General features: G+C 32.4%; 450 protein-coding genes, 3 tRNA genes, 1 other RNA gene, 6 pseudogenes and 2 riboswitches (2 of these 462 running past the window's edge). Of the genes and pseudogenes, 321 read left to right on the top strand and 139 right to left on the bottom strand.

The features are described from left to right. The 4 genes from ISP02_RS10320 to ISP02_RS10305 form a co-directional block, all read left to right on the top strand. Positions 1 to 819 carry the 3' portion of a sugar kinase gene (locus tag ISP02_RS10320; RefSeq protein ID WP_195721484.1) on the top strand. The gene continues 153 nt to the left of window position 1, outside the view, so the window shows 819 of its 972 coding nt (coding positions 154–972); its start codon lies off the left edge, out of view; the stop codon is at positions 817 to 819. A 70-nt stretch (positions 820 to 889) separates the two neighbouring features. Next, positions 890 to 2,296 carry a glucuronate isomerase gene (gene uxaC / locus ISP02_RS10315; protein ID WP_195721483.1) on the top strand — a complete coding sequence of 469 codons (1,407 nt, stop codon included), beginning with the start codon at positions 890 to 892 and terminating at the stop codon, positions 2,294 to 2,296. Positions 2,297 to 2,301: 5 nt separating this feature from the next. After that, a complete protein-coding gene (locus tag ISP02_RS10310) occupies positions 2,302 to 3,333 on the top strand; it encodes a mannonate dehydratase (RefSeq protein WP_195721482.1) in 1,032 nt (343 codons plus the stop codon). 1 nt (position 3,334) lies between these two features. Beyond that, positions 3,335 to 4,153, top strand: coding sequence for an SDR family oxidoreductase (locus tag ISP02_RS10305; RefSeq protein ID WP_195721481.1), 819 nt, complete (start codon positions 3,335 to 3,337; stop codon positions 4,151 to 4,153). A 66-nt stretch (positions 4,154 to 4,219) separates the two neighbouring features. Here the strand turns inward: ISP02_RS10305 and ISP02_RS10300 are convergent, their stop codons facing one another. Further along, positions 4,220 to 4,609: a winged helix-turn-helix transcriptional regulator gene (locus ISP02_RS10300; RefSeq protein WP_195721480.1), complete on the bottom strand. Its 390-nt coding sequence runs from the start codon at positions 4,607 to 4,609 to the stop codon at positions 4,220 to 4,222. Between the two features lie 143 nt (positions 4,610 to 4,752). Here ISP02_RS10300 and ISP02_RS10295 point away from each other — a divergent pair, with 143 nt between their 5' ends. Next, positions 4,753 to 5,934, top strand: coding sequence for an MFS transporter (locus ISP02_RS10295; protein WP_195721479.1), 1,182 nt, complete (start codon positions 4,753 to 4,755; stop codon positions 5,932 to 5,934). Between the two features lie 18 nt (positions 5,935 to 5,952). Continuing rightward, positions 5,953 to 6,786: an aldo/keto reductase gene (locus ISP02_RS10290; protein WP_195721864.1), complete on the top strand. Its 834-nt coding sequence runs from the start codon at positions 5,953 to 5,955 to the stop codon at positions 6,784 to 6,786. 57 nt (positions 6,787 to 6,843) lie between these two features. Here the strand turns inward: ISP02_RS10290 and ISP02_RS10285 are convergent, their stop codons facing one another. Together ISP02_RS10285 and ISP02_RS10280 are read right to left on the bottom strand one after the other, a co-directional pair. Continuing rightward, positions 6,844 to 7,626 (bottom strand): DeoR/GlpR family DNA-binding transcription regulator, encoded by a 783-nt coding sequence (locus ISP02_RS10285; protein ID WP_195721478.1) that lies wholly within the window; start codon positions 7,624 to 7,626, stop codon positions 6,844 to 6,846. A gap of 53 nt (positions 7,627 to 7,679) precedes the next feature. Further along, positions 7,680 to 8,906 carry an MFS transporter gene (locus ISP02_RS10280; RefSeq protein ID WP_195721477.1) on the bottom strand — a complete coding sequence of 409 codons (1,227 nt, stop codon included), beginning with the start codon at positions 8,904 to 8,906 and terminating at the stop codon, positions 7,680 to 7,682. A 334-nt stretch (positions 8,907 to 9,240) separates the two neighbouring features. Between ISP02_RS10280 and ISP02_RS10275 the strand changes: the two genes are divergently transcribed. Beyond that, entirely contained in the window at positions 9,241 to 10,887 is a 1,647-nt protein-coding gene (locus ISP02_RS10275) for a ribulokinase (protein WP_195721476.1), read from the top strand. 155 nt (positions 10,888 to 11,042) lie between these two features. Here the strand turns inward: ISP02_RS10275 and ISP02_RS10270 are convergent, their stop codons facing one another. Together ISP02_RS10270 and ISP02_RS10265 are read right to left on the bottom strand one after the other, a co-directional pair. Beyond that, positions 11,043 to 12,269 carry an Nramp family divalent metal transporter gene (locus ISP02_RS10270; RefSeq protein ID WP_195721475.1) on the bottom strand — a complete coding sequence of 409 codons (1,227 nt, stop codon included), beginning with the start codon at positions 12,267 to 12,269 and terminating at the stop codon, positions 11,043 to 11,045. 15 nt (positions 12,270 to 12,284) lie between these two features. Further along, on the bottom strand, positions 12,285 to 13,226 hold the full coding sequence (locus ISP02_RS10265) for an agmatinase family protein (RefSeq protein WP_195721474.1): 942 nt from the start codon (positions 13,224 to 13,226) through the stop codon (positions 12,285 to 12,287). 312 nt (positions 13,227 to 13,538) lie between these two features. Here ISP02_RS10265 and ISP02_RS10260 point away from each other — a divergent pair, with 312 nt between their 5' ends. Continuing rightward, positions 13,539 to 14,924 (top strand): amino acid permease, encoded by a 1,386-nt coding sequence (locus tag ISP02_RS10260; protein WP_195721473.1) that lies wholly within the window; start codon positions 13,539 to 13,541, stop codon positions 14,922 to 14,924. Between the two features lie 37 nt (positions 14,925 to 14,961). After that, the gene (locus ISP02_RS10255) at positions 14,962 to 15,444 is read left to right on the top strand and encodes an SRPBCC domain-containing protein (RefSeq protein ID WP_195721472.1); all 483 of its coding nucleotides are present in this window, start codon (positions 14,962 to 14,964) and stop codon (positions 15,442 to 15,444) included. Positions 15,445 to 15,500: 56 nt separating this feature from the next. Here the strand turns inward: ISP02_RS10255 and ISP02_RS10250 are convergent, their stop codons facing one another. Then, positions 15,501 to 16,682, bottom strand: a complete 1,182-nt coding sequence (locus ISP02_RS10250; RefSeq protein ID WP_195721471.1) for an MFS transporter — start codon at positions 16,680 to 16,682, stop codon at positions 15,501 to 15,503. Between the two features lie 131 nt (positions 16,683 to 16,813). On the opposite strand from ISP02_RS10250, the gene ISP02_RS10245 reads away from it, so the two are divergent. Beyond that, the gene (locus tag ISP02_RS10245) at positions 16,814 to 17,704 is read left to right on the top strand and encodes a LysR family transcriptional regulator (protein WP_195721470.1); all 891 of its coding nucleotides are present in this window, start codon (positions 16,814 to 16,816) and stop codon (positions 17,702 to 17,704) included. A 77-nt stretch (positions 17,705 to 17,781) separates the two neighbouring features. Here the strand turns inward: ISP02_RS10245 and ISP02_RS10240 are convergent, their stop codons facing one another. Continuing rightward, entirely contained in the window at positions 17,782 to 18,426 is a 645-nt protein-coding gene (locus tag ISP02_RS10240; protein WP_195721469.1) for a FusB/FusC family EF-G-binding protein, read from the bottom strand. 458 nt (positions 18,427 to 18,884) lie between these two features. Between ISP02_RS10240 and ISP02_RS10235 the strand changes: the two genes are divergently transcribed. Further along, complete coding sequence (locus ISP02_RS10235; RefSeq protein ID WP_195721468.1) at positions 18,885 to 20,276, top strand: MDR family MFS transporter; 1,392 nt, start codon at positions 18,885 to 18,887, stop codon at positions 20,274 to 20,276. 122 nt (positions 20,277 to 20,398) lie between these two features. Then, on the top strand, positions 20,399 to 20,530 hold the full coding sequence (locus ISP02_RS13135) for a hypothetical protein (protein WP_268933178.1): 132 nt from the start codon (positions 20,399 to 20,401) through the stop codon (positions 20,528 to 20,530). A gap of 323 nt (positions 20,531 to 20,853) precedes the next feature. Here the strand turns inward: ISP02_RS13135 and ISP02_RS10230 are convergent, their stop codons facing one another. Beyond that, positions 20,854 to 21,933, bottom strand: a complete 1,080-nt coding sequence (locus ISP02_RS10230) for an aldo/keto reductase (RefSeq protein WP_195721467.1) — start codon at positions 21,931 to 21,933, stop codon at positions 20,854 to 20,856. A 243-nt stretch (positions 21,934 to 22,176) separates the two neighbouring features. Here ISP02_RS10230 and ISP02_RS10225 point away from each other — a divergent pair, with 243 nt between their 5' ends. From ISP02_RS10225 to ISP02_RS10205, 5 genes are all read left to right on the top strand, one after another. Then, positions 22,177 to 23,136, top strand: coding sequence for an NAD-dependent epimerase/dehydratase family protein (locus ISP02_RS10225; RefSeq protein ID WP_195721466.1), 960 nt, complete (start codon positions 22,177 to 22,179; stop codon positions 23,134 to 23,136). Between the two features lie 138 nt (positions 23,137 to 23,274). Beyond that, complete coding sequence (locus tag ISP02_RS10220) at positions 23,275 to 23,664, top strand: tautomerase family protein (protein WP_195721465.1); 390 nt, start codon at positions 23,275 to 23,277, stop codon at positions 23,662 to 23,664. A gap of 279 nt (positions 23,665 to 23,943) precedes the next feature. Next, positions 23,944 to 25,020 (top strand): branched-chain amino acid aminotransferase, encoded by a 1,077-nt coding sequence (locus tag ISP02_RS10215; protein WP_195721464.1) that lies wholly within the window; start codon positions 23,944 to 23,946, stop codon positions 25,018 to 25,020. Between the two features lie 178 nt (positions 25,021 to 25,198). Then, on the top strand, positions 25,199 to 25,891 hold the full coding sequence (locus ISP02_RS10210) for an HAD family hydrolase (protein WP_195721463.1): 693 nt from the start codon (positions 25,199 to 25,201) through the stop codon (positions 25,889 to 25,891). A gap of 68 nt (positions 25,892 to 25,959) precedes the next feature. Then, on the top strand, positions 25,960 to 26,349 hold the full coding sequence (locus ISP02_RS10205) for a hypothetical protein (RefSeq protein WP_195721462.1): 390 nt from the start codon (positions 25,960 to 25,962) through the stop codon (positions 26,347 to 26,349). A 54-nt stretch (positions 26,350 to 26,403) separates the two neighbouring features. On the opposite strand, the gene ISP02_RS10200 is transcribed toward ISP02_RS10205, so the two are convergent. Together ISP02_RS10200 and ISP02_RS10195 are read right to left on the bottom strand one after the other, a co-directional pair. Beyond that, on the bottom strand, positions 26,404 to 27,066 hold the full coding sequence (locus ISP02_RS10200) for a deoxynucleoside kinase (RefSeq protein ID WP_195721461.1): 663 nt from the start codon (positions 27,064 to 27,066) through the stop codon (positions 26,404 to 26,406). Beyond that, positions 27,059 to 27,676 carry a deoxynucleoside kinase gene (locus tag ISP02_RS10195; RefSeq protein WP_195721460.1) on the bottom strand — a complete coding sequence of 206 codons (618 nt, stop codon included), beginning with the start codon at positions 27,674 to 27,676 and terminating at the stop codon, positions 27,059 to 27,061. Before ISP02_RS10195 ends, ISP02_RS10200 begins: the two co-directional genes overlap by 8 nt. A gap of 63 nt (positions 27,677 to 27,739) precedes the next feature. On the opposite strand from ISP02_RS10195, the gene tadA reads away from it, so the two are divergent. From tadA to ISP02_RS10180, 3 genes are all read left to right on the top strand, one after another. After that, on the top strand, positions 27,740 to 28,231 hold the full coding sequence (gene tadA, locus ISP02_RS10190) for a tRNA adenosine(34) deaminase TadA (protein ID WP_195721459.1): 492 nt from the start codon (positions 27,740 to 27,742) through the stop codon (positions 28,229 to 28,231). Between the two features lie 100 nt (positions 28,232 to 28,331). Next, positions 28,332 to 29,201: a Cof-type HAD-IIB family hydrolase gene (locus tag ISP02_RS10185; RefSeq protein WP_195721458.1), complete on the top strand. Its 870-nt coding sequence runs from the start codon at positions 28,332 to 28,334 to the stop codon at positions 29,199 to 29,201. 19 nt (positions 29,202 to 29,220) lie between these two features. Continuing rightward, positions 29,221 to 29,787, top strand: a complete 567-nt coding sequence (locus tag ISP02_RS10180) for an NADPH-dependent FMN reductase (protein WP_195721457.1) — start codon at positions 29,221 to 29,223, stop codon at positions 29,785 to 29,787. Positions 29,788 to 29,865: 78 nt separating this feature from the next. Here ISP02_RS10180 and ISP02_RS10175 read toward each other — a convergent pair whose 3' ends face one another. The 5 genes from ISP02_RS10175 to ISP02_RS10155 all read right to left on the bottom strand — a co-directional run bounded on the left by ISP02_RS10175 (position 29,866) and on the right by ISP02_RS10155 (position 33,249). Beyond that, positions 29,866 to 30,204 (bottom strand): transcriptional regulator, SarA/Rot family, encoded by a 339-nt coding sequence (locus tag ISP02_RS10175; RefSeq protein WP_195721456.1) that lies wholly within the window; start codon positions 30,202 to 30,204, stop codon positions 29,866 to 29,868. A gap of 22 nt (positions 30,205 to 30,226) precedes the next feature. After that, a complete protein-coding gene (locus tag ISP02_RS10170; protein ID WP_195721455.1) occupies positions 30,227 to 31,039 on the bottom strand; it encodes a helix-turn-helix transcriptional regulator in 813 nt (270 codons plus the stop codon). 277 nt (positions 31,040 to 31,316) lie between these two features. After that, the gene (folE2, locus tag ISP02_RS10165; protein ID WP_195721454.1) at positions 31,317 to 32,195 is read right to left on the bottom strand and encodes a GTP cyclohydrolase FolE2; all 879 of its coding nucleotides are present in this window, start codon (positions 32,193 to 32,195) and stop codon (positions 31,317 to 31,319) included. Positions 32,196 to 32,209: 14 nt separating this feature from the next. Beyond that, the gene (gene bshB2 / locus ISP02_RS10160) at positions 32,210 to 32,875 is read right to left on the bottom strand and encodes a bacillithiol biosynthesis deacetylase BshB2 (protein WP_195721453.1); all 666 of its coding nucleotides are present in this window, start codon (positions 32,873 to 32,875) and stop codon (positions 32,210 to 32,212) included. Positions 32,876 to 32,889: 14 nt separating this feature from the next. Then, the gene (locus tag ISP02_RS10155; protein WP_408020134.1) at positions 32,890 to 33,249 is read right to left on the bottom strand and encodes a YojF family protein; all 360 of its coding nucleotides are present in this window, start codon (positions 33,247 to 33,249) and stop codon (positions 32,890 to 32,892) included. Positions 33,250 to 33,686: 437 nt separating this feature from the next. On the opposite strand from ISP02_RS10155, the gene hxlA reads away from it, so the two are divergent. The 8 genes from hxlA to ISP02_RS10115 all read left to right on the top strand — a co-directional run bounded on the left by hxlA (position 33,687) and on the right by ISP02_RS10115 (position 41,451). Continuing rightward, positions 33,687 to 34,319 (top strand): 3-hexulose-6-phosphate synthase, encoded by a 633-nt coding sequence (gene hxlA, locus ISP02_RS10150; RefSeq protein ID WP_195721451.1) that lies wholly within the window; start codon positions 33,687 to 33,689, stop codon positions 34,317 to 34,319. A gap of 2 nt (positions 34,320 to 34,321) precedes the next feature. Next, positions 34,322 to 34,870: a 6-phospho-3-hexuloisomerase gene (hxlB, locus tag ISP02_RS10145; protein ID WP_195721450.1), complete on the top strand. Its 549-nt coding sequence runs from the start codon at positions 34,322 to 34,324 to the stop codon at positions 34,868 to 34,870. A 582-nt stretch (positions 34,871 to 35,452) separates the two neighbouring features. Next, complete coding sequence (locus ISP02_RS10140) at positions 35,453 to 36,814, top strand: AMP-binding protein (protein ID WP_195721449.1); 1,362 nt, start codon at positions 35,453 to 35,455, stop codon at positions 36,812 to 36,814. After that, positions 36,811 to 37,959: a thiolase family protein gene (locus ISP02_RS10135; protein ID WP_195721448.1), complete on the top strand. Its 1,149-nt coding sequence runs from the start codon at positions 36,811 to 36,813 to the stop codon at positions 37,957 to 37,959. Before ISP02_RS10140 ends, ISP02_RS10135 begins: the two co-directional genes overlap by 4 nt. Then, positions 37,925 to 38,311, top strand: coding sequence for a protein vraC (locus ISP02_RS10130; protein ID WP_195721447.1), 387 nt, complete (start codon positions 37,925 to 37,927; stop codon positions 38,309 to 38,311). The genes ISP02_RS10135 and ISP02_RS10130 overlap by 35 nt, the downstream gene beginning before the upstream one ends. After that, positions 38,295 to 38,564 (top strand): hotdog family protein, encoded by a 270-nt coding sequence (locus tag ISP02_RS10125; RefSeq protein ID WP_195721446.1) that lies wholly within the window; start codon positions 38,295 to 38,297, stop codon positions 38,562 to 38,564. The genes ISP02_RS10130 and ISP02_RS10125 overlap by 17 nt, the downstream gene beginning before the upstream one ends. 173 nt (positions 38,565 to 38,737) lie before the next feature. Continuing rightward, entirely contained in the window at positions 38,738 to 40,138 is a 1,401-nt protein-coding gene (locus ISP02_RS10120; protein WP_195721445.1) for an MFS transporter, read from the top strand. Positions 40,139 to 40,263: 125 nt separating this feature from the next. Continuing rightward, a complete protein-coding gene (locus tag ISP02_RS10115; protein ID WP_195721444.1) occupies positions 40,264 to 41,451 on the top strand; it encodes an MFS transporter in 1,188 nt (395 codons plus the stop codon). A 256-nt stretch (positions 41,452 to 41,707) separates the two neighbouring features. On the opposite strand, the gene vraX is transcribed toward ISP02_RS10115, so the two are convergent. Continuing rightward, positions 41,708 to 41,878: a C1q-binding complement inhibitor VraX gene (gene vraX, locus ISP02_RS10110; RefSeq protein ID WP_195721443.1), complete on the bottom strand. Its 171-nt coding sequence runs from the start codon at positions 41,876 to 41,878 to the stop codon at positions 41,708 to 41,710. Between the two features lie 415 nt (positions 41,879 to 42,293). Here vraX and ISP02_RS10105 point away from each other — a divergent pair, with 415 nt between their 5' ends. Further along, the gene (locus ISP02_RS10105) at positions 42,294 to 43,229 is read left to right on the top strand and encodes a lactate/malate family dehydrogenase (protein WP_195721442.1); all 936 of its coding nucleotides are present in this window, start codon (positions 42,294 to 42,296) and stop codon (positions 43,227 to 43,229) included. 51 nt (positions 43,230 to 43,280) lie between these two features. On the opposite strand, the gene thiD is transcribed toward ISP02_RS10105, so the two are convergent. Both thiD and ISP02_RS10095 read right to left on the bottom strand, forming a co-directional pair. Continuing rightward, the gene (gene thiD, locus ISP02_RS10100; protein WP_195721441.1) at positions 43,281 to 44,111 is read right to left on the bottom strand and encodes a bifunctional hydroxymethylpyrimidine kinase/phosphomethylpyrimidine kinase; all 831 of its coding nucleotides are present in this window, start codon (positions 44,109 to 44,111) and stop codon (positions 43,281 to 43,283) included. A gap of 93 nt (positions 44,112 to 44,204) precedes the next feature. After that, positions 44,205 to 45,188, bottom strand: coding sequence for a choloylglycine hydrolase family protein (locus ISP02_RS10095; protein ID WP_195721440.1), 984 nt, complete (start codon positions 45,186 to 45,188; stop codon positions 44,205 to 44,207). 239 nt (positions 45,189 to 45,427) lie between these two features. Here ISP02_RS10095 and ISP02_RS10090 point away from each other — a divergent pair, with 239 nt between their 5' ends. The 6 genes from ISP02_RS10090 to ISP02_RS10065 all read left to right on the top strand — a co-directional run bounded on the left by ISP02_RS10090 (position 45,428) and on the right by ISP02_RS10065 (position 50,563). Continuing rightward, positions 45,428 to 46,096 (top strand): uracil-DNA glycosylase, encoded by a 669-nt coding sequence (locus ISP02_RS10090; protein WP_195721439.1) that lies wholly within the window; start codon positions 45,428 to 45,430, stop codon positions 46,094 to 46,096. Beyond that, positions 46,089 to 46,460, top strand: a complete 372-nt coding sequence (locus ISP02_RS10085) for a DUF5327 family protein (RefSeq protein WP_195721438.1) — start codon at positions 46,089 to 46,091, stop codon at positions 46,458 to 46,460. The genes ISP02_RS10090 and ISP02_RS10085 overlap by 8 nt, the downstream gene beginning before the upstream one ends. 21 nt (positions 46,461 to 46,481) lie before the next feature. Beyond that, a complete protein-coding gene (locus tag ISP02_RS10080) occupies positions 46,482 to 46,844 on the top strand; it encodes a DUF423 domain-containing protein (RefSeq protein WP_195721437.1) in 363 nt (120 codons plus the stop codon). A gap of 63 nt (positions 46,845 to 46,907) precedes the next feature. Next, on the top strand, positions 46,908 to 48,383 hold the full coding sequence (locus ISP02_RS10075; RefSeq protein ID WP_195721436.1) for an APC family permease: 1,476 nt from the start codon (positions 46,908 to 46,910) through the stop codon (positions 48,381 to 48,383). Between the two features lie 127 nt (positions 48,384 to 48,510). Further along, positions 48,511 to 48,978 carry a MarR family winged helix-turn-helix transcriptional regulator gene (locus ISP02_RS10070; RefSeq protein ID WP_195721435.1) on the top strand — a complete coding sequence of 156 codons (468 nt, stop codon included), beginning with the start codon at positions 48,511 to 48,513 and terminating at the stop codon, positions 48,976 to 48,978. A gap of 181 nt (positions 48,979 to 49,159) precedes the next feature. Beyond that, the gene (locus ISP02_RS10065) at positions 49,160 to 50,563 is read left to right on the top strand and encodes an MDR family MFS transporter (RefSeq protein WP_195721434.1); all 1,404 of its coding nucleotides are present in this window, start codon (positions 49,160 to 49,162) and stop codon (positions 50,561 to 50,563) included. Positions 50,564 to 50,689: 126 nt separating this feature from the next. Here the strand turns inward: ISP02_RS10065 and ISP02_RS10060 are convergent, their stop codons facing one another. From ISP02_RS10060 to hemQ, 3 genes are all read right to left on the bottom strand, one after another. After that, positions 50,690 to 51,142: a threonine/serine exporter family protein gene (locus tag ISP02_RS10060; RefSeq protein WP_195721433.1), complete on the bottom strand. Its 453-nt coding sequence runs from the start codon at positions 51,140 to 51,142 to the stop codon at positions 50,690 to 50,692. 11 nt (positions 51,143 to 51,153) lie between these two features. Continuing rightward, positions 51,154 to 51,927 (bottom strand): threonine/serine exporter family protein, encoded by a 774-nt coding sequence (locus ISP02_RS10055; RefSeq protein WP_195721432.1) that lies wholly within the window; start codon positions 51,925 to 51,927, stop codon positions 51,154 to 51,156. Positions 51,928 to 52,253: 326 nt separating this feature from the next. Beyond that, positions 52,254 to 53,003, bottom strand: coding sequence for a hydrogen peroxide-dependent heme synthase (gene hemQ / locus ISP02_RS10050; protein ID WP_195721431.1), 750 nt, complete (start codon positions 53,001 to 53,003; stop codon positions 52,254 to 52,256). A gap of 166 nt (positions 53,004 to 53,169) precedes the next feature. Between hemQ and pta the strand changes: the two genes are divergently transcribed. The 5 genes from pta to ISP02_RS10025 all read left to right on the top strand — a co-directional run bounded on the left by pta (position 53,170) and on the right by ISP02_RS10025 (position 58,443). Further along, on the top strand, positions 53,170 to 54,159 hold the full coding sequence (gene pta, locus ISP02_RS10045; protein ID WP_195721863.1) for a phosphate acetyltransferase: 990 nt from the start codon (positions 53,170 to 53,172) through the stop codon (positions 54,157 to 54,159). Then, positions 54,159 to 54,998: a lipoate--protein ligase family protein gene (locus tag ISP02_RS10040; protein WP_195721430.1), complete on the top strand. Its 840-nt coding sequence runs from the start codon at positions 54,159 to 54,161 to the stop codon at positions 54,996 to 54,998. The genes pta and ISP02_RS10040 overlap by 1 nt, the downstream gene beginning before the upstream one ends. A gap of 443 nt (positions 54,999 to 55,441) precedes the next feature. Next, on the top strand, positions 55,442 to 56,365 hold the full coding sequence (gene mvk / locus ISP02_RS10035) for a mevalonate kinase (RefSeq protein ID WP_195721429.1): 924 nt from the start codon (positions 55,442 to 55,444) through the stop codon (positions 56,363 to 56,365). A 5-nt stretch (positions 56,366 to 56,370) separates the two neighbouring features. Then, a complete protein-coding gene (gene mvaD / locus ISP02_RS10030) occupies positions 56,371 to 57,354 on the top strand; it encodes a diphosphomevalonate decarboxylase (protein ID WP_195721428.1) in 984 nt (327 codons plus the stop codon). A 12-nt stretch (positions 57,355 to 57,366) separates the two neighbouring features. Continuing rightward, the gene (locus tag ISP02_RS10025; protein ID WP_195721427.1) at positions 57,367 to 58,443 is read left to right on the top strand and encodes a phosphomevalonate kinase; all 1,077 of its coding nucleotides are present in this window, start codon (positions 57,367 to 57,369) and stop codon (positions 58,441 to 58,443) included. A 73-nt stretch (positions 58,444 to 58,516) separates the two neighbouring features. Here ISP02_RS10025 and ISP02_RS10020 read toward each other — a convergent pair whose 3' ends face one another. Further along, a complete protein-coding gene (locus ISP02_RS10020) occupies positions 58,517 to 59,278 on the bottom strand; it encodes a MurR/RpiR family transcriptional regulator (protein ID WP_195721426.1) in 762 nt (253 codons plus the stop codon). A gap of 229 nt (positions 59,279 to 59,507) precedes the next feature. Between ISP02_RS10020 and ISP02_RS10015 the strand changes: the two genes are divergently transcribed. From ISP02_RS10015 to ISP02_RS09915, 21 genes are all read left to right on the top strand, one after another. Beyond that, positions 59,508 to 60,584 carry a Gfo/Idh/MocA family protein gene (locus ISP02_RS10015; RefSeq protein WP_195721425.1) on the top strand — a complete coding sequence of 359 codons (1,077 nt, stop codon included), beginning with the start codon at positions 59,508 to 59,510 and terminating at the stop codon, positions 60,582 to 60,584. A gap of 21 nt (positions 60,585 to 60,605) precedes the next feature. After that, on the top strand, positions 60,606 to 61,337 hold the full coding sequence (locus ISP02_RS10010; protein ID WP_195721424.1) for a ThuA domain-containing protein: 732 nt from the start codon (positions 60,606 to 60,608) through the stop codon (positions 61,335 to 61,337). After that, entirely contained in the window at positions 61,334 to 62,377 is a 1,044-nt protein-coding gene (locus ISP02_RS10005) for a Gfo/Idh/MocA family protein (RefSeq protein WP_195721423.1), read from the top strand. The genes ISP02_RS10010 and ISP02_RS10005 overlap by 4 nt, the downstream gene beginning before the upstream one ends. 20 nt (positions 62,378 to 62,397) lie before the next feature. Further along, on the top strand, positions 62,398 to 63,366 hold the full coding sequence (locus ISP02_RS10000; RefSeq protein WP_195721422.1) for a sugar phosphate isomerase/epimerase family protein: 969 nt from the start codon (positions 62,398 to 62,400) through the stop codon (positions 63,364 to 63,366). Between the two features lie 197 nt (positions 63,367 to 63,563). Then, the gene (locus ISP02_RS09995; RefSeq protein WP_195721421.1) at positions 63,564 to 63,896 is read left to right on the top strand and encodes a DUF1450 domain-containing protein; all 333 of its coding nucleotides are present in this window, start codon (positions 63,564 to 63,566) and stop codon (positions 63,894 to 63,896) included. A gap of 133 nt (positions 63,897 to 64,029) precedes the next feature. Next, positions 64,030 to 64,968 (top strand): aldo/keto reductase, encoded by a 939-nt coding sequence (locus tag ISP02_RS09990; RefSeq protein ID WP_195721420.1) that lies wholly within the window; start codon positions 64,030 to 64,032, stop codon positions 64,966 to 64,968. A 17-nt stretch (positions 64,969 to 64,985) separates the two neighbouring features. Then, complete coding sequence (locus tag ISP02_RS09985; RefSeq protein WP_195721419.1) at positions 64,986 to 65,522, top strand: flavodoxin family protein; 537 nt, start codon at positions 64,986 to 64,988, stop codon at positions 65,520 to 65,522. A gap of 298 nt (positions 65,523 to 65,820) precedes the next feature. After that, on the top strand, positions 65,821 to 66,300 hold the full coding sequence (locus ISP02_RS09980) for a GNAT family N-acetyltransferase (RefSeq protein WP_195721418.1): 480 nt from the start codon (positions 65,821 to 65,823) through the stop codon (positions 66,298 to 66,300). 26 nt (positions 66,301 to 66,326) lie between these two features. After that, positions 66,327 to 67,625, top strand: a complete 1,299-nt coding sequence (locus ISP02_RS09975) for an HD domain-containing protein (protein WP_195721417.1) — start codon at positions 66,327 to 66,329, stop codon at positions 67,623 to 67,625. 74 nt (positions 67,626 to 67,699) lie between these two features. Then, the gene (locus tag ISP02_RS09970; protein WP_195721416.1) at positions 67,700 to 68,212 is read left to right on the top strand and encodes a YwhD family protein; all 513 of its coding nucleotides are present in this window, start codon (positions 67,700 to 67,702) and stop codon (positions 68,210 to 68,212) included. 218 nt (positions 68,213 to 68,430) lie between these two features. Further along, entirely contained in the window at positions 68,431 to 68,859 is a 429-nt protein-coding gene (locus ISP02_RS09965) for a DUF1934 domain-containing protein (protein ID WP_195721415.1), read from the top strand. Beyond that, positions 68,846 to 70,513, top strand: coding sequence for an arginine--tRNA ligase (argS, locus tag ISP02_RS09960; RefSeq protein ID WP_195721414.1), 1,668 nt, complete (start codon positions 68,846 to 68,848; stop codon positions 70,511 to 70,513). The genes ISP02_RS09965 and argS overlap by 14 nt, the downstream gene beginning before the upstream one ends. A gap of 74 nt (positions 70,514 to 70,587) precedes the next feature. Next, the gene (locus tag ISP02_RS09955; protein WP_195721862.1) at positions 70,588 to 71,223 is read left to right on the top strand and encodes an endonuclease III domain-containing protein; all 636 of its coding nucleotides are present in this window, start codon (positions 70,588 to 70,590) and stop codon (positions 71,221 to 71,223) included. A 59-nt stretch (positions 71,224 to 71,282) separates the two neighbouring features. Beyond that, entirely contained in the window at positions 71,283 to 71,564 is a 282-nt protein-coding gene (locus tag ISP02_RS09950) for a MerR family transcriptional regulator (protein WP_195721413.1), read from the top strand. 104 nt (positions 71,565 to 71,668) lie between these two features. After that, positions 71,669 to 72,544 carry an ABC transporter substrate-binding protein gene (locus ISP02_RS09945; RefSeq protein ID WP_328806042.1) on the top strand — a complete coding sequence of 292 codons (876 nt, stop codon included), beginning with the start codon at positions 71,669 to 71,671 and terminating at the stop codon, positions 72,542 to 72,544. 184 nt (positions 72,545 to 72,728) lie between these two features. After that, a complete protein-coding gene (locus ISP02_RS09940) occupies positions 72,729 to 73,679 on the top strand; it encodes a FecCD family ABC transporter permease (RefSeq protein WP_195721861.1) in 951 nt (316 codons plus the stop codon). 37 nt (positions 73,680 to 73,716) lie between these two features. Beyond that, complete coding sequence (locus ISP02_RS09935) at positions 73,717 to 74,412, top strand: HAD family hydrolase (protein WP_195721411.1); 696 nt, start codon at positions 73,717 to 73,719, stop codon at positions 74,410 to 74,412. Positions 74,413 to 74,416: 4 nt separating this feature from the next. Next, positions 74,417 to 75,202, top strand: a complete 786-nt coding sequence (locus ISP02_RS09930; RefSeq protein WP_195721410.1) for an alpha/beta fold hydrolase — start codon at positions 74,417 to 74,419, stop codon at positions 75,200 to 75,202. A gap of 142 nt (positions 75,203 to 75,344) precedes the next feature. After that, positions 75,345 to 75,848 carry an SA0570 family protein gene (locus ISP02_RS09925; protein ID WP_195721409.1) on the top strand — a complete coding sequence of 168 codons (504 nt, stop codon included), beginning with the start codon at positions 75,345 to 75,347 and terminating at the stop codon, positions 75,846 to 75,848. 185 nt (positions 75,849 to 76,033) lie between these two features. Further along, on the top strand, positions 76,034 to 76,744 hold the full coding sequence (locus tag ISP02_RS09920) for a hypothetical protein (RefSeq protein ID WP_195721408.1): 711 nt from the start codon (positions 76,034 to 76,036) through the stop codon (positions 76,742 to 76,744). A 327-nt stretch (positions 76,745 to 77,071) separates the two neighbouring features. Beyond that, entirely contained in the window at positions 77,072 to 77,875 is an 804-nt protein-coding gene (locus tag ISP02_RS09915) for an alpha/beta fold hydrolase (protein ID WP_195721407.1), read from the top strand. Positions 77,876 to 78,008: 133 nt separating this feature from the next. On the opposite strand, the gene sarA is transcribed toward ISP02_RS09915, so the two are convergent. The 5 genes from sarA to sroA all read right to left on the bottom strand — a co-directional run bounded on the left by sarA (position 78,009) and on the right by sroA (position 81,396). Continuing rightward, positions 78,009 to 78,383, bottom strand: coding sequence for a global transcriptional regulator SarA (gene sarA / locus ISP02_RS09910; RefSeq protein WP_195721406.1), 375 nt, complete (start codon positions 78,381 to 78,383; stop codon positions 78,009 to 78,011). Positions 78,384 to 78,715: 332 nt separating this feature from the next. Further along, positions 78,716 to 79,651, bottom strand: a complete 936-nt coding sequence (locus ISP02_RS09905) for an efflux RND transporter periplasmic adaptor subunit (RefSeq protein ID WP_195721405.1) — start codon at positions 79,649 to 79,651, stop codon at positions 78,716 to 78,718. 116 nt (positions 79,652 to 79,767) lie between these two features. After that, positions 79,768 to 80,697 (bottom strand): DMT family transporter, encoded by a 930-nt coding sequence (locus ISP02_RS09900; RefSeq protein WP_195721404.1) that lies wholly within the window; start codon positions 80,695 to 80,697, stop codon positions 79,768 to 79,770. A gap of 246 nt (positions 80,698 to 80,943) precedes the next feature. Continuing rightward, positions 80,944 to 81,177, bottom strand: coding sequence for a DUF2922 domain-containing protein (locus ISP02_RS09895; RefSeq protein ID WP_195721403.1), 234 nt, complete (start codon positions 81,175 to 81,177; stop codon positions 80,944 to 80,946). A gap of 12 nt (positions 81,178 to 81,189) precedes the next feature. Further along, on the bottom strand, positions 81,190 to 81,396 hold the full coding sequence (gene sroA / locus ISP02_RS09890) for a sigS mRNA-stabilizing protein SroA (RefSeq protein WP_195721402.1): 207 nt from the start codon (positions 81,394 to 81,396) through the stop codon (positions 81,190 to 81,192). A 148-nt stretch (positions 81,397 to 81,544) separates the two neighbouring features. On the opposite strand from sroA, the gene ISP02_RS09885 reads away from it, so the two are divergent. The 9 genes from ISP02_RS09885 to ISP02_RS09845 all read left to right on the top strand — a co-directional run bounded on the left by ISP02_RS09885 (position 81,545) and on the right by ISP02_RS09845 (position 90,256). Then, a complete protein-coding gene (locus tag ISP02_RS09885; RefSeq protein WP_195721401.1) occupies positions 81,545 to 82,096 on the top strand; it encodes a tyrosine-type recombinase/integrase in 552 nt (183 codons plus the stop codon). 18 nt (positions 82,097 to 82,114) lie between these two features. Then, complete coding sequence (locus ISP02_RS09880; protein WP_195721400.1) at positions 82,115 to 84,511, top strand: DUF4040 family protein; 2,397 nt, start codon at positions 82,115 to 82,117, stop codon at positions 84,509 to 84,511. Next, positions 84,498 to 84,923 (top strand): Na+/H+ antiporter Mnh2 subunit B, encoded by a 426-nt coding sequence (gene mnhB2 / locus ISP02_RS09875; protein WP_195721399.1) that lies wholly within the window; start codon positions 84,498 to 84,500, stop codon positions 84,921 to 84,923. The genes ISP02_RS09880 and mnhB2 overlap by 14 nt, the downstream gene beginning before the upstream one ends. Continuing rightward, on the top strand, positions 84,920 to 85,267 hold the full coding sequence (gene mnhC2, locus ISP02_RS09870; protein WP_195721398.1) for a Na+/H+ antiporter Mnh2 subunit C: 348 nt from the start codon (positions 84,920 to 84,922) through the stop codon (positions 85,265 to 85,267). Before mnhB2 ends, mnhC2 begins: the two co-directional genes overlap by 4 nt. Beyond that, a complete protein-coding gene (mnhD2, locus tag ISP02_RS09865; protein WP_195721397.1) occupies positions 85,260 to 86,759 on the top strand; it encodes a Na+/H+ antiporter Mnh2 subunit D in 1,500 nt (499 codons plus the stop codon). The genes mnhC2 and mnhD2 overlap by 8 nt, the downstream gene beginning before the upstream one ends. Continuing rightward, positions 86,759 to 87,241: a Na+/H+ antiporter Mnh2 subunit E gene (gene mnhE2, locus ISP02_RS09860; protein ID WP_195721396.1), complete on the top strand. Its 483-nt coding sequence runs from the start codon at positions 86,759 to 86,761 to the stop codon at positions 87,239 to 87,241. Before mnhD2 ends, mnhE2 begins: the two co-directional genes overlap by 1 nt. Continuing rightward, positions 87,238 to 87,540, top strand: coding sequence for a Na+/H+ antiporter Mnh2 subunit F (mnhF2, locus tag ISP02_RS09855; protein ID WP_195721395.1), 303 nt, complete (start codon positions 87,238 to 87,240; stop codon positions 87,538 to 87,540). The genes mnhE2 and mnhF2 overlap by 4 nt, the downstream gene beginning before the upstream one ends. Then, positions 87,515 to 87,961 carry a Na+/H+ antiporter subunit G gene (locus tag ISP02_RS09850; RefSeq protein ID WP_195721394.1) on the top strand — a complete coding sequence of 149 codons (447 nt, stop codon included), beginning with the start codon at positions 87,515 to 87,517 and terminating at the stop codon, positions 87,959 to 87,961. The genes mnhF2 and ISP02_RS09850 overlap by 26 nt, the downstream gene beginning before the upstream one ends. Positions 87,962 to 88,207: 246 nt before the next feature. Next, the gene (locus tag ISP02_RS09845; protein ID WP_195721393.1) at positions 88,208 to 90,256 is read left to right on the top strand and encodes a cation:proton antiporter; all 2,049 of its coding nucleotides are present in this window, start codon (positions 88,208 to 88,210) and stop codon (positions 90,254 to 90,256) included. A gap of 236 nt (positions 90,257 to 90,492) precedes the next feature. On the opposite strand, the gene mntC is transcribed toward ISP02_RS09845, so the two are convergent. The 3 genes from mntC to ISP02_RS09830 are packed head-to-tail and all read right to left on the bottom strand — an operon-like array spanning position 90,493 to position 92,992. Then, positions 90,493 to 91,422: a manganese ABC transporter substrate-binding lipoprotein MntC gene (mntC, locus tag ISP02_RS09840; protein WP_195721392.1), complete on the bottom strand. Its 930-nt coding sequence runs from the start codon at positions 91,420 to 91,422 to the stop codon at positions 90,493 to 90,495. Further along, on the bottom strand, positions 91,419 to 92,249 hold the full coding sequence (locus ISP02_RS09835) for a metal ABC transporter permease (RefSeq protein WP_195721391.1): 831 nt from the start codon (positions 92,247 to 92,249) through the stop codon (positions 91,419 to 91,421). The genes mntC and ISP02_RS09835 overlap by 4 nt, the downstream gene beginning before the upstream one ends. Further along, positions 92,246 to 92,992: a metal ABC transporter ATP-binding protein gene (locus tag ISP02_RS09830; RefSeq protein WP_195721390.1), complete on the bottom strand. Its 747-nt coding sequence runs from the start codon at positions 92,990 to 92,992 to the stop codon at positions 92,246 to 92,248. The genes ISP02_RS09835 and ISP02_RS09830 overlap by 4 nt, the downstream gene beginning before the upstream one ends. Positions 92,993 to 93,114: 122 nt before the next feature. On the opposite strand from ISP02_RS09830, the gene ISP02_RS09825 reads away from it, so the two are divergent. Further along, positions 93,115 to 93,759 carry a metal-dependent transcriptional regulator gene (locus ISP02_RS09825; protein ID WP_195721389.1) on the top strand — a complete coding sequence of 215 codons (645 nt, stop codon included), beginning with the start codon at positions 93,115 to 93,117 and terminating at the stop codon, positions 93,757 to 93,759. Positions 93,760 to 94,140: 381 nt separating this feature from the next. On the opposite strand, the gene ISP02_RS09820 is transcribed toward ISP02_RS09825, so the two are convergent. Continuing rightward, positions 94,141 to 94,884, bottom strand: a complete 744-nt coding sequence (locus tag ISP02_RS09820; RefSeq protein ID WP_195721388.1) for a M50 family metallopeptidase — start codon at positions 94,882 to 94,884, stop codon at positions 94,141 to 94,143. A 183-nt stretch (positions 94,885 to 95,067) separates the two neighbouring features. On the opposite strand from ISP02_RS09820, the gene tarA reads away from it, so the two are divergent. Beyond that, complete coding sequence (tarA, locus tag ISP02_RS09815) at positions 95,068 to 95,817, top strand: N-acetylglucosaminyldiphosphoundecaprenol N-acetyl-beta-D-mannosaminyltransferase TarA (RefSeq protein WP_195721387.1); 750 nt, start codon at positions 95,068 to 95,070, stop codon at positions 95,815 to 95,817. Between the two features lie 75 nt (positions 95,818 to 95,892). Next, positions 95,893 to 96,693 carry an ABC transporter permease gene (locus tag ISP02_RS09810; RefSeq protein WP_195721386.1) on the top strand — a complete coding sequence of 267 codons (801 nt, stop codon included), beginning with the start codon at positions 95,893 to 95,895 and terminating at the stop codon, positions 96,691 to 96,693. Positions 96,694 to 97,014: 321 nt separating this feature from the next. Here the strand turns inward: ISP02_RS09810 and tagH are convergent, their stop codons facing one another. Beyond that, entirely contained in the window at positions 97,015 to 97,809 is a 795-nt protein-coding gene (gene tagH, locus ISP02_RS09805) for a teichoic acids export ABC transporter ATP-binding subunit TagH (RefSeq protein WP_195721385.1), read from the bottom strand. A 392-nt stretch (positions 97,810 to 98,201) separates the two neighbouring features. On the opposite strand from tagH, the gene ISP02_RS09800 reads away from it, so the two are divergent. The 4 genes from ISP02_RS09800 to tagD all read left to right on the top strand — a co-directional run bounded on the left by ISP02_RS09800 (position 98,202) and on the right by tagD (position 101,772). Then, positions 98,202 to 99,002, top strand: a complete 801-nt coding sequence (locus ISP02_RS09800; protein WP_195721384.1) for an ABC transporter permease — start codon at positions 98,202 to 98,204, stop codon at positions 99,000 to 99,002. A 127-nt stretch (positions 99,003 to 99,129) separates the two neighbouring features. Continuing rightward, complete coding sequence (gene tarB / locus ISP02_RS09795; protein ID WP_195721383.1) at positions 99,130 to 100,221, top strand: teichoic acid glycerol-phosphate primase TarB; 1,092 nt, start codon at positions 99,130 to 99,132, stop codon at positions 100,219 to 100,221. Beyond that, positions 100,218 to 101,276 (top strand): glycosyltransferase family 2 protein, encoded by a 1,059-nt coding sequence (locus tag ISP02_RS09790; protein WP_195721382.1) that lies wholly within the window; start codon positions 100,218 to 100,220, stop codon positions 101,274 to 101,276. Before tarB ends, ISP02_RS09790 begins: the two co-directional genes overlap by 4 nt. A gap of 97 nt (positions 101,277 to 101,373) precedes the next feature. Further along, complete coding sequence (gene tagD / locus ISP02_RS09785) at positions 101,374 to 101,772, top strand: glycerol-3-phosphate cytidylyltransferase (protein WP_195721381.1); 399 nt, start codon at positions 101,374 to 101,376, stop codon at positions 101,770 to 101,772. 470 nt (positions 101,773 to 102,242) lie between these two features. Here tagD and pbp4 read toward each other — a convergent pair whose 3' ends face one another. Beyond that, positions 102,243 to 103,538 (bottom strand): penicillin-binding protein PBP4, encoded by a 1,296-nt coding sequence (pbp4, locus tag ISP02_RS09780; protein ID WP_195721380.1) that lies wholly within the window; start codon positions 103,536 to 103,538, stop codon positions 102,243 to 102,245. A gap of 232 nt (positions 103,539 to 103,770) precedes the next feature. Between pbp4 and ISP02_RS09775 the strand changes: the two genes are divergently transcribed. The 11 genes from ISP02_RS09775 (at position 103,771) to ISP02_RS09725 (ending at position 115,356) form a co-directional block, all read left to right on the top strand. Beyond that, positions 103,771 to 105,489: an ABC transporter ATP-binding protein gene (locus ISP02_RS09775; RefSeq protein ID WP_195721860.1), complete on the top strand. Its 1,719-nt coding sequence runs from the start codon at positions 103,771 to 103,773 to the stop codon at positions 105,487 to 105,489. Positions 105,490 to 105,777: 288 nt separating this feature from the next. After that, positions 105,778 to 107,007, top strand: a complete 1,230-nt coding sequence (locus ISP02_RS09770; RefSeq protein ID WP_195721379.1) for a NupC/NupG family nucleoside CNT transporter — start codon at positions 105,778 to 105,780, stop codon at positions 107,005 to 107,007. A 407-nt stretch (positions 107,008 to 107,414) separates the two neighbouring features. After that, positions 107,415 to 108,251, top strand: a complete 837-nt coding sequence (locus ISP02_RS09765) for a YitT family protein (protein WP_195721378.1) — start codon at positions 107,415 to 107,417, stop codon at positions 108,249 to 108,251. A gap of 257 nt (positions 108,252 to 108,508) precedes the next feature. Next, positions 108,509 to 109,312 carry an ABC transporter ATP-binding protein gene (locus tag ISP02_RS09760; protein WP_195721377.1) on the top strand — a complete coding sequence of 268 codons (804 nt, stop codon included), beginning with the start codon at positions 108,509 to 108,511 and terminating at the stop codon, positions 109,310 to 109,312. Between the two features lie 10 nt (positions 109,313 to 109,322). Further along, positions 109,323 to 110,324, top strand: coding sequence for a FecCD family ABC transporter permease (locus ISP02_RS09755; RefSeq protein ID WP_195721376.1), 1,002 nt, complete (start codon positions 109,323 to 109,325; stop codon positions 110,322 to 110,324). After that, positions 110,321 to 111,337, top strand: coding sequence for a FecCD family ABC transporter permease (locus tag ISP02_RS09750; protein WP_195721375.1), 1,017 nt, complete (start codon positions 110,321 to 110,323; stop codon positions 111,335 to 111,337). Before ISP02_RS09755 ends, ISP02_RS09750 begins: the two co-directional genes overlap by 4 nt. Positions 111,338 to 111,456: 119 nt before the next feature. Then, positions 111,457 to 112,422, top strand: coding sequence for a dihydroxyacetone kinase subunit DhaK (dhaK, locus tag ISP02_RS09745; RefSeq protein WP_195721374.1), 966 nt, complete (start codon positions 111,457 to 111,459; stop codon positions 112,420 to 112,422). 21 nt (positions 112,423 to 112,443) lie between these two features. After that, positions 112,444 to 113,019, top strand: a complete 576-nt coding sequence (gene dhaL / locus ISP02_RS09740) for a dihydroxyacetone kinase subunit DhaL (RefSeq protein ID WP_195721859.1) — start codon at positions 112,444 to 112,446, stop codon at positions 113,017 to 113,019. A gap of 1 nt (position 113,020) precedes the next feature. Beyond that, positions 113,021 to 113,386 carry a dihydroxyacetone kinase phosphoryl donor subunit DhaM gene (gene dhaM / locus ISP02_RS09735; RefSeq protein WP_195721373.1) on the top strand — a complete coding sequence of 122 codons (366 nt, stop codon included), beginning with the start codon at positions 113,021 to 113,023 and terminating at the stop codon, positions 113,384 to 113,386. Between the two features lie 154 nt (positions 113,387 to 113,540). Continuing rightward, entirely contained in the window at positions 113,541 to 114,041 is a 501-nt protein-coding gene (locus ISP02_RS09730) for a hypothetical protein (RefSeq protein ID WP_195721372.1), read from the top strand. A 283-nt stretch (positions 114,042 to 114,324) separates the two neighbouring features. After that, positions 114,325 to 115,356, top strand: coding sequence for an alpha/beta hydrolase (locus ISP02_RS09725; RefSeq protein WP_195721371.1), 1,032 nt, complete (start codon positions 114,325 to 114,327; stop codon positions 115,354 to 115,356). 52 nt (positions 115,357 to 115,408) lie between these two features. On the opposite strand, the gene ISP02_RS09720 is transcribed toward ISP02_RS09725, so the two are convergent. After that, positions 115,409 to 115,915, bottom strand: a complete 507-nt coding sequence (locus ISP02_RS09720; protein ID WP_195721370.1) for a GNAT family N-acetyltransferase — start codon at positions 115,913 to 115,915, stop codon at positions 115,409 to 115,411. A gap of 113 nt (positions 115,916 to 116,028) precedes the next feature. Here ISP02_RS09720 and ISP02_RS09715 point away from each other — a divergent pair, with 113 nt between their 5' ends. The 5 genes from ISP02_RS09715 (at position 116,029) to ISP02_RS09695 (ending at position 120,655) form a co-directional block, all read left to right on the top strand. Further along, positions 116,029 to 116,946 carry a Rossmann-fold NAD(P)-binding domain-containing protein gene (locus ISP02_RS09715; RefSeq protein ID WP_195721369.1) on the top strand — a complete coding sequence of 306 codons (918 nt, stop codon included), beginning with the start codon at positions 116,029 to 116,031 and terminating at the stop codon, positions 116,944 to 116,946. Between the two features lie 18 nt (positions 116,947 to 116,964). Continuing rightward, a complete protein-coding gene (locus ISP02_RS09710) occupies positions 116,965 to 117,639 on the top strand; it encodes a response regulator transcription factor (protein ID WP_195721368.1) in 675 nt (224 codons plus the stop codon). Then, positions 117,632 to 118,666 carry a sensor histidine kinase gene (locus tag ISP02_RS09705; protein WP_195721367.1) on the top strand — a complete coding sequence of 345 codons (1,035 nt, stop codon included), beginning with the start codon at positions 117,632 to 117,634 and terminating at the stop codon, positions 118,664 to 118,666. Before ISP02_RS09710 ends, ISP02_RS09705 begins: the two co-directional genes overlap by 8 nt. Positions 118,667 to 119,016: 350 nt before the next feature. Continuing rightward, positions 119,017 to 119,634, top strand: a complete 618-nt coding sequence (locus ISP02_RS09700) for a DUF47 domain-containing protein (RefSeq protein WP_195721366.1) — start codon at positions 119,017 to 119,019, stop codon at positions 119,632 to 119,634. Positions 119,635 to 119,647: 13 nt separating this feature from the next. After that, on the top strand, positions 119,648 to 120,655 hold the full coding sequence (locus tag ISP02_RS09695; protein WP_195721365.1) for an inorganic phosphate transporter: 1,008 nt from the start codon (positions 119,648 to 119,650) through the stop codon (positions 120,653 to 120,655). A 910-nt stretch (positions 120,656 to 121,565) separates the two neighbouring features. On the opposite strand, the gene ISP02_RS09690 is transcribed toward ISP02_RS09695, so the two are convergent. Then, positions 121,566 to 122,384, bottom strand: coding sequence for a LysM peptidoglycan-binding domain-containing protein (locus tag ISP02_RS09690; protein ID WP_195721364.1), 819 nt, complete (start codon positions 122,382 to 122,384; stop codon positions 121,566 to 121,568). Positions 122,385 to 122,734: 350 nt separating this feature from the next. Between ISP02_RS09690 and ISP02_RS09685 the strand changes: the two genes are divergently transcribed. The 3 genes from ISP02_RS09685 (at position 122,735) to ISP02_RS09675 (ending at position 124,791) form a co-directional block, all read left to right on the top strand. Next, positions 122,735 to 123,394 (top strand): Bax inhibitor-1/YccA family protein, encoded by a 660-nt coding sequence (locus ISP02_RS09685; RefSeq protein ID WP_195721363.1) that lies wholly within the window; start codon positions 122,735 to 122,737, stop codon positions 123,392 to 123,394. A gap of 198 nt (positions 123,395 to 123,592) precedes the next feature. Next, positions 123,593 to 124,309: a YebC/PmpR family DNA-binding transcriptional regulator gene (locus tag ISP02_RS09680; RefSeq protein WP_195721362.1), complete on the top strand. Its 717-nt coding sequence runs from the start codon at positions 123,593 to 123,595 to the stop codon at positions 124,307 to 124,309. Then, the gene (locus ISP02_RS09675) at positions 124,309 to 124,791 is read left to right on the top strand and encodes a cupin domain-containing protein (protein WP_195721361.1); all 483 of its coding nucleotides are present in this window, start codon (positions 124,309 to 124,311) and stop codon (positions 124,789 to 124,791) included. Before ISP02_RS09680 ends, ISP02_RS09675 begins: the two co-directional genes overlap by 1 nt. Before the next feature lie 80 nt (positions 124,792 to 124,871). Here ISP02_RS09675 and ISP02_RS09670 read toward each other — a convergent pair whose 3' ends face one another. Then, the gene (locus ISP02_RS09670; RefSeq protein ID WP_195721360.1) at positions 124,872 to 125,981 is read right to left on the bottom strand and encodes a 5-methyltetrahydropteroyltriglutamate--homocysteine S-methyltransferase; all 1,110 of its coding nucleotides are present in this window, start codon (positions 125,979 to 125,981) and stop codon (positions 124,872 to 124,874) included. 198 nt (positions 125,982 to 126,179) lie between these two features. Between ISP02_RS09670 and ISP02_RS09665 the strand changes: the two genes are divergently transcribed. The 5 genes from ISP02_RS09665 to ISP02_RS09645 all read left to right on the top strand — a co-directional run bounded on the left by ISP02_RS09665 (position 126,180) and on the right by ISP02_RS09645 (position 130,968). Next, entirely contained in the window at positions 126,180 to 126,809 is a 630-nt protein-coding gene (locus ISP02_RS09665) for a DUF402 domain-containing protein (protein WP_195721858.1), read from the top strand. Between the two features lie 217 nt (positions 126,810 to 127,026). Then, positions 127,027 to 127,881, top strand: coding sequence for a LysR family transcriptional regulator (locus tag ISP02_RS09660; protein ID WP_195721359.1), 855 nt, complete (start codon positions 127,027 to 127,029; stop codon positions 127,879 to 127,881). Between the two features lie 26 nt (positions 127,882 to 127,907). Continuing rightward, positions 127,908 to 129,116, top strand: a complete 1,209-nt coding sequence (locus ISP02_RS09655; RefSeq protein WP_195721358.1) for a sugar efflux transporter — start codon at positions 127,908 to 127,910, stop codon at positions 129,114 to 129,116. Positions 129,117 to 129,121: 5 nt separating this feature from the next. Beyond that, the gene (locus ISP02_RS09650; protein ID WP_195721357.1) at positions 129,122 to 129,604 is read left to right on the top strand and encodes a DUF456 domain-containing protein; all 483 of its coding nucleotides are present in this window, start codon (positions 129,122 to 129,124) and stop codon (positions 129,602 to 129,604) included. A 203-nt stretch (positions 129,605 to 129,807) separates the two neighbouring features. Next, entirely contained in the window at positions 129,808 to 130,968 is a 1,161-nt protein-coding gene (locus ISP02_RS09645; RefSeq protein ID WP_195721356.1) for an MFS transporter, read from the top strand. A gap of 424 nt (positions 130,969 to 131,392) precedes the next feature. Here the strand turns inward: ISP02_RS09645 and ISP02_RS09640 are convergent, their stop codons facing one another. Further along, the gene (locus ISP02_RS09640; RefSeq protein ID WP_195721355.1) at positions 131,393 to 132,076 is read right to left on the bottom strand and encodes a DUF1129 family protein; all 684 of its coding nucleotides are present in this window, start codon (positions 132,074 to 132,076) and stop codon (positions 131,393 to 131,395) included. Positions 132,077 to 132,167: 91 nt separating this feature from the next. Here ISP02_RS09640 and ISP02_RS09635 point away from each other — a divergent pair, with 91 nt between their 5' ends. From ISP02_RS09635 to ISP02_RS09620, 4 genes are all read left to right on the top strand, one after another. Then, the gene (locus ISP02_RS09635) at positions 132,168 to 132,635 is read left to right on the top strand and encodes a GNAT family N-acetyltransferase (RefSeq protein ID WP_195721354.1); all 468 of its coding nucleotides are present in this window, start codon (positions 132,168 to 132,170) and stop codon (positions 132,633 to 132,635) included. Between the two features lie 43 nt (positions 132,636 to 132,678). Next, a complete protein-coding gene (locus ISP02_RS09630) occupies positions 132,679 to 132,945 on the top strand; it encodes an SA0632 family lipoprotein (RefSeq protein ID WP_195721353.1) in 267 nt (88 codons plus the stop codon). A 286-nt stretch (positions 132,946 to 133,231) separates the two neighbouring features. Next, positions 133,232 to 133,528, top strand: coding sequence for a hypothetical protein (locus tag ISP02_RS09625; RefSeq protein WP_195721352.1), 297 nt, complete (start codon positions 133,232 to 133,234; stop codon positions 133,526 to 133,528). A 111-nt stretch (positions 133,529 to 133,639) separates the two neighbouring features. Further along, positions 133,640 to 134,185 (top strand): GNAT family N-acetyltransferase, encoded by a 546-nt coding sequence (locus tag ISP02_RS09620; RefSeq protein WP_195721351.1) that lies wholly within the window; start codon positions 133,640 to 133,642, stop codon positions 134,183 to 134,185. Between the two features lie 48 nt (positions 134,186 to 134,233). Here ISP02_RS09620 and ISP02_RS09615 read toward each other — a convergent pair whose 3' ends face one another. The 4 genes from ISP02_RS09615 to ISP02_RS09600 all read right to left on the bottom strand — a co-directional run bounded on the left by ISP02_RS09615 (position 134,234) and on the right by ISP02_RS09600 (position 137,018). Then, positions 134,234 to 134,800 (bottom strand): LOG family protein, encoded by a 567-nt coding sequence (locus tag ISP02_RS09615; protein WP_195721350.1) that lies wholly within the window; start codon positions 134,798 to 134,800, stop codon positions 134,234 to 134,236. 2 nt (positions 134,801 to 134,802) lie between these two features. Further along, the gene (locus ISP02_RS09610; RefSeq protein WP_195721349.1) at positions 134,803 to 135,264 is read right to left on the bottom strand and encodes a YaiI/YqxD family protein; all 462 of its coding nucleotides are present in this window, start codon (positions 135,262 to 135,264) and stop codon (positions 134,803 to 134,805) included. Between the two features lie 7 nt (positions 135,265 to 135,271). After that, entirely contained in the window at positions 135,272 to 135,970 is a 699-nt protein-coding gene (locus tag ISP02_RS09605; RefSeq protein WP_195721348.1) for a hypothetical protein, read from the bottom strand. Positions 135,971 to 136,142: 172 nt separating this feature from the next. Further along, positions 136,143 to 137,018, bottom strand: coding sequence for an undecaprenyl-diphosphate phosphatase (locus ISP02_RS09600; RefSeq protein ID WP_195721347.1), 876 nt, complete (start codon positions 137,016 to 137,018; stop codon positions 136,143 to 136,145). Positions 137,019 to 137,286: 268 nt separating this feature from the next. Between ISP02_RS09600 and ISP02_RS09595 the strand changes: the two genes are divergently transcribed. Beyond that, positions 137,287 to 138,918 carry an ABC transporter ATP-binding protein/permease gene (locus ISP02_RS09595; RefSeq protein ID WP_195721346.1) on the top strand — a complete coding sequence of 544 codons (1,632 nt, stop codon included), beginning with the start codon at positions 137,287 to 137,289 and terminating at the stop codon, positions 138,916 to 138,918. After that, a complete protein-coding gene (cydC, locus tag ISP02_RS09590) occupies positions 138,915 to 140,594 on the top strand; it encodes a thiol reductant ABC exporter subunit CydC (RefSeq protein ID WP_195721345.1) in 1,680 nt (559 codons plus the stop codon). The genes ISP02_RS09595 and cydC overlap by 4 nt, the downstream gene beginning before the upstream one ends. 113 nt (positions 140,595 to 140,707) lie before the next feature. On the opposite strand, the gene ISP02_RS09585 is transcribed toward cydC, so the two are convergent. Then, positions 140,708 to 141,151, bottom strand: a complete 444-nt coding sequence (locus tag ISP02_RS09585; RefSeq protein ID WP_195721344.1) for a MarR family winged helix-turn-helix transcriptional regulator — start codon at positions 141,149 to 141,151, stop codon at positions 140,708 to 140,710. A gap of 227 nt (positions 141,152 to 141,378) precedes the next feature. Between ISP02_RS09585 and ISP02_RS09580 the strand changes: the two genes are divergently transcribed. The 4 genes from ISP02_RS09580 to ISP02_RS09565 are packed head-to-tail and all read left to right on the top strand — an operon-like array spanning position 141,379 to position 144,195. After that, complete coding sequence (locus ISP02_RS09580) at positions 141,379 to 142,302, top strand: CobW family GTP-binding protein (protein ID WP_195721343.1); 924 nt, start codon at positions 141,379 to 141,381, stop codon at positions 142,300 to 142,302. A 31-nt stretch (positions 142,303 to 142,333) separates the two neighbouring features. Further along, a complete protein-coding gene (locus ISP02_RS09575; protein ID WP_195721342.1) occupies positions 142,334 to 143,242 on the top strand; it encodes an aldo/keto reductase in 909 nt (302 codons plus the stop codon). Between the two features lie 19 nt (positions 143,243 to 143,261). Next, positions 143,262 to 143,561 (top strand): hypothetical protein, encoded by a 300-nt coding sequence (locus ISP02_RS09570; protein WP_195721341.1) that lies wholly within the window; start codon positions 143,262 to 143,264, stop codon positions 143,559 to 143,561. Positions 143,562 to 143,586: 25 nt separating this feature from the next. Beyond that, positions 143,587 to 144,195, top strand: coding sequence for a DedA family protein (locus tag ISP02_RS09565; RefSeq protein ID WP_195721340.1), 609 nt, complete (start codon positions 143,587 to 143,589; stop codon positions 144,193 to 144,195). Between the two features lie 370 nt (positions 144,196 to 144,565). Here ISP02_RS09565 and ISP02_RS09560 read toward each other — a convergent pair whose 3' ends face one another. The 3 genes from ISP02_RS09560 to ISP02_RS09550 all read right to left on the bottom strand — a co-directional run bounded on the left by ISP02_RS09560 (position 144,566) and on the right by ISP02_RS09550 (position 146,213). Beyond that, complete coding sequence (locus ISP02_RS09560) at positions 144,566 to 144,835, bottom strand: hypothetical protein (protein ID WP_195721339.1); 270 nt, start codon at positions 144,833 to 144,835, stop codon at positions 144,566 to 144,568. Continuing rightward, entirely contained in the window at positions 144,832 to 145,464 is a 633-nt protein-coding gene (locus ISP02_RS09555; RefSeq protein ID WP_195721338.1) for a DUF1361 domain-containing protein, read from the bottom strand. The genes ISP02_RS09560 and ISP02_RS09555 overlap by 4 nt, the downstream gene beginning before the upstream one ends. Positions 145,465 to 145,784: 320 nt before the next feature. Beyond that, the gene (locus ISP02_RS09550) at positions 145,785 to 146,213 is read right to left on the bottom strand and encodes a PPC domain-containing DNA-binding protein (protein WP_195721337.1); all 429 of its coding nucleotides are present in this window, start codon (positions 146,211 to 146,213) and stop codon (positions 145,785 to 145,787) included. A 208-nt stretch (positions 146,214 to 146,421) separates the two neighbouring features. Here ISP02_RS09550 and norA point away from each other — a divergent pair, with 208 nt between their 5' ends. From norA to ISP02_RS09500, 10 genes are all read left to right on the top strand, one after another. Then, complete coding sequence (norA, locus tag ISP02_RS09545) at positions 146,422 to 147,582, top strand: multidrug efflux MFS transporter NorA (protein WP_195721336.1); 1,161 nt, start codon at positions 146,422 to 146,424, stop codon at positions 147,580 to 147,582. A gap of 250 nt (positions 147,583 to 147,832) precedes the next feature. Then, positions 147,833 to 148,570: a hypothetical protein gene (locus tag ISP02_RS09540; protein WP_195721335.1), complete on the top strand. Its 738-nt coding sequence runs from the start codon at positions 147,833 to 147,835 to the stop codon at positions 148,568 to 148,570. Between the two features lie 133 nt (positions 148,571 to 148,703). Next, positions 148,704 to 149,573, top strand: a complete 870-nt coding sequence (gene galU, locus ISP02_RS09535; protein ID WP_195721334.1) for a UTP--glucose-1-phosphate uridylyltransferase GalU — start codon at positions 148,704 to 148,706, stop codon at positions 149,571 to 149,573. A gap of 84 nt (positions 149,574 to 149,657) precedes the next feature. Further along, on the top strand, positions 149,658 to 150,134 hold the full coding sequence (gene ybaK, locus ISP02_RS09530; protein WP_195721333.1) for a Cys-tRNA(Pro) deacylase: 477 nt from the start codon (positions 149,658 to 149,660) through the stop codon (positions 150,132 to 150,134). A gap of 173 nt (positions 150,135 to 150,307) precedes the next feature. Then, positions 150,308 to 151,066, top strand: a complete 759-nt coding sequence (locus tag ISP02_RS09525) for a DeoR/GlpR family DNA-binding transcription regulator (protein ID WP_195721332.1) — start codon at positions 150,308 to 150,310, stop codon at positions 151,064 to 151,066. Further along, positions 151,063 to 151,986, top strand: coding sequence for a 1-phosphofructokinase (gene pfkB / locus ISP02_RS09520; protein WP_195721331.1), 924 nt, complete (start codon positions 151,063 to 151,065; stop codon positions 151,984 to 151,986). The genes ISP02_RS09525 and pfkB overlap by 4 nt, the downstream gene beginning before the upstream one ends. Position 151,987: 1 nt before the next feature. Further along, entirely contained in the window at positions 151,988 to 153,934 is a 1,947-nt protein-coding gene (locus ISP02_RS09515; protein WP_195721330.1) for a PTS fructose transporter subunit IIABC, read from the top strand. Positions 153,935 to 154,319: 385 nt separating this feature from the next. Beyond that, positions 154,320 to 155,651 carry a hemolysin family protein gene (locus tag ISP02_RS09510; RefSeq protein ID WP_408020133.1) on the top strand — a complete coding sequence of 444 codons (1,332 nt, stop codon included), beginning with the start codon at positions 154,320 to 154,322 and terminating at the stop codon, positions 155,649 to 155,651. A 260-nt stretch (positions 155,652 to 155,911) separates the two neighbouring features. Then, positions 155,912 to 156,751, top strand: a complete 840-nt coding sequence (locus ISP02_RS09505; protein ID WP_195721328.1) for an aldo/keto reductase — start codon at positions 155,912 to 155,914, stop codon at positions 156,749 to 156,751. A 229-nt stretch (positions 156,752 to 156,980) separates the two neighbouring features. Further along, positions 156,981 to 158,015 (top strand): glycosyltransferase family 2 protein, encoded by a 1,035-nt coding sequence (locus ISP02_RS09500; RefSeq protein ID WP_195721327.1) that lies wholly within the window; start codon positions 156,981 to 156,983, stop codon positions 158,013 to 158,015. Positions 158,016 to 158,733: 718 nt separating this feature from the next. Here the strand turns inward: ISP02_RS09500 and ISP02_RS09495 are convergent. The 5 genes from ISP02_RS09495 to queC all read right to left on the bottom strand — a co-directional run bounded on the left by ISP02_RS09495 (position 158,734) and on the right by queC (position 161,765). After that, positions 158,734 to 158,985, bottom strand: coding sequence for a GlsB/YeaQ/YmgE family stress response membrane protein (locus ISP02_RS09495; RefSeq protein ID WP_195721326.1), 252 nt, complete (start codon positions 158,983 to 158,985; stop codon positions 158,734 to 158,736). A gap of 70 nt (positions 158,986 to 159,055) precedes the next feature. Continuing rightward, the gene (locus ISP02_RS09490; RefSeq protein ID WP_195721325.1) at positions 159,056 to 159,643 is read right to left on the bottom strand and encodes a hypothetical protein; all 588 of its coding nucleotides are present in this window, start codon (positions 159,641 to 159,643) and stop codon (positions 159,056 to 159,058) included. Between the two features lie 313 nt (positions 159,644 to 159,956). Then, the gene (queE, locus tag ISP02_RS09485; RefSeq protein WP_195721324.1) at positions 159,957 to 160,673 is read right to left on the bottom strand and encodes a 7-carboxy-7-deazaguanine synthase QueE; all 717 of its coding nucleotides are present in this window, start codon (positions 160,671 to 160,673) and stop codon (positions 159,957 to 159,959) included. After that, complete coding sequence (gene queD, locus ISP02_RS09480) at positions 160,666 to 161,091, bottom strand: 6-carboxytetrahydropterin synthase QueD (RefSeq protein ID WP_195721323.1); 426 nt, start codon at positions 161,089 to 161,091, stop codon at positions 160,666 to 160,668. The genes queE and queD overlap by 8 nt, the downstream gene beginning before the upstream one ends. Further along, a complete protein-coding gene (queC, locus tag ISP02_RS09475; RefSeq protein ID WP_195721322.1) occupies positions 161,091 to 161,765 on the bottom strand; it encodes a 7-cyano-7-deazaguanine synthase QueC in 675 nt (224 codons plus the stop codon). The genes queD and queC overlap by 1 nt, the downstream gene beginning before the upstream one ends. A 237-nt stretch (positions 161,766 to 162,002) precedes the next feature. On the opposite strand from queC, the gene ISP02_RS09470 reads away from it, so the two are divergent. From ISP02_RS09470 to ISP02_RS09410, 13 genes are all read left to right on the top strand, one after another. Then, positions 162,003 to 162,596, top strand: a complete 594-nt coding sequence (locus ISP02_RS09470; RefSeq protein WP_195721321.1) for an anthranilate synthase component II — start codon at positions 162,003 to 162,005, stop codon at positions 162,594 to 162,596. Beyond that, positions 162,580 to 163,719, top strand: a complete 1,140-nt coding sequence (locus ISP02_RS09465) for a chorismate-binding protein (RefSeq protein WP_195721320.1) — start codon at positions 162,580 to 162,582, stop codon at positions 163,717 to 163,719. Before ISP02_RS09470 ends, ISP02_RS09465 begins: the two co-directional genes overlap by 17 nt. Beyond that, on the top strand, positions 163,719 to 164,327 hold the full coding sequence (locus tag ISP02_RS09460) for an aminotransferase class IV (RefSeq protein ID WP_195721319.1): 609 nt from the start codon (positions 163,719 to 163,721) through the stop codon (positions 164,325 to 164,327). Before ISP02_RS09465 ends, ISP02_RS09460 begins: the two co-directional genes overlap by 1 nt. Before the next feature lie 93 nt (positions 164,328 to 164,420). Beyond that, the gene (locus tag ISP02_RS09455; protein ID WP_195721318.1) at positions 164,421 to 164,624 is read left to right on the top strand and encodes a hypothetical protein; all 204 of its coding nucleotides are present in this window, start codon (positions 164,421 to 164,423) and stop codon (positions 164,622 to 164,624) included. A gap of 22 nt (positions 164,625 to 164,646) precedes the next feature. Continuing rightward, positions 164,647 to 165,354 carry a 5-oxoprolinase subunit B family protein gene (locus ISP02_RS09450; protein ID WP_195721317.1) on the top strand — a complete coding sequence of 236 codons (708 nt, stop codon included), beginning with the start codon at positions 164,647 to 164,649 and terminating at the stop codon, positions 165,352 to 165,354. Further along, positions 165,342 to 166,346: a 5-oxoprolinase subunit C family protein gene (locus tag ISP02_RS09445; RefSeq protein WP_195721316.1), complete on the top strand. Its 1,005-nt coding sequence runs from the start codon at positions 165,342 to 165,344 to the stop codon at positions 166,344 to 166,346. Before ISP02_RS09450 ends, ISP02_RS09445 begins: the two co-directional genes overlap by 13 nt. A 779-nt stretch (positions 166,347 to 167,125) precedes the next feature. Continuing rightward, on the top strand, positions 167,126 to 169,066 hold the full coding sequence (gene ltaS / locus ISP02_RS09440; protein WP_195721315.1) for a polyglycerol-phosphate lipoteichoic acid synthase LtaS: 1,941 nt from the start codon (positions 167,126 to 167,128) through the stop codon (positions 169,064 to 169,066). A gap of 233 nt (positions 169,067 to 169,299) precedes the next feature. Then, a complete protein-coding gene (locus ISP02_RS09435; protein ID WP_195721314.1) occupies positions 169,300 to 171,183 on the top strand; it encodes an ABC-F family ATP-binding cassette domain-containing protein in 1,884 nt (627 codons plus the stop codon). A 13-nt stretch (positions 171,184 to 171,196) separates the two neighbouring features. Beyond that, the gene (gene recQ, locus ISP02_RS09430) at positions 171,197 to 172,975 is read left to right on the top strand and encodes a DNA helicase RecQ (protein ID WP_195721313.1); all 1,779 of its coding nucleotides are present in this window, start codon (positions 171,197 to 171,199) and stop codon (positions 172,973 to 172,975) included. A gap of 217 nt (positions 172,976 to 173,192) precedes the next feature. Beyond that, positions 173,193 to 174,152: an ABC transporter ATP-binding protein gene (locus tag ISP02_RS09425; protein WP_195721312.1), complete on the top strand. Its 960-nt coding sequence runs from the start codon at positions 173,193 to 173,195 to the stop codon at positions 174,150 to 174,152. Continuing rightward, complete coding sequence (locus ISP02_RS09420; RefSeq protein WP_195721311.1) at positions 174,152 to 175,666, top strand: ABC transporter permease/substrate-binding protein; 1,515 nt, start codon at positions 174,152 to 174,154, stop codon at positions 175,664 to 175,666. Before ISP02_RS09425 ends, ISP02_RS09420 begins: the two co-directional genes overlap by 1 nt. Before the next feature lie 147 nt (positions 175,667 to 175,813). Then, the gene (gene hisC, locus ISP02_RS09415; protein ID WP_195721310.1) at positions 175,814 to 176,869 is read left to right on the top strand and encodes a histidinol-phosphate transaminase; all 1,056 of its coding nucleotides are present in this window, start codon (positions 175,814 to 175,816) and stop codon (positions 176,867 to 176,869) included. A gap of 64 nt (positions 176,870 to 176,933) precedes the next feature. After that, the gene (locus ISP02_RS09410; protein ID WP_195721309.1) at positions 176,934 to 177,470 is read left to right on the top strand and encodes a 5' nucleotidase, NT5C type; all 537 of its coding nucleotides are present in this window, start codon (positions 176,934 to 176,936) and stop codon (positions 177,468 to 177,470) included. A gap of 40 nt (positions 177,471 to 177,510) precedes the next feature. Here the strand turns inward: ISP02_RS09410 and ISP02_RS09405 are convergent, their stop codons facing one another. The 5 genes from ISP02_RS09405 to ISP02_RS09385 form a co-directional block, all read right to left on the bottom strand. Further along, positions 177,511 to 178,440: a diacylglycerol/lipid kinase family protein gene (locus ISP02_RS09405; RefSeq protein ID WP_195721308.1), complete on the bottom strand. Its 930-nt coding sequence runs from the start codon at positions 178,438 to 178,440 to the stop codon at positions 177,511 to 177,513. Between the two features lie 124 nt (positions 178,441 to 178,564). Further along, complete coding sequence (locus ISP02_RS09400; protein ID WP_195721307.1) at positions 178,565 to 180,070, bottom strand: peptide MFS transporter; 1,506 nt, start codon at positions 180,068 to 180,070, stop codon at positions 178,565 to 178,567. A 204-nt stretch (positions 180,071 to 180,274) separates the two neighbouring features. After that, the gene (locus ISP02_RS09395; protein ID WP_195721306.1) at positions 180,275 to 181,789 is read right to left on the bottom strand and encodes a peptide MFS transporter; all 1,515 of its coding nucleotides are present in this window, start codon (positions 181,787 to 181,789) and stop codon (positions 180,275 to 180,277) included. Between the two features lie 158 nt (positions 181,790 to 181,947). Beyond that, complete coding sequence (queF, locus tag ISP02_RS09390; protein WP_195721305.1) at positions 181,948 to 182,448, bottom strand: preQ(1) synthase; 501 nt, start codon at positions 182,446 to 182,448, stop codon at positions 181,948 to 181,950. A 24-nt stretch (positions 182,449 to 182,472) separates the two neighbouring features. Further along, a complete protein-coding gene (locus tag ISP02_RS09385; protein WP_195721304.1) occupies positions 182,473 to 183,354 on the bottom strand; it encodes a DMT family transporter in 882 nt (293 codons plus the stop codon). Positions 183,355 to 184,018: 664 nt separating this feature from the next. Here ISP02_RS09385 and nrdI point away from each other — a divergent pair. From nrdI to nrdF, 3 genes are all read left to right on the top strand, one after another. Further along, the gene (gene nrdI / locus ISP02_RS09380) at positions 184,019 to 184,417 is read left to right on the top strand and encodes a class Ib ribonucleoside-diphosphate reductase assembly flavoprotein NrdI (protein ID WP_195721303.1); all 399 of its coding nucleotides are present in this window, start codon (positions 184,019 to 184,021) and stop codon (positions 184,415 to 184,417) included. Continuing rightward, positions 184,380 to 186,485 (top strand): class 1b ribonucleoside-diphosphate reductase subunit alpha, encoded by a 2,106-nt coding sequence (gene nrdE, locus ISP02_RS09375; RefSeq protein ID WP_195721302.1) that lies wholly within the window; start codon positions 184,380 to 184,382, stop codon positions 186,483 to 186,485. The genes nrdI and nrdE overlap by 38 nt, the downstream gene beginning before the upstream one ends. Before the next feature lie 103 nt (positions 186,486 to 186,588). Beyond that, positions 186,589 to 187,557 carry a class 1b ribonucleoside-diphosphate reductase subunit beta gene (gene nrdF, locus ISP02_RS09370; protein ID WP_195721301.1) on the top strand — a complete coding sequence of 323 codons (969 nt, stop codon included), beginning with the start codon at positions 186,589 to 186,591 and terminating at the stop codon, positions 187,555 to 187,557. Positions 187,558 to 187,711: 154 nt separating this feature from the next. On the opposite strand, the gene ISP02_RS09365 is transcribed toward nrdF, so the two are convergent. The 3 genes and pseudogenes from ISP02_RS09365 to ISP02_RS13275 form a co-directional block, all read right to left on the bottom strand. Next, positions 187,712 to 188,026 (bottom strand): CHY zinc finger protein, encoded by a 315-nt coding sequence (locus ISP02_RS09365; protein WP_195721300.1) that lies wholly within the window; start codon positions 188,024 to 188,026, stop codon positions 187,712 to 187,714. A gap of 13 nt (positions 188,027 to 188,039) precedes the next feature. Beyond that, positions 188,040 to 188,990, bottom strand: a complete 951-nt coding sequence (gene murB / locus ISP02_RS09360; protein WP_195721299.1) for a UDP-N-acetylmuramate dehydrogenase — start codon at positions 188,988 to 188,990, stop codon at positions 188,040 to 188,042. A 126-nt stretch (positions 188,991 to 189,116) separates the two neighbouring features. Further along, a pseudogene (locus tag ISP02_RS13275) lies at positions 189,117 to 189,610 on the bottom strand (GrpB family protein). A gap of 119 nt (positions 189,611 to 189,729) precedes the next feature. On the opposite strand from ISP02_RS13275, the gene ISP02_RS09350 reads away from it, so the two are divergent. The 3 genes from ISP02_RS09350 (at position 189,730) to ISP02_RS09340 (ending at position 192,447) form a co-directional block, all read left to right on the top strand. Continuing rightward, the gene (locus ISP02_RS09350) at positions 189,730 to 190,623 is read left to right on the top strand and encodes an EMYY motif lipoprotein (RefSeq protein WP_195721298.1); all 894 of its coding nucleotides are present in this window, start codon (positions 189,730 to 189,732) and stop codon (positions 190,621 to 190,623) included. Between the two features lie 132 nt (positions 190,624 to 190,755). Further along, on the top strand, positions 190,756 to 191,076 hold the full coding sequence (ytxJ, locus tag ISP02_RS09345; RefSeq protein ID WP_195721297.1) for a bacillithiol system redox-active protein YtxJ: 321 nt from the start codon (positions 190,756 to 190,758) through the stop codon (positions 191,074 to 191,076). Positions 191,077 to 191,325: 249 nt separating this feature from the next. Continuing rightward, the gene (locus tag ISP02_RS09340) at positions 191,326 to 192,447 is read left to right on the top strand and encodes a glycerate kinase (protein ID WP_195721296.1); all 1,122 of its coding nucleotides are present in this window, start codon (positions 191,326 to 191,328) and stop codon (positions 192,445 to 192,447) included. A 72-nt stretch (positions 192,448 to 192,519) separates the two neighbouring features. Here ISP02_RS09340 and pepT read toward each other — a convergent pair whose 3' ends face one another. The 4 genes from pepT to gdpS all read right to left on the bottom strand — a co-directional run bounded on the left by pepT (position 192,520) and on the right by gdpS (position 196,294). Beyond that, positions 192,520 to 193,755, bottom strand: a complete 1,236-nt coding sequence (pepT, locus tag ISP02_RS09335; RefSeq protein ID WP_195721295.1) for a peptidase T — start codon at positions 193,753 to 193,755, stop codon at positions 192,520 to 192,522. A gap of 12 nt (positions 193,756 to 193,767) precedes the next feature. After that, positions 193,768 to 194,268 carry a threonine/serine exporter family protein gene (locus ISP02_RS09330; protein WP_408020132.1) on the bottom strand — a complete coding sequence of 167 codons (501 nt, stop codon included), beginning with the start codon at positions 194,266 to 194,268 and terminating at the stop codon, positions 193,768 to 193,770. Between the two features lie 13 nt (positions 194,269 to 194,281). Then, positions 194,282 to 195,043, bottom strand: coding sequence for a threonine/serine exporter family protein (locus ISP02_RS09325; protein WP_195721294.1), 762 nt, complete (start codon positions 195,041 to 195,043; stop codon positions 194,282 to 194,284). A 180-nt stretch (positions 195,044 to 195,223) separates the two neighbouring features. Then, on the bottom strand, positions 195,224 to 196,294 hold the full coding sequence (gene gdpS / locus ISP02_RS09320; RefSeq protein ID WP_195721293.1) for a GGDEF domain-containing protein GdpS: 1,071 nt from the start codon (positions 196,292 to 196,294) through the stop codon (positions 195,224 to 195,226). Between the two features lie 385 nt (positions 196,295 to 196,679). On the opposite strand from gdpS, the gene ISP02_RS09315 reads away from it, so the two are divergent. After that, positions 196,680 to 197,729: a glycosyltransferase family 4 protein gene (locus ISP02_RS09315; RefSeq protein WP_195721292.1), complete on the top strand. Its 1,050-nt coding sequence runs from the start codon at positions 196,680 to 196,682 to the stop codon at positions 197,727 to 197,729. Between the two features lie 84 nt (positions 197,730 to 197,813). On the opposite strand, the gene ISP02_RS09310 is transcribed toward ISP02_RS09315, so the two are convergent. Next, entirely contained in the window at positions 197,814 to 198,458 is a 645-nt protein-coding gene (locus tag ISP02_RS09310) for a YigZ family protein (protein WP_195721291.1), read from the bottom strand. Positions 198,459 to 198,692: 234 nt separating this feature from the next. Between ISP02_RS09310 and fakB1 the strand changes: the two genes are divergently transcribed. The 23 genes from fakB1 (at position 198,693) to ISP02_RS09195 (ending at position 225,995) form a co-directional block, all read left to right on the top strand. Continuing rightward, a complete protein-coding gene (gene fakB1 / locus ISP02_RS09305) occupies positions 198,693 to 199,556 on the top strand; it encodes a fatty acid kinase binding subunit FakB1 (protein ID WP_195721290.1) in 864 nt (287 codons plus the stop codon). Between the two features lie 81 nt (positions 199,557 to 199,637). Further along, entirely contained in the window at positions 199,638 to 200,936 is a 1,299-nt protein-coding gene (locus ISP02_RS09300) for a DEAD/DEAH box helicase family protein (protein WP_328806039.1), read from the top strand. Further along, positions 200,929 to 201,600, top strand: a complete 672-nt coding sequence (locus ISP02_RS09295) for a ComF family protein (protein WP_195721289.1) — start codon at positions 200,929 to 200,931, stop codon at positions 201,598 to 201,600. The genes ISP02_RS09300 and ISP02_RS09295 overlap by 8 nt, the downstream gene beginning before the upstream one ends. A gap of 66 nt (positions 201,601 to 201,666) precedes the next feature. Beyond that, a complete protein-coding gene (gene hpf, locus ISP02_RS09290; protein ID WP_195721288.1) occupies positions 201,667 to 202,233 on the top strand; it encodes a ribosome hibernation-promoting factor, HPF/YfiA family in 567 nt (188 codons plus the stop codon). Positions 202,234 to 202,496: 263 nt separating this feature from the next. After that, positions 202,497 to 205,028 carry a preprotein translocase subunit SecA gene (secA, locus tag ISP02_RS09285; protein WP_195721287.1) on the top strand — a complete coding sequence of 844 codons (2,532 nt, stop codon included), beginning with the start codon at positions 202,497 to 202,499 and terminating at the stop codon, positions 205,026 to 205,028. 165 nt (positions 205,029 to 205,193) lie between these two features. Continuing rightward, positions 205,194 to 206,310 (top strand): peptide chain release factor 2 gene (gene prfB / locus ISP02_RS09280; protein WP_195721286.1). Its coding sequence is split into 2 segments (ribosomal slippage): positions 205,194 to 205,265 and positions 205,267 to 206,310, totalling 1,116 coding nucleotides; the frame shifts between segments, so codons are not numbered across the junction. A gap of 363 nt (positions 206,311 to 206,673) precedes the next feature. Then, positions 206,674 to 207,612 carry a CHAP domain-containing protein gene (locus ISP02_RS09275; RefSeq protein WP_195721285.1) on the top strand — a complete coding sequence of 313 codons (939 nt, stop codon included), beginning with the start codon at positions 206,674 to 206,676 and terminating at the stop codon, positions 207,610 to 207,612. 253 nt (positions 207,613 to 207,865) lie between these two features. Then, positions 207,866 to 208,507, top strand: a complete 642-nt coding sequence (locus ISP02_RS09270) for a YfbR-like 5'-deoxynucleotidase (protein WP_195721284.1) — start codon at positions 207,866 to 207,868, stop codon at positions 208,505 to 208,507. Positions 208,508 to 208,512: 5 nt separating this feature from the next. Then, positions 208,513 to 208,749 (top strand): CsbA family protein, encoded by a 237-nt coding sequence (locus ISP02_RS09265; RefSeq protein ID WP_195721283.1) that lies wholly within the window; start codon positions 208,513 to 208,515, stop codon positions 208,747 to 208,749. Positions 208,750 to 209,021: 272 nt separating this feature from the next. Further along, positions 209,022 to 211,004 carry an excinuclease ABC subunit UvrB gene (uvrB, locus tag ISP02_RS09260; protein ID WP_195721282.1) on the top strand — a complete coding sequence of 661 codons (1,983 nt, stop codon included), beginning with the start codon at positions 209,022 to 209,024 and terminating at the stop codon, positions 211,002 to 211,004. 9 nt (positions 211,005 to 211,013) lie between these two features. Then, a complete protein-coding gene (gene uvrA, locus ISP02_RS09255; protein WP_195721281.1) occupies positions 211,014 to 213,851 on the top strand; it encodes an excinuclease ABC subunit UvrA in 2,838 nt (945 codons plus the stop codon). Between the two features lie 605 nt (positions 213,852 to 214,456). Further along, positions 214,457 to 215,404 carry an HPr(Ser) kinase/phosphatase gene (gene hprK / locus ISP02_RS09250; RefSeq protein WP_195721280.1) on the top strand — a complete coding sequence of 316 codons (948 nt, stop codon included), beginning with the start codon at positions 214,457 to 214,459 and terminating at the stop codon, positions 215,402 to 215,404. Further along, entirely contained in the window at positions 215,401 to 216,234 is an 834-nt protein-coding gene (gene lgt, locus ISP02_RS09245; protein ID WP_195721279.1) for a prolipoprotein diacylglyceryl transferase, read from the top strand. The genes hprK and lgt overlap by 4 nt, the downstream gene beginning before the upstream one ends. Before the next feature lie 5 nt (positions 216,235 to 216,239). Further along, positions 216,240 to 216,728 (top strand): acyltransferase, encoded by a 489-nt coding sequence (locus ISP02_RS09240; protein WP_328806064.1) that lies wholly within the window; start codon positions 216,240 to 216,242, stop codon positions 216,726 to 216,728. Between the two features lie 17 nt (positions 216,729 to 216,745). Beyond that, positions 216,746 to 218,182 (top strand): tetratricopeptide repeat protein, encoded by a 1,437-nt coding sequence (locus tag ISP02_RS09235; RefSeq protein WP_195721278.1) that lies wholly within the window; start codon positions 216,746 to 216,748, stop codon positions 218,180 to 218,182. A 64-nt stretch (positions 218,183 to 218,246) separates the two neighbouring features. Continuing rightward, the gene (trxB, locus tag ISP02_RS09230) at positions 218,247 to 219,191 is read left to right on the top strand and encodes a thioredoxin-disulfide reductase (RefSeq protein ID WP_195721277.1); all 945 of its coding nucleotides are present in this window, start codon (positions 218,247 to 218,249) and stop codon (positions 219,189 to 219,191) included. A 207-nt stretch (positions 219,192 to 219,398) separates the two neighbouring features. Next, complete coding sequence (rapZ, locus tag ISP02_RS09225; RefSeq protein WP_195721276.1) at positions 219,399 to 220,319, top strand: RNase adapter RapZ; 921 nt, start codon at positions 219,399 to 219,401, stop codon at positions 220,317 to 220,319. Then, positions 220,306 to 221,289 (top strand): gluconeogenesis factor YvcK family protein, encoded by a 984-nt coding sequence (locus ISP02_RS09220; RefSeq protein ID WP_195721275.1) that lies wholly within the window; start codon positions 220,306 to 220,308, stop codon positions 221,287 to 221,289. The genes rapZ and ISP02_RS09220 overlap by 14 nt, the downstream gene beginning before the upstream one ends. 48 nt (positions 221,290 to 221,337) lie before the next feature. Beyond that, entirely contained in the window at positions 221,338 to 222,285 is a 948-nt protein-coding gene (whiA, locus tag ISP02_RS09215) for a DNA-binding protein WhiA (RefSeq protein ID WP_195721274.1), read from the top strand. A 191-nt stretch (positions 222,286 to 222,476) separates the two neighbouring features. Beyond that, positions 222,477 to 222,695, top strand: a complete 219-nt coding sequence (locus tag ISP02_RS09210; protein ID WP_195721273.1) for a hypothetical protein — start codon at positions 222,477 to 222,479, stop codon at positions 222,693 to 222,695. A gap of 211 nt (positions 222,696 to 222,906) precedes the next feature. Beyond that, a complete protein-coding gene (locus tag ISP02_RS09205; protein WP_195721272.1) occupies positions 222,907 to 223,293 on the top strand; it encodes a lactococcin 972 family bacteriocin in 387 nt (128 codons plus the stop codon). A gap of 34 nt (positions 223,294 to 223,327) precedes the next feature. Then, positions 223,328 to 225,370, top strand: a complete 2,043-nt coding sequence (locus ISP02_RS09200; protein ID WP_195721271.1) for a DUF1430 domain-containing protein — start codon at positions 223,328 to 223,330, stop codon at positions 225,368 to 225,370. Next, positions 225,363 to 225,995, top strand: a complete 633-nt coding sequence (locus tag ISP02_RS09195) for a cell division ATP-binding protein FtsE (RefSeq protein WP_195721270.1) — start codon at positions 225,363 to 225,365, stop codon at positions 225,993 to 225,995. Before ISP02_RS09200 ends, ISP02_RS09195 begins: the two co-directional genes overlap by 8 nt. Positions 225,996 to 226,549: 554 nt before the next feature. Here ISP02_RS09195 and ISP02_RS13270 read toward each other — a convergent pair. After that, a complete protein-coding gene (locus tag ISP02_RS13270) occupies positions 226,550 to 226,732 on the bottom strand; it encodes an IS3 family transposase (protein ID WP_408020148.1) in 183 nt (60 codons plus the stop codon). A gap of 6 nt (positions 226,733 to 226,738) precedes the next feature. Further along, positions 226,739 to 226,810 (bottom strand) — tRNA-Arg (locus tag ISP02_RS09185). A gap of 151 nt (positions 226,811 to 226,961) precedes the next feature. Here ISP02_RS09185 and clpP point away from each other — a divergent pair. Then, on the top strand, positions 226,962 to 227,546 hold the full coding sequence (clpP, locus tag ISP02_RS09180) for an ATP-dependent Clp endopeptidase proteolytic subunit ClpP (RefSeq protein ID WP_195721268.1): 585 nt from the start codon (positions 226,962 to 226,964) through the stop codon (positions 227,544 to 227,546). A gap of 33 nt (positions 227,547 to 227,579) precedes the next feature. Here the strand turns inward: clpP and ISP02_RS09175 are convergent, their stop codons facing one another. Together ISP02_RS09175 and ISP02_RS09170 are read right to left on the bottom strand one after the other, a co-directional pair. Beyond that, complete coding sequence (locus tag ISP02_RS09175; RefSeq protein WP_195721267.1) at positions 227,580 to 228,476, bottom strand: TIGR01777 family oxidoreductase; 897 nt, start codon at positions 228,474 to 228,476, stop codon at positions 227,580 to 227,582. Between the two features lie 137 nt (positions 228,477 to 228,613). Continuing rightward, the gene (locus ISP02_RS09170; protein WP_195721266.1) at positions 228,614 to 228,796 is read right to left on the bottom strand and encodes a hypothetical protein; all 183 of its coding nucleotides are present in this window, start codon (positions 228,794 to 228,796) and stop codon (positions 228,614 to 228,616) included. A gap of 261 nt (positions 228,797 to 229,057) precedes the next feature. Here ISP02_RS09170 and ISP02_RS09165 point away from each other — a divergent pair, with 261 nt between their 5' ends. Next, entirely contained in the window at positions 229,058 to 229,732 is a 675-nt protein-coding gene (locus tag ISP02_RS09165; protein ID WP_195721265.1) for a DUF4887 domain-containing protein, read from the top strand. A gap of 191 nt (positions 229,733 to 229,923) precedes the next feature. Here the strand turns inward: ISP02_RS09165 and ISP02_RS09160 are convergent, their stop codons facing one another. Next, entirely contained in the window at positions 229,924 to 230,142 is a 219-nt protein-coding gene (locus tag ISP02_RS09160) for a hypothetical protein (RefSeq protein ID WP_195721264.1), read from the bottom strand. Between the two features lie 314 nt (positions 230,143 to 230,456). On the opposite strand from ISP02_RS09160, the gene ISP02_RS09155 reads away from it, so the two are divergent. The 12 genes from ISP02_RS09155 to ssrA all read left to right on the top strand — a co-directional run bounded on the left by ISP02_RS09155 (position 230,457) and on the right by ssrA (position 242,879). Further along, the gene (locus ISP02_RS09155) at positions 230,457 to 231,485 is read left to right on the top strand and encodes a sugar-binding transcriptional regulator (RefSeq protein ID WP_195721263.1); all 1,029 of its coding nucleotides are present in this window, start codon (positions 230,457 to 230,459) and stop codon (positions 231,483 to 231,485) included. Positions 231,486 to 231,525: 40 nt separating this feature from the next. Then, entirely contained in the window at positions 231,526 to 232,533 is a 1,008-nt protein-coding gene (gap, locus tag ISP02_RS09150; RefSeq protein WP_195721262.1) for a type I glyceraldehyde-3-phosphate dehydrogenase, read from the top strand. A gap of 132 nt (positions 232,534 to 232,665) precedes the next feature. Then, the gene (locus ISP02_RS09145) at positions 232,666 to 233,856 is read left to right on the top strand and encodes a phosphoglycerate kinase (RefSeq protein ID WP_195721261.1); all 1,191 of its coding nucleotides are present in this window, start codon (positions 232,666 to 232,668) and stop codon (positions 233,854 to 233,856) included. 70 nt (positions 233,857 to 233,926) lie between these two features. Next, on the top strand, positions 233,927 to 234,688 hold the full coding sequence (gene tpiA, locus ISP02_RS09140) for a triose-phosphate isomerase (protein ID WP_195721260.1): 762 nt from the start codon (positions 233,927 to 233,929) through the stop codon (positions 234,686 to 234,688). A 1-nt stretch (position 234,689) separates the two neighbouring features. Then, entirely contained in the window at positions 234,690 to 236,207 is a 1,518-nt protein-coding gene (gpmI, locus tag ISP02_RS09135) for a 2,3-bisphosphoglycerate-independent phosphoglycerate mutase (RefSeq protein WP_195721259.1), read from the top strand. A gap of 193 nt (positions 236,208 to 236,400) precedes the next feature. Next, the gene (gene eno, locus ISP02_RS09130) at positions 236,401 to 237,705 is read left to right on the top strand and encodes a surface-displayed alpha-enolase (protein ID WP_195721258.1); all 1,305 of its coding nucleotides are present in this window, start codon (positions 236,401 to 236,403) and stop codon (positions 237,703 to 237,705) included. Between the two features lie 176 nt (positions 237,706 to 237,881). Beyond that, positions 237,882 to 238,343 carry a hypothetical protein gene (locus ISP02_RS09125; protein WP_195721257.1) on the top strand — a complete coding sequence of 154 codons (462 nt, stop codon included), beginning with the start codon at positions 237,882 to 237,884 and terminating at the stop codon, positions 238,341 to 238,343. Positions 238,344 to 238,411: 68 nt separating this feature from the next. Further along, complete coding sequence (secG, locus tag ISP02_RS09120; protein WP_195721256.1) at positions 238,412 to 238,645, top strand: preprotein translocase subunit SecG; 234 nt, start codon at positions 238,412 to 238,414, stop codon at positions 238,643 to 238,645. Between the two features lie 126 nt (positions 238,646 to 238,771). After that, a complete protein-coding gene (locus ISP02_RS09115; RefSeq protein ID WP_195721255.1) occupies positions 238,772 to 239,512 on the top strand; it encodes an alpha/beta hydrolase in 741 nt (246 codons plus the stop codon). 37 nt (positions 239,513 to 239,549) lie between these two features. Further along, positions 239,550 to 241,931, top strand: coding sequence for a ribonuclease R (rnr, locus tag ISP02_RS09110; protein ID WP_195721854.1), 2,382 nt, complete (start codon positions 239,550 to 239,552; stop codon positions 241,929 to 241,931). A 22-nt stretch (positions 241,932 to 241,953) separates the two neighbouring features. Further along, positions 241,954 to 242,418, top strand: coding sequence for an SsrA-binding protein SmpB (gene smpB, locus ISP02_RS09105; RefSeq protein ID WP_195721254.1), 465 nt, complete (start codon positions 241,954 to 241,956; stop codon positions 242,416 to 242,418). A gap of 101 nt (positions 242,419 to 242,519) precedes the next feature. Continuing rightward, positions 242,520 to 242,879, top strand: a transfer-messenger RNA (tmRNA) gene (gene ssrA / locus ISP02_RS09100). Positions 242,880 to 243,138: 259 nt separating this feature from the next. On the opposite strand, the gene ISP02_RS09095 is transcribed toward ssrA, so the two are convergent. Then, a complete protein-coding gene (locus ISP02_RS09095; RefSeq protein WP_195721253.1) occupies positions 243,139 to 243,459 on the bottom strand; it encodes a nucleoside triphosphate pyrophosphohydrolase family protein in 321 nt (106 codons plus the stop codon). A 155-nt stretch (positions 243,460 to 243,614) separates the two neighbouring features. Between ISP02_RS09095 and ISP02_RS09090 the strand changes: the two are divergent. Continuing rightward, positions 243,615 to 244,009, top strand: a pseudogene (locus ISP02_RS09090) (YolD-like family protein). Between the two features lie 302 nt (positions 244,010 to 244,311). On the opposite strand, the gene ISP02_RS09085 reads toward ISP02_RS09090, so the two are convergent. Continuing rightward, entirely contained in the window at positions 244,312 to 245,325 is a 1,014-nt protein-coding gene (locus ISP02_RS09085) for a fatty acid desaturase (RefSeq protein ID WP_195721252.1), read from the bottom strand. A 305-nt stretch (positions 245,326 to 245,630) separates the two neighbouring features. Here ISP02_RS09085 and ISP02_RS09080 point away from each other — a divergent pair, with 305 nt between their 5' ends. Together ISP02_RS09080 and ISP02_RS09075 are read left to right on the top strand one after the other, a co-directional pair. After that, positions 245,631 to 246,095 (top strand): DinB family protein, encoded by a 465-nt coding sequence (locus ISP02_RS09080; protein ID WP_195721251.1) that lies wholly within the window; start codon positions 245,631 to 245,633, stop codon positions 246,093 to 246,095. 269 nt (positions 246,096 to 246,364) lie between these two features. Further along, positions 246,365 to 247,267 carry an ABC transporter substrate-binding protein gene (locus ISP02_RS09075; RefSeq protein WP_195721250.1) on the top strand — a complete coding sequence of 301 codons (903 nt, stop codon included), beginning with the start codon at positions 246,365 to 246,367 and terminating at the stop codon, positions 247,265 to 247,267. Positions 247,268 to 247,595: 328 nt separating this feature from the next. Here the strand turns inward: ISP02_RS09075 and ISP02_RS09070 are convergent, their stop codons facing one another. Beyond that, complete coding sequence (locus ISP02_RS09070) at positions 247,596 to 248,342, bottom strand: sulfite exporter TauE/SafE family protein (protein WP_195721249.1); 747 nt, start codon at positions 248,340 to 248,342, stop codon at positions 247,596 to 247,598. 735 nt (positions 248,343 to 249,077) lie between these two features. On the opposite strand from ISP02_RS09070, the gene ISP02_RS09065 reads away from it, so the two are divergent. Both ISP02_RS09065 and ISP02_RS09060 read left to right on the top strand, forming a co-directional pair. Then, positions 249,078 to 249,269: a hypothetical protein gene (locus ISP02_RS09065; protein ID WP_195721248.1), complete on the top strand. Its 192-nt coding sequence runs from the start codon at positions 249,078 to 249,080 to the stop codon at positions 249,267 to 249,269. Positions 249,270 to 250,247: 978 nt separating this feature from the next. Continuing rightward, the gene (locus tag ISP02_RS09060) at positions 250,248 to 250,496 is read left to right on the top strand and encodes a GlsB/YeaQ/YmgE family stress response membrane protein (protein ID WP_195721247.1); all 249 of its coding nucleotides are present in this window, start codon (positions 250,248 to 250,250) and stop codon (positions 250,494 to 250,496) included. Between the two features lie 197 nt (positions 250,497 to 250,693). Here ISP02_RS09060 and ISP02_RS09055 read toward each other — a convergent pair whose 3' ends face one another. From ISP02_RS09055 to tsaT, 5 genes are all read right to left on the bottom strand, one after another. After that, entirely contained in the window at positions 250,694 to 250,846 is a 153-nt protein-coding gene (locus ISP02_RS09055) for a hypothetical protein (protein WP_195721246.1), read from the bottom strand. A gap of 981 nt (positions 250,847 to 251,827) precedes the next feature. Then, the gene (locus ISP02_RS09050) at positions 251,828 to 252,787 is read right to left on the bottom strand and encodes an arsenic resistance protein (RefSeq protein WP_195721245.1); all 960 of its coding nucleotides are present in this window, start codon (positions 252,785 to 252,787) and stop codon (positions 251,828 to 251,830) included. Between the two features lie 60 nt (positions 252,788 to 252,847). Beyond that, positions 252,848 to 252,976: a hypothetical protein gene (locus tag ISP02_RS13130; RefSeq protein WP_268933177.1), complete on the bottom strand. Its 129-nt coding sequence runs from the start codon at positions 252,974 to 252,976 to the stop codon at positions 252,848 to 252,850. A gap of 531 nt (positions 252,977 to 253,507) precedes the next feature. Next, positions 253,508 to 253,759, bottom strand: coding sequence for a hypothetical protein (locus ISP02_RS09045; RefSeq protein ID WP_195721244.1), 252 nt, complete (start codon positions 253,757 to 253,759; stop codon positions 253,508 to 253,510). Positions 253,760 to 253,803: 44 nt separating this feature from the next. Then, a complete protein-coding gene (gene tsaT / locus ISP02_RS09040) occupies positions 253,804 to 253,986 on the bottom strand; it encodes a type II toxin-antitoxin system toxin TsaT (RefSeq protein ID WP_195721243.1) in 183 nt (60 codons plus the stop codon). A gap of 361 nt (positions 253,987 to 254,347) precedes the next feature. Here tsaT and ISP02_RS09035 point away from each other — a divergent pair, with 361 nt between their 5' ends. Both ISP02_RS09035 and ISP02_RS09030 read left to right on the top strand, forming a co-directional pair. Continuing rightward, positions 254,348 to 254,554 carry a TM2 domain-containing protein gene (locus tag ISP02_RS09035; RefSeq protein WP_195721242.1) on the top strand — a complete coding sequence of 69 codons (207 nt, stop codon included), beginning with the start codon at positions 254,348 to 254,350 and terminating at the stop codon, positions 254,552 to 254,554. Between the two features lie 248 nt (positions 254,555 to 254,802). After that, the gene (locus tag ISP02_RS09030; RefSeq protein ID WP_195721241.1) at positions 254,803 to 255,012 is read left to right on the top strand and encodes a YozE family protein; all 210 of its coding nucleotides are present in this window, start codon (positions 254,803 to 254,805) and stop codon (positions 255,010 to 255,012) included. 2 nt (positions 255,013 to 255,014) lie between these two features. Here the strand turns inward: ISP02_RS09030 and ISP02_RS09025 are convergent, their stop codons facing one another. Together ISP02_RS09025 and ISP02_RS09020 are read right to left on the bottom strand one after the other, a co-directional pair. After that, positions 255,015 to 255,248: a hypothetical protein gene (locus tag ISP02_RS09025; RefSeq protein ID WP_195721240.1), complete on the bottom strand. Its 234-nt coding sequence runs from the start codon at positions 255,246 to 255,248 to the stop codon at positions 255,015 to 255,017. A gap of 409 nt (positions 255,249 to 255,657) precedes the next feature. Then, positions 255,658 to 256,953: a CitMHS family transporter gene (locus ISP02_RS09020; protein WP_195721239.1), complete on the bottom strand. Its 1,296-nt coding sequence runs from the start codon at positions 256,951 to 256,953 to the stop codon at positions 255,658 to 255,660. Between the two features lie 209 nt (positions 256,954 to 257,162). On the opposite strand from ISP02_RS09020, the gene ISP02_RS09015 reads away from it, so the two are divergent. Further along, positions 257,163 to 257,396, top strand: a complete 234-nt coding sequence (locus tag ISP02_RS09015) for a hypothetical protein (RefSeq protein ID WP_195721238.1) — start codon at positions 257,163 to 257,165, stop codon at positions 257,394 to 257,396. 175 nt (positions 257,397 to 257,571) lie between these two features. Here the strand turns inward: ISP02_RS09015 and ISP02_RS09010 are convergent, their stop codons facing one another. Both ISP02_RS09010 and ISP02_RS09005 read right to left on the bottom strand, forming a co-directional pair. Beyond that, a complete protein-coding gene (locus tag ISP02_RS09010) occupies positions 257,572 to 258,096 on the bottom strand; it encodes a GNAT family N-acetyltransferase (protein ID WP_195721237.1) in 525 nt (174 codons plus the stop codon). A gap of 275 nt (positions 258,097 to 258,371) precedes the next feature. Further along, positions 258,372 to 258,797: an organic hydroperoxide resistance protein gene (locus ISP02_RS09005; RefSeq protein WP_195721236.1), complete on the bottom strand. Its 426-nt coding sequence runs from the start codon at positions 258,795 to 258,797 to the stop codon at positions 258,372 to 258,374. Between the two features lie 180 nt (positions 258,798 to 258,977). Between ISP02_RS09005 and aroD the strand changes: the two genes are divergently transcribed. The 3 genes from aroD (at position 258,978) to ISP02_RS08990 (ending at position 261,581) form a co-directional block, all read left to right on the top strand. Next, the gene (gene aroD, locus ISP02_RS09000; protein ID WP_195721235.1) at positions 258,978 to 259,691 is read left to right on the top strand and encodes a type I 3-dehydroquinate dehydratase; all 714 of its coding nucleotides are present in this window, start codon (positions 258,978 to 258,980) and stop codon (positions 259,689 to 259,691) included. Between the two features lie 66 nt (positions 259,692 to 259,757). Next, entirely contained in the window at positions 259,758 to 260,297 is a 540-nt protein-coding gene (locus tag ISP02_RS08995; RefSeq protein WP_195721234.1) for a nitroreductase family protein, read from the top strand. A gap of 375 nt (positions 260,298 to 260,672) precedes the next feature. Further along, positions 260,673 to 261,581 (top strand): ABC transporter substrate-binding protein, encoded by a 909-nt coding sequence (locus ISP02_RS08990; protein WP_195721233.1) that lies wholly within the window; start codon positions 260,673 to 260,675, stop codon positions 261,579 to 261,581. 269 nt (positions 261,582 to 261,850) lie between these two features. Here the strand turns inward: ISP02_RS08990 and ISP02_RS08985 are convergent, their stop codons facing one another. Next, positions 261,851 to 262,171, bottom strand: coding sequence for a thioredoxin family protein (locus ISP02_RS08985; protein WP_195721232.1), 321 nt, complete (start codon positions 262,169 to 262,171; stop codon positions 261,851 to 261,853). Positions 262,172 to 262,312: 141 nt separating this feature from the next. Between ISP02_RS08985 and ISP02_RS08980 the strand changes: the two genes are divergently transcribed. From ISP02_RS08980 to ISP02_RS08895, 18 genes are all read left to right on the top strand, one after another. Then, the gene (locus ISP02_RS08980; RefSeq protein WP_195721231.1) at positions 262,313 to 262,666 is read left to right on the top strand and encodes an arsenate reductase family protein; all 354 of its coding nucleotides are present in this window, start codon (positions 262,313 to 262,315) and stop codon (positions 262,664 to 262,666) included. 153 nt (positions 262,667 to 262,819) lie between these two features. Beyond that, positions 262,820 to 263,200, top strand: coding sequence for a glycine cleavage system protein GcvH (gene gcvH / locus ISP02_RS08975; protein ID WP_195721230.1), 381 nt, complete (start codon positions 262,820 to 262,822; stop codon positions 263,198 to 263,200). Between the two features lie 175 nt (positions 263,201 to 263,375). Continuing rightward, a complete protein-coding gene (locus tag ISP02_RS08970) occupies positions 263,376 to 263,768 on the top strand; it encodes a toprim domain-containing protein (protein WP_195721229.1) in 393 nt (130 codons plus the stop codon). Further along, complete coding sequence (locus ISP02_RS08965) at positions 263,765 to 264,064, top strand: thioredoxin family protein (protein ID WP_195721228.1); 300 nt, start codon at positions 263,765 to 263,767, stop codon at positions 264,062 to 264,064. Before ISP02_RS08970 ends, ISP02_RS08965 begins: the two co-directional genes overlap by 4 nt. A 54-nt stretch (positions 264,065 to 264,118) precedes the next feature. Continuing rightward, a riboswitch (SAM riboswitch) is annotated at positions 264,119 to 264,227 on the top strand. Positions 264,228 to 264,310: 83 nt separating this feature from the next. Further along, entirely contained in the window at positions 264,311 to 265,336 is a 1,026-nt protein-coding gene (locus ISP02_RS08960; RefSeq protein WP_195721227.1) for a methionine ABC transporter ATP-binding protein, read from the top strand. Continuing rightward, positions 265,329 to 266,024, top strand: a complete 696-nt coding sequence (locus ISP02_RS08955) for a methionine ABC transporter permease (RefSeq protein ID WP_195721226.1) — start codon at positions 265,329 to 265,331, stop codon at positions 266,022 to 266,024. The genes ISP02_RS08960 and ISP02_RS08955 overlap by 8 nt, the downstream gene beginning before the upstream one ends. 18 nt (positions 266,025 to 266,042) lie before the next feature. Continuing rightward, positions 266,043 to 266,852, top strand: a complete 810-nt coding sequence (locus ISP02_RS08950) for a MetQ/NlpA family ABC transporter substrate-binding protein (protein ID WP_195721225.1) — start codon at positions 266,043 to 266,045, stop codon at positions 266,850 to 266,852. 384 nt (positions 266,853 to 267,236) lie between these two features. Then, complete coding sequence (sufC, locus tag ISP02_RS08945; protein WP_195721224.1) at positions 267,237 to 267,998, top strand: Fe-S cluster assembly ATPase SufC; 762 nt, start codon at positions 267,237 to 267,239, stop codon at positions 267,996 to 267,998. Between the two features lie 96 nt (positions 267,999 to 268,094). Continuing rightward, positions 268,095 to 269,402, top strand: coding sequence for a Fe-S cluster assembly protein SufD (sufD, locus tag ISP02_RS08940; RefSeq protein ID WP_195721223.1), 1,308 nt, complete (start codon positions 268,095 to 268,097; stop codon positions 269,400 to 269,402). A gap of 119 nt (positions 269,403 to 269,521) precedes the next feature. Continuing rightward, entirely contained in the window at positions 269,522 to 270,760 is a 1,239-nt protein-coding gene (locus tag ISP02_RS08935) for a cysteine desulfurase (RefSeq protein ID WP_195721222.1), read from the top strand. Further along, entirely contained in the window at positions 270,750 to 271,199 is a 450-nt protein-coding gene (sufU, locus tag ISP02_RS08930) for a Fe-S cluster assembly sulfur transfer protein SufU (protein WP_195721221.1), read from the top strand. The genes ISP02_RS08935 and sufU overlap by 11 nt, the downstream gene beginning before the upstream one ends. 198 nt (positions 271,200 to 271,397) lie before the next feature. Further along, on the top strand, positions 271,398 to 272,795 hold the full coding sequence (gene sufB, locus ISP02_RS08925; protein ID WP_195721220.1) for a Fe-S cluster assembly protein SufB: 1,398 nt from the start codon (positions 271,398 to 271,400) through the stop codon (positions 272,793 to 272,795). A 301-nt stretch (positions 272,796 to 273,096) separates the two neighbouring features. Further along, complete coding sequence (locus ISP02_RS08920) at positions 273,097 to 274,104, top strand: hemolysin family protein (protein WP_195721219.1); 1,008 nt, start codon at positions 273,097 to 273,099, stop codon at positions 274,102 to 274,104. Between the two features lie 30 nt (positions 274,105 to 274,134). Next, entirely contained in the window at positions 274,135 to 275,199 is a 1,065-nt protein-coding gene (locus ISP02_RS08915) for an NAD(P)H-dependent flavin oxidoreductase (RefSeq protein ID WP_195721218.1), read from the top strand. Between the two features lie 157 nt (positions 275,200 to 275,356). Continuing rightward, positions 275,357 to 276,205 carry a DUF72 domain-containing protein gene (locus tag ISP02_RS08910; RefSeq protein ID WP_195721217.1) on the top strand — a complete coding sequence of 283 codons (849 nt, stop codon included), beginning with the start codon at positions 275,357 to 275,359 and terminating at the stop codon, positions 276,203 to 276,205. Positions 276,206 to 276,275: 70 nt separating this feature from the next. Further along, positions 276,276 to 277,595, top strand: coding sequence for a bifunctional metallophosphatase/5'-nucleotidase (locus ISP02_RS08905; protein WP_195721216.1), 1,320 nt, complete (start codon positions 276,276 to 276,278; stop codon positions 277,593 to 277,595). Positions 277,596 to 277,677: 82 nt separating this feature from the next. After that, on the top strand, positions 277,678 to 278,601 hold the full coding sequence (gene lipA, locus ISP02_RS08900) for a lipoyl synthase (protein WP_195721215.1): 924 nt from the start codon (positions 277,678 to 277,680) through the stop codon (positions 278,599 to 278,601). A gap of 266 nt (positions 278,602 to 278,867) precedes the next feature. After that, complete coding sequence (locus ISP02_RS08895; protein WP_195721214.1) at positions 278,868 to 279,248, top strand: YutD family protein; 381 nt, start codon at positions 278,868 to 278,870, stop codon at positions 279,246 to 279,248. Between the two features lie 80 nt (positions 279,249 to 279,328). Here ISP02_RS08895 and ISP02_RS08890 read toward each other — a convergent pair whose 3' ends face one another. Further along, a complete protein-coding gene (locus ISP02_RS08890; protein ID WP_195721213.1) occupies positions 279,329 to 279,595 on the bottom strand; it encodes a DUF3055 domain-containing protein in 267 nt (88 codons plus the stop codon). 133 nt (positions 279,596 to 279,728) lie between these two features. Between ISP02_RS08890 and ISP02_RS08885 the strand changes: the two genes are divergently transcribed. From ISP02_RS08885 to dltD, 8 genes and pseudogenes are all read left to right on the top strand, one after another. Further along, positions 279,729 to 280,160, top strand: a complete 432-nt coding sequence (locus tag ISP02_RS08885; RefSeq protein ID WP_195721212.1) for a DUF86 domain-containing protein — start codon at positions 279,729 to 279,731, stop codon at positions 280,158 to 280,160. A gap of 5 nt (positions 280,161 to 280,165) precedes the next feature. Continuing rightward, the gene (locus ISP02_RS08880) at positions 280,166 to 280,945 is read left to right on the top strand and encodes a TIGR01457 family HAD-type hydrolase (RefSeq protein ID WP_195721211.1); all 780 of its coding nucleotides are present in this window, start codon (positions 280,166 to 280,168) and stop codon (positions 280,943 to 280,945) included. Between the two features lie 10 nt (positions 280,946 to 280,955). Then, positions 280,956 to 281,918: a 2-hydroxyacid dehydrogenase gene (locus tag ISP02_RS08875; RefSeq protein ID WP_195721210.1), complete on the top strand. Its 963-nt coding sequence runs from the start codon at positions 280,956 to 280,958 to the stop codon at positions 281,916 to 281,918. A gap of 911 nt (positions 281,919 to 282,829) precedes the next feature. Then, positions 282,830 to 282,952, top strand: a complete 123-nt coding sequence (locus tag ISP02_RS08870; protein WP_235980540.1) for a teichoic acid D-Ala incorporation-associated protein DltX — start codon at positions 282,830 to 282,832, stop codon at positions 282,950 to 282,952. A gap of 15 nt (positions 282,953 to 282,967) precedes the next feature. Continuing rightward, positions 282,968 to 284,428, top strand: a complete 1,461-nt coding sequence (dltA, locus tag ISP02_RS08865; RefSeq protein WP_195721208.1) for a D-alanine--poly(phosphoribitol) ligase subunit DltA — start codon at positions 282,968 to 282,970, stop codon at positions 284,426 to 284,428. Beyond that, positions 284,425 to 285,640 (top strand): annotated as a pseudogene (dltB, locus tag ISP02_RS08860) (D-alanyl-lipoteichoic acid biosynthesis protein DltB). The gene dltA and the pseudogene dltB overlap by 4 nt, the downstream one beginning before the upstream one ends. A gap of 18 nt (positions 285,641 to 285,658) precedes the next feature. Next, the gene (gene dltC / locus ISP02_RS08855; RefSeq protein WP_195721206.1) at positions 285,659 to 285,895 is read left to right on the top strand and encodes a D-alanine--poly(phosphoribitol) ligase subunit 2; all 237 of its coding nucleotides are present in this window, start codon (positions 285,659 to 285,661) and stop codon (positions 285,893 to 285,895) included. After that, on the top strand, positions 285,892 to 287,070 hold the full coding sequence (gene dltD, locus ISP02_RS08850) for a D-alanyl-lipoteichoic acid biosynthesis protein DltD (protein WP_195721205.1): 1,179 nt from the start codon (positions 285,892 to 285,894) through the stop codon (positions 287,068 to 287,070). The genes dltC and dltD overlap by 4 nt, the downstream gene beginning before the upstream one ends. A 29-nt stretch (positions 287,071 to 287,099) precedes the next feature. On the opposite strand, the gene ISP02_RS08845 is transcribed toward dltD, so the two are convergent. Then, positions 287,100 to 287,342 carry a NifU family protein gene (locus tag ISP02_RS08845; RefSeq protein ID WP_002464399.1) on the bottom strand — a complete coding sequence of 81 codons (243 nt, stop codon included), beginning with the start codon at positions 287,340 to 287,342 and terminating at the stop codon, positions 287,100 to 287,102. A gap of 104 nt (positions 287,343 to 287,446) precedes the next feature. Between ISP02_RS08845 and ISP02_RS08840 the strand changes: the two genes are divergently transcribed. Then, positions 287,447 to 287,767, top strand: coding sequence for a YuzD family protein (locus ISP02_RS08840; RefSeq protein ID WP_195721204.1), 321 nt, complete (start codon positions 287,447 to 287,449; stop codon positions 287,765 to 287,767). Positions 287,768 to 287,797: 30 nt separating this feature from the next. Here ISP02_RS08840 and ISP02_RS08835 read toward each other — a convergent pair whose 3' ends face one another. Further along, entirely contained in the window at positions 287,798 to 288,862 is a 1,065-nt protein-coding gene (locus ISP02_RS08835; protein ID WP_195721203.1) for an NAD(P)/FAD-dependent oxidoreductase, read from the bottom strand. Positions 288,863 to 289,311: 449 nt separating this feature from the next. Here ISP02_RS08835 and ISP02_RS08830 point away from each other — a divergent pair, with 449 nt between their 5' ends. The 6 genes from ISP02_RS08830 (at position 289,312) to ISP02_RS08805 (ending at position 294,956) form a co-directional block, all read left to right on the top strand. Then, positions 289,312 to 289,548 (top strand): YuzB family protein, encoded by a 237-nt coding sequence (locus ISP02_RS08830; RefSeq protein ID WP_048792666.1) that lies wholly within the window; start codon positions 289,312 to 289,314, stop codon positions 289,546 to 289,548. Between the two features lie 12 nt (positions 289,549 to 289,560). Continuing rightward, a complete protein-coding gene (locus ISP02_RS08825) occupies positions 289,561 to 289,920 on the top strand; it encodes a HesB/IscA family protein (RefSeq protein WP_195721202.1) in 360 nt (119 codons plus the stop codon). Between the two features lie 288 nt (positions 289,921 to 290,208). Next, on the top strand, positions 290,209 to 291,417 hold the full coding sequence (locus tag ISP02_RS08820) for an NAD(P)/FAD-dependent oxidoreductase (RefSeq protein ID WP_195721201.1): 1,209 nt from the start codon (positions 290,209 to 290,211) through the stop codon (positions 291,415 to 291,417). A 111-nt stretch (positions 291,418 to 291,528) separates the two neighbouring features. Further along, positions 291,529 to 293,007: a M17 family metallopeptidase gene (locus ISP02_RS08815; RefSeq protein ID WP_195721200.1), complete on the top strand. Its 1,479-nt coding sequence runs from the start codon at positions 291,529 to 291,531 to the stop codon at positions 293,005 to 293,007. 224 nt (positions 293,008 to 293,231) lie between these two features. Further along, positions 293,232 to 294,548, top strand: a complete 1,317-nt coding sequence (locus tag ISP02_RS08810; RefSeq protein WP_195721199.1) for a Na+/H+ antiporter family protein — start codon at positions 293,232 to 293,234, stop codon at positions 294,546 to 294,548. Positions 294,549 to 294,578: 30 nt separating this feature from the next. After that, complete coding sequence (locus tag ISP02_RS08805; protein WP_195721198.1) at positions 294,579 to 294,956, top strand: hotdog fold thioesterase; 378 nt, start codon at positions 294,579 to 294,581, stop codon at positions 294,954 to 294,956. Positions 294,957 to 295,063: 107 nt separating this feature from the next. Here ISP02_RS08805 and ISP02_RS08800 read toward each other — a convergent pair. The 9 genes and pseudogenes from ISP02_RS08800 to kapB all read right to left on the bottom strand — a co-directional run bounded on the left by ISP02_RS08800 (position 295,064) and on the right by kapB (position 302,611). Next, a pseudogene (locus ISP02_RS08800) lies at positions 295,064 to 296,212 on the bottom strand (FAD/NAD(P)-binding protein). A gap of 127 nt (positions 296,213 to 296,339) precedes the next feature. Beyond that, positions 296,340 to 296,696, bottom strand: coding sequence for a Na+/H+ antiporter subunit G1 (locus ISP02_RS08795; RefSeq protein WP_195721197.1), 357 nt, complete (start codon positions 296,694 to 296,696; stop codon positions 296,340 to 296,342). Further along, on the bottom strand, positions 296,674 to 296,967 hold the full coding sequence (gene mnhF1, locus ISP02_RS08790) for a Na+/H+ antiporter Mnh1 subunit F (protein WP_195721196.1): 294 nt from the start codon (positions 296,965 to 296,967) through the stop codon (positions 296,674 to 296,676). The genes ISP02_RS08795 and mnhF1 overlap by 23 nt, the downstream gene beginning before the upstream one ends. Further along, positions 296,964 to 297,446, bottom strand: coding sequence for a Na+/H+ antiporter subunit E (locus ISP02_RS08785; protein ID WP_195721195.1), 483 nt, complete (start codon positions 297,444 to 297,446; stop codon positions 296,964 to 296,966). Before ISP02_RS08785 ends, mnhF1 begins: the two co-directional genes overlap by 4 nt. A 1-nt stretch (position 297,447) precedes the next feature. Next, positions 297,448 to 298,944 (bottom strand): Na+/H+ antiporter subunit D, encoded by a 1,497-nt coding sequence (locus ISP02_RS08780; protein ID WP_195721194.1) that lies wholly within the window; start codon positions 298,942 to 298,944, stop codon positions 297,448 to 297,450. Beyond that, positions 298,931 to 299,278 carry a Na+/H+ antiporter Mnh1 subunit C gene (gene mnhC1, locus ISP02_RS08775; RefSeq protein ID WP_195721193.1) on the bottom strand — a complete coding sequence of 116 codons (348 nt, stop codon included), beginning with the start codon at positions 299,276 to 299,278 and terminating at the stop codon, positions 298,931 to 298,933. Before mnhC1 ends, ISP02_RS08780 begins: the two co-directional genes overlap by 14 nt. Further along, positions 299,278 to 299,706, bottom strand: a complete 429-nt coding sequence (locus tag ISP02_RS08770; RefSeq protein WP_195721192.1) for a Na(+)/H(+) antiporter subunit B — start codon at positions 299,704 to 299,706, stop codon at positions 299,278 to 299,280. Before ISP02_RS08770 ends, mnhC1 begins: the two co-directional genes overlap by 1 nt. After that, positions 299,687 to 302,104 carry a Na+/H+ antiporter subunit A gene (locus ISP02_RS08765; RefSeq protein ID WP_195721191.1) on the bottom strand — a complete coding sequence of 806 codons (2,418 nt, stop codon included), beginning with the start codon at positions 302,102 to 302,104 and terminating at the stop codon, positions 299,687 to 299,689. Before ISP02_RS08765 ends, ISP02_RS08770 begins: the two co-directional genes overlap by 20 nt. A 126-nt stretch (positions 302,105 to 302,230) precedes the next feature. Next, the gene (gene kapB, locus ISP02_RS08760) at positions 302,231 to 302,611 is read right to left on the bottom strand and encodes a sporulation phosphorelay system protein KapB (RefSeq protein ID WP_195721190.1); all 381 of its coding nucleotides are present in this window, start codon (positions 302,609 to 302,611) and stop codon (positions 302,231 to 302,233) included. A 66-nt stretch (positions 302,612 to 302,677) separates the two neighbouring features. Here kapB and ISP02_RS08755 point away from each other — a divergent pair, with 66 nt between their 5' ends. The 6 genes from ISP02_RS08755 to ISP02_RS08730 all read left to right on the top strand — a co-directional run bounded on the left by ISP02_RS08755 (position 302,678) and on the right by ISP02_RS08730 (position 308,348). Next, the gene (locus ISP02_RS08755; RefSeq protein WP_195721189.1) at positions 302,678 to 303,274 is read left to right on the top strand and encodes a peptidylprolyl isomerase; all 597 of its coding nucleotides are present in this window, start codon (positions 302,678 to 302,680) and stop codon (positions 303,272 to 303,274) included. A 17-nt stretch (positions 303,275 to 303,291) separates the two neighbouring features. Next, entirely contained in the window at positions 303,292 to 303,435 is a 144-nt protein-coding gene (locus tag ISP02_RS08750; protein WP_195721188.1) for a hypothetical protein, read from the top strand. 281 nt (positions 303,436 to 303,716) lie between these two features. Further along, positions 303,717 to 304,088: a S1 domain-containing post-transcriptional regulator Ygs gene (gene ygs, locus ISP02_RS08745; protein WP_195721187.1), complete on the top strand. Its 372-nt coding sequence runs from the start codon at positions 303,717 to 303,719 to the stop codon at positions 304,086 to 304,088. Positions 304,089 to 304,272: 184 nt separating this feature from the next. Then, positions 304,273 to 305,406, top strand: coding sequence for an NADH-dependent flavin oxidoreductase (locus ISP02_RS08740; RefSeq protein ID WP_195721186.1), 1,134 nt, complete (start codon positions 304,273 to 304,275; stop codon positions 305,404 to 305,406). Between the two features lie 395 nt (positions 305,407 to 305,801). Beyond that, positions 305,802 to 306,992 (top strand): ornithine--oxo-acid transaminase, encoded by a 1,191-nt coding sequence (locus ISP02_RS08735; protein WP_195721185.1) that lies wholly within the window; start codon positions 305,802 to 305,804, stop codon positions 306,990 to 306,992. Between the two features lie 111 nt (positions 306,993 to 307,103). Next, on the top strand, positions 307,104 to 308,348 hold the full coding sequence (locus ISP02_RS08730) for a Glu/Leu/Phe/Val family dehydrogenase (RefSeq protein WP_195721184.1): 1,245 nt from the start codon (positions 307,104 to 307,106) through the stop codon (positions 308,346 to 308,348). Positions 308,349 to 308,428: 80 nt separating this feature from the next. Here ISP02_RS08730 and argH read toward each other — a convergent pair whose 3' ends face one another. Then, a complete protein-coding gene (argH, locus tag ISP02_RS08725; RefSeq protein ID WP_195721183.1) occupies positions 308,429 to 309,805 on the bottom strand; it encodes an argininosuccinate lyase in 1,377 nt (458 codons plus the stop codon). Next, on the bottom strand, positions 309,798 to 311,000 hold the full coding sequence (locus tag ISP02_RS08720; RefSeq protein WP_195721182.1) for an argininosuccinate synthase: 1,203 nt from the start codon (positions 310,998 to 311,000) through the stop codon (positions 309,798 to 309,800). The genes argH and ISP02_RS08720 overlap by 8 nt, the downstream gene beginning before the upstream one ends. A 335-nt stretch (positions 311,001 to 311,335) precedes the next feature. Between ISP02_RS08720 and ISP02_RS08715 the strand changes: the two genes are divergently transcribed. From ISP02_RS08715 to ISP02_RS08680, 8 genes are all read left to right on the top strand, one after another. Beyond that, positions 311,336 to 312,667 carry a glucose-6-phosphate isomerase gene (locus ISP02_RS08715; protein WP_195721181.1) on the top strand — a complete coding sequence of 444 codons (1,332 nt, stop codon included), beginning with the start codon at positions 311,336 to 311,338 and terminating at the stop codon, positions 312,665 to 312,667. A gap of 236 nt (positions 312,668 to 312,903) precedes the next feature. Next, complete coding sequence (locus ISP02_RS08710) at positions 312,904 to 313,479, top strand: TVP38/TMEM64 family protein (protein ID WP_195721180.1); 576 nt, start codon at positions 312,904 to 312,906, stop codon at positions 313,477 to 313,479. Positions 313,480 to 313,483: 4 nt separating this feature from the next. After that, positions 313,484 to 314,005 (top strand): signal peptidase I, encoded by a 522-nt coding sequence (gene lepB / locus ISP02_RS08705; RefSeq protein ID WP_195721179.1) that lies wholly within the window; start codon positions 313,484 to 313,486, stop codon positions 314,003 to 314,005. Positions 314,006 to 314,023: 18 nt separating this feature from the next. Further along, positions 314,024 to 314,599 carry a signal peptidase I gene (lepB, locus tag ISP02_RS08700; RefSeq protein ID WP_195721178.1) on the top strand — a complete coding sequence of 192 codons (576 nt, stop codon included), beginning with the start codon at positions 314,024 to 314,026 and terminating at the stop codon, positions 314,597 to 314,599. Positions 314,600 to 314,718: 119 nt separating this feature from the next. Next, positions 314,719 to 318,192 carry a helicase-exonuclease AddAB subunit AddB gene (gene addB / locus ISP02_RS08695; RefSeq protein ID WP_195721177.1) on the top strand — a complete coding sequence of 1,158 codons (3,474 nt, stop codon included), beginning with the start codon at positions 314,719 to 314,721 and terminating at the stop codon, positions 318,190 to 318,192. Further along, entirely contained in the window at positions 318,185 to 321,841 is a 3,657-nt protein-coding gene (gene addA, locus ISP02_RS08690; protein ID WP_195721176.1) for a helicase-exonuclease AddAB subunit AddA, read from the top strand. The genes addB and addA overlap by 8 nt, the downstream gene beginning before the upstream one ends. 266 nt (positions 321,842 to 322,107) lie before the next feature. Continuing rightward, positions 322,108 to 323,016, top strand: a complete 909-nt coding sequence (locus tag ISP02_RS08685) for a fumarylacetoacetate hydrolase family protein (protein WP_195721175.1) — start codon at positions 322,108 to 322,110, stop codon at positions 323,014 to 323,016. 142 nt (positions 323,017 to 323,158) lie between these two features. Then, the gene (locus ISP02_RS08680) at positions 323,159 to 323,551 is read left to right on the top strand and encodes a YisL family protein (protein WP_195721174.1); all 393 of its coding nucleotides are present in this window, start codon (positions 323,159 to 323,161) and stop codon (positions 323,549 to 323,551) included. Between the two features lie 316 nt (positions 323,552 to 323,867). Here the strand turns inward: ISP02_RS08680 and ISP02_RS08675 are convergent, their stop codons facing one another. Further along, positions 323,868 to 325,190, bottom strand: a complete 1,323-nt coding sequence (locus ISP02_RS08675) for a CoA-disulfide reductase (RefSeq protein WP_195721173.1) — start codon at positions 325,188 to 325,190, stop codon at positions 323,868 to 323,870. Between the two features lie 61 nt (positions 325,191 to 325,251). Next, positions 325,252 to 326,094: a Cof-type HAD-IIB family hydrolase gene (locus ISP02_RS08670; protein ID WP_195721172.1), complete on the bottom strand. Its 843-nt coding sequence runs from the start codon at positions 326,092 to 326,094 to the stop codon at positions 325,252 to 325,254. A gap of 116 nt (positions 326,095 to 326,210) precedes the next feature. Between ISP02_RS08670 and ISP02_RS08665 the strand changes: the two genes are divergently transcribed. From ISP02_RS08665 to clpB, 3 genes are all read left to right on the top strand, one after another. Then, positions 326,211 to 326,519, top strand: a complete 309-nt coding sequence (locus ISP02_RS08665) for a metal-sulfur cluster assembly factor (RefSeq protein WP_195721171.1) — start codon at positions 326,211 to 326,213, stop codon at positions 326,517 to 326,519. 193 nt (positions 326,520 to 326,712) lie between these two features. Next, positions 326,713 to 328,521: an acyltransferase family protein gene (locus ISP02_RS08660; protein WP_195721170.1), complete on the top strand. Its 1,809-nt coding sequence runs from the start codon at positions 326,713 to 326,715 to the stop codon at positions 328,519 to 328,521. A 201-nt stretch (positions 328,522 to 328,722) separates the two neighbouring features. Then, positions 328,723 to 331,338, top strand: coding sequence for an ATP-dependent chaperone ClpB (gene clpB, locus ISP02_RS08655; RefSeq protein ID WP_195721169.1), 2,616 nt, complete (start codon positions 328,723 to 328,725; stop codon positions 331,336 to 331,338). Between the two features lie 45 nt (positions 331,339 to 331,383). On the opposite strand, the gene ISP02_RS08650 is transcribed toward clpB, so the two are convergent. Continuing rightward, entirely contained in the window at positions 331,384 to 331,575 is a 192-nt protein-coding gene (locus tag ISP02_RS08650) for a YjzD family protein (RefSeq protein ID WP_195721168.1), read from the bottom strand. Positions 331,576 to 331,804: 229 nt separating this feature from the next. Here ISP02_RS08650 and ISP02_RS08645 point away from each other — a divergent pair, with 229 nt between their 5' ends. The 3 genes from ISP02_RS08645 to ISP02_RS08635 all read left to right on the top strand — a co-directional run bounded on the left by ISP02_RS08645 (position 331,805) and on the right by ISP02_RS08635 (position 335,410). Beyond that, positions 331,805 to 332,746 carry a beta-ketoacyl-ACP synthase III gene (locus ISP02_RS08645; RefSeq protein WP_195721167.1) on the top strand — a complete coding sequence of 314 codons (942 nt, stop codon included), beginning with the start codon at positions 331,805 to 331,807 and terminating at the stop codon, positions 332,744 to 332,746. Between the two features lie 11 nt (positions 332,747 to 332,757). Further along, positions 332,758 to 334,002 (top strand): beta-ketoacyl-ACP synthase II, encoded by a 1,245-nt coding sequence (gene fabF / locus ISP02_RS08640; RefSeq protein ID WP_195721166.1) that lies wholly within the window; start codon positions 332,758 to 332,760, stop codon positions 334,000 to 334,002. A 172-nt stretch (positions 334,003 to 334,174) separates the two neighbouring features. Continuing rightward, complete coding sequence (locus ISP02_RS08635) at positions 334,175 to 335,410, top strand: MFS transporter (RefSeq protein WP_195721165.1); 1,236 nt, start codon at positions 334,175 to 334,177, stop codon at positions 335,408 to 335,410. 71 nt (positions 335,411 to 335,481) lie between these two features. On the opposite strand, the gene ISP02_RS08630 is transcribed toward ISP02_RS08635, so the two are convergent. Beyond that, positions 335,482 to 335,856, bottom strand: a complete 375-nt coding sequence (locus ISP02_RS08630; protein ID WP_195721164.1) for a DUF3899 domain-containing protein — start codon at positions 335,854 to 335,856, stop codon at positions 335,482 to 335,484. Between the two features lie 244 nt (positions 335,857 to 336,100). On the opposite strand from ISP02_RS08630, the gene opp3b reads away from it, so the two are divergent. From opp3b to ISP02_RS08605, 5 genes are read left to right on the top strand one after another with little or no spacing between them, the layout of a single operon-like run. Continuing rightward, positions 336,101 to 337,027, top strand: coding sequence for an oligopeptide ABC transporter permease (opp3b, locus tag ISP02_RS08625; protein ID WP_195721163.1), 927 nt, complete (start codon positions 336,101 to 336,103; stop codon positions 337,025 to 337,027). Continuing rightward, a complete protein-coding gene (opp3C, locus tag ISP02_RS08620) occupies positions 337,027 to 338,094 on the top strand; it encodes an oligopeptide ABC transporter permease (protein WP_195721162.1) in 1,068 nt (355 codons plus the stop codon). Before opp3b ends, opp3C begins: the two co-directional genes overlap by 1 nt. 17 nt (positions 338,095 to 338,111) lie before the next feature. Beyond that, the gene (locus tag ISP02_RS08615; RefSeq protein WP_195721161.1) at positions 338,112 to 339,194 is read left to right on the top strand and encodes an ABC transporter ATP-binding protein; all 1,083 of its coding nucleotides are present in this window, start codon (positions 338,112 to 338,114) and stop codon (positions 339,192 to 339,194) included. Further along, entirely contained in the window at positions 339,184 to 340,128 is a 945-nt protein-coding gene (locus ISP02_RS08610; RefSeq protein WP_195721160.1) for an ABC transporter ATP-binding protein, read from the top strand. The genes ISP02_RS08615 and ISP02_RS08610 overlap by 11 nt, the downstream gene beginning before the upstream one ends. An 18-nt stretch (positions 340,129 to 340,146) precedes the next feature. Then, positions 340,147 to 341,814 carry a peptide ABC transporter substrate-binding protein gene (locus ISP02_RS08605; RefSeq protein ID WP_408020131.1) on the top strand — a complete coding sequence of 556 codons (1,668 nt, stop codon included), beginning with the start codon at positions 340,147 to 340,149 and terminating at the stop codon, positions 341,812 to 341,814. A gap of 86 nt (positions 341,815 to 341,900) precedes the next feature. Here ISP02_RS08605 and trpS read toward each other — a convergent pair whose 3' ends face one another. Beyond that, on the bottom strand, positions 341,901 to 342,890 hold the full coding sequence (gene trpS, locus ISP02_RS08600) for a tryptophan--tRNA ligase (protein WP_195721158.1): 990 nt from the start codon (positions 342,888 to 342,890) through the stop codon (positions 341,901 to 341,903). Positions 342,891 to 343,192: 302 nt separating this feature from the next. Here trpS and spxA point away from each other — a divergent pair, with 302 nt between their 5' ends. The 4 genes from spxA to pepF all read left to right on the top strand — a co-directional run bounded on the left by spxA (position 343,193) and on the right by pepF (position 347,523). Continuing rightward, positions 343,193 to 343,588 carry a transcriptional regulator SpxA gene (spxA, locus tag ISP02_RS08595; protein ID WP_048792712.1) on the top strand — a complete coding sequence of 132 codons (396 nt, stop codon included), beginning with the start codon at positions 343,193 to 343,195 and terminating at the stop codon, positions 343,586 to 343,588. Between the two features lie 289 nt (positions 343,589 to 343,877). After that, positions 343,878 to 344,594, top strand: coding sequence for an adaptor protein MecA (mecA, locus tag ISP02_RS08590; protein WP_195721157.1), 717 nt, complete (start codon positions 343,878 to 343,880; stop codon positions 344,592 to 344,594). A 100-nt stretch (positions 344,595 to 344,694) separates the two neighbouring features. Then, entirely contained in the window at positions 344,695 to 345,666 is a 972-nt protein-coding gene (locus ISP02_RS08585; protein WP_195721156.1) for a competence protein CoiA, read from the top strand. Between the two features lie 48 nt (positions 345,667 to 345,714). Continuing rightward, the gene (pepF, locus tag ISP02_RS08580) at positions 345,715 to 347,523 is read left to right on the top strand and encodes an oligoendopeptidase F (protein WP_195721155.1); all 1,809 of its coding nucleotides are present in this window, start codon (positions 345,715 to 345,717) and stop codon (positions 347,521 to 347,523) included. Between the two features lie 273 nt (positions 347,524 to 347,796). Here the strand turns inward: pepF and yjbH are convergent, their stop codons facing one another. From yjbH to ISP02_RS08565, 3 genes are all read right to left on the bottom strand, one after another. Continuing rightward, complete coding sequence (gene yjbH / locus ISP02_RS08575) at positions 347,797 to 348,585, bottom strand: protease adaptor protein YjbH (RefSeq protein ID WP_195721154.1); 789 nt, start codon at positions 348,583 to 348,585, stop codon at positions 347,797 to 347,799. A gap of 16 nt (positions 348,586 to 348,601) precedes the next feature. After that, positions 348,602 to 348,973, bottom strand: a complete 372-nt coding sequence (locus tag ISP02_RS08570; RefSeq protein ID WP_195721153.1) for a truncated hemoglobin YjbI — start codon at positions 348,971 to 348,973, stop codon at positions 348,602 to 348,604. Between the two features lie 90 nt (positions 348,974 to 349,063). Next, positions 349,064 to 349,645 (bottom strand): CYTH domain-containing protein, encoded by a 582-nt coding sequence (locus tag ISP02_RS08565; RefSeq protein ID WP_195721152.1) that lies wholly within the window; start codon positions 349,643 to 349,645, stop codon positions 349,064 to 349,066. A 181-nt stretch (positions 349,646 to 349,826) separates the two neighbouring features. On the opposite strand from ISP02_RS08565, the gene ISP02_RS08560 reads away from it, so the two are divergent. The 7 genes from ISP02_RS08560 (at position 349,827) to fabI (ending at position 356,762) form a co-directional block, all read left to right on the top strand. Then, positions 349,827 to 350,171, top strand: coding sequence for a UPF0738 family protein (locus tag ISP02_RS08560; RefSeq protein WP_195721151.1), 345 nt, complete (start codon positions 349,827 to 349,829; stop codon positions 350,169 to 350,171). A gap of 19 nt (positions 350,172 to 350,190) precedes the next feature. After that, positions 350,191 to 350,826 (top strand): GTP pyrophosphokinase, encoded by a 636-nt coding sequence (locus ISP02_RS08555; RefSeq protein ID WP_195721150.1) that lies wholly within the window; start codon positions 350,191 to 350,193, stop codon positions 350,824 to 350,826. A 12-nt stretch (positions 350,827 to 350,838) separates the two neighbouring features. Further along, the gene (locus ISP02_RS08550; protein WP_195721149.1) at positions 350,839 to 351,648 is read left to right on the top strand and encodes an NAD kinase; all 810 of its coding nucleotides are present in this window, start codon (positions 350,839 to 350,841) and stop codon (positions 351,646 to 351,648) included. Beyond that, positions 351,648 to 352,499 carry an RluA family pseudouridine synthase gene (locus tag ISP02_RS08545; protein WP_195721148.1) on the top strand — a complete coding sequence of 284 codons (852 nt, stop codon included), beginning with the start codon at positions 351,648 to 351,650 and terminating at the stop codon, positions 352,497 to 352,499. Before ISP02_RS08550 ends, ISP02_RS08545 begins: the two co-directional genes overlap by 1 nt. Before the next feature lie 29 nt (positions 352,500 to 352,528). Continuing rightward, a complete protein-coding gene (gene mgtE / locus ISP02_RS08540; protein WP_195721147.1) occupies positions 352,529 to 353,914 on the top strand; it encodes a magnesium transporter in 1,386 nt (461 codons plus the stop codon). A 9-nt stretch (positions 353,915 to 353,923) separates the two neighbouring features. After that, complete coding sequence (locus ISP02_RS08535; protein ID WP_195721146.1) at positions 353,924 to 355,768, top strand: monovalent cation:proton antiporter family protein; 1,845 nt, start codon at positions 353,924 to 353,926, stop codon at positions 355,766 to 355,768. Positions 355,769 to 355,991: 223 nt separating this feature from the next. Beyond that, positions 355,992 to 356,762: an enoyl-ACP reductase FabI gene (gene fabI, locus ISP02_RS08530; protein ID WP_195721145.1), complete on the top strand. Its 771-nt coding sequence runs from the start codon at positions 355,992 to 355,994 to the stop codon at positions 356,760 to 356,762. Between the two features lie 389 nt (positions 356,763 to 357,151). On the opposite strand, the gene cozEa is transcribed toward fabI, so the two are convergent. Then, on the bottom strand, positions 357,152 to 358,237 hold the full coding sequence (gene cozEa, locus ISP02_RS08525) for a lipoteichoic acid biosynthesis protein CozEa (protein WP_195721144.1): 1,086 nt from the start codon (positions 358,235 to 358,237) through the stop codon (positions 357,152 to 357,154). Positions 358,238 to 358,625: 388 nt separating this feature from the next. Here cozEa and ISP02_RS08520 point away from each other — a divergent pair, with 388 nt between their 5' ends. From ISP02_RS08520 to ISP02_RS08510, 3 genes are all read left to right on the top strand, one after another. Beyond that, complete coding sequence (locus tag ISP02_RS08520; protein WP_195721143.1) at positions 358,626 to 360,197, top strand: alanine/glycine:cation symporter family protein; 1,572 nt, start codon at positions 358,626 to 358,628, stop codon at positions 360,195 to 360,197. Between the two features lie 64 nt (positions 360,198 to 360,261). After that, on the top strand, positions 360,262 to 361,008 hold the full coding sequence (locus ISP02_RS08515) for an esterase family protein (RefSeq protein ID WP_195721142.1): 747 nt from the start codon (positions 360,262 to 360,264) through the stop codon (positions 361,006 to 361,008). 95 nt (positions 361,009 to 361,103) lie between these two features. Continuing rightward, positions 361,104 to 361,613 carry a YjcG family protein gene (locus ISP02_RS08510; protein WP_195721141.1) on the top strand — a complete coding sequence of 170 codons (510 nt, stop codon included), beginning with the start codon at positions 361,104 to 361,106 and terminating at the stop codon, positions 361,611 to 361,613. Positions 361,614 to 361,986: 373 nt separating this feature from the next. Here ISP02_RS08510 and ltaA read toward each other — a convergent pair whose 3' ends face one another. Further along, a complete protein-coding gene (gene ltaA / locus ISP02_RS08505) occupies positions 361,987 to 363,180 on the bottom strand; it encodes a lipoteichoic acid biosynthesis MFS flippase LtaA (RefSeq protein WP_195721140.1) in 1,194 nt (397 codons plus the stop codon). Then, positions 363,158 to 364,333, bottom strand: a complete 1,176-nt coding sequence (locus ISP02_RS08500; protein WP_195721139.1) for a diglucosyl diacylglycerol synthase — start codon at positions 364,331 to 364,333, stop codon at positions 363,158 to 363,160. The genes ltaA and ISP02_RS08500 overlap by 23 nt, the downstream gene beginning before the upstream one ends. A 386-nt stretch (positions 364,334 to 364,719) precedes the next feature. Here ISP02_RS08500 and ISP02_RS08495 point away from each other — a divergent pair, with 386 nt between their 5' ends. The 8 genes and pseudogenes from ISP02_RS08495 to ISP02_RS08460 all read left to right on the top strand — a co-directional run. Then, positions 364,720 to 366,204, top strand: coding sequence for a UDP-N-acetylmuramoyl-L-alanyl-D-glutamate--L-lysine ligase (locus ISP02_RS08495; protein ID WP_195721853.1), 1,485 nt, complete (start codon positions 364,720 to 364,722; stop codon positions 366,202 to 366,204). Continuing rightward, positions 366,194 to 366,445 (top strand): YueH family protein, encoded by a 252-nt coding sequence (locus ISP02_RS08490; protein ID WP_195721138.1) that lies wholly within the window; start codon positions 366,194 to 366,196, stop codon positions 366,443 to 366,445. The genes ISP02_RS08495 and ISP02_RS08490 overlap by 11 nt, the downstream gene beginning before the upstream one ends. Beyond that, positions 366,435 to 367,997: a peptide chain release factor 3 gene (locus ISP02_RS08485; RefSeq protein WP_195721137.1), complete on the top strand. Its 1,563-nt coding sequence runs from the start codon at positions 366,435 to 366,437 to the stop codon at positions 367,995 to 367,997. Before ISP02_RS08490 ends, ISP02_RS08485 begins: the two co-directional genes overlap by 11 nt. 282 nt (positions 367,998 to 368,279) lie before the next feature. Then, positions 368,280 to 369,077 carry a TerC family protein gene (locus tag ISP02_RS08480; protein ID WP_195721136.1) on the top strand — a complete coding sequence of 266 codons (798 nt, stop codon included), beginning with the start codon at positions 368,280 to 368,282 and terminating at the stop codon, positions 369,075 to 369,077. Positions 369,078 to 369,291: 214 nt separating this feature from the next. Then, complete coding sequence (locus ISP02_RS08475; protein ID WP_195721852.1) at positions 369,292 to 371,160, top strand: trypsin-like peptidase domain-containing protein; 1,869 nt, start codon at positions 369,292 to 369,294, stop codon at positions 371,158 to 371,160. Between the two features lie 20 nt (positions 371,161 to 371,180). Next, a complete protein-coding gene (locus ISP02_RS08470) occupies positions 371,181 to 372,539 on the top strand; it encodes a TrkH family potassium uptake protein (protein ID WP_195721135.1) in 1,359 nt (452 codons plus the stop codon). A 419-nt stretch (positions 372,540 to 372,958) separates the two neighbouring features. Then, entirely contained in the window at positions 372,959 to 374,467 is a 1,509-nt protein-coding gene (locus tag ISP02_RS08465) for a bifunctional metallophosphatase/5'-nucleotidase (RefSeq protein WP_195721134.1), read from the top strand. A 6-nt stretch (positions 374,468 to 374,473) separates the two neighbouring features. Further along, positions 374,474 to 374,581: pseudogene (locus ISP02_RS08460) on the top strand (DUF2179 domain-containing protein); the annotation flags it as partial. Between the two features lie 68 nt (positions 374,582 to 374,649). Here ISP02_RS08460 and ISP02_RS08455 read toward each other — a convergent pair. Both ISP02_RS08455 and ISP02_RS08450 read right to left on the bottom strand, forming a co-directional pair. After that, on the bottom strand, positions 374,650 to 375,252 hold the full coding sequence (locus tag ISP02_RS08455) for a CPBP family glutamic-type intramembrane protease (protein ID WP_195721133.1): 603 nt from the start codon (positions 375,250 to 375,252) through the stop codon (positions 374,650 to 374,652). 5 nt (positions 375,253 to 375,257) lie between these two features. After that, a complete protein-coding gene (locus ISP02_RS08450; protein WP_048792739.1) occupies positions 375,258 to 375,443 on the bottom strand; it encodes a YkvS family protein in 186 nt (61 codons plus the stop codon). Positions 375,444 to 375,644: 201 nt separating this feature from the next. Between ISP02_RS08450 and ISP02_RS08445 the strand changes: the two genes are divergently transcribed. Further along, positions 375,645 to 376,634 (top strand): lipoate--protein ligase, encoded by a 990-nt coding sequence (locus ISP02_RS08445; protein ID WP_195721132.1) that lies wholly within the window; start codon positions 375,645 to 375,647, stop codon positions 376,632 to 376,634. Positions 376,635 to 376,713: 79 nt separating this feature from the next. Here the strand turns inward: ISP02_RS08445 and ISP02_RS08440 are convergent, their stop codons facing one another. Continuing rightward, positions 376,714 to 376,932 (bottom strand): IDEAL domain-containing protein, encoded by a 219-nt coding sequence (locus ISP02_RS08440; protein ID WP_195721131.1) that lies wholly within the window; start codon positions 376,930 to 376,932, stop codon positions 376,714 to 376,716. A 243-nt stretch (positions 376,933 to 377,175) separates the two neighbouring features. Between ISP02_RS08440 and ISP02_RS08435 the strand changes: the two genes are divergently transcribed. From ISP02_RS08435 to ISP02_RS08425, 3 genes are all read left to right on the top strand, one after another. After that, a complete protein-coding gene (locus ISP02_RS08435) occupies positions 377,176 to 377,739 on the top strand; it encodes a competence protein ComK (protein ID WP_195721851.1) in 564 nt (187 codons plus the stop codon). Positions 377,740 to 377,888: 149 nt separating this feature from the next. Next, a tRNA-Asn gene (locus ISP02_RS08430) sits at positions 377,889 to 377,960 on the top strand. A gap of 5 nt (positions 377,961 to 377,965) precedes the next feature. After that, positions 377,966 to 378,054: transfer RNA gene (locus tag ISP02_RS08425), tRNA-Ser, on the top strand. A gap of 505 nt (positions 378,055 to 378,559) precedes the next feature. Here the strand turns inward: ISP02_RS08425 and ISP02_RS08420 are convergent. Beyond that, positions 378,560 to 378,703 carry a hypothetical protein gene (locus ISP02_RS08420; protein ID WP_195721130.1) on the bottom strand — a complete coding sequence of 48 codons (144 nt, stop codon included), beginning with the start codon at positions 378,701 to 378,703 and terminating at the stop codon, positions 378,560 to 378,562. A 95-nt stretch (positions 378,704 to 378,798) separates the two neighbouring features. Further along, positions 378,799 to 379,008: a TM2 domain-containing protein gene (locus ISP02_RS08415; protein ID WP_195721129.1), complete on the bottom strand. Its 210-nt coding sequence runs from the start codon at positions 379,006 to 379,008 to the stop codon at positions 378,799 to 378,801. 175 nt (positions 379,009 to 379,183) lie between these two features. On the opposite strand from ISP02_RS08415, the gene ISP02_RS08410 reads away from it, so the two are divergent. Further along, entirely contained in the window at positions 379,184 to 379,756 is a 573-nt protein-coding gene (locus ISP02_RS08410) for a GNAT family N-acetyltransferase (protein WP_195721128.1), read from the top strand. A 39-nt stretch (positions 379,757 to 379,795) separates the two neighbouring features. Here the strand turns inward: ISP02_RS08410 and ISP02_RS08405 are convergent, their stop codons facing one another. Beyond that, positions 379,796 to 380,734 (bottom strand): 1,4-dihydroxy-2-naphthoate polyprenyltransferase, encoded by a 939-nt coding sequence (locus tag ISP02_RS08405; protein WP_195721127.1) that lies wholly within the window; start codon positions 380,732 to 380,734, stop codon positions 379,796 to 379,798. Positions 380,735 to 380,917: 183 nt separating this feature from the next. Between ISP02_RS08405 and ISP02_RS08400 the strand changes: the two genes are divergently transcribed. The 4 genes from ISP02_RS08400 to menB are packed head-to-tail and all read left to right on the top strand — an operon-like array spanning position 380,918 to position 385,549. Next, positions 380,918 to 382,276 (top strand): isochorismate synthase, encoded by a 1,359-nt coding sequence (locus ISP02_RS08400; protein ID WP_195721850.1) that lies wholly within the window; start codon positions 380,918 to 380,920, stop codon positions 382,274 to 382,276. Further along, a complete protein-coding gene (menD, locus tag ISP02_RS08395) occupies positions 382,263 to 383,945 on the top strand; it encodes a 2-succinyl-5-enolpyruvyl-6-hydroxy-3-cyclohexene-1-carboxylic-acid synthase (RefSeq protein WP_195721126.1) in 1,683 nt (560 codons plus the stop codon). Before ISP02_RS08400 ends, menD begins: the two co-directional genes overlap by 14 nt. Next, a complete protein-coding gene (gene menH, locus ISP02_RS08390; protein WP_195721125.1) occupies positions 383,932 to 384,738 on the top strand; it encodes a 2-succinyl-6-hydroxy-2,4-cyclohexadiene-1-carboxylate synthase in 807 nt (268 codons plus the stop codon). Before menD ends, menH begins: the two co-directional genes overlap by 14 nt. Continuing rightward, a complete protein-coding gene (menB, locus tag ISP02_RS08385; RefSeq protein WP_195721124.1) occupies positions 384,731 to 385,549 on the top strand; it encodes a 1,4-dihydroxy-2-naphthoyl-CoA synthase in 819 nt (272 codons plus the stop codon). The genes menH and menB overlap by 8 nt, the downstream gene beginning before the upstream one ends. A 173-nt stretch (positions 385,550 to 385,722) precedes the next feature. Here the strand turns inward: menB and ISP02_RS08380 are convergent, their stop codons facing one another. Further along, positions 385,723 to 386,883: an aminotransferase class I/II-fold pyridoxal phosphate-dependent enzyme gene (locus tag ISP02_RS08380; RefSeq protein ID WP_195721123.1), complete on the bottom strand. Its 1,161-nt coding sequence runs from the start codon at positions 386,881 to 386,883 to the stop codon at positions 385,723 to 385,725. Positions 386,884 to 387,004: 121 nt separating this feature from the next. After that, positions 387,005 to 388,009, bottom strand: a complete 1,005-nt coding sequence (locus ISP02_RS08375) for an acyltransferase family protein (RefSeq protein ID WP_195721122.1) — start codon at positions 388,007 to 388,009, stop codon at positions 387,005 to 387,007. A 154-nt stretch (positions 388,010 to 388,163) separates the two neighbouring features. On the opposite strand from ISP02_RS08375, the gene ISP02_RS08370 reads away from it, so the two are divergent. Further along, positions 388,164 to 388,583 (top strand): MarR family transcriptional regulator, encoded by a 420-nt coding sequence (locus ISP02_RS08370; RefSeq protein ID WP_195721121.1) that lies wholly within the window; start codon positions 388,164 to 388,166, stop codon positions 388,581 to 388,583. A 148-nt stretch (positions 388,584 to 388,731) separates the two neighbouring features. Here the strand turns inward: ISP02_RS08370 and ISP02_RS08365 are convergent, their stop codons facing one another. The 4 genes from ISP02_RS08365 to ISP02_RS08350 form a co-directional block, all read right to left on the bottom strand. Further along, entirely contained in the window at positions 388,732 to 392,748 is a 4,017-nt protein-coding gene (locus ISP02_RS08365) for a glucosaminidase domain-containing protein (RefSeq protein ID WP_195721120.1), read from the bottom strand. Positions 392,749 to 392,963: 215 nt separating this feature from the next. Continuing rightward, on the bottom strand, positions 392,964 to 393,386 hold the full coding sequence (locus tag ISP02_RS08360; RefSeq protein WP_195721119.1) for a GNAT family N-acetyltransferase: 423 nt from the start codon (positions 393,384 to 393,386) through the stop codon (positions 392,964 to 392,966). A 77-nt stretch (positions 393,387 to 393,463) separates the two neighbouring features. Continuing rightward, positions 393,464 to 393,934 (bottom strand): DUF2538 family protein, encoded by a 471-nt coding sequence (locus ISP02_RS08355; protein WP_195721118.1) that lies wholly within the window; start codon positions 393,932 to 393,934, stop codon positions 393,464 to 393,466. 23 nt (positions 393,935 to 393,957) lie between these two features. Continuing rightward, the gene (locus ISP02_RS08350) at positions 393,958 to 395,316 is read right to left on the bottom strand and encodes an LCP family protein (RefSeq protein ID WP_195721117.1); all 1,359 of its coding nucleotides are present in this window, start codon (positions 395,314 to 395,316) and stop codon (positions 393,958 to 393,960) included. Between the two features lie 398 nt (positions 395,317 to 395,714). Here ISP02_RS08350 and ISP02_RS08345 point away from each other — a divergent pair, with 398 nt between their 5' ends. Further along, positions 395,715 to 397,367, top strand: a complete 1,653-nt coding sequence (locus ISP02_RS08345; RefSeq protein ID WP_195721116.1) for a phospho-sugar mutase — start codon at positions 395,715 to 395,717, stop codon at positions 397,365 to 397,367. Between the two features lie 114 nt (positions 397,368 to 397,481). Continuing rightward, positions 397,482 to 398,521, top strand: a pseudogene (locus tag ISP02_RS08340) (serine hydrolase domain-containing protein). Between the two features lie 61 nt (positions 398,522 to 398,582). On the opposite strand, the gene rihC reads toward ISP02_RS08340, so the two are convergent. The 7 genes from rihC to folD form a co-directional block, all read right to left on the bottom strand. After that, positions 398,583 to 399,491, bottom strand: a complete 909-nt coding sequence (rihC, locus tag ISP02_RS08335; protein WP_195721115.1) for a ribonucleoside hydrolase RihC — start codon at positions 399,489 to 399,491, stop codon at positions 398,583 to 398,585. 126 nt (positions 399,492 to 399,617) lie between these two features. Continuing rightward, positions 399,618 to 399,908, bottom strand: coding sequence for a cytochrome aa3 quinol oxidase subunit IV (gene qoxD, locus ISP02_RS08330; RefSeq protein ID WP_195721114.1), 291 nt, complete (start codon positions 399,906 to 399,908; stop codon positions 399,618 to 399,620). Then, positions 399,905 to 400,510, bottom strand: a complete 606-nt coding sequence (gene qoxC / locus ISP02_RS08325) for a cytochrome aa3 quinol oxidase subunit III (RefSeq protein ID WP_195721113.1) — start codon at positions 400,508 to 400,510, stop codon at positions 399,905 to 399,907. The genes qoxD and qoxC overlap by 4 nt, the downstream gene beginning before the upstream one ends. Next, positions 400,500 to 402,488, bottom strand: coding sequence for a cytochrome aa3 quinol oxidase subunit I (qoxB, locus tag ISP02_RS08320; protein ID WP_195721112.1), 1,989 nt, complete (start codon positions 402,486 to 402,488; stop codon positions 400,500 to 400,502). Before qoxB ends, qoxC begins: the two co-directional genes overlap by 11 nt. After that, complete coding sequence (gene qoxA / locus ISP02_RS08315) at positions 402,488 to 403,609, bottom strand: cytochrome aa3 quinol oxidase subunit II (protein ID WP_195721111.1); 1,122 nt, start codon at positions 403,607 to 403,609, stop codon at positions 402,488 to 402,490. The genes qoxB and qoxA overlap by 1 nt, the downstream gene beginning before the upstream one ends. Positions 403,610 to 403,872: 263 nt before the next feature. After that, complete coding sequence (locus ISP02_RS08310) at positions 403,873 to 404,190, bottom strand: immunoglobulin-like domain-containing protein (RefSeq protein WP_195721110.1); 318 nt, start codon at positions 404,188 to 404,190, stop codon at positions 403,873 to 403,875. A 630-nt stretch (positions 404,191 to 404,820) separates the two neighbouring features. Then, complete coding sequence (folD, locus tag ISP02_RS08305; RefSeq protein ID WP_195721109.1) at positions 404,821 to 405,678, bottom strand: bifunctional methylenetetrahydrofolate dehydrogenase/methenyltetrahydrofolate cyclohydrolase FolD; 858 nt, start codon at positions 405,676 to 405,678, stop codon at positions 404,821 to 404,823. Between the two features lie 206 nt (positions 405,679 to 405,884). On the opposite strand from folD, the gene purE reads away from it, so the two are divergent. From purE to purD, 11 genes are read left to right on the top strand one after another with little or no spacing between them, the layout of a single operon-like run. Further along, entirely contained in the window at positions 405,885 to 406,367 is a 483-nt protein-coding gene (gene purE, locus ISP02_RS08300; RefSeq protein WP_195721108.1) for a 5-(carboxyamino)imidazole ribonucleotide mutase, read from the top strand. Further along, positions 406,354 to 407,481 carry a 5-(carboxyamino)imidazole ribonucleotide synthase gene (purK, locus tag ISP02_RS08295; protein ID WP_195721107.1) on the top strand — a complete coding sequence of 376 codons (1,128 nt, stop codon included), beginning with the start codon at positions 406,354 to 406,356 and terminating at the stop codon, positions 407,479 to 407,481. Before purE ends, purK begins: the two co-directional genes overlap by 14 nt. Further along, a complete protein-coding gene (gene purC / locus ISP02_RS08290) occupies positions 407,481 to 408,182 on the top strand; it encodes a phosphoribosylaminoimidazolesuccinocarboxamide synthase (protein WP_195721106.1) in 702 nt (233 codons plus the stop codon). The genes purK and purC overlap by 1 nt, the downstream gene beginning before the upstream one ends. Before the next feature lie 2 nt (positions 408,183 to 408,184). Beyond that, positions 408,185 to 408,445, top strand: a complete 261-nt coding sequence (gene purS / locus ISP02_RS08285; RefSeq protein ID WP_195721105.1) for a phosphoribosylformylglycinamidine synthase subunit PurS — start codon at positions 408,185 to 408,187, stop codon at positions 408,443 to 408,445. Beyond that, complete coding sequence (gene purQ / locus ISP02_RS08280) at positions 408,445 to 409,116, top strand: phosphoribosylformylglycinamidine synthase subunit PurQ (protein ID WP_195721104.1); 672 nt, start codon at positions 408,445 to 408,447, stop codon at positions 409,114 to 409,116. The genes purS and purQ overlap by 1 nt, the downstream gene beginning before the upstream one ends. Beyond that, positions 409,109 to 411,298: a phosphoribosylformylglycinamidine synthase subunit PurL gene (purL, locus tag ISP02_RS08275; RefSeq protein WP_195721103.1), complete on the top strand. Its 2,190-nt coding sequence runs from the start codon at positions 409,109 to 409,111 to the stop codon at positions 411,296 to 411,298. Before purQ ends, purL begins: the two co-directional genes overlap by 8 nt. Next, positions 411,277 to 412,764, top strand: coding sequence for an amidophosphoribosyltransferase (purF, locus tag ISP02_RS08270; RefSeq protein WP_195721102.1), 1,488 nt, complete (start codon positions 411,277 to 411,279; stop codon positions 412,762 to 412,764). The genes purL and purF overlap by 22 nt, the downstream gene beginning before the upstream one ends. Beyond that, complete coding sequence (gene purM, locus ISP02_RS08265) at positions 412,757 to 413,791, top strand: phosphoribosylformylglycinamidine cyclo-ligase (RefSeq protein WP_195721101.1); 1,035 nt, start codon at positions 412,757 to 412,759, stop codon at positions 413,789 to 413,791. Before purF ends, purM begins: the two co-directional genes overlap by 8 nt. Next, positions 413,788 to 414,354 (top strand): phosphoribosylglycinamide formyltransferase, encoded by a 567-nt coding sequence (gene purN, locus ISP02_RS08260; RefSeq protein WP_195721100.1) that lies wholly within the window; start codon positions 413,788 to 413,790, stop codon positions 414,352 to 414,354. Before purM ends, purN begins: the two co-directional genes overlap by 4 nt. 12 nt (positions 414,355 to 414,366) lie before the next feature. Continuing rightward, a complete protein-coding gene (purH, locus tag ISP02_RS08255; protein WP_195721099.1) occupies positions 414,367 to 415,845 on the top strand; it encodes a bifunctional phosphoribosylaminoimidazolecarboxamide formyltransferase/IMP cyclohydrolase in 1,479 nt (492 codons plus the stop codon). Between the two features lie 21 nt (positions 415,846 to 415,866). Next, entirely contained in the window at positions 415,867 to 417,105 is a 1,239-nt protein-coding gene (purD, locus tag ISP02_RS08250; protein WP_195721098.1) for a phosphoribosylamine--glycine ligase, read from the top strand. 52 nt (positions 417,106 to 417,157) lie between these two features. On the opposite strand, the gene ISP02_RS08245 is transcribed toward purD, so the two are convergent. The 4 genes from ISP02_RS08245 to graF form a co-directional block, all read right to left on the bottom strand. After that, entirely contained in the window at positions 417,158 to 417,964 is an 807-nt protein-coding gene (locus ISP02_RS08245) for an energy-coupling factor transporter transmembrane component T family protein (RefSeq protein WP_195721097.1), read from the bottom strand. Further along, positions 417,957 to 419,366 carry an ABC transporter ATP-binding protein gene (locus ISP02_RS08240; protein WP_195721096.1) on the bottom strand — a complete coding sequence of 470 codons (1,410 nt, stop codon included), beginning with the start codon at positions 419,364 to 419,366 and terminating at the stop codon, positions 417,957 to 417,959. The genes ISP02_RS08245 and ISP02_RS08240 overlap by 8 nt, the downstream gene beginning before the upstream one ends. A gap of 12 nt (positions 419,367 to 419,378) precedes the next feature. Beyond that, the gene (locus ISP02_RS08235) at positions 419,379 to 419,954 is read right to left on the bottom strand and encodes an ECF transporter S component (RefSeq protein ID WP_195721095.1); all 576 of its coding nucleotides are present in this window, start codon (positions 419,952 to 419,954) and stop codon (positions 419,379 to 419,381) included. Between the two features lie 88 nt (positions 419,955 to 420,042). Continuing rightward, positions 420,043 to 420,142: riboswitch (TPP riboswitch) on the bottom strand. Positions 420,143 to 420,223: 81 nt separating this feature from the next. After that, complete coding sequence (graF, locus tag ISP02_RS08230; protein ID WP_195721094.1) at positions 420,224 to 420,358, bottom strand: glycopeptide resistance-associated protein GraF; 135 nt, start codon at positions 420,356 to 420,358, stop codon at positions 420,224 to 420,226. 273 nt (positions 420,359 to 420,631) lie between these two features. Here graF and auxA point away from each other — a divergent pair, with 273 nt between their 5' ends. The 5 genes from auxA to ptsP all read left to right on the top strand — a co-directional run bounded on the left by auxA (position 420,632) and on the right by ptsP (position 426,073). After that, positions 420,632 to 421,921: a lipoteichoic acid stability factor AuxA gene (gene auxA, locus ISP02_RS08225; RefSeq protein WP_195721093.1), complete on the top strand. Its 1,290-nt coding sequence runs from the start codon at positions 420,632 to 420,634 to the stop codon at positions 421,919 to 421,921. A gap of 221 nt (positions 421,922 to 422,142) precedes the next feature. Continuing rightward, positions 422,143 to 423,312, top strand: coding sequence for a class I SAM-dependent rRNA methyltransferase (locus tag ISP02_RS08220; RefSeq protein WP_195721092.1), 1,170 nt, complete (start codon positions 422,143 to 422,145; stop codon positions 423,310 to 423,312). A 57-nt stretch (positions 423,313 to 423,369) separates the two neighbouring features. Further along, complete coding sequence (locus ISP02_RS08215; RefSeq protein ID WP_195721091.1) at positions 423,370 to 423,912, top strand: DUF697 domain-containing protein; 543 nt, start codon at positions 423,370 to 423,372, stop codon at positions 423,910 to 423,912. Between the two features lie 176 nt (positions 423,913 to 424,088). Then, entirely contained in the window at positions 424,089 to 424,355 is a 267-nt protein-coding gene (locus ISP02_RS08210) for a phosphocarrier protein HPr (protein WP_195721090.1), read from the top strand. Positions 424,356 to 424,357: 2 nt separating this feature from the next. Continuing rightward, on the top strand, positions 424,358 to 426,073 hold the full coding sequence (gene ptsP, locus ISP02_RS08205) for a phosphoenolpyruvate--protein phosphotransferase (protein ID WP_195721089.1): 1,716 nt from the start codon (positions 424,358 to 424,360) through the stop codon (positions 426,071 to 426,073). Between the two features lie 48 nt (positions 426,074 to 426,121). On the opposite strand, the gene ISP02_RS08200 is transcribed toward ptsP, so the two are convergent. Beyond that, on the bottom strand, positions 426,122 to 426,355 hold the full coding sequence (locus tag ISP02_RS08200; RefSeq protein WP_195721088.1) for a glutaredoxin family protein: 234 nt from the start codon (positions 426,353 to 426,355) through the stop codon (positions 426,122 to 426,124). A 203-nt stretch (positions 426,356 to 426,558) separates the two neighbouring features. On the opposite strand from ISP02_RS08200, the gene ISP02_RS08195 reads away from it, so the two are divergent. From ISP02_RS08195 to ISP02_RS08185, 3 genes are all read left to right on the top strand, one after another. After that, positions 426,559 to 427,911, top strand: coding sequence for a cytochrome ubiquinol oxidase subunit I (locus ISP02_RS08195; protein ID WP_195721087.1), 1,353 nt, complete (start codon positions 426,559 to 426,561; stop codon positions 427,909 to 427,911). Then, entirely contained in the window at positions 427,911 to 428,936 is a 1,026-nt protein-coding gene (locus tag ISP02_RS08190) for a cytochrome d ubiquinol oxidase subunit II (RefSeq protein ID WP_195721086.1), read from the top strand. The genes ISP02_RS08195 and ISP02_RS08190 overlap by 1 nt, the downstream gene beginning before the upstream one ends. 78 nt (positions 428,937 to 429,014) lie before the next feature. Beyond that, the gene (locus tag ISP02_RS08185) at positions 429,015 to 429,674 is read left to right on the top strand and encodes a potassium channel family protein (protein ID WP_048794209.1); all 660 of its coding nucleotides are present in this window, start codon (positions 429,015 to 429,017) and stop codon (positions 429,672 to 429,674) included. Positions 429,675 to 429,781: 107 nt separating this feature from the next. On the opposite strand, the gene rnjA is transcribed toward ISP02_RS08185, so the two are convergent. Together rnjA and ISP02_RS08175 are read right to left on the bottom strand one after the other, a co-directional pair. Further along, the gene (gene rnjA, locus ISP02_RS08180; protein ID WP_195721085.1) at positions 429,782 to 431,584 is read right to left on the bottom strand and encodes a ribonuclease J1; all 1,803 of its coding nucleotides are present in this window, start codon (positions 431,582 to 431,584) and stop codon (positions 429,782 to 429,784) included. Continuing rightward, on the bottom strand, positions 431,584 to 431,799 hold the full coding sequence (locus tag ISP02_RS08175; RefSeq protein WP_195721084.1) for a DNA-dependent RNA polymerase subunit epsilon: 216 nt from the start codon (positions 431,797 to 431,799) through the stop codon (positions 431,584 to 431,586). The genes rnjA and ISP02_RS08175 overlap by 1 nt, the downstream gene beginning before the upstream one ends. A 474-nt stretch (positions 431,800 to 432,273) precedes the next feature. Between ISP02_RS08175 and ISP02_RS08170 the strand changes: the two genes are divergently transcribed. After that, positions 432,274 to 432,546 (top strand): hypothetical protein, encoded by a 273-nt coding sequence (locus tag ISP02_RS08170; protein ID WP_195721083.1) that lies wholly within the window; start codon positions 432,274 to 432,276, stop codon positions 432,544 to 432,546. Positions 432,547 to 432,649: 103 nt separating this feature from the next. Here the strand turns inward: ISP02_RS08170 and def are convergent, their stop codons facing one another. Next, the gene (gene def / locus ISP02_RS08165) at positions 432,650 to 433,201 is read right to left on the bottom strand and encodes a peptide deformylase (RefSeq protein ID WP_195721082.1); all 552 of its coding nucleotides are present in this window, start codon (positions 433,199 to 433,201) and stop codon (positions 432,650 to 432,652) included. Between the two features lie 123 nt (positions 433,202 to 433,324). On the opposite strand from def, the gene ISP02_RS08160 reads away from it, so the two are divergent. The 12 genes from ISP02_RS08160 (at position 433,325) to auxB (ending at position 445,234) form a co-directional block, all read left to right on the top strand. Then, a complete protein-coding gene (locus tag ISP02_RS08160) occupies positions 433,325 to 433,951 on the top strand; it encodes a YkyA family protein (RefSeq protein ID WP_195721081.1) in 627 nt (208 codons plus the stop codon). A 240-nt stretch (positions 433,952 to 434,191) separates the two neighbouring features. After that, positions 434,192 to 435,304 (top strand): pyruvate dehydrogenase (acetyl-transferring) E1 component subunit alpha, encoded by a 1,113-nt coding sequence (gene pdhA / locus ISP02_RS08155; RefSeq protein ID WP_195721080.1) that lies wholly within the window; start codon positions 434,192 to 434,194, stop codon positions 435,302 to 435,304. A 3-nt stretch (positions 435,305 to 435,307) separates the two neighbouring features. Beyond that, positions 435,308 to 436,285 (top strand): alpha-ketoacid dehydrogenase subunit beta, encoded by a 978-nt coding sequence (locus ISP02_RS08150; RefSeq protein ID WP_195721079.1) that lies wholly within the window; start codon positions 435,308 to 435,310, stop codon positions 436,283 to 436,285. A 142-nt stretch (positions 436,286 to 436,427) separates the two neighbouring features. Beyond that, on the top strand, positions 436,428 to 437,726 hold the full coding sequence (locus tag ISP02_RS08145) for a dihydrolipoamide acetyltransferase family protein (RefSeq protein ID WP_195721078.1): 1,299 nt from the start codon (positions 436,428 to 436,430) through the stop codon (positions 437,724 to 437,726). A 3-nt stretch (positions 437,727 to 437,729) separates the two neighbouring features. Further along, positions 437,730 to 439,136: a dihydrolipoyl dehydrogenase gene (gene lpdA / locus ISP02_RS08140; RefSeq protein ID WP_195721077.1), complete on the top strand. Its 1,407-nt coding sequence runs from the start codon at positions 437,730 to 437,732 to the stop codon at positions 439,134 to 439,136. A 77-nt stretch (positions 439,137 to 439,213) separates the two neighbouring features. Further along, positions 439,214 to 439,492: a UPF0223 family protein gene (locus ISP02_RS08135; RefSeq protein WP_195721076.1), complete on the top strand. Its 279-nt coding sequence runs from the start codon at positions 439,214 to 439,216 to the stop codon at positions 439,490 to 439,492. Positions 439,493 to 439,625: 133 nt separating this feature from the next. Next, positions 439,626 to 440,165, top strand: a complete 540-nt coding sequence (locus ISP02_RS08130) for a helix-turn-helix domain-containing protein (RefSeq protein WP_195721075.1) — start codon at positions 439,626 to 439,628, stop codon at positions 440,163 to 440,165. Between the two features lie 11 nt (positions 440,166 to 440,176). Further along, positions 440,177 to 441,271 (top strand): ABC transporter ATP-binding protein, encoded by a 1,095-nt coding sequence (locus ISP02_RS08125; RefSeq protein ID WP_195721074.1) that lies wholly within the window; start codon positions 440,177 to 440,179, stop codon positions 441,269 to 441,271. After that, entirely contained in the window at positions 441,264 to 442,067 is an 804-nt protein-coding gene (locus tag ISP02_RS08120; RefSeq protein ID WP_195721073.1) for an ABC transporter permease, read from the top strand. Before ISP02_RS08125 ends, ISP02_RS08120 begins: the two co-directional genes overlap by 8 nt. 5 nt (positions 442,068 to 442,072) lie before the next feature. Beyond that, a complete protein-coding gene (locus ISP02_RS08115; protein WP_195721072.1) occupies positions 442,073 to 442,882 on the top strand; it encodes an ABC transporter permease in 810 nt (269 codons plus the stop codon). Then, the gene (locus tag ISP02_RS08110) at positions 442,882 to 443,955 is read left to right on the top strand and encodes an ABC transporter substrate-binding protein (protein WP_195721071.1); all 1,074 of its coding nucleotides are present in this window, start codon (positions 442,882 to 442,884) and stop codon (positions 443,953 to 443,955) included. The genes ISP02_RS08115 and ISP02_RS08110 overlap by 1 nt, the downstream gene beginning before the upstream one ends. A 73-nt stretch (positions 443,956 to 444,028) precedes the next feature. After that, complete coding sequence (auxB, locus tag ISP02_RS08105) at positions 444,029 to 445,234, top strand: lipoteichoic acid stability factor AuxB (RefSeq protein WP_195721070.1); 1,206 nt, start codon at positions 444,029 to 444,031, stop codon at positions 445,232 to 445,234. 294 nt (positions 445,235 to 445,528) lie between these two features. Here auxB and ISP02_RS08100 read toward each other — a convergent pair whose 3' ends face one another. Further along, the gene (locus tag ISP02_RS08100; protein WP_195721069.1) at positions 445,529 to 446,863 is read right to left on the bottom strand and encodes an Nramp family divalent metal transporter; all 1,335 of its coding nucleotides are present in this window, start codon (positions 446,861 to 446,863) and stop codon (positions 445,529 to 445,531) included. Positions 446,864 to 447,029: 166 nt separating this feature from the next. On the opposite strand from ISP02_RS08100, the gene ISP02_RS08095 reads away from it, so the two are divergent. Continuing rightward, a complete protein-coding gene (locus tag ISP02_RS08095; protein WP_195721068.1) occupies positions 447,030 to 447,509 on the top strand; it encodes a DUF4064 domain-containing protein in 480 nt (159 codons plus the stop codon). Positions 447,510 to 447,773: 264 nt separating this feature from the next. On the opposite strand, the gene ISP02_RS08090 is transcribed toward ISP02_RS08095, so the two are convergent. Further along, complete coding sequence (locus tag ISP02_RS08090) at positions 447,774 to 448,385, bottom strand: YktB family protein (RefSeq protein ID WP_195721067.1); 612 nt, start codon at positions 448,383 to 448,385, stop codon at positions 447,774 to 447,776. A 201-nt stretch (positions 448,386 to 448,586) separates the two neighbouring features. On the opposite strand from ISP02_RS08090, the gene ISP02_RS08085 reads away from it, so the two are divergent. Continuing rightward, a complete protein-coding gene (locus tag ISP02_RS08085) occupies positions 448,587 to 449,399 on the top strand; it encodes an inositol monophosphatase family protein (RefSeq protein WP_195721066.1) in 813 nt (270 codons plus the stop codon). 210 nt (positions 449,400 to 449,609) lie between these two features. On the opposite strand, the gene ISP02_RS08080 is transcribed toward ISP02_RS08085, so the two are convergent. Beyond that, a complete protein-coding gene (locus ISP02_RS08080; RefSeq protein WP_195721065.1) occupies positions 449,610 to 449,801 on the bottom strand; it encodes a DUF5325 family protein in 192 nt (63 codons plus the stop codon). A gap of 97 nt (positions 449,802 to 449,898) precedes the next feature. Here ISP02_RS08080 and typA point away from each other — a divergent pair, with 97 nt between their 5' ends. Then, on the top strand, positions 449,899 to 451,746 hold the full coding sequence (gene typA, locus ISP02_RS08075) for a translational GTPase TypA (RefSeq protein WP_195721064.1): 1,848 nt from the start codon (positions 449,899 to 449,901) through the stop codon (positions 451,744 to 451,746). A 376-nt stretch (positions 451,747 to 452,122) separates the two neighbouring features. Here typA and ISP02_RS08070 read toward each other — a convergent pair whose 3' ends face one another. After that, entirely contained in the window at positions 452,123 to 452,284 is a 162-nt protein-coding gene (locus tag ISP02_RS08070) for a DUF2197 domain-containing protein (protein ID WP_195721063.1), read from the bottom strand. 2 nt (positions 452,285 to 452,286) lie between these two features. Further along, positions 452,287 to 452,769, bottom strand: a complete 483-nt coding sequence (locus ISP02_RS08065; RefSeq protein WP_195721062.1) for a hypothetical protein — start codon at positions 452,767 to 452,769, stop codon at positions 452,287 to 452,289. Between the two features lie 331 nt (positions 452,770 to 453,100). Between ISP02_RS08065 and ISP02_RS08060 the strand changes: the two genes are divergently transcribed. The 3 genes from ISP02_RS08060 to ISP02_RS08050 all read left to right on the top strand — a co-directional run bounded on the left by ISP02_RS08060 (position 453,101) and on the right by ISP02_RS08050 (position 458,686). Then, entirely contained in the window at positions 453,101 to 453,376 is a 276-nt protein-coding gene (locus ISP02_RS08060) for a YlaN family protein (protein ID WP_061854951.1), read from the top strand. A gap of 282 nt (positions 453,377 to 453,658) precedes the next feature. Then, positions 453,659 to 454,891, top strand: a complete 1,233-nt coding sequence (gene ftsW / locus ISP02_RS08055; RefSeq protein WP_195721061.1) for a cell division peptidoglycan polymerase FtsW — start codon at positions 453,659 to 453,661, stop codon at positions 454,889 to 454,891. A gap of 339 nt (positions 454,892 to 455,230) precedes the next feature. After that, positions 455,231 to 458,686, top strand: a complete 3,456-nt coding sequence (locus ISP02_RS08050) for a pyruvate carboxylase (RefSeq protein WP_195721060.1) — start codon at positions 455,231 to 455,233, stop codon at positions 458,684 to 458,686. A gap of 330 nt (positions 458,687 to 459,016) precedes the next feature. Here the strand turns inward: ISP02_RS08050 and ISP02_RS08045 are convergent, their stop codons facing one another. Further along, a complete protein-coding gene (locus tag ISP02_RS08045) occupies positions 459,017 to 459,925 on the bottom strand; it encodes a COX15/CtaA family protein (RefSeq protein ID WP_195721059.1) in 909 nt (302 codons plus the stop codon). 267 nt (positions 459,926 to 460,192) lie between these two features. Here ISP02_RS08045 and cyoE point away from each other — a divergent pair, with 267 nt between their 5' ends. Together cyoE and ISP02_RS08035 are read left to right on the top strand one after the other, a co-directional pair. Beyond that, positions 460,193 to 461,104 (top strand): heme o synthase, encoded by a 912-nt coding sequence (gene cyoE, locus ISP02_RS08040; protein WP_195721058.1) that lies wholly within the window; start codon positions 460,193 to 460,195, stop codon positions 461,102 to 461,104. Between the two features lie 24 nt (positions 461,105 to 461,128). Then, on the top strand, positions 461,129 to 461,373 hold the 5' portion of the coding sequence (locus tag ISP02_RS08035; protein ID WP_195721057.1) for a DUF420 domain-containing protein. The gene runs 217 nt beyond the window's last position; the window shows 245 of its 462 coding nt (coding positions 1–245); its start codon is at positions 461,129 to 461,131; its stop codon lies off the right edge, out of view.

The raw sequence follows: 461,373 nt of genomic DNA, 5'->3' as shown, positions 1-461,373 counted from the left end.
TTAACAACATTACCACAAGATAATTTAAAAGATTTAGTAGAACAAACGATGCGCAGTGCAAATGTGAGCACCAAATTTATCGACCATACTGAAGGTCGTTTAAGTACTTACTATATGGAAGAAGGTTTTGGTTATAGAAGCGGTCAAGTTATTTATGATCGTGACCATTCAGCATTTGCTATAAACGGCTATGAACAGATACAACAAATTGACTTTAGTGATCAAGACTATTTGATATTGACAGGTATTACACTTGCAGTAAATACCCAGATAAGAGATAACATTGTAGATATATTAACCAAACTTAAAGAACAAGGTGTTAAATTAGTATTTGATATAAATTATAGAAATAATTTATGGTCTAAAGACGAAGCGATACCTGTAATTAAATCAGTATTACCTTTTGTAAATATATTACTTTTTGGGAAAAAGGACGCTACACATTTATTATCAACAAATCAAGAAGATGAAGATATTGAAGCATGTGCCAGAACGATACAAGCTCAGTACAATATACCGGTTATAGCTTCCAGCAACAGAGATATAGAACAAAGTACATTGCAAGGTATCATGCTAATTCAAGATAACTTTATAACAAGTCCGAAATATCAATATACCGTACTCAATCGTATCGGTGCTGGCGATGCATTTACGGCAGGCATTATCCATGGGTTGCTTCAACAATGGGACTTAGCAGAAGTTATCGATTTTGCAACAAAATGTTCCGTACTTCAACATACAACCAATGAAGATTCATTAAGCATTGAAGAACAAGATATTTTAAATTTATCCTCCAATGTTGGCGAATTAAAACGATAGTAAACATAATTTTGAAAGCGCATTCAAAATATATTTGAAAAGAACAATATAGAAATAAAGGAGAGATACTATGACACTCATTAATGATAATTTTTTACTTAATAATAAAACAGCTGAGAAACTTTACCAAAAGGTTAAAAATATACCTATTATCGATTTTCATTGTCATATAGATGCTAAAGAGATTTATGACAATAAAAACTATGACAATATAACGCAATTATGGTTAGCTGGAGACCATTATAAATGGAGACTTATGCGTGCTGATGGCATAAACGAATCATTTATTACTGGTAGTGCAACGGACTTTGATAAATTTAAAGCATTTATGCATATGTTGCCTTATTCAATTATGAATCCTATGTATCACTGGTGCGCATTAGAATTAAAACGTTATTTTAATGAGACGACTAATTTTGATGATGTCGATATTAAAAAATTATATGATGCGTTAAACAAAAAATTAAATAAACCATCTCATACACCACAAGCATTAATTGAAAAAAGCAATGTATCAGTAGTGTGCACAACCGATGATCCGTGTGACGACTTAAAATATCATCGATTATTAAATGAGGACAAAAAAGTTAACTTTAAAGTATGCCCAACGTTTAGACCAGATAGTTATGTGTTCCTAAGTAAAGACACAGTCACTGCAAAAGTTGAGCAGTTAAAAAAGAATGTCGATTGTAATATTAATGATCTAACAAGCTATATTTCAGCATTGAAAGAACGTATATATTATTTTGACAGAAATGGTGCTTTAAGTTCGGATCAAAGTTTTGAAAAGACACCATGTGTCAATGTTGATGCAGAGGAAGCGGCCAAATTATTTGAAAAAGTGTTAAATGGTGGCGTTATCGAAGAAGCAGAACAATACGAGTTAGCTGGTTTTATTATGAATGAATTATCAAAAGTTTATAAAGAATTAAGTTGGGTCGTGCAATTCCACTTAGGTCCAACACGTAACAACAATGCAAAAATGCACCAACAAGTTGGAGCCGATAGCGGTTTCGATAGTGTAGGCGATCAATTGAGTGCAAAACGCTTAAACGCATTTCTTAATCATTTAGAATTAAATAATGCATTATCAGACACTATTATTTATCCAAATAATGGTCAAGATCATTTAATGGTGCAAGCCACTGCTGGTAACTTTACGAATAGTGAACATCGCGTTCAATTAGGGGCAGCATGGTGGTTTAACGATACTAAAGAAGGCATGGAACAACACTTAATAGATTATGCGAACGTCGGTCTATTACCAAACTTTGTAGGTATGTTAACAGATTCAAGAAGCATGACTTCCTACACTAGACATGAATACTTCAGACGTATTTTATGTAATTTATTAGGCGACAGAATTGAAAAAGGTGAAATTGCCTTAAGTAATAAAACAATTGAACAAATACTGAAAGATATTTGTTTCAATAATGCATTAAAACTATTCAAAATCGATGGGATTAAGGAGGTCTAAACGTTATGGAATTATCTTTTAGATGGTACGGCAAAGACGATCCAGTAACATTACAACAAATTAAACAAATTCCTGATATGAAACATATTGTTTCGGCCATTTATGATGTGCCGGTAGGTGAAGTTTGGACGAGTGAACGTATTGCTGACTTAAAAGCTACCATTGAAGCTGAAGGGCTAAAGTTTGAAGTAGTAGAAAGTTTACCCGTACATGAAAATATTAAATTAGGAGTAAGTAATAGAGATGAAGTTATCGAAAATTACAAAACGTCACTTATTAATTTAGCTAACAATGGTATTAAAACTGTAACTTATAATTTTATGCCGGTATTTGATTGGACACGTTCACAATTAGATTATGAACTTGAAGACGGCTCTAATACTTTGATTTATAAACACGATCAAATTAAAGATATCGATCCTTTAACAACTGATTTAAATTTGCCAGGGTGGGACGAGAGTTACTCTCGTGAAGAAATGAATCAATTAATTTTAGACTATCGTGAGACTTCAGAAGAACAATTATGGGAAAACTTAGAGTACTTTTTAGAACGTGTGTTACCGACGGCAATTGAACATGACGTTGATCTTGCGATACATCCGGATGATCCGCCTTGGCCAATTTTTGGTATTCCAAGAATTATTAAGAATAAAGATAGTTATGAACGTTTATTATCTATCAATAATAGTAAAAATAACGGCATATGTTTCTGTACAGGTTCGTTAGGGTCACTAGCTGAAAATGACTTGCCGGCAATAATCAGAACTTTTGGAGACCATATTCACTTTATGCATATGCGTAACGTTAAACGTATCGGTGAGTATTCGTTTTTAGAAACTGGACACTTATCTAAAAATGGTTCGGTGGACATGAAAGCCGTAGTGGAAGCATTAGTAGACATTGATTTTAAAGGCACAATCAGACCCGATCATGGACGTATGATTTGGGGAGAAACAGGTAAGGCAGGATATGGCTTATATGACCGTGCCTTAGGTGCAACTTATATTAATGGCTTAATCGAAGGGGTGCGCAAATAAAATGAAACAATTTGAAAATTTAAACATAGTGATAACCGGTGCTACAGGCGTTATTGGTTCAACATTTGTCAAAGCATTAGTAGAACAAGGCGCTAATGTAGGTATATTAGGACGTTCTGAGGACAAAATTGTTAACTTGCAACAACAAATAGACGCAGACCATAAACAAAGTGTTGGCTTAGTAGCGGATGTATTAAATAAAAAAGCTTTAGAACAAGCTAAAAAGACATTTAATCAAACATTTGGTCAAATTGATGTCTTGATTAATGGGGCAGGCGGTAACAATCCAAATGCTACAACTGATGACGAAATGTATGATGAAAACAGTGAAAAATCTTTCTTTGATTTAACTGAAGACGGTGTTGATCAAGTATTCAAGTTAAATTACACAGGTACATTTTTACCTTCACAAGTCTTTGGTCAAGATGTCGTGACGTCTGAACAAGGTACAATTATTAATATTTCATCAATGAATGCATTTACTCCATTAACTAAAATACCAGCATATAGTGGTGCAAAAGCTTCTGTAAGTAACTTTACACAATGGTTAAGTACTTACTTTGCAGGTCAAATCCGAGTAAATGCAATAGCGCCAGGCTTTTTTGAAACTGCACAAAATAAAGGTTTATTAAGAAATGACGACGGTTCTTATTCTGAAAGAGCGAATAAAATTTTATCACAAACGCCTATGCAACGCTTTGGCGAGCCAGAAGAATTATTAGGTACTTTATATTGGTTAATGGATAATAAACAAAGTGGTTTTGTAACAGGTGTTGTTGTGCCAGTTGATGGTGGATTTAATGCTTATTCAGGTGTTTAATCATAAACAACTAAAAATAACCTCGCTGTTAATGATAACAGCGAGGTTATTTTTTATGCTTATCAGTTATTCAGAACTTACTAAATCTGGAATATTAATAAAGTCTTGTTTTTCTAAAGACACTGGACGGCCTTCATCGTGCATTTTAGCAATATGAAACTCCCCCCATTGACATAAAGAAGATAAAATTTCACTTAATGTCTGTCCATAATCAGATAGTTTGTATTCGACTTTCGGTGGCACTTGTTGATAAACAATGCGTTCGATAATGCTATCTTCTTCTAACTCTCGTAATTGTTGCGTTAACATTTTTTGAGTGATACTAGGTATAGCACGTTTGAGTTCGGAAGTTCGCATCGTGCCATTATCCTTCAAATGACACAGCACTACAGGTTTCCATTTGCCGCCTAACACATCAATCGTTGCTTCTACGCCAATATTATAATGATTTTTCATCTGAATTCTTCACCTCCATAGGTACTAAAAAGTGCCTATAGTACATTTAAGTACCTATATGACTTTAAAGTGCGTACTTACTTCTTTTGATTATTGGAATTATAATAACATACATATTAATAAAAGAGGAAGGAAAGAAGTGAATGAAACAACAAAAATTAGCAATTATTGCTTTAGCCGTCTCAGCCTTTGCGATTGGTATGACAGAATTTATTAGCGTCGGATTATTACCACTTATTAAAAATGCATTTAATATTACAATTCCTATGGCTGGATTAACAGTATCTTTATACGCCATTGGAGTTACTGTAGGGGCCCCAGTACTTACGCCACTTACAAATAAAATGAAAAGAAAACACTTATTAATTACAATTATGGTTATCTTTATTGTGGCTAATTTATTAGCAGCATTTTCACCGTCATTTACGATGTTACTAGCAATGCGTGTGTTATCTGCATTAATGCATGGCGTGTTTATGTCTATTGCTACAGCTATAGCGAGCGATCTTGTGTCTCCAGATAAACGTTCTAGTGCAATTGCTATGATGTTTACTGGTTTAACTGTTGCAACAATTACAGGTGTGCCATTTGGAACTTGGATTGGACAAAATTTCGGTTGGGAAATCTCCTTTATAACAATAGCAGTCATCGGATTCATTAGTTTGATTGCCAATGTGATTTTCGTACCAAGTAATTTAAACGAATTTGAACAATCACCAATTATTCAACAATTAAAAGTATTTAAAAATAAATCACTTATGCTGGTCTACCTAATTACTGCCTTAGGTTATGGTGGTACGTTTGTCGTATATACGTATCTGACATCTATGTTGACACATCAATTAGGTTATAGCGATAGCACAGTCGTTGTATTACTTATCGTATATGGTGTGATGGTAGCGATAGGAAATACTTTAGGGGGTAAATTCACGAATAAAATGCCTACCAAAGCTTTAAGTATAATCTTTTTAATTCAAGCCATCGTACTTTTATTTGTAGGTGTTACAACAGATCATCCAATTATAGGACTTATCGCTATCTTATTCATGGGGTTATTTGCCTTTATGAATGTACCAGGATTACAACTTATCGTTGTGTTATTTGCAGAACGTGAAAACAAAGCGACTGTAAATTTTGCATCAAGTTTAAATATTTCGGCATTTAATATTGGTATTACATTAGGATCAGTTATTGGTGGTTATGTGTTAAATGAATTTTCAGTAGCAATGACACCGTACTTTGGTTTCGTAATGGTTATAGCCGCAAGTGCAATGATGTACACATTATACAGTAGAGAAAAACAACATAACTTAGCGCAATGCTAATAAAAGGAGTAAATAATGATGAATCAACTAACATTCAATAATGGAAATAAGATGCCACAATTAGGGTTAGGTGTCTTTCGAGTTGCTAATGATGATACTGCAAAATTAGCAGTAAAACATGCAATTATAAATGGTTATAGAAGTATCGACGCAGCTTTAGTTTATGAAAATGAAGAAATGGTAGGACAAGGTATTAAGGAAGGAATAGCAGCAGCCGGCATTTCTCGGGAAGATTTATTTATTACTTCTAAATTATGGTTCGATGATTTTGGAAAGAATAATGTTGTTAGAGGATATGAACGTTCACTCAATAATTTAGGGCTTAATTATTTAGATTTATATTTAGTTCATTGGCCAGGTATAGATGAAGCATTAATGATAGATACATGGCTAGGTATGGAAAAATTATATAAGGATGGCAAAGTTAAAAATATTGGCGTGAGTAATTTTAATATTAATCATTTAGAAACATTGAAAAAACATGCACAAATTAAACCAGTTATTAACCAAGTAGAATTTCATCCTTATTTTAACCAATTGTTATTACGTAATTATTTAGCAGATGAAGATGTTCAAATGGAATCATGGTCGCCATTAATGAATGCAGAAATATTAGTGGATGAGACCATTAACGAAATAGCACAAACAATAAATAAATCATCGGCGCAAGTCGTGCTACGTTGGAATATACAACATGGGGTAATAACGATTCCTAAATCTATTACACCATCACGTATTGAACAAAATATTGATGTTTTTGGATTTGAACTTTCTGAAACACAAATGACAAAGATAGATAAATTAAATAAAGATCAACGTGTCGGGCCGGATCCTGCACAATTTAATGGATAAAAAAAACAGAGGTCATTTCCTAAATATGGGGATGACCTCTGTTAGATTATATAGAAATTAATTATTGTTATGACGTACATCGACACGAGTTAAATGTTTGAATTGATTACGATATGAATTCAAATTTACATTTGAATTTGAAGTGTCGGTTATTAACATGTCTATATTGTTTGGAGCGCACACATTATATAAAGAAACTTTGTCTAGTTTAGAACTATCTGCTAAGACATAAACTTCTTGCGCTTGTTCTACCATTTGCGCTTTCGTATATGCCAAAGTTTCACTAAAGTGTGTCACACCTTTTACTGCGTCTATAGCGGGTGTGCTTAAAAATAATTTTAAAGGATTAAAAGATTTTAAAGCGTTGTTAGCAAGCTGACCATCTAAGACATAATTGTCTTTATGCAAAGCACCACCAGTAACGATAACCTGATGGTTCGTCGATTTTAAAGTAGATGCAATATAAATATCATTGGTGATAAGCGTTAAGTTGCGTTTGTGTTGTAAAGCTAAGGCTAATTGTAGCCCCGTAGAACCTGAATCAATAATAATTGTATCATTATCTTGAATAAAGTCAGCTGCCTTGTTGCCTATAGCAACTTTTTCTTCATAATTGCTCGTTTGTCTATCAGCGAAACTAAGTTCATCCCATACTTCAGCTTTATTTAACACTACGCCACCATGTGTGCGTTTAATTTGATCGAATTGTTCTAATTTATTTAAATCACGACGAATTGTGGCTTCGTGAACATTAAACTGCTTTGATAACGTGTGTATCGTTGCATGCTTATGTTTTAACAAAAAGGCGATTATATTTTCTTCACGTTCGGCTGGTAACATTATTCACACTCCAATTTAGACATAAAGTATAACAAAATTAATAATATCTTCAATTATTCATATTGTGCGCTTCTAGGTAGCTTGATGAAATAAGTAAGAATCGTACTAATAAAGTAAAGTATACCTAAAATCCAAATGATCCCAATGTCATGCACGATATCGATAAATAAATTTACAATCATTGGACCGACAAAGACTGGTAAACCAGCACCTAAATTAAGTACGGAAAGTGCTGCACCTTTATCTTGTTTAACTAGTGTAGGGATTAATGCTGATAAAGGAACGTAGGCTGCGATAAATGCGCCCCAACAAAATCCTACGATAGTTAATAATACCAAATTACCATCTGTCCACATTGGGATATAACCAATCAGTAATACAGAAATGCCGCTACCAATGCCTCCGAAGTACATAACCGTGTTACGCCAACCAATTTTATCTCCTACAATTCCAAAGATTAAGTTGAAAATAATATTGCCGACAAAGATAGTTGACCATACGGCTAACCATTTCGATGTAGGTATGCCGAAACTTGATAAATAAATAGGTAAGAACACAGGAAAGGCAAACTGTGCCGTCGTATTAATTACACGGACGATACCACCGAGTAATACTTTAGGTTCTTCTTTCATAATCGTGATACCTTTAAGTATTTCTTTTAATTTTTCTTTAGAACTTCCTTGATTTGAAGGTAATTTATCTCTATTAATAATAATCGCGAACACTGCACCTAAAATAACCCAGAATAATGAACTCCATAACGTGTTAATGTGTCCTAAATATTTAATTGCCCAAATAGAATATAGTGCGCCTAACACATTTAAACCACCAGTAAAGACAAACCAAAACCATCCAACTGCTGCGCCCAACGTTTTTTGCTCTGAACGGTAAGAAATCCACACTAAAAATGAATAAGCAAATAACGGGTAGCCCAAACCACGTAGTGCATACGCAGGTAACATCAAATATAAATTATTTGAAGGAATGGCAAAACCAACAAAGCAAATTGTTCCTATAATATAGAAGAACAACCCTAGAATCATTGTCTTTTTGCCACCTAATGCTTCGGCAAACACACCGCTAAACCAACTTGCTAAGGCAACGGTGACACCATAACATGAAAATAGTGCGCTTGTTTCTTTGACAGAGAAACCATTTCCGTGTAGCCAAGGACTTAACCATCCTATTTCTAAGCCATCGCCCATCATGAAAATAATAATACCTATATAACCCCATACTATTTGTCGAGGCATACCTAAAACTGAACTTGAATTTTTCATATATAATACTCCTTTAATCACTCATAGTGACGGTGTAGTTATGTTTTTTAGTTATAGGTCTACGATGTTTTAAATTTATAATGTAAATAAAATGCAATCTTAAAAAAACATAATTAAAGTAAATTGCACATTTGTGTTTGTAAAAACAATAGTAATCGCTTTCATTTATAAATGTCAATCATAAAACTACAATAAATATGTTTTTATGTGCTTGAAATTACTAATTTAATGTTTATTTTTGTTCGTTTATTTAAGTTTTGTGCGTTGCTTTTTGCTACTAAGTTGCTTATTATTTAATAAAGCGTTTTCTATTGTGCGTATATGGAGGGTTATTATGAATTACAGTATAGGTATTGATTTTGGCACTGGTTCTGGGAGAGTATTTTTAGTCAATACAGCTAATGGCGAAATTATTTCACAATATATTAAGGAATATTCTCATGGAACAATTGAACAGCAATTAAATGGTCAAAAGATACCACAAAGTTTTGCATTACAAAATGCTAATGATTATATGGAAGTCATCGAAGAAGGTATTCCATACATAATAAAAAATGCCAACATTGATGTTAACAAAATAGTAGGAATAGGCATTGATTTTACTTCATCGACCGTAATATTTGTAGACGAACATATGGAACCGATGCATAACTATGAATCTTTCAAAGATGATCCACATGCTTACGTAAAATTGTGGAAACATCACGGTGCTCAAGCTGAAGCTGATAAATTATTCCAAACTGCACTACAACAAAAGAATCGATGGTTAGGTTACTATGGTTTTAATGTTAGTAGTGAATGGATGATTCCAAAAATAATGGAAGTACAACACAAGGCGCCAGATATCATGGCGGCAACTGCCAATATAATGGAAGCAGGAGATTGGATTGTTAATAAACTAACTGGAAAAAATGTGCGTTCTAATTGTGGGCTAGGATTTAAATCTTTCTGGCAAGAAGAGACGGGGTTTCATTATGACTTATTTGATCAAATAGATGATGAATTATCTGATATAGTGAGAACAAAAGTCGATGCACCTATCGTAAATATTGGTGACACAGTAGGTACATTAAGTAAAGAAATGGCTGATAAATTAGGACTTCCAGACACAATAGCAGTAAGTCCATTTATGATTGATGCACATGCAAGTTTATTAGGTATAGGTTCAGAAAAAGATAAAGAAATGACGATGGTAATGGGAACGAGTACATGTCATTTAATGTTAAACAAAGAGCAACATAAAGTGCCAGGCATCTCTGGCTCGGTTAAAGGGGCAATCATTCCTGACCTTTATGCATATGAAGCGGGGCAATCTGCAGTAGGTGATCTATTTGAATATATCGCCAAACAAACACCGTACGAATACGTTGTCGAAGCTGAAAAACGTAATATTTCAATTTTTGAATTACTCAATGAAATGGCACAAAAATTGGCGCCAGGGGAAAGTGGTCTAGTAGCACTTGATTGGCATAATGGTAATCGAAGTGTGTTAAGTGATAGCACACTAACTGGAAGTCTATTTGGCATGACGTTACAAACAAAACATGAAGAGATTTACCGCGCATATATGGAAGCTACGGCATTTGGTACGAAAATGATTATGCAACAATATCAAGGTTGGCAAATGGAAGTTGATAACGTATATGCATGTGGTGGCATACCGAAGAAAAACCCATTATTAATGGAAATATATGCTAATGTATTGAACAAGACGATAACAATTATGGATAGTGAATATGCACCAGCAATTGGTGCGGCAATTTTAGGCGCGATAAGTGGTGAAGCGCATCAATCATTTGAGCAAGCTATCGAAGCTATGAAAGAACCGATACTTTATCAAGTGGAGCCTGAACAAGAGAAAGTAGCAACTTATAAAAAATTGTTTCAAGCTTACAAAGCGTTACATGATTTACATGGTTATAAAAAAGCAAGCGTCATGAAAAATGTAAAAGCAATTGCCGATGAAAACTATAATAAATAGCAACAGTATTGTTTTTACTAAGGGAACAAAAGTAAAATTTGAAACTTATATAAAAACACTTGCGTTAAATTCATAGTAAAAATGAATTCAACGCAAGTGTTTTTATTTTATTCCTATAAATTTGTACCAGTACATTAATATGCGTAATGGTGTTTTTAGCTAAAAATACTCGTAACTGCATCAATTAAACTATAGACACCTAAAAATGACACGATAAGAACGACAATAAAGCCGATAATATTAAGCCATATGTTATTAGCATATTTTCCCATAAGTTGTTTTTTATTAATAACGATAAAGATTAATATAGCGACTATCGGTAAAATGATACCATTCAATGCTTGAGCAACAAGTAATACTTGGATTGGCTCGAAACCTAATGCTGATGTGGTGATACCTATAAGTATAATAGCGGTAAATACAGCCTTGTATTTTTTACTTCTCATACCTTTTTCCCAACCAAGTAGACTACTAATTGTAGCAGCAGCACCTGTTGGCGATGCGATTGCAGAAGATAATCCAGCTGCGAATAACCCTATACTAATAATGATAGGGGCAAATTCACCAAAAATAGGTTTAAGTGGATCAGCCAATTGAATAATGCTAGAAACCTCTTTGCCTTTAATTAATGTTGCGGCTGAAATCAAAATGGCTGCCGAGATAATACCACCTACAGTAATCGAAATAATAGTATCCCAGCGTGCAAATTTTAATTCGGTTAAATCTTTGAAACGTTCATGTACGGCAGTAGAATGAATGAAAAAGTTATAAGGTACTACTGTCGTACCTATTAAAGCGATGACGGTAATAATAGAACCATGTGGTATCGTCGGTACGAAAATACCTTTTAATATAGCGATTACGTCTGGTTTAATTACTATCATTGTGGTGATAAATATAATACCCATGATGACCATTAAGAAAATCATTAATTTTTCTAAAAATCGATAGTTACCAAACAAACCAATCAATAAAATAATTATACCAATGACTGGTGCTACAGTATGAGGGGGTAAATGTAATAAATATGCAGCGCCTAAGGAAGTTCCTAATAAGTCACCACTTATGTAAGCGGCACAGCCTAAAGTTACCGCTATTAATGTAAACCAGACTAATATAAATTTACCTAATTTGTGAGCAAATAGTTCTTGTACGGCTTCACCTAATCCTTCTCTAGTGACTAGGGATAAACGAATAATCATTTCTTGTAAGACGATTGTTGCAATAATAGAGAACACTACTGACCACAGCAGGCTATAACCAAAGCCTGCACCCCCTTGGGTCATTGTAGTAACAGTACCTGGACCAATAAATGAAGCGGTAATGATCATTCCCGGTCCAATCGATTTAAATACCTTACTAAAGTTCTTAAGCACAACCATCACATCCCCATGTTATTAGGCTTTGCCTAAATATTTCGCGTGGCCTGCAAGTACGTATAGTACTGCAGTAGAGACAAAGTGAGCAGAATTTTGGTTAGCGTCTTGCATTGGATAAACCTCTACATAATCCATACCACAAAGACCTAATTTACCAAATTCATGTATTAATGTTAGTAACTCGTAAGATGTAATACCATTGCCGTCCACTGGGCCGCCTGGATTAAAAGCAAAATCAAGAACGTCACTACAAATTGTTAAATAGACAACATCTACATCTTTACTTGCTTGTGCATAAATATCACGCGCTAGTTGTGTTAAATTTGTAGATGATCTAATGTCGTTAATTGTTAAAGTGACTGCACCCGCTTCTTCGGCATATTTACCAGTTTCAGGTTTGTTACGCGGACCATGAATGCCTGTATGTATAATGCTTTCATTTCTTATACCATCCGTTTCATATAATCGCATAAATGGCGTGTTACGTGCATAAAGTTCACCATTATAGTCAGGCATATTATCATAATGTGCATCTAAATGAATAATGCCTACACGTTTATTTGTTTTAGTTAGTGCTTTTAGAATAGGGTAAGTAACGCCGTGTTCACCACCAAAGCCCACTAAAAATTTATCTTGTTGCCATAAATTATATGCAAAATTCTCAATATTCTCATAACTTTGTGCGTTATCATGCGCGACAAAAGGAACATCTCCTACATCGCCCATAGATAAATACTTACTAACATCAATATGGTTAAGTTCTGGTAAATAGTGACTATAACGCGCTGAACACACACGTATTTGTTTCGGACCTAATTCAACGCCTGTATAGTCACCCCAAGTACTTTCGCCTTCAAAAGGCACGCCGTACACAATAATATCAGTATCTAAATTTTGTGACTTCGATAAATTCTTACTATTTAAAAAGCACGGTGTATTTCCATAAATGTTATCTTTCATAAAATATACAGCCCCCTTTGTTAATTAACAATTATATAGAGTATCAATTTTGTTTTCAAATATATACATAAAATATATAGTTTATTACATAAATTTATTAGCACATTATTTATTAATATGTATTATATTGTTTAAATAAACAAAAATATTATTAAATAGAAAAATAATTGAAATTTCTGAAGAAAAAGAATATCATACAATCAAGCATTAATTACATAAGTTCATAGAAAAATATTAGTTCATTAAAAAGGGGAATGAGCTAACTTTTATTTGAACCTAATGCTAAATTACATAAACAAATGGGGAAATTTTATGTCCAATCAGTTAAATAGAGAGTTGAGTAATAGACATATCCAACTTATAGCCATTGGTGGAGCGATAGGAACGGGTTTGTTCCTAGGTGCCGGCCAATCTATAAGTTTAACTGGACCGTCTATTTTAATAACATATATTATTGTTGGTTTTGTGCTATTTATGTTTATGAGAGCAATGGGCGAGATGCTTGTAGCGAATACTGAATACAAAACATTTGCGGATATAGCACACGATCAATCTGGCCCGTTAGCAGGATTTCTAACAGGTTGGACTTATTGGTTAACTTGGATTACATCAGGTATGGCTGAAATTACGGCTGTAGCTAAATATGTAGAGTATTGGTTGCCAGATATACCAAACTGGTTAACATCACTCTCATGTATATTAATATTAATGATTTTAAATTTAACTAGCACTAAAGTTTTCGGTGAGTTAGAATTTTGGTTTTCTATAATTAAAGTTGTAACAATTATAGCCTTAATCGTAGTGGGTATTATTATGATGGTTTTTGCATTCCATACTCATTATGGTTATACAGGGTTAGATAATATATATAAACATGATGGCATTTTCCCACATGGTGCATCAGGATTCTTAATGTCATTCCAAATGGTAGTATTTTCATTCACTGGTATTGAAATAGTAGGCATAACAGCTGGTGAAACGAAAAATCCAGAAAATACAATTCCTAAAGCTATAAATAATGTACCGATTAGAATTTTAATTTTCTATGTGGGTGCGTTGGCAGTTATTATGTCAATTATTCCTTGGAATCACATTAGTCCAGATGACAGTCCATTCGTTAGTCTATTCGCTTTAATTGGGATACCATTTGCTGGTGGGATAATTAATTTTGTTGTCTTAACGGCAGCTTCATCTTCATGTAATAGTGGTATTTTCGCTAATAGTAGAATTCTGTTTGGTTTAGCAGATAAGAAACAAGTGCATCCGTTATTGTTATTAAAAAATAAGCAAGGTGTACCTTTCGTAGCTATTTTAGTTACATGTATATTATTAGGCGTAACGGTTATTTTAAATTATTTTATTCCTAATGCGACACAAGTCTTTTTCTATGTAACTTCATTATCTACAGTGTTATTAATTATCAACTGGATGTTTATCATGCATGCTTATGTTAAATACACTAAAAATCAACCAGAAGATCATAAGAAAAATAGTTTCAAATTACCTGGTGGTAAACTTATGGCATATTTCGTTCAAGTATTCTTTATCTTTGTGCTAATCATTTTAACTGTTACACCTGATACAAGAAGTGGTGTACTATTAACGCCGTTATGGTTTATTTTCTTGATTTTGGTGTATTATAAAATGAAAAACAAATCTGTAAAAGATACGGTAACGGGCAAATTAACTAAAAATTAAATGATCAATGCTCGTATCGATAATTGAGGATGTATATATGGAAATTAATTACAGTAAAAATGACCATGGTGTAAAGCAATCAATAAGTACGGTAATTAATGCGGACGTACCGACAGTTTTTCGTTATTTAAGTACGACGGAAGGTGTGCAACAATGGTTTCCACAACTTGTTATTGTAGAACGTAAACCACAAGGTACTATGTTATTTGTAAGAGATGAAATTACAAACAATGAGAAGATGACGATAACGGATTTTGAAGAAAATAAAATGATAGGCTTTACATGGGATACCGGTAATATCTGGTTTGAATTACAACAACAAAATGATTTAACGATAGTATCATTTACTGAATATTTACCATTTGAGTTTCCACATATTGTGTTGGATTTTACTGGATGGCAATTTCAAATTGATAATGTAACTCAACTTATAGAAAATGGGGCTACGTTAGATCAACAACAAATCGATTTTAAAGCAAGACAGCAACAAATTGCTACTGCTTTAGAATTTGAAACATAATACAAAAAAGCCTTCGATCTATCATAATCGAAGGCTTTTTGTATTAGTAGTAATGCTTAATATTCTCTGATATTTTTAGCTGATTTGCCATGTAAAAAGAAGTATCCAATTGTTGCAATTACGACTAATAAACCCATTAATATATATAAATAACGATAACCGAAAAACGGAATAAGCATACCTAATATAAATGGTCCAATACCTGCACCAAAATCTGTGAACATATAGAATGTAGAAGTAGCTAAACCAATTTTGTCCTTTGGTGATTGTTGAATAGCAATTGCTTGAGCACTAGGAATAATTGTGCCGTAACCTACACCGATAAAAATTGCTGAAATAAGTAATAATATACTACCATGCGATAATCCTAGTAATACTAAACCGACGATAAAGCTAAAGAGTACTGGATACATAATTTTATTTTCGCCATATGCGTCATAAATTTTACCTGTAAATGGTCTTGTCACAAAAGTACTAACTGCATAAACTATAAAGAAGAAACTTGATGCTGTAGCCAAATTAATGTGTGCTGTATATACGGTTAAGAATGATAAGATACTTGAGTAAGCTACACCTACTAAAACAGTGACCATTGAAATAGGCAATGCCTCTTTTTGAATATAAGCACTGAGCCCTTTATTTGATGCCACCTCAATATCTTTACTTACGTTAATATTAGGAAGTTTATTAATTGCTATAGCAAATAGGAATGACACAATTATGACAACCAAGCATACAAAGAAATTAGCTTGGAACCCTAAATGTTGGTTAATTAATATTCCGAAAAATGGACCAAATGCTGAAGCGGTAGTTACACTTAAAGCATAATATCCTATACCTTCACCTTTACGTTCTTCAGGTATTATTCTTGAAGAAATAGTACCCGTTGCTGTTGAAGTAAAACCGAATGCCAAACCGTGTAGTAGTCGTACTAACATTAATATAGCAAGACTATGAATTGAGAAATACAATGCTACTGTAATAATGGAAAATATTATGCCGCCAAGTAATACTTTTTTAGGTTGTAAACTATCAATGATACGGCCAGACACTAAACGACCAAACAGCATTCCGATAATAAAAATACCAGCGGCGAGTCCGCCCATACTTTCAGATGCGTGATATTTATCTATGGTGAATTGTGTGATAGTAACGATTAATGTGTAATGAATTAAATACATTAAAAAGTTAACTATAGTTATGAAGATAAAATCCTTAGTCCAGAGTTTATCGTACATTTTTAAGACCATCCTTTATATTTATATTGTTTTTTCAAACCAATAACTATTATAATAGTTAAAATATATTAATGTATAATTAGAATTTCTGATATTTATATAAGTAAAACTGATGTGAAAGGGGTGGCATTATGAATTTTGAACAATTAAGTTATATCAAAAAGATATATGAAACAGAATCTATTATTTATGCAGCTAAAGCAATGCATATAAGCCAATCTGCGATGAGTCAATCCATTGCTAATTTAGAAACAGAATTAGGGTGTAAATTGTTTAATAGGTCGAGGAAAGGCACATTACCTACTCAAGACGGTAAACATTTAATACCTTATATAATAGAGATTTTAGAAGCACAACATAATTTGTTAGATAAAGTAGATGCGATGAAAGCGCAAATCGATGGTTCGCTAACGATTGCGACGATACCAACATTGTTTAATAAAGTAGTACCTAAAGCTTTATCTAAATTTAATAAAGATTATCCGCACATTAATGTGAAGATTTTCGAAAGTGATAAGGATGAAATCATAAGGCTCGTGCAAAAAAACGATGTAGATATTGGCTTAATAGGTATAAGAGACAATGAAACAGTAAATCAAGGTCTACAATTACATGCTTTGAATAGATCAAGTGGTTTCAAATTAATAGTACCAAAAAAATCAAAGCTAGCTCTTAAAGAAGAGGTTAATTTAGAAGCAATTCAGCAATATCCTTTTGTTTTATATGATCGCAGTTTTTATCAAAATAATTTGAAAGTCTTTGAAGAAGAAAATGGGCCTTTAAAAATTGTATTTAGAACGAATAATCCAAGTGTACTTATTAGAACTGTTTCTGAAGGATTAGGGATTAGTATTGTTTCGAACTTAATTATTGAAGATGACCCCTTTATTATGAATGGTACGATTGAGACTGTGCCAATTGGAAAACCTTTTGATTACTATATTTATTTTACTGCCCTAACGAAGTTGAAAGATAATAATAATGCGGCAATGAATAAATTTATCTCTTATTTACGAAACTAATTAAATGGGAAAGCCCCAAACCAATAGAAGAAAAGATCGATTGATTTGGGGCTTTTTATAAATGGTTTATATTGTTTTTAAGATTTAATTTTATCCCAAAACTTATAAAAATGAGTTAAATCTGTAATTTGGCGGTTACATTGTGTGCTATCAAAACATATATAGTCACCTTTTTTTGTATAGCGACCGTCACTTGACGAATGCGTTTTGCGCATAAATAAAGCTACATTTGATTCTTTGTTACAAATTGAGCAGAACCCTTTGAAAGTTTGGTTTGAAATATCACCATAAAAACCATTCAATTTATTATATTCATCATAATAAATTATATATTTTCTACCTGAAGATATGTCGTTCCACCCTACATAAGTGCTCTCTATTAATACTTCATCACTGATTAATGGTGTTTTTAATTTTTTAACCTTTTTGAAAACTTTTTCTACTTGTTTATTACTTGGGTGTTCAAATGGAGTGACATAAGATTTCAAAGTTTCTAATATTTTTTCTGTTTGTCGACTTGACAATTGAACATCCATTAAGGTATCGATGGCATTTGTAATTGTAGCATCTATTTTAGGAAAAGTTTGTAAAATATCTTCTTTTGTAGTTTGTTGGATAGCGGTAACAGTATGTTTGTCATTGACTGAATTGTATACATTTAACAATCGTGCAACATTGTTTTTTATATAGTTAAATTGATATGGATAAATTTTATTTTCCATGTTGTTCTTCCTTTCACAAAACGTATTTAATACCGGTAAAGAAAATGCCTTGTGAAATTAGGAATGATTTACAAAGCATTATCACTGTTGCTTTGTATTAAAGATGTAGCATTGGTAAGCGACATGTCATCATCTCCAATTATTATAATATACTTTTTTATAGCAAGGAATTATTGAATTGTCAACTTAACTCAACTTTTGGAATTTTAGATTGAATTAAAATTTTGATAATTATACTTTTGTAATAATAGTAAACAACTAAGTGGACTTAGTATAACAAAAGTGTTAAATTATAATAATTGTAACAAAAATTGAACGCTATCGAGTTAGTGTATTGATAATAGATCGTGCGTATTTACTTTATATTAAGTAAGATGAACGGTCTTATTTATTTTTGTCGTACATTAAAGTAACGTTTTTACAAAAATTAATTTAACTAATTGAAGGAAGGGATTATTTTGGCTGAATCAGAAAAGTTTGACTTGCGGAAGAACATTCCATTGTTCATTGTTTTATTATCAGGTGCCTTTATAACAATTTTAAACCAAACTTTGCTAGGAACAGCGTTACCACCTATAATGAAAGATTTACATCTGAACAATAGTACTGTTCAATGGTTGCAATCAATTTTTATGCTTGTTAATGGTATTATGATTCCAGTTACAGCATTTTTAATAGAACGTTTTACTTCTCGTCAATTATTCCTATCTGCTATGGGCGTATTCACAATTGGTACTTTAGTTTGTGCTTTTGGACCTGATTTCTTCACATTATTAATAGGAAGAATTCTTCAAGCGGCTGGTGCAGGTATCATGATGCCACTAATGCAAACAATTCTATTTTTATTATTCCCAAAAGATAAAAGAGGAACGGCAATGGGCTTGTTTGGATTAGTTATTGCATTTGCTCCGGCCATTGGACCTACATTATCAGGAATATTAGTTGAATACTTTACATGGAGAAGTGTCTTCTATGTTATTATTCCTATTGCAGTGATTAATATCGTGACAGCATACTTCTTATTAAAAAATGTAACAGAATTAACGCATCCAAAACTTGATAAACTTTCGGTAGTACTATCTACGCTTGGTTTTGGCGGAATATTATATGGCTTTAGTACAGTAAGCGAGGCAGGATTTACAAGCTGGCAAGTAATTGCTTCTTTAATCATAGGTTGCATTGCTTTAGTTATATTTATTAAACGTCAATTAAAACTTAAGGAACCGATGCTAGAATTTAGAGTATTTACGTATAATATTTACACAATAGGTACCGTGCTTGGTATGTTTGTATTTGCGGTAATGATTTCTACAAATATTATATTACCGTTGTATATGCAAAATATGTTGAAATTAACGCCTTTACAATCTGGTTTAGTATTGTTACCGGGTGCAATTGTTATGGGTCTCTTTAACCCGTTAACAGGGTATTTATTTGATAAATTTGGAGGTAAATGGTTAGCGCGTGGAGGATTGTTATTATTAGCATTATCAACGTTACCATTTACATTCTTAACTGCTCATACGAGTATAACTTACTTAACTGTAATGAATGCAGTTAGAATGATTTCAATTGCAATGGTAATGATGCCAATGACAACATTAGCAATAAATCAGTTACCACAACATCTTATATCTCACGGTACAGCGATGAATAACACTTTTAGACAAATGTCAGGTGCTTTAGGCACGGCATTATTTATAACGGTTATGTCACTTGCAGTTGATCCTACCAAAGGTCAAGAAGGTGTCGTGCACGGTGTCAATATCTCATTTATTGTGGCTACATGTGTAACTGTTATTGGTTTCTTGTTGTCATTTAAATTAAAAGAAACTAGAAAACAACGATAATATTGTTTGGATATATTAAAAAATAATAATCTATAACTTAGGTAAAAATTATTGAACAAAAATGTTTATCAATGATTTAAGGTGGTAAAACCTTATATACAAACTTTTAGGAGGGTTTTATAATGAGCAAATTTGACGAATTTAAAGACCAAGCAAAAGATAAAGTTGATGAAGTGAAAAACGATAAAGATAAGCAAAAAGAAGCTAAAGATCAAGCGAAAGATAAGGCTAATGATTTAAAAGACAAATTTTAATAGATAACTCATAATAGTATTGAGGAGTTTGGGATATTAGCCCTAAACTAAATAAAGAGTCAATCGACGTGTTTGCAATTCAATGGCGTTGATTGGCTTTTTTTATTGGTTATATCTTATTATATGACTTGCTTTCCTGCGGTATGGGCTCAGCCTACAGTCTTCAGCTCGTCTGTATCTTCAGAATGACTTAACTATTTTATTAGTTTCCTTATGATAGGTATGATGACAAAAAGAATTTTATTCAAAAGAAATGGCAATAACTATCATTTTTAGATAGTTATTGCCATTTTTTATTCTGAGTTTATTATTTCGATTATAATTTACAACATAGAATCTTTATTATTCATTAAATTGTTATAGTTATCAAGGTAAACTTTTTCTGCAGTTGAAGCTTTATCATAAGAATTCATGGCTCTGTGCCATAAGGGATATATGGGTTCTGGGTTAGTTAAATCAGTTATGGTCTTAATTTCATTATCAGTTAGCTGTAAATTATATGAAGCGATATTTTCTTTAAGTTGATTTTGCGTTCTAGCGGCGAGAACGAGTGAATCAACATTAGGTCTATCGCGTAACCATGCTAAAGTTACTTGAGCAACTGAAACATTGTGTTTAACTGCAATTTCAGTAAGCACGTCTACTAAATCATAAAACAATTCATGATTTTTAATGTAAGGTTCTGCCCAACCATCACCTTGACGTGTGCCGGTTTCTCCAGATTTGTTTCGTGAAATTTTACCTGTTAAAAGACCTTCTCCTAATGGTGACCATATGCTATTACCTATTCCAAGCTCTTTTCCTGCGGGTAATAGTTCATATTCGGCTTCGCGTGCTTCTGGCGTGTAATAAATTTGCTGTGCAATAGGTGGAGCCATATTATGAGCGACGGCAAGGGTATGCGTTTTAGCCAAAGCCCAACCACTATAATTTGAAACCCCCCAATAACGAATTTTGCCTTGCTGAATTAAATCATTCATCACTTGTATTGTTTCCATTGGAGGTACCTGGCCGTCCCATAAATGTGTGTAATACAAATCAATATAATCTGTATTTAACCTTTGTAAAGACGCATTAATTGAACGTTCTATGTTAATTCTACTTGCACCACCATCATTTCGATTATCAGTTAATTGGAACCCTGTCTTACTGCTAATAACCATTTCATGTCTTTTGTCTCGAATTGCTTTACCTAATGCAATTTCTGAATCACCTTTTGAATAGAGGTTTGCTGTATCAAACTGGTTGATACCTTGATCTAGAGCGTAGTCAATCATTTTATTGGCTTGTTGCTGTGTCATGCCCCCGGCGTTTTCAAAACCATTAGTGCCTGTAAAAGGTATAGTACCAAGAGCGTATTTAGAAACAGATAACCCTGAATTACCTAATAAATTATACTCCATTTATTTCACTCCTTATACATATATATTGTAGTAATTCCCTGAGATAAACAATTTAAATCTTTAATCTATAGAAGGTAGTTTTTAATTGCTATAAATATATTGTGCAACTCAATAAATAAATTACATATTGTTCACTCAGAGTATACAATTTCGTGAATATGTAGTATAATTCGAAGTGAAATAGGCTATTTGTGTACATGGGGAATACATTGCTTTTTGGCAATAGACAAAGGAGAGACAGAAATGAAAAAAATTATGATTACAGGAGCCTTAGGTCAAATCGGGACCGAGTTAGTAGTAAAATGTAGAACAATTTACGGAAATGAAAATGTTTTAGCTACGGATATTAGAAAACCAGAAGAAGGTTCTCCAATTTTAGATGGACCTTTTGAAATTTTAGACGTAACCAATAAAGAGCGTATGTTTGAACTAGTAGAAACATTTAAAGCGGATACATTAATGCATATGGCTGCGTTATTGTCTGCTACAGCAGAAAAAAATCCGATTTTTGCATGGGACTTAAATATGGGCGGTTTAATGAACGCTTTAGAAACAGCACGTGAGTATGATTTGAAATTCTTCACGCCAAGCTCAATTGGTGCGTTTGGACCATCGACACCAAAAGTTAATACGCCACAAGTTACGATACAACGACCTACTTCCATGTATGGTGTCAATAAAGTTGCAGGCGAATTATTATGCCAATATTACTTTGAAAAATTTGGTATCGACACAAGAAGTGTTAGGTTTCCAGGGTTAATTTCACATGTTAAAGAACCAGGCGGTGGTACAACAGATTACGCTGTGGAAATTTATTTCAAAGCTGTTAGAGAAGGAAAATATACAAGCTATATTGCAAAAGACACATTTATGGATATGATGTTTATGGATGATGCTGTTGAGGCGATTATTAAATTAATGGAAGCAGACGGCGTTAAACTTATTAATAGAAACGCATATAATTTAAGTGCTATGAGCATTGAGCCAGAAATGGTTAAAGAAGCTATTTTAGAACATTATCCCAACTTTGAGTTAGAATATAGTGTAGACCCTGATAGACAAGCAATTGCTGATAGTTGGCCAGACAATATTGACGTTAGCTGTGCAAGAGCGGAATGGGGTTTTGATCCTCAATATGACTTACAAGCTATGACGAAAATCATGTTAGAAGCTATTGAAGCTCAAAACTATGTAAATAATTAGTTAAAAAGCACTTAAAAGTCTTTGTACTTTTAAGTGTTTTTTTGAATAATAAATATATAGAAAACAGATGAGTTGTAAACATTAATAGATGCGCTAAAATAAAACTTAAGATTGAACAAATGCAAAGGGTGTGATGTTATGCCAATTATTAAAATTGATATGATTAAAGGTCGTACGGAGGAACAAATAAAAGCTATTTTGGATGTGTCATATGAAGTTATGTTAGAAGCTTTTGAAGCACCAGTGGGGGACCGTTACCAAATCGTCACTCAACATGAATACTATGAAATGGCAATTTTGGATACAGGCTTAGGTGTAGAAAGAACAAATGATATTTTGGTCTTTACTTTAATTTCTCGACCACGTACGAAAGATCAAAAACTAAAGCTTTATAACAATTTAGCAACGCGTTTACATGATGAGCTCAATATACGTAAAGAAGACATCATGGTTAGTTTAATAGAAAACACTGATGAAAATTGGAGTTTCTTTAATGGAGAAGCACAGTTTTTAAATGGCGAATTATAAACTAACTCAACAGCAGTAAAGTTAATTATATAATTTAACTAAGAAATAATTTTACATTATAACTGTATGCATAGTAATATATAGGTCAAGATGGATGACTTATTATTGTCTATAACTTTGTGGTCAATCACCTTGTTTTGGAAGAAATTAATAATTTTTAATTTTAAGTAACAGACATCATATAAGATTTTAAATTTTTTGAAAATTATTGAACGCGCTTCATACGATTGGTATAATTGACTTTAAAGAAAATTTTAGAACTTACTGGAGGAATAAATCATGTCAGAAAAAATTGAATTTGTACAACGTGAAAACTTAAAAGAAAAACCAGATCCAAGTGATTTAGGTTTTGGTAAATATTTTACTGACTATATGCTAAGCTTCGACTATGATTTGGATAAAGGGTGGCATGACCTAAAGATTGTGCCTTATGGACCAATTGAAATTTCTCCAGCAGCACAGGCATTGCATTATGGACAAGCAGTCTTTGAAGGTTTAAAAGCTTACAAGCATAATGATGAAGTCGTATTATTTAGACCAGATGAAAACTTTAAACGTATTAATGACTCTTTAAATAGACTAGATATGCCAGAAGTAGATGAAGGTGTTTTACTAGAAGGTCTTAAACAATTAGTCGATGTAGAACGTGACTGGGTACCTGAAGGTGAAGGACAATCTTTATATATACGACCTTACGTTTTCGCTACTGAAGGTATGCTAGGTGTTAGACCATCTTATTCTTATAAATTACTTATTATTTTATCGCCATCAGGTTCATACTATGGTGGAGAATCATTAAGACCGACTAAGATTTATGTAGAAGATGAATATGTGCGAGCTGTTCGTGGTGGTGTAGGGCATGCGAAGGTTGCAGGTAACTATGCAGCAAGTCTAAAAGCGCAAACGAATGCGTCTAAACTAGGCTATGATCAAGTGTTATGGTTAGATGGTGTTGAACAAAAATATATAGAAGAAGTAGGTAGCATGAATATCTTCTTCGTTGAAAATGGCACAATTGTAACACCAAAATTAAATGGTAGTATTTTACCGGGGATTACACGAAAAACTGTTATCGAATTATCAAAACAATTAGGTTATGATGTTGAAGAACGTCGTGTCTCTATTGATGAATTAATTGAATCTCAACGTAAAGGTAAACTATCAGAAGTATTTGGTACAGGAACTGCAGCGGTAATATCTCCTGTTGGACAGCTGAAATATGGTGAAAAAGAAATCGTTATTAATAACAATGAAACAGGCGAAATCACACAAAAACTTTACGATAATTATGTTGGCATTCAAAGTGGTAAACTTAATGATCCGCAGAATTGGAGAGTAGTTGTACCTAAATATTAATGATTAATTTAGCTTAAAGGCAATGTCAAAACTATTGAATCTTTAAATATATAATGCTGTTATTAACTTATGCTCATTATGTTTAAAGAAATGTTTTGATATATGTCTTTTTTAATCTTAAGAGTAAAGTAACAAATTATTTTAAAAGCAATGACAATTTCATAGGAGTTGTAATTTGATGAAATGGATTTTATTTGATAAAGACGGTACCTTAATATATTTTGATCGCAGTTGGATGACTATTGGTTTACAATTAGTTGACGATTTTATTGAACGCTACCAAGAAAGAATTACTGATGTGAACGCTGCTTATGCACGATTAGGTATCGTAGATGGAGAAATTCAACAGGGAACTATTATGGCATCTGGTGCACTAGATAATATGGTAGAGGCATTTAATGATATTGCTCAACAAGATGTTACTAAATGGGTGCAGAAACGTAGTCAAACTTTAGTAGATAATCGCGTACCTGACAATGAATGGGTAGAAGGAGCATATCAAACATTAGCAACCTTACAACAACAAGGTTATAAAATGGGGATTGTTACGAGTGATTCGAAAAAAGGCGTAGAACAATTTTTAGAAGTTACACAAAGTAAGCAGTTTTTTGATGTGATTATCTCTACTGAAGCCAATGCAGTAGAAAAACCTAATCCAGAAGTGTTGAACCCTTTATTTGATAACTATGATGTCAATCCTAAAGAGGTGGCAATTGTTGGCGATACTGCAAATGATATTAAAACAGGTAAAAATGCTAAATTAGGGTTATCTATCGCCGTGTTAACTGGTGTAGATGTGGAAGAAAGTTTTTTAGACGCGGACTATATCATACCGACTATAAATGAAGTAATCGATATAATAAATCAATAGGATTAATGATGTAGTTATGTCATAATATACAAAACATATATTATGAGTTTCTTAAAGAGGTGGTTGCAATGATTGATGGCAAGTATGCGATTTATAACAATGTTACATACAAAGTTGTTAGTATACATGGCAATGATGTGTTGTTAGTTACCGAACAAGAGAATGCCGAGGAACAAGGATTTATTGCTCAAACTAAAGCTCATACTTCTCATACATTATATTATAAACACGTAGCTAGGGATGAATTAGAAGAGTTATATGAGTTGTTTCAAGAGGCTCGGTATGAAGGTGTAATTTTTGATTATTATCAAGATAGTGATGGCAATCAATATATTGGAACTAATGATAAAGAAAAGGCAAATACGTTTGGTCTAGAGCAAGTAGATGATAGTTACTTTAACAAAAAAGTTTATGATGATGAAATTGATAAAATCATTAACCGTAACCATATTGAATAATATAAAAGGTTGAAACAAAGAGCTAGTGCTAACATTGTTTCAACCTTTTTAGTATTATCGTTGATCAACTTTTCTATAGGTGTCGATTACAGATTTAATTTTATTAATAACCACGTCGAGTGAATCTGGATCAGCATGTAGGTCATATTCATTAATGTTTACACGCACGACAGGGCATACATTAAATTGACTAATCCAATTTTCATAACGTTGGAATAATTTTTGCCAATATTGAGGGTCAGTTTCGATTTCCATTTGACGACCACGTTGTTTTATACGATCGATAACTTCATCATAATCGCATTCCAAATATATAAGGACGTCTGGTTTTGGGAAATAAGGTGTCATCACCATTGCATTAAATAGCTCAGAATAAGTATTAAAGTCTTCTTGTGTCATTGTACCTTGTGCTTCGTGCATTTTTGCAAAAATATCTACGTCTTCATAGATTGAGCGATCTTGGACAAATCCACCACCATACTCAAACATACGTTTCTGTTCTTTAAAGCGCTCTGCTAAAAAATAGATTTGTAAATGAAAGCTCCAACGTTGGAAGTCATGGTAAAATTTATCTAAATAAGGATTATGATCGACATTTTCAAATGAAGTACGGAAATTTAAACGATCTGCTAAAGCTTGAGTTAAAGTAGATTTTCCGACACCAACAGTACCAGCGATAGTAATAACTGCATCCTGTGGAATACCATAGTTATTCATATTTTGTTCCTCCTATTAATGGTCGTACAAGTTCTAATATATAATTATAATCAGCATCATTAGCTACAAAATCTAATGAAGTCGTATCGATTTTTACGACATTTTGGCCATCTGCTTTTAATGAATTGTAAAAATGAGTATAATCTTCTTTTAGAGCAAGTAAATAATCATCTGAAATTTGATGCTCGAAACTACGGTTTCTTTGAGCAATGCGTTCTTGTAGTACCGTTAAATCAGCATCTAAAAAAATTATAATATTAGGCATCTCTAAATCTTCAGTCAAAATATCATAGATGCGAGAGAATTTTTCATATTCAGTTGAGGTAAGTGTATTATGTGCGAATATTTTATTTTTATGAATATGGTAGTCACTGACAATGCCTTTGTGAATATGTGCTAAATCTTGAAATTGTTTATATCGATTACATAAAAAAAACATTTCAGTTTGGAAGCTCCATTTTGATATATCATCGTAGAAGTCGGAAAGAAATGGGTTTTCATCGATAATTTCGTTTTCTTCATAATAATTTAAATCTTGGCTTAATTTATGCGTTAAGGAAGATTTTCCAACGCCAATAGGGCCTTCAATTGCTATAAATGGTTTATTCATGATTAACGCTCCAAATGTTAAAATAGACAATAAGTATTGTACCATATGTGAGGTGTCAGACACATGACAAGTGATGAAAAATATATGAAAGTTGCACTAAGTGAAGCGTTGAAAGCCCAGCATATCGGCGAGGTTCCCATAGGTGCTATTGTTGTAAAAAATAATAAAATTATTGCGCGCGCACATAATTTGAGAGAAACACTACAAGATCCAACAGCACATGCAGAGTATTTAGCGATACAAAAAGCCGCAAAAATTGTAGGAAGCTGGCGCTTAGAAGAATGCACATTATATGTGACTTTAGAACCATGTGTCATGTGTGCAGGTGCAATCGTTATGGGCAGAATTCCTAGGCTCGTATATGGTGCTAGTGACCCTAAGGGAGGTTGTAGTGGAAGTTTGATGGATTTAACCCAAGAACCTCGTTTTAACCATAGGGCTGAAGTTGAATCCAATGTCTTGTCAGATGAATGTGGAGCATTATTGCGTTTGTTTTTTCAAAATCTCAGAAAAAATAAAAAAATCAGCCAAACAGACGATAATACAAACACCTAAAGTTTTGTTAAACTATATAATGAGTTACAAGATGTGCGAGTAATTAAAGGTTAGCGGGTTAGTGTGTGTAACTTAATGCGGAAAGGGACGAAAATATACAATGATAAAGTTAATTGCAACAGATATGGATGGCACATTATTAAATGCTGCGCATGAAGTTTCCGAGGAAAATGTTCAAGCTATTAAATATGCTCAATCCCAAGGAATTACAGTAGTTATTGCCACAGGTCGAGCATTTTATGAAGCTAGTACACCTATCGCACAAACAGATTTAAAATTACCTTATATCTGTTTGAATGGTGCGGAAGTTAGAGATGAATCATTCAATATTAGTAGCACTTCAAATTTAAATAGAGAGTTAATCGATAGAATAACACATGTACTAAAAAGAGAGGAAATTTACTACCAAATATATACCAATATTGGAATTTATACGGAAAATCCTCAACGCGATCTAGAAATTTACATTGATATTGCAGAACGTGCTGGTCAACAAGCTGACGTTGAAAAAATCAAATCAGGAATACAAAAACGAATTGATAATGGCACATTAAAAGTTGTCGAAAATTATGACAAAATTAAAGATACCCCTGGAGAAATCGTGATGAAAATTCTTGCCTTTGATAGCGATCTAGATAAAATTGACCGCGTTAGTGAAGAATTAGCACAATCAGGTAGTTTGGCGGTATCTTCATCTTCTAGAGGCAATATCGAAATTACACATGCAGATGCGCAAAAAGGCATCGCATTACAAACAATTGCTGATAGATTAAGGATTGATATGTCCGATGTTATGGCAATAGGAGATAATTTAAATGATATCTCTATGCTTGAACGTGCAGACTATTCTGTTGCAATGGCGAATGCTACACCAGAAGTTAAAACAATTGCTAAGTTTGAAACTGAATCCAATGAAGAGAGTGGTGTCGGCAAGGCCATTATGAAATTACTTAAAACATATAACAATTAATACATGAGGTGACTTAATAATGAAAGGATTAATCATAGTAGGAAGTGCTAAGTTAGGCTCCCATACGACAGCTTTATCACAATACTTAAAAGGAAATTTTGAAGAGCATGACTTTGAAACTGAAATATTTGATTTAGCTGAAAAACCAATACATCAATTAGATGTTTCTGGTGCTTCAACGCCTATGGAAACTTATAAAAATAATCTTGTTGAATTACAATCTAAAGCAAGAGAAGCTGACTTTTTCGTCTTAGGTAGTCCAAATTATCATGGCTCTTATTCAGGTATATTGAAAAATGCTTTAGACCATTTAACGATGGATGATTTTAAAATGAAACCAGTTGGCTTAATTGGCAATAGTGGCGGTATCGTAAGCGCAGAACCATTATCCCATCTGCGTTTAATAGTACGTACATTACTAGGTATAGCGATACCTACACAAATTGCTACACATGATTCAGATTATAATAAACTTGAAGATGGTACATTATATCTAGCAAACGAAGAGTTCCAATTACGAGCTAAATTGTTTGTAGATCAAATTATTTCTTTTGTTAAAAACAGTCCGTACGAACATTTAAAATAACATAACAATAAGCTACTTAAAATTAAAATCATAAGCGAAACTGGCTATGTCATTTAACGATTTAAGTAGCTTTTTTTATTATAATGAAGTATTAATTAATTTTCTGACTATGGAATGGTACTGCTGTAAAATTTTATTAATACTTACTAAGTCTATGTCGTATAGATAAATACGTCTTTCATCATGTGAATCACGTTCTTTTTTTAATAAGTTAAGACTAATTAAATTACTTAATTGTGATGAAATAGGCGTGTTTTTATTATATAGTGATTTTTTTAGCTCAGAAGCTTCAATAGTCGTCTTATTAATTTCAGCAATTTTATCTAATATTACAATTTCCACCAAAGTAATATTTAAGTTTTGTTTTACTACTTTTTTTATTAAGGTTCTTTTTTCTTCATATTTGATAATATCCATTTTTTCACCATCTTTACATATTTTATTTAATTTTACTTATTTGAGACATTATATTCTTATTGAGCTTGTGCTTAACAAGCTTTATATCTGTGATCTTTTTTTCTGCCCATTTATCAGGTGGGCAGTGATAAACGTGTTGAAAGCGTGTCACGTAATCAGAATAAGTATGAAAGCCATAATCATGCCACGCATGGGCATCATTAGATTGTTCAAGTAATTGTTTGGCATTATGAGTAATTTTTGCTATAGCAATATAATCTGATAAAGTAGTATGCATATATTTTGAAAATTCACGAGATAGAAAAGAATGATTAACATAGTAAGTTTGAGCTATGTTTTTGCATAGTAAAGTATCTATGCAATGCGTATTAATATAATGAATTACGCTTTTAATTAATGTGAATCCATAGGAACTATTCGATGATTGATGCTCGGCTAAATCAACGTTCACTGTATTAAATATATGTTGGAAATATAAGTTGATTGTATGTTTGAAGCGCGAAAATTCACTTTGATGTAAAGCATACAGTGCATTTATTAATAATTGATTGCTTGGATAATTTAAACAATTGATAGGTTGATTTGAAGGTTGAAACAACTCATAAAAATAATGTTGATTTATTGATAATTTTAACAGGGAAGCATGATGAGGAAAAATAACAGTTTGGTCAAAATCAAAAATGTGAAAAACATCACCTACATGGTAATGCTGCAATTCGTTATTTTTTAAGAGAGAGATATTCCCATTAATAATTAAATAAACATTAATACGACTTAAATTAGTAAGATGTTGTAATACATGTTCGTTATTGAAAATTGTTAATGAAAAATCCACACTTAATCACCACACAATGATAAATAATTATATATGAAGAGAAGAAATTGCTAAATACACATATCATATAGTAATTATTTTAATATGATTTTCATTTAATGGGGGTATTATTTTTTTACTCTTTATGTTTATTTATTTACATTATTTTTGGTAATTTTATTTTAAGCTAAAAAATTTAAAGCTAAAACCTAATAATTTAGTTTTAAATAAAAAACTGGAATAATCACATGTAAACAGAGTTACATAAAATGGATTATTCCAGTAAAAGTAAAATTTATTATTTTCTATATTTAATTTTTGCGAAAGCGTCATGTTGGTGGATGGATTCTTCATTACGACATTCTATATCGAACCCTTCAATCCAATCAAATTCCACTAAATCGGCAGCAATAAGACGAATAAGGTCTTCTACAAATCGTGGATTCTCATAGGCGCGCTCAGTGACACTTTTTTCGTCAGGGCGCTTTAAGATTGGATATAAAATTGAGCTAGCATTAGCTTCCATAGCGTCTAAAATAATTTCTTTATAGTTATCACTTAAAGGTGTCTCTTTGTTCAAATAAGCCTTTACAGTAACATAGCCACGTTGGTTATGTGCTGAATATTCGCTTATTTCTTTAGAACAAGGACATAGTGTTGTAACGGCGACATTGACAGTTAATTCTTTACGTGTGACAGCATCGCCGTCAATTGCTAAACCAAATGTAACGTCAGCATTACCTATCGCTTTAATGTTAGTTACTGGACTTAAACGATTGAAAAACCATTTTCCCGAAACATCCACACCAGCAGCACTTTGGTTCATACTATGTTGTAAAGTACCCAACACTTCATTAAGTGAAGTGAAATTAAGTTGGATTCCGTTATCATAATGTTTCTCAACGCTTTCAAGAATACGACTCATGTTAATACCTTTTTCATCTTGATTCAAACTTGTGGAAAAGCTAAACGTTCCAGCTGTTTGATAATCATCAATTCGTACAGGGTAAACCAAGTTTTTAATGCCTACTTCTTCTATATCGAATAAAAAGTTTTTGTTTGTACTTTGTAAGTCGGTCATTTCTTCTTTGACGACAGGTTTAGTGCCTTCGATAGGATCGACAGAACCAAAATGTTTCCATCTTCCTTCTCTTGTAGATAAGTCTAATTCAGTCATGCTAATGCCTCCACTTAAGATTCAAAGTTATAAGTCCAATACGGTTCAACTTCTAAGAAGCCGTTTGCTTCACCAGCTACATCAGAAGTTGCTAATTGCTGTAAAAAAGGACCTGTTTGTGATGCATGTGCTTCAAAAGCACGTAATTTAACATCTTTATAATCACTGATCTTGTTTAAAATATCAGGCTCACCAAGCTTTTCGTGCGCATCGTTACTAAAAGCTACTAACTGCAATCTAGGTCTTGCTTCTTTTGGCATTTTACCAACAGTCCTTACCACTGCTTCTGCAGTTGCTTCGTGATCTGGATGTACTGCAAAATTAGGATAAAATGAAATAATTACTGACGGTTGTAATTCGTCAATTAAAGATTTTACCATATAATCCATTTCATCGTGTGGTTCGAATTCAACTGTTTTGTCTCTTAATCCCATTTTACGTAAATCTTTAATCCCAATTGCTTCAGCAGCTGCTTCGAGTTCTCGTTCGCGAATGTAGGGTAATGATTCTCTCGTCGCAAATGGTGGGTTGCCTAAGTTTCTCCCCATTTGTCCGAGGGTTAGACAAGCGTAAGTAACCGGTACACCATTGTCGATATAACGAGCTAACGTTCCAGCTGATGAGAACGTTTCGTCATCCGGGTGTGGAAAAATTACGAGTACGTGACTTTCTTCTGACATGATTTCGTCCTCCTTTATATGTTAAATGGTTGTGTACTGATTTCTAACGTTGCAGCCAATTGACCTTCATAATTAAAACCAGCTATCAGAAATTCATTATTATCGTTAATTTCAAAGTGAGTTAATCCTTGTACATAAACCCAACCACTGTTCACTAGTTTTAAACCTACACGGTAAGGATCTTTTTCTCCACCTTTAAGTTGTGCATGTTCAAAAGTTATATTAATGTTTCTTAAAAATGTGCCAGCGTTAAATACACGTTGATCAAAATGATTAGCATAAGCCCCGTTAGTAGTTTCTACGTGAATATATACAGGCTTATTCGCGTAAGAATCAAGCAAAGACTGTACTTTGTCATATTCTATTAATTCCAACAAATTCACTCCCTATTATAATAAACGCTAAAATATTCTTTATAAAGTTTCGCGCTAATATTCTTATTATTAATAATGACAATAAAGTATATAAATGAACAACACTCATTTTTCACAAATGTCTATTATATTATTGCTTATATTTTGTGGTAAAAATTGATTATCTTTATATTTTACTAAAAACGAATACAGAAATGTACATCTATGCTCAATTAATTATAAATTTAAATTTCCATGATAAATGATTTTAACCAGAATAACTAGTATGTAAGAAGAAAAATATATATTCTTGCCATTTTAGAGATTTGTTTATAAGTTTAATAAGGATTGTGACGGGTAAACCCCTAATGGACTTAAAATGAGCAATTTATAAGTATAGTGTAGATAACACACTTATAATAAAATTAGAATTGATAACTTTGAAAGGATGAATGTTAATGGAACTACAATTAGCAATTGACTTATTAAATAAAGAAGAAGCGGCTCAATTAGCAAATAAAGTTAAAGATTACGTAGATATCGTAGAGATTGGTACGCCTATCGTTATTAATGAAGGTTTACCTTCAGTTCAACATTTAAACGAAAATATCGACGGTGTAAAAGTATTAGCTGACCTTAAAATCATGGATGCTGCAGGATATGAGGTAAGTCAGGCTGTTAAATATGGTGCCGATGTTGTTACTATTTTAGGCGTGGCAGAAGATGCGTCAATTAAAGGTGCAGTCGAAGAAGCGCATAAAAACAATAAAGAACTTTTAGTAGATATGATTGCTGTTCAAGATCTAGAACAACGTGCTAAAGAATTAGATGCTTTAGGTGCAGACTACATCATGGTGCATACTGGTTATGACTTACAAGCTGAAGGCGTGTCACCATTAGATAGTTTACGTAAAGTTAAAGCAGTAATAAAAAATTCAAAACTTGCGGTAGCTGGTGGTGTTAAACCAGATACAATTGAAGAAGTAGCTAAAGAAGAACCTGATTTAATCGTCGTTGGTGGCGGTATTGCTAATGCTGACGATCCAGTTGCAGCAGCCCAACAATGTCGAAACGCGATTGATGGTAGATAGTTATGGCGGAAATTACTAACTATAGACTAATGTTGGATGAACTTGATCGTACGTTATCTAATATTAAAGAAAATGAGGCAAAAACTTTCTTGGAACAAGTTGTTGCTGCCAATAGCGTTTTTGTCTCAGGTAAAGGAAGATCTGGGTATGTTGCTAATAGCTTTGCCATGAGATTAAATCAGCTTGGCAAACGTGCGCATGTCGTCGGAGAATCCACTACACCTTCTATCACAGAAGACGATTTATTTATTATTGTGTCTGGTTCAGGTTCTACTGAGCATTTAAAAATTTTAGCAGAAAAAGCTAAAGATGCTCATGCGCAAGTTGTCTTGCTAACAACTAAGCCTGAATCATCAATTGGTAAGCTAGCTAATTCAGTAATAGAGTTGCCGGCAGGGACAAAATATGATGCTGAAGGTTCAGCTCAACCGTTAGGTACTTTATTCGAGCAAGCGACACAAATTTTCTTTGATAGTATCGTTTTAGATTTAATGGAAGTATTAAATGTAGACGAAAACACAATGCAACAAAATCATGCGAATTTAGAATAATAATTCATGGTTAGAGATAAATAGTATCTCTAATGTAATGTAAAAAAGGCAAGTGCTATTTTATTTCGATAGCACTTGCCTTTTATTTATAACTTGTTAGTATAATTGCTTGTTTTAAACTATGTTTTGTACACAGTACTTTTAAAATATATAAAAGTATTATTGATGGTGACACGTTTGAGAGAATAGACGTAACGAAGCAATCTTCTGGATAAACGAAACAAACAATCTAGATTATATAAAAAAGACAATAACGTTGCTTGAATTTCACGGATGCTTTTTGGTGTTTTGTTTGAGATGTAATTTTTAGATGCATTTTTAAGAGTTGGGATAAGTCACCACTTATTAAATGTATTTGTTTTTAAAATGAAATTTTACAGCTTGAATCATATAATTTATTAGCTGAATATGCGTTTGATATGTCTTCAGGCACCACATTTAGTTTCTTTAATATGTATCTAGCAATTTAAAACTTAAACATACGCTTCTTACCACTCTTAGATATGAAAATGTGACTTTAATCGCTAACAAAGTAACATTATATTATAATAAGCACTATTAACTAAAATGTGAGTGTGATTTATGGAATTATTAACAAATATCGAACATTTTGCACAAGAATACGGTGGATTTATGGCGATTAAGATTGATAACCAAAGCTTAACTTATCAATCTTTAAATCGTAAAATAAACGAAAAATGTTCTGAACTTAAACATATTGAACAACAAGCTACTGTAGCATTAAATATAGAGAATCCACTAAAATTGGTCATTTATTATTTAGCTGTTATACAACACGGGGCAGTCCCTTGTGTAATAGATTACCGTTGGCCAAAAGAAACAAAAAATAAAATATATAAGCAGTATGGTATAAATTATGAAATTAACAATGATGAAACAATCACACAGTTACATTATTATATTATGGAACAAAATTTAGAAGATATTTTACATATTGGTTTTACATCAGGTACCACTGGTTTGCCTAAAGCATACTTTCGTAATGAGCAATCGTGGTTAGTTTCTTATGACCAAAATGATTTAATGATGAAAGAAGTGCCTACTTACATTATTTCACCTGGACCTATAGCACATTCATTGGCATTATTTGCGTGTGTTTATGCTTTGTACATAGGTAAAACTTTTGTTGGCCAACAACAATTTGATGCTACAAAACTATTAAAAGATATGTGTGTGATGAAAAGCGACATTGCATTTTTTGGTGTCCCAACAATGATTCAACAACTCGCACATCAAAATATTAAAGTACCTCAACTAAGTCATTTGTTTAGCACGGGAGATAAATTTAACCATAATTTACGTACAAGTATTGCACAACAATTTGAAAATGCCATCGTCATAGAATTCTTTGGCTCTTCTGAAGCTAGCTATATTAGCTACAATTATAATAATGGAGCACCTAATCACTCGGTAGGTAAGCTGTTTCCTAATGTGGCAACATCAATAATCGATAAAGATAAACGGGGAATCGGTTTGTTATCTATAAAAAGTAATATGACATTCAGTGGATATGTGCCTCAAAGAATTAATAGCAATGAATGGATTGCTATTGGTGATTACGCTTCTATCGATAAAGATAATTATTTATATCTTCATGGAAGGGAACATGATCGCATAATCATTGGTGGGGAAAATGTTTATCCCATAGAAATAGAGAGAGTTATGGCATTAAATAAAGCTGTAGATGAAGTATTAGTCATTGGTCAAAAGCACTATAAATTTGGTGAATTAGCTATTTTATTATATACGGGTGACAGACATATAGATTATAAAGAGATGCGTGAATTTTTATCAACAAAACTTTCCCGTTATCAAATTCCATCCAAAATAGTAAAAGTACCTAAAATGGTTTATACGAGTAGTGGTAAGATTGCTAGAAAAGAAATGCAAAGACAGTATGAGGAAGGGACATTTAATATATGAAACAACCCATTATAGTAGCAGCTAAAAGGACTGCTTTTGGTAAATATGGTGGAACTTTAAAACATCTTGAACCTGAGCAATTATTATTACCTTTATTTGAAAATTTCAAATCACAATACCCGGATATTATGACAGAAATTGACGATGTTATATTAGGAAATATCGTTGGTAATGGAGGGAATATTGCACGTAAATCGTTATTAGAAGCTGGTTTGGATAATAGTATTCCAGGCCTTACAATAGATCGACAATGTGGCTCAGGTCTAGAAGCTGTTATTCAAGCTTGTCGTATGATTCAGGCAGAAGCGGGGCAAGTGTTCATTACTGGTGGCGTTGAAAGTTCAAGCAGAGCGCCATGGAAAATTAAACGACCTCAATCAGTTTATGATAATGAACTACCTATGTTTTATGAACGCGCTTCATTTGCGCCTGAAAATCAAGACCCTTCAATGATTGAAGCGGCAGAAAATGTAGCACAGCAATTTAATATTACGAAAGAAGAGCAAGATAAATTTGCCTATGAAAGTCATCAAAAAACTATAAAAGCTTATGATAAACAACAAATTACCCAGGAAATATTACCAATAACAGTAAAAGGTAAGTCATTTGCTATAGATGAAAGTGTTAAACCAAGCTTATCATACGAAAGAATACGTCGGTTTAAACCGTTATTAGCTAATGGTAGCGTTAGTGTTGCCAATTGTTGTATGAAGAATGATGGCGCAGTGTTATTACTCATTATGGAGGCAGAATTAGCACAAACATTAGGGTTTAAAGAAGGATTGCAATTTATAGATAGCTCGATTAAAGGGGTAGATCCTAAATTATTAGGCATTGGTCCAGTTCCTACTGTGACTCAATTGTTAAACAAACATAAAATAGCTATGCAAGATATTGATGCCGTAGAATTAAATGAAGCATTTGCATCACAAGTGTTAGCAAGTAAGCAACAACTTAATATTACAGATCAGCAACTCAATCGGTGGGGTGGTGCGATTGCATCAGGGCATCCATATGGTGCAAGTGGTGCAGCACTGGTCACAAGGCTGTTTTATATGAAAAAAGTAGAAAAAAGTATAGCAACTATGGGAATAGGAGGAGGCATGGGTAATGCAATACTCTTCAATAGATGGCATGGAAAATAAAATAATAAAATTTGATAAAGTGCAAGTATCGCAATACAAACAATTATTTGATTTGACTTATTATCGAGATGAAGAAGTACCACCCTTATATTGTGCAAAGTTATGGGGACAGTTTGAGTTGTTTCGTCAATTTCGACAAAGTACTATTAAATTAGTTAGAACAACTATAAATCAAGTAAATAAGTTGGAAGTTGGGAAAGATTATTGTGGCCAAATGACAATGTTAAGTTGCAAGACCTTTAAGCGATATAAACGCTATGAATTTCTACTTGAAATTAATAAAAATAATGCTAAATGTATTTCTATTAAGCAAACATTTATAGAAAGGATAGAAAATGACACAAATAACTAAGCAGTTCGTCGAGAAATATTTAGCTCTTGTCGATGACCAAAACCCTATACACGACTGTATTGTACCAGGACAATTAGTGCTGGAAGTTATATTTTCAAAGTTAGAATTAGACTGGAAATATTATGAAGTGAAGTACATGAGTCCTATTAGTATTAACGAAGAAATAACTATTGAAAATTGTCATGATGGTAAAATAAATGTTTTAGATGAAGATGATGTGGTAAAAACAGTTATTCTTAATAAAGATAATTAATCGTATTTGTTGTTTGTTATTGTTTTTATCAAGAATAAATTATTTTAAAGTTCTATTAATTTTTAGGAAATGTATAAAAAATTAATTTTTCTAAAAGAATAGTTTATTAGCAATTTGACAAAATAATTTAATTGCGTATAATACTATAACATGCTAAGGGAGTGACATGTTCAATGGATTTTGATAAAAGCAATATAAACATGGTTGAAACAAAAAAAGCGAAAAAAACAGTATTCGCGACAGGTATTGGAAATGCCATGGAATGGTTTGATTTTGGTCTTTATTCCTATTTGGCAGTCATCATAAGTCAAAACTTTTTCAGTTCAGTTGAGAATGACCAATTGAAACTAATATTTACTTTTGCTACTTTCGCAATTGCCTTCCTACTTAGACCTGTGGGAGGTATTATCTTCGGTATTATTGGAGATAAATACGGTAGGAAAGTAGTACTAACAACAACAATTATAATGATGGCATTTTCTACATTATTGATTGGTTTGTTGCCTACATATGATCAAATCGGAGTATGGGCACCTATTCTATTATTATTAGGTCGTGTTTTACAAGGTTTTTCAACAGGTGGAGAATATGCAGGAGCAATGGTCTATGTTGCTGAATCTTCCCCAGATAAAAAACGTAATACATTAGGTTGTGGACTTGAAATAGGAACATTATCAGGTTATATCGCAGCCTCAGTGTTAAGTGGTATATTATTTTTTGTGTTAAGTTCTGAGCAAATGGCTAGTTGGGGATGGAGAATTCCATTCATATTAGGTTTATTCTTAGGAATTTTTGGATTCTATTTACGTAGAAAATTAGAAGAATCACCAGTGTTTGAAAATGATATAGAAGCTACACCTAAAAGAGATAATATACATTTCTTCACGATTTTAAGATATTACTATAAAGATATTATTGTTTGTTTCGTAGCAGTTGCATTCTTTAACTGTACCAACTACATGGTAACCTCATACTTACCATCATATTTACAAGGTGTGGTTAAATTAGACGGTACGATGGTATCAGTATTAATTACAATAGTAATGGCTGTTATGATTCCATTAGCACTAATGTTTGGTAGAATAGCAGATAAAATTGGTGAGAAAAAAGTATTCCTAATTGGTTTGATTGGCACAGCTGTATTAAGTATTGTGTCATTCTCATTATTCCAAACTAATTCATTAATCTTTATTATTATTGGTATTTTTATCCTAGGTTTCTTTTTGTCAACATATGAAGCAACAATGCCGGGTTCATTACCAACAATGTTCTATACACATATTCGTTACAGAACATTAGCAGTAACATTTAATGTATCTGTATCTATTTTTGGAGGCACAACACCATTAATTTCTTCTTCATTAGTAGCTAAAACAGGTGATCCATTGTCTCCAGCATACTACTTAACTGCTGTAAGTATCGTAGGTATAATTGTAGTAGGCTTGCTTCATGTAAGTACTGCAGGTAAATCTTTAAAAGGATCTTACCCGAACGTATCTAGTGAAAAAGAATTTGATTATTATGCAGAGCATCCTAAAGAAGCTTTATGGTGGATTAAAGATAAACATGTATAATTTCAAAATATATTTAAAACACTTAGTAACATTTCTTGTTACTAAGTGTTTTTTTATTCGTGTCAGCGAATAGTAATTATGATATGATGACAATTAAATAAAAATAGAATAGTAAGGGGAATTAGATGCTCAAATTATCGCCACCTATATATGCTTTGCTCATCGCTACTTTTTTGCAAAAGTTTACTGAATTTTTAGTCATTCCGTTTTTGTCTATTTATTTAGTATCACAATATCATTATAGCGGTTTTACGGTAGGTACTATTTTAGCAGTTGTAGCCATTACAAAAATGATTATGAGCTTTATTGCAGCACCATTTTTAGACAAATACGATAAGAAAGTAATTATTTATATTGGCTTATTAATTTGTGTAATTAGCTTTGCTAGTTTTCCTCTTATACATAATTATATTGGTTTTATCGCATTTTCAATTTTTTCAAGTGTAGGTACCTCATTAGCCGTGCCATTATATAAAGCTTTAATCTCTATCTTATCTCCAGAAGATAAGAAGAAATTAGTCTTTAATTTGCGTTATTACTTGATTAACTTAGCAGCTGCTTTTGCGCCGTTATTATCAACACATTGGCAATCTATCGGTTATGCAAATTTGTTCTACGCTGTAGCTCTAGCTTATAGCATTAATGTTTTAGTATTTGTATATACTTTTACTAAATATAATGTTGATTTATCTCATTTTAAACAAACAACTTCATTATCATTTAAGCGCTCCTTTAATATATTTAAAAATAACATAAGTTTTGTATATCTGATTGCAGGCGCTATATTTTTTGTGTTTGGCTACAATCAAATGACTGTTTTATTACCTCAGTATTTTACTCATGAACATGGTGCCAATTCTGCTTCAAGTTTATATGCACAGTTAGTTTTAGTGAACGGTATTACGGTGTTAACTTGCCAGTATTTTATTTATAAAATTGGCAATAAAGTACCTACAAAAAATGCTGTTATGATTGGTGGGACATTTTTACCTATTGGACTATTTCTACTTGGTACGATGACGCATATTGTTATGCTTGTTTTGGCGATGTTTATATTTACCATCGGAGAAATGTTTGTATTTACAATGCTTGATATACGAATAGATGAAATTTCACAAGATGGTTTAAAAGGTTCGTATTACTCTTTAGCAGGCTTGCAAAACTTTGGCGGACTAGTAGCACCTCTGTTAGGCGGTTATTTGCTTGATATTACGCAACATGGTTTTATACTTTTCGGGATTTTAGCTATTATTACATTTATTAGTGTATGGATGTTTAGCTTAAGTAAGAAGAAAGAGATTTATTCTGCATAAAAAGAAGCGACGTTGTAGTTAGTAAACTTCGAGTATTCTCTCCAAGTTATCAAAGGGGACAATCTTTGACTAACATAACGCCGCTCTATTATAGGTGAGTTAATTAGGGTTGTAACGAAAAGTATCATTTGTAAGGGGACAACTTATAAATATACTTTAATACAAATCATTCTTAAGGGGAGTTAATTTCATGTTCAAATGTTTAAGGTTGTACTTATGGGTATAACTTATGTGTGCTCTATAGATGCCGCTTTTGTTAATAACTAAGATTCATGTTATCAACGTCTCTTTCTAGTAGAGAGAGTAACCTATACAGTTCTGAATTACTAAAATTTTCATCAAACTTCACAGTTATTGTTTTAAAAGTTTTAGTAATTATCTCACAAATAGGGTTACCATTTTCAAAAGCTTGTTTGTAGATAATCATGTTGCGTTCCTCCTTTGCTCTCTACATGTATTATAATAACTTAATTACTTTATAAATACATGAGTCTGGGGTATCAAATTGATATCAGACTTTCGACCGGTATTTTATCTCTTGCGCATAGAGCTATTTTGTAACAAGTGTTAAATGGTTTAAACAATAGGATATTGAGATAAATTAATAACTATTGAAACATTCCCTTCTTTGTTGCTCTATGTTAAATATAATAAAGCATGTTTAATGAAAATACATGAGTCTGGGGTATCAACTTTTATTCGGTCTTAAGGATATATAACTTCTATATCGCGAGACCTATATAGTGGTGGAAAAGATATACGGTTTAATTTTTTGAGCGTAGTACAATAATTAATGTAAGGTAAATATATAAAATGAAAATATTAAGACAAGGGGCGATAATATGAAATTAGGTATCATTGGCATTGGTAAGGTAGGAAGTCAATTTTTAACAGATATTCAATATATGAATCAATTTTCTGAAATAACGGTTATTGATACCAATGAAAATTTACTTAAAGGCGAGGTGCTAGATCATCAACATATGCAAGGTTTAGCTTCAACAAATAGTATTGATGTACATGTTGGAGATTATAAAGATTTAGCAGATGCTAATCTCATCGTTATAACGGCAAGTACGCCAATGGACGCGTCGATTGTAGATCGTACAAGCTTGGCACGTAATAATAAAATAATTGTGAAAGATATTATGTCACGGATCGAACAAGTTACACATGATGCAATCATTATTTTTATTACTAACCCCGTAGATGCTATGACATATGTCGCAACTACAACTTCAAATTATCCTAAGCATAAAATCCTAGGCACGGGTACACTGTTAGAAAGTGCTCGCTTTAGAAAATTAATTGCTAATCATTATAATATCGATCCTAAAAGCGTGGAAGCTTTCGTAATGGGTGAACATGGTAAGCACGCCGTACCTATATGGAGCCGAGTACGTATTGGCGGTATGACTATCGAAGAGTTTGAAGAACTTTATGATTGTGAACCTATAGATAAAGAAGCGATAAGTAGTATTATCGACAAAGTAGCTTTTGATGTTTTACATAATAAAGGCTGGACAAATACGGCCATTTCACGTGCCACAGTCGAATTAGTTAATACTATTGTGTTAAATCAACGCGCTATTTTACCGGTAACTTCAATGTTAGAAGGTGAATATAATAAGCACAATGTAGGATTAGGTATTCCTACATTAATAAGTAATCAAGGTGTTGAAAAACGTTTTGATATGAAGTTAGACGAGATAGAACTTCAACGTCTTGCAGATGCGGAAGCTTATATTAAAGAAGCAATAGCAGTAGAAGAAGCATAAAAAAAGTCCCTTCATTAATGCATCAATGAAGGGACTTTTTTATTGAATATTTTAAACTTCTGTTACTTCTACGTCTATTTGTTCTACGCGATTAAATGCACCATGATCCACTGGACCAACAAAGTCATTCATTTTCCAACCATTTTTAATAGCTGAAGCAACGAACGCTTTGGCAGCAATAACAGCTTCTTTAGGTGATTTGCCATTAGCTAAATAAGCAGTAGTAGCCGCAGCGAAAGTACAGCCCGCACCATGGTTGTAACTTTGTTGGAACATGTCTGTAGTTAATTGATAGTAATTTTGACCATCGAAATATAAATCGTATGATTTTTCTTGATCTAATGCTTTACCGCCTTTAATAATTACATGACTAGCACCTTGTTCATGAATGATTTTAGCAGCTTTTTTCATATCTTCTATCGTAGTTAATTTACCCAAATTAGATAATTGACCTGCTTCAAATAAATTTGGTGTTACAACAGTTGCTTTCGGTAAAAGATATTTAATCATTGCATCTGTATTACCTGGGTTTAATACTTCATCTTCCCCTTTACAAACCATAACAGGGTCTACGACAAAATAATCTGCACCTGACTCTTCAAATGCTTCCCCGGCACGTTTGATAACTTCTTCAGTACCTAGCATACCTGTTTTGACTGCATCAGGCCCGATAGAAATTGCTGTTTCCAATTGTTTTTCAAAAACGTCAAATGGAATTGGCGTTACATCGTGAGACCACGTTGCTTTATCCATCGTTACAATTGAAGTTAAAGCTACAATGCCATAAGTTTGTAACTCTTGAAAAGTTTTTAAGTCAGCTTGCATTCCAGCGCCAGCACTAGTGTCAGAACCGGCAATCGTTAAAGTTTTTTTTAATGCCATAAATAATCCACTCCCACAAAATTCTTTTAAATATATCATATCATTTTTGTTGGATATGCAAAGTATAACGTGCTAAATAGCACTATATTTAGACTATGAATTTAAATGGACAGTTGAAAATTTATTGTTAAGTGAAAAATAAGTTAAATCATCAGCATTTAATAATTTATCATTTAAAGTCACTTGAAATATATCGCTACTATAATAAGGCTTAATATAGTAAGAACGTGTTTTGCTTTCCATAATTAATTGATATTGTGTGTAATGCGTTTCTCCTGAATCTAATACGGCACCTTTAGGAATACTAACGGCATCGAGAATTTTAAAGCAATTCGTTAGATTTAATGTTTCGTCATTAGCATCAACCATATGATTACGTAAATAAGCTGCACGAACAAACCGTTCGGAAGAAGTATATCCACCTGGCAAACCATTGGTACCTGCTTCGACGCCTAAAGGTCGTATAAGTACTTTGCCCATGATTTTCTGAGTGCTTTTTTCAGGTGTTAAAAAGGCATAATTACGTAAGTTCTCAATTTGCCACTCTAAGTTTGGCATGTTCGTCATTACATTTACATGATTGTCTTTTACTACGAGCAAACCATCATGCGGTTCAACAGTAACGGTATTACCTTGATTATCAGTAATGAGAAAATGTAGGGGAGGAACGACGTTTAAAGTTGGATTTTTAATATTAACTATATTTAGTCGTTTCATTTTATATTTTAAATCAGCAATATCTTTTACATAAGCAAGTACCCATACGATAAATTCTTCAGGTGCTAAATTAAAATATCCTTCTCTTTTGTCAACTGAATATGTAGCTTCTCCGGTAAAATAATGATTGGATACGGCAAGGCCATGTTCATTAATACCGTCACCAAAACGATATCTACCTACTTTTACACCTGTACCTAAAAAGCCATAACTTAGTTTTGAAACGGGTTCTAAGTCAAACTGATAATTATAATTACGGGGGACACTTATAGGTATCCCATTAAATTCAAAAGCGAAGTCCATTGTTCGCGCTAAATAATGATAGTTGTTATTGCTAAAGAATGAAAGCCCTGTACACATGTTGTATCACTCCAATTTTGACGTTGAAAATCTTAATACAAGCATAAAACAAATATCTGGTGAATTGCAATTATATTGTTAACTAAAATACAGTTAATGTTTACATTTTATAAAGGATTAAGTTTTTAAACTTAATCCTTTCCATTATAATAGATGCAATAAAATCGACATATTTATAAGAAATATTCATGGTAACTTTAAGGTAGTGATATGTTATGATATTTGGTGAGGTGAAGTCTATGGAATGGTCAGAAGTGTTCCACGATATAACTAATCGTCATGATTTCAAAGAAATGCACGACTTTTTAGAACAAGAATATTCAACTAAAATTGTTTATCCCGATAAAGAAAATATTTATCAAGCTTTTGATTTAACGCCTTTTGATAATGTTAAGGTAGTAATATTGGGTCAGGATCCATATCATGGTCCAAATCAAGCCCATGGATTGGCGTTTTCAGTACAACCAAATGCAAAATTCCCACCTTCTTTAAGAAATATGTATCAAGAATTAGAAGATGATATTGGTTGTGTAAGAACTTCTCCACATTTACAAGATTGGGCTCGAGAAGGTGTGCTATTGTTAAACACTGTACTTACGGTACGGCAAGGGGAAGCACATTCTCATAAAGAGATAGGTTGGGAAACTTTTACTGATGAAGTTATACAAACTGTATCTCAAAATTTATCTAATGTTGTGTTTATTTTATGGGGAAAACCTGCGCAACAAAAAATAAAATTAATAGATACTAGTAAACATTTCATCATTAAAGCACCGCATCCAAGCCCACTATCTGCTTATAGAGGCTTCTTTGGTTCGAAGCCATACTCTAAAGCCAATGACTATTTGAAATCTAAAGGAATTCAACCGATAAACTGGTGTGAAGGTGAGCGAAAAGACAATGGATAAAGATAAAATTATCGAATTAATCGAACATGAACTTGTACAAGCTGATGAAGCACAAAGTGATGCTGATTTTGAAAAACACATGTATGCCATTCATACATTAACTTCACTTTATACTAATGGTTCAAGTAATACTAGAAAAACAAGAGACAATACATATAATGTAGCGTCTTCATTTAAGAAAACAGTTCATAATTCAAATAGTAGCGATAAATCAACGGATATAAGTGCGGAAGAGCTTCAAGCAATGGGGGCAAAAGTGCCTTCATCATTGCAACAACAATCATCTGTTCAAAATAGCACGCAAAGTTCTAAATTAACAACAGATGATAATATAGGTAATGGCGATTCAATTTTTGATTTTTAAATATAGAAGGGACTTAATAAAATGAAGCTATTTATAATTTTAGGTGCTTTAAATGCACTAATGTCAGTAGCAACAGGTGCTTTTGGAGCACATGGTTTAGAGGGCAAGTTATCAGATAAATATATGTCAGTTTGGGAAAAAGCAACAACTTATCAAATGTATCATGGTTTAGGCCTTATTGCCCTAGGTATCATTAGCGGTACGACGTCAATCAATGTTAATTGGGCAGGATGGTTACTTTTTGGAGGTATCGTTCTCTTTAGTGGATCATTGTATATATTAGCGTTAACACAAATTAAAATATTAGGTGCAATCACGCCAATTGGTGGCTTGATGTTTTTAGCAGGATGGTTGTTGTTAGTCATCGCAACAATCAAATTGTAAAATTACCTATGTTACAAAAGCTTATCTTATGGGTATAATACACTCCATGAGGTGAGTTTTTTTATGAGTAATAAAAATGTAAATGTGGATAGGGGAGATTTGAAACAAAATCTCTCTGAAAAATTTGTTTGGGCCATTGCATATGGTTCATGTATAGGTTGGGGTGCGTTTATTTTACCCGGCGATTGGATTGGACAATCTGGACCGATTGCAGCAGCAATTGGTATTACAATAGGCGCACTATTAATGATTTTGATCGCCATTAGTTATGGTGCTTTAGTAGAACGTTTTCCGGTTTCTGGTGGTGCTTTCGCATTCAGTTTCTTAGGATTTGGGAGGTATGTGAGCTTTTTCTCATCATGGTTTTTAACATTTGGATATATTTGTGTTGTAGCTTTAAACGCTACGGCATTTAGTTTACTAATAAAGTTCTTAATGCCTAACATCTTAGAAACTGGTAAGTTATATACGATTGCTGGTTGGGATGTTTACATTACAGAAATAATTATCGCGTCAGTATTGCTTTTAGTATTTATGTTTATAGCAATTAAGGGTGCTAGCGTGTCTGGCTCATTACAATATTATTTCTGTGTGGCAATGGTTATAACAATATTACTATTATTTTTCGGTTCATTTTTCGGTCATAACTTTGCTTTTGATAACCTTCAACCTATAGCAAGTAAATCTAAGGGATGGTTTACATCTATTATTATGATTGTAGCCGTAGCACCATGGGCATATGTCGGGTTTGATAACATTCCTCAAACTGCGGAAGAATTTGATTTTTCACCAAATAAAACTTTTAAACTTATTGTTTATAGTTTATTAGCTTCTGCTTTTACGTATGTCATTATGATATTATATACAGGTTGGTTAAGTACAAGTTCTAAAAGTTTAAATGGTAACTTGTGGTTAACTGGTGCTGAAACACAAGAAGCTTTTGGTTATATAGGCTTGGCAGTATTAGCCATCGCAATTATGATGGGGATATTCACTGGCTTAAACGGCTTTTTAATGAGCTCAAGCAGATTGCTATTTTCAATGGGCCGTTCAGGTATTATGCCTTCAATTTTTAGTAAATTGCATAAAAAATATAAGACACCGTATGTGGCGATTATATTTTTAGTCTCAATTACTTTAATAGCACCTTGGTTAGGCCGTACTGCATTAACATGGATCGTCGATATGTCTTCGACAGGCGTATCAATCGCATATTTAATAACATGTTTATCAGCTGTTAAGCTTTTTAGTTACAAAAAAAGTAGTAATACTTATGGCCCTATATACAAAACCTTTGCTATATTAGGTACTATCGTAGCATTTATATTTTTACTATTATTATTGGTGCCAGGTTCACCAGCAACTCTATCATTGCCTTCATATATCGCATTAGGTGGTTGGACTATAATTGGATTAATTTTCTTTATCGTTCGTTATCCTAAATTGAAACGTATGAATAATGATTATTTAAGTCAAATGATATTAAATCGTACAGATGCTGAAGTTGAAACAATATTGCATGAAGATGATAAAAAATAATAAATAGCGAGAGTCTGGGATCTTTTTATCTCGGACTCTTTTTGTGTTCTAATAGTATGGAATTACTTTAAAATTTAATGTTATAATTATATTGTGATAATGCGAATCGTAATTATGAGGTGTAACAATGAATAAAGAAGAAAAGCTCATGAGTGAAATGAGAAGACTTTATCAAAAAATAGAGTGGTTGAATAAACCACAAATGCAAAGAGAACTTGCTGGTTATACTGCGACCGAGGTTCACTGTGTACAAGCTATACAAAAAATTGATGATCCCAATGTACAAAAGCTATCACAAGAATTATATATGACACGTGGTGCAATAAGTAAATTAATGAAGAAGTTACTTGCGAAAAGTTTGATTGCAAGTTATCAACGAGATGATAATAAAAAGGAAATTTATTACAAGTTGACGGACAAAGGGTATAAGATATTTGCTACCCATGAACGATTGCATGCCCAGTTTCAAGAAAGGGATCATAAGGTGTTTGAAAATATCAAAGATGAACATTATGACGCCATGTTGTCATTTATTGAACAATATTCGGAGCATCTTGAAGAAGAAATATTAAAGCAAAAAACTTCCGATAAATAAAATTCATTTTAAAAGTTAACTACCAATTAAACTTAAATTTTGCAACAACTTAAGTTTAATTGGTAGTTTTTTGCGCGTGAATAACTCTTTTCATTAAAGATTCTTTTTTTATTGTTGACAAGGAAACAATATTGATTTAATATTTTGTTTCTGAAGAAACAATAATGTAAAGGATGTATATATGAAACAAGAGAATCAAAATAAAATACCACAACATATACTAATTGCAGCGTGGTCTATAGCATTAGGTGCAATAGCACCTATGTTAGACTCAACAATGGTTAACATTGCGATAAAACAATTATCAGCAACATTTCATACGACTTTAAGCGTTTTACAGTGGGCAATTACAGGATACATATTGGCCTTAACTTTAGCAGTACCCATATCTGGTTGGCTGATGAATAAATTTAATGGTAAACGTGTTTTTATCAATGCTGTAATTACTTTTGGAGTTATATCGTTATGCGTTGGTTTGAGCAATTCTGTAACCATGTTTATAGTTTTTAGAATTATTCAAGGATTTAGTGCAGGTATTATCACTACCTTAATGTCCACGTTACTAGTTAAAGTTGCTGGGGAAGCTTATTTAGGACGGGTGATTGCTATTGTGACTACGCCAATGATTTTAGGGCCAATTTTAGGCCCTGTATTAGGAGGCGTATTAATACAATTAGCGACGTGGCAATGGTTATTTTTTATTAACGTCATAGTGACCCTTATTGCGCTGCCTTTGATGATGAAAAATTTACCTGAATTTGAACCTTTTAAGAAACACCGTGAATTAGACATTGTGGGATTAATCATTTTAGCTATACTGACAGTCACAATTATTTACGGTGTTACATGTGCTGCCCAATATAATACATTTAGTAATAACAGCACTGAACGCTTTGTAACGATAGGAATTATAATGTTTATTATTTATGTTTTCTATGATCGCTTTAGTAAGAGGTCTACCGTATTACCAATAGAATTATTTAAGACGAGAAATTTTGCCGCTTCTAGTGCGGGGTTATTGTTAGCTAACATGGCAATTTTAGGGCCGATGATCATATTGCCATTATTCTTTCAAACGTTTAAACACTATACAGAAATACAAGCTGCTATTGCCCTTATACCTCAAGGTGTAGGGATGTTAATTACAAGACCATTTATAGGGAAAGCGACTGATAAATATGGAGCTAAATGTGTACTTATCATTAGTATTCTATTGTCGTTAATCGGTTCAGTACCACTAATATTTATTTCTAATCACACGCCTATGATTTGGATATTATTGACGCTCTTTATACGTGGCTTATGCGTTGGTGGAATAATGCTTCCTTTTACAAGTAATGCCTATAAAGGTCTTAAAGAAGAACAACTACCTGAAGCAGGTGTAGGTGTGAATATTATTGAACAATTAGGTACGACGTTTGGAACGGCAATTATTGCGACAATTGTAGCTAGCCAAGCTAATCATATCCATACGACAACAAACCATTCAATAATAGGTTATCATTGGAGCTTTTTGCTATCAGCTATATTGGTGTTTTGTTTAATTATTCCAAGCATTTTTATTAAAACTTCTGCTAATAACTAAATTGATACTACGGCAATACCATATCTTGGATGTTGCAGTAAGTACAAAAGACTATCGACAAAGCATTTAGCAATGTCGATAGTCTAGTTCAGAGCGCTTCTTAAATTATTTTAAGGATAGCTCTATTTATATTTTACGACGGGTACGTTCAGTACCAGAGATTATTAACTTTGATAATTGATCGGCGAATAATAGTCCTAGAGCAATAGCGCCGGCTATTAAAGTAACTTCTAACATCGTATTGATAGCTTTACTAAATTGTACTAAAACTAAATTTTTCGTAGCATCAAAAGCTAAACCTCCGGGTACTAAAGGAATAATACCAGGAATCATAAAAATAATTACAGGTTCTTTTTTTAAGCGTGCCATAATATGACTGAGTAAGCCTAAAGCTAAACTACCGAAAAAACTACAATATATTTTATGAATTTCTAGTCCTTCTGAGAAAAAAATGTAAACCATCCAACCGCTTGCTCCTACGATGCCTGCAGTATTATAGAGGCGTTTTGGAACATCAAAAATAACGCCGAAAAACAAGGACGCAGCATAACTAAATATTAAATTTAATATCCAAAACATAAGCATGCCTCCTAAAGTATGATTAAAATAGTTCCAACACCAGCACCTATGCCAAAAGCAGTTACGAGTGCTTCAAGAGATTTGGTAGTGAACATTAACATATGTCCACCAAATAAGTCTTGAATAGCATTTGTTATTAATACGCCTGGCACAATAGGCATGACAGAAGCGATAATAATGGTTTCTATAGAGCCGCCAGGAAATAAATAGTTACCTAAGACGGCAAATAAAGCAATCACGATCGCACCGAGAAACTCAGGGATAAAATGTGTATGTAATTTGCGATCTAATATTTCTACAACGATATAACCAAATGCACCCGCAAATAATGCTGTGAAAATATCTACTAAATGTCCCCCCTGTAAATATAAAAAGCTCACAGATATGACACTAGCTGCAATGAATTTATAAATTAAATCATGGTTAATACTTTGTTCATGATAAATTTTTTCTAATTCTTTGTATGCTTCTTCTAGAGGTATTTCATTTTTAGTAATTTTTCTAGACACATCATTTGTACGAGAAATACGAAACAAATTTGTATCGCGTGATTTAATTCTAAAGATTCTTGGATTAGATTCATTATGTAACATAAAATTGATAACGGTATTAGTTACGAAACTATTACTTTCTAAGTAACCAAGGGAGTTAGCTATACGCGTCATAGTGTCTTCTACTCTCGTACCTTCTGCACCTGACTCTAGTAGAATACGGCCAGCTAACACAATAACATCTTTAATTAATTTTTCATTGGAATCTTCAGTTGATTGATTTATTGTTGTCATGTCATCACCAATTATTATTTGATTTCACTAATTTTTTTAATTGTAACATGGAATACAATTTTTGTTTTTACAATATCAAAATTAACCCTCAAAAAGATTTATATTGAGAAAGTTTGTTTTAAAACACAAAAAAGTTTGCAACAACTTATAATTTTTATGTATAATATTGTTGACCGTTAATTTAAAATGGTTAAAAAATGATGCAATATTGAGTAGCGACAATATTGACTGAATTTGTTGCAATGAATTAAGTTCTCTCAAACACACAAAAAAGCGTCTGAACTCAATAGTTTAGACGCTTTTCATTATTACTATTGCAATAATTATTAAAATGCAAAGAATGATGGTAATTGTTCTCCATGTATAATTTGGCCTACATAGAAACTACCAAAATCACCATATCGTGCAGTAGTTTCATCGAATCTCATTTCGTAAACTATTTTTTTGAATTGTAATGGGTCATCAGCAAATAGTGTAACGCCCCATTCATAATCGTCTAAACCGACAGAACCAGTAATAAATTGCTTGATTTTACCTGCATACTTACGTCCGATTTTACCGTGGTTATACATTAATTCTTGGCGTTTTTCAAGAGGCAACATATACCAGTTATAAGTTTCATTACGACGTTTATCCATAGGATAGAAACAAATATATTCTGAAGTTGGTAATTCTGGGAATAGTCTAGGCTTGATATGCGGGTTTTCGTATGGGTCTTCGTCTGATTTACCTGCTAAATAATTTCCGAGTTCAATAATTGAAACGTATGAATAAGTTGGAATTAAATAATCCGTAATTTTTAATTTGTTAAATTCGTTTTCAACCGCATTTAAGTCTTTTAATTCAGGTCTCAAAACCCAAAGTAAAATATCTGCTTTTTGACCTGTTATATTATAAAATGCATGGTCTCCAACGTTATTTTGACGCGCAGATTCATGCTTAGTTAAAAATGATTGAAGTTCCTCAACCAAAGTTTGACGTTCAGATTCTGGTACTAAACGTAAAGTTGTCCAATCTATAGCATAGAATAAATGTAAGCTATACCAACCATCTAAAGTTTCTGGTGCTTGTGGCATTATTATCGCTCCTTTGTATTATTTAATTATATCTCATTAAAAATTTTATCATAAAGGAAACGTCATAACATAAGTAAATGATTACAAATTCGTGACATGGAATTATAAGAAAAAATAGCGTATAATAGCATTGGAAAATAATTAAACATAAATAATCAAGGAGGCTATTATGTCTTTATTAGATGTATTACAACAAAAACTTTCAGGGAAAAATGTAAGGATCGTCTTACCTGAAGGTGAAGATGAAAGAGTGTTAGCAGCGGCTGTTCAATTACAAGAAAGTGATTTAGTTTCACCCGTATTACTAGGAAATGAAACTAACGTAAAAGCTTTAGCAAATGACAAAAACTTAGACATTACAAACTTAGAAATTATCGATCCTGCTACAAGCGAATTACGTAGCGAATTAGTAACTGCTTTCGTAGAACGCCGTAAAGGTAAGGCTACTGAAGAACAAGCACAAGAAATGTTAAACGATGTAAACTACTTCGGTACGATGCTTGTTTATACTGGTAAAGCTGAAGGACTTGTCAGTGGTGCTGCACATTCAACAGGTGACACTGTACGTCCAGCCTTACAAATTATTAAAACAAAACCTGGCGTATCTAAAACTTCAGGTATTTTCTTTATGATTAAAGACGACAAACAATATATTTTCGGAGACTGCGCAATCAATCCTACACTAGAGGCTCAGGACTTAGCAGAAATTGCTGTCGAAAGTGCGAAATCTGCACAATCATTTGGCATGTCTCCTCGTGTAGCAATGTTAAGTTTTTCTACAAAGGGTTCGGCTAAATCAGATGATGTAGAAAAAGTTTCAACAGCTGTAGAATTAGCGCAACAAAAAATTAAAGAAGATAACCTAACAAACGTAATAGTTGATGGAGAGTTTCAATTTGACGCGGCCATTGTACCAGATGTAGCTAAGAAAAAAGCACCAGATGCACAAATACAAGGTGACGCAAACGTATTCGTATTCCCAAGTTTAGAAGCAGGTAATATTGGTTATAAAATTGCACAACGTTTAGGTGGTTATGATGCAGTAGGGCCAGTACTTCAAGGGCTTAACTCACCGGTAAATGACTTATCACGTGGTTGTTCAACAGAAGACGTTTATAACCTTTCAATTATTACTGCGGCTCAATCATTACAATAATGGATTTAGCTAACAAATATTTCAATGGCATAGACTGGCGTTATATTGATCATTCTTCAGGTTTAGAACCAATGCAATCATTCGCTTTTGATGATACATTTTGTGAAGGTGTAGGAAGAGAAGAATCAAATAACGTCGTGCGTACTTGGATACATCAACACGTTGTTATTTTAGGTATCCATGATTCCCGATTGCCTTTTTTAAGAGATGGCATACGCTATTTAACGGATGAGCAGGGTTATAATGCCATAGTGAGAAACTCTGGTGGTCTTGGCGTCGTTTTAGATCAAGGTATTCTAAATATTTCTTTAATATTTAAAGGGAAGACGGAAACTGCGATCGATGAGGCTTTTTCTGTCATGTACTTACTCGTCGCTAAAATGTTTGAAGATGAAGATGTTGAAATTGAAACGCATGAAATTGAACGTTCATACTGCCCGGGTAAGTTTGATTTAAGTATCAACGGCAAAAAATTTGCTGGTATATCTCAAAGACGTGTGCGAGGTGGCATAGCAGTTCAAGTATATTTATGTGTTGAAGGTTCTGGTGCTGAACGTGCTCAAATGATGAAATCTTTTTATGATAGAGCTAAACAAGGTCAAGAAACTAAATTTGCGTATCCTGATATTGAACCTAGTTGCATGGCTTCTTTAGCAACATTGTTAGGTAGAGAAATAACGGTACAAGATGTTATGTTTCAGCTTTTATATGCGTTAAAAGATTTAGGTGGTCGTTTAAATATGGAACCTATAACACACCTTGAGTGGTCACGTTATGAAGGTTATTTTGAAAAGATGATTGCACGAAATGAAAAAATTAATAATTCAATGAAAAAATAATATAGTATCTAATGAATTAAAATGTTTAATAGTTATAATAGGCGAGTGTGCTGAATTTTTATTCGCGTGCCGCCTATTTATTATTGAATTATAAAATTAGACAAAGTAATATAGTTAAAGTGTGTATATTGTACCTTACATAAAATAAATACTACTCAGTTTTTGAATATATTGCTAATGAGTTCTATAATGAAGTAGTATGATATTAAATTAGTAGCAGGTATTAATTTTAATTACTATAAATATATGACTATAGACGGATAACAATAATATATATTTGTGAGAATATAGACTTTAATGTGTGAAATTTTTAGTACCTGGTATATAAAATGAAAATGAACTAAGATTTAATAAATTTTTCGGAACAATTTTAAGGTATGTCTGTAATTAAGACACGATAATTCAAAATATAAATTATAGAAAAGTCTAAAGGTGATTGATAAATGACACATTATGGTTATGGTGAAGCAAATGGAAAAGTAATATTGATTGGAGAACATGCAGTCACGTTTGGACAGCCTGCTATTGCTATTCCGTTCACCTCTGGAATAGTTCGTGCGACAATTACATCAAGAGACACTAATGAACAATCTTTTATTGCAAGTGATGTTTACACGGGTAGCTTAGCAACTGCACCAGAACACTTAAAAGCAGTTACTACGCGTTTCAGAGAAAAACATAATATTAAAGAACCAATAAAAGTAACGATTGAAACAAACTTACCTCCTTCTCGCGGTTTAGGTTCGAGTGCGGCATTTGCTGTTGCGTTTATAAGAGCGAGTTATGATTATATTGACCAACCATTATCTGATGAGCTATTAATTGAAGAAGCAAACTGGTCAGAAAGAATTGCACATGGCAAACCTAGTGGCATTGATACACAAACCATAGTTTCAAATAAGCCAGTTTGGTTTAAACAAGGAAACGTAGAGAATTTAACAGCACTAGCTTTGAATGGCTATATGGTTATTGTAGATACAGGCATTCAAGGTTCAACAAAAGAGTCTGTTGAAGATGTTCATAAATTATGTGCATCTGATGATAAATATCTGCAATATATAGAACATATTGGTAAAATGGTTTATGATGCCAGTGAAGCAATTAAGGAATCGAATTTTAATAAATTAGCGACTATTTTCAATTCTTGTCAGGAATGTTTGAAAAACTTAACGGTAAGTCATGAAAAAATTGAACTTATATTAGGTGAAAGTATGAAACAAGGTGCTAAAGCTGGTAAATTAACGGGTAGTGGTAGAGGTGGAAGCATGATTATTCTTGCGGAAAACTTTGAAATTGCTCAAAAAATACAACAAAGTGCCCATAATCTTGGTGCGCATCATACATGGATTGAATATTTAGGAGGTTAAACAATTTGGTTAAAAGTGGTAAAGCGCGCGCGCACACAAATATTGCATTAATTAAATATTGGGGCAAAGCTAATGAAGAATTAATTCTACCGATGAATAATAGCTTGTCGGTATCTTTAGAGCGTTTTTATACTGAAACGAGAGTTACTTTTGATGAAACTTATACTGAAGATAAGCTAGTATTAAACGGCGTTGAAGTTGACGCTAAAGAAAGTGCTAAAATTCGTAATTATATGGATATAGTTAGAGCTAAAACTAATACCTCAATGTTTGCTTATATAGAAAGCGATAATTATGTACCAACTGCAGCGGGGTTAGCGTCTTCTGCTAGTGCGTACGCTGCCTTAGCAGCTGCCTGTAATGAAGCTCTACAATTAAATTATAGTAAACAAGAGTTATCTAAACTGGCGCGTAGAGGATCAGGCTCTGCTTCTCGTAGTATTTTTGGTGGATTTGTTGAATGGGAAAAAGGTTATGACGATGATTCGTCGTACAGTTTTCCGATTGATGCCGACAAATGGGAAGAAGACTTAGCTATGGTTTTTGTAGTTATTAATAATAAATCTAAGAAAGTATCGAGCCGGGCAGGTATGTCTTTAACAAGAGAGACCTCACGTTTTTACCAATATTGGTTAGACCACGTTGATGAAGATATTGCCAACGTTAAGGCTGCAATTGTAAAAAAAGATTTTGTGGCTATGGGTGAAGTTATAGAAGCAAATGGCTTACGTATGCATGCAACGAATTTAGGTGCACAACCACCATTTTCATATTTGGTTGCCGATAGTTATCAAGTGATGAAAATTGTAAACCAATGTCGAGAGGCTGGACATCCATGTTATTTCACGATGGATGCAGGTCCCAATGTTAAAATATTGGTTGAAAAAATACATAAGCAATATGTTATAGAGCAGCTAAGCAATTATTTTGAGCAAGGACAAATTATAGCAAGTGACATTACACGTTCTGGAGTAGAAATTATACAATAAGGAAGAGATAAAATGATTCAAGTCAAAGCACCCGGTAAATTATATATCGCTGGCGAATACGCAGTGACCGAACCAGGATATAAATCGGTTTTAATTGCAGTAGATCGTTTCGTAACAGCAACGATAGAGGAAGCAGATGTAACGCAAAGTTCAATACATTCAAAAACATTACATCACGAGCCAATCAGCTTCCAAAGAAGACAAGATAATATTGTACTATCTGATTTAAATGCGGCAAAACAATTAAAATACGTTATTACTGCGATAGAAGTATTTGAACAATACGTTCGTAGTAATAATATCAAATTGAAACATTTTCATTTGACGATTGATAGTAATTTGGACGATGCTTCTGGTCACAAGTATGGACTAGGCTCTAGTGCAGCGGTACTAGTTTCAATAGTTAAAGCGTTAAATGAGTTTTATGACATGCAACTATCAAATCTGTATATTTATAAGTTAGCCGTCATTGCTAACATGAAATTGCAAAGTTTAAGTTCTTGTGGAGATATTGCAGTAAGCGTTTATACTGGGTGGCTCGCTTATAGTACATTCGACCACGAATGGGTTATGCAACAAATTGAAGATACATCCGTAAACGAAGTATTAAAGAAAAACTGGCCAGGTCTACACATAGAACCTCTTCAAGCGCCAGAAAATATGGAAGTCTTAATTGGATGGACTGGTTCTCCAGCTTCTTCACATCATTTGGTTAGTGAAGTTAAAAGACTGAAATCTGATCCCACTTTTTATGGTAAATTTTTAGAACAATCTCATGATTGTGTAGAAAAACTAATTCATGCATTTAAAACAAACCACATTAAAGGTGTTCAAAAAATGATTCGTCTTAATCGTTCTATTATTCAGCAGATGGATCGTGAAGCTACGATAGACATTGAAACACCACATTTAAAAACGTTATGTGATATAGCGGAAACACATGGTGGTGCAGCAAAAACATCTGGTGCAGGTGGAGGAGATTGTGGTATTACGATAATTCGCAGTGATGTGAATAAAGATGCTATATATGATGAATGGCAACAAAATAACGTGCAACCGTTAGAATTTAATATACATCATGGACAATAATAAGGATAAAACCAAAGCATATATGTCTTAACTCAATACATACTGAATGTTGAGTTGAGACAGCGCGTATGGTTTAGTCCTTATTTTTTTGTGCAATCTTATAGTTGTGGTATGTTCGAACAATATAATCAAAGATAACATAGTACGGCGTAAAGCTATGATATTGGATGTTATTAAAAAATTGAAGCGGTGTACTGCTTACGTAAATATTAAACTTAGCGTTTTGAGCTATAAAATTATCATGTAAAGTAGTGATAGAAACGTAATTTAACTGACGTGATTTTAAAATGTGTATAGGTTGTGAAATATGTTGTGTTTCACCTGAAAGAGATATAATAAATAATAAATCATCTCTAGTCATTTGGTCGATTGCCATTATTAATTCATTTTCGTCATTTAGTAAAATGACCTTTTTAGAAATTGATAACAAATGTCTTTGGGCGTCACGGGCCACGTTTTGTTGTGCCATACCGGTTCCGAAAATATAAATTAATGGCGCATTATCAATTAGAGCGTTTAGTACGTCGTAATCGAGCATATCTAGATGTTCGATAGTACGTTCAACATCTTCGATAATTGAGTGTGCCTGTACAACTTGATTCGAGTTATCTTGAGATTTTAATTTGGTATAAAATTTGAAATCACTATAGCCTTCGAACCCCAGCTTTTTAACTAATCTATGGATAGTAGAAATGGAAGTATGTGTAAGTAGGCTTAAATCTTGAATTTTCATGTTAGGTAATTTAGAGACGTTGTTATGCATGATGTTTATAATATGTAAATCATTGTCGTTCAAGTCATCATAATATTGATTAATTAAGTGGTCTAATAACATTTATTTTGTCACACCTAGCCGTAGAAATTTTTTCATGCATTGGAAATATATTCTAATATTAATACATAAATTCTAAATACGTCAAAATTATTGGTGAGATGAAATAATTGTATTACGATATAGATATTAAAAACTTAATAATAAATTAAGCATAAAAGAAAATCTTTTATGCTTTTAATTGGCAACATATGTAAACGCTTTCTAATATTGTTTGAGAGGATGAAGCATAATGACATTGAACATAGGGATAATTGGTTGTGGAGGAATAGCAAATGGTAAACACTTACCGAGCTTACAAAAAGTTGAAGCAGTGAATTTAGTAGGCTTTTGTGATATTGATATAGACAAAGCACATTTGGCTGCGACAGAGTATGGCGTAGAAAGTTGTGAAGTCTATAAAGATTACAAGCAACTACTTGCTAATGAAGCAATTGACGTCGTGCATGTTTGTACACCTAATATATCTCATAAAGAAATTACTGTGGCTGCATTAGATGCAGGGAAACATGTGATGTGTGAAAAACCGATGGCTAAATCTACAGAAGAAGCACAAGCAATGATTGATGCGGCTAAGCGTAATAACAAAAAATTAACTATAGGGTACCAAAATAGATTTAGACCAGATAGTCAATACTTACGTAAAGTTACTCAACGTGGGGATTTAGGAGATATTTATTTTGGGAAAGCGCATGCTATACGTAGAAGAGCAGTACCTACGTGGGGAGTCTTTCTAGACGAAGAAAAACAAGGTGGCGGGCCACTTATAGATATTGGTACGCATGCGCTAGATTTAACGTTGTGGATGATGAATAATTACCAACCAGCATCCGTGATGGGCTCAACATTCCATAAGTTAGGGAAGAAAGAAGACGCAGCTAATGCATGGGGATCATGGAATCCTGAAGATTTTACAGTCGAAGACTCAGCTTTTGGTTACATTAAAATGTCTAATGGAGCAACGATTATGCTGGAATCCAGTTGGGCTTTAAATACATTAGATGAAGATGAAGCCAAGTGTACATTATCTGGTACTGATGGTGGTGCTGATATGAAAGAAGGTTTACGTCTTAATGGTGAAGACTTTAGTAAATTATATACGACAAATGTTGAATTGGATAACAAGGGTGTGGCATTTTACGATGGCGAAGAAGATGATGAAGCGGAAATAGAAGCGCAATGTTGGATTGATAGCATAATGAATGATACTGAGCCAGTTGTTAAACCACAAGAGGCATTAGTTGTCACACAAATTCTAGAAGCAATTTATGAGTCAGCACGTACAGGTAAGGCGGTTTATTTTAATTAATTAGCAAAGGGGTTGTTTAGTATGAATATTACTGTGTGGAATGAATATAGACATGAACAAGAAAATGAACAAGTAAAAGCAGTTTATCCTCAAGGGATACACGAAGTAATCGCTAGCTTTTTATCTACGGAACACAATGTTACTACAGCGACATTAGATGAACCGGAACATGGTTTAACGGAGCGTGTTCTAGGACAAACTGATGTCTTAATTTGGTGGGGGCACAAAGCACATGAAGAAGTTGACGATGACATAGTTGCACGCGTTCAACAACATGTTTTAGATGGCATGGGGTTAATTGTATTGCATTCTGGTCATTTTTCGAAAATATTTAAAAGTTTAATGGGCACTTCTTGTGATCTGAAATGGAGAGAGGCGGATGAAAAGGAAAGGCTTTGGGTAGTAGACCCAACACATCCTATCACTACAAATTTACCATCTTATATTGAATTGGATAAAGAGGAAATGTACGGTGAGCATTTTGACATTCCTACCCCTGATGAAACGGTATTTATTAGTTGGTTTGAAGGTGGCGAAGTGTTTAGAAGTGGCGCCACATTTAAACGTGGTAATGGAAGAATATTTTATTTCAGACCAGGCCATGAATCTTATCCCACTTACTATAATGAACAAGTTCAACAAGTTATTCATAACGCGGTAAAATGGGCGCAAAATACGCATACACCTAAACATCATTATGGCAATGCTCAACCATTAGAAATTATTAAACCTAAGAATGATGATAGTCAATGAAGAAGTTAAAAATGGGCATTATAGGCGCAGGTGGTATTGCACAAGGGAGACATATTCCAACTTATAAGGAATTAGATAAACAAGTAGAAATAATAGCAGTACAAGACATTAACTATGAGTTGGCTCAATCGGTAGCTAGTAAATTTGATATACCCTATGTATATAAAAACTATGAACAATTATTTGAACGAGTTGATGCTGTAACAATTTGTACGCCAAATAAGTTTCATGCTGAAATTAGTATCAATGCATTAAAAGCAGGGGTCCACGTATTTTGTGAAAAACCAATGGCGATGGGCGTGGATGAATGCCAACAAATGTTATCGGTTGCGAAACAAGCTAATAAGTTATTAGCAATTGGTTATCACTATCGGTTTACTGATGCGGCTATTAAGTCTAAATTAGCAATCGAAGCTAATACCGTTGGTGAACCATTAGTAATAAGAGTACAAGCGTTACGACGGAGAAAAGTTCCAGGTTGGGGCGTTTTTACAAATAAATCATTGCAAGGTGGCGGTAGTCTAATCGATTACGGCTGTCATTTTCTAGATTTAGCGTTGTGGTTATTAGGGGAAGTAAATCCGGTAAATGTATTAGGCAAAACATATAACAAACTAAGCAAAACACCTAATCAATTGAATGAATGGGGTGAAATTGATTACCAAACATTTGATGTGGATGACCATGTAACAAGCTTTATAACTTTTGATAATGGCTCATCTATGCAGTTTGAATGCTCGTGGTCTGCAAATATTAAAGAAGATAAAATGCATATTAGCATTTCCGGTGTCGCTGGTGGTTTAAACGTCTATCCATTTGAAACTTATGCGCCTAAATATGGCACGATTGTAACTGAAACTGCAGAAGCAGAACATAATGAAATGATGGCAGCGCAAAGGCAAGCACTGAATTTTGTCAATAGCTGTCTAGGAAGAGAAAGATTAATCGTACAGCCGGACGAAGCATTAAAAGTCAATGCTATCATTCAAGCGATTTACCAAAGTGATGAAAATGGCGAGGCTGTACGATTAAATAATTAGGCTTTCAAGGAGGAATAATAATGAAAATAGGTGTATTTAGTGTATTGTTTCAAGATAAACAATTCGAAGAAATGCTAGACCACGTAGCTAAAGCCGGTGTTAAAGCGGTCGAAATAGGTACAGGTGGTAATCCAGGTAATGATTTTTGTGATGTCGATGCATTATTAAAAGACGAAAAGCTACGACAACAATTTATCAACACAATACATCAACGAGGACTAATGATAAGTGCTTTTAGTTGTCATGATAATCCAATTTCACCTGATAAAGAGCAGGCAACACGAGCACATGAAACATTCAAAAAGACAGTTCAATTAGCTTCATTATTAGATGTTCCAGTCGTCAACACATTTTCAGGTGTTGCTGGTTCAGACGAGAATGCACAATACCCAAATTGGCCTGTAACGCCATGGCCAACTGAGTATTCTAAGATTTTAAAATGGCAATGGGAAGAAAAATTAATTCCTTATTGGAAGGAAGCAGCTCAATTCGCTAAAAACCATGATGTCAAAATTGGCATTGAATTGCATGCTGGATTTTTAGTGCATACACCTTATACGCTTTTAAAACTTAGAGAAGCTACTAATGATGCATTAGGAGCCAATCTTGACCCTAGTCATTTATGGTGGCAAGGTATCGACCCAATAGCAGCTATTAAAATTTTAGGCGAAGCAAACGCTATTCATCATTTCCATGCTAAAGATACTTATATAGATCAAGAAAATGTGAATATGTATGGCTTAACTGATATGCAACCATATAGTGAAGTTAAAACACGTGCATGGACTTTCAGAACAGTAGGTTATGGACATGCTCCGAGTTTGTGGGGAAATATTATTAGTGCATTGCGTATGTATGGTTATGATTATGTTGTTAGTATTGAACATGAAGACCCAATCATGTCTATTGACGAGGGATTCCAAAAAGCTGTAACCAATTTAAATAGTGTTAATATCGAAGAACCTGCACCAGATTTATGGTGGACTTAATATTAATAACACCCCTTCAATAAATCGACCGTGTTAATTACATCGGTCGATTTAATTATATTTCCAATAAGAAAAAAACTAATTATAACTTGAAATTATGAGCAATTAGAGTACAATAAATAAAGTTAAATTGGTTAATCAAATAAAGCTACACTATACATATATAAACAATTAACGCTTGATGGGAGGTACTGAAGGTGCAAAATAAGTTTTTAATTTGTGATGATTGCCAAGCGGTCAATTGTAAGTCATTAACTAAGAAATTGGCTAAACTAGATGAAAATGCCGAAATTGAAATAGGCTGTCAATCATATTGTGGACCAGGTCGTCGCAAAACTTTCACCTTCGTAAACAATCGGCCTATCGCTGCATTAACAGAAGAAGAACTTATTGATAAAATTCAAAAACAATTAGAAAAGCCTAGAGATCCTGAAGAAGAGGAAAGGCTAAGAAAACGTAACGAGGAACGTAAAAGACGTAAAGAAGAACAAGATCGTAAGCTCAAAGAAAAATTTGCACGAAGAAAATAACACAATAAATAAAAAATGGTTTCGACATTATCAAGTGTTGAAATCATTTTTTTAAATATGGGCATCTTATTATTGTTCTTGGTTAGATTTAGTTAAAATAGGTAATAATACTTTAAAAAGGAGATGTTTATATATGGTCAACAAAGTCACATTAGGTAAGTCTGACGTAAAGGTATTCCCTATAGCCCTTGGAACGAATGCTGTAGGTGGTCACAATTTATATAAAGATTTGGATGAAGAACAGGGAAAAGAAGTCGTACGTACTGCTATTAGAAATGGTATGGATTTATTAGACACTGCTTATATTTATGGACCTGGTCGTTCCGAAGAATTAGTAGGAGAAGCGGTTAAAGAATTTCCAAGAGAGGCATTTGCGATTGCGACAAAAGGCGCGCATTATTTTGATGATGATAATAATGTACACTTTTCAAATAAACCTGAATTTTTAAAAGAACAAGTATTAAATAGTCTTCAGCGCTTGCAATTAGACTACATTGATTTATATTATATTCATTTTCCAGACGAGAATACGCCTAAAGATGAAGCCGTTGCCGCTTTAAAAGAATTAAAAGATGAAGGTAAAATTAAAGCAATAGGTGTTTCAAATTTCACTTTAGAACAATTAAAAGAAGCTAATAAAAATAATGACGTAGATGTTGTGCAACTTGAATATAATTTACTAAATAGAGAGAATGAAGACATATTAAAATATACTGCAGAGAATAATATAACTTTCATTCCATATTTCCCGCTTGTTTCAGGATTGTTGGCAGGTAAATATAACGAAAATTCACAATTTGATGATTTGCGTGCTGAGAATCCAGAGTTCCAAGGAGAAAAGTTTAAAGAAAACTTAGCAAAAGTAGATAAATTAAGAGGCATAGCAGATAATCACAACGTTGATGTAGCACACGTAATCTTGTCATATTATTTAACTAAGCCGTCATTAGATGTTGTTATACCAGGTGCGAAAAAACCTTATCAAGTTGTAGATAATTTAACAGCTGTAGATGTAAAATTAACTCAAGCTGAAATTGAACAAATTGAAGAATTATTCCCTGTAAATAAATAAAAACAAAGGAGTATATTATGATTACAGTTTTGTTTGGAGGTAGTAGATCAGAAGGCAACACTGCTCAATTAGCTCAATTTGCATTAGAAGGACATGAGTACGACTGGATTGATTTAACACAATATCAACTAAATCCAGTAAGAGACATGCGCCATGAAGAAGGTTCAATTGAAAGTTATCAAGACGATTATCAAAGTATTATTGATAAAGTGTTAGCAAGTGATACTGTAATTTTCGCGTCACCCGTATATTGGTATAGTGTCTCAGCGTCGATGAAAGCATTTATCGACCACTGGTCTGAAACGCTAATAGATAAGCGCTATTCAGATTTTAAAGAACAAATGTCTAGGAAAGATTTTAGAATGATTTTGGTAGGTGGAGATTTTCCTAAAGTGAAAGCTAAACCGTGCATTTCTCAAATGAAATACAGTTTAGAATTTTTAGGTGGTCAACTTAAAGGATATATTATTGGTACAGCTGAGAAACCGGGAGATATTGTCAAAGATTCATATGCATTAAATCGTGCCAAAGAATGGCAAGAAACTTTAAAGTAAGCTAATAAATTTAATAGATTATATATTTTATACACACTCGGTTCAATTAATGATTCAAGGAATAGTTGAGCCGGGTTTTTATATTAATCACGTATTTTTAATCGTAAACTAAGCTCGTTAAATAACAAGATCAAACAATATATCCACATGTTTTATATTGAATTTGATAATAACGTGACACACATTTTAGTGTAATTGACTTTTACAACAATAGTTTAATTGAATATTATATTTTGAATATTAGAGTTATGTTATAATAAATACATTATTAGCCTATATCTTATAGGGGGACAACAACATGTATACAGTTAGAGAAGCAACGCCAAATGATGTTTTAGGCATCAGAGATGTCGCAACAAAGGCTTGGTATAACACATATTTAAATATTTATGCGGCTACAACAGTTAATGAACTGCTAGCTGCTTCATATAATGAGCAACACTTAATTAAAAGAATGCAAGAACAACTTTTCCTAGTTGTCGAAGCGGATAATGAAATTATTGGCTTTGCAAATTTTATTTATGGAAAAGAACTTTATTTATCAGCACATTACGTTACGCCAGTTTCACAACATCATGGTTATGGTTCTGAGTTATTAGACCAAGGTTTAGCACAATTCAAAGGTAAGTATAACGAAGTTTATCTTGAAGTCGATAATCAAAATGAAGAAGCTGTAAATTTCTATAAAAATAAAGGGTTTGAAATTTTACGTTCTTATAAACATGTTATGTATGGCGAGACCATGAATTTAGCGTTAATGTATAAGACTTTTAATTAGTATTGTGAGTGAACAGGAGGACAATTTTGACATATTCAACATATGCTTCACAGCAATTACCAGAAGAAAAAGTATTTAAAGATCCTATTCATAGATATGTTCATGTCAAAAATCAAATAGTTTGGGACTTGATTAAAACAAAAGAGTTTCAGCGCTTAAGAAGAATTAAACAATTGGGAACACTATATCTATCATTTCATACAGCAGAACATAGCCGCTTTGGCCATTCGCTAGGTGTATATGAAATTGTACGTCGACTCATAGATGAATCATTTTCTGGTAGTGAGGCGTGGGACGATAAAGATGCGCCTTTAGCTTTATGTGCAGCATTGTTACATGATTTAGGCCACGGTCCTTTTTCTCATAGCTTTGAAAAGATATTTAATACAGATCATGAGGCTTTTACACAGGCTATTATTACGGGGGCGACAGAGGTGAATGAAGTATTGTCTCGCGTGTCGCCTTCATTTCCTCAAGAAGTAGCTGATGTAATTAATAAAACACATGATAATAAATTAGTAATTTCTATGATTTCTTCACAAATTGATGCTGACAGAATGGATTATTTGCAAAGGGATGCTTATTTTACAGGTGTTTCTTATGGCCAATTTGATATGGAACGTATTTTAAGATTAATGCGCCCATCCAAAGATGAGGTGTTGATTAAAGAGAGCGGTATGCATGCTGTAGAGAATTTCATCATGAGCCGCTATCAAATGTATTGGCAAATTTATTTCCACCCAGTTAGTAGAGGCGGAGAGGTATTATTAAATAATTGCTTGAAAAGAGCTAAGCAATTATACAATGAAGGCTATAAATTTAAAATGCATCCGACTGATTTCATACCATTTTTTGAAGAAACGATTACTATCGAGCAATATGTTGATTTAGATGAAATTGTAGTGCAATATTATTTAAAAGCATGGGTTAATGAAGATGATGCTATATTAAGTGATTTAGCCCGTCGATTTATCAATAGGGACCTATTTAAATACATGCCGTTTGATGGTTCGATTATTACTATTACAGAATTGACTGATCTTTTCTTGCAAGCAGGTATAGACCCTAATTATTATTTCGTCAGCGAATCATTTACAGATTTACCATATGATTATGACCGACCGGGTTCTAATCGCCAACCAATACATTTGCTTAGAAGAAACGGCACTATAAGGGAAATAAGTAATGAATCATTAGTTATTTCTAGCATTACTGGTATAAATAGAGAAGATTATAAGCTTTATTATCCTAAAGAATTAATTAGTGATGTTACAGATGATAATATACGTAATGCTATTATTAGTATTTTAAACGAATTAAATTAATATATTGTCATGGAAGTTGATATATTTTAATATTGCTGTAAGTTATAAAGATAAATATTGGAGGTGCACACCTAGTGGCTGAAAATAAAGGATTTAAATTTAATATTATAAAAAATGACCCGCTTGATGGTCATAAAGGAACAAATATAGGTTCTATTAGTTTAGATAATATAGCGCCAGTGTTTATAGATGTAGAAAACAAGGAAGCATTTATTGATATTGGTGGTATGCACGCGCGAGCTAGCGTAGAAAAAGGCGTTAAATGGATTAAGGACAAGGATACAGTAAATGTAGAGGGTGCTAAAGAATATTGGCTATGCTGGGTTACTACGGAACGTGGTGAACATGGTCCATATTACGCTGGCGTAACTGCTTGTTATTTAATGGTTAATAAAAAGATAAGACGTGGTTATAAAAGTATGCCGGAACATGTTAATATGATGGACAAATCGATGAAGCGTCAAATTGTTGTTGACCAAATCGGCGACGACAATAAAAAAGTTTTAAAAGAATTTTTAGAACAACACAATGCTGAAATGTGGCATAACTCTACCGAGGAATTACATCAAGCATTAACAACTAAATAAATTATATGAAGCTAAGTAACATATTAGAAAATGTGTATTTTTTAATATAGATTTACTATATAGAGGTTCAACTGACTAATAATTTTGGTTGAGCCTTTAAGTATAGTAATTTATACTTAGCTTCTTTTTATTGCTAAACAATATCACAACTGTATTGCATATATAAATTATGCTATAATTGTGTGTATTATTTTAATGAGATTAGGGTGAAACGAGCATTGGACTACAATGTGGACATACAAACAAAACAAGTGGTTAAACAATTAGATGAAAAGAATAAGTTTTCATTTAAAACGCATGGAACTTGGTCAAAACGTAATGCTGAATTTATACGTTATCAAGAAGTTATCGATGACGCCACAGTGAAAGTTACAATTAAAATTGAACAATCGGGCGTAAAAATTATACGTAAAGGTGATATTAATATGAATCTTCATTTTGTTGAAGGTGAAGATACTTTTACGTTATATGAAGTAGGTGGCGGACGTATACCATTGACAGTACGCACACACTCTATTTTACATTTTGTAACGGACAATGGTGGAAAATTAAAAGTACATTATGATCTATGGCAAGAGGAAGAAAAAATGGGCACATACCAATTTGAAATTACTTATAAGGAGCAAAGTGAAAATGAACATAATTGATCAAGTGAAACAGACACTTATTGATGAAATTAAAAATAGCATCGAACAGGCTCAACTTATTGATGCGAGTGAGATGCCTGAAGTTAAAATTGAAACGCCAAAAGATAATAAAAATGGAGATTATGCTTCAAATATAGCAATGGTTTTAACTAAATTAGCTAAACGTAATCCACGTGAAATTGCACAAGCTATCGTCGATAATTTAGATACAACGAAAGCGCATGTTAAAGAAGTGGCAATCGCAGGCCCCGGTTTTATAAACTTTTATTTAGATAATTCATATTTAACAGAAGTTATTCCTGAAGCAATTAATAAAGGAAACGACTTTGGTCATGTAACGCCTAATAGTAAAGAAAGTGTACTGGTTGAGTTCGTGTCAGCTAACCCCACAGGTGATTTACATATTGGGCATGCGCGTAATGCAGCAGTCGGTGATACTTTATGTAATTTATTAGATGCTGCAGGTTATAACGTAACTAGAGAATATTATATTAATGATGCAGGTAACCAAATTACTAATTTAGCTCTTTCAATAGAAGCACGTTATTTTGAAGCATTAGGCGATACAAGTCACGAAATGCCAAAAGATGGTTATCATGGTAAAGACATCATTAATATTGGTAAAGATTTGGCAGAGAAACAACCAGAACTTAAAGACTTACCAGAAGATGAGCGTATTAAAACGTTTAGACAGCTTGGTGTTTCTTATGAAATGGAAAAATTAAAAAAAGACTTAGTTGATTTTAATATTCACTATGATAGTTGGTTTAGTGAAACCTCTCTTTATGAACAAAACGAAATTACTGAAGTATTAAATAAAATGGCTGATTTAGGTTACACTTATGAAAAAGATGGAGCAACTTGGTTAAGAACTACCGATTTTAAAGATGATAAAGATAGAGTGCTAATTAAAAAAGATGGCACTTACACATACTTTCTACCAGATATTGCTTATCATTTTGACAAAATTCAACGTGGCAACGATATCTTAATAGACTTATTTGGTGCAGACCATCATGGTTATATTAATCGTATTAAATCGGCAATGGAAACATTTGGTGTAGATAGTGACCGTTTAGAAATACAAATTATGCAAGTTGTACGTTTAATGCAAGATGGCCAAGAAGTTAAAATGAGTAAGCGTACAGGTAATGCTATTACGTTGCGTGAAATTATGGACGAAGTGGGCGTAGATTCAGCACGTTACTTCTTAACAATGCGTAGTTCTGATACTCATTTTGATTTTGATATGGAATTGGCTAAACAAGAATCACAAGATAATCCGGTTTATTATGCGCAATATGCACATGCTCGTATTTGTTCAATTTTAAAACAAGCGGCTGAAAGAGGTATCAAACCTTCAGCAGATGCAGATTTATCATTGATTACCAACGATAAAGCAATAGAATTGTTGAAAAAAGTAGCTGACTTTGAACCTACTATTGAGAGTGCAGCAAGCCATAGAGCGCCGCATCGTATTACAAATTATATTCAAGATTTAGCTTCACACTTCCATAAATTTTACAATGATGAAAAAGTGTTAACTGATGATGAAGCTAAAACTACAGCGCTTGTTGCTTTAATAGAAGCTGTAAAAATAACGTTACACAATTCATTACATTTAGTTGGCGTTCAAGCACCAGAATCAATGTAAGTAATATGATAATATAGGCTAAGACATCAAAGTATGTCTTAGTCTTTTTATTTTTTACAAAGTGAGGGCAAATGATGTTAAATGTAACAGAGTTATATCACATATTATATAAACATATGGGCGCTCAACAATGGTGGCCGGCTAGAACTAAGATAGAAATCGTTTTAGGGGCAATATTAGTACAAAATACAAATTGGAGAAACGCGGCGCTTGCTATAGAAAAATTAGAACAGCACACGCAATTAGCGCCAGATAGTATATTGCAATTATCTGATGAAGCATTACAAGAGATAATTAAATCAAGTGGGTTTTTTAGAGCTAAGGCACAAACTATAAAATCTGTGCTGACATGGATGGCACAATTTGACTTTGAATATGAAAAAATTAAAACATATTATCAAGATGAATTGAGAACTAACTTGTTAGCCATAAAAGGCATTGGTAATGAAACGACGGATGTATTACTCGTTTATATTTTTGAAGTGCCAGTCTTTATTCCAGATAGTTACACACGCAGGATTTTTTATAAATTAGGCTATAATGTCACGAATAATTATGAACAATTAGGTAAACAAGTATCATTACCAGCAAATTTCACTGCTCAAGACGCTAATGAGTTTCACGCTTTATTAGATAATTTTGGTAAGCAATATTTTAATAAAAAAGAACAACAAAAACTGCAATTTTTAGAAAGTTATTTTATTAGATGAAAGATATTGACTGTAACGTTACGTAATAGTGCATGGTTTTAAGTAAGAGGTGAACTTACTTGAAAAAATTATTTACGATTAAAGAAGTGGCAGATGTCGTGCAAATAAGCAAACGAACATTACATTATTATCATGATATCGAGCTCGTTATACCTAACCATATCGAAAACAATGGTCACCGCTTATATGATTCAGCTAATATTTGCAAATTACAGTCGATTATATTTTTGAAAGAACTGGGGTTGTCGTTAGCACAAAGCGAAAGATATTTCGGAGCGGACGTACAGATCAAAAATAATATGCTAAAAGCAAGCTATAATAATGTGAAACAACAAGGGTAATAATTTTATATTTTTTATATAGTTAATTTAATTAAAAAATAGCAATGAAATCGTTTGAATTGTTTGATATTATTAAATTAATATCAAAAATAGGAGAATACAAAGTGAAAACAACAAAAAGTTTATTATTTTTAATAGTTGCAGTTGTAGTGTTGCTGAGCGCATGTAGTGGCGGAAGTAATGATAAACAAAGTGATAAATCGAACAAATCATACGATAGAATTATTTCATTAATGCCAAGTAACACTGAAATTTTATACAAACTCGGATTAGGTAAAAAAATTGTTGGTGTGTCAACGGTAGATGATTACCCTAAAGACGTCAAAAATAAAAAGAAATTTAACGCTATGAAATTAAATAAAGAAGCTTTACTCAAAGCGAAACCAGATTTAATTTTAGCGCATGAAAGTCAAAAATCTACTGATGGCAAAGTGCTTAAGTCATTGAAAAAAAGTGGCGTAAAAGTCGTTTATATTAAAGATGCACAATCTTTAAAAGAAACTTATGCGTCGTTTGAACAAATAGGTAAAGTCGTACATAAAGAAAAAGAAGCACATAAATTAGTTAAAGAAACACGTCACAATGTTGATAAAGTTATAAAATCAGTACCTAAAGATAAACCTAAGAAAAAAGTGTTTATGGAAGTTTCTTCAGAACCTGAAATTTATACTGCGGGTAAAAATACGTTCTTTAATGATATGTTAACAAAATTACATGCAAAAAATGAGTTTGCATCCGAAGAAGGATGGAAAAAAGTAAGTAAGGAAAACATTATTAAAAAGAACCCTGATGTGATGATTTCGACAATGGGTATGAGCGAAGCAGATTACAAAAAAATGGTAAAACAACGTGGTGGTTTTGAAAAAACAAATGCAGTTAAAGATAATGAAATTAAAGCTGTAAATGGCGACCAAATATCGCGCCCAGGACCTCGAATTGATGATGGTTTAAAATCTTTACGTGATGCGCTATATAAATAATAATATTGAATAAAGAAAAGCATCCGAACGTTAATTAGCCAAGGCTAACGTTACGGATGCTTTTATGCATAATATATGTTGAAAATGTATATGAGTATAATTTATTGCTATGGTGTAAATGCACGTCACGTGATATTGTAATAAGGAGAAATAGTAGAGATAATAATGAAAGTGTGGAAAAATGATGCAGCATTACAAGGCGTTATATTTTTGGATAATCATATTAATAATTACTTTCATTTTAAGTATTGCATGGGGGCTTTGGGGGCTTAACTATGCAATGGCACAAACAATATTATTAGAAGTTAGATTACCTAGAGTGATTGAAGCATTTTTGGCTGGCATTGGTTTAACATTAGCGGGACAGATGTTTCAAACTTTACTTAACAATCCTTTAGCAGATAGCTTTACGTTAGGATTAGCTAGTGGGGCTACTTTTGGCTCTGGTTTAGCCGTTATTTTAGGTTTGGGGTTCTTTTTTATACCACTATTATCTATGGTGTTTAGTTTGCTTACATTAATATTAGTTATATTAATTACGACAATAATGTCTAGAGGATATCCAACAAGATCTCTAATTTTAGCGGGAATCATGATAGGTGCATTATTCAATGCATTACTATATGTATTAATCATCTTCAATGAGCGGAAGATGAATAACATAGTGAATTATATGTTCGGTGGATTTTCTTCAGCGGAATATAAAGAAATATACTATATAGGTCTTGTATTAATTCTGTGCATTATAATATTATATAGTTTAATACCTCGTATAAAACTATTGCAGTTAGGTGAAATGCATGCTCAGTCATTGGGAGTTAAATCTAGAAATCTGACGTATAGCGTATTATTTATTTCCTCGGTGCTTACCGCCACTATCGTTTCATTTGTTGGCGTAATTGGATTTATCGGTATGGTGATACCCCAATTGATTAGAAGATATTACATAGGGCATCCTTTAGGTGTGCAAATGACGCTTAACATTATTATTGGGGGTACGGTGATGGTTATCGCAGATTGGTTTGGTGGCATAATCTTGCAAACCTATCAAATTCCTGCCAGCATTGTACTGGCGTTAATCGGTATTCCAGTATTATTTTATTTAATGGTAACACAAACGAAAACAGTAGATTAATGCGTAGTAGATAAATTAATTACAAAGAAGGTAGACTATGGATTTATCAAATATAAAAGCGGTCGTATTTGATTTGGAAGGTACGTTATTAGATAGAAAAAAATCTAGAGATAAGTTCATTGAAGAGCAATATGAACGGTTCCATGACTATTTAGTCAGTATTCAACTTGCAGATTTTAAAAATAAATTTATTGAGCTTGACGATGATGAAGATCATGACAAGCCAGAACTATATAAAGCAATCATTAAAGATTTTCATGTAGATAGATTAACATGGAAAGATTTATTCCATGATTTTGAAATGCATTTTTATCGTTATGTATTTCCGTATTATGATACGTTGTATACGTTAGAACGTTTAACTAAAAATGATTATTTAACAGGCGTCATTGTTAATGGGAAATCAAAAATTAAACAATACCGGTTACATGCATTAGGCATAGAACATGTAATAAATTACATGTCTACATCACAAACAGTCGGCTATAGAAAACCGCATCCTAAGATTTTTGAAAATATATTAGAAAAACTTGATACTAAACCCGAAGAAACAATATACGTAGGTGACGATCCATTAAACGATGTGGCCCCAGCTCGAGCGATGGGCATGGTAAGTGTGTGGTTTAAAGAAGAAGATGCAGACATTGAGCCTCTTCCAGAAGAAGTAGATTATACGATATCGACATTGGAAGAATTATTAACTATTTTACCGATTGGACAGAAGGGAAATTAATGATATGAATTTATTTACAACAAACGATGGGATAATATTAAATTATAAAACAATGGGCGAAGGATATGCGATAGTACTTATCCATACCGCTTTTGATAATTACACTGTATTTCATAACATAGTTGACGAGTTATCAGAGCACAATCAAGTAGTATTATTAGATTTGCGTGGTCACGGGTATTCTGACAAACCGAATAATATTCAATTTATTGATTATGCAAATGATGTGAAAGAGTTGTTGGATTATCTTTACATAGATAAATGTGCTGTTATTGGACATGAGATGGGGGCATCTGTAGCTGCGGAATTTAGCGCTACAAATCCTCAATATGTATCGTCTTTAACGATGATTAATCCTACAATGATAGAAGACTCTACGCCAGAAGAACGCATTTACAGAAGATATTCTGAAACTATTCGTACATGGGATAACGAAAAACAGCATAAATTCCTTGCAGATAAAATGTATTATGATAAAAAAAAGGTTCACAAGTATTTAAAACATGTCGAAAATACTAACGGCATTGCGACGAGTGAAGAGATGGATTCTATTAAAGCTTCATTTAAATGTAATAATATTAGACAATATCTTGGCAAAGTAACGTCGCCTACGCAAATTATTGTGGGTCAACAGGGAGAAAGAACGACAATTGTCGAAGCAAAAGAAGTAGCGGATTACATTACAGACAGTGAATTTGAAGTATTTCAATCTTCGGGATTATATCCATTCGTTGAACAAAAAGCAGAATTTTTAAGTTCAGTAAAAAAATTCATTAAACGTTTTAAATAACTATTAATTAAATTAATAATGGTGTATAAAGAAAAATAAAGCTATATATGAAATATTTCTGTAATATTACTGTTATTTTTGTAATATTTATATTATACTGTACATGAGCACAATTAGTTTGTTGTTAAAGGAGCGAGTGCTTATGAAAAAATTATTTTCAGCGGTTTTAATAGCAGGTATCACTTTGTCAGGTGTTAGTGCAACGAATGCAGATGCTGCAACTGGTAACACTATTCAAAACGTGAAACAGCTACAACAAGGTGACACTTCATTAGAAGGTGCGAAAATAGGTGCTTCAATTCAAACGTTATTAAAAACTAACAAAAAGCCACTTTATTCTTATAGACCAGATCATAAAGAGCATTATTATGAATTTAAGCAGCCTAAAGGCACGTTAGTCGTTACAGCAGATGGTAAAAAAGATCAAGGTAAAATTACTAGAGTATCTATGTCATATAATGAACCAGTGGGACCTTCGTTTAATGCAGTGAAAAATGAAGCGAGTTCTAAAGCTACTGTACGTAAGCATTATAATAATGTCACTGGAAATATTGGTTATATTCAAGATAAAAATTTATCTTATCAATTTACTTCGTCATCACCAAAAGATAAAAACATTAAACTATATCGTATTGACTTACAATAATTAAAGTTATCTTAATGATTATCTTAATGATTATCTTAATGATTATCTTTAATAAAACAACCGGCATGTATATACTTGTCGGTTGTTTTACTGTTACAATAACTATTAAGTTATACTTAAGAAATGAATTTCAGCGGTAAGATATAATATTAAATTGTTACAAATTTAACGAAAAGGAGATTATAATGCGAGTTAACGATAAAGTGTTAGTGGAAAATATAAATGACTATTTTACTCATAAAGGACTTTCTCCTAATTTAATTGATGATATCAAAAATAAATTAAAAAAAGATTTTAAAAAATCTGAAGAACAAGATCAAGATTATATTGAGTATAGAAGTAAGTCGCCTGCAGAGATTATCTTAACAATTCAACGAAATTTATTTACATTGCAATTAAATCCTATTGTGTTTTTTATTTTAAATTTCGTCTTGATTTCATATTTATATGATAAACAGTATGTGCCATTTCAAGCTATTTCAGGCTTAGCTATTGTATATTGTTTGATTATATTACCGATTTCAATTGTTATTTATTTAAGGATTGCAAGAAAAAATTACCTGTATAGTAATAAAGTTGAGATGTATATCGGGTTAGGCATAGCTGTAGTGTCGCTTATATTAGTTGTGATTCACGCATTTAATGTCAATTTTAGTATAGTTGCAGTAACGATTTACGCCCATCAATTTATCTTTTTTGTTGGCATTATATTTAGTATTTCTGGCATTTATTTTAGGCGCTTAGAATTTACCGGTATAGGATTATTATTTTGCCAAAAAACAATTGACGCTATGATTACTAATTCAGGTGTTGCGCAGATTGCATCTATAACGATATGGGTATTATTATTAATCGTTATTATTTATTATACGATTAGAATATCTTCGAGAAGCTAATCGCTTTAGAGAACTTATATCACATCAGTTTTATTAAACTGCCGATACAGTCTTTGACTTTGTTGGCAGTTTTTTTATGCCAATTTTGCCTAAGTCTTGTCTATGCTACGAGGGGCTTATATGACTTCAACTCTCTTTCTATTATAATAGCTAATTTTTAATAATAATAACAGAAAATAATTATAGAGAAATAAGACCTCCTTCGTGAAAGCTATTTAAAAGAAAAATAGTAAAATAAATTAAGTTTTAAGTAGTGATTAGTTATTATGAACTGGGATAAAGTTTCATAAATATGGGTATATTATTTTGTAAGGGGAGGTGACCCAAATGAATAAAATTTTGGTAGATAGTGACGACGAGATTGCATATACAAGAGAGGGTCAAGGTATTCCTATAATATTAATTCATGCTTTAGATGGTAATATGGCTGCTTTTATAAATCTAAAACAAGAACTAAAGCAACACTATGAAGTTATCACTTATGATGTGCGTGGTCATGGTTATTCTTCCAAACCAGTGTCCTATGATTTAAGCGATCACATTAATGACTTAGCTAAAATCCTTGAAAAATTAAATATTGTTCAGACACATATTATTGGCCATGAAATGGGGAGCGTTATTGCAAAAACATTTGCCGAATTTTTTGAAGAAAAAGTATTGTCATTAACACTAATTTCTTATGATTTTACAAATGGCTCGCATGGCATAAATAAATTAATGTTTGAACATCAAGATGAAATAGTAGGATTTGATAAAGCCGAAGCTTTAATAGTATTGTTTCCGTATATTTATAGGGCGCAAGAAAGTGCGCGTAAGTGGTTACAAGAACAACGAATATATGCGAGACAAAAAGACGAGTATAGTGCCATTGCTAATAGAGCATTAATGTCCTTCCCCACATATCGAGACGAGAAAGATATTAAAAGAGGGAATGTACCAATATTAATAGTAAATGGGAAGTGTGATCCTTTAGTCAATCACGAAAATGTTAAAGCGATTTTAAAAACACATGGAGATATTAATTTGAATATATTTAAAGAATCAGGCCATGCACCACATATTGAAGAGCCTATGCATTTTGAAAACGCTTTTAATAATTTTATAAATGCAACAAAACTAAAACATATTTAACGTAAGCGAAGCAATGTTAAGTGAAAGCAACATGTATTATTATCTGAATTTAATATAAAAACAAACCTGCTAGTTACACCTTAAAAGGTAACTAGCAGGTTTTGTCAGCGTTATAATTAGTTAATTTTTAGAATTAAACTTCTTTACTATCGTTAGCTTGTTTGATTCTGTCATTAACACGACCTAATAATTCGTTTATTTTGTCACGTTGCTTTTTATTAACTAAAATTAAAACAGTTCTTTCATCATGTTCATTACGTTTTTTATCGAAGTAGTCTTCTTGTGATAAATTTTTCACTGCTTTAACTACTTGTGGTTGTTTGTAGTTTAAATGATTAATGATGTCTTTTAAGTAGTATTCTTCACTTTCGTGTTCACTGATGTAAGTTAGCACTGCAAATTCTTCAAAACTTACAGAAAACTCCTTTTTAATAATGCCTTTTAGTTTGTCTGCGTAAGTTACCATAGCTAGTAATTCGAAACAGTCATTTATTTTTGAAATAGCCATACTTTTATTCCTCCCGTGTTATAAGCCCGTTCAAGTTGTATTATTAGCAAAAATTTTTATAATTATTTGTCAAAATTCAAATTTTATAGAAAAGTTATTCTTAATATAAGTCAGAATATATTTGTATAAAATATATTAAAACCAGTATTATTTAGTTAATTATATCTAAATTAAAATAAAAAGTAAACTAAAAACTGTTTAAGAATGAGCTTGATGTTTTTCTATTGTAATTGAATAAAAAACAAGCAAAATTTCAAAAATAATAATTACTTAATAATTAAAGTTTATCCCTACTGTTTTGTATATAACTTATATTGTATTAAAAAGTAAAATTATTTTAAGTGATTTATCGATTTTGCATTTTGTACAATTACTTCTCCTGGAGATAAACCTGATTTGACAGTGATACGATTATAATTACCCGATTCTCTAAATTTAATGACTCTTTTCACAAATTTATTAGATTTTTTTAATAAAACGAATTTATTATCTATCAATGCTGTTTTGGGAATAACAATAGTCTTAGAAGGTAATTCTAGTTCAAAATGTTGCCCTAAGCGCGCATTGGTAGAGGATGTTAGATTTATTTCATATCTCGAAAGTTTATCTGAACTGTAATAATTAGTAGGGAATGAAGAAATTTTAGTTATTTTTTCAACTGTAGTCGCATTGCTATTTGCTGAGCGTATTTTGAGTATCTGACCTATTTTTAATGATGAGATATATGTTTCTGGAATTGAGGCAGTAATATGATATTTTGGTTGATATAAAGTGGCGCAGGGTGCATTTGCCGTTGAAGGAGTATTTGACTTAATAACGAGAATGCCGGCGAACGGAGCAGTTATTTTAGTACGTAAATTTTGTTGTAATGTGGCAATCTCATTTTTAAGGTTAATGACCCGGGTGTCATCAGAAGGGATATCCTCTTTGTGAGATAACAACGCTAACATTTGTTGTTTGTGTGCAATCTTTTTTTCGATGATGGGATTATAATATTCGAAAATAGGCTGAGTCTTATGAACCTTTGAATCATCTTGTACGAACCAATTAGCGATGTAACCGTGTTTAGTATCTAAATAAAAGTCGAAGCTTGATTGTGGTTCATGTCTTCCAATAATAATTTCTGGTTGCTCATATTGAATCTTAATTGTTTTAATAGGGGGGTGCTTTGGCTGCTTTGCTATATAATGCTTATATATAAAGTAAGTAGACGTTAATATAATGATGCTGAATAAAGTAATAGATGGTATTAAAATGTATTTGTTCATTGAAGTCACCTCATGGATGTTAATTATTTTGATTATACTATGAAATCTTGGTAATAACGTCGAATTAAAAAAGACATTTACTAAAAGTTAAAAGTAAATGTCTTGAAGATGCATTATTAAAAGAAGCGTAATAAAATAATGCCAATCATAATAGCAACTATCCCTATAATTTTGCGAGGCGTTATTTTATTTACAGTAGTACCTAGTAAACCAAAGTGATCAATGATAACACCCATTAGCATTTGACCTAACATGGCCACGATAGTCGTAACGGCTGCGCCTAAATGTGGCATTAAAATGATATTACTTGTTACAAAAATCACTCCAAGTATCCCACCAATGAAATACCAAGGTTTTATTTTCCCCTGATATTCATTGTAACTCGCCATTTTGAGAGATCTATTGAAGATAAGCGTTAAAATGAATAACAAAATAGTTCCTATTGTAAATGATACAAGTGCAGCCATGACTGAAGAATGTATTTGTTGACCCAAAGCACTATTAATAGCCGTTTGAATAGGTGGTGCAAATCCAAAAACAAAACCTATAAAAATCCACAAATAAAACTTGTTAGTTGTTTTGTTGTTACTCGCTGCATTTCGGGTATAATTCATTAGTAGTATGCCAATAAACAAAATAACGATGCCGATGACTTTAATGATTGAAAAAGGCTCATGTTGAGCACCGAACCAACCCAAAGTATCTATTGTAACGCCCATGATTATTTGACCCGCAATCGTCATCACAACTGTTAGAGATGCACCGAGTCTAGGTAATAATAATAAATTACCTGTTAAAAAGATAACGCCCAAAGCACCACCGACAAACCATACATAACTTAACGCTTGCCCGTTATAAAAGTTTGGTGTAAAAGCTTGAGGATTTATAATAGCATTAATAAGTATTAAAAATATTGTCCCTGTAGCAAAAGAAATAGTAGAAGCATAAAATGAAGATTTGGTGTATAAACTAAGTCTAGAATTGATAGAAGTTTGAAAGGGTACTACCATACCTGCAACGATACCCACAATAAATAAAAGTAACATATAATCCCGCTTTCTAAGTAAAGTACATAATTGATTACAATCTATGTATTATCTGTTTGTTTGATAATATGATTATAAAGGATATTAATTGATAATTCATTGTATTAATTTAAAAAAATAATAAATATGTGATATTACTATAAAATTAGACATTGGTATGAGCAATAAAATACGAAATAATAAAAGCCCCGTTCTATGAAGAAAATCCCAAAAAACGGAGCTTTACGTTATGCCATGTTAACTAAATTAATTAGATGATTTAGAAACATCAAAAAGTGTTCTTACAGTTTTATCAATAAGATGAGCAGAATGCACTTTAGTTGGATTACTCTTAGCGATTCTTAATATATCTAAATCGATTAATGCAGCCATACTAGTTCTGACATTTGTTGCATCGACGTCATTTTCAATCTTAGATAGTTGTAATTTTAAAGGTTTTTTTAAATCATCTGTGAATGTAAGTTCTAATGTTTGAGTCATTAGTAAACCTCCTTAATGTAATTGTATTGTTTTGACAACTTCAAATGTATCGAAAGTTTCGTGAATCAACTGTTCGATAATAGATTTGAATTGTCTTAATTGATCGTTCGTGGCTTGTGGATTGATATTAGCAAAGCGCCGCGTAACTGTTGTAGCTTTACCACTATCATTAGGAACGACGCGTGAAAGTACAACGACTAATTGACTAACTTCATTCATAATAGTTTAAACCTCCTTTCACTATATATATCGTTGATAATTACTAAATGAGACAGAAAAGTTTAAAAAATTGGTGCAAAACGCTTTAATGTTACTTAAATATCATTTACTATTGAATAAGAAACATTTAAGCGTGAGAGGTGAAAATATGAATCAAGTTGATCCAATACGTGATCTTGAAGAAATTAAATCAATGTATAAAGTTTTACAGTCAAAATCGCAAAGGGATTACTTATTATTTAAGTTTGCTATACATACTGGCGTAAAACTTACTGAATTACTAAATTTAACAGTGGTCGATGTTTTAGCGTCAAATAAGTTAATTAAATCATTTTGGGTAGAGGAACATGCGACAAATATTAATATTATGATTCCAGAGAGCTTACAGTATGAATTAAAGGAATTTATCTCGAATGAATCTTTAACAACACATGATTTGCTGTTCCAATCAAATCGAACTCATAAAGGTTTATCCAGGCAACAAGCATATCGTATTATCCATGCAGCAGCAGAAGAGCTAGGTATGATACATATTGGTTTAACTACATTAAGAAAAACATTCGCTTATCACGCTTATCAATCGGGTATTTCTATATCTATCATCCAAAAATATTTAGGGCATCAGACAACATACGAAACCATGAAATTTATAGGCATTTCAAGAAATTCAAGTAAAACAACGATTGCTTTAAATTTATAACAGTAAAGGGGGACAACGATGAGTCTGATATACCTATTCAGTGTTTTAATCATCATTATGGTGCTCTTAGTTATTACTTTTTCAAATGAAAAGTTAAGTCTTTATGCAGGACACATAGCTATAATCGCGCCAATTATTTCGACAATTTACTTCATTTGGCAACTACCTCAAGTGCTTCACGGAACATTCATTAATATTAATATTCCATGGCTTAGTGCCTTAGATATTAATTTAGCTTTTCGCTTAGACGGCTTAAGCATATTTTTTTCAATTTTAATTTCAATCATAGGCTTAGCTGTGTTTTTCTATGCTACGCAATATCTTTCTAAACAACATGACAATTTACCTCGTTTTTATGTATACTTAATACTTTTTATGTTGAGCATGTTAGGTATTGTAACTGCTAATAATACAATTATTCTATATGTATTCTGGGAGTTAACAAGCGTATCCTCATTTTTACTTATTTCTTATTGGTATGATAATAGAGAAAGCCAGTTCGGAGCGATACAATCTTTTGTAATTACAGTCCTCGGTGGACTAGCGCTATTAATTGCCTTCATTATGATTTATACAATAACAGGCACTAATACGATTACAGAGATTATTGCAAATAGTGATAAAATAGCTCAAAGTCCTTTGTTCCTTGCTATTGTCATATTAATGCTTATTGGAGCATTTACTAAGTCAGCTCAGTTTCCTTTCCATGTATGGTTACCTAAAGCTATGGCGGCACCAACACCGGTAAGCGCTTATTTGCACTCGGCTACGATGGTAAAAGCAGGCATCTTTTTACTATTTAGATTTACGCTTTTACTTGGTCTAAGTCAATTTTATATTTATGCTGTTACATTTATAGGGTTAATTACTATGATCTTCGGGGCATTAAATGCTGTTAGACAATATGATTTAAAAGGTATCTTAGCTTATTCAACAATAAGCCAGTTAGGTATGATTATGTCTATGGTAGGTCTTGGTGGCGGTATAGCTGGCCATACAAAAGGCGAACTTACCGAGGTTTATGCCATGATTTTATTTGCGGCATTATTTCATTTAGCGAATCATGCATTGTTTAAAGGTGCATTGTTTATGGGAGTAGGAATTATTGATCATGAGACTGGAACACGTGACATACGTTTATTATCTGGTATGCGTAAAGTATTACCTATTACACATATAGTGATGTTACTATCGGCGCTATCAATGGCAGGCATGCCTTTATTAAATGGTTTTTTAAGTAAAGAGATGTTTTTCAATGGTTTAGTAAATGCCCACCAACTTAAAGGGTTTGGTATTTTTCTTACTATAATAATAGTGGCTATTGGTGTCGTTGCTAGTATTTTCACTATGATATATGCAATGTTTATGATTAAAAAAGTATTCTGGGGTAAATACGAAGCGTCAAATTTAGCTCATGACAATATACATGAACCATTCTTGCTTATATTACCTTCTCTAGTAATGGTGATTATGTTACCAATTATCTTTTTCATACCTAACGTTATCGGTAATCATTTAATTTTACCTGCGCTAAGAAGTATCACTATAGGCGAAAAAATAGACGGAATCGCACCACACATTTCACAGTGGCACGGCATTAATCTGCCATTAATCTTCAGTATTATAGTTATCATCGTAGGTTTGACTGCAGCGTTGAAGGTTGATTGGACTAGGATAGCTGGAAAATATAAATTGTTCTCTCTATCTAGTTTGTATAACGATTCATATAAACAATTCGAAGTGTATTCAGGTTATAGCATTCGCAATTTGATGAATAACAGATTAAATCAATATATAAACATGACGTTATTAATTTTTACGCTTATTATCATTTATTCAATTATTCAAGTTGGTTTTCCAAAAGTGCATCAAATACATGTCAGTGAATTTGGGCCACTGGAAGTTATAACCGTCATTGTAGTGTTCGTGCTCGGTGTAGCGTTAATCTTTATTCGTCAGCGTCTAACGATGGTTATTTTAAATGGTATCGTAGGCTATTGTGTAACGATATTCTTTATATTAATGAAAGCGCCGGATTTAGCGTTAACACAACTTGTTGTAGAAACAATTACTACAATATTATTTATTGTAAGTTTTTCACGCTTACCAAACGTACCTCGAGGAAAAGTACATAAAAAGCGGGAGTTATTTAAAATTATAGTCTCGCTTATTATGGCTGCAACTGTAATGACATTGGTATTTATTGTCCAACAAGGTGAGACTATTAGTTCGATTTCGACATACTATCACAATGCTTATAAGTTAACTGGCGGTAAAAATATCGTTAATTCAATATTAGGTGATTTCAGGGCCTTTGATACATTGTTTGAAGGTGTCGTACTGATAATAGTCGGTTTAGGTATTTATACGTTACTTAACTTTAGAGATCGGAGGGGACAAGATGAAAGAGAATGATGTAGTACTACGCACCATAACAAAAATTGTAGTGTTTATTTTATTAACATTTGGCTTTTATTTATTTTTAGCCGGTCATAACAATCCTGGCGGTGGTTTTATTGGTGGATTAGTTTTTAGTTCAGCATTCTTACTTATGTTTTTAGCCTTCGATGTTAAACAAGTATTAGTATCTGTACCCGTAGATTTTAAAATATTAATCGTATTAGGTTCATTAGTGTCTATGGCATCAGCCATTATACCGATGTTTTTCGGTAAACCATTTTTATATCAAACTGATGCACATGTTCATCTACCATTATTAGGTGATATGCATCTAACGACAGTAACTTTATTTGAATTAGGTGTAGTATTAACTGTTGTAGGTGTTATTGTGACGGTTATGTTATCGATAAGTGGTGGTCGCTCATGAATTTAATATTATTATTAGTTATCGGTTTCTTAATATTTATTGGTACATACATGATTCTTTCAATTAATTTAATTCGTATCGTTATAGGTATATCCATTTATACTCATGCTGGTAATTTAATCATTATGAGCATGGGGGACTATGGTAAAAATATGTCTGAACCGTTAATTGGTACGGGGAGTAATAATTTTGTCGACCCGCTATTGCAAGCGATTGTCTTAACAGCTATCGTTATTGGCTTCGCGATGACTGCTTTCTTACTCGTATTAGTTTATAGAACTTATCGCGTGACGAAAGAAGATGAAATTGACGTGTTAAGAGGAGAGGAGGATAACGATGAGTAATTTATTAATATTACCTTTTATTCTCCCTGCATTATGTGCCTTTATATTAGTATTTATACGTGAACGTAGTTTGCTATCAAGAATATTTGCAATAGGGACGATGGCTGTCACTACAATTATCTCTTTAATGTTATTAATTTATGTGCTGAATCATAAACCGATTACACTCGACTTTGGAGGGTGGAAAGCCCCTTATGGTATTCAATTTGTAGGTGATTCACTTAGTTTACTTATGGTGACAACATCTAGTTTTGTTGTGACATTGATTATTTCATATGGGTTTGGTCGTGCAGAAAAAAGGGCTATCCGATTTTATTTACCTAGTTTTATTTTATTCCTAACAGTAGGTGTGATTGGATCGTTTTTAACTGCTGATTTATTTAATTTATATGTCATGTTTGAAGTAATGCTGTTAGCCTCATTTGTGTTAATAACATTAGGGCAGTCAGTTGAACAATTACGTGCTGCAATTATATTCGTTGTATTGAATATTATCGGTTCATGGTTATTATTGCTAGGCATTGGTTTATTATATAAATTGACGGGAACATTAAACTTTGCACATGTGGCTCAAAGATTAAAAGAGTTAGACAACCACAATGCAATTGTCATTGTCTCGATGGTGTTTTTAGTAGCGTTTGGTTCGAAAGCTGCATTGGTTTTATTTATGTGGCTACCTAAGGCGTATGCTGTATTAAACACTGAACTCGCCGCATTATTTGCTGCGTTGATGACTAAAGTAGGTGCATATGCGCTTATTAGATTTTTCACCTTAATGTTTAATGGACATGACCATATTACACACTCACTATTAGTATTTTTAGCTTGTATTACAATGTTTATCGGGGCGTTCGGTGTCATTGCGTATAAAGATATTAAGAAAATAGCTGCATATCAAGTTATTTTATCGATAGGCTTTATTATTTTAGGATTAGGATCGCACACATTTGCTGGTGTAAATGGTGCAATATTTTATCTAGCTAACGACATTATAGTAAAAACATTATTATTTTTTGTAATAGGTAGTCTCGTCTATATAACAGGATATAGACAATATCGCTATTTAAGTGGTTTAGCGAAACGAGAACCAGTGCTAGGTATTGCCTTAGTAGTGACGACGCTAGCTATAGGTGGGGTTCCTCCATTTAGTGGGTTTCCTGGGAAATTATTAATTTTCCAAGGGGCTATCGAAAATGGTAACTATATCGGGTTAACTTTAATGGTTATTACGAGTGTTATAGCAATGGTTAGCTTATTTAGAATTTATTTCACTATGTATTTAGGTAGTGGTACAACTGGGAAACAACTAGAATACAACAAAATGCCTCGGTACCGAAGTGCTTTAATCGGTGTCTTGGTCGCAGTCGTTATCATTATCGGATTAACTGCTCCTATACTTTTAAAAGTCACAGATAATGCTACACATTTAAATATGGATGAAGGTAAATATCAGCAACAAGTGAATCCACATTTATTGAAGGAGGAGAAATAATGAGACAAGTTGTATTGAACGTCATCATTGCCTTTTTATGGGTGCTTTTCCAAGATGAAGATGCCTTTAAAGTAACCACTTTCTTCTCCGGATATTTAGTTGGTTTGATAGTTATATATATACTCCATCGATTTTTCGGACAAGAATTCTATCTTAAAAAGGTTTGGGTAGCCATAAAATTTTTAGCAGTTTATTTGTATCAACTAATAACTTCTAGTATGACTACTATTAATTATATTTTGTTTAAGACGCAAGACATGAATCCTGGTTTAGTGACTTATGAAACAAAATTAACGAGTGATTGGAGCGTTTCATTTTTAACAATATTAATTATCATTACGCCAGGGTCTACAGTTATTCGTATTTCTAAGGAGAAAAAGAAATTTTTTATTCATGCTATAGATATTTCAGAAAAAGAACGACAAAAGTTGTTGAAAAGTATTAGACAATACGAAGGACTCATATTGGAGGTGGCAGAATGATAGCATCGGTAACAAACTTTTTTATAACAAGTTCGATCATAGTTTTTGGCATAGCGTTATTGCTTAGTTTATTCAGGCTTATAAAAGGTCCGACGACTGCAGATAGAGTAGTAGCTTTCGATGCCTCGAGTGCAATATTGATGTCTATCGTTGGTGTAATGAGTGTTGTATTTGGTACATTCTCATTTCTAGATTCTATTTTATTAATTGCCATTATTTCATTTGTTAGTTCTGTGTCTATATCGCGGTTTATTGAAGGGGGGCACGTTTTCAATGCCAACAATAAGCGAAATCGTTAACCTAATAGCGGCGTTAATGATGTTTTTAGGGAGCATTATAGCTTTAATAAGTGCTATTGGCTTAATCAAATTTCAAGACGTATTTTTGCGAAGCCATGCAGCTACAAAAAGTTCTACATTATCAGTGTTACTTACATTATTAGGCGTTATTGTCTATTTTGTTTCTGCACAAAGTTATCTAAGTGTTAGATTGATATTAGCATTAGTATTTATCAATCTAACTTCTCCAGTAGGGGGACATTTAATATCGAGAGCTGCATACCGTACAGGAGCATATATGTATCGTAAAAGTGACAATGTTGGGAACACAAATATTTTATTAAGTGCGAATGAAAAAAGTAGTTTTGAACAACTAAAAGAACGTGCACAAAAGCGTGAAGAATTGAGACAAAAAAAATATCAAGAAGATCATGATTATTAAATTTTATTGATATTAAATCTTGGTGTAAAAGTGCTTAAAATTTAATAAGTGACAAAAAAGTGATAAAATAATGTATATTTGTAATTGTATGAATTTAGAAAAAATTTCTTTGTAGTTATTTTGGGGAAACTTTGAATTTTGAAATCATAACGTGTATTTATCTTGTTTATACAAGAGAAATTCACGACTGTTTGTTTCAACCTCAGCAATTACGATGCACATATTGAATCGAAAAGAGGTGAAACTATGGAAATATTTGAAACACTATTGATTTTTATAGCGGTAGTTATTGTTAGTTCTTTTGTACATACATTTCTGTCTAGAATGCCATTGGCGTTTATACAAATATTTTTAGGTATGTTGCTTTATGTAACTCCCGTTCCGGTACAGTTCCAATTTGATAGTGAATTATTTATGGTAGCCTTAATTGCACCTTTACTATTCGTTGAAGGCGTACAAGTATCTCGAGTGCACTTAAGACGGTATATTAAGCCTGTTTTAATGATGGCGCTAGGATTAGTTGTTACAACAGTTATCGTCGTTGGGTTATTTGTCCACTGGATTTGGCCCGAATTGCCTATGGCTGCAGCATTTGCTCTAGCTGCAATCTTATGTCCTACCGATGCTGTTGCTGTAAAAGCTATAACTAATGGTAAAATTTTGCCTAAAGGTTCTATGACTATTTTAGAGGGTGAATCGTTACTTAATGATGCAGCTGGTATCATATCTTTTAAAATAGCCGTAGCTGCCTTAATTACCGGTACGTTCTCTATCGTGAACGCGATAGAACAATTTTTAATATCCTCTATTGGCGGTTTTATCGTTGGTTTGATTATCGGATTAGTTTTCGTCAGAATAAGAGTAACGCTAACGCGTAGAGGTATAGAAAATGTAAATATGTTTACATTTATTCAATTAATTACGCCATTTATTACTTATTTAGTGGCGGAAATGTTCCATGCATCTGGTATTATTGCTGCTGTAGTTGCAGGGTTAGTACATGGATTTGAACGTGATCGTATAGCTCAAGCGCGAACAAGGTTGCAAATGAGTTACAATCATACTTGGAATACTTTAGGTTATGTATTAAATGGTTTTGTGTTTTCTATTTTGGGTTATTTAATTCCAGAAGTTGTGGGTCGTATCATTAAAAATGAACCACACAATTTAGCCTTTTTAATAGTAGTAACATTTTTAGTTGCTTTAGCTATTTATGTATTTAGATTTTTATGGGTCCTCGTATTATATCCTTATTTTTATTTACCAATCAGTCCCTTCCAAAAAATGATTACGCATAACGAAGAGGATTCTATGAGCTCAGAAGCACCTCCTAAAAGAGGAACTTATGCCTTTATCATGTCAATTTGTGGTGTGCACGGAACCATTTCTCTTGCCATTGCCTTGACGTTGCCTTACATGCTGGCAAATCACCATTCCTTCTCCTTTAGAGATGATTTGTTATTTATTTCCTCAGGCATGGTTATAATTAGTTTAGTAGTAGCACAATTTATCGTACCACTCGTTACACCTGCTGCAACTCAACCTAAACAAAAAGGCATGAATTATAAACAAGCACGAATTTATATTCTAGAAAAAGTTATAGATAGCTTAAATCAGATGTCAACGATAGAATCTAGCTTTAGATACGGCAGTGTTATAAAAGACTATCATGATAAACTTGCATTCTTAAAATCTGTAGAAAATGAAGATGAGGATGCGAAGGAACTACAAAGATTACAAAAGATAGCTTTCGATGCCGAAAATAATACGCTAAATACTTTAGTTGAAAATGGTGATATTACGACCAGTGTACTCGATAACTATATGCGTTATGCAGAGCGAACTCAAATCTATAAGCAAGCTTCACTTATTCAACGTCTAAAAGTAGAATTTCGTGCCTTTATTTTAAAAAGAAGAATTAAAACCCGCATGAAAACAAATGCAGCTTCATCGTTATCTATTGTTGATAATTTAGTAGAAATCTCTAATGTAATGAGAACAGTGCATTATCGTGTTGTAAGTAGATTAAGTAAAGAAACCACAGAAGAAAATAAACTAGAAGTAGGCATGATTTGTGATGGATACTTACTTAGAATCGAAAACTTAACACCGAAAAACTTCTTTGATCAAAAAAATGAAACATCTATTACTAAAGTGAAATTAACTGCGCTCAAAGAGCAACGCAGAATTTTAAATCAATTAGTAGAGGATGAAGATATTACAGAAGCGACAGCACTTAAAATTAGAGAATCCATTAATTACGATGAAATGGTGCTCGTTGATAGTTTAACTTAATATAAATATTTAGAAGTTAGCGTTTAACCTCGTTTGATATATGATATAGGGGTTAGATTGCTAACTTTTTTATAGAAAAACCATCAACAGGGGGAGGATTACAACCTGTTGATGGTTTAAGGAGTTTATTTAAGGCTTTGAATACCACCATACCGTACTATTATGATTGCAGTATTAATATTAAGTACGGTATGGGACTATTCACCTTGTAAGGTAGAATAGCCTTAATTTATTATTTATTTCATACTGCCGTGAATGGTTTCAATATTATATTTCATCATTTTGTAGTAAGAGTCACCCTCACTGCCTTGTTTACCAATTGAATCGGTATATATTTCACCGTAGATATCTTTTTTAGTTTCTTCACTTAAACCTTCCATAATCTTACGATCAACACTTGTTTCAACAAGTAAATGTTTAACATTATTGTCTTTCACAAATTTAATTGCTGCTTTCATTTGATCAGGTGTACCTTGCTTTTCAGTGTTGATTTCCCAAATATAGCCAGGTTTAATTTCATATTGTCTAGCAAAATATTTAAACGCGCCTTCACTTGTAACAATTGTACGTTCATTCTTAGGAATGTCCTTGAATTTATTATGACTTTCATCGTTTAAATCCTTAAGTTGAGTCAGATATGTGTTACTCATTTTTTCAATTGCATCTTTATGTTTTTTAGTTTTATTTAATAAAGTTTCTTGAATTGTCTCAGTATATTTAATACCGTTTTCCAAGCTTAACCAAGCATGTGGGTCTAATTTATCTTTGTCTCCTTTAGCACCTTCTAGATATATTGGGTCAACTTTTTTCGATACGGCTACTACGTTGTCATCTTTCATAGACTTTCCTGCTTGTTTTAAAGCTTTTTCGAACCAACCATTTCCAGTTTCTAAATTTAAACCATTATATAGTACTACGTCAGCATCTGTCAGTGCTTTAATATCTTTTGGTTTAACTTCATATTCGTGTGGGTCTTGACCGATTGGAACGATACTATGTAATTCAATATTATCTCCGGCTACATTTTTGGCCATATCATAAATAATGGAATTTGTGGCAACCACTTTTAGTTTGTCTTCGTTGCCAGATGTGGATGTTTTTTTATCATTACCGCAAGCGGCAATAAATAAAACACAAAGTAGTATTATTGGAAGTATTTTTTTCATGTTGCTAATCCTTTCTTATTATGAATTTTGACAAAAACAAATATAATAATATAGAGAATAAAGGCACATAAAACGATGGTAGCGCCACTAGGTATGTTATATATGTAACTGAAATACATACCAATGATTGAACTAATGATGCTAATAGTGCTGGCAATTATCATCATTAAAGGTAAACTTTTTGCGATTAAATATGCTGCACTGGCAGGCGTAATTAATAATGCTACAACTAAAATAATGCCTACTGTTTGAATACTCGCTATTGTTACCATAGAAAGCATGAGCATTACAAAATAATGAATTAAAGTTGTATTTAAACCGCTCATTTTACTAAATGTTTCATCAAATGTAGAAATCATTAAAGGTCTGAAGAAGATGATTATAAGTAATACGACTGTGATGCTTACTACGATTGTCGTCCAAAATGAAGACGATGTAATCGCTAAAATATTCCCAAATAAAATGTGATATAAATCTGTCGTACTGTGTATTAGGCTAATAATGATAATTCCTATTGAAAGAAATGCAGTGAAACATATACCTATTGCTGCGTCAGGCTTAGTTTTGCTTCCCGTTGTGATAAAGCCTATAAGTACACTTGCAATCATACTTGTAAGTAGGGCGCCAACGTAAAGAGGGATGCCGAAGACAAAGGATAAGGCTACACCAGGTAATACGGCGTGGCTCATCGCATCGCTCATTAGTGCTAAACCTCTTAAAACGATTAAACTACCAACAGTGCCACAAACAATACCAACTACAATAGCGATAATAAGCGCACGATTTAGGAATTGGTAGCTAAATAAATGTTGGAAAAACTCAATCATGTTATCACCTCAGCGGTAACATTCTCTGACGTAAAAGTAGATTGATGGTTTAAAAATGCATCATTTAAATTTTTAGGCTGCATGGCGATGTCACTTGGCCCAAAAAATCTAACATTGCGATTAAGCAAAATTATACGATCAAAATAATCTGTGGCTTTTGACAGGTCATGATGTACTATCATAACAAGCTTATTATTAGCCTTTAATTGGTTAATTAATTCTATGATGAGTTGCTCACTATGAAAGTCTATACCTACAAAGGGTTCATCTAATAAGTAAAGATCACTATCATTCATTAAAGCGCGTGCAACAAGTACACGTTGTAGTTGCCCACCACTTAATTGGGAAATTTGACGAGATTTTAAATCTTGCAACTCCAGTATGTCTAAGAGTTGATTTAAACGAGCTTTGTGGTTTTTATCTACGCTTTTAAACCAGCCTATGTTTTTATAGGCACCAGATATTACGACATCTGATACATTGATGGGAAAATCTAGGTCGATATTAGATTTTTGAGGTATGTAAGTTATATATTTGAATGATGAGGTCAGTGGTTTATGTAATAATAACTTATCTCCAGTAGCTTTAAATTCACCTATCAGAGATTTTAATAATGAACTTTTACCTGCACCATTTGGCCCCATAATACCTATTATTTCTCCCGCTACAGGTATAGATAAATTGATGTCCTCCAGTACATGTTTATTATTAATATATAGGTTTAGATTCTTTATTTCTAACATGATTCACCTTCTTTAATAAAAAATTTAGGCTAGCCTAATTAAATTTATAATATACTACAAACTTTTAGCGTGTCAAGAAATTTCGTGATACAATATAGACACTGATTATGAGGAGTGAAAATATGCTGACAGAGGAAAAAGAGGACTATTTGAAGGCGATATTGACACACGAAGGCGACGTAACATTCGTTTCAAATAAGAAGTTATCTCAATATCTTAATATAAAACCACCTTCAGTTAGCGAAATGATTAATAGATTAGAGAAATCAAATTATGTTGAAACCAAGCCTTATAAAGGTGTTATGTTATCTGGAGAAGGTTTGTCATATACATTAGATATTATTAAACGTCACCGTTTAATAGAATTATTTTTAATACAAATATTAGAATATAATTGGGAAGAAGTGCATCAAGAAGCAGAAGTGTTAGAACATCGCGTTTCTCATTTGTTTATGGAAAGATTAGATAAATTACTAAATTATCCAACTACATGTCCTCATGGAGGCGTAATTCCAAGAAATAAGCAGTATAAAGAAATTTATACTGACAACTTGTTATCTTTTGAAGCGGGAGATATAGTAAGCATTAAAAGAGTAAGAGATAGAACAGAGTTGCTTATTTATCTCTCAAGCAAAGAAATTTCTATTGGTGACGAAGTTAAGATTATTAATAAAGATGAAACAAATAAAGTAGTTATGGTTCAAAAAGATGATAATATTACGATTCTGAGCTATGACAATGCTGAACACATTTATGCTGAAAAGTAATATTTTTAATTAAAGATAGTTGTTCATATGAAAATGTAGAATCTAGTATATAGATCTCAAGTGAATAGCCAATCAACGTATTTAAAATGCTAACACGTTGATTGGCTTCTTTTATTATATAAGTAGTATTTTAAAGGGGTAGTTTTAACGTGTCCTATGCTTTTAGGCTTCGCAGTAGTGTAGTTTTAAAAATGTGTCGCAGAAATTACGTAGTGAATATATGATTAGCACAATTATTAATTTACTTTATGGTTATTGTGCGAGGCATTGCTTAAATATTATGGGAAATGGTAACTTCTATTAAAACAAAATAGAAATTACCATTTTTGGTTAATCTGAAATATTTGAAACTTAAATTTCTTGTGGCAATAGTAAACAAAATTATATGAAAAGAGTCGCTGATTTATATAAAATAAATAAGTTTATGATAATCCAAAAAAGACTAAATATGAGTGTAGGAATATTAGTAAGTTTGCTCAATGTTGAGCCGTCCCATTCAGTTACATGTCTACTCAGAGTTAATTTGGAAATTGTCCAAGAAGATTGTAATATTTCACCGAATAAAACACCTAAAATAAAGTGATAACTAATTGAAATAAGATAAAACATCATTAATTGGTAGTTGTTATGCACTGTAAAATAGAGTAACAGACACAAAAGTATCACAATAATAATTGGCAATAATTTACGTGAAGTGAGTACGACAAAGTAACAAAATATAAATACATATAACGTTATGAATATGCTCGGATATTGCCAATGAATGGCTAAAAAGCCTAAATATAACATGATAGGGGGCATAACATAACCACCTAATGTTGTAATAATTTGTCCTAAACGATTTCTTGATTGAGTTATCGCATAACCTTGCTGGGATGTATGCATGCGCTCATTAGGTGAAGCAACAATAACAAAATCTCGTGCTTTACCGCCACTAATTTTATTAAAAATAATATGACCGAATTCATGAGTTAGTACTGGTATATAATTGAAATAAATATCTAATATACGATTAAGAGGTTTGTGTCTATACTGATGAATGACGATATACAGTAATCCTAAAAAAATAACCCAACTAATATGTAATTGTATTGTCGAACTGAAAAATGCATGTATTTTGTCCATAACTGAACCTCGTCTAATATTATTGAAAGTATTATATATAATTATATAGTAAATGACTTACAATTACATTTAGACTTTTGACCTAGGATAAATACGCGACTTACGCTTAATATAATGTTAAATTATAATGTGTTAAAATTACTTTAAAATACTAAGAAGATATTAGATTGGAGCCTACTACAGATGGTGGAAAAAGAACATAATCAAAAAATAAATGTCTTATCTGTTTATTTTGACAATGTCTCTATGGTTGATATGAGATTGGATATAAAAAAATATTTTGAACAACAACAACAAAAAAATTTATTTATCGTTACTGCAAATCCAGAAATAGTTGATTTCGCATCAAGTAACAAAGCTTATCGTAATCTTATTAATAGTGCAGATTATGTTATTGCAGATGGTACAGGTGTCGTCAAAGCTTCGAAACTTTTGAAAACACCACTACAAGAAAGAGTCCCAGGTATTGAATTAATGGAAGAATGCTTGAAAATTGCACACACAAATAAACAACGTGTATTTTTATTAGGATCAAAAAATGATGTTGTTGATCAAGCTCGTGAAAATTTAGTTGCAAAGTATCCTAACATTACATTTGGACATCATCATGGATATATTGATGTAGATGATATGGATGTTTTAGAGATAATTAAAAATTTTAATCCGGATTATGTGTTTGTAGCCATGGGATACCCGAAACAAGAACAATGGATTGACAAACATAGAGAGCAATTTAAGCGCACTGTGCTTATGGGTGTAGGTGGATCATTAGAAGTTTTTGGTGGCGTAAAAAAGAGGGCACCCCAAATAATACGTAGCTTAAACTTAGAATGGGTTTACCGTTTGATTATTGACTGGAAACGATTAGGTAGAATTAAAAGTATTCCGATATTTTTATATAAAGTAGGGAAACAAATGAGAGCAAAAAAATAATGTAGTAAGATCAGGCGCATCACATTTTGAAAGATAGTAATCTAACCTTAGAAGATAGAAAGTAGGTACCCTAAAGTGAATTCGGTATATATAGTATTAAAAGAACATATTAAAAATATATATTTAATAAAAAGATTAGCCGACTTCCAATTAAGGATATCTAACCATAATAACTATTTAGGTTTAGGTTGGGAACTTATTAATCCAACATTTCAAATACTAATTTATTGGTTTGTTTTTGGTTTAGGTGTACGTCAAAATAGTTCTGTAGAAGGCATTCCTTTTATTTTTTGGTTACTAGTAGGAATTAGCATGTGGTTCTTCGTTAACCAAGGTGTATTAGATGGCACAAAAGCTATAACTTCTAAATATCGACAAGTTTCAAAAATGAAATTTCCACTGTCTATATTACCTAGTTATATAGTCTTTAGTAAATTTTATGCACATATTTTGTTGCTAGTCATCGTGATGTTAATTTGTGTAACAGGCGGTTATCATCCAACTATTTATACATTGCAGTTACTCATTTATATTCCTTATGCATTGATCTTGACTATTTCAATCGCACTTTTAACTTCAACTTTAAGTTTGTTAATTAGAGATTTACAAGTGGCTATGCAAGCATTTATGAGGATTATATTTTTTGTATCTTCTATTTTGTATCCTGCTAAGACAGCTACTGTTTTATTTGTGATGAAATTAAATCCGATTTATTTTTTAGCGGAATCTTATAGGGCTGCTATATTTCATCATGAATGGTATTTTATTACCCATTGGCATATAGCCGTCTATAACCTTGTACTTGTAATTGTTTTATTTATAGTTGGTTCGATATTGCATATGCGTTATAGAGATACATTTGATGATTACTTATAAATAAAAATGTTTGCATATTAATCTCAAACTAATAGCCCTTACACGAATTCATATTTAGCAATCGTTTAAGGGTTACTTTTATAATCTATACTGGGACGTCTTAATCCTGTATTCTTCAGCTTGTTCGGTTTCCTCTATTGTTGCTATGAATAAATACAAATATAAAATTGGCTATGACTTGATGGCATTACACAAAAAATATCAGTGCAATGCGTAATAAAATTTCATAAAAAATAAAAACGTCAATTGCTATCAAAATAACATAGCAATTGACGTTTATTTATTAACTAGAGATATTTATAGCACCGTCATTTTTCCTGATTATTTAACTACGAATCGAGAACTATCCAAATCTGTTCTGAATTTTTTCTGTTCTTGAGCTGAACGTTTCTTAAAGTCATTCAAGAACTTTTCGTATTGGGGTAGGATTGCATCTATTTCGCCGAATTCTTTTAGTTTACCGCCTTCAATCCAAGCGATTTTACTACAAAAATCTTTAACTTGTTTCATATTATGACTCACAAAGAAAATTGTTTTTTTCTGTTCCTTATATTCATAAATTTTGTCTAAACATTTTTGAGCGAAAGTTTGGTCGCCGACAGATAATGCTTCATCAATTACTAAAATATCAGGATTAGTAGTAATATTAATTGAAAATCCTAATTTGGCGCGCATACCACTTGAGTATTTTTTTACGGGTTGGTAAATGAACTCTCCAAGCTCACTGAATTCAACAATTTGCGGCGTATGTTCTTTAATTTCTTTTTTGTTGAAGCCCATGCACAGCATTTTGAATTCGATATTTTCCATACCTGTTAATTGACCATTTAATCCTGCGTTAATTGCGATAACACTTACTTCACCGTTACGTGAAATGTTACCAGCACTTGGAGCAAGTGATCCGCCTATCATGTTACTTAACGTAGATTTACCCGAACCATTGATACCTACTAGTCCAATAACATCACCTTCGTGGGCAGTTAATGATAAATCATTTAGTGCATAAAACGTTTTGTTTTTATGGAATGGGACTAAAACATCTTTAATACGTTCTTTATTGTTGCGATAAATACGGTATTCTTTCGATACGTTTTCAATGTTTACCGATACAGTCATAATTTTACCTTCCTTATTTCCAATTACCTAGAATTATATTATATATTAAATGAGTTGTTAAATTTACAAACCTATTGTAAAGTAGGTGAGAACGATGGTTACAAATATAAGTTTCAATTGTTAAATTTTACTGAATTTATATGGTTAAATCAACTTTAAAGATAATAAATATTGTAAAATACAATTAAATGTATGGTTTAAATATTCGAAAATCATTATAACATTAAGTTATGAATTAAACTCAACTTTGTTTTATTATATAGTAAGTTTACATATATTTCTAAAATAATGTATAATCGATTATTGTGCAAACAATGTAGCTAATAGCTTATAATATAAAATAATTCAGGTGCAAAATAAGAGTAAATCGTTTGAAAGCGTGGTTTATATAGATGAATGCAGTATGGTTAGTATTTAAAGAGCATTTTAAAAATTTCTATTTAATTAAAAGATTAGCAGAATTTCAACTTAGATTATCAAACCATAGTAACTATTTAGGAATGGCCTGGGAACTTTTAAATCCTGGCTTACAAATAGCAGTTTATTGGTTTGTATTTGGTCTAGGGATGAGAAGTAACGCACCACATGATGGCGTCCCTTTTATTTATTGGTTAATCGTGGGTATTAGTATGTGGTTCTTTGTAAACCAAGGTGTATTAGAAGGAACAAAAGCGATCGCCAGTAAGTATAATCATGTGGCGAAAATGAAATTTCCGTTATCTATCATACCAACCTATATCGTATTTAGTAGGTTTTATGGGCATATAGGATTACTAGCGATTGTTATGGTTATATGTTATTTTGCTGGTTACCATCCTTCTATTTATACAGTACAATTGTTGTTATACGTGCCTTATGCTTTTATTTTAACAGCAGCAATTTCATTAGTGACTTCAACATTAGGGGTGCTAATTCGAGATACACAAATGGCAATGCAAGCCTTCATGAGAATTGTGTTCTTCGTATCATCAATTTTAATCGTACCACCTAAAGGAATTGTCACTGATGTAATGCAACTTAATCCAGTTTATTATTTAGCAGAAAGCTATAGAGCGGCTATTTTATATAAAGATTGGTACTTTATCAGTCATTGGGAATTGACAGTATATAATATCGCTATTGTTATCGTGCTATTTGTTGTTGGTTCGATTTTACATGTGAGATATAGAGATCATTTTGCTGACTTTATGTAATTAAAAAATAAATAAAATTTTTGTAATCCTTTAGTCTAAGTCAGATTGGACTAAAGGATTTTTTGTATAAATTTTTAGCTAAGATAGATATAATAAGGGAAGATACAATAAAGTGGTGGTGGAACATATGAGGCAAGTAATAAAGAAGATATATATGTTGATAGTTGGCATATTAAATATTTTATTTTCAAAAAGTAAAGTTAACAAGAATCATATTGTAGTAATGATGACATTTTCTGAAGATGTTATACCAATTATAAATTCTTTGAATGATAAAAATTACCAATTAACAGTAATAGCTAAAGCAGAACTTAAAGATACTGTTAAAGAATTTAAGGGTATTAATTTTATTCCAGCAGGGAATAAGCAAATATTTAAACATATACGTGCACTAAGCAGTGCCAAAGTTATTGTTATAGATACGTATTACTTAATGTTAGGTGGATATAAGAAAAAACGCCAACAAACCATTATACAAACATGGCATGCAGCAGGAGCTTTAAAGAATTTTGGATTAACAGATCATCAAGTAGATTTATCTAGTACTTCACAAGTAAAACAATATCAAAGTGTATACCAAGCTACGGATTACTATTTAGTTGGCGGAGAACCTATGGCGGAGTGTTTTAAACATTCTTTTGAAGCACGTGAGGACCAAATCTTACCAACGGGCTTGCCGAGACTTAGTGTCTATAAAAAAATGGATATAAAAGAGCAACAGCAGAAATTAAAGCAACAACATCATATAGACGGCAAGGTAGCCGTTTATTTACCAACTTATAGAGAGAAACAAAAGGCTAACCGTCATATTAACAAGCAAAATTTCGAACACAAGCTTGCTGATTATACTTTATTAAATAAGTTACATCCTGCAGTTGCAAGTGCTTCACAGACGATGTTAGACATACAATCATTAATGATAATGGCCGATATAATTATTACTGATTACAGTTCTTTAGCTATTGAAGCAAGTCTATTAAATAAACCTACAATCTTTTATGTTTATGATGAAACTGATTATGACAATGATAGAGGTTTAAATCAATTTTTTAAAAATATTCCAGAAACTTATAAAGCATACAGTGAAGATGCATTAATTCGACTGATTCAAAATGGTGAATCGCAATTTAAACCATTGTTTAAAGAATGGCATAAATATAATACACAAAATAGTACTGAAGATGTCATTCATTTTATTGAGAAGGAGACTAAAAAATGAAAATAGCCTTCATTATTCCAGTTTTTAACGCTGAAAATACAATTCGACGAGCCGTAGCTTCTATTGATACTAAACATGATTATGAAATTATTTGTGTTAATGATGGCTCGACAGATACTACACAAGCAGTATTAGCACAATTAGAGAAAGAATTTAAAAATATTAAAATTATTAATCAAGACAACAAAGGGGCAGCTATTAGTCGTAATATAGGATTAACACATGTAACAAGCGACGTCTTTATGTTTTTAGATGCTGATGATCAATTTTTACCTAGTAGAATTGATTATATGGCAGATTATTACATTAAAGATGAAGCGGTCGATATTGTGTTAGGTCAAATTGGTAGAGGAAAAGATGGAGAATGGCAAAGTATCCCTACCCATAAAGGGTTAAATAAATTTGAAAAAGTAAATCTTGCACAGTGTCCTGAAGTTTTACAATCAATTGGCCCAGGCGCAAAAATGTTTAATGCTAAATTCGCTAACTTACGTTTTGATGAAGATGTTGTTTTTTGTGAAGAACATACATTCATAACAAAAGCTTTTAAAAAAGCAAGCGACATTCAATTATTGCCTAATATTGTCTATGCATATAATGAGGTAGAAGGCTCTGTTACTGAGCAACGTGCTGAACGCTTTTTAGCATATATGGCTGATGCCATGAAGGTCAGACAACGTGTAATGGAAGAATTATTATTAGAACATGTTAGACGATATTATAGTTATCGAATGGATGAACTTATTGTTAGTTATTTGATTCAAGCATATATAACGACACATAAAAATGTTACGCAAGCGCTTATTAATAATGTTACTAACTATATTAAAGCGATGCAAAGTACTGATTATGAAGGTAAGTCATTGTTTAGAATAGTCAAGGTTATTGAACAAGGTTGCAGTGGATGGACTAAAGATTTATATGAAGAATGGCGCACGACTTTGCATTATGTTGGTATAGGCCGTCCTAATTATTATAGATTTAAAATGGAAATACTACCTCATAAAGCAAAATTTAGAGGCAAGTTGAAATTAAAGAAAATATTAAAAAGATAAAAATTATATACTTTTATATATTAGTATTAGTAAAAATTGTATGCTATAATTTTTACTAATATGGCTAGACATATAATAATTTTAGGGAGTATTTATAATGAAAAGAGTAATTACTTATGGTACTTATGATTTATTACATTACGGGCATATAGAATTATTAAGAAGAGCTCGAGAAATGGGTGATTATCTAATTGTTGCGTTGTCTTCAGATGAATTCAACCGTATCAAAGATAAGAAATCATATTATAACTTTGAACAACGAAAAGTTATGCTTGAAGCTATTCGCTATGTTGATCTCGTAATTGCTGAAGAAGACTGGGGACAAAAAGAAAAAGATGTAGAACGATTTGAAGTAGATACTTTTGTAATGGGTCATGATTGGGAAGGCGAGTTTGACTTCCTAACAGATAAGTGTGAAGTCGTATATTTAAAACGTACAGAAGGTATTTCAACTACTCAAATTAAAAAAGAATTATATGGTGACGAAGCAAATTAAAATGAATTCTGGGGTGTTCATCTCAGTAAAGAAGTCATTCGATTAAAATTATTGAATGGCTTCTTTTATTTTATGATTAGTATTGTTCTGCTTTATGTTAAAGCATGTCTTGAGACTAAATGCTTAAGCTAGCTTATTTTTTATGGCGGATTTTTATTCTATTGTCGTGTTATATCATTTGATTAAAAGGTAACTTGAATTTATAGTCTTCAACTTTTCTCAATTTCTTAAAAGTTTGTCGAATATAATACCTAAAAATTTATATTTACTTTTAAGTCGATTAAAAATTGCTGTCCATAATTTAATGAATATCACTAAATCATAGTAACTAAAATTATAGAGATATATGTGTATGAAACGTAACAAGCATCATAGATTTTAAGATATAAAAAATGACAATTTCTATTGAATAAGATAGAAATTGTCATTTTGCATTTAATGGAGATAATAATGTCTCGGAAATTTAGATGTTATTTGGATTTATTTGATTTGCGTCTAATAAAGTCGATTAATAAATAAATGAGTATAGCGCAAGCTGCAATGATAAGTATAAGACCTAATAATGTTAATACAGGATGACCGTCCCATGTAGTTTTAACGATTGTCGTAGCCTGATGTACTAATGGTTTCTTAACTTTGACCGAAGGAGGTCCATACTTGTCAGAAATAAATTGACGATTATACTCAATATGAACTTTTTTATCTTTAACTACAAATTTATAATCTTTAGTCGTAGCATTTTTAGGTAATACATCATACAAATCCTTTTCTACAAAGTATTTTTTGCCATTAATTTTATGTTCGCCTTTGCTCAATATTTTTACATATTTATATTGGTCAAATGACTTGTTCATCATAGCATTACCCATCATATTACGTTGTTTTTCGCCACCAAATTTATTGTAATTACCAGCACCCATGATTGTTTGTGTAATTCTAAAGTCGTTTCTTTTCGTAGTTATCGTGTGATTGTAATTGGCTAAATCACTTGAACCAGTTTTTAAACCATCAGTACCTTGTAAGCTCATATCGGCGCCTTCTAACGAATGGTTGTATGTGTAATATGTAACACCGTGTTGTGTTGGAGCGATTTTTTTAGTGAAATCAATAATAGATGGTGTATCTTGAATCGCACGTTGAGATAATATTTCAAAATCTCTAGTAGTAGACATCGTACTATCTTCATTTTTATAACGTTTAGGAACGAAGTCTTTAAGTTGTTTATTTTCGGCCCCAGTTGGATTTACAAAGTGTGTATGCGTCATACCAATTTCTTTAGCTTTTTTATTCATTAAATCTGTGAAGTCTGAAGTATTGCCAGAAACTTTATCGGCTAAAATTAATGCTGCCGCATTACTCGACGCAGACACCGTAATTTGAAGTAACTCTTTAATTGTGTATGTTTCGCCAGGATATAATTTTGTATTACTTAATTCTGGTAATGTAGACATTCTATAATGATCATTAGTTATTTTAACTTTGTCATTTAATGATAAATCACCTTTTTTAATTTTTAATAATGTTAAATACATTGTCATTTCTTTAGCCATTGAAGCTGTATACCATTTTTGGTCTATATTATATTGATATAAGATTTGACCAGTTTGTGCAATATTTGCAGCCCCTTTAGGTTGATAAGCATCAGAAACTTTGTAGCCGTATTGATTAGCTATATTTGTCGGCGTTTCACTTTCGGCATTAGCAAATGGTGATGTTATTGTAGATATAAAGAATAGCATTACCATCATTAGAATTAACTTTCTCATAAATTACAAACCCTCTTAACATATTCTCTTTTTTTGATAATAGAAGTATTTTAGCATATTGCATAGAATTAATAAACGAATATAGGTAAAGACAACGACAAAGTTTAGAACATAAATATTGTTGGCAATATTTAATATTTTTCTAATAAAAAATGTTATCATGAAATTAAATGGAGTTAATTATTTAAGTCCTAGCATAAAATTAATACTAGAAAAAGAGGTACAAATCGTTATGCAAGCTAATCCATTGTTCTATTTATTTAAAAAAATTAACTGGCCAACATTGTTAATAATCGTTGCCGTTATTATTTCTTCTTTAGGTAGTATTACAGGCTTGGTTGTCCCAGCGTTTACAGGAAAATTAGTAGATAATTTTTCTTTTGACAGTATGAATTGGAATTTCATTATGTTGTTTATTGGTGTGTTTATACTTAACGCAATTTTAAGTGGGGTTGGTCTTTACCTATTAAGCAAAATTGGCGAAAAAATAATTTATGCCATTCGTTCACTGTTATGGCAACATATTATTCATTTGAAAATGCCATTTTTTGATCAAAATGAAAGTGGTCAATTAATGAGCCGTTTAACGGATGACACCAAAGTAATTAATGAATTTATTTCTCAAAAATTACCTAACCTGTTACCCTCAGCAATTACGATTATCGGTTCTTTTATTATGTTATTTATTATGGATTGGAAGATGACATTGTTGACGTTTATAACAATTCCAGTATTTGTCATAATTATGATTCCATTAGGTAAAGTAATGCAAAATGTTTCCAAAAAAACACAAACAGAGATTGCCAATTTTAGTGGGTTACTAGGACGTGTGTTGACTGAGATGCGTTTAGTTAAAGTTTCAAATACTGAAGAGGCTGAATTAGATAATGCACATCGAAATCTAAATAGAATTTATGATTTAGGTTTGAAGCAGGCAAAAATTACTGCGATTATCCAACCATTATCTGGGCTAATCATGCTATTGACGATTGCGATTATTTTAGGTTTTGGTGCCTTACGTATTGCTTCAGGTGCTATATCGGCTGGTACATTGATCGCGATGATATTTTACGTCGTTCAGCTATCCTCGCCATTAGTGAATTTATCTACATTAGTTACTGATTACAAAAAGGCGGTCGGTGCGAGTGCCAGAATATATGAAATCATGCAAGAGCCACTAGAAGTTATGCATGTCGAAAATGCTAACATTATTGCAGGTAGTACATTGGAATTTAATCAGGTTGATTTTAAGTATGATGTTAAATCTATTTTAGATGATGTAAATTTTGAAATTCCATCAGGCAAAGTTACAGCTTTTGTTGGTCCTTCAGGTTCGGGGAAAAGTACGATTTTTAATATTATAGAACGTATGTATGATATTGATTCAGGTAGAGTTGCATATGGAGATGACTCAATTTATGATATGCCATTGGCTGAATGGCGCAATAAAATTGGTTATGTAATGCAATCTAATGCGATGATGAATGGTACTATTAAAGACAATATATTATATGGAATTAATCGTGAAGTCTCTACAGCAGAATTAGTTAAATATGCCAAATTAGCCAACTGTGATGATTTTATTATGAATTTAGAGCAAGGGTATGACACGTTGGTAGGAGAACGGGGCGTGAAACTTTCAGGTGGTCAACGACAAAGGATAGATATTGCACGAAGTTTTGTTAAAAATCCGGATATCTTATTGTTAGATGAAGCGACCGCGAACTTGGATAGTGAAAGTGAAAGTAAGATTCAAGAGGCATTAGAAGAATTAATGACTAATAGAACTACCGTTGTTATTGCACACCGCCTTTCTACTATAAGAAAAGCTGATCAAATTGTTTTTATAGATAAGGGGCGCGTGACAGGTGTAGGTAACCATGAAACATTAATTAATACCCATGAAAAATACCAGCAATTTGTAACGACTCAAAATCTAAATAGTAATTAAAAACAAAAGTGAATCGTTATATTAAGGTTATAAATATCATAAAATATTTATTTTAACGCAAGTATTAGCATGCTATAATTAACTTGCTATCAAAGATGACGATTAAGTAAGTGAAACGTTTAATGGTGACTTTGTAAGCGAATACATATAAAGTGGCAAGGTGTTTGATTTTAGAAGGATTTGGTCACATTGTCACATATTTTCTTAAATATTAGCATGATAATAAGTTAGTCAAATTATTGGGAGTTTAGTAACTAAAAGACAGACAAATGAAACGGTGGGGGTTCAATGTTTTTAGTAATTAATATAATTGGATTGCTAGTATTTTTAGCAATTGCAGTAATTTTTTCTAGAAATCGTAAAGATATACAGTGGAAATCAATTATTATTTTAGTTATCGTCAATGTCATTTTGGCATGGTTCTTTATTTATTTCCCGTGGGGGAAGGCGGTCGTCCAAAGTTTAGCTAATGCCATTGCTTGGGTTATACAATCCGCTCATGCGGGAACAGGTTTTGCTTTTGCAAGCTGGGTGGGTCAAAAAAATATGGATATGGCAGTAAGTGCTTTATTCCCTATTTTACTTATAGTACCACTATTTGATGTTCTAATGTATTTTAATATCTTACCACGTGTGATTGGTTGGATAGGTTGGCTATTGGCTAAAATTACTAGACAGCCTAAATTTGAATCATTCTTCGGTATCGAAATGATGTTTTTAGGTAACACAGAAGCCTTAGCGGTTTCTAGTGAACAATTGAAAAGAATGAACGAGGCGCGTGTACTTACAGTAGCCATGATGTCTATGAGTTCAGTATCTGGTGCTATCGTAGGGGCGTATGTAGCGATGGTACCCGGAGATTTAGTGCTTACGGCTATACCGCTAAATATAATAAATGCGATTATAGTGTCAGCCATATTAAATCCGGTACGTATTGAGGAACAAAATGACGTCATTTATAGTATTAAAAATAATGAGCTTGAAAAACAACCATTTTTCTCATTCTTAGGTGATTCCGTTTTAAATGCAGGTAAATTGATTTTAATCATAATTGCATTCGTAATTAGTTTTGTGGCATTGTCAGATTTAATCGACCGTTTAATTAACGCGTTGACAGGCGTTATCAGTACATGGGTAGGATTGAAGGGTAGTTTTGGTCTGGATCAGATATTAGGCGTCTTCATGTATCCATTTGCCTTACTACTTGGCTTGCCTTTTGATGAAGCATGGATTGTAGCACAACAAATGGCTAAGAAAATTGTGACAAATGAGTTCGTAGTTATGGGACAAATTAAAGATGTTATCGGTTCTTACTCGCCACATAGACGTGCAGTGATTACGACTTTCTTAATATCATTTGCCAACTTCTCAACAATTGGTATGATTGTTGGTACGTTAAAAGGCATTGTAGACAAAAAGACTTCAGACTTTGTCTCTCAATACGTACCAATGTTACTGTTAGCAGGTATTTTAGTATCGCTAATGACAGCAGGATTTGTCGGATTATTTGCTTGGTAATTAACATATAAAAACTCGCCGTTAAATTTAAAAACGGCGAGTTTTTGTATGTTAAATTATAAATAAAGAACGGCATAATAAAAGCCAAGTAATCTGATAATGTTACTTGGCTTTTACGGGAAATGAATTAAACGTATGTTAAAAGCAAGGACTAGGTACTTATAACATACTTCGAGCAAAAATTTGTTTTTGTTTGTTACTATAAACAACACAAAGGAGATGGCTTCTTATTGGGTTTCAATAAGAAGATAAATAACATTATAGCAAGATATAAAAGATAAGTAAATAGAAAATTCAGAATTTTTAAAATTATAAATGCTTTATAGTATTAGTTAGCGTTGTTGAGGTATTAAGTTTAATTTGCTACTATTTTATTGATAGGAATATTAATTCGGGAGGATGAAAATGTGAACAAAACTTTAAGAGATATTAGTTTAGTTGTCATAGGATCATTTATATTTGCTGCGGGTGTAAATACTTTTATTATCTCTGCAAACCTTGGTGAGGGTGGCGTAACTGGTTTGGCCATTGTATTGTATTATGGTTTCCATATATCGCCTGGACTTACAAACTTTGTACTTAATGCCATCTTGATAGGTTTAGGTTATAAATTTCTAAGTAAACGTAGTATGTATCTCACTATTATAGCTACGGTATTAATTTCAATATTTTTATCATTAACTCATAGTTGGCGTGTAGAAACTGACAACATATTAGTTAATGCTATATTTGGTGGTACATGTGTTGGTATTGGTATTGGTGTAATCGTTCTTGCTGGAGGTACAACTGCAGGTACTACGATACTTGCTAAAATAGCGACTAAGTATTTAGATGTAAGTACGCCATACGCGTTACTATTCTTTGATTTACTTGTCGTATTAATTTCATTAACTCAAATTGCATTATCTAGTGCCTTAGTAACAGTGATTTCATTATATATAGGAACGAAAGTGATGGAATTTGTAATTGAGGGTCTCAATACGAAAAAAGCAATGACTATTATCTCAAGTCATCCCGATGAAGTTGCCAAAGTTATTGATGAAAAGGTAGGCAGAGGATTAACTATTTTAAATGGTAGAGGTTATTTCTCGAAAGAAGAAAAAGATGTTTTATACGTTGTAATTTCTAAAACACAAGTTACAAGAGCGAAACGTTTAATTCGTAAAATAGATGAAAATGCCTTCCTCGTAATACATGACGTACGTGACGTATATGGAAATGGTTTTTTAATAGATGAACATTAAACGATAATATAAAGGATTATGCCAGTTAACAGGTAATTGGCATAATCCTTTTTTGTTAATATTAAGAGCATTATGCTTAAAATTGTTGTTGTTCTGTAATAGTCAATGTATCTAAAAGATGGTATAATGTTTAACATGATAATGATTATCATTTACTACTAAACGAATAAAAATTACGATTTTAGTTTTTATATATAAAGTTCTGATATAGAAATACCGAATTTATTTATGCTTATTATTTAGGAAGAAGGGTATGTATGACGCGTTTAAATGGAAATCAAGTTACCATTAGTTACGGCGAAAATGTTATTGTCGATAATTTAGATGTTACTATACCAGATGGTCAAATTACTTCTATTATTGGACCTAATGGTTGTGGGAAATCAACGTTACTTAAAGCACTATCAAGATTATTAGCTATCTCGAACGGAGATATTATTTTAGACGGTAAAAGTATTCATTCTCAATCTACAAAAGATATTGCGAAAAAGATTGCTATTTTACCTCAATCTCCCGAAGTTGCAGACGGACTTACTGTAGGTGAGCTTGTTTCATATGGTCGTTTTCCTCATCAAAAAGGCTTTGGACGTTTATCCGCAGAAGATAAAAAAGAAATAGATTGGGCATTAAATGTTACTGGCACATACGATTTTAAAGATCGTTCGATTAATGATTTAAGTGGTGGTCAAAGACAACGTGTATGGATAGCTATGGCATTAGCACAAAGAACAGACATAATCTTTTTAGACGAACCAACTACTTATTTAGATATTTCACATCAATTAGAAATTTTAGAACTTATAACTCAATTAAATCAAGAGCAAGGCTGTACGATTGTGATGGTATTACATGATATTAATCAAGCCGTACGTTTTTCAGATCATCTTATTACTATGAAGGATGGAGACATCGTAGCAGATGGCACAACTGAGAACGTTTTAACTAAAGATATACTAGAAAAAGTATTCAATATCGATGTAGAGATTAGTGAAGATCCACGTACTGGTAAACCAATGCTAGTCACATACGATTTATGTCGTCGTAGCTATTCTCAAGTATAGGGGTATAATCATGACTACACATAACAGAAAAAAATATAGTTTTACGACAACGTTTGTGATTGCCATAATATTGTTAGTGGTTATGTTATTCGTATCCATTTTACTAGGGGAAGCTAAAATTAATATCGGAACGATTTTTCAAGCAGTTTTCAATTATGACTCAAGTAATCAACAACATAATATTATTAGTGAAATACGTATACCTCGAGATGTAGGCGCTGTATTAGTAGGTATGGCACTTGCTACTGCTGGTGCAGTTATTCAAGGTGTGACGAAAAACGGCTTAGCAGATCCGAGTTTAATCGGTTTAAATTCAGGTGCATCTTTCATGTTGGCTTTAACTTACGCCATAGTACCGAAAGCACCGTTTTTACTATTAATGGTTGCCGGTTTTGTTGGAGCTTTACTAGGTGGTTTTATCGTATTAATGATTGGTCGTTCACGAAGTGACGGTTTCAATCCGATGCGTATTATTTTGGCAGGAGCTGCAGTAAGCGCTTTATTAACGGCGCTAAGTCAAGGTATCGCTTTGATGTTTAGATTAAATCAAAGTTTAACTTTTTGGAGCGCCGGTGGTGTTTCAGGGACGACGTGGCCACAATTATTTTGGGCTGCGCCATTTATCTTGGTATCACTTGTTATACTAATTTCTATTAGTAAGCAATTAACTATTTTGAACTTAGGAGAGACTTTGGCAAAAGGTTTAGGACAAAATGTTACCGCAATCCGTGGTACTACTTTAGTGCTTTCAATGATTTTAGCAGGTATAGCAGTTGCTATGGTAGGACAAATCGCATTTGTAGGATTGATGGTGCCACATATTGTTCGCTATATAGTGGGAACGGATTATGCGCGTGTCATCCCTTTAACGGCAGTAATTGGCGGTTTACTCGTCTTAGGTGCCGACACTTTAGCGAGAATGCTTGGTGAAGCGCCTGTAGGTTCAATAATTTCTTTCATTGGTGTACCTTACTTTTTATATTTAGTTAAAAAAGGAGGTCGCTTTTCATGATTAATCCTAAATTAAGACATAAGCAGTGGCTGACAATGATTATATTATTAATATTATTATTGTTAGCATGTGCTTGGAGCATGACCTCTGGCGAATATAAAATGACGATGGCAGAATTCTTTAAAACTCTATTTGGGCAAGGGAACTATACAGACTCATTAATATTACTTGATTTCAGATTACCAAGAATGCTAATTACAATATTGGCTGGTGTTGCCTTAGCAATAAGCGGTGGAGTTATTCAAAGTGTTACACGCAATCCATTAGCTGAGCCAGGGATTTTAGGTATCAATGCTGGCAGTGGTTTCGCTATTGCTTTATTTATTGTTATAGGGCAAGTTAGCGCAGATAATTTTGTCTACGTATTACCAATTATTAGTATGATTGGTGGAGTTGTTACTGCATTATTAATCTTCAGCTTTAGTTACAACAAAGGAGAAGGGATTACACCTGCCAGTATGGTACTTGTCGGTGTAGGACTTGCTACTGCTCTAAGTGGTGGTTCGTTGACACTAATGTCTAAGTTTGATAAAGATCAGTCGGAGTTTATAGCGTCTTGGTTAGCTGGGAATATATGGGGAGATGAATGGTCTTTCGTTATAGCCTTTGTACCATGGTTAATCATTATAATTCCTTATTTATTGATGAAATCTAATGTATTAAATTTACTAAATGTACATGAAAACATTGCACAAGGTGTAGGAGTCACAGTAAGTAGAGAACGTATTGTATTGTTAGTATTAGCAGTAATTTTATCTTCTGCGGCAGTATCGGTCGCAGGTGCTATAGGTTTTATTGGATTGATGGGACCACATATTGCTAAATCTATTGTTGGTCCACGGCATCAATTATTTTTACCTATATCAATTGTTATCGGTGCATTGTTATTAGTAGTTTCAGACACTGTAGGGCAAGTAATACTACAACCAAGCGGTATACCGGCCGGCATAATTGTCGCAATTATTGGTGCACCTTATTTCTTATACTTAATGTACAAATCAAAAACAGTATAATTTGAATCGAATTAAGTCTTTGTTACTTAATTCGATTTTTAATTTACAAATGATAGCGTTTGCAAATGATAGTTGGGTATACTATAAAGTGAGTAATGATATTTAGGGAGGTTACAAAAATGAAAAAGTTAGTGAAAGACAAAACACAATATTTACAAGATATGCTAGCAGGTTTACAAGTATCTTCAAAGAATATCGAAATTATATCGGATACAGTCGTAGTTAAAAAAGAAAAAAAACGACAAGGTCCAACTTTGATATCAGGCGGAGGAAGTGGTCATGAACCGGCTCACGCAGGTTTCGTTGCCAATGGTATGTTAGATGCTGCGGTTTGTGGTGAAATTTTCACTTCACCTACGCCAGATAAAATTTTAAATGCCATTAAAGCAGTTGATAATGGGGATGGTGTATTACTAATAGTAAAAAACTATGCCGGAGATGTAATGAACTTTGAAATGGCACAAGATATGGCGAAAATGGAAGATATAAATGTCGCTATGGTGGTAGTCAAAGATGATATATCCGTTGATGACGTTGCGCAAAGACGCGGTGTAGCTGGTACAGTATTGGTGCACAAATATGCTGGGTACCTAGCTGAACAAGGTGACAATCTTGAGAGCATTGCACAAAAAGTGCAACAGTTTGTAGATGGTATTAAAACAATAGGCATGGCTTTGACAGCGCCGTTAGTTCCAACTACTGGTAAATATGGGTTCGATATCGACGATGATGAAATTGAAATTGGTATTGGTATCCATGGCGAAAGAGGTATATCAAAAGAAAAAATAGCACCAGTTGATGAGATTGTAGATAGATTAATAAGCGAATTAGATAAAGAAATCAAGGAAAAAGAAGTAATTGTTATGGTAAATGGTATGGGAGGCACACCACTTTCTGAATTAGACATTGTTACGAAATATGTATGTGAAAATCTAGCCAACCGTGATTTAAACGTCAAACATTGGTTAGTCGGTGAGTATATGACTTCATTAGATATGCAAGGATTTTCAATCACAGTAGTGCCACATACTGATGAACTTGAAACAGCATTAGAGGCTCATACAGATAGTCGTTATTTTGGATAGATAATTAAAGGAGGAACAATGATGGACGTACAAACTTTAGCGCAAAATTTATTGAATTTAGTCGATACATTTACACAGCAAGAAGATAACTTAACAGAATTAGATAGAGCAATCGGTGATGGTGATCATGGTGTAAACATGTTGCGAGGATTCAAAGCATTACCGGATAAAATTGATACACAATCTGTAGGTTCAATACTAAAATCAACAGGTATGACATTGATGTCTAATATTGGTGGCGCATCAGGACCATTATATGGATTTAGTTTTGTTAAAATGTCTCAAGTAGCTGAAGAAGAAATAACTTCTGAAAATTTAAAACAATTACTGATTGCTTTTTCAGATGCTATTGCTGAAAGAGGTAAAGTGACTTTAAACGAAAAAACTATGTTCGATGTGATTGAACGTACAAGACAGGCCGTTGAAAATGAAGAAGCAGTCACATTGGAAATGTTACAAGGTTTTGCTGACGATACAAGAGATATGGTTGCTACTAAAGGAAGAGCAGCTTATTTTAAAGAAGAATCAAAAGGACACATCGATCCAGGTGCACAAAGCAGTGTGTATATTTTAAATGCTTTAATAGGAGATGAATAATATGACAGCAATTGTAATAGTTAGTCATAGTGAAGATATTGCACAAGGTACCAAAGCATTGTTAGCTCAAATGGCGCAAAGTGTAACTGTAATCGCTCAAGGAGGTACTAACGGAGGTATTGGTACATCTTTTGACGATATCGAACAAACGCTAAATTCATTAGAAGAAGACGCCATTTGTTTTTATGATATTGGTTCAGCAGAAATGAACTTAGATATGGCAATTGAAATGTATGAAGGGGGGTATAGACTAGAAAAAGCAACTGCGCCTATAGTTGAAGGTAGCTTTACTGCGGCAGTTAAATTATCAATTGATGGTTCAATTGATGAAACGTTAGAAGAATTAAAAAATAATTTCACTAAATAAATCATTTCGCTAAATAAAACAATAATTCGTTCGATATATAAAATTATTTACTAAAATTAACATAAATTAAAGTATTACAAATGATTAAATTTTAAAAATGTGCTAAAATATAGACTAAATGCACAAGGAATCTGGACTATAGGAGGACATTGCCATGCAAGATTTAATAAAGAAACATGTCTTAAACGGCGAATTTGAGTCAGTTAAAAGTTTAATGTCCGAAGCAGATTTTATGGAATTTGAAGAAGCTTATATTTCTAGCGCACACGAAGTCGAAAGTATGATGTTTTACACATGTATATTGGATATGCTCAAAAAAGAAGAAACATCTGAAATGCATGACTTAGCATTTTTACTTTTAGTTTATCCTTTGAGTGATACACAAGGCGCTTTAGACTCTGCTTACTATCATGCTGAATCATCCATAAAGCTCACTGACGGTAAAGAAGTTAAAAGTTTGTTACAGATGTTATTATTACATGCTGTGCCAGAACCAGTAATTTCAGATAAAAAAGCCTTTGATATATCTAGACAAATATTAAAGCTAGACCCATCTAATAGTGTCGCACGTAATGTGTTGAAAGAGACAGCTAAACGTATGGATGATGTAGTCGTAGACTTTAATGAACTTAATCGTGGTAAAACTGCTGATTAATTGTTATTTACATGCATTTCGGTATTTATAATTTAATAAATGTGAAAATTTGAAAGTAACTATTGTGTTTTAAAAATACAATAGTTACTTTTTTGATTTAATATGTACATTAGTGGGCGAAATATTCTTTGATTGTAATAAAAAGTTATTTGCGATTTAAATATAACTTTTCTAAGGTGAAAAATACTCGTTAATTTAAAAAATTGATTAATAATAATTCCTTATAAATTGTACATTAGAATTTACAAATATGGTACAATGCTCCCGAAAGGAAAGGTAAGTCATGAATAAAAAAAAGAAATGGATTATTATTACAATCGTAGTAATTGTAGTCGTTGCCACCGTGGTTGGCTTATTGTTAAAGAGGCATTTTGACCAACAACATACACAACAAGTGAAGGAAAGAGTTCAAATCAACAACAAAAATGTTAATGCCTTTACTAACATTACATATAGTAAAGGTTGGACGAATAGTCGTTTAGATATTTTAACACCTACGGACCTTGATAAGGACAATAAATTACCTGTTATTTTTTGGATGCATGGCGGTGGTTATATTGCAGGAGATAAACAGTATAAAAACCCGCTATTAGCTAAAATTGCAGAACAAGGCTATATCGTTGTTAATATCAATTATGCCTTAGCACCTGATTTTAAATATCCAAGTCAATTACATCAAATTGATCAAGCCGTGCAATTTATTAAACAAAATAAGCATGAGTTACCGATTGATTTTGACCAAGTTATTTTCGGTGGAGATTCTGCTGGAGCCCAAATGTCGAGTCAATACACAGCAATACAGACTAATCAATCTTTACGAGATGAGATGAACTTTAAACAACGATTTGATAATAATCAAATTAAAGCGGCGATATTTTTCGGTGGCTTTTATGATATGAAAACGGTAAGACAAACAGAATTTCCAAGGATACAAATGTTCATGCAAAGTTATACAGGTGAAAGAAATTGGGAGCAACAATTTAAAAATATCTCGCAAATGTCGACTATAAATCAGGTGAATAATCATTATCCACCGACCTATCTATCGGTAGGAGATGCGGACCCATTTTATAGTCAAAATATTGCATTTAAGAAAAAGTTAGAAGAAGAGGATGTGCCGGTAGATGACCTTTTCTATGACGGGACTCATCGTTTAAGGCATCAATATCAATTCCATTTAGAATTACCTGAATCAAAGCAAAACATGAAAGATGTTTTAAGATTCTTAAGTCGTAATACAAGTTCTTCTGGTGTGGAAACAAAAGTGAATAACGAAGACAGTAATCCTAATGGTGTAGATTTAAATCCATATTAATCTGAAAGGGCATAAAAACCGTGAGTTTTTATGCCCTTTCAACATGTTATAATTAGGTTAATAATTTAGACATTACATATTCATTATAATATTTATTGTCTATAAATAGTTTGTCTCTAAGCTCTCCTTCGATTTGGTAGCCTGAAGCTTTGAACATATCAACTGCTGCTATGTTTTCAGTGACTACGGTTACTTCGATGCGTCGGATTGTATGGTTTAAACACCAAGCTTCAATTGAGTTAATAAGTGATTGTCCAAGACCTTTTTCTCTATAAAATTTAACGACACCCATTGAAAATTTTGCTTCGTGTTTTGCGCGTTCATAGTCTTTAGTAGTGACTGTAGCAAAACCTACGAGTTCATTATTATATTCTGCTACATAGATAGCATTTGTAGGAGAAGTAATAAAATGTTCTAATTTATTTAAAGCAACAGTGATTGATGGTGCATATTCACCCGGATTATATATCATAAAATCAGACTCATCATAAATAGCTTTTAATAATTTTATGAAAGACTGTACGTCATTTATACCAATTTCACGTATTTGATGGACCATGGTTTTAAACACCTCGTTTCTGAGCAATTTATATTAAGTATAATATAAATTGCAAATATAATCTTTAGTTTTCGTAAAACAATATAAATTATTAACAAAAAGGAGTGGCGTTAATGAAGCCTAAAGTTCTGCTTGCCGGTGTTACAGGATATATAGGTAAAAATTTAATTGCTTCTATCAAGACTGAAGCACAGCTATATACATTGTCTAAATATCCAAAAGAGAAAGAAGTGCAAGAAGTCGTATGGTTGAAGAAAGATATTTATAATTATCAAGAGGTCGTTAGCGCAATGGAAGGAATGGACATTGCTATTTATTATCTAGACCCTACTAAACACTCAGCCAAACTTACAGATGCAACGGCGAGAGATTTAAATATTATTGCTGCGGATAATTTTGGGCGTGCCGCTGCGATTAACAAGGTAGCTAAAATTATTTATATAGGTGGAAGTCGTTTTGATCGTGAAACAGTAGAAAGATTATCGGCATATGATGTTAAAGTAGAAGAAACTGAAAATAAAATATTCCGTCCTAATGTATCTGTTGAATTACAAGTTTCTAAATATGATGATGTACGTACCGCAATGAATATGCAATTGCCAGTTAATTGGTCATTGGAACACATGATAAATGAATATATGTCATGGTTAAATGAAACGAAAGGTACGGTGATCCATAGTTACATCCAAGGAGATAATTTTTTAATATATCTAAAGCGTAAAGAAAAACCATTATTAGTATTACATAAAGTACAAACTACCGACGATATTATAACTATGCATTTAGTAGGTGGTAGCTTGACGAAGCCTAATATCCAAAAGCAAGGTAAGTTAGAATTTAGATTGTTGAAAGGTACTTCGAAAGTAATGGTGCATCTCTATGATTACATTCCGAAAGTGATATGGCCTATTTACTATATGTCACAAGCACCATTCCAAAAATTAATGCTACGTGGCTTTGACGTCAATTGTCGCATTAAAAACTTTCAAGAACATATACGTTTAGGAGAAAATATGAAATACACTAAATAATTATTGGAGGCATGTAGTGTGAAGATATTATTAGTAGAAGATGATAAAACGTTATTCAATGAATTGAGTAAAGAGCTAGAACAATGGGATTTTGAAGTTGAAGGTGTGGAAGATTTTTCAGATGTAGTGGCATCATTTAACAATGTTATGCCTAAAATTATCATAATGGATATCCAATTACCTAAATATGATGGCTTTCATTGGACAAGAAAAATCCGACAATCATCCAATGTTCCTATATTATTCTTATCTTCCAGAGATAGCCCAATGGACCAAGTGATGGGGATGGAACTTGGTGCGGATGACTATGTTCAAAAACCATTCAATACAAATGTGCTTATTGCTAAGTTACAAGCTATTTATCGTAGAGTTTACGAATTTAATACGGAAGAAAAAAGAAATTTAGACTGGCAAGCAGCCACTTTGGACCTAACGAAAGATGTTATTAGTAAAGATAATCAAGATATAATGTTATCTAAAACAGAAATGATTATTTTGGAAATGCTTGTACGAAAACAAAATCAAATAGTAACGAGAGATACAATTATTACAGCATTATGGGACGATGAAGCGTTTGTAAGTGATAATACATTAACCGTCAATGTAAATCGTTTACGCAAGAAATTAAAAGATATAAACATGGATAATGAAATAGAAACTAAAGTTGGTCGAGGATATTTAGCGCATGGGTAATGTGAAGCTATTTTGGATGTATCTTATTACTCGACTTCGTTGGATTTTATGGATCATTTTTATTAATGTCATTATTCTTGTTATAGCAGGCTTAGATTATGATATAGATGTCGGCAGTGTGCTATATATCGTAATCTTAAATTTAGGCTTAACGGCTGTATATATCATTTTTTCATTTATTAAAGAAACACAATTTATACGACATCTTATTAATAATAAAGAAATAGAAGAAATTAAACATAAAAATTTAGCTGACACTCCTTTTCAAAGGGAGGTTGTAACTTTTCTTTATAATAATATTGCTAATCAAAAAGCTATTTTAAATCAACAGCGGCAACAAATTAATTCATATGAGCAATCACTAACAGCTTTTGTACATGATATAAAAACGCCTGTTACATCATTAAAATTATTAATAGATAAAGAGGAAGATAGTAAGCGCAAAAAGTCCTTAATGTATGAATGGTCACGAATTAACGAGATGTTAGATATGCAATTATATTTAACGCGTATGCAATCTCAAAATAAAGATTTATATTTCGAGTATGTTTCTTTAAGAAAGTTAGTAATAGAAGAAATTCAGTTAACTCGCTTCCTCAGTCAAGATAGAGGCATAGGCTTTGATTTATTAGTTGGTAAAGAAGCCCAAATTTATACAGATACAAAACTATGTCGTATGATGATTAGGCAAGCATTATCAAATGCCGTGAAATATAGCGAGAATAGTACAATTGTTGTAGAGTCATTGCTAGTAGACAATCATGTTACTTTGAATATTAAAGACGAAGGTAGAGGGATCAGTGCGAAAGATTTACCACGTATCTTTGATCGAGGTTTTACATCTACTTCATTCCACAATGATTCTGCCTCATCGGGTATTGGGTTGTATTTAGTTAATGAATTGAAAAATGCATTAAGAGTAACAGTGAATATCCAATCAAAAATAGGTGAAGGCACGGCTGTTACTTTCACCTTTCCTAAACAAAATGATGTTATAAAACGGTTATCACATCAAACTGATGAGTAGAAGATGCCTTATAGTAATAGCAAAATCATAAAAGTAGATACTTTTAAGTTGAATTAAAATAAATGTAATAGAGTATCATCGTTTTATTTAAGTTGCATATTAAATTAATAATATGAATGTTAAGAATTTGTAAATTCAATTGTAGTATTGTAAATTTTGTGCTATTTTCAAATAAGGCAAAACTAGTTCTATAAGTTAGTTGTGGTAGGAAGTGAGCAATATTTATCATTTATTGTATTAATTTTTATTAAAAATTAATTAAGAACTTATGTTTAGCTATTATCGTTTTAAATTATTAAATTTATTGATGGTGATTATTAACAATCGCTGTAAATGGAGGATTTTATTGAATGTTTAATAAGAAAAAAGACAAATTCATGGTACAACTAGAGGAAATGGTATTTAACCTAGACCGCGCTGCTATTGAATTTGGAAAAATGGATTTTAATACACACTTGGATTTAAAAGCTTATTCAGACAATATTAAGACATATGAATCACATGGTGATGAATTGATGCATCAAGTGATATCAGATTTGAATCAAACATTCATTACACCGATTGAACGTGAAGATATATTGTCTTTATGTAACGCAATTGATGATGTGCTTGATGCAATCGAAGAAACATCTGGCATGTTTGAAATGTACTCAATAGAATATACTGATGAGTATATGGCAGAGTTTGTTGATAATATCCAAAAAGCAGTGGCTGAGATGAAATTAGCTGTGGGATTACTTGTAGACAAAAAATTATCTCATATGCGTATTCATTCTATAAACATTAAAGAATTTGAAACTAACTGTGATGGTGTTTTACGTCAATCAATTAAACATATTTTTAACAGTGAAACAGACCCTATTACATTAATTAAAATTAAGGAAATATATGAAAGTTTAGAAGATATTGCCGATAAATGCCAGGTAGTGGCAAATAATTTTGAAACAATTATTATGAAAAATAGCTAAGGAGTCCTAATTTATGGAATATATTTTAATCGTCACTATAGCTATTGTAATATTTTCACTGTTATTTGACTTTATCAATGGCTTTCATGATACTGCCAATGCTGTAGCGACTGCCGTTTCTACTAGAGCACTAACGCCAAAAACTGCAATATTTTTAGCCGCAATTATGAACTTTGTTGGTGCATTGACCTTTACAGGTGTTGCAGGTACTATCACTAAAGATATCGTAGACCCATTCAAACTTGAAAATGGGCTTGTCGTTGTGTTATCTGCTATTATAGCTGCAATTATATGGAACTTAGTAACATGGCTTTATGGTATTCCAAGTTCCTCATCACATGCTTTAATTGGTTCTATAGCAGGTGCGGCTATCGCATCCCAAGGATCTTTTGCGGTGTTGCACTACGAAGGATTCACTAAAATTATCGTGGTTTTATTACTATCACCAGTTATTGCATTTATAGTTGGGTTTGTTATTTATTCAATGGTTAAAATTATTTTTAAAAATGCAAATTTAACAAAAACAAATCGTAACTTCAGATTTTTCCAAATATTTACTGCGTCATTACAATCATTTTCACATGGTACAAACGATGCTCAGAAATCTATGGGGATTATTACGTTAGCACTTATCGTTGCAAATATTCAAAATGGTTCTAGCGTAGAGCCACATTTATGGGTGAAGATTGCCTGTGCGACTGCAATGGGATTAGGTACAGCAGTAGGTGGTTGGAAAATCATCAAAACCGTTGGTGGTAATATTATGAAAATTCGCCCAGCAAACGGGGCGGCAGCAGATTTATCTTCTGCTTTAACTATATTTGTAGCTTCATCATTACATTTCCCACTATCAACTACACACGTTGTATCATCTTCAATACTAGGTGTTGGTTCATCTAATCGTATTAAAGGTGTAAAATGGAAAACTGCACAGCGTATGATTATAACTTGGGTTATAACATTGCCAATTTCTGCAATATTAGCAGCACTTATTTTCTACGTTGTTAATTTTATTATATAATTAATAAACATCAATACACATATAAAAAATATGAGTTTGGGAAATAATTCCTAACTCAAGAAATAACATCTCATTCCACTGATTTATTCAGTTAGAAATGAGATGTTATTTTTTATGGTATAAAAAGGTATCAGTAATTAATTATATAATCATTATAAAGAAAAAAGGTTAGTTTCGTTAAATTCCTAATAATAGTAATTATAAATTTTTATAGCGGATCAGATAATGAATTTTGTTTTATGATTAAAAATTTCACATCCATAGTGAGTAAATGATGAACGATGGAGATTGTTATAACCTTTTTAAAAAATTAGATTGGAATGCCCTAAAAACTATTTCAAACTACTATACAGTATTTTTCATGCAGAATGAATATATCAAAGAATTTGGTATTAAAGATTTGTATCTAGCAATAACAGTAAATAAAATGGTGGATTTATTTAAAGACAATCCAGATATAATAGTGGCAATTTATGAGTGAAAAGCATTAGCACATTCAATAGCGGTTGGATTGCTACTTTCTTAGTTCAATATAGGTTTGTTATCGTATTTGTTCAGGTATGTTTTGTGGTCATAGTCACTCACATTTTATATATAGGCATCGGTAATTTACAATGATGGTTATGAATATCGATTTTATACAAAAAGATTTGTGTATAATTTAATTTTAAAAAAAAAACTAAAATTAACAAGGTACTTTAAGTATAAAAATTACAACTTATACTAAATAACACAGTCACTATCAACTGAAGTATAAATTTTTGAAAATAACGTTGCTTATTTTGTAGAAATATAAAATCGGAGGATATAAAAGTACAGGAATATTATATACTGATCATTTTTAATAAAAATACTCAAGCACAATTATTAAATGATGTGCTTGAGTATTTAAATATAAAATATTTACGATTTAGTGAATGTAGTTATAGCTTGAAACTTGAGAAGCTGGAATAGTGCGGTATCCAACTGTACCAGGTGGCGTGTTGTAATTCATTTCTGAAACCATAATGCTACCATCTGGATTAACACGTTCAACATAAGCTACGTGACCTACAGGTCCTTCGTAACTTTGTAAAATAGAACCAACACTTGGGCTGTTATTTACCGTGTAACCATCGTTAGAAGCGTTGTTAACCCAATCTTGTGCGTTGTACCAATATGTACTGATTGGTTTACCTGCTTCTGCACGACGATTAAATACGTGCCAAGTACATTGTCCCCAGTCATATAAGTTTGAACTGTTTGCAGATTGACTTGGTGCCGGGCTTGTAGATGTATCTCCACCGCCTGCACCGCCGCCAGCAGTACCAGCGCCAGGGATTTTTAAAGTTTGATTAGGTTGAATAATATAATTGTTTAAGTTATTTGCTGACATTAGTTCATCAACAGACACACCATACTTATTAGCGATTACTGCTAATGTTTCTCCTGATTGAACAGTATGTGTTGAACCATTAGATGCCTCAGAAGTAGTATTTGAAGTAGTGTTAGAGCTTGAGTCTTGTGATCCACTTCCACCAATTTCAATGACTTGCCCAGGGAATACAATATTATTACTAATATTATTATTTTTTTTGATTTCATCTACTGATGTGTTATATTTTTGAGCGATTGACCAAAGTGACTCACCTGATTTTACAGTGTGTTGCGTAGATGCTTGTGCATCATGATTTGCTAAAATAGCGGCTGTCCCCGATGCAGCAGTAACTGCAAATGCTAACTTTTTCAAAATTACTCCTCCTCAATGTGCTATGAATAGTAGTTTAGCTAAAATAATTCATAGAACGTTCATATATTGTTAATTCACAATCCATACTAACAGAAAAGTAGTTATTTTTGTTTGTTGTTATAAACTTGTAATATTAGCAATATTTAATTATAAAATTACACTTTTGTTTGATTGCGCCTATTAACGCCTTTTATGTAACATTTATTATTGTATTGTATTTGTTAATTTTAAAATTTGTAACATTAAGTAATACAAATTTTGTTAATTCAAAGTACACATATATCATTATGTGTTATTTTATATATATGTTAACTTGAAAATAATAATAAATTAAAAAGGTAGGGAAGAACATGGCAGAAGCTTCACAACAATCAAAGAATTATAATTTGAAGCAAAATAAAGACCAAGCTAAAGCATACGGTAAAGTATGGTTATTCTTTGTTTATTATTGGATAATCTTTGGTATAGGTTGTTATTTTGGACAATTTTTACCTATGTCATGGCGTAAACCATTATCCTTTGCTTTATTAGCGTTAGTACTATTTACTCTATTCACTAATCGTGCGCGTAAATCTGGATTGATAATATCTCATATCTATACTGTGGTAGTTGGTTTACTAGCATATGCAACTTTTACCATCTACTTACAAAATTTAGGTGAGGAAGTATTTTACAAAAACATTATTTTGGCAATAGCCGCATTTATTGTATTCGGTTTAATAGGTTACTTCTTAATTGGTGATGCCTCTAGTATGGGGAAATATTTGTTTGTAACGTTAATAGCTTTAGTTATAGCTGGTATGGTAGGTATGTTTATCCATAATCCAATATTTCATACAATTATTACGGTTGTAGGTTTATTGCTGTTCTTATTATATACATTATATGATTTTAACCGCATGAAACGTGGCAAATTCTCGCCTAGAGAAATGGGTTTTAACTTATTTATAAACTTACTGCATATTATCAAATATGTTTTAAATCTAGCAATGCGAATGAATAAAAAGTAATGTGTCATTGAAAAACATAATAGTATAGAAAAGGCGAGTATGGTTTCATTTAAGGCTAATGTACTCGTCTTTTTTATGTTCACATAGTCAAGTGAATTTGTTATAAATAAAATTACAGCTTTTCAACTATGTAATGAACGTAATTTACGCTATAATATAAATGTTACAATTAGAGGATTTAGAAAGTGAGATGAAATTATGGGTCGTAAATGGAATAATATAAAAGAGAAAAAAGCCCAAAAAGATAAAAATACCAGTCGTATATATGCTAAATTTGGTAAAGAGATTTATGTTGCTGCGAAATCAGGAGAACCTAACCCAGAGTCAAATCAAAATTTACGTTTAACTTTAGAGCGCGCAAAAACTTATTCTGTGCCAAATCATATCATTGAAAAAGCAATCGAAAAGGCTAAGGGCGCTGGAGAAGAAAATTACGATCATTTAAGGTATGAAGGATTTGGACCTAGTGGATCTATGATTATTGTCGATGCTCTTACTAACAATGTTAATAGAACTGCCTCTGACGTTCGAGCTGCCTTTGGTAAAAACGGTGGGAACATGGGAGTTTCTGGTTCAGTTGCTTACATGTTTGATCACACAGCAGTATTCGGTATAGAAGGTTATACAGTAGATGACATATTAGAACAATTAATGGAAAATGACATTGATGTACGTGATGTTGCCGATGAGGAAGGTTTAACGATTGTGTATGCTGAACCTGACCAATTTGCACAAGTTCAAGATACTTTAAAAGAATTTGGTGTTAATGAATTTAAAGTTGCCGAATTTGAAATGTTGCCTCAAAGTGATGTGGCGTTATCTGATGAGGACCAAGAAGTATTTGAAAAACTTGTCGATGCATTAGAAGATTTAGAAGACGTGCAAAATGTCTTCCACAATGTGGAGTTAAATTAATGTGTTCAAACATTGAAAAGTTGATAGATCAATTACAGTTGAAACCCCACCCAGAAGGTGGCTATTTCAGGGAAGTTATTAAGGATAATAGTAGTGAATTAGCACGTGCGCCATATTCTAGTATTTATTTCTTATTGTCACATGATAATATATCGCACTTTCACCGTATAGATGCTGATGAAATATGGTATCACCATAAGGGGAATTCATTATTAGTGCATATGATTAGTCCAGAAGGTCAGTATGAATGCATTAGTTTGGGTAAGGAAATTACTAAAGGCGATGTGTTACAATATGTAGTGCCAAAAGGGACGATATTTGCTTCGTCAATAGCTAATGAAGAAGGCTATGCTTTAGTAGGTTGTATGTGCCAACCTGCGTTTGACTTTAATAACTTCAAAATATTTACTCAGAATGAACTAAAACAACGCTTTCCACATTTAAATAACATTATAGAACGGTATGCGATAGCAGAAATTTAGTATTTAAATTAAAAACAGTTTAACAACGGTTAAAAACGTTGTTAAACTGTTTTTTTACATATCAAAACATCAAGTAACTATTATTTTGCAGTGTTGAAGACATCATTAGCAACTTCTACTACATAAGCTAATTTGTTCCATTGTTCCTCTTCTGTTAATTGATTACCTTCTTCAGTTGAAGCGAAACCACATTGAGGACTTAAACATATTTGGTCTTCACTAATATATTTTTTTGCTTCCTCAATACGCGCTAAAATTGATGCTTTATTTTCTAGTTCTCCACTTTTTGAAGTGAATAAACCTAGTACGGCTGCACTATTTTCTGGGAAATAGCGTAAAGGTTCGAAATCGCCTGAGCGGTCATCATCGTATTCTAAGAAAAAGCCACCAAGTTGTTCTTTAAATAGATATGGCGCTATAGGTTCATAACCACCAGAAATTGCCCATGTAGATTTATAATTACCACGACAGATATGCGTTGTGATTAATAAATCCTCAGGTAATCCTTGGATCGCTTCGTTAATAACTGAATAAGCTAATTGTCTAGCGTGTTCTTTTTCTTCTTCTGAACGATCACGACCTCTTGTTTTTTGTGTACCTGAAGTTAAGTTCGCCCAATATACGTCGTCTAATTGAATGTAGCGTGCGCCTAAATCATAAAATGTTTGTAAAGATTGGTGATAAGCTTGAGCTACGTCATGCGCATAGTCTCGAATATCTGGGTATATTTCATCATTTAAAATGTCTGGATGGAATAATTGATTAGGGCTTGGAATAGATACTTTTGCAATGCCACGATCTCCGACTTTATTAAATAAAAATTTAAAGTGATCAAAATGAGGATGGTCTTTGTTAAATCGAACTTTATCTACAATGCGTACATTATGACTACGTGTTTCAACTCCTTCAAACGATAGCCCATGTTCTGGTGTGTATCCTTGAACACCGTCTAAATTTTCTAAGAAGTCAAAATGCCACCAACTTCTTCTAAATTCACCGTCTGTAATACTATGTAATCCTACTTCTAATTGTTTTTCTATGATACGTTCAATTTCTTCATCTTCTACTTTCTGCAAATCTGTAGCTGAAATTTCATTGTTTTGAAACTGTGTTCTAGCTTCTTTTAATCTTTTTGGCCTAAGTAAGCTACCTACATGGTCGGCGCGAAATGGTCTGTTTAAAACTGTCATTCATCTTCCCCCAATAGTTGTATAGAATTTTCTGAAAATATACTTTAATTTAACAAAATAGCTAAAGGTTGTCAATTTAGCTTTATTACTATGAAATATAGTACAATAGTTACAATTAAAAATTACCGCTCAATTATTCATACTATGGATGACATTATGAAATCAGTTTTATATAATAGGAGCAAGGAGTTGGTGACAGTGAAAGTAAAATATATCGATAAACGTCACTGGCGTCGAATCGTAGATAGAGACTATGTAGAGGTAAAGGTCAATAATAATAAATTTAAAGGTATTATTGGCTTAGTAACTATGAAAAAGGTACGTGAGCCACTAGAGGTTTCAGTAGTTGGTCAACAAATCACTGTAGCAGATGATAATTATCAGTGGTTACAAATATTACCTGAAAAGAAGCGTTATAGTATTACCGTTATGATTGATAATGAAGGTAATCCATTAGAGTATTATTTTGACATAAATATTAAAAATATTACGCAAAAAGGTAATGCAAGAACTTTGGATTTGTTTTTAGATGTATTAGTACTACCTAATGGTGAATATGAGTTGGTTGATGAAGAAGATTTGCAACGTGCGTTATCTCAAGGTCAAATAACTAAGAAGCAATATCACGAAGCATATGTTATTGCACATCAGTTAATGATTAAAATTGATAAAGATTTTCCACAAATGCAAGAAAAAATCATGTATTGTTTCCACAAAATTAAGCACAAAACGTCTGGGCATAAACAAAATAAATTTAATAAAGGTAAGACACATCATAAAAAACATACACATCCGCGTCACAAAGAAAATCAGCAAAATGAAAACTAGACTTTTGCTCTGTTTAACGAATATAAAATTTATAGTGTTGAATAATGAATTATTCATATTTTTAGTGAGTTATTTTAGTGAAAGCAATAATTTGAAAATAATTAATGTTAGGAATAAGTTTTAATGTTAATATCAGCAAATAGTTAATGAATCAAAACTAATTGATACACGTCATCTAAAGACAAAAACTAATTTAGAAAAGCTTTAGGGGGTTATTATGAAGGTTGACGATTATCGTTTAATTACGACTTTAGATGAGACCAAAACGTTAAGAAAGGCTGCAGAGATTTTATATATTTCTCAACCGGCAGTTACACAAAGGTTAAAAGCAATCGAAAATGCATTCGGTGTAGACATTTTTATTCGTACGAAAAAGCAATTGATAACAACAACAGAAGGGTCAATGATTATTGAACACGCGAAAGAAATGTTGAAAAAAGAAAGGCTATTTTTAGATAAGATGCAAGCGCATATAGGTGAAGTTAATGGTACGATATCTATAGGATGTTCATCACTTATAGGACAAACTTTATTGCCAGAGGTGCTTAACTTATATACGCGACAATTTCCTAACGTTGAAATACAAGTACAAGTAGGTTCGAGTGAACAAATTAAAGCAAATCATAGAGACTATCACGTCATGATAATAAGAGGCAATAAGTTGATGAATTTAAATAATACACATTTATTTAATGATCAACATTATTTTATACATCCACATAATAGACGCGACGAAGTAAGTAAATTACCTTTTATTGAGTTTCAAGCCGATCCAGTATATATAAATCAAATCAAAGAATGGTATAGCAATCATTTAGGACAAGATTACCATGCTATGATAACTGTGGACCAAGTTGCCACCTGTAAAGAAATGCTACTAAACGGCGTAGGGGTAACTATTTTACCTGAAATTATGATGAAGAATATGGATAAAGAACAGTTTGATTTTAAACGTGTTGATATTGAATCTCATCCGTTAATTCGTTCTACATATTTGAGTTATGATGGTAGCATGGTACAACTACCACAAGTAGAATCATTTATTAACTTGGTGATGGAATACGTCAAATAATGCTGAACGGGATTGAGGGTAAATAAATGTTTATACAACTGTTACACATTAAAAATTATAAATTATTTGTATTCAATATGATGTTACTAGGTATGGGCATTGCAATCACTATCCCTTATCTTGTGCTTTTTGCGACAAATGATTTAGGTATGACGACGACACAATATGGTTTGTTGTTGGCTTTAGCGGCAATCAGTCAGTTTACTGTTAATTCAATCGTTGCCAGGTTCTCAGATACGAAAAATATTAATCGTAAGTTTTTAATTATCGCGGCACTATTAATGGGTGCTATGAGTTTCGGCATTTATTTCTACATAAGAGAGATATGGATTTTTATAGCAATGTACGCAATATTTCAAGGTTTGTTTGCCCCAGCCATGCCGCAAATGTATGCTTCTGCAAGAGAATCTATTAATGCTTCTGCATCAAAAGATAGAGCAAAATTTGCGAATGCTGTCTTGAGGTCCATGTTTTCTTTTGGATTCTTATTTGGACCTTTAATAGGCAATGGCTTATTAGCACTTAAAGGGTACGCCGGATTATTCGGCGGTACAGTTGGTATTATTTTATTCACTTTAGTTCTACAAGTGTTGTTCTTTAAAGATATTAAATCAGCACCTAATACAACTGATATGAATTATGTCGAAACGGCGGCACCTAATATGCTTAAAGACAAAACTTTAATTATACCTTTTTTAGCATTTATTTTATTGCATATTGGACAGTGGATGTACACGTTAAATATGCCATTATTTGTAACGAAATATTTGGGTGAAAGTGAAAAGTATGTGGGTTACTTAGCTAGTTTATGTGCGGCACTTGAAGTACCATTTATGGTGTTATTAGGTATTTTATCTGCTAAATTACAAACGAGAACTTTATTAATATTTGGCGGGCTTTTTGGTGGGCTATTTTTCTTAAGCATTGGCTTCTTTGATAGTGTGAAGATGATGCTAGTCGGACAAGTATTTCTTGCTCTTTTTTTAGCTATCTTATTGGGATTAGGTATTAGTTATTTCCAAGATATTTTACCGGCTTTTCCAGGTTATGCGTCTACACTTTTTGCCAATGCAATGGTTATAGGTCAATTATGTGGTAATTTATTAGGTGGTGCCATGAGTTATTGGGTAGGATTAGGTAATGTATTCTATGTGTCTGCAACATCGCTACTTGTAGGAATGGTACTTATTTTCTTTACTAAAGATCACAAATATACAGAAGAAGTTACGGAGTAGATATAATGTCAGTTCTAGTATGGTTATTTATTATTATAGCATTTGCTCTAGCATTTATTGGTTTAATCAAACCTATTATCCCATCGGTACTTATGTTATGGATAGGTTTTCTAATCTATCAATTTGGAATACATAATGGACAGCTTTCTTGGGTGTTTTATGTTTCAATGTTGTTGTTTACAATATTTATATTGATAGCCGACTTTATTATGAATAAGTATTTTGTTAACAGATTTGGTGGCTCTAAAACAAGTGAATATGTTGCATTAGTTGGTGTGTTGGTAGGTTGCTTTGTCTTTCCACCATTTGGTATTATTATCATCCCATTTATTGCGGTTCTTGTAGTAGAGTTCATATTAGAATCTAACTTTAAAACAGCCTTAAGTGCTAGTTTTGGATCGGTAATCGCATTTTTAGCTAGTTCTGTTGCACAAGCGATTATTATGATTATTATGGTTATTTGGTTTTTCATTGAAGTGTTAATATAAAAATAAAAACAAACGAAGACAGTAAAAAGTAGTCGAAAATAACATGATTTTGACTACTTTTTTATTTTATTAGATATTTTATATAAAAGATGATAATTAAGATAAAATTTCATGAAAATATTTAAGCAATACACTTGTTTCTTTTACTTTATTTTTAGTATAATCTCAATCATGTGCAAAAAGTGAAATGGGAGGTATTGTAAATGAAATATCCAATAGCAATATGGATGTTAGCAATTGGTGCTTTTGCTATAGGCATGACTGAATTTGTAATCATGGGTCTATTACCAAACGTTGCCAGAGATTTTGGCGTTTCTGTTAGTCAAGCTGGACAATTAATTACCGGTTATGCGCTAGGAGTTGCAATAGGTGGACCTATATTAGTAATGTTAACAATTAAATGGAATAGAAAAATGTTACTACTAGTTTTGATGGCAATATTTGTTCTTGGTAATATTGCCGCGTCACTTAGCCCAAGCTATGGTGTTATGTTGACAAGTAGAATAATTACATCGCTAGCGCATGGTTCATTTTTCGGTATTGGTTCAATCTTAGCCGCAAGTATGGTTAAACCAGCCTACAGAGCAAGTGCTATGGCGTTAATGTTTATGGGACTAAGCTTAAGTAATATTTTAGGCGTGCCATTTGGTACGTTAATCGGACAAAATTTTGGTTGGCAAATGACCTTTGTTGTTATTGCAATTATTGGTGTGCTTGCATTTATAGGGATTATTTTCTTTGTACCGAAGACGGAAACTAATAAAGACGCATCAGTAATTAATGAACTAAAAATATTGAAAGAAAAGCGTTTATGGTTAACGTTAGCAGTAACACTATTTGGTTTTAGTAGTGTATTTGCATATTTTACTTACATTTCCTCTGTTCTAATAGATGTTTCACACGTGGCAGAAAATTTAATTTCTTATATATTAATTATCTTTGGTGTCGGTGTAACGTTAGGCAATATTGTTGGAGGTAAATTAGCAGATTGGAATTTAAATAGAGCATTGAAGATTATTTTTGTAACGTTTATTCTTTACTTTATATTATTATACTTTATTCAAATGAATAGCATTTTAATGGTAGCAGGAGTCTTTTTCTTCGGCTTAATAGGCTTTAGTATGAGTCCATCTCTACAATTTAAAAGTACGTTGATTTCACAAGACGCTCCGACACTTGCAAGCACGTTGAATCAATCAGCATTTAATTTAGGTAATGCTTTAGGCGCATTTTTAGGTGGTGTGGTAGTAACACAACTGCCAATTGCTTCTTTAAGTTTAATAGCGCCGATTCTAACGTTTATAGGTTTAATATTTTTATTGATTAGTACTCAAGTAGAAAAAAGAGACAATAAAACAGTTTAAAAAGAGTTTGGAACATAAATATCTCTGACTTATAAATAAACGTCAGTTGCTATCGAAATGAGATAGTAATTGACGTTTTCTTTGTTGTTATGAAGTTTTATTGCGCATTGCTAATTTAGTTTAATCGTATTTATTAAATGATATAAACCGTCTTATTTTCGGAGCATACTTACATGAAAGTTAATCGTTTGCATTGATTGTGATACGCCTGCAAGCATATTATGTGTATTGATTCTGCCCACGACAAGTGAGATGATTAAAATAAAAAAGTATTATTATTGGCAAAACTGAAAATCCTGAGGTGAAGTGACGAACTAAAGCCGAAACCTAGGAAACTGAGCTATATAATATAAAATACTAAAACAAAAGCAGCCCTTAAATCATTTAAGGGCTATTAGTTTGAATTTTGTCTTAGAATTATTTTTTATAATGTAGTATCTGAATTTTTATTTGTAATATGGTGGTCAATATATAATGATATTGGAATAATAATTAAGGACATTATAATAAACACCCAATTACCGATAAATATATGTGGTCCAAACGCTAAATATGATTGAGGTATGAAAAAAACATAAAATATGGCAAATATAAGGGTAATGATAACAAAATAAGTAATTAACCAATTTAGTTGAGATCTACTAAAACACTGCATTTGTATTGCTTTGAAGATGACCCAAATAAATAAGAACATGATGAAAATACCAACAATTAAAATGATAGGGAAGGTATATAAATAGATATTTTTGGCACCTATAAAAAATCCTATAAAACCTTTTAAAAAACAAAACATGCCTACAAATAAAATGAAATGCTCCACAATATATTTGAAAATATTAGTGACCGTTTCATTAGGCAGCGCTTTTAGTTCTTTTTTTGCATGATTTTTTGGATCGTGACCAAAGAAATCCATCGCATGTATACCACGTTCTTCTGCGTTGAGTAATTGCTTCAGTATGCGATTCAACATTCTTTCTGAATCATGTGGATTTACACTTAAATCAGCGCGTACGTATGTCATATAATTTTCAAAAATCTCTCTATCTGTATTATTTAATCGTAAAGATTTAACATTGTTTTCGCGTGTTAACTTATCAGTAGATTTCATTTGAATTTAGATTCCTTTTATTAGAGTATTGATTTCTACACAATTATGACTAATATTAGTAGAGAAATCAATATTATGTAAAGAGGCTATTATGAGAAAATTAAAGTTAGAAGATAAACAAATTATTAATCAAATTGCTTATATTCATGAACGTGAGCTAGCAGAACAAAATAATGCGCCACGACCTACAAATTTTGCGGTGAGTTTACGAGAAGAAATGATTATAAGACGTATAAATTATATGAGTGACGCAATTTATATAAACCTTATCGATGGCAACCTTGCCGGATTTATTTGGGGACATTTTCAAAAAGAAAATAAAGTAGTAGTGATTGAAATGTTATATGTAGCACATAACTACAGAAAACAACATATAGCGAGCTTACTAAAAACTACTATAGAAAATTGGGCAATAGACAATCATGCACACAAAATCATCGGTACTATTCACAAAAACAATACTGCCATGTTTGAATTGAATAATAAGTTGGGTTATGCTACGGAAAAATTAATAATGACAAAAGATCTTACGACTTTGGATGAACAACTTAAAGAATAATGGTAAAATAAAGTATGATAGTTTAATGATAAGGAGCTCACGTATGAAAAAGTGGTTTATTCTAATTCTCGCATCAACCATTGCTCTATCAGGTTGTGGCAAAAGCGCAGAGAAAGAGTCATTACAAAAAGACATTAGTAAATTAGAAAAAGAAAACAAAGAATTGAAAGAGCAAAAAGATAAATTATCAAAACAACAAGATAAATTGAAAAATCAAGCAGACCAACTAGAAAAAGATATCGATGATGGTTCAAGTATTGATGATAGTAGTGATAAAGAGAAGTCCTCTCATAAAAAGAAAGATAAGTAAATGAATGAAAATAAGTCCTTGAAGATATATATCTGTATAACTAATAGAAAAATTATTTAATTATTATTAATAATTATGTTACAATATTTTCTATAAAATAATTTGTAAGGGTTTTATTTTCAATAGTAACGGGTATTTATTTGTCATAAAATATAAATTGTTGGAAAACTTGTGTACTTTATGAGTAATCATAATAAATTTGTAAATCATAACATTAGACTTTTTAAATGAAATCGTAATATAAAGCAATATTTTGAGGACTGGTGGAGAAAGCGAGGGAGTATTTATGCATGAACAAGATTTTGATATCTTAGAAGGTCGTTCAATTACTTTACCTGAACTAGGTAAGGAATTAGAAAATATTACTGGCAGACAAATTAAAGATTCAACTGGCGAAATTAAGCGTGTCGTTGCACATTTACCTAATTTTGAATCAGATACTGATACATTTGTAGCTACATATAGATTGGATCATCAAAATGATTTAATAGATGCTACATTTACAGCACCAAAAAGTGAAAGAAATAGATTGAAAGAAATTGCAGTTAACATACAATTAATTAGTTATATTACTAAAGCATAATGGTAATCTCACTTATAAAATTCATTACGTAGCGCGATATGATTAATCATAACGCGTTATTTTTTATAGCAATATAAATATATTAGCATTAGTAATAAAGAGGTGTGAAATATGACAGTTTATATCGAAACTGAACGTCTTATTTTAAGAGATTGGCATGAAGAAGATTTATTACCATTTCAACAAATGAATGCAAATCAACAAGTGAGACGATTCTTTCCTAGTTTATTGAGTTACCGTCGCTCTGAACTAGATATGAAAATGATAGACGAAATTATTAAAGAACGCGGTATTGGACTCTTTGCCGTTGAATTAAAAGAAACGGGGGGATGGCTAGGGTTTATTGGCGTGAATTATATAGCCACTGAGAGTAAATATAGTTTTGATGAATTGCCTTTTTATGAAATAGGATGGCGATTAATCCCAGAAGTATGGGGAAATGGTTTTGCCTCAGAGGGTGCAGAAGCAGTATTAGAATTTGCCGCTAAACAAGGTATAGAAGAAGTTTATGCCTTAACTGCAGAACAGAATATTAGTTCTATTAAAGTGATGGAAAAAATTAATATGCATTTCTATGATTATTTTGAATATCCTGATTTAAGTAATTACGATCCATTAAAAAAACATGTAAGGTATTATAAAAAGTTAGTAAGATAAAAAGCAATGTAGCACATGATAGTTGGATATGTGCTACATTGCTTTTTATTAATCATAAGTACGAACACCGAGCGGTGTATAGTTTTCTAATGTAGATAAAAGGTCTTCTTTCGTATTACATAAAGGTGCTAATTGTTTATATTTGTCATCTATAAATCCCTCGGTAATCATGTGTAATAATAAATCTGCTAGAGGATTAAAAAAGTTATTAATATTAAACATTGCGATTGGTTTCTGGTGAATACCAATCTGAGACCAACTATACATTTCGAAAAATTCTTCTAACGAACCAGCGCCACCTGGCGCCATAACAAAAGCATCAGCAAGTTCAGCCATTTTATTTTTACGTTCATGCATAGAATCTACAAGAATAAGTTCGCTGACTTTTTGACTTGTAATTTCTCGTTCATCGAGCATTTTAGGAATTACGCCTGTCACTTTACCTCCAGCATCTAACACACCATCTTGTATCGCTCCCATAATACCTACTGATCCGGCACCGAATATTAGTTCATAGCCATTTTCCGCCATGTGTTGTCCTAATTTATAAGCTTCTTTGACGTAAATAGGGTTGTTCCCCTTACTTGCACCACAATAAACTGCTATCTTTTTCATTCTTATTGCTCCTCATCTATGTAATCATTCAAAATTTGAGTTAATATGGTTTCAAACTGTGATTGGTCATCTGCAGTGAATTTAGATGGGCCTTTTGTTCTACCACCACTTTTTCTAAATTGAGCGTTTGCATGTCTCTGGGCGAGTAAAGTATCGATATTATCGTTTGTATAGATACGGCCTGAATGATGTAACACCATTGCTACCTTATTTAATAATAGGCTAGCTAGGCCATAATCTTGAGTAATAACGATATCTTCGGAATTTGAAAGTTGTACTATTTTATAATCAACTGCTTCTGGATTATTATCGACATAAACTGTACGTACGTGTTCCGGCTGGATAGTCGTAGAGTAGTGACTAAAACTGCGTACAACGATAACAAAAATGCCTGTCCCTGTAGTCAATTCAATAACTGAATGAGTTACAGGACAAGCATCTCCATCTATGATAATTCGAGTCACAAGTAGCCTACTTGCCTTGCTCTTTATTTTGTTTTACGACGCTTTTCGCGTCATAATTTTTATACTTTTTAAACTCAGCAAGGCGTGCTTTTTTGCTTTTTTCCAGCTCTTTTTCTTCTTCTTTATGTCGTTTGGCGATGCGTTTTTGTAAAATTTTATCTAACTTACTAATTTCTTTACGGTTTTCTTTGGCAAGTTTGGCACCTTTTTTCTCAGTTTCTTTATCAACTTTGCCTGGTGTTAAACCAACATTATCCATATATTTATTGCTTTTTTTCATATTTTTAATGCGCTCTGATTGGTTCTCTGATCTTAATTTTTCTTCTTCTTTATGACGCTGTTCAATACGTTTTTGTAATTTTTTATCTAACTTTTCAGCTTCTTTACGGTCTTCTTTGGCTGCTTTATCTTCTTGTTTTTCGATATAAGATGGGTCGCTTTCTTTTGCGATACGTTTTAGCTGACGTTTTTCATTCAAATGCTGTTTCTTTTCAACAACATAATCTTTTGCATCACCTGATTTATCTACAACAGCATCTTTGAACTGAACAGATTTATGTGCTACTGTCTTTGAAGCTTTAACGGTAGCATCAGTTGCTTTTTTAACATCTGGTTGTTCATTAATACGTTTACGTTCTAAAACAAGTGGAACTAGAAAGATTGGTAAAACGTTGATTAATGTTTTCACTAAATACTTTTTGTCCATAACGTTGCCTCCATATAAATATACTAAATAGTATTTACCCTTTGATTGACTAAAATAAACGCTACAAATGAATTAACGACAATTCATTTAGGTTAAGATATTATATTAACATTTCTAAAGAAAAAGGGACATTAATCATAACAATTAATGTTAAAAATAATGTCCGTAATAATTATGCGCTTGTAATATGATGACCTATACCAAAACCGAAATAAAGAATGGCAATAATTATAACTAAAATGATTCTATATATGGCAAATGGTAAGAGTTTCACTCTACTAATTAAATGTAGGAATAATTTAATAGTGATTAAGCCAAAAACAAATGCTGCTAAAAATCCAAGAATGTAAAAAGGTAATTGATTTAAATGAATAAATTCAATGTTTTTTAATAATGACAAACCACTAGCTCCTAGCATAATAGGAACAGACATCATAAATGTAAAGTCCGAAGCAGCTTTATGGTTCATTTTCATAAGTACGCCGGTAGATATTGTAGAACCAGATCTGCTGAAACCTGGCCACATTGCAATTGCTTGAGATAAACCGATAATAAAAGCTTGTAAATAATTTATTTGATCTACTGTCTTAGGATTAGGGACTTTTTTACTGTAAATATCTGCCAAGATCATATAAACTGCACCAATCAGTAAGCCAATCATTACAGTAGGTACACTAAACAAATAATTTTCGATTAAATCATCAAATAGTAATCCCAGTACTCCAGCGGGAATCATGCCAACCAAAATATGTAATAGATTTAAACGCTTAGGTTTACTTCTGAGGCCATCGATAGGTTGAGATTTGTATTTACCTATATGAAGCATTTCGAAATAACGCTCTCTAAAGACCCATGCGGCTGCAAATACAGAGCCAAGTTGAATAACTACTTTAAAAGTGAACGCCGATTCAGAACCTAAAAAAGTTCTAGATTTCAACCACATGTCGTCAACTAAAATCATATGTCCTGTAGATGAAACTGGTGCGAATTCTGTTAAGCCTTCGACAATACCTAAAATAATTCCTTTAATTAATTCTAGTATTAACATAATTTACCTACTTTCATATTAATTGTTAATTTTTTTCATTTTTCATTTTCTTATAATATCATGAAATCAGGTAAAGTTATATCAATAACGAGTAATTTAATGTCGCTTTAAGAAAGCTATGAAACTGGGTTTTATTAATTAGATAACTCGTAAAATACATAAAGATTGTGACAAAAATATGTAATACAAAAATAATTTGATGTGAAATGCAAAGCTTATTCATTTAAAAATAAAACAAAGAGATTATAATATAATTTAGGTGATATTTGTGAAAAGATTAACAAAGATTGCATTGAAATATAAAATATATCCAATAGGTATGGCGATTGTAAGCATGCTTCTAGCATTAACAGTAGTGATACAAAATATCGCTATTGGTAAAGTTTTGAACGAGGTTTTAATAAATAAAAATTTTCAAATATATGTATTAATTATAATAACTGGTCTAGTTTTGTTACTTAGAGCTATATTTAATATGTTAAATATATCATTAGGTAACCAAATGGCTTTTAAAGTAGCGCAATATTTTCGACAACAGGCAATTGATAAAAATTCGAACGTGCCTATAGGTAGTCAAGTTAATATAGTTACAGAAACTATTGATGGCATATTACCATTTTTTAACGGTTATTTACCACAGGTATTTAAATCAATGATGATACCGTTTTTTATTATTATTGCAATGCTTTTTATTCATTTAAATACAGCTTTAATTATGTTGGTAACTGCACCTTTTATTCCGCTATTTTACATCATCTTTGGCTTGAAAACTCGTGACGAGGCAAAAGATAAAATGACATATTTGAATCAATTTAGTCAACAATTTTTGAATAAAGTAAAAGGTTTAATTACGTTGAAATTATTCAATCGTACAGCTCAAACTGAACGAGAATTATATAAAGAAAGTACACATTTCAGAACGTTGACTATGATCATTTTACGTAGTGCATTTTTGTCTGGTCTAATGTTAGAGTTCATTACGATGTTAGGTATCGGTCTCGTCGCATTAGAAGTAGGACTAGGACTCGTGTTATTTCACAATGTGAACTTTGAAACTGCAGCGATAGCGATTATTTTAGCTCCTGAGTTTTATAATGCGATTAAAGACTTAGGTCAATCATTCCATACAGGAAAACAAAGCGAAGGCTCTAGCGATGTCTTATTCGACTTTTTAGACGGTGCTGAGACTAACGTAGTTGCGCAGCCACATGTTACAGATTCAGAGCATATTATAGAGTTAAAAAATTTATGGCTTAAATATAATGACTCATCAGATTATGTGCTCCAAAATATTAATATAACAATTGAAAATGGCGACAAAATTGCATTAATTGGTCCAAGTGGTGCTGGGAAATCGACGTTAGCTAAAATAATCAGTCAGCAACTACAACCATCGAGTGGTGAAGTGCAAATGAATTCACAACATATTAATTTTGGTGTTTTAAGTCAGGCGCCTTATATTTTTAATACATCAATTAGAAATAACGTGACGATGTTTGATAACGATATTGATGAAGAGAGAATAGTAAATGTTCTAAAAGAAGTGAATTTGCATCAAAAAATTAATTTATTAGATGATGGTATAGATACACATATCGGTGAAGGTGGCGAGATGTTATCAGGTGGAGAGATGAGAAGAATTGAGTTGGCAAGGGTGCTATTATTGCAACCTGACGTGTTGATTTTTGATGAGCCAACGACTGGTTTAGATATTGCAACAGAAAAAATTATACAAGAAGCCATAGAGCACCATTTCCAGCGACAAACAATTGTATTTATAGCTCATAGAATTAGTACAATTCGACAAGCAAACAAATGTATAGAACTAAAAAACGGTCAAATTCAACGTATTGATAACCAAATGGCAGTATCAAAGTTAGAAGGTGATGATTCATTATGAAACCACGTATTCATTTTAAAATAGATAAAGATTTAGTACTAGCTGTGGTAGTGGGTGTACTGGGTAGCCTTGTAGCATTGGCGATGTTTTTCTTAAGTGGTTATATGGTGACTCAAAGTGCACTTGGTGCGCCATTATACGCATTAATGGTCTTAATTGTATCTGTGAAAATGTTTGGTTTTTTACGTGCAATATTTAGATACATTGAACGTTTATTATCACACCGTACAACGTTTACAATGTTAAGGGATGTAAGGGTTCAATTTTTCAAAGGCTTAATTCCAGTAGTGCCAGATATATACAGAAAGTTTAAATCTACAGAATTACTTTCTAACATGATTGGCCGGATTGAAGCCTTACAAAATATTTATTTGCGTGTTTACTACCCGCCAATTGTCATAGGATTAACGTCAATTGTATCTATTATAGTGTTATTTATTTTTTCTTATGTACATGCGTTAGTCATCTTTGTGAGTATGCTGATTACATTAGGGATAGTGCCTTGGATAAGTGCCAAAAAATCTAGCAAAATAAAACACATTAAACGCGATGCTCAAAATAATTTTATGGAGCAATATTATGATTATAAATCTGGTTATGAAGAATTAAATCGCTTTAATAAAGTTGAAGATTTTAAATATAAAGTGCATGATTCGTTGCAACGATACAGCCAAGCTCAAGCTAAAGAACATCATTTTTTAACACTGTATGATTTCTTACTAAATATTATTGCTATGGTATCGCTCTTTTTAACGTTATTGTTAGGTGTGCTTCAAGTGCATAACGGAAATTTAGACGTGGTTTATTTAACAAGTATCGTCTTAATGATGTTGACGCTATTTGAACAAGCAGTGCCAATGAGTAACGTTGCTTATTATAAAGCGGATACTGATGATGCTTTAAGCAGTGTTAATGATATAATGGCGCATCCTGTCCAACAGGGAACAAATGATCTAATTACAAATACGTCTCATAATAATCCGATTATAGAATTTAACGATGTTACTTTTAAATATTGGCAACAGTACTTACCCGTGATTAGTAATGTAAATTTACAAATTAATCAAGGCTCACATGTAGCTATTATTGGACCTTCTGGTTCGGGTAAAAGCACATTGTTAAATTTAATGTTAGGTCTATACGAAACTAATACTGGTAATGTTAAGTATCATCAACAAGACATTCATCGTATTGATAATGAACAAAAATATGCTTCGATAAATGCATTGTTGCAATCTCAACAAGTATTTGATGGTACGTTAAGGGATAATCTCTTTACAACTCGTAGTGATGTAGAAATTAGAAAAGTGTTAGATTTACTCGGTTTATCAGATATGTCGCTCGATAAAGAATTAGATCTGAGTGGTAATAATGTCTCAGGAGGCGAACTCCAACGTATCAGTATTGCTAGATTGTTATTAAAAGAAAGTGATTTATGGATAATGGACGAGCCAACGACTGCATTAGATATTATTAATACCGATAAAATAATGTCTTTAATCCATGACCATGCACAAACACTTATCGTTGCGACTCATGATTTAAGATTATTACTACATTTTGATGAAATCATTGTGATGGTTGAAGGAGAAATTATAGAACGAGGCACATACGAAACGTTGTTAGCACAACAAGGATATTTATATGATGTTTTAAAATTAAATGATGTGCAATAATTAATTGCTGATATACAAATAAAGAGGTTAAACAATTTATTGTTTAACCTCTTTATTTAAATTTATTGATGTCAATTTTAATAACTTCTACGATATTTTAGCATGTATCCATGTTACTCATTTTCGTATTCAGTAAAGGCATTTATAACTTTGCCAAGTAATCTATTTAGTTCAGCGGCTTCATTTGAATCAAGTGAAGATGCTACTGCAACGTCTTGACATGCAGTTTCCAATTCAGGACGAATTCCTTCACTTTTATCTGTCAAATGAATAAACACTTCGCGTTGATCGACTTCTGATCTTTCTCGCTTAATTAAATCGACCTGTTCCATACGTTTTAATAATGGTGAAACAGTCCCTGTATCTAATGCTAATTCGGTAACAACCTTTTTAACATTAACTGGTGATTCTGCCCACAAGATAGTTAAAACTAAAAATTGTGGATAAGTAAGTTTATACTTTTTAAAGACATTATTTGAATAGTAGCGATTTACTAGTCTTTGTGCATTGTATAAACTGAAACATAATTGCTCCTTTAAATTTAGTTGCTCAGACATTAAGTTCTCCTCCAGACATCCTAATCCGTATTTTCTCTGTGCATCGGAATTATATCCGTCTATGTTGTATAGATTCCATTTGCAAACACACTTTTGTACTTTGCCATGCTAAAATATTAAGTGTGATTAAAGTGTAGAAGATATTTAATATTTTATCAAGTAAAAGGTTAATTATAGTTTTAAATTATTTTTTATGCAAACAATAAATTTTGAAATGAGTGATTTTTATGAATTATTTTAAGGAACAAAAGCTTGCGGTAACTATTGTGACTGGTTTTCTTGGCAGCGGAAAAACAACATTTCTTAATAATTATATACAAAATTTATTAAAAAGGGAGGAAAATCCTCAAATTGTTGTTAATGAAGTTGGTAATTTCGATGTGAATAATCAATTTTCAAAAGAAGTACCAGTCATTCCAATGCTGAATGGTTGCGTATGTTGTGATCTAAAACAAGATTTATTGGTACAATTAAAACAAGTCATTGCTAAAAACGAATATGATCACATTGTTATAGAAGCTACTGGTATCGCACATCCAATTGAAATTATAGCCGCTTGCCAAGACCCCGAAATTATCGATGAAGTTGCTCAACCGTTTATTATTGGTGTAGTTGACGCAACTACTTTTATAGATAGAGAGCGCTACACACCTCAGACTAAGAAACTTATGGAAGAACAATTAAGTGTATGCAGTTTATTGTTAGTGAATAAAATGGACTTAATAACTGAAGGGGAGCGAGAAAAGTTAACGGAATTAAATATTATAAACGATAAAGCGACTATTTTTTATACTACATATGGGCGTGTTTCTAATGACCAAATAAGATCGGTTAATCAAAAGGATTTGCAACTAGAACATTCTCATGGAGACCACCATAATATTAATTCGTTAAATTATACCTTTACCTCCGCAATCGATAGACGTCTGTTTTATCAATTTATTTTACGACTGCCAGAAAATGTTTTAAGACTGAAAGGATATGTAATGTTTCGCGATGAGCCGAATGTCATTTATGAATTTCAATATGCTCACGGTATGCCAAACTATCAACCAGTAGAATGTGATAAAAATTTAACAATTGTTATTATTGGTGAACATTTAGATGTTGAGAGAATAAAAAATAAGTTAGACATGTTACAATTTACGTAATCAACAAAACGTTATTAAGGATGTGTTATAGATGGACAAGGTTACAATTAATCAGCACGTTTCTTTTTCAAAAATGATACAAGGATTTTGGCGCACCCACACATGGGAATGGTCATCACAACAACTAAATAAATATTTACATGAATTAGTTGATAGAGGTATTACTACTATGGATCACGCAGATATTTATGGTGACTACACATGTGAGGGAATATTCGGTGAAGCATTAAAACTATCTCCCAAACTTAGAGAAAAGTTGGAAATAGTGTCTAAATGTGGCATTGTGTTACCTTCTGACGAACTGTCATGGACGAATGGACATCGCTATGATCATACGAAAGCACATATTGAACGGTCAGTTAATAGATCGTTGACAGAGTTAAATGTCGACTATCTTGATTCTTTACTTATCCATCGCCCATCTCCATTAATGGATCCTAATGAAATCACTGAAGCATTGAAAGAATTAGTGACAGCTGGAAAAGTTAAGTCATTTGGAGTGTCTAATTTTAATAAATCTCAATATGATTTATTGAATAATAATTTGGTATGTGACAAATTACATATCACGTTAAATCAATTAGAATTATCACCATATACGCTTGATGCACTTGATGATGGTACTATTAATCATATGTATAAAGATGAGGTCAAAGTCATGGCATGGAGTCCACTTGCTGGAGGCAAACTATTTAGCTCAGAAGATGCAAAGGCACAAAGAATTATGAATATAATTGAGCCTTTAGCACAAAAATACCAAGTTACGGCTTCTGGAATCATTATGGCATGGCTTAATAAGCACCCTGCTCAAGTTATGCCTGTGTTAGGTACGCATCAAATTAGCCGTATTGATGATGCGTTGGCAGGATTTAATATTACACTTACAGATCAAGAATGGTTTGATATTTATACTGCATCACTTGGTCATGATATTCCATAATTAAAAGGAGAAATAGCAAATGAGTCAAAAGAACGATCAACATCAAGAGAAAGAAGCAAGATTCCAACGAAACCTAATAAATTTTCCCTTTTTAGGTTTCGCTATAGTGATATTGTTATTAAATATTGCATATCCCGATATTAATGTATTTCTAGCATTATTTGGTTTGTTTTTCTTATATAATGGCGGATTGTTATTCGTGTCATTCGTTAAACATTACAAACGGACAATGTTGCAGTCATTAATTTTAACAATATTAACAGGCGGTATATTTGGTACGCTAATATACCTATATGGTTCAGTTAATAATTTATTCTAAAAAATTAGTTATTAGGAGAAAATGAATGGAAAAATGGATTATTCATTTTATGGAACAATATGGTTACTTTGGTATTGCGTGGTTAATATTTTTAGAAAATATTTTCCCGCCTATACCGTCTGAAATTATTTTAACCTTTGGCGGATTTATGACAACGAAATCTGATATAAATTTCATTGGTGTCGTTATAACGTCTACAATCGGTTCGGTTATTGGCGCGATTGTATTATATGGTATAGGTGTTTGGATAGGGGAAGATAAATTATTTAAGTTAGTACAAAAGTACGGTAAATTTTTACGTGTAAATGCGGAAGATTTAGCTAAAACTTTTAATTGGTTTGAGCGTTACGGATATTGGACTATTTTCTTTTGTAGGTTTATTCCTTTGATACGTAGTCTTATTTCTATTCCCGCTGGCATTACAAAAATGAATATATGGCTTTTTATTTTATTTACGACACTTGGTACACTGATATGGAATATCATTTTGATATATCTTGGGCAAACTGTAGGTGGGAATTGGCACCTAATTGTAAACTACATGGATATTTATTCTAAAATTATTTATGTTTTATTATTGATTCTTGTTATATATATACTATTCAAATGGTTAAAAAGAATACGACAAAAGTAATTATAGCGTCATTAAAATATTAAATTTAGTGTGAAGTTAAAATCAACTTTGTGACTTAAAATATCTTTGACTAATGTATAGACGTCAATTGCTATCGAAATAATATAGCAATTGACGTTTGCTTTGTTCTTATAAAATTATGCAACTCGTTGAATTTTTTGATTTAGGACCATTAAGAAGTATACGAATTCTAGCTAGATTTAATTTAATGCTTGAACCGTCACGCGAGTATAAAGCGAAATACTGTCGTGATTGTTACAAAAGCAAACCATACAATACGTAATTTTGAATATAAAAAATTAACCCTTAATGATTTTAAATCATTAAGGGTTATTAGTTTGAGACCGATGTCCCAAAACTGTTTTATTATTTAAAATAAGCAAATGTAAACGGCTACATATTCAAAGAAAGTAATAATATACATATACTTCAATCTTAATTTAACTTTTAAAGGTACTGACCATTCTGGGTAGCGCTGTTCATAATAAAACAACTGTAGAAAAAATAGGGCAATGCCTAATGGAAAAACCATTAAAATTATGCTATGAAATATTGAAAAACCTACTTCATGTAGAAAATGGCCAATAATGAGTTGGAGTAAGATAATGATAGTTATTAAAATAATAATTTTTGTGATCATTTCGCGATACGAACTCCTTTCATAAACAGCACAAGTAATAATTGCAAGGCCACCATCAACAATACAAATATAATAGTATCAATATTAAAGATAGCCACAAATACTTCTCTAAATATACGTAATGGTTCATTGATTAAATAAACAGAATGGACACGTAAAAATCTACCCATATAAATGCCTAGGCCATTTAAAAACATCATAATTAGGATAATGACACGATTTAACCACATATAATGCGTGAAAGTGCTCATTTCGAGGAATATGAGCAATAAACAATATAAGGAGAAAAACACTGCTGCTACTAGGTACGCAAAGTATTTCCACTCAACAATATTTAGTCCAGCGTAAAAGTTAAATGCAAATTGATTTAAATGAATTAAATCTGTAATCATATAAAATGTATTGGGAACCATAAAGACAAAAATAAGCGAAAAAATTATAAATAATGGCCATTCAAATTTTCGTTTGGGCTTAAATAATTTAAGTAATAGGCATAGTTCTAAAGGTATATATGCCAAAAAGAGGTTTAGTGTCATAAAACCATATACATTATTTTTTAAGATAGAAATTACAATAAGCAACAGAAATACAATACGTGCTATATATCTTACTTTATATTTAAAGTTCATAAGACTTACCTTCCTTATTAAAACTGCTATTTTATACTCATAATAATACAAAGTGAATTTGAGAATATGAGGTTTAATAATACACGTTTTGATTTTTATAATCAATAGAAAAGGAATGAAAATAGGAAGCTTCCTTTATCTTACCACGATGAACACGTATTTATTATGCACATGAACTCATCGATAAAAAAGTTTAGCGTTTTTTCTATGGCATATTATTACTGTTAGTAATGACCTAGAAAATCAAAACATACTAAAACAGGAGTGAAACCTAGTAGTTTCATGATTTCACCCCTGTAAAAGTGCAAAGTAATGACTTATCATTTAGTTGATAAATCTAATAAATTCAAACCAATTTGGCTACTGTGTTTGCGATTGATATCTAATTCTGTCATAGTAATCACAATTTCAGCTGTGGCGGATACGACGGCCTTGGTCAAATGACCACTTAACGTTTGGTATTGATTGGTACCAAACGTGGCATGAAGATGCGCGAATGGCGTATCGTCAATATGCGAGATGTTACCGAGTAAGCTAATTAATTCAAGTGGCTCTTGGACTGCTCTTTTTTCGTATGTTTGAGTTTCAAGATTATAAAAATTTAGTTCTACGCCTTGGCAAGCACCAATGCCACTTACAGTACCAAATTTACCATTTTGTTGTTGTGCGATTATTGTAACTTGTTCAACAATATCTTCACCTTGTTCTAAAACTAATACAATAGTTTGTCCGTAAACTTTATAGTTCATATAACTCCCACCTATTTGTATATTTCTGTATAATTACTAAATACCCCGAGTTGATTTGTTCATAACGCTAAAAAAGTTTATTTTAACTATTGTGTTCATTATGGAAGTTGTAATAGAATGTTGTAATATTGTACAAATTAATCATTTTAATTCTTTTGTGAATTAACCAGTTAAGTGACTTTATATTTTATAGTGGGGAGAGTGAATTATGAATAAACAGTTTTATGTCTTATATTTTAATATTTTTCTTGTTTTTTTAGGTATAGGCTTAATAGTTCCTGTATTACCTGTATATTTGAAGGATTTAGGTTTAAAAGGTAGCGATTTAGGAATTTTAGTAGCTGTCTTTGCTTTAGCACAAATGTTTATATCACCTTTTGGTGGAACATTAGCTGATAAACTTGGTAAGAAGTTAATAATATGCATTGGGCTGTTACTCTTCGCTATTTCAGAATTTTTATTCGCAATTAGTCATTCTTTTACTTTATTAATAGTGTCGAGAATTTTAGGTGGTTTCAGTGCTGGTATGGTAATGCCAGGTGTTACAGGATTAATAGCAGATATATCTCCATCTGGTGATAAGGCCAAAAACTTTGGCTACATGTCCGCAATTATTAATTCAGGCTTTATTTTAGGACCGGGATTAGGTGGATTTTTAGCTGAATTCTCACATAGATTACCGTTCTTCGTTGCAGGATTTAGTGGTATCCTCGCCCTAATTTTATCTATTATACTTATTCATAATCCTAAAAAGACGACAACGGCTGGTTTTACGAACTATCAACCAGAGATGTTAAGCAAAATAAACTGGAAAGTATTTTTAACGCCAATCATACTTACGCTTGTATTGGCATTTGGATTGTCTTCATTTGAGACGCTGTTTCCATTATACACTGCAGACAAAGCACATTATTCACCTTTAGATATTTCAATAGCAATTACAGGTGGTGGTATTGCAGGCGCAGTATTCCAAGTCTTTTTCTTCGATAAATTTATGAAATATTTCAGCGAACTAAATTTCATAACTTATGCGCTGATATATTCAGCAGTAATTTTAATTGGTTTGACGATAACGCAAAGTTATTGGGGAATCATGATAGTGAGTTTTATCGTTTTTATAGGATTTGATATGATTCGTCCAGCAATTACGAATTATTTTTCTAATATTGCGGGTGATCGCCAAGGATTTGCTGGTGGTTTAAACTCTACTTTTACGAGTATGGGAAACTTTGTAGGTCCGTTAGTGGCAGGCTCGTTATTTGATGTTAATTTTGAGTTCCCATTATATATGTCTATAGTTGTAATGATACTAGGTGTACTTGTAATTTTCATCGAAAAAACTTTGAGAAGGAAACGAAAAAACGCTTAATCTTAAAGTCTAAAAATAACTTTAAACCTGTGAGTAAACCACACTTTTATCTAAAAAAAGTGTGGTTTATTGGTTATTAAAGTATTTAAAATCGTGGTTTTGTGACAATTTTGTTATAGTAATTTTTTGGATTCGTAATAAATATGTTATATACATTACATTCTTTTTAAATTGCGCTACACTTAACCTTTTTACGCTATTATTTATGTTACTATTTATTAAAGTAATAGAGTAATTGGGGAGGTAATTTATGAAAAACATAATGCTAGGGCTGGTAACATTTTTACTAGCATGCTTTTTAGCCTTCCTATTATTTATTGCTACTAATCAATACGCACTAATTAAAGTACATGAATTTATATGTAGTAAACCCCATGTCAAAAATATTGTTGTTAATAAAGTGGAAAGTATGTTTTCAAACTACAATACAATTGATGCTGCCATTCAACCTAAAGGTCTAAATAATCCTAGAAATGGGAAGCGGTCTATTGCAATTGCGCAAAATACTACTAATATTTCTAATAACGATGAAGTAGCAAACAAACATTTGCCTCAATTTACTTCTGCTATAGGCTCAGCCCAATCAATGGTAAATAGTAATAATCAAAGTCATAATCGATACCATGACTATGCTATAGACAAAAGTTTTAATGGTAAATATTATTATATTTTTACGTTTGAAAATGCAAAACAAAAAGGCACATATTGTAGAGTCACAGTTAATTCTAATAATAGTCCTAAAATTTTTGATATGGATTTCAAACCAGTTAAAACTAAAAAGCAGAATATCAATGTTACTAATCAAGAAAAGTCTGTCATTGCTCAAATGTATGCCCGAGACCAATTATCTTCACATGCAAGATTGCAAAATGAAAGACATACTACTAGAGGTATAATATATTCATTTATCGATTCATTAAATAATAAACAACTCAAAGTAAACGTGACTAATTCAGGTAATGTAGTTAATTTACCAACGCGAGAATAGCCCAATAACTTTAAAAAATGTTACGATTCACATAAATCTAAGTAGATTTGTGTGAATTTCTTTATACTAATAAATAAGTAATTAATGTTAAGCTATGTTTAATAATGTATATATAATGAAAAGGGTGAACTTTGTGAAAAAGATAAAAAAAGCAATCATACCTGCTGCGGGTTTAGGTACAAGATTTCTACCAGCAACAAAAGCGATGCCAAAAGAAATGTTGCCTATATTAGATAAACCAACAATTCAATACATAGTAGAAGAAGCTGCTAAAGCTGGAATCGAAGACATAATTATTGTTACAGGTAAGCATAAGAGAGCTATAGAAGATCATTTTGATAATCAAAAAGAATTAGAAATGATTTTAGAGGAAAAAGGCAAAGATGATTTGTTAGAACGCGTGAAATATTCAACTGAGTTGGCGAATATTTTTTACGTGAGACAGAAAGAACAAAAAGGTTTAGGTCATGCCATTTATTCTGCCCGTCAATTTATAGGCGATGAACCATTTGCAGTACTATTAGGCGATGATATCGTCGAATCAGATACACCAGCAATTAAACAACTTATAGATATATATGAACAAACAGAAAAGTCGGTCATTGGCGTACAGGAAGTGCCAGAAAATGAAACGCATAGATATGGCATTATAGATCCTGTTGCTCACCAAGAGCGCCGTTACGAAGTTAAAGAATTTGTAGAAAAACCAGCTGAAGGGACTGCACCATCTAACTTAGCTATTATGGGACGTTACGTGCTTACACCCGAAATCTTTGATTATTTAGAAACTCAAGGTGAGGGTGCTGGAGGTGAAATACAGTTAACAGATGCTATAGAGCGCTTAAACAAAGATAATCAAGTTTTTGCGTATGATTTTGAAGGCAATCGTTTCGATGTTGGAGAGAAATTAGGTTTTGTTAAAACTACGATTGAATTTGCGCTAAAAGATCAAACAATGAGTGAAGAACTAAAATCGTTTATTAAGACGCTTGATATTGATTAATTGACAATGTGAATTGCACGGCTAGTTGTATGGCTGCAAAACTTTGAACTATAATATCAATAATGACAATAGAAGGTATGATTGATGAAACATAAAAAAACAAATGCGATGCGCATATTAGAAAAAGCTAACATCGAATATGAGGTGAATCGTTACGAAGTTACTCATAAACATATGGATGGTATTACTGTGGCACAAACAGTTGGGGTAGACGTTAAGTATGTCTATAAAACTTTAGTGTTAGAAAACGCTCGACATGAATGTTTTGTATTCATTATTCCTGTAAAAGCATCATTGAATTTGAAGCAAGCAGCAAATTGTGTGCATCAAAAGAAATTAATGCTATTACCGGTTGAACGTCTGAAACAAGTGACGGGTTATATAAGAGGTGGTTGTTCCCCTATAGGTATGAAAAAACATTTTCTGACTTACATAGACGAAAGTGCGCTAACATTTGAGTCGATTTATGTGAGTGGTGGAGAACGAGGTGTGCAAATTAAAATTAATGTCAATGATTTAATAAACATCGTAGAAGCGGACGTTGTAGATATTATAGAATAATAATAAATGAAATCGTAAACTATTCAGTTTACGATTTTTTTGGCTATTGGCTGTTTTTGATTGAATTCATTCAAAAACAGCTATAATTTTGATTGTTTATGAGTGGAAATGATGAAAAATGATTGCTTTAAGAAAACGTATACATTATAATAATCGTGAGATGAGGTGGGAAGATGATTACGGAAAAACGGCATGAATTAATTTTAAATGAACTTGCAAAAAAAGATTTTTTATCACTGCAAGAATTGATCGACAATATCGGTTGTAGTGCATCAACGATACGTAGAGATTTGTCTAAGCTGCAACAATTAGGTAAATTAACGCGTCTACATGGCGGCGCTACACTGAATCAATCAGTTGTCATAGAACCTAATCTTATTGATAAACGTAGTCAAAACCTACAAGAGAAAAAAGAAATTGCCCAAGTTGCTTCAGGGTTAATTGAAGATAACGATTGTGTGTTTTTAGACGCTGGTTCATCTACTTTAGAAATGATTCCGTTTATTACAAGTAATCAAGTCACTGTAGTGACGAATGGTCTTACCCACGTTGAAGAATTAATCAAAAATGGCATAAAGACGATAACGATAGGTGGACAAGTTAAATCTAATACTTTTGCTACTGTTGGTCCTAGTGCAATAGAAACACTTGGTCGCTATCGCTTTGATAAAGCGTTTATTGGTATTAATGGCATCGATGTGAAATATGGTTTAACTACACCTGATGATCAAGAGGCTTTTGTTAAAAAATATGCATTGAAACAAGCATTAAATAAATTTGTAGTAGCAGATACTTCTAAATTTAATAAAGTGTTTTTTACCAATGTATCTATTGACCAAGATGTATCAATCATCTCTTCAGAGCAAGTTGAGCAAGTGGAAAACTATGAATTATTTAATCAACAATATAACGTTATAGGAGGAAAACGATGATTTATACAGTTACTTTTAATCCATCAATTGACTATATTATGGTCTCTAGGGATTTTCAAATAGATGGTTTAAATCGCGCTTCATCAACACAGAAATTTGCTGGGGGCAAAGGAATTAATGTTTCGAGAGTACTTCAAACATTAAATATTACATCGACAGCTTTGGGGTTTGTTGGTGGATTTCCGGGTGACTTTATCAAAGCTATACTTTCAAGTAGTAATATTGTTGACGATTTCATCGTTGTTGATGAGGACACGCGTATCAATGTGAAATTAAAAACTGAGAACGAAACTGAAATCAATGCGCCAGGTCCTCATATTACTGAAGAACAATTAGATGCTTTACTTGGGAAAATCAAAAAGACAACCGAACAGGATATAGTAATCGTCGCTGGCAGTGTACCGACAAGCATTGGGAATGATATTTATGAAAATATTGCAAAAATAACTAATGAAACAGGCGCACAATTAGTTGTAGACGCTGAGAAACATCTTGTTGAAAGCGTACTATCTTATGGCCCTTTATTTATTAAACCTAATAAAGATGAGCTAGAAGCAATGTTTAATGTCTCTATTAATAGTGATGCAGAAGTGGTTAAGTATGGTCGTGAGATATTAGCACAAGGAGCAAAATCAGTTATCGTTTCACTTGGGGGAGCAGGAGCAATCTATATAGATAATCAACAAAGTTTCAAAGCTACTGTTCCTAAAGGCAAAGTAATTAATACGGTAGGTTCAGGTGATAGTACAGTCGCTGGTATGGTTGCTGGTTTAACATCTGGTTACTCAATAGAATCAGCCTTTAAATTAGCAGTTGCTGCGGGAACGGCAACGGCATTCAACGATGACTTAGCTCAAAATGAAGCAATTAAAAATATAGAATCACAAGTTGAAATTAGTAAACTTGATGGGAGTGATTAATATGAGAATAACTGAATTATTAACAAAAGATACGATAGCAATGGATATAAATGCCACAGAGAAAAATGGAGTTATAGAAGAACTTGTAGCTCAACTAAATCAAGCGGGTATATTGAATGATGATGATGCTTTTAAAAATGCAATATTTGATAGAGAATCACAAAGTACTACGGGCATCGGCGAAGGAATAGCAATACCGCACGCTAAAGTAGCGGCTGTCAATAAGCCTGCTATTGCTTTCGGTAAATCACAAAGCGGCGTTGACTATCAAAGTCTTGATATGCAACCGGCGCATTTATTTTTCATGATTGCCGCACCTGAAGGCGGGGCTCAAACACACTTAGATGCCTTAGCAAAATTATCAGGCATATTAATGGATGATAAGGTCAGAGCCGATTTATTAGCAGCTCAATCTCCTGAAGAAGTACAACAGATTATCGACCGTGCTGACGATGAGGCTACTGAAGAAGAAAATGAAGAGCAACAAGGTGCTCAAACGGCTACTTCAAATGATGTGACAGGTGATGAGCCTTATATATTAGCCGTAACGGCTTGTCCTACGGGGATAGCTCATACTTACATGGCTCGTGATGCGTTGAAAAAGCAAGCTAAACAAATGGGCATTCAAATTAAAGTTGAAACAAACGGCTCGGGTGGCGTAAAAAACGCGCTTACCGATGAAGACATTGCTAAAGCTACTGGTATTATTGTAGCCGCTGACGTACATGTTGAAACTGACCGCTTTAACGGTAAAAATGTAGTAGAAGTACCTGTAGCCGATGGAATAAAACGTCCAGAAACGTTAATTAATTTAGCACAAGACACATCTAGAAAACCATTTGTTGCTTCAGGGGAACAACGTAGTAAATCAACTGAGGACAACGATCAAGGTATAGGCAAAACGATATATAAACATCTTATGAGCGGTGTATCTAATATGCTACCTTTAGTTATTTCTGGTGGAATATTAATGGCAATTGTGTTTTTATTTGGCGCGAACTCATTTGATCCAAAAAGTTCTGAACATAATGCCTTCGCAGAACAATTATGGAATATTGGTAAAAATAGTGCCTTCGCATTAATTATTCCAATTTTAGCAGGTTACATTGCAAGAAGTATTGCTGATAAACCAGGTTTCGCCGCTGGTTTAGTAGGTGGTATGTTAGCAGTATCAGGCGACGCAGGATTTATTGGTGGTATTTTAGCTGGTTTCTTAGCAGGTTATTTAACGCAAGGCGTTAAACGTTTAGTAAATGGTTTACCTCAATCTTTAGAAGGCTTGAAACCAACTTTAATTTATCCGGTATTATCGGTTACTATAACTGGTTTGTTAATGATTTATGTTATTAACCCGCCAGCTTCATGGTTAAATAATTTACTATTAAATGGATTGAATGGTTTGTCAGGTGCCAATATTGTATTACTTGGATTAGTAGTTGGAGCAATGATGGCAATTGACATGGGTGGTCCTTTCAACAAAGCTGCATATGTATTTGCGACGGCTGCACTAACTGAAGGAAATAGCGCACCAATCACGGCAGCCATGATTGGTGGTATGGTGCCTCCAATCGCAATCGCACTCGCTATGTTGATTTTCCGTAAAAAATTCACAAAAGAACAAAAAGGTTCAGTTATTCCTAACTTTGTTATGGGATTATCATTTATAACTGAAGGTGCGATACCATTTGCAGCAGCCGATCCATTACGAGTTATTCCGTCAATGATGGTAGGATCAGGCGTAGCCGGTGCAATTGCTTTAGGATTAGGTTCAGCAATACAGGCGCCGCATGGTGGTATTATCGTAATTTTTGCAACTGACATTGGTCATGCATTGCAATCATTAATTGCAATTATTATAGGAGCTCTGGTTGCAGCGATAATTTACGGCTTGTTAAAACCAAAAGTAACAGAAGTAGAGGCAGAAGCTTCAGAAGCTATGAATGAATAATAATCAACTGATGTGATTTATAATAAATTTAAATAGACTATTGTCAAAACGTTACCATTTAAAAAGTATTAGATGGTAACGTTTTATTATATAATTGTGAATATATTAAGCGTCTATGTAGATGAATTAATTTAACAGGTAAGCAGATAAATACTGTTATTTATATTGATTATTAAATTAATACGCAATGTTACAACTTACAGTTGTAATATGATAGAATGAAATTCATACGTCAATTTTTTTGGGAGGTGTTACAATGGGAAGGATTTAGTCTTAATCACTAATAATCATATAGATTCAAAACAAAGACGGTCACCTGTTGTGACACGTAAAATTTGGAGGTGAATCCCTAGTAATAGGGAGTTAATTGGAAACAATACCCATAATGAACTTAGTAATATTTTTTCTTTTAATTGCATTGACCACGGTATTCGTAGGATCGGAATTTGCGTTAGTTAAAGTGAGAGCTACAAGAATCGAACAATTAGCAGCAGAAGGCAACGGAAGCGCTAAAGTTGTAAAAAAAATGATAGGTAATTTAGATTATTACTTGTCTGCTTGTCAACTTGGTATCACTGTGACATCACTTGGATTAGGTTGGTTAGGAGAACCGACTTTTGATAAATTGTTGCATCCTTTATTTGAATTATTACATTTACCCGAACCCTTAACTACGACAATTTCATTTATTATTGCATTTATCATCGTGACATATTTGCACGTTGTATTAGGTGAGTTGGCGCCTAAGACATTAGCTATACAATATACTGAAAATTTAGCGCTTGTATATTCACGCCCACTGTACTATTTTGGTGTAGTAATGAAACCTCTAATTTGGTTAATGAATGGCTCTGCACGAGTAATTATACGTATGTTTGGTGTGAATCCAGATGCAAATAATGATGCGATGTCTGAAGAAGAAATCAAAATTATTATAAATAATAGTTACAACGGTGGAGAAATAAACCAAACAGAATTGGCTTATATGCAAAATATATTCTCATTCGATGAGCGCCATGCGAAAGATATTATGGTGCCAAGAACCCAAATGATTACAATGAATGAACCTTTCAATGTAGATGAATTATTAGAAACAATAAAAGAATATCAGTTCACACGTTATCCAATTACAGATGACGGTGATAAGGACCATGTCAAAGGCTTTATTAATGTTAAAGAGTTTTTAACTGAATACGCTTCAGGGAAACCAATTAAAATAAGTAACTTCGTACATGAATTACCAATGATTTCAGAGACAACTCGTATTAGTGATGCTTTAGTTAGAATGCAACGCGAACATGTTCATATCAGTCTAATTATTGATGAATATGGCGGTACTGCAGGCATTCTAACCATGGAAGATATCTTAGAAGAAATCGTCGGAGAAATACGTGATGAATTTGATGATGATGAAGTAAATGATATCGTAAAAAAAGACGATAAGACGTATCAAATTAATGGGCGTGTGTTATTAGATGACTTAAATGAACAATTCGGCATAGAATTTAAAGATTCTGAAGATATTGATACGATTGGTGGTTGGTTACAAGCACATAATACTAATTTACAACAAAAAGATTATGTCGATACTGAATTTGACCGTTGGATCATTTCAGAAATTGAAAACCATCAAATTATCTCAGTCATATTAAAAATTGAATATAATAAAGAACGCATTGACGTCGCCGATAATGACGATGATTCAGAAGTAGATTAATGTAAATGTGGCTCAGTTATAAATTGTTTGTCTGAGTCCTAGATCAAAGGAAACGCAGCGGCTGACTAAATTAAAAATGCGCTCATAAAAACGCTTTTCAATTCTAGTCATCTATGCGGGGGTGGGACTACGAAATCATTATGATTTCTGTCCCACTCCCTTCTTTGTATTCAAATAGTAATGATTAAATTCATGAAAATTGGAAATATAGTTAATGTATTAATTTTTATTATTTTTATCGCTATGAGAGGAGAATAACTATGGACAATGATGTATATTATTTAAATAATGGTTACCCAATGCCTAAAATTGGTTTAGGCGTTTATAAAATAACAAATGATGAGATGGAGATAGCTGTCCATAGTGCATTAGAAGCCGGGTATAGAGCTTTTGATACGGCATATTTTTATGGGAATGAGCAAGCTTTAGGTAATGCTTTACGTAATTCAGATATAGATAGAGAAGACTTATTTATTACATCTAAATTGTGGAATGATTTCCAAGGTTATGAAAATACGAAAGCATATTTTTATAAAACTTTAGAAAATCTAGGTACAGATTATTTAGATTTATATTTAATTCATTGGCCTTGTGAAGCGGATGGACTATTTATAGAAAGTTATAGAGCCATGGAAGAATTATATGATGAAGGTAAAATACGTGCTATCGGCGTTTGCAACTTTGAACAACATCATTTAGAAACGCTCATGAAGGAAACTAAAATTGTTCCTGCAGTGAATCAAATTGAAGTACATCCTTATTTTGATCAACATGAGTTGCAAGCTTATTGTGATGAAAAAGATATCGCCGTAACAGCTTGGATGCCTCTAATGAGAAATAAAGGTTTGTTAGATCACCCAACAATAGTTAATATTGCAAAAGAATATAATAAAACCCCTGCTCAAATTGTGTTGAGGTGGCATCTAGCGCATAACAGGTTGGTTATTCCAAAGTCTAAAACACCATCGCGAATTGAAGAAAATTATAATATTTTAGATTTTAATTTAGAATTAACTGACATAGCCGAAATCGATAGTTTAAATAAAAACCAACGTCAAGGCAACAACCCCGATAAGGTTCATATAGGTTCTTTAAAATAAATTTATAATTTGAAAGCTTTTATTTAAATACAGAATGGATTATTAGTGTAACTTGATTTAGCAGTAGTCCTTATTTTTGTTAAAATAATTATACTTTTGTAAAAACTATAATTATTGATGTGAAGCCTAAAATGAACAAACATAATATTTGGTTTCGTTTAAATAATTTATTATAACGCTGGTATATATTGTGATTACGTAATTAAAAAAGAATGAGGGTGGCACATTTATGAACATTAGAGTCATTGTACCTTGTTATAATGAAGGTGAAGTTATTCTAAAAACTTATGAGCGATTAACCGAAGTATTATCTCAAGATAGTGAGAGTCGACAATATGATTATGAAATACTTTTTGTCGACGATGGTAGTAGAGATTCTACTATAAATTATATACAGGATGTTGCGAATAAAGATTACCATATTAAATTTGTTTCATTTAGTAGAAACTTTGGAAAAGAGTCTGCCATGCTCGCTGGTTATCAATATAGTACAGACTGTGATGCAGTAATAATGATTGATGCAGATTTACAACATCCACCTGAATTTATACCTAAAATGATAGAAGGCTATTTGGATGGGTATGATCAAGTCATTGCTAAGCGAAATCGTGAAGGTGAGAAAAAGCCTCGAAAATTACTAACAAGAAGTTATTATAAATTAATTAATTACTTTGTAGATATTAATCTAGAAGATGGTGTCGGTGATTTTAGATTGTTAAGTAATCGAGCTGTTAAGTCTATTGCTTCACTTGAGGAGTACAATCGTTTCTCTAAAGGATTATATGAGTGGATTGGCTATAATACACAAGTCTTCACATACGATAATGTTGAGAGAGAAGAAGGCGAATCGAAATGGTCGTTTAGTAACTTGTTAAATTATGCTATTGACGGGCTTATATCTTTTAACAATAAACCTTTAAGAGCATTAATATATTTAGGTTTGTTCGTGTCTTTTGTTAGTATGTTGTATATAATATATATCTTTTGTGGCATTTTACTTGAAGGTGTCGATACACCAGGTTATTTTTCAACAATAGCGGCGATCCTTCTGTTAGGGGGTATTCAGCTTATCTCAATTGGCATTATTGGTGAATATATTGGACGTATTTATTATGAAGTCAAACAAAGACCTAAATACATTGTGTTAGCGACTAATATTCATGAACAAACTAAAGACAATGGAGAAATAGGAACAGACTATGTTCCAAACTTTGAAGATCATGCTCAACATCAAACAGATAAAACGCCAATTGATAATAAATGAGTTTGAGATACAACCTTAACAAAGAAGAGTCAAGGGCATAAATAGCTCTGACTAAAAATAAACGCCAATTTCTATTGAAATAATATAGAAATTGGCGTTTTATTTGATTTTATGAAATTTTGCAGCTCGTTGCGCTACTATCTTCTTATATTCAGTAGTATTAAGAAAAAATAATTATTGTTTAACTTGGGTTATGCCTCGAATCGACGTTCGAGTAAAACTTCATACATTGATTTTTCAATGGGGAATACGAACAATCTTCGCATTCATATTCATATAACTTAAAGTCCCGTTTGAATCCATATCTATCATTCCGATAAGCGCACTTTTTAAAGCTTATTCGTTTGTGGTTCTTACAAATAAGTTCATCATTAACTTAGTTGTACTGTCGGTGTAGCGTCATAATCCGTTTTAGGATTTACTCTAAAGTAATTGATTTCGAGAAAGACACATCATTTTAGAATGATAAGGTGTGTGGCTGCCAAGATAATTGTTTGTATTCATTGCGTTCACATTTAGGTATTGTTTCGACAATGCCATTTAAAAATTGTGCTATGCCATTCATAGGAATTAACAGTAAAGTTTCCGGGGGAGTGCAAAAGATGAGTCATGCTATAAATTTTTCGAATAAAGTTCAAAAAAAACGGCACATTCTATCTTGTTTCAATAGAATGTGCCATTTTTACATTAGTTAAAGATATTTTAACTCTCATCGTAATTATTTTTTACGTAATTTACCTAGGATAAATGATACAACCGCCACTAGAATAATTGTACCAATTAGTGCTGGGAAGATAGCAATGCCACCTAAGTGCCAACCCCAATCTCCTAGTAACCATGAACCTAGTGCAGAACCTACGATACCAGCAATGATATTACCTAAAATACCTCCAGGAATATCTTTGCCTAAAATCCCGCCAGCAATCCAACCAATTAAACCACCAACGATTAACATAAGTATAAAGCCCATACAAATCGGCCTCCTTTTTAAAAAATTAATTATGATTATATATACCACTAAAGTAATTTATATAATCATTTTAATTTTTAAATACTTTTTGCCATAAAATAAATAAAAGGAAAATGATATATATTAATATGAAGGCATACCAATAAGGTGTTAAAAGCATCATAACTACGAACGATAATATATAAAGTACGTGACCAACTAGTATTGGATTTTTAACGCGTTTTATAAAGCGGAATTGTGCTTGTTCATTAGGTTTAAAAGTGCTGTAGAATAACAATATAGCTGCAATTAAAGAGATGGCAGGTGCTAGATATGGTACTGACATATAATAGGAGTCGTGACTCGTATCATAAGTAAGGATAGTAGATGTGCTTAAAATAATTGTAAGTACAACTGCTATAAATTTTTGATCTTCAATAAATAAGACTCGAACTTTATTATTTATGTAAAGTTGTAGTAGTGTCCATATGATTAATGACAATACAAATGTGAATGTAATGTAATCATATTCACCACTTATAAATAAATTGATAAGACCATTAACAGTAATTGCAATGAGAATAGAGCTATACTTAAGTTGTTTTAAATTCTGGCGATACAGGTCAAATCCTAATATGACGACTGTAACTATTATGTTGATGATAATAGATATTAGCATTTTGGTCTCCTTACATTAATAGTTCATTGCAGTATTATATCAATATATGCCTTGTTAAGCATTTAATAACAATAAATAATGTAAACTTTTATTTTTGTTAAATATTGTGATGTTAAAAAAATGTTTGATTTAAACAATTTATAATTAAGATTTCTTAATTACATTCGTACAAATATGACTAAATATTGCTTGAAACTTTAGTCAAAAACACATTTTATATGCAAGCACGCACTGTTGCTATGTCGTAAAAAGACGATGTAAATCTATGGTGAAGTGGCTTACTTCTTCAGTGTCCAGTACCTTACATTAGGCATTATACTCCTTTTTTATTACTCCACAACAATGTATGCAGTTGTGGTAATACATAGACATTGTTCATATCACTACTTTCCATGACACGAGTGACAAGACTTTCATATAATGATAATAATTTTTCTGTATGATGAGATACATGTTCACCGTCTAAATAAGGGTTACCGACTTGTAAATAAAATGGTATAGAAGGATAACGATGATGAATCATTTTAGCAAACGCATAATCTTCATTATCAAATATGACTACTTTTAAATTTAAAGTGTCGTGTTTACATTGTTTGATAACTTCATCTAGTATGAATAAATTAGGCTTCATTTTTGAACTTGGTGGTTTAGGGCTAATAGTTAAATCATCAATTTGTGTCATCCAAGGTTGGAATTTACTACCTTGTGTTTCTAACGCACTATAAATATTTTTCCCTTCAAATAAATCAACAAGTTCTTGAATACCTTTTATTAGGGCAGGATTACCACCCGATATAGTTACATGATTAAACATTTCACCACCAATTTGATAAAGTTCGTCATATATTTCTTCAGCAGTCATCATACGAATATCTTCTTTAGCGCTACCGTCCCAAGTGAAGCTTGAATCACACCAGCTACAACGATAATCACAGCCAGCCGTTCTAACAAACATGGTTTTGCGGCCGATTACTCTGCCTTCGCCTTGAATCGTGGGTCCAAATATTTCTAAAACTGGAATTTTAGCCATTGTTATGCTCCTTCGGACGATATATAACATAACTTGTTGGCGTTTCACGAACATAAACTTGTAGACATTGTGGCTCATTTAAACGACTATCTAAACTATTTTGTACCATTTCATAAATTGTTTGTGCCACGATTTCTGTTGATGGACTTTTATCTTTAAACATAGGTAATTCATTTAACAATTGATGGTCAAATGAACCATGGATAAGTTTTTTTAAATCACTGAAATTTACTAAAAAGCCATTATGATCAAGTGTGTCGCCTGCTATAGTTAAATTGACAAAATATGTGTGACCATGCGTGCGCATACATTTTCCAGCGTCTTCACTTGGAATATAATGCGCAGCTGAAAAATTAAAATCTTTATTTAATTCAAACAAGTAGTTATGATTTACTTGAGGATAGTTTTGTTGAAACATTATTTATTCGCTCCTTTATCGGCCAAATAGTTGTTCAAACCACGCGCGCGTAATTTACAGGATGGGCATGTGCCACATCCATCTCCAATAATCCCGTTATAGCATGTTAATGTACGCTCTCTTACGTAATCTAATACACCTAAATCATCACTTAATGCCCATGTCTCTTTTTTATCTAGCCACATTAATGGTGTATGAATTACAAAGGTTTTATCCATTGATAAATTCAAAGTAACATTTATTGATTTAACAAAGCTATCACGACAATCTGGATAACCAGAAAAATCAGTTTCACATACACCTGTAATTATATTTTTAGCATTAAGTTGATAAGCTAAAGCACCAGCAAAAGATAAAAATAATAAATTCCGGGCAGGTACAAAAGTATTGGGTACATCGTCACCATTTGCTTCAATAGCCATCGTTGAGTCAGTTAATGCATTAGGTGTTAATTGAGATAATAATGACATATCTAGCACATGGTGTTTAAGTTGTTGTTCATTAGCTATAGTTTGTGCCACTTCAATTTCTTGAGCATGCCTTTGTCCATATTTAAAAGTTACTAATTCAACTTCGTTAAAATGTTGTTTTGCCCAAAATAAACATGTCGTACTATCTTGACCTCCGCTAAACACTACAATCGCTTTATTTTTATCTAATAATTGCTCTGTCATTTAAAATTTCGCTCTCCTTAAAGGTAACTACTGTTGTAAGACATAAAAGACGTCTATCCCTATAAAAAAGATAGACGTCTTAATGTCTAGTTTTTTATAGAGGGTGTCAGCTAGAAACCTCTGTTTATTCATTTACATGATGAATAGAATAATATATTTAAGCTGTAAAATCAAGTTGATATTTGGCATAATAACACTAATCAACTCATAATAGTGAGGCATGAAAGAGGTAGTAATATGATTATCGTCATCGACAATAAAGATTCATTCACATATAATCTCGTGGATTATGTTGAAAATATTTCTAAACTTCCAGTTAAAGTCATTGACGTGGAGGAAGTTGTCATAACTGAATTACAATTATTAAAACCAGAAGCAATTATTATCTCACCCGGCCCTGGTCAACCAAGTGACTATCCAATATTAGGTCGCCTAATAGAGCATTTTGAAGAGACCACACCTATCTTAGGTGTATGTTTAGGTTTTCAATTAATTGTTGATTATTATGGAGGCATTATCTTTAAAAGTGGTAAACCAGTACATGGTCATGTAACAACATTAACGCATACTAATAGTGGTATTTTCGAAGGTTTAAACCAAAACTTTAAAGTAATGCGTTATCATTCTTTAATTGCTCAACGGTATACGCTACCATCTAAGTTAAATATTACAGCTTATAATGACGAAGAGATCATTATGGCAGTTGAACATAGGGAACTGCCAATTTATGGTGTGCAATATCACCCAGAGTCAATTTTGAGTCAATATGGTCATAAACAATTACAATTATTTTTAATGAAAGCAGGTGAACACTGTGCATATCCAATTTAATTATCGTTATATGAATAATGAAGATGATTATGAAACCTACAATATTATATGCACAGATTTTATCGCTCAAAATCTTGCGTGGCGTATAGATGAAGTGGGCCAAGTCGTAGCATATGCGGAAAAAAAGCAAAGACAAGGTAAGTATGTGGTGTTATATTTACCATATGAAGCGGCTAAATATTACAATAATGATATGGCTGTCGTTAATATAAATGAACCTTATATATATGCAGCTGCTTATGTGTTTGATTCGGTAACGCCATCAAATACATATGGGGCGTCTATGAATAGTAAATATCATAACTTTCAATTTACCGAATCTAATGAAATAATGAGGGCGAATATTGAAAGTATTCAACAGGAAATAATTAACGGCAATACCTACCAAGTAAATTATACAACAAGGTTAATAGAAAATATTCGTCGTCCTATTTTTGAATTGTATCAACAATTGCAACTATCTAATAATGGCCATTATGCAGCATTAATAGATACTGATGAATTAAAAATTGCTTCAGCTTCACCGGAACTATTTTTCCAGCAAGGACCTTTTAAAAATAATAGCAATATCATTTTAAGCAAACCAATGAAAGGCACAATATCTCGTGGTGCTACTGAAGAAGAAGATAAATTGCAATACGCTACTTTAGAGCATTCAGAAAAAGATAAGGCTGAGAATGTAATGATTGTAGACCTACTAAGAAATGATATTGCGCGTATTACGAAAACGAATAGTGTGAAAGTATATAAGCTATTTAACATAGAAAAGTATGCTACTGTATTTCAGATGACATCTATGGTTACAGGAGAGCTAGCTAAGGGAACGACGTTGAATGAAATTTTGTCATCATTATTTCCATGTGGTTCAATCACAGGTGCGCCAAAAATAAATACAATGAAATTTATTAAATCATTAGAAAAAGTGCCGCGACATATATATTGTGGCACTATTGGATTGTTAATGCCTAATGGCAAATCCATATTTAATGTGCCGATACGTACGATTCAATATATAGACGGTAAAGCTGTATATGGCGTAGGAGCAGGTATTACAATTGACTCTGAAGTCGATAAAGAGATACAAGAATTTAAAGACAAAGCAAAAATATTGGAGCGTTTATAATGAAGTTATTTGAAACGATGAGACTCGAAAACAACGAAATTAAAAGATTACAGTTACATAAAGAAAGGATTAATCATTCTTGTCATGCATTAGGTATTGATTTTGATGAACGGCAATGGAATGATGCCATTACACATATTTTAGAAAATTACCCTAATCAACTTAAAAGACTTAAGCTGATGTTCGATAAGGAAGGTAATTTAACATTTGAAGTTGCAGAACTACCAGATAAACAATATTTTACTGCACGATTGGTGAAATTAGATAATGCAGTCAATGATAAATACCTCATTCATAAAACGACACAGCGCAATCATCTACAACACGATCACTCTACAGACTTAATCTTATTATATGATGACAAAGGGAAAGTATTAGAATTTGATATTGGTAATATAATGGTAGAGGAAGATAATCAATGTTATACACCTGAATATGAACAAGATTTTTTACGTGGCACAATGAGAAGAGCTTTGCTAGAAGAAGGTTCACTTGAAATTAAAAATTATGACGTGGCTACATTTGTACGAAAACTAAAAAATAATGAAATTAAAGTTTTTCTATTAAATAGTTTACGTGAGGTTGCCGATGTAGAAATTTATCTATAGAATGTATAAAGTAAAAAGAAAAAGTGTATCAATATACAGATTAATTATAAATATAATAACTAAAGCTAACTAACAACCTGAACGGAGAAAATAATGATAATTTTATGGCTGTTATTAATTATTGGAGTAACGTTAATTGCTAAGTGGATTATTAATCACAATCGAAATAATAATACTGCAATATTAAACTTTGGCGTGCTTATGGCTCTTTGTTTAATTCAATTTGTACTAATATACTTTTTGATTGGTGAAATGATTCAACTTTTAGTCAAAGGATTAAACGTTTTTTATCATTAAGAAATTATGATGAGGTGCAAGTATGAAAATTTATAGTCAAGGGGATCAAGCTATAGTAGTTTCTATAGAGAAAAAGGTATCAAAAGATTTAACAGAAGATTTACTTGCGTTAAAGGCATATCTTTTAGAACGTAATTATTCTTTTATAAAGGAAATCGTGCCAACTGAGTCGGACATGATGATCTGTTACGACGCTCGAAGTATGATTAAACATCACCATATTCAATCACCTTTTCAATATATGAAAGATTTAGTTTATTCTATTAGATTAGAAATTGTTCACGATGATACACCTGAAGGAATTACTTATATTCCAGTAATATATGGTGCTAAATATGGCCCGGATTTACAGCAATTATTGAAATATTATGATATTGATTTAGAAACTTTTATTGAACGACATACAAATTGCACATATTTCGTATCAACGATGGGATATTCGCCAGGATTTCCATATTTAACGGGCATGGATGAACGTTTATTTGTAAATCATACTGGCAAAAAGAAATCCTTTATTCCAGCGGGTGCTGTTATTATTGAAGGCAAAAAAACTGGCATAAATACGACGGATACATATGGAGATTGGCTCGTTATCGGCTATACGCCGATGCAATTGTTTAATCCTCAAAAAGATGATTTTACTAAGCTTACATTGGGAGATAACGTGAGATTTACACCTTGTAAGAAAAATGAGATAGATTTAGGGGGCTTCAAACCATGTCAATCATAATAGAGGACGAAGGATTATTCTCAAGTTTCCAAGACTTTGGCAGGCAAGGTTATGAAGATCGTGGCATAATTCCCGGTGGTGCATTAGATACATTGTCTCACGAGATTGCCAATCGCCTTGTGGCAAATGACAAACATGAAGCGACGCTTGAAATGACTAATAAAATGGCACGTATACGTTTTACAGAACCTACCCTCATTGCACTAAGTGGAGGGACGTTTAAAGCGTCAACAGATGATTTAACAGTATTGCCAAACAAACTATATTTAATGTTAAAAGGTGATGTATTACGGTTTGTTGAAACACAACGAACTTCAAGAGTTTATTTAGCAGTTGGTGGTGGATTTGAATTAGACGAATGGTTGGGTTCAACTTCAACAGACTTCAAAGCTAAAATTGGCGGATTTCATGGTCGAAGCCTAAAAAAAGGTGACGAGATAAATATGAAACGTAATTACTCTAAGCGACATCAAAAGTTGTTTGAGAATTTAGAACAAACTAGACAAACGAATTGGGGCATAGACGGCTATGCATTGTCATTTAACTATATGTCTGATGTCTTTCATGTGATTAAAAATAAAGGTACTGAAGATTTCGATCAGGAAACATTAGGTCGTTTTACTTTAAGTGAATATAAGGTCACGAGTAAAGCCAACAGAGTAGGCATGATCGTAGAAGGCCAATCTGTCAAGGCATACTATGAAGATATGCCACTTCATCAGTCAGTTAAACGTGGCACAATTCAAGTTAAAAGAGACGGTACGCCTATTATATTGTTAAATGATCATTATACTTTAGGGAGTTATCCGCAATTAGGTACGATAGCTACATATCACCTAACAAAATTAGGACAAAAACATCAAGGAGAAAAGCTAAAATTCCAATTTATTGATGTTGCAACAGCAGAAGAGAATTTAATTAAGTTTAACAACTGGTTGAATCAATTGTTTCATGGCATAGAATATAGAATGCAAATTGAAATGCAACGATAAAATTCAATTATTATAAATGCTTGTTATGTAAAAGTAGATGAAGGCTTTATTGAAGAACTTCATCTGTTTTTATATTATAAAGTATTGTGCTTTTTGGAATTGCTATCAATATTTTAGATAAATTCACACAACAGTTATGTTAATTGTTAATAATAATTGCTACGGTTAGATAACAGATAAGAAACTAGCGTTACACCTAAATTCTAAAAGGCAGTCCATAAATTTTTTGTAACAGTAGAGTATTGATATAATGATTATTAGCGTTAATATGTGTTTGTCTAAGACTATGGCCTGATTATTTAAAAACAAAACTTAAGTATAATTCACCAATGAATTTAAATTTGAATACGTCATAAACGGTAAAAGGTAATATAAATTTTATGTTTAAGTCACCCTAACACTTGATATTTGTTTACTATTACTATATATTTATAAATTGAATTATGTGCGTTTTTTACAATATGGTTACAAAATGCAATAAATGTTAATGTATTTTTACAACAATTGACATTAATCTAAGAAAACCATTAATGAAAGTTAAAAATTTATTATTTTAAATCAAATTATGAGTTTAAATTGAACTCGATAACTACCTTTATTAGGTAGTATTGAGCGTACTATTAAACGCATCGAATGTAACTCAAGCCAACAGTAATACATAACTTTTTCAATAAGTTATCATTTAGTCTAATTATTCATTGAAGCAATATTTATTTGTATTATAAGGATAGGAAGTATAAACTCCGTCCTTTAAATTGATAATATCGGGGGAAACGATCATGAGTTTACACAAAAAGAAATTAACGCTATTTGCGTTTTTTATTCTAACGGTGTTAACTGTTACTTTAAAAACGTATTTTTCTTATTATGTTGATTTTTCTTTAGGTGTTAAAGGATTAGTCCAAAATTTAATTCTTTTAATGAATCCATATAGTTTAATAGCACTTATACTAAGTTTGTTCTTATTCTTTAAAGGTAAAAAAGCTTTTTGGTTTATCTTTATTGGTGGATTTTTACTTAGTTTCTTACTTTACGCAAATGTTGTATATTTCAGATTCTTCTCTGATTTTTTAACATTTAGTACGTTAAATCAAGTAGGAAACGTTGATTCTATGGGTGGCGCAGTTACTGCATCATTCAAATGGTATGACTTTGTATACTTTATTGATACGATTATTTACCTGTTCGTATTAATATTTAAACAAAAATGGATAGATAAACGTGTATTTAGTAAAAAGTTTGTTCCGGTAGTAATGGCAGCGTCGGTAGCATTATTTTTCTTAAATTTAGCATTTGCTGAATCTGATCGTCCTCAATTATTATCACGTACATTTGACCATAAATACTTAGTAAAATATTTAGGGCCTTATAACTTTACAGTTTATGACGGAGTTAAAACAATTCAAAACAGCCAACAAAAAGCATTGGCAAACGAAGATGATTTAACTAAAGTCTTGAACTATACTAAACAGAAGCGTACGACACCAAACAAAGAGTACTATGGTGCAGCTAAGAAGAAAAACATTATTAAAATTCACTTAGAAAGTTTCCAAACGTTCTTAATTAATAAGAGAGTGAATGGACAAGAGGTAACACCATTCTTAAATAAATTATCTTCTGGGAAACAAGATTTCAGATATTATCCAAACTTCTTCCATCAAACTGGACAAGGTAAGACATCTGACTCAGAGTTTATGATGGATAATAGTTTATACGGCTTACCACAAGGATCAGCCTATTCTCTTAAAGGTAATAATACGTTCCAATCATTACCAGCTATTTTAGACCAACAACAAGGTTATACATCTAGCGTAATGCACGGTGACTATAAAACGTTCTGGAACCGTGACCAAATTTATAGACACTTTGGTATTGATAAGTTCTATGACGCAACATACTATGATATGTCACAAAAGAATATTCAAAACTTAGGTCTTAAAGACAAAGAATTCTTTAAAGAATCGGTAAACTATCTATCAAAAGAAAAACAACCGTTCTATAATCATATGATTACTTTAACGAACCACTATCCATTCACATTATCACCACAAGATGCTTCAATTGAAAAGCCAAACACAGGTGATTCAACTGTTGATGGATACGTTCAAACGGCAAATTATTTGGACCAATCGTTAGAAGAATTTGTTGGCGAACTTAAGAAAAAAGGTCTATATAAAGATTCTGTTATTATGATTTATGGTGACCACTATGGTATTTCAGAAAATCATAACAAAGCTATGGAAAAACTATTAGGCGAAAAAATCGATTCAGCCAAATTTACAGACTTAAACCGTACTGGATTCTGGTTGAAAATACCTGGTAAAAAAGGAACAATCGATAAAACTTATGCCGGTCAACAAGACGTTATGCCTACAGTATTACACTTATTAGGTATTGATTCTAAAAACTACTTGATGATGGGTACAGACTTATTATCTAAAGATCACAATGATACAGTACCATTCAGAAATGGTGACTTTGTGACTAAAGATTACAAATATGTAAATGGTAGAATCTACTCAAACAAAGATAACAAACCAATGACTACTAAACCGAAAGACTTTGAAAAACGCAAACAACAAACAGATAAAGACTTAGAAATGAGTGACAATGTCTTAAACGGTGATTTATTCAGATTCTACAAGAACCCAGATTTCAAAAAAGTAAACCCAGCAAAATATGAATATAAAGCAGGTCCTAAAGGACAAGAGAAAAAATAATAAAGTTTTTAACCAAGACGACATTAGTTGTCTTGGTTTTTTTATAACTGAAAAATGATAGGGTTTTCATTTAATGACGAATAATTATCAACATAAAGATAGTTACTTAACTGGAAAATCTAATATATATCACCGCGAGAGTATCATTTAGCTATTAAAAGGTGTATAATATATAGAACTGAAAATTAATTAAATAGAGATAATCAGAATATTCGATGTTAAAAGGATGTTGCATGTTGGAAGCATATAAAATTGAACATTTACATAAATCTTATGCCGACAAAATAATTTTTGATGACTTACACTTATCAATCTCTAGTGGCGAAAAGATTGGATTAGTTGGTATTAATGGTACAGGAAAAAGTACTTTATTAAAGGTAATGGCTGGGATAGACGAAGATTTTGAAGCGGATATCAATCATCCTAACGATTATCGCATTCGTTATTCATCTCAGAAACAGTCATTTGATGAAGATGTGTCTGTTTTTGAAGCCGTATTAAACTCCGACACTACAACATTAAAAGTAATACAACGCTATGAACTAGCAGTTAAACAATATAGCGAAACGCAAAGCGATACAGATTTTCAACGTATGATGCAAGCGCAAGAAGCTATGGATGCAAATGACGCTTGGGACTACAATGCTGAAATTAAAACGATTTTATCAAAATTGGGTATTGTAGATACGACAAAAAAAGTAAATGAGTTATCTGGTGGCCAACAAAAGCGCGTAGGTTTAGCTAAAACATTAATAGAACAACCTGATTTATTATTACTAGATGAACCGACGAACCATTTAGACTTTGAATCAATTAATTGGCTAATCAATTATGTAAAACAATATCCACATACTGTATTGTTTGTAACCCATGATAGATACTTTTTAAATGAAGTCTCAACACGAATTATTGAATTAGACCGTGGTCGTCTCACGTCGTATCCAGGTAATTATGAAAGTTATATTGCGATGAGGGCTGAGAATGAACTGATAGAACAAAAGCAACAACAAAAGCAAAAGGCTTTATATAAGCAAGAATTAGCTTGGATGCGTGCCGGCGCGAAGGCAAGATCGACGAAACAACAAGCGCGCATTAATCGTTTTAATGATTTAGAACAAGACGTAAAAGAGCAACATCAACAAGATAAAGGGTCTCTGAACTTAGCTTATTCTAGGTTAGGTAAACAGGTGTTTGAACTTGAACATTTAACTAAACAAATTAATAAACATACTTTATTTGCTGATGTGACAGAGATTATTCAAAATGGGCAACGAATTGGTATTGTAGGTGCCAATGGCGTAGGTAAAACAACATTGCTGAACATTTTAAATAATGAAGACCAACAATATGAGGGTACATTGAAGATAGGACAAACAGTCAAAGTAGCTTACTTTAAACAGACAGATGAAAGATTAGATAGAGATATAAGAATGATTGATTATTTAAGAGAAGAAAGTGAAATGGCACGTGAACAAGATGGGACAACGGTGTCAGTTACACAGCTATTAGAGCGCTTCTTATTTCCAAGTGCTACACATGGTAAAAAATTATTTAAACTTTCTGGTGGCGAGCAGAAACGTTTATATTTATTAAAATTACTTGTACATCAACCTAATGTATTATTATTAGATGAACCGACAAATGATTTAGATACTGAAACATTAACAATTTTAGAGGATTACATTAGCTCTTTTGGGGGTACAGTAATCACTGTTAGTCATGATCGTTACTTTTTAAATAAAGTTGCACAAGAATATTGGTATATTCATGACGGTGAGATAGAACGTATAATTGGTAGTTTTGAAGATTATGAAGCACATAAAAAAGCACAAGATAAATCGAGTGCTAGCAATAAAGTGCAACATAAACAAAAGTCATCACAACCGACGAAACGTAAAAAAGGTTTATCTTATAAAGAACAAAAAGAATTCGACACGATTATCGATAGAATAGATCAAACTGAAGAACGGTTAAATAATATTGAACAAGAAATGATAGATGCCAGTTCTGATTATGGTAGAATCAAAGAATTAAACGAGGAACAACAACAACTTCAGCAGCTATATGATGAAGATATTACTAGATGGGCAGAGCTTGAAGAATTAAAAGAACAATGAGGGATTTTATAACATGGAAGCAACTTTATCACATTATTTTGGTTACGACACCTTCCGTCCTGGCCAAAAAGAAATCATAAGTAAAATTATATCTCATCGTAATGTGTTAGGTGTATTACCTACAGGTGGGGGAAAATCAATTTGTTATCAAGTACCAGGTTTAATGCTGGGCGGGACGACGATTGTTATCAGTCCGTTAATTTCATTAATGAAAGACCAAGTAGACCAATTAAAAGCGTCAGGCATTAGCGCCGCCTTTTTAAATAGTAGTTTGACTCAAAAACAACAACAAGCAATTGAACGACAATTGTTAAATGGAGAAATACAATTTTTATATGTAGCACCAGAACGTTTTGATAATGATTACTTTATCAGTTTGTTACAACAGCTCTCGATTCGTCTAGTTGCTTTTGATGAAGCACATTGTATTTCTAAGTGGGGGCATGACTTTAGACCAAGTTATCAAGATGTTATTCATAAAGTCTTCGCTTTGCCACAAGATTTTGCAATCGTGGCATTAACCGCAACGGCAACGACAGAAGTTCAAAAAGATATTATGTCACGCTTGAATATTAATAAGTCTGATGAAGTAAAAACAAGTACTAAGCGACGAAATTTAGTATTTAAAGTAAACCCAACATATCAACGACAAAAGTTTGTGATTGATTATGTAAGTCATCATAAACAAGAAGCGGGTATTATTTATTGTTCGACGCGTAAACAAGTAGAAGAGTTACATGAAGCACTTGAAGATAATAATGTTAGTAGCACTATATATCATGCTGGTTTAACAAATAAAGATAGAGAACTTGCTCAAAATGATTTTGTTTATGATCGCGTAAGAGTGGTAGTGGCGACAAATGCGTTTGGAATGGGGATAGATAAATCAAATGTACGTTTTGTTATTCATTATAATATGCCCGGAGATATGGAGTCATATTACCAAGAAGCTGGACGTGCAGGGCGTGATGGCTTGAAGAGCGATTGTATTTTACTATTTAGCGAACGTGATATTGGATTACATCAATACTTTATTTCGTCATCAAAAGGTGACGATGATTATAAAGATAAGATGGGCGAAAAGTTAACTAAAATGATTCAATACACTAAGACTAAAAAGTGTTTAGAAGCAACACTAGTTCACTATTTTGAACCTAATGAAAAGCTAGAAGAGTGTCAACAATGTAGTAATTGTGTACGTGAGAATAAAACATATGATATGACACATGAAGCGAAGATGATTATTAGCTGTATTGCACGTATGAAACAACAAGAAAGTTATAGTGTCATAATCCAAGTATTACGTGGAGAAATAACTGATTATATTCGATATTGTGAATATGATAAACTATCGACGCATGGCATCATGAAAGATTATACGACATCAGATTTAAGCCATCTAATAGATGAATTACGTTTCAAAGGGTATTTAAATGAAAATGATGAGATATTGACTTGCGACAGTAATGTAAAATCACTATTAAATGCCCAAAATGTTGTGTTTACTACACCATTTAAGCGTAAATCTAAAGAAAAAGTAAGTATTAATACAGTTGAAGGTGTAGATAAAGCATTATTTGATGAATTGAAAGAGGTACGTCAAAAATTAAGTGAACAATTGGATATTGCGCCAGTAAGTGTATTTTCTGATTATACGTTAGAAGAATTTGCTAAACGAAAACCAGAATCCAAGCAAGATATGATTTCTATAGATGGTGTGGGTAGCTATAAGTTAAAACACTACTGTCCTAAGTTTTTAGAAACAATTCAGTCATACAAAGCACAAATATAATATGAAATTAACTTACTTTTGAAAACTAAATAACAATTAATGAAACGTTTGCGTAGTTAGACAAGAATTGTTTAGCTATGCAAACGTTTTTTATAAAAAGAAATATAGAAAAGTAAATTTTTATATTTAACACTTTTTTATACGGGTATATGTAGAACGATATAAATATATATTGTATGGAATTGTACTTTAGGAAATAAAAATTGAAGGTGACGATATGATTAAATTTAACAACGTGTCAAAACGTTATGGGGATAAGTTAGCTGTAGAAGATATAAGTTTTAACATAGAGCAAGGGGAATTTTTTGTTTTAATTGGTCCATCAGGATGTGGGAAGACGACGACCTTAAAAATGATTAATCGCTTGATTGCCCTAACGGGTGGTTATATATATTTTAACGACAAGCCAATTAGTGATTATCCGGTCTACGAAATGCGTTGGGATATAGGGTATGTACTGCAACAAATTGCGTTGTTTCCGCATATGACAATAAAAGAAAATATAGCACAAGTGCCCCAAATGAAAAAGTGGAAACAAAAAGACATCGATAGCCGTGTAGATGAATTATTGAATATGGTTAATATGGAACCCGAACAGTTTAAAAATCGTAAACCAGATGAATTGTCAGGGGGACAACGCCAAAGAATAGGGGTTATTCGTGCTTTAGCGGCTGACCCGCCGGTGATTTTAATGGATGAACCATTTAGTGCACTGGATCCAATTAGTAGGGAGAAGTTACAAGACGACTTAATAGAATTACAGCAAAAAATTAAAAAAACTATTGTATTCGTTACACATGACATTGAAGAAGCAATGAAATTAGGGGATAGAATTTGTTTAATGAATGAAGGGAAAGTTGAACAAATAGATACGCCAGAAGGATTTATGACCAATCAACAAAGTGACTTTGTAAAACAATTTATGGGTAGCCATTTAGAACGCGATACACGCAATATTAAATTACGTGATGTTATTAACCATGATGATGGACAAGTGGATGATCTGAATTATGAATATCCAAAACTTGATAGTGAAGCTACCATTAAAGATGCGTATTCATATCTTGCGCAACATTCTGCAGTCATTGTCACTGATGAACAAGATAACAAACAACATATTTTAAAACGAGAAGATATGTTTAATTATTTAGCAGAAGCTAAAGGAGGGAGCAACTAATGCATGAGTTCATTCAAACGCTCTCTGACCGTAAAGGGCAACTTGTAACGACAATATTTGAACATATACAACTGTCATTTATTGCCTTACTGATTGCTGCTTTAATAGGTGTGCCACTTGGGATATTATTAACAAAAACAAAAAAATTATCAGAAATTGTCATGAATATCGCTGCTGTGTTACAGACTATACCATCCTTAGCATTATTAGGATTGATGATTCCATTATTTGGTATAGGTAAAATACCAGCAGTCATTGCGCTTGTCGTATATGCATTATTACCAATATTACGTAATACATATACTGGTATTGATGAGGTGGAGCCTTCTTTAGTAGAAGCAGCAAAAGGTATAGGGATGAAACCAGGTCGCAGACTAGCTAAAGTTGAACTACCTATAGCTATGCCTGTTATTATGGCTGGTATTAGAACGGCAATGGTACTTATCATTGGTACGGCGACATTGGCAGCATTAATAGGTGCCGGTGGTCTTGGTGACCTTATTTTACTAGGTATTGACCGTAACAATTCATCACTCATATTAATTGGTGCCATTCCGGCAGCATTACTTGCTATACTATTTGATTTAGTATTGCGTTTTATGCAAAGATTATCATACAAAAAACTAATTATTTCTTTAGTTTCTATAGCGGTAATCTTACTACTTGTCATTATTGGCCCTATGTTAGCCAATAAAGGTGATAAAGTAACTATAGCGGGTAAATTAGGTTCTGAACCATCAGTTATCACAAATATGTATAAGATTCTTATAGAAGAAAATACGAATGACACTGTCGATGTGAAAGATGGAATGGGCAAAACGTCATTCCTATTCAACGCTTTAAAATCAGATGATATAGATGGTTATTTAGAGTTTACTGGTACCGTATTAGGTGAATTAACAAAAGAGAAATTAACATCTAAAGAAGAACCAAAAGTATATAATCAAGCTAAAACAAGCTTAGAACATAAATATAATATGACGATGTTAAAACCAATGAAATATAATAATACTTATACATTGGCTGTGAAGGAAGACTTCGCGAAGAAAAATAATATTAAAACAATTGATGATTTAAACAAAGTTAAAGATAAAATTAAACCTGGTTTTACTTTAGAATTTAATGACCGTGGAGATGGTTATCCAGCGGTTAAAAAAGCTTATGGCTTAGATCTAGGTAAGGTTAGAACGATGGAACCTAAATTGAGATATCAAGCCGTCGAAAAAGGGGACATTAATCTGATTGATGCATACTCTACAGATGCTGAATTAAAACAGTATCATATGGTTGCATTAAAAGATAATAAACACGTTTTCCCACCTTATCAGGGCGCGCCAATGTTTAAACAGTCATACTTGAAAGAGCATCCTGAAATAAAGGCACCATTGAATAAATTAGCAGGTAAAATTTCTGATGAAGATATGCAAGAAATGAATTATCAAGTAACTGTTAAAAATAAAGATCCATATACCGTAGCCAAAAATTATTTGAAAAAGCATCATTTAATTAAATAACTAGAGATGAGTTGAGCGATCGCAATATGATTGTTCAACTCATTTTTTATGTTTAATTGCTGATGTTATTGCTTTTCATTCTGTTAAAGCGTTATAATAACGGATAAGTTTTTATTATAAAAGATCTAAAGGGGGACCAACAACAAGATGAAAAAACAAATAGAACAACTATCAGCTTATCAACCAGGTTTGTCGCCACGTGCGCTAAAAGAGGCTTATGGCATTGAAGGAGAATTGTATAAATTAGCGTCAAATGAAAATTTACATGGGCCTTCACCAAAAGTAAAAGAAGCGATTACTGCGCATTTAGATGAATTATATTACTATCCTGAAACAGGGTCTCCGTTATTAAGAGAAGCAATAAGTAATGAATTAAATATTGATGAAAGTCGTATTTTATTTGGCGCAGGTCTAGATGAAGTAATTTTAATGATTTCAAGAGCGGTGCTAACTCCCGGAGATAATGTTGTAACGAGTGAAATGACATTCGGCCAATATACACATAATGCCGTTGTCGAAGCGGCGGAGGTAAAACAAGTGCCTTTAAATAATGGTCATTTTGACTTAGAAGGTATTTTGAATGCCGTGGATGAACATACAAAATTAATATGGTTATGTAATCCTAACAATCCAACGGGTACATATTTTACACATGAAGAGTTAAAACATTTCTTGAATGAAGCACCAAGTAATATACCGGTACTTATTGATGAAGCATACGCTGAATTTGTAACAGCTGATGATTTTCCAAATTCTTTAGCATTACAACAAGAACATGATAATGCCTTTTTACTCAGAACATTTTCAAAAGCTTATGGTTTGGCTGGCTTACGAGTAGGTTATGTGATTGCAGCTAAAGAAGCTATAGAAAAATGGAATATTATAAGACCTCCTTTTAACGTAGGTCGTTTATCAGAATATGCAGCAATAGCCGCATTTGAAGATCAAGCTTATCTCAAATCTATAACTGACGATAATGCTAAAGAGAGAGAAAAGTTCTTTGCTATTCCTCAGAGCGAGCATTTCTATCCAAGCCAAACGAACTTTGTGTTCGTAAATACTAATCGTCCAGATGCTTTATATGAAGAACTTCTTAAAGTAGGATGTATCACTAGACCATTCCCAAATGGTGTTAGAATAACGATTGGTTTTCCTGAACAAAATGATAAAATGATAGAAGTATTAAAATCTTTCGATTACTAAGTGTGATTGATACTAGTAATAATGGCACAGAGAGAATAGCTTATAAAAGGGAGTAGAATGATTAATGACTAGAGAATCAATTGCAATTGATATGGATGAAGTACTAGCAGACACTGTAGGTGCGTTAATTAAACATGTAAATAATCGTATGGATTTAAGTATTACTTATGATATGTTAGAAGGTAAGAAATTACGTCACGCGATGCCTGAACATGATGGATTACTTACTGAAATTTTACGAGAACCTGGCTTTTTCAAACAATTAGAAGTAATGTCTGGGGCACAAGAAGTGGTTAAAAAACTTACTGCTCATTATGATGTATATATTGCGACTGCAGCGATGGATGTACCTACGTCATTCCACGATAAGTATGAATGGCTTAGACAATACTTTCCATTTTTAGATCCACAGCATTTTGTTTTTTGTGGGCGCAAAAATATTGTTAAAGCCGATTATTTAATCGATGATAATCCTCGACAATTAAGTATTTTTACAGGCAAACCTATTATGTACACAGCATCTCATAATGTTGATGATAATAGATTTGCACGTGTTAACAACTGGGAAGATGTAGAAGATTATTTCTTGGGAAATAAATAATAAAAGACTGGAGCGTTGCATAAGCAGCGCTTCAGTCTTTTTAATTATTTGTTGTTTCCTCAACAAGCGTTAATATTTTAATGGCTTGAGGAATAATTTGAATATTTAATGGTGTCGTTAAGGCAATTTCACCATCGATATCCACTTTATGTGTATCGTCTGTTTCTATAGTAATTTCTTTTGCAGGTAAATGTGTTATACCTTTTGTCATATTGTTCCAATTTAAACTATCACGTTGTTTAAATACATCCGTAAATATATTAAATTTTTGGTCATCAAAAATAAAAGTATTTAAATAGCCATCGTCTGGAGCTAAATCCGTTAATGGAATGCGGTTACCGCCAATAAAAGGTCCATTTGCCACTAATATCATTGATGATTCATCGCTTAGTTCTTTACCGTCTACTTTCACTTTGTAATTAAATTTCACAGGATCTACAAGTGTTTTCATAGTTGAACTAACATAACTTAATTTGCCGAATAAGTCTTTGTTACCGTCTTGAACATTTAAAGCGTTTTGTACGATTAATCCTAAACCTACGAAATTCAAGGCGTATTGATCATTAACTTTCATAACATCATATGGTTTCAATGTAGTTTCTGTTAATTGTTGACTAGCAACTCTAAAGTCATTATTTAAATTCAATGTTTTAGTAAAATCGTTAAACGTGCCACCTGGAATGATGCCAATAGGGATGTTTAATTCATGCTGCATCACACCATTGATTAATTCATTAACGGTACCGTCACCACCAAGAATGAAAATAATATCTACATCGGCACTATATTGCTTTGTTTTGATTGATTTACAAAATTCAACGATATTACCTTCATCTTCGCTTAATTGTATTGATAAATGTTTACACATTGCGGTTAAAGATTTGGATACTTCACCTAAACCATCATATATATCTTTAATACCGGAATGCTCATGGTAAAATAGTACACCATGATTGTATTTTTGAGTCATTGTCGTTCCTCCTAGGTAGTGCGTAATGCGTAAAATCATTATACTACATATTGCAGAATATAATAAAACACCACGATTATTTTAAATAATCGTGGTGGAGTATACTCTATATTTTGTTAGTATATTATCTAACGCCACGCATGCCTTTAACAATTCTTGGAATAAAGGCAATAACAACGAGACTTATTACAACAGTAATGACACCTAAAAATAGGAAGTAATTATTGTCACCTAATGGGGCTCTTAATTTTACCAAAGTACCGTTGATTGCTTGAGCAGTTGCGTTTGTGAGCAACCATAAACTCATCATTTGAGAATTAAATGCTTTTGGTGCTAATTTAACGGCAGCGCTGTTACCAGTAGGAGACAGACACAATTCGCCGATAACGCAGATTATATATGATAAGACTATCCAGTTTACACTAAATTGTGCTCCACCAGAGGCATGTCCAACACCTGCAACCAGTAAGTAAGATACGCCAGCTAATATTGCACCTAATACGAATTTAGTAGGCAAGGTTGGTTGTTTAGTCCCGAGTTTCTTCCAAATTGCTGAAACGACTGGTGCAAACAATAAAATAAACAATGGATTAATTGATTGGAATATAGCCATTCCGAATGGTATATGCCAGCCGAAGATATTTAATGACATGTCAGAATGTTTAATGGCATAAATATTTAGCACATTTGAACCTTGCTCTTGTATTGACCAAAATAGTACACCCAACACAAATAGTGGAATAAATGCAAATACTCTTGAACGTTCATCATCAGATACTTCTTTGCTTCTTGTCATAATTATAAAATAAGCAATTGGTAATGCTATTCCTAAAATTAAAACGGTAACACTTACTAAGTTAAATGATAATGTATGCGTTAAGCTAGCAACAATAATGACAATAATAATAAGTGCGATCATACCAGCAAATATGCTTATGTATTTTTTACGTTCATCTTTAGTTAATGGATTTGATGGTGCCATTCCAACTTGACCTAAATTTTTGCGATTAAATAATACATACCAGATAAGACCTAATAACATACCAAATGCTGCAATAGAGAAACCTATATGGAAATTACCACCATCTATAAATTGGTTAAGAATAGCAGGGGCAACTAATGCACCGCTATTAACAGCCATATAGAAAATTACAAACCCGGCATCCATTCTTTTATCATCTTTAGGATAAAGACGTCCCACAATATTAGAAATGTTAGGTTTCATTAAGCCTGAACCAACGATAATAAAGAACATCGATAAAAACAGACCAGAAATACCTAAAGGCAGACTTAAACATACATGCCCGACTATGATTAAAACGGCACCTATGATAGTAGCACCACGTGTTCCAGTGATACGATCGGCAACCCAACCGCCAAGCACTGAGGTCATAAATATTAGTGAACCATAAATGGACATTATAGATTGAGCAGTCGTTTCATCTATGCCTAGTCCACCTTTTGTAACCGTAAAGTACATATAAAATATTAGTAGCGCACGCATCCCGTAATAACTAAAACGCTCCCAAAATTCAACGAAGAATAGTACGCCTAATCCTCTAGGATGCCCAAAGAAACCTTTCTGTGGAATCCCATCAAGCTGTTGTTTGTATGTGCTATCGTTGTGCATAAACATCAAACCTTTCTACAACAATTATGTATAAAGGGGATTTTACGCTTAAATAAAATCAATTGCAATAATATTCTAATAATAATAATATTCAAAAAATTCAGTTTATTTTAATAAAAAATTTTTAAATAAACTAATCAAAAATTGTTAATTAGTACACAATTGAAAAGCGGCTAACCATTTGGTTAGCCGCTAAAATTAATATTAGTAAACGCCTTTCATTGCTCGTTTCACGCTTGGAGAAATTATTAATAAGATGACACCAATTACTACTGCGAACAAACCTGAATATAAGAAGTAATCACTTTGATTTATTTTAGTGTAAACGACAACGAGTTGTGCATTTATTCCTTGAGCCGTTGCATTACTTAACATCCATAAGCTCATCATTCGAGCTGTGAAGCTTAATGGTGCTAATTTTGTAGTAGTTGATAGTCCAACTGGCGAGATACAAAGTTCACCTACTGTAATTAAGAAAAAGCTTAATGCTAGCCACAAAGGATTGATTAATTCGACACCTGCAGCTAATGGAATAATCATTACTAAATAAGATAAACCAGCGATGATTGTACCATAAGCAAATTTATGTACTGTAGGTGGGTTATGTTTTCCTAATTTTACCCACAGTGTAGCAAATACTGGAGCTAAAACTACTATGAAAATGGGATTAAGCGATTGTGCCCATGATGCAGGTATAGAAAAATCAATTAAACCATTAGTGAGTGCGGACATTTCTAATTGCGTCTTTTTATCGGCAAAGTTTGCTAAAACAGTAGAACCTTGTTCTTGAATCATCCAAAACGCAACAGACGCTATATATAGTGGAATGTAACTAAATACGCGAGATTTTTCATCCTTAGTAACATCTTTACTTACTATCATATTTATAACAATGAAAACAGGTAACACGATACCAATAATAGTAACGAGTAAACTAAAGTTTTCTAATGTTAATGCGTTATTTAACTTTAGAACAAGTAAATAAATTAGGAATAAGACGATAACTGTACTAGTTAATAAAACAAAACGTTTAATTTCAGGTTTTGTCAAAGGATTAGGAACATTTAATCCAGCTAAACCTAATGTATTTTTACGTCTTAAGGCAAAGACGATTAATCCACAAAACATTCCAATAGCCGCGACTAAAAATCCAGCATGGAAACCGACTCTTGTTTGTAAAAAGCCAGTGATTAAAGGTGCTAGTAGCCCCCCTAAGTTGATACCCATATAAAATATTGTGAATGCCGAATCTGTGCGTATGTCATTGCGATCGTATAATTCACCAACAGTCGTAGAGATATTAGGTTTTAATAGACCAGTACCTAAAATGATTAATAGTAAAGCAACCATGACAAGCGTTAAATTATTTGGTAATGATAATAAAATATGACCCATCATGATCAATATACCACCGTAGAATAGGGCGTGTTGAGTACCTGTAATACGGTCCGCAATCCATCCACCTATGACACCTGACATATAAATCAATGCACCATAAATAGCAACGATTTGTAGCGCTACACCTTCATCTAATCCAAAACCACCCTTTGCAACACTATAGTATAAATAATAAACCAATATTGCTTTCATACCATAGTAACTAAATCTCTCCCAAAACTCAGTGAAGAACAAAGTGCTTAGTCCTTTCGGATGGCCGAAGAATCCTGTTCTTGGTGTACTTTTCATTATTTCTTCATGTGAATAACTAATTTTCCTCATTTGTTCACTCCCCTTAAATAGTTGAATTTATTTTATACTGTTTTTATATTAAAAACAAGTGTTCTTTTTGTATAAACAAATTAATGATTAATTATATAAAATTTGCTGAAAATAAAAAATCCGTAATAAACCAAAGTTTATTACGGAAAAATTACCTCTTAACGGTTGTCTATGTTTTCTGGATATAAATCATGATTCATCATTCGATGTTCGGCCATTTGTACATATTTAGAATCGGGTCTACCATAATTCGTGTAAGGATCAATTGAAATACCACCACGAGGAGTGAATTTTCCCCAAACTTCTATATAATGTGGATCCATTAAATCAATTAAATCATTCATTATTATATTCATACAGTCTTCGTGGAAATCACCATGATTTCTAAAACTAAATAAATAAAGTTTTAATGATTTAGATTCTACCATTTTAATATTTGGTATATATGATATATAGATTGTCGCAAAATCTGGTTGACCTGTGATAGGGCATAAAGAAGTAAATTCAGGACAATTAAATTTTACGAAATAATCACGACCTTGATGTTTGTTATCAAATGATTGAAGTACATCAGGTCTGTAATCAAAGTCATATTTGTTATTTTGATTACCTAAGAGTGTTATATCTTGTAATTCTTCATTTTTTCGACCTTGTGTCAATTTGACTATCTCCTTTAAAATGATTTACTTACGTTGATTCTCTTTAATAGTGGCAACGTTTTGTCGACGTGCCTTTTCAAACATGTAGTAACTTGCACCAATAATGATAATGTAACCCAAAATTGCATATAAGTCTGGAGATTCTCCAAACATAACTAAACCGAAAAATGCAGTGAAAATTATAGATGCGTAAGTAAAGATTGAAATATCTTTTGCTGGGGCATAACTATATGCAAGTGTAATACCTATTTGACCTACAGCAGCTGAGCATCCTGCGCCTATTAAATAAAGTATTTGGATCCAAGTCATTGGTTCGTATGTGAAAAGTGTAAAAGGTATTAATACAACTACAGAGAACAATGAAAAGTAAAATACAATCGTATAAGGCGCTTCACGTGTACTTAAAGCACGTACACACGTATAAGCACTGGCAGCAAATATACCTGACATTAAACCACCCAAACCAGGAATCATGTCAGATGAAAACTCAGGTTTGACCACAAATAGCATGCCGCCTATTGCAACGATCATCGCAATGATTTGATAATTTCGAATTCTTTCATTTAGGAAAATTAGACTAAGTAAAATCGTCCAGAATGGATTTAATTTCATTAATGTGTCCGCATCACTCAGTACCATATGGTCGATAGCGAAAATGTTTAACAACACACCAACTAAGCCAAGTGTAGAACGAGAAATTAACAGTGGTTGACTACTTAATTTACCAAATAGAGGTTGCTTGTATTTAATTATGAAAAATAAAGGTATAAATAATGATACTAAATTTCTGGCAAGGGACTTTTGGAACACAGGTAAGTCTCCAGCAAGTCTGAAAAATACGGACATAAAACTAAAGCCTATGGCAGAAATTAATATAGCAATGATACCTTTTACTTTTGGATTCACTGTATATCGCCTCGTTCATAATATTTTAACGTATTTATATTAGCATACATACTCTTAATATGTACACATGTCTTGCAAAAAATGGAAAAGTATATTAATATATTTATACGAACAAATGTTCCCTTTCGCAAAATTAATTTATTAAAATATTTAGTAATCTAATTATATAATAAAATATGAGAAGAAATTCGAAATGCGCAAACCGTTATGTACCAACGATTTACAAATATTTTGGAAAAATCAACTAATACCCCTTAGAATTTTAGAAAAAAATTTTTTTGGTATATTAACGTTGGAATGGTGCCATTTCTAGTGTTTAGCTTAAAATTTATAACTTCTTGAGCCTTTAAAAGTAATTGCGAGTTATGTATAATTAAACACATAATATAGTACTGGTTAAAAAACAATAATACTATATGTTGTGTTTTTCGACAGTACAATTAATTGTAAAAATACAAAAATACAAACTATTTATTATGAAAAATTAATGTAAACATGACAAATTAAGGTTTTCAATAGACCTTAATCGTTATATATATACGTTTTTTATTTTAGTACACTATATATTGTGTTTGCCATAATAATTTTGTGTTTAAAAACGTCAATTCAAAAATTTACATTTTGCTTTTAATGTGCAATGTTGATTTAGAAAGAAGGTGTACCGATGAAAGTCGTATTTTTTTCATTTTCAGGGAATGTCAGAAGATTTATCAACAAAGCAGAATTACCGAATACGATGGAAATTACACAAGCGAATTGTTCAGAACGCATTGATGAACCTTTCATTTTGGTCACTGGGACAATAGGGTTTGGCGAAGTACCTCAACCAGTACAAGCATTTTTAGATACAAATGGTGATTTATTAAAAGCAGTAGCCGCAAGCGGAAATCGTAATTGGGGCCAAAATTTTGCCAAGGCCGGACGTAGTGTTGCAGAACACTATCAAGTACCGTTATTAATAAAGTTTGAAGTACAAGGTACATCAAATGATGTAGAACAATTTAAGGATAAGGTGGGGCAATTTTATGAAGACTATAGACGAAAAGAAATACAATCATATTGAATTAAACAATGAAGTAACTAAACGGAAAGACAATGGCTTTTTTAATTTAGAGAAAGATCAAGAAGCCTTAGCCGTTTATTTAGAAGAAATACAGGATAAAACTATATACTTCGATACAGAAATTGAACGCCTTCATTATTTAGTTGATAATGATTTTTATTTTGATGTATTTGAAAAATATTCAGAAGCAGACTTAGAAGAAGTTTCAGAATATGCACGTAGCTTTGATTTCAAGTTTGCTAGTTATATGTCTGCTAGTAAATTTTTTAAAGACTATGCATTAAAGACAAATGATAAGCAACAATATTTGGAAGATTATAATCAACATGTAGCAATCGTGTCACTTTATTTAGCTAACGGTGACAAAAAGACAGCTAAACAATTTATATCTGCAATGATCGAACAACGTTATCAACCAGCAACACCTACATTTTTAAATGCTGGACGCGCACGTCGTGGTGAACTGGTTTCTTGTTTCTTACTTGAAGTGGATGACAGCTTGAACTCTATCAACTTCATCGATGCTACAGCTAAACAATTAAGTAAAATTGGCGGGGGTGTGGCGATTAACTTATCTAAGTTACGTGCACGTGGCGAAGCGATAAAAGGAATTAAAGGCGTAGCTAAAGGCGTTTTACCAGTTGCCAAATCATTAGAGGGTGGCTTTAGTTATGCTGACCAACTTGGTCAACGTCCAGGTGCTGGTGCAGTATACTTAAACATTTTCCACTATGATGTTGAAGAATTTTTAGATACTAAAAAAGTAAATGCTGATGAAGACTTACGTTTATCTACTATTTCAACTGGTTTAATTGTGCCAGCGAAATTCTTTGAATTAGCTAAAGAAGGTAAAGATTTCTGCATGTTTGCGCCACATACTATTTATAATGAATATGGTGTGACATTGGATGATATAGACTTAGATGCTTATTATGATGAACTTGTAGCAAACCCTAATGTAGACAAGAAGAAAAAAGATGCGCGTGAGATGTTAAATACTATTGCTCAAACACAATTGCAATCAGGATACCCGTATTTAATGTTCAAAGACAACGCTAATAAAGTACACGCTAACTCTAATATTGGCCAAATCAAAATGAGTAATTTATGTACTGAAATTTTCCAATTACAAGAAACTTCTATAATAAATGATTATGGTACAGAAGATGAAATTAAACGTGATATTTCATGTAATCTAGGATCATTAAATATTGTTAACGTTATGGAATCTGGTAAATTTAAAGATTCTGTACACACAGGTATGGATGCATTGACAGTAGTAAGTGACGAGGCAAATATCAAAAATGCGCCAGGAGTAAGAAAAGCCAACAGTGAATTACATTCTGTGGGTCTCGGTGTTATGAATTTACATGGCTACTTAGCTAAAAATAAAATTAATTACGAATCAGAAGAAGCAAAAGATTTTGCTAATACGTTCTTTATGATTATGAATTATTACTCCATCGAACGTTCAATGGAAATAGCGAAAGAACGTGGGGAAGTTTATAAAGATTTTGATCAATCAGATTACGCAAATGGGAAGTACTTTGACTTCTATACTTCTCAAACATTTGCACCAAAATATGATAAAGTAAGCAAGTTATTTGATGGCTTAGAAATACCAACAACTGAAGATTGGAAAGCTTTACAAGAAAAAGTTGAAACATACGGCTTATTCCACGCATATCGTTTAGCAATCGCACCAACACAAAGTATTTCGTATGTACAAAACGCGACTAGCTCTGTAATGCCAATCGTTGACCAAATCGAACGTCGTACTTATGGTAATGCTGAAACATTTTACCCAATGCCTTTCTTATCACCAGAAACTATGTGGTATTACAAATCAGCATTCAATACAGACCAAATGAAACTTATTGATTTAGTTTCTACCATTCAAACTCACGTAGACCAAGGTATTTCTACAATTTTATATGTGAATTCTGAAATTTCTACGCGTGACCTTTCTAGATTATATGTATACGCACATCATAAAGGACTTAAATCACTTTATTATACGCGTAATAAATTATTAAGTGTTGAAGAATGTACAAGTTGTGCAATTTAATTTAGGACTATGAAACGGCAAAGACAATGTTGCAGGGATTAGAGTTTACACTAATCTCTGCATATCGTTGTATATTATAAAAATAGATTGGAGCATTAAACTTATGAAAGCAGTCAATTGGAATACGCAAGAAGATATGACGAATATGTTTTGGCGCCAAAATATCTCACAAATGTGGGTTGAAACTGAATTTAAAGTATCAAAAGATATTGCAAGTTGGAAAACATTAACTGACGCAGAAAAAGATGTTTTTAAAAAGGCCCTAGCAGGTTTAACAGGTTTGGATACACATCAAGCTGACGATGGTATGCCATTAATTATGCTACATACGACTGACTTACGTAAGAAAGCTGTTTATTCTTTTATGGCTATGATGGAACAAATTCATGCTAAGAGCTATTCACATATTTTTACGACGTTGCTACCATCTAGCGAAACGAACTATTTATTAGATAAATGGGTTATAGAAGAACCACATTTAAAATTTAAATCAGATAAAATTATTGCTAACTATCACAAATTATGGGGTAAAGAAGCTTCAATTTTTGATCAATATATGGCACGTGTTTCAAGTGTCTTCCTAGAAACATTTTTATTCTATTCCGGCTTCTATTATCCGCTATATTTGGCTGGACAAGGGCGCATGACAACTTCTGGTGAAATCATTCGTAAAATTTTATTAGATGAATCAATTCACGGTGTATTTACAGGTATGGATGCACAAAGTTTACGTAATGAGTTGTCAGAAAGTGAAAAACAACAAGCAGACCAAGAAATGTATAAATTACTAGATGAATTATATAAAAATGAAGTATCGTATACTCATGGACTTTATGATGAAATTGGTATCGCAGAAGACGTACTAAATTACGTAAGATATAACGGGAACAAAGCGTTGTCCAATCTAGGTTTTGAGCCATATTTTGAAGAGCGTGAATTTAACCCAATTATTGAAAATGCGCTCGATACTTCAACGAAAAACCATGACTTTTTCTCAGTTAAAGGCGATGGTTATACATTAGCATTAAATGTAGAAGCATTAAGAGATGAAGACTTTATATTTGAAGATTAAATTAGCTATAAATAAACCAGATACGTCAGTGCCAATAGGTGTGATGTTTCTGGTTTTTGTATAAGAAGGCGAAAAAGTATTTTAATAGGTTTAATTAAATGATTTAAAAAAAGATTAGGTAATGTTTGTACACATTACCTAATCTTTTTTATCTTTAAATAACAAAATAGAGATGATAGTGGAATTTACAACGATTGTTAAAATGAGCGTTACATTTAGGACAAGTTTCGGTCATCATGTATTCGTTAATCGTAAGTTCGTAATTACAAACACCACATAATATCGCACGTTGGTTAAACTCATTTGATTCCCAACGTTTAATCTGATGTGATTCATGTTCGTTATGGCACTTATAACAAGGATAGTATTTGTCACAGCATTTAAACTTAATAGCAATAATGTCTAATGGTGTTTGATAATGTATACATCTCGTTTCATTGTCTACTGTAGAACCATATACTTTAACCATGTAATGCCTCCTCTTAATTTATCGGGTGTTCACCGATAATTTTTACTTCAGGGTTTAGTTCGATATCGAAATTAGCTTTTACGATTTTTTGTACATAGTGAATTAAATCTTCATAATCAGTAGCAGTTCCATTATCTACGTTAACCATAAAACCGGCATGTTTAGTCGAAATTTCTACACCACCGATACGATGACCTTGTAGATTTGAATCTTGAATTAATTTCCCGGCGAAATGACCAGGAGGTCTTTGGAAAACACTGCCACATGACGGATATTCTAACGGTTGTTTAGACTCTCGACGCTCTGTTAAATCATCCATTTTACTTTGAATTTCATTTTTATTACCAGGTGTTAGTGAAAATGAGGCCTCAAGTACTACTAAATTTTGTTTTTGAACAATACTGTTACGATAATCTAACTCTAATTCGTTAGTAGTTAATGTAATAAGATCACCTTGTTCATTAACACACAAAGCGTAGTCTATACAATCTTTTACTTCACCACCATAAGCACCAGCATTCATAAATACAGCGCCACCGATTGATCCGGGTATACCACACGCAAATTCTAAACCAGTTAGCGCGTTATCTCTAGCTTTACGTGATACATCGATAATTGCTGCACCACTACCTGTAATTATGACATTATCTGAAACTTCGATATGGTCTAAAGATAATAAGCTGATTACGATGCCCCTAATACCACCTTCTCTAATAATAATATTAGAACCATTACCTAAATAAGTAACCGGTATATCATTTTTATATGCGTAACGTAAAATTGCTTGTACATGTTCATTAGAAGTCGGAGATAAATAATAATCTGCTTTACCGCCAGTTTCTGTATATGTATAGCGTTTTAGTGGTTCATCAACTTTGATAATACTGTCAGGAACAATCGCTTCTAGTTCTTTTAAGATAGTATCTTTATGCACTACTAGAACATCCTTTCTGAATGAATTCATTTGTTTATTATATCAACTATTAGCTAAATATGCTAAATTGTAAGGCATTAATTTATTATAATTATTAAATAATAAGTTAAACAGAAATAAGTTTAGGTTGAAATTACTTTGAAATAATTTGTTTATTTAATGTTGTGAAGATTTTTGCCTTTGATTGTTATAAGCGCATATAGAATTAACATTATTTAATACTTCTTGTCTATGTTGGCAAAATAATTTAGGGGAGTCGAATTATTAGATAGTTGACTATTCACCATTAAATATTGTTCAAACATGTCACTATCTTTTTGCACTATATGAAGATGAACTGTTTTAAATCAATTAAATTATTAAATTTTGCCATAATCAATTTCTCTTTATGAGCATGATGCAATTTATAAAACCTTCATAATTTAGACGTTTTTCATCTAAAGTGGTAATAGCATATAAATTATCTACACCGACTGAAATATCTAAGACGGGTCAGTTTCATAGTTACAATGATGGGTGACACCGATATGATAAGTTGATTTAACCGGTGAATCTAATAAATTATACAATACAGCTTGAATCTCTTTATATTGTTGGTTAAAATCTTGATTGGTAGATGAAGAAATAAATGGTTGGACGTCGTTATACATATGTAATCCTAGCCCCACTATGTGATAATAAGGAATTAATAAATTCTGAAATAATATAACACATATCATTTTCAAGTTAAATATGTTTATGTATAATACGAATAATAAGGAGTACAAAGATGAAAAAATTTATAAGTTTAATCTTATTTGCCTGTCTGATTTGTGTATTGAGCGGCTGTGGGAGTAGTAGTACTGCTGATTTTAAAAAATTTCAAGCGTCGTTGAGCGATTCTAAAAGTAAAGAACACGATGTCAAGAAAACACTTAATAAAATACACATCGATAGATTAGATTCATTGAGTAAGACCGATACAACCGATAAAAACAAAAAAGAAATTAATGATATTCAAAATAAGATTAATAGTGAATTAGTGCCTCAAATTAAGGCTTATGAAGACTCAACTAAAAATCTTAAAGCGAAAACAAGTGAATTAAAAAGCTTGAAGAAAACATATGTTAAGAATGTAAAGCAACAAACAAATGCACTAAACGAACTTAAGAAATTTGTTGATTTATGTAATCAATCTATCAAGGCTAATGAAGATATATTAGATTATACGAAACTATTTGAAAAAAATAGATCGATTGTCGAAAATAATATGAAGACTGCTGAAAAGTCAGGTAATAGTACTGAAGTAGCGACAATTACAAAAAAAATAGAAGATAATAATAAAGAATTAAAACAAACTGCTGAGAAAAGTACACAAACTTCTGATCCTAAAGAAATTAAAGCAGCCATTAATAATGATATAATGCCACTTATAAACAAACAGATTAAAGATTTAAATCAAACGAATATTAGTGATGAGCATGTTAATGCAGCACGCAAACACACGATTGAAATGTATTATAGTTTACAAAATTATTATGAGACTAGAGAAGAAACTTTAAATATAGGTCAAAAATTGGAGAAAATTGATTATAAGCAATTACCTAAAGAAGGTAAGGATCTAGATAAATATCAACAAGATTTCGATGAAGAATTTAAAAAAATTAAGTCCAAAAACAATTAAATAACATTTAAATAGGCGGTTAACAACAAAATGTTATTTGTGTATAATGGGAAGCATTGATATGAAAATATCTTATAACTTACACATTATTATTTAGTAATAGTACGTTAAATCTTTTTAGAGGTGAATAGAATGGCTATAAAGCTGAGTTCGATTGACCAGTTTGAACAAGTCGTCAATGAAAACAAATATGTTTTTGTGTTTAAGCATAGTGAAACATGCCCAATATCAGCAAATGCATATGATCAATTTAATAAATTTTTATATGAAAGAGATATGGATGGATATTATTTAGTTGTTCAAGAAGAACGAAAATTATCTGATTATATTGAAGAACAAACTCAAGTGAAACATGAATCACCACAAGCGTTTTATTTCGTAGATGGAAAAGCAATGTGGAGTGCTAGTCATGAACAAATAAATGTTTCATCATTAGCAAAAGCAGAAGAATAAAATCACATAAGAACTAAACTTTGCTTGTTATGCTTACTAATTTAGTTAGTGGCTAACAAGCTTTTTCTTTTGATGTGAAATATTTTGATACTACATGTATAATATAATAATGAACTTATCAATATATACAACTTTAATATCAAAAATGAGTAACATAAAAAAGTGAACAATTTCTGAGTCAAGAAATGGACAATATGTTAATAAAGATAGAAATTATTATACATTTATGGAAAATATGAGGTGACGAAGATGAAAGTATTAGTAGCTATGGATGAATTTAATGGAATAATATCTAGTTATCAAGCCAATAGATATGTGGAAGAAGCAATTGCTAATAAAATACCTAAAGCCGACACGGTTCAAGTTCCATTGTTTAATGGTCGTCATGAGTTAATGGATTCGGTATTTTTATGGCAATCAGGAATTAAATATAAAGTCACAACGCATGATGCAGATATGAACGAAGTAGAGGCAGTATACGGTATAACTGACAATAATATGGCTGTTATAGAAGGGAACTTATTCCTTAAAGGACATAAGCCTACGCGTGAGCGTTCTAGTTATGGTATGGGAGAAGTTATTGCCGATGCATTGGATAATCAAACAGAGCACATAGTCATTTCTTTAGGTGGTATTGATAGTTTTGATGGTGGTGCAGGAATGCTACAAGCATTAGGTGTTAAATTTTATGATGATGAAGCTGTAGAAGTTGATACGCGCCAAGGCACACATATATTAAAACAAATACGTAGCGTTGATTTTTCAATGTTGCATCCACGTTTGAAAGATGTGAAGTTTCAATTAATGTCAGATTTCGATAGCAAATTATATGGCAAAAAAAGTGAAATCATGCAAATATATGAAGCGAAAAATATGAGCCGTGAAGAAGCTGTAGAAATCGATAATTTAATTTGGTATTTCAGCGAAATTTTAAAAGGAGAATTACATAGTGCTATCGGACTAGTTGAACGTGGTGGCGCCGGGGGTGGTATAGCTTCTCTTTTAAGTCATTTATATAATGCCGAAATTTTAACAAGCCATGAATTAGTAGACCAGCTCACTCATTTAGAATCATTAATTGAACAAGCTGACTTAATCATCTTTGGTGAAGGTGTTAATGAAGATGATCAATTATTAGAAACGACGACGATTCGTATTGCAGAATTAGCGACTAAACACGCAAAACCTGCTATTGCCATATGTGCAACGAGCGATAAATTTGATCAATTTGAAACAATGGGCGTTACGGCAATGTTTAACACATTTATTGAAATGCCAGAAAATTATACAGATTTTAAAATGGGAATTCAAATTAGACATTATACAATTCAAGCACTAAAGCTATTACAAACCCCGTTTAGTGTAGAATAGAAAATTTAAATAATAAACATAAAAAGAGTGAGCGCACATATCGTTGTGCGCTCACTCTTTTTATGTTTATTATTATTGTTCATCGTAGTAATTAACGACTTCCTCAGCAATATTCACAATTACAGATACTGCTTGTTCCATAACGTCAATCGAAGCATATTCGAAAGGACCATGGAAGTTTGCACAACCAGTAAAAATATTTGGTGTAGGCAAGCCTTTATAAGAAAGTTGAGAGCCATCTGTGCCTCCACGTATTGGTTCGGTATTCGGTTCGATATTTAATTTTTCGAATACTCTTTTTGGAATATCTATAACGTGTGGATTGGGTTCGATTTTTTCGCCCATATTATAATACTGATCATTTATTGAGACTTGCACAGGATCATCTTCATAATGCACATTAATATTGTCACTAATTTCAATCATTTGTTTTTTACGGAGTTCAAATTGATGTCGATCGTGGTCACGAATAATATATTGCAATGTTGCTTGTTCTACATCACCATTAAATTGCATTAAATGATAAAATCCTTCATAACCTTCGGTTCTTTCTGGAACTTCATTTTGTGGTAACAGCGCATTAAATTGATTACCGAGTAAAATTGCGTTAATCATTGCATTTTTCGCTGAACCGGGATGTACATTTACGCCATGTGTAGTCACAACTGCTGAAGCAGCGTTGAAACTTTCATATTGCAATTCACCTAATTCACTGCCATCCATCGTATAAGCAAAGTCTGCATTAAATTTGTCGACATTAAATTTATGAGGTCCACGACCAATTTCCTCGTCAGGCGTAAATCCAACACGAATGCGACCATGATTTATTTCGGGATGCGAGATTAAATACTTTAAAGCTTCCATTATTTCGACGACGCCCGCTTTATCGTCTGCACCTAATAAAGACGTTCCATCAGTTACCATTAATGTATGGCCTTCAACTTTACTCATGTTAGGGAATACATCTTGGCTTAATACACGATTAGTTTCACCTAACTTAATTGGTTGACCGTCATATTTTTCAATGATTTGAGGATTTACATTTGTTGCATTAAAATCAGGTGACGTATCAACATGTGCTAAAAATCCAACTGTTGGTAAGTCTTGAGCTACATTACTTTCTAATGTAGCGAATAAGTAGCCATTGTTGTCTAAATCAGTAGCAAGTCCCAAGTCTTTTAATTCTTGCTCTAATAAATATAATAAATCCCATTGTTTATCGCTGGAAGGTGTACTTTCTGACTCTGGGTTTGACTGAGTATCAATTTGTACGTAACGTTTTAATCTTTCAATTATTTCTGATTTCATTTTCTGCACCCCTTAAGCTCTATTATTTATATCATAAGATTTTCTGTATGTTTTGCCTTTCATTTTACCATAATATTGTTTAATCCGCGTATATATGTAATACAATATTTCAGCACACAATATACCGAAAGCAATGGCACCAGAAATAAGTGTTACCTCTAAAAAGGTATTTACGGCATGTGTGTAATCGTTTGAAACAAGTAATCGTGTAGCTTCATAAGCAAGGCCTCCAGGAACAAGTGGTATAAGCCCAGGCACGATAAATATAATAACTGGTCGTTTATATCGACGACTCATAGTATGGCTCATAACGCCTAATATTAAACTACCTAAAAATGCAGCCATAACTTTACCGAGATCGGCATCAATTGTGAATTTATAAATAATCCAACCCATAGCACCAACGAACCCACAAGCTAAAAGTAAACGTCGTGGCGCATTAAAGATAATGGAGAAGAGCGTCGTGGCTATGAAACTAATAAAAAACTGACTTACATAATATAACAAGACCATTTATCTTTCCTCCTTAAAATATCAATAACACGATTGCTACACCTGCACCAATTGCAAATGCGGTAAGCGCCGCTTCAACGCCACGTGACATACCGGCTAATAATTCACCAGCCAATAGATCACGTATCGCATTTGTAATTAAAATACCTGGAACTAGTGGCATAACGCCCGCGATGGTTATGGTATCTTGATTTAGAGCTAATCCTGATTTCGTACATATTGCGCCAAACGTAATTACAACTGCGGCACTTATAAATTCAGAGAAAAATTTTATTTGTATAAACTTTTGAACAAAGCCAAAAGTTAAAAAAGCTAAAGCGCCAGCTATGGCAGCAAAAATGAAGTCGTGCGCAACGCCCCCGAACATAAAGAGAAAGAAGCCACAAGCAACCATCGCGGCAAAAAGCTGAGTATAAAATGAATATTGTAGCGATGAACGATGTAATTCAACAAGTTCGTTTTTAGCTTCATCAATCGTTATTTCATTGTTTGAAATTTTACGAGATAAACTATTTGTTAATGCTATTTTTTCTAAATCTGTAGTACGTTCTCGTATACGAATTAATCTTGTGTTTGTACGATTATTTAAGGAAAAAATAATTGCAGTGGACGTTACAAAGCTATATGTATCCTCGAGGCCGTAACTTGCAGCCATACGATTCATTGTATCTTCGACGCGATAAGTTTCAGCGCCGCTTTCAAGTAGTATCCTACCTGCAATAAGTACTACGTCAATCACTTTATTTTCATCAATAATTGTGATTGATTCGGACATTGAAGCCACCTCCAAAATGGATAATAGAACAATTGAAGTTTACAACCTAAGGACTTAACTTTCAATAGTAAGGCTTAAGGTTACATTTCTTTAATTTGTTGTCTAAATATAAGCACTATTTATATTGTACCTTAAAAAACAGCAATCCATATAATAAATAATGAATTGCTGCTTCGAGAATTATAATTTGACGATAGGATTAAACATGACTTGGTTTCGTCCTTCGTTTTTAGCTACATGTAACATATCATCTGCATCTTTAAATACTTTTCGTTGAGATTTATAATCTTCTTTTGTTAAAAATCCAACACCGATAGATACTGATAATTTAATTACTGCTTTGTTAGGTAAGTGGAAGGATGATTGCTCAACGCCAGTACGAATGGATTCGCTTAATTTTACACATTGATCTAGAGTATAATCTCTTAATACAATTGAAAATTCTTCGCCACCATTGCGGTAAATCTTGAAATGTTGTGGGACGTAATTAATTAATAATTGTGCCATTTGTCTTAGTACTGCGTCCCCAGCTTTATGTGAATATTGATCGTTAACATCTTTAAAACCATCAATATCAATTAGTAATAGTCCTAAACTTTCGTTGTTTTGTTCAGCTATGCTTGAAACTTCATTTAAATGTCTATCAAATTCTTTAACGTTACCTAAACCAGTTAAATAATCAATGCTATCTTCGTGTTCGTAACGATTCACTAAAGAGAAGAAATGCCAAATATCAACAAATGTAATAGAAGAAGTTAACGTTAAAATAAATGAGATAGGAATTAAGAACAATACTTCTATTAATTCTACATAAGGACTTATTAAAGCTAGTATTAAATAAATGATTAAACTTATACCATTAAGTGTTTGTACAGCAATAATATCACTTTGCTTAAGAAATGGACCTACTGTACTTACAATAATGGCGATGACTATTAAAATGATGCCACTAATAAAAGAATGATCAAAAATAAATATATTTACTAATGACACAATAGCCGCTGCAGCGACTGTATATATAGCATTCGTATATCTACCTATAAATAGTAACGGTACGAAAGTTAATTCAAGGTAATAGGTATTAAATAAAGGAATAGGGTAGGCTGAAAGTAATAACGCCAAAATTGTCATTAATACTGACACATATTCTTTTGAAAATACCATAATTTTATTTTCAGAGTATTGTAGCCGGTGAAATAAGTAAATACCAGCTACTGTAACTGCAATATTATAAACAATAGCTTCGAACATTAATTTTTTACGCTCCTTTAAAAAGACACTTTGTCATTGTAAGTGAAAACTTACAATTTGTCATCAATATTCCTGTAATTTCATAACTTGAGCAATATTTTGTGTTAAATGAACTTTGTGAATGATATAATAAAATAAACTAAAAATTATATGATAATAGTTATTAAGAATAATTTTATTTTTCTAGATACATAACTATTTGTGTTCATAAATACATATAAGTTATATTAAGTAAGTGAGTATTTAGATACTACTAGTATATACGAAAACATTAAAACAATGTTGACGAGTTAAAATAAGACGATCTTACGACGCAGTATTTTAGTATAATAGATCGGTACTAAGATTTGAAAATATTCAGAATTAAAATAATGAAGGTGAACTGATGTATACATTATTATTAATCATTTTCTCAATGATTGTCAGTTTAATACTTACACCAATAATTATAAAAGTATCGCAAAAAATGGATATTGTAGATAAACCCAATTATAGAAAAGTCCATACCAAACCAGTATCCGTATTAGGTGGTACTGTTATTTTGTTTTCTTTTCTGTTGGGCATCTGGTTAGGGCATCCGATTGAAACGGAGGTTAAGCCACTAGTTATTGGCTCTGTATTAATTTATCTTGTCGGTTTAATTGATGACATATATGATTTGAAACCAATAATTAAATTAATTGGTCAGATTGTCGCTGCTCTAGTAGTTGTCTATTATGGCGTGACTATTGATTTTATTTCATTACCTATAGGTCCGACAATTCATTTTGGAATATTAAGTGTTCCAATTACGATTACATGGATAGTAGCTATTACAAACGCTATTAACTTGATAGATGGGCTAGATGGTCTTGCTTCTGGCGTTTCAGCTATCGCTTTAGCAACAATTGGTTTTATTGCCATTTTACAAGCTAACATATTTATAATTATGATTTGTAGTGTGTTAATTGGTGCATTGTTAGGATTTTTATTCTTTAACTTTCATCCAGCAAAAATATTCTTGGGTGATAGTGGGGCGCTACTTATAGGGTTTATAGTAGGCTTTTTATCTCTACTTGGTTTTAAAAATATTACATTTGTGTCATTGTTTTTCCCAATCGTAATTTTAGCAGTTCCTTTTATCGATACTCTTTTTGCAATGATAAGGCGTGTGAAAAAGGGACAACATATTATGCAAGCGGATAAGTCGCATTTGCACCATAAATTATTAGATTTGGGGTATTCTCATAGACAAACTGTATTATTAATTTATTCAATCGCGATATTATTTAGTCTCTCAAGTATCATACTGTATTTATCTCAGTCATGGGGCGTGATTATGATGCTGATTCTAATAATTATCACAATTGAATTAATTGTAGAATTTACCGGTTTAATTGATGATGAATATAGGCCGTTATTAAAATTAATAGAGAAAAAAGAACATCAAGATTAATTAACAAATAAATTCTGAGATTAATATATGTAAGTGTGAGATTTTCTGTGTGGAAAAGCTTTTACATATTAATCTCAGAATTTTTTATGGTGTTTCGATATCGAACGGAAGTCGTTTAATCTCTTCCTCGGTCAACTCGTAATTGCTTGCTGTTGTTCGGTTTAAGAATTCAATGAAGGAATCGTATTCAGTAGAGATAACGTCTATTAAATAACTTACTTTGTCCGTGTATTCTGTGTCTCGATGAATAAATGATGTAGAAGCGAGTTCGTGTTCAAATTTACCTGTTAAATCATAAGCGATTATTACTTTAGTGGGAATCGCCGGTAATAATCGAACGCGTCCTAGGTCGTGGATTACATCTCTGACTGCACCACTATAGGCACGAATCAAACCACCGCCCCCTAATTTTATACCTCCAAAATATCTCGTTACAACCACGCATACATTATGTATTTCTAATTTTTTTAATGTTTCAAGCATAGGGACACCAGCAGTGCCACTAGGTTCTCCATCATCATTGGCTTTTTGAATATTCATATTATCTCCAATAGTATATGCCGAGCAATTATGCGTAGCTTCTTTATGATTGTGTTTGATTTCAGAGATAAATTGTTTTGCTTCTTCTTCTGACTCAACAGGTTTAATTTGTGCTATAAAGCGTGATTTACTGATAACATTTTCTATTGAGTGCGCTTTTTTAATAGTGATTATTGATTGTTGTTCCATTGTACGACCACCTATAGTTTATTTAAATATGATAATTATGCAGTGTAATATACTAGTCTTTATCACTAACAATATGTGTAAGTGATAAACAATGCAATTTTTAGCTATATAGTGAAGATTTTTGTCTATTTATTATACACTGTTTACAATAACAAAATAAATGCAAAATCAATTTTAAATTAAAAGAAATTAAGGTATGATTGTGTTAAGTATAATTACATAAGGAGGTTTGACATGAAGATAGCTGTAATGACAGATTCAACAAGTTACTTAAGTGAGTCAATTATAAAGAAACATAACATACTTATAGCCCCTCTAAGTGTTACATTCGACAATGGTGATAACTATATAGAAAATGAAACGATTTTTGCACCTGAATTTCAGGAACGCATGAAAAAATCTAAAACCATACCTACTACAAGTCAACCGGCAATTGGTGAATTTCTCAAAAAATATGAACAATTGAGAGATCATGGATATACAGATATTATAGGTGTATTTCTGTCATCAGGGATAAGTGGGAGTTATCAAACTGCTACGCAGGCTGCTGATTTAGTTGAAGGCGTAAATGTACATACTTTTGACTCAAAGTTAGCCGCCATGGTAGAAGGATCATATGTGTTAAGAGCAATTGAACTGATTAATAGTGGGCTAGAACCAAGCGAAATAATTGCTGACTTAACTGATATGCGTGAAAATACTGGTGCATTTTTAATGGTAGATGATTTGAAAAATTTACAAAAAAGTGGCCGGATTACTGGTGCCCAGGCATGGATTGGTACGATGTTAAAAATGAAGCCAGTACTCAAATTTGAAGATGGTAAAATCGTTCCAGAAGAAAAAGTACGTACAAAGAAAAAAGCATTCCTTGCACTTGAAAATAAAGTAATAGAGAAGGTCAAGACATTAGACACTTTTACAATTTTTGTTATTGGTGGAGATAAGAAAGAAGACTCCGAATGGCTATATAATGATTTAAAGAAAAAATATCCAGATTATAAAATCATTTACTCAGAATTTGGGCCCGTCATTCTAGCGCATTTAGGTTCAGGTGGTATTGGCTTAGGGTATGTTAGTAGAGATATTATCGAAGAATAAAATATAAAATTATGACTAGAACTAATACTTATGAGCAATTATAGACGCATAATGTTAATTAGAACTAGTCTTTTTTTAGGAGTGATAAACATAAAATTATATGGAAAATTAATTACTGATAAGCAACAATTAACAACTGAACTTATTATAAAAAATGGTTATGGTGTATATAAAAAGAAAGGGTTATGGCATTGCATGCAATGTGGTAGCACGAGTGTACATGATTTTTATATCTACGAGTCAAAGTACACTGAAGTACCCATTACTTATTGTAGAAAATGTGTGTGTTTAGGTCGTATGGACAATAATAATTCAGTGATGATTACTAAAAGCGTTAGGCATGTTTCGAGTGCTCAATATGAATTGAAATTCCCTTTAACTGACCAACAAAATTATGCTTCCGAAAAGATTGTTAAAGCCATAATAGAACGTCAGAATTTATTACTTCACGCCGTTACAGGAGCGGGAAAGACGGAAATGATATTCAACGGTATACATTATGCTAGGAATCAAGGTATGAACGTAGCAGTCATCTCACCTAGAGTTGATGTTGTGATAGAAGTTAGTCTAAGGTTAAAAGAAGTATTCAAAAATGAAGAGGTTGACATTATTTATCAAGAACAGCCACAACAATTTAATGGTCATTTTGTTGTGTCGACAGTACAACAATTATTTCGGTTTAAACAACATTTTGATGTTATATTTATTGATGAAGTAGATGCTTTTCCGTTGTCTATGGATGTTACACTAATGAAAGCTATCAAGCTTGCCTCTACTTATAGCTATAGTCATATTTTTATGACCGCGACTCCCCCCAAAATTTTACTCAAAACTATTGCTAAAGAGAATCATATATTGTTACCTGCAAGGTATCATCAACGCCCCTTACCCATTCCAACTTTTAAATATTTAAAAATCAACCCAAACAAAATGCAACTCACTTTCTTACGAATACTCAAGCAACAAACTCAGTCAAATCGTATCACCCTTATATTTGTAAATAATATTTCTTTTATGGAAAAAATATATTCCATATATAAAGAGCATATAGCTGAATTAACATACGTTTACAGTGATGATGTTTATCGTTTTGAGAAAATAACGCAACTAAGAGCAGGACAATATAAAGTGGTTTTTACTACGACAATACTAGAGAGGGGATTTACGATGGCACATCTAGATGTCATTGTTTTAAATAGTCAATTATTCGAAACAGCTACGCTAATTCAAATTGCTGGCAGGGTAGGAAGAAAGGCTGATTCACCTAATGGATTGGTGTTGTTTTGTCACCAAGGTGTTTCTTTTTCAATGTTATCGGCACGTAAAAAAATTAAACACATGAATAATTTAGCAATGAAGAAGGGATGGATTAATGACTGAATGTATGCAATGTGGTAAAACTTTTATAGAGCAACTGAATATTACTAATTTATTACGCCAACCTAATAATATTTGTGAAGAATGCTTATCACAATGGCACAATGCTAAAATTAATAATACTAATCATTGCAAACGTTGTTTGAAATCAATGATTAATAAAGAAGTAATATGCAAAGATTGTTTATATTTAATGGGACGTTATACATTAATGAATCAGTTGTATTGCCAGTACAACTATAGTGGCGTGGCTAAAGAGATCATACAACGTTACAAATTTATGAAAGATTATGCGCTAAAACATGTCATTGCACAAAGATTATCATTACCCGAGTATCGATATGACTATATCATACCGATTCCTTCTCCCATTGAAAGAGATAAAGCAAGAACCTTTAATACAGTGACAACTATACTCGATGAAATGAACGTGACATACTTTTCATGTGTTGAAGTTAAAAATAAATTAAGACAATCAACGTTAACTAAAAAAGAAAGAGCACAGCAACCTAATCCTTTTGAAATAAACACGACTGTTAATTTATCAGATAAGTACATTTTACTCGTTGATGATGTTTATACTACTGGAATCACCGTGCATCAAGTAGCTTGCAAATTTTTTGTGAGAAAAATCAGAAAGTTTGATGTGTTTACGTTTGCACGCTAGGAGAAAAGTGGTATTATAAAGATAAGCAACATTACCAATACAGGGGTTTTAAAGGAGTCGATTACTATGATCAGATTTGAAATTCACGGAGAGAACCTCACTATTACTGATGCAATTCGAAACTATATTGAGGATAAGATTGGTAAACTAGAACGGTATTTTAATGATGTACCAGATGCTACTGCACATGTGAAAGTGAAGACGTATACTAATTCAACTAGTAAAATTGAAGTTACTATTCCACTTAAAAATGTGTCGTTAAGAGCAGAAGAACGAAATGATGATTTATATGCTGGAATCGATTTAATTAACAGTAAGTTAGAACGACAAGTTCGAAAATATAAAACGAGAGTCAATCGCAAACATAGAGACCGCGGTGAACCAGATGTTTTTGCTGAAATTACAGAAACAAATAATAACGAAGTGAACGAAGATAAAACTGAAGATGCAGATTTCGAAATTATACGTTCTAAACAGTTCAGTTTAAAACCGATGGATTCAGAAGAAGCAGTGTTACAGATGGATTTATTAGGGCATGATTTCTTTATTTTTACAGATCGCGAGACAGATGGTACGAGTATCGTCTATAAGCGTAAAGATGGTAAATACGGGTTAATTGAAACATCTGAATAATAATTTTTAATTTTAGTTTCTAGCGTCCAAGATATGTTAAATCTTGGACGCTTAATTTTTGTTATGTTATTATGTAATAATTTGAAAGTGAAAACTGCTTTCATAAACTTAATTAATAAAAAGAATTTAAAGCTATTTAAAAAATATAAAAACAAAGCATAACTATTTTTGACTAACGGTGATATAAGTGTAAATTTAAGCTTATAAATGGTAATATAAATTGTTGTAAGGAAAAGAGTTAATAAGCTAAAGGAGCGAACAGAATGGGTTTTTTATCAAAGATTGCTGATGGCAATAGTAAAGAAATAAAACGCCTTGGTAAATTAGCAGACAAAGTGCTCTCATTAGAAGAGGAAATAGCAATACTAACTGATGAAGAGATTCGAAATAAAACTGCAGAATTTCAAGAGAAATTGCAAGCAGAAGAAGATATTAAAAAACAAGAAAAATTATTAGAAGATATTTTACCGGAAGCCTTTGCTTTAGTACGTGAAGGTTCTAAACGTGTTTTCAATATGGTGCCTTATCGCGTCCAAGTTATGGGTGGTATTGCTATCCATAAAGGGGATATTGCAGAAATGCGTACAGGTGAAGGTAAAACACTTACGGCAACTATGCCTACTTATTTAAATGCTTTGGCAGGACATGGTGTCCATGTCATTACAGTCAATGAATATTTAGCTAGTTCACAAAGTGAAGAAATGGCTGAATTATATAACTTTTTAGGCTTATCTGTAGGTTTAAACTTAAACAATAAGTCAACCGAAGAAAAGCGTGCCGCATACGCAGATGATATTACGTATAGTACGAATAATGAACTAGGCTTCGATTATTTACGTGATAATATGGTTAACTATGCCGAAGAACGCGTAATGCGCCCGTTAAATTTCGCAATTATTGACGAAGTCGATTCAATTTTAATTGATGAAGCACGTACACCATTAATTATTTCAGGTGAAGCTGAAAAATCTACTTCTTTATATACTCAAGCTAACGTATTCGCCAAAATGTTAAAAACTGAAGATGATTATAATTATGATGAAAAAACAAAAGCAGTTCAATTAACTGAACAAGGTATCGATAAAGCAGAACGTATGTTTAAGATTGATAACTTATATGACGTTAAGAATGTTGAAATCAATAGTCATATTAATACGGCTCTACGTGCCCATGTAACGTTACAACGTGACGTAGACTATATGATTAATGATGGTGAGATCTTAATCGTTGATCAATTTACTGGACGTACTATGCCAGGACGTCGTTTCTCTGAAGGTTTACACCAAGCTATTGAAGCTAAAGAAGGCGTGAAAATTCAAAACGAATCTAAAACGATGGCTTCTATTACATTCCAAAACTTCTTTAGAATGTATAACAAGTTATCCGGTATGACTGGTACAGCCAAAACGGAAGAAGAAGAATTTAGAAATATTTACAATATGACAGTTACTCAAATACCAACTAACAAACCGGTACAACGTGCCGATAAACCAGATTTAATTTATATTAGTCAACAAGGTAAATTTGATGCAGTTGTTGAAGATGTGATTGAAAAACATAAATTAGGACAACCCGTACTGCTTGGTACGGTAGCAGTTGAGACAAGTGAATATATTTCTAATTTGTTAAAAAAACGTGGCATACGCCATGATATACTAAATGCTAAAAACCACGAACGTGAAGCGGAAATCATTGCCAATGCAGGTCAACGTGGTGCTGTAACTATCGCGACAAACATGGCTGGTCGTGGTACTGATATTAAACTTGGTGCTGGTGTCGAAGAATTAGGCGGTTTAGCAGTTATCGGAACAGAACGACATGAATCTAGACGTATTGATGACCAATTAAGAGGACGTTCTGGACGTCAAGGTGACCGTGGTGACAGTCGCTTCTATTTATCATTACAAGACGAATTAATGGTACGTTTCGGTTCAGAAAGATTACAAAAAATGATGGACCGTTTAGGTATGGATGATTCAACACCTATAGAATCTAAGATGGTATCTCGTGCTGTTGAGTCTGCGCAAAAACGTGTTGAAGGGAACAACTTTGATACACGTAAACGTATTCTTGAATACGATGATGTACTACGTAAACAACGTGAAATTATTTATGGTGAACGTAACAGTATTATCGACAGTGAAAATAGTAGTGAGCTTGTAGAATCAATGCTGCAATCAACTTTAGAACGTAGTGTTGCGCACTATATCAATGATGATGAAGAAAATCCAGATTACGAGCCATTCGTTAACTACATTGATGATGTATTCTTAAATGAGAATGAGTTAACTACATCTGAAATTAAAGGTAAGGACAGCGAAGATATTTACCAACTAGTATGGGAAAAAGTTGAAAAAGCTTTAGCACAGCAAAAAGAAGAAATAGGTGAACAATTCGATGAATTTGAGCGTATGATTTTATTACGTTCTATTGATACGCATTGGACTGATCATATTGATACGATGGATCAACTTAGAGAAGGTATCCATTTACGTTCTTATGGGCAACAAAACCCATTACGTGATTACCAAAATGAAGGACATCAACTATTCGATACAATGATGCAACAAATAGAAGAAGACGTTAGTAAATATATTTTGAAATCTGTTGTAACCGTTGAAGACGACATAGAAAGAGATAAATCTACAAGCTTTGGTAAAGCTGAGCATGTCTCAGCTGAAGACGGCAAAGAAAAAACTAAAGCGCAACCTTATGTTAAAGATGAACATATTGGAAGAAACGACCCATGTCCTTGTGGTAGCGGTAAAAAATATAAAAATTGCCACGGCGCATAAAATTACTTAACTGGAGTATGTTAAAATGTTTAACATGCTTCAGTTTTTTACTACGTAATAATAACAGTTTGAAAAATGGTATATAATGATATACTTTAACAATGATTAGGTTATTAAAAATTGAACAATTGAACCTTAAACAAACGTTAATAGGAGCGATGTAAAGTGGAATTATCAGAAATGAAAAGGAATTTAGAAAGTTATACATCAAAATTAGAACAACTTAGGGGGTCTCTTTGACTTAGAAGAGAAAGAGACTAATATACAAGAGTATGAAGAAATGATGGCAGATCCAACATTTTGGGACGATCAAAATAAAGCACAAGAAATTATCGATAAAAATAATGCATTAAAATCTGTCGTTAATGATTTTAATACTTTGACTGATGAGTTAGATGATATGTCAGCTACGCATGAATTGTTAATAGATGAAAATGATCAGGATATGAAGGATGCATTAGAAATTCAAATAAATGAACTTAACGGCAAAATTGACCAATTTGAATTACAATTGTTATTAGACGGGCCATACGACGCAAACAACGCTATATTAGAACTGCACCCGGGGGCAGGTGGTACCGAATCACAAGATTGGACAAGTATGTTATTAAGAATGTACCAACGTTATTGTGAACAACAAGGATATAAAGTTGAAACGGCTGACTACCAACCGGGTGATGAGGCTGGTGTGAAGAGTGTGACGATAATTGTAAAAGGTCACAATGCCTACGGTCACTTAAAGGCTGAAAAAGGCGTCCATAGATTAGTGCGTATATCACCATTTGATTCATCAGGGAGACGTCATACCTCTTTTGCTTCTTGTGACGTTATACCTGAATTTAATAATAATGAGATTGAAATTGAAATTAATCCAGACGATATTACAATTGATACGTTCAGAGCTTCAGGTGCCGGCGGTCAACACATTAATAAAACTGAATCCGCAATTCGTATTACCCACCACCCAACAGGTATTGTAGTAAATAACCAAAACGAACGTTCTCAAATTAAAAACCGTGAAGCAGCGTTGAAAATGTTAAAAGCTAAATTGTATCAACTAGAATTAGAAGAACAAGAAAAACAAATGGCTGAAATACGTGGTGAACAAAAAGAAATCGGTTGGGGCAGTCAAATTAGATCCTATGTCTTCCACCCATATTCTATGGTAAAAGATCATAGAACTAATGAAGAAACTGGAAAAGTTGATGCTGTAATGGATGGAGAGATCGGTCCATTTATGGAAGCTTATCTACGTAATCAAATGGCAAATGCCGAAAAATAATAATTAAGTAAACAATAATATGATTAAGTCGTACCAAGTTGCTAGTGATATGCCGTTGATAGGCATTTGCGTGTTAAGTAACGTTGGTGCGATTTTTTAGTTATAAGAGGAGTAGTTAATAAATTAAAGTTTTGAAATTGTATATATTTATATAATCATATGTAATTTTCAAGCAGATTTATTAATAAACAGAATTAATAGATTTTGAGAACGTTGATTTTATGCATGATTGCATCGTTTGTTAATGAAGCATTATTTTAATAAATAACGCTTTTATTACAGCTTGATAACAGAAGCACTAGTGCTTAATAATTATGCTATATTGAAATCACAAAATTGTTAAAAAAGGATTGAACATACATCATGAAAAAAACGATCACGAGTTCTATTTTTTCTTTATCATTAATTGGTTTACTAGGTCATTCAGCTTCTGCAAGCCAAAGTCATACAGTTTCAGGAGAAGAAACACAGATTAGTATATTAGCAGAAAAATATGCATCAACGACATCCGACATCATTAAATTAAATGCATTCGCACCAAATACAACATATGTAGTTGAAGGGACGACTATATTATTGCCTAATGAAGATATTGTAGAAGTTAAAACGGGCGATACATTATATAAAATTAGCACCAAATATAAAGTGTCTTTAGAAAGAATATATGAATTAAACCCAAATCTAACCGAAAGTATTCAAGAAGGACAACTTATCGCAATTACTGAAAAGGGATCAGCACATTTATCGCCATTTGATAATAACTCAAACGCAAATACTCAGCAGGAGCAGTTCAAGCCATCTACGGATGCAGCACAACAACAAACTTATCCAACTGTACAAACTTATCAATACACGTATAAATATAATAACAAACCTTCAAATCATTACTATATGAATACACATGCACCTAATTATGAATTAAATCATTCTAAATATACACAACAGCCTTCATCTATATCACAAAGGTATAATGTAACTGGTCATAATAATTACTATGACTGGGGCCAATGTACGTATTATGCATTTGATCGCCGCCAACAATTAGGTAAATCAATTGGCACTTTATGGGGAGATGCTAATAATTGGGCTTCTGCAGCTCAAAATCAAGGTTTCAAAGTGAATAATCAACCTTCTGTAGGTGCAGTATTTCAAACAACGGCTGGACCATTTGGCCATGTAGGTGTGGTCGAAAAGACGAATCAAGATGGTTCAATTGTCGTGTCCGAGATGAATTGGCAAGGCTTAGGTAAAAAATCTTATCGTACGATTACTAACACATCAGCGTATCAATATATTCACTAAATTATTAAAAGTTAGCGACTATAACTATGACACAACACGTATTACCACCAGTGGTTATTATTTATACCATTAAAAGGTAAGTATGATTGTAAACATTTTAGTTATGGTCGTTTTATTTTTGAAAATTACACCTAAACATTGCATAATTTAATTAAAGCAAACATGATAAATCGTCTTGTAATAATAATCACATTTGCTTCAATTAATAGAAACAAGTATAATCTTTATTTAAATATACGAGGAGGCATGTGTCATGGGTGTACATCAATATTTTAAACGTTTATCTGACTTAGAAACTTTAATAAGACTACCTGGGAAATTTAAATATTTTGAACATAACGTGGCTGCACATTCGTTCAAAGTAACGAAAATCGCACAATATTTGGGCACTGTTGAAGAGTATGGTGGTAGCACTGTAGATTGGAAAAGCTTATATGAAAAGGCACTAAACCATGACTTTGCTGAAATATTTACTGGGGATATCAAAACGCCCGTGAAATATGCAAGTGGAGAAATAAAAAAATTGTTCTCACAAGTAGAAGAAGAAATGGTAGAAACGTTTATAAGTGAAGAAATACCAGAACGTTTTCAAAATATTTATCGTGAAAGGCTTCAAGAGGGAAAAGACGATTCTTTAGAGGGCCAAATCTTATCAGTTGCCGATAAGATTGACTTATTGTATGAAACGTTAGGTGAAATACAAAAGCGTAACCCTGAACCATTGTTTTTTGAAATTTATGAAATGTCTTTAGAAACAATTATGCAATTTGACCACTTATATTCAGTGCAAGATTTTATTAAAAATATAATTCCTGAAATGTTACAAGAAAAATATATTCCAAAATCTGAGTTATATGATACAACAATGAATTTAATCAATAATAGAAATGAGTGAATAGTATGATATGGTACATACTTGCAGCATTTTTTCCATGCGTATTAGTCATTTTATTTAGTGTGCTAACTAGAAGTAAATGGGTAGGGACAATATTAACACTTATCTTAATAGGTGTATCTGTTCAAAAAGGATTCTTTCATGATGAATGGATAATCTTCATTGATGTAGTTTCTATTCTTGCAGGTTATATCATTATTGATACTTTAAAGTTTCATCAGAAAGACGATGATTATGATTAAATTACTTAATAAACAATAAAATTGATTGTTAAGTCTATATACATTTATACTATATACATTCTCAAACAAACATAGAGCACAACCTATGTTTGTTTTTTATTTGGGGAAATAATAATTTTAAAAACGAACAAATGTTTGTATAAAAAACACTAAATCTGTTAAAATAGTGTATAACTAATACAGAATTATGTAAAATAACATGTTATATACGAACAAGTTGAAATTTAAAAAAGACTTGTAGCGCGATAATAAATAGGAGGCATGTATCACTTATGGAACATTACTCATTTAAATTAGCTTCTGATTATAAACCTGAGGGTGATCAACCCCAAGCTATAGAGAAAATTGTAGATGGTATAAATGAAGGGAAAAGACATCAAACACTACTAGGAGCGACTGGTACAGGTAAAACGTTTACTATGAGTAACGTTATTAAAGAAGTTGGTAAACCAACACTAATTATCGCTCACAACAAAACATTAGCAGGACAATTATACAGTGAGTTTAAAGAGTTTTTTCCAGAAAATAGAGTAGAATATTTTGTTAGTTATTATGATTACTATCAACCAGAAGCATATGTGCCTTCCACAGATACCTTCATTGAAAAAGATGCTTCAATTAACGATGAGATAGACCAATTACGTCACTCTGCCACTAGTGCTTTATTTGAACGAGATGACGTCATTATTATTGCTAGTGTAAGTTGTATTTATGGTTTGGGTAATCCAGATGAATACCGGGACTTAGTTGTTAGTGTAAGAGTTGGAATGGAAATGGATAGGAGTGAATTATTACGTCAGTTAGTAGACGTACAATACATGCGTAACGATATTGATTTTCGACGCGGTACATTTAGAGTACGTGGTGATGTAGTGGAAATTTTCCCCGCTTCTCGTGAAGAGATGTGTATCCGTGTGGAGTTTTTCGGTGACGAAATAGATAGAATAAGAGAAGTAAATTATTTAACCGGCGAAGTGATACGTGAACGCGAACACTTTGCAATTTTCCCTGCCTCTCACTTCGTAACACGTGAAGAAAAAATGAAATCAGCTATCCAACGTATAGAAGATGAACTAGAAGAACGATTAGAAGAATTAAAATCCGAAAATAAATTATTAGAAGCACAAAGACTCGAACAACGTACAAACTATGATTTAGAGATGATGCGTGAAATGGGTTTTTGTTCTGGTATTGAAAACTATTCAGTCCATTTAACTTTAAGACCATTAGGTTCAACACCTTATACATTATTAGATTACTTTGGTGATGATTGGTTAATCATGGTCGATGAATCACACGTAACGTTACCACAAGTGCGAGGCATGTATAATGGTGACAGAGCACGTAAACAGGTGTTAGTAGATCACGGTTTTAGATTGCCAAGCGCCTTAGATAATAGACCATTAAAATTTGAGGAATTTGAAGAAAAAACCAATCAGCTTGTATATGTGTCTGCAACGCCAGGACCGTATGAAATTGAACACACAGACGAAATGGTAGAACAAATTATTCGTCCTACTGGCCTGCTCGATCCTAAAATCGAAGTACGCGCAACTGAAAACCAAATTGATGATCTATTAGGGGAAATTCAAGACCGCATAGATAAAAATGAACGTGTACTCGTTACCACATTAACGAAAAAAATGAGTGAAGATTTAACGACTTACTTAAAAGAAGCGGGAATCAAAGTCAATTATCTGCACTCCGAAATAAAAACACTAGAACGTATTGAAATTATTAGAGATTTACGTATGGGAACTTATGATGTTGTTGTCGGAATTAACTTATTAAGAGAGGGTATAGATATTCCAGAAGTTTCATTAGTAGTTATTTTAGACGCTGATAAAGAAGGATTTTTACGTTCAGAACGTTCTTTAGTACAAACGATCGGTCGTGCGGCACGTAACAGTGAAGGTGAAGTCATAATGTATGGTGACAAAATAACTGACTCTATGCGTTATGCTATCGATGAAACTGAGCGTCGTCGAGAAATACAAATGGCTTACAATGAAAAATATGATATAACACCTACGACAATAAATAAAAAAATTCATGATGTTATTAGCGCTACAGTTGAAAGTGATGACACTAATGAGCAAAAACAAAAAGAAGTACCTAAAAAAATGACTAAGAAAGAACGCGAAAAAACAATTCAAAATATAGAAAAAGAAATGAAGCAAGCAGCTAAAGACTTAGACTTTGAAAAAGCGACTGAACTTAGAGATATGTTATTTGAATTAAAAGCAGAAGGGTGACATTGATATATGAAAGAACCATCTATTGTAGTTAAAGGGGCGCGCGCCCATAATTTAAAAAGTGTTGATATAGAAATCCCTAAAAATAAATTGATTGTCATGACTGGTCTTTCTGGTTCAGGTAAATCTTCTCTTGCCTTTGATACGATATACGCGGAAGGACAAAGACGTTACGTTGAGTCGTTAAGTGCCTATGCACGTCAATTTTTAGGGCAAATGGATAAACCTGATGTCGATACGATTGAAGGTTTGTCACCTGCAATTTCAATAGACCAAAAAACAACAAGTAAAAATCCAAGATCAATTGTAGCGACAGTTACTGAAATATATGATTATATACGCTTATTATATGCGCGTGTAGGTAAAGCATATTGTCCGAACCACCATATTGAAATAGAGTCACAAACGGTACAGCAAATGACGGATAGAATATTGAATTTAGAAGAGCGCACTAAAATTCAACTACTTGCACCTGTAGTATCACATCGCAAGGGATCACACGAAAAATTAATCGACGACATTAGTAAAAAAGGATACGTTCGTGTACGTGTCGATGATGAAATTACAGATATTAACGAAGTACCAGAGCTTGATAAAAATAAAAATCATACTATTGAAGTTGTAGTAGATAGACTCGTTGTTAAAGAAGGTATTGAAACACGTTTAGCAGACTCTATAGAAACTGCTTTACGTTTAGCAGAGGGAAATTTAGTTGTCGATGTTATCGGTGACGAAGAATTAAAATTTTCGGAAAATCATGCATGTCCAATTTGTGGGTTTTCAATCGGTGAGTTAGAACCAAGAATGTTTAGTTTTAATAGTCCGTTTGGTGCATGTCCAACGTGTGATGGTCTAGGTCAAAAACTGACTGTTGATATGGACTTAGTTGTGCCTGACAAAAACTTAACGCTAAATGAAGGTGCGATCGTACCTTGGGAACCAACAAGTTCAGATTTTTATCCAACACTATTAAAACGCGTATGTGAAGTATATAAAATAAATATGGATAAACCATACAAAAAATTAACTGACAGACAAAAAGATATTATAATGCATGGTTCACAGGGTAAAGAAATAGAATTTACTTTTAAACAACGTAACGGTCAAACTAGAACACGTACGATGGAATTTGAAGGCGTAATTAATAATATCAATCGTCGTTACCATGATTCCCCATCAGAATATGTACGTGAAATGATGAGTAAATATATGACAGAATTACCTTGTGAAACTTGTCATGGACAACGTTTAAGTAGAGAGGCATTGTCTGTTTACGTATCAAAACTAAATATTGGTGAAGTAATTAATAAATCTATTAAAGAAGCACTTGATTACTATGAAAATATTGAACTATCTAATCAAGATAGAACAATAGCAAACCAAATATTAAAAGAAATTATTTCACGTTTGAAATTTTTATTTAATGTTGGTTTAGAGTATCTAACGTTAAATCGTTCATCAGGTACACTTTCAGGTGGAGAAGCACAACGTATTAGATTAGCGACTCAAATAGGTTCAAGACTGTCAGGTGTACTTTATGTTTTAGATGAGCCTTCTATCGGCTTACATCAACGAGATAATGATCGTCTTATCGAGACGCTAAAAGAAATGAGAGATTTAGGTAATACACTTATAGTAGTTGAACATGATGATGATACGATGCGTGCTGCGGATTATTTAGTCGATGTCGGACCAGGTGCTGGTGATCATGGTGGCGAAATTGTTGCTAGTGGTACACCAAAACAAGTTATGAAAAGTAAAGGTTCATTAACAGGTCAATATTTAAGTGGCAAAAAGAGAATAGATGTACCTGAACAAAGACGAGAAATTACTGATAGAAAAATAAGTGTTAAAGGTGCACGTAGCAATAATCTAAAAAATGTTGATGTTGATTTCCCATTATCAACGATGACAGTTGTTACAGGCGTTTCTGGTTCTGGTAAAAGTTCTCTTGTAAACCAAGTGTTGTATAAATCCCTAGCAAAAGAAATAAACAAATCTAAAGTGAAACCAGGGGATTGTGATGCGGTCGAAGGCATAGACCAATTGGAACGCATAATTGATATTGATCAATCACCAATAGGGCGTACACCTCGTTCTAACCCTGCAACTTATACAGGTGTTTTTGACGATATTAGAGATATATTCGCTCAAACTAATGAAGCAAAAGTAAGAGGTTACTCCAAAGGTAGATTTAGTTTTAACGTTAAAGGTGGACGCTGTGAAGCTTGTAAAGGTGATGGCATTATTAAAATAGAAATGCATTTTTTACCTGATGTTTATGTACCTTGTGAAGTATGTGATGGGTCACGCTATAATCGCGAAACGCTTGAAGTGACTTATAAAGGCAAAAATATTGCAGACATATTAAACATGACTGCTGAGGAAGCAACATACTTCTTCGAGAATGTACCTAAAATTCATCGCAAATTAAAAACGTTAGTCGATGTAGGATTAGGCTATGTGACACTGGGACAACCTGCTACAACTTTATCTGGCGGGGAAGCACAACGTGTTAAGCTAGCCTCAGAATTACACAAACGTTCAACTGGGAAGTCTATTTATATTTTGGATGAACCAACTACAGGGTTACATGTGGATGATATAGGACGCTTATTAAATGTATTAAATACATTAGTTGAAAATGGAGATACGGTCGTTATCATTGAACATAATTTAGACGTTATAAAGACGGCCGACCATATTATTGACTTAGGTCCGGAAGGCGGCGATGGTGGTGGTACGATTATCGCTACTGGTACACCTGAAGCAATTGCGCAAGTAGAATCTAGTTATACAGGTCAATATTTAAAACACGTATTAGAACGAGATAGCGTTCATAGTTAACTTAAATATGGATACATGAGTCTCTGAGACATAAGTGTCTTTGACTAAAACACAAACGTCAATTTCTATTGAAACAATGTAGAAGTTGACGTTTTCTTTGCTTTTATGAAATTTTGTAGCTCTTTGCGCTACAGACTTTCTTATGTTTAATGTCATTCAGAAACAGCCAAGTTCATTTTTGATTTTATTTATTTCTCGAGACGACGTTCGAGTAAAATTCTAAAAAACATCATCTTGTTAGGAAAGAGAGCCATATAATACGTAGTATGTTTATAAATGTGGCCTATAAATTATTTTTATCTTTGCAATCATGTATAGGGTGCTCTTTTAGTATTCATATCCCAGAGTCATTTAATTATAAAATTTATAAATGATTGTACTGTGGTGTTCTAATACTGAATTACGTATGAGTTAAAATAATAATCTCATTATAAAAAATAAATAAATTTCGACGTTATTGTGGCTAATCGTATATAATTAATAAATAAATGCCTTATATACGTAAGTGGTCATACAAATTACACGTTATTTGATTATGTTTACTAGTAACTTTTTGATATGATATGAACATAATACGTATAGGAAAATATTAGTGAGGTGAACCTATGTTAACTACTAAAGATTTAGTGGAGCGGTTTGAACTTGAACTTATAGCTGGTGAAGCCGGCTTAAATAAACAAATTAAGAATACAGATATTTCTAGACCTGGGTTAGAAATGGCAGGTTATTTTTCTCACTATGCATCTGACCGTATTCAATTATTAGGTACTACTGAATTATCTTTTTACAATTTACTACCGGATGAAGAAAGACAAGGTAGAATGAGAAAACTCTGTCGTCCCGAAACGCCGGCAATTATTGTTACGAGAGATTTAGAACCGCCAGAAGAATTAATCGAAGCTGCCAAAGAATTAGAAACGCCTTTAATTATGTCGACGGTTGCTACGACACAATTAATGAGTCGTTTGACTACATTTTTAGAACATGAACTTGCACGTACAACTTCATTACATGGTGTACTCGTCGATGTTTACGGTGTTGGAGTAATGATTACTGGCGATTCAGGAATTGGTAAAAGTGAAACGGCCTTAGAACTTGTTAAACGTGGACATAGGCTTGTAGCGGATGACAATGTTGAGATTCGTGAGGTCAGTAAAGATGAATTAATTGGTAAGCCACCTAAACTAATCGAGCATCTATTAGAGATTCGTGGATTAGGTATTATTAATGTTATGACTTTATTTGGTGCAGGTTCGATTTTGACTGAAAAAAGAATTCGCTTAAATATTCATTTAGAAAATTGGCATAAAGATAAACTATATGATCGAGTAGGACTAAATGAAGAAACGTTACGCATTTTAGATAATGAAATTACTAAAAAGACTATCCCAGTCAGACCTGGACGTAACGTTGCGGTCATTTTAGAAGTGGCGGCAATGAACTATCGACTTAATATTATGGGTATTAATACAGCGGAAGAATTTAATGATAGACTGAATGCAGAAATATTGCGCAATAGTACTAAAAACAACGAAGGAGATTTACCTCAATGATTTTAAGTTATATAGATCCAGTTGCCATACAATTAGGTCCACTTTCAATTAGATGGTATGGCATCATTATTGCAACTGGTATTTTACTTGGTTACTTTATTGCTCAAGCCGGCGTTAAACGTATCGGACACGATAAAGATACTTTAGTAGATATTATTTTTTGGAGTGCCATATTTGGCTTTGTTGTTGCGCGTATATACTTCGTAATCTTCCAATTACCTTATTATATACAAAACCCAATAGAAATACCTATGATTTGGCATGGTGGTATCGCTATTCATGGTGGTTTGATAGGTGGTTTTGTTACAGGTATTATTCTTTGTAAAATGAAAAACTATCATCCGTTCCAAATTGGAGACGTTATCGCACCTAGTATCATTTTAGGTCAGGGTATTGGCAGATGGGGAAATTTTATGAACCATGAAGCGCATGGCGGTCCGGTTTCCCGTGCTGCACTTGAACATCTACATATTCCAGAATTTATTATAAAAAATATGTACATAGATGGTCAGTACTACCAACCTACATTTTTATATGAATCTGTATGGGATATTTTAGGATTTATTATTTTAATTACGTTGCGTAAACATTTAAAAGTTGGAGAAACATTCTGTTTATACTTGATTTGGTATTCTATTGGCAGATTTTTTGTTGAAGGTATGCGTACTGATAGTTTAATGTTGACTGAACATATTAGGGTGGCTCAAGTTATGTCAGTAGTTCTTATAATTATCGGCATAGCTATTATTATTTATAGAAGATTAAAATATAATCCACTGCAATATAAAAATGCTGGGCCATTAACTTGGCCGAATAAAAAAGCGAAGTGATTGAAGTGAGAAATATTAAAAAGCAACGTGTTGCCAACATAAATCCTTTATGGTCAATGTATCGGCACGTAGATAGGTTCAAAATATTAAAACAAACGATAATTATAGAAATAAGTCGCTATCTACCTAGCCTGAAATTAAAAAGATGGCTTTATCGTCACTTATTAAAAATGAATATCGGTGAGCACACTGCTTTTGCATTTAAAGTCATGCCTGATATTATGTATCCTGAACACATTCACATAGGTCATAATAGTATTATTGGATATAACACGGTGTTGTTAACACATGAATTTTTAGTTGATGAGTTTAGAACTGGAAAGATTTATATCGGAGATAATACGATGATTGGAGCTAATGTGACGATTTTACCAGGCATCAGTATTGGTTCAAATGTGAAAGTCGGTGCTGGAAGTGTCGTAACGAAAGACATACCGGATAATGCATTGGCATATGGCAATCCAATACAAATTGTTAACCACACAGATAAATAAAAAGGAGGTGTACATGGATGGCACATAATAATAAAGTAATCCCCATGAATTTTGATGCTGACTTTTATAAAAAAATGGGAGAACAAAAATTACAGCAACAAGACTACAAAAAAGCTATTGAATATTTCGGTAAAGTGCTAGAAATGTCACCTCAAGATTTTGATGTGAAAGTCAATTACGCATTATGCTTGTCGAAAATTGGTGCAGACCAACGCGCAGAAACGCTTTTTTATGAAACTATAGTTAAAGATGAATGCGTTGCAGAAAGTTTCTTTCAATTAAGTCAGTTAAACATTGAATTGAATGAACCAAACAAGGCTTTCTTGTTTGGTATTAATTATGTATTAATATCTGAAGATGAAGATTATTACGATGAATTAGAGCAAATGTTTGAAGTATCTTATGATTCTGGTCATGACATTAACTTAGAAAGCCAACTATTCGCAGTACAACTAATTTTTCAATATTTGTTCTCTCAAGGTAGACTGCCTGAAGCAAGGGATTATATTAAACGCCAAACTGAAGAAGTACAACAACATAGAATCGTACGTAATTTATTAGCCATGTGCTATTTATATTTAAGTGAATATGATATTGCTAAAGAAATGTTTGAAACTTTACTTACTGAAGATAAATCAGATATGCACGCCCTGTGTCATTACACTTTACTGTTGTATAACACTAATGAAAAAGAAAAATATCAAAAATACATTCAATTATTAAGCAAAGTAATGCCTATGAATGAAGACGAAACGTTTAAATTAGGTATTGTATTAAGCTACTTGAAAGAATATGAGGCTTCTCAGAGATTGCTAGTACCATTGTATAAAAAGGGCAAGTTTATATCTTTGCAGATGTTTAATGCTTTAAGTTTTAATTACTATTATTTGGATCAACCAGAAGAAAGCGAGTTTTTCTGGTCGAAACTGCAAGAAATTTCAAAGGTTGACGTGGGTTACGCGCCGTGGAAAATAGAAGAAAGCAAAAACTTTTTTAACCAACATATCCTACCTTTATTATTAAATGATGATAGTCACCGCCGCATTTATGGCATATTTTTACTTAATCAATTAAAAGGACGAGAAGTTCTGTTAACAGAAGAAATATGGTCTGTTTTAGAAGGTATGAATGACTATGAAAAACTTTATTTAACTTATCTAATCCAAGATTTAAAATTAAATAAATTAGATTTCGTTCATAGAGGTTTATTACAACTTTATAATATTGATAACTTGAAAGATGACGAGGAATTGTTTATTGTATGGATTGATCAAGCAGAAGCGATTATAGCTGAAGGTATAGATTTAACGCATGTAACACATTATGTTGCTGCTTTTGTATATAATTATTATCAAAATAGTGACAGTAAAATTTCAAAACAACAAGTGATGGATTGGTTTGATGTTACGCTTTATCGCTTGAATCAAGCGATAGATTATTTGGTAAGCATATAGTTTTGAGAAATATATTAAATGCTGTATAATTCGCATAATGAATTAATAAATAGGAGGCTATGAAATGACTGAACAAGTGGATTATGACGTTGCTATTATAGGTGCTGGACCTGCAGGTATGACGGCCGCAGTTTACGCATCTAGAGCGAATTTAAGCACTGTTATGATTGAAAGAGGTATGCCAGGCGGACAAATGGCTAATACAGAAGAAGTAGAAAATTTCCCAGGATTTGAAATGGTAACGGGTCCGGATTTATCTACAAAAATGTTTGAGCATGCGAAGAAATTTGGCGCAAAATATCAATACGGTGATATTAAATCAGTCGAAGACAAAGGTGACTACAAAGTAATCGACCTAGGAAATAGTCAAATCACTGCACATGCTGTCATCATTACAACGGGTGCGGAATACAAAAAAATCGGCGTACCTGGAGAACAAGAACTAGGCGGTAGAGGCGTTAGTTATTGTGCGGTATGTGATGGTGCATTCTTTAAAGGTAAAAAATTATTCGTAATTGGTGGCGGTGACTCAGCAGTTGAAGAAGGAACATTCTTAACAAAATTTGCTGACAGCGTAACAGTAGTTCACAGAAGAGACGAATTACGTGCTCAAAAAATATTACAAGATCGTGCTTTCAAAAATGACAAAATTGACTTTATTTGGAATCATACGCTTAAAACAATCAATGAAAAAGATGGTAAAGTCGGTTCAGTAACCTTAGCTTCTACTATTGATGGTACGGAAGAAACTTTAGATGCTGACGGTGTTTTCATATATATCGGTATGAAACCTTTAACAGCACCATTTGAAAATCTTGGTATTACTAACGAAGTAGGTTATATCTTGACAGATGAAGACATGAAAACTTCAGTTCCTGGTATATATGCTGCTGGCGATGTTAGAGAAAAAGGACTACGTCAAATAGTTACAGCAACAGGTGATGGTAGTATTGCGGCACAGAGTGTGCAAGCTTATATCGAAGAATTAAAAGATAAAATGGAAGTATAATCTAATATCAATAAAATAGCAGCTAGGATAATTGACTTACATGTTGGTAGGTTAATCTATCTTAGCTGTTTATTTTTTTAAAATTATAATACTATGATGAAGATGGCTTTTAATGTAAAATGTATCATAACAGTATAAGTATATATAATTTAAAATACAACTTGTAACGTACAGGAATTTAAATTTAAGTGGATGGTGTAGTAGAAGATGCAAAAAAGTGAAAAAGAAAATGTTAATAGTGAATTATTGTTAATTACTGGTATGTCAGGTGCCGGGAAATCACTTGTTATTCAAAGTCTAGAAGATATTGGTTACTTTTGTGTTGATAACCTACCACCTATTTTATTGCCTAAGTTTGTCGAATTAATGGAACAGGACAACCCTTCTTTAAGAAAGGTTGCTATTGCAATTGATTTGAGAGGTAAAGAATTATTTAAATCTTTTGTAAAAGAAGTCGATGCTATTAAAAGTAGAACTGACGTTATTGTAGAGCTTATATTTTTAGAAGCGAGTGAAGAACGATTAATTTCAAGATATAAAGAGACGCGTAGGGCACATCCCTTGAATGAGAATGGTCAACGTTCTTTAATAGAATCTATTGAAGAAGAGAGACATTTACTAACAGAAATAAGAAGTTGTGCAAATTATATTATTGATACGTCCTTTTTCACACCAAAAGAATTAAAAAAACGTATGAATGATTACTTTAACAATAGAAACTATGAATTATTTAGTGTCAATGTAACAAGTTTTGGATTTAAACATGGTATTCAAATGGACGCAGATATAGTATTTGATGTTAGATTTTTACCTAATCCTTATTACGTTAAGGAATTAAGACCTTTAACTGGAGAAGATAAACTAGTGTATGATTATGTAATGAAATGGCAAGAAACTGAAATTTTTTACGAAAAATTAATAGATTTATTAAAATACATGATACCCGGTTACAAAAAAGAAGGGAAAACACAATTGGTTATTGCCATGGGTTGTACAGGAGGTCAACATCGCTCTGTAGCTTTGGCTAAAAGAATTGGTGAAGAATTAAGAGAAAGCTTTGACTATAATGTATATGTACATCACCGAGATGCACATATTGAAAGTGGCGAGAAAAATGGAGAAAATTAAACTTGTACTTATCGGCGGTGGCACTGGTTTATCAGTTTTAGCACGTGGATTAAGAGACTATAATATTGATATTACTACTATCGTTACAGTTGCGGATGATGGTGGTAGTACTGGCAAGATTCGTAATGAAATGAATATTCCGGCACCAGGAGATATTAGAAACGTAATTTCTGCTTTAAGTGAAGCTGAACCTATATTGGAAGAGTTGTTTAAATATCGGTTTCAAGAAAATCAAATTGAAGGCCATTCATTAGGTAATCTATTAATCGCGGCGTTAACTAACATTACCAATGATTTTGGACATGCCGTTAAAGAACTAAGTAAAATTTTAAATATTAAAGGCAAAGTCATACCATCTACTAATACGAGTGTACAATTGAATGCAGTTATGGAAGATGGAGAAATAGTATACGGTGAATCAAATATACCTAAAAAAAACAAAAAAATTAAACATGTCTTTTTGGAACCCAAAAATGTACAACCAATGGCAGAAGCTTTAGAAGCTTTATCAGAAGCGGATTTAATTGTCTTAGGACCAGGGTCTCTTTATACAAGTGTAATATCAAACCTTTGTGTTGAAGGGATTGCAGAAGCGGTTATAAATAGTGAAGCGCCTAAATTATATGTTACCAATGTCATGACTCAACCTGGTGAAACAAATAATTATACTGCGTATGAACACATTAATGCCATTCATGATCATGTAGGTAAGCAATTTATTGATTATGCGATATGTAACGAACAATCATTTAGTCAGAACGTGTTAGATAGATATAAAAACGAAAATGCTAGTCCGGTAGTTAACGATAGAGATGTATTAGACCAAGCAAATATCAAAGTATTTTCGCATGATAATCTAGTTGAAATATCATCAGAGCATTACGTTCGTCATAATAACAAAGTGCTCTCAAAGATGATCTATGAGATTGCATTAGATACTACTGATACAATTAAATTTAAACGTAAGTAGTTTAAAAATTGGGAACTAATTTGTAGTAAAGAAAAGGAATGAGTACATATGAGCTTTGCATCAGAAATGAAAAATGAATTAACAAGAATCGAAGTTGATATAGACAACGCAAAAGCAGAGCTCAGTGCCTTGATAAGAATGAATGGTGCACTTAGTTTAGCAAATCAACAATTTGTAATTAATGTACAAACAGAGAATGCTACAACGGCGAGAAGAATCTATTCATTAATTAAAAAAATATTTAACGTTGAAGTTGAAATTTTAGTGCGTAAAAAAATGAAATTAAAGAAAAATAATATTTATATATGTAGAGTTAAGATGAGATCTAAAGAGATTTTGGATGAATTAGGTATATTGAAAAACGGTATATTTACGCATGAAATTGATGAAGCAATCATCGAAGACGATGAAATGCGACGTAGTTATTTAAGAGGGGCTTTTTTGGCTGGCGGTTCAGTCAATAATCCAGAAACTTCATCTTATCATTTAGAAATATTTTCTTTATATGAAAACCATTCAGAAGGGCTGACAAAATTAATGAATGGTTATGATTTGAACGCCAAACATTTAGAACGTAAAAAGGGAAGCATTGTGTATTTAAAAGAAGCTGAAAAAATATCCGATTTCTTAAGTTTAATCGGAGGTTATCAAGCATTACTTAAATTTGAAGATGTCAGAATCGTACGAGACATGAGAAATTCAGTTAATAGACTTGTCAATTGTGAAACAGCAAATTTAAATAAAACAGTCAGCGCCGCTATGAAACAAGTTGAAAGTATACAATTGATAGACAAAGAAATAGGTTTAGATAACTTACCAGATCGTTTAAGAGAAATTGCAAAATTACGTGTTGAGCATCAAGAAATTTCATTAAAAGAGCTAGGTGAAATGGTTTCGACAGGTACAATTTCAAAATCTGGCGTCAATCATCGTCTTAGAAAATTAAACGAAATGGCTGACAAAATAAGAAGCGGAGAAAATATTGATTCATTGTAATTATATTCAGAATTATAATGTTAATAAAATGGCTAGCTATAGGCAAATTGCTACTTAGCTAGTTTTTTATTTGAATTTAGAAGAAAATAAGTAGTATAAAATTGTAAAAGTTTATATTGCGGTATTTAATTTTACAGAGCATAATGATTTATGCTTCAAATTAATTAAACGCGCGAAGGAAGTAAAAATATATGAGTGTTTTGTTTATGTATTTAGCATTTATTCTATTTATCGTCATCATAGTTTTATTGGTATTAAGTGGTGTGATGAATTTTGGCAAGAAGAAAAACATGCTATTTTTAGTAACTATAGTAGTATTAATAATTGGAGTCGTTATGCTGTATAAAAAAGGATCGGATATGCGCAAACATGAAATTGATCCATTGGAATATAAAGCTAGTAAAATTTAAAAATGATGTAAGTCTTCAAAATGATTTGAAGGCTTATTTTTTTCGGAAATATATTTACAATATAAAATCAAAGAACTATAATATAAATTATATAATAGATAATAAAATTATGTAACTTGGCTTAGCGATTAGATTAGTGTTTAGTTTAGTTAATATAGAAAAATATACTTCATAAGCCTTAATCATTATAAATTATGAAGAGGTGTTAAATATGAAAAAATTTATATTTTCGAGTGATATTTTAAGTGCCAGTATATGCGGTTTAGGTTACTTTAGTTTTTCGAATGCTCAAAATCATATATTAGGTGGAGAAGAAAATTTAGATAATTATAGTGGTATAAAGCAATCTAAAACTACTGATAATATTTATACACGTGCAATTACATCGGGATATGCAAGTGGAGGCTTTTGGATTAGAGGGACTAGAGGTAATCTAGCTATTTCAGAATATAAGCATTATAAAAGACAAGGTAAAGCATCTGTAATTAATAAAAGAGGTAAATTTAATGATGGAGGATGGAGAAATAAAGGAGTTTTTTCAAAAGCACGTGTTAAGAAGACTTTGACTGGAAATAAAGCTTTCTATGATTATAGGTAAAATATTTTTTAATTATAATCATAAGAGGTGAAGCATGAAGAAGTTGCTTACAGTATTAGTAATAGCTTTTTTAATATCTATAAATTTTATATTTATCCACCAATTAAAAGAGTTAGCATATTTTAAAATTGTTGATAATGGTAGTACAGGAATTTATTTTAGTTTTACAGATGAAGAAAAGAAGTTCACCAAACAAGATAGAAAGTATTTTCACTATTTGCATAAAAAATATAACGTTGAATTTACACAAGAAACATTTATTAATGATAACAAAGTACTTTTACATACTACAGACAAGTCGTTATTAAAACATACTTCTAATAAACACACCTTAAAAACTTTTAATAGTAAAATTAATATTAAAGTCTATGAGTTCTTTGACACTAAGTTAGCCACAGATGGCAAATATTATTTAAAAGGGAATCAAAGTGATATAGAAACAGTTATTAATTTAATTAATAAAAATGTAGGGATAGTTAAAAAAGATGCAAAGCATTTATCGGTTTGGAACTATAATCTAGATTCATTCTCTATACTAATGATAATAATGTTTGTATTACTTAATAGTATTATCTATTTGCATTATTTAAGAAATAATAAAAAGCAATATAAGGTTCTTTATGACTTAGGTTACTCTAAAGGGCAGATTATGCTATTTATCATGAAATTATTTAAAAAGCATATTGTTGTTGCAATTTTATTTTCTTTGATAACAGTATTATTCGTTTATTATATCGTATATAAAGATTTGCATTATTTAACTGTGCTAGTGGTGTTTGGAGCGTTTGTCATAATAATTTCGAGTATTTATATTGCTTTAACAACGATAACAATACATATATATTATAAAGCGTTTAATAATAATAATGCTCAAAATAGCAAGTATGTGTTAACTATTGCTTATATGATTTTAACGCTTGTGATTATGTATATTATAGGAAATGCCACACAAAATTTATTAATAAATTATACAAATTATCATAAACAACAAGTTTCATTAAAACATTGGCAAAACACTAAAAATATCTATCGTACGATTGCAACTTATATTGGCCAGCTTAAAGATGAAGAACTAGAAAAAACTGAAAACAAGAAATATAAAGCGTATTATAATAGCAAATTTAACAAAGGATTTATTGCTAGCTTCAATAATTTCTTAATCTCTGAGGAAAAAGAACAAGAAGTATACAACGCCAAAGGTGAATTAACGTTGCCTATTGATAGTCGTTATGTCATCATTGATAAAAATTATTTACAACGACATAGCATCTTAACTGAGAAGGGCGAAAATGTAATCACCCAATTAAAATATAATGATAAGGTTCAAAACTTATTAGTGCCAAGCGTATTGAAAAAGTATGAAGAAAAAATAAAGCAAATTTATTTAGATAAATTCTATTTTTACAAATACTTTAATAAAGATAACGAAAGCTATAATAAAGGATTATCACTAAATATTATATATACTTCAAGCAATAAAGGTTATTTCTCATATGATCCTATTATTGGAGATATGAACAATGAAGTTATCGATCCAATTGCTATCGTCGAAATGGGGAATAGCGACATTGCTCATTTTAGTCACTATTTAACTTCTAGCTATTATTTCACTTCTAATTTAGATAAACCTTACGACACAATAGTTAAAGGTATAAAACATTTTAATATGGATAATACGATTAAAAATGTGGAATCTGTTTATAATACTAAAGTAAGTCTTATTAATGAATATAAAAAAGATACATTGAAATATGTAACATTAGTAATTATAACTATTGGTTCTTTAGTTCTTACTATCGTGACATTGTTGAACGTTTATTTTAAATCATTTCAATTTAATATTAGTTTAAAGCGTCATTTAGGTTATAGCTATTGGCAAATTCATAGGTGGTTAATTTGTTTTTTAGTTATCGCCAATACGTTTTTATTTATATTGCTTTTTGGTAAATATTGGGTTACTACGTTATTAATATACTTAATTATATTATTAATACAAGCAGTAGTAATATATGAGTTGATTAATAGATTAAATAAATCAAATGCTAATTTAATATTAAAGGGGCAAGACGATGATTAAACTAATAAATATTAGTAAGTCCTATAAATCAAAAAAGATTATTGATGCTTTTAACTACCATATTGAAGATGAAGATTTTATTGTGATAACTGGTCAAAGTGGAAAAGGTAAAACAACCTTACTAAATATGATTGGATTATTAGAAAAACCCGATTCCGGTAAAATTAGCTATAAAAACCAAATATTAAGTAAACAAAAAGATATATTACATGTAGTGAGAGAAGATATTGCATATGTTTATCAAAATTACGGTTTATTGGTAAATGAAACAGTATATACAAATTTGACATTACCTTTAAATATAACGAAAAAAGATAAAGACAAAATAACTTCCGTAATAGCCAATGTTGGTTTAGACAAAAAGATATTAAAAGCTAAAGTTTATACATGTAGTGGCGGTGAACAACAAAGAATTGCTATAGCAAGAGCTATCTTAAAACGACCTAAAGTCTTGATAGCAGATGAACCTACGGGTAATTTAGATGAAAGTAATAGTGATGAAGTCATGAAATTATTTAAACAATTAAATAACGAAGGTGTCACGATTATTATGGCAACACATAATACAAAATATTTTAATTTAGGAAATAAAATAATAGACTTAGATAGCTTGATAAATTCGTAAAGAGGTGTCTAGGACATAAACCTGTTCTCAAAATAAGAGAGTTAATTCATTATGTGAACTGACCTCTGTTAAATAGCAGTAAAAAACAAAACGTTTATGGCTACCTTATACTTTTGATATAAGGTAGCCATTTTTAATGGAAGTGTGAATACTATATAGTTTTTGATCCTAAATATAGGATGAAAATTATTTTTGAGACAGTTATGTCCTGGCAAGGATGGATAGACTTGAAAAAGATTAATAAAAGCGTACTCTTAATTCAGACATCTACTGTCATTATAAAACTAGAGACTAGAGATAATATTATATACGAGGCTTTTGGTGCGATTCATAAATAGCTATAAATATTAAATGTTCTGATTATCTTTATTTATAGAGTTTATTACTAACGTTGACAGGCGATTTGTCATTTGAGTAGGAAATGATTATATTACTTAACTACTTTTATATACTATATTGCCTTGTTATGAAATACATTAAATGCAGAGAATATATCAAATTTATGTTCAATTTATATATTTAACATATTCTTTTCCACCCTTCGAGGTGGCTGGTTAGCTTTTTAGTAATAATATTTTAAAGGTTTGTTTCCTAAAATTTTTAGGAAACAAACCTTTAAATTTTAATTTAATTCCTTCATTATTATAAAAAATTATATACTTTTGAATAGCTTGTTGCAGTTGATGAAAACTTGTTGTTGACGCATTTTCAATTTCTAAAAATATATAATTATACATCATTAATCCCCTCGAAGGGAATCGAACCCCTATTCTAAGAACCGGAATCTTATGTGTTATCCATTACACTACGAGGGGTAAAATATACAATATCAATAGTTTACAAATGTTTAAAGTATTGGTCAATAATGAGTTTGAAAAGAATAAAAAAAAGGTGAGTTTATGTTTTGACCATTTTTGACTTTTGGGTTAAAATAAATTCAACAGTTATAATTAAGGAGGAAACAGAATGAATTTAATTCCTACAGTAATAGAAACAACAAACCGTGGTGAACGTGCTTATGACATTTACTCACGTTTATTAAAAGACCGTATTATCATGTTAGGTTCTCAAATTGATGACAATGTAGCAAATTCAATTGTATCTCAATTGTTATTTTTACAAGCACAAGATGCTGAAAAAGATATTTATCTTTATATTAATTCACCAGGAGGCAGTGTAACGGCTGGTTTTGCTATTTACGATACAATTCAACATATTAAACCAGATGTACAAACTATTTGTATAGGTATGGCTGCATCTATGGGATCATTCTTATTAGCAGCAGGAGCTAAAGGTAAACGTTTTGCTTTACCAAACGCTGAAGTAATGATTCACCAACCTCTAGGTGGTGCTCAAGGTCAAGCAACTGAAATTGAAATTGCAGCAAATCATATCTTAAAAACTCGTGCTAAATTAAATCAAATTTTAGCTGAACGTACAGGTCAATCAATTGAACAAATTGAAAAAGATACAGACCGTGATAATTTCTTATCAGCTTCTGAAGCAAAAGAATACGGCCTAGTAGACCAAGTTATGGAACCAGAATCATAATAAAAAACAGTCCTATATAGGACTGTTTTTTATTTAGTATTCTAAATTTTCAAGTGCTACTTTTAAATTATTAAATTTGAAATTGAAGCCTAGAGATTCTAATTTATTAGGAATAACTTTTTGAGTGTCTAGTACTACCGTAGACATTTGTCCTAATACGAGGCGGATCAATGTAGATGGCACCCAAGTGTAATGTGGTTTATCCATAATACGGCCAAGTGTATAACCAAATAAATTTTGACGTTCGGCAATAGGTGTAGTGAAATTAAATACACCTCGTGCTTTGTTATTACTAATTACAAATAAGATAGCGCGGGTAAGATCTTCTAGGTGAATCCACGAATACCATTGACGACCAGAACCAATTTTGCCACCAGCATATAAGTTGTATGGTAGTTTCATTAATGGTAATGCGCCACCTTCGTTAGACAATACCATACCAAATCTACCAATCACTACTCGTGTACCTAATGTTTCAAATTGTTTCGCCATACGTTCCCATTGATAGACAACTTCTGATAAAAAGTCAAAAGGTAACGTTCGATACAGTTCTGTATATGTTTGATGTAAATCTGGTTTATAATATCCTACAGCACTAGCGTTAAAAAGGACTTCGGGTTTATAACTTCTATCTTTGAACAACTCATATAGCGCTTGGGTAGATTGTAGTCTACTTAGCATGATTGTTTGTTTGTATTTTGGGGTCCAACGCTTATTTAAACTCGCTCCAGCCAAATTGATGACAATATCTATGTCTGGCACCAATGACTGCCATCCTGATTTGGACCAATTAACATAGCTGATTTTGGGATGACTACTTGATTTATCTTGACGTGTTAATATAATTATATGTGCATCGCTCTCTTTAATTGCATCAATTAACTGGTTTCCCACCATACCAGTGCCACCAGTTATTAAATAATTTTTCATTGTATCACCTCATGTATATAGTTTCGGTAATCTTAGTAATATGTTAAGTATATAAATTAGTATAGCGTATTTAACAATGAAGACGTTAAAAATTTGTTTTATAAAATATATAGCTTGCAATTATAAAGCTATAAAATTTATATGATAAACATACCTACAACAAATATTAAAATTAGTAACGTTATGATAAAAATCCCAAATGATAACTTGTTGTGTCTCCTTAGATTATGATGATCATTTTCTAACATCATTTGTTTAATCGTTTGTCCTTTAGCGTTGTTATTGTCGTCGAGTTCTTCAAAAGGGTCATGTTTTGTCATCAAGTTATACTCCTTAAACTATAAATAATATAAAATGTAACCTATTAAATGTTGAAACATTTCCTCTATTTAGATTACTATAAGTAGAGTAATAACATAAGTATAAACTTAAAGTGTAAATGTATAAAAATGACTTATTTTGTTATATGTTCAATAATTAATTCAACTTTTGTAGTAAATAAGTTAAAATATAATGTCATAATGTAATAAGATAGTAGTAAGTTTAATTAAATTAGAGAGATTTTAAAGTGAGGGAAGTTTATGTCTAATCAAAATAATAATTTTGATGATAACGAAAATAAAAAAATGAGTGGTTTGGCTAAAGTAATTAGTGCTGTAATAATTTTATTATTAATAGGTGGGCTAGCTTTTGCTATTTTTGCATTTGTTGATCACTCAAATAAATCCAATGAACGACTTCAACATCAAAAAGAAGAAGAGAAAGCGAAGAAAGATCAAGAAAAGAAAGAGCAAAAAGATAAAGAGAAAAAAGAGAAAGAAAAATCTGACGAACAAACACAAGAATCACAACAAACACAACAGACTCAACAAACACAGCAAACACAACAGACTCAACAAACTCAACAGACAGAACAAACACAACAACAAACGACTCAAAATAGAGCGCGTAAGTCTACTCAACAAACAAAAGAGCAACCTACTAAAGAGGAAAAGACAACTGAAGAAAAAACAGAAGAACCAAAGACAGAGGAACCAAAGACTGAAGAGCCAAAGACTGAAGAACCAAAAACAGAAGAGCCAAAGACTGAAGAGCCAAAGACTGAAGAACCAAAAACAGAAGAGCCAAAGACAGAAGAGCCAAAGACAGAGGAACCAAAAACAGAGGAACCAAAAACAGAAGAACCCAAAACCGAGCAACCTAAGAGTAACTCAAATTCCTCTCAAGACAAGCAACAATCAGATGAAGACGAATAGTACAGTAAATAGTGAGTGAGACAGAAATCTCATTTGAATAAAAAGATTTACTAGTACCGCTTTGGAAAGAGTGACTAGAGTTGAAAAAGCTTGATAGAAGTGCATTTTTAATTCAGTTATCTACTGCCAATATATATAGAGCCTGGGACACTATATTATGTCCCAGGCTCTAAAATATTTGTCTGGGAGTTTTAAAAGAGTAAAGAAAATAAATAAGTTAGAAAGTGAAATACTGATATCATTATTATGATCAAACCAAGACATCCTATACTTAATGGAAAACATCCACAATTAAAAAATCTTATGTTTCCTTTTTTGTTGTAATTATTAGGTTGGTTTGAAAAATGGTCTTTATCTTTATAGTTTTTGTCTCCAGGCTCTAAAATTTCTTGTTTATATTGTTGGTTCATTAGTCTCCCACCTTTGAAATATACTGGTGTAGTATTAAAGCTAGTTTAACTCAAACTGCTTAACTAAACTATAACATTGAATTGATGATTAATTTTTTGCATTCAGGGTATAATTTAATAATGTAGTCGTTAAGTTGTAAGTACAAGATAAAATCAAATTGTGGTCTGCTAACGGAGCTTATACTTGCATTTTTTTATATATAGTAGTACTATTGCAAATGTAGAGGTTATATTTTTTTGTCCCGCAAGGGACGTAAAACGTCAACCTATGGTTGTTAGTTGACCCTTTGAACAAGAAACGGAGGAGGTTAGTAGTGAAAGAATTGATAAAAATTCAACAGAAGTTAGTTCCTGAAATTGTTGAAAAGTTATATCGTCGTTTTTCGATTCTTTCTACTATTGCTAAAACTCAACCTGTAGGTCGACGCAGTTTAAGCGAACATATGGATTTGACTGAACGCGTACTAAGATCTGAAACAGACATGCTAAAAAAGCAAGAATTGATTAAAGTAAAACCAACCGGTATGGAGATAACTAATGACGGTGAGATTCTACTTCAACAATTAAATAGCTATTTCAACGTTTTTGCGGATGATCAACACTTAGCTCAACTTATTAAAGAACGCTACGGTATTCAAGATGTTTTTGTTATTCCTGGCGATTCTGATGCTAAAAGATCTGTTAAAATTGAAATTGCACGTCAAGCTGGTCAATTACTTGAAAACAGTCTCTATGAAAACTCAATTGTTTCTGTTACGGGTGGCTCGACTATGGCTTACGTAAGTGAGTCGATGCATAAGCAACCTTATCAAGTGTTCTTTGTTCCAGCGCGTGGAGGACTGGGAGAAAATGTTGTATATCAAGCAAACACGATTGCGGCAAGTATGGCGCAACAAACAAATGGAGATTATACTACACTGTACGTCCCAGACAATGTAAGTGAAACAACTTATAACACATTGTTAAATGAACCTTCAGTCATTCATACGTTAGAGAAAATTAAAGAATCAAATATTACAGTTCACGGCATAGGTGATGCGCTGAAGATGGCACGGAGAAGACAATCTCCCCAAGAAACAGTTGCAAAACTTCAACATCATAATGCTGTTGGAGAAGCATTTGGGTATTATTTCGACGCACAAGGCGATGTAGTCCATAGAGTGAAAACAATAGGACTACAGTTAGAAGATCTTGAGTCGAAACGATTTATTTATGCTGTCGCAGGGGGGAAATCTAAAGGTGAAGCGATTAAAGCTTATCTTTCTATAGCCCCTAAGAACACAGTTTTAATAACTGATGAAGGCGCGGCACAAGTTATTGCAAATAATAGTAATAAAAAGTAATTTAGCTTTTTAAATATTTATTTTAAAGGAGGCCATTATAATGGCAGTTAAAGTAGCAATTAATGGTTTTGGTAGAATTGGTCGTTTAGCATTTAGAAGAATTCAAAACGTTGACGGAATCGATGTAGTTGCAGTAAACGACTTAACAGATGACGAAATGTTAGCACACTTATTAAAATATGACACAATGCAAGGTCGTTTCACAGGAGAAGTTGAAGTAGAAAAAGACGGTTTCCGTGTTAATGGTCAAGAAGTTAAATCATTCTCAGAACCTGACCCAACTAAATTACCTTGGGGTGATTTAGACATCGATGTTGTTTTAGAATGTACTGGTTTATTCGCTGATAAAGATAAAGCTTCGGCTCATATTGATGCAGGCGCTAAAAAAGTATTAATCTCAGCTCCAGCTACAGGCGACTTAAAAACAATCGTTTACAACACTAACCATAACGAACTAGATGGATCAGAATCTGTAGTATCTGGTGCTTCATGTACTACTAACTCATTAGCTCCAGTTGCTAAAGTTTTAAATGATCAATTTGGTTTAGTTGAAGGTTTAATGACAACTATTCACGCTTACACTGGTGACCAAAGCACACAAGATGCGCCTCACAGAAAAGGTGACAAACGTCGTGCTCGTGCTGCAGCAGAAAACATTATCCCTAACTCAACAGGTGCTGCGAAAGCAATCGGTTTAGTTATTCCTGAAATTGATGGAAAATTAGACGGTGGCGCTCAACGTGTTCCAGTTGCAACAGGTTCATTAACTGAATTAACAGTTGTATTAGAAAAAGACGTAAGTGTTGAAGATGTTAACAACGCAATGAAAAATGCTTCAAACGAATCATTTGGTTACACTGAAGACGAAATCGTTTCTTCTGACGTAATCGGTATGACTTACGGTTCATTATTCGATGCTACTCAAACTCGTGTAATGACTGTTGGCGACCGTCAATTAGTTAAAGTTGCAGCTTGGTATGACAATGAAATGTCTTATACTTCTCAATTAGTTCGTACTTTAGAACACTTAGCATCACAAGCTAAATAAGTTAAAATAGTTTAATTTAGCAAGGCCGATGTGCTGTTAAATTTTTATTAATAAGCTTAGGAGTAAGCGGGGAGCACAAACGCTTCTCCGCTTATTTTTACTTTATTGTCCCACAAAGAGGAGGAAGTTTAGATGACTAAAAAAATTGTATCTGACTTAGATTTGAAAGGTAAAACTGTACTAGTGCGTGCCGATTTTAACGTACCAATGAAAGATGGAGAAATTACTGACGACAACAGAATAGTTCAAGCTTTACCAACTATTAAATATATTGCTGAACAAGGCGGTAAAGTCGTGTTATTTTCTCACTTAGGTAAAGTTAAAGAAGAAAGTGATAAAGCATCATTGAGCTTGAAACCAGTAGCTGCTGACTTATCTAAGAAATTAAGCAAAGAGGTAGTATTTGTTCCGACAACTCGTGGCGAACAATTAGAAACTGCTATCAAAGGTTTAGACGAAGGAGAAATTCTATTAGTAGAAAATACGCGTTTCGAAGATGTTGATGGTAAAAAAGAATCTAAAAATGATTCAGAATTAGGTGAATACTGGGCTTCATTAGGCGATCTATTTGTTAATGATGCTTTTGGTACAGCACACCGTGAACATGCTTCAAATGTAGGAATCGCTTCTCATCTTGAAACTGCAGCTGGTTATTTAATGGATAAAGAAATTAAATATATCGGTGGCGTAGTTGAAAATCCTGATAAACCTGTAGTAGCTATTCTAGGTGGAGCAAAAGTATCAGATAAAATTGGTGTTATCACTAATTTACTTAAAATCGCTGATAAAGTACTTATCGGTGGTGGTATGTCATACACATTCTTTAAAGCACAAGGTAAGGAAATCGGTCAATCTCTACTAGAGGAAGATAAAGTTGACTTTGCTAAAGATTTACTTGACCGCGCTGGTGATCAAATCGTGTTACCTGTAGATTGTAAAGTTGCGAAAGAATTTTCTAATGACGCTGAAATTTCAGTTGTTTCTGTTGATGACATTCCAGCTGATCAAGAAGCTATGGATGTTGGTCCTAAAACTGTTGAATTATTCAAAGAACAATTACAAGGTGCCCATACAGTGGTATGGAATGGACCTATGGGCGTATTTGAATTAAGTAATTTTGCTAAAGGTACTATCGGTATTTGTGAAGCAATCGCTGAATTAAAAGATGCTAATACAATTATCGGTGGTGGTGATTCAGCTGCAGCTGCAATATCATTAGGTTACGCTGATGACTTCAGCCATATTTCAACAGGTGGCGGTGCTTCATTAGAGTACTTAGAAGGAAAAACACTACCAGGTGTAGAATCAATCTCTGATAAATAAATTGATAATACAACAAGAATTAACTATGCTTATGATAAGAACATAAACAAACTTATAGGAGTGTAATATAATGAGAAAACCTATTATTGCTGGTAACTGGAAAATGAATAAAACAGTTCAAGAAGCTAAAGATTTTGTTAATGCATTACCTGCATTACCAGATACAAACGAAGTAGAATCAGTTATTTGTGCACCAACAATCCAATTAGATGCATTAGTAACATTAGTAAAAGATGGCAAAGCACAAGGTTTAAAAATCGGTGCGCAAAATGCTTTCTATGAAGACAATGGTGCGTTCACTGGTGAGACATCTCCAGTAGCATTAGCTGATTTAGGCATTCAATATGTAGTAATTGGACATTCAGAACGTCGTGACATCTTCCATGAAACAGATGAAGAGATTAATAAAAAAGCACACGCAGTATTTAATCATGGTATGACACCAATTATTTGTGTGGGTGAAACAGACGAAGAACGTGAAAGTGGTAAAGCTAACGAAGTTGTTGGCAACCAAGTTAAAAAAGCAATCGAAGGTTTATCTGACGATCAACTTAAACAAGTAATCATTGCTTATGAACCAGTTTGGGCAATCGGTACTGGTAAATCATCAACTGCTAAAGATGCTAACGAAATGTGTGCATTTGTTAGAACAACAGTTGCAGACACTACTAGCCAAGAAGTTGCTGACGCTACACGTATTCAATACGGTGGAAGTGTTAAACCAAATAATATTAAAGAGTACATGGCAGAATCAGATATCGACGGCGCATTAGTAGGTGGCGCATCACTTAAAGTCGATGATTTTGTACAATTGTTAGAAGGTGCGAAATAGTATGGCAAAACAACCAACTGCATTAATCATTTTAGATGGTTTTGCAAATAGAGAAAGTGAACATGGTAACGCAGTTAAATTAGCGCATAAGCCTAATTTTGACCGTTATTATTCTAAATACCCAACGACTCAAATTGAAGCCAGTGGTTTAGATGTAGGCTTACCAGAAGGTCAAATGGGTAACTCAGAAGTTGGTCATATGAATATTGGTGCTGGACGTATTGTTTATCAAAGTTTGACACGTATTAATAAATCAATTGAAGACGGAGATTTCTTTGATAATGAAGTGCTTATTAATGCCATTAAACATGTTAAAGATAATAACTCTGCATTACATGTATTTGGTTTATTATCTGATGGCGGCGTACACAGTCATTATAAACATTTATTTGCAATCTTAGAATTAGCTAAAACACAAGGGCTAGAAGAAGTATATGTTCATGCATTTTTAGATGGTCGTGACGTAGATCAAAAATCTGCATTGAAATATATCGAAGAAACGGAACAAAAATTCCAAGAAATAGGCATTGGTAAATTTGCCTCAGTTTCTGGTCGTTATTATGCAATGGATAGAGACAAACGTTGGGATCGTGAAGAAAAAGCTTATAATGCTATTCGTAACTTTGAAGGACCTAAATATAGTTCTGCCAAAGAAGGCGTTGAAGCAAACTATGAAAATGGCTTGACTGATGAATTCGTTGAACCATTTATCGTAGAAGATCAAAATAATGGTGTTAATGATAATGATGCCGTAATTTTCTACAATTTCCGTCCTGACAGAGCTGCTCAACTTTCTGAAGTTTTCACAAATAAAGTATTTGATGGCTTCAAAGTTGAACAAGTTAATAATTTATTCTATGCAACATTTACAAAATACAATGACAATGTCAATGCTGAAATTGTCTTTGAAAAAGTTGATTTAAACAATACAATTGGTGAAGTCATTCAAGATAATGGTTTAAAACAACTACGTATTGCTGAAACAGAAAAATACCCTCACGTAACATACTTCATGAGTGGTGGACGTAATGATGAGTTCGATGGTGAACGTCGTCGTTTAATTGATTCACCTAAAGTAGCAACTTATGACTTAAAACCTGAAATGAGTGCTTATGAGGTTAAAGATGCTTTAATTGAAGAGTTAAACCAAGGTGATTTAGATTTAATCTTACTCAACTTTGCTAACCCTGATATGGTTGGTCACAGTGGTATGCTCGAACCAACTATTAAAGCGATTGAAGCTGTAGATGAGTGTCTAGGAGAAGTTATTGATAAAATCATCGATATGGGTGGTAATGCAATAATTACAGCTGACCATGGTAACTCAGACATGGTATTGACTGACAGTGATGAACCGATGACTACACACACTACAAATCCAGTGCCAGTAATTGTAACTAAAGAAGGAGTTACATTGCGTGAAACTGGTCGTTTAGGTGACTTAGCGCCAACATTATTAGATTTATTAAACGTTAAACAACCAGAAGACATGACTGGAGAATCATTAATTAAAAACTAAGTTTTTAATTAATGATGAAAGTAACTATATTAAAAGTAATTGTTAATTTATAATATTAACTAGGTACGTATCATTATATGAAAATGATAAAGGCACAAATAACTTAATCATTTTATATTTGGACTAAATCAAGCTATAATGAAAGTGAAAAATTAAAAATTCTAAACTACATTAGGAAAAAGGAGATTAAAACATGCCAATTATTACAGATGTTTATGCTCGCGAAGTCTTAGACTCACGTGGTAACCCAACTGTTGAGGTTGAAGTATTAACTGAAAGTGGCGCATTTGGACGCGCGTTAGTACCTTCAGGTGCATCAACAGGTGAACATGAAGCAGTAGAATTACGCGACGGTGATAAAGACCGTTATTTAGGAAAAGGTGTTACTAAAGCAGTAGAAAACGTTAACGAAATTATCGCACCTGAAATCGTTGAAGGTGAATTTTCAGCTTTAGATCAAGTATCTATCGACAAAATGATGATTCAATTGGACGGTACAGAAAATAAAGGTAAATTAGGCGCTAACGCTATTCTTGGTGTATCAATCGCCGTAGCTCGTGCTGCAGCTGATTTACTTGGACAACCACTTTACAAATATTTAGGTGGCTTCAATGGTACTGAATTACCAGTTCCAATGATGAACATCGTTAATGGTGGTTCTCACTCAGACGCACCAATCGCATTCCAAGAATTTATGATTTTACCTGTAGGTGCTGAGTCATTTAAAGAATCATTACGTTGGGGCGCTGAAATTTTCCATAACTTAAAATCAATCCTTAAAAAACGTGGTTTAGAAACAGCTGTAGGTGACGAAGGTGGTTTCGCTCCTAAATTTGAAGGTACTGAAGATGCAGTAGAAACTATCCAAGAGGCTATCAAAGCTGTAGGTTTAGAACCAGGTAAAGACGTATTCTTAGGCTTTGACTGTGCATCATCAGAATTCTATGAAAATGGTGTTTATGACTACGCTAAATTCGAAGGTCCAAATGGTGCTAAACGTTCAGCTGAAGAGCAAGTTGATTTCTTAGAACAATTAGTAAACAAATATCCTATTATCTCTATCGAAGATGGTATGGATGAAAATGATTGGGATGGTTGGAAAGTTTTAACTGAACGTATCGGTGACCGTGTACAATTAGTCGGTGATGATTTATTCGTAACTAACACAGTTAAATTAGCTGAAGGTATCGAAAAAGGTATTGGTAACTCAATCTTAATTAAAGTTAACCAAATTGGTACTTTAACAGAAACTTTTGACGCTATTGAAATGGCTCAAAAAGCTGGTTATACAGCAGTAGTTTCTCACCGTTCTGGTGAAACTGAAGATACAACAATTGCTGACATTGCCGTAGCTACTAATGCTGGTCAAATCAAAACTGGTTCATTATCAAGAACTGACCGTATAGCTAAATATAATCAATTATTACGTATCGAAGATGAATTATATGAAACAGCTAAATTTAAAGGATTAAAAGCATTCTACAATTTATCTAAATAACCTAGTTTAAAAAAGTTCACGCAAAAAGTTCACGCTTAAAAGCACGTAAGTCATTCAAACTTACGTGCTTTTTTATTTAAGAAAATATTTAGCTTGAATTAGAGCTAAAAGTTCATCTTTCAAGATGAAACTGATATAATGAAATGTGTAAATATTTTAAGGAGCACTTGGTTACTATGGATGATAAGCAAAACTCAAGAGTTATAAAAACGGGGCATTTAATTGCGTATAGTTCATTGTTTCTTGCTATCTTGTTAGCAATTCACTTGTTTGTTATATTAGACGACCATGTGGTAAAACAATTACTAGTAAGTAATGGACAAAAACCAACAACTAATGCTATTGGTACTATTCGTAACAGCTTTCAATTTACAGGTACTATGTATGTATTTGCCTATCTTGCAGGGATTGTAGCGATTTGGAATCGACATACTTATTTATGGTGGTTTATGTTTGCGACATACACTTCTCATGTTTTATATAATTTAGTAAATATTTCTGCATTATTTAAAGCAATTATTGATGAAAAATCTATAATAGATATATTACCATTATCAATCGTTATGGTTGCTTCAACATTATTAGCAATTTATATGTTAGTAGTATCAATCAAACGCAAGAGTACGTTTAATAGATAGAAATTTGATAAAGTAAACGATCGTATGGTATAATGCGTTTCGTATATAATGAATGGAGGACAATTATTATGCACACGTTAATGATAATACTTTTAGTAATAGATTGTATTGCATTAATAACTGTTGTATTACTCCAAGAAGGTAAAAGTAATGGACTTTCAGGCGCTATTAGTGGTGGTGCTGAGCAGTTATTTGGAAAGCAAAAACAACGTGGTATCGACTTATTTTTGCATAGATTAACAATTGTATTGTCTGTCATTTTCTTCTTGTTAATGTTAGGCATAAGTTATTTTGGTGTATAAGGTCCGACAATGTTATCGTCGGGCTTTTTTATTTATAATAGTCGGTGTGAATATTATAAATGTTTAGTAATATCAAGCTTAAAACAACAAGCGTGTATCATAAGCAAGTGAAAGGATTGAAACATTATGCAAATTAAACTACCAGAGCCATTTTTCTTTGAAGGAAGTAATCGAGCGGTGTTGCTGTTACATGGTTTCACAGGAAATTCAGCCGATGTAAGACAGCTAGGGAGATTCCTACAGAAAAAAGGCTATACTTGTTATGCACCTCAATATGAAGGACACGCGGCGCCACCAGAGGAAATTCTAGAATCAAGTCCTCACGTTTGGTTTAAAGATGCCTTAGATGGTTATGATTTCCTCGTTGATAAAGGGTACGATGAAATTGTAGTAGCAGGTATTTCACTGGGGGGCTGTTATGCTTTAAATATAAGCTTAAATCGAGATGTAAAGGGTATTATAACCATGTGTTCTCCTATGTATATTAAGACTGAAGGTTCAATGTTCAAAGGTGTACTTGAATATGCACGTAAATTTAAACAATATGAAGGCAAAGATGAATCAACGATTGAAAAGGAAATGTCTGCATTTAAACCGACAGATACTTTAAAAGAACTACAAGGTCAAATACAGAATATACGCGAACACGTTGATGAAGTAATAGATCCATTGTTTGTCGTACAAGGTGAACTGGATGAAATGATAAATACAGATTCAGCAAATATTATATACAACGAAAGTGACTCAGATGAAAAATCAATAAAATGGTATAAAAATTCAGGTCATGTCATTACAATTGACAAAGAAAAAGAACTATTATTTGAAGACATTTATGATTACTTAGAATCATTAAATTGGTCTGAATAATGTGACTACAAATATACAATGAGAAAGGAGGGGCATGATGAATTTAAAACAATCCATTGAAGAAATAATTAAACAACCAGATTATGAACCGATGTCGGTGTCCGATTTTCAAGATGCCTTAGGTTTAAACAGTGCCGACTCATTTAGAGATTTAATAAAGGTGCTCGTAGAACTAGAACAAACTGGTTTAATAGAAAGAACTAAAACGGATAGATATCAACGAAAAGAAAATAACAAAACTAAACAAGGTTCACTTATTAAAGGAAAGTTAAGTCAAAACAAAAAAGGTTTTGCTTTTTTACGTCCGGAAGATAGTGACATGGATGATATCTTTATTCCCCCAACAAAAATTAACAGGGCGTTAGATGGCGATACTGTATTAGTAGAGCTTCACAATTCAAGAGGCGACCATAAAGGTAAGACTGAAGGTGAAGTGAAATCTATCGAAACACATTCAGTAACTCAAGTTGTAGGTACTTATAGCGAAGCGCGACACTTTGGCTTTGTTATACCGGATGATAAACGTATTATGCAAGACGTCTTTATTCCTAAAGGTCAAAATTTAGGAGCAGTAGATGGGCATAAAGTATTAGTACAAATAACAAAATACGCTGATGAAAACGCTAATCCTGAAGGTCATATTTCTGCGATTCTAGGTCATAAAAATGATCCTGGCGTCGATATATTATCAATCATTTATCAACATGGCATTGAAATCGAATTCCCTGATAGTGTGTTAGAAGAAGCAGAACAAGTACCAGATGAGATTGCACCAGACGAAATTAAAGGCAGAAAAGACTTGCGTGAAGAACTTACTATAACGATTGATGGTGCAGATGCTAAAGATTTAGACGATGCTATTAGCGTTAAGAAACTAAACAATGGTCATACAGAACTCACAGTAAGTATTGCCGATGTAAGTTATTATGTGAGTGAAGATTCAGTTTTAGACAAAGAAGCATATGATAGGGCTACAAGTGTTTATTTAGTAGACCGTGTAATTCCAATGATTCCACACCGCTTGAGTAATGGTATATGTTCATTAAATCCTAATGTAGATAGATTAACTTTAAGTTGTCGAATGGAACTTGATGAACGTGGAGACATTGTGAGTCATGAAATATTTGATAGTGTTATTCATTCAGATTACAGAATGACTTACGACGAAGTAAATGAAATTATTACTGATAAAAATGAAGCAACACGTCAAAAATATAGTGAAATCACGCCAATGCTTGATCTAGCACAAGATTTATCTCAACGTTTAATCTCAATGAGAAAGCGTCGTGGTGAAATCGACTTTGATATTAACGAAGCTAAAGTACTTGTTGATTCAGATGGTATTCCAACAGATGTACAAGTGCGTAGTCGTGGCGAAGGTGAACGCTTAATTGAATCGTTTATGTTAGCCGCTAATGAAACAGTTGCAGAACATTTTGATAAATTAGAAATACCTTTTATTTATCGTGTGCATGAACAACCAAAATCAGATCGTTTGCGTCAATTCTTTGATTTTATTACTAACTTTGGCTTAATGATTAAAGGAACTGGAGAAGAAATTCATCCAGCGACATTACAAAAAATACAACAAGAAGTAGAAGGTTTACCGGAGCAAATGGTAATTTCTACGATGATGCTTCGTTCTATGCAACAAGCTCGCTATGACGATACAAACTTAGGTCACTTTGGTTTATCTGCTGAGTATTACACTCACTTTACTTCACCAATAAGAAGATATCCTGATTTAATTGTGCATAGATTAATACGTAAGTATTTAGTCGACAAGACGATGGATAGTAGAGAAGAACATAAATGGGAAGAGAAGTTACCAGAAATCGCTGAACACACTTCTCAAAGAGAACGTAGAGCGATAGAAGCAGAACGTGATACTGATGAACTTAAGAAAGCCGAATATATGGTTCAACATATCGGTGAAGAATTTGAAGGTATTATTAGTTCTGTAGCAAACTTTGGTATGTTTATTGAATTACCAAACACTATCGAAGGAATGGTACATGTAGCTAATCTAACAGATGACTACTATTACTTTGACGAGCGTCAAATGGCAATGATTGGTGAACGCCAAGCTAAAGTATTCCGCATCGGAGATACCGTTAAAATAAAGGTTATCAATGTAGATGTCGACGAACGAATGATTGATTTCCAAATCGTAGGTATGCCGTTACCTAAGACAGAACGTAGTCAACGTCCTGCACGTGGCAAAACGATTCAAGCCAAAACACGCGACAAGTCTTCAGATAAAAACAAAGACAATGACGACAAAGGCAATAAAAAGAAAAAAACACGAAAAGGTAAAAATCAGCGAAACCGCGATAACCAAAGTAATGGCAACACGAAACACAAACCTTTTTACAAAGACAAAAAAGTAAAGAAACAAGCACGTAAAAAGAAAAAATAATCAAGCAAAGAGGTGAAACTCAATGCCAAAGAAAAAATCACCAGGTACGTTAGCTGAAAATCGTAAGGCCAGACATGATTTTAATATTGAAGATACGATTGAAGCGGGCATTGTGTTACAAGGAACTGAGATTAAGTCAATACGACGTGGCAGTGCCAACTTAAAAGATAGTTATGCTCAGGTGAAACGTGGAGAAATATACTTGCAAAACATGCATATAGCACCATATGAAGAAGGCAACCGCTTTAACCACGATCCTAGACGTTCACGTAAGCTATTATTGCATAAACGGGAAATCGGTAAGTTAGGAGAAAGAACGAGAGAAGTTGGTTATTCGATTGTTCCTTTAAAACTCTATTTAAAACATGGTAACTGCAAAGTCTTATTAGGTATTGCACGTGGTAAGAAAAAATACGATAAACGTCAAGCTTTAAAAGAAAAAGCGGTGAAACGTGATGTAGATAGAGAAATGAAAGCCCGTTATTAAGCGGATTTGTTGCGCTAACTGCGATTATTTGATATTATTATATGTGCTTTCTGAAAATGATTAACTTTAAAGTCACCAGAAAGTACATTATTTCCTATTGAGGGGACGTTCTTGGATTCGACAGGGGTCCCCAGAGCTAATTAAGCGTGTCGGAGGGTTGTCTCCGCAACAACACACTCAGTTTATAATAACTGGCAAATCAAACAATAACTTAGCAGTAGCTGCGTAATAGCACTCTGCATCGCCTAACAGTGTTTCCTATGCACTGTTAACGCGATTCAACTTTAGTAGGATACGCTAGGCACTGCAGTTTGAAGTCTGCCTAGAAGAGATTAAACAAACTAGCATAATGTTGGTCGTCTATCACCTCTCATTATGCGAAACTTAATGATAGACTACACACGTAGAAAGATTTGTATCAGGACCTCTGGACGCGGGTTCGACTCCCGCCGTCTCCATATATGAAAAGCCTATGACTTAATGGTCATAGGCTGTTTATTTTTTGATACAAAATCGTAAAAACCACTAAAATAATTTAAAAGAAAGAGACTAAAGATGGTAAACAAAAATAAGAGAAGTTTAATTATTTTGTTTTTAGGCTTTGAAACAAGTTTCCTCTTGTCTTAATATATATTAAACCACCGACACATGTCACTGGGTGGTTGTTTTTTGCAATGACAAAAGCAACAAAAAAACAGTTACTTAATATAGCGATGAAATTTATTCAATATTAAAATCGCTTTGTTTTTTCTTAATGAAATCTTCCACAGCTTTGTTAAAATCTATTTCACTTTTATCAGATATAACGGACAACCACCACACAACTTCACCAATTTTATATTCTAAGTTATTAGTTTCATCTTTTTTAGCAGGCCATATATTAGCTTCATCCATTATAAGTCTACTAATTAAACCTACATCTGTTGACATAGCCAGAGCATCTTCTTGGATATCCCATTTTCTTCCATGGTATTTTTCTTCTAGAGCATGATACGCTTCACGGATCTTCATACTTTCTTCTACTATTTTATTTAATTCCATTACAATCTCCTCCTAAAGAATTTTACTAAACTATACATTATATTTATTTAGGGAACAAACGTTTTGTTTTGCATTTCGATTATTTATACAACAGAACAAAAGTTCTGTTGTGTTCATAAGATGATACTATAAAATAATAAATCCGAAGGCATCAGATGTACGAAACAGATTACCGCAAGATACCTAGAGAATATATTCATCCACGTATACCAAAAGGGCGTGTATGGTTAAGTGGCAAGCGTTTAAGACACTACCCGAACAATATGAACAACTAGAGTAATACATACAAGACCAAAATAAAATTGATAAGCCATCATTAAGTGATGATCAATTAAATGATTTGAACGATAAGTTAATATTCAAAATTTATCATAACCCTACAATTGAGATACGTTATTTTGTAGATGGCTATATTAAAAAGATAAATGGATTCATACACAAAACAGATACTTATGCACAATGTTTACATCTATATATCGTATATAACAATATGACATATAAGAATACTGGTAATCTTATTACTGAATATTCAAAAGTATGCGAAGATTAAAAAACCCACCTAAATGAATAGGTGGGCTTTTGCGTATTATTAATATAAATGAAATAACAATAATGCAAAATAATTGAGCTTATTAGAGCGGCTGATATCGAAAAATTTAAAAACTTAGGTCCAAAATGTGGTGGAAATTTATATCCTAATGCAGCAGCAATACAACTTGCAATCACACTTCCGAGGACGCTTGCCGGTACTTTATAGTCTGAAATTTTCCAATCAGTGCTCCTATAAAACCGCAAATTAAGATTATAGCTATAAAATTCAATTGATCACTCTTAATAATAAATTATACAAAATCACATTGGATTATAATTTTTCTTGAACTGTTTGAAAGTTATGAAGTATTTATGTTTTTCATCATATAATTTATATTTTAATGATGCAAAGCTTTCTATTAGTGTTATTGTAGTAGCGTGATGCAATGGAACAACAGTCGTGTGCGTCTTTTCTAATTGATAATTAGGAATTTTAGGATTTAGATGGTGCACATGATGATATCCTATGTTTCCAGTAATCCATTGTAATAATTTAGGTAGTTTGTAAAATGAACTACCTTCTATAGATGCTTTAACAAAATTCCATTTAGAAGCGTCTTCAAAATATGAGTCTTCAAATGTATGTTGTATATAAAACAACCATATTCCAATTACACCGGCAATGAAAACCATTGGTACGAATACAGTGATAAAAATGATTAGACCTAAGAAATATAAAAGCATTCCATATATTAAAATTAAGCTCAAATTATTTAACCAAGTATTATAACGTTCTTTTGATTTTATGTCTTTAGAGTTTAGACGATTTGATATAAAAACTAAGAATATAGGGCCTAAGAAAAACATTACAAAAGGATTCCTATAAATACGGTATTTTAAACGTTCAAAAGTTGACGCGTTTTGGTATTCTTCTATAGTCATTACCCATATATCACCTATGCCTCGTTTTTCCAAATTCCCACTACCAGCATGGTGTAGTAAATGCTCTCTGCGCCATTTTTGATACGGGAAAAAGGTTAAAAAGCCAGTTATATTACCAAGGAAGGCATTGTGCTTTTGTTTTTTAAAAAAAGATCCGTGACAACAATCGTGAAATATAATAAAAGTTCTAACCAAAAAGCAAGATGCGATTATACTAATTAACATAGCTAAAGACCAGTGTATTTGAAAGGTAACAATACTTAATATGATAAGTATGAAGAGTGGTGGTAAAGTATTTATAATTTGTATTGTACTCTTTTTTTTATTATTGCGTTCAAAAGGTTTAACTGATTTGCGAAGTTTTTGTAGTAGATTTCTATTTTCTTTATTCATTAAATAACGTCCCCCCTTTTTATTATTATTGATAAAGACGTAACATCCATTATAGGTGTATATTTACAACGCGTCAATTTATATGAACTTTTCATACAAAAATGAGTGATTTCAGAAGGTCAATGAAGTGATTATAATTGTTTTTGGACACACACAGAAAGAAGAAAAGACAGCAATAATCAGCGTTATAAATTTTAAATTAGCTCATATAAGTATTTTGTAATAAATAAAAATAAATGCTATTGTTTTAATTCTAGGATGTAAATAGTCTATTTAACTAATGTTACTAGCGGAGGAGTATAAAAATGATTAAAGAACAATTTCAAGCTTCATATAATTTATTAAGAAAGCATATAAGAGATATTGACGAAAAGCAAGCTACAATTCAACCAGACAATGCTAATAATAATATTAAATGGCAATTAGGACATTTAATATTACTAAATGACTTTTTAGTATTTGAAACTATTAATGGAGAACATGTTTTAGAGCAAACTGCTGCAAAATATTTTCTTTGGGGAACATCGCCAAAAAACTTTGATGGAAACGAACCTTCTTTTAATGAATTAAAATTATTATTAGATGATCAACTCGATAGAATATTCATTGCTTTAGAAAAGCAATTAAAGAAGGATAGGAATGAACCAATTGTACTTAAAGATGTAGACATAGTTATGGAAAATTTCAATCAATCTATTCATTTTGCTATTATTCATACTAATCGACACTTTGGTCAAATTGTATTATTAAAGTCTATGATTAATAAGTAGAATAAAAATCACTGTCCAATTAGGACAGTGATGATAAATATTTAATGATTTTTTGCAATAGGATACAAATTTCCTTATCTACACATTTTAATAAACTCCTGTCATTTTCATACATGAGTCTCTCGTCACTATAGTTGTAGTTTTTTAGTTTGTTTCTATATTTATTTTTCATATAAGTAAGCCAGCGTTATTTAATTAGCAATATATTAAAAATGATATTGATTATCATTATCGACCAAGTGTATACTTGTATTAGTGAGGTGTTAGATATGAAAAAATTTATGTTTCTGATATTGAGTCTACTTGTAATTACAGCAGCATGTGGGAACAAAGACAGTCAAGAAAAGGGTACTAAAGATAAAAAAACTTATACAACTACGGATGGAAAGAAAATTCAAATACCTAAAAATCCTAAGAGGGTAGTACTACTAACGGCCAATTATGGTAATTTGAAAAAATTAGGTGTTAAACCAGTCGCAATAACGAATGCTTTTCCTAATTCGAAATACATAGGTAATGATAAGGTCAAAAAAGTAGACCCTGAAAATGTTGAGGAAGTTACTAAGTTGAAACCAGATTTAATTATTACATATAAAGAGAATAAAAATAATAAAAAATTCTCTAAAATTGCACCAACCGTACCTATCAAAGTTCAAAAATTTGATTACAAGCAAACACATGTAGAGTACGGTAAATTGGTTAATAAAGAGAAAAAAGCTAAACAACAAGCAGAAGAAGTATCAAAAAAATTAGAACAAGATGGTAAAGAAATTAAAAAGCATATTGGAAATGATGCTACATTTTCAATCATGGATATTCAGCAAAAAGATATATACCAGTTTGGTGCTCGTTTTGGTCGAGGCAGCGATACGTTATACGATGGTTTTAAATTAAAAGAAGATCCTGAAGCCAAAAAAGCGATGCCAGCTGAAAGATTTATGAAAGTGCCAAAAGAGAAATTTAATGATTATACTGGTGATTTCCTGATGGTACCAACAGTCGATGGTAAGAAACCTAATACAGATTTCACTAAATCATCTATATGGAAAAATAATAAAGCGGTTAAAAATAATAAAGTGATTTATTACCCTGCTGACGAAGCTATTTATGGGGATTTAATTACCGTAGAGAAGCAAGGAGAACAATTCAAAAAAGAAATAATGGAAAGATAAGGCACATCATTAGCTTAGCTTTTTAATATATGACTGCAATTATTAACAACTCATCGTATATGATGAGTTGTTTTTTTGTTTTTAAATGGATGAGTAATAAATAAAATTGAAAAAGTTAAATATTAATATATAAAACAATTGGCTAATAATATCAAAGCTAAAAATATTCTTGACCTATAAAAAATAATTTCACTAGTCACTTACGATAATATTTATCCGAAGCTAAAGTAGTATTTAATTGAAAATAAATATTTATATAGCACACGGTAATGATTTTCACTTAATGAGCATTATTGAACACACGATACCAATTTTAGTTCGTATATTTTTAAATAGAAAACAACAATAACAGTCCTAATGTTGCAATAAGTAAATAAACCCATTTCTCAAAATCAGCTGCTGGAGTTTTTATAGTTAAATATCTACCAATAAATGTGGCTAAAAGTAACAATGGTAAGGACATTAAATAAATAGGTACAGTCTTATCTGTCCATACATTACCAGATGCTTGACCGATAACCACGAAAATTGCGGTAAGTAGGAAATGCGCTTGCAAGGTACTTTTAAATGTTTTAATAGGCCACTTGCTTAGTGTTGCATAGATGACTATAGGGACGCCATGAGAATTGTATAAGCTACCTAAAATGCCTGAAATAATACCCGCAATTGTACTCCAATAAGGCGAATGTAGCGTGAGTTTTCGATTGTTTTTAAAGCATTGTCTTTTGCAAAAAGCATAAGAACCATATAAAAATAACAAGAGTGCTAATATGACTTGTATTATTGCTGTATTAAAATGATGCAAGATATATATACCAATAGGGATACCGATTATACTACTGCATAACATTAAACTTAAAATTTTGTACTTTATATGTTTTAATTCAGATAAAATATTAAATATTGCAACGGTTAAACCGGCTAAACCTATAATCGATATAGAACTATTAATATCTAAACCAATTAATGCTAATAAAGGCATACTAATTAGAGCTTCGCCAAAGCCAAAATAAGTACGTATAAATGCCCCTAAAAAGATAGCTAGTAATATAAATGTAATTAAAGTTATAGACATAGAAGACCTCTGTAAGTGTAATTTATAAATGCTTATTATTGTTTAAATATATTATCTCATTAATTTGTTTGTGATTACATCAATGAATGAAGGAATTTAATTAAAAATATAGAGCACTAATACGTTTAGAACAATAATGCTTTACATTAATAATTAATTTACGTACAATGATTTTGCATGCCTTAGGGCATGTGGGTTTAAGGATAAAAGTAACTTGTGCGTGCCCTTTGGCATGCATAGGTACACTTCCTTTAAACCGACAGCCCCCTTAATTGGGGGTCTTTTTATGCCAATTTTTAACAAGGAAAATCTACTATTCCACCTATTGTTGTGATAATAGCTTTTATATTTTCATCAAGAAATGCATCCACTAAATCTTTTGCTCAACGTTTTAGATGATTATAGATAAATTCCTTATCGCAGAAAGTATGAGGCATTATTTTAATTATAAATCCCATACTTTCTAATCTATTCTTAACTACATCGACTCTCCGGATAATATCTTTTTTACCAGCTAAATCCGATATAATGAAACGAAGGCAATAGTATCACCATAAATTAGCTTTTTAGGTACTTAGAAATATTCATAATGGATCACCTCGTAAATATATGAAAGTAAGAGAAATATTTATAAAATCTTATACATTTCATGCAACATTATTTAAAATATAATTATTTCTATATGCACTTTACAAATGCGAACGTTTGTTCTATTATAGTTTTGAGGTGAGTTTGATGGAACTAAATATAAATTGGAATAAGGATTTTCAAGAGTTTCAAGAAATATTAAATAGTGGTATTGACCCTGAATGGTTATACAATGCTAAAGCAAATATGATTCTTAATCCTGCCTATACTGGTGAGGGTAAGCAATTTTTTTATACTAAAGATATTCTTAAAGCTAGCAAAATTATTCCGTTTTTTTAAGTCATGTCATAAATTTCCAACTATATATAGATAAGCCAAGTGTTGTGTCTCATTGTTACATAGGGAGTAAAGCTTTTGTTTCGTATTATAAAAATAATGTTATTGCAAGATAAGGTAAGTTATCACCTTAATAAACATCCGAATTTACTTTTTATAGATATATCTATAAAATTTTTCTAATCTTGCCTGAGCGGAACTATGCATTGTCTTTTAACAGTATTTGCTTTATTTTTTCTATAATTGCTGAGACAGCTTTGGCTTCTATACATCTTGTTAAAGAATACTCTTCCAAATGCAATATTTTATTCTTGCTCTATAGTTCTAGTGTAAGCGACATTTTTGGCACAATCTTTATAGTAGGCGCATTTGGTGTTTTTGTAAGCTATATCAACTTTAGATATGGGGCATTATTTGGAGAAGCCATTGTAATAACTCATAGTGATTTAATAACAAGGTAGATTATAGGACAGGGGGAGCTTATAAAGCATACAATTCACGTCGCTATTTGCAGACACCTTGTATATATAATTAAAAAAATATGCGATTGAAATGACTGAGTTACTTAGGCCAGAATTACAACAGACAAGGATGCCAATGTAATATGATTTACCGGCAAATCGATTATTACCGATAGTCACTCGACAACAAATCATTGATTAAATACGCAACTCGCATTTCAAAGTAAGGAACTATTGAGTGAAAAATGCTTTGTTATTAGAACATGTATGAGTTAATCAACAGAAAAAGAAAGTTTTGAAAAATTAAATAATGTCATTGAATAGTACAATATTACCTGCTCGCTGATTAAACGCATTTTTAAAAAGCGTATAAAGGCTGCTATGTTTTTATGGAAAGGTGATAACATTAAGATGCTAAAAAGCTTGAATTCTTTGATATAACTAGGTTTTAGATAATGATGTAAGGGTAAGATATATATGGAAATACCATACACAACATTTATTTAGGAGGATTTAAGTTATGGGCTTTATAATTATGATTATAGTTGGAGGTATCATCGGCTGGTTAGCTGGTGTAATCCTTGGTAAAGATATACCAGGAGGGATTTTAGGTAATATTATTGCCGGTTTAATTGGTTCGGCTCTTGGTAGTAAGATTTTAGGTACATGGGGACCTGTATTAGGCGGCGTTCCAATTATTCCAGCATTAATCGGTGCAATTATATTAATATTAATTGTTTCATTTATATTAAAAGCACTAAGAAAATAATTTATTTTGAATCTATAACAATGAATTCTCATTGTTATAGATTTTTTTATAGTAATGTAATTAATATAGTCACATAGATGAGGAGTTAACTAAGGAGTAACATGAATATAGACTATGAAAAACCATAAAGGTGTTATTTAAAAATAAAAAAGCCCTCAATTAGAAGGCAGTTGAAAATATATAGACTTTTAACTTAGTTAAAATTGATCATCAGTGCGATCTTCTTCTTCACCATCATGATGGTCATGATCATTTGACGTTGACGCATGTCTAGTAGCGTTAGCGTTTAAAAATTTAAAACTTAAAATACTTAGTGTAGCTATAAAAATATATAATAAAAATTTTCTCATAATTTTGCCACCTCTGTGTGTCTCTAAATTTAGACATAAAACATTAACATGATTTGACGTTAAAGCTATTATTGAAATTAAACAATATGATAAAAAACTAAGTATGTGCCTCTTCAGTTAAAGTGTTTAAGTCAGTCTAATTAAATCAATAGTAAAACTGTTATAACAAAACAATGAGTTTTACTAAAAATTTGCATAACTCCATACTATTTAACATATTCCACTTTGCGATTATCTTAAAACATTTATCAAAGTAAAATCACACTAAATGGCATGATATTTATTAAATTAATTTTACTATTTTATCGTTAAATATACAATGAAAATTAGTATTAATTAGTTATCTATTGGCATTATTATTCCTGCTATAAATAAAAGCATAAGTTCTTAATCGTAAATAAGTATTAAAATAGAATACAGATTACGTTATACAATGGAGTAGAATGTAAGTAATGAAGTTGCTAGATTAAAAATTTGAGGTGTAATGACTACAGCACTATTTTCATATATCGCATTTGATAGCACTAAAGAAACTATAGTGTCTTATGAAGAGGTTTAGTTCGTCTAATATAAAACACTCGCCAACGAAACTACTACTGGCTAGTCAATGTTATTTGTTAGAAGATGCAAAACTTGATAGATACATTCGGGTCTTAAAATTGTAAGCATATCGATTTTAGCGTCGTATTTATTAGTGAACGATCCGCAATAAACAAACCTATATCGATTTTAATTGATAGATATATTATTAATGAGGCGGATAGCAAATAAGTAGGAGTATTATATAATTGAGTAAAAGTTTATGGAGATACCAAAGATAGATGTCATTATGAGAACAATTTTAGCATGGAATAACGGGCCCATTTACAGATAAATATAAATTAAGAGGAGGTTAACGAATAAGGTTATTCTAAATTATAATTAAGGCTTTAATAAAAGGAGGGGAGATATCTTAAGATAAGTATATTCCCCTTTAATGTATTATTTTATAAGTTTAGGTATGACTCGGATATAAATAACTTCAAATATTAACTCTATGATTGTTTGAGTAACTACAATGGAGGTAACCACAGTAGATAAATCGTGCGGTAATGTTAAGGCGATAGGTAATACTACAAGTGAATTTCTCGTGGTAGCACTAAAAGCGATAGTACGTCTTAACTCGATGTTTAATTTAAAAAATTTGGCACTTAAATTACCAATAATTGGTGCAATAATAGCAAAACATACATATATCGGAATGATTTGGTATATAATTATTAAATCATTAGTTATTAGGTATAATTTGGAAGCAATCACTGACATAAGTACTAATGCCATCATAGGAACGGGTAACCAGCTAGTAGTGTCATTAAGTTTCTTTAAGAAGTTAATGCTATCAAACTTTTGCAATAGTAATGCGATGATTAAAGGTATCAAAATAAAGGTCATAAATGCATAGAAAAACAATTTTAAATTCAAATAATCATTCATTGTATGCCCTAGAAATAAAGTGAAATAAAGCGGTAATAAAATGATTTGGACAATTAAAAGTAGCGGAGTATGTATTAATAAAGTAGTAGCATCACCCTTGCCCAAGCTTGTAAAAACGATGACATAATCGATACAAGGCATGAGTAAAACCAAATAAAGTCCTAACTGTATCGGTTCGGATTGTACATTAAATACTGTTATCAACGCCCATACTAATAACGGTATAAAAATAAAATTGGATAGTAGCAACACCATTATAAATTTAAATTTGGGATATTGATCTTTAATGTTACGAAAGGGCAGTTGGGAGAACATACTAATCATTAAAATAATAATTGTAGGGATTGTAATAATTTTGAAAAATTCTACGGCAGTTGTTGAAGTAAATCCCAGAATTATACCTAATACAACTGCAATAAAATAAATATAAGCTTGTTTTGTCTCCATTATATTTTTAAATTTATGCATGTTATCAACTCATTAAAGTTTTTTTCTAATTTTAACACAAAAACACTAAAGCAATTTACTTTAGTGTTTTGCTTCTATTTTAACTTTATTTTCTACTTTATCGTCACTAGTTTCATTCACATTTAACAACAACGCGCGTACTATAAATATGCCAGTTATGAGTAATAGTATTTTTTTAACATAGTTCATTTTTACCACACCCGATCAATAAAATAAATAATACTATATTATTTATTACCCGAATTTAAAATGAATAGACATAAATGAAAATTACTGTATCAAATAAAAAGCCCAACAATCTTATTAAAGATGTTGGGCTGTGTAACATTGTAAAAATTTTAAGTAAATATAAACGCTAGATATTAAGAGTTATTATATATAAAGGAATAAAGTTTAAAAGATATCTATAATTGCTTTAATAGCATTTAGCACGCCATCTACAATTTGAGTCCAATCCATATACAATTACCTCCTTATAGGTTATACGCAATTATTTAATGCTATCGATGATCGTTTTAACAACTTTGATGATACCACCTACGATTTCTGTCCAATCCATAGTGTTACCTCCTTCTTTGTTTTAACTTATCTTCATTATATCGGTAACAATTTAATAGTGGGCAATTTTTCGTAAGTCACAATATTTATAGCTTAAGTGTTAAATTTATTTCTAAGGAGGACAGTTAGGATGCATAACTGTAGCGCAAAATTAAATTAATATTAATTTTTATTGTTAATAGTAATGGTAGAATTGTCTTTATCAATGACAATATCCAACTCATCACTATTGTTTTCAATAGTTACATCAACAATTTTATCGTCTATAACTTTAAAAAATATTTGGTTCAATATGGCATAGGCGTAGTTATTAATAGGACTTACTATAGATAAGCTTTGCTGCTCTTCTTGCATAGCGAATTGTTTGGTACTATTATTAATTACTTGCCAACTAGAAAAGTTTTGTAAATGCATAGGTACCACCTCTAAAATATATTAAAAATAAGAATTAGATGTTATTAACTGAATATAAGGCTGAATAAAATACCTACTATACCAAAGATAAGTAACATTACTGTTACTCCGAGCAAAGAATCTTTACCCTCTGAAGGCTTTTTTAGTTTATACAGTATAAAGGTAATAATACCTGCAATTAAAAAGATAAATGATAGCCAAAATACAATAGCGAAATGTAAGCTCATAAATATAACCTCCCTTAAGAAATAATTTAAATTTAATGGGTTGGAGGACCTAAAAATAAATTATAATCGAATGTTTATTGTATTCATCTTATCATTTATTATACGTATTCAATAGGTAAATGAATTAACTTTTTAGTTACATTATTTACTAAAAATTATTATTATGATTTGAAGTGAAGATATTTAACTTTTCTAAGTAACTAATATAAATATTGAGTAATATATACTATCATAGAGAGAAAATAAACATTTAATGATAAATATAACTAATTTTATTATTAAGTTATTAGCAATTTATGATAAATCCATATAAAATATAAATATATCTTATTTTTAATCATAATTACGGAGGTGATAAATTATGAATGAAGTGAATAAAGTTTTATATATCGTTTTAGCTGTCTTTTTAGGTAGCTTTGGTGTCCATAAATTTTATGCAGGTAAACCAGTAGTTGGTTTAATATTTTTAGTATTTTGTTGGACTGCAATTCCACATATTTTAGCTATTATTGGTGCTATTATTACGTTATTTAAACCAGCAGATGAAAATGGTAATGTATTAGTTTAAAAATAGAAAAAACATGGCGACTTTATATTAAAAGTTGCCATGTTTTTTATTAATACAATATTTAAAAATTTTTAATAAAGTTTACGTAAACCTATGAACGTTGTCATATCTACATTTGTTTCCTAATTATTACAAAATCAGTAAGGTATAGATATAGACAAAAATTTTAAATTTGATATGATTAAATAAAGGTTGTCTCATTGAGAATGTAAGCGCTAATAAAATAAATAAAATTGGGGTAGATGCTAATGACATTTTATGATTTTGTAATAACTTTTATAGAAGATGATACACCACTTGGCAACTTGGCACACAACGTGCGAAGCGATAAAGATTTTCCCAAAAATGAAACGTGTCATTCAACATTGCGTAAATATTTTCATAATCATTACTTAGATCATGAGATGTTAGAGTCTGCCAATAGAGCGCTTAGTTTATATCGAGTTAACTATAAATAAAATTAATCATAATACCAATTATGTTCAATTAATGCATGCCATACGTCTTTAGTTTTAAAGTTAATTTCATTGTTTCTCACTGAGAACGGTTCAATAATGTCTTGATCTAACCAAGTATTAATCAATTCACTTGGCAAACCATCTAATAGCATTTCACTTTTACTAATAATGAAGCATTCCCAATCAAGTGAAATCGCAATAGGATTGACAAAATTGCAATCATAAGTTTGATTCATAATTAATACACTCCTTAATATTGTAAATCCGACTTTAACTTTTACCCATGTACAATTAAAATAAAACGAAAATATATACAAATTAATGAAAAAATACTTGTTATTCAACTACAGTATACTGACCATTGATGTTTAGCAGTTTATGTTAATCGGTTTAAGAAAGGTATTAAAAAAGGTTGAACAATATATAAAATCGACAAAGTTATAAAACTTTGTCGATTTTTTTATTTTTACAATTTTAATCAGTAAAAGGTTTAATAATAGAAAAGGTTATGTAATATTGTCGTTGAGGTGATTTGATAGATTCGGAGTGTAATAATAAAAGATATAAATAGGCTAGTGTTTTATATTCTCAAATATCTTAACCACTTCAATTAAAATATTATTTTTGTGATTTTTTACTTAATATTTACCAAGGAATGATGCCTAATATTAATGCTATAAATATCATGAATAAACTTGAGCCTATAGCCCATTTGATTACGATACGTTGATTGCGTCCGTATTCGATATCTAACATACCAACTAAAAGATAACCGGCTGCGTAAAGTGGACTTAAAACGTGTAACGGTTGACCTAACACTGAAGCTCTTGCCATTGCGACTTTCGAAATACCGAATTGATGCGCAGATTCAGCAAGTATTGGTAATACACCATAATAAAATGGATCATTTGCCATAAAGTAAGTAAATGGACCGCTTAATATAGCCGTTATTACAGCAAAGTGACTACCTAAAGCCTCAGGTATAATTTGCACTAACGTGTGTGCCATTTCGTCTACCATTTTTGTACCATCCATAATACCTGTAAAAATACCAGATGCAAAAACTAAACTTATTACGGCTAATACGTCTCCAGCGTGTTTTTTTACTACTGAATTCTGGATGCTTAAATTTGGATAATTTAATAACAAAGCTACGCCGAACCAAACCATAAATAAGATTGGAATAGGTAGTAATTCTATTAATAAACATACAATTAAAGAAATAGTTAATATTGCATTAGGAATAATCATTTTTGGACGTTTTAATAATGACTCTTCTTTAGAATCAACCATCTGCAAGTCATTGGTATCGATATCCGTTGCAGAGTGTATATATTTTTTAGAACGATTTCCTAATATAACTGCAACAGCTAAGGCAAAAATGATACCTGCAATCATAGCTGGAATAATAGGGATAAAAACATCTTCAGTTTGTAAATGTAAAGAAGAAATAGCACGGGCTGTTGGGCCTCCCCATGGCAACATATTCATAACACCTATGGATAGCAACGCGAGCGTCGATAGTATGTAATAACTCATCCCTATTTTTTTATAAAGTGGCATCATAGCAGTCACCGTGATAATAAAAGTCGTTGTTCCGTCTCCATCCAATGCGACCATCGAAGCTAAAAGTACTGTTCCTATAGCTATTTTTACTGGATCACCTTTGACTACTTTGACAATTAGTTTGATAACAGGTTCAAATAACCCTGCGTCAATCATTACACCGAAGTAGAGAATCGCAAACGTCAACATAATACCAGTAGGTGCTACAGTACCAATACCGTCTAACATAAATTTGCCAATGCCGGCATAAAAACCTCCGATTAAAGCAAATATTGTTGGAATCACTATTAAAGCAATTAATGCAGACATTTTCCGTGTCATAATTAATATCATAAATACTGCAATCATCATAAAGCCTAATATTGCTAAATACATAAGTTCTCCCCCCTTATTTTGTTATTATAGCGCTTTCATTAAAATTTTGATATTAATATTCACATAATTCTTAATTTTTTTCATGATTGTATATGCAAAAAAATAGTTAATCATAAACAATAAAATTTCGTTAATGTTTATGATTAACTATAATAAATTTCTTATGTATTTATTATATGATTGGTTTTCAAAAGGGATATAAAATAATAATGATAGACAATAATGTAACGACTATAGCAAAAGTATTAGCAATTTTATCGCCATTTATTAGGGCAGAAATATTAAAAATAAGTACGCCAGCAACGAATAGTAAACCAACGATTAGTGTCATATTACCGCCTAATACGTTGATAATCACAACAAGAGGAACAGCTAACGTAATCAAAGACAAAAATAGCGATAATAAAGTACTCAAATGGTTCAATCTAAACACCCTCTCTTAATACATTAATTATTTTTAACATTGTTGCACATAGTAAAATAATATGTTTTTGCAATTTTTATTGCAAGTTAAATAGTCATATTTAACTAGAAGATGTAAAATACTTTTTAATAAATCACGCATTGACGTTTAGGATGAAAGGATGAAATTATGTAACATCATTGATTATATTTATGTTAAGAAGGGATTTCTTTTATATGATAAACCAACCAATGTTGATCTACATAATGGCTATTATACTTTCGTGCGTGTTGTTCTAATGCTAATACTTCGAAATCTAAATCACTGAAGAATACTTTTGCAGTGATGTTATTAGAGGCAACAGAAGCTAATAAAATTTCTATATCTTGTTTTTGGCAATACTGAAACACTTGATTTAATAATGCTGTGGCAATTTCTTTTCGAGTATCATTATCATTAGCAATAATTCCCATATTTTCTAAAAATATTTTATGGGCTAATCCATGAATCTTAATATTGTATAAGGTCGTTGCACCAATTAGTTGACCATCTATAAATGCACCGATGATAGTGCAATTATTATTATCTTGAGATAAATTGTGTGTTAAATTATCTTCTGATGCTATTTCATAGTCATAAATCCCCCATGTAAACACATCATCACTTTTATTTAATATATTTAACAATAATTGTTGATACGTTATTAAATCGTTATTAGTTAAAATACGAAAATGGGTCATGGTAACCCTCCTTTAAACAGGTATTATAGTAGGGGTTAAACGATTTTTACTTAATATTATTTTTATAATAAAGGATAAATTATTCAATAGCAATCTTTTATATACATTAAACTTAATAATATTTGACGAAATATATTTAATTTAAATTAATCTGTCAACTAGTGTGTTTTTTTGTGATTATAATTGAAAAACAAACTTTAAAAACAAAAAAACTATAAAAGGCAATTATGCCTTTTATAGTTTTTAAAAGTAGTATTCAGTTTATATTTAAATTATTAGCTTACTACTTCAACATTTAAATTCACATCGATATTGCCACGAGTTGCTTTTGAATATGGGCAAAAATCATGTGCATCTTGCAAATATTTTTCAGCGTCAGCTTGTGATAATACGTCTTTAACTTTTGCATCGATATCAACGCTTAGTTTCGGACTTTCAGCATCTGGATCATCTTCAAGTCTAACTGTTAAAGTAACTTCAGGCTCAGCGCCACGTACTTTATTTTGTTTTAAAATTAAGTCAAAAGCACCGTTGAAGCATGAAGCATAACCAGCCGCGAATAATTGTTCAGGATTTGTACCTTTATCTGCATCTGCTTGATCTGGAGGGATGACTGCAACGTCTATTGCTTTATCATCAGTTTGAACGTGACCATTACGTCCACCTGTATTTGTAGCTTTAGTTTCATATTTAACTGCCATTATAATTCCTCCTCATTTCTATTATATATAATGTGTACCCCAAAGTTTAAAGATTAAATCATGACTATATAATCCGATTATTATTAATTTTTTTAATGAAGCGATGGCGTTTGTTGTAATTAATGGATGAATTAGGCTAAAATATGGCTTATTATACTATTAATTTAGAAGGTGAAAATCGTGACACATGTAGATATTGCTGTAACTATAGCACCAGAAAATAAATTAGATGAAGAGACGCTCAACAATTTAAAAAAATTTAAGGATGATATAGATTTATTTGAATTAAGAATTGATCAGTGGGATGTAATTGATCTAAAAACGATTGAAGCAATTCAGCATCAACTAAAAGATTTGAAAAAGAAGTTATTAATTACTTATCGAACAAACAGTCAAGGGGGCTGTGGTGGGTTAAATGGAGAAACTTATTATACAATGCTCAACACTTTAATTGAAGCTAAAAATTACGACTTAATAGACATTGAATTTAATAAATCTACAGATAAAGAACAGCTGACTACCTTAATTACAGCGGCTCAAAATAAAGATATAGAAGTCATACTATCTTATCATGATTTTGAAAAAACACCGCATTTAGATGATTTAAAGCATCTATATTATAAAATGCAGTCATTAAAGCCGGATTATATTAAGGTTGCAGTAATGCCTAAAAATAAACAAGATGTAACGAATTTGTTAACGGCAATGTCTTATTCTGCAGATTCAGTTAATCCTCGAGTGATAGGCATTGCGATGTCGAAATTAGGTTTAGTAACTAGAACGGCACAAGGGGTCTTTGGGGGGACAGTTTCATATGGCTGTATTGATACACCTAAGGCACCTGGCCAAATACATGTTAGCGTTTTAAGAGAACAGTTAAAATTATACGAGTAATTTGAAAATAGCACGATTGTATCTTATAATTGAAAATAGTTATCATTAACGAAAGGGCGATATAGAATGGAACTACAAGATGCAATCGCTAATAGAAGAAGTAGCAAAATTTTTAAGAGAGACATGTTTATCGATGATGAAGCATTGTATCAAGCTATAAAACAGTCATCAGATGCTCCAAACCATGGATTAAGAGAGCCTTGGCGCGTTGTGCATATCGCTAAAAACAGATTAGGTGACATGAGTAAAGCTATCTCAGATAAGGCATTTCCTCACCAACGGGATAAACAGCAAGATCATTATAATACAGTAACCAAATTAGGTGGCATGCTAGCGTTAATCGTTAAAGATGACCCAAGACAAAAAGAAAATTTGGAGAACTATTTGGCATTTGGTACTTTTGCACAAAACTTAATGTTATTACTTCATGAAGCGCATATTGGTACATGCTGGAAAACACCTCCATATATTTTTATGCCACAAGTTAGAAAAGCATTAGGTGTAGAAGATGACGAAAGTTTAGTAGGCTTTTTATATTTAACAGATATGCAAGATGATATGCCACATGCGCGACGTCACATGCATAATATCATTACTGAATTCTAATCTTACGTCATTTAACTAATTGCAAATAAACTACCTTTAAATGAAGGAGTTTTATAATAAGTAGCTTTCAAAAATCCACTAGTTTATCTCTAGTGGGTTTTTTGTTTCTATAGTTAGACGCTATAACTTAGTTTTATGCATAAACTTTGCGCTAACAACTTAAGTGAAGATTTTTTAATAACATGATTTAATTTGTAGTTTAAATAATTGGACAGTTAAAAAATAATGAAATTGATTATTAATTCTAAGTATTGTTAGCTTAGTTAAAGTTTAACAAAATTAATTTGAAGCATTTAATATTATAAATTTGTTTTGTAAAAATAATAAAAACCTTTATAATTGATAATGAATATCAATTAAAGGAAGAGGTATAATATGAAAAAGTTAATATTATCAGTTCTATCGTTAGTATTTGTACTTACAGCATGTAGTAATAGTGCGAAAAATGAATCATCTAAATCGCAAAAACAATACGTTTTAGATTCTGGTAAAAAAATTAAAGTTCCAAAACAACCTAAGCGTATAGTTGTTATAGCTGATACATATGCGGGAGGTGTAAAATATTTAGGTGGCCATATAGTGGGCGTTAATAAAGATGTGGAACAGAGCGATATATTAAAGGGAAAATTTAGCAAGGTAAAGAAAATTGATCCAGAAAATGTTGAAAAGATAACTAAGTTAAAGCCAGACCTCATTATTGCAGATACAGATGATAAAAATTTAAAAAAATTTAATAAAATAACCACTACTATTCCAATGAAATACGGTAAAAGAAATTATTTAGAAACACAAATTCAATTAGGTAAATTATTAGGAAAAGAAAAGCAAGCTCAAAAGTGGGTTAATGACTGGAAACAACAAACTTCTAAAGACGCGAAAGAAATTCACGAGCATATTGGTAACAAGGCGTCAGTCTCAATTTTCGATGACTTTGATAAAGAATATTATGCTTTTGGCAAAAGTTGGGGAAGAGGCGGAGAAATATTATATCAATCTTTTAATTTAAGAATGCCTGAAGCTTTGGAAAAAGCAGTCGGTAAAGACGGATACAAGGCTTTATCATTAGAAGCTATGCCCAAGTATGCTGGAGATTACATTATTACAATGAGCGAGGGTAAGTCGTCTCCAGAATTTGAAAAAACTAATGTCTGGAAAAATATACCCTCAGTAAAACAGGGTAATGTAATTCATGTTAAAGCAGAGAATTATTGGTATAACGACCCTTATTCATTGGAAACAAATAGAAAAAATTTAAAATCACATTTAATTAATATGGCAAAATAATACTATAATGATATTAAATTAAAGCAAGAGTTATAATAGAGCAACATAAAATTTTTACAAGATACACTTTCGCATAATTTTATTTTTATTATAAAGCCAGAGAAAATGTCTTGTTTTGTAGTGAAAATCTATGACAATTATACAAAGGTCATGTTGTTTATAAAAGTAACCCTCAAATGATTTTTGCTTTAAGCATCACTTGAGGGTTATTTGTTTAGATATAGATACTCTAAAACCTTTTTTACAAAGTCTTTAATAAAGTTTATTGATTATTCAAATGTTTCAGCTAAGAATGACTCAACTTGTTCAGGAGATTTAGCATTTGCAGAATGTAGATGAGCTAATTTTTCTCCGTTTTTAAAAACTAATAAACTTGGTATGCCCATAACATCATTGTTAGCAGCTACATCTTCAAGCTCATCTCTATTAACTGTATACCAATTATAATCATTGTATTTTTCTTGGATTGGGTCAATCCACATATCCATTGCCTTACAATCAGGACACCAGCCTGCTTCGAATTTAACAATTACTGGATTGTCGCTATTTATTGTAGCGTTGAAATCTTCATTAGATTTAATAGATTGCATAGTAACGCTCCCTTTTTAGTTTATTAACTCATATTATAACGAATAATTATAACGAATTAAAAACTTTAAGCTTAAAAGTTAGAGCGTTTTTTATATAATTCTGCTATATTAGTGATAATAATGTATAGGAGGTACAGAAATATGATCAAATTTTACCAATATCCTAATTGTACGACTTGTAAAAAAGCAGCTAAATTTTTACAAGCATATGGTGTAAGCTATGAACCAATTGATATCGTCCAACATACACCAACCAAAAGTGAATTCAAAGAAATTATTGAGCGTACTGGCTTAGAGGTCAACAAGTTATTTAATACGCATGGGGCTAAATATCGCGAGTTAGGGTTGAAAGATAAGTTGAACGCAATGTCAGACAATGATAAATTAGATTTATTAGCTCAAAACGGCATGCTTGTTAAACGCCCATTAGCTATATCTGGAGATAAGGCTACAGTTGGTTTTAATGAGGATGTTTATAAAGAAACTTGGTTGTAATAAAGAGATATAGCGAAACATATTGCTTAACTTAAGCCATCATATGTTAATGCTACATGTCATTTATTGTTTTATTTATTACTATAAACAGTTGCCTTTATGCTTAGTCATATGGCATCATAAAAGTGTAAAATCATATAGGAGGGGATACTTGTGGCAGTACCGAGTGAGTTAAAATATTCTAAGGATCATGAATGGGTTAAAATTGAAGATAATACAGCAACAATTGGTATTACTGAATACGCACAAAACGAACTAGGAGATATCGTTTTTGTTGAATTACCTGAAGTAAACGATGAAATTAATGAAGGAGATACTTTTGGTAGTGTTGAATCTGTTAAAACTGTATCAGAACTATATGCACCTCTTTCAGGCAAAGTCTTGGAATCTAATGAAGAATTAGAAGATAGCCCTGAATTTGTTAATGAATCTCCATACGAAAAAGCATGGATGGTTAAAATAGAAATTACTGACGAAAGTCAATTAGACAACTTATTATCTGCTGAGCAATATTCAGAAATGATAGGTGAATAATTAAAATGATTAACTCCATGATATTTATATCTTGGAGTTTTTATTATCTATTAGATAGAGAATAGTTAATTAAATATAGTTTTAGTCACTTGATAAACATAAATGTTTAATGAATTAATAAACCGTGGAATAGTATAATAGAATATAGACAATCGACTTTAAGAAGGTGGATATCATGACCATATTAAATAAAGTAATTGTTGTCGAAGGTAAAACCGATAAAGTACAAGTGAAAAAAGTGATTGATGAACCAGTACAAATCATTTGTACTAATGGTACGATGAGTATTGATAAAATTGATAATATGCTAGAAACACTTTATGATGAACAAGTATTTATCCTTGTAGACTCAGACGATGAGGGCGAGAAAATTCGGGGTTGGTTTAAAAGGTATTTAAGCGAAAGTAAACATATTCGTGTAGATAAACAATACTGTGAAGTAGCACGCTGTCCAAAACATTATTTATCTAGACTGCTTGAGAAAAATGGATTTTTAGTTAAAGATGAAGAGCAAATAGATAAAGAACAATTAGATAATATAGCTGAAAGGGTAAGTTTGATAACATGAACGTAACAAGAGAAGAACGAGCAAATGTAGAAGAACATTTCAATGAGGAAAAACATTTAATATTTGGTTATACGCCTACATGTGGGACGTGTAAGGTTTCTGAAAGAATGCTAGATATAGCAAATGACATTTTAAAATTACCAATAACTAAACTTGACTTGAATTTGCATCCTGATTTTAGTCAGCAACATGAAATACAATCTGTACCTGTTTTGATGGTCATGTCTAAAAGTACTGAACAAAAAAGACTATATGCATTTCAGTCTGTTCCTTATTTGTTAGAAAATTTAAAATAATAATTGACGAATCATTAGTGTAATGGTAGGATAAAAAATAATTAAATCATGTAACTCTTATCGAGAGAGGTGGAGGGATGTGCCCTATGAAGCCCGGCAACCGTCTAATTAATAGAAATGGTGCCAATTCACATAAAGTTTAACCAACTTTAAAAGATGAGAGAGGGTATATATTGCTTTCTCTATTCTGGATAAGATAGGGGAAGCATTTTTTAGTTTATTGAGCAATACAAGGAGGCAATCACAATGATTGAGTTAAATCAAATCGTCAAACGTTATAAGACGAAAAAGCAAGAAGTCCTTGCTGTCGATCATGTTGATTTAAACATAGAAACTGGCTCAATTTTTGGCGTGATTGGTTTTTCAGGAGCTGGAAAAAGTACTTTAGTGAGACTTTTAAACAATTTAGAACAACCTACGTCAGGTGATGTCATTATTGATGGAGACAACATTGGACAGTTGTCTAAGTCGGCATTACGTCAAAAGCGCCAAAAAGTAAGCATGATATTTCAACACTTCAATTTATTATGGTCTAGGACTGTATTAAATAATATTACGTTCCCGTTAGAAATTGCTGGTGTATCGCGGCAGCAAGCTAAGGAAAGAGCGTTAGAACTTATTGAACTTGTAGGTTTACAAGGAAGAGAAAATGCGTATCCTTCACAGCTGTCTGGAGGACAAAAGCAACGTGTTGGTATTGCGCGAGCCCTTGCAAACGAACCAACAGTGTTACTTTGTGATGAGGCAACAAGTGCATTAGACCCTCAAACGACAGACGAAATTCTTGATCTTTTGTTAAAAATAAAAGAACAAAGCAATATAACTATTGTAATAATCACTCACGAAATGCATGTCATACGCCGGATTTGTGATGAGGTTGCAGTGATGGAAAGCGGTCGAGTGATTGAGCAAGGTACTGTTAATGATGTATTTGAACATCCTAAACACCAAGTAACAAAACGCTTTGTAAAAGACGATTTGAATGATGACTTTGATGAGTCTATCGAAGATTTGGATGCTTTGAAACCAGGTGACTACATAGTTAGATTGAATTTTGTTGGCAATAACACGACTGAGCCAATAGTTTCATATATAACTAAGACACATAACATTGATGTGAATATTTTAGAAGCCAATATTAAAAATAGTAAAAATGGGTCAATTGGATTTCTAGTATTACACTTACCTAATATTGGTAATGAACAATTCGACGCTTTCAAAGATAACTTAGAGTCTCAACAAGTGTCAGTGGAGGTGTTAAAACATGGGTAAGTCATTTGGAGAAATTTTGCAAGAAATGGTAACCATGCCAAATATCCAATGGCCTGAAGTTTGGCAAGCAACATATGAAACACTTTATATGACGGTGATTTCGACAATTTTCGCCTTTGTTTTCGGTATTATATTAGGTGTATTATTGTTTCTAACTGCAAGAAGCAAATCTAAGGTCGCGCATGTTTTTTATTCAATAGTATCATTTGTTGTGAATCTATTTAGAGCTATTCCATTTATTATCTTGATTTTGTTATTGATTCCGTTCACAAGCATAGTTTTAGGTACGATAAGTGGTCCGACCGGTGCACTGCCAGCACTAATTATAGGCTCCGCACCTTTCTATGCTAGATTAGTAGAAATAGCATTTAAAGAAATTGATAAAGGAGTTATTGAAGCGTCATGGTCTATGGGTGCTAACACTTGGACCATTGTAAGAAAGGTATTACTACCAGAAGCAATGCCTGCTCTAGTTTCAGGTATTACAGTTACTGCAATTGCTTTAGTTGGTTCTACTGCAATAGCAGGTGTTATAGGTGCTGGTGGTTTAGGAAACCTAGCATACTTGACAGGATTCACACGTAACCAAAATGATGTCATCTTAGTTTCGACAATCTTAATTTTAATTATAGTATTTATTATCCAATACATTGGTGATTGGGCTACAAATAAAATTGATAAAAGATAAAATGAAAGGGGACTTAACATGAAAAAAATTTTAAGTTTAGTATTAGTTTCACTATTAGCAGTTGTTTTAGCCGCCTGTGGCAAAGGCGGAGACGACAAAAAAATAACAGTAGGGGCTTCACCTTCACCACATGCTGAAATTTTAGAAAAAGCTAAGCCGTTATTAAAAGATAAAGGTTACGATTTACAAATCAAAACCATTAATGATTACACGACGCCTAATAAATTGTTAGATAAAGGCGAAATTGATGCTAACTATTTCCAACACACACCATATTTAAATACTGAGAAAAAAGATAAACATTATAAAATTGAATCAGCAGGTGATGTTCATTTGGAACCAATGGCTGTATATTCTAAAAAATATAAGAGTTTAAAAGATTTACCTAAAGGTGCAACAGTTTACGTATCAAACAACCCAGCTGAAGAAGGACGTTTTATCAAATTCTTCCAAGATGCCGGTTTAGTAAAAGTTAAAAAAGGCGTTAAAATTGAAGACGCAAAATTTAGTGATATCGTAGAAAATAAAAAAGATATTAAATTCAACAATAAGCAATCAGCTGAATATTTACCTAAGATTTATCAAAACCAAAAAGCAGATGCCGTAATTATCAACTCTAACTTTGCTATAGACCAAAAATTAAATCCGCGTGAAGATTCAGTTGCTTTAGAAAAAGCTGAAGATAATCCATACGCTAACTTAATTGCGGTTAAAGATGGGCATAAAGATGATAAGAAAGTGAAAGCTTTAATGGAAGTACTGCACTCTAAGAAAATTAAAGAGTACATTAACAAAAAATATGATGGTGCAGTAGTACCATCTAAATAACAAAGTCGTAAACACTCCCTTATTTGTGAAATTGGGAGTGTTTTATAATAATTTAAGCTAGGAAAAAATCGAAAATTGAAATTGAATAAGAAATATAAAGTGACTCTTGTTATTTGATTTTCATACGTGAAAGATAGAAAAAATATAAAGTATAGTCATTGAGAACAGGTGTAAAAACATTATCAGTTACTTTCAGTAAAGTAAGGCTTAATAAAAATCGTTGTATTATAATAATTATTATAAAATACTACGTCGAAAGGTTTATATTAGCTAGTAAGTACGTTATAATTAGATGATGTAATGCGTTTGCAGTTTTTTGACTGTAGATTAAAATTATTATAAACTAGTAAGGAAAACATATTATTTATTACGGAGGGAATATGTATGCCATCAACATTAGAGATCAAAGACCTACATGTGTCTATTGAAGATAAAGAAATTTTAAAAGGTGTTAATTTAACAATTAATACTGGTGAGATTCATGCCATCATGGGACCAAATGGTACTGGTAAATCAACATTATCATCTGCAATTATGGGCCATCCAAGTTTTGAAGTAACTAAAGGTGAAGTTATTTTAGACGGCGTGAACATTTTAGAACTTGAAGTTGACGAACGTGCAAAAGCTGGTTTGTTCTTAGCTATGCAATATCCTTCAGAAATTACAGGTGTTACTAATGCTGACTTCATGCGTTCTGCTATTAATGCTAAACGAGAAGAAGGACAAGAAATCAACTTAATGCAATTTATTAAACAATTAGATAAAGAAATGGATTTGTTAGATATTGAGCAAGATATGGCTCAACGTTATTTAAACGAAGGTTTCTCTGGCGGGGAGAAAAAGCGTAACGAAATACTTCAATTATTAATGTTAGAACCTAAATTTGCAATCCTAGACGAAATCGACTCTGGTTTAGATATCGATGCGTTGAAAGTTGTTTCTAAAGGTATTAATGAAATGCGTGGAGATGAGTTTGGTTCATTAATCATTACTCACTATCAACGTCTATTAAACTACATTACACCAGATAAAGTACACGTTATGTATGGTGGTAAGGTTGTGAAATCAGGCGGACCTGAATTAGCTAAACGTTTAGAAGAAGAGGGTTACGAATGGGTTAAAGAAGAGTTCGGTGCTACAGAATAAGTCTCAACTCATATTAATTTGTATGAATGAGCTAATGAATAGCTGGTTTATCCAAATAAAGGCAACAATTAATCATCTTAATGGGAGGAAAATAGTATGACGACTGAAACTTTAAACATTTCTGAAGCGCAACTTGTTGAATATTCACAAGCCCATAATGAACCTTCTTGGATGACGGAATTACGTAGAGAAGCGTTAAAATTAACAGAAACTTTAGAAATGCCAAAACCAGACAAAACTAAAATAAATAGATGGGATTTTGACTCATTTAAACAACTTGAAACAACAGGTAACGTATACGATGACTTAGATACATTACCTCAAGAAGTAAAAGCAATTATTGACGTCGATAAATCAGAAAATTTGATTATTCAACACAATAACTCTTTAGCTTTTACACGTGTTTCTCAATCAGCTAAAAAGGATGGCGTAATTATAGAAGGCTTATCAGAAGCTTTAATTAACCACCCGGACTTAGTACAAAAATATTATATGAAAGATGCGGTTTCTGTTGATGAACACCGTATAACTGCATTACACACTGCATTAATGAATGGCGGCGTGTTCGTTTATGTTCCTAAAAACGTAGTCGTAGAACACCCTGTTCAATATGTAGTATTACATGACGATGAGAACACTAGTTTTTATAATCATGTAATTATAGCTGCTGAGCAAAGCGCAGAAGTAACTTACGTTGAAAACTATCTTTCAAATGCAAATGGTGAAGGAAATCAACTTAATATTGTGTCAGAAGTAATTGCTGGACCTAATTCAAATATTACTTATGGGTCAGTTGACTATTTAGATAAAGGATTTACTGGACATATTATTCGCAGAGGTACTGCAGATGCAGATGCTACAATCAACTGGGCGTTAGGGTTAATGAATGAAGGTAGTCAGATCATTGATAATACCACTAACTTAGTAGGTGATCGTTCTACTAGTGAATTGAAATCCGTTGTAGTAGGAACTGGTGATCAGAAAGTAAACCTAACATCTAAAATTGTTCAATACGGCAAAGAAACAGACGGTTACATTTTGAAACATGGTGTTATGCTTGAAAGTGCATCATCAGTATTTAATGGTATTGGCTACATCAAGCATGGTGGAACGAAATCAAATGCTAACCAAGAATCACGTGTCTTAATGTTGTCTGAAAATGCACGTGGAGATGCCAATCCAATCTTACTAATCGATGAAGATGATGTTGAAGCAGGACATGCTGCATCTGTTGGTCGTGTTGACCCAGAACAACTTTATTATCTGATGAGCCGTGGCATCTCACAAAGAGAAGCTGAACGACTAGTTATTCATGGTTTCTTAGATCCTGTTGTAAGAGAATTACCTATTGAAGATGTTAAACGTCAGTTACGTGAAGTAATCGAACTTAAAGTAAACAAGTAATAAGCCTTAGCACAGTCACCTTATGATAAAGTGATTGATATAGAAGTATGAAGTACAATAAAGTAACTTCAACTAAGGTCTAATCAGAGATTCTTAATTTAGAAAGGTCTGTGGGTAATATGACCGAATCATTAAATGTACAAGAAATTATTAAAGACTTTCCTATTTTAAACCAACAAGTTAATGGGAAGCGTCTTGCTTATTTAGATACTACAGCGACAAGTCAAACCCCTGTACAAGTATTAAACGTACTTGACGAGTACTATAAAAAATATAATTCTAATGTTCATCGTGGCGTGCACACATTAGGCTCATTGGCAACTGACGCATATGAAGGCGCACGCGAAACTGTTAGGCGTTTTATTAATGCACGTTATTTTGAAGAAATTATTTTCACTCGTGGTACTACTTCATCAATTAATGTGGTAGCTCGTAGCTACGGTGATGCTAATATACAACCAGGAGAGGAAATTGTTGTTACCGAAATGGAACATCATGCCAACATCGTCCCTTGGCAACAGTTAGCAAAACGTAAAAATGCTAAGCTTAAATTTATTCCAATGACATCTGAAGGCGAATTGGATATAGAAGATATCAAAGCGACAATCAATGATAATACAAAAATTGTGGCAATCGCTCACGTATCTAACGTGTTAGGTACAATTAACGATGTAAAAGCAATAACTGAGGTAGCACATGAACATGGTGCTGTGATAAGTGTTGATGGCGCACAAGCTGCACCACATTCTGCTTTAGATATGCAAGACCTGGATGTAGATTTTTATAGTTTTAGTGGCCATAAAATGCTTGGGCCAACAGGTATAGGCGTTTTATATGGTAAACGAAAATTACTACAAGAAATGGAACCTGTTGAATTTGGTGGTGACATGATTGACTTTGTAAGTAATTACGATGCAACATGGGCGGATTTACCAACTAAATTTGAAGCGGGTACACCATTAATTGCACAAGCTATTGGTCTTGGAGAAGCGATTAAATATCTCGAAGATTTAGGTTTCGATGCGATTCATGAGTATGAAAAAAATTTAACAGAATATGCTTATGAACAAATGTCTACTGTCGATGGTATTGAAATATATGGACCGCCAAAAGATCGTCGCGCAGGTATAATTACTTTTAATATTAAAGATATTCACCCTCACGATGTAGCTACAGCTGTCGATACCGAAGGCGTGGCTGTACGTGCAGGTCATCATTGTGCGCAACCATTGATGAAGTGGTTAAATCAGTCGTCAACTGCGCGTGCTAGTTTTTATATTTACAATACGACTGAAGATATTGACCAATTAGTTGAAGCGTTAAAGCAAACGAAGGAGTTTTTCTCATATGAATTTTAATAATTTAGATCAATTGTATCGTTCAGTTATTATGGATCATTATAAAAACCCTAGAAATAAAGGGAAATTAGATAATGGTACGATGACTGTAGATATGAACAATCCAACATGTGGGGATCGTATCAATTTAACGTTTGATATCGAAGATAATGTTATTAAAGACGCTAAATTCGATGGAGAAGGCTGTTCAATTTCTATGTCTAGTGCTTCAATGATGACAGAATCAATTAAAGGTCATACTTTAGCTGAGGCTATGGAAATGAGCCAAGAATTCACGAAAATGATGCTTGGAGAAGATTACGAAATCACTGAAGATATGGGCGATATTGAAGCACTACAAGGTGTGTCACAATTCCCAGCGCGTATTAAATGTGCGACGCTAGCATGGAAAGCATTAGAAAAAGGTACAGTTGAAAAAGAAGGTAAAGCAGAAGATTAATTATTGTAATGCGTTGACAAAGTGTAATATGCCATTCAAACTAGAATAAACAACAAGAATAATCTAAGGTGATTAAACTAGCTAATGTTTAATGTAGCTTGGTAGTGGCATTAATGAAGATACGATGCAACTTGTTACCAACTTAATAGATATAACTCGCACGGATGAGGCTTTAAATATATAAAAGGAGTGATTAACATGGCTAAGAAAGCACCTGATGTTGGAGATTACAAATATGGTTTCCACGAAGAAGATGTTTCCATTTTTAGATCAGAACGAGGTTTAACAGAAAACATCGTTAAAGAAATTTCTAATATGAAAGAAGAGCCAGAATGGATGCTTGATTTCAGACTTAAAGCATTAAAGCATTTCTATAAAATGCCAATGCCACAGTGGGGTGGAGATTTATCAGAATTAGATTTTGATGATATTACGTATTATGTAAAACCATCTGAACACGCTGAACGCTCATGGGATGAAGTTCCAGAAGAAATTAAACGTACTTTTGATAAATTAGGTATTCCAGAAGCAGAACAAAAATATCTTGCAGGCGTATCTGCTCAATATGAATCAGAAGTTGTTTATCATAATATGGAAAAAGAACTTGAAGATAAAGGTATTATCTTTAAAGATACAGATAGTGCATTAAGAGAAAATGAAGAATTATTCAAAGAATACTTTGCATCTGTAGTACCTGCAGCAGATAATAAATTCTCTGCACTAAACTCAGCTGTATGGTCTGGTGGTTCATTTATTTATGTACCTAAAAACATTAAATTAGATACACCATTACAAGCATACTTCCGTATCAACTCTGAAAATATGGGTCAATTCGAACGTACTTTAATCATTGCTGATGAAGGTGCTTCAGTAAACTATGTAGAAGGTTGTACTGCACCAGTTTACACAACAAGTTCACTACACTCAGCAGTCGTTGAAATTATCGTTCATAAAGACGCTCATGTTCGTTATACTACAATTCAAAACTGGGCTAACAATGTTTATAACTTAGTTACTAAACGTACACTAGTTTATGAAAATGGTAATATGGAATGGGTAGATGGAAACTTAGGTTCTAAACTAACAATGAAATACCCTAACTGTGTACTTCTAGGTGAAGGAGCCAAAGGTAGTACTTTATCAATTGCTTTTGCTGGTAAAGGACAAGTACAAGACGCTGGCGCGAAAATGATTCATAAAGCACCAAACACGTCTTCAACAATTGTATCTAAATCTATTTCTAAAGACGGCGGTAAAGTTGTTTATCGTGGTATTGTTCACTTCGGACGTAAAGCGAAAGGTGCACGTTCAAATATTGAATGTGATACGTTGATTTTAGACAATGAATCAACTTCTGACACTATTCCTTACAATGAAGTATTTAACGACAATATCTCATTAGAACACGAAGCGAAAGTTTCTAAAGTTTCTGAAGAACAATTATTCTATCTAATGAGCCGTGGTATTTCAGAAGAAGAAGCGACAGAAATGATTGTTATGGGCTTCATTGAACCATTTACAAAAGAATTACCAATGGAATACGCTGTAGAAATGAACCGACTAATTAAATTTGAAATGGAAGGTAGTATCGGTTAGTAATTTTATTCGATTGTGTAATGATTATATAGAGAGGTGTCCCTAGGGCGCCTCTTTTTTTATTGTTAAATCTAGGAATTTTATAAAGTTAATTGCACAAACGAATCATTAATTTATAATTGTAAGGTTGTTAAAAGTAACATTATGACAAACTATCGTGTTAAACTATTAGGTATACAAATGCAAGGTTATAAATATGCTTTTAAATCGATTTATTTCATGAATAAAGTTGTTTTTTTAAAATAGCACAGGGAATAATTATTGCAACAGCAAATAATATTTAATGAAGGGGATATGCTTTTTGGTTATATCGATAATCATATTATTGTTAGCCTCATTTTTCTTTTCAAGTAGTGAAACAGCATTAACTGCTATAAACAAAATAAAACTAAGTGAGGAAACGCAACAAGGAGATAAAAAAGCAGAAAAATTACTTAATTTTTTACAAAAGCCAAGTGTTTTTATTACAACAATTCTAGTATGTAATACGATAGCTAACTTGTTGATTTTAACGTTCGTAACAGTTTTTGCTATAAAATATCATTATAGTCTTATTGGATCGATTATAGTGTCGATTATCATAGTTATTTTAGTAGGTGAGGTTATTCCAAAGTCTATTGCAGCTTCAATACCTAACAAATTAGCTCGTTTTGTTTATGGACCACTAAAACTGATTACTATGATTTTTAAACCAGTAACAATGATATTAAATGGTTTAACTGATAGCATTCATCATGCGCTAACTAAAAATCAAGAAGATGAGCAAAAATATTCTAAAGAAGAAATACGTCAATTAGTTACTATTGCTGGAAGTGAAGGCGCATTTAATGAAATGGAAAGCAAACGTATCCAAGGTGTTATTGATTTTGAGAAATTAAAAATCAACGATGTTAATACGACACCAAGAATTAATGTCACTGCATTTTCAGATGACACAAGTTATGAAGAAGTATATGAAACGGTAAAGTCTAATCCATATACGCGTTATCCTGTCTATGAAGGTGATATTGATAATATAGTAGGGGTTTTTCATTCTAAATACTTATTGGCATGGAATCATGAGCAAGATAAATCGATTATCGACTATACTTCCGTACCATTATTCGTAAATGAGCACAATAAGGCTGAATGGGTTTTAAGAAAAATGACTGTTACACGTAAACATTTAGCTATCGTGCTAGATGAATATGGTGGAACTGATGGTATTGTTTCTCATGAGGATCTTATCGAAGAAATGTTAGGCATGGAAATTGAAGATGAAATGGACGAAGAAGAAGAAGAAAAATTAACTTCGAATATAAAGCAATAATAACAAACCATTAATCAAGGAGTGTTTTAGATGCAATTATCATCTCCTCTTACAAAGCAATTAAATATAGATTATCCAATCATTCAAGCAGGTATGGCTGGAAGTACAACGCCAGAATTGGTCGCAGCAGTTTGTAATGCTGGTGGTTTAGGTATGATAGGCGCTGGATATTTCGATGGCGAAAAGCTTGAAAATGAGATTGATGAAGTAAATCAACTAACTAATAAGCCGTTTGCAGTTAATTTATTCGTACCGAGCAATAATGAAGTTGATAATGGTTTAGTCGAACATATGAAAGAATGGCTTAAACCTTATCGTAAAGCTTTCAACTTAGAAGAACCAGTAGTTAATATAACCGAACAACAACAATTTGATCGTGCAATCGATATAATAATTGAGAAAAAAGTATCTATTGTTACATTTACTTTTGGCATTCCAAATAAAGAAACGATATCTAAATTAAAAGCACACGATATAACTTTAATAGGAACTGCTACTTCAGTAGACGAGGCTCAAGCAAATGAAGAAGCAGGCATGGATATTGTTGTTGCTCAAGGTAGTGAAGCAGGAGGCCATAGGGGTTCCTTTTTAAATACGAGTAATGATAACGCGTTGGTGGGGGTAATGTCACTAGTACCTCAAATTGTTGATAACATAGCTATACCTGTAGTTGCTGCCGGTGGAATTATGGATGGTAGAGGATTAGTTGCTAGTATGGTTTTAGGTGCGCAAGCAGTACAAATGGGTACGGCATTTTTAACTACTCTCGAGAGTGGTGCGAATAATGTGTTACGTAATGCTATTTTAAATAGTAAAGAAACTGATACCGTCGTTACGCCTGTATTTAGTGGGAAACCGGCGCGTGGCATAGATAATGAATTTATTCATGAAATGGGTAAATATGATGATATTATTCCAAGTTATCCTATACAAAATCAGCTTACCAATGGTATACGTAAAGCTGCAGTTCAAAAAGGTGATGCAAATATGACGCACTTATGGAGTGGTCAAAGTCCAAGACTCGCTCAATCTGTCAGTGTCGATGAATTAATACAACAAATCATTGCACAATCGACAAACGTGTTACAAAATTAAAAAGTTAAAGCAACAATACTTCAAAATGTAGTGTTATATAAAAAACTACTCGTTTAAAATGTGTTGATGCTTCTTTCATGTTAAGAAAAGGGTTTTATTAAGCTTAATCAAGTGAATGAATTATTATATGTATGGTAATATGAAATCGGTGATATGAATGATAAATATTGGACTCACAGGTTGGGGAGACCATGATACTATATATGAAGATCTGCAACGAAAATCAGATAAACTTAAAACGTATGCTAGTCATTTCCCAATAGTAGAACTTGATGCATCGTATTATGCAATTCAACCAGAAAGAAACATTTTAAAATGGATTAAAGAAACACCTGAGAAATTTAAATTCATAGTTAAAATACATCAAGCGTTAACTTTACATGCCGATTACAAAGCATTTGCAGATAGTAGACAATCATTAATCGACCAATTTAAGCTCATGCTTGGTCCATTAGTAAAGGAACATAAATTGGCGATGGTGTTAGTTCAATTTCCGCCATGGTTTGATTGTACTGCTCAAAATATTACATATATTAGATATATAAGAGAACAATTAAAAGAATTTCCTGTTTGTGTTGAATTTCGGCACCAGTCTTGGTTTTCGGAACATTTTAAGGAACAAACTTTATCTTTCTTAACAGGACAAAATATTATTCATTCTGTGTGTGATGAACCCCAAGTAGGTCAAGGCTCAATACCATTAGTAAACAGAATTACTAATAGTGTAGCTTTTGTGAGATATCACGGTCGTAATACTCATGGATGGACCAAGCAAGATATGACAGATGAAAAATGGCGTGACGTGCGTTATTTATATGATTATAGTAAAGAAGAGCTAACACATTTAGCGAATAAAGTAAAAGTGCTAGACCAAAAAGCAAGTGAAGTTTATGTTGTGTTTAACAACAATTCTGGAGGTCATGCAGCTAATAATGCAAAAACTTATCAAACAATATTAGGTGTAGATTACGATGGATTAGCACCACAACAATTACGCTTGTTTTAATATTTAATAAAAATGAATTATTTATATTATAAATATATATAACATTGAAAGTTATCAGGAGAGGATATAGATGCGATTAACTATTTATCATACAAATGATATACATAGTCATCTACACGAATATTCAAGAATTGCAGCTTATTTAGCTAAAGTACGTCCACAATTAACTCATCCCTCTCTTTATTTAGATATTGGAGACCATGTTGATTTATCTGCACCGGTTACTGAAGCAACGATGGGGGCTAAAAACGTAGATTTATTAAATGAGGCACATTGTGACATTGTAACAATAGGTAACAACGAAGGTATGACTATCTCGCATGAGGCACTAAATAAACTGTATAATAATGCTGCTTTTGAAGTTACATGTGCCAACGTTTTTGATGAGCATGGAAATTTACCTCATAATATTTCATCATCTCATATTAAATCGATAAATGGTGTTCGTATTTTATTTGTAGCAGCAACGGCCCCATTTACGCCATTTTATAGAGCTTTAGACTGGGTGGTAACAAACCCTTTAGAAGCTATTAAAGACGAGGTTTCAGCGAATGAAGGTCAATATGATGTATTGATCATTATGAGCCACGTAGGTGTCTTTTTTGATGAAAAATTATGCCAAGAAATTCCGGAAATAGATGTCATTTTAGGGAGTCATACGCATCATTATTTCGAAAATGGAGAAATAAATAATGGTGTACTTATGGCAGCCGCAGGTAAATATGGGAATTATGTCGGTGAGGTAACTTTAGATATCATAGATAAAAAAGTAATTTCTAAAAAGGCTATTATTCATTCATTAGCATCATTACCAGAAACCAAAACTCATTTTGTAGAAGAAGGTCGAGCGTTAATGGATGAAGCCGTTACGGATAAACCGATTACTTTGCCTAGAGAAACAAGCTATATTAGTAAAACGACATACTTATTAGCAGAAAGTTTGCAATATTTTACTGGGGCTGATTGTACGATAATTAACGCTGGTTTAATCGTTAATGCAATTAAAGACAAAATCGTCACAGAATATGATATTCATCAAATGTTGCCTCATCCAATTAATGCAGTTAGAATTAAACTATCAGGTAAGCTATTAAAAGAAGTAGTGGATAAAAGTCAAAAGCAAGAATATATTAATGCACAAGCACAAGGTTTAGGTTTCAGAGGCAATATTTTTGGTGGATATATCTTATACAATATTGGCTTTATAGAATCCGAAAATCGTTACTTTATAGATGGAAAAGAAATCAAAGACGATCAAACGTATACATTAGGAACAGTTGATATGTATACATTTGGTAGATATTTCCCGATGTTAAAAGATCAACAAATAGAGTACTTGATGCCAGACTTTTTAAGAGACATATTTAAGAAGAAATTATTACAATATTAATTTATGACTTAATTACGTTTTAATTTGTCGTAAAGTTAGTTATAATAGTTAGAGATATTTAAACAGGAGGGTAAGCGTTGTTATGGCTACTAAAAATGAAGAAATATTACGTAAACCAGATTGGTTAAAAATAAAGCTTAACACGAATGAAAATTACACTGGCCTCAAGAAAATGATGCGTGAAAAGAACTTACATACAGTTTGTGAAGAAGCAAAGTGTCCAAATATACACGAATGTTGGGGTGAACGCCGAACTGCAACATTTATGATTTTAGGTGCAGTTTGTACACGTGCATGTAGATTCTGTGCCGTTAAAACTGGACTACCAAATGAATTAGATTTAGGCGAACCAGAAAGAGTTGCCGAATCAGTAGAATTAATGAACTTGAAACACGTAGTTATTACAGCAGTAGCAAGAGACGATCTCAGAGATGCTGGTTCAAACGTTTATGCCGAAACAGTACGTAAAGTACGTGCTCGTAACCCTTACACAACAATTGAAATTTTACCCTCAGACATGGGCGGTGATTATGAAGCTTTAGAAACTTTAATGGCTTCAAAACCAGACATTTTAAACCATAATATAGAAACAGTTCGTAGATTAACACCTAGAGTTCGTGCACGTGCTACTTATGACAGAACTTTAGAATTCTTACGACGTTCAAAAGAATTACAACCTGAAATCCCAACTAAGTCTAGCTTTATGGTTGGTTTAGGTGAAACTTACGAAGAAATTTACGAAACAATGGATGATTTGCGTGCTAATGATGTCGATATTTTAACTATTGGTCAATATCTACAACCATCACGTAAACATTTAAAAGTTGAAAAATACTATACTCCTTTAGAGTTTGGTAAATTACGTAAAATTGCTATGGACAAAGGCTTTAAACATTGTCAAGCTGGGCCATTAGTAAGAAGTTCATATCACGCAGATGAACAAGTCAATGAAGCGGCTAAAGAAAAACAACGCCAAGGTGAAGCTCAACTAAACGCTGAACAATAATTAAATAAAGTTTTTAATTTTAGACTTAGTTTACTTGTATGCATGTTTTGCATATAGTGGACTAAGTCTTTATAGTAATTATAAAGATAGTTATAGGGCTTAATTTATAAAGCAACAGTGACATTTCAAAAATTATTAGCAATTAAAAGCTAAACATTTTTGTTACGAATAATTAATCCATCGAGAGTAAGATTTAAGGTGTTATGATTAATCAACAAAGTGGGATATAGTATAATTGATCCAATATAAGATTAAGGTGAAAACAAATGATAAAAGTAAATAATCAGTTTTTTGAATTACTAGAAGAATATAGAGAATGTTTTGATGAAGAACAATTTGTTGGTCGCTATTCTGATATTTTAGACAAATACGATTATGTAGTGGGTGATTATGGATATGATCAGTTACGTTTAAAAGGTTTTTATAATGATACTAATAAAAAAGCTGAATTAAGCAAACGTTTCTCGACGATTCAAGATTATTTGCTAGAGTATTGTAATTTTGGTTGTCCCTATTTTATTGTTAAAAATGTGACAACTGAAGCACAAAAAAATCAGGCCCAAGATCAAAGCCATACTGAAGAAGCTCCAGAAGATAAGTTGAAAGATGTAAAGATTCAACCAACAATTCAAAATACTGAAGATTAATCAATATTATCCGCATCAGATTAAAGTTGTAGAAGTAAAAAGCTCAATCGCTTAGCGATTGAGCTTTTTTTTACTTGAAATCATTGAATTTTCTCTGACAAGAAGGCATTTAATTCATCACCTTCTTTTTCATTCACACCAAGTATGTATGCCACATAACCTACTTCTTCTAAATCATCAGTGCCTATAATTCCAAATTTATTCGTTTGCATATTTAAAACTATAGTTTTACCAAAATGACGATCCGTTTGTACAAGCATTAAATCATATCTGCTCTCTTCACCAACAAAACCAACAAATTGTACCTGTGCTGATTCATCATCATCGTATAAATACATATCTATCATAAAACGACCTTCTTCCTTTTTTACTAAGCGTAAAATAATTAATTTTTGGTGGAAATCTTTAGTTCTCAGTATAACCACTAATGAATTTAACTTCAAAGTTATGATATGATTAAGTTATTGAGAGGTGACGATAATGTACTTTGTAAATAAAGAACAGCTAAATACAAAATTAAATTATATTCAGCAATTAACAGAAGACTATGAAGATAATAAAGCCAATACATATGCTTTTGAACGCATTGGCCAAATGCTAATTGAATCCTCTGTAGATATTGGCAACATGATTATTGATGGATTCATTTTAAGAGATCCAGGTAATTATAAAGATGTGATTGATATTTTAGCATTAGAAAAAGTGATTTCTACTCAAACTCAAGATTACATCAATCAAACAATTGATGTAAGAAAGCAATTTGTTTTCTTGTATGACCAACTAGAAGATAGTAATTTAATTCCATTATTTGATCAAGCGATACCTTATTATCAACAGTTTGTTGCTGAGGTAGTGAAATTTTTAAAAAGTGAAAATGTACCTGTTACGGCATTTGGAGAAAAAGGAGAATAAGTTTAATGAAGCAGTATAGCGCATATTTATTAGATTTAGATGGCACGATGTATAAAGGAGATGACATTATAGATGGTGCGGTCGAATTTATAGACTATTTAAGTGCACAGAACATCCCTTATTTATTTGTTACAAATAATTCATCTAAAGAACCTGCAGAAGTAGCTGAAAGATTAAATAGGTTAGGCATCAAAGCTACTTCAAATGACATTATTACTTCAGCAATTGCGACGGCGGATTACATTGCAAATGAACAACAAGATGCGACAGTGTACATGATAGGTGGCAACGGTTTAAAAACTGCACTAAACGGCAAAGGCTTACAACTTAAAAATGATGAATTTGTTGACTACGTTGTCATAGGTCTTGATGAAGCGGTAACGTATGAAAAATTAGCCACAGCGACGTTAGGGGTACGCAATGGTGCTAAATTTATTTCTACAAATAAAGATGTTTCTATACCAAAGGAACGAGGATTTATGCCTGGTAATGGTGCATTAACAAGTGTAGTATCTGTATCAACAGGACAAGAGCCAGTATTTATCGGAAAACCTGAACCGGTGATTATGAATATAGCATTGTCAGTGTTAAATTTACCGAAAGAAGAAGTAGCTATGGTAGGCGATTTATATGATACGGATATATTATCTGGCATTAATGTAAATATCGATACAATTCATGTACAAACTGGGGTAACATCATTAGAAGAAATTCAACAAAAAGAAACGCCACCAACATACTCATTTAAAGATTTAAACGAAGTTATAGCCGAATTAGAAGGGTAGGTCGATTGGGATGGGAAAAATTGTTGTAACTAGAAAGATACCAGCTAAATTTATAGAACAATTAGAAGCAATTGATAAAGTGGAACTTTGGGATGACGCACATACGCCAATGCCTAGAGAGAAATTTTTAAATGCACTATCAGATGCAACTGCTTGTTTTATAACTTTGTCTGAGCAAATTGATGAAGAAGCATTAAATGCTGCACCAAATTTAAAAATCATAGCTAATATGGCAGTTGGATTCGATAATATCGATGTCCAATTAGCGCATGACCATAATATTGTTGTTACAAATACACCAGATGTATTAACGGAAACGACTGCTGAATTAGGTGTGTCTTTAACATTAAGCGTGGCACGCCGTATTGTTGAAGCGGAGCGTTATGTACAAGATGGACAATGGCAAAGTTGGAGTCCTTATTTACTAGCAGGTAAAGATTTATATAGAGCTAAAGTAGGTATTTTTGGTATGGGTGATATCGGTAAAGCGGTAGCACGAAGATTAAAAGGCTTTGAAGCAAATATTATGTATCATAACCGTTCAAGACAAAATGACGCTGAAGAAGAACTAGGTGCATTGTATGTGTCATTTGATACATTGTTGGAAAACAGTGACTTTATTATTTGTACTGCGCCTCTTACTGAAGAAACAAAAGACAAATTCGATAAGCAAGCCTTTGCCAAAATGAAAGAACATGCAATTTTTATTAACATTGGTAGGGGGGCAGTCGTGGATGAAGAAGCACTCGTCAATGCTTTGAAAGAAGGACAAATATGGGCATGTGGGCTAGATGTTTTAAGAGAAGAACCTATTGATATGTCCCATCCTTTACTCAACATGAAAAATGCCGTAATTGTACCACATATAGGTAGTGCTTCTGTTGTTACAAGAGATCGAATGATTCAACTATGTGTAGATAATATTAAATTAGTGTTGGATGACCAATCACCATTAACTCCGGTTAAAGGTTAAAAGATATAATCATACTAATACAAATACACACATAAATATAACAAAATATAACAAAAAGGTAGCTCAACTATAAATAGTTGGGTTATTTTTTTGCTAAAATTTAATGCCATTAAGACAACCTAAGTTTACGTTTTAATTTATATTTTTCGCAAATCAACATTTGATTGGAATACCCAATAATTTTCATATAGTAGTTTAAGCGAGCCCTACGCTAATTTTTACATAAGATAGCACGTTAAGTTAGTATTTTTTCTTAAATTATACGGAGTGCTTAGTTTTAACAGATAAATAAAAATGGATTAGGATTAAGCAATTCCTGTGGCAGGGTGCAATCAAATTATTTAAATGTTAATAGTGAAATGTCAAAAATAACAGTATAAGTTAAAGTATACAGGCTAAGCTATCACCTATGAAGGTGAGGTAACTATTACTCAGTGTTGACTAAAAAATAACGCTTAAGTTATTACAAAGCATTAATTATATAACGGCTATTAATTAGCACTGTGTGTCCTAGAATTTATTGTTACTTCATGCCCAAATTTTACAAACTCCACAAGAATGTTACAACTCTAGACCGAGTGATTACTCGTAAAAATTCTATATAATAAAATAATAAAAAATGTATTTTAAGTTGAGTCATATAAGATATATTATAAATTAACTATTCAGAAGTAAAATTTATTGTAATATAAAGCGTTTTTCTATATAAATTTTGGAACTTTTGGGTAATTATAAGTAGTATCAATAATGAAAAAAATTTATATAATTGTAAATACATAAGAAAAAATGTATAATGAATTTGTAAAATATGATGATTGACAGCGATTATAAATTCTTATCGTTTAAGTTGTAAGGATTAAATTATCGATTTTATTATGAGGTGGAAAATGTCAAAATTTAAACTAAACTCTATGCAATATAGCGCTGTGAAGACAGTAGGACTAACTATATTGTATTTTGTAATATTAATCGCGCTATATTTAATTTACGGGTCAGGCGATACCCACAATAACTTTATATATAATGAATTTTAATAAGGAGCAGCTGAGATGGATATCATAAACTTAGTTAAACAACACGCAACATTTCACCCTGATCAAGACGCAGTTAAATATAACGATAATGTATTAACATATAAAGATATAGAGCAATATTCAAACACCCTAGCTAAGAGTATAGAAAATACAGACAAACCACTTTTGCTTTATGGCCACATGTCGCCATTTATGATTGTTGGCATGTTAGCAAGTATTAAAGCTGGCTGTGGCTATGTACCGGTAGATACTTCGTTGCCAGAAGACAGGGTGGCATCTATTGTTAAAAAAATAGAGCCGCAATATATTTTTAATACGACTACAGAATCTATAAATCTAAATCTAGGTACAGAAATTTTTATTGAAGTGCTGCGCGAACAGCAGCCGATAGATAACTATCAATCACAAATTGCAAGTGACGATATAGCATATACAATTTTCACTAGTGGTTCTACTGGGGAACCTAAGGGGGTGCAAATCAAGTATAGCAGCTTGAATGAATTTGCCGAGTGGATAATTGAGTTAAACCAAGCTGGAGAGCATCAACAGTGGCTAAATCAAGCACCATTCTCATTTGATTTATCTGTAATGGCCATTTATCCATGTTTAATATCAGCAGGTACATTAAATCTAGTGGATAAAACAATGATTAATAAACCTAAACTGTTAAATGATTTACTTGAGAATAATGACATTAATATATGGGTGTCAACGCCATCGTTTTTAGAGATGTGTTTATTATTACCTCATTTTGATCAACAGAAATATCCAAAACTTAAGCAATTTTATTTCTGTGGTGAGATTTTAGCGCATAAAACAGCTTCAATATTAAATACTAAGTTCCCACAAGCCATAATCTATAATACTTATGGACCTACGGAGGCAACGGTAGCTATTACAAGTATTCAAATTACAAAAGATGTTATTGACCGGTATAATCCACTTCCAGTTGGTGTACCGAAGAATGGCACAGCATTAGATGTAACTGAAGAAGGAGAACTCGTTATTACTGGCAACTGCGTTAGCGTAGGTTATTTTAAAGATGAAGTTAGAAGTATGAAAGCCTTTAAAGATAAAGGTGATAATAGAAGTTATTATACTGGTGACAAAGCAATTGAAAAAGATGGTCTTTGGTTTGTTCAGGGACGTATCGACTATCAAATTAAATTGAATGGATATCGAATAGAATTAGAAGAAATAGAATTTCAATTAAGACATTTAGATGCTATAAGAGAAGCGATTGTTGTACCTATTTATAACAAAGATAAAGTTTCAAGAATTGTTGGAGTTATTACTTTAAATCAAGAGATACAAGAAGATTACAGTGTTAATGAGTTATCTCATGAAATCAAAGAACAATTGAAGCACCATATACCTGCATATATGATTCCAAGTAAATTCAAAGTCATCGATCTAATGCCAATGACAGTGAATGGCAAAGTAGATAGAAGGCAGATTGCTGAGGTTATCACATGATACCTTACGGAACATTAACGTTTTTCTTAATAGCATTCATAGTACTATTACCAGTCATCGTATTAGGGCTTATGGGTAGGAGAAGTTACATATATAATGGTCTATCTACGTGTTTCATGATTGTACTTATATTCTCGTCTCATAAGCATAACCTATTTGGTATTAGTTATTTTAGTACCCAACTTGTGAGTTTTATTATCTATACTATTTGGCAAGTTTTTATTATTATTTTTTATTGGAAAGCAAATGCGAAAAATAATACATTCGCAAAGTTTATAGTAGCCATCATTTTATCTATATTACCATTAACTATTGCGAAAATTATTCAAAGTTCATGGCTAGGACCTTATCAAATAATATTACACGAAAGTAAAATCGTTTCATTTATCGGATTCTTAGGTATTTCTTATGTGACATTTAAAAGTGTCCAATTACTTATGGAAATACGGGATGGTTCAATTAAAGAAATTAAATTATGGAAGTTAATTCAGTTTATTTCTTTCTTTCCAACCATCTCATCGGGTCCGATTGATAGATATAAGCGCTTTATTAAAGATGACAAAAAGGTACCTACAGGTAAGGATTATAATGAGTTACTAATTAAAGCAATTCATTACACCATGATGGGCTTTTTATATAAATATATTATTGCATATTTAATTCAAACCTATGCAATTACACCACTAACACTCGAATTAACTACTTTCACCGGTAAATGGTTGTATATGTATGCCTATAGTATGTATCTTTTCTTTGATTTTGCAGGTTATAGTTTATTCGCTATTGCATTTAGTTACTTGTATGGCGTAAAAACACCAGAGAACTTTAATCAGCCATTCAAAGCAAAAAATATTAAAGATTTTTGGAATAGGTGGCATATGACATTATCGTTTTGGTTTAGGGATTGTATTTATATGCGTGCACTATTCTATATGTCTAAAAAGAAAATGTTTAAAAGTCAACTGTTAATGTCGAACATCGCTTTTTTTCTAAATTTCTTTATTATGGGTGTTTGGCATGGTTTAGAGGTGCATTTTATCGTTTACGGTTTGTATCATGCATTTATGTTTATTGGTTACGGCTACTATGAAAGATGGAAAAAAACAACATCCGCCTAAATGGCAAAATAAATTTACTCAAGCACTGAGTATTATTGTGACATTCCACTTTGTAACTTTTGGTTTTCTTATCTTTTCAGGCAAACTGTTTTAATAATAGGAGGAAATTTATATGGAATTTAGACAACAAGTTTTAGATTTATTGGCCGATGTAGCAGAAAATAACATCGTGAAAGAGCAACCAGATATTGAGATATTTGAAGAGGGAATTATTGATTCGTTTAAAACTGTAGAATTATTATTAGAGATTCAAAATAAATTAGATATTGAAGTTTCAATTATGGATTTTGATAGAGATGAATGGGCAACGCCAAATAAAATTATTGCAGTACTTGAACAACAAAAATGAAGTTAAAACCTTATATACCAATATTGGCTAGTCTTTTGTTGTTTGGGCTTTTCCTATTGTTGCCAGCAAGTTGGTTCACTGGTTTAATCTCAAACAAGGCGGTAGCTGATCAAAGATTGTCACTGAATGAACAAGTGTTAAAAGGAACGCTCATTCAAAATAAATTATTTGAATCGAATCATTATTATCCTATTTATGGGTCGAGTGAACTAGCTAAAGACGATCCATTTAATCCCGGAATTGTGATGCATAATCATAAGCACGTACCAAAACTACCATTTCTTATTGGTACGGGAGGTTCGACTGATTTAATTAATGCAGTTGGACTAGCTTCTCAATACGATAATCTAAAAGGAAAAAAATTAGCTTTTATTATTTCGCCGCAATGGTTTACTAATCATGGGTTAACCAACTCGAATTTTAATGCTAGAATATCCCAAACTCAAATTGATAAATTATTTGAACAGCCCAATTTGAGCCCTGAACTTAAACAACGCTACGCCAAACGGTTGCTGCAATTTAAACATGTGGCTAACAAACCTTTTTTAAGACAGGTAGCTAAAAATCCTGATAATATAGAACATTCTTATGTATCTCCATTTAAAGAAAATCAATTATTAAAAATAGAGGCTATTAAATCAGCGTATCCGTTAGCACCTTCACCACTCGAACACGTTAAGCCAATTAACAATGATAATGGATCATGGCAAACAATGAAGGTTGACGCTGAAGAATATGGTGGTCAACATACTAAGTCTAATAGATTTGGCATTCGAGATAAATATTGGGAATTAATTAAATCACATAAGCGAAAGATTAACAGGAATTATGAATTTAATAAAAATTCCCCAGAATTTAATGATTTAGCGTTATTAGTAGATACGATGCGTGCCGCTGGTGCAGATGTACAATATGTTAGTATTCCATCTAATGGAAAATGGTATGATCATATCGGTATAGATTCTGAACGTCGTAGAGCTGTCTATAAAAAAATAAAACACACAGTTACCTCTCGTGATGGTAAATTGTATGATATGACGCATAAAGACTATGAACCTTATGTTATTAGTGATGCTGTTCACATTGGTTGGAAAGGTTGGGTATATATTAATCAACGTATCAATCATCATATGCATGAAAAACCACTAAATACACAAAAAGAGCGCTCTACATAAAAGAGCGCTCTAAGTATATTTAATGGCTATTAGAATACTTGTTCTACTTCTATAACGCCTGGTACTTCTTCGTGTAAAGCACGTTCAATACCAGCTTTTAAAGTAATAGTAGAACTTGGACAAGTACCACATGCACCGTGTAATTGTAATTTCACAATTCCATCTTCTACGTCTATTAGGGAACAATCTCCACCGTCACGTAATAAGAATGGACGTAATCTCTCTATGACTTCAGCTACTTGATCAAACATAGTTGCGTTCTCAGTTGGCATACATATGCCTCCTTTCAAGTAAAAAATTTCAACTTGTACTCATTTATTTATTATAATAGAAAATGAAAGAAAAATCTATGATTGAAACCAAAGGAGGATTTAACTTGGGAAAGGTGAGTGTAGTAGTATATGGTGCTGAAAATGTGTGTGCTAGTTGTGTAAACGCACCGACACCGAGAAATACATATGAGTGGATACAACCATTATTATGTAGGAAATACCCGGACATACAATTTGAATACACATATATTGATATAGAAAAAGATAATGACAACTTATCGGATCATGATCAACATTTTATTGAACAAATTCAAGAAGATGAGTTGTTTTATCCGCTTATAACGATGAATGATGAATATGTGGCTGATGGATATATACAATTGAAAGACTTAACGCATTTCTTAAATAAACTGAAAGAACAATAAAAGACTGCTCTTATTTGAGCAGCCTTTTTATTAACCATTATGATATTTATACATCCAAAGGACACCAGATTTTAAGATTGAAGCTAAACGGCCAGTAACTGTTCTGTCCATAACATAAGCAAATCCTTTTTTATCACCCAATGAACCTAAGAAGCCTTGTACTTTTATTTCAGGCATTTTTTCAGGTAATTTTTTATTTTGCCAGTGCATTTTCATTACATCAGCAATTTGATCGCCTTGATATTCAGCTAATTGAGCACTTGGAGCATGTGGCAATTCGGCACAATCGCCTACTACATAAACATTAGTGTGAGTCGGTACTTGATGATATTGGTTTAAAATAACTCTACCACTTTTACTAATGTCGATTGGTAGATTTCTTACGATTTCAACTGGTTGAATACCAGCTGTCCATACGATTAAGTCTAAATCTTCTGGTACATCGCAGTTATATATACGACCAGGTTCTACTTTGTTAATATCTGAATTAGGTACAACGTTGACATTGTTTTTCTTAAACCATTTTTCTATATAATTACTTAATTTTTCAGGGAAACGAGACAAAATTCGTTCACCACGATCATACAGATAAATATCTAAGTCTTCACGACTTTCTCTCAACTCGCTCGCCAATTCAATACCGCTTAGTCCTGCCCCTACGATACCTACTTTTGCGCCATTAGGTAATTCACTAATATGGTGGAAAGTTTCACGAGATTTAGATAATGTTTGAATACTATGTGTATATTCTTCTGCACCAGGTACATTATGATATTTATCTTCACAACCTAATCCGATAACTAATTCATCATAATCAACTTTAGTTTGTCCAGCTGTAACTATCTGATCTTCTAGATTAATATCATTAATTTCTCCGTAAACGATGTTAACTCGTTCAGAATTCGGGAAATTCATACGTACTTCTTTATCAGATTTTGTACCTGCAGCCAGTTCGTAAAACTCAGGTTTCAAACTATGATATGGCATACGGTCGATTAATGTAAGTGAATAATTGTCAGGTAACGCATTTGGTAATATGTGAGACATAATACGCATGTTGCCGTAGCCGCCGCCTAATAAAACTAAATTCTTCATTTTGATACCCCTCTAATAATAAATGTGTTTACAGATTTCTACAAAAGACATAGTATTTGATTTCAGCCCGTTTGAATAAAATACTTTAAAGTCTTTAAGTTTCAATCTATTTTGTTAATATGAAAAATGATTGAATATCAGTTATCAACTCAATTTTCAAAATAAATGACTCGCCTATATTATATGCTTTTTTAATATGTTCTACAAATAACTTAGACACATTTAAGACAGAAAATATATAATTGTAGTAATTAAAAACTTTAAAATATCGATGAGTATTGACTCAAAAAATTTGATAAATATCCATTTGAAGGATAAAAATTATTAATAAAAATCACTAGAAAAAGTTAGTTTAATATTTTTTTAAAAAAGAACTAAGGCAAGAACATAGTCATAAGTAACGAAAGTTGTTATAATGTTAGGACTGATTATTAATAAGAAGGTGTATTATGAATCCAATAGTAGAATTCTGCATTTCGAACATGGCGAAAGGTGGAGATTATGTATATAACCAACTTGATAATGATCCTGGTGTAGATGTTCTAGAATATGGGTGTCTTCAAAACTGTGGATTATGTTCAAGTACCTTGTATGCATTAGTAAATGGTGATATCGTTGAAGGTGAATCACCAGACGATTTATTACAAAAAATATATGCTCACATAGAAGAAACTTGGATATTTTAGGAGGGAAACATTATGGCAGTGATAAATTTAACTGAAGCGGCTGCTTATGAAGTGAAAGACATGCTTAAACAAAATGACCTATCTGATGGTTATTTGAAAATTAAAGTTAACGGTGGTGGTTGCACAGGCTTAACTTATGGTATGTCTGCAGAAGAATCAATAGGTGACAACGATGAAGTATACGAATTTTTTGGTTTAAAAGTATTAATTGATAAAGATGATAAACCAGTCTTGGATGGAACTACAGTTGATTTCAAACAATCGCTAATGGGTGGCGGTTTCCAAATAGATAACCCAAATGCGATTGCATCTTGTGGTTGTGGTAGTTCATTTAAAACAGCTAAAGTCGCTGGTTCACCAGAAGATTGTTAATTTAATAAGTTGGAACACTAACACTTTGTGATGGTCACATATTCAATAAATAACAAGCTATTTGTTGGAGTTAAGGTTATAGTTGACTATAAGTGTGTGGCTGTTCCAACTTTTTATATATTGATTTGTGAAAAAATAAACAATATGCATGTAAGTGCTTGAAAATATAACTTAAAAACTATAAAATTATGAATGGATGGAAGATTGTCTTTAATGAGTAGCATTACTCTAAATAGGTATTAATAAAGACGTTTGCAAGAAAAAATTATGAAAGCTTAGGTGAATAAAATGGCACAAAATCGTAAAAAAGTTCTAGTTTTAGGTGCTGGTTATGCTGGCTTACAAACTGTTACTAAATTGCAAAAACAAATTTCAGCTGATGAAGCAGAAATTACTTTAATCAATAAAAATGATTACCATTATGAAGCTACATGGTTGCATGAAGCATCAGCAGGTACGATTAGCTATGAAGATTTACTTTATCCAGTTAAAAGTGTTATTAATGAAGATAAAGTTAACTTTGTAAAAGCAGAAGTAACAAAAATAGATCGTAATGCTAAAAAAGTAGAAACTGATGCAGGTATTTTTGATTTCGATATTTTAGTAGTTGGTTTAGGTTTTGAAAGTGAAACTTTTGGTATCAAAGGTATGAAAGACCACGCTTTCCAAATCGAAAATGTATTAACTTCACGTAACTTAGCGCGCCATATTGAAGATAAATTTGCTAATTATGCTGCATCTAAAGAAAAAGATGACCGTGATTTAGCTATTTTAGTAGGTGGCGCTGGTTTCACTGGAATTGAATTCTTAGGTGAATTAACAGACCGCATACCTGAATTATGTAACAAATATGGTGTTGATCAAAGTAAAGTTAAAATAACTTGTGTTGAAGCTGCGCCAAAAATGTTACCAATGTTCTCGGATGACCTTGTTAATCATGCTGTTAATTATCTTGAAAATAAAGGTGTCGAATTCAAAATTGCTACTCCAATCGTAGCTTGTAATGAAAATGGTTTCGTTGTTAAAGTGAATGATGAAGAACAACAATTAGAAGCAAATACATCTGTATGGGCTGCTGGTGTACGTGGTAGTCAGTTAATGGAAGCATCATTCGACGGCGTTAAACGTGGTAGAATCGTTAACGAACAAGACTTAACTATTGCTGGTCATGATGACATCTTTGTAATTGGTGACTGTGCAGCATTTATTCCAGCTGGAGAAGAACGTCCATTACCAACAACAGCTCAAATCGCTATGCAACAAGGTGAACATGTTGCTAAAAATATCAAACATATTCTAGAAGGCCAACCAACACAAGAATTTGATTATGTGGATAGAGGTACTGTATGTTCATTAGGATCTAATGATGGTGTAGGTATCGTTTATGGTAGAGATATTATAGGTAAAAAAGCTGCTTTCATGAAAAAAGTCATCGATACGCGTGCTGTATTTAAATTAGGCGGTATCGGTCTTGCATTCAAAAAAGGTAAATTTTAATAGATAATTCAATATAAAACAGTAGTATCTAGTTAGGATATGCTGTTGTATTACTCAAAGCCTATCTTATTAAGATAGGCTTTTTATCATAATTAGAGAGGAATGATATAAATGAATATTCGAGTAAACGCAGAAGACAAACCAGTTGAACAAAATCTTGTAATAGGCGTAGCAGGACATTTAAATCAACTAGGCAAACCTATTATTATAGATGGTGTTGATATTACTGAAGATTTATCACAGTTAAAACACAACCATATTATCGGAAGTCAAGTAGGTAAAATATATCAAACACAGTTACAAATAAATAATAAAAAACATAGACTTATTACGGTTGGATTAGCTAATTTAAAAGAATTAAAGCCAAAAGATATGGCAATGGTTTTTGGCAATGTATTTCAATTTCTTAAGGCTGAAAATGTTAAGGTAGCCTCATTACTGTTTGATAGTTTTGAAACTAAAAGTTTGCCAATTGAGAGAGTTGCAGAAATACTTGGACAACAGAGCCTACGTTCAATTTATGAATTTGATAATTATAAAACAAATAAAAAGGCACCTTATGAATTACTGATTAACTTACATAGTGATGATCAACACATTATAGATTCCGTAGAACAAGGGCAATCAATAGGCCAAGCGATAAACTTAGCAAGAGATTTTAGCAACATGCCACCTAATATTTTAACGCCCAGTTATTATGCAGAGTTGTTAATAGATCATTTCAAAAATACTGAAGTACAACTTGATGTAAAAAACGAGAAGCAATTACAAGACGAAGGGTTCGGTTTAATACACGCCGTAAGTAAAGGTTCTAGTCATCCTGCACGGCTGATAACGTTAACTTATAATGGTGCATCTAAAGATGAGGATCCTATCGCGTTAGTTGGTAAGGGCATAACTTACGATTCTGGCGGCTATTCTATTAAATCTAAACTAGGTATGCAGACGATGAAATATGATATGTGTGGCTCTGCAAACGTGATAGGTATGATTGAAGCAGCACGTTTACTAAAATTAAAAATTAATATTATAGGTGTAATCGTGGCTTCAGAAAATATGATTAATGGTGAAGCAATGAAACCAGATGATGTATTCACAGCATTAAGTGGTGAAACTGTTGAAGTGTTAAATACTGATGCTGAAGGTAGGCTTGTGCTAGGAGATGCAGTGTTTTATGCGAATCAATTTAAACCAAAAATGATATTAGACTTTGCAACTTTAACCGGTGCAGCAGTAGCTGCATTAGGTGAAGATAAAGCAGCAGTTTTTAAAAACAACGATCAAACGTCATTAGAAGTAATTCTTGAAAAGGCACGTGATACTGATGAAATGGTCTTTGAATTACCAATGACGGCAACAGAGCAACGATTAATTAGACAAACAGACGTAGCCGATTTAGTTAATCATACAAACGGGCAAGGTAAAGCATTATTTGCAGCAACTTTTATTAGTCACTTTGCTGGCGAAACGCCGCATTTACATTTTGATATTGCAGGCCCTGCTACGATAAACAAAGTATCATATAACGGTCCAAAAGGCCCTACAGGCTATATGATCCCAACTATTGTACAATGGTTAAGAACTTTATAAATTAATGATATTTAGTTGAACTAAATCTGACTTATGAAAATATTGATGATTATTTTAAATTAAGAAGTAAAATGGTTATTAATATAAAGATAAGTGAAAAGATATTAGTTCAACTTTTTTAATAGATACAATTTGTTTAATTTTTGTTGACAAAGGTAACACAGCTTGATAATATAAATTTTGTTATGCTTTAGTTCGATAATGTGGTAAAGGGGTTTTGAATTGTGTTTAATGCGGTCGTAATAGCTGTCGTATTAATGATTATTCTATGTTTATGCAGATTGAATGTAGTTATTAGTTTATTCATTAGTGCGTTGGTAGGTGGCTTGATTGCCGGAATGAGTGTCACAGAAATAGTGACTGTATTCAGTAAAAATATTGTAGATGGAGCCGAAGTTGCTCTAAGTTATGCCTTATTGGGTGGTTTTGCTGCTTTAATATCTTATAGCGGCATAACGGATTATCTTGTTCTTAAAATTATTAAAGCAATCAGAGCTGAGAATTCAAGAATGTCTCGAGTCAAAGTTAAAGTTATAATTATGATTGCATTATTAGTATTAAGTATTATGAGTCAAAATGTAATACCAGTACACATTGCATTTATTCCAATAGTTATACCACCATTAATTAGTTTATTTAATGAATTAAATATAGATAGACGACAAATAGCTTTAATCATTGGTTTTGGGTTATGTTTCCCATATGTGTTACTGCCTTTTGGATTTGGTCAAATATTCCATCAAATTATTTTGAAAGGTTTTACCAAGGCACATCACCCAATTGAAATGAGTATGATTTGGAAAGCTATGATTATACCTTCGATGGGTTATATAGTCGGATTAATTGCTGGGCTTATACATTATCGCAAACCGAGAAAATATATTGACCATAAAAATGAAAGTGAAATGTCAGAAGTAACATTAAAACCATATGTTATTGTCATAACAGTTATTTCGATTATCGCAACTTTTACTGTTCAAACCCTTACTGATTCAATGATCTTTGGTGCATTGGCTGGTGTATTAACATTCTTTGTATCGGGAGTTTATAATTGGAAAGATTTAGATCAAAAATTTATTGATGGTATTCAAATTATGGCATATATCGGTGTTGTAATTTTGACAGCAAATGGCTTTGCAGGTGTTATGAATAAGACAGGCGACATTAGTCAATTAGTGCAAAGTTTAAGTACCATAACTGGCGACAATAAATTACTAAGTATAATTTTAATGTACGCTATTGGATTAGTAGTAACACTTGGTATAGGTTCTTCATTTGCTACAATTCCAATTATCGCTACCCTATTTATTCCTTTAGGAGAATCATTAGGTTTAAGTACTATGGCATTAATAGCATTAATAGGAACAGCAAGTGCGCTAGGTGATTCAGGTTCACCTGCAAGTGATTCAACTTTAGGTCCAACAGCTGGGTTAAATGTTGATGGTCAACATGACCATGTGCGAGATACTTGTGTACCTAACTTTATATTTTATAATGTACCGTTAATCATTTTCGGAACGCTTGCGGCTATGATATTATAATTAATAAGTTAACAAAAGAGGTGGTGCGTTATGAGTACGATGTTAGATGCTTTGGAAATGAAAATTGAAAAACAAGAGCATGGTTTGATGGTCGTTTCAATGCCAGTAACTGATAAAGTTAAACAACCATTTGGTTATTTACATGGTGGCGCAAGTTTAGCATTAGGTGAAACAGCTTGCTCGATGGGGGCCGCTTATATTATAGATACAGACCGCTACACACCTTTAGGTTTGGAAATGAATGCAAATCACATTGGTTCGACTGTAAAAGGTATGATTTATGCAACTGCGACGATTATTCATGAAGGTAAAACAACTCAAGTATGGAATATCGAAATTAAAGATGATACCGACCGATTAATTTGTATCATGCGAGGTACGATGGCGATAAAAGAACGTAAAAGATAAATTACACAAAAGGGATGAAGGATTGAATTATACAATCTTCATCCCTTTTTTTGATAGTAAAGGCTAGTTAAATACATTTGAATATCCTTTGTTATTTAAAAGTGCCGTCATTTCGTATACGACGTAGCATTAAACGCGCTTCCTATGCGTTTAGCAGCTTCTCTTCCACCAGCAATATTACGTGCAAATGGTCCTAATTTTAGATCGGCTAGTGCACCACTTACATATAAATTGGGTAACCAAGATAGTTGATCAGTTAATAAAGGTAAACCACAATTAGCCATAGGTGCTTAATAGTGTAAAATCAAATTTTTAATAAGGGGTAGTTGATATAGACTATTACTAAAACCTGTTGCAAGTATAATATTGTCGTAATATGTTTCGTTGTTATCAGTAATGATATGATGGTGACGAATATCATTAATTTTATCATGATGAATCATTAAGCGACCTTGTTCTTGATAATGTTTTAATTTTAAATATAGCTCTCTCGGTAAAGAACCTTTATGACGTTCTTTGTTAAGTAATAACAGACGTTGTTGTGAATCTTCTATAGCCTCAAAGTAGGTCATATTTTTCGGACCTAGCCATCCTGGATCTGCATCGAAATCGTGAACTTCTAAATATTTATTTAACCATAAGTGAACTATACGCTCATCTTGCTTTAACAATTTATTAATTAAATGCGCTGCTGAAATGCCACTGCCGACTACATGTGAAGATGAGCAGAAATTTATCGTGTCATCATCTTGGAAGATATGTTGCACATCTGGTTGTTGCTGAAATATCTGAGGTACATTTGTATGGTGATAACTTCCAAAAGCTAACACTACATTTTTGGTTTTAATAATTTCATTATTATCCAATAATACCGACCATTGATTATCTGTTGGGAATAATTCAATTGCCGAAGCAGAAATGTGAGAATGGTTTAAATCAAATTGATGAATTAACATATGTATATGATCCATAAACATGTTTGTTTGAGGACGTTGATATTTACCTAAGGTACAATTAGTATATTGGTTTACTTTAGCAAACTGCTTTAAATGAAATGGGTCCGGATGTACGTGATGCACACCAGGTGAACGTAAGAAAGGCATACTGATTTTACTTGTGCGTCGTGCAAATTGTTCACATAAATCATTATGTGGGTCTATAATGGTTAATTGTTGTTGTGCTAAACCTAAGTTTATTAACTTTAATGCGATGGTAACTGCATGAATGCCGCCACCAATAATCGTCCATTGTTGCATAAAAATCTCCTTTATCATAAAACGTAATTATTACGATTTATGATAAAGGAAATTAAATACTAAATCAACAGTAAAAGAGTCCAAAAAGTTTAGTTAAAGTACTAATTTTTTGGACTCTTATTTATAGTTATATTTTTTTATCTTTCAATGTCTCTGAAATATCATCTTGTTTGATGCGTTTTGATGAGGGTGTTTCTAAATTATAAGCGGCTTTAATAATTAAATGGCTGGCTAATGGTCCGGTAATTAGTATGAAAAAAATACCGACGATTAATTGCATATTTGCATAGCCTTCTTTACCGATAAAGAATAAGAAAACACCAGCTAACAAGAATATTGAACCTAACGTTGCTGCTTTACCTGCCGCATGAGCTCTAGAATAAACATCTTCTAGACGCAAGATGCCGATTGCGGCCAGTGCACTAATTAATGCGCCCAAAATTACGAGTATAAGTGAAATACTAATGATTATTGTTGCTGTCATGTTCGATCACCTTACCTTTATCCATATATTTAGCGAATACAGCAGTACCTAAAAAGGCTATGATACCTATTAGTAATATAGCAACTATCATATAAGTTGTCCCTAGAAAAATGCTGAACAAAGCGATGATTGCCATAAGTTGAATACCCATAGCATCTAAGGCTACAACTCTGTCAGCGAGAGAAGGACCTTTAATAACGCGAATAAGCATTGCTAACATGGATAACGACACAATTATTAGTGCAATGATTATAATGATTGAGTAGTTCATGTCGTTTCGCCTACCTCTCTTACCACTTTTTCAAGTGACGATTTTATACTTTCAGTTTCTTCTTCTGTAGTGCTGAAATCAATACAGTGGACGAAAATCTTTTTGCGATCATCACTAACGCCTAGTACTATAGTACCGGGAGTCAAAGTAATGAGTGTAGACAATAGCACAATTTGCCAGTCCGCTTTTAAATCTGTGTTATAAGTAAAGAAAGCTGGTTCATTTGCTATTTTACGTTTTGTGACAATCTTGATGACATCTAGATTGGCTTTGATTAATTCTATAAAAAATACTACTAATAGTTTGATGATTTTATATATTGTTAAGATATAAAGTCTGCCTGGGAAAACACTGCGTAAAAGAACTACGAGTATTAGTCCGAATATATAGCCTAAAATAAAATTATTTAACGTATAACTACCTGTTAAGAAGAACCATAAAACGGCTAGCAATAAGTTTACTAATATTTGAATTGCCATATTATTTACCTCCTAACACGTTAGATACATATTCGCTTGGATTATAGAAAGTTGAGGCCGCATCTTTAATGATTGGTTGTAAAACGTCGGCTGATAATCCAAATATTATTGTCAGCACCACAGTAAAGACTGAAATAGTTAATACACTTTGATATTGTAATTTAGGATTATATTTATATCCAAAAGCAGGGCCAAAGAAACCTTTTAAGAATATACGAATAACTGAATATAGTACGACTAAACTAGAAAGTAAGACTACTATACCGCTCACGTAAAATCCTTTTTGGAAAGTTGCTTCAATTATATAATATTTACCGTAAAAACCACTGAATGGTGGAATACCAGCTAAGCTTAAAGCTGCAATAAAGAATGTCCAACCTAAAATGGGATAATGTTTAATTAGACCGCCAAATGATTTTAAATCATACGAGCCTGTAATTTTATAAATAACGCCTATTAAAAAGAATAGACCTGCTTTAATTAGCATATCATGAAGCGTATAATAAATTGCACCCATTATGCCGGCTTGATTCATCATTGCAACACCGATTAAGATGACACCAATAGCAATCATAATATTATACAGTATAATCTTTTTAATGTCGCTGTAACTTATGGCACCTAAGCAGCCAAAGACAATAGTCAGTATAGCTAAGAACAATAATAAATAATACGGTAGTGAAGACGTATCACGGAAAAAAAGACTAATTGTTCTAGCTATGGCATAAACACCAACTTTTGTAAGTAAAGCCCCGAAAAAGGCAATAATCGCCGTCGGAGGCGCATAATATGCACCAGGTAACCATATATACATTGGAAATACACCGGCCTTTGTAGCAAAAACAAAAATGAATACAACAAAAATAATTGTCACTACATTGCTGTCTTTAGGTGATAACTGGCTTAGCTTGTTACTAATATCTGCTAAATTTAATGTACCAACTACAGAGTAAAGCATTCCAACAGCAATAACGAAAAATGCTGAAGAAGTTACATTAATTAATACATATTTAATTGTTTCACTTAATTGTATTTGTGTGCCACCAATAACCAATAAAATATATGAAGATATTAAAAACACTTCAAAAAATACGAATAAGTTGAAAATATCACCAGTCATAAATGCACCATTGATGCCAGTAATCATAAACATAATAGCAAAATAATAATAGAATCTTTCTCGTTCGATACCAACAGTTTTATAAGAATATAAAATTATTAGAGCCGTAATAATTAAGCTTGTAACTATAAGTAGGGCACTGAAAAGGTCTAATACAAAAACAATACTATACGGTGCCTTCCAAGAACCAAGTTCAAGTTTAATAGGTCCATCTTTATAGACATTGTATAGATTAATTAAACTAAAGCATAAAGTGATTAATGTACCGCCTAATGCAATATAGCGTTTGATGATAGGACGTTTACCTAAAAAGATTAATAAAATACTGGTTAATAAAGGCAGTACTAATGCTGACATAAGTAAGTTACTCGCTATCATTTTCAAGCACTCCTCTCATCTGTTCGACATTGTCTGTTCCGAGCTCTTTATAACTTCTAAACGCAAGAACTAAGAAGAATGCTGTGACAGAAAATGAAATTACTATTGCCGTTAAAATAAGGGCTTGTGGGATAGGATCAACATAATGCGTTACTCCTTTTTCGTATATAGGTACGCCTCCATTTTTTAAGCCACCCATTGTAATTAAAAACAAGTTTGCCGTATGCGTTTGTAGCGTTGTCCCTAAAATAATACGTATTAAACTTTTAGAGAGAATGAGATAGACGCTCATTGAAGTGAGGAAGCCACAAACTAATATCATTAATATTTCCATTAGTCATTCTCTCCAATCGATAATATGATAGTCATTACTGTACCAATTACTGCCAACATGACGCCTAAATCAAAAAATGTAGCAGTATGCATATGCATTGGCTTTAAAATGATAAGTGGTATTTCAAACGGCTTATGAGTAAAGAAATTTTTGTCATAAAACCAACTGGCCATAGGCGTAGCTACACAAAATAATAATCCGATGCCTATTAAAATTTTGAAATCCCAAGGAAAAATTTTACGCATTGTTTTAATGTCAAATGCAACTGCAATAATAACAAGTGCACTTGAAAGTAAGAGGCCCCCTACGAAACCACCACCAGGAGTATAATGCCCAGCTAGGAATAGTGAAAGACCAAACATTACTATTAAAAAGAAGATAACAATAGCTGAATATTGAAAAATTAAATTATTTTTCTGTCTGTTCATTATTATTACCTCCTTCAACTTTAGTGTTTTTTTTAGAGCGCAATTTAATCATTGTATATACACCCAAACCTGCTATACCTAATACAGACGATTCGAATAAAGTATCGGTACCACGGAAGTCAACAAGTATAACGTTAACCATGTTTTTGCCGTGAGCTAGGTCATGAACATGTGCTTTATAATAATTAGCTATAGAAGCGAAGTGTCTATTGCCATAAGCAATTAAACCAATAATAGTTACCACTAAACCTGCGCCAATTGAAATTAACATATTAACCGCTTTAAAACTTTTAGTTTCGTTATGACGATTTAAATTTGGTAAATGATAGAAACATAGTAAGAATAAAGCTGTTGAAATTGTTTCTATTACAAATTGTGTTAGCGCTAAGTCAGGTGCGCCAAAATAAATAAAGAATACGGCAACAGCATAACCTATAGCACTAGCCATTAAGATACTGAACAATCTAGAATGTGCTAACACCATCATGGTTGCAGCAACACATATTAAAATAACGATTACGACTTCGAATGCCCTTATATTACTCACGTCTTTAAAATTAATTGAAACTGGTGTAACTATTAACACGATTGCCGACATCACTATTAACGTTAAGAAAATAATAACTAAGTTATTACGCGTAAATCCTGTAACGTACGTATCTGTAAATTTACTAGAATAAAGTTGTACAGATTTGCCACTATTGTTATACCAATAATTAATTGTTAACTTGTCTGGTTGTGCTTTTAGCAAATGCACCCAATAGCTAAACGTAAAAATTAGTATGATACCAATTAAATAAATCAGTAATGTAGAGAAAAGCGCTGGCGTAAAACCATGGAAGAAATGAAATTCTGCAGGTTTACTCACAGATTTACTGATTGAATTAACTGCAGGGTCTATAATTGAACTTGTAATTAAATTAGGAAAAAGGCCAAATACTATAACTAATAAAGCTAAAATAATAGGTGATATTAGCATTAACAATGAAGATTCGTGTGCTTTCTTAGGCAGTTTATCTTCATGGTAACTTCCTAGGAAGATTTGACCAATAAATCTTATAGAATAGACGAAGGTAAAAATACTACCAATAATAGCAACGATTGGTAATAAAACACCTATAGAACTTAAGTTATATAAATCAACATGAGTTATTTCAATAACACTTTCTAAAAATGATTCTTTTGATAAAAAACCGTTAAAAGGCGGAACGCCAGCCATACTTAGCGCTGTTATTAAAGTGATTGTAAACGAAATAGGCATTACAGTCACCAGACCACCTAGTTTTTTTACATCACGTGTTCCAGTACTATGATCCACAGCGCCGGTAATCATAAAGAGCGCACCTTTAAATGTAGCATGATTTATTAAATGAAATATAGCCGCTGTAAATGCTGCGCTATATAACTGGCTTTCTGAGCCTTCGAAATGATAACTGACTGCACCAATGCCTAACATTGCCATTATCATCCCTAACTGTGACACGGTAGAAAAGGCAAGGATACCTTTCAAATCTTGTTGCTTTGTGGCATTTAACGATGCCCAGAAAAGTGTTACAAGGCCAACAACCGTAACTGCCCATACCCAACCTTGTGTAACCGCAAAAATTGGAGTCATTCGTGCCACTAAGTATAAACCCGCTTTAACCATAGTCGCTGAATGTAGGTAAGCACTTACAGGTGTTGGTGCTTCCATTGCATCTGGTAACCAAACATAAAATGGGAATTGGGCTGACTTTGTCATTGCACCAATCAGAACGAGTACCATTGAAAGTATGAAATATGGACTAGTCTGAATATTGTCTGCATTAGCAATCATTTCATGAATACTTGTTGAATGAGTAGCAATTGATAATAAAATTAAACCACCTAATAAACATAGTCCACCTAATACAGTAACAAGCATCGATTTTTGAGCGCCATAAATAGATGCTGAATTTTCTCTCCAAAATGAGATAAGCAAAAAACTAGAAAATGATGTTAATTCCCAAAATAAGTATAAAACAATTATATTGTCAGATAAGACAACACCTAACATTGCGCCCATAAATAATAGTAGATAACAGTAAAAATTCCCCAATTGCTCTTTTCGACTTAAATAACTGATTGAGTATAGTACGACTAATGTACCAATACCAGTGATAAGCAGACTAAACAATAGACTTAAACCATCTATATATAAATCATAATTCATGCCAAATTTTGGCATCCAGTCTGCTTCTAGTAAAACGGCATCATCTGACATGGTTGTTGGTATGTATGAGATGAAGTAAATAAATAAGACTAACGGGACTGGTAATACAAACCAGCCTAAATGAAGCCGTTTATGAAGTCGATACACAAAAGGAATAATGAGTGCAAAAATTAACGGTATTAACACCGCTATATGCAACAAGCTCATTAAGTATGCCTCCCTTTAAAAAGTATATAAAAACATTATACATGATTAATACTATTCTGAAAAACGTCAATCGCTTATATATAAAGGATTGTAATGCACTATTAAATAAGAAGAAAGTGTGTATTTTTATTTAAATTTTTCTTTATATTGAATGAAATAATCATTTTTTAAGATTTGTAAATTTTCTAGAGAACGACGGGCATGTTCATCTTGCTTTTGTTGCAAGCGTTCTTCTAAATTATTAATAGCAAGTTGTAATGATTCAACGTAAGGTAAGGGTTCTACATCTAATTCTTTCAATTGTGAGCTAGTCGTATAACGCTTTTCAAATTGACTTAAAGCTTTACGTTCGTGGAAGAATACATTATCTGTTGCTTTAGGATTATGTAAATCACCTTGTTTTGGATGTTTAATCACTTGTTCGATTTGAACCAAAACTTGATTATCTTGTTCTTCGACGATACTAACGCCATATACTCCAGTTTTATGAGCGAAACGGTATAACATATTCAATACTTCCTTTCATTTATGTTAAAATACTAATATCATATTAACATGAAATGGAGAATTAAAATGACAAACTATCCTCAATTAGATAACAAAGTAAAAGACAATGAAATTAAATTAGTTATGCATACAAATAAAGGAGATATGACTTTTAAGCTATTACCTGACGTAGCACCTAAAACAGTTGAAAATTTCGTAACACATGCAAAAAATGGCTATTACGATGGCATCACATTCCACCGTGTAATAAATGATTTTATGGTTCAAGGTGGAGATCCAACTGCAACAGGCATGGGCGGCGAAAGTATTTATGGTAAGCCTTTTGAAGACGAATTTTCTTTAGAAGCTTTTAATATTTATGGTGCATTATCAATGGCAAATTCAGGGCCTAATACAAATGGCTCTCAATTTTTTATTGTACAAATGAATGAAGTCCCTGAATCAATGTTAAATCAATTAGCAGATGGTGGTTGGCCACAACCTATAGTAGATAAATATGCTGAAAAGGGTGGTACGCCTTGGTTAGACCAAAAGCATACGGTATTTGGTCAATTAATTGATGGTGAGTCTACATTAGAAGATATTGCTAGTACAAAAGTAGGCCCACAAGACAAGCCATTACACGATATTACTATTGATTCAATTGATATTGAGGATAAATAAAGTTAGAAATTGCTAAAATGGGAAACAAAGATGTTAATATTCAATGCTACAAATTATTAGCAGAATGTAATCCTATCAACTTTAAAGATCATTCTCAAGGTGATGCAGAAGATTACGTTATAATGAATAATGTTTATCAACAAGGTGGCTTAAACAAATAGCCAACAGTATCAAAATATTTAGCACTTTAACTTTGAAACAGAAATGCCAATTCAAAACGTTTAACTAAGGTGCAAGAGGCATTGATATTACAAGCACAATATTCACTATAATAAATTTGGTCGAGAACATAGCGTTTTCGACCTTTTTAAACCAATTTAATTCATTGAATGTGCTAATTTTTTTTACGAAATGATGTGTTTTTTTAACTTAACGTTAGTCCCTCAATATTATTTATGCTATTATAAGATTGTTAAGTATAACGATATAAGGGGTTATCAAGTTGAATCATCATTACAAAATTGGTCAACACATTAAAGTACGTGTGACTGGTATTCAACCGTATGGCGCATTTGTTGAAACCCCTGATAATACTGAAGGCTTGATCCATATATCTGAAATCATGGATGATTATGTACATAATTTAAAAAAATTTTTATCAGAAGGGCAAATTGTTAGAGCAAAAGTTATTTCTATAGATAATGAAGGCAAATTAAACTTGTCTTTAAAAGATAACGATTATTTTAAAAATTATGAACGTAAAAAGGAAAAGCAATCAGTGTTGGATGAAATCAAAGAAACTGAAAAATATGGGTTTCAAACAATCAAAGAACGCTTGCCGGTTTGGATAAAACAGTCTAAAGACGATATGTAACAAGATTGAGAGTCTTGTGAAACTAACACTTTATTAGAGTGTTAGTTTTTTTAATTCCTAATATGTATGCGCAAGCATATAATTTAACCTTATTAACACATTGAGTTATTATGAATGAGCAGTTAAATAGTAACGTTATTTTTAGCGTGATATAGTAATGGAATTATTAAGGAGGAATAGTAATATGAATGAAAAATTTGGCCCTTTATTTGAAAGTGTAACCTTACCTAATCAAGTAGTTTTGAAAAATAAATTTGTTTTAGCTCCATTAACACATGTTTCTTCAAACGATGATGGTACTGCATCAGAAGATGAAATTAATTATATGGAACAACGCTCACAAGATGTAGGCTTAGCTATTTCTGCAGCAAGCAATGTGACTGATTTAGGTAAGGCTTTTCCAGGTCAACCTTCAGTAGCACATGATACAGATTTAGATGGTTTGAAAAAATTAGCGCATGTAATGAAGAAAAATGGTGCAAAAGCAGTTGTGCAAATTCATCATGGTGGCGCACAAGCATTACCTAATTTAACACCAGGTGGAGATGTAGCTGCCCCTACACCTATTTCTCTTAAAAGTTTTGGTCAACAAGAAGCACATGATGCACGTGAAATAACTGAAGATGAAATACAAGAAACAATTAAAGCTTTTGGTGAAGCGGTAAGAAGAGTTGCAGAAGCTGGCTTTGATGGTGTAGAAATACACGGTGCAAATCATTATTTAATTCATCAATTCGTATCACCATATTATAATAAACGAACTGATGAATGGGGAACTGATAAATTAAAATTCCCAACAGCTGTTGTAGACGAAGTATTAAAAGCAAAAAAACAATATGCCGATGATTCATTTATCGTTGGATATAGATTCTCGCCTGAAGAAGCAGAATCACCAGGAATCAGTATGGAAATTACTGAGTCATTAATTAAAACACTTATACAAAAACCGTTAGATTATTTACATGTCTCACTTATGGATGTACATTCTAAAACACGAGACGGTAAATATGCTGGAGAAGAAAGAATTAAATTATTGCATCAATGGATTGATGGACGTATGCCATTAATCGGTATTGGTTCAATCTTCACAGCAGAACAAGCATTAGAAGCTATTCAATCAGGCAATATTGAAATGATTGCTTTAGGTAGAGAAATATTATTAGATTATCAATTTGTCGATAAAATTCAAAATGATCAAGTAGACGATATTATTTCGTATTTTGACCCAGATAGAACTGACAATCATGAGTTGCCACCAAAATTATGGGAGCAATTTAACAGAGGATTTTATCCATTACCTAGAAAAGATGAACAATAATTAATATAAAAAAAGAGTAACTTGCGATTAACGCAAAGTTACTCTTTTTTAATTTTAAAAAATGACATAAAAAAGGTGCTGTGTTATGTTCGTCGATACATAAATAGAAATTGAATTGGGAATGCTGTATAGAAAATCACTATTATTATAATTTTTTTATAATAATAACTTATGAATAAAAATAAGCATAGACTGTGCCAAGATGATTGTTTCTTAGATAATTATACAAATTATTATGTTGTTTATTCAAAGTGAGAAAGATTCTTTTGAAATACTATTAATCAACCTTAAGATTTACTTAGGAAAATAGTTTCAGTTATACTTTAAATACGTTATGCTAAGAATATGATTAATTGTGGCTTTATTGCCCATAATAACTATAAAGGGGAGATATCATGACAAGATCAGAAGAAATTATCGAGGTTACAAATCATTATGGAGCACATAACTATGTCCCATTACCAATTGTTATCTCGGAAGCTGAAGGGGTTTGGGTGCAGGATCCTGAAGGAAATAAATACATGGATATGCTGGCTGCATATTCTGCTGTAAATCAAGGACACCGTCATCCTAAAATAGTTCAAGCGTTGAAAGACCAAGCTGATAAGGTAACGCTTGTATCTAGAGCTTTTCACAGCGACAACTTAGGTACATGGTATGAAAAAATATGTAAACTTGCAGATAAAGAGAAAGCACTGCCAATGAACACTGGTGCTGAAGCGGTTGAAACTGCGCTTAAAGCTGCAAGACGTTGGGCTTATGAAGTGAAAAATATAGAACCAAATAAAGCAGAAATAGTGGCATTTAATGGCAATTTCCATGGTCGTACAATGGCACCAGTTTCACTTTCATCTGAAGCTGAATATCAACGTGGCTATGGGCCATTATTAGAAGGATTCCGTAAAGTTGATTTTGGTGATATTGAAGCATTAAAGTCTGCTATTAATGAAAATACTGCCGCTGTACTTATTGAACCAATTCAAGGTGAAGCCGGCATTAACGTACCTCCTGAAGGTTACTTAAAAGAAATTAGAGAATTATGTGATGAACATAATATTTTATTTATCGCCGATGAAATTCAAGCCGGTTTGGGTCGTTCAGGAAAATTATTTGCGACAGATTGGGATAACATTAAAGCTGATGTTTATATTCTAGGTAAAGCATTAGGCGGAGGCGTATTACCAATTTCAGCAGTATTAGCTGATGAAGAAGTATTAGGTGTATTCACTCCTGGTTCTCATGGATCAACATTTGGAGGAAACCCATTAGCGTGTGCTGCTTCTATCGCTGCATTAGATGTTATTATCGACGAAGATTTACCTGGCCGTTCATTAGAACTAGGCAATTATTTCAAAGAAGAATTGCAAAAAATTGACCATCCTGCCATCAAAGAAGTAAGAGGTCGTGGTTTATTCATAGGTATAGAATTGAACGAAAATGCTAGACCATATTGTGAAGCATTAAAAGAGCAAGGTATTTTATGTAAAGAAACACACGATACGGTTATTCGTTTTGCACCACCATTAATTATTACTAAAGAAGAAATTGACTACGCATTAGACAAAGTGAAAGCAGTTTTTGAATAGCATTAAAGTTCATCAATCTAGTATAGGAATTACACTTTAAAAAGCAAAAAGTTATGTTACAATTACTATGAAAGCGAAATCATTAGTTACGAAAAAGAGGCGAAATGAATCATGACTGAGAATAATAATTTGGTTACTTCTACACAAGATATTATTAAGGAAGCTTTGCACAAATTGGGTTTTGATGATGGAATGTACGACTTAATCAAAGAACCATTAAGATTTTTACAAGTGAGAATACCAGTAAGAATGGATGATGGGACTGTTAAAACTTTTACTGGTTATCGCGCACAGCATAATGATGCTGTTGGACCAACTAAAGGTGGAGTTAGATTTCACCCAGATGTTGATGAAGAGGAAGTAAAAGCATTGTCAATGTGGATGTCATTAAAATGTGGAATTGTTAACTTACCATATGGTGGCGGTAAAGGTGGAATCGTCTGCGATCCACGTCAAATGAGTATTCATGAGGTAGAACGTTTATCGCGTGGATACGTTAGAGCAATATCTCAATTTGTGGGACCTACTAAAGATATTCCTGCACCGGATGTTTTTACCAATTCTCAAATTATGGCATGGATGATGGATGAATATAGTTCTCTAGATAAATTTAACTCACCAGGCTTTATTACAGGTAAGCCAATTGTTTTAGGTGGTTCACAAGGACGTGATCGTTCTACAGCATTAGGTGTTGTTATTGCTATTGAAGAAGCTGCTAAAAGAAGAAATAAACAAGTAGAAGGAGCTCGTGTAGTTATTCAAGGATTTGGTAACGCAGGGAGTTTCTTAGCTAAATTCCTATATGACATGGGTGCTAAAATTGTTGGTATTTCAGATGCTTATGGGGCATTACATGATCCTGAAGGTTTAGATATTGATTACTTATTAGATCGTAGAGACAGTTTCGGTACAGTTACTAATTTATTTGAAGAAACGATTTCAAACAAAGCATTATTTGAAATCGATTGTGATATTTTAGTTCCTGCAGCGATTGCTAACCAAATTACTGCTGACAATGCACATGATATTAAAGCAGACGTAGTAGTAGAAGCTGCGAATGGACCTACAACTCCAGAAGGTACTAGAATTTTAACAGAGCGTGGCAAATTATTAGTCCCAGACGTACTTGCAAGTGCCGGTGGCGTAACAGTTTCCTACTTCGAATGGGTTCAAAATAACCAAGGTTACTATTGGACGGAAGAGGAAGTTAACGAAAAATTACGTGAAAAATTAGTTACTGCATTCGATACGATATACGAGTTAGCTCAAAATCGTAAAATTGATATGCGCTTAGCTGCATATATCGTAGGTATTAAACGTACTGCAGAAGCTGCTCGTTACCGCGGTTGGGCTTAAAAAGCTTAAAAATTTCTCAAAATCGTAAAACTATCAATAAATAAAGTAGCCATAGAAGTTATAACTTCTATGGCTACTATTTATTTTAGTTGATTTTTAATCATTTCAAGTTGATATTTTACTGCATCTTGACCAGTCGAACCATGGCTAATTCTACGACTTACACAATTTTCAGGCTTTAAAAATGAATAAATGTCATCTTCGATTGAAGGATGTGCTTCTTGGTAACGTGTAAGAGGTACATCTAATAAATATTTATTATTTTGAATGCACCACAATACAATGTTACCGACTATTTCATGTGCTGTTCTAAATGGAACATTTTTAGTCACTAAATAATCAGCGAGTTCTGTAGCATTTGAAAAATCATTGTGTATAGTATCTTTTAAATGGTCAACATTTATCGTCATGGAATCAATCATGCCTTCAAATATACGTAATGAACCTTTAATCGTATGAATTGCATCGAATAGACCTTCCTTATCTTCTTGCATATCTTTGTTATAGGCTAGTGGCAATCCTTTTAAAGTCATTAACATGCTCGTTAAATGACCAGCAGTTCTACCAACTTTACCTCTTATCAATTCAGCCATATCGGGATTTTTCTTTTGAGGCATAATTGATGAACCTGTAGAAAATGCATCTGATAAAGTAACAAAATTAGCTTCTGTAGAAGACCAGAAAATAATCTCTTCGGCAAAACGAGATAAATGGACCATAGTTAAAGAAATATTGTGTAACGTTTCTACGATATAATCACGGTCGCTTACCGCATCCATACTATTTTCGTAGAGTGCATCAAACCCTAATAATTCTTGCGTCATTCGACGATCTATTGGGTAAGTAGTACCACTTAAAGCAGCGGCGCCAAGTGGTGAAATATCAATTCGTTTTAAACTATCATTAAATCTACCTTTATCCCTCTCTAACATCCAATAATAAGTTAAAAGGTGATGAGACAAAGAGATTGGTTGGGCTCTTTGTAAATGCGTATATCCAGGCATTATAGTGTTAACGTGCTGCTCTGCTACGTTAACAATAGTTTTTTGAAATGACGTAATTAATTCGATGATTGTTGAAACCTGTTCCTTTGTATATAGGTGCATATCGGTTGCAACTTGGTCATTTCTACTACGTCCAGTGTGAAGTTTACCACCTGTATCACCAATACGTTTGATTAATTCATGTTCAATATTTAAATGAATATCCTCTAATGAAACATCAAATGCAATATTACCTTCTTTAAAGTCTGACAATATTTGCTTTAATCCTGTAATAATATCATCACTCTCTTTTTGAGAAATGATATTTTGCTGGGCTAACATTTGGGCGTGCGCAATACTACCTTCGATATCTTGTTTAATCAAAGTTTTGTCGAAATATATAGATGCGTTAAATTCATCCACCCAGTCTTCGGGTTTTTCTTTGAATCTACCTCCCCATGCTTTCTCACTCATTGTGATAACCTCCGTGTAACATAGAGTTTACTTGAGTTGGTAAGCCATAGATTTCTATGAATCCTACTGCAGATTCTTGGTTAAAGGCATCTTCTTTAGTATAAGTAGCTAATTTTTCATTGTATAAAGTGTAAGGTGATTTTCTACCATTTACTACAGCATTACCTTTATAAAGTTTAATTTTTACTTCACCTGTAACATGGTTTTGTGTACTATCTATGAATGTTTTTAAGCTATCTGTTAAAGGTGAGAACCACAATGCATTATATACTTGTTCTGAAAGTTGTTTTTCAATAACAGGTTTAAAATGTGCCACGTCTTTAGTTAAGGTAATTGTTTCAAGTGCTTTATGTGCTTTTACAATAACTTCCGCAGCGGGTGTTTCGTATACTTCTCTAGATTTTATACCTACAAGTCTGTTTTCTACATGGTCAATTCTACCAATACCATGTTTACCTGCAATTTTATTTAATTTTAAGATTAATTTAGTTAGAGATAGTGTTTCACCATTTAAAGCGGTTGGCAAACCATGTTCAAAAGATAATACTAATTCTTCTGCTTGGTCTGGTGTATTTTCTAATGCATTTGTTAAATCATATGCATCCTCTGGCGGTGTTGCATATGGATCTTCTAAAATGCCACATTCATTACTTCTCCCCCAAAGGTTTTGGTCAATAGAATATGGAGAGTCATGTTGAATTGGTACAGGGATATTATGTTTGAGTGCATAATCGATCTCTTCTTCACGGCTCCATGCCCATTCTCTGACTGGAGCAAAAACTTTTAAATCTGGATTTAAAGCTTTAATTGATACTTCGAAACGTACTTGGTCGTTACCTTTACCAGTACAACCATGTGCGATGCCTACAGCGTCAGTTTTGTCTGCAATTTCAACTAGTTTTTTAGAGATTAGTGGTCTTGAAAGAGCAGATACTAATGGATATGCACCTTCATACATTAAATTACCTTTTATTGCATAAGCAACATAATCAGCACTAAACTCTTCAGTAGCATCTATAATGTGACATTCAACTGCTCCCATATCTAATGCTTTTTGATGTACAATATCTAAATCTTTACCTTCGCCAACATCTAAACAACAGGCTACAACATCATAGCCTTTCTCTATCAACCAATGTACTGCCACGCTCGTATCTAAACCGCCTGAATATGCTAAAACTATTTTTTGTTTCATATAGGACACCTCATTCATAATTTTTAAGTTGTAAGTTAATAAAACTAGAATAACAAAAAGTGAATGAAAATAAAACCATTATTTTACATAAATATACAAATATTTTATTTTTACGAAATTTATCGTTCTTCTATTTCAATAATATGTAGTTATATTAACGCTTTTTACAGATAAATAAAAATGTATATTTTTATGCATATGATATAGAAATATGATATAAATTTAACTAACTAGTTTTTTCTGCAATTTAAGTGAGGCGATAGGCTAGTTGTTTGAATACTAATTTCAAAGTTAGTAAAATAATATGTGAACCCAATATACAGGAGGCAATTTACATGACTCATATACAGTTAGATTATGGTAAAACTTTAGAATTTTTTAACGAACATGAATTAGAACAACAAAAAGATATCGTTAAATCAATACATCATACGATTCACGAAGGTACAGGAGCTGGCAATGATTTCTTAGGCTGGATAGATCTTCCTGTTGATTATGATAAAGAAGAATTTTCACGTATTTTAGAGGCTTCTAAACGCGTTAAAGAACATTCAGATGTTTTTGTAGTTATTGGTATCGGTGGCTCTTATTTAGGTGCACGCGCAGCAATTGAAATGCTAACTTCATCATTTAGAAATATTGATGAATATCCTGAAATTGTATTTGTAGGTAATCATTTATCTTCATCTTATACACAAGAATTAATAGACTATTTAGATGATAAAGATTTCTCAGTAAATGTTATTTCAAAATCAGGTACAACTACAGAACCTGCTGTAGCGTTTAGATTATTTAAACAATTAGTAGAAGACAAATATGGTAAAGAAGAAGCGAAAAAACGTATCTTTGCTACAACTGATAAAGAAAAAGGTGCTTTAAAACAATTAGCTACTAATGAAGGCTATGAAACTTTCGTCGTTCCTGATGATGTTGGTGGACGTTACTCTGTATTGACTGCAGTAGGTTTATTACCAATCGCAGTAGCAGGCATCGACATTGAAACAATGATGCAAGGTGCTGCTAAAGCAAGAGAAGAACTTTCTTCTGAAAACTTAGAAGATAATATTGCATATCAATATGCGACAATCCGTAATATTTTATATGCAAAAGGTTATACAACTGAAATGCTTATTAACTATGAACCTTCTATGCAATACTTTAATGAATGGTGGAAACAATTATTTGGTGAATCTGAAGGTAAAGACTATAAAGGTGTATATCCTTCAAGCGCTAACTACACTACTGACTTACACTCATTAGGACAATATGTTCAAGAAGGTAGACGTTTCTTGTTTGAAACGGTAGTTAAAGTTAATAATCCTAAACATAACATTACTATTGAAAAAGACAAAGAAGACTTAGACGGTTTAAATTATTTAGCTGGCAAAACTATCGATGAAGTTAATACTAAAGCCTTCGAAGGCACTTTATTAGCTCATACAGATGGTGGCGTTCCTAATTTAGTTGTTAATATTCCTAAATTAGATGAAGAAACATTTGGTTATGTTGTTTACTTCTTTGAACTTGCATGTGCAATGAGTGGTTACCAATTAGGTGTTAATCCATTTAACCAACCTGGTGTTGAAGCATATAAACAAAATATGTTTGCATTATTAGGTAAACCAGGCTTCGAAGATAAAAAACAAGAATTAGAACAACGTCTATAATTTAACGATTATATTAAGCGCAAGATAAATTAATTAATAAGAGCGGTGATAGAATCTACACAAGTTAGATGATGTCATCGCTTTTTTAATTGTCTTTACTCAATTTAATAGATCCTATATAAGAAAGACAGCTACTACTGCAAAAATGAATTATCGAGATAAAAAGGGTTTAGCATTTAAAATCTATGCAAAACAACTTATAATATATATCAATAGCGAGGATGAGGATTGATTTAATGTCGACAGTACAAGTTAAAGAGTGGTTTGATGCATTTGGGAGCGTAGGGTATCTCGTTGGATTTTTGCTGCCATTTATAGAAGCTTTTGTACCTATCTTACCGTTAATCGTATTTGTAATCGTAAATGTTAATGTTTATGGATTTGTGGTAGGCATGATATTAGCATGGTTAGGAACTGTGCTCGGTAGTTTTATTATGTTCTTAATCTTTAGGAAATTGTCTAATTCAAAATATATGAAGCGACTTAAGAAACGTAAATCAGCAGAAAGATTGATTAAATATATTGATGATCATAGCTTTATACCTATATTTATACTGTTTTGTTTCCCTTTTACGCCTAGTGCTTTAGTAAATTTAATTGCTAGCGTATCTAACATTAAATCTGTGCACTATTTATGGGTGCTTACTTTGTCTAAATTAGTCATGATTAGTCTTGTAGGATGGTTAGGCAAAGATATTTCTACTCTGTTTACAAATCCATTACGCATTACTATCGTTGCGATAATTGTAATAGTCGTTTGGTTTGGAGGAAGAAAACTGGAAAAGCACTTTATGCATTCAACTGAGGAGTGACTACATGAGAAAAATGATAAATCATTTGATTTCTATTATTTTTGCGATTATTATAGTTTTATTGCTGCAAGCATTTGTAATTACTGGTACAGTTATGCACAATAGTAGTATGTCTCCAATGTTGAAGAATGGGGACCGTTTAATCGTTAATAAAATAACTACGACTTTTAACCTATTGAAAAACAATGACATAATTATGTATCATCATAATGGACGTACATATGTTGCTCGTGTAATTGGTAAGCCCGGACAATCTATCACTTTTAAAAACGGAAAGTTGTTAAGAGATGATAGGCAAGTAGAAGAACCCTATGTTCAAGGTAATAGCATCCATAATTTGACATTGCGTCAAATTAAAGGTTCTGAAAGTGATATCGTACCTACTAATAATTATTTTGTATTGAATGATTATCGCCAAAATCAGCAAGATTCAAGGAATTTTGGTTATATTAATAAAAAAGATATAATTGGTGAGGTGTCTTTACGATATTACCCATTTAAGAAGTTCACTTTAGATTTTAAATAAATAGATGAGGTGTGAAACGTGAAAAAAGAAATAACTGAATGGATCATATCAATTGTTGTAGCAGTGGCATTGGTATTGTTCATTGTCAATTTTGTCGCAAAAGCTTATACCGTTAAAGGGGACTCGATGGATCCTACTTTGAAAGATGGTGAGCGTGTTATCGTAAATTTATTTGATTATAGATTTAACGATATTAAAAAAGGTAACGTTATCGTCTTCCATGCAACTAAAAAAGATGACTACGTTAAACGTGTAATTGGGACACCGGGAGATAATATCGAATATAAAAAAGACCAATTATATGTTAATGGTAATAAAGTAAAAGAGCCATACCTAGATTATAATGAAAAGCATAAACAGTACGAATACATTACAGGTAACCTCAAACTTAAAGATTTGCCAAACGCTAATGGTCAAAATAAAATACCTAAAGGTAAATTACTAGTGCTAGGTGATAATCGTGAAGTAAGTAAAGATAGTCGTTCATTTGGTCTAATTGACAAAGATACAGTTGTAGGTAAAGTGTCATTTAGATTCTGGCCATTCAGTGATTTTAAATTTGGCTTTGATCCCGATACGAATTACAATAAATAAAAAAGAAGAATTAGTTGACGAGTACAAAGTTAACTAATTCTTCTTTTTTATGCTAATAGAGCACAATTAATTTTGAACTTTATGTGTTAAAATATGACTCAAAGGAGTGGAGCTAGATCATGGAATTGAATGCATATATTGGTAGAGCAGGAACTGGTAAATCTTATAAAATGATAGAAAATATTAAAGCCGATATGAAAAAAGATCCTTTAGGTGATCCAATAGTCTTAATCGCGCCAACACAAAATACGTTCCAATTAGAACAGGCATTTGTTGATGATCCAGAATTAAATGGTAGTTTAAGGACCGAAGTTTTACACTTTGAGCGATTGAGTTATCGTATCTTCCAAGAAGTTGGGGGATTAATGGAAGAGCAATTATCAAAAGCTGCTACACAAATGATGATTTATGATATTATTCAACATCATAAAAATGACTTGAAACTATATCAATCACAAGTTAAATATTATGGTTTCAGTGAGAAATTGTATGAACAAATTCAAGATTTTAAAAAGTATGCAGTTTCTCCACAACAGTTAGAAGATTATATTGCTGAAAACAACTTACAAACGAGAACACGACATAAATTACAAGATATTGCATTAGTATACAAACAACTTGAACAGCGAGTTAATGGGCAATATGTTTCTACCGAAGATACTTTACAACGTTTTGTTACTATGATGGAGCAATCAGAGTGGCTTAGTCGTGCTCAAATATACATAGATGGGTTTCATAATTTCTCTACCTTAGAATATGACATGATTAAAGGTTTGGTAAAACAATGCCGCCAAGTCACTATACTTTTAACGACAGATGGTGATAAAGATCCATTCAGTTTATATAGAAAACCTTCAGAATCTTTAAGCCATATTGAAGGTATTGCTGAAGATTTGAATATTCCATTAAACATACAAAGTTTCACAGAACAACAGCGATTTAATAATATCGATCTACAACATTTGGAACTAAATTTTAATGCATTACAATTTGAACCCCAAAAATCACAACATCATATTAATATCTATGAATCATCAAACATGCGTGAAGAAATAAACGAGGTTGCTCGTCAAATATTGCGTGAAAATAGGACGTTTGGTCGTAGATTTCAAGATATAGCTATTTTATATAGAGATGAGTCTTATGCTTATTTAATGGAATCTATTTTTCCACAATATGATATCCCTTACCATATAGATTTGAAAAAACCTATGACTCATCATCCCGTCATGGAAATGTTCCGTTCGCTTATCGAAGTGTTACAAACGAATTGGAATTTTGAGCCATTGATGCGCCTGTTTAAAACAGATGTATTAACGCAATCTGTAGAAAACAGTGATTATCTCATCAATATATTAGAAAATTTCGTGCTCGAACGTGGTATTTACGGTAAGCGTTGGTTAGATGACAAATATTTTGAAATTGAACGTTTTAATAAGATGGGGATTAAGCGACAACCACTTACTGATGAAGAACGACAAACTTTTGAACGCGTTGTTAAATTAAAAGATAACGTAGTAAATAAAATTATGGCTTTCGAGGAACGTATGAGTAATGCTCAAACTGCTGTTGAATTTGCTAGTGCATTTTATGAAGCAATTGAATCGTTTGAGTTACCAAGTCAACTTATGGCAGAAAGAGACAGGTTAGATGCATCACAATCACATACTGAAGCAGAAGAATTAGATCAAGTGTGGAATGGTTTTATTCAAACCTTAGACGATTTAGTTTTAGTATTTAAAGAACAATCAATAACAAAAACTAGATTTTTAGAATTATTAGATATTGGATTAGAGCAACTTGAATTTAGCATGATACCTCAAATGCTAGATCAAGTGAATGTAGGTACAATGGATTTAGCTAAAGTTGATAATAAAGCGAAAGTTTACCTTGTCGGCGTTAATGACGGTGTTATACCACAACCAGTACAATCATCTGGATTAATGACTGACGAGGAGAAAAAATATTTCCAAGATCAGTCACAATTAGAACTAAGCCCTACTGCGGATATACTACAAATGGATGAAGCTTTTGTGTGTTATATAGCAATGACTAGGGCGACGACTGATATCACATTTTCTTATAGTTTAATGGGAACTAATGGTGATGAGAAAGAACTGAGCCCTTTTATTAGTCAAATCAAAGCATTATATACGGATTTGGAAATTCAGAATATTCATCATTTGCACCAGTTAAATCCTTTAACTTTAATGGAACATCCACATCAAGCTAAGATTGCGTTATTTGAGGCTTTGAAAGCGTGGTTGGATGAAGAAATCGTTGCCGAAACTTGGTTAGACACTTATTTAGTAATGCAAGATGATAAAAGATTAAACCAAGGGCTAGATTATCTCCTAACGGCATTGACGTATGACAATGAAACAGTTCAATTGAGTGAATCATTGTCGAAATCATTATACGGAGAGAAAATAAATGCTAGTGTTTCTCGTTTTGAAGGCTATTTATCTTGTCCGTTTAAACATTTTGCATCGCATGGGTTGAGGTTAAATGAAAGAACTAAATATAAACTTGAAAATTTTGATTTAGGTGATATTTTCCACCAAGTCTTGAAATATATTTCCGAGCAAGTTAATGGTCAATTTAACAAATTAACACATAAAGTGATACATGAGTTAACAACAAAAGCGTTAGAAGAAATATTACCAGAAGTACAATTTAATGTCTTAAACTCAACTGCTTATTATCGTTATTTATCGCAACGTATTGGCGCAATTGTAGAAACGACGTTAACTGCGCTGCAATATCAAGGGAGCCATTCTAAATTTAAACCTACTAGATTTGAAGCTAGTTTTAGAAAAAGTCCGAAAAATAATGAAGAACTGTATGCGCAACCTTTAATTACAAAACAAGGTGTACCAATTAATATTAGAGGTCAAATTGATCGCATTGATACTTATAATAAAAATGATGAAAGTTTTGTTAATATTATAGATTACAAATCATCAAAATATAGTGGAACATTAGATTTAACAAAAGTATATTATGGTATGCAGATGCAAATGATGACTTATATGGATATCGTGCTACAAAATAAAACCAGATTAGGATTAAATAAAGTTACAAAACCCGGGGGCTTATTATATTTCCATGTACATGAACCACGTATTAAATTAGCATGGAAAGAATTACAAGAAGAAAAACGTACCTCAGAATTTTTAAATGCTTTCAAACTAAATGGCTTATTAAACAATGATACTAATGTGTTGGATGCTTTAGATGATAGAATTGAACCAAGTTTTACTTCAGATATTGTGCCGGTTGGCTTAAAAAAAGACGGTACTGTAAAAAGTAATAGTAAAGTAGCAGATGAAGCGACTATATATAAATTTATTGCACATAATAAACAAAATTTTATCGAAACTGCAAATAATATTATGGACGGCCATACAGAGGTGGCGCCATTAAAATATAATCAAACGTTACCGTGTCAGTATTGTAACTATAAATCTGTATGTCACGTTGATGGTATGATAGACCAAAAACGTTACCGCCAAGTAGATGAAACGATTAATCCTCTTGAAGCGATACAACAAGTGGAGATAGAAAGTGAGGAAGACGTGCAAAATGACTGAAATTCCTAAAAAACCCAGTTATGCACAATGGACTGATAATCAATGGAAAAGTATTTACGCTAAAAATCAAGACATTTTAGTAGCTGCAGCTGCTGGTTCAGGGAAAACTGCGGTACTGGTAGAAAGAATCATTCAACGAATATTGCGCGATGAAGTAGATGTCGACCGATTGCTCGTCGTTACCTTCACTAACGCTAGTGCACGAGAAATGAAACACCGAGTCGAGAATCGTATTAATGAAGCATCGCTTATAGATCCCACGAATGAACATCTAAAAAACCAACGTGTTAAAATACATCAAGCACAAATTTCTACATTACATAGTTTTTGTTTGAAATTAATTCAACAACATTATGACGTTTTAGATGTAGACCCTAACTTTAGAACGAGTAGTGAAGCAGAAAATATTTTATTGTTAGAACAAACAATAGATGAAGTGTTAGAACAACATTACGATAAGCTAGACTCAGACTTCGTAGATTTAACAGAGCAATTATCATCAGACAGAAATGATGAACAGCTTAGAAATATTATTAAGCAAATGTACAATTTTAGTGTCGCTAACCCTTACCCTTTTGCATGGTTGAACTCACTTGCCGAACCCTATAATCATGAATCACAACAAGATAATTTATTACAATTGCTTAGTGACTTGGCTACAATATTTTTAACTTCTGCTGAAGAAGCATTAAATAAAAGTTACGATTTATTTATGATGTTAGAAGAGGTTGATAAACAAGTTGATATTGTAGAAAGAGAACGTCAATTTTTAACTCAAGCAATGGAAGATGGCATATTAAACACTGAATTAATTGCGAATCATCAATTTGAACCACGTTTTCCTGCTAAAAATAAAAAAATAAAAGAAGCTAATGAATTAAACATAGATATATATGATAGTGCGAAAAGCCATTATGATAATTACAAATTGCTAGTCACAAAGGTACAAGATGATTACTTTTCAAGAGAAGCGGAAAGCTTAAAAAATGATATGCAACAACTTAAACCTAGAGTAAGTTATTTAGCTCAAATCACAGCGGATGTCATTGCACAATTTAATAGTAAAAAGCGTAGTAGAAACCTTATTGATTTTGCTGATTATGAACATTTTGCGTTAAAAATATTAACAAATGATGATGGTACGCCTTCGGAAATAGCGCAACAGTTATCAACGCAAATTGACGAAATACTTGTAGATGAATACCAAGATACGAATAGAGTACAAGAGCAAATTTTATCTTGTATTAAAAGAGGGCAAGACAGTGATGGTAATTTGTTTATGGTAGGAGACGTTAAACAATCGATTTATAAGTTTAGACAAGCAGATCCGAGTTTATTTATCGAAAAGTATAATCGATTTAATGTAGACGGCCAAAATAGTGGTTTACGCATTGATTTATCACAAAATTTTAGATCGCGGAAAGAAGTATTAAGCACAACTAATTATTTATTTAAGCATATGATGGATAGCCAAGTAGGTGAAATAGAGTATGATGAAGCGGCGCAATTATATTACGGTGCTGATTTTGATGATACCAATATACCGTTGCATTTAGATGTATTAATTGAAGACAGTGAATCAGACTTAACAGGTGTCGAACAAGAAGCTGAGTATATAGTGCAACATGTTCAACAGATCATGAATGAACGTGAAGTGTATGATATAAAGTTAGGTAAATATCGACAACCTACATATAAAGATATTGTTATTTTGGAAAGGTCATATAGTCAAGCAAGACGTATACAACAAGCATTTAAAGATCACGACATTCCATTCCACGTCAATAGTAAAGAAGGGTATTTTGAACAAACTGAAGTACGTTTAATATTGTCCTTCTTAAGAACAGTAGATAATCCATTACAAGATATTTATTTAGTTGGATTAATGCGTTCAGTAGTTTACCAATTTACAGAAGATGAATTATCTAATATTAGAGTGTTTAGTCCGAGCGACGACTATTTCTATCAATCGATTAACAACTATATGAATAATGAAGTAGCTAATAAAAAGCTTGTAAAAAAATTACAATACTTTATGGATGATTTAGCCATGTATCAAAAGTATAGTCAACATCACCCAGTTTATAAGTTAATTGATAAGTTTTATAATGATCACTTTGTTATTCAATATTTTAGTGGGTTAATTGGTGGCAAAGGTAGAAGAGCTAATTTATATGGCTTATTTAATAAAGCTATCGAATTTGAAAATTCTAGTTTCAGAGGATTATATCAATTTATAAGATTTATAGACGAATTAATTGAGCGTGGTAAAGATTTTGGTGAAGAAAATGTTATCGGACCTAATGATGACGTTGTTCGAATGATGACCGTCCATAGTAGTAAAGGATTAGAATTTCCATTTGTAATTTACTCCGGTTTGTCAAGAAAGTTCCGAAGGGATGATTTGAATAAATCTGTTATTTTAAATCAACAATATGGTCTAGGTATGAATTATTTTGATGTAGCACACAATGTAAGTTATCCTTCGTTAGCCTCTGTGACCTTAAAAGCCATAGCAGAAAAAGAATTGATTTCAGAAGAGATGAGACTTATCTATGTTGCTTTAACTAGAGCAAAAGAGCAGTTGTTTTTAGTTGGTAGGATTAAAGATAATAAAGAATTAGAACAATGGGAACAAGTACCTATTTCTAATGACTATTTACCTGTTAGTTATAGATTGACAGCACAACGCCCTATAGATCTCATTTATCCGATATTAACAAAACACCAATCGACTTCAATACCATCTGATTTACAGTTTGAAAAGGATATTGACGCTTTAGATAGCAATGTTAGACCAGTCGTGATAATTCATACAGACAACTACGAAGATATCGCGAGTGAATATGTTTCTGACGTTGTATCACAACGTACCGTTCAAGATATTAAAAATGAAGCTACTAACGATAGTGAATTGCAGGCTCAAATACACAAACAATTAAGTTATGAATATCCTTATCAAAATGATGTGCACAAAGCATCTAAACAATCAGTCTCAGAATTGAAACGTCAATTAGAGACTGAAGAAGCGGGCACAGATTATAACCGAGTAAGACAATATCGCGTAGGTTCGACTACTTATGAACGACCAAGCTTTTTAAATCACTACACAAAACGTAAAGCAAATGAAATAGGAACGTTGATGCATACTGTTATGCAACATTTGCCGTTCAAAGTAGAACGATTGAGTACAGAAGAAGTAAACGTATATATCGACGACTTAATCAATAAAAATATCATTGCTTCTGATGCTAAAGCGGATATCAATATTTCGGAAATAGAACAATTTATAAAAAGTGATCTTTATTTAGATATTGCAAAAAGTGATGCTGTTTATAGGGAATTACCTTTTATAGTTAATCAAGGAAAAGTAGACCATGTATCTGAAATTGAAGAAGACATTTCAATAATTCAAGGTATGATAGATTTAATTTTCGTTAAAGATGGTTTGTATTATTTTGTCGATTATAAAACAGATGTCTTTAATAGACGACGTGGTATGACTGATGACGAAATAGGTAAACAATTAAGAGATCGATATAAAATCCAAATGACTTATTATAAAAACACATTAGAAACTATCTTAAATACTGAAGTAAAAGGTTATCTATATTTCTTTAAATATGGCCAATTATCAATTGAAGAATAAAGTTTAGTATTATGTAGTCGTTGCTAATCATTGTAAACACTGTAAAGTTAATAGTTTAGCTTGCTTAATTAACTCTATTAGTCAAAAATTGATGTGTAAATAGAATAACATAGGGAATTATCAATAATAATGTAATGATATTCGGTTACACAGCGAACTAAATTTATTGTGAATTTTAACAAAGTCAACCTATTCATTTATTTGTTATTTAATGAGAATTATAGTTATAATATGAAGTAAGATAAAATTTGAGGAGCTGATAGTGAATGAAATTTTTATCATTCAGACATGAAGGTCAAACATCCTACGGTGTTAAAGTTAAACGTGAAGAGGCTGCATGGGATTTAAAACGTGTATTTGCAGACTTTGCTGAAGGTGAATTTCATCCGAAGACGTTGTTAAATGGTTTACAACAAAATCAATTAGTTGATTTCCAAGAACAAGTGAGAAAAGCTGTTGTAGCTGCCGAAGACAGTGGTAAAGGTGAAGATTATAAAGTGCAATTTTCAGACATAGAATTTTTACCACCGGTAACACCGACTAATAATGTAATTGCTTTTGGACGTAATTATCAAGATCATGCAAATGAATTAAATAATGAAGTTCAACGGTTATATGTCTTTACTAAAGCGGCATCTTCATTAACTGGTGATAATAGTATAATTCCAAATCATAAAGATATTACTGATAAATTAGATTATGAAGGTGAATTAGGTATTGTTATTGGTAAAGATGGAGAGAAGATACCTAAAGGTTTAGCTTTAGACTATGTATATGGTTATACTATAATTAATGACGTGACTGACCGTAATGCTCAAAAATCACATGACCAAGCCTTTTTATCTAAGAGTTTAACTGGTGGTTGTCCGATTGGACCTTACATCGTAACTAAAGATGAGTTACCTACACCTGAAGACGTTAATATCGTTACTAAGGTTAATAATGAAATTCGTCAAGATGGTAATACAGGCCAAATGATTTTAAAAATAGATGAATTAATAGAAGAAATTTCTAAATACGTTGCGCTACACCCTGGAGATATTATTGCTACTGGTACTCCTGCTGGTGTAGGTGCAGGTATGAACCCACCTAAGTTTTTGCAACCAGGTGATGAAGTTAAAGTAACAATTGATAATATCGGTACGTTAACAAACTACATTGCTAAAGATGAATAATTAGTATAATTTGTGACAGGGTAACTGCGAATATGCGGTTATCCTGTTTTTATTATATTTATATAAAAGAAAAGACTGATTGAGTAATAAGTGATATATGATAAAATAGTTGTAGAAATATAAAGTTGTGTGGAGGGATAGCATGATACACATGCATATATTGAGTTGGGTATTAGCGATTATTTTATTTTTCGCAGCATACTTTAACTTATCAAAAACGCAAGGACCAACGCCTTTCTACAAATCAGTACATATGTTATTGAGATTATTTATGCTATTGGTTTTATTTTCAGGTTTATGGACGCTTATTCAAGAATTTTCAGCAGGTAGCAATGGTGGAAGTCACATGTTACTGACATTTAAAATGGTAGGGGGATTTGCTGCAATTGCTTTAATGGAAACTACATTAATTAAACGAAAGAAAGCTCAGCCTACTAATGGATTACTATGGTGGACAATTATTGTTATTGTTATTACGATGGTTTTAGGTGTTATGTTACCGTGGGGTCCAATTTCAAAACTATTCGGTATGTAATCAAAAATTTTTGTGATGTAAAGATTTTAAAAAGGCAATCAACGTGTATATATTTTAAACGCGTTGATTGCTTTTTTGTATAGTAAAGTATGCTCGCTTTCCTAAAGTGAGCAGTTTTAGTGTATAGTCTTCAATCATCTTGCATCACCAGGAGTTTCGCATAAATACATTTTATAGCTCTGTAATTTTACATATCTGTGTTAGTTGTTAAATAAGTATTGTTGAGTTAATAATAAAACATAATATGGCAAATTCTATGTTACTTCAATAGAATTTGCCATGTGCATTAGTCAAAGATAATTATGTCTTACACTTTTTATTGGTTACGAGCGGAATAACCAATAATGTTAATTAAATCTTTAGGATGGCTATAAGGGGGAGCATAAGCTGTCTCTACTTCAGTTAGCTCATCAATGGTTAATTCATTCATCATGGCCATTGAAAGGATGTCTATGCGCTTATCTACGTCTGCTATACCGACTGCTGCGGCACGTATTATTTTTCTTGTACGTTTATCAAAATAGACGCGTAAGTGAATTTTGCTATTTCCTGGGTAATAGTTCGCATGTTTGGAAGCGTTAATTTCGAGCATTTCATAATCGAAGTTAGATAGTTCTTCTGTATTAATACCAGAACTGGCTAATGTATAGTCGAAAAATTTTACTATATTTGCACCTAGATATCCTTTAAAGTGAATGTCTTTGTCACCAGCTATTTGTTCGGCAATAATGCTTGCACCGCGATGTGCACCCCATGCAAGTGGAACGTGTGCACGTAAATCTACATGTCTATAATGAGACGTAACAATATCGCCTAATGCATATATATTATTAATATTAGTTTCAAATCTATCATTAACTGGGATATATCCCTTGTCATCTAGTTGGATGTTTGATGATTTAATAAAATTAGAATTTGGTGTAATACCCACACCAGTGATAATCATGTCATACACTTCTTCTTTGCCAGATTTAAAAATAACTTTATTGCCTTCGACTTGGCTAATCTCTTCATTTAATCGATAATTAATATTTCTTTTATCTAATTCATCAAATATAGGTTGATTCATATCTTGATCCATTAGTTTATTTATTTTATTCGAGCGATGGATTAGCGTTGTATTTATGCCTCTATGATATAAATTATCCAATACTTCTAAACTTATATAACCCGCACCAACGACGAGTGCTTGTTGAACATTGTTGTTGATGATGAAATTTTCAATAGCATCCGTATCTTCCATATTGCGTAGGGTGAAGACAATATTACTATCTAAAGGAAGTGTATTAGCACTACAGCCTGGACTTAAGATTAATTTATCATAAGAAAATGATGTGCTTTCGTTATTTAGGTGATTATAAACTGCAACCGTTTGATTGACATCATCAATAGCCGTAACCTCATGATATGTTTTAACGTTAATGTTTTTCTTTTTGTAGAAAGCTTCAGGTGTTGTAGCGAGTAGTTTATCTCTGGAATCAACGACATTGCCGAGATAGTAAGGTAGACCACAATTGGCAAAACTCATATCTCTATCTTTTTCGAAAACAGTAATGTTACTTTCTGCGTCTAGTCTGCGTATTTGACTAGCGACAGTTGCACCTCCTGCTACAGCGCCTACGACAATTATTTCGGTCATATAAAAACCTCCTACGTATAGTGAAATTGAATTTAGTGATTATTAGATATTAACTGCAATTTTAAACATTAGTATTAATGTATTGTGCTTGTTTAATGTTTAAGTTAAAGAAATCATTCAGGTAATGCGCAACGCCATCATCATTGTTAGAGAATGTAGTAGCATTTGCTATATTTTTTAATTCAGATAAACCATTACCCATAGCTATACCATGCTCGGCATACTTTATCATTTCTAAATCATTATCTTCATCACCAAAAGCTATAATATTCTTTTGCTCGATGTCTAAATATGATTTAGATGTTTCTATTCCACGTGCTTTGTTGATATTTTTCCCTACAATTTCAATTACAGGGAAAGGTGACCCCCAACGACGGTGTTCAATGCTTTCCATATAAAAACTTGATAACATTTGTTTGATTCTAGGAATCATGATTTCTTCTGCTTCAACTAATATAGAAGTAGGTGAAGTGTTTAAGTTGTGCAGTAAATTTCCAGTTTCAATTTTGGGATTACCCATTGAAAAACCATCAAACAATTTTTGATCAAAATTTTCTATAAAAACATGATCTTTAATTTCTGCGATCATATTGCTCACGCCGTAATCTTTTAAAGATTGAATAATACTCGTAGCTAAATTCAGGTCTAAAACTTCATGTTTTTCCTTGAAAGTACTATTTTTAGGATGATGAACATAAGCACCATTAAAGTTGACGATTGGTGTGTCCATGTTTAATTCGTGATAATATATTTGGCTTGCACGATATGGTCGACCTGTAGCAATCATTAATTTATGACCTTCTGCTTGAAGAACATTTAATACTTTTTTTGTGTATGGTGTAATGACTTTTTCGTCATTTAATAACGTACCGTCTAAATCTAGACAAATTAAATAGGGTTGCATAACTTTCTCCTTGGAATAAGTATATTAAAACGTAACAATATCATAGCATTTTATTGGCGTTTTGTAAGATATTTGATATATTGATAAGTGAGATTAAATACAAAGAGGTGAGACAAATGGACGAAGGATTAAAAGATAATATTTTAAATGCCTTAGAAATGGTAATTGACCCTGAGTTAGGTATCGATATTGTTAACTTAGGTTTAGTATATAAAGTAGATGTAGATGATGAAGGGATATGTACTGTAGAAATGACATTAACTTCTATGGGCTGTCCGCTTGGGCCACAAATTATTAATCAAATTAAAATGGTATTAGCCGAATTACCTGAAATTCAAGACACAGAAGTAAATATCGTATGGAATCCACCATGGGATAAAGATATGATGTCTCGCTATGCAAAAATTGCATTAGGTATTGGATAATTATTTAATTGATACACGACTAAGCTTAGATGGTCATTGCGTTTAAACGTAATGGCCATCTACTTTTTTGTGAAAAAATATATAGTATATTTTTAGTTGTGCAAATCATTAAAATAATTGCAATTTCATTACAAAAGTATTACAATTTATAAATCCCTGACATTGAAAAAATTGTAAGGAAAGATGTTTATAAATGAAAACGAACAATACTACTAAAAACCGTAACCATTATCCTAAACGCTATTTGCCTGGTTTAGATGGATTGAGAGCCATTGCAGTATTAGGTATTATTATTTATCACTTAAATAAACAGTGGTTAAGCGGTGGCTTTTTGGGTGTAGACACTTTTTTTGTCATTTCAGGTTATTTAATAACTAGTTTATTGCTAAGTGAATATGAAGAAACTGGAACGATTAAAATAAAGCAGTTTTGGCTTAGACGAATTAAGCGGCTACTTCCGGCTGTGTTAATATTAATTTTCACAGTTACCATTACTACGCTAATTTTCAAACCATCTCACATTGTCCAAGTTAAACACGACGCAATTGCAGCCCTCTTATATATGTCAAACTGGTGGTACATAGCAACAAATGTAAATTATTTTGAACAATTTGCATTTATGCCATTAAAACATTTATGGTCCTTAGCCATAGAAGAACAGTTTTATTTATTTTTCCCATTTGTGCTTATTTTGTTATTACTAAAATTTAAAAGCTATAAAAAAGTGACGCTAATATTATGGATTATTTCGTTAATATCACTAATTTTAATGATAGCTATTTTTCCAATAACATTTGGAAACTCACGGGTATATTTCGGTACAGATACGCGTTTACAAACATTATTACTTGGTGTGATTTTAGCTTTTGCTTGGCCACCATTTAAGTTAAAGGCAAACCCACCGAAAATACTTCAAAACAGTATTAGTACTACAGGAATTATCGCATTAATCACTCTAATTATTTTATTTTTTACTGTGGAAGATGACAATAAATGGATTTATAGTGGTGGGTTTTACATAATCTCGACTTTGACGCTGTTAATTATTGCTAGTGCCGTACATCCAACAAATACATTTGCTAAATTATTAGGGAATAAAGTATTTATCTACATAGGAAAAAGATCTTATAGTCTATACCTTTGGCATTTTCCAATAATAAGTTTTATTCATTCTTATTATGTAGCAGGTCAATATCCTGTATACGTATATATGATAGATATCATTTTAACAATCATTTTAGCTGAATCATCATATAGATATATTGAATTACCATTTAGGGAACATGGTTTTAGTGTATTTAATTTTGCTAAATTATTAAAAGCTTCTCTAATTAGAACTATCGTTACGTTAGGCTTTTGTATACCTATGCTACTCGTCTTTTTAGGTGCATTCGACAGATTGGGAGAAGATGATATTATTCACAAGAAAACAACGTTTCATTCTACAAATAATGAGAAAAAAACAACTCAGTCTAAACGAGTTGATCATAATAAAGACACAGATAAACAAGTCGAGACAAAAGATGATGATAAAAAAGATTTAGCACCTTTGCTATTAGGTGATTCTGTCATGGTAGATATTGGTAACACATTTAAAGACAAAGTACCAAATGCTGATATAGATGGTAAGGTAGGAAGAAATCTATATGAAGCATTGCCATTAGTTAATAATCAGTACAAAGATAAAACTCAAAAAGGCGACCAAGTTGTGCTCGAATTAGGTACTAATGGTGATTTTAGTAAAAGTCAATTAGATGAATTAATTAATAGACTAGGAGAGGCAGACATCTATTTAATTAACGTCAGGGTCCCAAGACCGTACGAACAACATGTGAATGATTTGCTCGCTCAAGCCGCTAAAGAGCATTCAAATGTTAAATTAATAAATTGGTATGAAGCTTCAGAAGGCCATACTGAATACTTTGCACCAGACGGCATCCATTTGGAACAAAAAGGGGTAGAAGCGTTAACCGATCAAATCATTAATGCATTAAAAAAATAACAGTAAACCGGTAACCATTCACATTGGACGTTACCGGTTTTTTTATGCAGTAATGAGGAAATTAATATAATAAAAATGATGTATTTTTTTATGCTTTCGAGTTGATTCTTTAAGTAAAAGAGTCTATAATAAAATTAAGGTCAAAGAAAGTCAAAGTCAAAATAGATTTGACCTAACGCTAATTGTATAGGGGTGAAAATATTGGATATAAATCAAATGACCTACAAAGTGCAAAGCGTATTACAAAATGCGGTTGAGCAAGCTCAAACATATGAATTACAAAACGTTGAAATTGAAGCGATTTTAATATCAGCATTGTCTGAAACTGATAGTTTGTATCACAATGTTTTAGAAAGAGCAAATATTGATACAGAGCAATTAAAAACACAATATGAAAATAAATTAAAAGATTATCCTTTAGTTCAAGGGGATAACGTTCAATATGGACAGTATATTAGTCCCAAAGCAAATGAACTTTTGACTAAAGCCGATTCATATATGAAAGACTATGATGATGAATATATATCTATGGAGCATATACTATTAGCTGCGATAGCAATAGATGAAACAACAAAGCAAGCAGTAGCAAATAAAGCAGAAGTAGTAACAGAAATTATTAAAAAAATTAGAGGAGGGAATCACGTGACATCACAAAATCCAGAAGTGAACTATGAAACTTTAGAGAAATATGGACGTGATTTAGTTGAAGAGGTCCGACAAGGTAATATGGACCCGGTCATAGGAAGAGATGAAGAAATTCGAAACTCTATAAGAATTTTAAGTAGAAAAACAAAAAATAACCCAGTGCTTATCGGTGAACCGGGTGTAGGGAAAACAGCGATAGTTGAAGGCTTAGCACAAAGAATCGTGCGTAAAGATGTGCCTGAATCATTACTGGATAAAACGATATTCGAATTAGATTTAAGTGCACTTGTAGCCGGTGCCAAATATCGTGGAGAATTTGAAGAACGTTTAAAAGCAGTACTTAAAGAAGTTAAAGATTCAGACGGTAGAATAATTTTATTTATCGATGAAATACACATGTTAGTTGGTGCTGGTAAAACAGAAGGTGCTATGGACGCGGGTAACATGTTGAAACCAATGTTAGCAAGAGGTGAACTACACTGTATTGGTGCTACGACGTTAAATGAGTATAGAGAATATATCGAAAAAGATTCTGCATTAGAGCGTCGCTTCCAAAAAGTTAACGTATCAGAGCCTGATGTCGAAGATACGATCTCAATTTTAAGAGGATTAAAAGAACGCTACGAAGTATATCACGGAGTAAGAATTCAAGACCGTGCCTTAGTAGCTGCGGCAGAATTATCAGATCGTTATATAACTGATCGCTTTCTACCTGATAAAGCGATTGATTTAGTGGATCAAGCATGTGCCACAATTCGTACTGAAATGGGCTCTAATCCTACAGAATTAGACCAAGTCAATCGCCGTGTAATGCAATTAGAAATTGAAGAAAGTGCATTAAAAAATGAATCAGATAATGCAAGTAAGCAACGTTTACATGAGTTACAGGAAGAATTAGCAAATGAAAAAGAAAAACAATCTGAAATTTCATCTCGTGTAGAACAAGAAAAAGAGAAAATTGCAAAACTTCAAGAAAAGAGAACAGAACTTGATGAAAGTAGAAAAGCACTAGAAGATGCTGAAAATAATTATAACTTAGAACGTGCTGCCGAATTGCAACATGGTAAAATTCCTGAATTAGAAAAAGAATTAAGCGCATTAGAAGCTGCGTTCCAAGACGAACAAAATGAAGATAACGATCGAATTATTAGAGAGATTGTTTCTGATGAAGAAATTGGCGATATAGTAAGTTCTTGGACTGGTATTCCAGTTTCTAAACTTGTTGAAACCGAACGTGAAAAACTATTGAATTTAGCTGATATTTTACATGAGAGAGTAGTCGGACAAGACAAAGCAGTAGATTTAGTCTCAGATGCAGTTGTAAGAGCGCGTGCAGGTATCAAAGACCCTCAAAGACCTATTGGCAGTTTTTTATTTTTAGGACCAACAGGTGTAGGTAAAACGGAATTGGCTAAATCATTAGCTTCCACTCTCTTCGATTCAGAAAAACATATGATTCGTATCGATATGAGTGAATATATGGAAAAACATTCTGTGTCACGTTTAATCGGGGCTCCTCCAGGATATGTTGGCCATGATGAAGGTGGTCAATTAACTGAATCAGTACGTAGAAATCCATACTCTGTCATACTATTAGATGAAATAGAAAAAGCACATAGCGATGTTTTCAATGTGTTACTCCAGATTTTAGATGAAGGTCGTTTAACTGATTCAAAAGGTAGAAACGTTGATTTCAAAAATACTATTATAATTATGACTAGTAATATAGGTTCACAAGTGTTACTTGAAAATGTAAAAGAAACTGGTGTCATTACTAAAGCTACAGAAAAAGCAGTAATGGAAAGTTTAAATCAATACTTTAAACCAGAAATCTTAAACCGTATGGACGATATTGTACTATTTAAACCATTGTCAGTGGACGATATGGGTATGATAGTAGAAAAACTATTGACTCAATTAAATATTAGACTATTAGAACAACGTATAACAATCGAAGTTTCAAATAAAGCTAAAGAATGGTTAGGTAAAGAAGCATATGAACCTCAATTTGGTGCGAGACCACTTAAACGCTTTATTCAAAGACAAATTGAAACACCTTTAGCTAGAAAAATGATTAGAGAAAACTTACCTGAAGGCACTGTCGTTCATATTGATTTAACTGATGACGGTTTAACATTCGATTTAGAAAATAATGATACAGCTAATGTTTAAGAAAGCATATAAAAGACACCAACATGTCAAACATGTTGGTGTCTTTTAGTGTTCATTTTTGGTTTGTTTGTTGGGCTTGATTACCAAATCAAATAATACTATAAAAATTGTGAAAATAACGGCAATTATAATAGGTGTCACAAAGTTTAAAGCTCCGCCACCTTCTAAACTATTTAAGACAAAATTAACCATTTCTAATAATACGATTGCCCAAACCAATACAGCGAGGTATTTCATTAGTAATGCCTCCAATATATTATATATAGTTACATTATAATTAAAAGCGCAATGTTTGTATAGTATTAATCGCTTACATCTATACTTTTGTTTTGAGTTACAACGTCGTGTAATTTATAATGTATAAAGCATAATTACTTTTATATCGCGATAAGTTCTTGTGTTTAGATTAAAATTTATGTTAAATTAATACCTGGTATTAAAATTGAAAATAAGAAGGTGTACGACCATGAATGTGGGTATTAAAGGTTTTGGGGCTTATGCACCTGAAAATGTTGTAGACAATGCCTATTTTGAATCATTTTTAGAAACTTCAGATGAATGGATTTCTAAAATGACAGGTATAAAAGAAAGAAGATGGGCGAATGAAGATGAAGATACATCAGATTTAGCTTATAAAGCAAGTTTAAAAGCAATTGAAGACGCTGGAATTGAAGCGACAGATATAGATATGATTATGGTTGCAACCTCCACAGGAGATTATGCTTTCCCAACAGTAGCTAATATGTTGCAAAATAAATTAGGTATAGGTAAAGTTCCTTCTATGGACCAATTGGCAGCATGTAGTGGATTTATGTACGCTATAATTAATGCGCAACAATTTATTAAATCAGGCGATTATAAAAATATTTTAGTTGTTGGTGCTGATAAATTATCTAAAATTACAGATATGACAGATCGTTCAACAGCAATTCTTTTCGGTGATGGCGCCGGAGCTGCTATCATTGGAGAAGTATCTGAAGGTAGAGGAATATTAAGTTATGAACTTGGTTCAGATGGATCTGGAGGGGAATATTTATATTTAAATCCAGATAATGGTAAAATTTTCATGAACGGTCGTGAAGTATTTAAATTTGCTGTTAGAGTTATGGGAGAAGCTTCAAACAAAGCCGTTGCTAAAGCAGGCTTACAACCTGAAGATGTTGATATGTTTATTCCTCACCAAGCTAACATACGTATAATGGAATCTGCACGTGAACGTTTAGGACTAGATAAAGAGAAAATGAGCGTTTCCGTTAATAAATACGGAAATACATCTGCAGCATCAATACCATTAAGTATGGCTCAAGAATTAGAAAATAACAAAATTAAAGATGATGATATCCTTGTTTTTGTAGGATTTGGCGGTGGCCTTACTTGGGGTGCCATTACATTAAAATGGGGTAAATAGGAGGTAAATTTATGAGTAAAGCACAACGTGTTGTAATTACTGGTGTTGGTGTATTATCACCAATTGGTAATGATGCCAAAACTTCTTGGGAAAATGCTTTAAAAGGCGTTAATGGCATAGATAAAATAACTCGAATTGATACAGATCCTTATAATGTACATTTAGCTGGTGAGTTAAAGGATTTCAATATTGAAGACTTTATAGAAAAAAAAGAAGCGAGACGTATGGATCGTTTCACTCAATATGCATTAGTTGCTGCCAGGGAAGCTGTGAAAGATGCTAAATTAAACATTAATGAAGATAATGCAAACAATATCGGTGTTTGGATTGGTGCTGGTATTGGTGGTATGGAAACTTTCGAAAACGCACATAATACGTTATTAAATAAAGGACCTAGACGTGTTAGTCCATTCTTCGTACCAATGTTAATTCCAGATATGGCTACGGGACAAGTATCTATAGATTTAGGGGCTAAAGGACCTAATGGATCTACTGTTACAGCTTGTGCCACTGGAACAAACTCAATTGGTGAAGCATTTAAAATAATTCAACGTGGCGATGCTGATGCAATGGTTACTGGTGGTACCGAAGCACCTATTACTGATATGGCTATAGCTGGATTTAGTGCTAGTAGAGCGCTATCTACTAATGACGATTCTGAAACTGCTTGCAGACCTTTCCAAATTGGACGTGATGGATTTGTTATGGGTGAAGGTGCAGGTATAGTAGTTCTTGAATCATTAGAATCTGCACAAGCTAGAGGCGCTGAAATCTATGCAGAAATCGTAGGTTATGGCTCAACAGGAGATGCTTATCATATAACTGCACCTGCGCCGGAAGGTGAAGGCGGTTCACGTGCAATGCAAGCAGCGATTGACGATGCTGGTATTGAAGCTAAAGATATACAATATCTAAACGCTCATGGTACTAGTACTCCAGTAGGCGACTTAACAGAAGTACAAGCAATTAAAAATACATTTGGTGATGCTGCTAAATCACTTAAAGTTAGTTCAACTAAATCAATGACTGGTCACTTATTAGGTGCAACTGGTGGAATTGAAGCAATCTTCTCAGCATTATCTATTAGAGATAGTCGTGTTGCGCCAACAATTCACGTTGAATCACCTGACCCAGAATGTGATTTAGACTTTGTACCTAACACAGCACAAGATTTAGATATTACTTATGCAATGAGTAACAGTCTTGGTTTTGGCGGACATAATGCGGTATTAGTATTTAAAAAGTTTAGTGAATAAACCTATATTATTTAAGCTTTCCATTTATTTGGAAAGCTTTTTTATTATGCAGAATTAAAGTGATAATTAAGCACTTGGTAATAGATTGCGTAATATTATCATATTTTCATAGCTAATAATTAATGATAAGATAAGCTAACTACTGGGGTGAGAATTGGGGGGTATATACTTCATGGGGAGATTTTTTACATTATCTACAACTTTAAAAACGAGATTGCTTGCTGAATTTATACTTATCATAGCGAGTCAGGCTATTATGCCCTTTATTGCACTCTATTTAACAAGTAAAATTAACGCGGTTTTTGCTGGGGCATTTTTAATTATCAATATTATTGTTAGTTTTTTGGTTACTTTTGTTGGTGGTTATATAGGAGATAATTTATCGCGGAAGAAGGTATTAAATTGGGCGCATATTTTGTATGCAGTGAGCTTAATTATTCTTAGTATAACTGTAACGATGGATGGTATTGGGCTGGTTATATTTTGTATTGCGATTTTTATTTTCGAATTATTATTCGCAGCTAGTGAACCTATTTTCGAAGCGGCCATTATGGACGCCATTTACGAGGAAGTAAGAGAATATGTTTACCAATTAATGTATTGGATGTTTAATATTGGCACGGCTATCGGTATGATGTTAGGCGCATTGTTATATTTAAGTCATAAACGTCTTTTATTTATATTATTTTTAGTAGCTATGCTAATAAGTTGGTATTTATTTGCTAAATTTTATAAAGTAACACAAAATTTCAAAACTAAAGAAGCTTTTACTTCAAACTTAAAACACTTTTTACAAAGCTATTATGTAGTAATTAAAGATAAGTATTACATGATATTAACGTTAGGCTATTTAATGGTTATGATGGCGGAATTAAGTTTGAATTCATATGTTGTCGTGAGATTAAAAAAGCAATTCGAAGCATTTCATTTATTTGGATTTACGATCGATGGAGTAAGAATGTTTACACTAATTATGATTATCAATACAGTTGTAGTGGCAACTTTAACTTTTACAGTTAATAAAATGATAGCAAGTACTTCTAAAAAAGACGTTTTTAAAATTGGTATCGTATTGTATACCCTTGGTTATGCTATTATGACGTCTTCGAATAATGTATGGGTACTATGTTTATTTGCAGTAATAGCAACGTTAGGTGAATTAATTTATTCTCCTATTCAAAACGCACGTCGATTCTTAATGATTCCAAACGATCAAAGAAGCACATACGCTACTTTTAATATGGTTTCTAACAATGGGGCTCAAATTTTAGCTAGATTTGGTTTAATTCTTGGCGCATTTTTAGCGCCTTGGATGATGTCCATCTATGTTGCAGCAGTAGTATTAATAGGCTTTATTTTGCTATACTATGCCTTGTTTATGAATCCTAATATAAATGATCTGAACTAATAATTATAAAAATTGAAGATATAACTAAAAAATGGAGTGACGATATCAATACGATGTCGTTACCCCATTTTTTATATTAAGAAACTAATAATAATAGTAACAGCAAAATATATTAAATTGATTAAAAATGCATATTTGACCCATGATGTGACGACATAATTGTCTTTTTTAACTTGTTGGGGATTAAAAAAGTCATCATTTGACATAGATGCACGCTGTTTTTTTGTAGAAAATTGATATTTTAATTTACGGAAACCATAACTTGTTACATCAAACACACCATCTTGTACTATTATGAGAACGAAAGTAATGATACTTAATACGGCTGAGGTATAAAATAATATATTCAAAAAATCTATAAAAGATTTTTCGCTAAAAATCCATATTAAGCAAGAACATAGTGGTGCTAATAAAATCCAAATTATTAACTTACGAAATAACTGCATAAAAATCCTCCCAAACCTTATTATATTTATTGTAACTGAATCCAAATTAAAACTGAATAGATTTTTATGTGAAGGATAAAATAAGCTTATAACTCAAAAATATTTCATTGATATAAGTTATTTACTTTAATAATGTGAAGCAAAACTATATTGATTAATACGCAAAAGAAATATATAATTATGTTAATATTTCTGAAAATTTTGAAAGGAATGTTAATTTTGAAAAGTTAAGGGGGATGGATTTATGCTTAAATATGTTTTGAAACGATTAGGTTATATGGTGTTGTCATTGTTTATTATTATGACTATCACATTCTTTTTGATGAAACTTATGCCTGGTTCACCGTTTAATGATCAAAAGCTAAGTGAAGATCAAAAACACATATTGAATGAAAAATATGGATTGAATGATCCTGTACCTGTTCAGTACGCAAATTATATGAAAAATGTTGTAACAGGTGATTTTGGGAATTCATTTCAATATAATAACCAACCGGTTTGGGATTTAATTAGTCCACGACTTATTCCATCTATGGAAATGGGAATTACAGCTATGATTATTGGAATCATAGTAGGGGTGGTTTTAGGAGTTGCAGCTGCAGTCCGGCAGAATACCTCGGTCGATTATATCGCAACAATAATTTCAGTAATAGCTGTATCTGTACCTTCATTCGTTTTAGCTGTATTACTACAATATGCTTTCTCAGTTAAATTGAATTGGTTCCCAGTTGCAGGTTGGGAAGGTATTTCTACTGCAGTACTGCCGTCGTTATCTTTATCAGCAGTTGTAATTGCTACAGTAGCTAGATACATAAGAGCGGAAATGATAGAAGTTTTGAGCTCCGATTACATTTTAATGGCTAGAGCTAAAGGGAACTCTACAATGAGAGTAATATTCGGACATGCTTTACGTAATGCTTTAATTCCTGTCATTACTATACTTGTACCGATGTTAGCTAGTATATTAACTGGGACATTAACTATCGAAAATATTTTTGGTGTGCCTGGATTAGGGGACCAATTCGTAAGATCGATTCAAACAAATGATTTCTCTGTCATTATGGCTACAACACTACTATTTAGTACATTTTTTATAGTCTCAATATTTATTGTAGACATATTATATGGCGTTATTGACCCTAGAATAAGAATACAAGGAGGGAAAAAATAATGTCTGAAAATAAAAAATTTATAAATAACAATGAACCTTCAAATGCTGTTATGACCAATACATCAACTGGTTTGATGGCAGAAGATTTTGTGCGAAGTAACGCAGATATTGAAAAAGAACCAGAAATGCAAAGAGAGAGTAAAAACTTTTGGCAAGATGCTTGGACTCAATTAAGACGAAACAAATTAGCAGTAGTAGGAATGATTGGTCTTGTAATAATTATATTATTTGCAGTACTTGGACCACTAATCAGTAAACATGACTATGCTGAACAACATGTTAAACAGAGAAATTTACCACCTAAAATTGCTTTATTGGATAAAGTTCCTTTTTTACCATTTGATGGGCAAGGTGCAAACGGACAAGATGTGTATAAAGAAACTGGCGCGAAAGACAACTATTGGTTTGGGACAGATCAATTAGGTAGAGATTTATGGTCAAGAACTTGGCAAGGTGCTCAAGTTTCGTTATTTATCGGTGTCGTGGCAGCTTTATTAGATATTTTTATCGGTGTTGTCTATGGTGCGGTTTCTGGATTTTTTGGTGGAAGAATTGATAATATCATGCAACGTATCATTGAAATCGTGGCATCAATACCTAACTTAATCGTCGTAATTTTATTCGTATTGATATTTGAACCGTCAATTTGGACGATTATTTTAGCGATGTCGATAACTGGATGGATAGGTATGAGTCGTGTCGTACGTGGAGAATTTTTAAAATTAAAAACACAAGAATTTGTACTGGCGTCTAGAACTTTGGGAGCGTCAAAGACGAAATTAATTTTTAAACATATTCTACCAAATACACTAGGACCTATTGTAGTAACTTCAATGTTTACTGTGCCAAGTGCGATTTTCTTCGAAGCATTTTTAAGTTTCATCGGTATTGGGGTGCCAGCACCTAGAACTTCACTTGGTTCACTCGTCAATGATGGACGTGCAATGTTACTCATTAATCCACACGAGTTATTTATACCAGCAATTATTTTAAGTTTATTAATTTTATTTTTCTATCTATTTAGTGACGGCTTACGCGATGCGTTTGACCCTAAAATGCGTAAATAACAAAGGAGGAATATATTATGTCAGAAAGAATATTAGAAGTGAGCGACTTGCATGTTTCCTTTGACATTGACGCAGGGGAAGTGCAAGCAGTAAGAGGTGTCGATTTTTATTTAGACAAAGGGGAGACTTTAGCTATCGTTGGTGAATCTGGTTCTGGGAAATCAGTAACAACAAAGGCGATAACTAAATTATTCCAAGGAGACGCAGGAAGAATTAAAAAAGGTAAGATAGATTTTCTTGGCGAAGACTTAGCTCAAAAAAGCGAACAAGAGCTTATCAAACTACGTGGTAAAGATATTTCGATGATTTTCCAAGATCCTATGACTTCATTAAATCCAACGATGAAAATAGGTAAGCAAGTCATGGAACCACTTATGAAACATAGAAATTATACGAAATCCAAAGCTAGAACAAGAGCACTTGAAATTTTAAATTTAGTAGGTTTACCTAATGCAGAACAACGATTTGGTGCTTATCCGCACCAATTCTCTGGTGGTCAACGACAAAGAATTGTTATTGCAACAGCATTAGCATGTGAACCTAAAGTCCTTATTGCAGACGAGCCGACGACTGCATTAGACGTAACGATGCAGGCGCAAATTTTAGATTTGATGAAAGAATTACAAGATAAAATTGATACTTCTATCATCTTTATTACACATGACTTAGGTGTAGTAGCAAATATTGCTGATAGAGTAGCAGTTATGTATGGTGGACAGATGGTCGAAACAGGCGATGCGAGTGAAATATTTTATGATCCTAAGCATCCTTATACATGGGGGCTATTATCATCAATGCCTGATTTAACGACTGGTTCTGACACAGAATTATTAGCTATACCAGGAACACCACCGGATTTATTACATCCACCAAAAGGAGATGCATTCGCTCAACGTAGTATTTATGCGTTAAATGCTGACTTTAAAGAGTCACCTCCGTGGTTTAAGGTATCACCTACACACTTTGTTAAATCTTGGCTTTTAGATGAACGTGCGCTACATGTAGAACCTCCATTGATGGTACAGCAACGAAAACGTGATATGCCTAATAATTACGATAAACCGCAACAGGTAGAAAGGGTGTCGTTCGATGGTCAATAATAAAGAAACTTTATTAGAAGTTAAAAATCTAAAACAGTATTTCAATGAAGGAAAGAAAAGCGAAGTTCGTGCTATTGAAAATATTTCGTTCGATATATACAAAGGGGAAACATTTGGTTTAGTTGGCGAATCAGGTTGTGGTAAATCAACTACCGGTAAAGCAATAATAAAGTTAGATGATATTACTGGTGGCGAAATTCTATACGAAGGCGTCGACATTCAAAAGATTAAAAATAGAAAAGATCTATTAAAATTTAATAAAAAGATTCAAATGATTTTCCAAGATCCGTATGCATCGTTAAATCCGAGATTAAAGGTTATGGATATCGTTGGAGAAGGTATAGATATTCACAAATTAGCTTCATCTACGAGAGAAAGAAAAAAGCGTGTTTATGACATGTTAGAAACAGTAGGCTTAAGTAAAGAACATGCCAATAGATACCCACATGAATTCTCAGGTGGTCAACGACAAAGAATTGGCATTGCCCGTGCATTAGCAGTAGAACCAGAATTTATTATTGCAGATGAACCTATTTCGGCTTTAGACGTATCAATCCAAGCTCAGGTTGTGAATTTATTATTAAAACTACAGCGAGAACATGGGATTACATTTTTATTCATTGCCCATGACCTATCTATGGTGAAATATATTTCAGATAGAATTGCTGTGATGCACTTTGGAAAAATAGTTGAATTAGGACCTTCGGATGATATATATCATAATCCATTACATCCGTATACGAAATCTCTATTATCAGCGATTCCACAACCAGATCCAGATTCTGAAAAAGAACGTAAAAGAATCGTTTATAAAGAAGATGCATCAAAAAATAACGAACGTTCATTACAAGAAATTACACCAGAACATTATGTTTTTGTTACTAACGACGAAGCGAAAAATTTAACAGCGGAATACACGCAAACTCAACAATAAAGGGGAAGGGGGATGAACATGAAATATAAATTTACTAAAATAGTTGCATTTTTAATCGCGATTCTCATGGTATTAACAGCATGTGGTAATGGTAAATCAAGTACATATAATGGAGACGGACAAGTATTACGTAAAGTTCTAACGCAAGACATGACAACTTTTGATACAGCACATGCTACAGATAATGTTACATTTGATGTGTTTAATCAAGTTTATGAAGGATTATATACTTTGGATAAAAATGATCAAGCAAAACCAGCCATAGCTGAAGGTGAACCTAAAAAAAGTGATGGTGGTAAAACTTTAACTATTAAACTTCGTAAAGATGCCAAATGGTCTAATGGAGACCAAGTAACTGCAAATGACTTTGTATACGCATGGAAAAGAGTGTTAAATCCTAAAACTGCATCTGAATATGCATACATAATGTACGATATTAAAAATGCAGAGGATATTAATATGGGTAAGAAAAAAATGAATGATTTAGGTGTAAAAGCAGTAAATAATCATACATTAAAAATACAGTTAGAGAAACCTATACCATATATAAATGAATTATTAGCTTTTGGAACTTTTTTACCTCAAAATCCAAAAGCAGTAAAAAAATATGGTGATAAATATGGAACAACACCTGAAAAAACTGTATTTAATGGGCCATTTAAAGTGAAACAGTGGTCACCAGAAGATAAACTATTAATGGTTAAAAACAATGATTATTGGGATAATAAAAAAGTTCATCTAAATAAAGTGAATTATAAGATTATAAAAGATAGTCAATCAGGAGCGTCGTTATATGATACTGGTTCGGTAGATGATACAGCAATTACTTCTGAACAAGTAGATAAATATAAAGATAGCCCCGCACTGAAAAAACGTTTACTTGCATTTACTTGGTTTATTAAAATGAACCAAGATAAAGTTCCAGAATTTAAAAATAAAGATTTCAGATTAGCAATATCACAAGCAATTAATAAAAAGGAATATGTTGATGATGTATTGAATAATGGTTCTCAAACTATGGATAAATTCACAGCAAGAAAGACATTCTTATCTCCTGATGGTAAGGATTATTCTGATGGAGTTAAGTCTAAATTACAATATAATCCACAGCAGGCAAGAGAACACCTTGATAAAGCTAAAAAAGCTCTAGGTAAAGATAAATTTGTATTTACTTTAAATACGAATGAAACACCATCTGACAAAGTTGGTTCTGAATATTTAAAAAGCCAAATTCAAAAAAATCTACCTGGTGTAACTGTAAAAATTAAGCAAATGCCTGGTAAACAAAGAATTAGTGCTGAATTATCAGGTAATTATGAAACAACACTGTCGGGTTGGGGACCTGACTATGCAGATCCACTAACTTTCCTAAATATTATGACTACTGGTAATTCACAAAATAATACCGGATGGGGCAGTAAAAAATACGATAAAATGATTAAAGATGCCAATGGAAAATTATTGAAAAAACCAGATGAAAGAGATAAAACGTTAAAAGAAGCTGAAACTTATTATTTAAGTGAAGCTCCTGTAGCGCCTATTTTCCAACAAGGACAAGCGCACTTAACTAATCCTCAAGTTAAAGGTATTATTTATCATAAAATAGGTGGAGATACTTCACTAAAAGGTGCTTACATTGATAGAAGCATCGATAGAAAAACAGGTAAAAAGAAAAAAGATAAATAATTAAAATGACCCTTCGAGAAATTCTCGAAGGGTTTTTAAATTAAAAAAGAGGCAAACTTTAAAAATTGTTTGCCTCTTAGTATTTGTTATCTTTTGCGCCCTAAGCCCATTGCTTTTTCCATTTTCTTTAATGTTTTGAATGAAGCTTTATGCGCTTTGTCTCTACCACCATCTAATATGTTATCCAATTCATCTGAATTATAGAAGTCGTTATATTTTGCTTGAAAATCTGTAAGGAAATCTTTAACGACCTGTGCTAAATCAGCTTTGAATGTACCATAATTTGAATCTTTATATTTTGACACTAAATCTTCTATGGATTCATCAGTTAAACTGGAGTATATAGATAATAAATTCGTAATTCCAGGTTTTTCTTCACGATCAAATTTAATCACACCATCAGAGTCAGTCACTGCGCTCTTAATTTTTTTTGCCGCAACATTTGGTTCATCTAATAATGAAATAAAGTTCTTTTGGTTGTCGTCACTTTTACTCATTTTTTTAGTTGGGTCTTGTAAGCTCATTACGCGACCACCAACTTTCGGCATGCGAATTTCAGGTTTTACAAGAATATCATTATAACGACTATTAAAGCGGTCTACTAAATTACGTGTTAATTCTATATGTTGTTTTTGGTCTTCACCAACTGGAACAATATTAGTATTGTAAATAACAATGTCTGCAGCCATAAGGGGTGGATATGTAAGTAATCCTGCAGAGACACCATCGACTTGTTTTTGAGATTTATCTTTAAACTGAGTCATGCGTTCTAATTCACCTATAGATGCTATTGTTGTTAGCATCCAACTTGCTTGCACATGTGCAGGCACTTCAGATTGAATAAATAGCGTTGATTTTTCAGGGTCAATACCTGATGCTAAATAGATTGCTGCGAGTTGTCGAATTTGCTTACGTAGTTTCAAACGATCTTGAGGTACCGTAATGGCATGCTGATCAACGATACAAAAATAACAATTGAAGTCCTCTTGAACTTCACTAAATTGTTTTAATGCACCGATATAATTTCCTATTGTTGGTATACCACTAGGTTGGATACCTGAAAAAAGAGTTTCCATTAATGATGCCCACTTTCTATTTTTTTCTAATTTAATATACATTATAACAGTATTTCAATCATTTGTAAGTTATGTTACACTTAATACATAGCGTTTCTATGTGTAAATTAAGTAAAGAAATTTTACTAAGTTCTAAAAAAAATTAGAATTTAAAGAATTTCTCATTTAATTTTAATCTTAGGGCAGTATAATATAGTTATGTAAGGTTAAGATATAAATTTTTAACGAGTTTTCAACTCATCTTAATCATATAAATAATTTAAACAATGAATTTTATTCATGATAATAGGAGAGTGAGATGTATGGTAACACTATTTACTTCACCAAGTTGCACATCTTGCCGTAAAGCGAAAGCATGGTTACAAGAACATGACATTCCGTATACGGAGCGTAACATTTTTTCTGAACACTTAACAATTGATGAAATTAAACAAATTTTAAAAATGACTGAAGATGGTACAGATGAAATTATCTCTACACGTTCTAAAACATACCAAAAATTAAACGTGGATATTGATGCACTTCCACTTCAAGATTTATATGCAATCATTCAAGATAACCCTGGATTATTACGTCGTCCAATTATTTTAGACGACAAACGTTTACAAGTTGGTTATAACGAAGACGAAATCAGAAGATTCTTGCCAAGAAAAGTCCGTACTTTCCAATTGCAAGAAGCGCAACGTATGGTTGATTAATTTTAATATATAATAAGAAGTCATAAGACAACGTTTGATGGTTATAATCTTTAATCCGTAGTTTTATGGCTTTTATTGTATAGTTTTAAATTTAAATCATCAATATAACGTAACTAATTGTAACAGCACCGGGATTATGAGTGCTGTTTTTTTGGTATATTTTGGGGTATATGTTAATATAAGGGATCGATAGAAAATAGTAAAAATTAATCAAACAAATTTATTGTAATTCTTACTACGTTCTACTACAATATGATTACTATTCATCGACTGTAAGGAGTGAGATGATATGAGAATAGAGCGTGTTGACGATACAACAGTTAAATTATTTATTACGTATAGCGATATAGAAGCTAGAGGTTTCCAACGCGAAGATTTATGGACTAATCGTAAGCGTGGAGAAGAATTTTTTTGGAATATGATGGAAGAAGTTAACGAAGAAGAAGACTTTGTTGTTGAGGGTCCTCTATGGATTCAAGTTCATGCTTTTGAAAAGGGCGTTGAAGTTACAATTTCTAAATCTAAAAATGAAGACTTAATGAATATGTCAGAAGAAGAAGCTAATGAACAAATGGACTATCAAGTTAGTGATATTTTATCACAAACCTTTGATCAAGAAGAAAGCTTAGAAGATTTATTAGAACAAAAAGGTGAAACTTCAAACGATACTAGTAAAAAACAAAATGAATCCAAACGACAAAATATTCGCACTGTTATTGTGAGATTTAACGACTTAGAAGAAGTTATTAGTTATGCTTACCATAACAATATTGGTGTTACTGAATTTGAAGACTTATTATTTAGTCTTAATAACGCATATTATTACGCAATGTACTTCGATAAATCAGTAGATCAAGAAGTTATTAACGATAGTTACAGTCAATTACTAGAGTTTGCTTATCCTACAGATAAATCTGAAGTCTATTTAAATGATTATGCTAAAGTAATTATGAGTCATAACGTTACTTCTCAAGTACGACGTTATTTCCCTGATTCAGTAGAATAAATAATATAAAAATTGAGAAGGGCCATGAAAGTGGCTCTTTTTTTGTTGCATAAAAAGTAATTTTGAATATTGCCACGCTTATTATTATGAGGTGGTAGTAGTGCTATATGGTAAAACAAAGTATGGAAATATTGTGAGTGCGGTCGATGCTTTTAAGGAATTGGATTACTATTGTCCGCTTTGTCGTCAAAAATTAACGTTAAAACAAGGTTTATATAAAAGTGCACACTTTGCTCATCGTGGTCAAAATTGCAATTATAAAGAAGAAACATATGCCCATTATCAAGCTAAATATGCACTAGGACAACAACTAAAAGAATTAGGTTATTGTGTCCAAATTGAACCCTATCTAAAACAAAGCCATCAAATTCCTGACATACTAATAAATAATAAAATAATTCTAGAAATACAATGCTCACCAATAACGATAAAACTATTACAAAGAAGAACAAATACATATGAACGTTTAGGCTATATCGTAATATGGATTATTGAAGATGACATCAGGCATAATGAATTAATTACACTTAACGGTTTCCAATCTGCTTGCATTATACCCAATAAGCTAAAGTTGTTTTTATGGAATAATGAATTACAATCCTTGATTTGTTTGAAAAATTTAATAGCAATTGGTGGAAATCGATTCTTGGGTGAAAAAATAAAAGTAAACATTTCTGAATTCTTCGATGATGACAAAATGAAAAGTAAACATTATAAACTAACCAACAATAGCATCCAACAATTTTTAAAACAATGTAGAAGCAAGCGATCTGTAATAGAACCCAGTTTAAGTGTTATGTATAATTTAAAATTAAGTGACACGTGGGTCTTGCAAAATTTAGGTTTTATTTTTCCGGAACAAATATATTTAAAATCACATCCTATTTTTTGGCAATTGCAACTTTTAAAATTATTGATGCAAAAAAGTTATTCGCTATCACTATTTATGCAAGCTATTGATTTTAGGAAATTTGCTTACAGCCATATTCAATATGAACAAATTGTTAGTCAACTCGTACAGCAATTTGAGCGTCAGTTTTCAAATTTTAAAGGTAATAACGTGCAAAAATAGTAGTGTCGTGAGAAAATTAAGATAAATTAATATTAGGAGGTTTACTCAATGAGTCAACAATTAACAAGAGAAGAGCAAGAACGTAAATATCCTGAATATACGTGGGATTTAACTACAATATTTAAATCTGATGAAGCTTTTGAGGAAGCTTTTAAAGAAGTAGAATCTTATTTAGGACAAGAAGAACAATTCAAAGGCCATTTGGGAGATAATGCCGAAACACTTTATAGAGCATTGGCATTAGAAGACGAAGTAGGTTCTAAACTTGAAAAAGTATATGTATACGCACATCTAAAACAAGACCAAGATACAGCAAACGATAAATATACAGGTTTTGAATCTCGTGCACATCAATTAATAATTAAGTTTAGTTCAAGTTGGAGCTTTCTAGTACCAGAAATTTTACAAATCGATGAAGCAACGATAAAACAATTTATTAGTGAAAATGACAATTTAAAACGTTATGAATTTGATTTACAATTAATAAATGAAAATAGACCGCATGTATTAACTGCGGATAAAGAAAAAATGTTAACAGAAGCACAAGATGCTTTATCAACGCCAGATAATGTTTATGGTATGTTTAGCAATGCAGATTTAGAATTTGAAGATGCTATTGATAGTAAAGGTAATCGCCATCCACTAACTCAAGGTACATTTATAAAATGTTTAGAATCTGATGATCGCGTTTTAAGAAAATCAGCCTTTGAAAACTTCTATAAACAATATGCTGCATACAATAATACACTGAGTGCAACTTTAGCAGGTGAAGTTAAAAAAAATATCTTTAACGCCCGCACACATAATTATAAAACTGCAAGAGAAGCGGCGTTAAGTCGTAATCATATTCCAGAGCAAGTATATGATAACTTAGTAAAAACAGTTCATAAATATTTGCCGTTATTACATCGTTACACAGAATTAAGAAAAGAACTTTTAGATTTAGACGACATGAAGATGTACGACCTATATACACCACTTGTGAAAAATGTAAAATTTGAAATGCCATATGAAGAAGCTAAACAATGGATGTTAAAAGCACTTCAACCTATGGGCGAAACATATATGAACGTAGTAGAAGAAGGTTTAAATAATGGTTGGGTTGATGTATATGAAAATAAAGGCAAACGTTCGGGAGGCTACTCTTCAGGTGCCCACTTAACAAATCCATTCATTTTACTTAATTGGTCTGATACTGTTTCAGATTTATATACTTTGGTACATGAATTTGGTCATTCTGCGCATAGTTATTTCAGTCGCCAAAATCAACCATCAAATCACAGTGACTATACAATATTTGTAGCTGAAGTTGCCTCTACTTGTAACGAGGCATTATTAAGTGATTATATGGACAAACATTTAGATGATGAGCGCCGTTTATTATTATTAAATCAAGAGTTAGAACGTTTTAGAGCTACATTATTCCGTCAAACGATGTTTGCAGAATTCGAACATAAAATACATGCAATTGAAGAAGCAGGGGAGCCATTAACTGCAAATCGTATGAATGAAGAATACGCTAAATTAAACAAACAATATTTTGGTGATGCTGTTGAAACTGATGACAATATTAGTAAAGAGTGGTCAAGAATACCTCACTTCTATATGAATTACTATGTGTATCAATATGCAACAGGTTATAGTGCTGCTCAAAGTTTAAGCCATCAAATTTTGAATGAAGGACAACCAGCAGTTGATCGCTATATAAACGAATTCTTGAAAAAAGGTAGTTCCAATTACCCAATAGAAATATTAAAAAATGCAGGGGTAGACATGACAACTCCGGAACCAATCGAACAAGCATGTGAAGTTTTTGAACAGAAATTAGACGCTTTTGAAAAACTTATGAAAACTTAACATGAATGTATTCGTTTACAATTTGACGAGTTTATGACAAATGAAATTTATTGGCGTTTTTAGGTTGAAAAGCCCATATGAGCGTGTTATATTAAGAACATGAAATTAATCACATAACAAACATACCCCTTTGTTTGAAGTGAAAAATTTCTCCCATCCCCTTTGTTTAGCGCCGTGTAATCAGACACGGCGTTTTTTTATGTTCAAATACAAAAATAGCGGTAATCATTAATATTAATGATTACCGCTATTTATTTATACACTTTTACTTTTTCAATTTTTGGCTCTCCAAAAATTACCTTCAGGTGCACTTAATTTTTCAATTTTCTGTTGAATCACTAACTTTTTCAGTTCCTTATTCAATACCTTTTCAGGCCATTCATAAATAGTTAATAATTCTTCTTTAGTAACGAGTTGTTGTTGCTCAATATATGTTTCAAGGCTAGGCGGTAGTTCTTTTTCTATCGATTTGCCCATCAGTTCATTAATGATATAAGTGTAAATGTGATAAGGATATAAACCTTCAACTTTTAATCCTTCTTCGTGAACATCTTCATTAAAGAAAACTAATGAAGGAGCTTCTTGAATATCCATCTCTCTCGCAATATGCAAATCCACTTGTAAACTTTCTTTAATAGATGCGCTATGCAAGTCTTCTTTGAATACATCTTTATCTAATCCTGCGTTGCAAATACAATTATTTACCATAGATTCAGTGATGATATCTCTCTTAGGTATAATCTCATTTTGGAGTAAGTGAATAAATCGTTCAGCACGCAGTCTACCTTGTAATTCTGCCGCTTTATATGCTAAAGCAATATTGTCTATATCTGAAGTACTTTGCGCTTGGCATTTTGTTAATATACGTAAAGAAGGATTTAATATATGTCGGACTCTTATATATTGTTTATATTCTAAACGTAATTTAGAAAGTATTGCCGAAAGTTTAAAGCATTCTTGACTAAACGGGTCAAAGAAAGAATATATTTCTATTTTGCTTACAGGTGAAAGATTAGCATCTTCACGACTATTCGCTTGTATCAGTTTTAATTCTTGAGTCATGTAATTTCACCTACAATTAATTTTCAGAATTCACCATGTGATTGGCTGTTAAACGTAAACGTTCATATAAGTAATCACCGACGCCCGCTGGTAGTTGCACATCTATAATCGCTCGTTGCATATTTTCTAACCATGCATCACGTTCTAGGTGTGTAATGGTAAAATCTAAATGACGTCTTTTAAGCATAGGATGACCATGTTCTTCTGTGTACAAACTAGGACCTCCTAGAAATTGCGTTAGAAATTGCTTTTGTTTACGACTTGTTTCAGTTAAATCTTCAGGAAACAAATGATTGAGTCTTATGTCTTGTGACACAAGTGAATAAAAGTTATCTATAAGGTTGTACAATGCTTGGGCACCAATTACGTCATAAGGTGTTTGTGTCATTTTCCATCACCACACTCAATTTATATATATAATAATATAACACGAATGTTGACATTTGGAAGTAATTCGACTTTTGTATAAAGAGGGGCGTTATTTTAATATTTGTTCCTTACGATCAAAGAAACGTTGAACTTTATTTGCAGGCTGTTCATACTTTATATCAAAGTTATTTAACAGCGAATGGAACTTTGCTAACCCTGTATCATAATCAGTGACTTCAAATTCAAGTTCGTAGTCTTCAAAGTTTAAATAGGTGTTTTTATCTAAAACGATTAAATCTTCACCATCGGGTATTTCCATACGTTCAGTTGTTAATGCACCTAATATTACTAAAGCGTTTAAATCAATGTTCAATTTATTTAATTGATGAATAATGTCATTAGGTAAGTTATCTGAAGCCAGATGATCATTCATGACAGGTTTTATGTCTGTATCAAAATTGTATTCAAGAAGTCCTACATCTGCAGGTACTTTTAATGTCATTTCGTTACCACTGTCTTTAACTCGAATACGTAAAGCGCTTTTGTTAGCTTTTAGCTGATAATCAGGGGTATCTATATAGTAGTTCGTTTGCGTAAATGGTTCTGTATTAGGAAAGTAACGTTGTGCAAAATCATTATATTGTTTATCAGTTAATAGTTGTTTAAATTCTATCTCATTATTTGTAGCCACTTTGCTCACTCCTTTAGTTGTCATTATGCAAAAATTTTATTGAATTTAAAAGTAATACTCATTAAACACGATTAATTTATATACTAAATTTTTAGCTGAAAGATATAATATAGTATGGCCATGACACGTGTTATGTCGTGGTAAATTATGTTAAACTAGGAAAGAATAAGGAGGAACAAGCATGCGTATTTATGTTAATGAAATCAAGATAACAGAAGATAGTATAAAATGTTATACAGAAGAATCTACAGAAGGATTAGAAGAAGCAGGACAAATGCTTGTCGATAGTGATAACTTTGCCTTCGCATATATTTTAGATGATGGACAGTCATACTCATATTTAATATTTGTTAAAGAAACATGGTCTATGATACATGAAAATAAAAACAAGAAAGTTATTGTGAATGATGATTTAGAATTAAAAGAATTCGATAATGAACTAACTTACATATTAGATAACATAGAAGGAAATTCAAATTATGGTAAGGAGTTTGTTTCAAAAGTGGAAGAAATATTTGAATTATAGTGAAGCGGAGTGAATCACGATGAATCAATGGGACCAATTTTTATCTCCATACAAACAAGCCGTAGATGAATTGAAAATTAAATTAAAGGGGTTACGGAAACAATATGAAGTAGGAGAAAATGCTTCACCGATAGAGTTCGTAACAGGTAGAGTCAAACCTATGACGAGTATTATCGATAAGGCAAATAAACGTAACATTCCTTTTGATCGCTTACATGAAGAAATGTATGACATTGCTGGTCTTCGAATGATGTGTCAATTTGTAGATGACATTGATATAGTCGTTAATCTATTAAGACAAAGAGAAGACTTTAAAGTCATAGAAGAAAGAGACTATATAAGTAATACTAAACAAAGTGGGTATCGCTCTTATCACGTAATAATTGAATATCCTATAGAAGCATTAACTGGAAAGAAAAACATTTTGGCAGAAATTCAAATACGTACTTTAGCAATGAATTTTTGGGCAACTATAGAACATACATTAAGGTATAAATACGATGGAGATTATCCGCCAGAAATACAACATAGACTTGAAAGAGCTGCTGAAGCGGCATATTTATTGGATGAAGAAATGTCTGAAATAAAAGAAGAAATACAAGAAGCTCAAAAGTATTATTCGAAAAAAAGAGCTAAGAAGCACAATAATGACTAGTGGGGTGTAAGCATGCGTTATACAATTTTGTCTAAAGGTGATTCAAAATCGAACGCTTTAAAGCATAAAATGATTAATCATATGAAGGACTTTCAAATGATTGAGGATACAGAAAATCCAGAAATTGTTATCTCTGTAGGGGGAGATGGGACGCTGTTACAAGCATTCCATCAATACAGTCATATGTTATCACGATGTGCTTTTGTAGGTGTTCACACTGGTCATTTAGGATTTTATGCTGATTGGTTACCCCATGAAGTAGAAAAGTTAATCATTGAAATTAATAATTCTCAGTTCCAGGTTATCGAATACCCACTTTTAGAATTAATTGTACGCTATAATGATAACGGGTACGAAACACGTTATTTAGCTTTGAATGAAGCAACTATGAAAACTGAAAATGGTTCTACTCTCGTTGTAGACGTCAATATTAGAGGCAAACAATTTGAACGGTTTAGAGGCGACGGACTGTGCGTATCAACGCCATCAGGCTCTACTGCGTATAACAAAGCGCTAGGCGGTGCGTTAATACACCCATCACTGGAAGCAATGCAAATTGCAGAAATTGCGTCGATTAATAATAGAGTTTTTAGAACGGTTGGGTCACCACTCGTTTTACCAAAACACCATACATGTTTAATTACTCCAGTAAATCACGATACAATTTTAACTACAATTGATCACGTAAGCATTAAACATAAAAATGTAAATGCGATTCAATTTAGAGTAGCAAACGAAAGAGTGCGTTTTGCTAGGTTTAGACCGTTTCCTTTTTGGAAAAGGGTACACGATTCATTTATTTCGAGTGGAGACGATGAATAATGCACTTTGTTTATAACATTCAACGAGCTGAATCTGTTAAAACATTTTTACAAAGTCATTTATATTCAAAGAAAACAATTAGCGCCATTAAAAATAATGGCGCTTTACTTGTGAATGATAATCCAGTTACAGTTCGCGCAATAATGAATGTCGGTGATCAATTGCAAGTGCATTTACCCAAAGAAATCCCTAGTAAAAATATAACACCTTTTTACGCACCACTACAGATTTTATATGAAGATGATTATCTTATTGTTGTTGCTAAACCAACTCATCAAAATATAGCGCCTTCTAAAGAACATTTGCATGGAAGTTTGTTGGAGCAAGTTTATGCACATACTTGGCAACAAAATGGAACGATACCGCACGTTGTTACTAGATTAGATAGAAATACTTCAGGCATAGTAATCTTTACTAAGCATGGATTTATTCATCATTTAATGTCACAAACAACTATCGACAAACATTATTTGTGCATTTGCCATGGTTTGGTCAAGGATAAAGGTATGATTAAAGCACCTATAGCACGTGATCCAGCTAGTATTATTCAACGTCATGTTTCGCCGGAGGGGAAATACGCTTGCACAATATTTAATTCATTAAAACGAAAAAAAGGGTATAGTTTATGTGAAGTTAAATTAATTACAGGTAGGACACATCAAATTAGAGTTCATTTCCAACATATGGGACATCCACTCGTTGGTGATAACTTATATGGCAGCACGCATATCCGATACAGTCATCAATTGTTACAATGTTATAAAGTTACATTTATACATCCTATAACTAACGAACAAATTAATATTATTGATAATTACGAGTCGATGATAACAATTTTTGATATGCTATAATTTTAGATATAACTATGGAGGTGAGACATATGTATAATGAAAATGAGTCAGTTAAATTAGATGATGAAACAGTTTATGATCAAGAGTTACTTGATAAATTATTATTAGATAATGATATAGATGAATTTAGAACTGAATTTTTATCTATGCATACATATGAACAAAGTGAGTACTTTGAGGATAGTAACGATGATATAAGGCAGCGTATATTTGAAGTCTTATCTCCAGAAGAAGTTGCAGATTTCTTCGATCAACTTGAAATCGATGAAGAAGAATATGAAGAACTATTTGATACTATGAATGCAACTTATGCAAGCAAAGTACTGGAAGAAATGTCATATGATAACGCAGTAGATATAATGAATGAACTATCCAAACAAAAATTAGTTAGTTTATTGACTTTAATGAATAAAGAAGATGCAAAAGAAATTAAAGCTTTATTACATTATGATGAAGATACTGCCGGTGGTATTATGACCACTGAGTACATTTCTTTAAAGGCAACTATGCCAGTTAAAGAAGCACTTATTCATGTCAAAGATCAAGCACCGGATGCTGAAACAATTTATGTAATTTTTGCGGTGAATGATGACAAAAAATTAATTGGCGTCTTGTCATTAAGAGACTTAATCATCGCTGAAAATGATGCTTATATAGAAGATATAATGAGCGAACGTGTCATTAGTTCTAATGTTGCAGAGGACCAAGAAGATGTTGCACAAAGAATGAGAGATTATGACTTAATTGCTATGCCAGTTTTAGATTATCAAGATCATTTACTAGGGATTATCACAATTGATGATATTTTAGACGTAATGGATGAAGAAGCTAGTGAAGACTATTCACGTCTAGCAGGTGTTTCTGACGTCGATGCAACGAATGATTCAGTTTTAAAAACGGCGACCAAACGTTTGCCGTGGTTAATTATTTTAACTTTCCTAGGAATGATAACGGCATCAATATTAGGCTCATTTGAAGATACATTGTCACAAGTAGCATTATTAGCTGCGTTTATTCCAATCATTAGTGGCATGTCTGGTAACTCTGGTACACAGTCGCTTGCTGTTTCTGTACGTAATATTTCTACAGGAGAAATCGATGAAAAAAGTAAATTCAAGATTGCTTTGAGAGAAGCTGGAAGTGGCTTGTTGAGTGGCTTTGTATGTGCAATTATTTTAGTGATAATTATAATTATAATTTATAGACAACCATTTTTAGCAAGTATTGTCGGTGCTAGTTTAACTATTGCTATGACAGTAGGCACATTAGTTGGATCTGTTATACCACTAGTAATGAATAAATTGAAAATTGACCCAGCGGTAGCTAGTGGTCCATTTATCACAACGATAAATGATATTGTAAGTATGCTAATCTATTTCGGTTTAGCAACATCATTTATGTCTTATTTAACTTAAGGAGGCAACATGGAGTTTTTATCACTCGTTATCGTTGTATTAGCAGCATTTTTTACACCGATTCTTGTAAATCGACTTAGAATTAATTTTATACCTGTGGTAGTTGCCGAAATCGTCATGGGTATTATTATAGGTCACTCATTTTTGAATTTAGTTGAAAAGGATGCCATGTTAAACATTTTATCAACGTTAGGATTTATCTTTTTAATGTTTTTAAGCGGTTTAGAAATAGATTTTAAAGCTTTTAAAAAGAAATCAACGAATAATGACGGAAGTGACCATGAACAACCCAAAGTACCGGGTCATTTCCAATTGGCTATTACAGTTTTTATGTTAATCATGGTCGTATCAATTATTTTAGCTTATTTATTTAAATGGTTTGGACTTATCGATGATGTATTATTAATGGTTATTATTATTTCTACAATATCGTTAGGTGTTGTTGTACCTACGTTAAAAGAAATGAATATTATGCGAACGACAATTGGACAATTTATATTATTAGTTGCTGTCTTAGCAGATTTAGTAACGATGATATTATTAACTGCTTATGGAGCGATTCACGCTACAGGTAGTGGGTCATTATGGCTTTTAGGTATTTTACTTATATTTGCTATAATATTTTATTTCCTTGGTGGAATATTTAAGCGAGCAAAATTTTTACAAAAGTTAATGGACGGTACGACCCAAATTGGTATTAGAGCCGTTTTTGCCCTTATTATTTTATTAGTTGCGCTTGCAGAAGGCGTTGGAGCTGAAAATATTTTAGGTGCCTTTATCGCAGGTGTGATTGTTTCGCTACTCGGCCCTGATGAAGATTTAGTCGACAAACTAGACTCATTTGGATATGGTTTCTTTATTCCCATATTTTTCATTATGGTCGGTGTAGATCTTAATATTCCGTCGCTTATTAAAGAACCATCGATATTAATTATTATACCGATACTACTTATTGCATTTTTAGTATCAAAACTCATTCCTGTATTTTATATTCGACGTTGGTTTGATCAAAAGACGACGATTTCTTCAGCGTTCCTATTAACATCAACATTGTCGCTTGTAATTGCTTCGGCAAAAATTGCTGAACAACTACATACAATTACGCCCGAAATATCTGGTATCTTAATCTTAAGTGCAGTTATTGCTTGTTTAATTGTGCCAATTATCTTCAAAAAATTATTTCCTATACCTGATGAGGTGACCAAGCGTATTGAAGTAAGTATGATAGGGAAAAATCAATTGACGATACCCATTGCACAAAACCTTGCTTCCAATCTATATCAAGTATCACTTTATTATCGAACTGATTTAAGCGATCAACGCAAATTGGCAGATGAAATATCAATGATTGAAATTGCTGATTATGAATCTGAAATATTAGACAGACTTGGCTTGTTCAAACGAAATATCGTTGTTTGTTCTACAAATGATGATGAAATAAATAGAAAAGTCGCTTTAATGGCTAAAGAAAAAGGTGTTGAACGTGTAATATGTCGCTTAGAGGCTAGTTCAGAAGATGAAGAACTGCATAAACAAGGTATTGAAGTATTTAGTAGTTACATGAGTAATAAAATCTTACTTAAAGGTTTAATCGAAACACCAAATATGCTTAACTTACTCAGTAATGTAGAAACTTCATTATATGAAATAGCTATGTTGAACCATCAGTATGATCAAATACAATTACGTAATTTCCCATTCGATGGTGATATTATTTTCGTACGTATTATTAGAAATAATGAATCAATCGTGCCACATGGTGATACTCAATTACGTTATCGTGATAGATTGATTGTTACAGGTTCTAAAGAATATGTTGATGAATTGAAACGTGAGCTAGAATTATATTTTTAATACGTAATTTTAATTAATGAGTTAAAATAATTTGGATGTTTGTTATTTTTTAAAAGCATCCAAATTATTTTTATGTTTCTTTTAATAAAGAATTGTTCATTCTTTCATAGCAATGTTAAAATATAGAGTGTTATAATTAAGCATTTAATTATGAGTAATAGTAATGGCACATATTATAGAAATGATTGCCATACACAAATAATAATTAAAAGGAGTTAATCTCATGATTAGTTTAGAAAACAAAACTTTCGTCATTATGGGTATTGCAAATAAACGTAGTATTGGTTTTGGCGTAGCAAAAGTTTTAGACAATTTAGGTGCAAATTTAGTTTTTACTTACCGTAAAGAACGTAGTAAAAAAGAATTAGAAAAATTAGTCAATCAACTTAATCAAAAACAATTACATATGTACCAAGTTGACGTGCAAAATGACGAAGACGTTGTTAATGGCTTTGCTCAAATAGGTCAAAAAGTAGGCAACATCGATGGTGTTTATCACTCAATCGCTTTTGGTAATGTTGAAGACCTACGTGGACGTTTTTCAGATACATCTAGAGACGGCTTTCTTTTAGCTCAAGACATTAGTTCATATTCATTAACTATTGTTAGTAGAGAAGCTAAAAAATTAATGCCTGAAGGTGGTAGTATTGTGGCTACTACGTACATCGGTGGAGAATACGCAGTTCAAAACTATAACGTTATGGGTGTTGCAAAAGCAAGCTTAGAAGCCAACGTGCGTTACTTAGCTGCTGATTTAGGCGGCGACAATATTCGTGTTAATGCTATTTCTGCCGGTCCAATTCGTACATTAAGTGCGAAAGGTGTAGGTGGTTTTAATACAATACTAAAAGAAATTGAAGAACGTGCACCGTTAAAAAGAAATGTAGACCAAGAAGAAGTTGGTAAAACTGCAGCTTATTTATTAAGTGATTTCTCAAGTGGTGTAACTGGAGAAAATATTCATGTAGATAGTGGTTTCCACGCAATTAAATAATAATATTTTTATGAAACTATTAAAATAAACTAAATGCCTATGTTGGCATTTAGTTTATTTTTTTACAGAAGTAAATAAAATATATTGAAACGTCAAAGATTATTATCAACTCTATCGGAAACCAACCAAAGCCTTTAGTAGTAAATCAGAACCATCTACTGAACAACGAGGACTATTAAATCTTTGCAATGACATAGGCCTTATCAAATTAGTAAAAAAGCATCGTTACCAATGCAAAATGATTAGTATTGACTCCAATGGTAAAATCGCAAGTTGAATACGACAATCTTCGTGGAAATCGTGCATTAATTATAATAATTTTTATATATAAATAAGCAGACGAAATCTTAAACTTAAAAGAAATCATCTGCTTATATTTGAAAACACTATTAATCTGCTACATTACTATTCGCTTTATCGACAATTTTCTGACGATAGTTAAAGACATTTCTGACAATACATTTAATGACTGCGTATAAAGGTACTGCTACTAATATGAGCGCAAAACCTCCAAGGTTACCCGCAGCAAGTATTACTACGATAATCGTTAACGGATGAATGTTTAGTGATTTACCCATAACATTTGGTGTAATAACATTACCTTCTAATTGTTGAGCGATTAAAGTGATAATACAAACCCATATAAATGAACTTGGTCCTTGAATAATAGAAATAATCGCAGCAGGCGTGAATGCCATCCAAGGTCCTAAGAAAGGTATCATATTAGCAACAATTGCAAACATTACAAGTAATAATGTGTAATTTAGCCCAACGATTGAATATCCAATATAAAGGATAAGTCCTAAGATTAAACTTACTGTTACTTGACCTTGTATATATGATTTTAAAGTCTCATTTAAGTCTTTTAGCAAGTTTACTACAAATACTTTTCTATCCCCTTTGAATAATCTACCGATAAAAGGAATAAAGCGTTCGTGGTCTTTCAACATATAAATTAAGAAAAAAGGAACCATAATAAGTAAGAATAAAGTTGAAATAAATGAAGTAATGTAACTTAAGGAATTTGATAAAATACCAGTTACATTATCACCCATCGATTTAACAACTTTGTTAATTCTATCTGTTACATCATTTGGTAATCGCTCCATTTGACTCAATGCATAATTGATAAGATTTTGTACCTCATGTTGTAGAGAAGGAATTTGTTGAATCAAGTTGTTGATTTGTTCAACGATAAGTGGTCCCACGATGCCAACGATGATACCAATTATAATGATAAGGCCTATGAAGATGATCGTTATACTGCCCCATCTAGGGACTTTATTTTTTTCCAAGATTTTTTGAAACGGTAAACAAATATAAAATAAAAAACCACTAAGTATAAATGGTATCAGTACGGATTGCATGATAATTAAGAAAGGTAGAAAAATGACATGCACTTCCATAATTAATTTGATGATTAGAAACAGAATGATTAGACCAATCCCCGTTCTAAACCACACCTTATTTAACATAAATGGTGCCTCCTATAATTTTACTATAGATAAGTATATCTTATATAGATTGTGAACAAAAGCCGAAAATGCATAAAGGTTCAAATAATATTATTAATTGAAAACACATCTCCATTTCTTGCTAATTGAGTTTGAAATCATGGCTCAGTTATAAATATTTAATTTTTAAAGTATATTAATTTAAAACATACAAATATTAAATGAATGAATTGCTGTAAGTCTATTTTTTATATAGTAAGTATCTTGCAAAATTATAAAAGAAAGAGATTACAAATTATAGAATTCATTATAAAAAATATAACTTTATAAATACATTGTGCGGATTATTATTTGTGTGTATAATAATATAAAATATATCACTTAGTGATATAACAAAGGGGATGAGGTCATGTTAGAAAATTTTGTTACCTGGTTAAACGATATCGTTTGGAGTAAAGCTCTTGTATATGGATTGTTAATTACAGGTATACTCTTTTCATTGATGATGCGTTTTTTTCAAGTCAGACATTTTAAAGAAATGATTCGCTTAATGTTTCAAGGGGAAAAATCGCCAACAGGTATTTCTAGTTTCCAAGCAATCGCTTTGTCATTAGCAGGTCGTGTAGGAACTGGTAATATCGTCGGCGTTTCTACAGCCATCTTTATAGGGGGGCCAGGGGCCATATTTTGGATGTGGGCAACGTCATTCCTTGGTGCAAGTAGTGCATTTATAGAGTCTACACTAGGTCAAATATACAAACGTGAAGAAAAAGGCGAATATCGTGGTGGACCTGCATTTTATATCGAGTATGGTATTAAAGGCAAAGTAGGTAAAATATACGGTTTGATTTTTGCTATTGTAACGGTAATTTCTGTAGGTTTATTACTGCCAGGCGTTCAATCAAATGCCATTGCTAGTTCAATGAAAAATGCTTTTGGCTTGAACCCATGGATTATCGCAGTAGTATTAGCAATAATTTTAGCTTTAATTATTTTCGGTGGTATTAAATGGATTGCTAATGCAGCTACAGCTATCGTACCTTTTATGGCAATCGCTTATATTTTAATGGCAGTTGTCATTATCTTCTTTAACATAGAACAAGTTCCGGCATTGTTCGCATTGATTTTCAAATCTGCTTTCGGTATGGAAGCGGCATTTGGTGGTATCGTTGGTGCAATGATAGAAATTGGTGTTAAACGAGGCCTTTACTCTAATGAAGCAGGACAAGGTACCGGTCCACATGCAGCTTCTGCTGCTGAGGTTTCTCACCCTGCTAAACAAGGTTTAGTTCAAGCATTTTCAGTCTATGTAGATACGCTATTTGTTTGTACGGCGACGGGGCTTATTATATTATTATCGGGTACATATAATGTTACTGATGGCGGGACTACGAGTAGTGGTGGGCCAAGATTAATTGAGAATAGAGGGATTTTCCAACCAATGAGTGATGGTGGGAAAGATTATTCAGGAACGGCAATGTATGCCCAAGCAGGTATCGACAAAGCATTCCAAGGTAGTGGTTTCCATTTTGACCCTAATTTCTCAGGTATCGGTTCATACTTTATTGCAATAGCATTGTTCTTCTTTGCATTTACAACTATATTAGCGTATTACTATATTGCTGAAACCAACATCACTTATCTCACGCGTAATAGGAAGGATTCAACCACATTATTATGGATAAATGTTACACGAATTGTCTTGATAGCTGCTACAGTGTTTGGAACGGTTAAAACGGCAGAGGCAGCATGGGGCATGGGGGATTTAGGTGTAGGTTTGATGGCATGGTTAAATATTATTGCAATTTGGATAATGCACAAACCAGCTACTAATGCACTCAAAGATTATGAACAGCAAATGAAAAAATTGGGTAGTGGTAAAAAAGCCATATACAAACCAGATCCCCAAAAATTACCAAATGCAGTATTTTGGCTTTATGATTATCCTAATCGCTTAAAAAAAGAAAGTAATCAAAAATAGAATATTTTAAATTATAGCGTCTCTTGATACAATAGCAATAAGATATCTAGGAGGCGCTATACTTATGACCGAATTTCAAGCAGGACATATAAATAAAATAGATTTTAGTAGTGAAATATTAGAAAGAGATGTTACATTATCTATTTACTTACCTAAGGACTATACACCGCTGTTTAAATACAAAGTAATATTTTGCTTTGATGGCAAGGATTTTTATAGTTTTGGTCAAATCCATAGAACTTATGAAAAGTTAAGAGAAGCCAACAAAGTTGAAAGGGCAATTATTGTAGGCTTTCATTATGAAACTGTAGATAAAAGAAGAGCAGAATTTCATCCACAAGGTGAAAGAACACCGTTGACTGTTAAAGCAATGGCAAAGGAAATACTACCTTATATCGATCAAAATTTCCCTACATTTAAAGTTGGAAACGGTCGTGTACTATTTGGAGATAGTCTAGCGGGTAGTGTAGCGTTAGTAACAGCACTGTCTTATCCAAGAATATTTAGCCAAGTGGGCGTATTAAGTCCTCAACACGATGAAGTTATTACCGAATTATTGGAGAGATGCCAACTTAAAGATAATCTATCAATTTGGCATGCTATAGGTTTAGAAGAAGAAGATTTTGAATTACCGACAAACGGTAAACGAGCTAATTTTTTAACTCCAAACAGAGAATTGAATGCGCTATTAAAAACTTATAATATTAGCTATCATTATGAAGAATTTGATGGGGGACACCGTTGGAAATCATGGAAGCCATTACTAAAAGATATGATGACTTATTTTTTATCAGATAATATTTCATTTTAATTATATATTAATTTTTAGACTAATTGATGTTTAAAGTAACGAAGTTTTCTAAAATTTGATATAATGATAATATGTTAAACAAAGGAGGAATTTCAATGATTTTAGGATTAGCATTAATTCCGTCAAAAACATTGCAAGATGAAGTAAACGCATACAGAAAGCGCTATGACTCTCATTATGCGACTATTATGCCACACATTACTGTAAAGGGACATTTTACTATCGATGATAGTGAATATGAAGCGGTAAAAGAGGACGTTAAAAAAAGAATTGAAGGTAGTCCAGCAATCGATGTACATGCGACTAAAGCATCTACTTTTGCGCCAACTACAAACGTAATTTACTTCAAAGTTGAAAAAACTGAGGCTTTACAACAATTGTTTGATAAATTTAATACTGAAGATTTTTATGGGGAAGCAGAGCATCCATTTGTGCCACATTTTACAATTGCACAAGGCTTAACTAGCCAAGAATTTGAAGACATATATGGCCAGTTAAAATTAGCTGGTATCGATTATAAAGAAACAATTGAAGAATTATCATTAGTTAAATACAATGACGCTGAAGAAAAATGGGAAGTCGAAGAAACATTTAATTTGGCTTAATTGTCATCATTATATTGAATAAAAACAGAGTTCAGGACATAAGTCCAGAACTTATAGCCCTTAATGATTTTTGATTTGAAATCCATTTAAGGGCTACTTTTATAATCAATACTATCTATATATCATTCACTTTCCTAGGAGATGGCTTGTGCTTCTAATCTTAAAGCAGAGAGCCTCTCCATTAATATTAAAATTTAAACCACATATAAAGGTTTAATTTAAATATGTTTTAGCCTCATTAAGTATAAAACAAATATTAGACATACGAGCTTCATAAATTTCATGAGCACAAAGAAAACGTCAATTTCTATATTATTGGATAGAAATTGACGTTTGTTTACGAGTAAAAGAGAGGTAAGTTCAAGTCCCTTTTTTAATATTGTTGTTTTTTCTTATTTATCATGAAGTAATAGCCATAAAAAATTGCCAGTAATAAAAAGACTGCGGCAGAGAAATAAAATGTATTATTAACACTTTTGGTAAATTCTTTAATTAGCCCACCAACAATAGGTCCTATCATAGAGCCAAAACCTTGAATACTATTGAACACGCCCCAAGTTTCTTCCTGTTCATCAGGATTAATGTGAGAAGCCATAAAAGTGTTCCATGCAGGTAGTAATAGACCATACATTAAGCCAATAAAGATAGCTAATCCCCATACAATATAAATATTAGTGATTAAAGAAAGTGCGAAAATCATGATGGCGTATAAGACAAAGCCACCAAAAATCATAGCATACATAAATACTTTTCCATTATTATCAATGATTTTAGATAAAAATAACATTGAAATCGCACAACCAATACCACCAATAACGATAGCTACAGTATATTCGACAGTAGAAACGCCAACAACTTTTGTAGCATAGATAGGTAAAATAGGAACCAAGGCAGTTATGGAAGCCCCTTGAAGTAAAATACCAGGAAATAAAATTAAATGCTTCTTCGTTACGTCGGCGATTTGTCCTAATTGTTGAGATATAGGCCGTGTATTGTAATTTGTAAGTCTTATTTTAACGAAATAATATAAAATCCATGCGATTAAGACGACAAAAGACATCATAAACGCAAAGTTTGTTGGATCAAATTTAAATATTAAATTCATAGTAATCATACCAACGAGTAAGCCTAACAACCATGAGAAATAAACATAACCCATTTGTTTACCGCGATTTTTTTCGTCCACGCTAGCTAGCATAATTACCCAAATAGGGCTAACAGCGATACCTAGTAACATTGCACTTACTATTAGGACGATTGGATTCGTAGGTAACCAGATAACTAAAAATAAACTAATAAAGGCTAATAAAAAGCCAGAGGTTAAGACAATTTTTGATCCAAACCTTTTTAATAAAAAGCCAATAACAAAATTAGTGGCGGCATCTGAAATAAAATGAATAGAAATAGCAGTAGATGTAATACCTACTGCTATAGTAGTTGCAGTGGGTAGCAATGATAAATAGCTTAATATATACATGCCACGTGCAAATTCCATTAAAAATAAGATAACGAGCATAATAATAAAATTGTTACTTTGTTTAAAATTATTTAACGAAGAATTTTGCATATAAAGGTACCTTTCCATACACTTCTTCATATTGTGTAGAATGATGTAATAAATCTAATAAATCACGGCATAATTTGTAAGTTGAATAACTCACACGTGACTCATCCATATGTTTAGACATTGAAGCTAATTGTTCTGGATGATTAGTTAAGTCAGCAACAATGTTAATTGCCTCATTTGGTGTGTAGGCGATTTTACCATAACCTTTGTCAGTAAAATAATGTGCGTTTTCAAGTTCTTGACCTGGTGCAGGATTTAAAAATACCATCGGAATCTGACGTGTCAATGCTTCAGAAATAGTGATACCACCCGGCTTAGTAATCATTAATTGACTGGATGCCATCCATTCATTCATATGTTGAGTGTATCCTAATATTAAAACATTATCATAATTTTTAAATTGCGCTGCAAGGTTACGCTTTAATTCTTTACTTTTACCACAAATCATAACGATTTGTGAATGAGGGCTCTGCTGCAACATTTCTCTAATCATTTGATCAAAACCTTTAGATACACCGAAAGCACCAGCAGACATTAAGATAGTCGGTTTAATTGGATCTAATCCATTTTGTGCTAACCATTGTTCTTTGTCGATAGATGATTCGAATTTGTCTGCAATAGGAATGCCAGTAACTTTTATATTATGCTTCGGAATACCGATAGAGGTAAATTCATCTTTTAAATCCTCAGTAGCCAAATAATATCTTTCTGAATGTGGTGTAATCCAATTTTTATGCATTCTGTAATCAGTCATTACAGTTGCAATAGGAATATTAATATTAAATTGTTCAGTTAACACTGACATAACAGGCGTCGGAAATGTTACTAAAATTAAATCAGGTTTTTCTTTTAATAATAAATTGATTAATTTATTTAAACCATAATATTTATAAAAACATTTATCTAATTCTTCCGGTCTACTGTAATAAAAGTTTTTATACATATTTCTGAAATACTTAAAACTATTAATATACCATTTTTTACATATAGAAGTTAATATCGGGTGAGCTTCTAAAAACAAATCATGTTCAATGACTGTTAAGTTTTCAAGCTTCATCGCATTTAGTTCATTGACAACACTTTGTGTAACTTGTAAATGGCCATTACCAAAGGAACCAGTAATTATTAACAATTTTTTCTTTTGAGTAACCATTTAAGTCACCCTCCATTAAATTTATTTAACTTATTATTATCTTATCTTAATTCATTACTATGAGAAAGAAATTAAGCACATTCATTCAAGATTATATCATTTTACAATATGAATTGAAATAATTCATAATATTAAGTGCTAATTGTAATAATTTAGTTATAGCGTACCATTAATGACAATAAAAGTATTGTTATATTAATATGTTACCCACAATTTACAAATTTAGTGACCCACAATTTACATTAAGTTAAACTAACATATTAATAGGAAATAATAAGAAACTTAAATCAATTTTACACATTAATTTTCATGCTAATAATTCATTATTATAAAATTATGTGAAAAAGTGTATAATAGCTGTAAGTGAATTAAAGGAGCGATTGATGGTGGATGCGAATGCATTGTTCGAAAAAATCAAAGTTAAACAAGTAATTGGAACGTTAAATAATAACGTTGACGATATTACAACAGATTCTAGAACTGCGACTGAAAATAGTATTTTTGTCGCTTCTGAAGGTTATACTGTAGATAGTCATGAATTTTGCCAAAATGTGGTGGATCAAGGCTGTAAAATCATAGTAGTTGATAGAAAAGTTACGGTGACTGGCAAGGTTACACAAGTAATTGTTCCAGATACATTAAGAGTTGCTAGTTTACTAGCAAATGAATTATTTAATTACCCAAGTCAGCAACTTATTACATATGGCGTGACTGGTACAAATGGTAAAACGTCGGTAGCTACTATGATTCATCATATATATAGAAAGTTAGACCAAGGCAGCGCGTATTTAGGTACGAATGGCTTTCAAATAAATGAAAAGAAAACAAAAGGAGCGAATACTACGCCCGAAACTGTTTCACTAACTAAGAAAATTAATGAAGCTGTAGAAGCTAAAGCGAAAGCTATGACACTAGAGGTGTCAAGTCATGGTTTGACTTTAGGACGATTACGTGGTGTAGAATTTGATGTCGCTGTATTTACCAATTTAACACAAGATCATTTAGATTTTCATGGAACAATGGAAGCATATGGTCATGCTAAGTCTTTATTATTTAGTCAATTGGGCGAAGATTTATCAAAAGATAAATACGCTGTTATAAATAACGATGATGAATTTTCCGAGTATTTACGTTCAGTGACACCATTTGAAATATTCACATATGGTATAGACAATGAAGCTCAATTTATGGCTAAGAACATAAACGAAACTCTACAAGGTGTAACATTTGACTTAGCAACGCCATTTGGAAATTATACGGTTAAATCACCTTATGTTGGTAAATTTAATATTGCTAATATAATGGCTGCTATTATTGCTGTATGGAGTAAAGGTGAAAGTTTAGAACGTGTCATTAATGCTGTCGAATATCTAGAACCTGTCGAAGGTAGATTAGAAGTATTAGATCCGTCTTTACCGATAGATTTAATCATTGATTACGCTCATACTGCAGATGGAATGGATAAATTAATTGATGCAGTTAAGCCGTTTGCACAACAAAAATTAATATTTTTATGCGGTATGGCAGGGGAACGTGATTTAACTAAGACACCAGAAATGGGTAGAGTTGCAAGTAGAGCAGATTATGTCATCTTTACACCAGATAATCCTGCTAATGATGATCCCAAAATGCTAACTGCAGAATTAGCTAAAGGAGCGACACATGATAATTATGTAGAATTTAATGATCGTGCAGAAGGAATTAAACATGCAATTGAAATAGCACAACCAGGTGACACAGTAGTACTTGCTTCTAAAGGTAGAGAACCTTATCAAATTATGCCGGGACATATTAAAGTGCCACATAGAGATGATTTAATTGGTTTAGAAGCAGCTTATGAAAAATTTGGCGGTGGTCATAGTGGCGATTAGATATTTAAAAGATGAAACGCGAGTTTATTTATATATTCATGAAGAAGATAATGTCTATTTTGTAGGTATACCAGATTATAATTGGTCGGTAGAAGTATCGACGTTATTAGATACCATTGGTATTAAAGAGGAATTTGTAATGAATTTATTCACTATTTTCGATGAACAGAAATCTACACAAATCGCTAATCAAATTATTGAATGGTTAGAAGTATTAAAGGAGCATATAAATGAGTATTAAAGATGAAATAGAAGCGAGAAAAACCTTTGCGATAATTTCTCACCCAGACGCCGGTAAAACGACGTTAACTGAAAAATTATTGCTATTTGGTGGAGCTATACGTGAAGCGGGTACCGTTAAAGGTAAAAAGAGTGGCAAATTTGCAACAAGTGACTGGATGAAAGTCGAACAAGAACGTGGAATTTCGGTTACAAGTTCAGTTATGCAATTTGATTATGATCATTATAAGATAAATATTTTGGACACACCTGGACACGAAGACTTCTCAGAAGACACTTATCGTACATTAATGGCAGTAGATAGCGCTGTAATGGTAATTGACTGTGCCAAAGGTATTGAACCTCAAACTTTAAAATTATTTAAAGTTTGTAAGATGAGAGGCATTCCAATCTTTACTTTTATTAATAAGTTAGATCGAGTAGGTAAAGAACCATTTGAATTACTAGATGAGATAGAAGAAACATTAGAGATTGAAACTTATCCTATGAACTGGCCAGTTGGTATGGGACAAAACTTTTTTGGCATCATAGATCGTCATGATAAGACAATTGAACCCTTTAGAGATGAAGGAAATGTTCTTCACTTAAATCATGATTATGATTTAGAAGAAGATCATGCAATTAAGAACGATAGTGCATATCAGCAAGCGATAGAAGAATTAATGTTAGTAGAAGAAGCGGGTGAAAATTTCGATGATGAAGCATTACTATCAGGTGATTTAACGCCAGTATTTTTCGGTTCTGCATTGGCTAATTTTGGCGTTGAAAACTTTTTAAATGCTTATGTTGATCACGCGCCGATGCCGAATGCACGTCAAACAAAAGAAAATGTTTCAGTATCACCATTTGATACTGATTTCTCAGGTTTTATATTTAAAATTCAAGCGAATATGGATCCTAAACACAGAGACAGAATCGCATTTATGAGAATTGTAAGTGGTGCATTTGAACGTGGTATGGATGTGTCTCTACAACGTACAAAGAAAAAACAAAAAATTACACGTTCAACTTCATTTATGGCTGACGATAAAGAAACTTTAAACCACGCTGTAGCTGGCGATATTATTGGCTTGTATGATACGGGTAATTATCAAATAGGTGACACATTAGTAGGTGGTAATCAAAAATATAGTTTCCAAGAGTTACCCCAATTTACACCAGAAATATTTATGAAAGTATCTGCTAAGAATGTTATGAAACAAAAGCATTTCCATAAAGGGATAGAGCAACTTGTGCAAGAAGGCGCAATTCAATACTATAAAACATTGCATACAAATCAAGTTATTTTAGGTGCGGTTGGTCAACTACAATTTGAAGTATTTGAGCATAGAATTAAAAATGAATATAACGTAGATGTTGTGATGGAACCCGTTGGTCGCAAAATCGCTCGTTGGATTGAAAATGAGGACGACATTCAAGATAAAATGAATTCTACGCGTTCAATTTTAGTTAAAGACCGTTATGATCAATATGTATTTTTATTTGAAAATGAATTTGCCACTAGATGGTTTGAAGATAAATTTCCAGAAATTAAACTATATAGTTTGTTATAATAATCAACATTGTGTATAATGAGCGTACAAAATTTAAGACCGATGACTGTATAGTCAGAGGGGAGTAACTTAACTTTTAATAAAATCAAGCGAATTAATAATCTTGAATTTATATAAGTCACTGTCATCGTCATTACGAAAGTATAACTTTCCGGTGAAGTGGGTGGATGAATATTCACAGAGTGAGACCTTTGCTATAGATATAAGTATGCTTTTCGGCATTTATGTCTATTTAGCTAAGGTCTCTATTTTTATGTACAAAAAATAAAGGAGTTGTAATTCATGGATCCAAGTTTGATTTTACCTTATTTGTGGGTACTTGTAGTTTTGGTATTCCTAGAAGGTCTTTTAGCTGCCGATAATGCTGTAGTTATGGCAGTTATGGTGAGACATTTACCGCCAGAACAACGTAAAAAAGCTTTATTTTATGGCTTATTAGGAGCGTTTATTTTTAGATTTATAGCGCTGTTTTTAATTAGCATCATTGCAAATTTCTGGTTTATTCAAGCTGCTGGGGCGCTTTATTTACTATATATGTCTTCGAAAAACCTGTATGAATTTTTTAAACATAAAGATAAAAAAGAACCAGAAGCCGGGGACGATCATCATTATGGCGAAGATGGTGAAGAAATTAAAGCAAGCCCTAAAGCTTTTTGGGGTACAGTATTTAAAGTCGAATTTGCAGATATAGCATTTGCTATTGATTCTATGTTAGCGGCGCTTGCTATAGCGATGACTATTCCAAAAGTTAATATCCATTTTGGAGGTATGGATCTAGGTCAGTTTGTTGTCATGTTCCTAGGTGGTATGATTGGCGTTATTATCATGCGTTTTGCTGCAACATGGTTTGTTGAGTTACTAAATAAATATCCCGGCTTAGAAGGTGCAGCCTTTGCCATTGTCGGCTGGGTAGGTATTAAATTGATAGTATTAGTCTTAGCGCATGAAGATATAGGCGTGTTACCTCATGAATTCCCTCATGGCGTATTGTGGCAATCTATATTCTGGTCAGTGATGATATTATTAGTAATTATTGGTTGGCTTACTTCAATAACACATAACAAAAAACATAATAAATAGTAATATAACATTTAACCCTAACAGAGTTTCAATCTGTTAGGGTTTTTAATTGATAACTAAAATAAAGTGTAAGTAACAAAAAAACGGCGGAAATTTGTTGATGATAATGATATTGTGCAATTTTATAAATATTTCGTATAGAATAATGCAGAAATTTTTGTCTTTATATGTCATAATATAAATTAATGAAGTGTGTTAGATAGGGGGAATTATGGTGGATAAAGATAAAAAACAGGTGATACCTAGAAGTAAGTATCGTCGCTCACGCCGCCAGTTTTTTCATAATGAAGAACGTGAACAACGTGTAAAATATGAACAACAGCTTCGTCAGCAACAAGCACAAAAAGATGCGACCTTAGCTCAAAATAATAAAGAACGTGTGAAAGAAAATCTACAAAAATCACGTATTGAAAAATTAACTCAAGAAGAAATACAGCATCAACAAGAAATTGCAGACAAGCGTAATAAAACATCAACAACAGATATAGATAAATCATCTGAAAGTACAAATACGCCTGACATTGATGAACAAAGTCAGACTCAGACAGAAAATACTAAAACAGCTGAGCACCATCAAGCATCATTAACTGAGAAAGATAATCAGGGTACACAAAACAATGAACATCAAGACAGTAATAGTTTTAAGAAAGACGAAGACATGTCTTCAAGTGATGTAACAAAAAACAACATATTATCAACTGGTGAAGCACAGAGTCATTCTTCAAGTAAAATAGACAAAAATAGTGATTCAGAGAAAGAAAAAAAGGATAATCATGAACAGCCATTTTATACAGAGGCATCACAACAATCGCGTGTGAACCAATTTATCTCTGATGATGAAGATATTGATGACCATACCTATAGTAGTGATAATGTAACAACATCTAATGTGAAAAGTTCAAGCAGCAATGAAGGTAGAACTAATAGTTTTTCAACTCGAACTAACAATTTCTTTGCTCAAAACTGGGCGAAAATTTTAATTGTCATAGGCGTTATTATCTTATTAACATTAATGAATTCTATATTTAATAATGTCGACCATAATGGTAATTCAAGCAATGCATTGTTTAAATCAAATAGTAAACACGATCATAAATATACGGCTACCATGAAAAGTGCCAATAGTGCAATTCGTTCAGTAGTAACTATTGAAAATGATACTAGCGATGATGCTTCTTCGGTTCAAAACGAAACTAAAGAAGCAAGAAAAGATAGTGAGTTAGGGTCTGGTGTCGTCTACAAGAAAGTGGGCGACTCTATTTTTATTATTACTAATGCACATGTAGTCGGAAATAAAGAACAACAAAAAGTTACATACGGAGACAATAAGGCCGTTACAGGCAAAGTGTTAGGTACCGATAAATGGTCAGATATCGCAGTGGTTAAAGCAAAACTCACGCAAGATTCTGATGTTAAAGCTATAAAAATGGGTGATTCTAAAAATTTAATTATAGGAGAACCACTTGTAGTAGTTGGTAATCCACTTGGTACTGAATTTAAGGGTTCAGTTTCTAAAGGAATTATTTCAGGTTTAAATAGACACGTACCAGTAGATATCGACAAAGATGATCATTATGATGTATTGATGGACGCTTTCCAGATGGATGCACCTGTAAATCCAGGTAACTCTGGCGGTGCGGTTGTAAATAGAGATGGTAAATTAATCGGGATAGCTTCGATGAAAATTAGCATGGACAATGTTGAAGGTATGGCATTTGCTGTACCAGTTAATCAAGTGCAATCAATCTCACAACAACTTGAGAAAAAAGGCAAAGTTAATTATCCTAATACAGGTGTTAAAATTATAAATACTAATGATTTAGATGATGTAGGTAAGCAATCACTTAATTTACCAAGCAAAGTAGATAATGGTGTAGTCGTAGGCGCAGTTAAGCCAAATGGACTTGCAGATAAATCAGGCTTGCAAAAAAATGATGTCATAGTAAAATTAGATGGAAAACAAGTAGAAGATACGCTTAGATATAGACAAATTATTTTCAGTCATAAAAACGATTTGAAGACATTATCTGCTCAAATTTACCGTGATGGAAAATTAAAAAATATCAAGCTCAAATTGAAGTAACATTGAGGTGAAGTAACGCTTTGTCCATTTTCAATGAATTATTTAAGAAATCCAGTCCTCAACAAGGGATAGTGATTTACTATTTAGTTGCAATTATCGTTTCGTTTTTATTATTAAACCTACCTTTTGTACATAAAGCAGGTGCCCATGTAAATCCTATAGACACACTTTTTGTTGCAGTTTCAGGCGTTAGTGTAACTGGACTTTCACCAGTTAATATCGCAGAGACTTATTCTACTTTTGGGCAGGTCATTATTATGATTATTCTAAACATTGGTGGAATTGGTGTTATGGCCATTGGTACATTATTATGGGTAGTTTTAGGTAAAAAAATTGGTATTCGTGAACGTCAATTAATAATGTTAGATAACAATAAAGATACGATGAGTGGCACGGTGAAGTTAATATTAGACATAGTTCGCACAATGCTTATTATTGAACTTGTTGGCGCCGTGTTACTAACTTTTTATTTCTATAGAGATACACCGAATATCGAATATGCGATTATGCAAGGACTTTTTGTATCGGTTTCAGCAACTACAAATGGTGGTTTAGATATTACTGGACAATCTTTAATACCTTACGCTAATGATTACTTTGTACAAACAATTGTTATGTTTTTAATTATATTAGGCTCTATTGGATTTCCAGTATTATTAGAAATCAAAGCTTATATTAAAAATAGAATTCCAAATTTTAGGTTTTCACTTTTTGCTAAAATAACAACTGTTACTTATTTGTTTCTATTTGTATTTGGTGTCATTTTTATATTACTCATCGAACATAATCATGCTTTTCAAAATATGTCATGGCATAAAAGTTTATTTTATGCACTATTTCAATCTGCAACAACAAGAAGTGCAGGGCTACAAACTATCGACGTTAGCCATTTTAGTGAAGGTACAAACTTAATCATGAGCTTCTTAATGTTTATTGGATCATCGCCAAGTTCTGTTGGTGGCGGTATACGTACTACGACTTTCGCGATATTAGTGTTATTTTTATTAAACTTTAATAACAATACGGAAAAATTATCAATTAAAGCATTTAATCGTGAAATACACACTACAGACATTCAACGTTCGTTTGCAGTTTTCACGATGGCTTCTTTTTTGACATTTATCAGTACCGTGTTAATTTTAATTATTGAACAAGGGAAAATCACATTTTTACAAGCACTCTTTGAAGTCATGTCATCATTCGGTACTTGTGGATTATCGCTTGGTGTTACAGATGATGTACACGGTACATCAAAGGTTATTTTAATGATCCTAATGTTTATAGGACGTGTAGGTTTAATCAGTTTCGTTATTATGATAGCTGGTAGAAGAGAACCGGATAAGTATCATTATCCGAAAGAACGTATTCAAATTGGTTAAGTTTATCGTCTATAATAATTAATTTAAAACTTAAACTAAAAGCCAACCAACGCTTTCCTTTATACGATAGCGTTGGTTGGCTTCTTATTATTTATAAGCTTCGAATTCTTCTGATCGGCTTCACAGAAGTCTTGTTAACAAAACTTATTTGATTACTTACTTACTACAAAAGTGACTTAATTTGATATGGACAATGCTACTCAGTTTTCTATAGCTTGTCCTCATAAGTTTAGTTGCAAATGCTTCATATACAAATTAATAGCGTAAAAAAAGATGGTCTTTTGTTTGCCATATATATATCATGAGAAACATTTCTACGTTGATTAAATAGAAAATAAATATTGAGCAGTATTACTAATAGTTGCTATTCAAAGTTTAATAAAACATGTTAAACTAGCATAGATAAAGGGGCGAGATATATGACACAGAGTGAAAAAATATCTATAGATATTATTGCGACTTCGGATATGCACAGTTATTTTTTAAATGGTCAACATGGTTCTAATATATACCGTGCTGGCACGTATGTTAATCAGATGAGACAACAAGGTAAAGAAGTACTGTTATTGGATAGTGGTGGCAGTTTGGCAGGTTCTTTAGCTGCATTTTATTATGCAGTAGTGGCACCTTATAAACGACATCCAATGATTAAATTAATGAATGCAATGAATTACGATGCCAGTGGTATAAGTCCCAATGAATTTAAATTTGGTTTATCGTTTTTCTCTAGAGCTGTGTCGCTCTCTAGATTTCCATGGTTGTCTGCAAACATAGAATATAAACAAACGAGAGAACCGTATTTCTCTACACCATATACGATTAAAGAAATTGGCGGTGTTAAGTTAGCCATCGTTGGTTTAACTTCTGATGGTTTAATGGATCGAGAATATTTCGAAATGGAGCAAGATGTGGCTATTGAAAAAACGTTATTATCTGCTAAAAGATGGATCCGTTATATTCATGAAGTCGAGGCACCAGACTTTTTAATTGTCATTTATCACGGTGGCATTAATCAATTAAATAAATCATCTAACGAACGGGAAAAAAATGTTAACCAAGCTGAAAAAATTATGCAACACGTTGGTGTGATAGATTTATTAATTACAGGACATCAACACCAAACATTTATCGGTAAAGATGAACAAACAGTTTATGTACAAGCTGGACAGAACGCCAAAAATCTAGTACATATTAATGTGGATTTTAAAAAACGTACAAGTTCATTCGAATTAGAAGATATCACTTCAGAAATTATAGATCTAAATGCATATGAAGAGGATGAAACGTTATTAACAGAAACTTATTATGATAGAAAAGCAGTCGAATTTTGGAGTGAAGAAGTAATTTCTGCACAAGATATTAATGCTAAAATCAATGGCTTGGAAGATGTTATCACTAAACCGCATCCATTTACTCAATTATTACATGACAGTATAAGGTTAATTTATGACTTTGAAATTTCATGTGTGCATTTGCCTAAAAGTGGGGAAGAGGGGCTTTCGGGTGAGATTGCTAATGTAGATTTATATAATGCTTATCCACACCCAGACATACCTATTAATTTAACGCTTAAGGGGCAACAAATTAAAGATATGTTGGAATATAGTTATTCACACATTGAATTTACTAATGGAACGTTGAGTGTGACAATTATTGATGAAACATTATGTACATTTTGGCAAGGAATAGATTATGAAATAGACATGTCTGCCGAGCCTTTTAATAGAGTTACTTTGTATAATATCAACTTGGATCATATGTATAGAGTAAGTATGACTGATTATTGTTATCGTAATTTCCGACAATATTTAGAAAATACTGTTGTCCATGGTACAGAAAATGTGACGATGAATGATTTAATAGCTCGTAACTTAAAAAATAAAAATTATAAAATACAAGATAAACAAAGTTTTAAAGTCAAAATGTAACCATAAGTAACTAAAATTAAAAATTTAGTAAATCAAGAAGATGAGAAAGCATTCTTAGTTATACATGATGTACGTGACGTCTTAGGTAGTACATTTATAAATAACATAACTTAAAAGTGAAATATAAAAAGCGTCTCAATTAGTTAATTAATTGAGACGCTTTTTATAATGTAAGTTATGTATTATCCATTAAAAATTAACAAGATAACAACTGCTACAATTTGTGCAATAATCGTTGTAGCAATTCTGCGTGTATATAAATAACTAACAGATAATATAAGTTGAATGACAAAAATGAACAATACTATCCATAAATTATCTAAGTAATAAAAAAGAGACGCAGAACAAAGTGCAGTTATGATGATACTAAGCCAATTTGGTATCTTTAAATTGATGAGTTCTTTTTGTAATACTGTACGCATATATAACTCATGACATGGAATTACAAAAATTAATGTAATAAGCATTTGCCATTTGTAATAAACACCAGTGTGAGCTAATTGTTTAACTAATTGAGCATAAGTCAAATCATAAGATAATGCGGCAAATATAAGTTGAATAACAATCAGCACTATACCACTTAAAATACCTACACCGATTGATGATAAAAGGCGTTTAGAGTTTATGTCTCTTTGATAGAAAACATAACTCACGCCTGCAATTAACATAATACCGGTATATAAATTCCAGTATTCTTGTTTTTCACCCCACATGAGGTACAAAATGATATGAAATACAATAAAACTAATAATATACCATAACAATGCATTTGAAATTCTTTTCATATTTTTTATCCTTCTTGATCAACAATTTTATATCTTTTATGATTAATAACAGTTTTTTCAGGTAAATCTAATTGAGCGAAATTTTCCATAATAGTTAAGTCAACAATGACCGAGTTATCATTTATTTTTTCCACTCTGCCTTTTAAGCCATCATAAAATTCTACAATATTACCTACTTCAGCGACAGTCATGTAAAATCCTCCCTAGAAATGTTTACTAGCATATATTGTACTAAAATTTTGAACACAAATAAACAAATAACTATTAAGACGCGTGAAATAAAATAACTTTAAAAAGAAATATTTAATTTGAGAGTATATAATTGGCATTTTTAATAAAAATAATGCATAAATAAGATAAGGGCAGTTAAGAGGTTAAGGAGTGGAGAAACAATGAAATTTGTTAGTAACAATAATATTACAGATCCAACGGTAAATTTAGCCATGGAAGAATATGTTTTAAAAAATATGCCTAATGATGATAGTTATTTTCTATTTTACGTGAACAGGCCTTCTATAATTATTGGTAAAAATCAAAATACAATCGAAGAAGTAAACCAAGAATATGTAGAAAAGCACAATATAGACGTGGTTAGACGTATTTCAGGTGGTGGCGCAGTATACCATGATACTGGTAATCTGAATTTTAGTTTTATTACTGATGACGATGGCAATAGTTTCCATAACTTTAAAAAATTTACGGAACCGATTGTAGAAGCTTTAAAGTCATTGGGTGTAGATGCAGAAATGAGTGGACGAAACGATATTCAAGTCGGGCAAGCCAAAATTTCAGGCAATGCAATGGTTAAAGTAAAATCACGAATGTTTAGCCATGGTACTTTGATATTAAACAGTGATTTAAATGAGATACAAAATGCACTGCGTGTCAATCCTGCTAAGATAAAATCTAAAGGAATTAAATCGGTACGTAGTCGTGTAGCAAATATTGTAGAATTTTTGGATGAACCAATTGATATTGATACATTTAAAAAAGTAATTTTAAAAACAATTTTTGGTGAAGCGGATCACGTAGAAGAATACAAACTAACTGATCACGACTGGGAAAAAATTGAACAATTAAGTAATGAAAAATATCGTACATGGGAATGGAATTATGGTAAAAATCCAAAATACAATTTCGTTAGAGAAGAAAAGTTTGAAAAAGGATTTGTTCAACTCAAGTTTGATGTAAAAAAAGGTAGAATTGAGCATGCTAAAATATTTGGGGATTTCTTTGGGGAAGGAGATATTACTGAACTAGAGCACGCACTAGAAGGAACGTTACACGAGTTTGATAGTATTGCTGAAGCACTATCACAATATGATATGCGACATTACTTTGGAGATATTGACCGTTATGAACTAATAAGACTGATGTCATAAGACAAAACAAAAAGTCTATTCACTTACTAATAAATTTAGTAGGGAATAGACTTTTTATAATAAATGTGAGCTATTTAACTTAAACAACTAGAAATTCCTCCAGATGTTTATATTCTTCTGTGTAGCGTTTGAAGTCTTGTTCGTTCTTATTCTGAAGCGCTTTGTCGATTAATGTTTCTAACTGCTCTTTTCGAACATTTCGTAAAGATTCATCTATGATAAGTTCGATACCTAGGTCATTAATTGTAGAAACAAAAGATTCTAATGTATTATATTTTACATTTGTATTATGTTTCATCTCCAACACACCCCTTCTATATATTTAAGTTAATTATACAATTATTAAATTTTGAAATCAATGAATATTCTGACATTTTAGAAGAAAAAGGTGTAAAAGTAAACTGTAATTTATTATTTACTGTAAAAAGTTTTGCTCATTTATATAATAAATGATAAAAAAGAAAAATAATTAAATATATTATTGATTTTATAATTTTGTTGATATACGATGTAGTCAATAAAATCGAAGGAGGCGATTGCAATAATTAGTAAATACGTCATAAAGAAAGGAGACATGGTAGTCCAACCGTTTGATACAAAGGAACGAAAATATGGTGGTACAAGAATTTTAAAATATAAGCAAGCAACTAAAGAATTTAAAGAAAGGGCACACAAAATTATTGAACGCTCGTGTCGTTTTTATGGTAGCAGTTATCATTTTAAAAAAGAGGACACCATAAGAATCACAGGAATCATTAGTAAACCCCCAATTCTATTTACCCCTCTATTTCCCACATACTTTTTCCCAACACACTCTGATAGAAAAGATGAAAATACATGGATTAACATTCATTATGTGCAAAGTATTAAAACGCTAAAAGATAGAAAATGTAAAGTAACATTTGTTGATAACCAAAATGTAAATATTGATATATCAGCACATAGTATGAAACACCAATATTTAAATGCTATTTATTATTATTATATGATGGATAGAGAAGCTAGAATAACAACATTTGATCCAGATGCACCGATTGATTATACAAAACCTCAATTAAATATTTACGAGGCGCTAGCTAAGTATTCATTATTTGAACATAAATAAGATTTTAAAAATTTTTCATGTAAAAATGGAATATGCGGAATAATATAGTAAATTAGTGTAAATGTTCCGCATATTTTTTGTTCTTTCTACTTGAAAAATTGTTTGTAATTGATATAATAATATTTGTGCTTGATAAGAAGTACTGTTATTCCACAGTAGCTCAGTGGTAGAGCTATCGGCTGTTAACCGATCGGTCGTAGGTTCGAGTCCTACCTGTGGAGCTATTGGAAACGTACTCAAGTTGGCTGAAGAGGCGCCCCTGCTAAGGGTGTAGGTCGCGAGAGCGGCGCGAGGGTTCGAATCCCTCCGTTTCCGTAAAAATATAAAATACAAGAAAATTGTATTTGGTAATTAATGTAGAACGTTGTTAAATCAACGTTCTTTTTTTTATTTGCGTTAAACTCTGTGATTATTTGTTTGAAATATTTTGACTAAGTTATCCATTTATTTGGATAATTTATAACTTTTGTTTTAAATGGAACTATCATTAATGGTGAAAACGCAAGTCATTCATTTGTAAAACAGGCAATAAATCCCAATAAGATATTTATCATAATAAATAACATTAATAGTCTTAGTAGTAAATGGAAAAAGTAATAATAACTCCAAAATAAAATTACAAAGCGTATGAGATATAAACACTTCTGACGTTCAAGCAAATAATACGAATGAAGCATACAGGATAAAACTATACCTCAGGTAAGCATGCCTGGTAAAAATTGTTGGATTTTAAATACAAAAAAGGACTCATCCATTTAATATGGATGAGCCTTTTTATGAGAATGAGATTCATGATCTAGACTCTTTAAATGTACTTTAATTATTGTGATTTATCATTGTTATCATTGTTATCATCTTTCTTATTTTTGCTACTATTGCTACTTTTACTAATTAATCGTTTAATGCCTCTAACGATATAACCGACAGCAAGAGCACGTATTATTCTTTGTATTAGTTGTTGCATAAGCTACCTCCTAAGATATTGCAATTATATAGTTATCCTTACCCTTACCCCATAATCGTATCTTTAAGTCGTAACTTAATAAAAAAATCATAATTTTAGTGAAAAACAATCATGCCATCTGAGTCAGCTTTTTTGAAGAAAATAGTGATAATTCCGCTAATAATTGCCACAATATAAGGAATGCCAGTCCAAAAGAAAATGATGTGTAACACGCCTTGAAAAACTTGATTGGCGTAAAATTTATGGACGCCAATCCAGCCTAATAAAAATGCTAAAATAACATATATAACTTTGTTTACTTTCATAAAAAAATCCTTTCTAATGATTAATTTCATTTTATTGCTCAACATAAGAGAAGGTCAATAAATGTTCAATCTTACTTAAATTTCATAAATTTTAGGTTGTTGATTATTTCAAAATTTAGTTGATGTTATAATATAATATGAATGATAAAGCATATTAATTTAAAGGAGAAATAATATGATTAGAAAAGCAACAGCATCAGATAAAGAAGCAATTGCAGAGCTTTGTTATATCATATGGGAAGAATTAGATATTGATATGGTAAAACAAATTGAACGTGAAAGATTATTAAAGGTTATGCAAAAAAGTATAGTCGATATTCGTTATAGAGGCAATATCTCCAACATATGGATTTATGAAATTGACGGTAATGTCGCAGGGTGCTTAATTGCTTATCCAGGCAAAGATGAACTGGAATTGGAACGGGCATGGTTAGAGTTAGACGTCGATGATGATATTAAGGCATTAGGTACGCCGATGCCTATGAAGGAATCGAACGATGATGAATATTACATTGAAACAATCGCAACATTTCCTAATTATCGAGGCAGAGGTGTTGCTACGAAATTAATGCAACATGTAATAAATCAAGAACCGACTGCCAAATGGAGTTTGAATTGTGATTATCATAATGAACGTGCGTATTATGTTTACAATAAATTTGGCTTTAAGACACTTAGTGATATTAATTTATACGGACATAAACACAGACATATGGTTTACGACGGTAATAAGGCGACTTCAAAATAAAAAAAATCGACCTTATTCAAAGGTCGATTAAAACATTATTTAAATGCCACCTAATAAGGCGCTAATGTAAATACCTAAGGCATAGAGTATGCCGAAGAACGTATTCGTTTTACCAGTAGCTTCCATAGCAGCCATCATAGTTGCTGGTGTATCATACTTTTTAAATCTACGTACTGCTTTAATTGGCATTGGGAATGATAGCAATGCAAGTAGGAAGAATATAGAACCACCCGGTCTGAAGAAAGCTAAGAATATAACTAACGCAAATGCAATGATATACATTAAACCTAGGAAACGTACTGAATTATTCTTTCCTAAAAGAATTGGGAGCGTATAGCGTCCTTTTTCTTTATCATTTACACGATCTCTGATGTTATTTGCCATGTTAATCATCGCTATCGTTATGACTATAGGTAAGCTAATCCAAAAAGCATAAGCATGAAAATTACCTGTTTGAATAAAGAATGATAAAACGATAATAATCATTCCCATAAAGAAACCAGAGAATAGTTCTCCCAATGGTGTCCATGATATAGGTAAAGGGCCTCCTGTATAAAGATAACCAATAGCCATACAGACTAAACCAATAGGTATGATCCAAAATGAACTTTGTGCTGCTAAGAAAATACCGAGTAAGGCTGCAATAATATAAAATAAAATAGCTAGATTCAGGACGAGTTTAGGACTCATGCCATTACGTACGATTGCGCCACCTATACCTACAGAGTTATGATCATCTAAGCCTTTTTTGAAGTCGTAGTATTCATTAAACATGTTTGTCGCAGCTTGTATTAATAAACAAGCTATTAACATCGCTAAAAATAAGCTGAGTTTAAGATGATCTTCACTACCTAATAAAAAAATCTTTGCCGAAGCTGTACCTACTAATACGGGTACAATAGCAGCAGTTAAGGTATGAGGTCTCATAAGTAGCCAATATTTTCTGACAGTAGAATATTGTTGATATTGTGATGCCATATATAAATTACCTCGTATTCTAAAAAATATACTTTGATAGAGTTATTTTAATAGAAGTTACGCCTGAGGTCAACTTACGGTAGTTTAAAGGGTATAAATTTAAGCAAGATTTAGTACAGAGATTGTGAAAGATGGTACAATATAATAATGAGTGAAATTTGAAATATGAAAGAAGTGAACGAGATGAGTGTGGACGTCAGGGAAGATGAAATTGTCGCAGCGGTGCACGCAAGTGAACGTACTTGGGTTTCGGTTGAAGCTCAAATAGACTATGAACTTGACCCGACTATTTTATTTCAATTGACCGAAGAAAATGCTGGGGATCGCTTTTATTTTAAAAAGAATGATAGTACAGCCTCATATTTTGGTTACGGTACTATTAAACGTTTGAAAAACAATTTAGACAACAAACAATCTATCTTCCAAGAGTGGAAAAAAGATAAAAATGATATCGAATTAATACATCCTAATTCGACTTATCACCATTTAAGAATATGCGGTGGTTTCCAATTTTCATCACATAAAAATAGTGATGAATGGGATGAATTTGGTCTTAACCATTTTATACTCCCTGAAGTATTAGTAACAATAAGTAACGGAATGTCTTTTGTCACTTATACTGGTAAGCGACAAAACTTCGATATAAGTCATTTCAAAGCTATTATCGAACATTTAACGCAATCGGCAAAGAATGCGCATGCTGAAATGGGACAGGTTCAATCTATCGACGATATTTACAAGGAAGAGTGGCGTGATTTAGTAAAAGAAACTATTGATAAATTGAATGGTAATAACAAAGTAGTATTAGCTCGCAAAAGATTAATAGAGTTTAATAAACCTATTGATATTGCTTATATACTTAAGCAAGCAATGCAAGGTGAAAAAAATAGTTATTTAGTAGTTTTAGAATCAGCCAGTAGCATTTTCTTTTCACAAACGCCTGAACAATTAATGGAAGTTCAAGAGGATGTGCTTTATACCAAAGCAATAGCTGGTACGATTAGTCGCTCTCATAAAGAATCAGTTGACCAACAAAACATTGAAGCATTTTTGAATGACAATAAAAATTTAAGCGAACATCAATTTGTAGTTAAAAGTATCTTACATGATATAGAGCCCTATGTTAACACTGTAGAATACAACGATAGTCCTAAAATTTTAGCTAATGATCATTTGTATCATTTGTTAACTGAAATTAGAGGCGATTTAAAAAGCGAATCTTATATCGGACTATTAGATAATTTACATCCTACGCCAGCTTTAGGTGGGTTTCCTAAAGAAGCAGCAGTTAAATATATAGATGATAACGAATTTGGTACGAGAGGCTTGTATGGCGCTCCAGTGGGATATATCGATATGTATGATAACTGTGAGTTTGTAGTTGCCATTAGATCTATGCTGATAAAAGGGCAATATGCAACTTTATATGCAGGTTGTGGCATTGTAAATAATTCAAATCCTGACAGTGAAGTAGAAGAAACGGCAATAAAATTCACCCCAATGATGAAAGCTTTAGGAGTAGATAAAGATGATGAATCATAAAGAAGCCTTAACAAAACAAGTTTATACATTAGCATCTGAATTATATGCGTATGGAATAAGAGAGGTTGTTATTAGTCCAGGGTCACGTTCAACACCATTGGCAATTGCGATTGAAGCTCATCCAAAGTTAACTTCTTGGATACATCCAGATGAACGTAGTGCTGCATTTTTTGCATTAGGTTTAATGAAAGGTAGCGAAAAACCTGTTGCAATATTATGTACTTCAGGCACTGCAGCTGCTAATTACACGCCAGCAATAGCTGAAAGCCAAATAAGTAGATTACCATTAGTTGTATTAACAAGTGATAGACCACATGAGTTAAGGGGCATTGGTGCACCACAAGCAATTAATCAAACGCAAATGTTTGAAAACTATGTACAGTATCAGTTCGATTTTCCAATCGCTGACAGTGGTGAATATGAAGATAAAATGGCTGACACGATTGCTTTACAATTACAAAAGTCAAGCCAACATCTCTACGGACCACATAGAGGACCTATTCACTTTAATTTACCGTTTAGAGAGCCGTTAACACCTGATTTAGAAGAAAGAAGTATGTTAACTTCTAATGTTAAACCTATGCCACATTATCAAAAAACTGCAACTTTAAATGAAATCGCAACGATCATCAAGAAAAAAAGGGGCTTAATTATTGTTGGAGATGTGCAACACGAAGACGTAGATCAAATTTTAACTTTTGCTACAATTCATGATGTGCCGATATTAGCAGATCCATTAAGTCAATTACGTAAAGTGAAACACCCTAACGTTATTGCTACTTACGATTTATTATATAGAGCGGGTTTAGATACTGAAGTAGATTTTATCATTAGAGTTGGTAAGCCAGTCATATCAAAAGCTTTAAATCAATGGTTAAAACGAACTAAAGCCTACCAAATCTTAGTTCAGAATAACGATCGACCTGATGCCTTTCCAATTGCGCCGGACATTTCCTATGAAATATCGGCTAATGATTTCTTTAGACAATTAGCTGAAGTATCATCAGTTGATCGCTTAAAATGGCTACAATATTGGCAAGATTTAGAGAAAAGAGCAAAAGTAAAAATAAAAGAATACGTATATAATGCGAACGATGAAGCGGCTTATGTTGCACATTTACTAGATAAATTAACCGACGAAGACACATTATTTGTAAGCAATAGTATGCCAATTAGAGACGTAGATAATTTATTCATAGACTGTGAAGCGGAAATGTATGCGAACCGTGGAGCTAATGGTATTGACGGGGTTGTATCGACAGCTATTGGTATGGCTGCCCATAAAAAAGTGACTTTGCTAATTGGTGATTTAGCCTTTTATCATGATATGAATGGCTTACTGATGTCTAAATTAAATGATATCAATTTAAATATTATTTTATTAAATAATGATGGTGGTGGTATTTTCTCTTATTTACCACAAAAAAATAGTGCAGAGGAATATTTCGAACGTTTATTTGGTACGCCAACTGGCTTGAATTTTGAACATGCTGCCTTACTGTATAATTTTACCTACAAAAAAATAGATAATATTGAAGACTTTAAATATGAATCATTATCTCAAATAGGCGCCCATATTTATGAAGTAATCACTGATAGAGATGTAAATAAAGAACAACACACCATACTTTATAGTAAGCTAGGGGAAATAGTTAATGCTAAATTATAATTTTCACAAAGCAAAAAATGATAGTACTAAATTATTAGTTTTACTTCATGGGTTTATTAGTGATCATACAAGTTTTAATCATCTATTATCGTCATTTACAAGCAATGTAAATGTATTAACGATAGACTTACCGGGTCATGGTAGCGACGAGACTAACAGTGAAGAAGAATGGAACTTCAAAACGATTAGCCATTATTTAGATGAAACATTACGAAATTTCACAAATTATGATATTTATTTACATGGTTATTCTATGGGTGGCAGAGTTGCAATATATTATGCACTTAATGGTAAAATGGAAATGCATGGTTTGATACTTGAAAGTACGTCGGCGGGCATCGATTCTGAAGACAATCGTATAGAACGTCAACAGGTTGATAAAGCACGAGCGAAAGTATTGGATATCGCAGGTTTAGAAATATTCGTAAATGATTGGGAAAAATTACCATTATTTCAAACGCAATATGATTTAGATAAATCAATACAGCAACGGATTAGAACGATGCGAATGAATCAAAACCCTGCACGTTTGGCCCAAGCATTAAGAGAATACGGTACTGGTAACATGCCTAACTTATGGCATGATATTAAAAATATTCATATACCAACGTTAATCATAGTTGGCGAATTGGATCGGAAGTTTGGTGAAATTAGTCAGCGTTTAACTACTGAGATACCCAATACAGAAGTTATAAAAATTTCTAACGTTGGACATACTGTTCACGTGGAAGATGCTGAAGAATTTGATAAAATAGTATTAGGTTTTTTAAATAAGGAGGAGCAAAATGACTAGACAGTGGGAAACAATTAAAGAATATAGAGAGATAAAATATGAATTTTACAATGGTATAGCAAAGGTAACTATTAATAGACCTGAAGTACGCAATGCCTTTACGCCAGATACAGTGCAAGAAATGATAGATGCATTTAGTCGTGCAAGAGACGATCAACGTATTTCTGTAATTATTTTAACTGGCGAAGGTGACAAAGCATTTTGTTCCGGCGGTGATCAAAAGAAACGTGGCCACGGTGGCTATGTTGGAGAAGATCAAATTCCTCGTTTAAATGTTTTAGACTTGCAACGTTTAATCCGAGTAATCCCTAAACCAGTCATTGCAATGGTAAGAGGATATGCTATTGGTGGAGGAAACGTATTAAACGTAGTATGTGACCTTACAATTGCTGCTGATAATGCCATCTTCGGCCAAACAGGACCTAAAGTTGGTTCATTTGATGCAGGATATGGTTCTGGCTACTTAGCACGCATAGTTGGTCATAAAAAAGCACGCGAAATATGGTATTTATGTCGTCAATACAATGCGCAAGAAGCATTGGATATGGGCTTAGTTAATACAGTTGTTCCTTTAGCTGATATAGAAGACGAAACAGTTAAATGGTGTGAAGAAATTATGCAACATTCTCCAACTGCTTTAAGATTCTTAAAAGCTGCAATGAATGCTGATACAGATGGTTTAGCAGGATTGCAACAAATGGCTGGAGATGCAACATTATTGTATTACACTACAGACGAAGCTAAGGAAGGTCGAGATGCGTTTAAAGAAAAACGTGACCCTGACTTTGATCAATTCCCTAAATTCCCATAAAAATAAATCTAAACGTTTGGTACACAAATATCTCAAACTTCAACAAAACAAAAATAGCAATTTCTATTTAATATCAATAGAAATTGCTATTTTTATACCTCGTAATAATTAATAAAATTCAAACGAAAGTGATCTTTGTGAGTCCATATTGGTTTTATTTTAATTAGATAAATTTAATTATAATTAGCGGTCATAAATTTTTTTAATCGGCGCATACCTTCTTTAAGCACATCAAGTTCATATGCATAAGAAATTCTGACATGACCTTTGCCGTAATTAGTAAAGGAAGAACCAGGGACAATTGCTAAATGAGCTTCTTCAAGTAATTTCACACAAAAGGCGAAATCATCATTTGTGAATTTAGAAATATCAGGGAATATATAAAAAGCCCCTTCAGGTTGAGCATTTAAATCAAAACCTAATGCTTTAAGTTCTGAAATTAAATAATTTTTACGTTCAATATATGCTTCATTCATATATTGAGGTGCTTCCAAACCTTCATTTAACGCTGCGATACATGCTACTTGTGCAGGAACATTTGCACAGATACAATTATATGCATGCATAAATGTAAGTTTTTCAATTAGGTAAAATGGGCCTACTAAAAATCCTATGCGAATACCTGTTGCAGAATGAGACTTACTTAAGCCGCCAATTAATAGCAACTGATCTCTTAATAAAGAAAATTGTGCAAAAGATGTATGTTCACCATCAAAAGTATTTTCAGCATAAATTTCGTCACTAATAACAAAAATTTCATGTTTGCTTAAAGTGTAAGCTATTGCTTCAACTTCATCATAGGTTAATGTTACACCTGTAGGATTAGTAGGGTAATTTAGTAAAATAGCTTTTGTTTGTTGTGTCACATGTTGTTCTATAGCCTCGGGTGTTACTTTATAAGCTGTCGAAGTGGTATCTATATAAACTGGGACGCCACCAAGCGTTTCAATTAATGGAATATAACCAGCGTATATTGGGCCTGGAATAATTATTTCATCTCCGGGGTTTAATATACTTCTTAACGCTGTGTCTATAGCTTCACTTGCACCATTCGTAATGATAATTTCTTCTTCATCATAGAAAAAGCCATATTTATTATTAAAATATTTACTTACGGCCTGTCTTGTTTCACTTAAGCCTTTATTGTGAGAATAACTTGTCATATTTTCGTTGATAGCATTAATATAAGCATCCTTCACAACTTGTGGCATTGTAAAGTCGGGTTGTCCTATAGTCAAGTTTACGCAATCATCTATATCCTTCATACGATTAGAGAATTGACGAATACTTGGTGCTCTCAAAAATTGAGAATGGTCATTTAATGATAGTTGCATGATTTCACCTCAAAAAATAAAAAATTCCGAATTGTTATCAACAATCTAGAGAAGGTCATTTGAACAATTCAAATTACTTCTAGCATAACATAGATTGCAGTATAACAATTCGGTTAAATACTTAGTCCCGGTAATTTGCCGGTCGTTTTAAATGAATGACAGGATTTGTCCATTTTGCTACAAAATGCGTAGATAGCACATATACGATAATCGCCGCCATTAAAAGTAAGTATATAAAAGTAAATATTGATGTTGGTGATTTAAATGGATGAAAATCAAAAGCTTTTATAATGCCGATAAAAAGTCCGTGTAATAAATATACTTGCATAGTTCTTCTACCTATATAAGTAAAGAAATGTTTTCTTTTTGGTGTTAAATTGAAGAACGCAAACATCAAAGTAAAAATGCCACAATAAATGACAAGTCGTTTAATTGGGCTATATACACCTTCTTTGTCTTCTAACGAAATGTAACTAGCTCTTCCGAATAACCAATCAGATTTAATAGGGTGAATCGTGTAACCAAAGTAAAAAACTATAAATATAATAATGGATATCGGAATAAGCTTTTTGTTTCTAAATATAGCAGTGTGATGTTTATTGAATAGATAACCTAAATAGAATATAGGGAAAAATGTGATTGTTCTAGATAAGCTTAAATATTGTCCAATGTCATCAGAGAAGCCTGCTAATAACGCTATAATAACTACTAAAGGTAAGATGATGTATGGTTTATAGTCTTTCACTATAACTAATATAATATGGAAGAAGAATAGTGTTAGTAAGAACCATAACGCAAAAACTGGATCAAATGGATCGAATGTTAATTTACTTTCCTTACCTGTAAAGTAATAAAAAACTGAAAAGAAGGCAAAGAAAATAAAATATGGGATTAATAATTTTTTTGATACCTTTTCTATATAGCCAGCTTGGCCCGCTTTTTTCGCAAAGTATCCTGAAATAAATAAGAAACCTGGCATGTGAAAACTATAAATTGTTAAATATAATGATGTGATAAATCCACTAGAACTCCTATAAGGTTCTATTAAATGTCCAAATACGACAAGAAATATTAATAGGGCACGTGCATTATCAAAAAAGTAATCTCTTTCTTTAATTTGTGTCATGATTCTGCTCCTTTAGTAAATGCTCAATATATATAATTTATTATAAAAACTATCACTATTGCAACAAAATTGAGTAATAACCAGTTTATTGTTGTGAGATATTACAAACGATTTTATAATAAAAACAATATAAAAGTAGTGGAGATGATCAACTTTGTATAAACAACTAGAAAAATTATTAACACACACAAGCAATGAATTAAACTTAGTTAGTAGAAGACTTGGACAGTATACTGAATTATCTTCTGAACAAATTGAATTGTTGACTATTGTTTTTAACCACTCCAATTTATCACAATATGAATTAACGATGAAACTTAACAAGGAACAATCCATTGTATCACGTTGGATTAAGAAACTATGTAAACTAGGTTATCTGAAAAGTGTTCAAAATAAAACAGACTTAAGATGTAAAGACATCATATTGACTGAAAAATCTCGCATATTAATACAACAAATAATCAATAGTAGAGTAGAGTTGATTGAAGCACGATGTCAGGGATTAACTGATGAAGATATTCAGCGCTTTAAAACACTTTTAATGAAATTGGCTGGACGTTATCAATGCAATTAAATATTTTTGAGTAATGAGGCTAAAATTTAAAAGTATAAGATAACTCATATCAATAGAAATAAATAAAATATATTAATATTTAAAATTTGAGGCTGAGACGTTTTAACGACGTCCCAGCCTTTTAAATGTTGTTTAATAAATTTTGGCATTAAATATACGTATTAATATCGAAATATTTTCCTACTTGTCCCATTGAATCATAAAAACCTTTAATGCGTGTTGCGTTATGTTTCGCCCAATTAACGTCAGTAGCATATTGATGCGTTCCTGGGTTTGATGGATTCCAACGCATTTTGTATAGCGTGTTTTGACCTTGATGTATATATGAGTTTGCGATGAATTTAGCACCGCCGATAATTGCTTTTCTTACAGTGTTCCAACCTTCTTGTTTCGCACGGATAAAGCCTTGTCTTACTGCGTCACTATCATATGCACCGATACCAAACATATTGTAATACTTAGTAGGGGCTTTAGTGTTTACTTTATTATTTATCACATCGCCACCATTAGCTAATGTAGAAGTACCATTACCAGTTTCTAATAAGGCATGTGAAATAAGATAAACTTCATTAATGTTATAAGTTTTAGCTGCTTCCTTAAATGCGGCACCCTGACCTTGTAAAATACCTTTTCCTTGCAGTAGTTTATCTAAATCTGTTGCACTTATATCTTGAGATTTGTCTAAACGTAAGAATTGATATTTTTGTGTTTTGTCTTTAGATAATGTAGCAGTATTCATAGCATTTTTAATTTCACTTAAACTAGCATTATTCCAAGTTCCAGGCACGCGTTGAATTTGTGGTTTGAAAGGTAAACCATATTGTTTAGCAGCTGCTTGATCTAAAGTTTTTCCAGTACTGATATATTTGATAAGTTCTTTACGTAAATCTGACTCTTTAATCCATACCTTTTTGCCATTTTCTAATTTTCCATGGTACCAAGTAACACCATTAATTACTATTTTTTCATAACTTGCAAAAATAGTTGAATAGTATTGATTTAATGAACCAGCAGTCTTAGCAGTAGGTGAGTCATAGAAATAACCTGTTTTGTTATACACGACATAATCAAATTTTTGTTTTTGAGCTCTATTGTAATCAACTGGTTTAGCTTTAGTAATTGGCTTCTTCACAATCGGTGTTTTAGCTTTAATACCTAAGTCTTTTAAAGCAATCCATCCAGTTTTATTGTTTACCGTCCCGTATACATATTCATCTTTATCAACAAACACTGATTTCGAAGATGTGAACGTCTTGTTGCTAAGTTTTTTCGATTGCTCTAATACTTGAGATTTCGTGCCCCAAGGCATTGCATAAAGGCCACTATTAGTTGATTTAACAACATACTCACCTTTTTTAGCAGCTGCTTTACTTAAACTACGAGTATTAATATGTTTAGTATCGACCCAACCAATAGGTGTAGCATTTGTACTATTTTGGATTAAAACATATGTCGTATTACCTTGTTTACGTTGCTTAGTCACATTAAATGTTTTACCTGCATATTTTGAACCATCTTTTGTAGTTTTATCATAAACTGATGCTTTAATTCCTAGTTTTGAAGGACTCGTTTGTCCAACTTTACTTACGTTTTGAGTTTGATTTGTTTTAGGTTTAGCAGCTGCAACTGAACTAGTTTTAGCACTAGTCGCTTCTTTAACTGTAATATCACCAGTTTGTAACCAACCCAAATTGGTTTTGGATTTACTATCAGTAATGAGGTAGAAAGATTTACTACCCAAGTTCGCTTTTTTAGATAATTGATATGTTTTACCTGCATATTTTGAACCATCTTTTGTAGTTTTATCATATACAGTAGTGTAAACTCCATGGTTAGAAGATTTAACCGTACCTTGTGTATTTTTCAATGATTTTACCGTTAATTGGTTGTTAGTAGAAGCGGCAATTTTTTTAACCGTTACATCACCAGTTTGCATCCAACCTAAGTTAGTTTTTGATTTATTATCAGTAATGAGATAAAAAGATTTACTACCTAGTGTCGCTTTTTTAGATAATTGATATGTTTTACCGTTAATTGTTGAGTTCTTTTTACCTACTGTATCGTAAACAGAAGTATAAAGACCATTATTAGTAGCTTTAACCGTACCTTGTGTATTGGTTAAGTTACTTACTGTTAGTTTACCAGTTGGTGTAGCGTTTCCAGTATTGCTTCCGGAAGGTTTTGTGCTGCCACTTGAACTAGTTGTCCCCCATGCTGCTACTTTGCCAGTTTTAATCAAATATTTTTCATTAATTAAATCATACAGTTCATCATATGTGTAGCCGTGTGATTGTAAGTACCCGTGTGGGTCAGAGTGATCAGTACCGCCTAAATAATTACTTACTGCTTTATGTGTCCAAACTGTACCTTGACCATCATATTCCGAGCTATCAGGTTTTAAACCATAGTATTGTAAGTTAGTCGCTGCATAATCAGCATAATTATTAATTGACCGAGCAAAATCATCTGCAGTATGAGTATGCACTAATTCAACATGAATAAATCTATCATTAGCGGCTGGTCCAGCACCCCAAGCTAAATAATCTGTATTAGCTGTTTCGATAACTCTGTTTCCATCAACATAAGCATGCACAAAAGCTGAATTATAGTTATTCTTCATATAGTTAACTTCGCCTTGAATTGTTGAGTTATCATTAGCTGTATCATGCATTACGATACCTTCTGGTTTACCGTTTCTATAACTATATTTTGGTAAATAACTAGCGATGTCTTCTTCGTAATTTGGTACAGCGTAATTTTTACTACGGATGTAATCATTTATAGAAGACTTAACTTGTGGTGTGTACTTAGGTAAACTAGTTTTCGCTATTGTAGTTGCTTCTTTTTTAACGGCAGGTTTTTGAGTCGTATTTGTAGCTGTAAGTGTACGTAATTTCGGTGCCGCTGACGCTGACCTAAAAGTTGCAGTGCCTGTGGTAGCAGTTGTCTTGTCTTTTTGACTTACATTTGTTGGTTGTGTAGCAATTGGTTGTTTTTGAGTCGTATTAGGTGTAGCTGTTTTTATTTGTGCCGTAGCAACCGTATTTTGAATATCGTTGGTTTTAACAGTAACTTTCGGTTTAGACGTTGCTTGTTTAGTTAAAACAGCGTCAGAATTAACGACAGTTGATTGAGCAGTAGGTTGTTTTTGAGTACTGTCATCAGCAGTCGTAGAAGCTACTTGTTTAGACGTTGCTTGTTCAGTTGAACCAGCGTTAGAATTAACGTCAGTTGATTGAGCAGTAGGTTGTTTTTGAGCACTGTCATCAGCAGTCGTAGAAGCTACTTGTTTAGATGTTGCTTGTTCAGTTGATTCAACGTCAGAATTAACGACAGTTGATTGAGCAGTAGGTTGTTTTTGAGCACTGTCATCAGCAGTCGTAGAAGCTACTTGTTTAGACGTTGCTTGTTCAGTTGAACCAGCGTCAGAATTAACGACAGTTGATTGAGCAGTAGGTTGTTTTTGAGCACTGTCATCAGCAGTCGTAGAAGCTACTTGTTTAGACGTTGCTTGTTCAGTTGAACCAGCGTTAGAATTATCGTCAGTTGATTGAGCAGTTTGTGTCGAACCAACCACATTATTCTCAATATTATTATTTTGTACGTTAAAGTTAAATGAATTTTGATTGTCAGTTTGCTTTTCTTCATTTGTCGAAGATTTTGTTTGGTCTACATTTTTATCATCTGGCTGAATGGCATTTGTGTCACTAGCAGTTTGCAACTTATTATCAAATTCATTAGTTTGGCTAGCTGTTTTATTTGATGCTTCTTGGCTAGTTTTATTTTCTTCAGTACTATTTGAATCATCAATTTGTTTTCGGCCAGTTTCTAGTTGATTATTTGCGCTTGAGCTGTCAGTTGAATCATTATTGTTATGTAGGTTATCTAATGTTGCTTCATAGTTTTGACTATCATTATTGACTTGTTCTTTAACAACAGTAGGATCTTGATAAATCTGTTTCCCAGAAATATTAGTAGTTGGATTACTTACGTCATTTTTGATTTGTTCACTTTGTTTTATTGTGCTGTCATCGTTTAAAACATTTTTGTTAGTTGCTTGATCTTGGGTTTTCTCAGAAGCATGCGCATGATGAGTTGTCAAAGCGGTTCCAGCTAAAGTTAGAGCGATAATTGAAGGTGCTTTGTAATTAAATTTTTTTGACATATTACTACCCCTTTACAATATAATGATTAATTTATCTAATTATAATACGCCGAAAACTATCTTGTTTGTTTTTCATTAATTTGTAATGAAATAGTAATGTACAAAATTTAAGAAAAATACCTTGAAAGCTTGGTAAATCTATATTTCATTTGAAAAATCATGTATTTAAATATTACAAATAAAAAAATAGATTGACTAAAAACTTAATAATAATATTAAAGTGACTTGGTCATTTTAATATGTTTAATATTTTCTTCCATAAAAATATCACCCTCAGGTTCGTAACCTAAGCGGTCATAAAAAGGTTGTGCGTGAATTTGAGCATTTAAAATTAATATATTATAACCTAAACTTTGTGCTGCTTGCTCAATAAACAGCATTAAAGATTTGCCAATGCCAGATTTTCTTTGATTACTTAACACTGCTACGCGTTCAACTTTAACGCCGTTATCATATGGGCGAAAACGGGCAGTAGCGATTGGTGTATTATTATCATTATAGCCTATAACATGTGTCGCAATTTGTTCATAGCTATCTATTTCATTTTCTGTTGGTACACCTTGTTCTTTGACAAAAATCTCTTTTCTAATCTCAAATGCTTGCTCCAATTCTTTATCGTTCTCAACTATTTTAAACATTGTATGTCCTCGTTTCATGTATAATATTTTGATTAAATAAAAACCCTATCGTCAACATACGATAGGGTAGATAGTATTTATTGTGCTTCTTTACGAATTATAGCAGTGTATTGCCAAAAAATCCGCATTTGTGCAATGTTCCAATTATTCATTCCCATTGTAAACCCAGTTGGCGTAAATAAGTTTACGTCTGTAACTTCTAAAGCTGCAGCAACTAAATATTGTATGGGTACACTAATTTGTTGCATTGTTTCTGTTATACCATTTTGGTCATAAACCCAAGAGAATGGCAACTCAGACTCAAAAACGTCAACTTTATCGAAAATTTCAGGCAAAGCGACTATATAGCAAGCACCATCAACGACTGGATTAGCATCACTATCTTTATAATAAATACGGAGAGCTTCGTAATTTTCACGATGTTCATGGTTTACATAGAAAAACTCATTTCTAAATAGTGCCATATCTTTGCTGTGAATAATTTGTTGTTCTAATACATTAAACATTCCATTTATATGAGCAAGTTTGTCATAAGTTTTTCGCGTCATATAGTGTGCTCCTCTCTAGTAAATTAATATTGGGCTTGTTGTTGATTTGGATCAGCGTTTGGTTGTTGACTTTGTTGTGGATCTTGTTGTTGATTTGGGTCAGCGTTTGGTTGTTGACTTTGTTGTGAATCTTGTTGTTGATTTGGGTCAGCGTTTGGTTGTTGACTTTGTTGTGGATCTTGTTGTTGATTTGGATCAGCATTTGGTTGTTGGCTTTGTTGAGGATCTTGTTGCTGATTTTGATCATAATTTTGTTGATTACTATCGCTATTATCGTCACTATTTGATTGATTGTTATTGTCATCAGTTGACGCATCATCATCAGTAGTATCGTTTTGATTTTTACGTAATAAACTTTTATCGATTTGAGTTTGTGGTACTAGATCACCATAATGATCAATAACACGTTGATTTAGAAAGTCATTTTTATTAGTAATTTTTGATAAATTTAAATCTTTTCTAAGTGTATTTGATGTATCTTGAATATTTTTAATATCAGGATTGTAATAATAAACACCACTTAAATAATCATCATTACCTTTAAGTTGTGTTGTTTTAATATTAACATCTTTTTTCAGATATACTGAGGCTAATGCTCGTATTTCTTTATAACTAAGGTTGTGTTTAGAATTTTTGCCAACAAGCTTAATAACATCATCTAATTTGTTAAATGAGTCAGACTTTTGTGCTTTAGCAAATAGAGCTTCTAATAATTGCATTTGACGTTGACCACGTTTTAAATCAGAGTCCTGGTGTCTTGTTCTTGCTACTGCTAAGGCTTCCTCACCATTTAATTTTTGGTAACCTTTTTTAACTTTTGTTTTACCTGTGTCGTTCATGTTTGGTTCACTAATTGAATATGGAACATCAAAATTAATGCCACCTAATTCATCGACCGCATCGACGAAAGCTTTCATATTAATTCTAGCATAGTAATCTACTGGAACATTCAATGTTGCCTCTACAGAGTCCATTGAAGCAGCAGGACCACCATAAGCATGTGCATGTGTCATTTTGTCGTAATATCCGACTTTTGGAATGTAACTAATTGTATCTCTTGGGATACTTAACATTCTAATTTGCTTTTTCTTAGTGTTTAAAGTAGATAGTATCATTGAATCTGTTCTAGAATGTTCTGTACTTTGACCATTCTTTTTTCTGTTATCATTTTCATCAATTCCTAAAAACAAAATTGAAATAGGTTCTTTTGATGCGTTTACTTTCGAATCTCTTAAATTTGATTTACGTGCCGAATCACTATTATTAAACGAATGTTCAAAAGCTCCTTGAGAAGTTTTAAACAAAATAATAGCGAATACTATCGGAACAACAACTAATAGAAATGAAAGGAAAATCAAAAAATATTTAAAGATTTTATTCATTATAGATGCTCCCACTTATTAAATTTTGTACATAATATTATATTTTAGGGAAAACTTAATGTAATTAGTAAGTTTATTAATATTTAGTAAATAAGAAAATGTACTATAAGGTAATATTTTATTACTCTAAAAGAAAAATATCAACTAAGTTTATATATCAGTTTATGTATACAAATTTAAAAAAGGTATAAACGACTTTTTAGTATCTATTCAAAAATGATTTATTAAATGAATTAAGATATAATACAATAAAGTAATAATGAGTATAAAACCTAAGAATAAAATTATTCTAAAGGTTACTGTTTTAGAAAATAAACTCATAAACTATTATAACTTAAATTATTACATATATCTAAACATTTAATTATGTTTAACAGTATGTGGGAGGAATATATTAAATGAAACAGGAATGGTTAAATAAATTAGACGAAAGCTTAGTGAAATCATTTTATCAGCAACAAACTGAAACTCAAATTGAAGAAGGCTTTAATCATATACTATCTTTTGGTACAGCAGGCATCCGTAGTACTTTTGGTATAGGTCCAGGGAGATTAAATGCCTTTACTATCAGAAAAGTAGCATTAGGCCTCGCAAAATATTTGAAAAATAATTGCATCACACCTAAAGTTGTTATTTATTTTGACACAAGACATCTTTCTAAAGCATTTTGTAACGAAATGGCTGCAGTTTTAGCTTCAAATGACATTCAAACAATAATATCGGACACATATAAATCAACGCCTGAATTATCTTTTGCGGTTAGACATCTTCATGCGAGTGCTGGAATTATGATTACTGCTAGTCATAACCCTAAAAATTACAATGGTATTAAAGTATACAATCATGAAGGTGGGCAATTACTACCAGATGATTCAGAAATATTGAGTACATACATTAATAACATCGATAATCCTTTAGATATAATGAAAGGTGACTTTGAGGAGTTAGTTAGACAAGGCACGATCGAATATTCGAATAAAGACGTCACTGAAAGTTATAAGCAAGCGGTTAAAAAGTTAGTAGATAAAATCGAACATAATAATGAGAAAGTCGTTCTTACTAGCTTGCATGGTACGAGCTTGCCATTGCTAAGTGAGATTTTAAATGAGTTGGAATACACCAACTATGTTATTGAAAAAGAGCAATCCATTCCGGACGGTGATTTCCCAAGTGTAACAAGCGCAAATCCAGAAGAAATTGAAGCTTTTGATAAAGGAAAAGCATTAGCTCAGCAAGTTGGTGCTAAGTTAGTTATCGCGACAGATCCAGACGCAGACCGACTTGGCTTTATTGAAATTGATGATGATCAAAATTGTCATTATTTTAATGGTAACGAAATTGGTTTGATTTTAATGAAGTTGAGGTTTCAAGATTTAATAGTAGAGGACTCAGATTTATATATAATTAAATCAATAGTCACGAGTGAAATGGCGCAAAGACTAGCGCAATCACTTGATGTAAAAGTTAATAATGTATTAACTGGGTTTAAATATATATCGGACCTATTATCACAAAAAGAAGAGACTTCAGAAAAGTTACTCTTGGCTTTTGAAGAAAGTCATGGTTATCTAGCGCAGTCTATATCTAGAGATAAAGATGCAATACAAATGGTGCCTTTAATTATTAAATATAAAAATTTATTAGCACAGAATGGATTGACATTTAAGGAAATATTAAATGATATTTATGATAATATCGGTCATTTTAAAGATCGAACATTGGCACCAGTGTTTGAAGGTCAAGAGGGCAATGCCAAGATTGAAAACATTATGCAACAATTTAGACAAGATACTAATGAAATGACTACTATATGTGGTTTAAACATACGCCAAATTGAAGATTATGAAAAAGGGTGTTTAATAGATAAAGAAAGTGATACCGAATTTCAATTAGAGTTACCTAAAACCAATTTAATAAGATTTGTTTTTGAAGAAGGCTTTATTGCGTTAAGACCCTCGGGTACCGAGCCCAAAATTAAATTATATTTTTCTTTAAACGTAGAAAATATAGATGAAATTTCACAAAATTTTGTTACAACATTTATAGAATAACATCAAAGAAGAAGGTAGAAGAAAATAAATATTGCTAAAACATTATATATAATTGTCACTTCAGCAATTGTGATTTTATTAATTATTATAGGGATATATGCTTTTAAACAATACATGTCAGTTATGCCTAAAGCAAATTTAATAAAGAAGCAACAACAAATAGCTAAAAATGAAAATAAGGCGAAGCAGTTATCAACGGTATTTGATGCTCAAAACTCACAAGATAAAGCAATAGAAGAATATTTGCAGCAAGTTAATTTTAATGGTACTGTGGCTATTTTTCACAATGGAAAGATTAAATTTAATAAAGGTTACGGCATGAAAAATTTCGAAAGTAAAGAGCCCAATACCGCTAATACGATGTACTTAATTGGCTCTTCGCAAAAGTTTCTAACTGGAGTGATGTTAAAGCAGTTAGAAGAAAATGGTAAAGTCAATATGAATAATCCTGTTTCAGATTATATTCCATGGTTTACAACTAACGCTCCCATATTATTAAACGATTTAATGATGCATAAGAGTGGGCTATTTAAGTATAAAGGTTCTACAAATTTTCATAGTTTAGATGATGCAGTTCATTCGATACAGCAAAAAGGTATTCAAGATGGTTTCTATAAACGTCATCGGTATAATGATGGTAATTATTTAGTGTTAGCTAAAGTTATTGAATCTGTATTGAACAAACCATACCAAATACTGCATTTTACGATGATCCAAAGGCACAAAGTGATATGGCGATAGGTTATAAGAATATTTCTAATCATCCTCAATTATCTAAGCCTTTATTTTTAGATCAATATTATGGTGCAGGTAATTTATATATGGCTCCATATGACATGGGTAAATTCATTGCAGATATACAGCACAATCGTTTATTTCCAGAAAGTATTACTACGCCTTATATTAAAGAGAGCAAGACAAAAAAATACCCTGGTGCGTATAGATATGGATTTTATTCTTATAAAGATAAAAATAGAATAAATGGTGGTTTTTATGGCCATGTATTTACTTCCTATTTTAACGATAAATATATTGTTGTAGTTGGTACAAACTATGAGAATCGAACAGTCAAAAATGAAACAGTAATTAAACATATATACGAAAATATATTGCACCAAGGTGGTAATTATAATCAGGTGGGTCATAATTATTAATATTTAATTAAAAACTTCCTAACGCGTTGTTGGCTAATCAACGCATTAGGAAGTTTTTAATTTATTTACAGTATGCTAGCGCTTCGAATAATAATTTTTCAAACTGATCTGTGTCTATCGATAGAACGACTGTACTATTTGGATATGATGACTTAAAGTCTGTAACACTCGCTCCTCGCGTAAATTCACTCTTTGTTTCTATTTCTACTAAAGCTTCTGCAACTTCGAAACTTTCCGGATGCAATAAATATAACATTGTATAGGCATCGTAAATATTTATACCATATTCAAAGTCGTCTCCACGATAATGAGAAAACAATTGATGTAACATAGCGCCGGTTTCATTAAGTGATTTTAACTTATCGATTTTAGCATGTTCTAAAGTTGAACTACGTGCGACATCAAGTCCAACCATTGTTAAAGGTAAACCCGAATTAAAGACGATGCGTGCAGCCTCAGGGTCACAGTAAAAGTTAAATTCAGCTATTGGTGTTACGTTGCCTCTACTTGCACTACCACCCATCATAACTATTTCTTTAATATTGTTTTTTACCTCAGGAAAAGTTTTAAGCAGTAAGGCAATATTTGTCAGCGGACCAATAGGTATAATACTTATAGGTTCCTCGCTATTTATTAATGTTTCATACATAGCAAGTACAGCATTATTTGATGCCAATGTATCTAAGCTTACCTCTGGAAAAAGGTATCCATCCATTCCAGATTCACCATGTACATCACTTGCGCTAACGATATCAGATATTAGAGGGTGTGATGCACCACGATGCACAGGAACGTCGCTATTAAAATAATTCGTTAATTTCAAAGCGTTAGCTGTTGTTTTTTCTACACCTACATTTCCATTAACAGTTGAAATCATTTTTACGTTGAATTGCGGATTGTTTAAGGCGATACTAATAGCTGCGGCATCGTCAATGCCTGGATCAGTATCTATAATTATAGGTTGTTTCATTTCTTTACCTCCTATATATAATAACGCTACAACTATTATTGTAATAGCTGTAACATTAATATGATAACAAAAGAGGGGGCAATAAACATAAAAAAGACTTCTCCATAAGGAGAAGTCTTTAATAGATTATAGGTGATGTGAGTGTCCACCTTGCATTACCCAATAAGTACCAATAATACTAATTAGAGTAATAATAATCGCGAATATTACTTTGAAACTTTGTAAGTTACCGTCTTTACCTTCAGTTAAGTGCATGAACATTAATAATTGAACTGCGGCTTGAATGAAAGCAAAGCCGAAAATAATAGTAATTTTTGCGTTTAACGTCAATGATGTGTATAGAGTTACGAAAACTGCTAAGATTGTCAGAACGATAGAAGCAATAAATCCTACTGTATGTTTAACTATTGTATTCATCCGCTATACACCATCCCTATCATATATACGGCAGTGAAGATGAAGATCCAAACAACATCTAAAAAGTGCCAGTATAAACTTACTATAAATAATTTTGGAGCATTATCTTTATTTAATCCGCGCATTGCTACTTGAATTAATAAACAAATAATCCAACAAATACCTAATGATACGTGGGCCCCGTGTGTGCCTAGCAAGATAAAGAAACTAGACCAGAATGAACCGATAGTTGGATTTACACCTTCATGAACATAGTGAGTGAACTCGTAAATTTCAAAACCTACGAAAACTGCACCGAGTAGAACAGTGATTATCATCCAAATCATCATTAGTTTTTGATTTTCTTTTCTCATATAGTAAATGGCGATACCACAAGTATATGAGCTGATTAACAATGCAAATGTCATAATGAGTACTAAAGGTAATTCAAACAATTCAGTAGTCATCTTATCAGCATAATCACCGCCATGTTGCAACGTTAACAATGCTGCAAATAACGTACCGAACAGTGAAAATTCAGCTGTAAGGAATATCCAAAAGCCAAGTTTATTCAGATTACCTTCATGCGAACGTGAATCAATAGTATTTGTATCATGACTCATGACTTACAGCCTCCCTTTCTCTTTTACGTGCCTCTCGAAGTCTAGTTTCAGTTTCTTCGATTTCAGATACATGGATATGGTAACCATGGTCGATTTGGAAACTTCTATAAATCATACAACCGAATAGGCCTAATAAGCATATGATGGCAGGTATGATTGTTTCGAAGATTAAGAAGAAACCTCCGATTAATAAGAAGATACCCATGAAGACACCAACATGTGTATTGTTAGGCATGTGAATTTCTGAATAATTGTGGTTGTCTAAGTAGTGACGACCGTGTTCTTTCATGTTTACAAACGTATCATAATCATTCCAGTCTGGAGTGACTGCAAAGTTATATTTAGGAGGCATAGCTGAAGCCGTTGACCACTCTAAAGTACGTCCTAATCCATACCAGTTATCACCAGTTGCTTCGCGTGGAGCAGTGAAGTGACTGTATACAATACTTGCTACTAGGAACATAAAGCCAAGCGCCATTAGTAATGCACCGATTGATGAAATTACGTTTAGTAACCACCAACCATCTTGTGGCATATAAGTGTATAAACGACGTGGCATACCATCTAAACCTAGTACGAATTGTGGTAAGAAACAAACGTTAAATCCAATCATGAACAACCAGAAACACCATTTGTTAAGCGTTTCGTTTAATTTATAACCTGTCATCTTAGGATACCAGTAAATTAAACCGCCTAGACAAGCGAATACAACACCTGTTACGAGTGTGTAGTGGAAGTGTGCCACTAAGAAATACGTATTATGGTATTGGTAATCGGCTGCTGCCATTGCTAGCATTACACCCGTAACACCACCTAATAAGAAGTTAGGGATGAAAGCTAATGCCCATAGCATTGGTGATTCGAATGAAATTCTACCTTGGTACAATGTGAATAACCAGTTAAATAATTTAACTCCGGTAGGAATACCAATCATCATTGTTGTAATTGAGAAGAATGAGTTAATTAATGCACCATTACCCATTGTAAAGAAATGGTGAACCCAAACTAAGAAACTTAAGAATGCGATACCTGCTGTTGCCCATACCATACTTTGATGGCCGAATAATCGTTTACGAGCAAACGTCGGTATAATTTCGGAATAAACACCAAATGCTGGCAAGATAACGATATAAACCTCAGGGTGCCCCCATACCCAGAAGAAGTTTGCCCATAGCATCGGCATACCGCCATTTGCAACTGAGAAGAATGCAGTGTCAAAGATTCTATCAGTTGTAAATAGTGCTAATGCAACTGTTAGTACCGGGAATGCCAAAATAACGATTAAAGCTGTGATAAAAGTTGTCACAGTAAACATAGGCATTTCCATGAATTTCATAGTAGGTGTTTTACATCTAAGTATAGTAACGAAGAAGTTAATCCCCGTCATTAGCGTACCGATACCAGATATCTGAATCGCTATTAGATAGTAGTTAACACCTGGTCCTGGACTGAACTCGCCAGCAAGCGGTGCATAGTTTGTCCAACCTGCTGCAGGAGAACCACCAACGATAAATGATAAGTTGAATAGTAACATTCCTACGAAGAACATCCAGAAACTTACGTTGTTTAGTACAGGGAAGGCAACGTCTCGAGCACCAATTTGTAATGGCACTACAACGTTCCATAATCCGAAAATAAATGGCATAGCCATAAAGATAATCATGATAACACCGTGTGTACTAAAGATTTCGTTGTAGTGGTTAGACTCTAAAAACTTATTGTCTGGCAAAGTTAATTGAGTACGTATTAATAGTGCATCAATACCACCACGTACAAACATTAGTACAGCACAAATGATATACATAGCGCCGATTTTTTTATGGTCAATAGATGTGAACCATTCTCTGTATAGATATTTCCATAATTTAAAGTACGTAATTACTGCGATCAAACCGATAATCATGAATGGGGCACCGATTTGTGCCATTGTAATCATCCAGTTACCGTGAACGAGTAATTGATCCCATGGAAAATTCATTAATGTCCACCTCCATGTTCATGGTCTTTTTTCTCTACTTCAGATGTTTTTTTATCTTTAGATCCTTCAGAGATTTTTTCCATTTCATCCATATTATGAGATTCTTCACCTTTGAACTCACTATTATATGGTTGTTTGTTGCTTAAAATCATTTTCTTCATTCCGTGACGTTCATAGTTAGCATTTGTAACTTGTGGCTTACGTTTTGGTTTGTCCGGTTTGCTTAAGACATCTTCTTTAATTTGTTTTTCACTATTAAAGTTAGGGTCTTTTTGTACGTAGTTATAGCGTTTGTAAGCATAAAATACATACTCAGGATCAGCAGCCGGGTCAACAAATGCCATGTGAGTACCACTGAAAGTTAGATTTTTATTTTCAGTCGTAGGTAAAAGTTGCTTATCGAAAGTATCTTGATCTAATACTTTTTTCTTCTTAGCATCTTTAACCCAGTCATTAAACTTACTTTGGCTAACAGAATTTACATTGAATGTTTGTCTAGCAAATCCTTCACCATTGAAGTTTGAGTTACGACCTCTAAACGTTCCAGTTTTGTCCGATGTTAACGTCCAATCCATAGTCATACCTGTCATAGCGTATTTTTGACCACCAAGTTGTGGAATCCAGAAACTTGTCATCATATCCATTGATTGAAGTTTGAATACTACAGGACGATTTTTAGGGATAGTTAAATGGTTTACAGTTTCTATTTTTTGATCTGGATAACTAAAGAACCATTTATAACCAGCACTTGTTGCATAAACTACAAGCGGATCATCCTTTTTCTCTGGTGGTTTTTCATATTGATACAATGATTTGACCGTAGGGATTGCTAAAGCAACAACAATTATAATTGGAACAATAAACCAAATTGCTTCGATTAATGAATTGTGATGCATCTTACCAGATTCTTTATTATTACCTAATCTATATTTGATTAAGAATAAAGCGAACATGATAAGTACAACAGCTACAATAACAAGCATGAAGATGATTGAATAAATAATCAAAAACTTCGAGTCACTTGCCATTGGCCCTTTTGGGTTTAAGACTTCTACATTAGAACAACCACTAAGTAAAATTAGTGAGCCAAACAGTAGAAGCAAAGACTTAAATTTTGACACTTTTTTTGACCTCCTAATACTACAATTGTAGGGCTTACCATCAATTTTAAGATATTCCGCAATATTTACAAGTGTTTCAAGCAAAAAAAATATTGTAAAATTAAAACAACCCCAACAGAATCAACGTCTGGTGGGGGATGAAAGATTTGTTAAAATTATGTGTACATTTTGTGAAAAACGTCAAAATTGAAAGAAAAGTGACAAATACGCTTAAGGCAGTGATAAACGTTATCATTTAAAACGTTTATTAAACATTATGTATATTATTTAACTTCAATATAACGTACAGATTTTTCTACTGCTCCATCTGAGTCTTGAACTTTATATTCTATTTTATATTTGCCTTTTGTATTTGTATCGATATGTCCATTGACTTTAATTTTATCTGTTAGGTCGCCATCTTCTTTATCAAATGCATGAACTCCATTTAATAAGTTATAGTCAATACCTTTTTTTACTATAGTATCTTTGGCACCCTTTATTTCAGGTATTGAATTATCAGTAGCTTCTGCATTTAAATTAGGCGTTACTAATGTAGCTGATACTCCTAAAGCTGATAGTGATTGTAATAATTTATTCATGACGTTTACCTCCGTATGAAAACTGACCTTATGTTTAGATTAACTATACCTTATAATTTGAATATATACATCGTACTATGGTCCTAAAATCATTTCAAACGGCTAAAATTCATTTTTTTCTTTGAAACAAGTAAATGCAGGCAATTAATTTTAATAAAAATGATAGGATCAATAAATTTTAATGAATTAGAGTCTAAACATTAATCCTAGATTAATAGCCCTTAAATGATTTCAAGTTTGAACGTTTTCCTAGGTGATAGCTTTACCCTGTATGTGTCAAAATGAATACGAAGTTTAAGTTTATATACGAGTGCCACCGTTTTTCCTTTAAAACATGTACGATTTAATAAAAGTTACTAATCTTAATTGCCAAGGTATTTCTATACGAAGAGCTATCTGGGGTTCACTTGAATATCCGTTTAAGCAATAAATAAAGCCAAGCATCAAGCATGAAATGGATTGTGTCTTAATGAGATGAATCATAAGTAAAATAGTAATTTAACTAAATACCAAATTTCATAAAAACAAAGAAAACGTCAGGTGCTATCCATATAAGATAGCACCTGACGATTATTTATGAGTCAATGACATTAATGCTACTAACACTTTGTTCTAATAGAAAGAGTTGAATTATTTAATTCCTCTACGCATTTTTTCTGCCAATAATGTGTTATTTAATACCATTGTAATTGTCATAGGGCCAACGCCACCTGGTACGGGTGTAATAGCACCAGCTATTTCTTTGACGTCCTCGTAATCTACGTCGCCCTTTAATTTACCATTTTCGTCAGGTGTATTACCTACATCAATTACTACGGCACCTTCTTTAACATCATCTTTTGATACGATACCTGGTCGTCCTACAGCACTTACGATAATATCAGCATTTTTAAGATGGCTATTCATATCTTTAGTTTTTGAATGCATTATTGTTACTGTAGCATTTTTTTGTAGTAATAGTTTGTAAACAGGTTGACCAACTATGTGACTACGGCCGATGATAACTGCTTCCTTACCTTCAATTTCAATGTCGGCATGACTTAATAATTCCATAATACCTAATGGCGTACATGGTACAAAAGTTTGTTCATCAATATATAGTTTACCAATATTTGTTGGATGGAAACCATCAACATCTTTTTCTGGATTAATTGACTCTATTATTTTTTGTTCACTAACTTGTTTTGGTAAAGGAACTTGGACTAAGATGCCACTTACGCTATCATCTTCATTTAAACGTTTCAGTTCGTTTAAAACTTCTTCTTCAGAAGTTGATTCATCTAAGTGAACGATTTCTGAAATCATACCAAGTTTTTCCGCGGCCTTCTTCTTGGAATTAACGTAACTTTGGCTTGCTCCATCATTACCTACTAAAATTACAGATAATTTGGGAGTATAACCTTGTTCTTTCAATGATTCAACTTGTTCTTTTAACTTCTGTCTATAGTCTTTCGCAATTTGCTTACCATCTAAAATTTTGGCAACCATTATATAATTCCTCCTTCGAATAACAAACTTTACCTTAACTTTATAACATAAAAATGTATTAATATTAAGCAAAAAACGTAAATTCAACTCAAAATTTAGGTTAAAGTTCGATTTTTGATTGAAAATACATTATTTTGTTGTTATGCTATATCTGTAATATACATCTACAAGTACTAATATTTCAAATTTTTGAAAGGGTGTTCAGTTTGAAAGTGGCAGTAATTATGGGTAGTTCATCTGACTGGGATATTATGCAAGAAAGTTGCAATATGCTTGATACTCTAGAAATACCGTACGATAAAAAGGTTGTTTCGGCACATCGTACGCCAAAGTTAATGTATGATTTCGCTAATAATGCACGTAATAATAATTATGACGTTATTATTGCTGGTGCTGGAGGTGCAGCTCATCTACCAGGGATGGTTGCTTCAATGACAACATTACCAGTGATAGGCGTTCCTATAGAATCTAAAAGTTTAAAAGGATTAGATTCATTATTGTCTATAGTACAAATGCCGGGTGGTATCCCTGTAGCAACTACGGCTATTGGAAAAGCAGGCGCAAAAAATGCAGGTATATTAGCTGCTCGAATTCTTAGTATCAATGATAAAAAAATTAAGCAAAACTTGGACAACTATAACCAATCTCTTGTAGAGAAAGTGGGGGAAATGCAGCGTGAACTTGACTAACTTACATTTCGGTTCAACGATAGGTATTATAGGAGGCGGCCAATTAGGTAAAATGATGGCACAATCAGCACAAAAAATGGGATTTAGGGTTATTGTCTTAGATCCGGATAAATCCTGTCCATGCCAGTATGTAGCGCACGATTTTATTAATGCTGATTATAACGATGTTGAGGCGTTAAACGAACTAGGTCGACGATCTGACGTCATTACATATGAATTTGAGAACATTTCTGCACCTCAATTAAGAGAGCTTGTCACAAAATATAATATACCTCAAGGATATGAAGCGATTGAGTTGTTGCAAGACCGTTTGACTGAAAAACAAACATTGCAACAAGCAAATACACAAATCGTTCCTTTTTTACGTGTATCTTCTACAGACGAACTTGATCATGCAATTGAAACGCTTGGTTATCCATTTATTCTTAAAACAAGATTTGGTGGTTACGATGGTAAGGGTCAAATATTAGTAAAAGATAAGTCTTACTTAGATGAAGCACGACAGCTTATATCACAACAAGAATGTGTTGCGGAACAATATTTACAGTTGAAACAAGAATTATCTTTAACTGTAACGATTGGTGACAATCAAAGTGTTACCTTTTTCCCATTACAAGAAAACGAACACAGAGAGCAAATTTTATTTAAAACTGTCGTACCCGCACGTTCTGATAAAGAACAAGAAGCAAGAAACGAAGTTAATAAAATAATAAGCGAAATACATTTTATAGGTACGTTTACAGTTGAGTTTTTTGTTGATCAACAGAACAATTTATTTGTAAATGAAATAGCACCACGTCCTCATAACTCAGGACATTATTCAATTGAAGCATGTGATTTCTCGCAATTTGATACCCATATATTAGCTATAACGGGGCAAGTTTTGCCAAAAGGTATCACACTTTTAAAACCTACTATTATGATGAATTTATTAGGAAAAGATTTGGATTTGCTTGAGTCTGAATTTAGTACAACGCCCGAATGGCACGTACATATTTATGGCAAAGCAGATAGAAAGCCAAATAGAAAAATGGGACATTTGACAGTGTTGACAAATAATATAGAAGAAACTGAATCAATGTTAATTAAACAGTTTGAAGGGAGAAGCAACTAATGTCATTGTTATATGAAGGAAAAGCTAAGAGAATTTACTCCACAGCAGAAGAAGGTATTTTAAGAGTAGAATACAAAGATGAAGTAACAGCAGGTAATGGAGCTAAAAAAGATGTAATCGAGGGTAAAGGGCGTTTAAATAATCAAATCACTTCGAATATTTTCAATTTTCTTAAATCTCAAAACCTCAATAGCCATTTTATAGAACAAATTTCAGAAACCGAACAACTTGTTACATCAGTCGAGATTATACCCTTAGAAGTTGTTGTTAGAAATATTGCAGCAGGTTCAATTACGAAACGGTTAGGATTTGAAAAGGGGCATATTTTTGAACAACCATTGGTCGAGTTTTTCTATAAAAACGATGACTTAAATGATCCTTTAATTACGGATGACCACGTAAAATTATTAAATATCGCAAACGATACTCAAATAAAGCAATTAAAAACTGAAGCTTTAGACATTAATAATAAGCTAATTCAATTAATGGACAAGATGGAACTGCGTCTAGTTGATTTCAAAATAGAATTTGGCATTACAAGTGATGGTGAAATTATTTTAGCTGATGAAATTTCGCCAGATACATGTCGCATTTGGGATAAATATAGTGATACAAATTTTGATAAAGATGTGTATCGAGAAGACAGAGGTTCAATCATTGAAACCTATCAAACATTTTTAAATAAATTGGAGGCATTATAATAATGAAAACTATTGAATTGCATATTACTTTACAACCACAAGTATTAGATACTCAGGGTCAAGCACTTAATCGTGCTGTACATGACTTAGGATATACTCAAGTAAATGATATTAGAGTAGGTAAATTGCTATACATGACAGTAGATGAAGCTACAGACGAAGCGGTGCATAATGTTGTCGTTACCTTAAGTGAAAAACTTTTTGCCAATACAGTCATTGAAGAATATAGCTATAAAGTGATTGAAGAAGGGGAGAAGGCCTAATGAAATTTGCAATATTGAAATTTCCGGGATCTAATTGCGATCGTGATATGTACAATGCAGCTGTGAAATCGGGTGTCGATGCTGAATATGTCGATTATCGTGAATCCTCTTTAGCGGGTTTTGATGGGATTTTAATACCTGGTGGTTTTTCATTTGGTGATTATCTAAGATCAGGTGCAATGGCAAGTGTAGCTCCGATTATTACAGAAGTAAAACGATTAGCTGATGAAGGCAAACCTGTGTTAGGTGTTTGTAATGGGTTTCAAATCTTAACTGAAATTGGTCTCTTACCAGGAGCATTATTACATAATGACGCACATTTATTTGTTAGTAGAAATGAAAAATTAAAAGTAGTTAATAATAAAACACGTTTTACAAATTTATATGAGCAAAATGAAGAAGTTGTGTATCCTGTTGCCCATGGAGAAGGTCATTATTATTGTACACAGTCTATGTATGAAAGCTTAAAAGAAAATAATCAGATTGTTCTGACTTATAGCGATAATCCTAACGGATCGTATAAAGATATAGCAGGTATTGTAAATGAACAAGGTAATATATGTGGAATGATGCCTCACCCTGAAAGAGCGTTAGAACGTATTTTAGGTACTGATAGTGGTGTTAAATTGTTTGAAGCAATGGTTAATAGTTGGAGGGAACAAAATGTCTAAATTTATCGAGCCAAGTGCAACTGAAATTAAAACTGAACAATTGTATAAGGATGTAGGTCTTAGCGAGCAAGAATACGCTAAAGTATGCGACATTTTGGAGAGAGAACCTAATTTCACTGAACTAGGTATTTTTTCAGTAATGTGGAGCGAGCATTGTTCTTATAAACACTCGAAACCATTTTTAAAGCAATTTCCAACGACTGGTGAGCATGTGTTAATGGGCCCTGGTGAAGGGGCGGGAGTAGTAGATATCGGCGACAACCAAGCAGTTGTTTTTAAAGTTGAGTCACATAACCATCCTTCAGCAGTAGAACCTTATCAAGGTGCAGCGACTGGTGTCGGTGGCATTATTAGAGACATTGTGTCTATAGGCGCAAGACCAATTAATCTTCTCAATAGTTTAAGATTTGGTGAATTATCAACGAAACAAAATCGACGTCTTTTAAGAGGTGTCGTAGCAGGTATCGGCGGTTACGGAAACTGCATTGGTATTCCTACTACTGCAGGAGAAATTGAATTTGATGATAGATATGACGGGAACCCATTAGTTAATGCTATGTGTGTAGGTATCATTGACCATGATATGGTACAAAAAGGTACGGCTAGGGGCGTTGGAAACTCTATTATCTATGTAGGACTAAAAACTGGTAGGGATGGTATTCATGGTGCCACATTTGCCTCTGAAGAATTAAGTGAAGATAGCGAAAGCAAAAGACCATCAGTACAAATTGGGGACCCATTCGTCGGAAAAAAATTAATGGAAGCCACTTTAGAAGCGATTAAATACGATGAATTAGTCGGAATTCAAGATATGGGTGCTGCCGGGTTAACATCGTCTTCATCTGAAATGGCGGCTAAAGGTGGTAGTGGATTACATTTGAAACTAGAGCAGGTGCCTACACGTGAAAAAGGTATTTCGCCATATGAAATGATGTTATCAGAAACACAAGAACGTATGTTGTTAGTAGTTGAAAAAGGTACTGAACAAAAATTTTTAGACCTGTTTGATTATCACGAGCTAGATAGTGCAGTTATTGGTGAAGTAACAGATACCGATCGTTTTGTTTTAACATATGAAGATGAAGTATTCGCCGATATTCCAGTGCAACCACTTTCTGATGAAGCACCTGTTTATGTTCTAGAAGGTGAAGAACAAATTTATCATCAAAAGAAAAACAACTATGACAATATTAATGTAGAGCAAGTATTCAATGCCTTACTTAAACATCCAACAATAGCTTCCAAAAGATATTTGTATGAACAATATGACCAACAAGTTGGTGCTAACACAGTAGTAAAACCTGGATTACAATCATCTGTTGTGAGAGTCGAAGGCACAAATAAAGCGATTGCCTCAACTATTGATGGGGAAGCAAGATATGTCTATAACCAACCTTACCAAGGTGGCAAAATGGTTGTGGCAGAAGCATACAGAAATTTAATTGCGGTTGGCGCGACACCATTGGCTATGACAGATTGCCTGAATTATGGTTCGCCAGAAAAGAAAGAAATTTATCAACAATTAATAGAATCTACAAAAGGTATGTCAGAAGCTTGTGAAATATTAAATACGCCTGTCGTTTCAGGAAATGTGTCTCTATATAATGAAACGAAAGGTACTTCAATCTTCCCTACACCAGTAGTTGGTATGGTTGGTTTAATTGAAGAAATTGATTATTTAACTGATTTTCAACCTAAGCCAGGTCACAAATTATATTTAATTGGTAACACAAAAAATGATTTTGGTGGTAGCCAAATCGAAAAATTGCTATATAAAGATGTTAATCACGAATCAGAAGAAATTGATTTATCTGAAGAAGTACGTAAAGGCGAGGCCATTAAAAAATTAGTACGTGAAGGTAGAGCATCTCATGTACAAACTGTAGGTAAAGGTGGTCTAGCAATCACTTTAGCGCGTATAAGTGCGTTTTATGATTTAGGTATGAACGTTTCATTATACCTTACAAATGCGCAATTATTTAGTGAAACACAAGGACGTTATGTGGTGGCTGTAAAAGATGACCAACCTTTGGATATAGATGAAGCTACTGAAATAGGTTCATTTACTTACGATAATAACTTTGTCATTTCTAACGGTGATAGTTTATTGAAAAATGAAGTATCAAATTTAAAAGAAGTGTGGGAAGGAGCAATTGCTCAATGTATGACTACAAAGGATTAAATGAAGAGTGTGGACTATTCGGTATATGGAACCATAAAGAAGCGGCACATCTTACCTATATGGGATTGCAAAGTTTACAACATCGTGGTCAAGAAGGTGCTGGTATAGTTGTTTCAAATAATGAAGAACTAGTTGGTGAACGAGGATTAGGTCTTTTAACAGAGGCGATTTCAGAACAAAGTTTAGAATCACTCAAATCATTTGAACATGCAATTGGCCACGTTCGTTATGCTACTTCAGGTAACAAAGGTATCGAAAATATTCAGCCTTTTTTATATCATTTCTATGATATGAGTGTTGCCGTTTGTCACAACGGTAATATAATTAACGCTCAAAGTTTACGCCAAGAGTTGGAAGAGCAAGGTTCTATTTTCCACTCATCATCTGACACAGAAGTGATTATGCATTTAATACGTAAAAGCAAAGCCACTATGTTTGAAGATGCACTTAAAGAAAGTTTGCGTACAATTAAAGGCGGATTCACATTTGCATTGTTGACGAAAGATGCACTATATGGAGCAGTTGATCCTAATGCAATTCGACCTTTAGTAGTGGGACAATTAAAGTCAGGTGAATATGTGTTAGCAAGTGAAACGTGTGCTATCGATGTTTTAGGAGGAGAATTTGTTAGAGATATACATGCAGGAGAATATGTAGTGATTAATGATGAAGGTGTACGTGTTGAATCATATACTAATGAAACGACTACTGCAATTTCAGCAATGGAATATATTTATTTTGCAAGGCCAGATTCTACGATCGCGGGTAAGAATGTACACGCCGTGAGAAAAATTACTGGTAAAAGACTCGCCCAAGAAAGCCCAGCACAAAATGCAGATATGGTTATCGGGGTCCCTAATTCATCTTTGTCAGCTGCAACAGGTTATGCAGAAGAATTAAACTTGCCTTATGAAATGGGACTAGTTAAAAATCAATATGTAGCTCGTACATTTATACAACCTACACAAGCGCTACGCGAACAGGGTGTCAGAGTTAAATTATCCGCAGTAAAAGATATCGTACATGGTAAAAATATTGTTTTAGTCGATGATTCTATCGTTCGTGGTACAACGTGCAAACGTATAGTGAGATTATTAAAAGATGCGGGTGCAAATGAAGTTCACGTGAGAATAGCATCACCAGAATTTATGTTTCCGAGTTTTTATGGCATAGACGTTTCAACTACAGCTGAGTTGATTTCTGCACATAAATCACCTGATGAAATTAAAACATATATAGGTGCCGAATCATTATCTTATCTATCAGTTGATGGCTTAATTGAATCCATTGGTATAGATGAAGAAGAACCATACAGCGGTCTTTGTGTTGAAAGTTTTACTGGAGATTATCCAGCTGGATTATATGATTATGAAAAACGTTTTAATGCTAATTTAAGTGAACGTCAGCAAGCCTTTTTAACTCGCAATAAACAATTCTTTGATAGAAAGGGAAATCAATATGTCTAAAGCTTATGAAAATGCAGGCGTAAATATTAATGCAGGTTACGAAGCGATTGAAAGAATCTCTAGTCACGTTGAACGTACTATGCGTACAGAAGTTTTTGGTGGTTTAGGTGGTTTTGGCGCGACTTTTGACTTATCTCAATTAAATATGAAAGCGCCCTTACTCATTTCTGGAACAGATGGAGTAGGCACAAAGCTTAAATTAGCAATTGATAATAATAAACATGACACTATCGGTATTGACGTTGTAGCAATGTGTGTAAATGATATTTTAACTACTGGTGCACAGCCGTTATACTTTTTGGACTATATTGCGGCAAATAAAGTGATCCCTGAAGTTATTGAACAAATTGTTAAAGGTGTCAGCGATGGTTGTGAACAAACAAATACTGCTTTGATCGGTGGGGAAACGGCTGAAATGGGAGATATGTACCATGAAGGCGACTACGATTTAGCTGGTTTTGCAGTTGGAGCAGTAGAGAAAGATGATTATATTGATGGTTCACAAGTTAAAGCTGGCCATGTGCTTGTAGGATTAAGTTCAAGTGGTATTCATTCAAATGGGTATAGTCTTGTTAGAAAAATTATCGCTGATTCAGGTATTAATTTGAATGATAAATTTGATCAAGATCGTACTTATTTACAAACATTTTTAGAACCTACACGCTTGTATGTGAAGCCAGTCTTAGATATTATTAGTGAATTTAAGATATATGCTATGACTCATATTACAGGAGGCGGATTTTATGAAAATATTCCAAGAGCCTTACCTGAAGGCTTAACTGCTAAAATTAATGCTGAATCTTATAATGTGCCTGAAATATTTGATTGGTTACAACAACAAGGTAATGTGCCATTAAGTGAAATGTACAACATATTTAACATGGGTATCGGTTATACATTAGTAGTAGATAGAGAAAATAGCGATGCAATTATAAAAATTGCTAATCAGCACGATATAGACGCTTATGTTATAGGTGAAATTGTTGAAGGCAATGAGCCTATACAAATAACGGGGGTATCACAGTGACTAAAATAGCTATTTTCGCTTCTGGTTCCGGAAGCAACTTCGAAAATATTATGGCACAAATTGAACAAGGCTTGTTACCTAATATAGAAGTTACAGCATTATATACTGATCAATTAAACGCAAGTTGTATTGAACGTGCAAGACAATTTAAATTAGACGTACATATTAACGAGTTGAAAAACTTTGAGTCTAAAGAAGATTATGAGCGTAAAATTTTAGAATGGTTAACTTCTGAAAAGGTTGAATGGATTGTCTTAGCAGGTTATATGAAATTAATCGGCACGGAAATTCTTAATGCATATGACAGAAGGATTCTTAATATTCATCCATCGTTGTTACCTAAATATAAAGGCAAAGATGCAGTTGGCCAAGCTTTAAATAGTGGTGACGACATAACTGGTACAACAGTTCATTATGTAGATAGTGGCATGGATACAGGAGAAATAATTGCTCAACGTACTTGCTCTATTTATCCTGATGATAATAAAGAAAGTTTAGAAAAGCGTATCAAACAATTAGAACATAAACTATATCCCGAAGTAATCGCTGAAATTATTCAATAAGAGGTGCATAAAATGAAAAAAGCAATTTTAAGTGTTTCCGATAAAACTAGTATTGTAGATTTTGCTAAAGCTTTAACTGAACATGATTATGAACTTTATTCCACTGGTGGCACTATGCGTACGATAAAAGAAGCGGGAGTGGAAGTTCATTCAATTTCTGAATTAACACAGTTCGAAGAAATTTTAGATGGGCGTGTCAAAACATTACACCCAGCAGTGCACGGCGGTATTTTAGCTGATAGAGACAAAGCAGAACATTTAGCTCAATTAAAAGAACAGCATATTGAGTTGGTTGATATGGTTGTGGTTAACTTATATCCATTTAAAGAAACAGTTGCTAATCCTGACGTAACTGAAAGTGATGCTATTGAAAATATAGATATCGGTGGCCCAACAATGTTAAGAGCGGCTGCGAAGAACTTTAAACACGTAACTACTATTGTTCATCCATCGGATTACGATGAAGTGATAGCTAGAATAAAAAATAACACATTGGATTATGAATTTAAAAAATCTCTAATGATTAAAGTGTTTGAACATACGAATAGCTATGATGCGGCAATTGTAGATTTCTTCAACAATAATAAAGAAAGTTTACGGTATGGTGAGAACCCTCAACAAGAAGCATATTTTGTACGTACATCTACTGAAAAACATACTTTAGGTGGAGCAGTTCAATTACATGGCAAACAATTAAGCTATAACAACATTAAAGATGCAGATGCAGCATTGGGACTAGTGAAACAATTTGAGCAACCAGCAGCAGTAGCAGTAAAACATATGAACCCTTGTGGTGTTGGTATAGGTGAGGACATAGAAAGTGCATACCAACATGCTTTTGATGCAGATAACCAATCTATCTTCGGTGGTATTGTTGCTTTAAATAGAAAAATTGATGCAACACTTGCGAATAAATTACACGAAATCTTTTTAGAAGTCGTAATTGCGCCTGAATACAGTGAAGAAGCTTTAAACATTTTAAGACAAAAGAAAAATATTAGATTGTTAGAGATTGGTATGCATATCGATAGTGATGAACAAGAAATTGTATCTGTTTCAGGTGGTTACCTTGTGCAAGATAAAGATAATAAAAAAGTTCAGCGAGATGACATGACAGTTGTAACGGATGTAGCACCTACAGAGGCTCAGTGGGAAGCAATGTTACTCGGTTGGAAAGTAGTTGGTTCCGTGAAAAGTAATGCTGTTATATTAACTAATAATAAACAAACAGTAGGTATAGGTGCAGGTCAAATGAATCGTGTCGGTTCAGCAAAAATCGCAATCGAGAGAGCAATTGAAATCAACGACAATGTAGCACTTGTTTCTGATGGCTTTTTCCCAATGGGAGATACAGTAGAATTAGCTGCGCAATCAGGTATTAAAGCTATTATCCAACCAGGTGGTTCAATAAAAGATCAAGAATCGATTGATATGGCCAATAAATATGGTATTACCATGGTGACAACAGGTATACGTCACTTCAAACACTAAATGGAAGGTAGGTTGAAGAAAATGAAAGTACTAGTAATAGGTTCGGGTGGCAGAGAACATGCACTCACTTTTAAACTCAATCAATCTAGTCTAGTTAGCCATTTATATGCGATTCCTGGTAACGACGCTATGGTAAATATTGCTGAAGTTCATAAAGAAATTGCTGAAAATGATCATGCAGCAATCGTTGAATTTGCAGTAGCTCATAAAATAGATTGGGCTATTATTGGACCTGAACAACCTTTGACAGAAGGGTTAACAGACAAATTACAAGCTTTAGGTATTAAAGTATTCGGTCCTAATAAGGCTGCAGCTCAAATTGAAGGCTCAAAGTCATTTGCAAAACAAATAATGGAGAGACATAATATTCCAACAGCAGATTACAAAGAAATAAATAATAAAGACGATGCATTGTCCTATATTGAACAGTGTGACTATCCGATTGTCTTGAAAAAAGATGGTTTAGCTGCAGGTAAAGGAGTTATCATAGCGCAAAATTATGATGAAGCACTTGAAGCGGTAAATGAACTATATATATCTGGTAAGGAACTTGTAGTTTTTGAAACATTTTTAGAAGGTGAAGAATTTTCACTTATGACATTTGTTAATGGAGATTATGCTGTACCTTTTGATTGTATCGCCCAAGACCATAAACGTGCATTTGATAACGATAAAGGACCCAATACTGGTGGTATGGGGGCTTATTGTCCTGTTCCTCATATTGGAGAAGGCATTCTAAACCAAACAAATGAAACGATAGCACAACCCATAGCACAAGCAATGCATAAAGAGGGTTATCCATTTTTCGGCGTGTTATATATTGGTGCAATTGTTACTAAAGAAGGACCGAAAGTAATTGAATTTAACGCGCGATTTGGTGATCCTGAAGCACAAGTATTATTAAGTCGGATGGATAGTGATTTAATGCAACATATTGTTGATTTAGATAATAAAAAGCCTATTCAATTTGAATGGAAAGATGATTCTTTTGTAGGTGTGATGCTTGCTTCAAAAGGATATCCTGGGTCTTATGAAAAAGGCGAAAGTGTTTCAGGTTTTACTTTAGACGGTGATTATTTTGTTAGTGGACTTACTTTAAAAGATAATCAATATGTGATAAATGGTGGGAGAGTTATTTTAGCTGTGGGACAAGGAGAAAATATCGCAAGTGCCAAGCAACAAGCATATAATCTTGTAAGTAGTATTAAAAGTGATAATTTGTTTTATAGAAATGATATAAGTAATAAAGCAATCAAATAAATAAAAAAGCTGTCGTATTTATACGACAGCTTTTTGGTGAGTAAATCATTAATTAATAAATGTTATTTACTCTTACATCATTAATGTTTGTGATTGGTACGTAATGTGCAAGTGTAAAGGCTATGACAACTACTAAAATCATAATGATAACAAATACAATATCCTTATATGAAAAAGGCACATAGTAATAGTAAGTTCTAGGGCCGTCTTTAAAACCTTTCTTTTCCATAGCAACTGAAAGATGATGTGCCTTTCTAATATTTTGACTTAATAAAGGAATTAATAAATGTTTAAAACGATTGAGACCTTTGTAATTGTTTGAAGGTATCATTTGATAGCGCATTTTCAAAGTTCTTCTTAATTGTACAAATGAGCTCAACATAATTGGTACCATTCTTATAGCAGCCATAAATGCATAAGCAAATTTCGGTTTTATTTTTAAATGTTGCATTAAGCTATAGAAAATCATAACGATTTGTGAAGAAAAAACAACTAAAAGTCCAAAAAATGAAACGGTCATGGTTCTTAAAGAAAGGTGTAAACCTCTGACTAAGCTTTCTATGGAAATTTGTATAAAACCCAATTTGAATAGCATATGCGTTCCATTACCATAAAAAATCATAAATAGTGCTGACACTATGCTAAATGTCATCGTAAATATTACGAAAACTAATGTAACTCTAAGTTTGATACCGCTAAATAATATTAAAAATAAAACCATTAGTATAGACATGTAAATCATCAAATCAAATTTATGAATTAATATAACTAAGAAAAATAGCAATACGGATAGTGCAAGCTTAGTAATAATATTTACATCATCTAAAAAGGTACGTCTCGTTTTCCACAAATCAAACATGTGCTTCACCTAACATTTCGACAAGTTGTTTATTTTTTACGTGTATTCTTCGAGTAGAGTAGCGTTTAATAATTTCTGAATCATGTGTCACCATGATAATAGTTTGACCTTTATTTATACATTGTTGAAATAATTTAATTAAATTAAAGGTATTGTGACTATCTAAACCGAAAGTGGGTTCATCTAGTAAAATAATTTCGGCTTCAGAACTTAGAGCTGTTGCAACGCTTAAACGTCTTTTTTGTCCTACTGAAAGTTCGAAGGGGTGCTGATTTTTAACTTCAACTAAATTGAGTTCTTGTAGCATTGCTTCAGTTTTTTGTTGTGCTTCAATATCGCTATAGTTTGTGTACTGAACATATATTTCATCATATACAGAGTTAGTGATAAATTGTAATTCTGGATTTTGATAAACTAAAAATGCATGATGCGCGATATCTTTTATTTTTCGTATGAGCTTGTTATTAAAATACATTTGTCCGTCATATTTAATAAGTTGCATTAATGACTCTAACAGTGACGTCTTACCGCTACCATTGGCGCCAGTAATAGTAATCCATTCACCTTGATTAATCGTTAACTCCTGAATGTTAATTAAGTCTTTTTTGTCTCGTTTAACGATGCAATTTTGAAGTCGCAATTGATACTTCGAATTATCTGTATGATTATTTTTTTTCATCGAAATAGGTGCGTAATCCCATGCATTTGGATGCCAAACACCGTATTCAGTTAGTAAGTGTTCGTAACGCGCTAAAATAATTTCTGGTCGTTCATCGGCAATAATTTTAGCATCGTAATCAAAAAGAATTACTCTATCTATATATTCCCAGATGTGAGCCACTTTATGTTCAACTATTAATACGGTTTGATCAGACCACAATGACTTGATTTTCGACCATAATGCTTTCGTTGCCTCTACGTCTAACATTGCGGTTGGTTCATCTAGAAATAAAGTATTAGAATTTTGCAACAATGTTTCAGCTATTGCTAATTTTTGTTTCATACCACCACTTAATTGGTTAACGTATTGATCTTCGTCTACTGCCAAGCCTACTGATCTTAATGCTTGTGTAATTTGATTATCCATTTCTTGTCTAGGAACTTGTCTATTTTCTAAAATGAATGCCAATTCCTCATAAACTTTAGGCATACAAAATTGCGTATCAGGGTCTTGGAAAATAACACCACTATTAAAGTCTCTATCTAATTTGTCATATTTCAATGGTAGTTCTATTAAATCAGGTACAATACCACTCAACACATTTAATAAAGTGCTTTTCCCAGAACCTGAAGGGCCTAGTAATAGAACTTTTTCTTTATCTTTAATAGTTAGGTCTAATCCAGAAAAAATTTTTTTATTAGCGTTTGGGTATTTGAGGCGTAAGTTTTTTGCTACTAACACATGCAACGCTCCTTATAAATTATCATAATCTTCTTTAGATGATGGTCTAAATAATCTGGTTACACCCGTCTGATCGAGTGCTTTAACAATATAATATGAAAGTAAACCAGCGACTAATATGCCACCTAACAATCTAAAGAAGATATATAGTGTTAAATTCCAACTCGTTAGTGAAGCTAGATATCCATAGGCGAAGTCAATCGGGAATGTTGAAATAGCTGTTAATAAACCAGCTAAGATAGCGACAATCGCTTTTCTAGATTTATATTTAAAAATCGCAAATATAATTTCACAAGCTAACCCTTGTACAAAAGCGTAAATCATCGTAGCGATATCGAAGCGGCCCATAATTATTGTTTCTCCAGCACCTGCAGCAAATTCAGCTAATAAGGCAATACCTGCTTTAGGTATAATTAGATAGGCTACAATTGCTGCCATGAACCAGGCACCATAAGTGATTTCTTCAATGTGTAGTCCAGAAACTTGAAATGCTTTGTAGACAAAATTCCAGATATTATAAATAATTGCAAAAACGATAGCAATTAAAATTGTGACTAAAATTTCTGATAGTTTTAAACCTTTTGACATATAACATTCCTCCATAAAAAAACGCACAACCTCCCTAGAAGTTGTGCGTGATTATAGGCATATTCATACAAAAAATTAATAAATTAATTATTATAATTGTACACTTTCCTACGCTAGTCTCATCTAGATCAGGTTCAAAGGGTTTGAGGGTTACCTCATCTCAGTTATAAACACCCCTAGTGCGAATATTAAGTTTTAATTCATCCTTAATGTATGCTTTTAAACACTATTTGTCAAGGTTATAAATAGAAAACCGACTTATTTTCTAACTATTCGTATAAATCTTGGATATTTTTCATAGTTTCTTCGTGATTATCTGTACTATCTTCATTTTTACTTTTCAGTTCGTTTTCGGCATTTTTTGCTTGTTCAGCTACGTCTTTGTGTAAATCTTCATTAGTCATAAGTAACCACTCCTTATTTTAAGGTTTCGCTATATAAAGTTGTTATACAGATGTATTTACCTCCTCCACAAGATTTAAAACAAATAAATTATAATGCTATTGCAAGGAATCGTAAAAATAAGGTATTCTTAAGTAATTGAAGTTTGTTTAAATTGAAGCTAACTGTGGAAAGTTTAATGTGTGTATGTTGTATATCATACTATAGACTTATTTATCGGTTTTAATAAAGACAAGAATCATAAGTTCGTATATAATAACTTTGAGGTGAATGGTATGTCGTTTTTGAAAAAACACGCCGAAATATTATATAGCTATGTAATTGGTATAGTATCAATCTTAATTAGTGTCATTATATTACTTAATTTATCGCTAATTGATAAACTTAATGGCAAGGCTAAGATAGAATTACATATTCATAATGTTTGGGACTTTATTAATGCATTTTTTGGTGAAATTATCAGAGTTACGAGTAATTATATAGGTAGTTTCCCAATTATAAGTGCAATTTTGATTATTTTATTTGGAGCATTAGTAATTTGTTTAGGTTCTACATTATATCGTACGACTAAATATGATTATGATATTTCAATATTCTTTTTAGTAGTAGGTATTTTATATTTCTTAATTACAATTATTTTAATGACTCAAATTTATAGCTTTTTTGCTGTTTTATTTATAGTGCCATTCGCAATTCATATAGGATATATCGTCTACAAAGATGAATTGAATCCTAATCACCGTAAGTACCACTATCTTTGGATTATTTTTAGTTATGGCATTGTATATCTATTGACGCAAATTGTACTATATAGTCGTATAGACAGCGATCAAATTTTACCAATAGATATTTTAAGTATTAATACATTCTTTTTAATAATGTGGATATTAGGTCAAATGGCTATATGGAACTTCTTATTCTTAAGAAGATCTCTTCCATTAACTAAACAAGAGTTAGGTGAGGAAGAACCAGAACTTTCACGTATGAGTAAAGACTCTATGTCTAATCAAACGAAAGAACATTGGAAAAACTTACAAGATAGAACAACTGAATTCACACGTAAAACACGTAGAAGCGTAGATTTACAAAAAATGCGCGACAAGAAAGATAAATTTATTAACAAATGGAAAGAAATTATAGATATCCAAGAGGATGATGTTCCTAATTGGATGAAAAAACCCAAATGGTTAAAAACTGCATATGTTGAATTGCTATGTGGGGCGATACTCTTATTCTTCACATTAATAGAATTTAATAACAGAAATAGTCTGTTTTTATCAGGTGAATGGGAAATCTCTCAAACGCAATACGTGATAGAATGGATAACTTTATTATTATTAATGTTTGGAATTATTATATATATTTTAACTACACTTACTAACTTCTTACGAGATAAGTTTTATTACTTACAACTATTTATGATTAGTATTTTGTTCTTTAAATTATTAACAGAATTTGTAAATATTATGGTCCATGGATTGTTATTATCTATTTTTATTACTCCAATCTTATTTATAATGTTAATAGCGGTTATCGTCGCATTTGTAATAAAACTCAGACATTAAAATAACTTGATAAAATATACGAAATGCAACTTAATGGCTTTGAAATTGAGGCCATTAGGTTGTGTTTTTTTGTGGTTTTATAAAGCTTAGTAAAAATTTTTTTCGTGTTTAAGTATCGTTATCATGACAAAAAGAATTATATTTTGTAATGTGCTACAGTATAATCAACATGTTAAAATAAATAGCGCTATAAATTATATAAAGAGAAAGGTTGGCAAATTATGAAAACAGCCACTTTAAATAGAGGAAAAGAAACTAAATATAATAATCAGTACCCATTAATCGAGGAAGATGATATATATGCACAAGATCATTTAAAAGAAGGGGATTTATTTTATTTAGTAACAAATAGAGAAGAATATATCGCCACCTGTTATGTAGGTAGACAACATAAAGGAATAGGCTGGGTTTTAAGTTACGATAAAACGGAAGAAATAAATGCTGCTTTTTTTGAAAGATTATTCAAAATTGCTAATGAAGAAAGAGCGTATTTTTATAATTTAGAAGGTATTTCAGCCTTCAGGTTATTTAATAGTGAAGGTGATGGCATTGGCGGTTTAACCGTTGATAATTATGATGGTCATCTTTTAATACAATGGTATTCCAAGGGCATATACAAGTTTAGATATTTGATATTGAAAGCAATAGAAGCTGTGTTTGAATATACTTCTATATATGAAAAAATGCGTTTCAAAGATGAAACGTTGACTGGTGGTTATGTCGCTGGTAAGGCGCCAGAATTCCCAATTGTAATTGAAGAAAATCACACATTTTATAACGTGAATTTGGAAGATGGTTTAATGACTGGCATATTCTTAGATCAAAAAGAAGTACGTAAAAAGTTAAGAGACAAATTTTCGGAAGAACGAGACGTTTTGAACTTATTTAGTTACACTGGTGCTTTCTCAGTAGCGGCAGCAGATAAAGCAATTAGTACCACGAGCGTCGATTTAGCTAATCGCTCACGCAATCTTACGGAAGACAACTTTGGATTGAATGGCATTGACCCTAAATCTCAATATATCTATGTAATGGATACTTTTGATTTTTATAATTATGCCCGTCGTCACGACCATTTTTATGACACGATTGTAATAGACCCACCAAGTTTTGCAAGAAATAAAAAGAAAACATTTTCTGTCACAAAAGACTATGACAAATTAATTTTAGGAGCATTAGACATTTTAGGTCCTGATGGTAATTTACTATTGTGTACAAATAATAGTACGTTCTCATTAAAAGCATTTAAAAAAGTAATAAAAGATACATTATCTAATGCAGATGTAGATTATGAAATAATAGAAGTTATGGGGCTACCTAAAGATTTTAAAACTCATCCTCATTACAAACCGTCCAAATATTTAAAAGCTATCTTCTTGCAAATTAAATAATTAAATGAAAAAAGGGTATTTAAATTATTGAGTGCAAATAAGAAGGAGTAGATTAAAATGGGAATTAAAAATAAAGTTACAAATAAATTAACTAATAAATTTGGCAATAAAGTATTAAATATTGAAGAGGTTAATGCCAAAGATAATTTACCAACGACTAATGACGCGCTGGCCGACAGAAGAGAACGTGCTGAAGCTCTAATTAGAAAAAAAGCAATCTTATCATCTAGCGTGAGCGTCGTGCCAATTCCAGGATTAGATTTTGGCGTAGATATTAAACTTATGAGAGATATTATTGAAGATATTAACAAAATTTATGGAGTTGACCATAAACAAGTCAATAATCTTGGCGATGATATGAAAGAGAGAATCTATACTGCTGCAGCTATACAAGGTAGCCAATTTGTTGGTAGAAAAGTGTCAAGTGCGATATTAAAGGTAGTTATTAGAGATGTGGCAAAACGTACGGCTGCTAAACAAACTAAGTGGTTTCCTATAGTTGGACAAGCTATATCTGCATCTATTAGTTACTATTTTATGAAAAAAATAGGACAAGAGCACATTGAAAAATGCGAAAAAGTAATACGTTCAATAATATAAAAGACATTTTAAACCGTAGCGCTTTCAAAAAATATCAAAATAATCGTTGATTATTATCATATCTAGGGCTTAACGAATTGAATTTATCTAATTTTTTTGGTAATGTAAGCGTATAAAGCTATGTTAAGTTTTATAATAAACTAACAATTCTAACTATATGAAGGAGATTTACGCATATGGAACAAAAATCTTACGTAATAATTGATGAAACAGGCATTCACGCACGACCAGCAACAATGCTTGTACAAACAGCTTCAAAATTTGATTCAGATATTCAATTAGAATATAACAGCAAAAAGGTTAACTTAAAATCTATCATGGGTGTAATGAGTTTAGGTGTCGGTAAAGATGCTGAAATCACAATTTATGTAGATGGTAGCGATGAAGCAGAAGCAATCGAAGCAATTACAGATGTACTATCAAAAGAAGGATTAACTGAATAATTATGACTAATTATATTAAGGGGATTGCTGCTTCTGATGGTGTGGCAATAGCTAAGGCTTATTTACTAGTTGAGCCAGACTTATCATTTGAAAATGAGAAAACTGCTGATACAACAGCCGAAGTAGAAAAATTTCAAAATGCTATCAATACATCTAAAATTGAATTAACTAAAATTAGAAATAATGCTGAAACAAATTTAGGTGCTGACAAAGCAGCTATTTTTGATGCGCATTTATTAGTATTGGATGATCCAGAGTTAATTCAACCAATCGAGGATAAAATTAAAAATGATCAAGTTAATGCACCTACAGCTTTAACTGAAGTTACAGATCAATTTATTTCAATATTTGAAGGCATGGACAATGAATACATGAAAGAACGTGCTGCTGATATTCGCGATGTAAGAAAACGTATTTTAGCAAACTTATTAGGTGTTGAATTACCTAATCCTAGTATGATTGATGAAAGCGTTGTTATAATCGGTAATGATTTAACACCTTCAGATACTGCTCAATTAAATAAAGAATTTGTTCAAGGTTTTGTTACTAATATTGGTGGTAGAACATCTCATTCTGCAATTATGAGTCGTTCATTAGAAATTGCTGCTGTTGTGGGTACTAAATCAATAACAGACGAAGTTCAGCAAGGTGATATGATTGTTGTTGATGGTCTAACTGGCGAAGTAATTGTTAATCCTTCAGAGGATGAAGTTATTGCATATCAAAATAAACGTGAACGTTTCTTTGAAGATAAAAAAGATTTACAAAAGTTACGTGATGATGAATCGATGACGTTAGATGGGCACCATGTAGAACTAGCTGCAAACATTGGTACGCCTAATGATATTAAAGGTGTATTAGAAAATGGTGCTGAAGGTATCGGTTTATATCGTACTGAATTTTTATATATGGGTAGAGACCAATTACCAACTGAAGACGAACAATTTGAAGCTTATAAAGAAGTAATAGAGTCTATGGAAGGCAAAAGAGTAGTTGTGCGTACTTTAGATGTTGGCGGCGATAAAGAATTGCCGTATTTAAATTTACCTGACGAAATGAATCCTTTCTTAGGTTATAGAGCTATTCGCTTATGTTTGGATCAACCAGACATTTTTAGACCACAATTGCGTGCATTATTACGTGCTTCAGCATATGGTAAATTGAATATTATGTTCCCTATGGTAGCAACTATTCAAGAGTTTCGTGATGCTAAAGCATTATTAGAAGAAGAAAGAGCTAACTTAAAACAAGAAGGTGTTGAAGTTTCAGATGATATTGAATTAGGTATCATGGTTGAAATCCCTTCAACAGCCGCTTTAGCAGATGTCTTTGCTAAAGAAGTAGATTTCTTTAGTATTGGTACTAATGATTTAATCCAATATACAATGGCAGCAGATCGCATGTCAGAACGTGTTTCATACTTATATCAACCATACAACCCTGCGATTCTACGTTTAGTTAAACAAGTAATCGAGGCTTCTCATAAAGAAGGTAAATGGACTGGTATGTGCGGTGAAATGGCTGGAGATGAAATTGCTATTCCATTATTATTAGGTTTAGGTTTAGATGAATTTTCTATGAGTGCTACTTCAATTCTTAAGGCACGTCGTCAAATTAAAGAATTAAGTCAATCTGAAATGCAGGAATTGGCTAATCGTGCAATTAATGCTGCCACTTCAGAAGAAGTACAAACATTAGTAAAACAGTATGCCAAGTAGCAAATAAAAAGAAGTTTATTAAGTATGATTACTTAATAAACTTCTTTTTTATTTAATACTTAATTCATTATTAATTTTGTCCATATCAATTTGATACATCGGTTCATCATTTAAAAGAATAAATGGCGTAGCAAAAGCATCGTATTCTATCATTTCGTTACGATAAGTAGCGTTTGTAGAAATATTCTTTTCAGTGTATTCAACATCCTTATCAGCTAAATAATTTTTTATGAACGTGCAGGGTGGACAATCATTTTGTGAATAAATTATTATATTAGACAATTAAAACAAAATCCTTTCAAAGTGAAATACTATTTCATAATATAAGAGAAACAGCATAATAAATCAAGTTTGTGAATTGTCTGTGACACTTCATTAATTTGTCAATTTTCTTTTGAACCATAACAATTCCATCTAAGAAATCAGCGAGTTATAATAAAAATATATTGTGATTTTTGTCACAAAATCAGGAAAAAGGTGATTTTATGGATTCAGTAGAAATAGCGCGTTTCCTCACAGGAATGACACTAGCAGTTCATATAATTTTTGCGACTATTGGTGTAGGTATGCCTTTCATGTTTGCTATTGCAGAATTTTTAGGCATTAAAAAGAATGATCCAACTTATACCGCATTGGCGAAACGATGGTCTAAAGGCTACACGATTACCGTTGCAGTTGGCGTAGTGACAGGGACAATTATCGGTTTGCAACTGTCACTGCTTTGGCCGACATTTATGCAAATGGGAGGCCATGTCATAGCATTACCATTATTTATGGAAACATTTGCTTTCTTCTTTGAAGCTATATTTTTAAGTATTTATTTATATACTTGGAATAGATTTAAAGGTAAGTGGACACATGTAATTTTGAGTATTCCAGTGATTATAGGTGGTTCATTCTCAGCATTGTTTATTACTTCGGTAAACTCATTTATGAATACGCCAGCAGGTTTCCAAGTGAAGGATGGCAGAATGGTTAATGTTGAACCATGGGCTGCAATGTTTAATGCATCATTTTTTGTACGATCATTTCACGTAGTTGCCACTGCATTAATGACTATGGCATTTATTTTAGCTGCAATAGCAGCCTTTAAATTACTGAAAAATAAAGTGACTAAAGACGCAGAATATCATAAAAAGGCGTTAAAAGTTACTATGATTTTAGGTTTAGTCTTTACTTTAGGTTCAATGTTGGCTGGGGATTTATCAGCAAAATTTTTACATCAGGAACAACCTGAAAAATTAGCTGCATATGAATGGCATTTTGATACTAGTTCTAAAGCAGACTTAGTATTCTTTGGTACACTCGATGAACACACTCAAAAAGTCACAGGTGCAATCAAAATACCTGGAATATTAAGTTTTCTAGCAGATGATAACGTTAATACTAAAGTGAAAGGTCTTAACGATTTTCCAAAAGATGATTTACCACCGCTCATTGTGCATTATTTCTTTGATTTGATGGTATCGCTTGGCGTATTTTGCTTCATCGTTTCTGCAGCTTATGTAGCAACGCTTATGTTTAAAAAGCTAAGACGATTTATGCATGCGAAACCGATGCTCTATGCTATATTGCTAACAGGACCAGGAGCTATGTTAGCTATAGAATTTGGTTGGTTCTTAACGGAAATGGGACGTCAACCGTGGATTGTCAGAGGATATTTAAAAGTTAAAGAAGCTGCAACACAAGCTGGGGGATTAACATTCGTTACTATACTGTTTGCTTTGCTTTACATTGTACTCATTGTAACGGCAACGTATGTGTTAATCAGAATGTTTAAAAATAAACCAGCCCATAAAGAAATTGCTGCAGTTTATAATGAGAGAGGTGAGCAGTAATGATATTTTCTTATATTGGAATAATCGTATTATGGTTATTTTTATTCTGCTATATTATTATTGCATCAATTGACTTTGGCGCAGGATTCTTTGCACTACATGCTAAAATTACTAATCAAGATAAAAAATTAAATCATTTGATATCAAGATATTTGAATCCAGTATGGGAAGTTACAAATGTATTCTTTGTATTCTTCTTCGTAGGTATGGTTGGATTCTTTCCAGACTCGGCATTATATTTTGGTACGGTATTGTTAGTACCAGCATCAATCGCTTTAGTACTACTATCAATTAGAGGTGCATTCTATGCATTCGAAAATTATGGTCAAGATTCTAAATTACCATGGTTAATATTATATGGTTTAACTGGCTTATTTATTCCGGCATCATTAGCCACTGCTTTGACAATTTCAGAAGGTGGTTATATTGATAAACATGGTTCAAGTTTTGACTTAAACTGGACTGAATTACTACTCAGCCCATTTTCGTGGGCAGTAGTATTTTTAGCAGTCATATCGGTACTGTATATATCTTCAGGATTTTTAACATTTTATGCTGATAAAGCGAAAGATACTAGGGCATATAAATTATTAAGATATTGGTTCATATTCTGGGGCCCACCAATGATTGCAATTTCTTTATTTGTATTCTTATCATTAAGGATTCAAAATGAAAGTCATTTTATGTCTGCAGTGATAAACTATTGGTGGTTATTCTTACTAAGTCTTATTTGCTTTATAGTTGCGATGCTATTAACTTGGTTGAAAAAAGCACATGGTTGGGCGTTTGTTATGGTTATATTCCAAATGGGCTTTGCATTTTTCGGTTATGGTGCAAGTAAACTACCATATATTTTATATCCGGAAGTACAACTTAAACACGCAGTAGTAAATGATAATATGGCGATAGCATTAACAATTTCATTTATTTGTGGTTTACTTTTATTGATTCCATCGTTAATATTATTATTGAAATTATTTGTTTTCGATAAAGAATATGTAGAAGGCAAAAAGTCTCAATATTAACAATAGGGTGAGAAGGGATAGAAAATTGTGTAACAATTTACCCCTTTTCACGCCTTTACTTTTTAATGGAGGACGCATATGGATAAAGAGTATGTGGTTATAGGATTAGGTCGGTTTGGCGGAAGTATTGTTAGAGAGTTAAATGCTTTAGATATGGATGTTATGGCCATTGATAGCAATGAAGCACGTGTGAATGAATATAGTGAAATTGCTACACATGCCGTTGTAGCAGATACAACAGACGAGGCAGTAATGAAAAGTTTAGGTATTAGAAACTTTGATCATGTTATAGTAGCAATCGGTGAAAATATTCAATCTAGTACATTGACGACGCTTATCTTAAAAGAACTAGGTGTTAAAAAAGTAACTGCGAAAGCACAAAATGATTATCATGCGAAGATTTTAAATAAAATTGGTGCCGATACGGTCGTACATCCTGAGCGTGATATGGGGCGTCGAATTGCCCATAACGTAGCGAGTGCTAGCGTTTTAGATTACTTAGAATTAGCTGATGAACACTCAATTGTTGAAATTAAAGCGAGTGAAAAAATGGCGGGTAAAACGATTATTGAGTTAGATATAAGAGCGCAATTTGGCATTAGTATTATAGCTGTTAAGCGTGGGAGAAATATATTAGTTTCACCCGATCCTAATGAGAATATAGAAATAGGTGATATTTTGATTATGATTGGTCACGATAATGACTTAAATCGTTTTGAAATGAAAGTCGTTAGATAATTGACTTAGCTCTTCATGTAGTATTAGATTTTATAAAAAAGCATTCCAATCTACAATAGATTGGAATGCTTTTTTTATTTTATACTGAAACGAATACAGATCAAATCTTATTTTGGTTCAGTGTCGTTGTTTTGTTTTGATACTTTCACTTTGTTATCTTTTGATGGTTTCTTTGTATTAGATGGCTTACGTTCTTTTTGTGGTTTACTCGTAGAAGCTCTACCATCATTATCGTCTTCATTTACCTTCATAATTACTGGTAAAATCATTGGCTTTCTTGCTGTTTTTTCATATAAGTATGGTTGTAATGTTTCAATGATTGAAGATTTAATTTGATGCCATTGTATAGAACTATTTTGATTTAGTTTTGAAATAACGTCGGTTTTAATTCTACGTTGAGCATCATAAATTAATTGGCCTGATTCACGCATATAAACGAATCCGCGTGAAATAATATCTGGTCCAGATAGTAGCTTGTTTGTTTTGAAGTCAATACTAACTACTACGATAACTAAACCTTCCTCAGAAAGTAATTTACGGTCTCGAATGACTACGTTACCAATGTCACCAATACCGCTACCATCAACCAGTACATTACCTGAAGGAATTCGACCAACTTTACGAGCTGAATCATGTGTTAATGCTAAAACATCACCAATATCGAAAATGAATACATTCTCTGGATCAATGCCACACTCAATACCAGATTGACCGTGTGCTTTTAACATACGATATTCACCGTGAATCGGTAAGAAGTATTTTGGTCTAATTAAACGTAACATTAATTGTTGGTCACCTTGAGAACCATGACCTGAAGTATGAATGTTTGATACTTTATTGTGGATAACTTCTGCACCAGCTCGATATAATGAGTTAATAGTTCGATTAATACTTTTCGTATTTCCTGGAATAGGCGATGAACTAAAGACTACAGTATCTTCAGGGATGATTTTAATTTGTTTATGTGTACCGTTTGCTATACGAGATAATGCAGCCATTGGTTCACCTTGAGAACCTGTACATAAAATTAACAATTCATGCTTAGGAATGCTATTAATTTTATTTGCTTCCACGAAAGTTTCTGGTGGAGCTTTGATATAACCCAGTTCCATACCAATTTTAATATTATTTTCCATAGAACGACCGAAAGTTACAATTTTACGATTGTACTTTATTGCTGCCTCAACTGCTTGCTGTACACGATAAATGTTAGAAGCAAAAGTTGCAAAAATAATACGACCTGTACAATTTCTGAAAATCTTCTCAACATTTTGACCCACTTCTCGTTCGCTTAAAGTGAAATCAGGTACTAATGCGTTTGTAGAGTCTGAAAGTAGACATAACACACCTTCATCGCCTAATTTAGCCATTTTACCTATACTAGCTGGTTCGCCAACAGGTGTGAAATCAAACTTGAAGTCACCGGTATGAACAATATTACCTTCTGGAGTATTAACAATGACGCCATAGGCTTCAGGGATACTGTGTGTTGTTAAATAAAACGAAACTTCGAAGTGTTTTGATTTAATTACACTTTGTTCATTTATTTCAATTAGCTCTGTCGTTCTTAATAAATGATGTTCTTCTAATTTATTTCTAATTAAACCTAAGGCTAACGGACCACCGTAAATAGGTACATTAATTTGTTTTAACAGGTAGGGCACACCACCTATATGGTCCTCATGTCCATGTGTAATAAATAAACCAACGATTTTATCTTGGTTTTGTTCTAAGTAGGTATAATCAGGAATAACATAGTCAATACCTAGTAAGTTATCGTCAGGGAATTTAATACCTGCATCAATAATTACTATCTCATCCTGATACTCGACGGCATAAGTATTTTTACCTACTTCACCTAGGCCACCAAGTGCGTATACTGCTACTTCGTTTTTATTGATTTGCTTCATTATTCAGCTTGCTCCACATTAAAGTGTTCTGACTGTTTTTCGTATTCTAAATGTGTGCCCTCTAATTTAGTAATAAATTCAATATTATAGTTACGGTCTTTTAAATAACGTCTTACTTGTTCTTCAGTTTGTGCTTCTACATACATCGTTTGTGTGTGTTCACGAACTACTACTTCTTCTTTATTGTGTTGATAAAATACTTTAAATACTGTCATTATCTATATTTCCTCCTAATGCTATCTCTTTATATTTAATATTATTTGAATAAAACCCCTAGTCGAATACACATATTAAAATGAAATAAATCATTCTAATAAAAATAGGCAAAGTTTCTGAATATAAAAGAACATACAAGCTTTCTGCCCAGTATGTTTCTAGGGAAGTTAATTTCGTTCAGTATAAGAATAGACTTACAAACTTTTAGTCTGATTCTAGTTATTTCTTATTTTACATGATGTTAATGAATAAATAAAGCAGTTTATCATGACGTAGCAACTATTATTATGATTTAAATAATTGAACTTTGATTACTTTAGACATACAATAATCTGAAATTTCAGTTGATTTTTAAAATTTGTCTTGAGTATAAGAAGAAATTTATTTAATATAAAATGATATAGTAAAAAGAGTAGTCTGAGTTTGTAGAGATTTTCGCGGAAGCGAACAATAACGAAATCAAGGTGATAAGTTTGAATCAGGTAAGTAGAATTATTGAAGATGTTAAACAAGAAAAAGAACGTAATGACAAAATTTTTAAAGGTATTACGTTTGAAGTGCGTACCGAACAGGTGATTATGTTTTTTAACTATGAGGAAATCGTTGATACACAAAATGAAAATCATTATTTTATTAAACATAACCATGACCCGGAATTTATAGATATACAAGAATTAAATGCAATTAAGAAAAGTTTAGATGAATTTCACGTTCTTTATAATGAAAGACGAGATGACTTTATGTGATTTTACTAAATAATTAATGAATATAAACAAAGAGAGAAATTTAATTGGTATAAATTTCTCTCTCTTTAAAATTTATAGATATAAATTTATTTCAAAGCAATATTTAGACCTCAACTGCATCTTGATGAGGTTGAAGTGGGTTGTTTTGATCGATATGATCATAGAACATTACACCATTTACGTGATCAATTTCATGTTGAACCACGATGGCAGGGTATCCTTTTAGTCTTAACTTTACCTCTTTACCATCTATATCTGTAGCTTTTACAGTGATTCTATATTTACGATGGACCAAACCAGGTATACTTTCATCAACGCTAAGACAACCTTCGCCAGTAGGTAAATAGGCTTCTTGGATACTGTGACTCATAATTTTAGGATTTACTAACATTAAATCGTATTCTTTGCCATTACCATCATCAGGCATATAAACGGCAATCATTTTTTTAGAAATATTAATTTGAGGAGCAGCTAATCCTACGCCTGAACGAAGACCATATTTATTGGCAATTTCTTCGTCTTGACTATTAATTAAAAATTCACGCATTGATTTTAATGTGGAACGGTCTTCATCTGATAGTGGTAAATCAACCTCTTTAGCTTTTTCACGCAATGTTGGATGACCGTCTCTAATTATATCTTTCATTGTTAACATTTACTTACACCTTCCTTATTTTCAACTATACCAAATTTGAATAATTAAAATACAGTATTCTATTTGATTTATAATATAGTATTATATAATATAACACACACGTAGAGGAGGAATTAGCTTAAAATGAAACTAAAACAAGGATTAGGTGTCGCTTTAGCTTCAACCATCTTATTAGCAGGTTGTACTACCGATAAAGGCGAAATGAAATCATACAATAAACAAATTCAAAAAGCTTTTGATGACGAAAAGTCAATCAACACGTCCAGTAAAAAATTAAATGAACTCGAACAAAAGAAAAACAAACTAGTACAAAGTTTAAAAGGTAAAGACCAAGATAAAGAACAAAAAGTAGCTAAAAAAGTTATAGACAATACTAAAGAAAGACAGCAAACTTTTAAAGAAGAAGAAAATGCAATGGACAAATCACATCAAGATTATAAAAAAGCAACCAAACATATTAAAAATATTGAAAATAGTAAGAAACAACGTGAGGTTAAACAATTAGATAGTGCGTTAAAAGATAAATATAAAGCACATGATAAATATGCTGAAGCATATAAAAACGTAATGAGTAAAGAAAAAGATATGTTTGAGTATGCTTCAAAAGGACAACCTTCTCAAGGCGAATTAGATAAAAAGTCGCATTCAATTTCAGATGCTTATAAAAATATGAATAAACAATTCAAAAATTATTCTAATGCTATGAAAAAAGTTAAAGATGAAAAACAAGATGTCGATAATTTAATGTAAAGATAACAGTATTTGTATTCAATAAATGGTTGCGCTTACATTTGTGGCGAGGAATGCCGCTATGTGACACATATTATCTACTAGTACAGTTCTATATAATTCATTGGTACAGTTCTAAAACTGTACCTTTTTGTAGTAGAACAGAACTTTTTTAAATTGTTTAACAGTGAAACAGTTTTGTGATACAATGTGATAGGATAAAATGAATTTCTATTATACGGGAAAGGTATGGTGAATTGAATGGCTCCGAAATTACAAGCCCAATTCGATGCAGAGAAAGTATTAAACGATACTCAATCTCAGTTTGAAATGATTCAAATTTTGGATGAAGACGGTAATGTTATTAATAACGATTTAGTACCAGATTTATCAGATGAACAATTCGTTGAATTGATGGAGAGAATGGTATGGACACGTATTCTTGACCAACGTTCTATTTCATTAAACAGACAAGGACGTTTAGGTTTCTACGCTCCTACAGCAGGACAGGAAGCTTCACAACTAGCTTCACAATATGCATTAGAGAAAGAAGACTACATTTTACCTGGTTACCGTGACGTACCACAATTAATTTGGCACGGTTTACCTTTAACTGAGGCTTTCTTATTCTCAAGAGGACACTTTAAAGGAAATCGTTTCCCAGAAGGTGTTAATGCACTTAGCCCTCAAATTATCATTGGTGCACAGTATGTTCAAACAGCTGGTGTAGCTTTAGGTATTAAAAAACGTGGTAAAAGCGCTGTAGCAATCACTTATACTGGTGATGGTGGTTCATCACAAGGTGACTTCTATGAAGGTATTAACTTTGCTTCTGCTTACAAAGCACCAGCAATTTTTGTTATCCAAAATAACAACTATGCAATTTCAACACCACGTAGTAAACAAACAGCAGCAACTTCACTTGCTCAAAAAGGTATTGCTGTTGGTATCCCAGGACTACAAGTAGATGGTATGGATGCATTAGCTGTATATCAAGCAACTAAAGAAGCTCGTGACCGTGCTGTAAACGGTGAAGGTCCTACGCTTATCGAAACTATGACATATCGTTATGGTCCACATACAATGGCTGGAGATGACCCAACTAAATATCGTACTTCTGATGAAGATTCTGAATGGGAGAAAAAGGATCCGTTAGTCCGTTTTAGAAAATTCTTGGAAAATAAAGGTTTATGGTCTGAAGATAAAGAAAACGAAGTTATCGAACGCGCTAAATCAGAAATTAAAGCAGCGATTAAAGAAGCAGATAACACACCTAAACAAACTGTTACAGATTTAATGGAAAACATGTACGAAGACATGCCTCAAAACTTAGCAGAGCAATATGAAATTTATAAAGAGAAGGAGTCGAAGTAACCCATGGCACAAATGACAATGGTTCAAGCGATTAACAATGCGCTTAAAACTGAATTACAAAACGATGAGAACGTTTTACTTTTCGGTGAAGATGTTGGTGTTAATGGTGGGGTTTTCCGTGTAACTGAAGGTTTACAAAAAGAATTCGGCGAAGACCGTGTTTTCGACACACCATTAGCAGAATCAGGTATCGGTGGTTTAGCTTTAGGTTTAACTTTAGAAGGTTACCGCCCTGTAATGGAAATTCAGTTCTTAGGTTTCGTATTCGAAGTCTTCGATGCTGTAGCGGGCCAAATTGCTCGTACTCGTTTCCGTTCAGGTAACTCTAAAAGTGCACCTGTAACAATCCGTGCCCCATTTGGTGGTGGTGTACATACGCCTGAATTGCACGCAGATAACTTAGAAGGTATTTTAGCGCAATCTCCTGGATTAACAGTTGTTATTCCTTCAAATCCATATGACGCTAAAGGATTGTTAGTTTCAGCAATTAGAAGCAACGATCCAGTAGTATATTTAGAACATATGAAATTATATCGTTCATTCCGTGATGAGGTACCTGAAGAAGAATACACAGTTGAAATTGGAAAAGCTAATGTAAAACAAGAAGGTACAGATTTAACAATCATTGCTTATGGTGCTATGGTTCAAGAGTCTCTTAAAGCTGCGGAAGAATTAGAAAAAGATGGACATTCAGTTGAAGTTATTGACTTACGAACTGTTCAACCAATCGACATCGAAACGTTAGTGACTTCAGTTGAAAAAACTGGTCGTGCAGTAGTTGTTCAAGAAGCGCAACGTCAAGCTGGTGTTGGTGCTACAGTTGCTTCTGAATTAGCAGAACGTGCTATCTTATCATTAGAAGCACCAATTGCTCGTGTTGCAGCAGCAGATACTGTATATCCGTTTACTCAAGCTGAAAATGTTTGGTTACCTAATAAAAACGATATTGTAGAAAAAGCTAAAGCAACATTAGAGTTTTAATTAATACACTAGTTAGAAGTAGTTAAATGTCTATTTATCTACTTCTCTCTAATGTTTTATAAATAAAATATGTTAAGCTATGTTTAGTACATAGTAAAATTCCACACAATAACTTAAATTGAAATCTTAGGAGGACAAAAACGTGGCATTTGAATTTAAATTACCCGACATTGGTGAAGGTATCCACGAAGGCGAAATCGTAAAATGGTTTGTTAAAGCTGGAGATCAAATCGAAGAAGACGATGTTTTAGCAGAAGTACAAAATGATAAATCAGTTGTTGAAATCCCATCACCTGTTAGTGGAACAATTGAAGAAGTGTTAGTTGATGAAGGTACAGTTGCAGTAGTTGGTGACACAATTGTTAAAATTGATGCACCTGACGCTGAAGAAATGACTTTCAAAGGTAGCGATAGTGACGAAAGTACTTCACAATCATCAGAAGCATCTGAAGATAGTAAAGCAGAGACAGCTACAGAAACTCAATCTGAATCTACCCAAGATGAAGACGTAGACGATAACAAACGTGTTAAAGCTATGCCATCAGTGCGCAAATATGCACGTGAAAAAGGCGTTAATATTAAAGCAGTTTCTGCTACTGGTAAAAATGGACGTATCATTAAAGAAGACATTGATGCGCACTTAAACGGCGGACAAACTACTGCTACTGAAAGCACTGATTCTCAAGGTACTGAAGAAACGGCAAGCACAGAACAATCAGCACCAACAGCTACAGAAGGCGAATTAGAAACTACCGAAAAAATTCCAGCTATGCGTAAAGCGATTGCGAAAGCAATGGTTAATTCTAAGCATACTGCACCACACGTAACATTAATGGATGAAATTGATGTTCAAGAATTATGGGATCACCGTAAAAAATTCAAAGAAATCGCTGCTGAACAAGGTACTAAATTAACTTTCTTACCTTATGTTGTTAAAGCACTAGTGTCTGCATTGAAAAAATATCCAGCATTAAATACTTCATTTAATGAAGAAGCTGGCGAAATTGTACACAAACATTATTGGAACATTGGTATTGCTGCTGACACTGACAGAGGATTATTAGTTCCTGTCGTTAAAAATGCTGACCGCAAATCTATTTTCCGAATTTCTGATGAAATTAACGAACTAGCTGTTAAAGCTCGTGATGGTAAATTAACTTCAGACGAAATGAAGGGTGCAACTTGTACAATTAGTAATATCGGTTCAGCTGGTGGACAATGGTTCACACCAGTTATTAATCACCCAGAAGTAGCTATCCTAGGTATCGGACGCATTGCACAAAAACCTATCGTTAAAGATGGTGAAATTGTGGCAGCACCAGTATTATCATTATCATTAAGCTTTGACCACAGACAAATTGATGGTGCTACTGGACAAAATGCGATGAACCATATTAAACGATTATTAAATAATCCAGAATTATTATTAATGGAGGGGTAAAACATGGTAGTTGGAGATTTCCCAATTGAAACTGATACTATTGTAATTGGAGCAGGACCAGGCGGTTATGTTGCAGCAATTCGTGCAGCACAATTAGGTCAAAAAGTAACAATCGTTGAAAAAGGAAATTTAGGTGGTGTATGTCTTAACGTTGGATGTATTCCTTCTAAAGCTTTATTACATGCTTCTCACCGTTATAGTGAAGTACAACACTCTGAAAATTTAGGTGTAATTGCTGAAAGCGTGTCACTTAAATTTGATAAAGTACAAGAATTCAAACAATCAGTTGTTAATAAATTAACTGGTGGTGTTGAAGGACTATTAAAAGGTAATAAAGTTGAAATTGTTAAAGGTGAAGCTTACTTCGTTGATAATAACAGTTTACGTGTTATGGACGATAAAAGTGCTCAGACTTACAATTTCAAAAATGCTATTATTGCTACTGGTTCTAGACCAATTGAAATTCCTAATTTCAAATTTGGTAACCGTGTTATCGACTCAACAGGCGCATTAAACTTACAAGAAGTTCCTGGCAAACTTGTTGTAGTTGGTGGCGGATATATCGGATCTGAACTTGGTACAGCATTCGCTAACTTTGGCTCTGAGGTTACAATTTTAGAAGGTGCTAAAGACATTTTAGGCGGTTTCGAAAAACAAATGACTCAACCTGTTAAAAAAGGCATGAAAGAAAAAGGTGTCGAAATCGTTACTGAAGCAATGGCTAAATCAGCTGACGAATCAGAAAATGGTGTAACAGTTACTTACGAAGTTAACGGTGAAGAACAAAGCATCGAAGCAGATTACGTATTAGTTACTGTCGGTCGTCGTCCAAATACTGACGAATTAGGCTTAGAAGAACTTGGATTAAACTTTGCTGATCGTGGTTTATTAGAAGTAGACAAGCAAAGCCGTACTTCTATCGATAATATCTTTGCAATTGGTGATATCGTACCTGGTTTACCATTAGCTCATAAAGCAAGCTATGAAGCTAAAGTTGCAGCTGAAGTAATTGCTGGAGAAGCTTCTGAAGTAGATTATATTGGTATGCCTGCAGTATGTTTCACTGAGCCTGAATTAGCTCAAGTAGGTTATACAGAAGACCAAGCTAAAGAAGAAGGATTACAAGTTAAAGCTTCTAAATTCCCATTCGCAGCTAATGGTCGTGCTTTATCATTAGATGATACTACTGGTTTTGTAAAATTATTAACGCTTAAAGAAGACAACACATTAGTAGGTGCACAAGTAGTTGGTACTGGTGCTTCTGACATTATTTCTGAATTAGGTTTAGCTATCGAATCAGGAATGAATGCTGAAGACTTAGCGTTAACTGTACATGCACACCCTACATTAGGCGAAATGTCTATGGAAGCTGCTGAAAAAGCGTTAGGTTTACCTATTCACACTATGTAATTACTAGCTTCCATTTTATTTTGATATAAAGCCACTAGTTATAGACTAGTGGCTTTTTTAATTAAAGGAGGATAAGAATGGAATACCATTATCCTATTGATTTAGATTGGACAAATGATGAAATGGTTACAGTCGTAACTTTTTTTAATGCTGTTGAGTCATTTTATGAGCAACAAGTTGAAAGATCTTACTTGTTAGAACAATACAATAAGTTTAAAAAAATAGTACCTGGTAAAGCAGAAGAAAAGAAAATCTTTAAAGAATTTGAAAAAGGTAGTGGCTATAATAGTTATAAAGCTGTAAAACATGCACAAGATAATCCAGATAAAAAATATTTATCTGGAAATTCAAAATAACTATTGTTATTTGAGCTATATTTTGATACTTTTATTAAGCATTAAACAAAAAGTTTAATAAAAGTAAACAAAATATAGCTCTTTTTAATTAGATAACTTTTAAAATACACTAGCAATATTATGGGTGAGAATAATGAATATTGGAATAAACCTTAAAAATTTAAGAAAAATTAAAAACTTAACTCAAGAAGAATTAGCCGAACGTACTGATTTATCTAAAGGCTATATCTCTCAAATCGAAAGCCAACATGCATCACCTAGTATGGAAACATTCCTTTCAATATTAGAGGTGTTAGGTACTTCACCTAGCGAGTTTTTCACACAAAAAAAAGAAAAAAAGATCTTGTATCCAAAAGATACGCAAGTGGTATATGACGAATATGATAAAGGTTATATTCTAAATTGGCTAGTTACGCAATCTAATGAATTTGATATGGAACCGTTAATGTTAACGTTAAAATCAAATGCTACATATAAAAATTTCAATCCATCTAATTCAGATACCTTTATTTATTGTATAGAAGGAGCTGTCACTTTAGCGCTTGGTGAAAAATTTTATCAAGCACAACAAGGAGATGCCTTATATTTTAAAGCAAATGACACACATAGATTATTTAATTGTAGTGAACAAACAGCGAAGGCAATCATCGTTGCTACTGCATCATATTTATAGGAGGACTAGAAATGAAGCCATTATTATCTTTTAAATCTGTAAGTAAAGGTTATAATGATGAACAAATTTTAAATGAGATAGATATAGATATAGAGTCAGGCTTTTTTTATACTTTATTAGGGCCTTCAGGTTGTGGAAAAACTACAATTCTTAAATTAATTGCAGGTTTTGAACAACCGGACAGTGGCGATATTATTTATCAAAATAAATCTATGACTAATATTCCAGCAAATAAACGTAAAGTAAATACAGTGTTTCAAGATTATGCTCTATTCCCTCATTTAAATGTCTATGACAATATTGCTTTTGGCTTAAAACTTAAAAAGTTGAGCAAAGCAAAAATTGAAACAAAAGTTAAAGAAGCTTTAAAACTAGTAAAGTTAAATGGGTATGAGAACAAACGTATTGATGATATGAGTGGGGGGCAAAAACAACGAGTTGCGATCGCTCGGGCAATAGTAAATGAACCTGAAATCCTATTATTAGATGAGTCATTATCTGCACTTGATTTAAAATTACGGACTGAAATGCAATATGAATTAAGAGAAATTCAATCACGTTTAGGTATTACTTTTATTTTTGTAACTCACGACCAAGAAGAAGCTTTAGCATTAAGTGACTACATATTTGTCATGAAAGATGGTAAAATTCAACAATTTGGAACTCCAATAGATATCTATGATGAGCCTGTTAACCGTTTTGTTGCTGACTTTATTGGCGAGTCAAACATCGTGAAAGGTACGATGCAACGTGATTATGTAGTTAATATTTATGGACAAGATTTTGATTGTGTAGATATGGGTATTCCTTCAGGTAAAAATGTCGAAGTTGTGATTAGACCAGAAGATATTTCTTTAATCAAAGCCGAAAAAGGTTTATTTGAAGTCACTGTTGATTCAATGCTTTTTAGAGGTGTACATTATGAAATTTGTTGTATAGATAGAAAGGGATACGAATGGGTTATACATACGACTAAAAAAGCAGAAATAGGTAGTAAAGTAGGCCTTTATTTTGATCCAGAAGCAATACATATAATGGTGCCAGGTGAAAGTGAAGAAGAGTTTGATAAACGTATTGAAAGTTATGAGGAGCAAGAGAATGCGTAAAATATCTAATTTTTTATTTATTCCATATATGTTATGGATGATTCTTTTCATCATCGTACCAGTAATATTGCTCATGTATTTTTCTTTTATAGATATTAATGGCCACTTTAGTTTCAGTAATTACAGACAGATTTTTTCTATGAAGTACTTATCTATGATTTGGGGCTCTGTTATTTATGCGCTTGCTATTACCGTGCTAACACTATTAATTAGTTATCCTGCTGCCTATTTTATTAAATCTTCTAAGTATCAAAATTTATGGTTACTTATTTTAATTATACCGACTTGGATAAATTTACTGCTTAAGACTTATGCATTTATTGGGCTTTTCAGTCATGATGGTATTATAAACCAAGTGTTAAATTTGATACATTTGCCTAAGGCGCATTTATTATTTACTGCTCCAGCATTTTTAATTGTAGCTACTTATATTTATATACCATTTATGATATTACCTATCTTTAATAGTATGAAAGATATACCGACTAATTTATTACAAGCATCCAAAGATTTAGGAGCTAGTCCTTTTACAACTTTCCGTAAAGTGATATTACCTTTAACTAAACAAGGTATTCTTACTGGAATTCAAGTGACATTTATTCCTGCTCTATCATTATTTATGATTACTAGATTAATTGCTGGTAATAAAGTGATTAATATTGGTACTTCTATTGAAGAACAATTTTTAGTTATTCAAAATTATGGTATGGGGTCCACAATTGCACTTTTCTTAATTGTGTTTATGGCCTTCATATTAATTATTACGAATTCTAAATCATCGAATGGAAAAGGGTGAATCAAATGAGATGGTATGGCAAGGTTTATATAGGGATTTTAGTTACATTATTATATGCTCCAATCATATTCCTGATGATTTATTCTTTTAATTCAGCAGGTAATATGATTCACTTCGATGATTTTACATTAGAACATTATAAGTCATTATTTCAAAATGACAGACTGATGTCGGTTATTTTCAATACGATAGCAGTTGCTTTAATTGCTGCGTCGGTATCTACTGTTATTGGCACAATGGGAGCCATAGCACTATATCATTTAAGAAATAAAAAGATGAAGGTTTCTTTATTAACGTTGAACAACGTGCTAATGGTGTCATCTGACGTAGTTATTGGGGCTTCGTTTTTAATTATGTTTACAGCTATAGGTCACTTTACTGGTTTAGGACTAGGATTTACGACTGTATTAGTATCACATATTGCGTTTTGTATTCCGATTGTGGTTATCATCGTTTTACCAAGACTTTATGAAATGAATGATAATATGTTAAGTGCCGCACGTGATTTAGGTGCAAATGAATATCAGGTGCTAAGTAATATTATGCTGCCACAATTATTACCAGGCATACTGGGTGGTTTCTTTATGGCTTTAACATATTCACTTGATGATTTTACAGTTAGCTTTTTCGTTACAGGTAATGGATTTAGCGTATTATCTGTTGAAGTCTATGCTATGGCAAGAAAAGGGATAAGCATGGAGATTAACGCTATTTCGACATTATTGTTTTTGGTTATTTTAATTGGCGTTGTTGGCTATTATGTTATTCAACACATGATTAAACGTAAACAACATAGCAAGCGAGGTGTACAATAATGAAACGCGTATTACAATTAGTTATTGTTGCTATTGTTATTGGCCTACTCTGTTTATATATTAGTCATAAATTCATTGCTAAAGATAAATCTAATCATGGAGAAAAAATTAATGTTTATAACTGGGGTGAATACATAGACCCGGCACTAATTAAAAAGTTTGAAAAAGAAACAGGTATTAAAGTAGTATATGAAACATTTGACTCAAATGAAGCTATGGAAGCAAAGATTCGTAATGGTGGTACAAATTATGATGTGGCATTTCCTAGTGAGTATACCGTTCAAAAAATGAAACGAGAAAATTTACTGTTACCATTAAATCATGAAAAGATACCCAATATGAAGAATTTAGACAAAAACTATTTAAATATGCCTTTTGATAGGGGAAATCAGTATTCGTTACCATACTTCTTTGGAACAGTAGGTATTGTGTATAACAAAAAAGTATACCCACATGAAGATTTTAGTTCTTGGCAAAGTCTGTACAGCAAAAAGTATGCAAACGATATACTATTGGTAGATGGAGCAAGAGAAGTAATGGGATTATCACTTAATAAGTTAGGTTATAGTTTAAATGACAAAAACCCACACCATTTAAAAGCAGCACAGCAAGATTTAACCCATTTAGCCCCTCAGATAAAAGGTATCGTAGGTGATGAAATAACAATGATGTTAGAACAACATGAAGCTAACATAGCAGTTGTTTGGAGTGGGGTAGCTGCACCAATAGTACAAGACAGTGATGAATTTGATTATGTTGTACCTAAAGAAGGATCTAATTTATGGTTTGACAATATGGTCATACCTAAGACTGCACAAAACAAAGAAGGCGCTTATAAATTTATGAATTTCTTATTGAATGAGCGCAATAACAGACAAAATACAGACTGGGTAGGATATGCAACACCGAATAAAGTAGCTAGGAATAAATTACCTAACGATATTAAAAATGATAAGCGATTCTATCCTACTAAGGAAGAACAACAAAAGTTAGAAGTTTATCAAGATTTGGGAAAGAAAACTTTAAGCGATTATAATGAAAGGTTTTTAAACTTTAAAATGTCATTAAAATAGATGACAGTTAGTAGTTATTTTTGTTATAGTTCGATATAATGGTTTGACTAGTAATGTAAGGAGTTGTAAATACATGTCAGGAGAGCAATTTACGCAAGTTAGACGTCCTGTAAGTCGATTAACTGAAAAAGTATTAGGATGGTTAAGTTGGATTTTTCTATTGCTATTAACCGTCGCTACTATGTTTATCGCGCTAGTATCATTTAGTAGTGATACTTCTATTCAAAAGCTTGAAAGTTCATTGAATGCTAATGAATTTGCACAGCAAATTTTTGCCAATAACAATTTAAACACAACACAAGCAGTTATTTGGCTGCAAAATGGAGTATGGGCGATTATTGTATATCTAATAATCTGTTTATTAATTTCATTTTTAGCCCTTATTTCAATGAATATTAGAATTTTATCAGGATTCTTATTCTTAATTGCTACCATTGTCACATTACCTTTAATGGTATTATTTGTGCCATTAATCATTCCTGTGTTATTCATCATAGTGGCTATTATGATGTTTGCTAGAAAAGATAGGGTCGAAACAATACCAGCATACTATGACGATGACTATTACGATAGAGATGCTCAATCTAGATATGGTTATGATAGAGAGCCTGTACAAAGAGACAATAAACGTAAGAGCGAACAAGAATCAACAAGTCAATATCAATCAGGCGATGAGACAACGACTATGCGCAGACAGTCTAATGATAGTACTTCAGATGAACAAGTAAGTACACAATCAGACGAAGAGGAAACTAAAGATTATAATTCGTTGCGTAGAGGTGGATATAGTTCTGAGGTAGCAAGACAAGTAAATGGTAATAGTAACGCTGAGGAAGAACCACAAGTTCTTTCTAGACAAGCTAAATACAATTATAAGAATAAAGCCAATGCAGAATATGAAGTGCCTCAGAATGATGACAGTGCTGAAGAGGATTATCAACGCGGACCTTCTCAAGAAGAATTAGAACGTCAAGAAGCCGAACGTCAACAGCAGGCAGAAGAAGAGGCTAGACGTAAACAAGAAGAAGCAGAAGAAAAAATGCGTCTTAAACAAGAGCGTGCCGAAGAACGATCAAGAATCAAGCAAGAGAAAAAAGAACTTAGAAAACGTATGAAAGAAAAGCGTAAACAACAACCAAGTGCAGTTAATCAACGTCGTATGAATTATGAAGAGCGTAAGAAAATGACATCTAATGATGATAATGCAATAGAAAAAGAAGCAACTGACCAAACTTCGGACAACCAAGATACTACAACTACTGATAACAAAGAGAAATAATAAATAAAGCGTTCAATTTAGTTATAATTCAACGCTCAAAACATAAACAAACCTTACGACAAAATGCCGTAAGGTTTGTTTATGTTTATTAACGTAATCTATGAGATAAATATTTTTCTTTTACTAACCACGATGTCATTAATTGTTTTTCAGATAAATAGTGTGCATAAAAAGCAGTCATTTTAAGTGACCATTTTGAAGAGGACAGACTACAAGACGTAAGATTAAGACATCGATTGCTAAATGCATGTAAAAAATACCAACAAACTTGAAGTCATTGTTGGTATTTTAAAATTATAATTCTTGGAACGTTTGGAAAATTAAGTAGACGTTAAGAATACTTAAGATAATGATTAAGCACCAACTAATAATATTTACCCAACGTTTATTTTTAAATATTCCCATCAAATTTTTGTCATTGGTCGCTAGTTGTAAAGGCACTAACGAGAACGGTAGAGCAATACTTAAAAATACTTGAGAGAAGACCAATAATTGTTCTACTTTTTCGATATTACTTTTGAAAACAATTAGACAAATGATAATAGGTAAAATAGCTATACCACGTGTTACTAATCTACGAGCCCAGTTTGGAATTTTTAAATTAATAAAGCCTTCCATTACTATTTGTCCGGCCATCGTACCTGTTATTGTAGAATTTTGGCCTGATGCTAACAAGGCTACCGCAAATAATGTACTCATTATGGCACCCATTGTAGCGCCTAATACAGGTTCAGTTTTTAAGGCATGGTATAAATCGAAGAAACCGCCTAATTGTTCAGTGTTAGCGCCATAAAATAATGCTGCACCTAAAACTAATAATAAACAATTAATTACGAAAGCAATGACAAGTTGTATATTAGAGTCGAGCGTTGCGAATTTTACAGCGCTTTTCTTGGCATTCACATCATTTCTATCATACATGCGAGATTGAACGATAGATGAATGTAAGTAAAGATTATGTGGCATAATAGTCGCTCCGATTATACCTAAAGCAATATATAACGCGCTATGATTTGTTATAATTTCTGTTTGTGGTATAAAACCATTTAGCATATGTGTTACAGAAGGCGAAGCGATATAAACCTCGAATAAAAATATAATCAGTACGGTAAAAATGAGTGTACCTACGATGGCTTCAATCTTTCTGAAACCAAAATGCATAATAAACAATAGTAAAAATACATCCAATACTGTAATAATTGATCCTATAAGTAAGGGAATATCAAAGAGCAGATATAATGCAATTGCACTACCTATAACCTCGGCTATATCAGTTGCTATTATTGCTAATTCTGTAATAATCCAAAATATATAGGTTAATGGTTTATTTATATAATGTTTTGTTGCTTGTGCTAAATCCATATTAGCAGCGATACCTAACCTAACGGCCATACTTTGCAATAACATGGCAGCTAAACTAGAAAGTAATATGACGAACAATAGCATATAGCCAAATTGTGCGCCACCTTGCATTGATGTAATCCAATTACCTGGGTCCATATAACCGACTGCAATGAGCAAGCCGGGGCCTAAAAATGATAATAACTTACGGCTAAACTTACCGTCAGTATTTACAGAAACTGTATTATTAATTTCACTTAGGCTTTTTTGTTTCTCTCTCTGTGTCATAATTTCACCACTTACTAATTTTTGTAATAGTTCAAGAATAATAAAAAATATTTATTAGGTCAACCTAAAAATATAATTTCATAGCTTTTCTAGTTGTTGTTATTGCTCTTTTGGTGATATAGTAATTTTGGTAAAATAATAATTATGGATAAAAAGGAGGTAAGCTATGAATAGAAAAACCGAAAAAATATTAGCGTGGATTGGCAATGGTTTAAGTATTTTATATTTATTTATCGTTTTATTAGGTGTACTATTATTAAATACCAATTCAGAAGAATTTAAAAAAGTGTTTAATGAAATGTCACAAGCTCAAGGTCAATCCCTTTCACCCGATATATTATTTATGAGCTACATGATTCAAATTATTATGTTAGCAATTGTTATTATACTAGCTATTATTGCAACATTAATCATGAAAAAGAACAGAGTATTGGCGGCCGTCCTATTTATTGTTGCCGCAGTAGCTAGTCTTTTTGTAACTAATTTAGTGGCGATGGTCTTATGGATTATTGTTGCAGTTAAACTATTTATTAAAAAAGATAATAGCAACACAATGAATCAAGCTAGTCCAATGACTACAACGCAAAACCGATGGAATCCAGAGCAAGATTTAAATAAAAAAAATGATGACCCGTATATATATTAGTAATAGCGACATAAGCGTTGTTCATTAGTATTACAATAATAAATTATAGGAAATTACATTTTAGACTACTAATTTCAATGAAATTAGTAGTCTTTTTTATAAAAAAGGATGAGATAGAAATCGACACGATTTCATAATCCCATCCTATAAAAATATCAAACAGAGTTTGGTATGAGCCCAAAAGTTTGAAATATTTATTCGAAATTGAAATGTTATTTATATGCTACTAATTTTTTATGATGATACGCTTAATACAAAAGGGCATTATGCATAAAATTTAAGTAATTGAGTAAACGTTTCTTCTAAAAATGCTATAAAAGCTTGATCACTTTTTAATGATTCTGCACCAGGTTGTAAAGTTCTAGCAACGAAAAATTCGCCTTTTTTAATTTTTTTTACACGGTCAATTGCTTTTTGTAAAGTTTCCTCGTCCATATCTTTTAATAATGTTTTTTCTTGGCTCATATGGTCTAAACTCACACTGTAATCAGCGGGAAGATTTTTGAGTTGAGTAAAATTATCTTCAAAAACTTTTACTTGCTGTGCTTTATCCTTTGCTTCATGCATTACGCCATACATAACAAATAATTGTTCTTCAAATAAGCCTATTTGGAAATGAGGTTGCATTTTATAACCACGCTTGTTTGTTGCAAATGCAACCCATGTGTCTTTAGGTGGGTTGACACTTCTACGTGCGTGTTTGGCAACGTGAGGGTAAAAAACTTCACCTGTAGCAGTTTCTAAATATTGAGCAAAATAATCACCTAAATTATTTAATTGTGGACGTACATGCGCTTCAAGTGCTGACATTCTAGCATCTAGTCCTGGGACTGTGAATGCTTTAAAATCTTTGGGTTTAAATATATATTTAGTCATATTAACCTCCAACATAATTATTACTATAGTTACTGATATTGTAGCATATTCATTTTATAGAAACAGCGTCTTAGGATTATATGCAACACAATTTGTATTTTAAATTAAGAAGAAAATATTTTATTTTACTATTTCTACGCATATGACATTTTTTATGTAACTTTTTAATGTATAATATAATTTACGCTAGGAGATGATTGTATGACTGTATATGAGTACGCGAAAGGTTTAATTTTGGAGGCAGGTAATAACGTTACCAAAATAATGCAACAAGACATTGAAATTGAAACTAAATCTAACCCAAATGATTTAGTTACAAATGTAGATAAAGCAACAGAAAAATTTCTGTTTGAAAATATAAAAAAAACATATCCAAATCATTTTGTTATAGGTGAAGAAGGACATGGTCATGACGTAACTCATACAAATGGTGTTGTATGGGTTGTTGATCCTATAGATGGTACATTGAACTTTGTCCATCAACAAGAAAATTTTGCAATTTCAATAGGTATTTTTAAAGATGGAGAACCGTATGCAGGTTTTGTGTATGATGTCATAAATAATAAGTTATATCATTGTAAAGTAGGCGAGGGCGCGTTTGAAAATGAGCACTTGTTGCAAAACTTGGCTCATCATACGTTAGAAAAAAGCATCATAGGTATTAATCCTAATTGGTTAACTAAACCTAAGTTAGGACCTATGTTACAACCCATTGTGGAAGATTCGAGAAGCGCAAGAGCTTATGGTTCAGCTGCGTTAGAAATTGTTTTTGTAGCAACTGGTAAGTTAGGTGCATACATAACACCTAGGTTACAGCCATGGGATTTTGCTGGAGGTATGATTATTTTAAGTGAAGTGAGGGGCAAAGCTACTAATATGTTAGGTGAACCGCTATCTATTTTACATCCTAATTCCGTTGTTGTAGCCAATGCTAATTTACATGATGACCTCATTAATAATTATTTGGGTAATTATAAGGATACTTTAATAAAATTACATGAAAGATTTAAATAGCAAATATCTTTAAGAATATGTAGGTGCGCTATTTTTCCGATTCTTAAAATGATGGATAATTAAAATTTACCACCTTGTTAGTAAATCTGTTTGAAAGTTAGAAATATATAATTTAAATAAAAAACTAATCCATGTAAATTACATGGATTAGTTTTTATCAAACGATATTTAATAGAATAGCCCAATAAACAAGCTTTTTACTACACAAAATTATAGCCAGTCATTTTCACGATATTTCTTTTTTAAAGTGAAACCGGCACCAAATGTTGCAATGAATAATATAAGTGTTAAAATCATCAATGGAACATTTGTAGCTGCTAAGCTAAAACTAAATAATATTAAGAATATGATGGCTACTACTGCGAGTACCCAAAATATAGCTTTTGATTTTTTTTGTTGCATCCCTACCACACCTTTTTGTTTTCTTTAATCAATTATATGATATAATAATTGAGTTGCAATTAAAAGTGGGAATTTACTCGAGAAAGGAAATTATTGAATGACTAAATTAAGAGAAGATGTTCGTAATATAGCAATCATCGCTCACGTTGACCATGGTAAAACGACTTTAGTAGATGAATTATTAAAGCAATCAGGCATGTTCCGTGAAAATGAACATGTAGATGAAAGAGCGATGGATTCAAATGACTTAGAGAGAGAACGTGGTATCACTATTTTAGCGAAAAATACTGCGGTTAATTACAAAGGCACAAGAATAAACATATTAGATACACCAGGGCACGCTGACTTTGGTGGAGAAGTAGAACGTATTATGAAAATGGTAGACGGTGTTGTACTTGTTGTAGACGCATATGAAGGTACTATGCCACAAACACGTTTCGTATTGAAAAAAGCACTAGAGCAAAATTTAAAACCAGTAGTAGTAGTAAATAAAATTGACAAACCTTCAGCTAGAGCAGAAGGGGTTGTTGATGAAGTCTTAGACTTATTTATCGAATTAGAAGCTTCTGATGAGCAATTAGACTTCCCAGTAGTTTATGCTTCAGCTGTTAATGGTACAGCAAGTTTAGATGCAGAACAACAAGACGATAATATGGAATCGTTATATAAATCTATTATCGAATATATTCCTGCTCCACTAGACAATCACGAAGAACCTTTACAATTCCAAGTAGCATTATTAGATTATAATGACTATGTAGGTCGTATCGGTGTTGGTCGAGTATTTAGAGGAACAATGCGCGTAGGCGACAATGTTTCATTAATTAAATTAGACGGTACAATTAAAAACTTCCGCGTGACTAAAATGTTTGGTTACTTTGGTTTAAATCGTGTAGAAATACAAGAAGCAAATGCTGGTGACTTAATTGCTGTATCAGGAATGGAAGACATCAACGTTGGTGAAACGGTAACGCCGCATGACCACCAAGATGCATTACCTGTATTGCGTATCGACGAACCAACGTTAGAAATGACATTTAAAGTTAATAATTCGCCATTTGCTGGTCGTGAAGGTGATTTTGTTACTGCACGTCAGATTCAAGAAAGATTAGATGAGCAGTTAGAAACAGATGTATCATTAAAAGTTACACAAACTAATTCTCCAGATACATGGATTGTAGCTGGACGTGGTGAATTACACTTATCTATCCTTATTGAAAATATGAGACGTGAAGGTTATGAATTACAAGTATCTAAACCTCAAGTTATTTTAAAAGACATTGATGGCGTAACATGTGAACCATTTGAAAGAGTTCAATGTGAAGTACCTCAAGAATACACAGGTGCAGTTATTGAATCTTTAGGACAACGTAAAGGTGAAATGTTAGATATGGTAACAACTGATAACGGTCTAACTCGTATTATCTTTATGGTGCCTGCACGTGGAATGATTGGTTATACTACAGAATTTATGTCTCAAACACGTGGTTATGGAATTATTAATCATACTTTTGAAGAATTTAAACCACGTATTAAAGGCCGTATTGGTGGAAGAAGAAATGGTGCATTAGTTTCTATGGATCAAGGTCAAGCAAGTTCATACGCGATTATGGGTCTTGAAGATCGTGGTACTAACTTTATGGAACCTGGTACTGAAGTTTATGAAGGTATGATTGTTGGTGAACATAACCGTGATAACGACTTAACGGTTAATATCACTAAAGTTAAACATCAAACTAACGTACGTTCCGCTACTAAAGACCAAACAGAGACAATGAAACGTCCAAGAGTCTTAACTCTAGAAGAAGCATTACAATTTATTAATGATGATGAATTAGTAGAAGTAACGCCAGAGAGCATTCGTTTAAGAAAGAAAGTACTCGAAAAATCTGCCCGTGAAAAAGAGGCTAAAAGAGTTAAACAAATGATGCAAGACGAAGCATAAATCAATAAAAAGCCAATCAACAAAATTGATTGGCTTTTTTTATATTGAGTGTTAGAGCGCTTGTTTTTGTGGATAGATTGACTCTTTAACTCGCACTGATTCTTTAAGGGGATCGACATAAATAATCTTTATTAATAGTAAAAGTGCTAATTCATTGGCTATATAGGTTTTATAGCATAGTAGTGAAACATATGAAGTTTTATACTTTGGTTGATAAAAGATTAGCACAGAATTTTGTATATAAAAAATAATTTCACTATGTACAAAACCACATAAAATAAGCAAAAAGCAATTTCTATAAAAAATAGAAATTGCTTTTTTAGTTTAATTTAAGAGACATTAAATATCGAATCTCATTATTATTATGAAATTAATTCTAATTTACATGTTGTTTGCGTTGCTTAGGAGAATCTAAACGACTTTTACATTCATCGCACATAAAAGTGTGCATAGGGTCGTTGCGTAGACGTTTAGCTTCTAATGTGTTTTTATCGATAAGTACCTTTGTATCACAAATTATACATTGTACTGTCATCATAATTAAATCACCTCTATGTATGTCACATAGTTAAATTGGTGTGAATATCCTTGTTCAGGAGAATAAATAAAACTGTCTACGGCGTTATCGTCGTATAGACGTTTTCCTTCTTTAGCAAATTGGAAAAATAAATATGGTAATAGTTCTATATCTATGTCAATAGCGTCATTATCATTAGATAAACGTATTAATTTAGCATCGCTAAGAGGTTCAGCATTTCTGAAAAATGTTGCCATATTTATTGCGAACGTACCATCAAGCATGGCACTTTTTTTATATTTAATTTCTGAATTTAATGTCGGTGGATTCGTTTGACCTTCAAGAATAGCACGATTCCACTCTCTATTATCTTCAAAGTTAATAGGCTTAGTACCTTCAAAAATTCCAGATTCTAAATCTTCAATTTTTACTTTGCGATCGTCGAAAATCCATGTTGTACTATCCAAAGTAATTGGAAATTTAACCGCACCTTTAATTTGAATCATTTTTCCCACTCCCTAATCAATTTATTAAGCGTAAAAATTTTATACCATCGACTGTAATCATTAAATAAAAATAAAAATTGTGACTTTTTTATGACATATTATATAATTTATTACTTACAATTTTACTTACATAAAAATAATGTAAAAAACCATAATAACAATGGTTTTAAAAATCACTAATTTAATTTACCAAATTTAATGGTAAAAAATTTCTCTCAATTATTTTAGCATATCTTAACTGATGAAGTATAATACATAAATTCACTTGCTTTTTAATTATTTGTAGGATAGAATTTTATTATAAAGTTACAGTTGTTAGGGGGAATATGTCATGGTAAAAAGCCAAAAACTAAATAATGCGGCATATGACCAGTTAAATAAAGATGCTGATAGGATTTTACAATTGATTAAAGTTCAAATGGACAATCTTACTTTACCTCAATGCCCATTATATGAAGAAGTCTTAGACACTCAAATGTTTGGATTACAAAAGGAAGTTGATTTTGCTATTCAGCTAGAGTTAATTGATAAAGAAGTAGGAAAAGATTTGATGCTTCGTTTAGAAAAAGAATTGTCTAAACTTCATGATGCTTTTACAAACGTATAATATGTATTAAGTATATTTGTTTAATGATATAAAAGTAAATCGTTTGTATTAAAACTACATAGAGACAAGTTAGTGGCTAAAGAATCAAATGTATGTTGATTTATTTTTAGTCACTTTTTTTATAAAGTAACAAAATATATTACAACTTTGTTCGAGAATTTACATTAAACTTGCTATAATAAAGTGTGCAAAGTTTATACTTAATAATAACTAGCTCAAATCTTTATACATAAATTAAGTATATCGAAAAATGATATTATTTAGAAGTGGATGAAATTTACAATGAAAATTATTAGGCAAATACTACGGCATGTAGGAAAATATGCAAAGTACATTGACTATCCATTAGTTGTTACATATATTTTGTTATGTATGGTCGGCTTAGTAATGGTCTATAGTGCGAGTATGGTTGCAGCTACGAAAGGCACATTAACTGGTGGAATACCGGTTTCAGGTACTTATTTTTATTCTAGACAATTACTATACGTTGTTATGAGTTTTGGAATCGTGTTCTTTATGGCATTTTTCCTAAATGTTAAATTTTTGGAGCAAACGAAATTTCAAAAATGGATGATGCTAATTATAGTAGGATTACTATGTGCAACGCTTGTTATAGGTAGCAATATCAATGGTTCTAAAAGTTGGATCAATTTAGGCTTTATGAATTTACAAGCCTCTGAACTTTTGAAAATCGCATTGATTCTTTACATACCTTATATGATTGAAAAGAAAAGACCACGTGTTTTTAAGCAACCTAAATTGTTAACTTCGCCGATAGTGCTAGCAGCATTTTGTATTGGTTTAGTATTGTTACAAAAAGATGTTGGTCAAACGCTACTTATCATTATCATTTTCTTTTCGATACTGTTTTACGCAGGTATTGGAGTTGAAAAAACTGTTAAATACTTACTTGTAGTTATTATAGGCGTGGTTGTAATCGGTGGATTAGCATTGATATTTGGCTTAGTCCCACATTATTTAACTGCACGTTTTAGTACATTAATAAGTCCATTTAGTAACGAATCTGGTACAGGCTATCATATTTCTAATTCATTACTCGCGATTGGTAATGGTGGGCTATTTGGCAGAGGATTAGGTAACAGTATTATGAAATTAGGTTATTTACCTGAACCACACACAGACTTTATATTCTCCATTATTTGCGAAGAATTAGGATTGTTAGGCGGATTATTCGTAATATGTTTATTATTCTTTATCGTATACAGAGCCTTCCAACTTGCTAATAAAACATCTTCATATTTCTATAAATTGGTATGTGTTGGTATCGCCAGTTATATTGGGAGCCAAACATTTGTCAATTTAGGTGGTGTCTCTGGTACTATTCCTCTTACAGGTGTACCGTTACCATTTATTAGTTTTGGTGGGTCTTCCATGATTAGTTTAAGTATTGCGATGGGCTTATTACTTATAACAGCAAAACAAATTAAAATCGATGAACAGTATAAAAAAGAATACAATAATATTCGATCAGTACAATCTAATAGACGTAGATAATTAAATAACAGACATTACATTTATAATGTGATGTCTGTTATTTTTATATACTTAAACATTGATTTGAAGTACATTAAAAGTATTTTTCCATTTATACATAGTAAAACAATATATAAATAAGTGCTATATCGGACTGTTTAAATTATAATATATAAATAGATATGATTAATTTATTGATGAATTAAGTATGTTTATCATTATGATACGAGTAATTATACAATTTAAAGCATAAAATAACACTGAGAATAATTTATTACTGTATACAAACATCGTAATTTGATATAATGTTATATATCTAACTATTTAGAAAATTCAAAAAAGTTTAAGGGGGACCATGATTTGAAAAACATAAATAAATTACTTGTAGCTAATCGTGGGGAAATCGCAATTAGAATTTTTAGGGCGGCTACTGAATTAGATATTAAAACAGTTGCTATATATTCCAATGAAGATAAAGGATCTTTACATAGATATAAAGCTGATGAATCATACTTAGTCGGAGAAGATTTAGGGCCGGCAGAAAGTTATTTAAATATAGAAAGAATTTTAGATGTAGCAAAACGTGCTGAAGTAGATGCAATCCATCCGGGTTATGGATTTTTGAGTGAAAATGAAACTTTTGCACGTCGTTGTAAAGAAGAAGGAATTAAATTTATTGGTCCACGTCTTGAACATTTAGATATGTTCGGTGACAAAGTTAAGGCAAGAGAAACGGCTATTAAAGCTGATTTGCCAGTGATTCCGGGAACAGATGGTCCGGTAGAAAGTTTTGAAGCAGCAAAATCATTTGCTGAAGAAGCGAACTACCCGCTTATGATTAAAGCTACTAGTGGTGGTGGCGGTAAAGGTATGCGTATAGTACGTAATTCGGATGAATTGGAAGATGCTTTCTATCGAGCTAAATCAGAAGCAGAAAAATCTTTTGGTAATAGTGAAGTTTATATTGAACGATATATTGATAATCCCAAGCATATCGAAGTACAAATTATTGGTGATGAACACGGAAATATCGTTCATTTATATGAACGTGATTGTTCAGTCCAAAGAAGACACCAAAAAGTAGTAGAGGTTGCACCATCTGTAGGTCTTACAAATGAAATGAGAGAACGAATATGCGATGCTGCGGTTGATTTGTCGAATAAGATCGACTATGTAAACGCAGGAACAGTAGAATTTTTAGTTTCTGATGATGAATTTTTCTTTATCGAGGTAAACCCTCGTGTCCAAGTTGAACATACAATTACTGAAATGATTACAGGTATTGATATCGTAAAGACTCAAATTTTAATAGCAGATGGCGAACTACTATTTGGCGAACGTGTAAATATGCCGCACCAAGAAGATATTAAAACACTAGGTTATGCAGTACAATGCCGTATTACTACTGAGGATCCATCAAATGACTTTATGCCAGATTCAGGACGTATCATCGCATACCGTTCCAGTGGTGGCTTTGGTGTACGTTTGGATGCTGGTGATGGATTCCAAGGTGCAGAAATTTCACCATATTACGATTCATTATTAGTTAAATTATCTACTCATGGTTTAAACTTTAAGCAAGCACAAGAAAAAATGGACCGTTCGTTACAAGAGATGCGTATTAGAGGCGTAAAAACAAACGTCCAATTTTTGAAAAATGTAATACGTAATCCTCAATTTATTTCCGGTGATTATACAACTAAATTTATAGAAAACACACCTGAGCTTTTTGAAATTAAGTCAAGTTTAGACAGAGGTACGAAGACTTTAGAATATATCGGTAATATTACGGTTAATGGTTTTCCAAATGTGGAGAAAAGACCTAAACCAGAATATGAGTTTACACCAACACCAAAAGTTAGTGAAAAGGAAATTGCGCAGTTGTCTGGTACAAAACAATTGTTAGATGAAAATGGTCCTAAAGCAGTAGCAGATTGGCTAAAACAGCAAGACGATATTTTAATTACAGATACTACGTTCAGAGATGCGCATCAGTCGTTATTAGCAACTAGAGTTCGTACCAATGATATGGTGAATATAGCCTCTAAAACTGCACAAGTAATGAAAGATAATTTTTCACTTGAAATGTGGGGAGGAGCTACATTCGATGTTGCCTATAACTTTTTGAAAGAAAATCCATGGGAACGTTTGGAAAGACTACGTAAAGCAATACCTAATGTATTGTTCCAAATGTTATTACGTGCTTCAAATGCTGTTGGTTATAAAAACTACCCAGACAATGTGATTAAAAAGTTTGTGAAAGAAAGCGCTAATGCTGGTATTGATGTATTCCGTATTTTCGATTCACTAAACTGGGTAGATCAAATGAAAGTAGCCAACGAAGCGGTTCAAGAAGCTGGTAAAATTTCAGAAGGTACAATTTGTTATACAGGAGATATTTTGAATCCAGAGCGTTCGAATATTTATACGCTGGAATACTATGTAAATATGGCTAAGACATTAGAACGTGAAGGGTTCCATATTTTAGCAATTAAAGACATGGCCGGTTTATTAAAACCAAAAGCAGCTTTTGAGCTTGTTTCTGAATTGAAATCTGTAGTGGATATTCCAATTCATTTGCATACACATGATACAAGTGGCAACGGTTTACTACTATATAAACAAGCTATTGATGCAGGCGTAGACGTTATAGATACTGCAGTAGCATCAATGAGTGGTTTAACAAGTCAACCAAGTGCTAACTCTTTATACTATGCACTTAATGGTTTCCCACGCGACATGCGTGCGGACATTGAAGGTATGGAAAGTTTATCTCAATATTGGGGCACAGTTAGACAATACTACAGTGATTTTGAGAGTGATATTAAATCACCTAATACTGAAATTTATAAACATGAGATGCCAGGTGGTCAATATTCTAACTTGCATCAACAAGCCAAAAGTTTAGGCTTAGGTAATAGATACAACGAAGTTAAAGACATGTATCGCAGAGTTAATTTCTTGTTCGGTGACATTGTTAAGGTTACGCCTTCATCCAAGATAGTCGGCGACATGGCATTGTACATGGTACAAAATGATTTAGATGAAGAAAAGGTTATTAAAGATGGACATAAATTAGATTTCCCAGCATCAGTAGTATCATTCTTTAAAGGAGATATCGGCCAACCCGTAGATGGATTTAATAAAGAATTACAAAAAGTGGTCTTAAAAGGTGAGGATCCTTTAGAAGATAGACCCGGTGAGTATTTAGATTCAGTCGACTTTGAAAGTGTCAGAGCCGAACTTGAAGAAAAGCAAGAAAAAGAAGTTACGGAACAAGATATTATAAGTTATGTCTTGTACCCAAAAGTTTATGAACAATATATGTTAACTCAAGAACAATATGGTAATGTATCATTATTGGACACACCAACATTCTTCTTTGGAATGCGCAATAATGAAACGGTTGAGATTGAAATAGACACTGGCAAGCGACTTATTATTACACTAAAAGCTATTACAGAACCTGATGAGAAAGGTGTACGTACGATTTTCTACGATATGAATGGTCAAGCTCGTAGAATTTATATTCAAGACGAAAATGTTAAAGCTAATGTGAGTGTTAAACCTAAAGCAGATAAATTAAATCCTAACCATATCGGAGCACAAATGCCGGGTTCTGTTACTGAGGTAAAAACTGCTGAAGGTGAAAATGTGAAGAGTGGACAAGCTTTATTAATTACTGAAGCTATGAAAATGGAAACGACAATTCAAGCGCCATTTGATGGCGTGGTCACTAAATTAACTGTACAAAGTGGAGATGCCATAGAAACTGGAGATTTATTAATCGAAATTGAAAAAGAACCAGTCGATTAAAAATATAATTTTTAATATCTAAATAGAAAAGTGTTGCACAAATTGCCGATTAACGGGTTGAATACAAACCCGTTAATCGTTTTTTTATTGTTTTTTTATTATATATTTTTTAGCCAATTTAAATCAGTAGCCTTTATCTAATATACTTACTTTAAGCAGATAGCCAAAATTATTTTGGATGTATATTGGGATTTATAGCTAATGAAGTAATTTAGAACATGTCATTTTCTTAATTGAGATAATTATTTCTATTCTTGGCATTCATATAAAAAACTCACTTAACGTTTACACGACTAAGTGAGTTTGTATTCGTTTGCGTTTATCATTACGTTAGCCACCACTACGTATTGTTCGTAACATTAATACGATAAAGTAGGTGATTAAGCCAAACAAGATAGTAATAATTAAAGCATGTAGTAAAGCAATGATTAAGTTTACATGTGTAATTACTGATAATGCACCAGTGGTTACTTGCAAAATAATTAGTATAAATGCAGTAGTATAACCGTAACGTATGGTTCTGTTTTTGTGATAATTGTTAAGTGCATGTATAAATGTTAATAATATCCAAATAAAAGTAATTAAGGCCATACCTCTATGGATGAAGTTAATCCAATCTCCCTCAGTATGAGGTATGATATCGTGAAATGGCAGTGGCCATTCACCATAGGCAAGGCTTGCTTTTTTATGTCTCACGAGCGCACCGGTATAAATTGTTAAATATACAATGCCTGTCATAATCCATGTTAAAGATCGTAATGGTTTTCTAATATATAATTCGTCGGCTTCGTATTTGCGATCAACTTCAAAGATAATTAAAGTCATGACGAAAACTGAAGAAAAACTAACCAATGAAATACCAAAGTGTAATGCTAAAATATAGCCGTTTTGTTGCCAAATTACAGCAGCAGCACCTATAAGGGCTTGAATTAATAAAAAACTGATACTAATCACAGCTAATGGTTTTATTTCTTTTATATAACCAATGTGTTTCCAAGCAATAATAGATAACCACACCACAACGATTAGGGATAATCCTGATATGGCGCGATGGCTTAATTCAATTATTGTTTGTATTGGTAAATTTTGCGGCAGAAAAGCGCCGTGGCATAATGGCCAGTCAGAACCACAGCCGTTAGCAGAACCAGTCTTAGTAACGAGCGCTCCACCTAATTGTACTAGCGCCATTATAATAGTAGCTAGTACCGATAACCATTTTAGGTTTCGTTTCTTAAACAATGATAAACACCCCATCATAAAATTACCTTTATAAGATACTCTTTTCTACACAATATAATATTGTATTACAAAAATCTCAACTTAGTTTATAAGTAAGGTTATAAAAATCTTTATTATTATTATAGCAAGAATATAAGTAAAATTTGTGTCACAATAATGACGATTTTTAATGTCGTTAAAGTGTCACAAATAAATAGCTTTATATATGGAGTTTTAAATAATTTTGTTTTATCATATATATTGTATGAAAATATAAGGAGGGAAATTATGAACAAAGATCAAACTTTGTCACAATCTTCGAGCCGTGTAACTTATAAAGAGTTACAGCAAATTATAAAAATGGGGCTTGTACAGGGCAACTTAATTCCTGCATTTGCGGGTTCATGGCTTGCTATTGTATTGGCAAATCATTCCTTCCTCTCGTCAATACCTCAAATCATTATGATGCTATTAGGGTCAACTTTAATTATGGGCGGTGCATGTGCACTTAATAATTATTATGACCAAGATATTGACAGCATTATGCCTAGCAAACAAAAGAGACCAACTGTAAATGACAGAATTTCTGACAGAAGTCTATTGATCCTTAGTTTTGGGATGATGCTAATTGGAGAGGCATTATTGTTTGCACTTAATATACCTTCAGGTGTAATCGGATTATTAGGTATTGTTGGCTATGTATCTTTTTATTCTATTTGGGCAAAGCGCCATACAGTATGGAATACTGTAATTGGTAGTTTTCCTGGAGCTGTACCACCGTTAATTGGTTGGACTGCTATTGAAGGTCATTTAAGTTTAACAGCCATTGCATTATTTTTAGTTGTCTTTTGTTGGCAACCAGTACACTTTTATGCCTTAGCGATTAAACGTCAGGACGAATATTCACTAGCGAACATTCCTATGTTACCTTCAGTTAAAGGGTTTAATCGAACAAGAGTAAGTATGTTTATTTGGTTAGTATTTTTACTGCCTTTACCATTTTTATTTAGAGATTTAGGTATTACATTTATGATACTTGCTACACTATTAAACTTAGGTTGGTTATACATGGGGTTAACAAGTTTTAAAAAAGGAACTGATAATACTAAATGGGCAACTAAAATGTTTATTTATTCATTAAACTATTTAGTAGTATTTTTTGTATTAACAGTAATCGTTTCTCTAATCGAAATGTTTTAAATTTAATTATTAAGGATGGAACTTATGAATTTACCTATTTTACCTACAATTAGTACAACCTTTATTGTATTAAGTGCAATTTTAGTTGCTATAGGTTGGCGCAAAATTTGGAAACGAAACATCGAAGGGCACAAAAGAGTAATGTTGACTGCTGCAGTAGCAGCACTATTATTCTTTACTATTTACGCTTCCAGAACTGTATTTATTGGGAATACTGCTTTTGGTGGCCCAGACTCAATTAAAATTTATTATACGATATTTTTAGTGTT

The organism is Staphylococcus durrellii, from assembly GCF_015594545.1.
Classification (GTDB): Bacteria; Bacillota; Bacilli; order Staphylococcales; family Staphylococcaceae; genus Staphylococcus; species Staphylococcus durrellii.
The sequence above is the reverse complement of the archived record's forward strand: the minus strand, read 5'-3'. Positions and strand labels throughout refer to the sequence as shown.

Coding starts and splice junctions, on each gene's coding strand:
- ytxJ (WP_195721297.1), top strand. CDS start 190,756: ATGGCTATAAAGCTGAGTTCGATTGACCAGTTTGAACAAGTCGTCAAT.
- ISP02_RS09555 (WP_195721338.1), bottom strand. CDS start 145,464: ATGAACTTTAAATATAAAGTAAGATATATAGCACGTATTGTATTTCTG.
- sufB (WP_195721220.1), top strand. CDS start 271,398: ATGGCTAAGAAAGCACCTGATGTTGGAGATTACAAATATGGTTTCCAC.
- ISP02_RS09145 (WP_195721261.1), top strand. CDS start 232,666: ATGACTAAAAAAATTGTATCTGACTTAGATTTGAAAGGTAAAACTGTA.
- ISP02_RS08515 (WP_195721142.1), top strand. CDS start 360,262: ATGACCGAATTTCAAGCAGGACATATAAATAAAATAGATTTTAGTAGT.
- ISP02_RS09775 (WP_195721860.1), top strand. CDS start 103,771: ATGCAAGCTAATCCATTGTTCTATTTATTTAAAAAAATTAACTGGCCA.
- purQ (WP_195721104.1), top strand. CDS start 408,445: ATGAAATTTGCAATATTGAAATTTCCGGGATCTAATTGCGATCGTGAT.
- mnhB2 (WP_195721399.1), top strand. CDS start 84,498: ATGAAAGAGAATGATGTAGTACTACGCACCATAACAAAAATTGTAGTG.
- ISP02_RS08115 (WP_195721072.1), top strand. CDS start 442,073: ATGAGATGGTATGGCAAGGTTTATATAGGGATTTTAGTTACATTATTA.
- ISP02_RS10185 (WP_195721458.1), top strand. CDS start 28,332: ATGATAAAGTTAATTGCAACAGATATGGATGGCACATTATTAAATGCT.
- ptsP (WP_195721089.1), top strand. CDS start 424,358: ATGACTAATTATATTAAGGGGATTGCTGCTTCTGATGGTGTGGCAATA.
- queC (WP_195721322.1), bottom strand. CDS start 161,765: ATGACAGAGCAATTATTAGATAAAAATAAAGCGATTGTAGTGTTTAGC.
- ISP02_RS09265 (WP_195721283.1), top strand. CDS start 208,513: ATGATATGGTACATACTTGCAGCATTTTTTCCATGCGTATTAGTCATT.
- ftsW (WP_195721061.1), top strand. CDS start 453,659: ATGAAAATTATTAGGCAAATACTACGGCATGTAGGAAAATATGCAAAG.
- ISP02_RS08090 (WP_195721067.1), bottom strand. CDS start 448,385: ATGACTAAATATATATTTAAACCCAAAGATTTTAAAGCATTCACAGTC.
- ISP02_RS10040 (WP_195721430.1), top strand. CDS start 54,159: ATGGATTTAGCTAACAAATATTTCAATGGCATAGACTGGCGTTATATT.
- ISP02_RS10060 (WP_195721433.1), bottom strand. CDS start 51,142: ATGTTTTGGATATTAAATTTAATATTTAGTTATGCTGCGTCCTTGTTT.
- ISP02_RS08415 (WP_195721129.1), bottom strand. CDS start 379,008: ATGAAAGTAAACAAAGTTATATATGTTATTTTAGCATTTTTATTAGGC.
- ISP02_RS09075 (WP_195721250.1), top strand. CDS start 246,365: ATGAAAAAATTTATGTTTCTGATATTGAGTCTACTTGTAATTACAGCA.
- ISP02_RS09125 (WP_195721257.1), top strand. CDS start 237,882: ATGGATGATAAGCAAAACTCAAGAGTTATAAAAACGGGGCATTTAATT.
- ISP02_RS09730 (WP_195721372.1), top strand. CDS start 113,541: ATGCAAGATTTAATAAAGAAACATGTCTTAAACGGCGAATTTGAGTCA.
- ISP02_RS08465 (WP_195721134.1), top strand. CDS start 372,959: ATGACACAGAGTGAAAAAATATCTATAGATATTATTGCGACTTCGGAT.
- ISP02_RS08445 (WP_195721132.1), top strand. CDS start 375,645: ATGAAATTTGTTAGTAACAATAATATTACAGATCCAACGGTAAATTTA.
- ISP02_RS08365 (WP_195721120.1), bottom strand. CDS start 392,748: ATGTCAAAAAAATTTAATTACAAAGCACCTTCAATTATCGCTCTAACT.
- ISP02_RS09310 (WP_195721291.1), bottom strand. CDS start 198,458: ATGGAACAACAATCAATAATCACTATTAAAAAAGCGCACTCAATAGAA.
- nrdE (WP_195721302.1), top strand. CDS start 184,380: ATGAAGACTATAGACGAAAAGAAATACAATCATATTGAATTAAACAAT.
- ISP02_RS09460 (WP_195721319.1), top strand. CDS start 163,719: ATGAAGTTATTTGAAACGATGAGACTCGAAAACAACGAAATTAAAAGA.
- ISP02_RS09560 (WP_195721339.1), bottom strand. CDS start 144,835: ATGATCACAAAAATTATTATTTTAATAACTATCATTATCTTACTCCAA.
- dltD (WP_195721205.1), top strand. CDS start 285,892: ATGAAGTTAAAACCTTATATACCAATATTGGCTAGTCTTTTGTTGTTT.
- rnjA (WP_195721085.1), bottom strand. CDS start 431,584: ATGAAGCAAATCAATAAAAACGAAGTAGCAGTATACGCACTTGGTGGC.
- ISP02_RS13270 (WP_408020148.1), bottom strand. CDS start 226,732: ATGTATAATTATATATTTTTAGAAATTGAAAATGCGTCAACAACAAGT.
- ISP02_RS08710 (WP_195721180.1), top strand. CDS start 312,904: ATGTCGACAGTACAAGTTAAAGAGTGGTTTGATGCATTTGGGAGCGTA.
- ISP02_RS08910 (WP_195721217.1), top strand. CDS start 275,357: ATGATAAATATTGGACTCACAGGTTGGGGAGACCATGATACTATATAT.
- cozEa (WP_195721144.1), bottom strand. CDS start 358,237: ATGTTAAATAAGGTGTGGTTTAGAACGGGGATTGGTCTAATCATTCTG.
- ISP02_RS10055 (WP_195721432.1), bottom strand. CDS start 51,927: ATGACAACAATAAATCAATCAACTGAAGATTCCAATGAAAAATTAATT.
- ISP02_RS10225 (WP_195721466.1), top strand. CDS start 22,177: ATGAAAAAAATTATGATTACAGGAGCCTTAGGTCAAATCGGGACCGAG.
- ISP02_RS09425 (WP_195721312.1), top strand. CDS start 173,193: ATGATTAAATTTAACAACGTGTCAAAACGTTATGGGGATAAGTTAGCT.
- ISP02_RS10130 (WP_195721447.1), top strand. CDS start 37,925: ATGCAATACTCTTCAATAGATGGCATGGAAAATAAAATAATAAAATTT.
- ISP02_RS09980 (WP_195721418.1), top strand. CDS start 65,821: ATGTATACAGTTAGAGAAGCAACGCCAAATGATGTTTTAGGCATCAGA.
- ISP02_RS09615 (WP_195721350.1), bottom strand. CDS start 134,800: ATGAAAAAGATAGCAGTTTATTGTGGTGCAAGTAAGGGGAACAACCCT.
- secA (WP_195721287.1), top strand. CDS start 202,497: ATGGGTTTTTTATCAAAGATTGCTGATGGCAATAGTAAAGAAATAAAA.
- menH (WP_195721125.1), top strand. CDS start 383,932: ATGCTAAATTATAATTTTCACAAAGCAAAAAATGATAGTACTAAATTA.
- ISP02_RS10015 (WP_195721425.1), top strand. CDS start 59,508: ATGACATTGAACATAGGGATAATTGGTTGTGGAGGAATAGCAAATGGT.
- ISP02_RS09670 (WP_195721360.1), bottom strand. CDS start 125,981: ATGACAGTTTTAAACAGACCATTTCGCGCCGACCATGTAGGTAGCTTA.
- ISP02_RS10140 (WP_195721449.1), top strand. CDS start 35,453: ATGGAATTATTAACAAATATCGAACATTTTGCACAAGAATACGGTGGA.
- ISP02_RS08405 (WP_195721127.1), bottom strand. CDS start 380,734: ATGGCATCACAATATCAACAATATTCTACTGTCAGAAAATATTGGCTA.
- ISP02_RS08500 (WP_195721139.1), bottom strand. CDS start 364,333: ATGGTTACTCAAAAGAAAAAATTGTTAATAATTACTGGTTCCTTTGGT.
- ISP02_RS08510 (WP_195721141.1), top strand. CDS start 361,104: ATGATTTTAGGATTAGCATTAATTCCGTCAAAAACATTGCAAGATGAA.
- ISP02_RS09450 (WP_195721317.1), top strand. CDS start 164,647: ATGAAAATTTATAGTCAAGGGGATCAAGCTATAGTAGTTTCTATAGAG.
- ISP02_RS08845 (WP_002464399.1), bottom strand. CDS start 287,342: ATGCCAACTGAGAACGCAACTATGTTTGATCAAGTAGCTGAAGTCATA.
- ISP02_RS10195 (WP_195721460.1), bottom strand. CDS start 27,676: ATGAATAAACCATTTATAGCAATTGAAGGCCCTATTGGCGTTGGAAAA.
- ISP02_RS09660 (WP_195721359.1), top strand. CDS start 127,027: ATGAAGGTTGACGATTATCGTTTAATTACGACTTTAGATGAGACCAAA.
- purM (WP_195721101.1), top strand. CDS start 412,757: ATGTCTAAAGCTTATGAAAATGCAGGCGTAAATATTAATGCAGGTTAC.
- ISP02_RS09330 (WP_408020132.1), bottom strand. CDS start 194,268: ATGGTCTTGTTATATTATGTAAGTCAGTTTTTTATTAGTTTCATAGCC.
- ISP02_RS09650 (WP_195721357.1), top strand. CDS start 129,122: ATGTCAGTTCTAGTATGGTTATTTATTATTATAGCATTTGCTCTAGCA.
- ISP02_RS09935 (WP_195721411.1), top strand. CDS start 73,717: ATGGATTTATCAAATATAAAAGCGGTCGTATTTGATTTGGAAGGTACG.
- sufU (WP_195721221.1), top strand. CDS start 270,750: ATGAATTTTAATAATTTAGATCAATTGTATCGTTCAGTTATTATGGAT.
- ISP02_RS08750 (WP_195721188.1), top strand. CDS start 303,292: ATGGGAAACAAAGATGTTAATATTCAATGCTACAAATTATTAGCAGAA.
- tagH (WP_195721385.1), bottom strand. CDS start 97,809: ATGACTGTATCGGTAAACATTGAAAACGTATCGAAAGAATACCGTATT.
- ISP02_RS10275 (WP_195721476.1), top strand. CDS start 9,241: ATGAATTACAGTATAGGTATTGATTTTGGCACTGGTTCTGGGAGAGTA.
- ISP02_RS09790 (WP_195721382.1), top strand. CDS start 100,218: ATGAAAATAGCCTTCATTATTCCAGTTTTTAACGCTGAAAATACAATT.
- ISP02_RS08935 (WP_195721222.1), top strand. CDS start 269,522: ATGACCGAATCATTAAATGTACAAGAAATTATTAAAGACTTTCCTATT.
- purF (WP_195721102.1), top strand. CDS start 411,277: ATGTATGACTACAAAGGATTAAATGAAGAGTGTGGACTATTCGGTATA.
- ISP02_RS10020 (WP_195721426.1), bottom strand. CDS start 59,278: ATGTTATTAGACCACTTAATTAATCAATATTATGATGACTTGAACGAC.
- ISP02_RS09900 (WP_195721404.1), bottom strand. CDS start 80,697: ATGTTACTTTTATTTATTGTGGGTATCGTTGCAGGTATGGTAGTACCC.
- gdpS (WP_195721293.1), bottom strand. CDS start 196,294: ATGTTCGAAGCTATTGTTTATAATATTGCAGTTACAGTAGCTGGTATT.
- ISP02_RS09490 (WP_195721325.1), bottom strand. CDS start 159,643: ATGCTAATATCTATTATCATCAACATAATAGTTACAGTCGTCATATTA.
- hisC (WP_195721310.1), top strand. CDS start 175,814: ATGAAAAAACAAATAGAACAACTATCAGCTTATCAACCAGGTTTGTCG.
- ISP02_RS09325 (WP_195721294.1), bottom strand. CDS start 195,043: ATGTCCGAATCAATCACAATTATTGATGAAAATAAAGTGATTGACGTA.
- ISP02_RS08380 (WP_195721123.1), bottom strand. CDS start 386,883: ATGCAACTATCATTAAATGACCATTCTCAATTTTTGAGAGCACCAAGT.
- ISP02_RS08605 (WP_408020131.1), top strand. CDS start 340,147: ATGAAATATAAATTTACTAAAATAGTTGCATTTTTAATCGCGATTCTC.
- ISP02_RS08825 (WP_195721202.1), top strand. CDS start 289,561: ATGGCAGTGATAAATTTAACTGAAGCGGCTGCTTATGAAGTGAAAGAC.
- ISP02_RS08150 (WP_195721079.1), top strand. CDS start 435,308: ATGGCACAAATGACAATGGTTCAAGCGATTAACAATGCGCTTAAAACT.
- ISP02_RS08485 (WP_195721137.1), top strand. CDS start 366,435: ATGAGTATTAAAGATGAAATAGAAGCGAGAAAAACCTTTGCGATAATT.
- ISP02_RS08950 (WP_195721225.1), top strand. CDS start 266,043: ATGAAAAAAATTTTAAGTTTAGTATTAGTTTCACTATTAGCAGTTGTT.
- dhaM (WP_195721373.1), top strand. CDS start 113,021: ATGACAGCAATTGTAATAGTTAGTCATAGTGAAGATATTGCACAAGGT.
- ISP02_RS09270 (WP_195721284.1), top strand. CDS start 207,866: ATGGGTGTACATCAATATTTTAAACGTTTATCTGACTTAGAAACTTTA.
- ISP02_RS09715 (WP_195721369.1), top strand. CDS start 116,029: ATGAAGCCTAAAGTTCTGCTTGCCGGTGTTACAGGATATATAGGTAAA.
- ISP02_RS08190 (WP_195721086.1), top strand. CDS start 427,911: ATGATATTTTCTTATATTGGAATAATCGTATTATGGTTATTTTTATTC.
- ISP02_RS09985 (WP_195721419.1), top strand. CDS start 64,986: ATGATTACAGTTTTGTTTGGAGGTAGTAGATCAGAAGGCAACACTGCT.
- ISP02_RS08830 (WP_048792666.1), top strand. CDS start 289,312: ATGAATCCAATAGTAGAATTCTGCATTTCGAACATGGCGAAAGGTGGA.
- uvrA (WP_195721281.1), top strand. CDS start 211,014: ATGAAAGAACCATCTATTGTAGTTAAAGGGGCGCGCGCCCATAATTTA.
- ISP02_RS09725 (WP_195721371.1), top strand. CDS start 114,325: ATGAATAAAAAAAAGAAATGGATTATTATTACAATCGTAGTAATTGTA.
- ISP02_RS09770 (WP_195721379.1), top strand. CDS start 105,778: ATGTTTTTAGTAATTAATATAATTGGATTGCTAGTATTTTTAGCAATT.
- ISP02_RS09170 (WP_195721266.1), bottom strand. CDS start 228,796: ATGACAAAACATGACCCTTTTGAAGAACTCGACGACAATAACAACGCT.
- lgt (WP_195721279.1), top strand. CDS start 215,401: ATGATTTTAAGTTATATAGATCCAGTTGCCATACAATTAGGTCCACTT.
- ISP02_RS08665 (WP_195721171.1), top strand. CDS start 326,211: ATGGACGAAGGATTAAAAGATAATATTTTAAATGCCTTAGAAATGGTA.
- addA (WP_195721176.1), top strand. CDS start 318,185: ATGACTGAAATTCCTAAAAAACCCAGTTATGCACAATGGACTGATAAT.
- ISP02_RS09315 (WP_195721292.1), top strand. CDS start 196,680: ATGTATACATTATTATTAATCATTTTCTCAATGATTGTCAGTTTAATA.
- mnhF2 (WP_195721395.1), top strand. CDS start 87,238: ATGATAGCATCGGTAACAAACTTTTTTATAACAAGTTCGATCATAGTT.
- ISP02_RS10220 (WP_195721465.1), top strand. CDS start 23,275: ATGCCAATTATTAAAATTGATATGATTAAAGGTCGTACGGAGGAACAA.
- hpf (WP_195721288.1), top strand. CDS start 201,667: ATGATCAGATTTGAAATTCACGGAGAGAACCTCACTATTACTGATGCA.
- queE (WP_195721324.1), bottom strand. CDS start 160,673: ATGGCTAAAATTCCAGTTTTAGAAATATTTGGACCCACGATTCAAGGC.
- ISP02_RS09045 (WP_195721244.1), bottom strand. CDS start 253,759: ATGCATTTACAAAACTTTTCTAGTTGGCAAGTAATTAATAATAGTACC.
- qoxC (WP_195721113.1), bottom strand. CDS start 400,510: ATGAGTCATGATACAAATACTATTGATTCACGTTCGCATGAAGGTAAT.
- ISP02_RS08755 (WP_195721189.1), top strand. CDS start 302,678: ATGACAAACTATCCTCAATTAGATAACAAAGTAAAAGACAATGAAATT.
- mnhD2 (WP_195721397.1), top strand. CDS start 85,260: ATGAGTAATTTATTAATATTACCTTTTATTCTCCCTGCATTATGTGCC.
- ISP02_RS08440 (WP_195721131.1), bottom strand. CDS start 376,932: ATGAAACATAATACAAATGTAAAATATAATACATTAGAATCTTTTGTT.
- ISP02_RS08135 (WP_195721076.1), top strand. CDS start 439,214: ATGGAATACCATTATCCTATTGATTTAGATTGGACAAATGATGAAATG.
- ISP02_RS10065 (WP_195721434.1), top strand. CDS start 49,160: ATGAAACAAGAGAATCAAAATAAAATACCACAACATATACTAATTGCA.
- ISP02_RS09080 (WP_195721251.1), top strand. CDS start 245,631: ATGATTAAAGAACAATTTCAAGCTTCATATAATTTATTAAGAAAGCAT.
- sroA (WP_195721402.1), bottom strand. CDS start 81,396: ATGAATGAAGTTAGTCAATTAGTCGTTGTACTTTCACGCGTCGTTCCT.
- ISP02_RS08720 (WP_195721182.1), bottom strand. CDS start 311,000: ATGAAACAAAAAATAGTTTTAGCATATTCAGGCGGTTTAGATACGAGC.
- ybaK (WP_195721333.1), top strand. CDS start 149,658: ATGAAACATAAAAAAACAAATGCGATGCGCATATTAGAAAAAGCTAAC.
- ISP02_RS09925 (WP_195721409.1), top strand. CDS start 75,345: ATGAAAAAATTATTTTCAGCGGTTTTAATAGCAGGTATCACTTTGTCA.
- cydC (WP_195721345.1), top strand. CDS start 138,915: ATGAAACCACGTATTCATTTTAAAATAGATAAAGATTTAGTACTAGCT.
- ISP02_RS09885 (WP_195721401.1), top strand. CDS start 81,545: ATGAATCAAGTTGATCCAATACGTGATCTTGAAGAAATTAAATCAATG.
- ISP02_RS09275 (WP_195721285.1), top strand. CDS start 206,674: ATGAAAAAAACGATCACGAGTTCTATTTTTTCTTTATCATTAATTGGT.
- opp3b (WP_195721163.1), top strand. CDS start 336,101: ATGCTTAAATATGTTTTGAAACGATTAGGTTATATGGTGTTGTCATTG.
- ISP02_RS10025 (WP_195721427.1), top strand. CDS start 57,367: ATGATTCAAGTCAAAGCACCCGGTAAATTATATATCGCTGGCGAATAC.
- ISP02_RS09550 (WP_195721337.1), bottom strand. CDS start 146,213: ATGAACTATAAAGTTTACGGACAAACTATTGTATTAGTTTTAGAACAA.
- ISP02_RS09705 (WP_195721367.1), top strand. CDS start 117,632: ATGGGTAATGTGAAGCTATTTTGGATGTATCTTATTACTCGACTTCGT.
- hemQ (WP_195721431.1), bottom strand. CDS start 53,003: ATGCCACAAGCACCAGAAACTTTAGATGGTTGGTATAGCTTACATTTA.
- ISP02_RS10260 (WP_195721473.1), top strand. CDS start 13,539: ATGTCCAATCAGTTAAATAGAGAGTTGAGTAATAGACATATCCAACTT.
- ISP02_RS09055 (WP_195721246.1), bottom strand. CDS start 250,846: ATGAGAAAATTTTTATTATATATTTTTATAGCTACACTAAGTATTTTA.
- ISP02_RS09395 (WP_195721306.1), bottom strand. CDS start 181,789: ATGAGGAAAATTAGTTATTCACATGAAGAAATAATGAAAAGTACACCA.
- sarA (WP_195721406.1), bottom strand. CDS start 78,383: ATGGCTATTTCAAAAATAAATGACTGTTTCGAATTACTAGCTATGGTA.
- ISP02_RS08960 (WP_195721227.1), top strand. CDS start 264,311: ATGATTGAGTTAAATCAAATCGTCAAACGTTATAAGACGAAAAAGCAA.
- ISP02_RS10180 (WP_195721457.1), top strand. CDS start 29,221: ATGAAAGGATTAATCATAGTAGGAAGTGCTAAGTTAGGCTCCCATACG.
- ISP02_RS09920 (WP_195721408.1), top strand. CDS start 76,034: ATGCGAGTTAACGATAAAGTGTTAGTGGAAAATATAAATGACTATTTT.
- pepT (WP_195721295.1), bottom strand. CDS start 193,755: ATGAAATCAGAAATAATTGAAAGATTAAAACGTTACGTACAAATTGAT.
- ISP02_RS08555 (WP_195721150.1), top strand. CDS start 350,191: ATGAATCAATGGGACCAATTTTTATCTCCATACAAACAAGCCGTAGAT.
- ISP02_RS09030 (WP_195721241.1), top strand. CDS start 254,803: ATGACATTTTATGATTTTGTAATAACTTTTATAGAAGATGATACACCA.
- ISP02_RS09635 (WP_195721354.1), top strand. CDS start 132,168: ATGAGAAAATTAAAGTTAGAAGATAAACAAATTATTAATCAAATTGCT.
- ISP02_RS09340 (WP_195721296.1), top strand. CDS start 191,326: ATGAAAGTATTAGTAGCTATGGATGAATTTAATGGAATAATATCTAGT.
- ISP02_RS08245 (WP_195721097.1), bottom strand. CDS start 417,964: ATGTTTGATTTGTGGAAAACGAGACGTACCTTTTTAGATGATGTAAAT.
- ISP02_RS09070 (WP_195721249.1), bottom strand. CDS start 248,342: ATGTCTATAACTTTAATTACATTTATATTACTAGCTATCTTTTTAGGG.
- ISP02_RS08955 (WP_195721226.1), top strand. CDS start 265,329: ATGGGTAAGTCATTTGGAGAAATTTTGCAAGAAATGGTAACCATGCCA.
- ISP02_RS09515 (WP_195721330.1), top strand. CDS start 151,988: ATGAGAATAACTGAATTATTAACAAAAGATACGATAGCAATGGATATA.
- ISP02_RS09505 (WP_195721328.1), top strand. CDS start 155,912: ATGGACAATGATGTATATTATTTAAATAATGGTTACCCAATGCCTAAA.
- ISP02_RS08130 (WP_195721075.1), top strand. CDS start 439,626: ATGAATATTGGAATAAACCTTAAAAATTTAAGAAAAATTAAAAACTTA.
- auxA (WP_195721093.1), top strand. CDS start 420,632: ATGTCGTTTTTGAAAAAACACGCCGAAATATTATATAGCTATGTAATT.
- ISP02_RS09825 (WP_195721389.1), top strand. CDS start 93,115: ATGCTGACAGAGGAAAAAGAGGACTATTTGAAGGCGATATTGACACAC.
- mvk (WP_195721429.1), top strand. CDS start 55,442: ATGACACATTATGGTTATGGTGAAGCAAATGGAAAAGTAATATTGATT.
- ISP02_RS10075 (WP_195721436.1), top strand. CDS start 46,908: ATGAGTAATAAAAATGTAAATGTGGATAGGGGAGATTTGAAACAAAAT.
- ISP02_RS08550 (WP_195721149.1), top strand. CDS start 350,839: ATGCGTTATACAATTTTGTCTAAAGGTGATTCAAAATCGAACGCTTTA.
- ISP02_RS08085 (WP_195721066.1), top strand. CDS start 448,587: ATGACTGTATATGAGTACGCGAAAGGTTTAATTTTGGAGGCAGGTAAT.
- ISP02_RS09435 (WP_195721314.1), top strand. CDS start 169,300: ATGTTGGAAGCATATAAAATTGAACATTTACATAAATCTTATGCCGAC.
- rihC (WP_195721115.1), bottom strand. CDS start 399,491: ATGAAACAACCTATAATTATAGATACTGATCCAGGCATTGACGATGCC.
- ISP02_RS09895 (WP_195721403.1), bottom strand. CDS start 81,177: ATGACTCAAACATTAGAACTTACATTCACAGATGATTTAAAAAAACCT.
- ISP02_RS08985 (WP_195721232.1), bottom strand. CDS start 262,171: ATGCAATCTATTAAATCTAATGAAGATTTCAACGCTACAATAAATAGC.
- ISP02_RS08060 (WP_061854951.1), top strand. CDS start 453,101: ATGGTAAAAAGCCAAAAACTAAATAATGCGGCATATGACCAGTTAAAT.
- ISP02_RS08360 (WP_195721119.1), bottom strand. CDS start 393,386: ATGTTTAAAATAGTTGAGAACGATAAAGAATTGGAGCAAGCATTTGAG.
- ISP02_RS09565 (WP_195721340.1), top strand. CDS start 143,587: ATGGAAAAATGGATTATTCATTTTATGGAACAATATGGTTACTTTGGT.
- hprK (WP_195721280.1), top strand. CDS start 214,457: ATGTTAACTACTAAAGATTTAGTGGAGCGGTTTGAACTTGAACTTATA.
- ISP02_RS08965 (WP_195721228.1), top strand. CDS start 263,765: ATGAACGTAACAAGAGAAGAACGAGCAAATGTAGAAGAACATTTCAAT.
- ISP02_RS09760 (WP_195721377.1), top strand. CDS start 108,509: ATGACGCGTTTAAATGGAAATCAAGTTACCATTAGTTACGGCGAAAAT.
- ISP02_RS08660 (WP_195721170.1), top strand. CDS start 326,713: ATGAAAACGAACAATACTACTAAAAACCGTAACCATTATCCTAAACGC.
- sufD (WP_195721223.1), top strand. CDS start 268,095: ATGACGACTGAAACTTTAAACATTTCTGAAGCGCAACTTGTTGAATAT.
- tarA (WP_195721387.1), top strand. CDS start 95,068: ATGGTGGAAAAAGAACATAATCAAAAAATAAATGTCTTATCTGTTTAT.
- ISP02_RS09955 (WP_195721862.1), top strand. CDS start 70,588: ATGTTAAATGTAACAGAGTTATATCACATATTATATAAACATATGGGC.
- tagD (WP_195721381.1), top strand. CDS start 101,374: ATGAAAAGAGTAATTACTTATGGTACTTATGATTTATTACATTACGGG.
- ISP02_RS10295 (WP_195721479.1), top strand. CDS start 4,753: ATGAAACAACAAAAATTAGCAATTATTGCTTTAGCCGTCTCAGCCTTT.
- tsaT (WP_195721243.1), bottom strand. CDS start 253,986: ATGAGCTTACATTTCGCTATTGTATTTTGGCTATCATTTATCTTTTTA.
- ISP02_RS09600 (WP_195721347.1), bottom strand. CDS start 137,018: ATGTTAATACTAGAATTAATTAAAGGAATTATTTTAGGTATTGTCGAA.
- trxB (WP_195721277.1), top strand. CDS start 218,247: ATGACTGAACAAGTGGATTATGACGTTGCTATTATAGGTGCTGGACCT.
- ISP02_RS08400 (WP_195721850.1), top strand. CDS start 380,918: ATGAGTGTGGACGTCAGGGAAGATGAAATTGTCGCAGCGGTGCACGCA.
- ISP02_RS09755 (WP_195721376.1), top strand. CDS start 109,323: ATGACTACACATAACAGAAAAAAATATAGTTTTACGACAACGTTTGTG.
- ltaA (WP_195721140.1), bottom strand. CDS start 363,180: ATGCAAAATTCTTCGTTAAATAATTTTAAACAAAGTAACAATTTTATT.
- tadA (WP_195721459.1), top strand. CDS start 27,740: ATGACAAGTGATGAAAAATATATGAAAGTTGCACTAAGTGAAGCGTTG.
- auxB (WP_195721070.1), top strand. CDS start 444,029: ATGTCAGGAGAGCAATTTACGCAAGTTAGACGTCCTGTAAGTCGATTA.
- ISP02_RS09095 (WP_195721253.1), bottom strand. CDS start 243,459: ATGGAATTAAATAAAATAGTAGAAGAAAGTATGAAGATCCGTGAAGCG.
- ISP02_RS10120 (WP_195721445.1), top strand. CDS start 38,738: ATGGATTTTGATAAAAGCAATATAAACATGGTTGAAACAAAAAAAGCG.
- ISP02_RS10105 (WP_195721442.1), top strand. CDS start 42,294: ATGAAATTAGGTATCATTGGCATTGGTAAGGTAGGAAGTCAATTTTTA.
- mgtE (WP_195721147.1), top strand. CDS start 352,529: ATGTATAATGAAAATGAGTCAGTTAAATTAGATGATGAAACAGTTTAT.
- ISP02_RS08195 (WP_195721087.1), top strand. CDS start 426,559: ATGGATTCAGTAGAAATAGCGCGTTTCCTCACAGGAATGACACTAGCA.
- norA (WP_195721336.1), top strand. CDS start 146,422: ATGAATAAACAGTTTTATGTCTTATATTTTAATATTTTTCTTGTTTTT.
- purC (WP_195721106.1), top strand. CDS start 407,481: ATGTCATTGTTATATGAAGGAAAAGCTAAGAGAATTTACTCCACAGCA.
- mnhC2 (WP_195721398.1), top strand. CDS start 84,920: ATGAATTTAATATTATTATTAGTTATCGGTTTCTTAATATTTATTGGT.
- cyoE (WP_195721058.1), top strand. CDS start 460,193: ATGAACAAAGATCAAACTTTGTCACAATCTTCGAGCCGTGTAACTTAT.
- mnhE2 (WP_195721396.1), top strand. CDS start 86,759: ATGAGACAAGTTGTATTGAACGTCATCATTGCCTTTTTATGGGTGCTT.
- secG (WP_195721256.1), top strand. CDS start 238,412: ATGCACACGTTAATGATAATACTTTTAGTAATAGATTGTATTGCATTA.
- thiD (WP_195721441.1), bottom strand. CDS start 44,111: ATGGCATTAAAAAAAACTTTAACGATTGCCGGTTCTGACACTAGTGCT.
- bshB2 (WP_195721453.1), bottom strand. CDS start 32,875: ATGTCAGAAGAAAGTCACGTACTCGTAATTTTTCCACACCCGGATGAC.
- yjbH (WP_195721154.1), bottom strand. CDS start 348,585: ATGACTCAAGAATTAAAACTGATACAAGCGAATAGTCGTGAAGATGCT.
- ISP02_RS08610 (WP_195721160.1), top strand. CDS start 339,184: ATGGTCAATAATAAAGAAACTTTATTAGAAGTTAAAAATCTAAAACAG.
- typA (WP_195721064.1), top strand. CDS start 449,899: ATGACTAAATTAAGAGAAGATGTTCGTAATATAGCAATCATCGCTCAC.
- purD (WP_195721098.1), top strand. CDS start 415,867: ATGAAAGTACTAGTAATAGGTTCGGGTGGCAGAGAACATGCACTCACT.
- ISP02_RS08990 (WP_195721233.1), top strand. CDS start 260,673: ATGAAAAAGTTAATATTATCAGTTCTATCGTTAGTATTTGTACTTACA.
- ISP02_RS08685 (WP_195721175.1), top strand. CDS start 322,108: ATGAAATTTTTATCATTCAGACATGAAGGTCAAACATCCTACGGTGTT.
- purL (WP_195721103.1), top strand. CDS start 409,109: ATGTCTAAATTTATCGAGCCAAGTGCAACTGAAATTAAAACTGAACAA.
- ISP02_RS09420 (WP_195721311.1), top strand. CDS start 174,152: ATGCATGAGTTCATTCAAACGCTCTCTGACCGTAAAGGGCAACTTGTA.
- ISP02_RS13130 (WP_268933177.1), bottom strand. CDS start 252,976: ATGAACTATGTTAAAAAAATACTATTACTCATAACTGGCATATTTATA.
- ISP02_RS10005 (WP_195721423.1), top strand. CDS start 61,334: ATGAAGAAGTTAAAAATGGGCATTATAGGCGCAGGTGGTATTGCACAA.
- clpP (WP_195721268.1), top strand. CDS start 226,962: ATGAATTTAATTCCTACAGTAATAGAAACAACAAACCGTGGTGAACGT.
- ISP02_RS08715 (WP_195721181.1), top strand. CDS start 311,336: ATGACTCATATACAGTTAGATTATGGTAAAACTTTAGAATTTTTTAAC.
- tpiA (WP_195721260.1), top strand. CDS start 233,927: ATGAGAAAACCTATTATTGCTGGTAACTGGAAAATGAATAAAACAGTT.
- fakB1 (WP_195721290.1), top strand. CDS start 198,693: ATGAAGATAGCTGTAATGACAGATTCAACAAGTTACTTAAGTGAGTCA.
- ISP02_RS08065 (WP_195721062.1), bottom strand. CDS start 452,769: ATGATTCAAATTAAAGGTGCGGTTAAATTTCCAATTACTTTGGATAGT.
- mnhC1 (WP_195721193.1), bottom strand. CDS start 299,278: ATGGAAATATTAATGATATTAGTTTGTGGCTTCCTCACTTCAATGAGC.
- ISP02_RS10200 (WP_195721461.1), bottom strand. CDS start 27,066: ATGAATAACTATGGTATTCCACAGGATGCAGTTATTACTATCGCTGGT.
- eno (WP_195721258.1), top strand. CDS start 236,401: ATGCCAATTATTACAGATGTTTATGCTCGCGAAGTCTTAGACTCACGT.
- ISP02_RS09060 (WP_195721247.1), top strand. CDS start 250,248: ATGGGCTTTATAATTATGATTATAGTTGGAGGTATCATCGGCTGGTTA.
- ISP02_RS09445 (WP_195721316.1), top strand. CDS start 165,342: ATGTCAATCATAATAGAGGACGAAGGATTATTCTCAAGTTTCCAAGAC.
- ISP02_RS08215 (WP_195721091.1), top strand. CDS start 423,370: ATGGGAATTAAAAATAAAGTTACAAATAAATTAACTAATAAATTTGGC.
- ISP02_RS10115 (WP_195721444.1), top strand. CDS start 40,264: ATGCTCAAATTATCGCCACCTATATATGCTTTGCTCATCGCTACTTTT.
- ISP02_RS08070 (WP_195721063.1), bottom strand. CDS start 452,284: ATGATGACAGTACAATGTATAATTTGTGATACAAAGGTACTTATCGAT.
- ISP02_RS08110 (WP_195721071.1), top strand. CDS start 442,882: ATGAAACGCGTATTACAATTAGTTATTGTTGCTATTGTTATTGGCCTA.
- qoxB (WP_195721112.1), bottom strand. CDS start 402,488: ATGAATTTTCCATGGGATCAATTACTCGTTCACGGTAACTGGATGATT.
- ISP02_RS08095 (WP_195721068.1), top strand. CDS start 447,030: ATGAATAGAAAAACCGAAAAAATATTAGCGTGGATTGGCAATGGTTTA.
- ISP02_RS08615 (WP_195721161.1), top strand. CDS start 338,112: ATGTCAGAAAGAATATTAGAAGTGAGCGACTTGCATGTTTCCTTTGAC.
- ISP02_RS08420 (WP_195721130.1), bottom strand. CDS start 378,703: ATGCAACAACTAATACAAAGAATAATACGTGCTCTTGCTGTCGGTTAT.
- ISP02_RS10310 (WP_195721482.1), top strand. CDS start 2,302: ATGGAATTATCTTTTAGATGGTACGGCAAAGACGATCCAGTAACATTA.
- ISP02_RS09645 (WP_195721356.1), top strand. CDS start 129,808: ATGAAATATCCAATAGCAATATGGATGTTAGCAATTGGTGCTTTTGCT.
- ISP02_RS09630 (WP_195721353.1), top strand. CDS start 132,679: ATGAAAAAGTGGTTTATTCTAATTCTCGCATCAACCATTGCTCTATCA.
- ISP02_RS08670 (WP_195721172.1), bottom strand. CDS start 326,094: ATGCAACCCTATTTAATTTGTCTAGATTTAGACGGTACGTTATTAAAT.
- ISP02_RS09175 (WP_195721267.1), bottom strand. CDS start 228,476: ATGAAAAATTATTTAATAACTGGTGGCACTGGTATGGTGGGAAACCAG.
- ISP02_RS08770 (WP_195721192.1), bottom strand. CDS start 299,706: ATGAACAGACAGAAAAATAATTTAATTTTTCAATATTCAGCTATTGTT.
- ISP02_RS08160 (WP_195721081.1), top strand. CDS start 433,325: ATGAAACTAAAACAAGGATTAGGTGTCGCTTTAGCTTCAACCATCTTA.
- ISP02_RS10305 (WP_195721481.1), top strand. CDS start 3,335: ATGAAACAATTTGAAAATTTAAACATAGTGATAACCGGTGCTACAGGC.
- ISP02_RS09940 (WP_195721861.1), top strand. CDS start 72,729: ATGCAGCATTACAAGGCGTTATATTTTTGGATAATCATATTAATAATT.
- ISP02_RS08310 (WP_195721110.1), bottom strand. CDS start 404,190: ATGAATAAATTATTACAATCACTATCAGCTTTAGGAGTATCAGCTACA.
- mntC (WP_195721392.1), bottom strand. CDS start 91,422: ATGAAAAAAATACTTCCAATAATACTACTTTGTGTTTTATTTATTGCC.
- ISP02_RS09205 (WP_195721272.1), top strand. CDS start 222,907: ATGAAAAAATTTATATTTTCGAGTGATATTTTAAGTGCCAGTATATGC.
- ISP02_RS10245 (WP_195721470.1), top strand. CDS start 16,814: ATGAATTTTGAACAATTAAGTTATATCAAAAAGATATATGAAACAGAA.
- fabI (WP_195721145.1), top strand. CDS start 355,992: ATGATTAGTTTAGAAAACAAAACTTTCGTCATTATGGGTATTGCAAAT.
- ISP02_RS09410 (WP_195721309.1), top strand. CDS start 176,934: ATGACTAGAGAATCAATTGCAATTGATATGGATGAAGTACTAGCAGAC.
- ISP02_RS10265 (WP_195721474.1), bottom strand. CDS start 13,226: ATGAAAGATAACATTTATGGAAATACACCGTGCTTTTTAAATAGTAAG.
- ISP02_RS09295 (WP_195721289.1), top strand. CDS start 200,929: ATGACTGAATGTATGCAATGTGGTAAAACTTTTATAGAGCAACTGAAT.
- ISP02_RS08410 (WP_195721128.1), top strand. CDS start 379,184: ATGATTAGAAAAGCAACAGCATCAGATAAAGAAGCAATTGCAGAGCTT.
- ISP02_RS09005 (WP_195721236.1), bottom strand. CDS start 258,797: ATGGCAGTTAAATATGAAACTAAAGCTACAAATACAGGTGGACGTAAT.
- ISP02_RS09195 (WP_195721270.1), top strand. CDS start 225,363: ATGATTAAACTAATAAATATTAGTAAGTCCTATAAATCAAAAAAGATT.
- ISP02_RS08915 (WP_195721218.1), top strand. CDS start 274,135: ATGCAATTATCATCTCCTCTTACAAAGCAATTAAATATAGATTATCCA.
- ISP02_RS09220 (WP_195721275.1), top strand. CDS start 220,306: ATGGAGAAAATTAAACTTGTACTTATCGGCGGTGGCACTGGTTTATCA.
- tarB (WP_195721383.1), top strand. CDS start 99,130: ATGAGGCAAGTAATAAAGAAGATATATATGTTGATAGTTGGCATATTA.
- graF (WP_195721094.1), bottom strand. CDS start 420,358: ATGACTAATGAAGATTTACACAAAGACGTAGCTGAACAAGCAAAAAAT.
- ISP02_RS10125 (WP_195721446.1), top strand. CDS start 38,295: ATGACACAAATAACTAAGCAGTTCGTCGAGAAATATTTAGCTCTTGTC.
- ISP02_RS09035 (WP_195721242.1), top strand. CDS start 254,348: ATGAATGAAGTGAATAAAGTTTTATATATCGTTTTAGCTGTCTTTTTA.
- ISP02_RS08535 (WP_195721146.1), top strand. CDS start 353,924: ATGGAGTTTTTATCACTCGTTATCGTTGTATTAGCAGCATTTTTTACA.
- ISP02_RS08645 (WP_195721167.1), top strand. CDS start 331,805: ATGAATGTGGGTATTAAAGGTTTTGGGGCTTATGCACCTGAAAATGTT.
- ISP02_RS08980 (WP_195721231.1), top strand. CDS start 262,313: ATGATCAAATTTTACCAATATCCTAATTGTACGACTTGTAAAAAAGCA.
- ISP02_RS09585 (WP_195721344.1), bottom strand. CDS start 141,151: ATGTCTGAGCAACTAAATTTAAAGGAGCAATTATGTTTCAGTTTATAC.
- ISP02_RS09625 (WP_195721352.1), top strand. CDS start 133,232: ATGCATGAACAAGATTTTGATATCTTAGAAGGTCGTTCAATTACTTTA.
- ISP02_RS08735 (WP_195721185.1), top strand. CDS start 305,802: ATGACAAGATCAGAAGAAATTATCGAGGTTACAAATCATTATGGAGCA.
- ltaS (WP_195721315.1), top strand. CDS start 167,126: ATGAGTTTACACAAAAAGAAATTAACGCTATTTGCGTTTTTTATTCTA.
- dltC (WP_195721206.1), top strand. CDS start 285,659: ATGGAATTTAGACAACAAGTTTTAGATTTATTGGCCGATGTAGCAGAA.
- ISP02_RS09160 (WP_195721264.1), bottom strand. CDS start 230,142: ATGAACCAACAATATAAACAAGAAATTTTAGAGCCTGGAGACAAAAAC.
- ISP02_RS10270 (WP_195721475.1), bottom strand. CDS start 12,269: ATGGTTGTGCTTAAGAACTTTAGTAAGGTATTTAAATCGATTGGACCG.
- ISP02_RS09605 (WP_195721348.1), bottom strand. CDS start 135,970: ATGGACAAAAAGTATTTAGTGAAAACATTAATCAACGTTTTACCAATC.
- ISP02_RS10210 (WP_195721463.1), top strand. CDS start 25,199: ATGAAATGGATTTTATTTGATAAAGACGGTACCTTAATATATTTTGAT.
- argS (WP_195721414.1), top strand. CDS start 68,846: ATGAACATAATTGATCAAGTGAAACAGACACTTATTGATGAAATTAAA.
- ISP02_RS09800 (WP_195721384.1), top strand. CDS start 98,202: ATGAATGCAGTATGGTTAGTATTTAAAGAGCATTTTAAAAATTTCTAT.
- ISP02_RS09835 (WP_195721391.1), bottom strand. CDS start 92,249: ATGATTGAGTTTTTCCAACATTTATTTAGCTACCAATTCCTAAATCGT.
- folD (WP_195721109.1), bottom strand. CDS start 405,678: ATGGTTGCCAAAATTTTAGATGGTAAGCAAATTGCGAAAGACTATAGA.
- uvrB (WP_195721282.1), top strand. CDS start 209,022: ATGGAACATTACTCATTTAAATTAGCTTCTGATTATAAACCTGAGGGT.
- pbp4 (WP_195721380.1), bottom strand. CDS start 103,538: ATGAGAAAGTTAATTCTAATGATGGTAATGCTATTCTTTATATCTACA.
- dltA (WP_195721208.1), top strand. CDS start 282,968: ATGGATATCATAAACTTAGTTAAACAACACGCAACATTTCACCCTGAT.
- ISP02_RS09115 (WP_195721255.1), top strand. CDS start 238,772: ATGCAAATTAAACTACCAGAGCCATTTTTCTTTGAAGGAAGTAATCGA.
- ISP02_RS10095 (WP_195721440.1), bottom strand. CDS start 45,188: ATGTGTACAGGGCTTTCATTCTTTAGCAATAACAACTATCATTATTTA.
- ISP02_RS10285 (WP_195721478.1), bottom strand. CDS start 7,626: ATGTTACCAGCCGAACGTGAAGAAAATATAATCGCCTTTTTGTTAAAA.
- ISP02_RS10255 (WP_195721472.1), top strand. CDS start 14,962: ATGGAAATTAATTACAGTAAAAATGACCATGGTGTAAAGCAATCAATA.
- ISP02_RS08765 (WP_195721191.1), bottom strand. CDS start 302,104: ATGAGCTTGTTGCATATAGCGGTGTTAATACCGTTAATTTTTGCACTC.
- recQ (WP_195721313.1), top strand. CDS start 171,197: ATGGAAGCAACTTTATCACATTATTTTGGTTACGACACCTTCCGTCCT.
- sufC (WP_195721224.1), top strand. CDS start 267,237: ATGCCATCAACATTAGAGATCAAAGACCTACATGTGTCTATTGAAGAT.
- ISP02_RS10230 (WP_195721467.1), bottom strand. CDS start 21,933: ATGGAGTATAATTTATTAGGTAATTCAGGGTTATCTGTTTCTAAATAC.
- ISP02_RS08210 (WP_195721090.1), top strand. CDS start 424,089: ATGGAACAAAAATCTTACGTAATAATTGATGAAACAGGCATTCACGCA.
- ISP02_RS09655 (WP_195721358.1), top strand. CDS start 127,908: ATGTTTATACAACTGTTACACATTAAAAATTATAAATTATTTGTATTC.
- ISP02_RS08870 (WP_235980540.1), top strand. CDS start 282,830: ATGCAATATAGCGCTGTGAAGACAGTAGGACTAACTATATTGTATTTT.
- rnr (WP_195721854.1), top strand. CDS start 239,550: ATGAATTTAAAACAATCCATTGAAGAAATAATTAAACAACCAGATTAT.
- ISP02_RS10080 (WP_195721437.1), top strand. CDS start 46,482: ATGAAGCTATTTATAATTTTAGGTGCTTTAAATGCACTAATGTCAGTA.
- ISP02_RS08375 (WP_195721122.1), bottom strand. CDS start 388,009: ATGACACAAATTAAAGAAAGAGATTACTTTTTTGATAATGCACGTGCC.
- ISP02_RS08175 (WP_195721084.1), bottom strand. CDS start 431,799: ATGACAGTATTTAAAGTATTTTATCAACACAATAAAGAAGAAGTAGTA.
- murB (WP_195721299.1), bottom strand. CDS start 188,990: ATGAATTCATTCAGAAAGGATGTTCTAGTAGTGCATAAAGATACTATC.
- ISP02_RS10300 (WP_195721480.1), bottom strand. CDS start 4,609: ATGAAAAATCATTATAATATTGGCGTAGAAGCAACGATTGATGTGTTA.
- ISP02_RS09455 (WP_195721318.1), top strand. CDS start 164,421: ATGATAATTTTATGGCTGTTATTAATTATTGGAGTAACGTTAATTGCT.
- ISP02_RS08630 (WP_195721164.1), bottom strand. CDS start 335,856: ATGCAGTTATTTCGTAAGTTAATAATTTGGATTTTATTAGCACCACTA.
- ISP02_RS08780 (WP_195721194.1), bottom strand. CDS start 298,944: ATGATAGCGAGTAACTTACTTATGTCAGCATTAGTACTGCCTTTATTA.
- ISP02_RS09010 (WP_195721237.1), bottom strand. CDS start 258,096: ATGACCCATTTTCGTATTTTAACTAATAACGATTTAATAACGTATCAA.
- ISP02_RS08450 (WP_048792739.1), bottom strand. CDS start 375,443: ATGACTGTCGCTGAAGTAGGTAATATTGTAGAATTTTATGATGGCTTA.
- gpmI (WP_195721259.1), top strand. CDS start 234,690: ATGGCAAAACAACCAACTGCATTAATCATTTTAGATGGTTTTGCAAAT.
- ISP02_RS09200 (WP_195721271.1), top strand. CDS start 223,328: ATGAAGAAGTTGCTTACAGTATTAGTAATAGCTTTTTTAATATCTATA.
- ISP02_RS08740 (WP_195721186.1), top strand. CDS start 304,273: ATGAATGAAAAATTTGGCCCTTTATTTGAAAGTGTAACCTTACCTAAT.
- ISP02_RS08120 (WP_195721073.1), top strand. CDS start 441,264: ATGCGTAAAATATCTAATTTTTTATTTATTCCATATATGTTATGGATG.
- ISP02_RS10280 (WP_195721477.1), bottom strand. CDS start 8,906: ATGAAAAATTCAAGTTCAGTTTTAGGTATGCCTCGACAAATAGTATGG.
- opp3C (WP_195721162.1), top strand. CDS start 337,027: ATGTCTGAAAATAAAAAATTTATAAATAACAATGAACCTTCAAATGCT.
- ISP02_RS08350 (WP_195721117.1), bottom strand. CDS start 395,316: ATGAATAAAATCTTTAAATATTTTTTGATTTTCCTTTCATTTCTATTA.
- rapZ (WP_195721276.1), top strand. CDS start 219,399: ATGCAAAAAAGTGAAAAAGAAAATGTTAATAGTGAATTATTGTTAATT.
- ISP02_RS10175 (WP_195721456.1), bottom strand. CDS start 30,204: ATGGATATTATCAAATATGAAGAAAAAAGAACCTTAATAAAAAAAGTA.
- ISP02_RS10250 (WP_195721471.1), bottom strand. CDS start 16,682: ATGTACGATAAACTCTGGACTAAGGATTTTATCTTCATAACTATAGTT.
- queD (WP_195721323.1), bottom strand. CDS start 161,091: ATGTTTCAACAAAACTATCCTCAAGTAAATCATAACTACTTGTTTGAA.
- ISP02_RS10215 (WP_195721464.1), top strand. CDS start 23,944: ATGTCAGAAAAAATTGAATTTGTACAACGTGAAAACTTAAAAGAAAAA.
- ISP02_RS09930 (WP_195721410.1), top strand. CDS start 74,417: ATGAATTTATTTACAACAAACGATGGGATAATATTAAATTATAAAACA.
- nrdF (WP_195721301.1), top strand. CDS start 186,589: ATGAAAGCAGTCAATTGGAATACGCAAGAAGATATGACGAATATGTTT.
- nrdI (WP_195721303.1), top strand. CDS start 184,019: ATGAAAGTCGTATTTTTTTCATTTTCAGGGAATGTCAGAAGATTTATC.
- ISP02_RS08905 (WP_195721216.1), top strand. CDS start 276,276: ATGCGATTAACTATTTATCATACAAATGATATACATAGTCATCTACAC.
- menD (WP_195721126.1), top strand. CDS start 382,263: ATGATGAATCATAAAGAAGCCTTAACAAAACAAGTTTATACATTAGCA.
- ISP02_RS09525 (WP_195721332.1), top strand. CDS start 150,308: ATGATTACGGAAAAACGGCATGAATTAATTTTAAATGAACTTGCAAAA.
- ISP02_RS08080 (WP_195721065.1), bottom strand. CDS start 449,801: ATGCAACAAAAAAAATCAAAAGCTATATTTTGGGTACTCGCAGTAGTA.
- ISP02_RS08675 (WP_195721173.1), bottom strand. CDS start 325,190: ATGACCGAAATAATTGTCGTAGGCGCTGTAGCAGGAGGTGCAACTGTC.
- ISP02_RS08125 (WP_195721074.1), top strand. CDS start 440,177: ATGAAGCCATTATTATCTTTTAAATCTGTAAGTAAAGGTTATAATGAT.
- qoxD (WP_195721114.1), bottom strand. CDS start 399,908: ATGAATACAATAGTTAAACATACAGTAGGATTTATTGCTTCTATCGTT.
- ISP02_RS08815 (WP_195721200.1), top strand. CDS start 291,529: ATGAATATTCGAGTAAACGCAGAAGACAAACCAGTTGAACAAAATCTT.
- ISP02_RS09580 (WP_195721343.1), top strand. CDS start 141,379: ATGAATTATTTTAAGGAACAAAAGCTTGCGGTAACTATTGTGACTGGT.
- ISP02_RS09235 (WP_195721278.1), top strand. CDS start 216,746: ATGGCACATAATAATAAAGTAATCCCCATGAATTTTGATGCTGACTTT.
- whiA (WP_195721274.1), top strand. CDS start 221,338: ATGAGCTTTGCATCAGAAATGAAAAATGAATTAACAAGAATCGAAGTT.
- ISP02_RS09675 (WP_195721361.1), top strand. CDS start 124,309: ATGTGTTCAAACATTGAAAAGTTGATAGATCAATTACAGTTGAAACCC.
- ISP02_RS08805 (WP_195721198.1), top strand. CDS start 294,579: ATGAGTACGATGTTAGATGCTTTGGAAATGAAAATTGAAAAACAAGAG.
- ISP02_RS09750 (WP_195721375.1), top strand. CDS start 110,321: ATGATTAATCCTAAATTAAGACATAAGCAGTGGCTGACAATGATTATA.
- ISP02_RS10205 (WP_195721462.1), top strand. CDS start 25,960: ATGATTGATGGCAAGTATGCGATTTATAACAATGTTACATACAAAGTT.
- uxaC (WP_195721483.1), top strand. CDS start 890: ATGACACTCATTAATGATAATTTTTTACTTAATAATAAAACAGCTGAG.
- ISP02_RS09640 (WP_195721355.1), bottom strand. CDS start 132,076: ATGAAATCTACTGATAAGTTAACACGCGAAAACAATGTTAAATCTTTA.
- ISP02_RS08235 (WP_195721095.1), bottom strand. CDS start 419,954: ATGTCAAAAGGTTTAAAACTATCAGAAATTTTAGTCACAATTTTAATT.
- ISP02_RS08730 (WP_195721184.1), top strand. CDS start 307,104: ATGACTGAGAATAATAATTTGGTTACTTCTACACAAGATATTATTAAG.
- lpdA (WP_195721077.1), top strand. CDS start 437,730: ATGGTAGTTGGAGATTTCCCAATTGAAACTGATACTATTGTAATTGGA.
- ISP02_RS10010 (WP_195721424.1), top strand. CDS start 60,606: ATGAATATTACTGTGTGGAATGAATATAGACATGAACAAGAAAATGAA.
- ISP02_RS08345 (WP_195721116.1), top strand. CDS start 395,715: ATGAAACAGGAATGGTTAAATAAATTAGACGAAAGCTTAGTGAAATCA.
- ISP02_RS10070 (WP_195721435.1), top strand. CDS start 48,511: ATGAATAAAGAAGAAAAGCTCATGAGTGAAATGAGAAGACTTTATCAA.
- ISP02_RS09365 (WP_195721300.1), bottom strand. CDS start 188,026: ATGGTTAAAGTATATGGTTCTACAGTAGACAATGAAACGAGATGTATA.
- ISP02_RS09470 (WP_195721321.1), top strand. CDS start 162,003: ATGATTATCGTCATCGACAATAAAGATTCATTCACATATAATCTCGTG.
- dhaL (WP_195721859.1), top strand. CDS start 112,444: ATGGACGTACAAACTTTAGCGCAAAATTTATTGAATTTAGTCGATACA.
- argH (WP_195721183.1), bottom strand. CDS start 309,805: ATGAGTGAGAAAGCATGGGGAGGTAGATTCAAAGAAAAACCCGAAGAC.
- ISP02_RS08875 (WP_195721210.1), top strand. CDS start 280,956: ATGGGAAAAATTGTTGTAACTAGAAAGATACCAGCTAAATTTATAGAA.
- ISP02_RS10090 (WP_195721439.1), top strand. CDS start 45,428: ATGGAATGGTCAGAAGTGTTCCACGATATAACTAATCGTCATGATTTC.
- ISP02_RS09850 (WP_195721394.1), top strand. CDS start 87,515: ATGCCAACAATAAGCGAAATCGTTAACCTAATAGCGGCGTTAATGATG.
- ISP02_RS08820 (WP_195721201.1), top strand. CDS start 290,209: ATGGCACAAAATCGTAAAAAAGTTCTAGTTTTAGGTGCTGGTTATGCT.
- ISP02_RS09500 (WP_195721327.1), top strand. CDS start 156,981: ATGAACATTAGAGTCATTGTACCTTGTTATAATGAAGGTGAAGTTATT.
- ISP02_RS10000 (WP_195721422.1), top strand. CDS start 62,398: ATGAAAATAGGTGTATTTAGTGTATTGTTTCAAGATAAACAATTCGAA.
- ISP02_RS09990 (WP_195721420.1), top strand. CDS start 64,030: ATGGTCAACAAAGTCACATTAGGTAAGTCTGACGTAAAGGTATTCCCT.
- ISP02_RS08520 (WP_195721143.1), top strand. CDS start 358,626: ATGTTAGAAAATTTTGTTACCTGGTTAAACGATATCGTTTGGAGTAAA.
- ISP02_RS08355 (WP_195721118.1), bottom strand. CDS start 393,934: ATGACGCGAAAAACTTATGACAAACTTGCTCATATAAATGGAATGTTT.
- ISP02_RS09880 (WP_195721400.1), top strand. CDS start 82,115: ATGAGTCTGATATACCTATTCAGTGTTTTAATCATCATTATGGTGCTC.
- mnhF1 (WP_195721196.1), bottom strand. CDS start 296,967: ATGAACTACTCAATCATTATAATCATTGCACTAATAATTGTGTCGTTA.
- ISP02_RS09510 (WP_408020133.1), top strand. CDS start 154,320: ATGAACTTAGTAATATTTTTTCTTTTAATTGCATTGACCACGGTATTC.
- ISP02_RS09905 (WP_195721405.1), bottom strand. CDS start 79,651: ATGAACAAATACATTTTAATACCATCTATTACTTTATTCAGCATCATT.
- ISP02_RS08835 (WP_195721203.1), bottom strand. CDS start 288,862: ATGAAGAATTTAGTTTTATTAGGCGGCGGCTACGGCAACATGCGTATT.
- ISP02_RS09085 (WP_195721252.1), bottom strand. CDS start 245,325: ATGAATAAAGAAAATAGAAATCTACTACAAAAACTTCGCAAATCAGTT.
- ISP02_RS09165 (WP_195721265.1), top strand. CDS start 229,058: ATGTCTAATCAAAATAATAATTTTGATGATAACGAAAATAAAAAAATG.
- ISP02_RS09025 (WP_195721240.1), bottom strand. CDS start 255,248: ATGAATCAAACTTATGATTGCAATTTTGTCAATCCTATTGCGATTTCA.
- ISP02_RS10085 (WP_195721438.1), top strand. CDS start 46,089: ATGGATAAAGATAAAATTATCGAATTAATCGAACATGAACTTGTACAA.
- ISP02_RS09015 (WP_195721238.1), top strand. CDS start 257,163: ATGATAGACAATAATGTAACGACTATAGCAAAAGTATTAGCAATTTTA.
- ISP02_RS09020 (WP_195721239.1), bottom strand. CDS start 256,953: ATGTATTTAGCAATATTAGGCTTTATGATGATTGCAGTATTTATGATA.
- ISP02_RS08880 (WP_195721211.1), top strand. CDS start 280,166: ATGAAGCAGTATAGCGCATATTTATTAGATTTAGATGGCACGATGTAT.
- ISP02_RS09570 (WP_195721341.1), top strand. CDS start 143,262: ATGAGTCAAAAGAACGATCAACATCAAGAGAAAGAAGCAAGATTCCAA.
- ISP02_RS08895 (WP_195721214.1), top strand. CDS start 278,868: ATGATAAAAGTAAATAATCAGTTTTTTGAATTACTAGAAGAATATAGA.
- dhaK (WP_195721374.1), top strand. CDS start 111,457: ATGAAAAAGTTAGTGAAAGACAAAACACAATATTTACAAGATATGCTA.
- ISP02_RS08455 (WP_195721133.1), bottom strand. CDS start 375,252: ATGAAAAGAATTTCAAATGCATTGTTATGGTATATTATTAGTTTTATT.
- ISP02_RS08220 (WP_195721092.1), top strand. CDS start 422,143: ATGAAAACAGCCACTTTAAATAGAGGAAAAGAAACTAAATATAATAAT.
- hxlA (WP_195721451.1), top strand. CDS start 33,687: ATGGAACTACAATTAGCAATTGACTTATTAAATAAAGAAGAAGCGGCT.
- ISP02_RS09400 (WP_195721307.1), bottom strand. CDS start 180,070: ATGCACAACGATAGCACATACAAACAACAGCTTGATGGGATTCCACAG.
- ISP02_RS08480 (WP_195721136.1), top strand. CDS start 368,280: ATGGATCCAAGTTTGATTTTACCTTATTTGTGGGTACTTGTAGTTTTG.
- ISP02_RS08100 (WP_195721069.1), bottom strand. CDS start 446,863: ATGACACAGAGAGAGAAACAAAAAAGCCTAAGTGAAATTAATAATACA.
- ISP02_RS08885 (WP_195721212.1), top strand. CDS start 279,729: ATGTACTTTGTAAATAAAGAACAGCTAAATACAAAATTAAATTATATT.
- ISP02_RS09065 (WP_195721248.1), top strand. CDS start 249,078: ATGGAACTAAATATAAATTGGAATAAGGATTTTCAAGAGTTTCAAGAA.
- pdhA (WP_195721080.1), top strand. CDS start 434,192: ATGGCTCCGAAATTACAAGCCCAATTCGATGCAGAGAAAGTATTAAAC.
- ISP02_RS09495 (WP_195721326.1), bottom strand. CDS start 158,985: ATGGGCTTTATACTTATGTTAATCGTTGGTGGTTTAATTGGTTGGATT.
- purS (WP_195721105.1), top strand. CDS start 408,185: ATGAAAACTATTGAATTGCATATTACTTTACAACCACAAGTATTAGAT.
- ISP02_RS10240 (WP_195721469.1), bottom strand. CDS start 18,426: ATGGAAAATAAAATTTATCCATATCAATTTAACTATATAAAAAACAAT.
- ISP02_RS08185 (WP_048794209.1), top strand. CDS start 429,015: ATGGATAAAGAGTATGTGGTTATAGGATTAGGTCGGTTTGGCGGAAGT.
- ISP02_RS09720 (WP_195721370.1), bottom strand. CDS start 115,915: ATGGTCCATCAAATACGTGAAATTGGTATAAATGACGTACAGTCTTTC.
- ISP02_RS09540 (WP_195721335.1), top strand. CDS start 147,833: ATGAAAAACATAATGCTAGGGCTGGTAACATTTTTACTAGCATGCTTT.
- mecA (WP_195721157.1), top strand. CDS start 343,878: ATGAGAATAGAGCGTGTTGACGATACAACAGTTAAATTATTTATTACG.
- ISP02_RS08560 (WP_195721151.1), top strand. CDS start 349,827: ATGCGTATTTATGTTAATGAAATCAAGATAACAGAAGATAGTATAAAA.
- folE2 (WP_195721454.1), bottom strand. CDS start 32,195: ATGACTGAATTAGACTTATCTACAAGAGAAGGAAGATGGAAACATTTT.
- lipA (WP_195721215.1), top strand. CDS start 277,678: ATGGCTACTAAAAATGAAGAAATATTACGTAAACCAGATTGGTTAAAA.
- ISP02_RS09700 (WP_195721366.1), top strand. CDS start 119,017: ATGTTTAATAAGAAAAAAGACAAATTCATGGTACAACTAGAGGAAATG.
- vraX (WP_195721443.1), bottom strand. CDS start 41,878: ATGATTATCTACAAACAAGCTTTTGAAAATGGTAACCCTATTTGTGAG.
- ISP02_RS10135 (WP_195721448.1), top strand. CDS start 36,811: ATGAAACAACCCATTATAGTAGCAGCTAAAAGGACTGCTTTTGGTAAA.
- ISP02_RS09350 (WP_195721298.1), top strand. CDS start 189,730: ATGAAAAAATTTATAAGTTTAATCTTATTTGCCTGTCTGATTTGTGTA.
- addB (WP_195721177.1), top strand. CDS start 314,719: ATGGAATTGAATGCATATATTGGTAGAGCAGGAACTGGTAAATCTTAT.
- trpS (WP_195721158.1), bottom strand. CDS start 342,890: ATGGAAACTCTTTTTTCAGGTATCCAACCTAGTGGTATACCAACAATA.
- ISP02_RS08890 (WP_195721213.1), bottom strand. CDS start 279,595: ATGATAGATATGTATTTATACGATGATGATGAATCAGCACAGGTACAA.
- ISP02_RS09680 (WP_195721362.1), top strand. CDS start 123,593: ATGGGTCGTAAATGGAATAATATAAAAGAGAAAAAAGCCCAAAAAGAT.
- ISP02_RS09405 (WP_195721308.1), bottom strand. CDS start 178,440: ATGACTCAAAAATACAATCATGGTGTACTATTTTACCATGAGCATTCC.
- ISP02_RS09575 (WP_195721342.1), top strand. CDS start 142,334: ATGGACAAGGTTACAATTAATCAGCACGTTTCTTTTTCAAAAATGATA.
- ISP02_RS09050 (WP_195721245.1), bottom strand. CDS start 252,787: ATGCATAAATTTAAAAATATAATGGAGACAAAACAAGCTTATATTTAT.
- ISP02_RS08680 (WP_195721174.1), top strand. CDS start 323,159: ATGATACACATGCATATATTGAGTTGGGTATTAGCGATTATTTTATTT.
- spxA (WP_048792712.1), top strand. CDS start 343,193: ATGGTAACACTATTTACTTCACCAAGTTGCACATCTTGCCGTAAAGCG.
- ISP02_RS08970 (WP_195721229.1), top strand. CDS start 263,376: ATGACCATATTAAATAAAGTAATTGTTGTCGAAGGTAAAACCGATAAA.
- ISP02_RS10290 (WP_195721864.1), top strand. CDS start 5,953: ATGAATCAACTAACATTCAATAATGGAAATAAGATGCCACAATTAGGG.
- ISP02_RS13135 (WP_268933178.1), top strand. CDS start 20,399: ATGAGCAAATTTGACGAATTTAAAGACCAAGCAAAAGATAAAGTTGAT.
- def (WP_195721082.1), bottom strand. CDS start 433,201: ATGTTAACAATGAAAGATATAATTAGAGACGGTCATCCAACATTGCGT.
- ISP02_RS08995 (WP_195721234.1), top strand. CDS start 259,758: ATGGAACTACAAGATGCAATCGCTAATAGAAGAAGTAGCAAAATTTTT.
- lepB (WP_195721179.1), top strand. CDS start 313,484: ATGAGAAAAATGATAAATCATTTGATTTCTATTATTTTTGCGATTATT.
- ISP02_RS08635 (WP_195721165.1), top strand. CDS start 334,175: ATGGGGAGATTTTTTACATTATCTACAACTTTAAAAACGAGATTGCTT.
- smpB (WP_195721254.1), top strand. CDS start 241,954: ATGCCAAAGAAAAAATCACCAGGTACGTTAGCTGAAAATCGTAAGGCC.
- ISP02_RS08785 (WP_195721195.1), bottom strand. CDS start 297,446: ATGGCAATTCAAATATTAGTAAACTTATTGCTAGCCGTTTTATGGTTC.
- gap (WP_195721262.1), top strand. CDS start 231,526: ATGGCAGTTAAAGTAGCAATTAATGGTTTTGGTAGAATTGGTCGTTTA.
- ISP02_RS09830 (WP_195721390.1), bottom strand. CDS start 92,992: ATGTTAGAAATAAAGAATCTAAACCTATATATTAATAATAAACATGTA.
- ISP02_RS09820 (WP_195721388.1), bottom strand. CDS start 94,884: ATGGACAAAATACATGCATTTTTCAGTTCGACAATACAATTACATATT.
- kapB (WP_195721190.1), bottom strand. CDS start 302,611: ATGTTATACCGTTTCGCTCATAAAACTGGAGTATATGGCGTTAGTATC.
- pfkB (WP_195721331.1), top strand. CDS start 151,063: ATGATTTATACAGTTACTTTTAATCCATCAATTGACTATATTATGGTC.
- ISP02_RS08570 (WP_195721153.1), bottom strand. CDS start 348,973: ATGACACAAACACCTTATGACGTAATTGGTGCCCAAGCATTGTACAAC.
- ISP02_RS08545 (WP_195721148.1), top strand. CDS start 351,648: ATGCACTTTGTTTATAACATTCAACGAGCTGAATCTGTTAAAACATTT.
- ISP02_RS09685 (WP_195721363.1), top strand. CDS start 122,735: ATGGCAGAAGCTTCACAACAATCAAAGAATTATAATTTGAAGCAAAAT.
- ISP02_RS09210 (WP_195721273.1), top strand. CDS start 222,477: ATGAGTGTTTTGTTTATGTATTTAGCATTTATTCTATTTATCGTCATC.
- hxlB (WP_195721450.1), top strand. CDS start 34,322: ATGGCGGAAATTACTAACTATAGACTAATGTTGGATGAACTTGATCGT.
- menB (WP_195721124.1), top strand. CDS start 384,731: ATGACTAGACAGTGGGAAACAATTAAAGAATATAGAGAGATAAAATAT.
- ISP02_RS09915 (WP_195721407.1), top strand. CDS start 77,072: ATGAATAAAATTTTGGTAGATAGTGACGACGAGATTGCATATACAAGA.
- ISP02_RS08795 (WP_195721197.1), bottom strand. CDS start 296,696: ATGACAGCAACAATAATCATTAGTATTTCACTTATACTCGTAATTTTG.
- fabF (WP_195721166.1), top strand. CDS start 332,758: ATGAGTAAAGCACAACGTGTTGTAATTACTGGTGTTGGTGTATTATCA.
- pepF (WP_195721155.1), top strand. CDS start 345,715: ATGAGTCAACAATTAACAAGAGAAGAGCAAGAACGTAAATATCCTGAA.
- ISP02_RS09845 (WP_195721393.1), top strand. CDS start 88,208: ATGGAAATATTTGAAACACTATTGATTTTTATAGCGGTAGTTATTGTT.
- ISP02_RS08650 (WP_195721168.1), bottom strand. CDS start 331,575: ATGAAATACCTCGCTGTATTGGTTTGGGCAATCGTATTATTAGAAATG.
- purH (WP_195721099.1), top strand. CDS start 414,367: ATGAAAAAAGCAATTTTAAGTGTTTCCGATAAAACTAGTATTGTAGAT.
- ISP02_RS09620 (WP_195721351.1), top strand. CDS start 133,640: ATGACAGTTTATATCGAAACTGAACGTCTTATTTTAAGAGATTGGCAT.
- ISP02_RS09695 (WP_195721365.1), top strand. CDS start 119,648: ATGGAATATATTTTAATCGTCACTATAGCTATTGTAATATTTTCACTG.